General features: G+C 71.6%; 332 protein-coding genes and 6 tRNA genes (1 of these 338 running past the window's edge). 213 read left to right on the top strand and 125 right to left on the bottom strand.

The annotated features are described in order from the left end of the window. Both QMC84_RS06685 and QMC84_RS06680 read left to right on the top strand, forming a co-directional pair. The coding region (locus QMC84_RS06685) for a C40 family peptidase (RefSeq protein ID WP_300373094.1) at nucleotides 1-717 on the top strand (717 nt) is incomplete at its 5' end. 68 nt (nucleotides 718-785) lie between these two features. Continuing rightward, nucleotides 786-2,771 (top strand): acyl-CoA dehydrogenase, encoded by a 1,986-nt coding sequence (locus QMC84_RS06680; protein WP_300373092.1) that lies wholly within the window; start codon nucleotides 786-788, stop codon nucleotides 2,769-2,771. 120 nt (nucleotides 2,772-2,891) lie between these two features. Here the strand turns inward: QMC84_RS06680 and QMC84_RS06675 are convergent, their stop codons facing one another. Continuing rightward, nucleotides 2,892-3,401 carry an inorganic diphosphatase gene (locus QMC84_RS06675; RefSeq protein WP_300373112.1) on the bottom strand — a complete coding sequence of 170 codons (510 nt, stop codon included), beginning with the start codon at nucleotides 3,399-3,401 and terminating at the stop codon, nucleotides 2,892-2,894. Between the two features lie 99 nt (nucleotides 3,402-3,500). Between QMC84_RS06675 and dacB the strand changes: the two genes are divergently transcribed. From dacB to QMC84_RS06610, 13 genes are all read left to right on the top strand, one after another. Continuing rightward, complete coding sequence (gene dacB, locus QMC84_RS06670; RefSeq protein WP_300373090.1) at nucleotides 3,501-4,883, top strand: D-alanyl-D-alanine carboxypeptidase/D-alanyl-D-alanine-endopeptidase; 1,383 nt, start codon at nucleotides 3,501-3,503, stop codon at nucleotides 4,881-4,883. Between the two features lie 106 nt (nucleotides 4,884-4,989). Beyond that, entirely contained in the window at nucleotides 4,990-6,036 is a 1,047-nt protein-coding gene (locus tag QMC84_RS06665) for a zinc-dependent metalloprotease (RefSeq protein ID WP_300373088.1), read from the top strand. Between the two features lie 19 nt (nucleotides 6,037-6,055). Beyond that, nucleotides 6,056-7,021, top strand: a complete 966-nt coding sequence (gene tilS / locus QMC84_RS06660) for a tRNA lysidine(34) synthetase TilS (protein WP_300373086.1) — start codon at nucleotides 6,056-6,058, stop codon at nucleotides 7,019-7,021. A gap of 95 nt (nucleotides 7,022-7,116) precedes the next feature. Beyond that, nucleotides 7,117-7,830: an Ig-like domain repeat protein gene (locus QMC84_RS06655; protein ID WP_300373083.1), complete on the top strand. Its 714-nt coding sequence runs from the start codon at nucleotides 7,117-7,119 to the stop codon at nucleotides 7,828-7,830. 30 nt (nucleotides 7,831-7,860) lie between these two features. Beyond that, on the top strand, nucleotides 7,861-8,412 hold the full coding sequence (gene hpt, locus QMC84_RS06650) for a hypoxanthine phosphoribosyltransferase (RefSeq protein WP_300373081.1): 552 nt from the start codon (nucleotides 7,861-7,863) through the stop codon (nucleotides 8,410-8,412). A gap of 218 nt (nucleotides 8,413-8,630) precedes the next feature. After that, nucleotides 8,631-10,691 carry an ATP-dependent zinc metalloprotease FtsH gene (gene ftsH / locus QMC84_RS06645; protein ID WP_300373079.1) on the top strand — a complete coding sequence of 687 codons (2,061 nt, stop codon included), beginning with the start codon at nucleotides 8,631-8,633 and terminating at the stop codon, nucleotides 10,689-10,691. A gap of 191 nt (nucleotides 10,692-10,882) precedes the next feature. Next, nucleotides 10,883-11,488 carry a GTP cyclohydrolase I FolE gene (gene folE / locus QMC84_RS06640; RefSeq protein ID WP_300373077.1) on the top strand — a complete coding sequence of 202 codons (606 nt, stop codon included), beginning with the start codon at nucleotides 10,883-10,885 and terminating at the stop codon, nucleotides 11,486-11,488. Nucleotides 11,489-11,495: 7 nt separating this feature from the next. Beyond that, on the top strand, nucleotides 11,496-12,356 hold the full coding sequence (folP, locus tag QMC84_RS06635) for a dihydropteroate synthase (RefSeq protein WP_300373075.1): 861 nt from the start codon (nucleotides 11,496-11,498) through the stop codon (nucleotides 12,354-12,356). Further along, the gene (folB, locus tag QMC84_RS06630; RefSeq protein ID WP_300373073.1) at nucleotides 12,353-12,739 is read left to right on the top strand and encodes a dihydroneopterin aldolase; all 387 of its coding nucleotides are present in this window, start codon (nucleotides 12,353-12,355) and stop codon (nucleotides 12,737-12,739) included. The genes folP and folB overlap by 4 nt, the downstream gene beginning before the upstream one ends. Next, nucleotides 12,732-13,301, top strand: a complete 570-nt coding sequence (gene folK / locus QMC84_RS06625; protein ID WP_300373071.1) for a 2-amino-4-hydroxy-6-hydroxymethyldihydropteridine diphosphokinase — start codon at nucleotides 12,732-12,734, stop codon at nucleotides 13,299-13,301. The genes folB and folK overlap by 8 nt, the downstream gene beginning before the upstream one ends. Before the next feature lie 7 nt (nucleotides 13,302-13,308). After that, complete coding sequence (locus tag QMC84_RS06620; protein WP_300373069.1) at nucleotides 13,309-13,800, top strand: DUF3180 domain-containing protein; 492 nt, start codon at nucleotides 13,309-13,311, stop codon at nucleotides 13,798-13,800. Between the two features lie 9 nt (nucleotides 13,801-13,809). Continuing rightward, on the top strand, nucleotides 13,810-14,415 hold the full coding sequence (locus QMC84_RS06615; RefSeq protein WP_300373067.1) for a hypothetical protein: 606 nt from the start codon (nucleotides 13,810-13,812) through the stop codon (nucleotides 14,413-14,415). Between the two features lie 197 nt (nucleotides 14,416-14,612). Next, a complete protein-coding gene (locus QMC84_RS06610; RefSeq protein ID WP_300373065.1) occupies nucleotides 14,613-15,704 on the top strand; it encodes a GNAT family N-acetyltransferase in 1,092 nt (363 codons plus the stop codon). 23 nt (nucleotides 15,705-15,727) lie between these two features. On the opposite strand, the gene QMC84_RS06605 is transcribed toward QMC84_RS06610, so the two are convergent. The 5 genes from QMC84_RS06605 to QMC84_RS06585 form a co-directional block, all read right to left on the bottom strand. Continuing rightward, entirely contained in the window at nucleotides 15,728-16,732 is a 1,005-nt protein-coding gene (locus QMC84_RS06605; protein ID WP_366145739.1) for an ATP-binding cassette domain-containing protein, read from the bottom strand. Between the two features lie 8 nt (nucleotides 16,733-16,740). Continuing rightward, complete coding sequence (locus QMC84_RS06600) at nucleotides 16,741-17,694, bottom strand: ABC transporter substrate-binding protein (RefSeq protein ID WP_300373064.1); 954 nt, start codon at nucleotides 17,692-17,694, stop codon at nucleotides 16,741-16,743. A gap of 149 nt (nucleotides 17,695-17,843) precedes the next feature. Then, nucleotides 17,844-18,551 (bottom strand): ABC transporter permease subunit, encoded by a 708-nt coding sequence (locus QMC84_RS06595; RefSeq protein ID WP_300373062.1) that lies wholly within the window; start codon nucleotides 18,549-18,551, stop codon nucleotides 17,844-17,846. After that, nucleotides 18,541-19,224, bottom strand: a complete 684-nt coding sequence (locus tag QMC84_RS06590; RefSeq protein WP_300373108.1) for an ABC transporter permease subunit — start codon at nucleotides 19,222-19,224, stop codon at nucleotides 18,541-18,543. Before QMC84_RS06590 ends, QMC84_RS06595 begins: the two co-directional genes overlap by 11 nt. A gap of 166 nt (nucleotides 19,225-19,390) precedes the next feature. Then, nucleotides 19,391-20,500 (bottom strand): glycosyltransferase family 2 protein, encoded by a 1,110-nt coding sequence (locus tag QMC84_RS06585; RefSeq protein WP_300373060.1) that lies wholly within the window; start codon nucleotides 20,498-20,500, stop codon nucleotides 19,391-19,393. Between the two features lie 34 nt (nucleotides 20,501-20,534). Between QMC84_RS06585 and QMC84_RS06580 the strand changes: the two genes are divergently transcribed. From QMC84_RS06580 to QMC84_RS06535, 10 genes are all read left to right on the top strand, one after another. After that, nucleotides 20,535-21,641, top strand: a complete 1,107-nt coding sequence (locus QMC84_RS06580) for a sulfotransferase family protein (RefSeq protein WP_300373058.1) — start codon at nucleotides 20,535-20,537, stop codon at nucleotides 21,639-21,641. Beyond that, complete coding sequence (locus QMC84_RS06575) at nucleotides 21,638-22,552, top strand: hypothetical protein (RefSeq protein WP_300373056.1); 915 nt, start codon at nucleotides 21,638-21,640, stop codon at nucleotides 22,550-22,552. The genes QMC84_RS06580 and QMC84_RS06575 overlap by 4 nt, the downstream gene beginning before the upstream one ends. Nucleotides 22,553-22,891: 339 nt before the next feature. After that, nucleotides 22,892-23,812, top strand: a complete 921-nt coding sequence (locus QMC84_RS06570) for a DUF2520 domain-containing protein (RefSeq protein ID WP_300373054.1) — start codon at nucleotides 22,892-22,894, stop codon at nucleotides 23,810-23,812. Further along, nucleotides 23,809-24,702, top strand: a complete 894-nt coding sequence (gene panC, locus QMC84_RS06565) for a pantoate--beta-alanine ligase (protein ID WP_300373052.1) — start codon at nucleotides 23,809-23,811, stop codon at nucleotides 24,700-24,702. Before QMC84_RS06570 ends, panC begins: the two co-directional genes overlap by 4 nt. Continuing rightward, nucleotides 24,702-25,121 (top strand): aspartate 1-decarboxylase, encoded by a 420-nt coding sequence (gene panD, locus QMC84_RS06560; RefSeq protein WP_300373050.1) that lies wholly within the window; start codon nucleotides 24,702-24,704, stop codon nucleotides 25,119-25,121. Before panC ends, panD begins: the two co-directional genes overlap by 1 nt. 9 nt (nucleotides 25,122-25,130) lie before the next feature. Further along, nucleotides 25,131-26,894: an L-aspartate oxidase gene (locus QMC84_RS06555; protein WP_300373048.1), complete on the top strand. Its 1,764-nt coding sequence runs from the start codon at nucleotides 25,131-25,133 to the stop codon at nucleotides 26,892-26,894. Then, the gene (gene nadC, locus QMC84_RS06550; protein ID WP_300373046.1) at nucleotides 26,891-27,784 is read left to right on the top strand and encodes a carboxylating nicotinate-nucleotide diphosphorylase; all 894 of its coding nucleotides are present in this window, start codon (nucleotides 26,891-26,893) and stop codon (nucleotides 27,782-27,784) included. The genes QMC84_RS06555 and nadC overlap by 4 nt, the downstream gene beginning before the upstream one ends. A gap of 3 nt (nucleotides 27,785-27,787) precedes the next feature. Beyond that, nucleotides 27,788-28,561: a type III pantothenate kinase gene (locus tag QMC84_RS06545; protein WP_300373044.1), complete on the top strand. Its 774-nt coding sequence runs from the start codon at nucleotides 27,788-27,790 to the stop codon at nucleotides 28,559-28,561. A gap of 175 nt (nucleotides 28,562-28,736) precedes the next feature. Continuing rightward, on the top strand, nucleotides 28,737-29,063 hold the full coding sequence (locus QMC84_RS06540; RefSeq protein ID WP_300373042.1) for an Lsr2 family protein: 327 nt from the start codon (nucleotides 28,737-28,739) through the stop codon (nucleotides 29,061-29,063). A 189-nt stretch (nucleotides 29,064-29,252) separates the two neighbouring features. Continuing rightward, nucleotides 29,253-31,832 (top strand): ATP-dependent Clp protease ATP-binding subunit, encoded by a 2,580-nt coding sequence (locus QMC84_RS06535; protein ID WP_300373040.1) that lies wholly within the window; start codon nucleotides 29,253-29,255, stop codon nucleotides 31,830-31,832. 60 nt (nucleotides 31,833-31,892) lie between these two features. Here QMC84_RS06535 and QMC84_RS06530 read toward each other — a convergent pair whose 3' ends face one another. Beyond that, nucleotides 31,893-32,759: an A/G-specific adenine glycosylase gene (locus QMC84_RS06530; protein WP_300373038.1), complete on the bottom strand. Its 867-nt coding sequence runs from the start codon at nucleotides 32,757-32,759 to the stop codon at nucleotides 31,893-31,895. A gap of 64 nt (nucleotides 32,760-32,823) precedes the next feature. Here QMC84_RS06530 and QMC84_RS06525 point away from each other — a divergent pair, with 64 nt between their 5' ends. Continuing rightward, nucleotides 32,824-33,618: a hypothetical protein gene (locus tag QMC84_RS06525; RefSeq protein WP_300373036.1), complete on the top strand. Its 795-nt coding sequence runs from the start codon at nucleotides 32,824-32,826 to the stop codon at nucleotides 33,616-33,618. 137 nt (nucleotides 33,619-33,755) lie between these two features. Here QMC84_RS06525 and disA read toward each other — a convergent pair whose 3' ends face one another. Both disA and radA read right to left on the bottom strand, forming a co-directional pair. Further along, nucleotides 33,756-34,838, bottom strand: coding sequence for a DNA integrity scanning diadenylate cyclase DisA (gene disA / locus QMC84_RS06520; RefSeq protein WP_300373034.1), 1,083 nt, complete (start codon nucleotides 34,836-34,838; stop codon nucleotides 33,756-33,758). A 153-nt stretch (nucleotides 34,839-34,991) separates the two neighbouring features. Then, complete coding sequence (gene radA, locus QMC84_RS06515) at nucleotides 34,992-36,410, bottom strand: DNA repair protein RadA (protein ID WP_300373031.1); 1,419 nt, start codon at nucleotides 36,408-36,410, stop codon at nucleotides 34,992-34,994. Nucleotides 36,411-36,610: 200 nt separating this feature from the next. Here radA and QMC84_RS06510 point away from each other — a divergent pair, with 200 nt between their 5' ends. Next, the gene (locus tag QMC84_RS06510) at nucleotides 36,611-37,630 is read left to right on the top strand and encodes a LacI family DNA-binding transcriptional regulator (RefSeq protein ID WP_300373029.1); all 1,020 of its coding nucleotides are present in this window, start codon (nucleotides 36,611-36,613) and stop codon (nucleotides 37,628-37,630) included. A 127-nt stretch (nucleotides 37,631-37,757) separates the two neighbouring features. Here QMC84_RS06510 and QMC84_RS06505 read toward each other — a convergent pair whose 3' ends face one another. The 3 genes from QMC84_RS06505 to QMC84_RS06495 all read right to left on the bottom strand — a co-directional run bounded on the left by QMC84_RS06505 (nucleotide 37,758) and on the right by QMC84_RS06495 (nucleotide 40,052). After that, a complete protein-coding gene (locus QMC84_RS06505) occupies nucleotides 37,758-38,495 on the bottom strand; it encodes a class I SAM-dependent methyltransferase (protein ID WP_300373027.1) in 738 nt (245 codons plus the stop codon). A 38-nt stretch (nucleotides 38,496-38,533) separates the two neighbouring features. Further along, nucleotides 38,534-39,172: a VOC family protein gene (locus QMC84_RS06500; protein ID WP_300373025.1), complete on the bottom strand. Its 639-nt coding sequence runs from the start codon at nucleotides 39,170-39,172 to the stop codon at nucleotides 38,534-38,536. A gap of 94 nt (nucleotides 39,173-39,266) precedes the next feature. Next, nucleotides 39,267-40,052, bottom strand: coding sequence for a hypothetical protein (locus QMC84_RS06495; RefSeq protein WP_300373024.1), 786 nt, complete (start codon nucleotides 40,050-40,052; stop codon nucleotides 39,267-39,269). Nucleotides 40,053-40,110: 58 nt separating this feature from the next. On the opposite strand from QMC84_RS06495, the gene QMC84_RS06490 reads away from it, so the two are divergent. The 7 genes from QMC84_RS06490 to proC all read left to right on the top strand — a co-directional run bounded on the left by QMC84_RS06490 (nucleotide 40,111) and on the right by proC (nucleotide 45,836). Beyond that, entirely contained in the window at nucleotides 40,111-41,046 is a 936-nt protein-coding gene (locus QMC84_RS06490) for a Ppx/GppA phosphatase family protein (protein ID WP_300373022.1), read from the top strand. A gap of 2 nt (nucleotides 41,047-41,048) precedes the next feature. Then, the gene (locus QMC84_RS06485) at nucleotides 41,049-41,837 is read left to right on the top strand and encodes a sugar phosphate isomerase/epimerase (protein ID WP_300373020.1); all 789 of its coding nucleotides are present in this window, start codon (nucleotides 41,049-41,051) and stop codon (nucleotides 41,835-41,837) included. Continuing rightward, nucleotides 41,834-42,445, top strand: a complete 612-nt coding sequence (locus tag QMC84_RS06480; protein ID WP_300373018.1) for a TetR family transcriptional regulator — start codon at nucleotides 41,834-41,836, stop codon at nucleotides 42,443-42,445. Before QMC84_RS06485 ends, QMC84_RS06480 begins: the two co-directional genes overlap by 4 nt. A gap of 60 nt (nucleotides 42,446-42,505) precedes the next feature. Further along, entirely contained in the window at nucleotides 42,506-43,219 is a 714-nt protein-coding gene (locus QMC84_RS06475; protein ID WP_300373016.1) for an ABC transporter ATP-binding protein, read from the top strand. A gap of 67 nt (nucleotides 43,220-43,286) precedes the next feature. Next, complete coding sequence (locus tag QMC84_RS06470) at nucleotides 43,287-44,024, top strand: ABC transporter permease (protein ID WP_300373014.1); 738 nt, start codon at nucleotides 43,287-43,289, stop codon at nucleotides 44,022-44,024. A gap of 49 nt (nucleotides 44,025-44,073) precedes the next feature. Beyond that, the gene (locus QMC84_RS06465) at nucleotides 44,074-45,024 is read left to right on the top strand and encodes a proline dehydrogenase family protein (RefSeq protein WP_300373012.1); all 951 of its coding nucleotides are present in this window, start codon (nucleotides 44,074-44,076) and stop codon (nucleotides 45,022-45,024) included. An 8-nt stretch (nucleotides 45,025-45,032) separates the two neighbouring features. Next, nucleotides 45,033-45,836, top strand: coding sequence for a pyrroline-5-carboxylate reductase (proC, locus tag QMC84_RS06460; RefSeq protein ID WP_300373010.1), 804 nt, complete (start codon nucleotides 45,033-45,035; stop codon nucleotides 45,834-45,836). 37 nt (nucleotides 45,837-45,873) lie between these two features. Here proC and trpS read toward each other — a convergent pair whose 3' ends face one another. After that, nucleotides 45,874-46,836, bottom strand: coding sequence for a tryptophan--tRNA ligase (gene trpS / locus QMC84_RS06455; RefSeq protein ID WP_300373008.1), 963 nt, complete (start codon nucleotides 46,834-46,836; stop codon nucleotides 45,874-45,876). 207 nt (nucleotides 46,837-47,043) lie between these two features. Between trpS and QMC84_RS06450 the strand changes: the two genes are divergently transcribed. From QMC84_RS06450 to QMC84_RS06430, 5 genes are all read left to right on the top strand, one after another. Further along, nucleotides 47,044-48,228, top strand: a complete 1,185-nt coding sequence (locus QMC84_RS06450; RefSeq protein ID WP_300373006.1) for an acetoin utilization protein AcuC — start codon at nucleotides 47,044-47,046, stop codon at nucleotides 48,226-48,228. A 175-nt stretch (nucleotides 48,229-48,403) separates the two neighbouring features. Then, entirely contained in the window at nucleotides 48,404-48,607 is a 204-nt protein-coding gene (locus QMC84_RS06445) for a helix-turn-helix domain-containing protein (RefSeq protein WP_300373004.1), read from the top strand. Nucleotides 48,608-48,739: 132 nt separating this feature from the next. After that, nucleotides 48,740-48,841, top strand: coding sequence for an AURKAIP1/COX24 domain-containing protein (locus QMC84_RS06440; protein WP_008356322.1), 102 nt, complete (start codon nucleotides 48,740-48,742; stop codon nucleotides 48,839-48,841). A 26-nt stretch (nucleotides 48,842-48,867) separates the two neighbouring features. Further along, entirely contained in the window at nucleotides 48,868-49,947 is a 1,080-nt protein-coding gene (locus QMC84_RS06435) for an NAD-dependent epimerase/dehydratase family protein (protein ID WP_300373002.1), read from the top strand. Further along, complete coding sequence (locus QMC84_RS06430; protein WP_300373000.1) at nucleotides 49,940-51,067, top strand: lysophospholipid acyltransferase family protein; 1,128 nt, start codon at nucleotides 49,940-49,942, stop codon at nucleotides 51,065-51,067. Before QMC84_RS06435 ends, QMC84_RS06430 begins: the two co-directional genes overlap by 8 nt. A 239-nt stretch (nucleotides 51,068-51,306) precedes the next feature. Here the strand turns inward: QMC84_RS06430 and QMC84_RS06425 are convergent, their stop codons facing one another. From QMC84_RS06425 to QMC84_RS06415, 3 genes are all read right to left on the bottom strand, one after another. Next, nucleotides 51,307-52,455 (bottom strand): DUF5667 domain-containing protein, encoded by a 1,149-nt coding sequence (locus QMC84_RS06425; RefSeq protein WP_300372998.1) that lies wholly within the window; start codon nucleotides 52,453-52,455, stop codon nucleotides 51,307-51,309. 130 nt (nucleotides 52,456-52,585) lie between these two features. Further along, nucleotides 52,586-53,350: a sigma-70 family RNA polymerase sigma factor gene (locus QMC84_RS06420; RefSeq protein WP_300372996.1), complete on the bottom strand. Its 765-nt coding sequence runs from the start codon at nucleotides 53,348-53,350 to the stop codon at nucleotides 52,586-52,588. Between the two features lie 243 nt (nucleotides 53,351-53,593). Then, entirely contained in the window at nucleotides 53,594-54,481 is an 888-nt protein-coding gene (locus tag QMC84_RS06415; RefSeq protein ID WP_300372994.1) for an HAD-IB family hydrolase, read from the bottom strand. A 53-nt stretch (nucleotides 54,482-54,534) separates the two neighbouring features. On the opposite strand from QMC84_RS06415, the gene QMC84_RS06410 reads away from it, so the two are divergent. The 7 genes from QMC84_RS06410 (at nucleotide 54,535) to hemB (ending at nucleotide 62,240) form a co-directional block, all read left to right on the top strand. Further along, the gene (locus tag QMC84_RS06410) at nucleotides 54,535-56,082 is read left to right on the top strand and encodes a class I adenylate-forming enzyme family protein (protein WP_300372992.1); all 1,548 of its coding nucleotides are present in this window, start codon (nucleotides 54,535-54,537) and stop codon (nucleotides 56,080-56,082) included. Beyond that, entirely contained in the window at nucleotides 56,079-56,321 is a 243-nt protein-coding gene (locus QMC84_RS06405) for a glutaredoxin family protein (protein WP_300372990.1), read from the top strand. The genes QMC84_RS06410 and QMC84_RS06405 overlap by 4 nt, the downstream gene beginning before the upstream one ends. 228 nt (nucleotides 56,322-56,549) lie before the next feature. Continuing rightward, nucleotides 56,550-57,212 (top strand): redox-sensing transcriptional repressor Rex, encoded by a 663-nt coding sequence (locus tag QMC84_RS06400; RefSeq protein WP_300372988.1) that lies wholly within the window; start codon nucleotides 56,550-56,552, stop codon nucleotides 57,210-57,212. Beyond that, nucleotides 57,209-58,501, top strand: coding sequence for a glutamyl-tRNA reductase (locus QMC84_RS06395; protein WP_300372986.1), 1,293 nt, complete (start codon nucleotides 57,209-57,211; stop codon nucleotides 58,499-58,501). Before QMC84_RS06400 ends, QMC84_RS06395 begins: the two co-directional genes overlap by 4 nt. Further along, entirely contained in the window at nucleotides 58,498-59,442 is a 945-nt protein-coding gene (gene hemC / locus QMC84_RS06390; RefSeq protein ID WP_300372984.1) for a hydroxymethylbilane synthase, read from the top strand. Before QMC84_RS06395 ends, hemC begins: the two co-directional genes overlap by 4 nt. Before the next feature lie 94 nt (nucleotides 59,443-59,536). Beyond that, nucleotides 59,537-61,189, top strand: coding sequence for a uroporphyrinogen-III synthase (locus QMC84_RS06385; protein WP_300372982.1), 1,653 nt, complete (start codon nucleotides 59,537-59,539; stop codon nucleotides 61,187-61,189). A 40-nt stretch (nucleotides 61,190-61,229) separates the two neighbouring features. Next, the gene (gene hemB / locus QMC84_RS06380; RefSeq protein WP_300372980.1) at nucleotides 61,230-62,240 is read left to right on the top strand and encodes a porphobilinogen synthase; all 1,011 of its coding nucleotides are present in this window, start codon (nucleotides 61,230-61,232) and stop codon (nucleotides 62,238-62,240) included. Nucleotides 62,241-62,402: 162 nt separating this feature from the next. Here the strand turns inward: hemB and QMC84_RS06375 are convergent, their stop codons facing one another. Next, complete coding sequence (locus tag QMC84_RS06375; protein ID WP_300372978.1) at nucleotides 62,403-63,578, bottom strand: lytic murein transglycosylase; 1,176 nt, start codon at nucleotides 63,576-63,578, stop codon at nucleotides 62,403-62,405. Between the two features lie 226 nt (nucleotides 63,579-63,804). Between QMC84_RS06375 and hemL the strand changes: the two genes are divergently transcribed. Genes hemL through ccsB form a run of 6 tightly spaced genes read left to right on the top strand, consistent with a single transcriptional unit; the run spans nucleotide 63,805 to nucleotide 69,827 of the window. Next, nucleotides 63,805-65,130 carry a glutamate-1-semialdehyde 2,1-aminomutase gene (gene hemL / locus QMC84_RS06370; protein WP_300372976.1) on the top strand — a complete coding sequence of 442 codons (1,326 nt, stop codon included), beginning with the start codon at nucleotides 63,805-63,807 and terminating at the stop codon, nucleotides 65,128-65,130. Nucleotides 65,131-65,158: 28 nt separating this feature from the next. Then, nucleotides 65,159-65,839, top strand: a complete 681-nt coding sequence (locus QMC84_RS06365) for a histidine phosphatase family protein (protein ID WP_300373106.1) — start codon at nucleotides 65,159-65,161, stop codon at nucleotides 65,837-65,839. Then, nucleotides 65,839-66,453, top strand: coding sequence for a TlpA disulfide reductase family protein (locus QMC84_RS06360; RefSeq protein ID WP_300372974.1), 615 nt, complete (start codon nucleotides 65,839-65,841; stop codon nucleotides 66,451-66,453). Before QMC84_RS06365 ends, QMC84_RS06360 begins: the two co-directional genes overlap by 1 nt. Next, complete coding sequence (locus tag QMC84_RS06355; RefSeq protein WP_300372972.1) at nucleotides 66,446-67,207, top strand: cytochrome c biogenesis protein CcdA; 762 nt, start codon at nucleotides 66,446-66,448, stop codon at nucleotides 67,205-67,207. Before QMC84_RS06360 ends, QMC84_RS06355 begins: the two co-directional genes overlap by 8 nt. Then, entirely contained in the window at nucleotides 67,204-68,805 is a 1,602-nt protein-coding gene (locus QMC84_RS06350; RefSeq protein WP_300372970.1) for a cytochrome c biogenesis protein ResB, read from the top strand. The genes QMC84_RS06355 and QMC84_RS06350 overlap by 4 nt, the downstream gene beginning before the upstream one ends. Continuing rightward, nucleotides 68,802-69,827: a c-type cytochrome biogenesis protein CcsB gene (gene ccsB / locus QMC84_RS06345; protein WP_300372968.1), complete on the top strand. Its 1,026-nt coding sequence runs from the start codon at nucleotides 68,802-68,804 to the stop codon at nucleotides 69,825-69,827. The genes QMC84_RS06350 and ccsB overlap by 4 nt, the downstream gene beginning before the upstream one ends. 204 nt (nucleotides 69,828-70,031) lie before the next feature. On the opposite strand, the gene QMC84_RS06340 is transcribed toward ccsB, so the two are convergent. Next, the gene (locus QMC84_RS06340; protein ID WP_300372966.1) at nucleotides 70,032-70,226 is read right to left on the bottom strand and encodes a hypothetical protein; all 195 of its coding nucleotides are present in this window, start codon (nucleotides 70,224-70,226) and stop codon (nucleotides 70,032-70,034) included. Between the two features lie 43 nt (nucleotides 70,227-70,269). Between QMC84_RS06340 and QMC84_RS06335 the strand changes: the two genes are divergently transcribed. Beyond that, nucleotides 70,270-70,539: a DUF4229 domain-containing protein gene (locus QMC84_RS06335; RefSeq protein WP_300372964.1), complete on the top strand. Its 270-nt coding sequence runs from the start codon at nucleotides 70,270-70,272 to the stop codon at nucleotides 70,537-70,539. A gap of 18 nt (nucleotides 70,540-70,557) precedes the next feature. On the opposite strand, the gene QMC84_RS06330 is transcribed toward QMC84_RS06335, so the two are convergent. Together QMC84_RS06330 and QMC84_RS06325 are read right to left on the bottom strand one after the other, a co-directional pair. Next, nucleotides 70,558-70,689 carry a hypothetical protein gene (locus QMC84_RS06330; RefSeq protein WP_300372962.1) on the bottom strand — a complete coding sequence of 44 codons (132 nt, stop codon included), beginning with the start codon at nucleotides 70,687-70,689 and terminating at the stop codon, nucleotides 70,558-70,560. Between the two features lie 36 nt (nucleotides 70,690-70,725). Further along, nucleotides 70,726-71,613, bottom strand: a complete 888-nt coding sequence (locus QMC84_RS06325; protein ID WP_300372960.1) for a 1,4-dihydroxy-2-naphthoate polyprenyltransferase — start codon at nucleotides 71,611-71,613, stop codon at nucleotides 70,726-70,728. 44 nt (nucleotides 71,614-71,657) lie between these two features. Between QMC84_RS06325 and QMC84_RS06320 the strand changes: the two genes are divergently transcribed. The 4 genes from QMC84_RS06320 to QMC84_RS06305 all read left to right on the top strand — a co-directional run bounded on the left by QMC84_RS06320 (nucleotide 71,658) and on the right by QMC84_RS06305 (nucleotide 77,184). Then, the gene (locus tag QMC84_RS06320; protein ID WP_300372958.1) at nucleotides 71,658-72,680 is read left to right on the top strand and encodes an AMP-binding protein; all 1,023 of its coding nucleotides are present in this window, start codon (nucleotides 71,658-71,660) and stop codon (nucleotides 72,678-72,680) included. Further along, nucleotides 72,677-73,648, top strand: coding sequence for an o-succinylbenzoate synthase (locus QMC84_RS06315; protein ID WP_300372956.1), 972 nt, complete (start codon nucleotides 72,677-72,679; stop codon nucleotides 73,646-73,648). The genes QMC84_RS06320 and QMC84_RS06315 overlap by 4 nt, the downstream gene beginning before the upstream one ends. After that, nucleotides 73,645-75,234, top strand: coding sequence for a 2-succinyl-5-enolpyruvyl-6-hydroxy-3-cyclohexene-1-carboxylic-acid synthase (menD, locus tag QMC84_RS06310; RefSeq protein WP_300372954.1), 1,590 nt, complete (start codon nucleotides 73,645-73,647; stop codon nucleotides 75,232-75,234). Before QMC84_RS06315 ends, menD begins: the two co-directional genes overlap by 4 nt. A gap of 84 nt (nucleotides 75,235-75,318) precedes the next feature. After that, entirely contained in the window at nucleotides 75,319-77,184 is a 1,866-nt protein-coding gene (locus QMC84_RS06305; RefSeq protein WP_300372952.1) for a cation:proton antiporter, read from the top strand. Nucleotides 77,185-77,284: 100 nt separating this feature from the next. Here the strand turns inward: QMC84_RS06305 and QMC84_RS06300 are convergent, their stop codons facing one another. From QMC84_RS06300 to QMC84_RS06290, 3 genes are read right to left on the bottom strand one after another with little or no spacing between them, the layout of a single operon-like run. Further along, nucleotides 77,285-78,532 carry a cytochrome P450 gene (locus QMC84_RS06300; RefSeq protein WP_300372950.1) on the bottom strand — a complete coding sequence of 416 codons (1,248 nt, stop codon included), beginning with the start codon at nucleotides 78,530-78,532 and terminating at the stop codon, nucleotides 77,285-77,287. Then, nucleotides 78,529-79,026: a GNAT family N-acetyltransferase gene (locus tag QMC84_RS06295; protein ID WP_300372948.1), complete on the bottom strand. Its 498-nt coding sequence runs from the start codon at nucleotides 79,024-79,026 to the stop codon at nucleotides 78,529-78,531. Before QMC84_RS06295 ends, QMC84_RS06300 begins: the two co-directional genes overlap by 4 nt. Further along, on the bottom strand, nucleotides 79,023-79,631 hold the full coding sequence (locus QMC84_RS06290; RefSeq protein ID WP_300372946.1) for a LysE family transporter: 609 nt from the start codon (nucleotides 79,629-79,631) through the stop codon (nucleotides 79,023-79,025). Before QMC84_RS06290 ends, QMC84_RS06295 begins: the two co-directional genes overlap by 4 nt. Before the next feature lie 55 nt (nucleotides 79,632-79,686). On the opposite strand from QMC84_RS06290, the gene QMC84_RS06285 reads away from it, so the two are divergent. Then, a complete protein-coding gene (locus QMC84_RS06285; protein WP_300372944.1) occupies nucleotides 79,687-80,322 on the top strand; it encodes an MBL fold metallo-hydrolase in 636 nt (211 codons plus the stop codon). Between the two features lie 115 nt (nucleotides 80,323-80,437). Here the strand turns inward: QMC84_RS06285 and QMC84_RS06280 are convergent, their stop codons facing one another. Beyond that, nucleotides 80,438-81,736 (bottom strand): isochorismate synthase, encoded by a 1,299-nt coding sequence (locus QMC84_RS06280; protein ID WP_300372942.1) that lies wholly within the window; start codon nucleotides 81,734-81,736, stop codon nucleotides 80,438-80,440. Between the two features lie 47 nt (nucleotides 81,737-81,783). On the opposite strand from QMC84_RS06280, the gene QMC84_RS06275 reads away from it, so the two are divergent. Continuing rightward, a complete protein-coding gene (locus tag QMC84_RS06275; RefSeq protein ID WP_300372940.1) occupies nucleotides 81,784-82,419 on the top strand; it encodes a hypothetical protein in 636 nt (211 codons plus the stop codon). 37 nt (nucleotides 82,420-82,456) lie between these two features. Here the strand turns inward: QMC84_RS06275 and QMC84_RS06270 are convergent, their stop codons facing one another. Continuing rightward, nucleotides 82,457-83,380 (bottom strand): peptidoglycan-binding protein, encoded by a 924-nt coding sequence (locus QMC84_RS06270; RefSeq protein ID WP_300372938.1) that lies wholly within the window; start codon nucleotides 83,378-83,380, stop codon nucleotides 82,457-82,459. Between the two features lie 208 nt (nucleotides 83,381-83,588). Between QMC84_RS06270 and QMC84_RS06265 the strand changes: the two genes are divergently transcribed. From QMC84_RS06265 to QMC84_RS06190, 16 genes are all read left to right on the top strand, one after another. Further along, nucleotides 83,589-84,284 carry a demethylmenaquinone methyltransferase gene (locus QMC84_RS06265; protein WP_300373104.1) on the top strand — a complete coding sequence of 232 codons (696 nt, stop codon included), beginning with the start codon at nucleotides 83,589-83,591 and terminating at the stop codon, nucleotides 84,282-84,284. Between the two features lie 307 nt (nucleotides 84,285-84,591). Then, on the top strand, nucleotides 84,592-84,951 hold the full coding sequence (locus QMC84_RS06260; protein WP_300372936.1) for an NADH-quinone oxidoreductase subunit A: 360 nt from the start codon (nucleotides 84,592-84,594) through the stop codon (nucleotides 84,949-84,951). Between the two features lie 13 nt (nucleotides 84,952-84,964). Further along, on the top strand, nucleotides 84,965-85,519 hold the full coding sequence (locus QMC84_RS06255; protein ID WP_300372934.1) for an NADH-quinone oxidoreductase subunit B: 555 nt from the start codon (nucleotides 84,965-84,967) through the stop codon (nucleotides 85,517-85,519). Beyond that, a complete protein-coding gene (locus QMC84_RS06250; RefSeq protein WP_300372932.1) occupies nucleotides 85,516-86,268 on the top strand; it encodes an NADH-quinone oxidoreductase subunit C in 753 nt (250 codons plus the stop codon). Before QMC84_RS06255 ends, QMC84_RS06250 begins: the two co-directional genes overlap by 4 nt. Beyond that, nucleotides 86,268-87,608 (top strand): NADH-quinone oxidoreductase subunit D, encoded by a 1,341-nt coding sequence (locus QMC84_RS06245; protein WP_300372930.1) that lies wholly within the window; start codon nucleotides 86,268-86,270, stop codon nucleotides 87,606-87,608. Before QMC84_RS06250 ends, QMC84_RS06245 begins: the two co-directional genes overlap by 1 nt. Continuing rightward, on the top strand, nucleotides 87,605-88,399 hold the full coding sequence (nuoE, locus tag QMC84_RS06240; protein ID WP_300372928.1) for an NADH-quinone oxidoreductase subunit NuoE: 795 nt from the start codon (nucleotides 87,605-87,607) through the stop codon (nucleotides 88,397-88,399). Before QMC84_RS06245 ends, nuoE begins: the two co-directional genes overlap by 4 nt. Further along, a complete protein-coding gene (gene nuoF, locus QMC84_RS06235; RefSeq protein ID WP_300372926.1) occupies nucleotides 88,396-89,718 on the top strand; it encodes an NADH-quinone oxidoreductase subunit NuoF in 1,323 nt (440 codons plus the stop codon). Before nuoE ends, nuoF begins: the two co-directional genes overlap by 4 nt. After that, nucleotides 89,715-92,156 (top strand): NADH-quinone oxidoreductase subunit G, encoded by a 2,442-nt coding sequence (locus QMC84_RS06230; protein WP_300372924.1) that lies wholly within the window; start codon nucleotides 89,715-89,717, stop codon nucleotides 92,154-92,156. The genes nuoF and QMC84_RS06230 overlap by 4 nt, the downstream gene beginning before the upstream one ends. After that, complete coding sequence (nuoH, locus tag QMC84_RS06225; RefSeq protein ID WP_300372922.1) at nucleotides 92,153-93,502, top strand: NADH-quinone oxidoreductase subunit NuoH; 1,350 nt, start codon at nucleotides 92,153-92,155, stop codon at nucleotides 93,500-93,502. Before QMC84_RS06230 ends, nuoH begins: the two co-directional genes overlap by 4 nt. Further along, complete coding sequence (nuoI, locus tag QMC84_RS06220; RefSeq protein ID WP_300372920.1) at nucleotides 93,502-94,092, top strand: NADH-quinone oxidoreductase subunit NuoI; 591 nt, start codon at nucleotides 93,502-93,504, stop codon at nucleotides 94,090-94,092. Before nuoH ends, nuoI begins: the two co-directional genes overlap by 1 nt. Further along, nucleotides 94,089-94,916 carry an NADH-quinone oxidoreductase subunit J gene (locus QMC84_RS06215; RefSeq protein ID WP_300372918.1) on the top strand — a complete coding sequence of 276 codons (828 nt, stop codon included), beginning with the start codon at nucleotides 94,089-94,091 and terminating at the stop codon, nucleotides 94,914-94,916. Before nuoI ends, QMC84_RS06215 begins: the two co-directional genes overlap by 4 nt. A 70-nt stretch (nucleotides 94,917-94,986) precedes the next feature. Continuing rightward, entirely contained in the window at nucleotides 94,987-95,286 is a 300-nt protein-coding gene (nuoK, locus tag QMC84_RS06210; RefSeq protein ID WP_300372916.1) for an NADH-quinone oxidoreductase subunit NuoK, read from the top strand. 13 nt (nucleotides 95,287-95,299) lie between these two features. Further along, entirely contained in the window at nucleotides 95,300-97,231 is a 1,932-nt protein-coding gene (gene nuoL, locus QMC84_RS06205; protein WP_300372914.1) for an NADH-quinone oxidoreductase subunit L, read from the top strand. Beyond that, on the top strand, nucleotides 97,228-98,766 hold the full coding sequence (locus QMC84_RS06200; RefSeq protein ID WP_300372911.1) for an NADH-quinone oxidoreductase subunit M: 1,539 nt from the start codon (nucleotides 97,228-97,230) through the stop codon (nucleotides 98,764-98,766). Before nuoL ends, QMC84_RS06200 begins: the two co-directional genes overlap by 4 nt. Next, nucleotides 98,766-100,367: an NADH-quinone oxidoreductase subunit NuoN gene (gene nuoN, locus QMC84_RS06195; protein ID WP_300372909.1), complete on the top strand. Its 1,602-nt coding sequence runs from the start codon at nucleotides 98,766-98,768 to the stop codon at nucleotides 100,365-100,367. The genes QMC84_RS06200 and nuoN overlap by 1 nt, the downstream gene beginning before the upstream one ends. After that, nucleotides 100,364-101,368 (top strand): polyprenyl synthetase family protein, encoded by a 1,005-nt coding sequence (locus QMC84_RS06190; protein ID WP_300372906.1) that lies wholly within the window; start codon nucleotides 100,364-100,366, stop codon nucleotides 101,366-101,368. The genes nuoN and QMC84_RS06190 overlap by 4 nt, the downstream gene beginning before the upstream one ends. Before the next feature lie 131 nt (nucleotides 101,369-101,499). On the opposite strand, the gene rarD is transcribed toward QMC84_RS06190, so the two are convergent. From rarD to QMC84_RS06170, 4 genes are all read right to left on the bottom strand, one after another. Then, complete coding sequence (gene rarD, locus QMC84_RS06185; RefSeq protein ID WP_300372904.1) at nucleotides 101,500-102,411, bottom strand: EamA family transporter RarD; 912 nt, start codon at nucleotides 102,409-102,411, stop codon at nucleotides 101,500-101,502. A 608-nt stretch (nucleotides 102,412-103,019) separates the two neighbouring features. After that, on the bottom strand, nucleotides 103,020-104,126 hold the full coding sequence (locus QMC84_RS06180; protein ID WP_300372901.1) for a 2-oxoacid:ferredoxin oxidoreductase subunit beta: 1,107 nt from the start codon (nucleotides 104,124-104,126) through the stop codon (nucleotides 103,020-103,022). After that, nucleotides 104,123-106,114: a 2-oxoacid:acceptor oxidoreductase subunit alpha gene (locus QMC84_RS06175; RefSeq protein WP_300372899.1), complete on the bottom strand. Its 1,992-nt coding sequence runs from the start codon at nucleotides 106,112-106,114 to the stop codon at nucleotides 104,123-104,125. The genes QMC84_RS06180 and QMC84_RS06175 overlap by 4 nt, the downstream gene beginning before the upstream one ends. A 478-nt stretch (nucleotides 106,115-106,592) precedes the next feature. Further along, on the bottom strand, nucleotides 106,593-107,084 hold the full coding sequence (locus tag QMC84_RS06170; RefSeq protein WP_300372897.1) for a YajQ family cyclic di-GMP-binding protein: 492 nt from the start codon (nucleotides 107,082-107,084) through the stop codon (nucleotides 106,593-106,595). A gap of 119 nt (nucleotides 107,085-107,203) precedes the next feature. Between QMC84_RS06170 and QMC84_RS06165 the strand changes: the two genes are divergently transcribed. Continuing rightward, nucleotides 107,204-107,285, top strand: a tRNA-Tyr gene (locus tag QMC84_RS06165). A 72-nt stretch (nucleotides 107,286-107,357) separates the two neighbouring features. Here QMC84_RS06165 and QMC84_RS06160 read toward each other — a convergent pair. The 9 genes from QMC84_RS06160 to QMC84_RS06120 all read right to left on the bottom strand — a co-directional run bounded on the left by QMC84_RS06160 (nucleotide 107,358) and on the right by QMC84_RS06120 (nucleotide 114,854). Beyond that, a complete protein-coding gene (locus tag QMC84_RS06160) occupies nucleotides 107,358-108,716 on the bottom strand; it encodes an FAD-binding oxidoreductase (protein ID WP_300372894.1) in 1,359 nt (452 codons plus the stop codon). Nucleotides 108,717-108,721: 5 nt separating this feature from the next. Next, nucleotides 108,722-109,000: a TraR/DksA C4-type zinc finger protein gene (locus QMC84_RS06155; protein WP_300372891.1), complete on the bottom strand. Its 279-nt coding sequence runs from the start codon at nucleotides 108,998-109,000 to the stop codon at nucleotides 108,722-108,724. A gap of 38 nt (nucleotides 109,001-109,038) precedes the next feature. Next, nucleotides 109,039-109,473, bottom strand: a complete 435-nt coding sequence (locus QMC84_RS06150) for a TraR/DksA C4-type zinc finger protein (RefSeq protein ID WP_300372888.1) — start codon at nucleotides 109,471-109,473, stop codon at nucleotides 109,039-109,041. Nucleotides 109,474-109,568: 95 nt separating this feature from the next. Further along, complete coding sequence (locus QMC84_RS06145; RefSeq protein WP_300372885.1) at nucleotides 109,569-109,922, bottom strand: hypothetical protein; 354 nt, start codon at nucleotides 109,920-109,922, stop codon at nucleotides 109,569-109,571. A 98-nt stretch (nucleotides 109,923-110,020) separates the two neighbouring features. Beyond that, entirely contained in the window at nucleotides 110,021-110,176 is a 156-nt protein-coding gene (locus tag QMC84_RS06140; RefSeq protein ID WP_300372882.1) for a hypothetical protein, read from the bottom strand. Between the two features lie 74 nt (nucleotides 110,177-110,250). Further along, the gene (locus QMC84_RS06135; protein ID WP_300372879.1) at nucleotides 110,251-111,192 is read right to left on the bottom strand and encodes a metallophosphoesterase; all 942 of its coding nucleotides are present in this window, start codon (nucleotides 111,190-111,192) and stop codon (nucleotides 110,251-110,253) included. An 81-nt stretch (nucleotides 111,193-111,273) separates the two neighbouring features. After that, the gene (locus QMC84_RS06130; RefSeq protein WP_300372876.1) at nucleotides 111,274-112,740 is read right to left on the bottom strand and encodes an FAD-dependent monooxygenase; all 1,467 of its coding nucleotides are present in this window, start codon (nucleotides 112,738-112,740) and stop codon (nucleotides 111,274-111,276) included. A gap of 69 nt (nucleotides 112,741-112,809) precedes the next feature. Then, nucleotides 112,810-113,985 (bottom strand): fumarylacetoacetase, encoded by a 1,176-nt coding sequence (fahA, locus tag QMC84_RS06125; protein ID WP_300372873.1) that lies wholly within the window; start codon nucleotides 113,983-113,985, stop codon nucleotides 112,810-112,812. Then, nucleotides 113,982-114,854, bottom strand: a complete 873-nt coding sequence (locus QMC84_RS06120; RefSeq protein ID WP_300372871.1) for a hypothetical protein — start codon at nucleotides 114,852-114,854, stop codon at nucleotides 113,982-113,984. Before QMC84_RS06120 ends, fahA begins: the two co-directional genes overlap by 4 nt. An 80-nt stretch (nucleotides 114,855-114,934) precedes the next feature. Here QMC84_RS06120 and QMC84_RS06115 point away from each other — a divergent pair, with 80 nt between their 5' ends. The 3 genes from QMC84_RS06115 (at nucleotide 114,935) to QMC84_RS06105 (ending at nucleotide 117,818) form a co-directional block, all read left to right on the top strand. After that, nucleotides 114,935-116,155, top strand: coding sequence for a homogentisate 1,2-dioxygenase domain-containing protein (locus tag QMC84_RS06115; RefSeq protein ID WP_300372868.1), 1,221 nt, complete (start codon nucleotides 114,935-114,937; stop codon nucleotides 116,153-116,155). 367 nt (nucleotides 116,156-116,522) lie between these two features. Beyond that, nucleotides 116,523-117,389, top strand: coding sequence for an aldo/keto reductase (locus tag QMC84_RS06110; RefSeq protein WP_300372865.1), 867 nt, complete (start codon nucleotides 116,523-116,525; stop codon nucleotides 117,387-117,389). 126 nt (nucleotides 117,390-117,515) lie between these two features. After that, nucleotides 117,516-117,818 (top strand): DUF1905 domain-containing protein, encoded by a 303-nt coding sequence (locus tag QMC84_RS06105; RefSeq protein ID WP_300372862.1) that lies wholly within the window; start codon nucleotides 117,516-117,518, stop codon nucleotides 117,816-117,818. 22 nt (nucleotides 117,819-117,840) lie between these two features. On the opposite strand, the gene QMC84_RS06100 is transcribed toward QMC84_RS06105, so the two are convergent. Further along, a complete protein-coding gene (locus QMC84_RS06100) occupies nucleotides 117,841-118,716 on the bottom strand; it encodes a hypothetical protein (protein WP_300372860.1) in 876 nt (291 codons plus the stop codon). A 136-nt stretch (nucleotides 118,717-118,852) separates the two neighbouring features. Between QMC84_RS06100 and QMC84_RS06095 the strand changes: the two genes are divergently transcribed. Both QMC84_RS06095 and QMC84_RS06090 read left to right on the top strand, forming a co-directional pair. Then, complete coding sequence (locus tag QMC84_RS06095; RefSeq protein ID WP_300372858.1) at nucleotides 118,853-121,234, top strand: FdhF/YdeP family oxidoreductase; 2,382 nt, start codon at nucleotides 118,853-118,855, stop codon at nucleotides 121,232-121,234. Between the two features lie 19 nt (nucleotides 121,235-121,253). Next, the gene (locus QMC84_RS06090) at nucleotides 121,254-122,306 is read left to right on the top strand and encodes a pirin family protein (RefSeq protein WP_300372856.1); all 1,053 of its coding nucleotides are present in this window, start codon (nucleotides 121,254-121,256) and stop codon (nucleotides 122,304-122,306) included. A 19-nt stretch (nucleotides 122,307-122,325) separates the two neighbouring features. On the opposite strand, the gene QMC84_RS06085 is transcribed toward QMC84_RS06090, so the two are convergent. Then, nucleotides 122,326-122,766: a CHRD domain-containing protein gene (locus QMC84_RS06085; protein ID WP_300372854.1), complete on the bottom strand. Its 441-nt coding sequence runs from the start codon at nucleotides 122,764-122,766 to the stop codon at nucleotides 122,326-122,328. A gap of 90 nt (nucleotides 122,767-122,856) precedes the next feature. Here QMC84_RS06085 and QMC84_RS06080 point away from each other — a divergent pair, with 90 nt between their 5' ends. From QMC84_RS06080 to QMC84_RS06070, 3 genes are all read left to right on the top strand, one after another. Next, nucleotides 122,857-123,429 (top strand): DNA-3-methyladenine glycosylase I, encoded by a 573-nt coding sequence (locus tag QMC84_RS06080; RefSeq protein ID WP_300372852.1) that lies wholly within the window; start codon nucleotides 122,857-122,859, stop codon nucleotides 123,427-123,429. A 153-nt stretch (nucleotides 123,430-123,582) separates the two neighbouring features. Continuing rightward, a complete protein-coding gene (locus QMC84_RS06075) occupies nucleotides 123,583-124,770 on the top strand; it encodes an ROK family protein (RefSeq protein WP_300372850.1) in 1,188 nt (395 codons plus the stop codon). Nucleotides 124,771-124,812: 42 nt separating this feature from the next. Next, nucleotides 124,813-126,213, top strand: a complete 1,401-nt coding sequence (locus QMC84_RS06070) for an amidase (RefSeq protein ID WP_300372848.1) — start codon at nucleotides 124,813-124,815, stop codon at nucleotides 126,211-126,213. On the opposite strand, the gene QMC84_RS06065 is transcribed toward QMC84_RS06070, so the two are convergent. Further along, nucleotides 126,203-127,033, bottom strand: coding sequence for a thioesterase family protein (locus QMC84_RS06065; RefSeq protein ID WP_300372846.1), 831 nt, complete (start codon nucleotides 127,031-127,033; stop codon nucleotides 126,203-126,205). The two genes, QMC84_RS06070 and QMC84_RS06065, sit on opposite strands and share 11 nt — an antisense overlap. 30 nt (nucleotides 127,034-127,063) lie before the next feature. Here QMC84_RS06065 and QMC84_RS06060 point away from each other — a divergent pair. The 3 genes from QMC84_RS06060 (at nucleotide 127,064) to rpmG (ending at nucleotide 127,486) form a co-directional block, all read left to right on the top strand. Continuing rightward, a tRNA-Thr gene (locus QMC84_RS06060) sits at nucleotides 127,064-127,136 on the top strand. Between the two features lie 55 nt (nucleotides 127,137-127,191). Further along, a tRNA-Met gene (locus tag QMC84_RS06055) sits at nucleotides 127,192-127,265 on the top strand. 50 nt (nucleotides 127,266-127,315) lie between these two features. Next, nucleotides 127,316-127,486 (top strand): 50S ribosomal protein L33, encoded by a 171-nt coding sequence (rpmG, locus tag QMC84_RS06050; protein ID WP_300372843.1) that lies wholly within the window; start codon nucleotides 127,316-127,318, stop codon nucleotides 127,484-127,486. 87 nt (nucleotides 127,487-127,573) lie between these two features. Here the strand turns inward: rpmG and QMC84_RS06045 are convergent, their stop codons facing one another. Continuing rightward, nucleotides 127,574-128,548, bottom strand: a complete 975-nt coding sequence (locus QMC84_RS06045) for a hypothetical protein (protein ID WP_300372841.1) — start codon at nucleotides 128,546-128,548, stop codon at nucleotides 127,574-127,576. A gap of 26 nt (nucleotides 128,549-128,574) precedes the next feature. Here QMC84_RS06045 and QMC84_RS06040 point away from each other — a divergent pair, with 26 nt between their 5' ends. From QMC84_RS06040 to QMC84_RS06030, 3 genes are read left to right on the top strand one after another with little or no spacing between them, the layout of a single operon-like run. Beyond that, a complete protein-coding gene (locus tag QMC84_RS06040) occupies nucleotides 128,575-128,976 on the top strand; it encodes a MaoC family dehydratase N-terminal domain-containing protein (protein ID WP_300372839.1) in 402 nt (133 codons plus the stop codon). Continuing rightward, a complete protein-coding gene (locus QMC84_RS06035) occupies nucleotides 128,973-129,347 on the top strand; it encodes a MaoC/PaaZ C-terminal domain-containing protein (protein ID WP_300372837.1) in 375 nt (124 codons plus the stop codon). Before QMC84_RS06040 ends, QMC84_RS06035 begins: the two co-directional genes overlap by 4 nt. Next, nucleotides 129,340-130,377: a UDP-N-acetylmuramate dehydrogenase gene (locus tag QMC84_RS06030; protein WP_300372835.1), complete on the top strand. Its 1,038-nt coding sequence runs from the start codon at nucleotides 129,340-129,342 to the stop codon at nucleotides 130,375-130,377. Before QMC84_RS06035 ends, QMC84_RS06030 begins: the two co-directional genes overlap by 8 nt. A gap of 411 nt (nucleotides 130,378-130,788) precedes the next feature. Here the strand turns inward: QMC84_RS06030 and QMC84_RS06025 are convergent, their stop codons facing one another. The 3 genes from QMC84_RS06025 to QMC84_RS06015 all read right to left on the bottom strand — a co-directional run bounded on the left by QMC84_RS06025 (nucleotide 130,789) and on the right by QMC84_RS06015 (nucleotide 134,136). After that, nucleotides 130,789-131,820 carry an adenosine deaminase gene (locus QMC84_RS06025; protein ID WP_300372833.1) on the bottom strand — a complete coding sequence of 344 codons (1,032 nt, stop codon included), beginning with the start codon at nucleotides 131,818-131,820 and terminating at the stop codon, nucleotides 130,789-130,791. 15 nt (nucleotides 131,821-131,835) lie between these two features. Next, nucleotides 131,836-133,116: an aminotransferase class I/II-fold pyridoxal phosphate-dependent enzyme gene (locus tag QMC84_RS06020; RefSeq protein ID WP_300372831.1), complete on the bottom strand. Its 1,281-nt coding sequence runs from the start codon at nucleotides 133,114-133,116 to the stop codon at nucleotides 131,836-131,838. A gap of 114 nt (nucleotides 133,117-133,230) precedes the next feature. After that, nucleotides 133,231-134,136 carry a LysR family transcriptional regulator gene (locus QMC84_RS06015; RefSeq protein WP_300372829.1) on the bottom strand — a complete coding sequence of 302 codons (906 nt, stop codon included), beginning with the start codon at nucleotides 134,134-134,136 and terminating at the stop codon, nucleotides 133,231-133,233. Between the two features lie 192 nt (nucleotides 134,137-134,328). On the opposite strand from QMC84_RS06015, the gene QMC84_RS06010 reads away from it, so the two are divergent. The 8 genes from QMC84_RS06010 to QMC84_RS05975 all read left to right on the top strand — a co-directional run bounded on the left by QMC84_RS06010 (nucleotide 134,329) and on the right by QMC84_RS05975 (nucleotide 140,764). Next, nucleotides 134,329-134,994, top strand: a complete 666-nt coding sequence (locus QMC84_RS06010; protein ID WP_300372827.1) for an MOSC domain-containing protein — start codon at nucleotides 134,329-134,331, stop codon at nucleotides 134,992-134,994. Nucleotides 134,995-135,020: 26 nt separating this feature from the next. After that, on the top strand, nucleotides 135,021-135,215 hold the full coding sequence (locus QMC84_RS06005; protein ID WP_300372825.1) for a ferredoxin: 195 nt from the start codon (nucleotides 135,021-135,023) through the stop codon (nucleotides 135,213-135,215). Then, on the top strand, nucleotides 135,212-136,726 hold the full coding sequence (locus QMC84_RS06000) for a sugar ABC transporter ATP-binding protein (protein WP_300372823.1): 1,515 nt from the start codon (nucleotides 135,212-135,214) through the stop codon (nucleotides 136,724-136,726). Before QMC84_RS06005 ends, QMC84_RS06000 begins: the two co-directional genes overlap by 4 nt. 13 nt (nucleotides 136,727-136,739) lie before the next feature. Beyond that, a complete protein-coding gene (locus tag QMC84_RS05995) occupies nucleotides 136,740-137,864 on the top strand; it encodes an ABC transporter permease (RefSeq protein WP_300372820.1) in 1,125 nt (374 codons plus the stop codon). A 7-nt stretch (nucleotides 137,865-137,871) separates the two neighbouring features. Further along, on the top strand, nucleotides 137,872-138,858 hold the full coding sequence (locus tag QMC84_RS05990; protein WP_300372818.1) for a substrate-binding domain-containing protein: 987 nt from the start codon (nucleotides 137,872-137,874) through the stop codon (nucleotides 138,856-138,858). A gap of 248 nt (nucleotides 138,859-139,106) precedes the next feature. Beyond that, entirely contained in the window at nucleotides 139,107-139,643 is a 537-nt protein-coding gene (locus QMC84_RS05985; RefSeq protein WP_300372816.1) for a PucR family transcriptional regulator ligand-binding domain-containing protein, read from the top strand. Between the two features lie 381 nt (nucleotides 139,644-140,024). After that, entirely contained in the window at nucleotides 140,025-140,354 is a 330-nt protein-coding gene (locus QMC84_RS05980; protein WP_300372814.1) for a hypothetical protein, read from the top strand. 83 nt (nucleotides 140,355-140,437) lie between these two features. Beyond that, on the top strand, nucleotides 140,438-140,764 hold the full coding sequence (locus tag QMC84_RS05975; protein WP_300372811.1) for a helix-turn-helix domain-containing protein: 327 nt from the start codon (nucleotides 140,438-140,440) through the stop codon (nucleotides 140,762-140,764). A 17-nt stretch (nucleotides 140,765-140,781) separates the two neighbouring features. On the opposite strand, the gene QMC84_RS05970 is transcribed toward QMC84_RS05975, so the two are convergent. The 5 genes from QMC84_RS05970 to QMC84_RS05950 all read right to left on the bottom strand — a co-directional run bounded on the left by QMC84_RS05970 (nucleotide 140,782) and on the right by QMC84_RS05950 (nucleotide 146,775). After that, nucleotides 140,782-142,116: an amidohydrolase family protein gene (locus tag QMC84_RS05970; protein WP_300372809.1), complete on the bottom strand. Its 1,335-nt coding sequence runs from the start codon at nucleotides 142,114-142,116 to the stop codon at nucleotides 140,782-140,784. Continuing rightward, nucleotides 142,113-143,633: a sugar ABC transporter ATP-binding protein gene (locus QMC84_RS05965; protein WP_300372807.1), complete on the bottom strand. Its 1,521-nt coding sequence runs from the start codon at nucleotides 143,631-143,633 to the stop codon at nucleotides 142,113-142,115. The genes QMC84_RS05970 and QMC84_RS05965 overlap by 4 nt, the downstream gene beginning before the upstream one ends. A gap of 1 nt (nucleotide 143,634) precedes the next feature. Next, nucleotides 143,635-144,798 (bottom strand): substrate-binding domain-containing protein, encoded by a 1,164-nt coding sequence (locus QMC84_RS05960; RefSeq protein ID WP_300372805.1) that lies wholly within the window; start codon nucleotides 144,796-144,798, stop codon nucleotides 143,635-143,637. 51 nt (nucleotides 144,799-144,849) lie between these two features. After that, nucleotides 144,850-145,881 carry an ABC transporter permease gene (locus QMC84_RS05955; RefSeq protein ID WP_300372802.1) on the bottom strand — a complete coding sequence of 344 codons (1,032 nt, stop codon included), beginning with the start codon at nucleotides 145,879-145,881 and terminating at the stop codon, nucleotides 144,850-144,852. A 156-nt stretch (nucleotides 145,882-146,037) separates the two neighbouring features. Next, a complete protein-coding gene (locus tag QMC84_RS05950; RefSeq protein WP_300372799.1) occupies nucleotides 146,038-146,775 on the bottom strand; it encodes an IclR family transcriptional regulator in 738 nt (245 codons plus the stop codon). Nucleotides 146,776-147,014: 239 nt separating this feature from the next. Here QMC84_RS05950 and QMC84_RS05945 point away from each other — a divergent pair, with 239 nt between their 5' ends. The 5 genes from QMC84_RS05945 to QMC84_RS05925 are packed head-to-tail and all read left to right on the top strand — an operon-like array spanning nucleotide 147,015 to nucleotide 150,634. After that, nucleotides 147,015-147,218 (top strand): ferredoxin, encoded by a 204-nt coding sequence (locus tag QMC84_RS05945; protein WP_300372796.1) that lies wholly within the window; start codon nucleotides 147,015-147,017, stop codon nucleotides 147,216-147,218. Between the two features lie 52 nt (nucleotides 147,219-147,270). Next, on the top strand, nucleotides 147,271-148,545 hold the full coding sequence (locus QMC84_RS05940) for a Rieske 2Fe-2S domain-containing protein (protein ID WP_300372793.1): 1,275 nt from the start codon (nucleotides 147,271-147,273) through the stop codon (nucleotides 148,543-148,545). After that, nucleotides 148,542-149,048 (top strand): aromatic-ring-hydroxylating dioxygenase subunit beta, encoded by a 507-nt coding sequence (locus QMC84_RS05935; protein WP_300372790.1) that lies wholly within the window; start codon nucleotides 148,542-148,544, stop codon nucleotides 149,046-149,048. Before QMC84_RS05940 ends, QMC84_RS05935 begins: the two co-directional genes overlap by 4 nt. Next, nucleotides 149,048-149,356, top strand: a complete 309-nt coding sequence (locus tag QMC84_RS05930) for a hypothetical protein (RefSeq protein WP_300372788.1) — start codon at nucleotides 149,048-149,050, stop codon at nucleotides 149,354-149,356. Before QMC84_RS05935 ends, QMC84_RS05930 begins: the two co-directional genes overlap by 1 nt. Before the next feature lie 9 nt (nucleotides 149,357-149,365). Beyond that, nucleotides 149,366-150,634 (top strand): FAD/NAD(P)-binding oxidoreductase, encoded by a 1,269-nt coding sequence (locus QMC84_RS05925; protein WP_300372785.1) that lies wholly within the window; start codon nucleotides 149,366-149,368, stop codon nucleotides 150,632-150,634. On the opposite strand, the gene QMC84_RS05920 is transcribed toward QMC84_RS05925, so the two are convergent. Further along, nucleotides 150,625-151,416 (bottom strand): IclR family transcriptional regulator, encoded by a 792-nt coding sequence (locus QMC84_RS05920; RefSeq protein ID WP_300372783.1) that lies wholly within the window; start codon nucleotides 151,414-151,416, stop codon nucleotides 150,625-150,627. The genes QMC84_RS05925 and QMC84_RS05920 overlap by 10 nt on opposite strands. Nucleotides 151,417-151,510: 94 nt before the next feature. Further along, nucleotides 151,511-152,440, bottom strand: coding sequence for a VOC family protein (locus tag QMC84_RS05915; protein WP_300372782.1), 930 nt, complete (start codon nucleotides 152,438-152,440; stop codon nucleotides 151,511-151,513). Between the two features lie 188 nt (nucleotides 152,441-152,628). On the opposite strand from QMC84_RS05915, the gene QMC84_RS05910 reads away from it, so the two are divergent. The 4 genes from QMC84_RS05910 to QMC84_RS05895 all read left to right on the top strand — a co-directional run bounded on the left by QMC84_RS05910 (nucleotide 152,629) and on the right by QMC84_RS05895 (nucleotide 156,980). Beyond that, nucleotides 152,629-153,438 carry an SDR family oxidoreductase gene (locus QMC84_RS05910; protein WP_300372779.1) on the top strand — a complete coding sequence of 270 codons (810 nt, stop codon included), beginning with the start codon at nucleotides 152,629-152,631 and terminating at the stop codon, nucleotides 153,436-153,438. Between the two features lie 73 nt (nucleotides 153,439-153,511). After that, the gene (locus QMC84_RS05905) at nucleotides 153,512-154,534 is read left to right on the top strand and encodes a dihydrodipicolinate synthase family protein (protein ID WP_300372778.1); all 1,023 of its coding nucleotides are present in this window, start codon (nucleotides 153,512-153,514) and stop codon (nucleotides 154,532-154,534) included. Further along, nucleotides 154,531-155,517 (top strand): ornithine cyclodeaminase, encoded by a 987-nt coding sequence (locus tag QMC84_RS05900; RefSeq protein WP_300372776.1) that lies wholly within the window; start codon nucleotides 154,531-154,533, stop codon nucleotides 155,515-155,517. The genes QMC84_RS05905 and QMC84_RS05900 overlap by 4 nt, the downstream gene beginning before the upstream one ends. Nucleotides 155,518-155,546: 29 nt before the next feature. Then, nucleotides 155,547-156,980, top strand: a complete 1,434-nt coding sequence (locus QMC84_RS05895) for an NAD-dependent succinate-semialdehyde dehydrogenase (RefSeq protein ID WP_300372774.1) — start codon at nucleotides 155,547-155,549, stop codon at nucleotides 156,978-156,980. A 64-nt stretch (nucleotides 156,981-157,044) separates the two neighbouring features. Here QMC84_RS05895 and QMC84_RS05890 read toward each other — a convergent pair whose 3' ends face one another. Beyond that, nucleotides 157,045-157,947, bottom strand: coding sequence for a LysR family transcriptional regulator (locus QMC84_RS05890; RefSeq protein ID WP_300372772.1), 903 nt, complete (start codon nucleotides 157,945-157,947; stop codon nucleotides 157,045-157,047). Nucleotides 157,948-158,164: 217 nt separating this feature from the next. Between QMC84_RS05890 and QMC84_RS05885 the strand changes: the two genes are divergently transcribed. The 23 genes from QMC84_RS05885 (at nucleotide 158,165) to QMC84_RS05775 (ending at nucleotide 184,962) form a co-directional block, all read left to right on the top strand. Continuing rightward, a tRNA-Trp gene (locus tag QMC84_RS05885) sits at nucleotides 158,165-158,237 on the top strand. A 42-nt stretch (nucleotides 158,238-158,279) separates the two neighbouring features. Further along, nucleotides 158,280-158,525, top strand: a complete 246-nt coding sequence (gene secE / locus QMC84_RS05880) for a preprotein translocase subunit SecE (RefSeq protein ID WP_300372770.1) — start codon at nucleotides 158,280-158,282, stop codon at nucleotides 158,523-158,525. Between the two features lie 53 nt (nucleotides 158,526-158,578). Beyond that, nucleotides 158,579-159,493 (top strand): transcription termination/antitermination protein NusG, encoded by a 915-nt coding sequence (gene nusG, locus QMC84_RS05875; RefSeq protein WP_300372768.1) that lies wholly within the window; start codon nucleotides 158,579-158,581, stop codon nucleotides 159,491-159,493. 116 nt (nucleotides 159,494-159,609) lie between these two features. After that, the gene (rplK, locus tag QMC84_RS05870; RefSeq protein ID WP_300372766.1) at nucleotides 159,610-160,038 is read left to right on the top strand and encodes a 50S ribosomal protein L11; all 429 of its coding nucleotides are present in this window, start codon (nucleotides 159,610-159,612) and stop codon (nucleotides 160,036-160,038) included. Nucleotides 160,039-160,119: 81 nt separating this feature from the next. Next, nucleotides 160,120-160,842: a 50S ribosomal protein L1 gene (gene rplA, locus QMC84_RS05865; protein ID WP_300372764.1), complete on the top strand. Its 723-nt coding sequence runs from the start codon at nucleotides 160,120-160,122 to the stop codon at nucleotides 160,840-160,842. A 433-nt stretch (nucleotides 160,843-161,275) separates the two neighbouring features. Next, complete coding sequence (gene rplJ, locus QMC84_RS05860) at nucleotides 161,276-161,980, top strand: 50S ribosomal protein L10 (RefSeq protein ID WP_300372762.1); 705 nt, start codon at nucleotides 161,276-161,278, stop codon at nucleotides 161,978-161,980. Nucleotides 161,981-162,070: 90 nt separating this feature from the next. Further along, nucleotides 162,071-162,463 carry a 50S ribosomal protein L7/L12 gene (gene rplL / locus QMC84_RS05855; protein ID WP_300372760.1) on the top strand — a complete coding sequence of 131 codons (393 nt, stop codon included), beginning with the start codon at nucleotides 162,071-162,073 and terminating at the stop codon, nucleotides 162,461-162,463. Nucleotides 162,464-162,716: 253 nt separating this feature from the next. Continuing rightward, a complete protein-coding gene (locus QMC84_RS05850; RefSeq protein ID WP_300372757.1) occupies nucleotides 162,717-163,670 on the top strand; it encodes an ABC transporter ATP-binding protein in 954 nt (317 codons plus the stop codon). Between the two features lie 7 nt (nucleotides 163,671-163,677). Then, complete coding sequence (locus QMC84_RS05845) at nucleotides 163,678-164,463, top strand: ABC transporter permease (RefSeq protein ID WP_300372755.1); 786 nt, start codon at nucleotides 163,678-163,680, stop codon at nucleotides 164,461-164,463. Between the two features lie 7 nt (nucleotides 164,464-164,470). After that, nucleotides 164,471-165,298: an ABC transporter permease gene (locus tag QMC84_RS05840; protein WP_300372752.1), complete on the top strand. Its 828-nt coding sequence runs from the start codon at nucleotides 164,471-164,473 to the stop codon at nucleotides 165,296-165,298. A gap of 4 nt (nucleotides 165,299-165,302) precedes the next feature. After that, nucleotides 165,303-166,580, top strand: coding sequence for an MCE family protein (locus QMC84_RS05835; RefSeq protein WP_300372750.1), 1,278 nt, complete (start codon nucleotides 165,303-165,305; stop codon nucleotides 166,578-166,580). Continuing rightward, nucleotides 166,577-167,623 carry an MCE family protein gene (locus QMC84_RS05830; protein WP_300372748.1) on the top strand — a complete coding sequence of 349 codons (1,047 nt, stop codon included), beginning with the start codon at nucleotides 166,577-166,579 and terminating at the stop codon, nucleotides 167,621-167,623. Before QMC84_RS05835 ends, QMC84_RS05830 begins: the two co-directional genes overlap by 4 nt. Further along, nucleotides 167,620-168,588 (top strand): MCE family protein, encoded by a 969-nt coding sequence (locus QMC84_RS05825; protein ID WP_300372745.1) that lies wholly within the window; start codon nucleotides 167,620-167,622, stop codon nucleotides 168,586-168,588. The genes QMC84_RS05830 and QMC84_RS05825 overlap by 4 nt, the downstream gene beginning before the upstream one ends. A 1-nt stretch (nucleotide 168,589) precedes the next feature. Beyond that, nucleotides 168,590-169,729, top strand: coding sequence for an MCE family protein (locus QMC84_RS05820; RefSeq protein WP_300372743.1), 1,140 nt, complete (start codon nucleotides 168,590-168,592; stop codon nucleotides 169,727-169,729). Next, the gene (locus QMC84_RS05815; protein ID WP_300372741.1) at nucleotides 169,726-171,132 is read left to right on the top strand and encodes an MCE family protein; all 1,407 of its coding nucleotides are present in this window, start codon (nucleotides 169,726-169,728) and stop codon (nucleotides 171,130-171,132) included. The genes QMC84_RS05820 and QMC84_RS05815 overlap by 4 nt, the downstream gene beginning before the upstream one ends. Further along, nucleotides 171,129-172,403: an MlaD family protein gene (locus QMC84_RS05810; protein ID WP_300372738.1), complete on the top strand. Its 1,275-nt coding sequence runs from the start codon at nucleotides 171,129-171,131 to the stop codon at nucleotides 172,401-172,403. The genes QMC84_RS05815 and QMC84_RS05810 overlap by 4 nt, the downstream gene beginning before the upstream one ends. 194 nt (nucleotides 172,404-172,597) lie before the next feature. After that, nucleotides 172,598-173,020, top strand: a complete 423-nt coding sequence (locus QMC84_RS05805) for a hypothetical protein (protein WP_300372736.1) — start codon at nucleotides 172,598-172,600, stop codon at nucleotides 173,018-173,020. Next, nucleotides 173,017-174,219, top strand: a complete 1,203-nt coding sequence (locus QMC84_RS05800) for an RDD family protein (RefSeq protein ID WP_300372734.1) — start codon at nucleotides 173,017-173,019, stop codon at nucleotides 174,217-174,219. The genes QMC84_RS05805 and QMC84_RS05800 overlap by 4 nt, the downstream gene beginning before the upstream one ends. 240 nt (nucleotides 174,220-174,459) lie before the next feature. Next, complete coding sequence (gene rpoB / locus QMC84_RS05795; protein WP_300372732.1) at nucleotides 174,460-177,924, top strand: DNA-directed RNA polymerase subunit beta; 3,465 nt, start codon at nucleotides 174,460-174,462, stop codon at nucleotides 177,922-177,924. 82 nt (nucleotides 177,925-178,006) lie between these two features. Then, nucleotides 178,007-181,879: a DNA-directed RNA polymerase subunit beta' gene (locus QMC84_RS05790; RefSeq protein ID WP_300372730.1), complete on the top strand. Its 3,873-nt coding sequence runs from the start codon at nucleotides 178,007-178,009 to the stop codon at nucleotides 181,877-181,879. A gap of 376 nt (nucleotides 181,880-182,255) precedes the next feature. After that, nucleotides 182,256-182,759 carry a DUF4232 domain-containing protein gene (locus QMC84_RS05785; RefSeq protein ID WP_300372728.1) on the top strand — a complete coding sequence of 168 codons (504 nt, stop codon included), beginning with the start codon at nucleotides 182,256-182,258 and terminating at the stop codon, nucleotides 182,757-182,759. 55 nt (nucleotides 182,760-182,814) lie between these two features. Continuing rightward, nucleotides 182,815-184,074: a geranylgeranyl reductase family protein gene (locus QMC84_RS05780; protein WP_300372726.1), complete on the top strand. Its 1,260-nt coding sequence runs from the start codon at nucleotides 182,815-182,817 to the stop codon at nucleotides 184,072-184,074. 9 nt (nucleotides 184,075-184,083) lie between these two features. Further along, nucleotides 184,084-184,962 carry an NUDIX domain-containing protein gene (locus tag QMC84_RS05775; protein WP_300372724.1) on the top strand — a complete coding sequence of 293 codons (879 nt, stop codon included), beginning with the start codon at nucleotides 184,084-184,086 and terminating at the stop codon, nucleotides 184,960-184,962. On the opposite strand, the gene QMC84_RS05770 is transcribed toward QMC84_RS05775, so the two are convergent. The 8 genes from QMC84_RS05770 to QMC84_RS05735 form a co-directional block, all read right to left on the bottom strand. Beyond that, the gene (locus tag QMC84_RS05770; protein ID WP_300372722.1) at nucleotides 184,946-185,986 is read right to left on the bottom strand and encodes a hypothetical protein; all 1,041 of its coding nucleotides are present in this window, start codon (nucleotides 185,984-185,986) and stop codon (nucleotides 184,946-184,948) included. The genes QMC84_RS05775 and QMC84_RS05770 overlap by 17 nt on opposite strands. After that, complete coding sequence (locus tag QMC84_RS05765; RefSeq protein ID WP_300372720.1) at nucleotides 185,983-187,425, bottom strand: substrate-binding domain-containing protein; 1,443 nt, start codon at nucleotides 187,423-187,425, stop codon at nucleotides 185,983-185,985. Before QMC84_RS05765 ends, QMC84_RS05770 begins: the two co-directional genes overlap by 4 nt. Further along, nucleotides 187,422-188,585: a hypothetical protein gene (locus QMC84_RS05760; RefSeq protein ID WP_300372718.1), complete on the bottom strand. Its 1,164-nt coding sequence runs from the start codon at nucleotides 188,583-188,585 to the stop codon at nucleotides 187,422-187,424. Before QMC84_RS05760 ends, QMC84_RS05765 begins: the two co-directional genes overlap by 4 nt. Nucleotide 188,586: 1 nt before the next feature. After that, nucleotides 188,587-189,510 (bottom strand): hypothetical protein, encoded by a 924-nt coding sequence (locus QMC84_RS05755; protein ID WP_300372716.1) that lies wholly within the window; start codon nucleotides 189,508-189,510, stop codon nucleotides 188,587-188,589. Next, a complete protein-coding gene (locus QMC84_RS05750) occupies nucleotides 189,510-191,171 on the bottom strand; it encodes a glycosyltransferase family 87 protein (protein ID WP_300372714.1) in 1,662 nt (553 codons plus the stop codon). Before QMC84_RS05750 ends, QMC84_RS05755 begins: the two co-directional genes overlap by 1 nt. Nucleotides 191,172-191,175: 4 nt before the next feature. Beyond that, nucleotides 191,176-193,314 carry a glycosyltransferase gene (locus QMC84_RS05745; RefSeq protein WP_300372712.1) on the bottom strand — a complete coding sequence of 713 codons (2,139 nt, stop codon included), beginning with the start codon at nucleotides 193,312-193,314 and terminating at the stop codon, nucleotides 191,176-191,178. After that, on the bottom strand, nucleotides 193,311-193,595 hold the full coding sequence (locus QMC84_RS05740; RefSeq protein WP_300372710.1) for a hypothetical protein: 285 nt from the start codon (nucleotides 193,593-193,595) through the stop codon (nucleotides 193,311-193,313). The genes QMC84_RS05745 and QMC84_RS05740 overlap by 4 nt, the downstream gene beginning before the upstream one ends. A 221-nt stretch (nucleotides 193,596-193,816) precedes the next feature. Beyond that, complete coding sequence (locus QMC84_RS05735) at nucleotides 193,817-195,022, bottom strand: cellulase family glycosylhydrolase (protein ID WP_300372708.1); 1,206 nt, start codon at nucleotides 195,020-195,022, stop codon at nucleotides 193,817-193,819. Between the two features lie 41 nt (nucleotides 195,023-195,063). On the opposite strand from QMC84_RS05735, the gene QMC84_RS05730 reads away from it, so the two are divergent. The 6 genes from QMC84_RS05730 to QMC84_RS05705 all read left to right on the top strand — a co-directional run bounded on the left by QMC84_RS05730 (nucleotide 195,064) and on the right by QMC84_RS05705 (nucleotide 202,849). Beyond that, nucleotides 195,064-196,320: a hydroxyacid-oxoacid transhydrogenase gene (locus QMC84_RS05730; RefSeq protein WP_300372706.1), complete on the top strand. Its 1,257-nt coding sequence runs from the start codon at nucleotides 195,064-195,066 to the stop codon at nucleotides 196,318-196,320. 1 nt (nucleotide 196,321) lies between these two features. Beyond that, nucleotides 196,322-199,066, top strand: a complete 2,745-nt coding sequence (locus QMC84_RS05725) for an FAD-binding and (Fe-S)-binding domain-containing protein (protein WP_300372704.1) — start codon at nucleotides 196,322-196,324, stop codon at nucleotides 199,064-199,066. Between the two features lie 79 nt (nucleotides 199,067-199,145). Further along, nucleotides 199,146-200,381: an SAM-dependent methyltransferase gene (locus QMC84_RS05720; RefSeq protein ID WP_300372702.1), complete on the top strand. Its 1,236-nt coding sequence runs from the start codon at nucleotides 199,146-199,148 to the stop codon at nucleotides 200,379-200,381. Then, entirely contained in the window at nucleotides 200,381-201,361 is a 981-nt protein-coding gene (locus QMC84_RS05715; RefSeq protein WP_300372700.1) for a hypothetical protein, read from the top strand. The genes QMC84_RS05720 and QMC84_RS05715 overlap by 1 nt, the downstream gene beginning before the upstream one ends. Beyond that, complete coding sequence (locus QMC84_RS05710; RefSeq protein ID WP_300372698.1) at nucleotides 201,345-202,349, top strand: DNA topoisomerase IB; 1,005 nt, start codon at nucleotides 201,345-201,347, stop codon at nucleotides 202,347-202,349. Before QMC84_RS05715 ends, QMC84_RS05710 begins: the two co-directional genes overlap by 17 nt. Continuing rightward, the gene (locus QMC84_RS05705) at nucleotides 202,349-202,849 is read left to right on the top strand and encodes an O-acetyl-ADP-ribose deacetylase (RefSeq protein ID WP_300372696.1); all 501 of its coding nucleotides are present in this window, start codon (nucleotides 202,349-202,351) and stop codon (nucleotides 202,847-202,849) included. The genes QMC84_RS05710 and QMC84_RS05705 overlap by 1 nt, the downstream gene beginning before the upstream one ends. A gap of 57 nt (nucleotides 202,850-202,906) precedes the next feature. On the opposite strand, the gene serC is transcribed toward QMC84_RS05705, so the two are convergent. Then, nucleotides 202,907-204,031 (bottom strand): phosphoserine transaminase, encoded by a 1,125-nt coding sequence (serC, locus tag QMC84_RS05700; RefSeq protein WP_300372693.1) that lies wholly within the window; start codon nucleotides 204,029-204,031, stop codon nucleotides 202,907-202,909. Between the two features lie 70 nt (nucleotides 204,032-204,101). On the opposite strand from serC, the gene QMC84_RS05695 reads away from it, so the two are divergent. Continuing rightward, nucleotides 204,102-204,656, top strand: a complete 555-nt coding sequence (locus tag QMC84_RS05695) for a GNAT family N-acetyltransferase (protein ID WP_300372691.1) — start codon at nucleotides 204,102-204,104, stop codon at nucleotides 204,654-204,656. 59 nt (nucleotides 204,657-204,715) lie between these two features. After that, entirely contained in the window at nucleotides 204,716-205,285 is a 570-nt protein-coding gene (locus tag QMC84_RS05690) for a hypothetical protein (protein WP_300372689.1), read from the top strand. Between the two features lie 24 nt (nucleotides 205,286-205,309). Here QMC84_RS05690 and QMC84_RS05685 read toward each other — a convergent pair whose 3' ends face one another. After that, a complete protein-coding gene (locus QMC84_RS05685) occupies nucleotides 205,310-206,416 on the bottom strand; it encodes a citrate synthase 2 (RefSeq protein WP_300372687.1) in 1,107 nt (368 codons plus the stop codon). A 67-nt stretch (nucleotides 206,417-206,483) separates the two neighbouring features. Between QMC84_RS05685 and pdxH the strand changes: the two genes are divergently transcribed. From pdxH to QMC84_RS05665, 4 genes are all read left to right on the top strand, one after another. After that, nucleotides 206,484-207,125, top strand: a complete 642-nt coding sequence (gene pdxH / locus QMC84_RS05680) for a pyridoxamine 5'-phosphate oxidase (RefSeq protein ID WP_300372686.1) — start codon at nucleotides 206,484-206,486, stop codon at nucleotides 207,123-207,125. 108 nt (nucleotides 207,126-207,233) lie between these two features. Next, complete coding sequence (locus QMC84_RS05675) at nucleotides 207,234-207,824, top strand: TetR/AcrR family transcriptional regulator (RefSeq protein WP_300372684.1); 591 nt, start codon at nucleotides 207,234-207,236, stop codon at nucleotides 207,822-207,824. Then, nucleotides 207,821-209,557: an ABC transporter ATP-binding protein gene (locus QMC84_RS05670; RefSeq protein ID WP_300372681.1), complete on the top strand. Its 1,737-nt coding sequence runs from the start codon at nucleotides 207,821-207,823 to the stop codon at nucleotides 209,555-209,557. Before QMC84_RS05675 ends, QMC84_RS05670 begins: the two co-directional genes overlap by 4 nt. A gap of 140 nt (nucleotides 209,558-209,697) precedes the next feature. Continuing rightward, nucleotides 209,698-211,557, top strand: coding sequence for an ABC transporter ATP-binding protein (locus tag QMC84_RS05665; RefSeq protein ID WP_300373102.1), 1,860 nt, complete (start codon nucleotides 209,698-209,700; stop codon nucleotides 211,555-211,557). Nucleotides 211,558-212,041: 484 nt separating this feature from the next. On the opposite strand, the gene QMC84_RS05660 is transcribed toward QMC84_RS05665, so the two are convergent. From QMC84_RS05660 to QMC84_RS05515, 30 genes are all read right to left on the bottom strand, one after another. Then, entirely contained in the window at nucleotides 212,042-212,326 is a 285-nt protein-coding gene (locus QMC84_RS05660) for a hypothetical protein (RefSeq protein WP_300372679.1), read from the bottom strand. Continuing rightward, the gene (flhA, locus tag QMC84_RS05655; protein ID WP_300372677.1) at nucleotides 212,323-214,368 is read right to left on the bottom strand and encodes a flagellar biosynthesis protein FlhA; all 2,046 of its coding nucleotides are present in this window, start codon (nucleotides 214,366-214,368) and stop codon (nucleotides 212,323-212,325) included. Before flhA ends, QMC84_RS05660 begins: the two co-directional genes overlap by 4 nt. A gap of 82 nt (nucleotides 214,369-214,450) precedes the next feature. Further along, nucleotides 214,451-215,596 (bottom strand): EscU/YscU/HrcU family type III secretion system export apparatus switch protein, encoded by a 1,146-nt coding sequence (locus QMC84_RS05650; RefSeq protein WP_300372675.1) that lies wholly within the window; start codon nucleotides 215,594-215,596, stop codon nucleotides 214,451-214,453. Nucleotides 215,597-215,603: 7 nt separating this feature from the next. Further along, a complete protein-coding gene (locus QMC84_RS05645; RefSeq protein WP_300372673.1) occupies nucleotides 215,604-216,365 on the bottom strand; it encodes a flagellar biosynthetic protein FliR in 762 nt (253 codons plus the stop codon). Between the two features lie 8 nt (nucleotides 216,366-216,373). Next, entirely contained in the window at nucleotides 216,374-216,643 is a 270-nt protein-coding gene (fliQ, locus tag QMC84_RS05640) for a flagellar biosynthesis protein FliQ (RefSeq protein WP_300372671.1), read from the bottom strand. 9 nt (nucleotides 216,644-216,652) lie between these two features. Continuing rightward, entirely contained in the window at nucleotides 216,653-217,456 is an 804-nt protein-coding gene (gene fliP, locus QMC84_RS05635; protein WP_300372669.1) for a flagellar type III secretion system pore protein FliP, read from the bottom strand. Beyond that, complete coding sequence (locus QMC84_RS05630) at nucleotides 217,453-217,857, bottom strand: flagellar biosynthetic protein FliO (RefSeq protein WP_300372667.1); 405 nt, start codon at nucleotides 217,855-217,857, stop codon at nucleotides 217,453-217,455. Before QMC84_RS05630 ends, fliP begins: the two co-directional genes overlap by 4 nt. A 1-nt stretch (nucleotide 217,858) precedes the next feature. Then, nucleotides 217,859-218,614 carry a flagellar motor switch protein FliN gene (gene fliN, locus QMC84_RS05625; protein WP_300372666.1) on the bottom strand — a complete coding sequence of 252 codons (756 nt, stop codon included), beginning with the start codon at nucleotides 218,612-218,614 and terminating at the stop codon, nucleotides 217,859-217,861. Then, nucleotides 218,611-219,582 carry a flagellar motor switch protein FliM gene (locus tag QMC84_RS05620; RefSeq protein WP_300372664.1) on the bottom strand — a complete coding sequence of 324 codons (972 nt, stop codon included), beginning with the start codon at nucleotides 219,580-219,582 and terminating at the stop codon, nucleotides 218,611-218,613. The genes fliN and QMC84_RS05620 overlap by 4 nt, the downstream gene beginning before the upstream one ends. Nucleotides 219,583-219,716: 134 nt before the next feature. Next, the gene (locus tag QMC84_RS05615) at nucleotides 219,717-220,187 is read right to left on the bottom strand and encodes a flagellar basal body-associated FliL family protein (RefSeq protein ID WP_300372662.1); all 471 of its coding nucleotides are present in this window, start codon (nucleotides 220,185-220,187) and stop codon (nucleotides 219,717-219,719) included. Next, nucleotides 220,184-221,092 carry a flagellar motor protein MotB gene (locus QMC84_RS05610; protein WP_300372660.1) on the bottom strand — a complete coding sequence of 303 codons (909 nt, stop codon included), beginning with the start codon at nucleotides 221,090-221,092 and terminating at the stop codon, nucleotides 220,184-220,186. The genes QMC84_RS05615 and QMC84_RS05610 overlap by 4 nt, the downstream gene beginning before the upstream one ends. Then, a complete protein-coding gene (locus QMC84_RS05605) occupies nucleotides 221,092-221,859 on the bottom strand; it encodes a MotA/TolQ/ExbB proton channel family protein (protein ID WP_300372658.1) in 768 nt (255 codons plus the stop codon). Before QMC84_RS05605 ends, QMC84_RS05610 begins: the two co-directional genes overlap by 1 nt. Further along, complete coding sequence (locus QMC84_RS05600) at nucleotides 221,859-222,149, bottom strand: flagellar FlbD family protein (protein ID WP_300372656.1); 291 nt, start codon at nucleotides 222,147-222,149, stop codon at nucleotides 221,859-221,861. The genes QMC84_RS05605 and QMC84_RS05600 overlap by 1 nt, the downstream gene beginning before the upstream one ends. 104 nt (nucleotides 222,150-222,253) lie before the next feature. Beyond that, nucleotides 222,254-223,138 (bottom strand): flagellar hook-basal body complex protein, encoded by an 885-nt coding sequence (locus QMC84_RS05595; protein WP_300372654.1) that lies wholly within the window; start codon nucleotides 223,136-223,138, stop codon nucleotides 222,254-222,256. Nucleotides 223,139-223,171: 33 nt separating this feature from the next. Beyond that, nucleotides 223,172-223,639 carry a flagellar hook capping FlgD N-terminal domain-containing protein gene (locus QMC84_RS05590; protein ID WP_300372652.1) on the bottom strand — a complete coding sequence of 156 codons (468 nt, stop codon included), beginning with the start codon at nucleotides 223,637-223,639 and terminating at the stop codon, nucleotides 223,172-223,174. A gap of 10 nt (nucleotides 223,640-223,649) precedes the next feature. Further along, on the bottom strand, nucleotides 223,650-224,993 hold the full coding sequence (locus tag QMC84_RS05585) for a flagellar hook-length control protein FliK (RefSeq protein WP_300372650.1): 1,344 nt from the start codon (nucleotides 224,991-224,993) through the stop codon (nucleotides 223,650-223,652). Beyond that, entirely contained in the window at nucleotides 224,990-225,979 is a 990-nt protein-coding gene (locus QMC84_RS05580; RefSeq protein ID WP_300372648.1) for a transglycosylase SLT domain-containing protein, read from the bottom strand. Before QMC84_RS05580 ends, QMC84_RS05585 begins: the two co-directional genes overlap by 4 nt. Then, nucleotides 225,976-226,434 carry a flagellar FliJ family protein gene (locus QMC84_RS05575; RefSeq protein ID WP_300372647.1) on the bottom strand — a complete coding sequence of 153 codons (459 nt, stop codon included), beginning with the start codon at nucleotides 226,432-226,434 and terminating at the stop codon, nucleotides 225,976-225,978. The genes QMC84_RS05580 and QMC84_RS05575 overlap by 4 nt, the downstream gene beginning before the upstream one ends. Then, nucleotides 226,431-227,750, bottom strand: a complete 1,320-nt coding sequence (locus tag QMC84_RS05570; RefSeq protein WP_300372645.1) for a FliI/YscN family ATPase — start codon at nucleotides 227,748-227,750, stop codon at nucleotides 226,431-226,433. Before QMC84_RS05570 ends, QMC84_RS05575 begins: the two co-directional genes overlap by 4 nt. After that, on the bottom strand, nucleotides 227,747-228,403 hold the full coding sequence (locus tag QMC84_RS05565; RefSeq protein ID WP_300372643.1) for a FliH/SctL family protein: 657 nt from the start codon (nucleotides 228,401-228,403) through the stop codon (nucleotides 227,747-227,749). Before QMC84_RS05565 ends, QMC84_RS05570 begins: the two co-directional genes overlap by 4 nt. A 4-nt stretch (nucleotides 228,404-228,407) precedes the next feature. Beyond that, a complete protein-coding gene (gene fliG / locus QMC84_RS05560) occupies nucleotides 228,408-229,433 on the bottom strand; it encodes a flagellar motor switch protein FliG (protein ID WP_300372641.1) in 1,026 nt (341 codons plus the stop codon). Continuing rightward, on the bottom strand, nucleotides 229,433-231,025 hold the full coding sequence (gene fliF, locus QMC84_RS05555) for a flagellar basal-body MS-ring/collar protein FliF (RefSeq protein WP_300372639.1): 1,593 nt from the start codon (nucleotides 231,023-231,025) through the stop codon (nucleotides 229,433-229,435). Before fliF ends, fliG begins: the two co-directional genes overlap by 1 nt. Before the next feature lie 7 nt (nucleotides 231,026-231,032). Further along, nucleotides 231,033-231,350, bottom strand: a complete 318-nt coding sequence (gene fliE, locus QMC84_RS05550; protein ID WP_300372637.1) for a flagellar hook-basal body complex protein FliE — start codon at nucleotides 231,348-231,350, stop codon at nucleotides 231,033-231,035. Beyond that, nucleotides 231,350-231,742, bottom strand: coding sequence for a flagellar basal body rod C-terminal domain-containing protein (locus QMC84_RS05545; RefSeq protein ID WP_300372635.1), 393 nt, complete (start codon nucleotides 231,740-231,742; stop codon nucleotides 231,350-231,352). Before QMC84_RS05545 ends, fliE begins: the two co-directional genes overlap by 1 nt. Continuing rightward, the gene (locus QMC84_RS05540) at nucleotides 231,742-232,098 is read right to left on the bottom strand and encodes a flagellar basal body protein (protein WP_300372633.1); all 357 of its coding nucleotides are present in this window, start codon (nucleotides 232,096-232,098) and stop codon (nucleotides 231,742-231,744) included. Before QMC84_RS05540 ends, QMC84_RS05545 begins: the two co-directional genes overlap by 1 nt. 183 nt (nucleotides 232,099-232,281) lie before the next feature. Continuing rightward, nucleotides 232,282-232,647: a hypothetical protein gene (locus QMC84_RS05535; protein ID WP_300372631.1), complete on the bottom strand. Its 366-nt coding sequence runs from the start codon at nucleotides 232,645-232,647 to the stop codon at nucleotides 232,282-232,284. A 7-nt stretch (nucleotides 232,648-232,654) separates the two neighbouring features. Next, the gene (gene fliS / locus QMC84_RS05530) at nucleotides 232,655-233,044 is read right to left on the bottom strand and encodes a flagellar export chaperone FliS (protein WP_300372629.1); all 390 of its coding nucleotides are present in this window, start codon (nucleotides 233,042-233,044) and stop codon (nucleotides 232,655-232,657) included. A gap of 17 nt (nucleotides 233,045-233,061) precedes the next feature. Further along, nucleotides 233,062-234,393: a flagellar filament capping protein FliD gene (gene fliD / locus QMC84_RS05525; protein WP_300372627.1), complete on the bottom strand. Its 1,332-nt coding sequence runs from the start codon at nucleotides 234,391-234,393 to the stop codon at nucleotides 233,062-233,064. Nucleotides 234,394-234,521: 128 nt separating this feature from the next. After that, a complete protein-coding gene (locus tag QMC84_RS05520; RefSeq protein WP_300372625.1) occupies nucleotides 234,522-235,649 on the bottom strand; it encodes a flagellin in 1,128 nt (375 codons plus the stop codon). 162 nt (nucleotides 235,650-235,811) lie between these two features. Next, entirely contained in the window at nucleotides 235,812-236,669 is an 858-nt protein-coding gene (locus QMC84_RS05515; RefSeq protein WP_300372623.1) for a sigma-70 family RNA polymerase sigma factor, read from the bottom strand. Between the two features lie 229 nt (nucleotides 236,670-236,898). Here QMC84_RS05515 and flgN point away from each other — a divergent pair, with 229 nt between their 5' ends. From flgN to QMC84_RS05480, 7 genes are all read left to right on the top strand, one after another. Then, complete coding sequence (gene flgN / locus QMC84_RS05510) at nucleotides 236,899-237,375, top strand: flagellar export chaperone FlgN (protein ID WP_300372621.1); 477 nt, start codon at nucleotides 236,899-236,901, stop codon at nucleotides 237,373-237,375. A gap of 1 nt (nucleotide 237,376) precedes the next feature. Then, nucleotides 237,377-238,777: a flagellar hook-associated protein FlgK gene (gene flgK / locus QMC84_RS05505; protein WP_300372619.1), complete on the top strand. Its 1,401-nt coding sequence runs from the start codon at nucleotides 237,377-237,379 to the stop codon at nucleotides 238,775-238,777. Beyond that, complete coding sequence (flgL, locus tag QMC84_RS05500; protein WP_300372617.1) at nucleotides 238,777-239,694, top strand: flagellar hook-associated protein FlgL; 918 nt, start codon at nucleotides 238,777-238,779, stop codon at nucleotides 239,692-239,694. Before flgK ends, flgL begins: the two co-directional genes overlap by 1 nt. Continuing rightward, nucleotides 239,691-240,116, top strand: coding sequence for a flagellar assembly protein FliW (locus QMC84_RS05495; protein WP_300372615.1), 426 nt, complete (start codon nucleotides 239,691-239,693; stop codon nucleotides 240,114-240,116). The genes flgL and QMC84_RS05495 overlap by 4 nt, the downstream gene beginning before the upstream one ends. 48 nt (nucleotides 240,117-240,164) lie before the next feature. Then, entirely contained in the window at nucleotides 240,165-240,407 is a 243-nt protein-coding gene (gene csrA, locus QMC84_RS05490) for a carbon storage regulator CsrA (RefSeq protein ID WP_300372613.1), read from the top strand. A 162-nt stretch (nucleotides 240,408-240,569) separates the two neighbouring features. Then, nucleotides 240,570-242,219 carry an MDR family MFS transporter gene (locus tag QMC84_RS05485; RefSeq protein ID WP_366145738.1) on the top strand — a complete coding sequence of 550 codons (1,650 nt, stop codon included), beginning with the start codon at nucleotides 240,570-240,572 and terminating at the stop codon, nucleotides 242,217-242,219. Continuing rightward, nucleotides 242,216-242,710, top strand: a complete 495-nt coding sequence (locus QMC84_RS05480) for a MarR family winged helix-turn-helix transcriptional regulator (RefSeq protein ID WP_300372611.1) — start codon at nucleotides 242,216-242,218, stop codon at nucleotides 242,708-242,710. Before QMC84_RS05485 ends, QMC84_RS05480 begins: the two co-directional genes overlap by 4 nt. Before the next feature lie 80 nt (nucleotides 242,711-242,790). Here the strand turns inward: QMC84_RS05480 and QMC84_RS05475 are convergent, their stop codons facing one another. Genes QMC84_RS05475 through QMC84_RS05465 form a run of 3 tightly spaced genes read right to left on the bottom strand, consistent with a single transcriptional unit; the run spans nucleotide 242,791 to nucleotide 246,525 of the window. Beyond that, a complete protein-coding gene (locus QMC84_RS05475) occupies nucleotides 242,791-244,386 on the bottom strand; it encodes a glycoside hydrolase family 13 protein (protein WP_300372609.1) in 1,596 nt (531 codons plus the stop codon). Between the two features lie 22 nt (nucleotides 244,387-244,408). After that, the gene (locus tag QMC84_RS05470; protein WP_300372607.1) at nucleotides 244,409-245,164 is read right to left on the bottom strand and encodes a hypothetical protein; all 756 of its coding nucleotides are present in this window, start codon (nucleotides 245,162-245,164) and stop codon (nucleotides 244,409-244,411) included. Further along, entirely contained in the window at nucleotides 245,161-246,525 is a 1,365-nt protein-coding gene (locus QMC84_RS05465) for a deoxyribodipyrimidine photo-lyase (RefSeq protein WP_300372605.1), read from the bottom strand. The genes QMC84_RS05470 and QMC84_RS05465 overlap by 4 nt, the downstream gene beginning before the upstream one ends. A gap of 46 nt (nucleotides 246,526-246,571) precedes the next feature. Here QMC84_RS05465 and QMC84_RS05460 point away from each other — a divergent pair, with 46 nt between their 5' ends. Together QMC84_RS05460 and QMC84_RS05455 are read left to right on the top strand one after the other, a co-directional pair. After that, nucleotides 246,572-247,258: a metal-dependent transcriptional regulator gene (locus QMC84_RS05460; RefSeq protein ID WP_300372603.1), complete on the top strand. Its 687-nt coding sequence runs from the start codon at nucleotides 246,572-246,574 to the stop codon at nucleotides 247,256-247,258. Nucleotides 247,259-247,427: 169 nt separating this feature from the next. Continuing rightward, the gene (locus tag QMC84_RS05455) at nucleotides 247,428-247,766 is read left to right on the top strand and encodes a hypothetical protein (RefSeq protein WP_300372601.1); all 339 of its coding nucleotides are present in this window, start codon (nucleotides 247,428-247,430) and stop codon (nucleotides 247,764-247,766) included. A gap of 29 nt (nucleotides 247,767-247,795) precedes the next feature. On the opposite strand, the gene QMC84_RS05450 is transcribed toward QMC84_RS05455, so the two are convergent. Next, complete coding sequence (locus QMC84_RS05450) at nucleotides 247,796-248,626, bottom strand: Sir2 family NAD-dependent protein deacetylase (RefSeq protein ID WP_300372599.1); 831 nt, start codon at nucleotides 248,624-248,626, stop codon at nucleotides 247,796-247,798. A 7-nt stretch (nucleotides 248,627-248,633) separates the two neighbouring features. Further along, complete coding sequence (locus QMC84_RS05445; protein ID WP_300372597.1) at nucleotides 248,634-248,903, bottom strand: DUF2277 domain-containing protein; 270 nt, start codon at nucleotides 248,901-248,903, stop codon at nucleotides 248,634-248,636. A gap of 54 nt (nucleotides 248,904-248,957) precedes the next feature. Here QMC84_RS05445 and QMC84_RS05440 point away from each other — a divergent pair, with 54 nt between their 5' ends. Next, entirely contained in the window at nucleotides 248,958-250,124 is a 1,167-nt protein-coding gene (locus QMC84_RS05440) for a saccharopine dehydrogenase NADP-binding domain-containing protein (protein ID WP_300372596.1), read from the top strand. Nucleotides 250,125-250,186: 62 nt separating this feature from the next. Here the strand turns inward: QMC84_RS05440 and QMC84_RS05435 are convergent. After that, nucleotides 250,187-250,259: transfer RNA gene (locus QMC84_RS05435), tRNA-Arg, on the bottom strand. 160 nt (nucleotides 250,260-250,419) lie between these two features. On the opposite strand from QMC84_RS05435, the gene QMC84_RS05430 reads away from it, so the two are divergent. Next, the gene (locus QMC84_RS05430) at nucleotides 250,420-251,604 is read left to right on the top strand and encodes an LCP family protein (protein WP_300372594.1); all 1,185 of its coding nucleotides are present in this window, start codon (nucleotides 250,420-250,422) and stop codon (nucleotides 251,602-251,604) included. Beyond that, the gene (locus QMC84_RS05425) at nucleotides 251,601-251,789 is read left to right on the top strand and encodes a hypothetical protein (protein ID WP_300372592.1); all 189 of its coding nucleotides are present in this window, start codon (nucleotides 251,601-251,603) and stop codon (nucleotides 251,787-251,789) included. Before QMC84_RS05430 ends, QMC84_RS05425 begins: the two co-directional genes overlap by 4 nt. A gap of 102 nt (nucleotides 251,790-251,891) precedes the next feature. On the opposite strand, the gene QMC84_RS05420 is transcribed toward QMC84_RS05425, so the two are convergent. From QMC84_RS05420 to QMC84_RS05410, 3 genes are read right to left on the bottom strand one after another with little or no spacing between them, the layout of a single operon-like run. Next, nucleotides 251,892-252,281 (bottom strand): MscL family protein, encoded by a 390-nt coding sequence (locus tag QMC84_RS05420; RefSeq protein WP_300372590.1) that lies wholly within the window; start codon nucleotides 252,279-252,281, stop codon nucleotides 251,892-251,894. A gap of 10 nt (nucleotides 252,282-252,291) precedes the next feature. Next, a complete protein-coding gene (locus QMC84_RS05415) occupies nucleotides 252,292-252,918 on the bottom strand; it encodes an SAF domain-containing protein (protein WP_300372588.1) in 627 nt (208 codons plus the stop codon). Nucleotides 252,919-252,978: 60 nt separating this feature from the next. Continuing rightward, nucleotides 252,979-253,296 carry an FmdB family zinc ribbon protein gene (locus tag QMC84_RS05410; protein ID WP_300372586.1) on the bottom strand — a complete coding sequence of 106 codons (318 nt, stop codon included), beginning with the start codon at nucleotides 253,294-253,296 and terminating at the stop codon, nucleotides 252,979-252,981. Nucleotides 253,297-253,400: 104 nt separating this feature from the next. On the opposite strand from QMC84_RS05410, the gene QMC84_RS05405 reads away from it, so the two are divergent. Continuing rightward, nucleotides 253,401-256,019 carry a penicillin acylase family protein gene (locus QMC84_RS05405; protein ID WP_300372583.1) on the top strand — a complete coding sequence of 873 codons (2,619 nt, stop codon included), beginning with the start codon at nucleotides 253,401-253,403 and terminating at the stop codon, nucleotides 256,017-256,019. 35 nt (nucleotides 256,020-256,054) lie between these two features. Here the strand turns inward: QMC84_RS05405 and QMC84_RS05400 are convergent, their stop codons facing one another. Beyond that, nucleotides 256,055-256,639, bottom strand: a complete 585-nt coding sequence (locus QMC84_RS05400; RefSeq protein WP_300372581.1) for a 5-formyltetrahydrofolate cyclo-ligase — start codon at nucleotides 256,637-256,639, stop codon at nucleotides 256,055-256,057. Nucleotides 256,640-256,662: 23 nt separating this feature from the next. On the opposite strand from QMC84_RS05400, the gene QMC84_RS05395 reads away from it, so the two are divergent. From QMC84_RS05395 to QMC84_RS05355, 9 genes are all read left to right on the top strand, one after another. Beyond that, the gene (locus tag QMC84_RS05395) at nucleotides 256,663-258,042 is read left to right on the top strand and encodes a UTP--glucose-1-phosphate uridylyltransferase (protein WP_300372579.1); all 1,380 of its coding nucleotides are present in this window, start codon (nucleotides 256,663-256,665) and stop codon (nucleotides 258,040-258,042) included. Beyond that, nucleotides 258,035-259,276, top strand: a complete 1,242-nt coding sequence (gene glp, locus QMC84_RS05390) for a gephyrin-like molybdotransferase Glp (protein WP_300372577.1) — start codon at nucleotides 258,035-258,037, stop codon at nucleotides 259,274-259,276. Before QMC84_RS05395 ends, glp begins: the two co-directional genes overlap by 8 nt. Nucleotides 259,277-259,278: 2 nt before the next feature. Then, nucleotides 259,279-259,770, top strand: a complete 492-nt coding sequence (moaC, locus tag QMC84_RS05385) for a cyclic pyranopterin monophosphate synthase MoaC (RefSeq protein ID WP_300372575.1) — start codon at nucleotides 259,279-259,281, stop codon at nucleotides 259,768-259,770. A gap of 2 nt (nucleotides 259,771-259,772) precedes the next feature. After that, entirely contained in the window at nucleotides 259,773-260,243 is a 471-nt protein-coding gene (locus tag QMC84_RS05380) for a MogA/MoaB family molybdenum cofactor biosynthesis protein (protein WP_300373098.1), read from the top strand. After that, on the top strand, nucleotides 260,243-260,839 hold the full coding sequence (locus QMC84_RS05375; protein WP_300372573.1) for a GNAT family protein: 597 nt from the start codon (nucleotides 260,243-260,245) through the stop codon (nucleotides 260,837-260,839). The genes QMC84_RS05380 and QMC84_RS05375 overlap by 1 nt, the downstream gene beginning before the upstream one ends. Before the next feature lie 61 nt (nucleotides 260,840-260,900). Then, nucleotides 260,901-261,731, top strand: a complete 831-nt coding sequence (locus QMC84_RS05370) for a hypothetical protein (protein WP_300372571.1) — start codon at nucleotides 260,901-260,903, stop codon at nucleotides 261,729-261,731. Nucleotides 261,732-261,880: 149 nt separating this feature from the next. Next, nucleotides 261,881-261,956: transfer RNA gene (locus QMC84_RS05365), tRNA-Ala, on the top strand. Between the two features lie 386 nt (nucleotides 261,957-262,342). Then, a complete protein-coding gene (locus QMC84_RS05360; protein ID WP_300372568.1) occupies nucleotides 262,343-262,717 on the top strand; it encodes a hypothetical protein in 375 nt (124 codons plus the stop codon). 119 nt (nucleotides 262,718-262,836) lie between these two features. Further along, nucleotides 262,837-263,757, top strand: a complete 921-nt coding sequence (locus tag QMC84_RS05355; protein ID WP_300372566.1) for an alpha/beta hydrolase — start codon at nucleotides 262,837-262,839, stop codon at nucleotides 263,755-263,757. A gap of 783 nt (nucleotides 263,758-264,540) precedes the next feature. Here the strand turns inward: QMC84_RS05355 and QMC84_RS05350 are convergent. After that, nucleotides 264,541-265,302, bottom strand: coding sequence for an SDR family oxidoreductase (locus tag QMC84_RS05350; protein ID WP_300372564.1), 762 nt, complete (start codon nucleotides 265,300-265,302; stop codon nucleotides 264,541-264,543). Between the two features lie 347 nt (nucleotides 265,303-265,649). Here QMC84_RS05350 and QMC84_RS05345 point away from each other — a divergent pair, with 347 nt between their 5' ends. From QMC84_RS05345 to QMC84_RS05325, 5 genes are all read left to right on the top strand, one after another. Further along, nucleotides 265,650-266,411, top strand: coding sequence for an SDR family NAD(P)-dependent oxidoreductase (locus QMC84_RS05345; protein WP_300372562.1), 762 nt, complete (start codon nucleotides 265,650-265,652; stop codon nucleotides 266,409-266,411). Then, nucleotides 266,408-267,145, top strand: a complete 738-nt coding sequence (locus QMC84_RS05340) for an SDR family oxidoreductase (protein WP_366145737.1) — start codon at nucleotides 266,408-266,410, stop codon at nucleotides 267,143-267,145. The genes QMC84_RS05345 and QMC84_RS05340 overlap by 4 nt, the downstream gene beginning before the upstream one ends. Before the next feature lie 63 nt (nucleotides 267,146-267,208). Further along, nucleotides 267,209-268,390 (top strand): thiolase family protein, encoded by a 1,182-nt coding sequence (locus tag QMC84_RS05335; protein ID WP_300372560.1) that lies wholly within the window; start codon nucleotides 267,209-267,211, stop codon nucleotides 268,388-268,390. Between the two features lie 7 nt (nucleotides 268,391-268,397). Further along, nucleotides 268,398-269,135: an SDR family oxidoreductase gene (locus QMC84_RS05330; protein ID WP_300372558.1), complete on the top strand. Its 738-nt coding sequence runs from the start codon at nucleotides 268,398-268,400 to the stop codon at nucleotides 269,133-269,135. Between the two features lie 58 nt (nucleotides 269,136-269,193). Continuing rightward, nucleotides 269,194-269,799, top strand: coding sequence for a TetR/AcrR family transcriptional regulator (locus QMC84_RS05325; RefSeq protein ID WP_300372556.1), 606 nt, complete (start codon nucleotides 269,194-269,196; stop codon nucleotides 269,797-269,799). Between the two features lie 21 nt (nucleotides 269,800-269,820). Here the strand turns inward: QMC84_RS05325 and QMC84_RS05320 are convergent, their stop codons facing one another. From QMC84_RS05320 to QMC84_RS05295, 6 genes are read right to left on the bottom strand one after another with little or no spacing between them, the layout of a single operon-like run. Further along, entirely contained in the window at nucleotides 269,821-270,693 is an 873-nt protein-coding gene (locus tag QMC84_RS05320; protein ID WP_300372554.1) for a hotdog domain-containing protein, read from the bottom strand. Then, the gene (locus QMC84_RS05315) at nucleotides 270,690-271,133 is read right to left on the bottom strand and encodes a MaoC family dehydratase (protein ID WP_300372552.1); all 444 of its coding nucleotides are present in this window, start codon (nucleotides 271,131-271,133) and stop codon (nucleotides 270,690-270,692) included. Before QMC84_RS05315 ends, QMC84_RS05320 begins: the two co-directional genes overlap by 4 nt. After that, nucleotides 271,130-271,612: a hypothetical protein gene (locus tag QMC84_RS05310; protein ID WP_300372550.1), complete on the bottom strand. Its 483-nt coding sequence runs from the start codon at nucleotides 271,610-271,612 to the stop codon at nucleotides 271,130-271,132. Before QMC84_RS05310 ends, QMC84_RS05315 begins: the two co-directional genes overlap by 4 nt. Nucleotides 271,613-271,639: 27 nt before the next feature. Beyond that, nucleotides 271,640-272,395, bottom strand: a complete 756-nt coding sequence (locus QMC84_RS05305; protein WP_300372549.1) for an SDR family oxidoreductase — start codon at nucleotides 272,393-272,395, stop codon at nucleotides 271,640-271,642. Further along, nucleotides 272,392-273,495, bottom strand: coding sequence for an acyl-CoA dehydrogenase family protein (locus QMC84_RS05300; RefSeq protein WP_300372547.1), 1,104 nt, complete (start codon nucleotides 273,493-273,495; stop codon nucleotides 272,392-272,394). Before QMC84_RS05300 ends, QMC84_RS05305 begins: the two co-directional genes overlap by 4 nt. Continuing rightward, nucleotides 273,492-274,673, bottom strand: coding sequence for an acyl-CoA dehydrogenase family protein (locus QMC84_RS05295; RefSeq protein WP_300372545.1), 1,182 nt, complete (start codon nucleotides 274,671-274,673; stop codon nucleotides 273,492-273,494). Before QMC84_RS05295 ends, QMC84_RS05300 begins: the two co-directional genes overlap by 4 nt. A 126-nt stretch (nucleotides 274,674-274,799) precedes the next feature. Between QMC84_RS05295 and QMC84_RS05290 the strand changes: the two genes are divergently transcribed. The 15 genes from QMC84_RS05290 to QMC84_RS05220 all read left to right on the top strand — a co-directional run bounded on the left by QMC84_RS05290 (nucleotide 274,800) and on the right by QMC84_RS05220 (nucleotide 293,849). Then, nucleotides 274,800-276,014: a hypothetical protein gene (locus QMC84_RS05290; protein ID WP_300372543.1), complete on the top strand. Its 1,215-nt coding sequence runs from the start codon at nucleotides 274,800-274,802 to the stop codon at nucleotides 276,012-276,014. After that, nucleotides 276,014-277,219 carry a thiolase family protein gene (locus QMC84_RS05285; RefSeq protein WP_300372541.1) on the top strand — a complete coding sequence of 402 codons (1,206 nt, stop codon included), beginning with the start codon at nucleotides 276,014-276,016 and terminating at the stop codon, nucleotides 277,217-277,219. The genes QMC84_RS05290 and QMC84_RS05285 overlap by 1 nt, the downstream gene beginning before the upstream one ends. A gap of 1 nt (nucleotide 277,220) precedes the next feature. Further along, nucleotides 277,221-277,754 carry a Zn-ribbon domain-containing OB-fold protein gene (locus QMC84_RS05280; protein ID WP_300372539.1) on the top strand — a complete coding sequence of 178 codons (534 nt, stop codon included), beginning with the start codon at nucleotides 277,221-277,223 and terminating at the stop codon, nucleotides 277,752-277,754. A 133-nt stretch (nucleotides 277,755-277,887) separates the two neighbouring features. Further along, complete coding sequence (locus QMC84_RS05275) at nucleotides 277,888-278,958, top strand: aminoglycoside phosphotransferase family protein (protein ID WP_300372537.1); 1,071 nt, start codon at nucleotides 277,888-277,890, stop codon at nucleotides 278,956-278,958. Then, nucleotides 278,955-279,251 carry a hypothetical protein gene (locus QMC84_RS05270; protein WP_300372535.1) on the top strand — a complete coding sequence of 99 codons (297 nt, stop codon included), beginning with the start codon at nucleotides 278,955-278,957 and terminating at the stop codon, nucleotides 279,249-279,251. The genes QMC84_RS05275 and QMC84_RS05270 overlap by 4 nt, the downstream gene beginning before the upstream one ends. A gap of 12 nt (nucleotides 279,252-279,263) precedes the next feature. Beyond that, nucleotides 279,264-280,427 carry an acyl-CoA dehydrogenase family protein gene (locus QMC84_RS05265; protein WP_300372533.1) on the top strand — a complete coding sequence of 388 codons (1,164 nt, stop codon included), beginning with the start codon at nucleotides 279,264-279,266 and terminating at the stop codon, nucleotides 280,425-280,427. Then, nucleotides 280,339-282,015, top strand: coding sequence for a class I adenylate-forming enzyme family protein (locus QMC84_RS05260; protein ID WP_366145740.1), 1,677 nt, complete (start codon nucleotides 280,339-280,341; stop codon nucleotides 282,013-282,015). The genes QMC84_RS05265 and QMC84_RS05260 overlap by 89 nt, the downstream gene beginning before the upstream one ends. A gap of 342 nt (nucleotides 282,016-282,357) precedes the next feature. Then, on the top strand, nucleotides 282,358-283,875 hold the full coding sequence (locus tag QMC84_RS05255) for a sugar ABC transporter ATP-binding protein (protein ID WP_300372529.1): 1,518 nt from the start codon (nucleotides 282,358-282,360) through the stop codon (nucleotides 283,873-283,875). Continuing rightward, nucleotides 283,859-284,917, top strand: a complete 1,059-nt coding sequence (locus QMC84_RS05250; protein WP_300372527.1) for an ABC transporter permease — start codon at nucleotides 283,859-283,861, stop codon at nucleotides 284,915-284,917. Before QMC84_RS05255 ends, QMC84_RS05250 begins: the two co-directional genes overlap by 17 nt. 360 nt (nucleotides 284,918-285,277) lie before the next feature. Continuing rightward, nucleotides 285,278-286,237, top strand: coding sequence for an SDR family NAD(P)-dependent oxidoreductase (locus QMC84_RS05245; protein ID WP_300372525.1), 960 nt, complete (start codon nucleotides 285,278-285,280; stop codon nucleotides 286,235-286,237). Between the two features lie 186 nt (nucleotides 286,238-286,423). Then, on the top strand, nucleotides 286,424-287,611 hold the full coding sequence (locus tag QMC84_RS05240) for a flavin reductase (RefSeq protein WP_300372523.1): 1,188 nt from the start codon (nucleotides 286,424-286,426) through the stop codon (nucleotides 287,609-287,611). A gap of 39 nt (nucleotides 287,612-287,650) precedes the next feature. After that, nucleotides 287,651-288,919, top strand: a complete 1,269-nt coding sequence (locus QMC84_RS05235; RefSeq protein ID WP_366145736.1) for an LLM class flavin-dependent oxidoreductase — start codon at nucleotides 287,651-287,653, stop codon at nucleotides 288,917-288,919. After that, nucleotides 288,861-290,156, top strand: coding sequence for a substrate-binding domain-containing protein (locus QMC84_RS05230; protein ID WP_300372519.1), 1,296 nt, complete (start codon nucleotides 288,861-288,863; stop codon nucleotides 290,154-290,156). The genes QMC84_RS05235 and QMC84_RS05230 overlap by 59 nt, the downstream gene beginning before the upstream one ends. Before the next feature lie 528 nt (nucleotides 290,157-290,684). Continuing rightward, a complete protein-coding gene (locus tag QMC84_RS05225; protein WP_300372517.1) occupies nucleotides 290,685-292,295 on the top strand; it encodes a helix-turn-helix domain-containing protein in 1,611 nt (536 codons plus the stop codon). A gap of 1,410 nt (nucleotides 292,296-293,705) precedes the next feature. Further along, the gene (locus QMC84_RS05220) at nucleotides 293,706-293,849 is read left to right on the top strand and encodes a hypothetical protein (RefSeq protein WP_300372515.1); all 144 of its coding nucleotides are present in this window, start codon (nucleotides 293,706-293,708) and stop codon (nucleotides 293,847-293,849) included. A 33-nt stretch (nucleotides 293,850-293,882) separates the two neighbouring features. Here QMC84_RS05220 and QMC84_RS05215 read toward each other — a convergent pair whose 3' ends face one another. From QMC84_RS05215 to QMC84_RS05190, 6 genes are all read right to left on the bottom strand, one after another. Then, the gene (locus QMC84_RS05215; RefSeq protein ID WP_011754296.1) at nucleotides 293,883-294,116 is read right to left on the bottom strand and encodes a (4Fe-4S)-binding protein; all 234 of its coding nucleotides are present in this window, start codon (nucleotides 294,114-294,116) and stop codon (nucleotides 293,883-293,885) included. Next, nucleotides 294,106-294,615, bottom strand: coding sequence for a carboxymuconolactone decarboxylase family protein (locus tag QMC84_RS05210; protein WP_300372508.1), 510 nt, complete (start codon nucleotides 294,613-294,615; stop codon nucleotides 294,106-294,108). Before QMC84_RS05210 ends, QMC84_RS05215 begins: the two co-directional genes overlap by 11 nt. Nucleotides 294,616-294,868: 253 nt before the next feature. Next, on the bottom strand, nucleotides 294,869-295,522 hold the full coding sequence (locus QMC84_RS05205; RefSeq protein ID WP_300372506.1) for an FABP family protein: 654 nt from the start codon (nucleotides 295,520-295,522) through the stop codon (nucleotides 294,869-294,871). A 35-nt stretch (nucleotides 295,523-295,557) separates the two neighbouring features. After that, entirely contained in the window at nucleotides 295,558-295,995 is a 438-nt protein-coding gene (locus QMC84_RS05200; RefSeq protein ID WP_300372504.1) for a Fur family transcriptional regulator, read from the bottom strand. A 132-nt stretch (nucleotides 295,996-296,127) separates the two neighbouring features. Then, the gene (locus QMC84_RS05195; protein ID WP_300372502.1) at nucleotides 296,128-296,607 is read right to left on the bottom strand and encodes a MarR family transcriptional regulator; all 480 of its coding nucleotides are present in this window, start codon (nucleotides 296,605-296,607) and stop codon (nucleotides 296,128-296,130) included. 34 nt (nucleotides 296,608-296,641) lie between these two features. Continuing rightward, nucleotides 296,642-297,295 carry a hypothetical protein gene (locus QMC84_RS05190; protein ID WP_300372500.1) on the bottom strand — a complete coding sequence of 218 codons (654 nt, stop codon included), beginning with the start codon at nucleotides 297,293-297,295 and terminating at the stop codon, nucleotides 296,642-296,644. Nucleotides 297,296-297,590: 295 nt separating this feature from the next. Between QMC84_RS05190 and QMC84_RS05185 the strand changes: the two genes are divergently transcribed. The 9 genes from QMC84_RS05185 to QMC84_RS05145 all read left to right on the top strand — a co-directional run bounded on the left by QMC84_RS05185 (nucleotide 297,591) and on the right by QMC84_RS05145 (nucleotide 307,372). After that, nucleotides 297,591-298,394, top strand: coding sequence for a Cof-type HAD-IIB family hydrolase (locus QMC84_RS05185; protein ID WP_300372499.1), 804 nt, complete (start codon nucleotides 297,591-297,593; stop codon nucleotides 298,392-298,394). Between the two features lie 97 nt (nucleotides 298,395-298,491). After that, nucleotides 298,492-299,673: an ROK family transcriptional regulator gene (locus tag QMC84_RS05180; RefSeq protein ID WP_300372497.1), complete on the top strand. Its 1,182-nt coding sequence runs from the start codon at nucleotides 298,492-298,494 to the stop codon at nucleotides 299,671-299,673. Beyond that, complete coding sequence (locus QMC84_RS05175) at nucleotides 299,670-300,911, top strand: MFS transporter (RefSeq protein WP_300372495.1); 1,242 nt, start codon at nucleotides 299,670-299,672, stop codon at nucleotides 300,909-300,911. The genes QMC84_RS05180 and QMC84_RS05175 overlap by 4 nt, the downstream gene beginning before the upstream one ends. Nucleotides 300,912-301,013: 102 nt before the next feature. After that, complete coding sequence (locus QMC84_RS05170; protein WP_300372493.1) at nucleotides 301,014-302,348, top strand: ABC transporter substrate-binding protein; 1,335 nt, start codon at nucleotides 301,014-301,016, stop codon at nucleotides 302,346-302,348. A 53-nt stretch (nucleotides 302,349-302,401) separates the two neighbouring features. Further along, nucleotides 302,402-303,343 (top strand): sugar ABC transporter permease, encoded by a 942-nt coding sequence (locus QMC84_RS05165; RefSeq protein ID WP_300372491.1) that lies wholly within the window; start codon nucleotides 302,402-302,404, stop codon nucleotides 303,341-303,343. Nucleotides 303,344-303,347: 4 nt separating this feature from the next. Then, nucleotides 303,348-304,247 carry a carbohydrate ABC transporter permease gene (locus QMC84_RS05160; protein ID WP_300372489.1) on the top strand — a complete coding sequence of 300 codons (900 nt, stop codon included), beginning with the start codon at nucleotides 303,348-303,350 and terminating at the stop codon, nucleotides 304,245-304,247. After that, entirely contained in the window at nucleotides 304,244-305,503 is a 1,260-nt protein-coding gene (locus tag QMC84_RS05155; RefSeq protein WP_300372487.1) for a 6-phospho-beta-glucosidase, read from the top strand. Before QMC84_RS05160 ends, QMC84_RS05155 begins: the two co-directional genes overlap by 4 nt. After that, nucleotides 305,500-306,501, top strand: a complete 1,002-nt coding sequence (locus QMC84_RS05150) for a BadF/BadG/BcrA/BcrD ATPase family protein (RefSeq protein ID WP_300372485.1) — start codon at nucleotides 305,500-305,502, stop codon at nucleotides 306,499-306,501. The genes QMC84_RS05155 and QMC84_RS05150 overlap by 4 nt, the downstream gene beginning before the upstream one ends. A gap of 97 nt (nucleotides 306,502-306,598) precedes the next feature. Beyond that, on the top strand, nucleotides 306,599-307,372 hold the full coding sequence (locus QMC84_RS05145) for an aldo/keto reductase (RefSeq protein WP_300372483.1): 774 nt from the start codon (nucleotides 306,599-306,601) through the stop codon (nucleotides 307,370-307,372). Between the two features lie 23 nt (nucleotides 307,373-307,395). Here the strand turns inward: QMC84_RS05145 and QMC84_RS05140 are convergent, their stop codons facing one another. Beyond that, on the bottom strand, nucleotides 307,396-308,547 hold the full coding sequence (locus QMC84_RS05140; protein ID WP_300372481.1) for an ROK family transcriptional regulator: 1,152 nt from the start codon (nucleotides 308,545-308,547) through the stop codon (nucleotides 307,396-307,398). Nucleotides 308,548-308,633: 86 nt separating this feature from the next. On the opposite strand from QMC84_RS05140, the gene QMC84_RS05135 reads away from it, so the two are divergent. From QMC84_RS05135 to katG, 7 genes are read left to right on the top strand one after another with little or no spacing between them, the layout of a single operon-like run. Next, complete coding sequence (locus QMC84_RS05135; RefSeq protein ID WP_300372479.1) at nucleotides 308,634-309,968, top strand: extracellular solute-binding protein; 1,335 nt, start codon at nucleotides 308,634-308,636, stop codon at nucleotides 309,966-309,968. A gap of 2 nt (nucleotides 309,969-309,970) precedes the next feature. After that, nucleotides 309,971-310,900 carry a sugar ABC transporter permease gene (locus QMC84_RS05130; protein WP_300372477.1) on the top strand — a complete coding sequence of 310 codons (930 nt, stop codon included), beginning with the start codon at nucleotides 309,971-309,973 and terminating at the stop codon, nucleotides 310,898-310,900. Next, nucleotides 310,897-311,748 (top strand): carbohydrate ABC transporter permease, encoded by an 852-nt coding sequence (locus QMC84_RS05125; protein ID WP_300372475.1) that lies wholly within the window; start codon nucleotides 310,897-310,899, stop codon nucleotides 311,746-311,748. Before QMC84_RS05130 ends, QMC84_RS05125 begins: the two co-directional genes overlap by 4 nt. A gap of 5 nt (nucleotides 311,749-311,753) precedes the next feature. Continuing rightward, on the top strand, nucleotides 311,754-312,743 hold the full coding sequence (locus tag QMC84_RS05120; RefSeq protein WP_300372474.1) for an SIS domain-containing protein: 990 nt from the start codon (nucleotides 311,754-311,756) through the stop codon (nucleotides 312,741-312,743). Then, the gene (locus QMC84_RS05115; protein WP_300372472.1) at nucleotides 312,740-313,684 is read left to right on the top strand and encodes a carbohydrate kinase family protein; all 945 of its coding nucleotides are present in this window, start codon (nucleotides 312,740-312,742) and stop codon (nucleotides 313,682-313,684) included. Before QMC84_RS05120 ends, QMC84_RS05115 begins: the two co-directional genes overlap by 4 nt. A gap of 31 nt (nucleotides 313,685-313,715) precedes the next feature. After that, the gene (locus tag QMC84_RS05110) at nucleotides 313,716-314,156 is read left to right on the top strand and encodes a Fur family transcriptional regulator (protein ID WP_300372471.1); all 441 of its coding nucleotides are present in this window, start codon (nucleotides 313,716-313,718) and stop codon (nucleotides 314,154-314,156) included. Nucleotides 314,157-314,184: 28 nt separating this feature from the next. Beyond that, the gene (katG, locus tag QMC84_RS05105) at nucleotides 314,185-316,470 is read left to right on the top strand and encodes a catalase/peroxidase HPI (protein WP_300372469.1); all 2,286 of its coding nucleotides are present in this window, start codon (nucleotides 314,185-314,187) and stop codon (nucleotides 316,468-316,470) included. A 452-nt stretch (nucleotides 316,471-316,922) separates the two neighbouring features. Here the strand turns inward: katG and QMC84_RS05100 are convergent, their stop codons facing one another. From QMC84_RS05100 to QMC84_RS05090, 3 genes are all read right to left on the bottom strand, one after another. Beyond that, nucleotides 316,923-317,621 (bottom strand): DUF981 domain-containing protein, encoded by a 699-nt coding sequence (locus tag QMC84_RS05100; protein WP_300372467.1) that lies wholly within the window; start codon nucleotides 317,619-317,621, stop codon nucleotides 316,923-316,925. Nucleotides 317,622-317,753: 132 nt separating this feature from the next. Further along, nucleotides 317,754-318,017: a DUF3263 domain-containing protein gene (locus QMC84_RS05095; protein WP_300372465.1), complete on the bottom strand. Its 264-nt coding sequence runs from the start codon at nucleotides 318,015-318,017 to the stop codon at nucleotides 317,754-317,756. 47 nt (nucleotides 318,018-318,064) lie between these two features. Then, nucleotides 318,065-318,463 (bottom strand): PPOX class F420-dependent oxidoreductase, encoded by a 399-nt coding sequence (locus QMC84_RS05090; RefSeq protein WP_300372463.1) that lies wholly within the window; start codon nucleotides 318,461-318,463, stop codon nucleotides 318,065-318,067. Nucleotides 318,464-318,513: 50 nt separating this feature from the next. Here QMC84_RS05090 and mgrA point away from each other — a divergent pair, with 50 nt between their 5' ends. After that, nucleotides 318,514-319,557: an L-glyceraldehyde 3-phosphate reductase gene (mgrA, locus tag QMC84_RS05085; RefSeq protein WP_300372461.1), complete on the top strand. Its 1,044-nt coding sequence runs from the start codon at nucleotides 318,514-318,516 to the stop codon at nucleotides 319,555-319,557. Here the strand turns inward: mgrA and QMC84_RS05080 are convergent. Then, nucleotides 319,526-320,515, bottom strand: coding sequence for a phosphatase PAP2 family protein (locus QMC84_RS05080; protein ID WP_300372459.1), 990 nt, complete (start codon nucleotides 320,513-320,515; stop codon nucleotides 319,526-319,528). The two genes, mgrA and QMC84_RS05080, sit on opposite strands and share 32 nt — an antisense overlap. Nucleotides 320,516-320,626: 111 nt before the next feature. Here QMC84_RS05080 and QMC84_RS05075 point away from each other — a divergent pair, with 111 nt between their 5' ends. From QMC84_RS05075 to QMC84_RS05065, 3 genes are read left to right on the top strand one after another with little or no spacing between them, the layout of a single operon-like run. Further along, nucleotides 320,627-322,339, top strand: coding sequence for an ATP-binding cassette domain-containing protein (locus QMC84_RS05075; protein ID WP_300372457.1), 1,713 nt, complete (start codon nucleotides 320,627-320,629; stop codon nucleotides 322,337-322,339). After that, complete coding sequence (locus QMC84_RS05070; protein ID WP_300372455.1) at nucleotides 322,336-322,626, top strand: hypothetical protein; 291 nt, start codon at nucleotides 322,336-322,338, stop codon at nucleotides 322,624-322,626. Before QMC84_RS05075 ends, QMC84_RS05070 begins: the two co-directional genes overlap by 4 nt. Then, nucleotides 322,623-322,769: a hypothetical protein gene (locus QMC84_RS05065; RefSeq protein ID WP_300372453.1), complete on the top strand. Its 147-nt coding sequence runs from the start codon at nucleotides 322,623-322,625 to the stop codon at nucleotides 322,767-322,769. Before QMC84_RS05070 ends, QMC84_RS05065 begins: the two co-directional genes overlap by 4 nt. Before the next feature lie 80 nt (nucleotides 322,770-322,849). Here the strand turns inward: QMC84_RS05065 and QMC84_RS05060 are convergent, their stop codons facing one another. Next, nucleotides 322,850-324,118 carry a trypsin-like peptidase domain-containing protein gene (locus QMC84_RS05060; protein WP_300372451.1) on the bottom strand — a complete coding sequence of 423 codons (1,269 nt, stop codon included), beginning with the start codon at nucleotides 324,116-324,118 and terminating at the stop codon, nucleotides 322,850-322,852. 118 nt (nucleotides 324,119-324,236) lie between these two features. Here QMC84_RS05060 and QMC84_RS05055 point away from each other — a divergent pair, with 118 nt between their 5' ends. Beyond that, nucleotides 324,237-325,472, top strand: a complete 1,236-nt coding sequence (locus QMC84_RS05055; protein WP_300372449.1) for an MFS transporter — start codon at nucleotides 324,237-324,239, stop codon at nucleotides 325,470-325,472. 107 nt (nucleotides 325,473-325,579) lie between these two features. After that, the gene (locus tag QMC84_RS05050; protein ID WP_300372447.1) at nucleotides 325,580-328,063 is read left to right on the top strand and encodes a choice-of-anchor A family protein; all 2,484 of its coding nucleotides are present in this window, start codon (nucleotides 325,580-325,582) and stop codon (nucleotides 328,061-328,063) included. Between the two features lie 33 nt (nucleotides 328,064-328,096). On the opposite strand, the gene QMC84_RS05045 is transcribed toward QMC84_RS05050, so the two are convergent. Next, nucleotides 328,097-328,717, bottom strand: coding sequence for an HAD family phosphatase (locus QMC84_RS05045; protein WP_300372445.1), 621 nt, complete (start codon nucleotides 328,715-328,717; stop codon nucleotides 328,097-328,099). Between the two features lie 104 nt (nucleotides 328,718-328,821). After that, entirely contained in the window at nucleotides 328,822-330,111 is a 1,290-nt protein-coding gene (locus tag QMC84_RS05040; RefSeq protein ID WP_300372443.1) for a citrate synthase, read from the bottom strand. Nucleotides 330,112-330,362: 251 nt separating this feature from the next. On the opposite strand from QMC84_RS05040, the gene rplM reads away from it, so the two are divergent. The 6 genes from rplM to QMC84_RS05010 all read left to right on the top strand — a co-directional run bounded on the left by rplM (nucleotide 330,363) and on the right by QMC84_RS05010 (nucleotide 335,314). After that, nucleotides 330,363-330,806 carry a 50S ribosomal protein L13 gene (rplM, locus tag QMC84_RS05035; RefSeq protein ID WP_300372441.1) on the top strand — a complete coding sequence of 148 codons (444 nt, stop codon included), beginning with the start codon at nucleotides 330,363-330,365 and terminating at the stop codon, nucleotides 330,804-330,806. A gap of 35 nt (nucleotides 330,807-330,841) precedes the next feature. Continuing rightward, nucleotides 330,842-331,342 carry a 30S ribosomal protein S9 gene (gene rpsI, locus QMC84_RS05030; RefSeq protein WP_300372439.1) on the top strand — a complete coding sequence of 167 codons (501 nt, stop codon included), beginning with the start codon at nucleotides 330,842-330,844 and terminating at the stop codon, nucleotides 331,340-331,342. Nucleotides 331,343-331,350: 8 nt separating this feature from the next. Continuing rightward, nucleotides 331,351-332,697: a phosphoglucosamine mutase gene (gene glmM / locus QMC84_RS05025; protein WP_300372437.1), complete on the top strand. Its 1,347-nt coding sequence runs from the start codon at nucleotides 331,351-331,353 to the stop codon at nucleotides 332,695-332,697. 9 nt (nucleotides 332,698-332,706) lie between these two features. Then, entirely contained in the window at nucleotides 332,707-333,615 is a 909-nt protein-coding gene (locus tag QMC84_RS05020) for an ATP-binding cassette domain-containing protein (protein WP_300372435.1), read from the top strand. Next, nucleotides 333,615-334,412: an ABC transporter permease gene (locus tag QMC84_RS05015; RefSeq protein WP_300372433.1), complete on the top strand. Its 798-nt coding sequence runs from the start codon at nucleotides 333,615-333,617 to the stop codon at nucleotides 334,410-334,412. Before QMC84_RS05020 ends, QMC84_RS05015 begins: the two co-directional genes overlap by 1 nt. 263 nt (nucleotides 334,413-334,675) lie before the next feature. Then, entirely contained in the window at nucleotides 334,676-335,314 is a 639-nt protein-coding gene (locus tag QMC84_RS05010) for a hypothetical protein (RefSeq protein ID WP_300372431.1), read from the top strand. 4 nt (nucleotides 335,315-335,318) lie between these two features. On the opposite strand, the gene coaA is transcribed toward QMC84_RS05010, so the two are convergent. Then, nucleotides 335,319-336,308 carry a type I pantothenate kinase gene (gene coaA, locus QMC84_RS05005; RefSeq protein WP_300372429.1) on the bottom strand — a complete coding sequence of 330 codons (990 nt, stop codon included), beginning with the start codon at nucleotides 336,306-336,308 and terminating at the stop codon, nucleotides 335,319-335,321. A gap of 41 nt (nucleotides 336,309-336,349) precedes the next feature. Between coaA and glmS the strand changes: the two genes are divergently transcribed. Then, a protein-coding gene (gene glmS, locus QMC84_RS05000; protein WP_300372427.1) for a glutamine--fructose-6-phosphate transaminase (isomerizing) crosses the window boundary here: on the top strand, nucleotides 336,350-338,137 show its 5' portion. It continues 57 nt past the right edge of the window; the window shows 1,788 of its 1,845 coding nt (coding positions 1-1,788); it begins with the start codon at nucleotides 336,350-336,352; its stop codon lies off the right edge, out of view.

The raw sequence follows: 338,137 nt of genomic DNA, 5'->3' as shown, positions 1-338,137 counted from the left end.
CTCTTCAGATCTCCCGCCCGGGCGGCCGCGGTCCGGGCGGGGGCGATCGCCGAGGAGAAGGCCGCGCTCGTCGAGCGGCTCGCCGAGCTCCAGAACGTCAGCGTCCGGATCGCGCAGCGCCGCCAGTCCGAGCTCGAGGCGCGGGCGGCCGCGGTCGCGGCCGCGGCGGCCGCCGCGGAGCAGGACCAGGCCGAGCCGGACCAGGCCGCGGCGGACCCGCAGCCCGAGCCCGACCCGCAGCCCTCGACGCCCAGCGTGCCGCAGTCCAGCGCACCCGAGCCCAGCGTGCCGCAGCCCGCCGCACCCCAGCCCAGCACGACCCAGCCCAGCACGCCCGCGCCGCCGGCGCCCGCCTCGGGCGCCCAGGCTGCGATCGCATTCGCCCGCGCCCAGGTCGGTGAGCCCTACCGCTGGGGCGCGGCCGGCCCGGGTGCCTGGGACTGCTCCGGGCTGACCATGGCCGCCTGGGGCGCCGGCGATCGGTCGCTGCCGCACTACTCGGTCGCCCAGTACGAGCAGTCGACGCCGATCTCCGCCGGCCAGCTGCGACCCGGCGACCTGGTGTTCTGGGGCTCGTCGAGCGATCCCGGCTCGATCTACCACGTCGCCCTCTACGTCGGCGACGGCCGGATCGTGCACGCGCCGCGCACCGGCCGGCCGGTCACCGAGGAGTCCATGTACTACTGGATCCCGCCGACCTTCTACGCCCGGCCCTGAGTGCTCGGACCCGCCGCAGAGGTCCAGATCACCGCTTGAGTCCGGTGCGTGCTGGGTAGCGTCGAGGCATGGCCACCGATACCGCAGCGCCCACGCCGACTGGTTACGTGCAGCCCGAGATCGACGTACCGGCCCTCACCGCGCTGCTCGACGGTCGGTACGCGCAGGTCCGCGACCTGGTCCGCGCCAACCTCACCGAGTACGCCTCGATCCTGGTCGACGCCGAGGAGCTGTCCATGTCGGACTTCCGGGAGCGGGTCAAGGAGGTCGTGGTCGAGATGGCCGCGACCGGCCAGACCGGGATGGGCTTCCCGGAGGAGTACGGCGGCGGCGGGGACATCGGCGCCTCGGTCGCGGCGTTCGAGACCCTCGCGTACGGCGACCTGTCGGTCCTGGTCAAGGTCGGCGTGCAGTTCGGGCTGTTCGGCGGCGCGATCCTCCAGCTCGGCACCAAGCACCACCACGACGCCTACCTCGCCGACCTGATCACCGGGAAGCTGATGGGTTGCTTCGCGATGACCGAGACCGGCCACGGCTCCAACGTCCAGGCGCTCGGCACGGTCGCGACCTACGACGCCGAGGCCCAGGAGTTCGTGATCACCACGACCACCGAGGAGGCCCGGAAGGACTACATCGGCAACGCCGCCGAGCACGCGGAGCTCGCGGTCGTGTTCGCCCAGCTCGAGGTGGGCCCGGAGTCCGGTCGAGCGTCGCAGGGCGTGCACGCGTTCGTCGTACCGATCCGGGTCGACGGCGAGCCGGCGCCGGGGGTCCGGATCGAGGACGACGGACTCAAGATGGGCCTCAACGGCGTCGACAACGGGCGGATCTGGTTCGACCAGGTGCGCGTCCCGCGCACCGCCCTGCTCAACCGGTTCGCGGACGTGACGGCCGAGGGGACCTACGAGAGCCCGATCGAGAACCCGAACCGGCGCTTCTTCACGATGCTCGGCACCCTCGTCCAGGGCCGCGTCTGCGTCGGCGGCGGCGGGATCAACGCGGCCAAGGTGGCGTTGGCGATCGCGACCAGGTACGCCGTACGCCGGCGCCAGTTCGAGGCGACCTCCGACGAGCACGAGGAGCTGCTCCTGGACTACGGGATGCACCAGCGCCGGCTGCTGCCGCTCATCGCCCGGACCTACGCGCTGCACTTCGCGCAGGAGGTCGTGGCCGGCCAGCTGCACGACGTCTTCTCCGGCACCCACGCACCCGGGGCCGAGGACGACCAGGCCCGGCGCGAGCTGGAGTCGCGGGCCGCCGGCACCAAGGCGCTCGGGACCTGGCACGCGACCCGCACCATCCAGGAGTGCCGGGAGGCCTGCGGTGGCGCGGGCTACCTCTCGGTGAACCGGTTCGCGGCGCTCAAGGCCGACAGTGACATCTTCACGACCTTCGAGGGCGACAATCACGTGCTGCTCCAGCTGGTCGCCAAGGGCCTGCTGACCGACTACGCCAGCGAGTTCGAGGACCTCGACCAGCTCGGCATGGTCCGGTTCGTCACGGGCCTGGCCGTCGAGACCGTGATCGAGAGGACCTCGGTCCACAAGCTGCTCGAGCGGGTCCGCGACCTGCTGCCCAGCGGCGACGAGTGGGACCAGGAGGCCGGCCTGCTCGACCCCGACTACCAGCTCGCGATGCTGCGCTTCCGCGAGGAGCACATGCTGGCCGGTGTCGCCCGCCGGCTCAAGCGCGGCATCGACCAGGACCTGAATCCCGGCGAGGTCTTCTCCCTGGTGCAGGACCACGTGATCGCGGCCGCCCACGCCCACGTGGAGCGGCTGGTGCTCGAGGCGTTCGTCGACAAGACCCGCAGCCTGCCCGACGGCGACCTCAAGGTCGCGCTGAACCTGCTGTGCGACCTGTTCGCGCTCTCGACGATCGAGGCCGACCGGGCGTGGTTCATGGAGCACGGCCGGCTCACCGTCCCCCGGTCCAAGGCGATCAGCCGTGAGGTCAGCAGCCTGTGCCGCAAGATCCGCCCGCTCGCCGTACCCCTCGTCGACGCCTGGGCGATCCCGCCGGAGATGCTCCGGTCGCCGGACCTGGTCGGGTGACGGTTTCCCCGGCCAGCCGGGGAAGTTGCCACTTGTTGGCCAGAACTTCCCCCGACAAGTGCCGGTTTCCCCGGTCAGCCGGGGAAACCGACCCGGCGGTCGGCTCGCGTGGCACCGACTTCAGTGCCCGCCGGACTCCTTGAGCCGGGCGAACGAGGCGTGCACCTCGGCCTCGGCCTCGGTGCGGCCCACCCACTCGGCGCCCTCGACGGACTTGCCGGGCTCGAGGTCCTTGTAGACCTCGAAGAAGTGCTGGATCTCGAGCCGGTCGAACTTCGAGACGTGGCTGATGTCGCGCAGGTGCTCCAGGCGGGGGTCGGTGGCGGGGACGCAGAGGACCTTGTCGTCGCCGCCGGCCTCGTCGGTCATCCGGAACATGCCGATGGCGCGGCACCGGATCAGGCAGCCCGGGAAGGTCGGCTCCTGGAGAATCACCATCGCGTCGAGCGGGTCGCCGTCCAGGCCGAGGGTGTTCTCGATGTAGCCGTAGTCGGCCGGGTACTGGGTGGAGGTGAACAGGGTCCGGTCCAGGCGGATCCGGCCGGACTCGTGGTCGACCTCGTACTTGTTCCGCTGCCCCTTCGGGATCTCCACCAGCACGTCGAACTCGAGCACGTCATCCTCCGCCATCGTCAAGGGGCCATCGTCAAAGTCTGTGGGCCCGCGCGGCGGACCGGGCCCAGTGTCGCGCACAATGGCTGCAATTGCGCACCCGGGAAGGGGTCGTTCGTGGGCGGACGTGACAGAGGCCACCCCTCCCGGGGGGCCCGACTCGCGATCTGGCTGCCGGTCGTCCTGGTGCTCGCCGTCCTCGCCGCGGCCGGCCTCGTGCTCTGGCTCGACCCGCCGTCGCCGGCCCCCGAGGAGGACCCGGCCGCGGTCCCGCCGCCCCCGGGACTCACCGTCCCGGCGCTGGCCGCGCCCGCTCCGGTCGCCGAGCCGGCGACCGGCGTGCCGGACCCCGCGAAGGTGCGCCGAGTCCTGGCGCCGCTGCTCCGCGACGCCGACCTGGGCCCGCACGTGCTGGCCACCGTGGCCGGCCTGGACGGCACGCTGCTCTACTCCAGCGGCACCGGCGCGGCCACGCCCGCCTCGACCCTGAAGCTGCTGACCGCCGCCGCGGCCCTGGAGACCCTCGGCCCCGACCACAGGTTCGCCACGACGGTCGTCGATGCCGGGCCGCGGCGGGTGGTGCTGGTCGGCGGCGGCGATCCGCTGCTCGACCGGACCGACCTCGACAGACTGGCCCGCGCCACAGCCACCGCCCTGACCGACGCGGGGCGCACCCGGGCACGGGTCGACTACGACACCAGCCTGTTCCGCGGGCCCGAGGTCAGCCCGCACTGGCCGGCCGGCTACCTCCCCGACGGCGTGGTCGCGCCGATCACCCCGCTGTGGGTCGACGAGGGCCGCCCCGAGCAGGGCCTCGGCCGCGTCGCGGACCCCGCGGCGGCCGCGGCCGCCGCGTACGCCAAGGCGCTGACCCGCGCGGGCGTCACGGTGACCGGACCCCAGCGGGAGACGACCGCGCCCGACGGTGCCGCCGAGCTCGCCCGGACCGAGAGCCCGCCGCTCGACCGGATCGTCGAGCACACCCTGGAGACCAGCGACAACGAGGCCGCCGAGGTCCTCGCCCGCCACGTCGGCCTCGCGTCCTCCGGCGACGGGTCGTTCGCGGGCGGCGCCCGCGCGGTGCTGCAGGTGCTCGACGGGCTCGGGGTCCCCACGCAGGGCGCCACGACGTACGACGGCAGCGGGCTGTCCCGGGAGGACCGCCTCGACCCCGACACGCTCACCGCGGTCCTCGGGCTGGCCGCCTCGCCGGAGCAGCCCGACCTCCGGACGGTGCTCACCGGGCTGCCCGTGGCCGGCTTCACCGGCTCCCTGGCCGAGCGGTTCGCCGACCTCGACGACGTGGGCCGCGGGCTGGTCCGCGCCAAGACCGGGACGCTGTCCGGGGTGAGCGGCCTGGCCGGCATCGTGACCGACCGCGAGGGCCGGCCCATGGTCTTCGCGCTGCTGGCCGACCGGATCGACCTGGTCGACACCCTGGACGCCCGCGCCGCCCTCGACGGCGCGACGGGCGCGCTGGCCGGCTGCCGCTGCGGCTGAGCTGTGCGGCCGCCCGGCGTGGGTCGGCGGGGGTCGGCGTGGGTCGGGGTGGTCGGGCACCGGTGGACGGGGCCCGCGGTGTGGGTGACGCGGGTACCGTCACCGCATGAGCAAGCACTCCGGCCCCGAGATGGTCGACTGGGACCTCGCGGTCGCCCTCGGCTCGCGGATCGCGGGTGACGGACCGGTCGTCGACCGCCCCACGGCGGACGCCGTGGTGGCCGAGCTGCGAGCGGACGCCGACCGGTCGACCGGGCTGGTGCGCGAGCACACCGGACTGGTCGCGGCCGAGCGCTCCGCGCCGGTCCTGGTCGTCGACCGGGCGGGCTGGGTGGCCGCGAACGCCGACGGCTTCGCGACCGTCCTCGCCCCCGTCGTCGACAAGCTCTCCTCGCGCAAGGGCGAGCCGACCGGGCTGACGAGGGCGATCGGGTCCCGCGTCACCGGCGCCGAGGTCGGCGCACTGCTGGGCTTCCTGGCCGGCAAGGTGCTCGGCCAGTTCGACCCGTTCCACGCCCCGGCCGGGCGGCTGCTGCTCGTCGCCCCGAACATCGTCCACGTCGAGCGCGAGCTCGGCGTCGTCCCCCGGGACTTCCGGCTCTGGGTCTGCCTGCACGAGGAGACCCACCGGGTGCAGTTCACCGCCACCCCGTGGCTGGCCGACCACCTGCTGGGCGAGATGCACGCGCTCGCCGAGAGCCTCGAGCCCAGCGGCCTGCTCGACGACGGGCTGGCGCGGGTCACCGGCGCGATCAGGGGCGTCCGCGAGGGTGGCGGGAGCCTCCTGGACCTGATCGGCACCCCGGAGCAGAAGGAGATCGTCGACCGGGTCACCGGCGTCATGTCGCTGCTCGAGGGCCACGCCGACGTCGTCATGGACGACGTCGGCCCCGGCGTCATCCCGACCGTCGCCGACATCCGCAAGCGGTTCAACCGGCGCCGCCAGGGCGTCGGCGTGCTCGACCGGCTGCTGCGCCGGGTGCTCGGCCTGGACGCCAAGATGGCGCAGTACCGCGACGGCGCGAAGTTCGTCCGCGCCGTCGTCGACAAGGCCGGCATGGCCGAGTTCAACGCGGTCTGGGAACGGCCGGAGAATCTGCCGTCGAAGGCCGAGATCGCGGACCCGCGGTCCTGGATCACCCGGGTGCTGTGAGCACGTCGCGGGCCTCCGCATGAGCCTGCACCCCGCGGTCGCCGCGGTGCGCCTCGCCGTACGCCGGGCCCTCGGCCACGTCGACCCGGGCCGGACCGTGGTCGTCGCCTGCTCCGGGGGCGCCGACTCGCTCGCCCTGCTCGCGGCCACCGTGTTCGAGGGCCGGCACGCCGGCTGGCGGGTCGTGGGCGCGACCGTCGACCACGGGCTGCAACCCGGCTCGGCCGACCACGCCGCCCGCGTCGTGCGGCAGATGGCCGCGCTCGGCGCGGACGAGACCGTCGGCGCGACCGTCCACGTCGAGGCCGACGGCCTCGGGCCGGAGGCGGCCGCGCGCCGGGCCCGGTACGCCGTGCTCGACGAGATCGGCGAGCGGTTCTCGGCCGAGGTGGTGCTGCTCGGCCACACCCGCGACGACCAGGCCGAGACCGTGCTGCTCGGGCTGGCCCGCGGCTCCGGCGGCCGGTCGTTGGCCGGGATGCGCCGCTCCTTCGACCGGTTCGCGCGCCCGCTCCTCGACCTCTCCCGCGCCGACACGGTGACGGCCTGCCAGGTCGAGGGCATCGAGTTCTGGAGCGACCCCCACAACGAGGACCCCGCGTTCACCCGGGTGCGGGTGCGCCGCAGCGTGCTGCCCGTCCTCGAGGACCAGCTCGGTCCGGGGGTCGCCGAGGCGCTGGCCCGCACCGCCGACCAGCTGCGCGAGGACATGGACCTGCTCGACGACGCCGCGGAGGCGGCGTACGAGCGCCTGCCCGACCTCCCCGTCGACGGCCTGCTCGCCGAGCCCGGCCCGATCCGGCGGCGGGTGCTGCGGCTGGCCGCGCTGGCGGCCGGCGCCCCCGCCTCGGAGCTCTTCCACGAGCACGTGCTCGCGATGGACGCGCTGCTCACCCACTGGCACGGGCAGAAGTGGGTGGACCTCCCGGGAAAGGTGCGCTGCCGGCGCGGGGACGGCCGGCTGCACCTCGACCGCGCTGGATGAGAAATCTCAGGTTCCGCCCGCGCGGACCGATGTTCGGCGTCACACTCACGGTGATCCACCGTCTGGTCAGCGTGCCGCCTGAGAAGAGGAACCCCATGTCCCACCGCCGTACCCTTGCGGCCGCTGCTGCGCTCCTCGCTGCCGCCCTGATCGCGCCCCAGGCGCTGCCCGCCTCCGCCTCGTCCACTGGCCGGGCCGTGACCCTCGAGCGCGCCGGCCGGGCCCTCATCCAGGGCGTCGTCACCGACCAGTCCGGCCGCTTCGTCGACGACGTCACCGTCCAGGCGACCAAGGACGACGGGACCCCGGCCGCCTCGGCGATCACCTACGCCAGCGACCGGGAGGACGGGCCGCAGCACGGCTACTTCTTCCTCGAGGTCACCCGCGGCTCCTACACGCTCACGCTCTCACGCGAGGGCTACAAGACCGCCACGTACGGACCGGTCCAGGTCACCAAGCGCGGGCAGCACGTCAGCCTGGGTGAGATCGAGATCCAGAAGAAGCTGACCGAGAGCAGGACCGAGGCCGACCTCGCGCGGCGCTCGGTGACGACCAAGCAGAACGGCCAGGTCGTGGTGACCGTGTCCGCGAAGGGCATGAAGCCCACCGGCGACGTCGAGGTCCGGGAGGGCCGCAAGGTGGTCGGCGAGGCCGGCCTCAAGGCCAAGGACAAGGGCCAGATCACGATCGTGCTCGACCGGCTGCCCCGGGGTGCCCACGAGCTGAAGGCCTACTACCTCGGCTCCGCGGACCTGAAGGAGTCGACGTCGAAGTCGTTCACGCTGACGGTCACCAGGTCGCGCCACTGAGCCCCGGGGGCAACCACTAGAGTCTCCGCCATGGACGCGTCCGACGTGGAGAACGACCTGGTCAACGTCCTCTTCACGGAGGAGCAGATCCAGCGCCGACTGACCGAGCTGGCGCGAGACATCGAGGCCGACTACGAGGACAAGGACCTCCTCATCGTCGGGATCCTGCGGGGTGCGGTGATGGTGATGGCCGACCTTGCGCGCAGCTTCAGCCGGCACCTGGAGATGGACTGGATGGCCGTGACGTCGTACGGCTCGGGCACCAAGTCCAGCGGTGTGGTCCGGATCCTCAAGGACCTCGACACCGACATCTCCGGGCGGCACGTGGTCGTCGTCGACGAGATCATCGACACCGGCCTGACCCTGTCCTGGCTGACCTCGAACCTGTCCTCCCGCAGCCCCGCGAGCGTCGAGATCTGCACCCTGCTCCGCAAGCCCGAGGCGCTCACCATGCCGGTCGAGGTGAAGTACGTCGGGTGGGACATCCCCAACGAGTTCGTCGTCGGCTACGGCCTGGACTACCGCGAGCGGTACCGCAACCTGCGCGACATCGGCACCCTCGCCCCGCACGTCTACTCCTGACCGCGCGCCCGGGTCGTGTGCCCGAGCACGCGCCATGGCGCGTCCGGAGGCACCCGACCCCGATCTCCGTCCGGACACCGTCGTGGACGCCGACTGCGCCGCGAGCAGGTTTTCCTGAGACAATGCCGATTGCCGACGGTGTGTACCGTCGGCACTTCAGATGAGCGTCCGCCCGGCGACCTCCGCGGGGGACGGCAACGCCGTGTCGAGAGAAGCCTGTGAAGCGCATATTCAAGGGTCCCTGGCTGTGGATCGTCCTCGCCGTGGTGGGCGTCCTGCTCGCCCTGCAGTACCTCGCGCCCAACCGCGGGGGCGACGAGGTGGACGCCTCGAAGATGCAGGAGTACATCAGCTCCGGTGAGGTCAAGGACCTGACCTTCGTCGACGGCGGCGAGCAGCAGATCAAAGCCACCCTCGACAACGGCGACAAGGTGACCGCGTTCTGGCTCGACGGCACCCAGGCCGAGCTGGACACCCAGGTCCAGGAGCAGGTCGACGCCGGCGAGATCGACTCCTACACGGTCGAGGTCCCCAAGCCGAGCCTGCTCGGCTCGATCCTGGCGACGCTGCTGCCGTTCGCGCTGATCATCCTCCTGTTCCTGTTCCTGATGAACCAGGTCCAGGGCGGCGGCGGCCGGGGCGTGATGCAGTTCGCCAAGTCCCGGGCGAAGCTGATCACCAAGGACATGCCGAAGACCACGTTCAGCGACGTCGCCGGCTGCGAGGAGGCGATCGAGGAGCTCGGCGAGATCAAGGAGTTCCTCCAGGAGCCCGCCAAGTTCCAGGCCGTCGGCGCGAAGATCCCCAAGGGCGTGCTGCTGTACGGACCGCCCGGCACCGGCAAGACGCTGCTGGCCCGCGCGGTCGCCGGCGAGGCCGGCGTCCCGTTCTACTCGATCTCCGGGTCCGACTTCGTCGAGATGTTCGTCGGCGTCGGCGCCTCCCGCGTGCGCGACCTGTTCGAGCAGGCCAAGGAGAACGCGCCCGCGATCGTGTTCATCGACGAGATCGACGCCGTCGGCCGCCACCGCGGCGCCGGCATGGGCGGCGGCCACGACGAGCGCGAGCAGACCCTCAACCAGCTGCTGGTCGAGATGGACGGCTTCGACGTCCGTGGTGGCGTGATCCTGATCGCCGCCACCAACCGGCCCGACGTGCTCGACCCGGCCCTGCTGCGTCCCGGCCGCTTCGACCGGCAGATCCAGGTGGACGCCCCCGACCTCAACGGCCGGCACATGATCCTCAAGGTCCACTCGCGCGGTAAGCCGATGTCCCAGGACATCGACCTGCGCTCCGTGGCCCGCCGGACGCCCGGCTTCACCGGCGCCGACCTGGCGAACGTCCTCAACGAGGCGGCGCTGCTCACCGCGCGCGGCAACGAGAAGCTGATCACCAACGTCAACCTCGACGAGGCCATCGACCGGGTGATCGCCGGCCCGCAGCGGCGCACCCGCCTGATGAGCGAGAAGGAGAAGCTGATCACGGCCTACCACGAGGGCGGCCACGCCCTGGTGGCCGCGGCGCTGCCCGGTACCGACCCGGTGCACAAGATCACGATCCTGCCGCGCGGCCGGGCACTGGGCTACACGATGGTGCTGCCCGACGAGGACAAGTACTCCCAGACCCGCTCGCAGATGCTCGACTCGCTGGCGTACATGCTGGGCGGTCGTGCGGCCGAGGAGATGGTGTTCCACGACCCGACCACCGGTGCTGGCAACGACATCGAGAAGGCGACCAACCTGGCCCGCGCGATGGTCACCCAGTACGGCATGACCGAGCGGCTCGGCGCGATCAAGCTCGGGGAGTCCAACTCCGAGCCCTTCCTGGGCCGTGACTTCGGCCACGCGCGCAACTACTCCGAGGACGTCGCCGCGATCGTCGACGAGGAGACCAAGAAGCTGCTCGCGAACGCCCACCAGGAGGCCTTCGAGATCCTCGAGGAGAACCGGGACGTCCTCGACGCGCTGGTCCTCGAGCTGGTCGAGAAGGAGACGCTGGACAAGCAGCAGGTCGCCACGGTCTTCGAGCCGCTGCGCCGCCGCGGCGAGCGGCCGGCATGGACCGGGTCGTCCGAGCGCAACCCCTCCGAGATCCCACCCGTCGAGATCCCGCAGTGGATCCGCGACCGCACTGCAGCCAACGGGCACGCCAAGGACGACGCCAAGGACGACGGCGAGGCCGGGCCGGTGCTCACCCCGCCGGGCTCCGGCGGCGACGTGCACGGCGACCCGGGCGTCGGCGGGCCCGCCGGGACGCCGCCGGGGCTGCCGCCGCGCTGACGCCGGTCTCGACCGGTCCGGTGTTGGGTCTCGACCCGGCGGCCGCGGCGATTCGACCGGTCGGGTGCTGGGTCTCGACCCGGCGGTCGCGACCTCGTGCCTCGGTCGCGCGCCTTGCTCGACCTCCCCGAGCCCACGACGCGAGCTCGCCCCTCGCTCGCCCCTGCTCGGTGACCGCTAAGGTCGTCGCCATGAGCGACTCGGCCCGGCCGGACGGGCGTCCCGTCCCCGCCTTCGACCTCGCGCGCGCCGAGGCCGCGGTGCGGGAGCTGCTCATCGCGATCGGTGAGGACCCCGAGCGGGAGGGGCTGGAGGACACGCCGGCCCGGGTGGCGCGGGCCTACGCCGAGCTGACGGCCGGGCTGCGGATGGAGCCCGAGGACGTGCTCACCACCACCTTCGACATCGGTCACGACGAGATGGTGCTGGTGCGCGACATCGAGCTGTGGTCCATGTGCGAGCACCACCTGGTGCCGTTCACCGGTGTCGCGCACGTCGGCTACATCCCCGGCACGAGCGGGAAGATCACCGGGCTGTCCAAGCTCGCCCGCCTCGTCGACGTCTACGCGAAGCGCCCCCAGGTGCAGGAGCGGCTCACCACCCAGGTCGCCGACGCCCTGACCCGGCTGCTCGACGCGCGCGGCGTGATCGTGGTGATCGAGGCCGAGCACCTGTGCATGACCATGCGCGGAGTCAAGAAGGCCGGCGCCCGCACCATCACCTCCGCCGTCCGCGGCTCGATGCGGACCAACCCGACGACCCGGGCCGAGGCGATGGCCCTGATCCACCGTCGGTGAGCCGCTGATGGCCGCCCTCGCCGACCTGCTCGCCCCCCGCGCGCGGCCGCGGCTGATGGGTGTCGTGAACGTGACCCCCGACTCCTTCTCCGACGGCGGTCGCTGGCTCGAGCCGCGCGACGCCATCGCGCACGGCCGCGACCTGCTCGCCGACGGCGCCGACATCCTCGACATCGGCGGGGAGTCGACCCGTCCCGGGGCGACCCGCCCGCTCGTGGAGGAGGAGCTGGGGCGGGTCGTCCCGGTGATCACGGCGCTGGCCGCCGAGGGCGCCGTGGTCTCGGTCGACACGATGCGCGCCGAGGTCGCCGAGGCCGCGCTCGCCGCCGGCGCCACGGTCGTCAACGACGTGTCGGGCGGCCTCGCCGACCCCCGCATCCTCGAGGTCGTCGCGGCGAGCGGAGCGGCGTACGTCGCCATGCACTGGCGTGCCCACGCCGACCACATGCGGGACTTCGCGGTGTACGACGGCCCCGGTGGCGTGGTCGCGGCCGTCTGCGACGAGCTCACCGCGCGGGTGCGGGCGATGAGCGCGGCCGGGATCGCCCCGGAGCAGGTCATCCTCGATCCCGGGCTCGGCTTCGCCAAGCGCGCCGAGCACAACTGGGAGCTGCTGCACCACATCGACGAGCTCTCCTCGCTCGGCCACCCGCTCCTCGTGGGGGCCAGCCGCAAGTCGTTCCTCGGCCGGCTGCTGGGCGACCGGGGCGGCACCCAGCGACCCGTCGACCAGCGGGAGTACGCCAACACCGCGATCACGCTGCACCTGGCCCGACACGGGGTGTGGGGTGTGCGCGTCCACGACGTCCGTGCCTCCCGGGACGCGCTGCGCGTCGTCGAGCGGCTGAGCGAGGAGGGTCCGACATGACCGGTGGGTCGATCGACGAGCTGAGCGTCACCGGCATCGAGTGCTACGGGCACCACGGTGTGTTCGAGTTCGAACGGCGCGAGGGCCAGACGTTCGTCATCGATCTCGTTCTCGGGGTCGACACCGCCCCCGCCGCGGCCTCCGACGACTTGCAAGACACCGTCGACTACGGGAGTCTCGTGGCCTCGGTGCAAGCCGCCGTGGAGAAGGATCCGGTCGACCTGATCGAGACCCTGGCTCAGCGGATCGCGGACGTCTGCCTCTTGGACGGCCGTGTTGACTGGGCGAGGGTGTCGGTCCACAAGCCGGACGCACCCATCGCAGCGACGTTCGCGGACGTGACGCTGACGATCACCCGGAGACGTGAGGGCACCCGTGACTGAGACCCCCAACCCGAACATCATCGACGCCGACACGCTGACCGGCGAGATGCGCCCGATCCGCCGTGCGGTGCTGGCGCTGGGGTCCAACCTGGGGGAGCGGATGGCGAGCCTCCAGGGTGCGCTGAACGCGCTGGCCGACACTCCGGACGTGTGGATCACGGCCGTGTCCCCGGTCTACGAGACCGACCCCGTGGACAGCCCGCCGGAGGCGAAGACGTTCCTCAACGCCGTCGTGCTCATCGACACCACGCTGGCGGCGAGCCGGTTGATGGACCGGGCGCTCGCGATCGAGGACGCCTTCGCGCGGGAGCGCGGCGAGCAGCGGAACGCGCCGCGGACCCTCGACGTCGACCTGATCGTGGTCGGTGACCGGCGCAGCAACGAGGAGTTCCTGCGGCTGCCGCACCCGCGCGCCGCCGAGCGCGCGTTCGTGCTGCGCCCGTGGCTCGACGTCGACCCCGCGGCCGAGGTGCCCGACCGGGGTCCGGTCGCGGGCCTGCTCGAGCGAACCGACCAGAGCGGCCTGAAGCTGCGCGACGACCTGGTCCTCGAGATCCAGTGACCGGTCGGTGAGCGCCGGGCCCTCCGGCGACGAGCCGGAGCCGACCGGACGCCTCCGGCCGACGTCGGGCGGTGCGCTCACCGCCTGGGCCGTCGTCGGCCTCGTCGGCGGGTGGGTGCTGCACCCGGCCGCCGAGCGGATGCGCGACACCGCGCCGATCGTCACCTGGGCCCAGCCGCTCGCGCTGGTGCTGGTCGCGGCGATCCTGGGCGCCACGGCGTACCTCACCTGGCGCACCGTGCACGTCCAGCAGCTGCGGCTCGAGCCGCACCGTGCCGTCAACCGCCTGGTGCTCGCGCGGTCCTGCGCGCTCGTGGGCGCCCTGGTGGCCGGCGGCTACCTGGGGTACGCCGTGAGCTGGATCGGGGTGGACACCGAGCTGGCCACCCAGCGGGCCTGGCGCTCGGCCGTCGCGGCCGCCGCGGGCGTCGGGATCGTGGTCACCTCGGTGCTCCTCGAGCGCGCGTGTCGCGTCCGGACCGAGGACGATGACGCCTAACCTGCTGGTATGGCCTCTTCCCCCGCTCCGGCCTCCCGTCGCCGCCAGCGCAGCACCCGCCTGACCGTCGCCGTCGTCCTCCTCGTCCTGGCCGCCCTGGCCGTCGCCGCCGCCGTGGCGACCGGGTCGCTCCTCCTCGTCACGCTCGCCGCCGTCCTCGCCGTGGCGCTCGGCGCCGCCGCCACCCGGATCACGCACTCCGAGCTGGCGCTGACGCGTCGTGAGGCGGCCCGTGACCGGGCCGAGCAGGCGCGGGCCTACCGCGCCCTCACCGAGAGGCGCACGGCGGAGAACGCCGCGTTCGCCGAGAGCATGCGCGCCCGGATGGCCCGCCAGCAGCACGCGATGCGCGAGCTCGAGGAGGCCCTGGCGGGCGCCCAGCGGCGGGCCGCCGAGGCGACCCGCAAGCTGAACGCCGAGGCCAGGCGCGCCGACGCCGCGGAGCAGGACGGCCGCCGACTCGAGGAGGGCCTCGCCGGGGCGGAGCAGCGCGCCGCCGAGGCGATCGTCCGGGTCGCCGAGCTCGAGCAGGAGCTCGACGTGGTCCGCGCCGAGCTCGACGTCGTCACCCAGGCCTGGCACGCCGCCGAGGCCGGCCAGCGCAAGCACGCCTAGCGGTAGTCCGGGCGAAGCGCTGGACCACCGCTGATGGTGGTCGAGCAACGGCACGACCGAGCCGGTGAGGTCGCGACCCGCGTGCCGAGACCGAGTCGGTTCGCGGACGTTCCAGCCCGAGGATGCACGAGGACTCCAGCCGGGGTGAGTCGTTGCCCACGTTTCCGCGTGGCCCGGCTGCGGCAGACTCACTGTTCGTGATCCCGCACGAGAACCGGTTCGAGAGCGACCCCGACGCGGTGCTGGGCGACCTGCCCGGCCTGCCCAGCGGCTGGACGATCAGCACGCCCGATCCCTCCGACCGCTTCGACGTGGCGCGGCTCACCCACCTGCTGCGTGCCCACGAGCGGCACGCCCGCGGCTGGGCCGGCTCCGGCGTGGACGACGTGCTGGTCGAGGTCTCCGAGCACGGGCTGCGGATGCGGGAGAACGTCGTGGTCCGCGACGAGGACGGCGACATCCACGCCTGGGGCAGCGTCCACGACCGGTCGGTCGGCCGGATGCTGTTCGTCCACATCGTGCAGCGTGACCTGTCCGACGACGTCGCCGACAGCTGCTCGGACCTGTTGGTGGAGTGGGCCGAGGCCCAGGCCCGCGCGGTCGGCAGGGCCCGCGGGCTGGCGGTCCAGCAGATCGACACCGGCGCCTTCGAGGGCGATCAGCGTCAGGCGCGCTGGCTGGCCGGGAGCGGGTTCGAGAAGGTCCGCACCTGGTGGCAGATGAGTCGTCCGGTCACGCCGGACGAGGAGGGGCTGGTCGCGACCCCGGACCGCTGGACCGACCGGGGCGTCGTGTTCCGGCTGGTCCGGCGTACCGGCGCCGGGCTGCCCGACGAGGACGACCTCCATGACGTCCACCAGGTCCTCGAAGGCGCCTTCGTCGACCACTTCAACTCCAGCGAGGAGACCTTCGAGGAGTTCGTCCACCGGCTGCGCGAGGACCCGGGCCACCGGTGGGACCACTGGTGGCTCGCCGAGCTCGCCGACGGTGTCGAGGGTGGTGGCCGGCAGCCGGTGGGTGCGCTGATCGGCACCGTCTCGGAGGACTCGACCGGCCCGGACGGCTCCTACGTGTCCTACCTCGGCGTGCTGGAGGCGGCCCGGGGCCGCGGTGTGGCGAAGGGCCTGCTGCGCACGATCATCGCCGACGCCGCCAGCCGCGGCCGCAACCGGGTCGGACTCGAGGTGGATGCCGACTCGTCCACCGGCGCCACCGGCCTCTACACCTCGATGGGCTGGGTCACCAAGTACGTCACCGAGTCCTGGCACCGCGACGTGCCGGTGGCGTAGGAGCCGCGCGGAGGCCGTCCGGGTCAGCCGGCGGCCGAGGTGGCCTCGGTCATCTCGGCGAGGGCGGCGCGCAGCGCGCGGTGGATGCCATTGGGAGTGAGGACGCCCACGAACCGGGCGCCGTCGCGGACCCCGACCAGGCCCGCGTCGTCCCGCAGCAGCACGGCCAACGCGTGCCCGAGCGTGCTGTCGACGTCGATCGCCGCCCCGAGGTCGCCGGCCGTCACGCCGTCGAGCGGCTCGAGATGTGCCGGGTCGAGCGGGGTCACGTCCAGCCGTCGCAGTCCCGAGGTCGACCCGACGAACTCCGCGACGAAGTCGTCGGCGGGACGCCCGAGCAGCCGGGCCGGGGTGTCGTACTGCGCGATCCGGCCGCCCGCGGCGAAGACCGCGACCCGGTCACCGAGCCGCACCGCCTCGTCGATGTCGTGTGTCACGAACACCACGGTGACCCCGAGCTCGCGGTGCAGCCGGAGGAACTCGTCCTGCAGGCGCAGCCGCACCAACGGGTCGACGGCCCCGAACGGCTCGTCCATCAGCAGCACCGGCGGCTTGGCCGCCAGCGCCCGCGCGACCCCCACCCGCTGCTGCTGGCCGCCGGAGAGCTGGCTGGGATAGCGATCGGCGTACGTCGCCGGGTCCAGCCCCACCAGCTCGAGCAGCTCGCGGGCCCGTTCCCGGGCGGTCGCGCGGGACTCGCCGTACAGCAGCGGGACCGTCATCACGTTGGCGATGATCTTCTGGTGGGGGAACAGGCCCACTTCCTGGATCACGTAGCCGATCCCGCGGCGCAGCCGCACCGGGTCCTGATCGGTGACGTCCCGGCCGTCGATCTCGATGGTGCCGATCGTCGGCTCGATCAGCCGGTTGATCATCTTCAGCGTGGTCGACTTGCCGCACCCGGACGGGCCGACCAGGCAGACCAGCTCGCCGCGCTCGACCTCGAGGTCCAGAGCGTGCACGGCGACGGTGCCGTCGTCGTAGGTCTTGCCGACTCCCGAGAGCCGGATCATGGCGTCGGAGCTCATCGCGCCCCTCAGAGCAGACCCTTGTCCTCGAGGAACTGCTGAGCGACGTCGGCCGGCTTCTTGCGCTCGAGGTCGACCTGGACGTTCATCGCGGCGAGGTCCTCGGTGGTGAGCGCATCGGACAGCTGGTTGAAGGTGTCCTCCAGGTCGGGGTTCTCGGCGAGGAAGTCGGAGTTGACCGCAGGCGTGAGGTTCTGCGCCGGTTGGATGCCCTTGTCGTCCTCGAGCAGCACGAGCCCGAGATCCTGGAGGGTGCCGTCGGTCGTGCCCGTCTCGCCGAGCTGGACCTCGCCGTTCTTGACGGCGTCCTTCACCTGAGCGCTGGCGAAGTCGAGGGGCACGATCTCGGTGATGTCGAGGCCGTAGACCTTGGTCAGACCGCCCTCGCAGTCGGCGCGGCCCTGGCAGTCCGGCGGGGCGCCCAGCTTGATCGGCTGCCCGAGCGCGGCCAGGTCGGACAGCGTGGTCAGGTCGTTCTGGTCAGCGAACTCCTGGGTGACGAAGAAGGCGTTCTGGTCGGTGGCGTCCGAGGGCGGCAGGATCGAGATGCCCTGGTCCTCGGCCAGCGGCTCGAGCGCCGCGAGCGTCTTCTCCGGGTCGTTGCTGGAGACCAGGTCGGCGTCCGGGCCGTTCGCCTGGGTGTTGAGGAAGTCCGTGATGCCGGCGAGGTAGTCAGGGACGATGTCGACATTGCCCTTGCTGAGCTCCGGCAGGTAGACGTCGCGGGTGGTGACCAGCTTGGTCTGGACCTGGTAGCCCGCGTCCTCCAGGAGGGCCTGGTAGATGGCCGCCATGATCTGGCTCTCGGTGAAGTTCTGTCCGCCGACGACGACGGTGCCCTGGCCGCCGTCCGCGCTCGGGGAGGAGCCGGCGTCCTCGAGGTCGTCGCCGCCGCCGCAGGCGGCGGTCGTCAGCAGGACGGCGCCGGCCGTGGCGAGTCCGAGTGCACGGAGGATCTGCATGGGTTCGACCACCTTCTGTGTCCCGCGGGCGTCGCCCGCGCGTGTCCGATGGGTACCCCGCGGCACCCGGCGTCGCCACATTAGCCCCGGCTACCGACGTCGGTCACCGGCGCCGACGTCACGAACCGGTGACGCCGGCGGGCCCGTGGTCAGGGCGCGGATCGGGCGATCTCCCGGGACGCCCGGCGCATCGGGTCGGCGTAGCGCTGGACCAGCACGGCGACGAGCTCGAGCACCAGTGCGCCGACCGCGACGAGCACTGCGCCCGCCACGACCTCGTAGGTGCGGTGGTTGGCGAAGCCCCGGGTGATCACCCGACCCAGCCCAGGACCGGCCACGAGGGCCGCGATCGTCGCGGTCGCCCAGACCTGCACCAGGGCGAGCCGGACGCCGGTGAGCACCACCGGCATCGCCAGCGGCAGCTCGACCGAGCCGAACACCCTCGTGCCGCTCATTCCCATCCCGCGCGCTGCCTCCACGACGCCCGGGTCCACCTCGGCCACCGCGACGTAGGCGTTCGTGATGATGGGCGGGAGAGCGAACAGCACCAGTGCGACGAGCGTGGCGAGCCCGGCACGCCCGAACGGGCCGAACTCCTCGGAGCCGATCGGGCCGAGCGCGAGGACGAGCAGCACGGCGAACACCGGCACCGCCCGCCCCACGTTCGAGATGTTGATGGCGAGGAAGCCACCCCGCCCGCGGTGCCCGAGGTAGAGCGCGGGTGGCAGACCCACGACGACCGCGATCACGAGCGAGGTCACGGTCAGCAGGAGCTGCTGGGCCCCGAAGGCGGCGATGCCGGTCGAGCCGGACCAGTTCGACCCGTCCGTCAGGTACGAGAAGACGTCACCGAGCATGGCGGGTCCAGGGGGTGAGCAGTTGCTGAAGGACGACCAGGGCGAGGTCGAGGACGCCGGCGAGGGCCACGCACAGCACGCTGGCAGCGAAGATCTGCGCCTTGAACTGGTTGCCGACGGCCAGCAGCAGGAGGTTGCCGAGCCCTCCGTAGGACACGATCGACCCGATCGTCGCCAGCGCGACGGTCGACACCGTCGCGATGCGGAGCCCGGCGACGATCACGGGCAGCGCGAGTGGGAGCTCGACGCGCAGGAGCAGCTGCGTGGGGGAGTATCCGATGCCGCGGGCGGCCTCCCGGATCTCGTCGGGCACCCCCTGCAGGCCGGCGAGCACGTTGCGCACCAGGATCGTCAGCGAGTAGAGGCCGAGCCCGATGATGACCGTGGTGGGGGAGAGCCCCGTCAACGGCAGCAGCAACGAGAACAGCGCGAGGGACGGGATCGTGTAGATGATCGTCGTGGCTCCGACAACGGCCGACTCGACCGTCGCGTTGCGGCGAGCGAGCAGCGCGAGCGGCACGGCGACGACCAGGCCTGCGACCACGGAGACGACGGTGATCCAGAGGTGCTCGACGGTCGCGTCGGTCAGCTCGGGGCGGTAGTCGGTCCAGTAGCGTCCGCAGATCCAGTCGTTGTCGACGTAGCACTGAGCCACGCCGTCGACGAGCGCCATCACGCGCGTGACGCTACCCCGGTCAGTGACGTCTCGCTGGTCAGCAGCCGCCCGCGAGGGCGATCTGCCACTTGGGAGAGCCCTTGCGGTATCGCGTGTGCGGGCAGAGAACGTTGCCGCTCTCGTAGGTCTTCTCCCAGCTCCTCAGCCCGCGCCTGGGCAAACCTCAGGCCCGGACCTCGAAGTCCCGCAGCGCGAGGGCCGCGGGGTCGACGGTGGCCGGGTCGATGCCCGGTACGTCGATCCGCGGCCCGCGCGGCGAGTCCACCTGCGGCACCGGCGCCCCGAGGGCTGCGACGTACCGCATCACGAGCTCGGCCTCCTCGCGCCGGTCCTGCTCCACCAGCCAGCCGGTCAGCCGGTGCACCGGGGGCAGCCCGGAGTGGACCAGCGAGCGGTCCCCCCAGAACTCGCGCACGCCCGCCACGAGCAGGTCCCACCACTCGTCGGGGCAGTCCGGGATCTCGGCGAAGTAGCGGTGCAGGTCACCGGCGAGCACCCGGTCGTGGAAGACCGCGCCGACCTGCTCCGACCCGAGTGCGGCGACGCTCGCGAGTGCCATCCGCTTGGTCTCCCACCGGTCCCGCAGGTCGGCGAGCGACGCGCGCTGCTGGGTGATCGAGCTGCCGTCGTGGCGGATCCGCCAGTGGTAGACGACCTCGGGCACCACCCCGAACCGGTCCGCCGCCACGAACGCCCGGGTGGTCGTGGGCTGGTCCTCGTAGCGGATGCCCTCGGGCCAGGCCAGTCCGACCCGGTCCCAGAAGGATCGGCGGAACACCTTGTTCCAGGCGAAGACGTCGCCGAGCAGCTCGGGGTGCTCCTCGAGGCCGAACGCGCCGCGGTCCCGGTGCAGCCGGCGCATCCACGCGAGCTCGGTGAGGACGCCGGCCTCCCAGCGGGCGACCGAGCCGGTCACGAAGTCGGAGCCGGTGCGCTCCAGGTGCTGCACCAGGACCGCGTAGGCGTCGCGAGGCACGACGTCGTCGGAGTCGGCGAACGCGAGCAGGTCGCCGGTCGCGTGCCGGATCCCCTCGTTGCGGGCCGCCCCCAGGCCGTGGTTCCCGGTGTGCACCACGCGGACCCGGGGGTCGCGGGCGGCGTACCCGTCGGCGATCGCGCCGGAGGCGTCCGGTGAGCCGTCGTCGACGACCACGACCTCGAGGTTCCGGTGGGTCTGCGCGAGGACGCTGTCGAGGGCCTCGGGCAGGTACGCCGCGACGTCGTACACCGGCACGACCACGCTGACCAGCGGTCGCCGGCGCCCGAACTTCATGGCCTCACCGTACTGAGCGTTAGGCTCCCGTTCCGTGAGCGACCAGCCCGTGCCCGCCGACCCCAGCGACGTCGACCCCGCCGACTACGCGCGCAAGGTGCTGTTCGTGGCGGGCGCGGGCCGCAGCGGCACCAGCACCATGGCCGGGCTGATGCAGATCATGGGCCTGCACGTCCCGCAGCCCGAGGTGGTCGCCGACGAGACGAACCCGAAGGGCTTCGGCGAGCCGGCCTGGGTGGTCGAGCACCACGACCGCCTGCTCAAGGAGGCCGGGGTCCAGGTCAGCGACGCGCGCCCCGACGCGTGGTTCGAGACCGGGCGGGTCTCCACGCGCGAGCCGGAGCGGATCCGGACGGCCGAGTGGCTCGCTGGGCACTTCGCCGTCAACCCCGAGCTGGTCGTCAAGGACCCGCGGCTGAGCTGGTTCCTGTCGCTGTGGCGGGTGGCGGCCGTCCGCACCGGCGCGACGCCGGTCTTCGCGACGATGCTGCGGCCGCCCGCCGAGGTGGTCGGCAGCAAGCAGACCTACTACAAGAACCGGCTCGGCTCGGCCCACCTCGCCGCCTCCTGGCTGAACATGCTGCTGCACACCGAGCGCGCGACCCGCGAGTCGGTCGCCGACGGCGGCCGCGTCTTCGTGCGGTACGCCGACCTCCTCGACGACTGGACCCGGGTGGTCATGCAGGCCGGCGAGCGGCTCGGCCTCGAGCACGTGATGCACGCCAAGAGCGAGGCGATCCGCAACGGGCACCGGTTCGTCGACCCCAGCCTGCGGCGGATGACCCAGACGCTGGAGGACCTGGCGCTCCCGCCGCGACTGCACGAGCTCACGGCGCAGACGTGGGAGGAGCTGAACAAGCTCGCCGAGCCCGACGGGGACACCCCGGCGGTGCACGACGCGCTCGACCAGCTGCGCGAGAGCTACGTCGAGCTCTACGAGGAGGCCGAGGCCGTCTCGCGGTCCTCGGTCGTCGCGGCCGAGCAGCGGCTCCGCAAGCAGCTCAAGGGTGGCGGGGGCGGGGCGAAGCCCGCGGCGGCCGCGCCGGCGGACCCGGCCGACCGGATCCCGCACGGCGTGCGCGCCGCGATCCCGGCGCCGGTGCGACGCGGCCTGCGCAAGGCAATGGGCCGGAGCCGGTGACCGCTCACCTCGGTGCCACCGGGCTCGCCAACCTGGAGGGCCACACCGACTTCGACATCACCTGGCCGTGGCTGCGGCCCGGCGGGCTCCGACCCGGCTCGACCGCCGTGCTCCGGGTGAAGAACGAGGCGCCGTCGCTGCCGTTCGTGCTGCCGCCGCTGCTGCGGGCCTGTGACTTCGTGCTGCTCGTCGACAACGGCTCGGACGACGGCACCCCGGACGTCGCCCGCGAGACCGCCGAGCGCGCCGGCCGGGCGGACCGGCTGACGGTGACGTCGTACCCCTTCTCGGTCGCGCGCGCCGGCGCCGAGCACCTGGCTCAGCACGAGCTGTCGGTGCACTCGCTGGCGTACTTCTACAACTGGTGCTTCGCGCAGGTCACCACCCGCTACTCCTGGAAGTGGGACGGCGACATGGTGCTCACCACCGAGGGCGAGGTGTCGATCGCCGACCTCGGCTGGCAGGTCGGCGACGTGCAGTCGATCATCCGGGTGCCCCGGCACGGGCTCTACCTGGAGAGCGACGCCAAGGGCTACCTCGACCTCGGCTGGCGCAACGCCGAGGAGTGGGGGTTCCCGATCGGGCCCGACTTCGTCTACACGAAGGCGTTCGAGTGGGAGATCCGCACCACCCCCGTCGGCGTCCGCTCGATCGGCCTACCGCACGGCCTGTGCGTCGAGCTGAAGTACCTCGACGGCGAGGAGTTCGCGCACTGGACCGACCCGGAGTCGTTCGCGACCAGCTGGCGCAACCGCCGCAAGCGCCGCGAGTGGGAGGTCTTCCACGCCCTCAAGGAGGGCCGGGTGCCGCCCGGCGTGCACGAGATCACCGCGCCCGCGGGCATCCACATCGTCGACCACGTCACCCGCGACTGGCTCCCGCACGCCCCGCGCCCGCTCCAGGTCGGTTGACGCCGACTCGGCGCAAACTGCCCGCCTTGTCCACAGCACTCGAGCACGACGTGGGCAAGACGCGCCGACTCGACGTCCCCGAGCGGGCAAGATGCGCCGACTCGACGTCCCCGAGCGGGCAAGATGCGCCGACTCGGCGGCTGCCCGTGTCGGGTAGGTCACGTCCCGCGCCGGTTTCACGCGTCTGGCCCAGCGCGTAGATTCGTCGTATCGGGGAACACCCTTCCCTGACAGGCTTCATCCACAGACGAGCACACCGTCCGGTACCCACACCGGCCCGCCACGCCGCCGATCGCGGCAGACGGGTGGTCGGAGGGACTGGAACGAAAGGTTCGACTCATGACCCACCCCTCCCGGGACCCGCGCCTGCGCGTGGGAGTGATCGGCGCCGGCCGGGTCGGCGCCGTCGTGGCCGCCGCTCTCCAGGCCGCCGGCCACGACGTGGTCGCCGCCGCCGGCGAGTCCGACGCCTCCCGCTCCCGGATCGCCGACCTGCTGCCGGACGCCCGCACCGCGAAGCCCACCGACGTGGCGCGCTCCTGCGACCTGCTGCTGCTGACGGTCCCCGACGACATGCTCCCCAACGTCGTCACCGTGCTGAGCGACAGCGGCGCCATCCGGCCCGGGCAGTACGTCGTGCACACCTCGGGCCGCCACGGCCTCGGCGTGCTCGAGCCGGCAGCCCGCCTCGGCGCCCGCACGGTCGCGATGCACCCCGCGATGACCTTCACCGGCACCGCGCTGGACCTCGACCGGCTGCCCGGCTGCGTCTACGGGCTGACCGCCGAGCCGTCCGAGCGGGCGTTCACCGAGGGCCTGGTCGCCGACCTCCGGGGCCGGCCGACCTGGGTGCCCGAGGAGATGCGCACCCTCTACCACGGCGGTCTCGCCCACGGTGCCAACCACCTGGTCACGCTGGTGAGCCAGGCGATGGAGCTGCTCGCCGCCGCCGGCTGCGACCACCCGGCCGCGACGCTCCGCCCGCTGCTGACCGCGGCGCTCGACAACGCGCTCGAGCAGGGTGACAGCGCCCTGACCGGGCCGATCGTGCGCGGCGACGTCAACACCGTCCGCGTCCACCTCGCCGACATCGCGGCCAACGCGCCGCACACGCTGCCGTCGTACGTCGCCCTCGCGCGCGACACCCTCGACCGCGTGGTGACCGACGGCCGGGTGCTGCCGATCCGCGCGGCTGCGATCCAGCGGGCGCTGGAGCAGGCCGAGCAGTCCGCGCCCAGGACGGCCACGCCCCGTCGATGAGCGCCGCGCCCGTCCTCGCGCACACCCGCGAGGAGCTCGTCACGCTGCTCACCGCCGCCCGCGCCGGCGGTGAGCAGGTGGGCCTCGTGCCCACGATGGGTGCCCTCCACGAGGGTCACGCCAGCCTGCTCCGCGCCGCGCGGGAGCGGGTCGGCCGGGCCGGGCACAGTGGTCCGGTCGTCGCCTCGGTCTTCGTCAACCCGCTGCAGTTCGGCGCGAACGAGGACCTCGACCGCTACCCGCGCACGCTCGAGGCGGACCTCGAGCTCTGCGCGCGCGAGGGCGTCGACGTCGTCTTCGCGCCCAGCGTCGACGAGGTCTATCCCGGGGGGCCCCCGCAGGTGACCGTGCACCCGGGCCCGCTCGGCGAGGTCCTCGAGGGCAAGGTCCGGCCCGGCCACTTCGGTGGGGTGCTCACCGTCGTGGCCAAGCTCCTCGGCCTGGTGCGGCCCGACGTCGCGGTCTTCGGCCAGAAGGACTACCAGCAGCTGACGCTGATCCGGCGGATGGTGCTCGACCTCAACCTCGGCGTCGGGATCGTCGGCGCGGAGACGGTCCGCGAGGACGACGGCCTCGCGCTCTCCAGCCGCAACCGCTACCTCGACCCCGAGCAGCGGCAGCAGGCCGTCGCGCTGAGCAGGGCGCTGTTCGCGGCGCAGCAGGGTGCGGAGTACGGCGCCGAGGTCGCGCTCGACGAGGCGCGCGCCGAGCTGCGGGCGGCGCCGGGAGTCGACCTGGACTACCTGGTGATCACCGACCCCGACCTGGCCGAGCTGCCCGCCGTCGTACCGCCCGGGGCGCCGGCGCGGATCCTCGTCGCCGCCCGCGTCGGCGACACCCGCCTGATCGACAACCTCCCGCTCGTGCTCGAGCCACGGAAGGACAGCTGATGCTGCGCACCATGATGAAGAGCAAGATCCACCGGGCGACGGTGACCCAGGCCGACCTGCACTACGTCGGCTCCGTGACCGTCGACGAGGACCTCCTCGACGCCGCCGACCTGCTGCCCGGTGAGCTGGTGCACATCGTCGACATCAGCAACGGCGCGCGCCTGGAGACCTACACGATCGCCGGCGAGCGCGGGTCGGGGGTGATCGGCATCAACGGCGCCGCCGCCCGGCTGGTGCACCCAGGCGACCTGGTGATCCTGATCGCCTACGGGCAGATGGAGGACGTCGAGGCCAAGGGGTTCGAGCCGCACGTGGTCTTCGTCGACGCGGCCAACAAGGTCGTGAGCACCGGGAGCGACCCCGCGGACGCACCGGCCGGATCCGGACTGCTGCGCGGCGACCGTCCGGCCGAGCGCTAGCCTGCCTCTGTGCCCGATGAGCCCGATGAGGGAGTGCCCGACGAGGCAGCGGCGGATCAGGAAGCGCCCGACGAGGGCGTCCCGGGCCAGCCCGCGGACATCGACGCGCCCGTACGCCGGGTCCCCGGCCGGCTGGTCGCACCCGAGCCCGGGTGGACGACCACGGCCGACGTCGTCGTCGTCGGCTCGGGCATCGCGGGGCTGACCGCCGCGCTGCGGCTGCGCGAGGAGGTCGGCACCGTCCTGGTCGTCACCAAGGACGTGCTGGCCGCCGGCTCGACGCAGTGGGCGCAGGGCGGCATCGCCGCCGCCCTCGGCCCGGGTGACACGCCGGCGGAGCACGAGCTCGACACCCTCGTCGCGGGCGCCGGCGCCTGCGACCGCGACGCCGTGCACGCCCTGGTCACCGAGGGCCCGGACGCGGTGCGCGAGCTGATCGCGCTCGGCACGAACTTCGACCACGACCCGAACGGCGAGCTGTCCCTGACCCGCGAGGGGGGCCACCACCGCGACCGGATCGCGCACGCGGGCGGCGACGCCACGGGGGCCGAGATCCAGCGCGCCCTGATCGCCGCGATCGAGCAGGCCCCGGAGATCGAGGTCATCCAGCACGCGCTGGCGGTCGACCTGCTCCTCGCCGACGACGGCGGGGTCGCCGGGCTCACCCTGCACGTGATGGGCGAGGGTCAGCGCGACGGCGTGGGCGCCGTGCACTGCCGGGCCGTGGTGCTGGCCAGCGGCGGGCTCGGCCAGGTGTTCTCCCAGACCACCAACCCGGCGGTGTCGACCGGCGACGGCATGGCCGTCGCGCTGCGCGCCGGTGCGGTGCTCCGCGACCTGGAGTTCGTGCAGTTCCACCCCACGGTCATGTACCTCGGCCCGGACTCGATCGGCCAGCAGCCGCTGATCTCGGAGGCCGTGCGCGGCGAGGGCGCGTTCCTCGTCGACGCGCTGCCCGAGGAGGGCGGCAACCGCTTCATGCTGGGCGTCCACGAGCTCGCCGACCTCGCCCCGCGGGACGTGGTGGCCAAGGCGATCACCCGGCGGATGAACGAGACCGGCCGACCGCACATGTGGCTCGACGCGCGCCACCTGGGCGCCGACCTGTGGGAGCGCCGCTTCCCGACCATCCTGGCCACGACGCGCAGCCACGGGGTCGACCCGGTCACCGAGCTGATCCCGGTCGCGCCGGCCTGCCACTACGCGTCGGGCGGCGTGCGCACCGACCTGTGGGGGCGCTCCTCGGTGCCCGGCCTCTACGCCACCGGGGAGGTCGCGTGCTCCGGCGTGCACGGCGCCAACCGGCTCGCCTCCAACTCGCTGCTGGAGGGCCTGGTCTTCTCCCGCCGGATCGCCCAGGTCCTGCCGGGCGAGCTGCGCCCGCTCACCCCGCCGGCCGACGACGCCCGGACCCCGGGGCTGGTGCCGGGTGGCGCCCGTCGCGAGCTCCAGGACGTGATGACCAGCCGGGTCGGGGTGCTGCGCAGCGCCGCCGGACTGGCCGACGCCGCCGGGATGCTCGACAAGCTCGCCGGGCAGAGCGCCGAGGTGATCGACCAGGACTCGTGGGAGACCACGAACCTGGTCACGATCGCCGTGGCCCTCGCCGACGCCGCCGCACTCCGCGAGGAGACCCGTGGCTCGCACTGGCGCGAGGACTTCCCCGACCGCGACGACGCCGGGTTCGCCGGGCACTTCGACGTCGTGATGGCGGACGGCGCCAGCACGCTGCAGCTCGTCCCCGCGCCGCCGACCGACCGGGACGAGCCGTGACACCGTACGACGAGGAGCTCCGCGCCGCCGGCCTCGACCCGGAGGCGATCCGGGCCCAGGTCGAGCAGGCGCTGGCCGAGGACCTGCCCGGCGGGCTCGCGGAGGGCGACGTCACCTCGGTCGCGACGATCGCCGCGGACGCCCGCGGCAGCGGGGTGCTGGCCGCCCGCGAGGCGGGCGTGGTCGCGGGGCTCGGGATCGCGGCACTGGTCTTCCACGAGGTCATGGGCGACACCGTGGAGGTCACCGACCGCCTGCCCGACGGCACCCGGGTCGCGCCCGGTGACGTCGTGATGCGGGTCGCCGGCCCGACCCGCGGGCTGCTCACCGCCGAGCGCACCGCGCTCAACTACGCCAGCCACCTCTCGGGCGTCGCGACCGCGACCGCGCACTGGGTGGACGCGCTCGCCGGAACCCGCGCCCGGGTGCTCGACACCCGCAAGACGCTGCCCACCTTCCGGGCACTGCAGAAGTACGCCGTGCGCTGCGGCGGCGGGGTCAACCACCGGTTCAGCCTCGGCGACCGCGCGATGGTCAAGGACAACCACGTGGTCGCCGCCGGTGGCGTGGTGCCGGCGTACGACGCGGTCCGCAGGGCCTACCCCGGCCTGCGCGTGGAGGTGGAGGTCACCGGCCTCGACGAGCTGCGCCAGCTGCTCGACGCCGGCTGCACCGAGATCCTGCTCGACAACATGGACACGGACACGATGGCCGAGGCGGTGCGCCTGACCGCCGGCCGGGCGACGCTCGAGGCGTCGGGCGGACTCACCCTCGAGCGGGCCCGCGAGGTGGCCGAGACCGGCGTCGACTTCATCTCGGTGGGCGCGCTCACCCACTCGGTCAAGGTCTTCGACCTCGGTCTGGACCTCTCGTCCGGCAGCGGGAGCTGAACCGTGCCGCTGCTCTGCGCCGACATCGGCAACAGCCACACGATCCTCGGCCTGGTCTCCGGGGGCAGCGTGCTCGCCGACTGGCGGGTGGCCACCGACGAGCGCAACACCGCCGACGAGTGGTCGGTGCTGCTGCGCGGGCTGCTCGGGGCGGCCCTCGACGAGATCGACGGCATCGCGGTCTGTGCGACGGTGCCGGCCGTGCTGCACGAGTGGCGCGAGATGCTCACCCGGCACTTCCCGCAGGTGCCGCACGTCGTCGTCGAGCCCGGGGTGCGCACCGGCGTCCCGGTGCTGATGGACAACCCGCGCGAGGTCGGCACCGACCGGATCATCAACGCGCTGGCCGCCGTCCAGGAGTACGGCGGCCCGGCGATCGTGGTCGACTTCGGCGGCACCGCGACGACATTCGACGTCGTCAGCGCGCAGGGCCAGTACGTCGGCGGCGCGATCTCGCCCGGAATCGAGCTCTCGCTGGAGGCGCTCGGCCACCGGGGCGCGCAGCTGCGGAAGGTCGAATTGCTGCGGCCACGCTCGGTGATCGCGAAGAACACCGTCGAGGCGCTGCAGTCCGGAATGGTCTTCGGGGTCGCCGCACAGGTCGAGGGAATTGTCGACCGGATGATCGGCGAGCTCGGCGTCGACGCCGCAACCGTCCGGGTCATCGCGACCGGCTACCTGGCGCCGGTCGTGCTCGACGAATGCCGCTGCTTCACCCACCACGCGCCCTGGTTGACGCTGCGCGGCCTCGAATTGGTCTTCGAGCGCAACGCCTGATATCGGCCGCAGGCGATCTCGGCATCGTCGCCGCAAAGAATTCCGAGGCGATGTCATTTCCGCCACGTGACGGATATCCCATCGGAAATCCCCGATGTTTGCCTTGTCTCGGTTGTGGCACAATGATTTCCCACGGGGGAATCTGATTTAGACCGGTTTATCGAGAGGGCAGCAGATGGCGCAGAAGGTCAACATCGTTCTCGTGGACGATCTCGACGGCAGCGAGGCGACCGAGACGGTGACGTTCGGCTTGGACGGCACCACCTACGAGATCGACCTCAACGACAAGAACGCCGCGGCGCTGCGCGACGTGCTCTCGGGCTACATCGGCCACGGCCGCAAGGTCGGTGCCGCCCCGCGTCGGGGCCGCCGCGCCGCAGCCGCGAGCAACGGCCCCAGCGCCAGGGAGATCCGCGACTGGGCCCGCTCGAACGGGCACGACGTACCCGACCGGGGCCGGGTCTCCGCCGAGGTGCGCGAGGCCTACGACCGCGCTCACTAGACCGTACGACCCGCTGGCCCGCCCGGATTCCGGGCGGGCCAGCGGCGATTTTGCCGTGGTGTTCGCTCTCAGCGGACTGTCTGGGCCTCGTCGTGGGAACGCGTAGGCTGTCAGCGGGGTTAGTTGTCTCGTACCTCCCCTCCACCACGACGGGGAGGAGGGCCCCACAAGCTTGTAGGAGAGATGCGCATGTTCGAGCGGTTCACTGACCGAGCCCGCCGGGTGGTCGTGCTGGCCCAGGAAGAGGCCCGCATGCTCTCCCACAACTACATCGGCACCGAGCACATCCTGCTCGGCCTCATCCACGAGGGCGAGGGCGTGGCCGCGAAGGCCCTCGAGAGCCTGGACATCTCCCTCGAGGCGGTCCGCGCCCAGGTCGAGGAGATCATCGGCCAGGGCCAGCAGGCGCCGAGCGGGCACATCCCGTTCACGCCGCGCGCCAAGAAGGTGCTCGAGCTGTCGCTGCGCGAGGCGCTCCAGCTCGGCCACTCCTACATCGGCACCGAGCACATCCTGCTCGGCCTGATCCGCGAGGGCGAGGGTGTCGCGGCCCAGGTGCTGCAGAAGCTCGGCGCGGACCTCAACCGGGTGCGCCAGCAGGTCATCCAGCTGCTCTCGGGCTTCCAGGGCAAGGAGTCCGCGGGATCGGCAGCGGCCACCGGCGCCTCGGGCGGCGACGCGCCGTCCTCCTCGCTGGTGCTCGACCAGTTCGGTCGCAACCTCACCCAGGACGCCCGCGAGGGCAAGCTGGACCCGGTCATCGGCCGGGAGCAGGAGATCGAGCGGGTCATGCAGATCCTGTCCCGACGTACCAAGAACAACCCGGTCCTCATCGGCGAGCCCGGCGTCGGCAAGACCACCATCGTCGAGGGCCTGGCCCAGGACATCGTCAAGGGCAACGTGCCCGAGACGCTCAAGGACAAGCAGATCTACACCCTCGACCTGGGCGCCCTGGTCGCCGGGTCGCGCTACCGCGGTGACTTCGAGGAGCGCCTGAAGAAGGTGCTCAAGGAGATCCGCACCCGCGGCGACATCGTGCTGTTCATCGACGAGATCCACACCCTCGTCGGCGCCGGCGCGGCCGAGGGCGCGATCGACGCGGCCAGCATCCTCAAGCCGATGCTGGCCCGCGGCGAGCTGCAGACCATCGGCGCGACCACCCTCGACGAGTACCGCAAGTACCTCGAGAAGGACGCCGCGCTGGAGCGCCGCTTCCAGCCGATCCAGGTGGCCGAGCCGTCGATCGCGCACACGATCGAGATGCTCAAGGGGCTGCGCGACCGCTACGAGGCCCACCACCGCGTCACGATCACCGACGAGGCGCTGGTCTCGGCGGCGACCCTCGCCGACCGCTACATCTCCGACCGGTTCCTGCCCGACAAGGCGATCGACCTGATCGACGAGGCCGGCTCGCGGCTGCGGATCCGCCGGATGACGGCGCCCGCCGACCTGCGCGAGTACGACGACAAGATCGGCGAGGTGCGCCAGCGCAAGGAGGCCGCGATCGACGGCCAGGACTTCGAGGCCGCCGCGCGGCTGCGCGACGAGGAGAAGCAGCTGATCCTCAAGAAGTCCGAGCGCGAGAAGCAGTGGCGTGCCGGCGACATGGACGAGGTCGCCGAGGTCGATGAGGAGCTGATCGCCGAGGTGCTCGCCGTGGCGACCGGCATCCCGATCGTGAAGCTCTCCGAGGAGGAGTCGACCCGGCTGCTCAAGATGGAGGACGAGCTGCACAAGCGCGTCATCGGCCAGGAGGAGGCCGTCAAGGCGCTCAGCCGCGCCATCCGGCGTACCCGCGCCGGCCTGAAGGACCCGAAGCGTCCCGGCGGGTCGTTCATCTTCGCGGGCCCGTCCGGGGTCGGCAAGACCTGGCTGTCCAAGACGCTCGCGGAGTTCCTCTTCGGCGACGAGGACGCGCTGATCCAGCTCGACATGTCGGAGTTCGGCGAGAAGCACACCGTCTCGCGGCTGTTCGGATCGCCTCCGGGCTACGTCGGCTACGAGGAGGGCGGCCAGCTCACCGAGAAGGTGCGCCGCAAGCCGTTCTCGGTGGTGCTCTTCGACGAGGTCGAGAAGGCGCACCCGGACATCTTCAACAGCCTGCTGCAGATCCTCGAGGAGGGTCGCCTGACCGACTCGCAGGGCCGGGTGGTCGACTTCAAGAACACCGTGATCATCATGACGACCAACCTCGGCACCCGCGACATCGCCAAGGGCATCAACCTCGGCTTCCAGCAGAGCGGCGACGCCGGTTCCTACGACCGGATGAAGGCGAAGGTCTCCGACGAGCTCAAGCAGCACTTCCGCCCCGAGTTCCTCAACCGGGTCGACGAGATCATCGTGTTCCCGCCGCTCTCGCAGGACCAGATCGTCCACATGGTCGACAACATGATCGCGTCGGTCGAGCTGCGGATGAAGGACCGCGACATGCGGATCGAGCTGACCCAGAACGCGAAGAACCTGCTCGCCGAGCGGGGCTTCGACCCGGTCCTGGGCGCCCGCCCGCTGCGCCGCACGATCCAGCGCGAGATCGAGGACGTGCTCGCCGAGAAGATGCTGTACGGCGAGGTCGGCCCCGGACAGATCGTGCTCGTCGACGTGGAGGGCGATGGCCCGTCCGCGACGTTCACGTTCTCCGGTCAGAAGATCGGCGACCTGCCCGACCTGCCGCCGTTCGAGACCGCGGAGGTGACCTCGGGCGAGGCGACCGCCTCCGAGGGCCCGGACGACTCCGACAGCGGCAGCGACGTGCCGAAGTCCACCGACTGAGCGCCTGACCCACCGACCCGCCCGGAGCCTCCGGGCGGGTCGGTGGCGTCTCGGGACGGCTCAGGGCAGCGCGTAGGTGTGCGGTCCGCCGTGGACGACCAGTCCGTCCGCCACCAGCGAGGCGAGGCAGCGGACCCGCTGGGCCTCCTCCGACCAGGCGGCGTCCAGCCGGCTGCGGTGCACGGGGCCGTCGTCCTCGCGGAGCACGGCGAGGAGCCGGCCGCGGCACTGGCGGTCGGTGCCGGCCCAGGCCTGCACCTTGCGTGGCGGCCCGTCGTACGCCGGGTAGCCCGCCGACCGCCAGGTGCACAGCGCCGCGATGGGGCACCCGTCGCAGCGCGGGTTCGCCGCGGTGCACACCAGCGCCCCCAGCTCCATCACCGCGACCGACCACGTCGCCGCGGTCGCCTCGTCCTCGGGCAGCACCTCGAGCGCCACCTCCCGCTCGGCGCGGGTCACCGACGCAGCGGGGAACTCGACGCCCTGCAGGGTCCGGGCCAGGACCCTGCGCACGTTGGTGTCGAGCACCACGTGCCGCCGCCCGTACGCGAAGACCGCGACGGCCGCGGCCGTGTAGTCGCCGACGCCCGGTAGCGCGATCAGGTCGTCGTACGCCGCCGGCACCGTGCCGCCGTGCCGCTCGACGATCGCGGTGGCCGCCGCGTGCAGGCGCAGCGCCCGGCGCGGGTACCCCAGCCGACCCCAGGCACGCACCGCCTCGCCGGCCGGCTCGGCCGCCAGGTCGGCCGGGCCGGGCCACCGGGCCAGCCACTGCTCGTGGACCGGCAGCACCCGGGCGACCGGCGTCTGCTGCAGCATGAACTCCGAGACCAGCACCGACCACGGGCTCGCCTCCGGGCGGCGCCACGGGAGGTCGCGGGCGTGCTCGTCGTACCAGCGCAGGAGGGATTCACGGAGACTGGTCATGTCCCGACCATTCTCGCCGGTGTGGCACCACCACCGGGGCCGCCCCCGTGACTAGCGTTGCGCCATGCCCGCCCTCACCCGTGGCCCGCTCCCCGCGCGCGTCTACTGGGTGCGTCGGCTGCTGGTGCTCGGCACCGCCACCCTGCTCGTGGTCGCGATCGCCCGCCTGCTCGGCGGGGGCAGCGACGCCGCCTCCGACCCCGGCGCCCAACTGGTCGCGGACGGTTCCCCGACGGCGACGCTCACCGAGCAGCCGACGACCACGGAGTCGGCGCGCAAGCCCGGCAAGCGCGCCTCGAGGAGTCAGGAGCCCGTGCTCGCCCAGCCCGACGGACCCTGCGCGAACGAGGACGTGGCGATCACCCCGAAGGTCGAGAACGCCGTCGCCGGCCGGGACGTCCGGGTCGTGCTGCAGCTGCGCACGCTGACCTCGGACGCGTGCACGTGGCGGGTCTCGCGCGACTCGGTCACGGTGAACATCACCTCCGGCAAGGACCGGATCTGGACCAGTCGGGACTGCCCGGCCGCGATCGCCCCCCGGGACGTGATCGTCCGCAAGGCGGTGACCACCAACGTCGCGATGGTCTGGCCGCAGGCGAAGCGCTCCGCCGATGGGTGCACCCGGTTCACCGGCTGGGCGATGCCGGGGTGGTACCACGTCACCGCGGCACCGCTGGGTGGCGAGCCCTCGGACCTCCAGTTCGAGCTGACCACCCCCGTGGCCGGCACCATCACCAAGACCGTGACGCCCAGCCAGAGGCCGAGCCAGCAGCCCAGCCAGAGCCCGAGCGGCCGGCCGATGACGCCTGGCCAGGGGCAGAGCGCGTCACCGTCCGGAGCGGTCGAGCCGAACGGCTGAGTGCGAGCCCGATGCTGGTTCTCGGCTCGCCCGGTCTCGACACCCCGGTCGCGACCTCGCGAGCTCGGTCGCGCGGCTCGCTCGACCACCATCAGAGACACGCGTAGCAGTCGTCCAGCGCTCCGCTCGGACGACAGCTACACGTATCTCTCGAGGATCGTGGACTCGGCGAGGCGGGAGAGGCCCTCGCGCACGCTGCGGGCCCGCAGCTCGCCGACCCCCTCGACGGCCTGGAGGTCGTCGACGCCGGCGGAGAGCAGCTTCTGGAGGGTGCCGAAGTGGTCGACCAGGCGGTCGACCACCGCGGGGGGCAGCCGAGGCACCTTGGCGAGCAGCCGGAAGCCCCGCGGGGCGACGGCTCCGTCGAGGTGCTCGCCGGTGCCGAGACCGAGGGCGCGCGCGGCGGCCGCCGGGTCGACCAGCTCGGTGGAGGAGAGCGACTCGAGACGGTTCAGCAGGGCCTCGGGGGTCTTGGAGCGCCGGCCCGCGGGCAGGTAGTCGCGGATCACCAGCTCCCGCTCGGTGTCGACACCGGTCACGAGCTCCTCGAGCTGGAGCGACAGCAGGCGGCCGTCGGTGCCGAGCTCGAGGACGTAGTCCTCGATCTCGCTCGCGATCCGGGTCACCATCTCCAGCCGCTGGGCGACCACGGCGACGTCGCGGACCGTGACGAGGTCCTCGATCTCGAGGGCGGAGAGCGTGCTCGACACCTCGTCGAGACGCAGCTTGTACCGCTCCAGGGTGGCGAGCGCCTGGTTGGCGCGGGACAGGATCTGGCCGGAGTCCTCGAGCACGTGGCGGGTCTCCCCGACGTACGCCGCGATGATCTGCATCGACTGCGACACCGAGATGACCGGGAACCCGGTCTGGCGCGCGACCCGGTCCGCGGTGCGGTGCCGGGTGCCGGTCTCCTCGGACGGGATCGTGTGATCGGGCATCAGGTGCACCGCGGAGCGCAGGATCCGTGTGACGTCGCGGTCGACGATGATGGCGCCGTCCATCTTCGCCAGCTCCCGCAGGCCGGTGGCGGTGAACGGCACGTCGAGGGTGAAGCCCCCCGTCGAGATCGAGTCGACGACCTTGTCGTGGCCCAGCACGATCAGCGCGCCGGTCCGGCCGCGCAGGATCCGCTCCAGGCCGTCGCGCAGGGGCGTGCCCGGCGCGATGGTCGCGAGGGTCGCGCGCAGGCGCAGGGTCTCGTCCGAGCGGTCGGTGGCCACCTGCCGGTTCCTCCTGTGCGTGCGGCACGGTCGGCCGCTGCGCCGAGTCTAGGGGAGGCTCTCAGGGCGTGGCCTCGATTCCACGGCCTGTCCGTGGTCGGTTCACAGCCGGTCCATGGCCTGCGGCCAGCCGCCCGAAGCGCTGGACCCCTGCTACCAGCCTTCGACCGGGCGCGGCTTCTCGTGCTCGGCGTCCAGCAGCTGGAGCAGCCGCAGCGCGGAGGCGACGTCGGCCACGTCGAGCACCCGCATGTCGTCGATGGTCCACGACTCCGGGGAGCGGACCGGCGGTCGCCCCGGCTCGGTCGGCACCACCGCCAGCTGGAACCCCAGCCGGGCGGCCTCGGCCAGCCGCAGCGGCAGGTCGCGGACCCGGCGCAGCTCGCCGGAGAGCCCGATCTCGCCGATCGCGACGACCCCGCGCGGGGCCGCCAGTCCGCGACTGGCGGAGGTGAGGGCGACCGCGACCGCGAGGTCGCTCGCGGGGTCGGCGATCCGGGCGCCGCCGACGGTGGAGGCGAACACGTCGCGGGTGTGGAGGTGCACCCCGCAGTGCTGCTGGAGCACCGCCGTCACCATGGCGACCCGGCTGGAGTCCAGGCCCGAGGTGGTGCGGCGTGGCCGCTCCGCCGAGGTGTGCGTGACCAGTGCCTGTACCTCCGCGAGCAGGGGGCGCCGGCCCTCCATGGTCACCGCCACGCAGGTCCCGGGCACCCGCGAGTGGTGGCTCTCGACGAACACACCGGTCGGGTCGGTGACGGCGGTGATGCCCTCCGGGCCCAGGTCGAAGCAGCCCACCTCGTCGACCGGGCCGAAGCGGTTCTTCATCGCCCGCACCATCCGGAACCGCGACTCGCGATCGCCCTCGAAGTGCAGCACGACGTCGACGACGTGCTCGAGCACCCGCGGGCCGGCGATCGAGCCGTCCTTGGTCACGTGCCCCACGATCACCGTGGTGATGTTGCGGGTCTTGGCGACCCGGATCAGGGCGGCGGCGACCTCCTTGACCTGGGTGACGCCGCCCGGGACGCCGTCGACCCCGGCGGCCCCGATGGTCTGGATCGAGTCGACGACCAGCAGTGTCGGCCGGACCTGCTCGATGTGGGTCAGCACCGCGCCCAGGTCGGTCTCGGCGGCGAGGTACAGCTCGTCGTGGACGCCGCCGGTGCGGTCGGCGCGCAGCCGGACCTGGGAGGCCGACTCCTCGCCGGTCACGTAGAGCGTGCGCCGCTGGTAGCGCGCGGTCTGGGCGGCGACCTCGAGCAGCAGCGTGCTCTTGCCGACGCCGGGCTCGCCCGCCAGCAGGATCGCGGCGCCGGGCACCAGGCCACCGCCGAGGACCCGGTCGAGCTCGGGCACGCCGCTGGTGCGGAAGCGGGAGTCCTCGACCGAGACCTGCGCGATCGGGACGGCCGGGCGGGTCACCGGCGTCGCCGGCGTCCGGCCGGCCGGGACGGACGCCGTCTCGGCGACCGAGCCCCACGCCTGGCACTCGCCGCACCGGCCCACCCACTTCGCGGTCTCCCATCCGCACTCGGAGCAGCGGAACGCGGGGTGGGGAGACTTCGCCATGGGACGAACCTAGGTGGCGGCGCCGACATCGGTGGCGGCCGACGCGCGGCGACCGCGACGCGACCGGCTGCGGACGGATCCCGGCGGGAGCCGCGGCCGGACGCCGGACGAAGTTATGCTGACCTTGGAACGATCAAGGCGATCCCCGTCAGTCGAGGGAGGTGGGGTTGTCCAGGACGTCGGCCGGGACGAGCGGACGGGTGGCGCGGGTCCCGACGACCCCACCCACCCTGGCCGACGTCGCCGAGCGCGCCGGCGTCTCGCGGCAGACGGTCTCGAACGCCGTCAACAACCCCGACCTGCTGCGCGCCGACACACTGGCCCGGGTGCTCCACGCGATCGACGAGCTCGGCTACTCGCCCAACCGCGCGGCCCGCAACCTGCGCACCCGCGCCAGCCACCTGATCGGGATGCGCATCGGGCCGGTCTACGAGGGCACCGCGAACGCCACCATGGACCGCTTCGTGCACTCCCTCGTGGAGGCCTCCCGTGAGGCCGGCTACCACGTGCTGCTGTTCGCGGGCGACCCCGAGGACCCGCTGGCCGGGTACGACGACCTGCTCCGCTCGACCACGGTGGATGCGTTCGTCGTCACCGACACCTACCTCGGCAACCCGCAGGCGACCTGGCTGGAGGAGCGACGAGCGCCGTTCGTCGCGTTCGGCCGGCCGTGGGACCACCCGGGCGCCGAGCACCCCTGGGTCGACGTCGACGGCGCGGCCGGCACCGACCTGGCGACGTCCTACCTCCTCGACCGCGGCCACCAGCGGATCGCCTGGATCGGCTGGCGCAAGGACTCCCGGATCGGGGAGGACCGCCGCTCGGGGTGGAGCCGCGCCCTGCACGCGCGTGGCCTGCCGACCACCGGCCTGGCCTCGCGGGTCGAGGACACGGTCTCGAGCGGCCGCGAGGCCAGCGCGGTCCTGCTCGACGAGGCCCGGCCCACGGCCTTCGTGTGCGCGTCCGACACCCTCGCCATGGGCGTGCTCGGCACCCTCGCCGACCGGGGCCTGACAGCCGGGCGGGACGTCTCCGTGATCGGCTTCGACGACTCGCAGGTGGCCCAGGTCGTCTCGCCCGGCCTCACCTCGGTGCGCCAGCCGCTCGAGGACGTCGCGGTCGAGATCGTCAAGGCGCTGGAGGGCCTGCTCGCCCACCCGCCCGCCATCGGCCCGGGCGTGATGCTGGTGCCGAGCCTCGCCCTGCGCGGCACCAGCTGACCGGCTGCGCCGGTGGTGATGGTTTCCCCGGGTACCCGGGGAAACCATCGCTTCTAGGCCGAAGTTTCGGCCCAACAGTGACAACTTCCCCGGGTACCCGGGGAAACCGACGGCCGGCCGCCGAGCCTCAGAACCGCCGCCACCACAGGTTGACGGCGTAGTCGACCTCGGTCCCGTCGTGCCCGGCGAGCACCAGGTCGGCGACCTCGGGGGTGAACTCGATCCGCACCACCGCCTCGAGGTCGGCCCGGGAGGAGAAGGACCAGCGCAGGTCGACCGGCACCCGGGTCCAGCCGCGGGTCGACCAGAACCGCTCCACCGCGACCGGGTCGACCTCGGGGTAGCCGCGCCGGAACCACGCGCCGAACGTGGAGCGGGTCGCGTCGTTGTCGATGACGTACGCCGTGCCGCCGCGGCGCACCACCCGGTCGAGCTCGGCCAGGCCGGGCTCGCAGCCGGGCCCGAGGAAGTAGGCCCAACGGGCGTGGACGATGTCGACCGAGGCGTCCGGCAGGGGCAGGGCCTGGGCGACGCCCTGGTGGACGGCCACGTTCGGCAGTCGCCGGGTCCGACGGCGGGCCAGGCCGACCAGGTCGGTGTGCGGCTCGACCCCGACGACGGACGCCGCGGTCTCGGCGAACCAGGGCAGGTGGAAGCCGGTCCCGCAGCCGACGTCGAGCACGGTGCGACCGGTCCAGTGGTCGACGGCCAGCATGGCGGCCGCTAGGACGCCGTCGGGGTCGACCGCCCGGTTCTCGATCTCGTAGGTCGCCGGGTGCTGCCAGATGTTCGGGCTCGGCCGGGCCCCTTCGGTCGCCCGCACGCGACGGCTACGACGCTGCTCGGCGGGACGCGCGAACGCCACCGGTCGTCGGGTAGCCGCGCGGCTCGTCCATCAGCGTCCTAGAGGCGGATCAGGCCGCTCGGGGTCTGGAACTGGGCGGCGACGATGCCGGGGGTGCCGTTGGGTGCGGCCCACTCCACCTTCACGTCCTCCAGCGGCGCCTCGACCGTCTCGCCGAGCCACTCGCTGACCCGGTGCGGGTCGCCCGCGATCTCCAGGCACGCGAGCGAGAACGCGTCGTCCGCGCCGGCGCTGGGGTGCAGCTCGGCCGGGACCTCCCACTCGATGAAGAACGGGAGCTGGGGGTCGGCGATCAGGCCGTTGACGCCGATCTGCTTCCACCGCAGCTCGGTGGCGTCGGGCCGGTGCCGGCTGCCGACCACCGCCGCGCGGCCGAGGCGCCGCTCGACCACGGTGATGTCGTCCACCGCGACGACCCAGCCGAGCCAGCCGCCGCCGAGGGCCGAGCGGGCACGCACGGCCTGGCCGAACGGGGCCTTGTCGGAGGCCGGGTGGTCGAGCACCTCGACCACCTCGAGGTAGGTGGTGCCGGCGAGCGGCAGGATCATGTTGCGGGTTCCGAACCGGGGGTGGACGCCGCCGTCGACGAAGTCCCGGCCGAGCAGACCGCCGATGCGCTGAGCGGTGCTGGCGAGGCCGTCCGGTCCGGCTGCGAAAGAGAGATGGTCCAGGCGCATACAGAGATTCTGGGTGTTCTCTCAGGTTGCCCGGACGGCGGGGTCGGAGTCTCTTGATGTCGAGATGTCTAGAGCAGCCGCCCCGGCACCGGCCTCAGCGCGGGTCGGCCGGGTGCAGCGCGAGTGCGGAGCGCGACCGCACGTGGGCCTCGCAGTGGCGCACCAGCTCGGCGTATGCGGGCTCGCCCATCAGCGCGGTCAGCTCGGCCGCATTGGCGACGTAGACCGGCTCCACGCCGACGTGCGCCTCGGTGTTGCCCGAGCAGTACCAGTCGAGGTCGTGGCCGCCCGGACCCCAGCCGCGCCGGTCGTACTCGCCGATCGAGACCTCGGTGTAGGTCGTGCCGTCCTGGCGGGTGACCTCGCGGAAGGTGCGTCGGATCGGCAGCTGCCAGCACACGTCGGGCTTGGTCTCCAGCGGGTTCTTGCCGAGCACGTAGGCCAGCGCGTGCAGGGCGCAGCCGGCGCCGCCCCCGCCCTTGGACGGAGCGAAGTCCGGACGGTTCTGGAAGATGCACGCCCGCTGGCCGTCGACCTCGATCGTGCGGGTCTTGCGCTCGCCCTCGTCGTCGAGCTCGATCCAGTCCTGCTTGCGGACCTTGCCGCCGGGCCGCCGCGGCTTGTGCTGCCACAGGTCCTCGTCGAGCATCTCGACGTACGCCGCGACCCGCTTCTCGTCGTCCTTGTCGGCGAAGTGCGCGCCGAGCGTGCAGCAGCCGACGTCCGGGGCGTCGGCGTAGATGCCGGGACAGCCGCGACCGAAGATGCAGGTGTAGCTCGAGGTCAGCCAGGTGAGGTCGCAGCGCATCACCTCGGTCTCGTCGGCGGGGTTGACGAACTCCACGTAGGCGCGGGGGAAGACCAGATCGACTTCGGGCACCCGCCAACCCTACGTGCCGTCCCGAGTCACCACCGGCGCCGTTGGGTACGTTGGACCTATGCGGCTGGGCGTCCTCGACATCGGGTCCAACACCGGGCACCTGCTCGTCGTGGACGCGCACGGTGGGGCCGCGCCGCTCCCGGCCTTCTCCTACAAGGAGCCGCTGCGCCTCGCCGAGCACCTCGACGACGAGGGCGCGGTCACGCAGCCCGGCGTCGACGCCCTGACGGCGTTCACCGCCCAGGCGCTGGTGGTCGCGGAGGACAAGGGCTGCCAGGACATGCTCGCGTTCGCGACCTCCGCGGTGCGCGACGCCGTCAACACCGACGCGGTGCTCGACCACGTGCACGCGGTGACCGGGATGCGGATCGCGGTGCTCGCCGGCGAGGACGAGGCCCGGCTCACCTTCCTCGCCGTACGGCGGTGGTTCGGCTGGTCCGCGGGCCGACTCGCCGTCTTCGACATCGGGGGCGGGTCCCTGGAGATCGCCGGCGGCGCCGACGAGTCGCCCGATGTCGCGTGGTCGCTGCCGATCGGGGCCGGCCGGCTGGCCCGGCAGTTCTTCGGTGGCGGTCCGCCCGACGACGACGCGATCCGCGGGCTGCGCAAGCAGATCCGGGCCGAGATCGCCCGCGACGCCGGGCACCTGCTGCGCGCGGGGACGCCGGACCACGCCGCGGCCACGTCCAAGACGTTCCGCTCGCTGGCCCGGATCTGCGGGGCCGCGCCGTCGGCCGACGGGCCGCTGGTCCCGCGGGTCCTGGAGCGCGAGGCGCTGCGCGAGTGGATCCCGAAGCTGTGCGCCATGACCCCGGACGCGCTGGCGCACCTGCCGGGCGTCTCCCCGAGCCGGACCCACCAGATCGTGCCCGGCGCGCTGGTGGCCGAGGCGGCGATGGACATCTTCGGGCTCGCGGCCCTGGAGATCTGCCCGTGGGCCCTGCGGGAGGGCGTGATCCTCGAACGACTCGACCAGATCAGCGTGCTCGGCTAGCCATGGCTCCTCGTGTCGGACTGTCCACGGTCTCGGTCTATCCCGAGTCCTCCGCCCATGCCTTCGCCTACGCGAGCGCGCTCGGCTACGACGCCGTCGAGGTGATGGTCGGCATCGACGCGCTGAGCCAGCAGACCTCGGCGATCCAGCAGCTGTCCGCCCACCACGGCGTCCCCGTGTCGGCGGTGCACGCCCCCTGCCTGCTGTTCACCCAGCGGGTGTGGGGCACCGAGCCGTGGGGCAAGCTCGAGCGCTCGGCCGAGATGGCGGCGGCGCTCGGGGCCGAGGTCGTCGTGGTCCATCCGCCGTTCCGTTGGCAGAAGACCTACGCCCGTGACTTCGTCGACGGGATCGCTGCCCTCGAGGAGTCCACCGGCCTCGCGTTCGCGGTCGAGAACATGTACCCCTGGCGCGCCTCGGGCCGAGGCATGGAGATGTACCTGCCCGGCTGGGATCCCTCGAGCGAGCCCTACGCCAACACCACCATCGACCTGTCCCACGCCGCGATCGCGCGGTCCGACCCGATCCGGATGGCCGAGCGCCTCGGGGACCGGCTCCGGCACATCCACCTCACCGACGGCACCGGCTCCGCCAAGGACGAGCACCTCGTCCCGGGCCGCGGCTCCATCGGTGCCGGCGCGTTCCTGGGCCACCTGGCGAAGGCCGGCTTCGCCGGCGAGATCGTGGTCGAGATCAACACCCGCAAGTGCCGGGACACGACGGCCCGCGAGGCCGACCTGCGCGAGTCGCTGGAGTTCGCGCGCGAGCACTCGGTCGTGGGAACGCCGTGACCGACCCCGCGACCCGGGCGGCGCCGCGCCGGGGTCGGCGACCGGGCGCTCCCGACACCCGGGCCGCGATCCTCGCCGCGGCCCGCGAGCTCTTCGCCGGGCAGGGGTACGCCGGCACCTCGGTGCGCGCGATCGGCGCGGCGGCCGGGGTGGACGCCTCTCTCGTACACCACTACTTCGGCACCAAGGACGACCTGTTCGTGGCGGCGCTCGAGCTGCCCCTGGATCCGCGGGTCGCGCTCGCCCCGGCGGTCGCGGCGGGGCCGGACGGCGCCGGCGAGCGGGTGCTGAGGGTGTTCCTCTCGGTCTGGGACGACCCGGATCTCCAGGTGCGGCTGCTGGGGCTGGCCCGCAGCATGCTCGACCCCGCGGGCCAACGGCTGCTGAGCGAGGGCTTCCTCACGGCGGTGCTCCGACCGGTCGGCATCGCGCTGGGCATCGAGCGCCCCGACGTCCGGATGCCGCTCGTCGCGAGCCAGGTGATGGGGCTGATCCTGGTGCGCTACCTGCTCAGGGTCGAGCCGATCGCCTCGATGCCTGCGGAGGACGTGGTCACGATCTACGCCCCCACCGTCCAGCGCTACCTCACCGGCCCGCTCCCGGGCTGAGCCACACCTAGAGCCCAAGGCCCCTTGCCGGACGGCGTCGCCCTGCGCATAATTCAACGCATGATGAAAAACGCGGTGGAGGTCCGCGACCTCCACGTCGTCCGCGGCCCGCACACCGTCCTCGAGCACCTCGACGTGACCATCGGCGGTGGGGTCACCGGACTGCTGGGTCCGTCCGGGTGCGGCAAGTCGACGCTGATGCGGTGCCTGGTCGGGGTGCAGCGCATCCAGGGCGGCACCGTCGAGGTCTTCGGTCTGCCGGCAGGCAGCCGCCCGCTGCGCGACCGGGTCGGCTACGTGACCCAGGCGGTCAGCGTCTACAAGGACCTGACCGTGGCCGAGAACCTGCACTTCTTCGCGCGGGTGCTGGGCGCGGGCCACGACGAGGTCGACCGCGTGGTCGCGGCCGTGGACCTGGGGGACCACCGCGACGACGTCGTCGGCCGGCTCAGTGGTGGGCAGCAGTCGCGCGCGAGCCTGGCCGTCGCGCTGCTCGACCAGCCGGACCTCCTGGTCCTCGACGAGCCGACCGTGGGCCTCGACCCGGTGCTCCGTGAGGACCTGTGGAGCCTCTTCCACCGACTGGCCGACGCGGGCGTCGCGGTCTTCGTCTCCAGCCACGTCATGGACGAGGCCGAGCGCTGCGACCGGCTGCTGCTGATGCGCGAGGGCCGCATCCTCGCCGACGGCAGCCCCGAGCAGATCAAGTCCGCGGCCGGCGTCGACGACGTCGAGGCGGCCTTCCTCGCCCTGGTCAGGAGGGCTGCCGCATGAGCTCACCCCACGAGGTCGCGTCCTGCCCCGCTGCGCTCCTCCCGTCACGACTCGGCGGGGGCCCCGAGTGAACGCCCGGATCACCCTCGCGGTCGCCGGCCGGGTCCTGGTCCAGCTGCGCCGTGACCACCGCACCCTGGCGATGCTGCTGGTGCTGCCCTGCGTGCTCATCTCCTTGATGTGGTGGATGTACGACGACGCGAACCCGCTGCTCTTCGACCGCATCGGGCCGGCTCTGCTCGCGATGTTCCCCGTGATCGTGATGTTCCTGGTCACCAGCGTCACCACGCTGCGGGAGCGGTCGAGCGGCACCCTCGAGCGGCTCCTCGCGATGCCGATGGGCAAGCTCGACTTCCTGGTCGGCTACGCGATCGCCTTCGGTCTGGTCGCCGCCGTGCAGTCGGTCCTGGCGGTGGCGGTGAGCATCGGGCTGCTCGACCTCGAGCTGGCCGGCCCGGTGTGGCTGCTGACGGTCGTCGCCGTCGTGGACGCGATCCTCGGCAGCGCGCTCGGCCTGTTCGTCTCCGCGTTCGCCCAGACGGAGTTCCAAGCCGTCCAGTTCATGCCCGCCATCGTGATCCCGCAGCTGCTGCTGTGCGGGCTCCTGGTGCCGCGCGACCGGCTGCCGGACGCCTTGAACGGGCTCAGCGACGTGCTGCCGCTGTCGTACGCCGTCGACGCGATGCAGCACCTGACCACGAGCACCTCCACGGGCCAGGTCTGGCGCGACATCGCCGTGGTCGGTGCCTTCGCGGTCGCCGGGCTCGCGTTCGGTGCGGCCACGCTCCGGCGCCGTACTCCCTGAGGGCGGGCCCTGGGACGGCCCCGGGCGGCCGCGTCGTAGCCTTGAGGCCATGTCGCTCCTCCGCCAGCCGCTCCTTCTCCTCGCCCGCAGCTCGCTGGTGAAGCGGGTCGTCAGCGGCATGCCGGTCTCGGCCGGCATCGTCCGCAGCTACGTCCCCGGCGAGACGACCGAGTCCGCGGTCGGCGCCACGGCCGAGCTGGCCGACGGCGGCCTGCGGATCACGCTCGACTACCTGGGCGAGGACACCACCGACGCGGAGCAGGCCGACGCGACGGTCGCGGCGTACCTCGACGTCCTCCAGGAGCTCGCCGCCCGCGGCCTGACCCGCAACGCCGAGGTCTCGGTGAAGCTGAGCGCCGTGGGCCAGTTCCTCCCCGACGCCGTGGGGTTCGGGGGCGGGCAGAAGATCGCCCTCGAGAACGCCCGCACGATCTGCCGGGCCGCCCGCAACGCCGGCACCGCGGTCACCCTCGACATGGAGGACCACACCACCACGGACTCGACGCTGTCGATCCTGCGCGAGCTGCGCAAGGACTTCCCCGAGACCGGCGCCGTGCTCCAGGCCGCGCTGCACCGCACCGAGTCCGACTGCCGAGCGCTCGCCTACGAGGGCTCCCGGGTCCGGCTGTGCAAGGGCGCCTACCTCGAGCCCGAGTCCGTCGCGTTCCAGGACCGCCTGGAGATCTCGAAGTCGTACGTGCGCTGCCTCAAGGTGCTGCTCGCCGGCGAGGGCTATCCGATGATCGCCACCCACGACCCGCAGATGATCGAGATCGCCTCGTCACTGGCCAGCCGCTACGGCCGCGCGGCCGGCACCTACGAGTACCAGATGCTCTACGGCATCCGCCCCGAGGAGCAGCGCCGCCTGGTCGCCAGCGGCGAGACCGTGCGCGTCTACGTGCCCTACGGGACCGAGTGGTACGGCTACCTGATGAGAAGGCTCGCGGAGCGTCCGCAGAACCTGTCATTCTTCGTGAAGTCCCTGGTCTCGAAGAAGTAGGGAGCGTCATGTCCCAGACCGCCATCCTCGGCGCCGGCGTGATGGGCGAGACGCTGCTCTCCGGCCTGGTGCGCGCCGGCCGCCGCGTCGACCACCTGCTGGTCGGCGAGAAGCGCCCCGAGCGGGCCCAGGAGCTCGAGGAGCGGTACGGCGTCGCCGTGGTCGGCAACGCCGAGGCGGCCCGCAAGGCCGACACGCTCGCCCTGGTCGTCAAGCCCCAGGACATGGCCGACCTGCTCGACGAGATCGCCGGCGAGCTGCGTCCCGGCCAGCTCGTCGTCTCCCTCGCCGCCGGCATCACCACCGCGTTCATCGAGGCCCGCGTCCCCGAGGGCGTCGCCGTGGTCCGGGTGATGCCGAACACGCCCGCGCTGGTCGACGAGGGGATGGCCGCGGTCTCGCCCGGCTCGCACTGCAGCGAGGAGCACCTCGCGGAGGCCGAGTCGCTGATGGCCTCGGTCGGCCGGGTGCTCCGGATCCCCGAGCGCCAGCAGGATGCGGTCACCGCGATCTCCGGCTCCGGGCCCGCTTACATCTTCTTCGTGGTCGAGTCGATGATCGAGGCCGGCGTCCACCTCGGCCTGCCGCGCGCGACCGCCACCGACCTGGTCGTACAGACCGTCGTGGGCTCGGCGAAGATGCTGCGCGAGACGGGCACCCATCCGGCGGTGCTGCGCGAGCAGGTCACCTCCCCGGCCGGCACCACCGCGGCGGCGCTGCGGGAGCTGGAGATCCACAAGGTGCGAGCGGCGTTCCTGGCCGCCATGGAGGCCGCCCGCAACCGGTCGCGGGCCCTCGCCGAGGGCAGCTGACCCGCCGCCCGCACCTGCTTGTCCACCGGAACCCGCCTCACAGCCCCATCGCCGCCTGCGCGGCCGCGAGCACGGGCGCGGTCACCTTCCGGCAGCGGGCGGCCCCCGCGTCGTAGACGCCGGTGACGTGGGCGGGGTCGGCGGCGAGGTCGGCGTACCGCCTCTGGAGCGGCTCGAGCTCGGCCACGACCGCGTCGGTCACCGCCTTCTTGAGCGCGCCGTACGTCGTGACGCCATCCGGGGAGCCGCCGCACGCGGTGAGGATGTCCAGCAGGTTGGTCACCCCGGGCTTGGCGGGATCGGCGCGCACCGCGTCCGGGCCGGTGTCGGAGTCGGTGACGGCGCGGGCCACCTTGCGGCGGACGACGTCCGGCGGGTCGAGCAGCCGGACCACGCCCGGCACGTCGCCCGCGGACTTGCCCATCTTCACGCTCGGCTCGTCGAGACGCATCACCCGGGCGCCCGCCGTGGGCACGGTGATCTCCGGGATCGTGAACACCGGACCGTAGGTGCTGTTGAACCGGGCCGCCAGGTCGCGGGTCAGCTCGACGTGCTGGCGCTGGTCGGCGCCGACCGGCACCTGGCTCGGGCGGTAGAGCAGGATGTCGGCGGCCATCAGCGCCGGGTAGGTGAACAACGAGACCCGGGTCGACGACCGCCCCTTCTCCTTGAACTGGATCATCCGGCTCAGCTCGCCGGTGGACGCCGTGCACTCGAGCAGATAGGCGAGCTGGGCGTGGGCCGGCACCCGGCTCTGCACGAACAGCGTCGCCCCCTCCAGACCTGCCGCGAGCAGCAGGGTGGCCGTCTCGCGGGTCAGCGCCCGCAGCCGGGCGGGGTCGTGCGGGGTGGTCATCGCGTGCAGGTCGGCGATGCCGTAGAAGCAGTCTGCCGATCCTGGGGCGTCGCACTGTGCGGCGGCCATCGGGCGCAGTGCGCCGAGCAGGTTGCCGAGCGTCAGGTGGCCGCTGGGGGTGAGCAGGGAGAGGTGGCGGTGCATGGGTCCTCCTGGGGAGTCCGGGCCCCGGGCGGATCGACCTGCGCGATCGAGGTGCTCGACCGACGAGAAACGGCCGCCCGTGGGCGGCCGAGGGGTGAAGTGGGTGTGCTTCGTGCGCGGTCCGCCGTCAGGCGGGCCACCACTGCATGGGACAGAACGTGGAACACGAGGTCAGCACGCGGCCAGACTACCGGTAGCGTCCGTCGCATGCCCGCCTGCCAGGGACCGGCGACCGTCGTGTTCGACCCCAGCCTGACCGCGTACGACTTCGGCCCGACCCACCCGATGTCGCCGCTGCGGGTCGACCTGACCATCCGCCTGGCCGAGGAGCTCGGCGTCCTGGACTCGCTGCGACGGGTCGACGCCCCGATGGCCGACGACGACCTGATCGCGACCGTGCACCGCCGTTCGCTCATCGAGGCCGTACGCCGTGCGGGCGCCACGCCCGGCATCCTCGACGAGGCGCACGGGCTGGGCACCGACGACAACCCGACCTTCCCCGACATGCACCACGCGGCCGCGCACATCGTCGGCGCGACCGTGGAGGCCTGCCGCCAGGTGTGGTCGGGGGAGTCCCTGCATGCGGTGAACATCAGCGGCGGCCTCCACCACGCGATGCCCGACCGGGCCAGCGGCTTCTGCATCTACAACGACGTCGCGGTCGGCATCCAGCACCTCCTGGACAGCGGCGCGCGGCGGGTCGCCTACGTCGACGTCGACGTCCACCACGGCGACGGCGTGGAGAAGGTCTTCTGGAACGACCCGCGGGTGCTGAGCATCTCGCTGCACGAGACGGGCCAGATGCTGTTCCCGGGCACCGGCTTCCCCACCGACACCGGCGGACCCGACGCGCGGGGCACGGCGGTCAACGTGGCCCTGCCCCCCGGCACCGGGGACGGCGGCTGGCTGCGCGCCTTCCACGCGGTCGTCCCCCCGCTGGTGCGCGAGTTCGCGCCCGACGTGCTGGTCACCCAGCACGGCTGCGACTCCCACATCGAGGATCCGTTGGCCCACCTGATGCTCTCCGTGGACGGCCAGCGGGCCGCGTACCTGGCCCTCCACGACCTGGCCCACGAGGTCAGCGGCGGCCGCTGGGTCGCCACCGGCGGTGGCGGGTACGCCATCGTCGAGGTCGTCCCCCGCGCCTGGACCCACCTGCTCGCGATCGTGGGCGGCCGGCCGCTCGACCCGGCGACCGAGACCCCCGAGGGCTGGCGGAGCTACGTGCAGGCCACGCTCGACCGCGGCGCGCCGTACCGGATGACCGACGGGCGGACCCCGGCGTACCGCGACTGGGGCGACGGCTACGACCCCGAGACCTGGCTGGACCGGGCGATCCACAGCACCCGGATGGAGATCTTCCCGCTGCACGGCCTCGACCCGTTCCCGTGACCCGGCGGGGTCGGACCGCTGCTGGCGGCGCAAGTCGACACGCCGATACCACTCGTGCGACTTTGATGAACCCCTTCCCCACGAGTCACATCAGGCTCTATTCTCACCCTGCGCGACGCGTGCACTCACCGGCGGGGAAGTCGGTGGCGCGTCAGACAGAAAGTATCGGTGCACGATGGCTACCAACCCCGGGGACAGTTCCTCCTCGAAGTTCCTGACCGTCGCCGAGGTCGCGGCGATGATGCGCGTGTCCAAGATGACCGTCTACCGCCTCGTCCACAACGGCGAGCTGCCTGCCGTCCGGGTCGGCCGATCTTTCCGCGTCCAGGAGAAGGACGTCGACGAGTACCTCCGCAAGAGCTTCTACACCGCAGGCTGAGCCCGCCGGCTGAAACCGAACTCACACGGAGAGGTCTCGCCGCCGGATTCTGCCGGGAGAGGTGCGGCGGCTAGGCTGGGCCGGTCCTCCGGGCAGATCCCGGGGGACGATTCGGCTGTTGAAAGGTATCCCGTGGGTTCTGTCATCAAGAAGCGGCGCAAGCGCATGGCCAAGAAGAAGCACCGCAAGCTGCTGAAGAAGACGCGCGTCCAGCGTCGCAAGCTCGGCAAGTAGCGCCGGAGCCGATCGCAGCACGCCGCATGGGCAGCGCCGGCAGGGTCGTCCTGGTCACCGGGGTCTCACGCGACCTCGGCCGCCGGTTCGCGCGCGCCGTCGCGGCCGACCCGTCGGTGGACCGCGTCGTCGGCGTGGACGCCGTCCCGCCGCGCGGTGACATCGGCGAGGTCTCCTTCGTCCGCGCCGACATCCGCAACCCGGTCATCGCGAAGGTCATCGTCAAGGAGGACGTCGACACCGTCGTCCACATGAGCGTCATCTCCACCCCCGGCAGCACCGGCGGGCGGAACACGATGAAGGAGCTCAACGTCATCGGGACGATGCAGCTGCTCGCCGCCTGCCAGAAGGCCCCGGGCCTGCGGGCGCTCGTGGTGAAGTCGTCGACCACGGTCTACGGCGCGAGCAACCGCGACCCGGCGATGTTCACCGAGGACATGGAGCCGCGGCGGGTCCCGCGCTCCGGCTACGCCAAGGACGTCGCCGAGGTCGAGGGCTACGTGCGCGGCTTCGCCCGCCGCCGCCCCGACGTCTCGGTGACCATCCTCCGAGCGGCCAACGTGATCGGGCCGCTGGTCACCAGCCCGCTCACCTCCTACTTCCGCCTACCGGTGGTCCCCACCGTGCTCGGCTACGACCCGCGGCTGCAGTTCCTCCACGAGCAGGACCTCCTCGACGTGCTGCGGCACGCCATCGGCGCCGAGGTCGCCGGGACCTTCAACGTCGCCGGCGACGGGATCTTGATGCTCTCCCAGGCGGTACGCCGACTCCAGCGGCCCAGCGTCCCGCTGCCGCCCTTCGCGGTCGGGCGGGTCGGGTCCACGCTGCGCTCCGCGCGGGTCGCGGACTTCTCGCCCGAGCAGCTCGGCCTGCTCACCTACGGCCGGGGCGTCGACACGACCCGGATGCGCACCGAGCTCGGCTTCGAGCCGGCGCGCACCACGGCCGCCGCGTTCGCGGACTTCGCCGCGCCCCTGCCGCCCACCGGCGGCTACGCCGACCGGCTCCTCGCCCGGGTGGCGCAGGGCCTGCCCGAGCCCGCGCCCACCCCCGGACCGCTCACCGGCCCGGTGCCGGCGTACACCCGCGGAGCCGACCGTGGGTGACGCGGAGATCATCCCGATCGGCACCCGGGGTCGGCCCGGGCGCGGCACCGGCAAGCACCCGTCCTCGGCCGCCCGCGGCCTCGCCGCCGGCGGCCGGCCCCCCGCGGCCAAGGCGGCCCCCCGGCGGACCGGTCCCGCGTCGGGCGGCGCGGCCGGCACGACCCCGCCGGCCGCGGCCGGCGCGGAGCGTCCCGCGACCACGACCCGGGACCGGAGCCCGATGGCGGGCATCCCGGCGAGCGACTGGCTCGCGGCCGTCCAGCACGGCGCTCGCGAGGTCTTCGGCGAGCAGTGGGAGCCCCAGCTGGCCCGGTTCCTCGCGTTCCTGCGCCGCCGGGTCACCGGTGACTACGTGGTCGACGAGTACGGCTTCGACCAGGAGATCACCGAGCGCTTCTTGATGGCGACGCTGCGCCCGATCGCGCAGAAGTGGTTCCGCATCGAGGTCCGTGGGGTCGAGAACATCCCGGCCGAGGGCGGCGCCCTCGTGGTGTCCAACCACTCCGGCACCATCCCGGTCGACGGCCTGATGACGCTGGTGTCCATCTACGACCACACCGGGCGGTTCCTGCGCCCGCTCGGCGCCGACCTGGTCTTCCGGCTGCCGTTCGTCAGCTCGCTGGCGCGCAAGAGCGGCGCCACCCTGGCCTGCAGCGAGGACGCCGAGCGGATGCTCAACAGCGGCGAGCTGGTCGGGGTCTGGCCTGAGGGCTTCAAGGGGATCGGCAAGGCCTACAGCGACCGCTACAAGCTGCAGCGCTTCGGGCGCGGCGGCTTCGTCTCGGCGGCGCTGCGCACCGGTGTGCCGATCATCCCGCTGTCGGTCGTCGGAGCCGAGGAGATCTACCCGCTGGTCGGCAACCTGCCCTCCCTCGCCCGCGTGCTGGGGCTGCCGTACCTCCCGGTCACGCCGTTCTTCCCCGCCCTCGGGCCGCTCGGCCTGGTGCCGCTGCCCTCGAAGTGGCTGCTGGAGTTCGGTGAGCCGATCCGCACCGACGAGCTCGACGGGGGCGCTGCCGACGACCCGATGCTGGTCTTCAACGTCACCGACCAGGTCCGCGAGACCATCCAGCAGACGCTGTACTCCCTGCTGATGCAGCGCGAGTCGGTCTTCAAGTAGCGGGGCCGCGCCAGCGGACCCGCTGATGGTGGTCGAGCGAGCGGCGCGACTGAGCTTGCGAAGTCGTGACCCGCGTGTCGAGACCAGGGGCCGCGCCGGCGGGCCCGCTGATGGTGGTCGAGCGAGGCGCAGGCCTGAGGACCGAAGGCGTGACGGTCGTGTCGAGACCGCGTGGGTCGCGGGTGTCCGGCCCGCTTCTCGAGTCCCGGTGAGCGCCGTGCCGAGGGTGAGCCGGACGGCTACGGAGTCTCCGGCAGGCCCTGGGTGACGCCGTCGATGGCACCCTCGAGGATGCCGGTGACGCCGTCGACGACGTCGGTGACCACGGGGATCGACGGAGCGTCGCTGGGGGTGTCCCCGCCCGTGAGACCGCTGGTCAGGTCGCCGATCGGGTCGGAGTCGCCGCTGGTGTTGGTGCCCGGCTGGAGCGTGCTGCCATCGGGGTCCAGGACGCTGCCGGGGCCGACCTCGTCGGGGTCGACGTCGGGGAGGTCCGAGCCGGTCGCGCCGGTGCCGTGGTGCTTGCCGCCGCGTCCGGCGCGGTCGCCCTTGACGACCGGGTCGGCGGGCCGCGGCAGGTTGATGACCTCGCCGGCCGCGAGTACCGGCGGGATCGAGGTGATGCCTGTGCCGCCGCAGTCGCCGCAGCGCAGGGCGGCCTCCGAGTCGATCGTCGTCAGCACGCCGGCCGCTCGGATCAGCTCGTCGCGGGCCTCGGCCGGCACCAGCGGCTCGAGGGCGGCCAGGCGGGTGAGGCTCGAGGAGGCGAAGTCGCGCAGGCGGGCGATCGAGGACGCCTCGCCGGTGTGGGCGTAGTCGGCCAACAGCAGGTCGCTGGCCTGGGTCGCCTGGTCGGTGAAGGTGTTGAGCGTGTCGGCGATCCGGATCTCGTCGCCGAAGTGGTCCTGGCGGGTGAGCGCGTCGACCTCGTCGAGCCGGTCGGAGGCGTTCCCGAGGATCGTGACGCCCTTGCTGCTCTCGCCGACGCTCAGGCCGGTGTGGGCCTGCTCGATCGCGCGCTTGACGGGGTAGAGCGAGTCGCCGGGCAGGGCCGACTGGGAGGCGACCGCGAGCGACGTGGTCGCACCGACGATCGCGAGGCCGCCGACCACCGCGGCCAGCCGGCGCTCGCGGGCGGGGCGGCGTGCCGGCAGCGTCAGCCGGGAGACGTCATCGGGGACGAGCGCGGTCGCGGCCTCGGCCAGCAACCGCTCCCGCAGGGTGGCGACGAACTCGGGTCGGGCCTGGGCCTCGGGGACCGCGCGCAGCGCGCCGACGAGCGCGAGCAGCTCGGCGTCGCGCGGATCGGAGGCGTCGTACGCCGACGCGTCCGCGAGCCGCGCGTCGAACTCCTCGGCGCGCCGCTGCGCCGTGAAACCCCAGGTCATCTCGTCCGCCCCATCCAGCCGTTCGCCCGGTCCCCGGTCGGGGACGCTGACACCGACCTCAACGAGGCGTGGGCGGGCGGGGTTACGCGCGCGGAGCGCGCGTCGCAAAGGATTTCGGAGAGGGCGCTCATCAGTCCCGGATCCCCTCTGGCATCAGCTTCGCGAGGTTGCGCACCCCGCGCAGCTGGAGCTGCTTGACGGCCCCGTCGCTGCGGCCCAGGACGGCCGCGGTCTCGGCGATGCTCATCCCCTGGAGGAACCGCATCACCAGGCAGTCGCGCTGCTCGGGCGGAAGCTCGGTGAGGGCGCGCAGCAGGAGCTCGTTGGTGAGGCCGGCGAGCACCGTCGACTCCGGGCCCTCGGTCGCATCGTCGTGCAGGCCCATGTCCTCGGTGGTGAGCTCGAGGCGGGTCCGGCCGGCCTTGAAGTGGTCGGTGGCCAGGTTGCGGGCGATGGTCATCAGCCAGGCACCGAAGTCCTTGCCCTGCCAGCGGAAGTTGTTCATGCTGCGCAGCGCCCGGAAGAAGGTCTCCGAGGTGAGGTCCTCGGCGAGCGTGCCCGACCGGGTCCGGTAGAAGAGGAAGCGGTAGACCGAGGGCTGGTAGTGGTCGTAGAGCAGGCCGAAGGCGTCGACGTCGCCCTTGCGGGCCAGCTCGACCAGCGCGATCAGCCGGGTGCGCTCGGCCTGGTCCTCCTCCGAGGAGGTGGCCAGCGCGGCGTCGCCGTACCCGTCGGGGCCGCCGCTGCCGGCCTCGGTGCGCCCGCTGGTGGCCGCCTCGGTCGACAGCAGCTCGGGGAGCCCGGCGAGGCGGGGCTGCTCCGCGAGCAGCACGTGGGTGACCATGCGTCGGAGCGCGTCGAGACCGCGCGCGACGTCGGTGTCCTCCCACGACATTGAGATCGATCCTCCCGGAAGCTTCCCCCGAAGCCTGCCCCATCGTAAACGCGAGTTACCCCGCTGTGAACCGTTGTCCGGGTAAAGGACGTCCGCGACCGGACATCGTGCGCCTGCTCCCGCTGCTCGATCGCAGGTTTCCCCGGGTACCCGGGGAAGTTGTCGCTTATCGGCTGAAACTTCGGCCGAACAGTGCAGGTTTCCCCGGGTACCCGGGGAAACCGACACCCGGCCCGCCCGGGGTCAGCGGCGCCGGCCGCGGAGGGCGAGGCCGGCGGCGACCGTGCCGCTGGCGGCGCCGGCGATGCCGCCGGCGACCAGGCCGGCGCGCAGCGCCTTGCGCCCGGTGCGGTAGTCGTGGATCCGCCAGCCCTGCTCCCGGGCGTGGGCCCGCAGCCGGGTGTCCGGGTTGATCGCGCACGGGTCGCCGACCATGGCCAGCATCGGCAGGTCGTTGAAGGAGTCGGAGTACGCCGAGCACCGGTGCAGGTCGAGGCCCTCGCGCGCAGCCAGGGCCCGGACGGCCTCGCCCTTCGCGGGGCCGTGCAGCAGGTCGCCCACCAGCTGGCCGGTGTAGACGCCGTCGACGTGCTCGGCGACGGTGCCGAGCGCCCCGGTGAGGCCGAGCCGGCGCGCGATGATCTGCGCGATCTCGATCGGCGCCGCGGTGACCAGCCAGACCCGCTGGCCCTCGTCGAGGTGCATCTGGGCCAGGGCCCGGGTGCCGGGCCAGATCCGGTCCGCCATCGCCTCCTCGAAGATCTCCTCGCCGAGGTCCTGGAGCTCCGTCACGGTGTGCCCGGCGATGAACGCGAGCGCGGAGGCCCGGGCGTCGGCGACGTGCTCGGGGTCCTCGACGCCCACGACCCGGAAGTAGGCCTGCTTCCAGGCGGCCCCGAGGATCTCGCGGGTCGTGAAGAACTTGCGGCGGTGCAGGCCGCGGGCGAGGTGGAAGATGCTCGCCCCCTGCATGACGGTGTTGTCGACGTCGAAGAAGGCGGCGGCCGCGGCGTCCAGGGGCGGGGTGAGGGCCGACTCCACCTCGGCGGCCGCGGCGGCGGCCTCGCCGGCGAGCACGGACCGCAGCTGGAGGTTCCGCGGGCGGGCTCTCTTGTCGTGCGCCGGGGTCACAGGGGCAGGGTAGACCGCCTGCCGGGCCGGACGCGGTGTGGAAGTATCCCCCCATGTCTGGGATGCGCGACATCGCCGAGCTCGTGAGTGCCGCAGCCGCGGAGCACCCCGACCGGCTGGCGGTCGTCGAGGCCGGCGGACGCAGCCTCACCTGGGCCGGCCTCGAGGACGAGGTCGGCCGGATCGCGACCGGCCTGGGGGCTGCGGGCATCCTCGGCGGGACCCGGGTGCTGCTGGCGGTCGGCAACCGGATCGAGTTCGTCACCACCTACCTCGGCGTGCTGCGCGCCCAGGCCGTCGCCGTACCCGTCAACCCCCGCTCCACGGTGAGCGAGCTGAGCCGCATGGTGGCCGACTCCGGCGCCCGGATGGTGATCGCCGACCCCGACACCGTGGCGGCGCTGCGGGAGGCCGTCGCCGGGCTCGACCCGGCCCCGCTGATCGTGGTGATCGAGGCTGCGCCGCTGCCCGGCGAGAACGCCCTCGACGAGCTCCGGGCGCTCCCGGCCCGGCCGGTCCCGCCGCTGCAGGACCCCGAGAAGCTCGCGGTGCTGCTCTACACCAGCGGTACCTCCGGCCTGCCCCGCGCCGCGATGCTCACGCACCGGGCATTGCTGGCCAACCTGGACCAGGTCGCCCAGGTCGACCCGCCGATGATCCACGGTGACGACGTCGTGCTGGGCGTGCTGCCGCTGTTCCACGTCTACGGCCTCAACGCGGTGCTCGGCGGCATCCTGCGCCACCGCGCCAAGCTGGTGCTCGTCGAGCGGTTCGACCCCCACGAGACGCTCACCCTCATCGACGACGAGGCCTGCAGCGTCGTCCCGGTCGCCCCGCCGGTCTTCGCCCACTGGCTGGGGGAGGAGCACCTCGCCGAGCACCTCGGGCCGGTGCGGCTGGTCCTCTCCGGCTCCGCCCCGCTGGCGCCCGAGCTGATCGAGAGGTTCACCGCCCGGGCCGGGGTCCCGGTGCACCAGGGCTACGGGCTCACCGAGGCGGCCCCCGTGGTGACCAGCACGCTGTGCAGCGCCACGCCCCAGGTCGGGTCCGTGGGCGCCGCGCTTCCGGGCGTCGAGGTCCGCCTGGTCGACGAGTCCGGCCGCCCACCTGAGGGCGACGACCCCGGGGAGATCCAGATCCGGGGAGCGAACCTGTTCAGCGGCTACTGGCCCGACGGCGAGGACGGGCCCGACGACGAGGGCTGGTGGCCCACCGGCGACGTCGGGTTCCTGGACCCGACCGGCGACCTGTTCCTGGTCGACCGCATCAAGGACCTCGTGATCGTCTCCGGCTTCAACGTGTACCCGGTCGAGGTGGAGGAGGTCCTGACCGAGGTCGACGGGGTCGTCGAGGCCGCCGTGATCGGGGTCGAGGACCCGGTGACCGGTGAGGCCGTCGTCGCGTATGTGCGCGCGCCCGGCGCGGACCCGGCGGCGATCGAGGAGGCGGTCCGCGCCCACTGCGAGCAGCGGCTGGCCCGGTTCAAGCGCCCCTCCCGCGTCGAGGTGGTCGACGCCCTGCCCAAGACCGGCACCGGCAAGGTGCAGAAGGGCCGGCTGCGCGGCATCGAGCGGCGCCGCACGCTGGGGCTCCTCGAGTGAGCGCGCCCCGGGTCACGCTCTACACCCGGCCGGGCTGCCACCTGTGCGACGTCGCCCGCGAGGTCGTCGAGCGGGTGTGCGCGGAGCTCGGCGAGGAGTACGCCGAGGTCCTCGTCGACGAGGACCCCGAGCTGCGCGAGCGCTTCACCGACGAGGTCCCGGTGACGTTCGTCGACGGCCGCCAGCACGACTTCTGGCGGGTGGACGAGGTCCGGCTCCGGGCCGCACTCAGCTCCTAGCGGAGCGAGGAGCCGACCGGCGACCCGGTCGTCGAACGCCGGGTGGGGCACCTCACAAGCGGGCCACGCGGTCCTGAGACGACTCCCGGTCCGGTTTGTTCTCCTGTTCACAAACTTCTACAGTGAAGGAGCGGCCGGGTGCGAGGACAGGGTCGTCTCACCGCGCCCGACGACGGTCTTGCCCCATCGTGGCCCCAACGTGGCCCCAGCGTGTTGGAGACGAGAGCAGTGAGCGCACGGACCTCCCCCGAGAACGCCCGGGACATTCCCGAGGCGACCGTCGCGCGACTCCCCGTGTACCTCCGGGCCCTGGTCACCCTGTCCGAGCAGGGCACCGCGACCTGCTCGAGCGAGGAGCTCGCGGTGGCCGCGGGCGTCAACAGCGCCAAGCTTCGCAAGGATCTCTCCTACCTCGGCAGCTACGGCACCCGGGGGGTCGGCTACGACGTCGACTACCTGCGCTACCAGATCGCCCGGGAGATCGGCGTCACCCAGGACTGGCCGGTCGTCATCGTCGGGATCGGCAACCTCGGTCAGGCGCTCGCCAACTACTCCGGCTTCCGCAGCCGCGGGTTCCGCGTGGTCGCCCTGCTGGACGCCGACCCGGCGCGGCACGACCAGGTGGTGGCCGGCATCGAGGTGCGCCCCTTCGACCACCTCGAGCGGATCGTCCACGACCATGCGGTGGCGATCGGTGTGATCGCGACCCCGGCCGTGGCCGCCCAGGACGTCGCCGACCGGATGGTCGCGTGCGGCATCACCAGCATCCTGAACTTCGCCCCGACCGTGCTCACCGTCCCGGCGGAGGTCGACGTCCGCAAGGTGGATCTGTCGATCGAGCTGCAGATCCTCGCCTACCACGAGCAGCGCAAGGGGGCGGTGACAGCGTGAGCGTCCTGGTGGTGGGCATCTCCCACAAGTCCGCGCCGGTCGCCCTGCTCGAGCAGCTGGCCCTCGACGGCCCCGGCCTGCACAAGCTGATCGACGACGTCGCCGCGAGCGAGCACGTCACCGAGGCCACCGTGATCGCGACCTGCAACCGGCTGGAGATCTACGCGGAGGTGGACCGCTTCCACGGCAGCGTCGAGGAGGTGTCGCGCCTGGTCGTCGAGCGTGCCGGCGAGCGCACCGAGGCGATGATCCCGCACCTGTACGTCCACTACGACGACGGCGCCGTGTCCCACCTGTTCCAGGTGGTCGCGGGGCTCGACTCGATGGCGGTCGGCGAGGGGCAGATCCTGGGCCAGACCCGCGCGGCACTCAACGCCGGGCAGGAGATCGGTACCGTCGGGCCGGCGCTCAACCTGCTGTTCCAGCAGGCGCTCCGGGTCGGCAAGCGGGCTCGTGCCGAGACGGACATCGACCGGGCCGCGCCGTCGCTGGTCACCGCCGCGCTGGACCGCAGCCGTGCCGCCGTCGGTGACCTCGCCGGCAAGCGGGTCCTGGTCGTCGGCGCCGGGTCGATGGCCGGCCTGGCCACCTCCACGGTCGCCGCCCGCGGCGCGGCCAGCGTGACCGTCGTCAACCGCACCTCCGACAACGCCGACCGTCTCGCCCAGGAGTACGGCGCGCGCTCGGCCACGCTCGCCGAGCTGGCGGCCGAGCTCGCCGTCGCCGACGTGGTCGTCTCCTGCACCGGCGCGATCGGGATCCTGATCACCCGCGACCTGGTCGCCGCGGCGACCGTCGACGGACGCGACCTGTCGATCCTCGACCTGGCGCTCCCCCACGACGTCGACCCCGGGGTCGCCGACCTGCCCGGTGTCAGCCTGGTCAGCCTCGCCGACCTCGCCGACGAGCTGCGCGACTCCGACGCCGGCCACGAGGTCGAGGCCGTGCGCCGGATCGTGACCCAGGAGGTCGCGGCCTTCCTCTCGGCCCGTCGCCAGGCCGGCGTCACCCCGACGGTGGTCGCCCTGCGGTCGATGGCGACCTCCGTGGTGGACGCGGAGATGGAGCGCCTGACCGGCCGGCTCCCCGACCTCGACGACAGCACCCGCGCCGAGGTGCTCCACACCGTGCGCCGGGTCGCGGACAAGCTGCTGCACCAGCCGACGGTGCGGGTCCGCGAGCTGGCGAACGAGGCCGGGGCGGTGTCGTACGCCACCGCGCTCGCCGAGCTGTTCGCGCTCGATCCCGAGTCCGTCGACGCCGTCACCCGACCGGAGGGCCTGGCATGAGCGCGCCGCTGAAGGTCGGCACCCGTGCCTCGGTGCTCGCGACCACCCAGTCCGGCCTGGTCGCCGACCGGCTCCGCGAGGCGCTGGGCCGCGAGGTGGAGCTCGTCATGGTCTCGACCGAGGGCGACCGCACCCAGGCCGCCGGCACCCCGCTGCAGGGCGCCAGCGCCACCGGTGTCTTCGTGGCGGCGCTCCGCGACGCGCTGCTGCGCGGCGAGGTCGACGTGGCCGTCCACTCCCTCAAGGACCTGCCCACCTACCCCACCGAGGGCATCACGTTGGCCGCCGTACCGGTCCGCGAGGACCCGCGCGACGCGGTCGTCGCCCGCGACGGGCTGACCCTCGGCGAGCTCCCGGCCGGCAGCCGGGTCGGCACCGGGTCGCCGCGCCGGGTGGCCCAGCTGCACGCCCTCGGCCTGGGTCTCGAGGTCGTCGGCATCCGGGGGAACGTCGACACCCGGATCGGCAAGGTCCGCTCCGGGGAGTGCGACGCGGTGATCCTCGCCCGGGCCGGCCTGGCCCGGATCGGGCGCCTCGGCGACGTGACCGAGGTGCTCGACCCGCTCCAGATGCTCCCCGCCCCCGGCCAGGGCGCACTCGCGGTCGAGTGCCGCACCGACGATCCGCTGGCCGCCGAGGTCGCGGCCGCCCTCGACGACCCGCGGGTCCGGGCCGCGGTCACGGCCGAACGGGCCGTGCTCGCGACCCTCGAGGGCGGGTGCTCGGCGCCGATCGGGGCGCTCGCCGAGATCGTGGAGGGCGAGGACGGCGACGAGCTCTGGGTGAGGTCGGTAGCGCTCTCGCTCGACGGGGCGCTCTCGGTGCGCAGGTCCGCATCGGGCGACCCCTCCGACGCCGCCGGCGTCGGGGCCCGGCTCGGCGAGGAGATGCTCGCCGACGGGGCCGACCGGCTGGGGGATCCCACGGAGGTCCGACGATGAGCCTCCCGACGCGCCCCACGCCCCCCTCCACGGCCCTCTCGATGGCCCTCTTGATGAACCGCTCGATGAACACAGCAGACAAGGTGCAGAACGCATGACGCGAGGCAAGACCACCACCGGCTCGGGATCCGCTCGAGGCTGGGTGTCGTTCGTCGGCAGCGGCCCGGGCGACCCGGGCCTGCTGACCGTGCGCGCCGTCGACCTGCTCCGGCAGGCGGACGTCGTGGTGACCGAGGTGCCCGACCACGCGGCGCTGGTGCGCAGCGTGCTCGGCCTGCCCCCCGACGCCGAGGGCGGTGACCCGGCCGGCCCGGAGATCGTCGACGGCGGGTTCGGGGAGGACGGCCAGCCGCTGACCCACGCAGCGCGCGCGAAGGTCGTGGTGCGCCACGCCAAGCGCGGCCTGCGGGTGGTCCGGCTGATGGCCGGCGACCCGTTCCTCTACGCCTCCGGGCCGGAGGAGGCGCAGGCCTGCGTCAAGGCCGGCCTGGGCTTCGAGATCGTCCCCGGGGTGTCCTCGGTCAGCGCGGTCCCGGCGTACGCCGGCATCCCGCTCACCACCAAGGACTGCCGCGAGGTCGCGGTCGTCACCTGCGGTGAGCGGGTCGACTGGAGCCAGTACGCCGACGCCCGCACCCTCGTGCTGCTCTCGGCCGTCGGCCAGATCGCCGACATCAGCAAGGCGCTGGTCGCCGCGGGCCGCTCGCCGCAGACGCCGGTCGCGATGACCCGGGTCGGCACCACCACCGACCAGGCGACCGTCACCTCCACGCTGGAGCGGATCGGCGCCGACGCGCGCGCCGCCCGGATGACCCCGCCGGCGATCACCGTCGTGGGTGACGTGGTGGACCTGCGCGAGACGCTGTCGTGGTTCGAGACCAAGCCGCTGTTCGGCTGGCGGGTCCTGGTGCCGCGCACCAAGGAGCAGGCCGGCTCGCTGTCGGCGCGGCTGCGCGGCTACGGCGCTGTGCCCGACGAGGTCCCGACCATCTCCGTCGAGCCGCCGCGCAACCCGCTGCAGATGGACAAGGCGATCCGCGGTCTGGTCGAGGGCCGGTACGAGTGGATCGCGTTCACCTCGGTCAACGCGGTCCGCGCCGTGCGCGAGAAGTTCGAGGAGTACGGCCTGGACGCGCGGGCCTTCTCCGGGCTGAAGATCGCCGCGGTCGGCGACAAGACCGCCCAGGCGATCGCCGGCTGGGGCCTGCGTGCCGACCTGGTGCCCTCCGGCGAGCAGTCCGCGGCCGGGCTGCTGGCCGACTGGCCGGAGTACGACGAGCTCCTCGACCCGATCAACCGGGTCTTCCTGCCGCGCGCCGACATCGCCACCGAGAACCTCGTGGCCGGTCTCGTGGACCTCGGCTGGGAGTGCGACGACGTGACGGCGTACCGCACCGTCCGCGCGGCTCCGCCGCCGGCGCCGACCCGCGACGCGATCAAGACCGGCAGGTTCGACGCGGTGGTCTTCACCTCCTCGTCCACCGTGCGCAACCTGGTCGGCATCGCCGGCAAGCCGCACCCGTCGACGATCATCGCGGTGATCGGGCCGGCGACCGCGAAGACGGCCGAGGAGCACGGCCTGCGGGTCGACGTGCTGGCGTCCAAGCCGGACGTCGACACGCTGGTCGACGCGCTCGCCGACTTCGGTGCGTCGCGGCGGATCGCGATGGTCGAGGCGGGACAGCCGGTGACCAAGCCGTCGGACCGCAAGCCGTCCGGCCGGCGGAAGACGACCTCGGCACGATGAGCCTGCGGGCGGGGAGCCCCCTTCAGATGAGCGAGGCGCGATGAGCGAGCTGCCGGTCCCGCCGGTCCCGCCGGTCCTCGGGCCGACCTTGCGGCCCCGGCGACTGCGCACCACCGCGGCGCTGCGGCGGATGGTCTCGGAGACCTCGCTCGAGGCCCGTCAGCTGGTGCTGCCGGTGTTCGTGCGCGAGGGCCTCGACGAGCCGCGCCCGATCTCCTCGATGCCGGGCGTGGTCCAGCACACCCGGTCCTCGCTGCTCGCCGCCGTCTCCGAGGCCGCCGAGCTGGGGCTCGGCGGGGTGATGCTCTTCGGCATCCCCGAGACGAAGGACGCGCTCGGCTCCGGGGCGATCGACCCGGCCGGGATCCTCAACCTCGCGATCACCGACGTGGTCGCCGAGGTCGGCGACGCGCTCACCGTGATGAGCGACCTGTGCCTCGACGAGTTCACCGACCACGGGCACTGCGGCGTGCTCACCCCGGACGGCAAGGTCGACAACGACCGCACGCTGCAGCTGTACGCCGAGATGGCGCTCGCCCAGGCCCACGCCGGCGTCGACATGGTCGGGCCCAGCGGGATGATGGACGGCCAGGTCGCGGTGGTCCGGCGGGCGCTGGACGCGGCCGAGCACACCGACGTGTCGATCCTCGCCTACTCCGCGAAGTACGCCTCCGCGTTCTTCGGCCCGTTCCGGGAGGCCGTGGACTCCGCGCTCGAGGGCGACCGGCGCACCTACCAGCAGGACCCCGCCAACGGCCGCGAGGGCGTCCGCGAGGCGCTGCTCGACGTAGCGGAGGGCGCCGACCTGGTGATGGTCAAGCCCGCGCTCGCCTATCTCGACGTGCTGCGCCGGGTCCGCGACGCGGTCGACGTCCCGGTCGCGGCGTACAACATCTCCGGCGAGTACGCCATGCTCGAGGCGGCCGCCGCGAACGGCTGGATCGACCGCGAGCCCGCGATCCTCGAGACGCTCACCTCGATCCGCCGGGCCGGCGCCGACGTGGTGCTGACCTACTGGGCCGCCGAGGTCGCGCGGCTGCTCGCGCGGTAGCCGCGTCCGGCGTGTCGGCTCCGCCGGCGGCGCGACCCGGGTGCCGGCGAGGTGCTCGAGGTCGGCTCTCGGCTCACCGGTGTCTCGACACGCGCGTCACGGCTTCGCAGGCTCAGCCGTGGCGCTCGCTCGACACCTGTCCTGACGCCCGCTCCGCGGTCGTCACCGGTGCGTGTAGTCGTAGACGCACTGGTCGAACGGGTCGTCGTCCTTGAGGACGTTGTCGACGTACCCGTCGAGCGTGCACTGGACGATGGCCTGGGCCACCGTGAGCAGCTCGTCGACCGGGGTGACCGACGTCGAGGGCAGCGGGGGCACGCTCGGGGCGGGCAGGTCGATGCCGCCACCGCCGGCGGGCGGGCTCGGCGCGGGCGGCGTCGGCTCCTCCTCCGGGGGCGCCGGGGACGGCTCGGTGCTGCCGCCCGGTCCCTGGGTCTGCGTCGCGTGCGGCTGGCCGTGGTGCTTCTTCGGGCCCTGCTTGTCGGGCTTGGCCGGTGCGGGCACGAGGTAGCCGGCCGAGGTGGTGCCGTTGGGCACCGAGGTGAACTCGCCGTCGAGGTAGGCGGCGGCGATCGAGAGCACCAGGTCGACGTAGGAGGAGCTGTGGTTGTAGCGGTAGACCGCGGCGCGCTGGCCGGCCGGGGTGGACAGGTCGTCCGAGCCCGAGCACAGGTAGACCGCGGTCGCGAGCGCCGCGTCGTCGATGTCCTGCGGGTTGCGCTCGCCGTCGCCGTCGGCGTCCACGCCGACGACCGACCAGGTCGAGGGGATGAACTGCATCGGCCCGATGGCCCGGTCGAACCGGGCGTCGGCGTCGTACTGTCCGGCGTCGGTGTCGGTGATCCGGCTGGTGCCGTGGGTGCCGTCCAGCGCGAGCCCGTAGATGCCCGGCCGGGCGACGCCCTGGGCGTCGAGGGTGTTGCCGTTGGTGCGGCCGTGGTCGGACTCGACCCGGCCGATCGCCGCGATCAGCTGCCAGGAGAGCTGGCAGCTCTTGTCGGCGGCGTTGATGACGGTCTCGGCGCGCTGGTAGGCGGCGAGTGCCGCGGAGGGGATGCCGGAGGTGGCGGCCGTGGAGACGATCCGGGCGCCGTCGCCCTGGACACCGGGGGCCACGCCGCCGGCGGTGGAGACGCTCGCGGGCGCCTGGATGGCCTCGGTGGGGACCGTGGAGCCGTCCGGCAGGGTGGTCGGCTGGGACTCCGCGCTCGCGGTGGCGGTGCTCGCGCCCACGCCGGCGATGCTGGCCGTCCAGGCGGCAGACAGCAGCGCCAGGGGCACCAGGGCCATGATCTTCTGGCCGCGCCCGAATCGCGCCGTGGTCCGTGCAGTCGGCATCGTCGTTCTCCTGCTCCCTCGTCCGGGGACTCCCTCAAGCCCGGGTGGAATCACCAACGAGTGGCGTCACACACAGTTACGGTACGTCGCGCGGCCACTCCCGTGCTCCCCCTCGGAGACGGTCCTTCCCCCGGGTCATGATGCTGAAACACGTTCTCGTGGGCCCGGAGCGCCTGAGACGTGACCCTGGGCGCCGCCGGTTGGCGCACTCGGGGACAATGAGGCGGTGACCGTCGGAACGACCCTGCCCACCGCCGCCTCTGCCGCCCTCTTCGACCGGGCCCGGGCGGTGACGCCCGGCGGCGTGAACTCCCCGGTGCGGGCGTTCAACGCGGTCGGCGGCACGCCCCGGTTCATCCGCTCGGCCCGCGGCGCGTGGCTCACCGACGCCGACGGCAACGAGTACGTCGACCTGATCTGCTCGTGGGGCCCGATGCTGCTCGGCCACGCCCACCCCGAGGTGCAGGCCGCGGTCTCGGCCGCGGTCGCGCGCGGCACGTCGTACGGCGCGCCCACCGAGCCGGAGGTCGAGCTGGCCGAGGAGATCGTGGCCCGGGCCCCGGTCGAGCGGGTCCGGTTCGTGTCCTCGGGCACCGAGGCGACGATGTCGGCGATCCGGCTGGCCCGCGGGTTCACCGGCCGCGACGTCGTGGTCAAGTTCGCCGGCTGCTACCACGGGCACGTCGACTCGCTGCTCGCCTCGGCCGGCTCCGGCCTGGCGACGTTCGCGGTGCCGGGCACCCCCGGCGTCCCGGCGTCGTCGACCGCGCTGACCCTGGTGCTGCCCTACAACGACCGGGCGGCGGTCGAGAAGGCGTTCGCCGAGCACGGCGACCGGATCGCCTGCGTGATCACCGAGGCCGCCCCCGGCAACATGGGCGTCGTCCCCCCTGAGGTGGGGTTCAACAAGTTCCTCCTCGAGACCTGCGCCCGGCACGGCGCGCTGTTCGTCAGCGACGAGGTGATGACCGGGTTCCGGGCCTCCCGCCAGGGCCAGTGGGGCCTCGACGGCGCGGTCGAGGGCTGGCGCCCCGACCTGATGACGTTCGGCAAGGTGATGGGCGGCGGGTTCCCGGCCGCGGCGTTCGGCGGCCGTGCCGACGTGATGACCCGCCTCGCCCCCGAGGGCCCCGTCTACCAGGCCGGCACCCTGTCGGGGAACCCGATCGCCACCACTGCCGGGCTGGCGACGCTGCGGCTGGCGACCGACGAGGTCTACACCCACATCGGGGCCGCCGCCGACACGATCAAGACCGCGACCTCCGACGCGCTGAGCCGGGCCGGCGTGCCGCACGTCGTCCAGGGCGCCGGCACGATGTTCTCGGTCTTCTTCGCCGCCGGACCCGTGCGCGACTTCGCGGACGCCTCGCGCACCGACGGTGCGGCGTACGCCGCCTTCTTCCACGCGATGCTCGACCAGGGGGTCTACCTCCCGCCGTCGGCGTACGAGGCGTGGTTCCTGTCCTCCGCCCACGACGACCGCGCCGTGCAGACCGTGCTCGACGCCCTGCCCGCCGCCGCGCGTGCCGCGGCTGCCGCCGCCCAGACGTAGGAGTCCCCTCTCGATGAGCCAGACCCCGATGAGCCAGACCCCCGACACGGTCGTGCACCTGTTGCGCCACGGCGAGGTGCACAACCCCGAGGGCGTCCTCTACGGACGCCGCGACGGCTTCCACCTCTCCGAGCTCGGCGTGCAGATGGCCGAGAAGGTCGCCGAGGCCGTCAAGGACCGCGACATCGTGCACCTGCGGTCCTCTCCGCTGGAGCGGGCCCAGGAGACGGGTGCCCCGCTGGCCCGGGCGCGGGGCCTGGAGATCGTGACGGACGAGCGGGTCATCGAGTCGACCAACAAGTTCGAGGGCAGGCGCTTCGCCGGCGGTGACAACGCGCTGCGCGACCCCCGCACCTGGGCGCTGCTGTGGAACCCGTTCCGGCCGTCGTGGGGCGAGCCCTACAAGCACGTGGTCGCGCGGATGATGGCGGCGGTGCACGACGCGCGCGAGGCCGCCCGCGGCCACGAGGCGGTGGTGGTCTCCCACCAGCTGCCGATCTGGATCACCCGGCTCGCCGCCGAGAAGCGCTCGTTCCTCCACGACCCGCGCCGGCGGCAGTGCACGCTCTGCTCGCTGACCTCCTTCCACTTCGTGGGCGACCGGTTGGCGCAGGTGAGCTACTCCGAGCCCGCGGGCGACCTGATCCCCGTGCAGGACAAGAAGGCGCCGTTCTCGGCCGGTGGAGCGCCCGAGCAGCGCAGGCCTTGATGCGCGTCGTACGGCGCGGCCCGGACCCGCTGATCGGCAGGGCGCTCGGCAGGGCGCTCGGCGTGGTCCTCGCGGTGGTGCTGCTCGCGACCGGGTGCTCCTCGCTCGAGGGCACCGGCGACAAGGGCTACATCAGCGGCGACCGCCGGGTGCGCGTGATCGACCCCGCCGACCGCGGCGACCCGGTCGAGCTGACCGGCACCTCGCTGACCGGCGACCCGGTCGACGCCGCCGACTCGCGCGGCCGGGTCCTGGTCGTCAACACCTGGTGGTCGGGGTGCGCGCCGTGCCGCAGCGAGATGCCGATGCTGACCGACGCCGCGAAGGAGCTCGGCTCGGTCGCGGACTTCCTCGGGATCAACATCCGCGACGCCAGCGCCAGCCAGGGCCAGGCGTTCATGCGCAGCGTGGGTGCGGAGTACCCGTCGATCTACGACCCGGCCGGCAAGGCGGTGCTGGCGTTCGCCGGGAAGACCACCCTGTCGGCGATCCCGACCACGATCGTGCTCGACGCCGAGGGCCGGGTGGCCGCTGTGATCACCGGGGAGATCCCGTCCGAGCAGACGCTGGTCGACGTCGTCCACGACGTCGCGGGGGAGACCCCGGATGGGTGACTGGTTCCAGGAGACCGCGTTCTCCGGGTCGCTCGTGCTCGCCGTGCCGGTGGCCCTGGTCGCCGGCCTGGTCTCGTTCTTCTCCCCGTGCGTGATCCCGCTGCTGCCGGGCTACCTCTCGTACGCGACCGGGCTCTCCGGCGCCGACCTCGCGAGCGGCCAGGCGGGCACCCGCCGCGGCCGGATGCTGCTCGGCTCGGTCCTGTTCGTCCTGGGCTTCTCGGTCGTCTTCGTCATCCTCGGCACCCTGTCCGGCGCGCTCGGGTCCTGGCTGGTCACCTGGCGCGACCAGATGACGTTCGTGCTGGGGCTGCTGACGATCGTGCTCGGCCTCGCGTTCGCCGGCTGGCTGCCGTTCCTCCAGCGCGACTGGCGGGTCCACTCGGTGCCCGCCGTCGGGCTGGTTGCCGCGCCGCTGCTCGGCTTCCTGTTCGGGCTCGGCTGGACGCCGTGCATCGGCCCCACCCTCAGCGCGATCACCACGCTGTCCTTCAGCGAGTCGACCGCCGGCCGCGGCGCGCTGCTCTCAGCCGTCTACGCGCTCGGTCTCGGCCTGCCGTTCATCCTCGCCGGCCTCGCCTACGAGAAGGCGCTCACGGCCTTCGGGTGGGTACGCCGGCACCAGGCCTGGGTGATGCGCGCCGGCGGGCTGATGCTGGTCGCCGTCGGCCTGATGCTGGTCACCGGCTGGTGGGACCAGGCGGTCACCTGGCTGCAGCTGCACCTGGTCAGCTCCTCGGAGACCGCCCTGTGACGACTCCGACCCGCACCTCGCTGAGCACCCGGCCGCCCGAGGACGACCGGCGCCCCGGCGAGCTGACGCTCCGCGAGCTGCTGCGCTGGACCTGGCGCCAGCTCACCTCGATGCGCACCGCGCTGATCCTGCTGCTGCTCCTGGCGCTGGCCGCCGTGCCGGGCTCGATCATCCCGCAGGAGGGCGTCGACTCCCTCAAGACCTCGAACTGGCGGTCCGACCACCCCGACCTGTCGCCCGTCTACGACCGGCTCGGGCTGTTCTCGGTCTACGACTCGCCGTGGTTCTCGGCGATCTACCTGCTGCTGATGGTCTCGCTGGTCGGCTGCATCATCCCGCGCGCGATCCACTACTGGCGCGGGATGTGGGTGGCGCCGCCGGCGGCCCCCCGCAACCTGACCCGGCTGCCGGACCACGCGACGTACCACACCGCGGTCGCGCCGGACGCCGTCCTGGAGCGGGCCCATGCGACGCTGCGCCGGCGCCGCTACCGCCTGTCGATCGACGCGGGCGCCGACGCCGTGGCCGCCGAGCGCGGCTACCTGCGGGAGGTCGGCAACCTGGTCTTCCACCTCGCGGTCCTGGTGGTGCTGGTCGGCTTCGGCCTCGGCGGGCTCTTCGGCTACAAGGGCGGCGTGATCCTGCTGGTCGGCGACGACTACGGGTTCTCCAACAACCTGACGCAGTACGACGACTTCGACCCCGGCAGCCTGTTCCGCGACAGCGACATGGAGCCGTTCTCCTTCTCGATCGACGACTTCAGCGTCGAGTGGCTGACCTCCGGCCCGCGCGCGGGGATGGCGCGGGGGTTCGAGTCGCACCTGACCTACCGGGAGTCGCCCGGCGGGCCCGAGCGGACCTACGACCTGAAGGTCAACCACCCGCTGAGCATCGGGAACACCGAGGTCTTCCTGATCGGCCACGGCTACGCGCCGGTGATCACGATCCGCGACGGCAACGGCGACGAGGTCTACAGCGGGCCGACGATCTTCCTGCCGACCGACCAGACCTTCCAGTCCATCGGCGTGGTCAAGGCGCCGGACGCCGAGCCGACTCAGATCGGGCTCGAGGGCGAGTTCTACCCGACGGTCGCGTTCTCGAAGCAGACCGGCAGCTACTTCTCGCTGTTCGGCCGGCCGGTGGACCCGATGGTCTCGATGCTCGTCTACACCGGCGACCTGGGCATGGACGACGGGCAGCCGCAGTCGGTCTACTCCCTGGACAAGACCGGGACCACGATGCTGAAGAAGGCGAACGGTGCGCCGTACCGCATCGACCTGCGCCCGGGCGAGCAGGTGACGCTCCCCGACGGGCTCGGCTCCGTCAGCTTCGACGGCCTCGAGCGCTGGAACAAGATCCAGGTCAGCCAGACCCCGGGCAAGTGGATCGCGCTGGTCGGGGTCGTGCTGGCCCTGCTCGGCCTGCTCGGCTCGCTGTTCATCCGTCCACGACGCGTCTGGGTTCGTGCCCGTCGCGACGGGGACGGCACACTGGTCGAGGTGGCCGCGCTCGACCGGTCCGGAGGCGGCGACGTCGCCGCCGTCGTCGCCCAGCTCGTGACCGACCTGCAAGAACCCGACCGGGAGGACAACTCGTGACCGACGTGCAGTGGGAGAGCCTGAGCAACTGGGCCGTGGCGGCCAGCGGGATCGTCTACTTCCTCGCGCTGCTGGTCCACCTCGCCGAGTGGGCGTCGCTGCGCAAGGTCCCGGTCGCCGCCGGCGCGGCGGCCACGGCGTCGGTCGACATCCCCGGCGGGATCGCCGTCGCCACCGGCCCCGGGGGCGAGGCCGCCCGCCAGGACGAGGGGAGCGCGCGCCGTACCGAGTTCCTCGGTCGCCTGGGCTACCTGCTCACCGTCCTCGCCGTGGCCGTCCAGCTCGTGGCGCTGGTGGGGCGCGGCATGGCCGCGGACCCCGACCGGGTGCCGTGGGGCAACATGTACGAGTTCACGCTCACCGGCACGTTCGTGGTCGCGGCGCTGTACGTCGCGCTGTACCACAGGTTCCGGCTGGCCTGGATGGCCCCGATCGTGGTCGCGTTCGTGCTCAGCGTGCTGATGGTCGCGGTGATCTGGCTCTACGCCCCGGTGGCCCCGCTGACCGAGGCGCTCTCGTCGTACTGGCTGGTGATCCACGTGGTCGCCGCCGTCATCGCCACCGGCGCGTTCACCCTGGGCGGGATCACCTCTGCGCTGTACCTCGTCAAGGAGCGCGCCTCCGAGCGCGAGTCCGGCTACATCGCGCGCCTGCCGAAGCCCGAGGTGCTCGACCGGGTGTCCTACCGGCTGCACGCGTTCGGGTTCCCGGTGTGGACCTTCGCGGTGCTGATCACCGGCCCGATCTGGGCGCACCAGGCCTGGTCGTCGTACTGGAACTGGGACCCCAAGGAGGTGTGGGCGTTCATCACCTGGGTCGTCTACGCCGCGTACCTCCACGCGCGCACCACTGCCGGCTGGAAGGGCCGCAACGCCGCGATCCTGGCGCTCGTCGGCGTCGCCACGCTGTGGTTCAACTTCATCGGGATCAACTACTTCTCGACCACCAGCCAGCACTCCTACGCCAGTGGCGCACCCGCGCTGGTCGAGCCGGCCGCTCCCCAACCCGACGCACTCGGGTAGCCGCGGAGTCGGTCCCGGCCGGCCTTCGGGCAGACCGTGGCCGGCCCTTCGAGAAGACCCGCTCGGGTCGCCGTCGCCGGTCGGCTTGCGGGCCCTGGGCGATCGCCGAGTCGGCGCAAGCCGTCCTCCCCCGCTTCGCTCCTCCGGTCCGTTTGCGCCGACTCGGCTCGGACCCGGACGAGCCGGAGTAAGCCCCAGCGGGGCTTACTCCGGCTCCTCCGGGTGCTTGCGGCGCCGGTCGAGGTCGCGCAGGAAGTCGGGGTCGTCGTCGGGGCCCTTCACCCGCGGGGGCGCCTGGGGGCGCCGCGGAGGCGGAGCGATGCCGCGCCGCTGGATCACCCGGACGGTGAGGTAGACGGCGACCGCGATCAGGATCACCACCAGCAGGAACTTCAGCACCCCTCCAGGGTAGGCGGTCCCTGGTCACGCCTACCCTGAACCCGTGAAGGAGTTCTGGATCTACACGGCGCTGCGGTTCCTGCTCCTCGTGGGCTCGCTCGGGATCGTCGTGGGGCTGTGGTTCGCCCTCGCCGGCTCGGTGCCGATCCTCTGGGCGGTGGTGATCGCCTTCGTGCTCAGCGGTGCCGGCTCCTACTTCCTGCTCAACCGCCCCCGCGAGGCGCTGGCCCGGCGGGTGCAGACCCGCGCGGAGCGGATGACCGCGAAGATCGAGGAGATGCGCGCCAAGGAGGACGCCGACGACGGGGCCTGACCCCCGTGGGCGGTCCGGTCAGTCCTTGCGACGGTTGAGCCGCCGCTCGACGCGGCTCTCCGGCTGGCCGAGGATCTTGGCCAGCAGCGGCACCCGGAAGCGGTAGGCGACGACGGCCACCACGACGAGCAGCACGATGATCCACAGCATGCTGCCAGCGTACGTCGGGCCCGGGCGACAGCCCGGTCAGCCGCCCGCCGCCAGCGCGGCTGCGACCAGCGCCGCCCAGAGCAGCTCGGCCAGGCCGGTCTGCTGCAGCACGGGGATCAGCCCGGGTCCGGTGGCGCCGCCGCGGACCGTGCGTGCGGCGGGCCCGGCGAGCACCAGGAAGCCGAGGCCGGCCAGGACCCACCACGTGGTGACGGCCGCGACCGCGAGCACCGCCGCCGCGGCGAGGACGACGAGCCCGACGTAGAGGCCGCGGGTGCGCCGGTCGCCGAGGACCACGGCGAGGGTCCGCTTGCCCGAGACCGTGTCGGTCGGGATGTCGCGCAGGTTGTTGGCCACCAGGATCGCGCAGGCCAGCGCGCCCACGCCGACGGCTGCCCCCAGTGACGGAGCCAGCGCCGCCCACTCCCAGGACTCCGTCTGGACGTAGGTCGTCCCCACGACCGCGACCAGCCCGAAGAAGACGAACACCATCACCTCGCCGAGCCCGAGGTAGCCGTAGGGCTTCGAGCCGCCGGTGTAGAACCAGGCGGCGAGCACCGACACCAGCCCGACCGCGACCAGCCACCATGCGGTGGCGGCCGCCAGTACCAGTCCGGCGGCCGCGGCGACGCCGAAGGCCAGGAACGCCGCGCGCTTCACCGCGGCGGGCGTGGCGGCGCCGGACCCGACCAGGCGCATCGGCCCGACCCGGCCCGCGTCGGTGCCGCGGATGCCGTCGGAGTAGTCGTTGGCGTAGTTGACCGCGACCTGCAGCGCGAGCGCCACGACCAGGGCCAGCAGCGCCTTCCACCACACGAGGCCGTCGGCGTACGCCGCGACGCCGGTGCCGGCCAGCACCGGGGAGACGGCCGCGGGCAGGGTGCGGGGTCGCGCGCCGGCGAGCCACTGATCGGGAGTTGCCACGACCGGAGATTCAAGCATCAACCGCAACCACTAGCCTCGGCCAGGTGGACCCAGTGGACCGACAGGCGGGCACGGTGGTCGATGCGGTCGCCGGGTGGCTGGCGGCCGACGCCCCGGAGCCGTGGGTGGTGGAGACCTCCGGCTCGACCGGCGCCCCGAAGCGGGTGGTCCTCTCGCGCGACGCCGTGCTCGCCTCGGTGCGCGCCTCCGCCCGCCGCGTGGGCGGCACCGGCCCGTGGCTCCTCGCCCTGCCGGCGGCGTACGTCGCGGGCCTCCAGGTGGTGTGCCGGTCGCTGGTCGCCGGCCACCGGCCGGTGCCCCTCGATGCCCACGGGTCCTTCGCCGAGGCCACGGCCGCGATGGGGCCCGGCGACCGGTTCGTCTCGCTGGTCCCGACCCAGCTGTACCGACTGCTCGAGACCGACGCCGCGAGCCTCGCCACGTTCCACACGGTGCTGCTCGGCGGCGGCCCGATCGACCCGGCGCTGCGCCGCCGCGCCGCCGACGCCGGCGTGCACGTGGTCGCGACGTACGGCTCGGCGGAGACCGCCGGCGGCTGCGTCTACGACGGCGTGGCCCTCGACGGGGTCGCCGTCGCGATCGACGCCGACGGCCGGGTCCGGATCGCGGGTCCCACCCTGTTCGAGGGGTACGACGGCGAGCCGGAGCTGACCGCCCGGGTCCTGGTCGACGGGTGGTTCCGCACCGCGGACGCCGGCCGGCTCGACGACGACGGACGGCTCCAGGTGCTCGGCCGGATCGACGACATGGTGGTCAGCGGTGGCGTGAACGTGCCCGCCCCCGCCGTCGCCGCCCGGCTGCGCGAGCACCCCGACGTCGGCGCGGCCGAGGTGCTCGGCGTGCCCGACGAGGAGTGGGGCAACCGGGTGGTCGCGTTCGTGGTCGGCCCGGTCTCGCTCGACGCGGCACGCGACTGGGTCGCCGATGCCCACCCGCGGTCCTGGGCGCCGCGCCAGCTCGTCAGCCTCGACGCGATCCCGCTGCTCGGCAACGGCAAGCCGGACCGGCTCGCGCTGCGGCACTCTGCCGTCGAGGAGTGGGCATGATCGTGTGGTCGCTGCCGATGCGCACCCGGTTCCGTGGCATCACCGTGCGCGAGGGCGTGCTGATCCGCGGCTCTGCCGACTCCCGGGGGGACGAGTCCGGGGGGTACGGCTGGGGGGAGTGGAGCCCGTTCCTCGAGTACGACGCGGCCGTCGCCGAGCCGTGGCTGCGCTGCGCGGAGGAGGCCGCGGCCGGCGACTGGCCGGCGCCGGTCCGCACCCGGGTGCCCGTGAACGTCACCGTGCCCGCCGTCGGGCCCGAGCAGGCGCACGCGATCGTGCGTGCCGGCGGCTGCCGCACCGCCAAGGTCAAGGTCGCCGAGCCCGGGCAGACCACGGCCGACGACCAGGCCCGGCTCGAGGCGGTGCGCGACGCGCTCGGCCCGGGCGGCCGGGTGCGCATCGACGTCAACGGCCTCTGGGACCTCGACACCGCGGTCGCCTCGATCCCGGTGCTCGACCGTGCGGCCGGCGGCCTCGAGTACGTCGAGCAGCCCTGCGCGAGCGTCGAGGACCTGGCCGCCGTACGCCGACGCGTGGACGTGCCGATCGCCGCCGACGAGTCGATCCGTCGCGCCGCCGACCCCTACCGGGTGCGCGACCTGGAGGCCGCCGACGTCGCGGTGCTCAAGGTGCAGCCGCTGGGCGGGGTGCGCGCGTGCCTGCGGATCGCCGAGGACATCGGGCTGCCGGTCGTGGTGTCCTCGGCGCTGGAGACCAGCGTCGGGATCGCCGCCGGGGTCGCGCTCGCGGCGGCGCTGCCGGAGCTGCCGTACGCCTGCGGGCTCGCGACCGTGCAGCTGCTCGCCGCCGACGTCGTGACCGAGTCGCTGCTGCCGGTCGACGGCGAGCTGCCGGTACGCACGCCGCAGGTCGACGAGTCCCTCGGGCACGCCGACCCGGACCGGGTCGCGCACTGGGAGGCGCGGCTGGCCGAGGTGCGCGCGCTGCGACAGGATCGTCCCTCGTGACCGCCCCCCAGCCCGGCACCGAGCCAGCCACCACCACCGCCCGCCGGGTCCTCACCGCACTCGTCGAGGCCGGGGTCACCGAGGTCGTGGTCGCGCCGGGGTCGCGCAACGCGCCCCTCTCGTTCGCGGCGTACGACGCCGCCGCCGCGGGACTGGTCCGCCTCCACACCCGCATCGACGAGCGGACCGCCGGCTTCCTCGCGCTCGGTCTCACCAGGAGCGGGCGGCGCGCGGCGGTGGTCTGCACGTCCGGCACCGCGGTCGCGAACCTGCACCCGGCGGTCCTCGAGGCGGCCCACTCCGGCGTCGACCTGGTGATCGTGTCCGCCGACCGGCCGGCCCGGCTGCGCGGGACCGGTGCCAACCAGACCACCGACCAGGTCGGGATCTTCGGGCCCCTGGTCGAGACCCAGGACGCCAGCGGCCCGGTCGAGCTGCTGACCACGGGTCCCGTGCACCTCAACGTCCCGCTCGAGGAGCCGCTCGTCCCCGAGGACCGCTGGGTCCCGGACGTCGTCCCGGGCGAGCCCGTGCACCGGGCGGTCCCGGCGTCCCTCACCGTGCTGCCGAGCGGCCCCCGCACGGTCGTCGTGGCCGGTGACGACGCCGGGCCGCGGGTGCGGGTCCTGGCCGAGCGGGCCGGCTGGCCGCTGCTCGCGGAGCCGTCCAGCGGCTCGCGCACCGGCGACAACGCGATCCGCACCTACCGGCTGCTGCTCGACGGCGACCTCGGCGCCCGGGTCGAGCGGGTCGTGGTGGGCGGGCACCCCACGCTCTCCCGGCCGGTCAGCCGGCTGCTGGCGCGCGCCGACGTGGAGGTCGTGGACCTCGGCGCCTGGGGGGTCTGGAGCGAGCGCCCCTTCGCCGTGCACTCGCGCATCCTCGGCGGCGTCGGGGTCGACGCGGCCGACGGGACCGGATGGCTGGAGGAGTGGCGCGCCGCGGACCGGTCGCTCTCCGCGCAGCTGGACGCGCTGCTCGCCGCCGAGCCGGAGCTCACGCCGCACGAGGTCGCCGGGGCGGTCGCCCGGGCGCTGCCGGCGGGCGGGCTGTTCGTCGTCGGGGCGTCCAGCCCGATCCGCGACCTGGACCTGATGGTGCCCCGCTACGAGGTCGGCGCACGGCGCAAGGTCGTCGCCAACCGCGGCCTCTCCGGCATCGACGGCACCATCTCGACCGCGGTCGGCGCCGCGCTCGGTCGGCCGCGCAGCACCCGAGCCCTGGCCCTGATGGGGGACGTCACGTTCCTCCACGACGCCGGCGGGCTGGTGGTCGGTCCCGGTGAGGCGGTCCCCGACCTCACGATCGTGGTGGTCAACGACGACGGCGGCTCGATCTTCGCGATGCTCGAGCAGGGCGCCGCGGAGTACGCCGACCAGTACGACCGGCTCTTCGGCACCCCGCACCGCGTCGACCTCGCCAGCCTCTGCGCGGCGACCCGCACGCCGCACTGGCGGGTCGACTCGCTGGCCGAGCTCGAGCACGCCCTCTCCTCGCCCGCGGGAGGGATCGAGGTCGTGGAGGCCGTCGTACGCCGTGACAACCGGCGCGACCTCGACGCCCGGATCCGCGCGCTGCTGCCCTAGGTGCTCTGACCGGGGACGCGGCTCCGGTCGCGCCGCCCGTGGTCGGGTCGACGACCCGTCGCCCGGATCCGCGACACTGGGGCGGTGGACATCGCCCTGTTCCTCGTCGCGCTGGCCGTCGGCGTCCTCGCCGGCGTGGTGGTCGCCGGCCGGATCGGGGTGCCGGCGCCGCTCCTGCTCGTGGTCGTGGGCGTCGCCGTCTCGTTCCTGCCGTTCGTGCCGCAGGTGCACCTCGAGCCGGACGTGGTGCTGCTCGGGCTGCTGCCGCCGCTGCTGTACTCGGCGGCGATCAGGTCCTCGCTCGTGGACTTCAACGCCAACCGCCGCGCGATCCTGCTGCTGTCGGTCGGGCTGGTGGTCTTCACCGCGCTCGGCGTCGGCGTGCTCGCCCACGAGCTGGTGCCCGGCCTGTCCTGGCCGATCGCATTCGCGCTCGGCGCGGTCGTCGCGCCGCCGGACGCCGTCGCGGCGACCTCCATGGGCCGGCACCTCGGGCTGCCTCGCAGGGTGGTGACGATCCTGGAGGGCGAGTCGCTGTTCAACGACGCGACCGCGCTCGTCTCGCTGCAGACCGCGCTGGGCGCCGCCCTGGTCGGCGTCGAGCTGTGGCGCGTCGGCCTGGACTTCGTGGTCGCCGCCGGCGGCGGCGTGCTCCTGGGGCTGATCGCCTTCCTCCTGGTGGGAGTGCTGCGCAGGCACCTGCGCGACCCGGTGCTCGACGTCGGCATGTCGTTCGTCATTCCGTTCGCGGCGTTCCTGGCCGCGGAGGAGGTCCACGCCTCCGGTGTCGTGGCCGTCGTGACCGCCGGGCTGCTGCTGGGCCACCAGGCACCCGTGCTGCAGACCGCACAGTCGCGGATCGCCGAGCGGATCAACTGGCGCACGATCGCGTTCCTGCTCGAGAACACCGTCTTCGCGCTGATCGGCCTCCAGGCCCAATGGCTGTTCGAGGACCTCGGCGAGAGCACCCTGTCGCCCGCCCGGATCGCCGGCGTGTCGGTCGCGACGCTGGTCGCGGTCATCGTGCTGCGGCTCGTGTGGGTCCTCCTCGCGCGCTCGCTGCTGGTCCGCCCGCGCCTGGACGCGACCACCGGAGCGGCGCCGCCGTGGTCGTTCACGTTCCTGCTCGGCTGGGCCGGCATGCGCGGCGTGGTCACCCTGGCCGCGGCGTTCCTGATCCCGCCCGACACCCGGCACCGGGAGGTGCTGCTGGTCGTCGCGTTCACCGTCGTGGCCGGCACCCTGCTCGTCCAGGGGCTCAGCCTGCCGTGGCTCACCCGCCGTCTGCACGTCCCCGCCCCCGACCCGCTCGACGACGCGCTCGCCCGCGCCACCCTGCTCCAGCAGGCGTCGAAGGCGGCGGTCGAGGAGCTCGAGCGGCAGGAGCACGACGACCGGAGCGGCGTGTGCGACCTGATCCGGCAACGGCTCGACCAGCGGAACTTCGCCGCGTGGGAGCGCCTCGGGACGACCGCCGACCAGGAGTCACCGGCCGCCCTGTACTACCGCATCCGGATGGCGATGATCTCGGCCGAGCGCCGGCGGATCCTGGAGATCCGCCGCTCCGGCACCGTCGCCTCCGAGGTGATCGCCGAGGTGCTCTCGATGCTCGACGTCGAGGAGTCGATGCTCGACAACGCCGCGCAGGAGCGCAAGGAGGCCCAGGACTACGCCCGGCGGCGGTGGACGATCGGGGAGACCTGCGACGACCTGGGCCGCTACCCGGCCGTCGTCGCCGAGCCCGCGTCGTACTGCCAGGCGTGCCTGGACGAGGGCACCCGCTGGGTCGCGCTTCGGCGCTGCCTGGAGTGCGGCAACGTCGCCTGCTGCGACTCCTCACCGCGCCAGCACGCCACCGCACACTTCCGGGAGGCCGGGCACGCCGTCATGCAGTCCGCCGAGCCCGGCGAGGACTGGCGCTGGTGCTACGTCCATCACCTCACGGCGTAGTGGGCCGACGGGCGGGTCGGGTGCCTGAGAGCGCTCCATGGCGCGTCCTCAGTCACCCGACCCGGCGGAGTTCGCCGCGGGCTGGTCTCGAGACGCGCCGTCACGGCTTCGCAGGCTCAGCCGTGGACGCTCCTCGAGCTTCGCGCCTGATCGGCGCCCGAGCGAGCTCGGGCCCCGGGCGCTCGAACCGGATCGGGAAGCGCAGCGCCCCGGTGTTGCCGGAGATCGGCAGCCACTCGCCCGGCCCCTCGGGCTCGGCGTCGGGCATCCGGCGGGCCAGCAGCGGCAGGGCGACCGCCATGTCGGTGCGCGCGACGAAATGCCCGAGGCAGTGGTGCACCCCCGCCCCGAAGCCGTGGTGCGGCGGCCGCTGCTGGGTGATGTCGAAGGAGGGGTCCGGCATCGCCGCCGGGTCGGTGCCGGCGCTGTGCGACAGCGTCTGCACGATGCCGCCCCGGGGGATGCGCAGTCCCTGGAACTCGACGTCCTCCAGGGCCTCGCGGGTCACCCAGGTCACGGTCGGGTTGACCCGCATCACCTCCTCGACGGCGTTCTCGCCCAGCTCCGGGTGCTGACCGAGCAGCCGCCACTGGTCGGGGTGCTTGAGCAGCGTCTGCACGGCGAGCCCGAGCTGGTTGCGGGTCGTCTCCATGCCGGCGAAGGCGAGGAAGACCAGCGCCACCCCCAGCTCGTGACGCGACAGCCGGTCGCCGTCCGCCGTGGCCTGCACCAGCGTGGTCACCAGGTCGTCGCGCGGGTGCGCGGTGCGGTCGGCGACGACCTCGTCGACGTAGCCGTAGAGGCCGTCCAGCGCCGCCTCGATCCGCGGCACCTGGTTGCCGACGTCGATGGAGAAGGACGCGCCCAGGTCGTCGGCCCAGTGCGCGACCTGCTGCCAGTGCTCCTCGGGCAGGCCGAGGAGCGCGCAGATGATCCGGGCGGCGTACGGCTCGGCGAACTCGCTCACGAACTCCACCGACCCGCGCGGGGCGAAGCCGTCGATCAGCTCGTTGGCGAGCGCCTGGAACCGGGGCCGCATGGCCGCGATGGTCTTGTTGCGGAACGCCGGCATCAGCAGCCGCCGGATCCGGGCGTGGTCGTCGCCCTCCAGGCTCAGCAGCGTCTCCTGCCACCAGTCGGAGAAGAGCCCCGAGTGGATGCCGTTCTGCGCCGGCCAGCGGGCGTTGCCCTGCCGGAACCGCCGGTCGCGCAGCAGCGCGCTGACCTCGGCGTAGCGCAGCACGGCCCAGCCCCAGTTGGTCTCGACGTACCAGTCCTGGTCGCGTGCGGTGTGCACCTGGGCCGAGGTCACGTCGAAGCTCGGGTCGGAGAGGTCGAAGTAGGTCACGGGCGCACCATACGGATCTCCCAGGCGTCGAGTCCCGCATAGTGCTCGCGCGCGCCGTCCGGGGCGAACCCGTTGCGTCGGTAGAACCCCTGGGCCCGGGCGTTGTCCTCCAGCACCCACAGCGAGCAGGGGCCGTCCGGACGGACCGCGTCCCAGAGTGCCTGGCCGAGCCCGGTGCCCCACCAGGCGGCGCGCGTGTAGATCGCGTACAGCTCGTGGGCGATGCGGGCGTCGTCGTCACGGCTGGGCCCGACGACGGCGAACCCGACCGGCTCGCCGCTCGCCTCGGCCAGGACCCGGGGCGGGCCGTCGACGAGGTGCTTGGTCCACGCCGCGACCCAGCGGCCGCTGTCCGCGAGCCGCTCCTCGAGCAGCTCGGCGTCGACGTACGGCCCGTAGGCCTCGCGCCAGCAGGCGGCGTGCATCGCGGCGCACGCGGCGGCGTCGGCCGGTACGGCGGTGCGGAGCGTGACGTCGGAGGCGGGCGCGGTCACGCGAGCATCGTATGGAGGGCCAGCCCGGCGACGACCACGGCGGAGGCGAGACCGCTGATGACCTGGGCCCGGTGACCGGTCGCGACCCGGCCGAGGGCGGCGCCGCCCCCGGCGAGCAGCAGCTGCCAGGACGCGCTGGCGAGGAACGCCGCGAGCACGAACACGGCACCCTCGACCGGTCCGGCGACCAGGTCCTGGTTGCCGAGCACGACGGCCGCGAAGTACACGACGGTCGTCGGGTTCACGGCCGTGATGCCGAGGAACAGCGCGTACGCCGTCCGCGGGGGCATCGGCCTGGCGTCGCGCACCCGGCCGGCTGACCCGACTGCGTGGGCCGCGGTCAGGCCGGCGACGGCCAGCAGCACCAGGCCGCTCGCCAGGGTCAACGCGCGGCTGACCGGCTCCAGCGCGGCCGCGATAGCGGATCCCGCGACGACCGCCAGCGCGGCGTAACCGCCGTCGACGCTGGCCACGCCGAGGGCTCCCGCGGCGCCGACGCGGAACGACGTGCGCGCCGAGAGCGTGACGAGGAACGCCCCGACGGCGCCGATCGGGATGGCGATGGCCCAGCCGGTGACGAGACCGGAGAGGACCACCTCGAGCACCCGGGGATCATCTCGGGACCCGGGCGGCGACGGCCACCGGATTACCGTGGCGGTCATGAGGATCACGAAGTTCGGCCACGCCTGCGTCCGCGTCGAGCACGACGGGACGACGGTCGTCGTGGACCCCGGCGTGTTCACCGACCGCGCGGCGCTCGACGGCGTCGACGCGGTGCTGATCACCCACGAGCACGCCGACCACTACCTGCCCGACCACCTGCTCGCCACCGACGCCCCGGTGTTCACGATCGACGCCGTGGCGGCCCACATCCGCGACGACGCACCGGCGGTCGCCGAGAGGCTGACCGTGGTCGCGCCCGGCGCCACCTTCGACGTCGGGTTCCCGGTGCGCGCCGTCGGCGAGCTGCACGCAGTGATCCACCCGGAGCTCCCGCGGTTCTTCAACAGCGGCTACGTGCTCACGGTCGGGGACCGCAAGGTCTACCACCCCGGCGACGCCCTGACCGGGCCCGGCGAGGACGTCGATGTGCTGCTGGTGCCGGTGTCTGCACCGTGGCTGAAGGTCTCCGAGGCGATCGACTTCGCCCGCGCCGTGAAGGCGCCGCGCAACCTGGCCATCCACGACCGGGTCTACAGCGAGGCGGGCCTCGGCATCATCGACGGGCACATGGACAGGTTCCTCCCGAAGGAGGGTCTGGAGTACGTCCGCCGCCCCGACGGCCAGGACCTGTAGCCGCGTCTGGCGTGGCGGCTCCGCCGCCACGCCGGCCGCGGATCGCTCTTGGGCTGGCCGTCCGACGTCGTGGTTGCGGTGGGCGCTTGGGGATCAGCGAGCGCGAGACGCGCCGCTAGCCGGCAGTGAGCGCGTCGCGGACCGGGACGAACTTGGCCTGCGCCTCGGCGAGCTCCGCGGCGGGGTCGGAGTCGGCGACGATGCCGCAGCCGGCGAACAGCCGGACCGTGCGGCCCTCGACCCGCGCGGAGCGCAGCGCGATGCCCCACTCGCCGTCGCCCGACGCGTCCATCCAACCGACCGGACCGGCGTACCGGTCGCGGTCCATGCCCTCGATGTCGGCGATCAGTGCGGTCGCGACCGGGGTCGGCGTGCCGCCGACGGCGGCCGAGGGGTGCAGCGCCTCGGCGAGCTGGAGCGAGGAGACCGTGGCCGCATCGTGGACCACGCCGGCCACGTCGCTGGCCAGGTGCATCACGTTCGGCAGGTGCAGCACGAACGGCGCCTCCGGCACGTTCATCGACGAGCAGTGCGGCTCGAGGGCGTCGGCCACCGAGCGGACGGCGTACTCGTGCTCCTCGAGGTCCTTGGAGGAGTGCGCCAGGGTCCCGGCCAGGGCCAGGTCGCGCTCGTCGTCGCCGGTGCGCCGGATCGTGCCGGCCAGCACCCGGGAGGTGACGAGCCCCCGCTCGCGACGCACCAGCATCTCCGGGGTGGCCCCGAACATGCTGTCGACGTGGAACGTCCAGCACATCGGGTAGGTCTCGGCGAGCCGGCCCAGCGGCCAACGGACGTCGACCGGGTCGCTGGCGGTGGCGACCAGGTCGCGCGCGAGCACGACCTTCTCCAGGTCGCCGGCGCCGATCCGGGCCACGGCGTCGGCGACGACCGACATCCACTGCTCGCCGTTCAGCGCGCCGTCGGCGAAGCTCACGGCGTCGGGGGCCACCGGGCGCTCCACCGGTCCAAGGGGGTTGGCGACCTCGCCGACGGTGGTCAGCCACGCGACGTCGCCGCGGCGGCCCACCACGACGCGGGGCACCACCAGGATCGAGTCCCCGGGGTCGTCGGCGAACGCGAACGAGCCGAAGGACACCAGGCCGGTGCCCGGCTCGGTGACGTCGTCGTGCACGTCGGCTCGGGCGACCGTCTCGCTCCACCACTTCACGGCGTCCGCGAAGCGGGTGGCGCCACGGGTGCGGACCTCGGCCGCGACACCCCAGCCGACCAGGCCGTCGCCGCGACGCAGCCAGGTGACCGGGCGATCGGCCGGGACCAGGTCCAGCAGGCTCGTGGCGTGGTCGAGGTCGAGGCGGACCGTGCGGACGACGAGCGCGTCCGCCGGGGCCGGCGGCGCCTGGTCGGGCGCGGGGCCGGGCGTGGGGCTGCTCGTCACCCTGCCGAGGGTACTCACGGACCCCGTCATCTCCCGCACCCACGGGCCCGGTAGCGTCGCCGGACGTGACCAGCCGCACCTCCGCCCCCGCCTCCGGCCGCGCCGCCACCTGGATCGGGATCGCCATCGGCGTGATCACGCTCGGCCTGCTCGCCCTGTTCGCGATCGCGCTCCCGAAGGCGGTCGGCGACGAGCACCAGGCCGTCCGGCTCGTGCTCCCCGACACCCTGCCCGGCGGGTACGCCGCCGCCGACGACCCCGCCGCCTTCGAGGGTGGCGACTATGCCGACCAGGCCGATTCGATCGCCGAGCAGGAGAGGTCCAACAGCGACTACGGCAACCGGATCCTGCCGGAGGTGCTCGGCCACGCGGCCGTCACGCGCACCTACGTCCTCGACGGCAGCAAGGCCGTGTTCGTGCAGGTCTTCGACGCCGAGGGCGGCGCCTTCGCGCCGAACAGCATCCCCGACCCGGAGGCGTCCGGCGGCGCGCCTGCGAACGAGGTCACCAACGTCGGCGACGGCGTGTGCATCCTCAGCTACGGGCAGGGGTCGACCGATGCCGGCCCGCCCGACCCGGTGTTCAGCCAGTGCCAGGTCAGCCGGGACGGCCGTACCGTCCAGATCGGCGCGTCCGACGTCGACGCCGACCACCTCGTCGCCACCGCGGACGACCTGCTCGACGGGCTCCGGGACTCCTGAGAGCGACCAGCGCAGCTCAGCCTCGGTGGATCGAGGCTCAGGACCAGTACACGACGACCGTGTCTCCGACGCGCACCTGCGCGTAGAGCTGACCGAGCCCGTCGTAGTCGCGGACGTTGACGCATCCGTGCGAGGCGCCGGCGTACCCGACGGCGGCGAAGTCCGAGGAGTAGTGCACGGCCTGGCCGCCGGAGAAGAACATCGAGTACGGCATCGCCGAGCCATAGAGCCGGGAGACGTGATCGGCGTCCTTGACGTACACGTGGAAGACGCCCTCGCGCGTCGGCGTGCTCGACGCCCCGAACCGCACGTCCAGGGTCTGGCGCACCGCGCCGTCGACCACCCAGCGCAGCGTCGAGCTGGTCTTGTCGATGCACAGCACCCGGCCGGTGCGGCACCGCGGGTCGAGGGCGCCGGGAGTGTTCCCGCGGTTGTGCAGCTCGGCGTCGGTCGGCGTGCTCGTCATCGCGTAGAGGCGGTCGAGGGTGCGCTGGTCGACCTCGCCGGTCACCGGGATCTCCCGCTTGGCCTGGAAGCCGCGTACGGCGGTCGCGGTGACGTCCCCGTACACGCCGGTGACGTCGGCGTTGAACCAGTAGATCTGCTTGAGGCGGGCCTGCAGGTCGCGGACCTCGTCGCCCTGGTCCCCGGGACCGACCAGGCGCGGCCCTGGCTCGAGGGTGGGCTCCCTGGTCGGCTCCCTGGTGGGCTCCCCGGTGGGGGCGCCGGTAGGGGTGCTGGTGGCGGTCCTGGTGGGCGCGGACGATGTCGGCGCGGTCGTCGGGGTGCCGCTCGGCGTCGCGGCCGGGCTCGTCGGCTGGGCGGTCGGGGCGGCGCCGGGGCCCGCGGCGGCCGGCCGAGTCGCGGGAGCGCCGTCCAGCGCGTCTCCGGCCACGAAGGCCGCGCCGCACAGCAGCGCCGCGACCGCGACGAGGAGGAGCAGGCGACGCGTGAGCAGCATGGAGCTCTCCTGGGGAAGTAGACGAGTCCGACACGAGGGTGACGCTCGGCGCGGACGCGCGGTTGCAGCCGCGCGGCGAGTTTCCGCGGTCGTGACCAACCTGTGACCCTGGCCGCGACCCTGGCCGTGGTCCTGGCCGTGGTCCTGGCGGTGACCCGCCGGTGATCGTGGACGCGGCGGGTCGCGCGTCGCACGCGGGTCGTAGTCTCTGCCCGTGGTCCGTGCCGAGCTCGACAAGCAGCCCTCCGACGTCCGTCGCATGTTCGATGCCGTCGCCCGGCGCTACGACGTCACCAACGACGTCTTGTCCATGGGCCAGGACCGGCGCTGGCGCCGGGCCGTCATCGCAGCCGTCGACCCGCGACCCGGCGAGCGGGTCCTCGACCTCGCGGCGGGCACCGGTACGTCCAGCCAGCCGTTCGCCGACCGGGGTGCGAGCGTGGTGCCCTGCGACTTCTCCCTCGGCATGCTGCGGGTCGGCAAGCAGGCGCTGCCGCACCTGCCCTTCACCGCCGGCGACGGCACCCGGCTGCCCTTCGCCGACGCGACCTTCGACGCGGTCACCATCTCGTTCGGGCTGCGCAACATCGTCGATCCGCTCGCGGGGCTGCGAGAGCTGCTCCGGGTGACCCGGCCCGGTGGCCGCCTGGTCGTGTGTGAGTTCAGCCATCCGACGTTCGCGCCGTTCCGCACCGTCTACCTCGAGTACCTGATGCGGGCGCTGCCCTCGATCGCCCGGGCCGTCTCCTCGGCGCCGGACGCCTACGTCTACCTGGCCGAGTCGATCCGCGCCTGGCCCGACCAGGCCGGGCTGGCGACGCTGGTCGCCGAGGCCGGCTGGCAGGCCCCGGCCTGGCGCAACCTCTCCGGCGGCATCGTCGCCCTGCACCGCGCCACCCGGTAGCGCCAGCCGGGCAGCGCCACCGGTCGTGCGGACGGGCTCCGGGGACCGCGTCGGGCGCCCGTCAAGGGGCCGCACGGACGCCCCGCGGGAGCATCATTTAGCGCACGTCATTGTTCTCTAAATCCGCAGGTCAGCGTCGGTTTCCGAGGGCTCCGACTCGATACCTGCCCCGCACGTGCGGACGGCGAAGTGGAATGATTAACTGTCTCCCGCGCCACCCTCGTGATTGCGTTCACAAAGTCACAAACGGGTCGAGCCGGACCAGGGCCCGACCGGGCGCAGCGGCACAGATCTAGAAAGGCGCGGCATGGAGCTCTACACGCCCGTGGTCGTCCTCGTGGTCCTCGCGACCCTCTTCGCCCTGGGCGGCGCGGTGATGGCCTTCGCTGTCGGTCCGAGCCGGTACAACCGGGTCAAGCTGGACTCCTACGAGTGCGGCATCGAGCCGACGCCGCAGCCGGTCGGCGGCGGGCGGTTCCCGGTGAAGTACTACATCACCGCGATGCTCTTCATCGTCTTCGACATCGAGATCGTCTTCCTCTATCCGTGGGCCGTGCAGTTCGACGAGCTGAAGTTCTTCGGGCTGGTCGAGATGGTCTTGTTCATCGCCACCGTCTTCGTCGCCTACGCGTACGTCTGGCGCCGCGGCGGCCTCGACTGGGACTGAGAGGAACGAACTGATGGGAATTGAGGAGAAGCTCCCGAGCGGGTTGCTGCTCTCGACCGTCGAGGGCCTTGCGGGCTACATGCGGAAGGCGTCGTTCTGGCCCGCGTCCTTCGGTCTTGCCTGCTGCGCGATCGAGATGATGACCAGCGGCGGTCCCAAGCACGACCTTGGCCGCTTCGGCATGGAGGTCTTCCGGGCCAGCCCGCGCCAGGCGGACGTGATGATCGTCGCCGGCCGGGTGAGCCAGAAGATGGCCCCGGTGGTCCGTCAGATCTACGACCAGATGCCCGAGCCCAAGTGGGTCCTGGCCATGGGCGTGTGCGCCAGCAGCGGCGGCATGTTCAACAACTACGCGATCGTGCAGGGCGTCGACCACATCGTCCCGGTCGACATGTACCTCCCCGGCTGCCCGCCCCGGCCGCAGATGCTCATCGACGCGATCCTCAAGCTGCACGACAAGGTCCAGCACACCAAGATGGGCGCCCACCGGGCAGCCGAGATCGAGGAGCTCGAGACGGCGGCGCTGCGCGCCCTCCCCACCTCCGAGTTGAAGGGCCAGCTGCGGTGAGCGACGACTCCAGCGACGTGAAGCCGGGACCCAAGGGCCCCGAGCAGCCGGCGGTCGAGCAGTCCCCCGAGAACGTCCCGGCACCCACCGGTGAGGTGCACCAGGTCGGCGCGCGGCACGGCATGTTCGGCGTGCGCGGCAGCGGCGACACCAGCGGGTACGGCGGCCTCGACCAGGCGATCGTGCTCCCCGGCGACGCCCAGCGGCCCTACGGCGGCTGGTTCGACGAGGTCGCGGACGGCCTGGCGGCGGCGACCCGCGACGCCGGCCTCGAGATCGCGGCTCCGCGGGTGGTCATCCACCGCGGTGAGATCACCTTCCACCTGCGCCGCGAGGACCTGGTCCCGGTGGCGCAGATCCTGCGGGACGACGATCGGCTGCGCTTCGAGTTCTGCTCCGGCGTCAGCGGCGTGCACTACCCGGACGAGACCGGGCGCGAGCTGCACGCGGTCTACCACCTGCTCTCGATGACCCACAACCGCCGGATCCGGCTCGAGGTCGCGGTTCCCGACGCCGACCCGCACATCCCGTCGATCGTGTCGGTCTACCCGACCAGCGACTGGCACGAGCGCGAGACCTACGACATGTTCGGCATCGTCTTCGACGGCCATCCCGCGCTCACGCGCATCCTGATGCCCGACGACTGGCCGGGCCACCCGCAGCGCAAGGACTACCCGCTCGGGGGCATTCCCGTGGAGTACAAGGGCGGCACCGTTCCCCCGCCCGACCAGCGGAGGAGCTACAACTAATGGCCGATCAGGATCTCTACTCCGGCTCCAGCGACACCTCCGAGGGCCGGGTCTTCACGGTCACCGGGCAGGACTGGGACTCGATCTCCGAGGGGCTGGCCGAGGACGAGGCGCAGGAGCGCATCGTCGTCAACATGGGGCCCCAGCACCCGTCGACGCACGGCGTGCTCCGGCTGATCCTCGAGCTCGAGGGCGAGACGGTGACCGAGGCGCGGGCCGGCATCGGCTACCTGCACACCGGCATCGAGAAGAACATGGAGTACCGCACCTGGACGCAGGGCGTCACGTTCTGCACCCGGATGGACTACCTCAGCCCGTTCTTCAACGAGATGACCTACGTGCTCGGGATCGAGCGGCTGCTCGACATCGAGGACCGCGTGCCGGAGAAGGCCCAGGTCATGCGGGTGCTGCTCATGGAGCTCAACCGGATCTCCTCCCACCTGGTCGCGATCGCGACCGGTGGCATGGAGCTCGGCGCGCTCACCGTGATGACGATCGGCTTCCGTGAGCGCGAGCTGGTGCTCGACCTGTTCGAGCTGATCACGGGCCTGCGCATGAACCACGCGTTCATCCGCCCGGGCGGCGTCGCCCAGGACATGCCCCCGGGCGCCCTGGACGAGATCCGCGGCTTCGTGGCGCTGATGAAGAAGCGGCTCCCGGAGTACGCCGACCTCTGCAACGCCAACCCGATCTTCCGGGGGCGTCTCGAGGGCATCGGCCACCTCGACCTCGCCGGCTGCCTCGCGCTCGGCCTCAGCGGCCCGGTGCTGCGCAGCACCGGCTACCCGTGGGACCTGCGCAAGACCGAGCCCTACTGCGGCTACGAGACCTACGACTTCGACGTCCAGACCTGGGACTCCTCCGACTCCTACGGTCGGTTCCGCGTGCGCCTGAACGAGATGTGGGAGTCGCTGCGGATCATCGAGCAGGCCGCGGACCGGCTCGCCGGCCTCGACGGCGCCCCGGTGATGATCGACGACAAGAAGATCGGCTGGCCCAGCCAGCTCGCGATCGGCAGCGACGGCATGGGCAACAGCCTCGACCACATCCGCCACATCATGGGCGAGTCGATGGAGGCGCTGATCCACCACTTCAAGCTGGTGACCGAGGGCTTCCGGGTGCCGCCCGGCCAGGCCTACGTCCCGGTGGAGTCCCCGCGTGGCGAGCTCGGCGCCCACGTCGTGTCCGACGGCGGCACCCGCCCGTTCCGCGCGCACTTCCGCGACCCGTCGTTCACCAACCTGCAGGCGACCAGCGTGATGGCCGAGGGCGGCATGGTCGCCGACGTCATCGTCGCGATCGCGTCCATCGACCCCGTGATGGGAGGCGTCGACAGATGACGCTCAGCCAGCAGACGTACGGCGAGCTCGAGGAGATCGCCGCTCGCTATCCGGAGCCGCGCTCCGGCCTGCTGCCGATGCTCCACCTCGTGCAGTCCGCGGAGGGACGGATCACCCCGGAGGGCATCGAGGCCTGTGCCGGCCTGCTCGGGGTCACCGCGGCCGAGGTCAGCGGGGTCGCGACGTTCTACACCATGTACAAGCGCCGCCCGGTCGGCGACTACCACGTCGGCGTGTGCACCAACACGCTGTGCGCGGTGATGGGCGGCGACGCGATCTTCGACCGGCTCAAGAGCGACCTGGGCGTCGGCAACGACGAGACGACCGAGGACGGCAAGATCACGCTCGAGCACATAGAGTGCAACGCCGCCTGCGACTACGCCCCGGTGATGATGGTCAACTGGGAGTTCATGGACAACATGACCCCGGACGCCGCCGCCCGGATCATCGACGACCTGCGCGCCGGCAACGAGGTCCACTCCACCCGCGGACCGCGGATCGTCACCTGGCGCGAGGCCGAGCGGGTGCTCGCCGGCTTCCCCGACGACCTCGCCGACGAGGGGCCCGCGGCCGGGCCCGCCTCGCTGGTCGGGCTCGGCCTGGCCCGCGAGCGCGGCTGGACGGCGCCCTCCTCCGAGCAGGGCTCCGCCGTCCACGACGACGTTCCCGAGGAGCCGGAGCAGGTCGAGCAGGCCGCGGCCGACGCGAGCCCGCCGTCCTCCGAGGGAGCCACCGTGGAGAAGGAGAGCGGCACGTCCGAGACGGCCGCCGAGAAGGGAGACGCCCAGTGAGTGGTGCAGCGACCGACGTGCTGACGCCCGTCCTCACCGACAACTGGGACCAGGAGCGCTCCTGGACCCTGGCCGCCTACGAGTCGCGCGGCGGCTACCGCGCCGTCGACACGGCGTTCGCGATGGCGCCCGACGCGGTCATCGACGCGGTCAAGGAGTCCGGGCTCCGCGGGCGCGGCGGCGCCGGCTTCCCGACCGGCATGAAGTGGGGCTTCATCCCGCAGGACAACCCCCGGCCGAAGTACCTCGTGGTCAACGCCGACGAGTCCGAGCCGGGCACCTGCAAGGACATCCCGCTGATGATGGCCAGCCCGCACACCCTCCTCGAGGGCGTGATCATCAGCTCGTACGCGATCCGGGCGAACAAGGCGTTCATCTACATCCGCGGTGAGGTGCTGCACGTCATCCGCCGCGTGCAGCGCGCGGTCCAGGAGGCGTACGCCGCCGGCCACCTCGGCTCGAACATCCACGGCTCGGGCTACGACCTCGACGTCGTGGTGCACGCCGGAGCCGGCGCCTACATCTGCGGCGAGGAGACCGCGCTGCTCGAGGGGCTCGAGGGCCGTCGCGGCCAGCCCCGGCTGCGCCCGCCGTTCCCCGCGGTCGCCGGCCTCTACGCGAGCCCGACCGTCATCAACAACGTGGAGTCGATCGCCTCGGTGCCGAGCATCATCGGCCGGGGGCACGCCTGGTTCGCCTCGATGGGGACCGAGAAGTCCAAGGGCGTCGGCATCTTCTCCCTCTCCGGGCACGTCCAGCGTCCCGGCCAGTACGAAGCCCCGCTGGGCATCACGCTGCGCACCCTCATCGACCTGGCCGGCGGCGTCCGCGAGGGCCACGAGCTCAAGTTCTGGACCCCCGGCGGCTCGAGCACGCCGCTCCTGACGGGCGAGCACCTCGACGTACCCCTCGACTTCGAGGGCGTCGGCTCGGCCGGCTCGATGCTCGGCACCCGCGCGCTGCAGATCTTCGACGACTCGGTCTGCGTGGTCCGGGCGGTGCTGCGCTGGTCGGAGTTCTACAAGCACGAGTCCTGCGGCAAGTGCACCCCGTGCCGCGAGGGCACCTGGTGGCTGGTCCAGGTGCTCACCGCGCTCGAGAAGGGCGACGGGACCGAGGCGGACCTCGACCTGCTGCTGGACCAGTGCGACAACATCCTGGGCCGGTCCTTCTGCGCCCTCGCCGACGGCGCCACCAGCCCGATCGTCAGCTCGATCCAGTTCTTCCGCGACGAGTACGTCGCACACCTCACCCACGGCGGCTGCCCGTTCGACCCGGCGGCGGCCACCCTCTTCGCACCTGCCGGAGCCACAGCATGAGCACCACACCCGAGAAGGCCGGGGTCGACACCGTCTCCGTCACCATCGACGGGATCCAGGTCGACGTCCCCAAGGGCACCCTGGTGATCCGGGCCGCCGAGCAGATCGGCGTCCAGATCCCGCGGTTCTGCGACCACCCGCTGCTCGCACCGGTCGGCGCCTGCCGCCAGTGCCTGGTCGACATCCCCGACGCCGGCAACGGCCGCGGCTTCCCGAAGCCACAGGCCTCCTGCACGATCCCCGTCGCCGAGGGCATGGTCGTCAACACCCAGGCCACGAGCCCGGTCGCGGACAAGGCACAGCAGGGGATCATGGAGTTCCTGCTGGTCAACCACCCGCTCGACTGCCCGGTCTGCGACAAGGGCGGCGAGTGCCCGCTGCAGAACCAGGCGATGTCCAACGGCCGCGGCGAGACCCGGTTCACCGGCGTGAAGCGGACCTACCCCAAGCCGATCAACATCTCGGCGCAGGTGCTCCTCGACCGTGAGCGCTGCATCCTCTGCGCGCGATGCACCCGGTTCTCCCAGGAGATCGCCGGCGACCCGTTCATCGAGCTGATCGAGCGCGGGGCACTGCAACAGGTCGGCATCTACGAGCGCGAGCCGTTCGAGTCCTACTTCTCGGGCAACACCATCCAGATCTGCCCGGTCGGCGCCCTCACCAGCGCCGACTACCGCTTCCGCTCGCGGCCCTTCGACCTGGTCTCCACGCCCAGCGTCGCCGAGCACGACGCCTGCGGCTCGGCGATCCGGGTCGACCACCGGCGCGGTCGCGTGATGCGCCGGCTCGCCGGCAACGACCCCGAGGTCAACGAGGAGTGGATCACCGACAAGGACCGGTTCGGGTTCCACTACGCCACCGAGCCGGACCGGCTGACCTACCCGCAGGTCCGCGACCGCGTCGAGGACGGCGGGGACGGCAGCCTGCGGCCCGCCTCCTGGACCGAGGCGTTCGCCGTCGCCGCCCGCGGCCTGCGGGCCGCGGGCTCCGCAGCCGTGCTCACCGGCGGCCGCGTGACGGCCGAGGACGCCTACGCCTACAGCAAGTTCGCGCGCGTCTCCCTCGGCACCAACGACATCGACTTCCGGGCCCGGCCGCTCTCCGCCGAGGAGGCGTCGTTCCTCGCCGCCGAGGTCGTGCTGCGCGGCCCCGGGAACGGTGGCGTCACCTACGGCGACCTGGAGGCCGCCAAGACCGTGGTCCTCGCCGGGCTCGAGCCCGAGGACGAGGCCGGCATGATCTTCCTGCGCCTGCGCAAGGCGTCCAAGCCGGGCCGTCCGGGCGGCGGCACCCGCGTCGTCGCGATCGCTCCGTACGCCACGCGCAGCCTGACCAAGATGCGCGGTCAGCTGCTGCGCACCGCGCCCGGGGGAGAGGCCGCCGCGCTCGAGTCGCTGTCCTCGCACGCCGAGTTCGGCATCGACTCGACCACCGTGATCCTCGTCGGCGAGCGACTGGCGACCGTGCCCGGCGCGCTGAGCGCCGCTGCCGGCCTGGCGGCCCGCACCGGTGCCCGGCTGGCGTGGGTGCCGCGCCGGGCCGGTGACCGTGGCGCCGTCGAGTCGGGCTGCCTGCCCGGCCTGCTGCCCGGCGGCCGCCCGGTCGCCGACCCCGCGGCCCGGGTCGACGCCGCCACCACGTGGGGCGTGGACTCACTGCCCGAGACGCCCGGCCGCGACGCCGACGCGATCGTCGCCGCGCTGCGCGCCGGCGAGATCGGCGGCCTCGTCATCGGCGGCGTCGACCCCGACGACACCTCCGACCCGGCCGCCACCCGCGCGGCCGTCGAGGCCGCGTCGTTCGTGGTGGCGCTCGAGGTGCGCGAGACCGAGGTCACCCGCGCCGCGGACGTGGTCTTCCCGGCCGCCCCGGTCGCCGACCGGGCCGGCACGTTCGTCACCTGGGAGGGCCGGCCGCGCCCGTTCCCCGCGGTGTTCAGCCGGCCGACGTCGCTGCCCGACCTGCGGATCCTGGCCGGCATCGCCGAGGAGCTCGGGGCGATGGGAGCCGGCCACGAGCTCGGCTTCCGGACCGTCGAGGAGGCGCGGGCCCAGATGGAGGAGATGGGTCCCTGGGACGGCCAGCGCGCCACCCTGGACGCGGTCCCCGCGTCGGACCCGACCGCCGGTGCGGGCGCGGGCCTCGCGCTCGCGACCTGGAAGCTGCTGATCGACAACGGCGTCATGCAGGACGGTGACAAGGCCTACCGCGCCACCGGCCGCAAGCCCGTCGCCAGGCTCGGCCGCGCGACGTACGACGCGGTCGGGCCGACCGTCACCCTCACCGGCGACCGCGGCTCGGTGACGGTGCCGGCCGAGCCGGCCGACCTCGACGACGGGGTCGTGTGGGTGCCCGCGAACTCCTTCGGCAACGGGGTGCTGGCCGACCTGGCCTCGCCCGGCAGTCGCGTGACCGTCGCGAAGGGAACCGACGCATGAACGCCCTGACCGCCCTGCTCCCGATGGAGACCGACGCCCTCTCCCAGTTCGGGCACGACGCCTGGTGGGTGGTCGGGCTCAAGGCCGTGCTGATCCTGGTCGTGCTCCTGCTGCTGACGCTGTTCAACATCTGGTTCGAGCGGCGCGTCGTCGGCCGGATGCAGCACCGACCGGGCCCCAACGTCAACGGCCCCTTCGGGCTCCTGCAGTCGCTGGCCGACGCCCTCAAGCTGATCTTCAAGGAGGGCATCATCCCCAAGGCGGCCGACAAGACCGTCTACCTCGTCGCTCCGGTGCTCGCGGTGATCCCGTCGTTCATCACGTTCTCGGTGATCCCGTTCGGGCCCGAGGTGACGATCCCCTTCACCGACACCCGCACCCCGCTCCAGCTCACCGACATGCCGGTCGCCGTGCTGTTCGTGATGGCGATCGCGTCGGTCGGCATCTACGGCATCGTCCTCGGCGGCTGGTCCAGCGGCTCGACGTACTCCCTGCTCGGCGGCCTGCGCTCCAGCGCCCAGATGATCTCCTACGAGGTCGCGATGGGCCTCGCGTTCGTCGCGGTGTTCCTGTACGCCGGCTCGATGTCGACCTCGGAGATCGTGGCCGCCCAGGACAACCTGTGGTTCGGGCTGATCCTGGTGCCGTCGTTCGTGATCTACCTGATCTCCATGGTCGGCGAGACCAACCGCGCGCCGTTCGACCTCCCCGAGGCCGAGGGCGAGCTGGTCGGCGGGTTCCACACCGAGTACTCCTCGATGACCTTCGCGCTGTTCTTCCTCGCCGAGTACATCAACATGGCGACGGTCTCCGCGGTCGCGACGACCCTGTTCCTCGGCGGCTGGCACGCGCCGTTCTGGCTCGACCACGCCTGGGCCGGCGCCAACGAGGGCTACTGGCCGCTGCTGTGGTTCTTCGGCAAGGTGCTGTTCTTCATCTTCATCTTCATCTGGCTGCGCGGCACCCTGCCCCGGATGCGCTACGACCAGTTCATGGCGTTCGGCTGGAAGCGGCTGATCCCCATCGCGCTGGTGTGGATCGTCGCGGTCGCGACGATCCGGTCGATCTCGCTGAACGGCGGCATCGACCGCAACTACCTCCTGCTCGGGATCGGCGCGCTGGCCGTGGTCTTCCTGGTCCTGTTCTTCCTCGGCGGGGTCGCCGAGGAGGAGACGACCACGGTGCCGGCGGCAGCGCCGGCGGGCGGGTTCCCCGTGCCGCCGATGCCGTCCGGCGGTCCGGTCCGCGGCGCCGCGGTCCCGCTCACGTTCGATAGAAGCTCACCCATCGCGTCGTCGATGCCACAGCCCAGCGCTGCCACCCGCAGCGCGGGGGAGGAGGTCTGATGGCTGACAGCCCCGAGTCCAAGAGCATGCGCGAGCAGTTCTGGGACCCCATCGCCGGGTTCGGCGTGACCTTCCGGACCATGTTCAAGAAGGTCGTCACCGAGCAGTACCCGTTCGAGAAGTTCCCGACCGCCCCGCGCTTCCACGGTCGCCACCAGCTCAACCGCTGGCCCGACGGCCTCGAGAAGTGCGTGGGCTGCGAGCTGTGCGCGTGGGCCTGCCCGGCCGACGCCATCTACGTCGAGGGCGCGTCCAACGACGACGACCCCGACGGCAGCGGACGCTTCAGCCCCGGCGAGCGCTACGGCCGCGTCTACCAGATCAACTACCTGCGCTGCATCCTCTGCGGCCTGTGCATCGAGGCCTGCCCGACGCGGGCGCTGACGATGACCAACGAGTACGAGCTGGCCGACGACAACCGGGCCGACCTCATCTACGAGAAGTCGGACCTGCTCGCGCCGCTGCTGCCCGGCATGGAGCAGCCGCCGCACCCGATGCGTCTCGCCGACGACGAGGAGGCCTACTACCGCGGTGAGTTCGCCGCGCCGGCACCGACCGCTCCCGCAACGAGCACGGAGGCGGGCGCATGATCGCGTTCTGGATCCTCGCCCCCGTCATGGTGATCGCGGCGCTCGGTCTCCTCTTCGTGCGCAAGGCGGTGCATGCGGCCCTGCTGCTCGCGGTCGTGATGATGTCGCTCGCGGTGCTCTACGCCGCGCTCGAGGCGCCGTTCCTCTTCGCGGTGCAGATCATCGTCTACACCGGCGCGATCCTGATGCTGTTCCTGTTCGTGCTGATGCTCGTCGGCGTCGACGCGTCCGACTCGATCGTCGAGACGATCCGCGGTCAGCGGGTGCTCGCGGCGGTCTTCGGCCTCGGCCTCGGCCTGGTGATGGTGCTCGGCCTCAGCCAGATCTCGCTCGGCACCGCCGTCGGCCTCGAGGACGCGAACGCCGCGGGCAACATCCAGGCGCTGGCGAACATCCTGTTCTCCCGCTACGTCTTCGCCTTCGAGGTCACCAGCGCACTGCTGATCACCGCGGCCGTCGGCGCGATGGTGCTCGCCCACCGCGAGCGGCTCACGCCGAAGCCGACGCAGCGGTCGCTCGCCGCCCAGCGGATGAAGGACTACGCCGAGCTGGGCACCCACCCCGGTCCGCTGCCGCCCCCCGGCGTCTACGCCCGGCACAACGCCGTGGACACCCCGGCGCTGCTGCCGGACGGGACCGCGGCCGAGTCGTCGGTCTCCCGGGTGCTCGCGGCCCGCGGCACGGTCCGCTCGGCGCCGGCCAGGGCCGAGGACATCCACGAGATCGAGGGCACGCTGAGCGGGGCCACCCACGCGGGACGTGACGCCGTCGCGCCCGCGACCACGACCGAGGTCACCCCCGCCACCGGAGAGGACTCCGAATGAACCACACCCCATCGAACCGTTCGCTCCGGTCGCTGCGCTCCCTGCGCTCACCCTTCGTCGGGGACCCCGAATGGATGTGACGGCCTACGTGGTCCTCTCGGGGATCCTGTTCACGATCGGCTGCGTCGGCGTGCTGATCCGGCGCAACGCGATCGTCGTCTTCATGTGCGTCGAGCTGATGCTCAACGCCTCGAACCTCGCGCTGGTCGCCTTCGCCCGCCAGCACGGCAACCTCGACGGGCAGATCGCCGCGTTCTTCGTGATGGTCGTCGCCGCCGCCGAGGTGGTCGTCGGGCTCGCGATCATCATGACCATCTTCCGGACCCGTCGCTCGGCCTCGGTCGACGACGCCAGCCTGCTGAAGTACTAGGAGCCACGCTCACATGTACGCATTGAACGAGGGCGCCATCCCGGTGGTGAACGCCGCGAGCGCCGACGGCGTGTACTCCCTGCTGTGGCTGGTCGTCGCGCTGCCGCTCGCCGGGGCCACGATCCTGCTGGTCGGCGGCAGGTACACCGACAAGTGGGGGCACCTGCTCGGGACGCTGCTGCCGATCGGGTCCTTCCTCGTGTCGCTGGTCCTGTTCTTCGACCTGCTCGGTCGTGACGAGGGCGACCGGCAGGTCAGCCAGCACGTGTTCACCTGGTTCCAGACCGGCCACCTCGACGTGGGGATGGATCTGCTCTACGACCCGCTGTCGGCCCTGTTCCTGCTGCTGATCACCGGCGTCGGCTCGCTGATCCACGTCTACTCGATCGGCTATATGGCCCACGACCTGCGCCGCCGCCGGTTCTTCGGCTACCTCAACCTGTTCGTGGCCGCGATGCTGATGCTGGTGCTCTCGGAGAACTACCTCGGGCTGTTCCTCGGCTGGGAGGGCGTCGGCCTCGCGTCGTACCTCCTGATCGGCTTCTGGCAGCACAAGCCGTCGGCCGCGGCGGCCGGCAAGAAGGCCTTCGTCATCAACCGGGTCGGCGACATGGGCATCTCGACCTCGATCATGATGTTCTTCGCGCTCTTCGGGTCCACGAGCTTCACGGTGATCAGCGAGAAGGCCGCGAACGCCTCGGAGACCCAGCTCACGATCCTCGGGCTCCTGCTCCTGCTCGGCGCCTGCGCGAAGTCCGCCCAGTTCCCGCTGCAGGCCTGGCTGCTCGACGCGATGGAGGGTCCGACACCGGTGTCGGCGCTGATCCACGCTGCGACGATGGTGACCGCGGGGGTGTACCTCATCGTCCGGTCGAACTTCATCTTCGAGGCCGCGCCGCACGCACAGACCGCCGTCGTGGTGGTCGCGCTGATCTCGATCCTCTGGGGTGCGGCGATCGGATGCGCCAAGGACGACATCAAGAAGGGCCTGGCCGGGTCGACCATGAGCCAGATCGGCTACATGATGCTGGGCGCCGGCCTGGGCGCCGCGGGCTACGCGTTCGCGATCTTCCACCTGCTGACGCACGGCTTCTTCAAGGCGAACATGTTCCTCGGTGCCGGCTCGGTGATGCACGGCATGAACGACGACGTCGACATGCGCCACTACGGCGCGCTGCGCAAGATGATGCCGGTGACCTTCCTGACCTTCGCGATGGGCTACCTCGCGATCATCGGGTTCCCGGGCTTCTCGGGCTTCTGGTCGAAGGACAAGATCATCGAGACGGCACTGGCCGACAACTGGCTGGTCGGCATCTGCGCGATCATCGGCGCCGGCATCACCGGCTTCTACATGACCCGGATGATGCTGATGACGTTCTTCGGCGACGACCGGCGCTGGGAGAAGGACGTGCACCCGCACGAGTCGCCCTCGGTGATGACGGTCCCGCTGGTCGTCCTCGCGGCACTCTCCGTCCTCGGTGGCGTGATGCTCGCGGGCGACTGGATCCAGGACTTCCTGGCGCCGGTCGTCGGGACCGGTGCCCACGAGGACCCGCCGCTGCCCGCGCTCGCGGTCACCGTGATCGTCGTCCTCGTCGTCGCCAGCGGCGTCGCGGTCGCCTGGCTGCTCTTCGGCAGGCGCGAGGTGCCGCGCACCGCTCCGCAGGACGTGTCGTTCGTGACCCGGGCGGCCCGTGAGGAGCTCTACGGCAACCAGATCAACGACGGCCTGGTGGTGAATCCCGGCCGGCACCTGGTGGGCGGCCTGCTGACGATCGACAAGCACGTCGTCGACGGAACCTTCACCGGCGGCCCGGTCTCGCTCGGGACCCTCGCCGGGTTCGCCCGACGTGCCCAGAACGGCTTCGTCCGCACCTACGCCCTGTCCCTCCTCGGCGGCGTCCTCATCGTCGTCCTCGCTCTCCTGGCGGTGAATCTCGCATGAACGACCTTCCCTGGCTCACCGTCCTCTGGGCGCTGCCGCTGGTCGGCGCCCTGGTGACGGCGTTCGTGCCGAGGGCGCCCGGTTCGGCGCTGCCCAAGCAGGTCGGGCTGCTGTTCTCGCTGCTGACGCTCGCCGTCGGCATCGCCATCGCCGTCCAGTACGACACCGGCGACGGTATGCAGCTGACCGAGACGCACTCCTGGATCGAGGCGTTCGGCGTCAACTACGCCCTGGGCGTCGACGGCCTCGGGCTGCTGCTCATCCTGATGACGGTGGCCCTGGTGCCACTGGTGCTCGTCGCGTCCTGGAACGAGGCCGACGGCCGCTCGCCGGCCGCGTTCGTGGCCTGGGCGCTGGCCCTGGAGTCGTTCTCGATCGCGGTGTTCTCGGCGACCGACGTCTTCCTCTTCTACGTGATGTTCGAGGCGACGCTGATCCCGGCGTACTTCCTCATCGGCCGCTTCGGCCTGGCCGGTCGCGGCCGCGCCGCCCTGAAGTTCCTGATGTACCAGCTCGGCGGCGGCCTCGTGCTGCTCGCGTCGGTGGTCGGCCTCTACGTCGTCTCCGCCGACGCCGGCAGCCCCTCCTACCTGCTCTCCGACCTGCAGCAGCTCGACCTCGGCACCAACACCGAGCGTTGGCTGTTCGTCGGGTTCATGCTGGCGTTCGCGGTGAAGGCCCCGCTGTTCCCGCTGCACACCTGGCTCGCCGACACGACCGAGAAGGCGACGCCGGGCACCAGCGTGCTGCTGGTCTGCATCCTCGACAAGATCGGCACCTTCGGGATGCTGCGCTTCTGCCTGGGCCTGTTCCCCGAGGCCTCGCAGTGGGCGACGCCGGTCGTGGTCGCGCTCGCGCTGGTCTCGATCGTGTACGGCGCGCTGGTGGCCATCGGTCAGGACGACATCCTGCGCCTGATCGGCCTGACCTCGCTGAGCCACTTCGGCTTCATCACGCTGGGCATCTTCGCGTTCAGCAGCCAGGGCGGGTCGGGCGCGATCCTCTACATGGTCAACCACGGCGTGGGCACCGCGGCGCTCTTCCTGATCGCCGGATACCTGATCCGGCGCAAGGGCACGTCGCTGATCAGCGAGATCGCCGGCGTGGAGTCCAAGGCGCCGGTGCTGGCCGGGCTGTTCCTGGTCGCGGGCCTGTCCACGCTCGGCCTGCCCGGCCTGAGCCAGTTCGTCTCCGAGATCCTCGTCCTGATCTCGGCCTTCGACTACCACTGGTGGGTCGGCGCGATCGCCGTCACGGGCATCGTGCTCGCCGCGATCTACGTGCTCTGGCTCTACCAGCGGACGATGACCGGGCCGCCGCTGCCCGGCGACGAGCGTCACGAGGTGATGACCGACCTGAACCGGCGTGAGCTGGTCGCGGTCGTGCCGCTGATGGTCGCGTTGGTGTTCTTCGGCTTCTACCCGATGCCGCTGCTCGACGTCAGCAATCCGACGGTCGACTCCCTGCTGCAGCACGTCGGCGTGTCCGACGAGGCCCCGACGGTCGCTGACCACGCCGAGGAAGGTGCTCACTGATGGACTTCATCAAGCCCACGATCGAGTACGGCGACCTCTGGCCGCTCCTCGTGGTCTTCGGCGTCGCCGCGGCCGGCGTGCTCGTGGAGGGGTTCGTGCCGCGTGCCCACCGCTACGTCGTGCAGACCTGCCTGGCGGTCGCCGGCGTGGTCGTCGCCCTGGTCGGCACCATCCTCGTGGCCCGCGACCTGGACGTGCTCGGTGACGGCGCCGCCCGCGGCGCCATCGACGTCGAGGGCACCATCGCGGTCGACGGCCCGGCACTGTTCATCTGGGGGATGCTGCTGGTCTTCGGGCTCGGCGGCGCGCTGCTGTTCGCCGAGCGCCGGCTCGAGGGCGGCGTGTCCGCGTTCGCCGGCCAGGCCGCCGCGCTGCCCGGCACCGAGGCCGAGCGACAGGCGTCGACCCGGGGCCTGGAGCAGACCGAGGTCTACCCGCTGATGATGTTCGCGCTCGGCGGCATGATGCTGTTCGCGGCCGCGAACGACCTGCTCACGCTGTTCGTCGCCCTCGAGGTCCTCTCGCTGCCCCTGTACCTGCTCAGCGGGCTGGCCCGGCGCCGCCGGCTGCTCAGCCAGGAGGCCGCGCTCAAGTACTTCATGCTCGGCGCGTTCTCCTCCGGCTTCTTCCTGTACGGCGCCGCGCTGGTCTACGGCTTCTCCGGCTCGATGGGCTTCTCGGAGATCAACGAGGCCGTGCGCGACGACGTCGGCAACCAGACCATGCTGCTGATCGGCATGGGCATGCTCGCCGTCGGCCTGCTGTTCAAGGTCGGCGCGGTGCCCTTCCACGCGTGGACGCCCGATGTCTACCAGGGCGCGCCCACCGCGGTGACCGCCTTCATGGCCGCCGGCACGAAGATCGCCGCGTTCGGCGCGATGCTCCGCCTGTTCTACGTCGCGTTCGGCTCCGACCGGTGGAGCTGGCAGCCGATGCTGTGGATCATCGCGATCCTCACGATGTTCGTGGGCGCGCTGGTCGCCATCGTCCAGACGGACATGAAGCGGATGCTCGCCTACTCCTCGGTGGCCCACACCGGCTTCCTGCTCACCGGCGTGCTCGGCGTGCAGCAGGCCTCGGAGCTGGCCGACGGCGAGGTGACCTCGCTGCAGGCGGTCCTGTTCTACCTCGTCACCTACGGCTTCGCGGTCGTGGGCGCGTTCGCGGTCGTCACCCTGGTGCGCGACGCGGGCGGCGAGGCCGGCCAGTTCGTGCGCTGGCGGGGGATCGGGCGCCGCTCGCCCCTGGTCGCCGGGGTCTTCGCGTTCTTCCTGCTCTCGATGGCCGGGATCCCGCTGACCGCCGGCTTCGTCGGCAAGTGGGCGGTCTTCACCGTCGCCCTGGCGGCGGGTGCCTGGCCGGTGGTCATCGCAGCGGTGCTGTGCAGCATCATCGCGGTGTTCTTCTACGTCCGGGTGATCCTGCTGATGTTCTTCGAGGACGACGACGTCACTGCTCCCGGCGAGGTCGCGGCCGTCACCAAGCCCTCGGTCCTGACCTCGGCGACGATCCTCGTCGGCGTGGCCGCGACCCTGGTGCTGGGTGTCGTTCCCGGACCGGTGTTGGACCTCGCCGCGAATGCAGGACAATTCGTCAGGTGACCGCAGCTTCCTCCGGACTGGCCCTCCCCGTCACCGACGACGCCCTCGCCTCCCGGTTGAGCGACCGCATGGCCGCGGTCGAGGTCGCGCTGGCCGGCCACGTCGTCAGCCGCGCCGGCTTCGTCAGCGAGACCGCCAGCCACCTGATGACGGCCGGCGGCAAGCGGTTCCGCCCGCTGCTGGTGCTGCTGGCCGCCGAGACCGGCGAGCACCCCGACGCCGACGAGGTGATCACGGCGGCCTGCGTCGTGGAGCTCACCCACCTCGCCTCGCTGTACCACGACGACGTGATGGACGAGGCAGAGCTGCGCCGCGGCGCGGTCTCGGCCAACGCCCGCTGGGACAACCACGTCGCGATCCTCACCGGCGACTTCCTGTTCTCGAAGTCCTCCGAGCTGACCGCGGAGCTCGGCACCGACGCGGTCCGCGTCCAGGCCCAGACGTTCACCCGCCTGGTCGAGGGCCAGATCCTCGAGACGGTGCAGCCCGGGCCCGGCGAGGACCCGCTGGCCCACTACCTCGACGTCGTCGCCGGCAAGACCGGCTCGCTGATCGCGACGTCCGCACGCTACGGCGCCCGGTTCGGCGGCGCGAGCCGCGAGGTGGAGGAGGCGCTGACGGCGTACGGCGAGATCGTCGGCTCGGCCTTCCAGCTCTCCGACGACATCCTCGACATCGCCTCCGACTCCGGCGAGTCCGGGAAGACGCCGGGCACCGACCTCCGCGAGGGCGTGCCCACCCTGCCGGTGCTGATGGCGCGCGCCTCCACCGACCCCGCCGACGCCCGGCTGCTCGAGCTGCTCGACGGCGACCTGGCCGACGACGACCGGCACGCCGAGGCGCTGCGCCTGCTGCGTGCCCACCCGGCCCTCGGGCAGGCGCGCGACTACGTGTCCGCCCGCGCCCAGGAGGCCAAGGCCCATCTGGCCGTCGTACCTCCCGGCCCGGTCCGCGACGCGCTGGAGGCGTTCGCCGACCTGGTGGCGGTCCGCTCCTCCTAGCCGCGTCTCACTGGGCGCGGTGGTCGAGTCGGCGCATCTTGCCCGCCAGAGAGGGCCGACTCGGCGCATCTTGCCCGGCTGAGAGGGCCGACTCGGCGCATCTTGCCCGGCTGAGAGGGCCGACTCGGCGCTCAGGCGGCCGTGGTGGCCTCGACGGTCAGCCGCAGCTGGCGGCGACGGTGGTTGACCGCCTCGACGGTGAACACGACGAGCGCGATCCAGACCAGCACGAAGCCGACCCAGCGGCCCGCCGGCATGTCCTCGTGGAACCACAGGACGCCGAGGGCGAACTGGATGATCGGCGCGAGGTACTGCAGCAGCCCCAGGCTCACCATCGACACCCGGGTGGCGGCGGCGCCGAAGCAGATCAGCGGGATGGCGGTGACGATGCCGGTCGTCGCGAACAGCAGGGCGTGCCCGGCGCCGTGGCTGGCGAAGTTCGACCCCCCGGTCCAGCCCAGCCAGGCCACGTAGCCGGCGGCGAACGGGGCGATCACGGCGGTCTCGAACGCGAGGCTCTCGGTTGCGCCGACGTTCGCGGTCTTCTTGCACAACCCATAGCTGCCGAACGAGAAGGCCAGGATCACGGCGACCCACGGCACCCGCCCGTAGTCGAGGGCCAGGACCGCCACCGCTCCGAGGGCGAGCCCGAGCGCCATCCACTGCAGGGGCCGCAGCCGCTCGTTCAGGACCACCACGCCCATCAGCACCGTCACCAGCGGGTTGATGAAGTAGCCCAGTGAGGTCTCGACGACCCGGTCGTTGTTGACGCCCCAGATGTAGGTCACCCAGTTCACGCTGATCACCGCCGCCCCGATGGTCAGCAGGAGCCGGACCCGGCGGTCGCGCAGCACGGCGCGCAGCTGCGTCATGCGCCCCAGCGCCAGCAGGAGCAGCCCCATGGTGAGGGCGGACCAGAGCACGCGGTGGGCCAGGATCTCGGCCGCCCCCGCCGGCTCGAGCAACGGCCAGTAGAGCGGGAACGTCCCCCACATGGCGTAGGCCGCGAACCCGAACGCAAGCCCACGACGCGGTTCCGGCACCCGCACAGCATAGGAGGGCGGCGTACGGACTTGCTGGCCCGGGCCCGCGGGCAGGTCCCCGGCGCGGAGGCCGGCCAGAAGCGCCCGCAACTCTCGGAGGGAGACCCCACAGATGCGTCCGACCCTGACCACGCTGACCGCCTCGATCGCGCTGGGCCTGGCCGTGGCCCGGCCCAGGCGGCTACGGCGCCGGCCGACGGCCGCGTCCGGCCGGTCGTGAGCGCGCCGCTCTAGCGCGGGACGGAGAAGCCGACCCGCGACCTGCACGACTCGATCGTGACGTCGAGGGCAGGCTCTTCTTCAAGGGCCGCGTCGACCCCGGACACGGGCCGGTCGTCATGCAGAACAAGGAGTGCTCGTCGGCCGAGTGCGCCTGGAAGGTCTTCGAGCCGGTGCCCACGCATGGGCTGAAGGAGCGGTGGCAGGTCCGCGTCCTCGCACCCGAGCGCGGGAACTGATACTGGCGGCGTTACGACCAGGCCTGCGGCGGGTACGCCAGGTCCTGGACGCGCGTCTGCAAGACCTACGCGACGCGCCGCTGAGCCTCGGGCACGCGGAAGGGTCCCGCTCTCGGGCGGGACCCTTCGTGCAGCTCATCGTGCTGCGGGTCAGACCACCGTCCAGGTGTCGCCGCCGCCGATCAGGGCGGCCAGGCGCTCGGTGCGGTCGCCGGGGTGGGCGGCGCGGGCCTCGCCGACCTGGGCGCGGGCCTGGTCGTCGTAGGTCGGCCGCTCGACCTGGCGGAAGATGCCGATCGGGGACTGGTTGAGGTAGCCGGAGTCGGTGAGTCGGGAGATCGCGAACGCCATGGTGGGGTCGGGGTTGTAGGCGTTGTGGACCAGCAGTCGGTCCTCGACCGCGTCGCCGAGGTCGGCCAGGTCGACGACCTTGACGCCGCCGGTCTCGCTGTCGCGGATCAGGCCCTTGGTGCCGAGGCCGTTGCTGTCGGGGGCGCCGAACCGGATCGGCTCGCCGTGGACCAGCGGGATGATGGCGTCGGCCTTGGTGTCGGGGTTCTTGAGGGCGTCGAAGGCGCCGTCGTTGAAGATCGGGCAGTTCTGGTAGATCTCCACGAACGAGGTGCCCCGGTGGGCGGCGGCCGCGGAGAGCACCGCGGTGAGGTGCTTGCGGTCCGAGTCGATGGTGCGGGCCACGAAGCTGCCCTCGGCGCCGAGCGCGAGGGAGACCGGGTTGAAGGGGTGGTCCAGGGAGCCCATCGGCGTGGACTTGGTGATCTTGCCGGCCTCGGAGGTGGGGGAGTACTGGCCCTTGGTGAGCCCGTAGATGCGGTTGTTGAACAGCAGGATGGTCATGTTCACGTTGCGGCGCAGCGCGTGGATCAGGTGGTTCCCGCCGATGGACAGCGCGTCGCCGTCGCCGGTGACCACCCAGACCGAGAGGTCTTCTCGCGCGGTGGCGATGCCGGTGGCGATCGACGGGGCCCGGCCGTGGATGGAGTGCATCCCGTAGGTGTCGAGGTAGTAGGGGAACCGGCTCGAGCAGCCGATGCCGGAGATGAACACGATGTTCTCCCGGCGCAGGCCCAGGTCGGGCAGGAACCCCTGGACCGCCTTGAGCACCGCGTAGTCACCGCAGCCGGGGCACCAGCGCACCTCCTGGTCGCTGGTGTACTCCTTGCCGGTCTGGGCCTGCTCGGAGTTCGGGACGAGCTCGACCCCTGAGCGCAGCCCGGGGAAGTTGAGGTCGGTGGTCATGACAGCGCCTCCTGGGTGGACACGGCGGTGCTCGCGTCGGGGCTCGCGGCGGGGGTGGCGTCGGCGCTCAGGTCGACCTGGATGCCTTCGGCCTGGGAGATCAGCTCACCGATGGCCTCGGCGACCTCGGCGGCTTTGAGCGGCAGGCCGCGGACCTGGTTGTAGCCGACGGCGTCGACGAGGTACTTGGCGCGGATCAGCATCGAGAGCTGGCCGAGGTTCATCTCGGGGACCAGCACCTTGTCGTAGCGCGCGAGGATCTCGCCGAGGTCCTTGGGGAACGGGTTGAGGTGGCGCAGGTGGACCTGCGCGACGCGGTAGCCGGCCTTGCGGACCCGGCGTACGCCGGCGCCGATCGGCCCGTAGGTCGAGCCCCAGCCCAGGGCGACGACCTTGGCGCCCTGCCCATCCTCGGCGGAGGGGTCGTCGACCTCGAGCGGCGGCAGCGACTCGGCGATCCGGTCGACCTTGGCCTGGCGGGTGCGGACCATGAGGTCGTGGTTGGCCGGGTCGTAGGAGATGTTGCCGGTGATGTCGGCCTTCTCGAGGCCGCCGATGCGGTGCTCGAGCCCGGCCACGCCCGGGGGCGCCCACGGGCGGGCCAGGGTGTGGGGGTCGCGGGCGTAGGGCTGGAACGCCGAGGTCGTGCCGTCGGGGTCTTGCGGGCCCGGTGCTGCGAAGTTGGGGTCGATGGTGGGCAGGTCGGCCAGCTCGGGGATCCGCCAGGGCTCGGAGCCGTTGGCCAGGTAGCCGTCGGAGAGCAGCATCACCGGGGTGCGGTAGGTGACCGCGATCCGGCACGCCTCCAGGGCGGCGTCGAAGCAGTCGCCCGGTGAGCGGGGCGCCACGATCGGTAGCGGCGCCTCGCCGTTGCGCCCGAACATGGCCTGGAGCAGGTCGGCCTGCTCGGTCTTGGTGGGCAGCCCGGTCGAGGGCCCGCCACGCTGGACGTCGACGACGACCAGCGGCAGCTCGGTCATCACCGCGAGCCCGATCGCCTCGGACTTCAGCGCGATGCCGGGGCCGCTGGTGGTGGTCACCGCCAGGGAGCCGGCGAACGACGCCCCGATCGCCGCGCCCACGCCCGCGATCTCGTCCTCGGCCTGGAACGTGGTCACTCCGAACGCCTTGTGCTTGGACAGCTCGTGGAGGATGTCCGAGGCCGGGGTGATCGGGTAGGAGCCCAGGAACACCGGCAGGCCGGACTGCACCCCGCCCGCGACCAGGCCGTAGGCCAGCGCCAGGTTGCCGGTGATGTTGCGGTAGGTGCCGGGCGCCATCGGTGCGGGCTTGATCTCGTACTGCACGACGAACGTCTCGGTCGTCTCGCCGAAGTTCCAGCCAGCCTTGAACGCGGCGATGTTCGCGTCGCGGATGTCGGCGACCTTCGCGAACCGCTTCTCCAAGAACGTCACCGTCGGCTCGGTGGGCCGCCCGTACATCCAGGACAGCAGCCCCAGCGCGAACATGTTCTTCGCGCGCGCCGCGTCCTTGCGCGAGAGCCCGAACTCCTTGACCGCCTCGATCGTCATCCCGGTCAGGTCCACCGCATGCACGGCGAACGCCCCGAGCGGGTCGTTCACGTCGCCCAACACGTCGAGGGGGTTGGTCGCATACCCCGCCTTGGCCAGGTTGCGGGCCGTGAAGTCGTGGGTGTCGACGATGATCGCGGCGCCCTTCGGCAGATCGCCCAGGTTGGCCTTCAACGCCGCCGGGTTCATCGCCACCAGCACGTCGGGTGCGTCGCCGGCGGTCAGGATGTCGTGGTCGGCGAAGTGCACCTGGAACGACGAGACGCCCGGCAGCGTGCCCTGGGGGGCCCGGATCTCGGCAGGGAAGTTGGGTAGCGTCACCAGGTCGTTGCCGAAGACCGCGGACTCCTGGGTGAACCGGTCACCGGTCAGCTGCATCCCGTCCCCGGAGTCACCCGCGAACCGGATGATCACCCGGTCGAGCTGCTTGACCTGCTTGCCCTGCTGAACAGACACGGCGCGCGCCTACTTCCTGGTTCTTCCCTGGTTGCCTCACGCTTGCGCGGCGGGAGAACCGGCCCACGGGCACCCCGCCGATCGTACTCGCGCCGCGACCGTAACTAGAACACGTTCCAGTTTTGGTTGAATCCGGTCGGGTTGCGCGGATTCCCACGATAGCCGTGGGCCCGGTGCCACCGAACCAGTCTCTCTCGGTGGATGAGTGAGCCATGCCACATCCGTCGACTGGTCCAGATGTCGGCGACGAGCAAACCGGCGCCCTTGGAGTGGGTGACCCCGGCCCCGGGTACCGCCGTCGTTCCCGCGGTGGTGGCGACCCGTGTGAGGCGGCAGGCGTCGGGTGTGGTCGGGCGGGCGGTGTCGGGGCAACCGAATGCCGGCGTAGGTGGGTTGCTGGCGCACCGCCGGCCCAGGCTCGGCCCGGGGCCGAGCCCCGGCCTGCTCGGGTGCGCCCGGACGGGCGGGGTCGACGCGCTCAGCGGTAGTTGGTGAACTGCACCGCGAAGTCGTAGTCCTGCTGCTTGACCAGGGCGATCACGGCCTGCAGGTCGTCGCGCTTCTTGGAGGAGACGCGCAGCTCGTCGCCCTGGATCTGCGCCTTCACGCCCTTGGGGCCCTCGTCGCGGATCAGCTTGGAGACCTTCTTGGCATCCTCCGAGGAGATGCCCTCCTTCAGTGCGATGGCGATCTTGCTCTGCTGGCCGGACGGGCGGGGCTCGGAGGCGTCGAGCACCTTGAGGCTCACGTCGCGCTTGATCAGCTTGGTCTTGAAGACGTCGAGCACCGCGTTGGCCCGGTCGTCGGCCGAGGCAGAGATCTCGATCGCGTGCTCGCCCTGCCACTCGATGGTGGCGCCGGTGCCCTTGAAGTCGAAGCGCGTCGCGATCTCGCGGGCCGTCTGCCCCAGGGCGTTGTCGACCTCCTGACGGTCGATCTTGCTCACGATGTCGAACGACGAGTCGGCCATGGTGCACTCCTGTCGTCTGCGGCGCCCAGGGAGGGCGCTGAGGTTTTCGTCTGCCATGACGGCTGCGCTATTGTTTCGCCAAGTTGCCGCTGGGCCAAACGGCCCCGGCGCAGCATCCCGGCAGGTTGCCCGAGCGGCCAATGGGAGCGGACTGTAAATCCGTCGGCTTTGCCTTCGAAGGTTCGAATCCTTCACCTGCCACTGGACGCAGCTCCAGGCGCCTGACCCCCACCGCGGTGGGGGTCTCGTGCGTTTCGGCGGCTGCCGCGCGGATCAGCGCAGCGGGTCGAACGGCCGCAGCTCCTCGGGGGCGGTGCCGGTGGTGATCTGCTCGGCGAGGAGCTTCCCGGTCACCGGCCCGAGCGCCACTCCCCACATGCCGTGCCCGCCGGCCACGAAGACCCGGGACGAGCTGGTCGAGCCGATGAGCGGGAGGCCGTCGGCGGTGCACGGGCGGGAGCCGACCCACTCGTCGTGGCGGTGGTCGAGGTCGACGCCGCCGAGCAGGGGACGGGCCGCCTCCACGATGGCGCGGATCCGGCGCCGGTCGAGCTCCTCGTCGGGCCGGCGGAACTCCATCATCCCGGCGACCCGGAGCAGCGGGACGCCCTCCTCGCCGTACGGCGGGTCTCCGATCGGGTTGACCGGCTCGTGCAGGGGGGTGCAGGCGACCCGCTGCTGTGGGAAGTACACCGGGCCGTCGGGGACCCGATCGCCGGTGACGGTGAACGAGTAGCCGCGGCCGGCCTGCACCCACCGGGTGACCCCGAACGGCCGCGCGAGCCGGCTCAGGCTCGCACCGGTGGCGAGGACCACGGCGTCGTGGCGGTGCCGGCCCCCGCTGCTGTCGACGACCCAGGCCGCGTTCCGCTCGGTGGTGACCTCCTCGACCCGCACCAACTCTCGCAGCTTGCCGCCGCGCTCGATGACGGAGCGGGCCAAGGCGCGCACGAAGTTCGGCGGGTGGATGTAGCGCTGCGCGTGGAGGAGCACGGCGGCCCCGACCTCGGCGCTCAGGCCCGGCTGCGCCTGCTGGACCTGCGGCCCGGTGAGGTAGTCGTAGTGGACCGGCTGGCCCGCCAACTCGATGCGCCGGAGCTCGTGGAGCAGCGCCGACGCCTCGCTCGTGGTGCGGTAGCCGGCCACGAACGGCTTCGCCCGGTGCGGGCGCGGCGTGGCCTCGGCGTCGGCGAGGTCCTCGAAGGCCCGGATCGCGAGCCGGTTCACCGGTGCGTACGCCGCCATGCCGCTCTGCCAGTGCCGGGTGGTGCAGTGCCGGGCGAACCCGCCGAGGAACCGCCACAGGGCCGGGTCGAGGCGCGGCGGGACGTAGACGGGCGAGGACGGCTTGAGGACCGAGGCCAGGCCGTACCTGAGGACGTCCGGCTCGGGCAGCGGTGCGGTGAGCGCCGGCGTGAGCCAGCCGGCGTTGCCCCAGGAGGCGCCGCTCGCGGCGTGGTCGGCGTCGTACACCGTGACGGTCGCGCCGCGCTCCTGGAGGAACCAGGCGACGCTGAGCCCGACGATGCCGGCACCGACGACGGCCACCTCGCGCGGCGGAGCGGTCGGACCCGGGCGCAGCGCCCGCGTCGCTCCGGCCGTCAAGCGGCCCCGGGTGCCCCTTCCGCTCATCGCCGTCACCGCCCCACGCAGCTCACGCAGGTGCCGGCCCAGGGCCGGAACTCGAGCCGGTCGGCCGGGATGTCCTGGCTGCACGCCGTGCAGGTCCCGAACGTCCCGTCCGCGAGCCGGCCGCGGGCCGCGGTGATCTCCGCCAGGGTCTGCCTCAGCGCGCTCCGCTGGACGGCGACGACGGGGTCGTCCTGCGCGTCGGGAAGGCTCTGCAGCTGCACGTCTCGGGTTGCGGCGGCCTCGATCAGCAGTGACTCGAAGTCGTAGGCGGGCTGGGCGGTCATCGGGTGTCCCCTCTCGGTTCGTCGGTGGCGCGGGCCGGTCAGATGTCGAGTGCGCAGTACACGCAGCGCGGGGCCCACGGGCGTTGGGTCAGCAGGGCGAGCGAGATCGGCGAGGAGCACTCCAGGCAGCGGCCGTAGGTGCCGGCGGCCAGCCGGGCCGAGGCTGCGGCGGCCTCGCGCAGCACCTGCTGCAGCCGCGCCCGGTAGGCGATCGTGCGCTCCCCCAGCTCGTGCGGCTCCGGCAGGGAGCGCAGCCGCAGGCCGGCCGCTGCCGCGACGGCGTCCAGCCGGCGGGGTGCGTCGATCGGGAGCGCGACGGTGTCGTCGAACCGCGATCCGGGCTTCGACGGCGGTGCGAAGAGGTCGAGCTCGAACCACTCGGGGCGCTCGCTGACCCGGCGTTCCCGCTTGCGGTCTCGGCGGTCTCGGCGTCCTCGGCGGTCGGTGGTGGTGGCGACGAGGTCGGACTTCATGACATTCCCTCCCAGGGATGGGGCCGTGCCCGAGCGGGCCCCGGGTGGTGGGCGTGGTGCGTGTGGTGGCCGGGTGAGTGGGACGGCGGGGGCCGTCAGCGAAGGGCGCAGGGGCCGCACAGGGGCGACCAGGGCCGGGACAGCGCCAGGTCGAGGTCCGCACGGCCTCCGCACCGGTGGCAGCTGCCGTACGTGCCGGCTGCCAGCTCTGCCAGCTCTGCCTGGGCGGCCCGGATGGCCGCCAGGATCCGCTGGACGCTCTCCCGGTGCGCTACGGCGACCGGGGTGGTGGCCGCAGGCAGCGCCTTCAGCTGCGCCTCGCGAGTGGTCGCGGCGACCTCGAGGTCGGCCGCGATCCGCTCGAGGGCCTGGCCCGGGTCCGCCGGGGCGGCGGCGCCGGAGCCGGACCGCCTGGGTCCTGCGTGAACGAGCCCTGGATGATCCCGCATCGGATACTCCTGTCTCCGGGGTAGGCCGAAGCGGCGGTCCGGTCGGGACGGGACCGCTGGCCTGAGGAGCTGGGTGACCTGAGTTGGTGCAGCTGCCGTCAGGCGGGCGGGGCGCGGTCGACGCTGCGACGCAGGACGTCGAGGCCGCGGATGCCGCGGGCGATCTCGCTCAGCTCGATCGCGAGGAGGGCGGCACCGGACGGCAGGTGGGACGGCTCAGCCGTCGCCTGTCGTACCTCGAAGATCGGTGCCATGGCCGGACCATAGCACCGGCCTGGGTACGCCCGGCCATCCTCGCGAGCGGCCGGTAGGCGGGTCGGATCGGCGCTCAGGTGTGCCCGGGGGCGTCGAGCTCGCCGGTGTACAGGGGAGAGTCCTTGCGGGAGACCAGGTCGCGTCGCTGCTCGCGGGTCAGCGCCTCGATCTGGGCGCCTACGTCGGCGGGGAAGCCGCTGACCTCGGGTGCCTCGTCGACCGGCACCACGGTGTGGACGATCCGGTCGTCGTAGAGGTGCACCATCGTGATGGCCTGGTGCCCGTCGACGCCGGAGACGAACCGCTCGACCGGCGCGGGATCGGAGGTGTAGCAGGTCGCGGACGCGACGGAGACCGGGATGCCGGCGAACGTGGAGTACGTCGAGTAGTGGAGGTGCCCGCCCAGGATGCAGCGCACGTCGGTGCCGGTGATCACCTCGGCGAGCCGGTGCTGGTCGAGCAGCTCGATGACCGCGGCTGCCGGCATCATCGGGATCGGGATCGGGGGGTGGTGCAGGGCGAGCAGGGTGCCGTGCGGTGCCGGGACGGCGAGCACGTCGGCCAGCCACGCGAGCTGGTCGTCGGTCAGCTCCCCGTGGTGGTAGCCGGGGACGCTCGTGTCCAGCGACACGATCCGCAGCCCCGCGACCTCGTGCACGCGGTCCTGGGCCGCGTCCTGCTCCGTGGCGTCCGAGCCGAACAGGCCGCGCGCGTACGCCGCGCGCTCGTCGTGGTTGCCCATCACCCACACGACCGCCGCGCCCAGGTCCGCGGCGGCGGGCTCGACGAGCTCGCGCAGGCGGGCGTACGCCGCGGGTTCGGCCTTGTCGGCGAGGTCGCCGGTGAACACCAGCGCCTGTGGCGGCGCGTCGAGCCGGGAGAGCCGGGTCAGCGCGAGCCGGAGACGGGCCTCGGTGTCGATGACGCCGTACTGCCGGGCGCCGCCTGCCAGGAGGTGCGGGTCGCTGACGTGGGCGACCACGTGGCCGGGTGCGGGGTACTGGCCGAGCTGCACGCCATCACGCTACCGGTGGTGGGTGTGCTGGCGGGCCGGGGTCACGCCGCGCCCGAGCCGTGCTGGCCGAGGCGGACTCGCCTACTGGCTGAGGCCTGGGCCGGCGAGCAGCGAGCCGACCGCCTCGCCCAGTGCCCCCGGGGCTGGGGCTGCCGCGACGTGCGCGTCCGGCCGGACCACCCAGGCCTCGCCCGCGGTCAGGCCCAGCTCGTCGGCCGGTCCCGTGGGCAGCGCCACGGCCGAGCAGGGGAAGGGGAGATCCGGCACCTGGACCGGGTCGCGCGAGAGCAAGAGCAGCCCGCGCCGGGCCAGCTCGCGCAGCCGGACGCCGTCGACGGCGTGGTCGGGCAGGATCGCCCCGACCGCCGGGTGCGGGTGGTCGCCGTACCGGAACGGCGCGTAGAGCCGGCCCGAGTCGATCTGCGTGCGTGCCTCGGGGTCGGTGACCGCGCGCTCGAGCACTGCGCACCGGTGTGCCCACCCGGCGTCGGACTGCGGGACGAGGAAGTCCATCGTGCGGGTGGTGACCGCCAGGTTGTCCTGTGCGGCCGCGCGGCGCTCGACGTCGTACGCCGGTGTCAGGCCGCGACCCCAGCCGTGCAGCTCGAACGCGATCCGCCAGGCGGCGTTCTCGGCGTCCGCGACGCCGGAGTTCAGGCCGCGGGCACCGAACGGCGCCACCAGGTGCGCGCAGTCGCCGGCCAGCAGCACCCGGCCCGCGCCCATCGTCGTCGCACAGCGGGAGTGGAACCGGTAGACCGTGCACCACACGACCTCGTGGTCCCGGTCGCCGACGATCCGCCTGATCCGGCGGTCGAGGTCGCCGCTCGCCCGCTCCTGCTCGAGGTCGAACTCGGGCGCCACCTGCCAGTCGATGCGGTACGTCGAGTCCGGGCACGGGTGCATCAGCACCTGGCGGCCGGGGTTCCACGCCGGGTCGAAGTAGAAGCGGCGCTCGAGCTCGCGGTCGGGGAGCTCGCAGCGGATGTCGCAGATCAGGAACCGGTCCGCGAAGCTGCGGCCCTCGAACTCCGCGCCGACCGCGCGTCGTGCCACGTCGCCGTGGGCGCCGGCGCAGGCGACGACGTACGGCGTCGCGATGCTGCCGTGCGTGGTCTCGACCCGCGCGCGGTCCCGGTCCTGGGTGATCCCGGTGACGGTGGTTCCCCATCGGGCCTCGATCAGCGGCTGCTCCGCGATCCGCTCGTCGAGCAGCTGCTCGACCCGGGCCTGCCCGATGTTCACCCAGGGCGGGAACGGGCTGCTCCCGCTGTCGGCGAACGCGAGGTGGAACAGCTCGTGCTCGCGGTAGTAGGTCCGCGCGACCCGCCAGGTCACGCCCTCGTCCGCGATCTCGCGCCCGGCGCCGACCGAGTCCCAGATGTCGAGGGTCTCGCGCTGCTGGCAGATCGATCGGGAGCCGACCGGCGTGCGCCGGTCCTGGGCGTCGAGCACGATCGTCGGGACGCCCCAGCGGGCCAGGAGCAGCGCGGTCGTCTGGCCGACCGGCCCGTTCCCGACGACGACCACCGGTGGTCCGTCGTACATGGAGGCACGCTAGCCCCGCCGGCCGGCGCCCGTCCCGGGTACGCCGCATCCTCCGATCGGGGATCGGGCTCAGGTGCGGGCGGGCTCGACGACCCCGGCGACCTCGCCGAGGGTGATCCGGCCGCCGGCCGTGCCGGGGGCGGCGTAGCGGATCACGACCTCGTCGCCGTCGTCGAGGAACGCGTCGTCGGCGCCCCAGCCGAGCTCGAGCAGCGAGCCCCGCTGGTCGGGCTCGGGGCCGCTGATGGTGCCGGACGCGTAGAGGTCACCGGTGCGCAGGCTCGCGCCGTTGACCGTGAGGTGCGCCAGCAGCTGCGCGGGCGACCAGTACATGGTGCGGTAGGGCGGCCGGCTGACCACCTCGCCGTTGACGGCCACCTCGACGTCGACGTCGAGGCCGCGGGTGGCGCCGGGGCCGAGGTAGGGCAGCGGCTCGGGGTCCTGGCCGGGCAGGTCGACCCACGCTGCGTCGAGCGCCTCGAGCGGCGTGACCCAGTGCGACACCGAGGTCGCGAACGACTTGCCGAGGAACGGACCCAGCGGCACGTACTCCCAGGCCTGGATGTCGCGCGCCGACCAGTCGTTGAGGCCGACCACGCCGAACACGTGGTCGGCGAACGCGTCGTACGGCACCGGTGTCCCGAGCTCCGACGGCGTGCCGACCACGAAGCCGAGCTCGGCCTCGATGTCGAGCCGGGTCGAGGGGCCGTACGTCGGCGCCGGGTCGCCGCGGCGCTGCCCGCACGGGCGGACGACGGGCGTGCCCGAGCCGACGACGGTGCCGGCGCGGCCGTGGTAGCCGACCGGCAGGTGCTTCCAGTTCGGCAGCAGCGGCTCCGCGTCCGGGCGGAAGATCCGGCCGACGTTGGAGGCGTGGTGCTCGCTCGCGTAGAAGTCGACGTAGTCGGCGACCTCCACCGGCAGGTGCAGGGCGACCTCGGTGAGCGGCACGAGGTGCGGCTCGACCAGGTCGCGCTCGCTCTCGTCGCTCAGCAGCCCGACGACCCAGGCGCGCACGGACTCGCGGACCCGGCGCCCCTCGGCCATCAGCGGGTTGAGCGAGCGCGCCTCGAGGACGCGGTGGACGTCGAGCATCTCGGCCGCCGCGACCGGGGCCAGGTCGAGGACCTGGTCGGCGATGCGGACGCCGACCCGGGGCTCCTCGCCGGGGCGGGAGAAGACGCCGTACGGCAGGTGGTCGACGCCGAAGCCGGAGCCGTCCGCCCCGGGCACCCAGCTGCTCACGACAGCCCCAGGAGGCCCAGGGCGGCCAGGTCCGCGAGCGGCTCGTCGATCGAGCAGGACCCGAAGGAGGTGAACCAGCGGCGGGCGCCGGCGAGGTCCAGGTCGCGGGCCGCGGCCGCCAGCGCGTCGCCGTCGCGGCGCTCGAGGACCTCGACGACCGCGTCGGGCGCGGCGCCGTCGAAGGCCAGCCGGGTCGCGACCAGCAGGTTGAGGAAGCCGTGGTGCTCGAACCCCCCTGACTCCGCCTCGCCGGTGTGCCGCACCGCGTGGTGGAGGCCGGCGGTGCACTTGAACGGCGTCTCGCGGTCGAGCGCTGCGTCGATCCAGCGGGCCAGCGCGTGGGCGTGCGGGTACGCCGCGGCGTCGAGTCCACCGGTGCGGAACTTGAGCCGGAACTCGTTCGCGGCGACCTCGTCCGCGGCGGCGAGCCAGGACCCGGTGGACGGGACGTGCGGGAGCTCGACGTACACCGGCACGTGGTCGTCGAGCTGGCCCTCGGCCCGGGCGGCGTCGACCGCGGCGGCGACCCGGCGGGCGTTGCCGGGCAGGTCGTCGACGTCGCGCAGCGCGATCTCGATGCCCTCGACCGCGATGTGCAGCCTGCGGGCCAGTGCGGTCAGCCCGGCGATGTTGCCGGCGCCTCCGGTGACGACCACCGAGAGCGCCAGCGGGGTCGCCTTCAGGTCGGGCAGGTCGATGTCGCGGACCACGAACGTGCCCACCAGGTCGGCGTACGGCTCGCTCCGTCTGGCCTGATGGTCGGCCGCGGCGCGCTCCAGCGGCGCGTCGCCGGGCGGGAAGATCGCGGCGTCGTCGACGAGGCCGCGCCACGTGTGCCCGAGAGCAGGTACCGGCGGTTGCGTTGACACGATCGCTACTCTAACCACGAGACAGATAGCGAACGAAGGTGTCCGGTTATCGGATGCCAGGCCGGGGAACGGAGGCCGCGATGGCCCACTACCGACGGATCGGCGAGGTGCCGCCGAAGCGGCACACCCAGCACCGCGACGCCGACGGCCGGCTCTACTACGAGGAGCTGATGGGCGAGGAGGGCTTCTCCTCGGACTCCTCGCTGCTCTACCACCGCGGCGTGCCGTCGGCGATCGTCGCCTCCGAGGTCTGGGCGCTGCCCGACCAGACCCGCACGCCCAACCACCCGCTCAAGCCGCGACACCTCCGGCTCCACGACCTCGAGACCGGTGGCGACGCGGTCACCGACCGCCGGTTGGTGCTCGGGAACGGCGACGTGCGCCTCTCCTACGTCGTCGCCGGCCCTGAGCCCTCCGCCTACTACCGCAACGCGATCGGCGACGAGTGCGTGTACGTCGAGTCCGGGACCGGCGTGGTCGAGACCGTGTTCGGCGTGGTCGGCTACCGAGCGGGCGACTACGTCGTGATCCCGCGGGCGACCACGCACCGGTGGGTGCCCGCCCCCGGATCCCCCGAACCGAGCCGGCTGTACGCGATCGAGGCGAACAGCCACGTCGCGCCGCCGAAGCGCTACCTGTCCCGCTACGGCCAGCTCCTGGAGCACGCGCCGTACTGCGAGCGCGACCTCTACGGGCCGACCCAGCCGGTCACGATGGACGGCGCCGACGTCGACGTCCTCGTGAAGCACCGGACCAGCGCCGGGATCGTCGGCACGCGGCTGACGTACGCGACGCACCCCTTCGACGTGGTCGGCTGGGACGGCTGCCTGTACCCGTACACGCTCAACATCGAGGACTACATGCCGATCACCGGCAAGGTGCACCAGCCGCCGCCGGTGCACCAGGTCTTCGAGGGCCGCAACTTCGTGGTCTGCAACTTCCTGCCCCGCAAGGTCGACTACCACCCGCTGGCGATCCCGGTGCCGTACTACCACTCCAACGTCGACAGCGACGAGGTGATGTTCTACGTCGGCGGCGACTACGAGGCGCGCAAGGGCTCGGGCATCGGCCTCGGGTCGATCTCGCTGCACCCCGGCGGCCAGGCCCACGGACCGCAGCCCTCGGCGATCGAGGCGTCGCTGGGCGTGGAGTACTTCGAGGAGTCGGCGGTCATGGTCGACACGTTCGCCCCGCTCGAGCTGGGGGAGGGCGGGCTCGCGGTCGAGGACGCGGCGTACGCCTGGAGCTGGAGCGGTCGTGGACCGGACGGCGGGGATCCGGGGGTGTTCTCCAACAGCTGAGCCCGTGCGGCTGCCGCAGGGTGGGCGGTGGGTGGTCCACGTTTGGGTGCTGGCCGGTGGTGGCTGGGGCACCGCTGGCCTGGGTTGGTCGCGGTTGGCGTCGGGTGGGCGGTGGGTGGTCCACGTGCGATCGCGGAGGGGTGGTGGCTGGGGCACCGCTGGCCTGGGTTGGTCGCGGTTGGCGTCGGGTGGGCGGTGGGTGGTCCACGTTTGGGTGCTGGCGGGAGGTGGATGGGGCACCGCTGGCCTGGGTTGGTCGCGGTTGCCGCCGGGTGGGCGGTGGGCGGTCCACGTGCGATCGCGGACGGGAGGTGGATGGGGCACCGCCGGCCGGTAGCCGCCGACGGCTGAGGTGCATAGTGGGCTCGTGGAGACCCGCAGGCTCGGCAGGTTGGAACATCGGAGCTCGGTCCTGATCTATGGCGCGGCCGCCCTCTCCGAGGTGACCCAGGACGTCGCTGACCGGTCGGTCCAGGAGGCGCTCGACGGCGGCATCAACCACTTCGACGTCGCCGCCGACTACGGCGACGCGGAACTGCGGCTCGGGCCGTGGCTGCCGCGCATCCGCGACCAGGTCTTCCTCGCCACCAAGACCGGCCGCCGGGACAAGGAGTCGGCCTGGCGGGAGATCAACCGTTCGCTGGAGCGGCTGCAGACCGACCACGTCGACCTGCTCCAGCTGCACGCCGTCGGTGACCTCGCCGACCTCGACCGCGCCACCGGCGCCGGCGGCGCCCTGGAGGCGGCGCTCCAGGCGCAGGAGCAGGGCCTGGTGGGGGCGGTGGGCATCACCGGTCACGGCGACCAGGCGCCCGCGACCCACCTCGAGGCGCTGCGCCGGCACCCGTTCGCGACCGTGCTGACCCCGCTCAACCCCGTGCTGTGGCGCGACGAGGCCTACCGGGTCGACTTCGAGGCCCTGGTCGCGGAGGTACGCAGCCAGGACGCCGGCCTGATGACGATCAAGACCGCCTCGCGCCGCAACTGGCCCGAGGGCAACGACCACTGCTACACGACCTGGTACGAGCCGTACAACGACCAGGCGCGGATCACCGCCGCCGTCTCGTGGGTGCTCGCGCACGAGGAGGTGACGGGACTGGCGACCGCTGGCGATGTCGGTCTGCTCGCGATGTTCCTCGATGCCGAGCGGGACCGGGTCACGCCGGCCGAGGCCGAGGGCCGGCTATCCGGCGACGTGGAGTACTCCTCCCCGTTCGTCGCCATGCCGTGGTGAGCCCGACTTCGTCAGGGCCGCCGGGCGGTGGACTCACTCAGGCCCGGCACGGTGAGCGCGAGAACGCCTCTTCGCCGCCGACCAGCTCGGATGTCCGGTGTCGGCGCGCTGGTGCACCCTGACGACATGGCCGGGTGGACGTGCGAGTTCGACGCCGAGCTCTGGGAGTGGGAGTCCTCTCCTCAGGGCACGGCCTGGGTCTTCGTCACCGTGCCGGCGGAGGAGACCGAGGAGATCCGGCTGCGCTCGGGACCGCCGCGCGGATTCGGGTCGGTGCGGGTCGAGGCGAGGCTGGGTGGCTCGACCTGGCGCACGTCGGTGTTCCCCGACAAGGAGCGCGGCTACGTGCTGCCGGTGAAGAAGGCGGTGCGCCGCGCCGAGTCCCTCGAGGTCGGAGACCCGGCGCGGCTGCGCCTGGAGCTGCTCTGAGCGGTCGGCGGCCGAGGGCGGCCTACGGTGCGACCGGCTCGTGGTTGAGCGTCTTGTAGGTGTACGCCGTGCCCAGCAGCACGACCGGCACGCTGACCAGCGCACCGACCACGCAGATGACGAACCCGACCGCGGCGACCAGGCCGCCGACGATGTACCAGACGATGGTGCTCGCGAGGTTGTCCTTCACGAACATCACGCTCGCCTTGATCGCGTCGACCGGCGCCATGTCCTTGTCGATGATGAAGAACAGCGTGTACGACGTCGCGAACCCGACCACCAGGCCGGGCAGGTAGCACAGGATCGTGCCCACGAACGTGGCGACCGCGATGATCACGCTGGCGACCACCACCGACCCGAGCTTGTCGGTCTTGATGACGTCCGCGAAGAGGAACGGCCGTCCCTCGGTGACGTTGAGCGAGGCGCGGACCAGGCCGGCGCCGATGATCCAGGCGACGACCAGCAGCACCGCCGAGAGCAGTGACTGCAGGATCAGCCGGCCGAAGAAGCCGGTGCCGCCGTCGCAGTCGACGGAGCCGTTGTTCACCGAGCACGACGCGTCCGTGGTCAGCGCGTTCATCACGAAGGTGCCGAGGACGGCCACCACGACCAGGCCGACGACGAGCACGACGGTGGACAGGATGATCTGGGCGGTGTTCGCCTGGAACTTCGCCCAGCCGTAGGACAGGGCGTTGCCGAGGCTGTAGCCGCTGCCGTCGCCACCGCCGTACGACGGGACGGGCGGAGGTGGCGGGGGCGTCTCGCCGTACCCGCCGGTCGGCGGGGGCGGCCCGCCGTAGCCACCGCCCGCCGGCGGAGGAGGAGGCGGGACCTGGCCGGGGGGCGGGGGTTCGTTGGTCGACATCCGGTGCTCCTGGATCTGTCGCAGGGCTGGCATTTCGCAACCTAGCGGTCCCGCGACCCGCAAGGACAGGCTCAACCGGGCTATTGGCCGGCGGTCTCCGACAGGCATCCGGGCCACGGGTGCGGGTACCTGCTTCCCAGGACCGGACAGCGCGGACAGGATGGGTGACATGGGCAGGAGACCACCGCAGCGAGACATCGACGAGCGCGAGCTGGACGTCGACCCGCCCAAGGCCTCGGCCGCGGGGGTGCCGGCGGTCGCCGTCGCGATGAAGCGCGCGGTCGAGCAGATGGGGGTCCGGCGTACGGCGCAGACGCTGTTGCGGCTCAACCAGGTCGACGGCTTCGACTGCCAGGGCTGTGCCTGGCCCGACCCCGACCCGAGCCACCGGGCCACGGCGGAGTTCTGCGAGAACGGCGCCAAGGCGGTGGCCGAGGAGGCGACCAGGCGGCACCTGCACCGCGACTTCTTCGCCGCCCACCCGCTCACCGAGCTGCGGGAGAGGTCCGACTACTGGCTGGGCCAGCAGGGCCGGATCACCGAGCCGATGGTGCTGCGCGAGGGCGGCAGCCACTACGAGCCGATCGGCTGGGACGAGGCGTTCGCGACCATCGCCCGGCACCTCCACGCCCTGGACTCCCCGGACCAGGCGATCTTCTACACCTCCGGCAAGACCTCCAACGAGGCCGCGTTCGCCTACCAGCTCTTCGTCCGCGCGTTCGGCACGAACAACCTGCCCGACTGCTCGAACATGTGCCACGAGTCCACGTCGGTCGCGCTCGCCGAGGTGATCGGGATCGGGAAGGCGTCGGTCACGATCCGCGACGTGCTCGAGGCCGACCTGATCGTGATCGCCGGCCAGAACCCGGGCACCAACCACCCGCGGATGCTCACCGCACTGGAGGGCGCGAAGCGCAACGGCGCCAGGATCATCGCGGTCAACCCGCTCAAGGAGACGGGACTGGTCCGGTTCAAGAACCCGCAGCGACCGCGCGGCGTCGTCGGCCACGGCACCGAGCTCGCCGACCTGCACCTGCCGCTGCGGATCAACGGCGACCTCGCGCTGTTCCAGGCGATCGGCGCCCTGCTGCTGGAGTGGGGCTGCGTCGACCACGAGTTCGTGGACCGCCACACCTGGGGGTTCGAGGCCTGGGCCGAGCACCTGCGCGCGCTGGACTGGGACGTCGTACGCCGCTCCACCGGTCTGACGCGCGAGCAGATCGAGGAGGCCGCGCGGATGTTCCGCGACTCGCGTGCCACGGTGATCTGCTGGGCGATGGGGATCACCCAGCACCGCAACGCGGTCGCGACCGTCAAGGAGTTCGCGAACGTCGCGTTCCTCCAGGGCAACATCGGCAAGCCCGGCGCCGGGCTGTTCCCGGTGCGCGGCCACTCCAACGTCCAGGGCGACCGCACCATGGGCATCTGGGAGCGCCCGCCCGGCCACTTCCTCGACAGGCTGCGCGACGAGTTCGGGTTCGAGCCGCCACGCGAGCACGGCTTCGACAGCGTCGCGGCGATCAAGGCCCTGCGCGACGGCGCCGCGAAGGTGTTCTTCGGCCTCGGCGGCAACTTCGTCTCGGCCGCGCCCGACACCGAGGTCACCGAGGAGGCGTTCCGGCGCGCGGCCCTGACCGTGCACGTGTCGACGAAGCTGAACCGGTCCCACGTCGTGCACGGCCGGGAGGCGCTGATCCTGCCCGCGCTCGGGCGCAGCGAGAAGGACCTCACCGGCGGCCGGGTGCAGCGGGTCACCGTCGAGGACAGCACCTGCGCCGTGCACGCCTCCCAGGGCCCGCTCGACCCGGCCTCGCCGTACCTGCGCTCCGAGGTCGACATCGTCTGCTCCCTGGCGCAGGCCGTGCTCGGCGACCGCTACGACCTGCCATGGCAGGAGTTCCGCTCCGACTACACCGAGATCCGGCGCCGGATCTCGCGGGTGGTGCCCGGCTGCGCGGCGTACGACGAGAAGGTGGACCGCCCGGGCGGCTTCACCCTGCCGCACCCGCCGCGGGACAGCCGGACGTTCCCGACCGAGAAGGACCGCGCGATCTTCACGGTCAGCCCCACGACGGTCCTCGAGGTCCCCGAGGGCCGGCTGCTGCTGCAGACGCTGCGCTCCCACGACCAGTTCAACACCACGATCTACGGCCTCGACGACCGCTACCGCGGCATCTCCGGCGGCCGGCGCGTGGTGTTCGTGCACCCCGACGACATCGCCGCCCTCGGGCTCGAGGCCGGCGAGCACGTCGACCTGGTCAGCGAGTGGCAGGACGGCTCGGAGCGCCGGGCGCCGTCGTTCCGGGTGGTCGCCTACGACACCCCGCGCGGCTGCGCCGCCGCGTACTACCCCGAGACGAACCCGCTGGTCCCGCTGGACTCGACGGCCGAGGGCAGCAACTGCCCGACCTCGAAGTCCGTGGTCGTGCGTCTGGACCCCCCCGGCGGCGGGCCGTCGGGGGTCTCCGTCGGCAGCGACGCCGGATCGATCACCCCGCCCGGCCGCGGCGACGAGGGGAAGCGGCACGTCGAGCCCGAGCACCTGGGCTGACCGGCGGCACAATGGGGCGATGAGCAACCTCGAGGACCGGCCCGACCAGGTCGACGGCCCGGGTGCGATCAGCCCGGGCATCGAGATCATGACGCCGCGCGACGTGCCGCTCGGCGGGCCACGGGCGATGCGGGTGCGCCGTACGCTCCCGCAGCGTCAGCGCTCGCTGATCGGCGCGTGGTGCTTCGTCGACCACTACGGGCCCGACCGGGTCGCCGACACCGGCGGGATGTCGGTCGCGCCGCACCCGCACACCGGGCTGCAGACGGTGAGCTGGCTGTTCACCGGCGAGGTCGAGCACCGAGACAGCGCCGGCAACCATGCGATGGTGCGCCCCGGTGAGGTGAACCTGATGACCGCGGGCCGCGGGATCAGCCACTCGGAGGTCTCCCCGGCGTCGACGACCACCCTGCACGGCGCCCAGCTCTGGGTGGCCCTGCCCGACTCGGACCGCTTCACCGAGCCCGGGTTCGCTCACCACGCACCGGCCCCGGTCACCGGCGACGGCTGGACGGCGCGGGTGTTCCTCGGGTCGCTGCTGGGGGACACCTCGCCGGTCCCGACGTACACGCCGCTGCTCGGCGCCGAGCTGCTGCTGGAGCCGGGGACCACGCTGGCGCTCGACGTGGACGAGACGTTCGAGCACGGCGTGCTCGCGGACACCGGCGTGCTCGCGGTGGAGGGGGTCGAGACCAAGCAGGACGCCCTCGCCTACCTCCCGCCGGGCCGCTCGACCCTGACGCTCACGGCGTACGGCGACCCGGTGCGGCTGCTGCTCCTCGGTGGGCCGCCGTTCGGCGAGCGCATCGTGATGTGGTGGAACTTCGTGGGCCGCAGCCACGACGAGATCGTCCGGTTCCGTGAGGAGTGGCAGGCCCAGGTCCTCGACCCGGCCGGAGCCGAGCGGGCCCCGGCCGAGGCCGGCGGGCTGTCCGAGGGCGGCGCGCCGTCCCGGGTGGTGCCCGACGCCCAGCTGGTGCGGGAGGGCCGGTTCGGCGTGGTGGTCGGCGACCACCTGCCACCGATCCCGGCGCCCCCGCTGCCCAACGTGCGGTTGCGTGAGCGCCGCTGACCTCGATCCGTCCGGGTCGTCAGCGGTGCAGCCGGCCCTGGATCGCCCCGGCCGGGTAGGTCGCGTTGTGGACGTTGAAGTAGTAGCGCCTGGGGTGGCGCAGGATGCGGCCGACCGTCCGCGCCGGCACACCGCTCGTGCAGCGTGCCCCGCCGGTCACCGAGCCACTCAGGTCGACGACGATGCTGCCGTCGGAGACGCGGTGGATGTGGGCGGCGTCGGGGTCGTCGATGTGCTCCCAGGTCACCGTCGCGCACACCTTCCCGCGCGCCTTGTTCAAGGTGAGGTGGGCCTCGCCCGACCCGTCCGGATCCCCGCTGGGCCGCAGCGTCGCCTCGAGCCGCTGGGCCGCCGCCCGAGAGGCCGGAGCGGCCGCCGTCGGGCTGGTCGCGAACGTCCCGACCGCCAGGAGGGCAACGGTGCCGAGCGCCGCGGCCGCCCGTCGTGTGTGGATCGACATGGTGCCTCCGTTCGTAGGTCCTGCCGGGGATACGACGGTCGGTGCCGCAGGGTTCACCTGCTGTCGGCGCGGTGCGATTGGATGATCGGCATGGGACCGGTGACCGGCGAGGACGGGGTGACCCGCTGCCCGTGGGGCGGTGCGCCCGGGGTGATGCGTGACTACCACGACACCGAGTGGGGGGAGCGGGTCCACGGGGAGGCGGCGTACCTCGAGCGGCTGACGCTCGAGGCCTTCCAGTCGGGGCTGTCCTGGTCGACGATCCTCAACAAGCGACCGGCGTTCCGCGAGGTGTTCCACGACTTCGATGCCGACGCGGTGGCGGCCTTCGACGCCGCCGACGTCGAGCGGCTGATGCAGGAGCCGCGGATCGTCCGCAACCGGCTGAAGATCGAGGCCGCTCTCACCAACGCCCGCGCGACCCTCGCCCTGCGGGAGAGCGAGGGACTGGAGGCGTTCGTCCTGTCCTTCGCCCCGGCCGACCCGCCCGCCTGGCACGACACCGCCGAGATGGCGACGACCTCCGCGGAGTCGATCGCCCTCTCCAAGGGCCTGAAGAAGCGCGGCTTCGCCTTCGTCGGCCCGACCACGATGTTCGCGCTGATGGAGGCGATCGGCGTCTTCGACCCGCACCTGGTGGGCTGTCACCGCCGGCGTACCTGACGGATCTGCTCCCGACCGGGCCTGGGAGGACCGATGCGTCAGGTGCGCGGCCGGCCGCGTCGCCGGGCGGTCGTGGTCGGGGCGAGGTTCGGGTCAGTACGAGCCCCTCTCGGTCTTTCCAGGGTCGAAGTACGGCGGTTTATGCTCAGCCCCGTGACCCAGTTGGCCGAGAACCGCGAGACCGTTGCGCCGGCCACCGCCGGCGAGCTGCTCGAGCTCGTCCGCACCGGACGTGCCAGCACCCGCTCCCAGCTGCGCGCCCTGACCGGGCTGTCGCGGACCGCGGTCACGGCCCGGGTCAGCTCGCTGACCTCGGCCGGGCTGCTGCTCCTCGGCGAGGAGCTCGCCTCGACCGGCGGCCGGCCGCCGGGCGCCCTGGTGTTCAACAACAACGCCGGCGTGGTCCTCGCGGCCGCGATCGGCCGCTCCCGCAGCCAGCTCGCCGTGGCCGACCTCGACGGCCAGGAGCTGTCCGCCGACTCGCGCGACCACGAGGTGGGCGTCGGCCCCGACGAGCTGATGGCCGACGTCGCCGACCGGTTCCGGGGCCTGCTCGCGGGCATCGAGCCGCCGGTCCTCGGCATCGGGCTCAGCCTGCCCGGCACCCTCGACCGGGCCCGGGGCGTCAGCATCGGCTCACCGGTCATGTCCGGGTGGGACGGCGTGCCGCTCGCGCCGTACTTCTCCGACCTCGCCCAGGCGCCGCTGTTCGTCGGCAACGACGCCGACGTGCTGGCCCGCTCCGAGCTCCTGGGCGGCGCGGGCGACCTGGGCGATGTGCTCGTCGTGAAGGCCTCGACCGGGCTGGGCCTCGGGATCATCGCGGGCGGCCGGGTGCTCAGCGGGCACCTCGGCGCCGCGGGCGAGATCGGGCACACCAAGGTCGACGCCGCCGGCGACCTGCCGTGCCGCTGCGGCGCGGTCGGCTGCCTGGAGACGATCGCCGGCGGCTGGTCGCTGGTGGCGAAGATGGCCGAGGCCGGGCATCCGGTCGGCCACGTGCGCGAGCTGGTGGCCCTCGCCCTCCAGGGCGACTCCGCCGCCCGCGGGCTGCTGCGCGACAGCGGCCGGGAGCTCGGCGAGGTGCTCGCCGTGGCGATCAACCTGCTCAACCCCGCCGCGGTCGTCATCGGCGGCGACATGGGGGCCGCCTTCGACTTCTACCTCGCCGGGGTCCGCGAGAGCGTCTACCGGCGTGCCGCGCCGCTGGCGACGCGGGACCTCCAGTTCCTGCCCGCCACCCACGGCGCCCGCGCCGGCGTCGTCGGCTGCGCGGCGCTGGCGCTCGACCAGGTGCTGAGCCCGGTGGCGATCGACAGCCGGCTGGCCGCTCAGGCCTGACCGAGCCACGCGCCCGCCGGGCCAACCACTACGTTCTGATCCGTGACCCGAGTACACGCCTTCGGCGGCGACGCCCTCGGCACCCTGGACGCGGTCGGTCTCGTCGAGGCCTTCCAGGAGGGCCGGGTGTCGATCCGCGAGGCGATCGACGCCGCCATCGCACGCACCGAGCGGCTCCAGCCCGAGCTGGGCGCGCTCGCCTACGTCGCCTACGACCGGGCCCGGGCCGAGGCCCGGGACCCGCGCGGCGGCTTCTTCGCCGGGGTGCCGACCTTCCTCAAGGACAACGTCGACGTCGCGCGGATGCCCACCCAGCAGGGCTGTGACGCCTACCGTGCCCGCCCGGTCCAGCACGACGGTGACTTCGCCCGGATGTTCCTCGCGACCGGGCTGGTCCCGCTCGGGAAGACCCAGCTGTCCGAGTTCGGCTTCAGCCCCTCGGCCGAGCACCCGCGCCTCGGCCCGGTCCGCTCGCCGTGGGACACCGCCCGCACCGCCGGTGCCTCCTCGGCCGGTACGGCGGCGCTGGTGGCGGGCGGCGCCGTACCGATCGCCCACGGCAACGACGGCGGCGGCTCGATCCGGATCCCGGCGGCCGTCAACGGGCTGGTCGGGCTCAAGCCGACGCGCGATCGGCTGGCCCAGGACCGGCTGACCCGGCGGATGCCGGTGCGGATCGTGGCCGACGGGGTGCTCACCCGCTCGGTGCGCGACACCGCCGCCTTCCTGCGCGAGGCCGAGCACGTCTACCGGGCCCTGTCCCTGCCCCCGATCGGGGACGTCACCCGGCCGGGCCGCGCCCGGCTGCGGATCGCCGTGCACACCGGCGGGATCGGCCGCACGGCGACCCCCGAGATCGTCGACCTCACGCTCAAGACCGCTCGGCTGTTGGAGGACCTGGGCCACGAGGTCGAGCAGGTCGAGCACCCGGCGCCGGCCACGGTGCCCGAGGACTTCCTCCTCTACTGGTCGATGCTGGCGATGACGATCGTGCGCGCCGGCCGGCGGCAGGCCGGGCCGTCGTGGGACCCCACCCGCCTCGACAACCTCACCCTCGGGCTGGACCGCCACTGCCGGCGGCGCATCCACCGGCTGCCCGGTGCGATCGCCCGGCTGCGCCGGCTGTCCCGGGTCTCCGCCGACTTCCACCGCCGCTACGACGTCGCGCTCACCCCGACGCTCGCGGCGCCGACCCCGCTGGTCGGGCACCTCGACCCGACCAACGACTTCGAGACGGTCATGGACCGGATCCTCGAATGGGTGGCGTTCACGCCGTGGCAGAACGCGACCGGCGACCCGGCGGTCTCGCTGCCGCTCGCGACCGCCTCGACCGGGATGCCGCAGGGGATGCAGCTCTCGGCCGGCGCCGGCTGGGAGGCCACGCTCCTCGAGCTCGCCTACGAGCTCGAGGAGGCGGCGCCCTGGCCGCGGATCACCGACTGACCGAGCGGGGTACGACGAGCAGCGCCTGCGCCGACCGGGCGACCAGGCCGCGCTCGTCGTACGCCGCGGACGTGGCGACCCCGACCGATCCGTCGGACAGGGTGGTCTCGGCGTCCAGGCACACCCACTCGCCCGCCGGCTCACGCAGCACGTGCACGGTCAGCTCGGTGTTCAAGAAGCCCCACTCGCGCACGTCGAGGGCCGCGCTCGCCCCCGACGCCGAGTCGACGCACGCCAGCAGCCGCTGCACCGGGCTGAGCGGCTCGCCCTCGACGAGGGCCGGTGGTCGCATCCACACCACCCCGGTGCCGGGGACCTCGAGCCCGCCGCTCACCCACCGCCACTCGATCGCGTCGAGGTAGCCGCCGTGCCAGGCCGGCGGGCGCGGGTGCTCGGCGCCGTCGGCCGGCGTGTGCGGCAGTGGGCCGGGGCCCACACCCGGCCCCGGGGTCCGCGGGAAGAGCCAGGCTGCGGCGGTGGCGGCGACCCGGTCGCGGGCGAGGTCGTGCAGCTCGGCGGCCGCCAGCTGCACCGACCGCCCGGGCCGGACCACGCGCGCGCTGACCGCGACCGGCCCGACCGGCACCGGGCCGAGCAGCTCCATCGTGAACCGGCCGATCCGGCCGTGGTCGGCCGCCGGGAGCCGCTCGACCGCCCGGGCGAGCAGGGCGGCCGGCGGACCGCCGTGCTGGGCGCCCGGTGACCAGGGCCCAGCGGTCGTCGGCAGCGACTCGAACGCCTCGAGTGCCTCGCCCGAATCGCCCGGGCGAAGGTCGCTCCGCCGGTAGAAACTGACCGGCTGAGCCGATTTTTCGATCACCCGTCCCCCTGTGTATTGTTCAGCGTCGTTGCCCCTTTAGCTCAGTCGGCAGAGCGTCTCCATGGTAAGGAGAAGGTCTACGGTTCGATTCCGTAAAGGGGCTCTGGGCAGGACGTTGGGTGGTCGGGTTACTCTGGACCGCGCAGCCGTGCCCTTGTGGCGGGGTAGCTCAGGTGGTTAGAGCACACGGCTCATAATCGTGGTGTCGCGGGTTCGAGTCCCGCCCCCGCTACTGCGACCGACCAGGACAGCGACACCAGCACCGACTTCGAAGGACAACCCGTGGCCAGCAAGAGCTCTGATGTTCGCCCCAAGATCACGCTCGCGTGCGTGGAATGCAAGGAGCGCAACTACATCACGAAGAAGAACCGTCGCAACGACCCCGACCGCATGGAGCTCGCGAAGTTCTGCCCGCGCTGCCGCAAGCACACCGCGCACCGCGAGACCCGCTGACGCGACCTTCGACCTCGACCCGCCCGAGACCCTCGGGCGGGTCGTCGTCCATTTCGGCCTCGGCTGCGTCGGCTCGGCCGGCCGGGCTCAGACGCTGCAGCCGGGGCGGCGCCACGCGGCGAAGTCGGAGAGGTCGAGGCGCACCAGTGTCGGGACGACGGGCCGCCCGCCCAGCCCCTGATAGTGCTCGGCGCCCGACTCGCTGACCACCCACAGCCCGTTCCTGCCGGCGAGGGCCATCCCCTCGGCGCCCGGCACGAACCCGCGGCGACGGGTGCCCTCCGGGCCGACCAGCACGCCGCAGCGGGTGACCGACTGCACGAACCACGCACCGGGCCGGCCCCCGCCCAGTGCTCCCCACACCGCGCCCTGGGTCCCGCGCGGCGCCGGCGTGGACCGCTGCGCCGTCGCCAGCGCGACGTCGAGGGCACCGGAGGCCACCAGGTCGTCGGTGTCGAACCAGTCGACCTGTCCGGGGCGGTGCGGGTACCACCGCCCGATGCCGAGCCGGCCACCGCCGTCGAGGAGCGCGAACGACCCGCGCAGCGGAGGCGCCAGCGCCCAGACGCGTACGACGTCCAAGGTCCCCGGCTCGAGCAGCCACAGCCGGCTCGTCTCGACCAGCCACAGCCCGTGGGAGTCCTGGACGAGACCCCCGCCGTGCCGGCAGGTCACCGGGTCCCGGTCGCCGACCCGCCCGGTGACCGGGTCGAGGCGGGCCAGGGTCCGGCCGGTGCGGAGGTCGACCTGCGCGATCGCGCAGTAGCGGTGGTGCAGCGGTGCGTCGCCGTCGAAGCCGCTGACCCAGGCCGCCCGGGCGCCGACGACCACGCCCTGCGGCACGAAGCCCCGCCCGGCCCGCACCCAGACGCCGGCGCAGACCGCGTGGTCGTTGCGGAACCGGTCGAGGGCCGGGGTGTCGAGGTACGCCGGCGGCCGGCCGCGGACCTTCTCGTAGGTGAGCGGGCCGCAGCCGGCGCGCTGGTCGTCGTGGTCCGGGGACGGGGGGCTCGACGTGGTGCATCCGGCGCTGACCGCCAGGGAGAGCACCAGCGCGAGCACGAGCAGCCACCGGCTAGGTTGACGCCATGCCTGTCGACCCGTCGCTCGTCGGCCGCGTGTTCCCACCCACGCGACCCTATGCGGTGACCGAGGAGCACGTCCGGAGCTTCGTGGCCGCCATCGGCGGCGCGTACGACGGCGGCCCGGCCCCGGCGACGTACCCGATCGTGCTCGCGTTCGAGGCGATGAACGCCTTCCTCGAGACCGAGGCGATCGAGCTGCACCGGATCGTGCACGGCGAGCAGCGGTTCAGCTACGAGCGCCCCGTCGTCCCCGGTGACGTGCTGGTCGCGACCCTCACCGTGAGCGGCCTGCGCCAGATCGCCGGCAACGACATCATCGGCACCACCAGCGAGGTCACCGACGAGACGGGTGCGCTGGTCTGCTCGACCAGCGCCACCCTCGTGCACCGGGCGGCCGACGCATGAGCCTGCCGACCCGGACGTTCACGATCACGCGCGCCGACCTGGCCGCCTACGCCGCAGCGAGCGGCGACCACAACCCCATCCACCAGGACGAGACGGTGGCCCGCAGCGTCGGGTTGCCCGGGGTGATCGCCCACGGGATGTACACGATGGCGCTCGCCGCCCGGGCGGTCTCGGAGTGGTTCCCGGGCGCCGAGGTCGTCAGTCTGGGCTGCAAGTTCACCAACCCTGTGGTGGTGCCGGCCGAGGGCGGCGTCGACATCGAGGTCGCCGGTGAGGCCGAGGCGGGCGACGGGGTGACGACGGTGCGGCTCACGGTGACCTGCGCGGGCCAGAAGGTGCTGGGCATGCCGAAGGCCGTCGTTCGTGCCTGACCTCGCCGACCACACCACGCTGCGGCTCGGTGGCCCGGCCGCCCGCTGGGTGCGCGCGACCACCGAGGACGAGCTCGTCACGGCCGTGAGCGAAGCCGACGGGGCCGGCGAGCCGGTCCTGGTCCTGGGCGGGGGGAGCAACCTGGTCGTCGCCGACGAGGGCTTCGCCGGCACCGTCGTCGAGGTCGCGACCCGCGGCGTCACCACCGACGAGGAGGCGGGCGCCTCCTGCGGGGGTGTGATGGCGACGGTCGCCGCCGGCGAGAGCTGGGACGCCCTGGTCGAGCTCGCGGTCGAGCGGGAGTGGTCCGGCATCGAGGCCCTCTCGGGCATCCCCGGCTCGGTCGGGGCGAGTCCGGTCCAGAACATCGGGGCCTACGGCCAGGAGGTGAGCCAGACCATCGCGCGGGTGCGGGTTTGGGACCGCACCCTGCGTGGCGTCCGCACCTTCGCCACCGCCGACTGTCGCTTCGGCTACCGCACCTCGCGCTTCAAGGTCGACCGGGTCGACCCCTGGGGTGGGCGGCACGTCGTGCTGTCGGTGACGTTCCAGCTGGGCCTCGGTGCGCTGGGCGGCCCGATCGCGTACGCCGAGCTGGCCCGCACCCTCGGGGTCGAGGTCGGCGGTCGGGCGTCGTCGCTCGACGTGCGCCGCGCCGTGCTCGAGCTGCGCCGCGGGAAGGGCATGGTGCTCGACGCCGCTGACCACGACACGTGGAGCGCGGGCTCGTTCTTCACCAACCCGGTCGTCCCGGCGGACGCCGTACCGGACGGCGCGCCGGCGTGGCCCCAGCCCGACGGTCAGGTGAAGACCAGCGCTGCCTGGCTGATCGAGCGGGCCGGCTTCGCCAAGGGGTACGGCGCGAGCCCGGTGACGCTGTCCGGCAAGCACACGCTGGCACTGACGAACCGCGGCGGCGCCAGGACCGCGGACCTGCTGCGGCTCGCCCGCGAGGTCCGCGACGGGGTCGAGGCGCGGTTCGGGATCCGGCTCGTCAACGAGCCGGTGCTGGTCGGCTGCGAGCTCTGACTCGCGCCCAAGCTAGGGGCTGGAGGTGGCGACGCCCACCACGAGGCTCAGGAAGGCGAGCCCGACGACGACACCCACGACCAGCAGGCCGGTGCCGACGATGCCCATCACCCGGCCGGCGGAGGCCATCTCGCGGCCGCTGTAACGGCCCGGCTCCGCGTCGATCTCCCGCAGCCGCTCGGCCGCCGATCACCCAGGCGAACGGCGAGACCACGAGCGTGAGGCCGCCGCACACGAGGATGCCGACGAGGCCGATGATCCCCAGCACCATCGCCGTCGTCGCCGACGGGTGCTCCGGGGGCTTGGGCGTCCAGCTGTACGGCGACTGCCCGGGCCCCGGCCCGTAAGGCTGCTGCTGGTAGGGCTGCTGCGAGGGCTGCTGGTACGGCTCGCCGGGCTGGTTCGGGTCGCTCATGGCCCCATCGTCGCAGGGTCCGCGGCGAGCCAGGCGTCGATGTCGGCGAGGACACGCGACCGGACGTCGTCGGGAGCGCGGGAGGCGCGCACCGACATCCGGGCCAGCTCGGCCAGCGTGGTGTCGGTGAGCTCGTGGGCCGCGCGCATCGTGGCGTACTGCCCGGCCAGCCGGGAGCCGAACAGGAGCGGGTCGTCGGCGCCCAGCGCGACGGTCGCGCCCGCCGCGAGCAGCGTGGGCAGCGGCACCGAGGTCAGGTCGGAGTACACCCCGAGCGCGACGTTGGAGACCGGGCACACCTCGAGAGCGACGCCCGCCGCGACGATGCGGTCCAGCAGCGCCGGGTCCTCCGCCGACCGGATCCCGTGGCCCAGACGCTCGGCGTGCAGGGCGTCCAGGCACAGGCGGACGTGCTCGGGACCGCGGAGCTCGCCGCCGTGCGGGACGAGCAGCAGCCCGGCCCGCTCGGCGAGCCGGAAGGCCGGAGCGAAGTCGGCGGTGCTGCCGCGACGCTCGTCGTTGGAGAGCCCGAAGCCGACCACGCCCCGGCCGGCGTACTGCGCGGCCAGGCGCGCGAGCGTCCGGGCGTCGAGGGGGTGCCGGGTGCGGTTGGCCGCGATCACCACGGCGATGCCGAGGCCGGTGGCCCGCTCGGCCTCCCGGACGGCGTCGAGGACCAGGTCGGTGAAGGCCGTGATGCCGCCGAAGCGCGCGGCGTACCCACTGGGGTCCACCTGGATCTCCAGCCACCGGCCGCCGTCGCGGACGTCGTCCTCGGCGGCCTCGAGCACCAGCCGGCGTACGTCGCCCTCCGTGCGCAGCACCGACCGGGCGACGTCGTAGAGCCGCTGGAAGCGGAACCAGCCCTTCTCGTCGGCCGCCGAGAGCTGCGGTGGCCAGTCCTCCACGAGCTGGTCGGGAAGTGCGATGCCATCGCGCCGCGCGAGCTCGAGCAGCGTCGAGTGCCGCATGGACCCGGTGAAGTGCAGGTGCAGGTGCGCCTTCGGCAGGGCGTGGAGAGCGCGCATCGCGTGGTGCGCGGCTCAGCCGAGAAGCTTCTCTGAGGCGGCGAGCAGCACGCAGACCGTGACGGCTTCCATCGCCTCCGTGATCTCCTCGAGGGTGGGGAACGACGGGGCCAGCCGGATGTTCGTGTCGGCCGGGTCGTCGCGGTACGGGTACGCCGAGCCGGCCGGCGTCAGCGCGACGCCGGTTGCCTTCGCGAGCTCGATGACCCGGGCAGCGGTGCCCGGCAGCACGTCGAGGCTCACGAAGTAGCCCCCCTGCGGGTGGGTCCACTGCGCGATCCCGAGGCCGCCGAGCCGCTCGCCGAGGATCCGGTCCACCTCCGCGAACTTCGGGGCCAGCAGAGCCCGGTGCTTGGCCATGTGGTCGCGCACCCCCTGCGCGCTGCCGAAGAACTCCAGATGTCGCAGCTGGTTGACCTTGTCCGGGCCGATCGAGCCGAGCCCGAGGTTCTCGTGGAACCAAGCGACGGTCTCCCGCGAGCCACCGACGAAGGCGACCCCAGCGCCGGCGTGGGTGATCTTCGACGTCGAGGCGAAGACGACCGGCCGGTGTGGATGCCCCGCGACGGCGGCGAGCGTGACGATGTCGGCGCTCTTGGTCTCCTCGCTCGACAGGTGGTGCAGCGCGTACGCGTTGTCCCAGAAGAGCTTGAAGTCCGGGGCGGCGGTCGGCATGGAGGCGAGGCGCTCGGCCACCTCCTGCGTCGTCACGTGTCCGGTGGGGTTGGAGTACGTCGGGACGAGCCACATGCCCTTGACCGTGGGGTCGGCGGCCACGAGGGCGGCGACGGCGTCGGCGTCGGGACCGTGCTCGGCCATCGGCACCGGGAGCATCTCGATACCGAACCACTCCAGCAGCGCGAAGTGACGGTCGTAACCCGGCACCGGGCAGACGAAGCGGACCTTCTGCTCTTGGCCCCACGGGCGTTCGGAGTCGACGCCGCCGCGCAGCCACAGGTAGGTCAGCACGTCCTTCATCAGCGTCAGGCTCGAGTTGCCCTGAGCCGACAGTTGGTCCGCCTCGAGTCCGAGCAGCTCGGCGAACATCGCGCGCAACGCGGTGACGCCGGCCAGGCCGCCGTAGTTGCGGGCGTCCACGCCGTCCGGCGTGGTCGTCCTCGTCGGGAAGGTGAGCAGCGCGTCGGCGAGGTCGAGCTGCTCGGCCGACGGCTTGCCGCGGGTCAGATCCAGGCTGAGCCCGGATGAGACGAGTGCGTCGTAGGCCCGCTGCTGTTCGGCACGGACGGCCTCGAGGTCGGCCCGGGGCAGATGGGTGAGGGGCTGCGGCGCGGTCACGCCCACATCGTAGGGTGGCCGGCCTGGGGGCTGCCGCATACCGACCCTCCGCTCCTCGACCCGGGTGTCCGTCCGCGGCGTGTCTCGGCCGCGGACCGTGCCCGGCCAGCACGGCTACGCGTTGCCGCAGGCTCGACGCGCGGCCTCCCAGAAGGCGTCGATCTGCGCGGTCCGCCCGGCCCTCCGCCGCGCCAACCACAGTCGGTACCGCAGACCTTCCTCACCCGAGGTCGGGACCACCGCCAGCCCGGCCAGCTCCGCCGGGTTGATGAAGTCCATCTCCCACGCGACGGCCGGGAAGAGACCGAGGCCGGCCCGGACCTGTTCGATGATGCCAGGGTGGGAGGTCTCTCCCAGCTCCGCGACGATCGCGCCGTGCTCCGAGAGGGCTCTCGCCATGGCCTCGAACATCCAAGTGTTGATCGAGGGGGGGTGCAGCAGCACCCGTTCGCCCGCCAGGTCGGCCAAGGTGACCTGGCGGTGGGTTGCCAGCCGGTGCTGCTCCGGGACAAGGAGCTGAGCAGGCTGGTCCTCCACCACCATGAACTCGAGTCGTTCCTCCGGAGGGGCGAGCATGGCGAACGCCAGGTCCACCTCGCCGTCGAGGAGCATGCGAAGCAGCTGCGGGCTCCAGGAGTTCGTGAACCGCACCTCCACGTCGGGGTGTCGGACGGCGAACTCCGCGACCGCCTGCTGACGTCCCCGAGATCGGATGCCGTAGGTCGCGGACCCGACCCGCAGCTCGGCCGTGACGCCCCGCGCCATGGCATCAGCCCGCGCCTGCAGGGCGGTCACCGCGGCGAGCACCTCGCGGGCCCCGGCGAGCAGCTCGGCACCGTCCGTGGTCAGCTCGGCCCCGCGGACGCCCCGGTGGAAGAGCACGACACCCCACTCCCGCTCGAGGCGAGCGATCCGCTGGCTCAGCGCCGACTGGGTGATGTGCTCCCGCGCGGCCGCCTTGACGAAGCTGCCCTCTTCGCTGAGTGCGGCGAAGTACTCAAGCTGCCGGAGGTCGACCACGGGCACATCATGACCCACGGGCCGCACGAGATCCGGAAGCGACTCAGTAGCGTTGCTAATCGATCCATGCGTTCTTGGTCCTGGTCAGGCATGGGGATCGTCTATTGACTTCTCGCCATGTCGTCACGGGTTGTTGGAGTCATTGCCGGTTCTCCCCCATGCGAGGAGCGGGTCCACGGTCGGCTGCTGTCGTTGAACGTCGGGGGGGTCGGGGCCATCGAGGACGGTGACCGGGTCATCGTGAGCGGGTTCCACAAGACTCCGGTCGAGACCCCGCTCCCACTGGGCCGGCTCGGCTTCCCGGGCGACGAGCACGTCTACGAGGGCCACGGCGGACCGGACAAGGCGGTCTGCGTCTACCCGTACGAGCACTACGCCTACTGGGAGGAGCGGCTCGGCCTGGAGCTGCCGGCTTCCGCGGCCTTCGGCGAGAACTTCACGATGAGCGGCCTGACCGAGCGCCAGGTGTGCCTGGGAGACGTCTTCTCGATCGGTGAGGCGGTCGTGCAGGTGACCCAGCCCCGGGCGCCCTGCTACAAGATCGCGGCGCGGTACGGCGTCGCCAAGATGGCCGTCTTCGTGCAGCAGGAGTCGTTCACCGGCTACCTGCTGCGGGTGCTCGAGGAGGGCGCGGTCTGCGCCGGGCAGACCATGCGGCTCCTGGAGCGGAATGCCGCGGGGATCACGGTCGCGGAGGCGAACCAGATCCTGAACGTGAACAAGAAGGATCTCGAGGGCGCCGAGCGGATCCTCGCCATGCCGGGGCTGCCTGAGGTGCTACGCGAGGACCTGGAGCGACGCGTCCGGCGATTCGGGTCGCCCGAGGACACCGAGCGGCTGTTCGGTCACATCGAATGACATCTAGGCCTCGACAGGACGTGAGCATGAAGATCAACGCCGACCTCACCAAGTGCCAGGGCTACGCCAACTGTGTGATGGCCGCCCCCGAGCACTTCGACCTCGATGACCGGTCCCTCGTCGTGGTGCTGCAGGAGCACATCGACCCCGCTGACCTCGTCAACGTCGAGGACGCGGTGCTGTCGTGTCCGGCCAAGGCGATCTGGATCACCGAGTCATGACCGGCGGACCGGCCCGAGAGGACGCGCTCGCGCTGCGTGGCATCGTGAAGTCGTACGGTTCCACCCGCGCGCTGCGCGGTGTCGACCTGACATTGCAGCCCGGAGCCATCCAGGCGCTGATCGGCCCGAACGGCTCCGGCAAGTCGACCCTGGTCAAGTGCCTGGCCGGTGACCTCCGCCCCGATCGCGGGGAGGTTCTGCTGGGTGGGGTCGGCCGGCCGGGCTTCGCGAGCCCGACCCAGGCCCGATCCGCCGGCGTCAGTGTCGTCCACCAGGACCCGGAGTGCTTCGAAGAGCTCTCCGTCGCCGACAACATCGTCATCGCCCGTCCACCGCGACGCGGTGTCGGACCCTGGTCGGTTCGCGACCGCGCCGCCACCGTGGCGGTCGCCTCGCGGGTCCTGCGACGCGTCGGTGCGGACATCGACCCTCGCGAGCGGCTGCGCAACCTCAGCCTTGCCGACCGCACCCTGGTCGCGATCTGCCGGGCGATCGTCGAGGACGTGCGGTTCCTCGTCCTCGACGAGCCGACCGCGGCGCTGGGCCGCGACGACGCCGAGCGCGTCTACCGGGTCTGTCACGCGGTGAGAGAGGCCGGGGCGGGTGTCCTGGTCGTCACGCACCGGTTGCACGAGGTCGTGACCCATGCGAGCCGGGTGACCGCGCTCCGTGACGGTGCCATCCACGCGGACCTCTCGGCCGAGTCGAGCTCGGTGGAGGAGCTGGTCGGCCTCGTCGCCGACGCGCGCTCCGGCCGCAAGGAGGTCGTCGGAGTCTCTCCCCGGGACCGTGCGGTCGTGGTCTCCACCCACGAGCTGGACGGCGACGGCTACGAGGGGCCGGTCGACGTCCAGCTGCGCGCCGGCGAGGTCACCACGGTGGCCGGTCTGCCCGGCTCGGGCGCCAACCACTTCGTCCGGCAACTGTGCGGGGTCGCCGCGCGGGCCCGGGGTGAGGTGAGGATCTCTCATCCCGACGCCCAGGGCGCGATGGGTTTCGTGGGCGAGAGTCGTCGGGACGAGGGGGTCTTCCCCGACATGTCGGTGCTCGACAACATGGTGATCGCGGCGATCGACGGCCCGTCCTGGCTCCCGATCCGGCGGCGCAGGCTCGATGCTCGGGCCCGCCAGGTGGCCGAGCAGCTCGGCATCGTCACGGCCAGCCTCGACGCCCCGATCTCGTCGCTCTCGGGAGGCAACCAGCAGAAGGCCCTGATCGGTCGCTGGGTCGTGGCCGACATCAGTGTGCTCGGCCTCGAGGAGCCGACCAACGGACTCGACGTGGGTGCTCGCGAGGACGTCTACCGAGCGGTTGGGGACCTGGTCGGCGCGAACAAGGCCGTCGTCGCCCGGTGCACCGACGAACAGGAGGCGGCGCAGCTCGGCGACGTGATCCTCGTCTTCACCGAGGGCCGGCTGGTCGCCTCGCTCCCGGGCGACGCGACTCCCGGCGCGGTCCTCGAGGTCTCGACCCCCATCGTCACGCACCGGCGTGGCATGAACGAAAGCTGAGGAACCCGGCGTCATGAGAGTCAGAGTCGAGCACGCCTTCGTCCCCGTCACGCTGCTGGTGCTCATCGTCGCGTTGAGCATCACGACCGACACCTTCTTGACCACTCGCAATATCACCAACGTCCTCACCCAGATGGCGATCCTCGGCATCGTGGCGTTCGGGGTCACGATCGTCATGGTGGGTGGTGCCTTCGACCTGTCGATCGGGTCCCAGACGGCGTTGCACGGAGTAGTGTCGGCCGTGGTCATGGTCGAGACCGGGTCGATCTGGCTCGGAGTGGGCGCCGCGCTGCTGTCCGGCCTGACCTTCGGCCTGGTCAACGGCCTGATCGTCGGCGGCCTGGCCATCAACCCGTTCATCGCGACCCTCGGCACGCTGGTGCTGGCTCGCGGCCTGGCCCTCACCGTCTCCGACGGCAAGGTGGTCTCCGGTCTGCCGGCCGGGCTCGCGGAGTTCGGGCGCGGGGACCTCTTCGGCCTGCCCTGGACGGTCGTGCTGCTGATCGGTTGCTTCCTCGTCGCGAGCTACATCCTGCACGTGACTCCGCTCGGGCTGCGCCTGTTCGCCGTCGGCGGCAGCGCGAAGGCTGCGCGGCTCGCGGGCATCAAGGTCAGCCGGGTGCAAATGGCGGCGTTCATGGTCTCCGGTCTCTTCGCCGCAGTCGCCGGCCTGGCGCTCACCGCCCGGGTCCGCTCCGGCCAGCCGCTCTCCGGTGAGCTCCTCGAGCTTTACGCGATCGCGGCCGCGGTGCTCGGCGGCACCTCGCTGTACGGCGGCCGGGGGGCCGTCTGGCGCACCGCCGTCGGCGTAGCGCTGATCACCGTCATCCAGAACGGGCTGAACCTCCTCAACGTGGCCAGCGAACTCCAGATGATCGTGATCGGCACGGTGTTCATCGTCGCGGCGCTGTCCGAGACGCTCCAGGACCGGGGCCTGCGCTTCACGCGGAGGAAGGTCGGCGTGGTCACCGGTCCCTCCGAACTGGTGCTGGCTCCCGACCGGGGCCTGCGCGACTCCGACCCCGACGACCGCCCAGGCACCGGCCCGGAGAGGGTCACACCCGCCGACGACTGTGCGCCCGGTTCAGGCGCAGCAGCCCATGAGCTCGGGCAAGAGCCCGTCCAGCCCAGAAAGTGAGATCACCATGCAACTGATCGGGAAGCCCCTGAGGCGCACCCTGCTCGCGGCCGGCGCACTCGTGGCCAGCGCCACGCTCGCCGCCTGCGGCGGATCCAACGCCAGCGGTGCCGACGGTGGCGGCGAGGACGACGGCTACGTCATCGGCGTCTCGATGGTCACCTCGACCCGAGGATTCCACTCCGAGCTCTACGACGGCATCAAGGCCGAGGCCGAGAAGCTGGGAGTCGAGGTCATCGAGACCGACGCCAACGAGGACGTGGTGCAACAGCTCGACGACGTCGACTCGCTGCTGAACCGTGACGTCGACGCCCTCTTGATCGTGCCGGTCGACGAGGTCGGGTCGGTCCCTGCCTATGAGGCCGCCGACGCGGCCGGGGTGCCGGTCGTGTCGCTCGCGCGCGATGCCGACACCGACCTCAAGGAGTCGTTCGTCGGGGCCGAGTGGGGCTCCTACGGAGCCGAGATCGCCGCATGGACGTGTGTCCACACCGGAGGCGCGGCACACGTCGCGATGATCAAGGGACCCTCGGGTGCGTCCCACGTCAACGAGATGTACGCCGGCTACACCGGGTACATCGAGTCGGACTGCCCCGGCATGGAGGTCGTCTTCGAGGCCAACGCGGAGACCGACGGAGCCGACCCGGGGCTGACTCTCGCCCAGGACGCACTGGCCGCCGAGCCGGACCTCGACGTCATCTACGTGAACGCCGACGACACGGCGATGGGGGTCCTGCAGGCGCTCGTCGAGCAGGACCGGATCGACGACGTGACGGTCACGGGCTTCAATGGTGAGCCGGACGCCTTCGACGCGATCCGGGAGGGGACGCTCGAGGCGACCTACGCCCTGCGGCCCTACCGCTGGGGCGCCCTGGCTCTGGCCAAGGTCGTCGACATGCTCGACGGCGAGGACCTGCCGGACCTGGTCCCGATCGAGACGGTGCTCGTCGACACCGACAACATCGACGACTTCGACGAGGCGGACCTCCGCTAGCCCGGGCGCCGGAGGCTCCGTCCGCAGTGGACGGCAACGGGTCCGTGGCCACATCCGGGGCCACGGACCCCGCCTCTGGCGGTGGCCTGCCGCTGCGGTGTCCACCGAGCACGTGGCGCCGTTCGCGGAGTGACGGTGGGCCAGGGGATGGGCAGGGAGCTTCGCGGCCGCTCGGGTCGCCTACGATCCGGGGCTGAAGCCATCGATCGATCCCGCGAAGTCGACCGATCCCGCGAAAGAGGTGGCTCTTGCCGAAGGCGTCGTCGCGTGTGCGCGGGCTCGACCTCGAGTCGGTACTGGCGCTGCCCTGCCTGGCCGGAGCCACGGTGGTGGCCGGGAGAGCCGGTCTCGGGCGACGGGTGACCAGGCTCAACGTGATGGAGGTGCCCGACATCGCGGCCTGGGTGAAGCCGGACGAGCTGCTGCTCACCACGGGATACGCGCTGCGTCAGGAGCTGGACACCTGGGCTCAGCTGATCGCCGATCTCGCTCACACCGGGTTGGCCGGCGTCGCGGTCAAGGTCGACCGGTACATCGACGTGCTTCCCAGCGACATGCTCGAGGAGGCGGACAGGCTCGGGCTGCCGGTGATCGAGCTACCTGCCGAGGTGGCCTTCGACGACGTCATCAGCCAGGTCCTCGAGGCGGTGCTCGAGACCGACAGGGACCTGCTGACCCGCAGCGACGAGACACTGAGGTCGCTCCTCGAATCGTGCTCGCCGGCGGTGACCTCCAGTTGCTGTGTGAGGGGCTCGCGCGCCTGCTCGGGGGAGCGGTCCTGGTGAGTGGCGTCGGCGACATCGCGGTGGAAGCGGGCGACGCCTTGCTGCTGCGGCGGCGTTCGCGGGCTGCAGTGCTTCGGGGCGGACGGGCACTTCCACGCCGGCAGGGTCCGTCAGGTTCGGAGCGACCCGGTCGACGGCCCCCGTTCCTGGCGGCAGAACGGATCGCGGCGGCCGGTGTCGGCCACGGGCACCTGGTCGTCGTGACCGAGGACTGGTCCCGAGTGCAGGAGCATCGCCACCTCCTCGAGCGTGCCGCGCCCGTCGCAGCCCTAGTCATCACCCGCGCCGAAGCGGTCGCGGCCGTGGAGTCGAAGCACCGCGCGGACTTCCTCCGTGACGTCCTGACCGGGCGTGCCGGCACCCCGCAGCGCACGCTGGCGCATGCCCACTCCCTCGGCTGGGACTTGGAGCGCCCCCCGCGTGGTGGTGGTCGCCCAGCCGGACGGCCGTGCCGAGGACGGCCTGGCCACCGCCGACCTGCGCGACCTCGATGCCCGACTGACCCGAGCCTGGACGCGAGCCGTCGAGACGATCGACCGCTCCGCCCCGGTCGCGGGATTCAGCGACGAAGCGGTTGCGCTGCTCCCCGTCCCGGCCGGGAGTGACCACCACACGGTGGCCGAGCTCGCCGGTCGCGTGGCGGACGCGGCCCGGAACGATCGCACCGCGGCCCTGTCCCGGTTGTTCTCGGTGGCGTCTCGAGAGTCGTAGAGAAGGTCGGCGATCTACCCCGCGCCTACGAACACGCGCACCGTGCCCTGGCCATCGGCCGCAAGGTCGGCGGGGACAAGACGGTGCTGGCCTTCGACGCCCTGGGCGTCTACCGCCTGCTCGCGCTGGTCGAGGATCCGGCTGAGCTCTCCTCCTTCGCCGCCGAGGCCCTGGGACCGTTGGTCACCGAGCTCTCGCCCGAGCACGACGACCTCCTGCGCACCCTCAGGGTGCTCCTGGACACCGGGATGAACGTCACCGAGAGCGCGCGCCTGCTGCACTTCCACTACAACACGCTGCGCTACCAGATCACCCGGATCGAGGCACTGATCGGTCCGTTCACCACGGACGCTCAACTGCGGCTGCGGATCCTTCTCGCCCTCCAGGTCCTGGAGATGCGGGGCGTCTGAACGCGACTGCGGCCGACTCAACCGGTCGGCAGGGAGCGCGTCACCTCGCGCGCCCGCGCCGCCAGCTCGGCGGGATCGGCGTGCACCAGGGCGTGGTCTCGCACGACGAGCTCGCCCTCGACCAGGACGTGTCGCGCCGTGGCCGGCGGGGAGAGCAACAACCCGGCCACCGGATCGGCCTCCGTGCCCACGGCGTGGAGACCTGAGATGTCGAAGACCACGAGGTCGGCACGGGCGCCGACCTCGATCCTGCCCAGGTCGGGACGGCGCAGTGCCCCGGCGCCCCCGCTGGTGGCCACGGCGAGCGCCTCCGAGGCGGTGAGCCCGTGCTCGACGCCGTGTGCCCGGGAGACGAGCAGCAACTGCCGTGCCTCGGCCAGGGCACTCCCGCCGTCGTTGGACGCCGACCCGTCGACACCGAGGGAGACGGTGACGCCCGCGTCGACGAGCTCGCGGATCCGGCTGATCCCCGAGCCCAGCCGCAGGTTCGAGGTGGGGCAGAGCGAGACCGCGGTGCCCGTGCGGGCCAGGACCTCGATGTCGTCGTCAGCGAGGTGAACGCAGTGCGCCAGCCAGGTGTCGGGACCGAGCACGCCCCACTCCGCCAGCAGCTCGACCGGGCGCAAGCCGGTGGCGCTCACGGTGGCGGCCTCCTCGTCGCCCGCCTCGGCCAGATGGGTGTGGAAGCCGAGGGCCTGATCGCGGGCGAACGCGTGCGCCTCTCGCACCAGGGCCGGGGTGACCGCCAGGGGGTGGCAAGGTGCGACGGCGATCCGGGTCCGAGAGGCCGGCCCAGGGTCGTGGTGACGCTCGGTCAGGTCGGCCAAGCGGTGGAGATAGCGGTCGGTCGGCTCGCACAACGCGGCAGGGGCCAGCCCACCGTGGGCGTCGTCGATGTCCATGCTGCCGACGGCGCTCACGAGCCGGATGCCGAGTCGGCGAGCAGCCTCGACCTGGGCGTCGAGCGGGTCGCGCACCCCAGGCCCCGGAGGCAGGTAGTGGTGGTCGACCGTCGTGGTGCACCCGGAGAGCAGCAGTTCGGCCACCGCGACGGCAGTGGCAGCTTCTTGCCAGTCGCCGTCGTGGCTCCCGAACAGTGGCCAGAGCTCGTCGAGCCAGCCGAACAGCGGTTGGTCCAGGCCCCGGACCCGGGTCAAGCACTGGAACATGTGGTGGTGGGTATTGACCAGTCCGGGTACGACGACGGCGCCGCGCGCGTCGACGACGGCGGTCTCCTCGTCGGCGACGAGTCCGGTTCCCACGGCGGTGATGACGCCCTCCGCGATCAGCACGCTGTCCGCGGCGGCGCCGGGACTGAGCACAGCCTCGGCGCCGCGGACCAGTAGTTTCATGGCGTGGTTGTTCCCGTGAGGTAGCTGGCGGCGTAGATCGCGTCAGCGCGGTCGAGTCCGCCGGGCGACTCGTGCACGCAGCGGCCGTCGCGCAGGACCAGCACCCGGTCAGCTGCTCCCGCGACCTCGTCGACGTCACAGGAGACGTAGAGGACGGCCGTCCCCGCACGCGCGGCGCCGCGGACGATCTCGATCAACGCCCGGCGGGTCGGCTCGTCGACGCCCTGGGTCGGCTCGTGGAGGATCAACACCTTCGGTCGATCCTCCAGGACCCTGGCCAGCAGGACCTTCTGCTGGTTGCCTCCGCTCAGCGAGCCGATGGGAGCGTCCGGGCCCGCGGTTCTCACCTGGAACGCCGAGGCCGTCCGACGCGCCCAGGATCGCTCCTTCGGGTTCGCGACCAGGCCGAGGACGCGGTTGTGGCGGCGCACGACGGGGGACAGGTTCTCGCGGACGGAGGCCGCGACGTACACCCCGTTGATGAGGCGGTCGGCCGGGACCACCCCGACCCCCCTGCTCCGGGTCTCGGAGTACGTGCGGCCGCGCAGGAGCACCCCGCCGAGATGGATGGTGCCGTCGTGACACCGATCCGGACGGGTGATCAGGTAGGGCAACTCCTCGAAACCGGCACCGGTGGCGCCGGTGACTCCGAGGATCTCGCCCGCGCGGATCTCCAACGACAGGTCGTGGACCTGCTCGCCCGTCACCCGGTCCAGGACCAGCAGCGGGGCCTGGTCCGTCGCCTTGGGGGGCGGCGGCGTGCGCCGCAACGCGGTCACGTCACGGCCGCTGACCATGCGGAGCAGCTGCTCCTCGTCGGTGCTGCTGACCTCGACGGTGTCGACCACGGCACCGCTGGCCAGCACGGTGGCCCGGTCGGCCGCCGAGAGGACCTCCGACATGTGGTGGGTGACCAGCAGGACCCCGCCGCCCTGAGCCGCGACCCGGCGCGCGGTGGCGAGCACCATGTCGGCGTCCGTCCCGCGCAGCCGGGCCGTTGCCTCGTCCAGGATCAGCAGGTCCAGCGGGGCCCCGGTGGCACCACGCTTGAGCGCGCGGGCGATCGCCACCACCGCCTGGTTGGCCGGCGAGAGGTCCCGGACCATCGTGCTCGGACCGAAGTGGGCGGCCAACGAGTCGAGGATCGGCAGCAAGGTCCGCCGCTCCCGGTCCCAGTCGACGAACGGACCCCGCCGGGCGACGGCGTCGCCCATGCAGCAGTTCTCGAGCACCGTGGCGTCAGCGCACAGCGCGAGGTCCTGGTGGACGACGCCGATCCGGAGGACCTCGTCGGCTCCCGAACCCACGTTGAACCCTCCCGAGTCCGGCCGGACCAGCCCGCTGATCATCTTGACCAGGGTGGACTTCCCGGACCCGTTGTGACCGAGGAGCGCGTGGACCTCCCCGCTCCGGACGTCGAAGCTGACATCGCGCACCGCCCGTGTGGACCCGAAGCTCTTGGTGAGGCCGCGGACGCTGAGGGGCGGAGCCGATCTGCTGGTGACGGGCGACTTCATGTCAGGAAAGACCCCACAACTCCTTGTAGCCGTCCTGGTAGGCCGGGCCGAAGAGCGCCTCGTCGACCGACTTCGAGGTCGAGGTGTCGACGCCCTCCAGGGCCGCCGAGTCGACGTACCGAACGGGGAGCACGGGGTCCGCGGGCGCCATCTCGAGCATGCCGCGCATGGCCTGGTCGACCGCGGCCCACGCGGCCCACGAGGAGCTCTTGGCGACGTTGGCGACGAACACGTCCCCCTGCTTGACCAGGGCCAGCGCCGCGGGGCTGCCGTCCTGGGAGGCGACCCACGCCTTGCCGGTCGCCGCCGCCTGCTGCACACCGGTGGTGGCGAAGATGCCCATGGCGTCGTAGATGGGGAGGATGAAGTTGATCTCCGGGTTGCTGCGGATCTGCGTCGCGGTCAGTCCCGGGATCTGGGTCGACCAGTCGTTGAGCGCCGTGTCGGTCGTGGAGACGACCTCACAGGCGTCGCAGTTCTCGATCGTCTCGGTGATCGACTTAACGATCGCCGGGGCCGCGGTGAGCTCGGAGGTGTTCATCACCTGCACCTTGGCCTTGCCGTCGGTGCTGGCGATGGCGGCGGCAGCGATCAGCTGGCCACCCAGTGCGGCGTCGGGCGAGACGTTGCCGAAGATGTTCGGGTCCGAGCCCTGACCCGGCACGTCCGGGACTGGCGGGCTGTTGACCACGTCGATGGTGGGGATGCCCCTGTCCTTCGCCTCCTTGATCTGGTCGGCCACCACCTGCATGACGAGGCCGTCGCTGATGATCGCGTCCGCCCGGTTGTCGATGGCCTGCTGCATGCCCTGCTGCATCAGGGTCGCCTGGCTCTTCGCGTCGAAGACCGTGACCTTGAGGCCGAGCAGCCCGGCCGCGACCTTGGCGTTGGCGACCACGTCGGCGAGGGTCGGCACCCGGAGGTCGATGGCGACGATGGCGATCGTCTTGCCCTTCAGCTGCGAGGCGTCGAAGGTCGGACCGGGGGGCGTGAACTCGGGGGCGTCCGAGTGCTGCTCGATGAGCTCGTTCATCGCGACCGCGATCTCGGACGTTGCGTCCTGCTCGGTCACGGAGGTCTTGCTCTCCGGGGCCGAGCACCCAGCAAGGGTGAGCGGGGCGGCGACGGCGATGGCTGCGAGCAGCCGCAGGGGCTTGTGGGGCATGTTCTCTTCCTTCGGTTGGCGCGGTTCCGAGACGGATGGAGGTGGGTTTGCTCAGACCCGGGCCCTGCGGGCGAAGAAGCGGCTGAGGCCGACGGCGAGGACCAGGACACCGCCGTTGAAGACGTTGATCACCCAGTTGTCCAGGCCGAGGAACTGGAAGCCGGTGGTACCGACCGCGAGCAGGTACACGGCCCACACCGACCCCCAGACGTTGAAGCGACCGGGCGTGAAGGCCGTCGCCCCGAGGAACCCTGCGGCGTAGGCCGGCAGCAGGAAGGGATCGGCGATCGACGGGCTGGCAGCGCCGGTCTGCCCCACGAACATCACGCCTGCCGCCCCGGCGAGCAGTCCGGCGGTCATCATCACCCCGACCCGCACCCGGGCGGTGCGCACCCCGGCCAGCTCGGCGGCGGCCCGGGCATTGCCGGTGAAGAACATGCGCCGCCCGATCGGCATCCGGCCGACCACGAGGTAGAGGACGAGGGCCACGACGAGCATGTAGAAGAACGCAGCCTGGACGCCAAGGAACCGGCTCTGGAAGGGGTACGTCAACGACGTCGGGAGGCCGCCGATGGTCATCGAGCCGGCGATGCCGATGGCCAGTCCCTGGACCAGGGTCCCGACCGCGAGGGTGACGATGAACGAGTTGAGACCGGCGCCCACGACCAGTGCGGCGTTGACCAGGCCGACGACGGTGGCCAGCACCAGCGCGACGAGGCACGCCAGCAGCACCGAAACGCCGTGCTGGGTGGTCAGGTAGGCGATCAGGCTCGCCGACAACCCCATCACCGCGGCGACGGAGAGGTCGAACTCCCCGATGATCAGCACCAGGGTGACGCCCATGGCGAGCAGGGCCGCGGTGGCCTGGATGCTCATGATGGTGGTGAGGTTGGCGAGGGAGAAGAAGGTCTCCGTCCGCAGGACGGAGAACACTGCGATGAGCGCGACCAGGGCCACGAGAAGGGCGTACTTCTGCAGGTGAGCAGCAGGCTCGCCGCGGCTCGAGTCGCGGCTCGGGCTGTCCGCACCCGCGGCCGCCGAGTCGACCGTGAGGTCGGTGCGGATCTTCGACGATGTGGTCACGCGCGGCTCGCCTCCGTGCTGATGAGGGCCGGCTTCCGCATGCGGGACGCCGGGGCAGCCGGCCCTGGCTCTAGGTGTGCCGGGCACAGTAGCCAGCCAGTTGAGCACTGCGGAATGATCTGGTGGAATATTCCTTTCTGAGGAAACTTGCCTCGATCAGTCGGAGCTGTAGTAGTCCAGGGCGATGGCGCTGCCGGCCGCGCGCAGATGGGTGATCAGCCCGCTGACTCGCACGTGGGGTAGGCGGACCGAGGGCGCCGCGACGGCGAGTGCGGCGATCGACTTTCCGGCGGGGTCGTTGATCGGAACGGCGACAGCGTGCACGCCGGGCTCCCGCTCGCCCATGTTCGTGGCGTAGCCGAACTCGCGGATGGTGGCGAGCTCCGCATGGAGCGTCGCGCTCCACTCGGCGTCCGGATGGCGGGGGTCCTGGCTGAGTGCCTCCTCCAGTTCCGTGGGCTTGAGAGCCGCGAGCAGGACCTTGCCTGCCGCCGACACCGATGCCGAGACGCGCTGTCCCCGGATGCTGCGGACCTGCAGGCCGTGCCGATCCTCGACCACTGCGTCGAGGCAGAGGACCTCGTGACCCACGAGGACCTGCAGGTTGACCGCCTCGTTGACCTGCTTGCACAGCCTCTCGAGGTGGATGTGAGCGACCCGCTCCAAGGAGTTCTGGTCGCTGAAGTGCCGGGCGAGCTTGAGGATGTTGGGGCCCGCCACGTAGGCCCGGGATCCGGCAGGCTGGCGGAGGAACCCCTCGTCCTTGAGGCAGGTCAGCAGCCGGTGAGCCGTCGAGCCGGCGACGTTCAGCGCCCGGGAGGCGTCCACAACCCGCAGTGACTGCTGGTGCTCGAGGAGCATGAGGAGTCGCAGCGCGTTGGCTGCGGAGCTCACGGTTGGAATACTCCGCGCGTTGCTATTCGACATAGCGGAACCATAGGCCGAAATGGTCGAGGATCATCAAGGGACGGTCCTGCTACCCGGGAGCCACGCGATGGCGAGTGCGGGAGAACGCACCCCGGGAACGACCAAGATATTTCCTCTCTCGCGAATATTCATCGAACAGTCTTCTGTTGAGGCTGGTGGATGCTTAGAGTCCGAGCCCAATCGGCCCGTCGACGTTTCGAGGAGCAGTGACGACAGTGCAGGTCCAGATCGATCGCACCGCGTGCCAGGCCTACGGCAACTGCGCGGACGAGGCGCCAGCGGTCTTCCGGCTCGACGACCTCGGGTACGTCCAGCTGGTCGGCGGCGACGAGGTACCGGCCGACCAGGAACCCGCCGCCCGCGCCGCCATCCTCAGCTGTCCCGCCCGGGCCCTGCACGCCACGGAATGATCGCCGCCGCCTTCGGCGCCCCACTTGATTCTCCCAGCAAGAGGAGCTCGTCATGACCTTGGAACAGTCGGTCAACATCCCGCGGTCCTACTACCGGGACCAGGGGGCACTGGAGCGTGAGCTCGCCACGATCTTTGGCGAGGGTTGGATCTTCATCGGGCACGAGTCCGAGATCCCGGCTGCCGGCGACTACGTCACCCGCAACATGGGCGCGAACCCGGTCATCATGTCGCGGACCGAGGACGGCGAGATCCACGTCATGCTCAACTCGTGCACCCATCGCGGCACCCAGGTGTGCAAGCTCGCCTACGGCAACACGACGGCGTTCCGTTGTGGCTACCACGGCTGGGTCTTCGGCGCGGACGGTGACCTCAAGGGCGTGCCCGGCCGCCGCTCGCTGTACGGCCCCGAGTTCGACCCGTCCCGGCTCGGGCTGCGCCAGGCCCGGGTGGCGGTCCGCTGCGGACTGGTCTTCGCGACCTGGGCGCAGGACGGCCTCAGTCTCGAGGAGAGCCTCGGCGACATGCTGTGGTACCTCCAGGGGCTCCTCGAGCTCTTCTCCGGGGGTCTCGAGGTGCACGGCGGGGCCCACACGGTCGACGTCCGCGGGAACTGGAAGATCCACGTCGAGAACTTCGCGGGTGACGGCTACCACCTCAAGACCGCACACAAGACGATGTTCGATCTCGGGGTCGTGGGGACCCAGGCCGGGACCGTGGAGGGGTTTGTCGTCAACGACCCGCACGGCCACTCCCTGCGTGCGCAGTACCTCGCCGACGAGGGGGTGCCCGCGGTCGCCCCGGGCTACGAGGACGAACTCCTCGCGACGATCGATGCCGACGAGCAGCACCGGAGGTTCCGCGAGCGGGCCACCGTGATCCACGGGATGGTGTACCCGAACCTGCTCTTCATCACGACGGCCCCGCTCTACTTCGGCACGGACGCCGACGGTGCGGTGGCGTTCACCCAGCTACGTCAGATCACGCCGCTCGACCCGCACCGGCACCGCGTGACCTACTGGACGCTCGTGCCCAAGGACGCCAGCCCCGACTGGAAGCGGAGGTCCTACCTCTACTCCACCCGCCAGCACGGCGCCGCATCCTTCTTCGAGGCCGATGACCTCGAGAACTTCCGTCGGATCGACGCCGGGCTGGGCGACTCGGTCGCCGGCGTCGCCCCGTACAACTACGAGCTCGGCCTGGACGTCGGTGAGCGCTCGACCCCGCCGTGGACCGGGCCAGGGCGCATCGTGCGTCAGGACCTCACCGAGGCCAATCAGCGCAACCTCGTCAAGCGGTACCTCGAGCAGATGGAGGCGGGTCGATGAGCGGAGTCTCCATCGAGCTGCATCGCGAGATCGAACAGTTCCTGGTCGACGAGGCCGACCTCCTCGACACCCACCGCCAGGCCGAGTGGCTGGACCTCCTCCATGACGACTTCAGCTACCGGGTGCCGGTGCCGGTGGCCCGGGAGGAGCCGACCCAGGACCACTACGACGCGGTGCTGGAGTTCGCGAACGAGTCGAAGAGCTTCCTGTCGATGCGCTTCCAGCGCGCCGACTCGGACTTCGCCTGGGCCGAGCGGCCGGCAGCGTTCGTGCGTCACTTCGTCTCCAACCTGCGCATCGACGAGCTCGACCCGGGTCGGGCCTGGCGGGTGCGGACCAACGTCATGGTGGTGCGGGCCAGGCTCCCCGAGTCACCCGTCCTGGCCTCGGCCGAGCGGGTCGACCGGATCGAGCGCCACGACGGCCGCCTGCTGCTCCGTGAGCGGGTCGTGCGCCTGGACACCGAGCGCCCAAACGACTCCCAGCTCAGCTCGATCTTCTGATGAGCACGCCAGGTGAAGCCGAGCCCGGTGCTTCGGAGAAGTGGCGGGTCCACAACGAGTTCGCATCCGTGACCTTGATGGTCGTGCCCCACGGGCGGGGTGCCCGGCTCCAGATCAGCGCCGGTCGGATCGAGACGACCGGTGTCGTCGATGCGACCGTCCTCGAGGCGCTGACGCTCCTCTCGGAGTCGGAGCTGGCCCAGGTCGTCGCCTTCGCCGCCGATCCCGGCAACGCCCTGCAGAGGGGACCGCGGACGCCCGCGAACGACGAGGCGTCGGCCACCGACAGCCCGACCGACGAGGAGTGAGCGGCGACCATGAGCACTGAGATGCCGGACCGCGTGGTGGTCGTCGGCTCGTCCGTGGGGGGTATCCGGGCTGCCCAAGGGCTCCGTGCCCAGGGACTGACCGGCCAGGTCGTCGTCGTCGGCTCCGAGAAGGCGGCCCCGTACGACAAGCCCCCACTCTCCAAGCAGCTCCTCTCGGGTGAGTGGAACCTCGAGGACATCGCGTTGGTCTCGGTCGAGGAGCTGCAGGACGCCGGCATCGAGCTGCGGCTCGGGGTAGCTGCCCGCGGCGTCGACGTCGCCAACCGCACCCTCGCGCTGGCCGACGGCACGACGCTCGCCTATGACGCGCTGGTGATCGCGACCGGCGTACGGCCACGCACCCTGTCGGCACCGAGAACCGTGCCCCTGCACACGGTGCGTGAGCTGGCCGATGTCAGCGCCCTCCGCGCAGCGCTGGACTCCGGCGGCGGGCTGGTCGTGGTCGGGGGCGGCTTCATCGGCGCCGAGATCGCGTCGACCGCTGCCGGACTGGGTGTGCCGACGTCCATCGTGGAAGCACTTCCGGCGCCGTTCTCCCGCGTACTCGGCGACGAGGTCGGAGGCATCCTGGCCCGGCTCCACGCCGAGAACGACGTCGAGGTCGTGTCGGGGACCGGCGTCGTCGCGCTCCGCCGCGGCCCGACCGGGCTCACCGAGGTCGAGCTGGGTGACGGCCGGGTCCTGTCAGCGGGCGCAGTGGCCGTGGGCATCGGCTGCGTCCCGAACACCGAGTGGCTGGCCGGATCGGGGATCCCCGTCTCCGACGGTGTCTCGACCGACGAGTTCTCGCGGGTGCTAGACGTGCCGGGCGTCTACGCCATCGGAGACGTCGCGCACTGGCACGACGTGCGCACCGGGACCTCGAGACGGGTGGAGCACTGGACGCACGCGTTCCAGCAGGCCCAGCTGGTGGCTCACAACCTCGTGCACCCTGACGATCTCCAGGCCCAGACGCGCGCACCGTACTTCTGGTCCGACCAGCACGGCGTCAAGATCCAGATGGTCGGACGTCGCGGCCCGGCCGACGCGGTGGACGTCGTCTGGCGCGACTCCCCGGGGGGACCCCGCCCAGTGGCGCTCTACTCCGACTCGGGGCGGTTCACCGGGGGAGTCACCTTCGGAGCCCCACAGGTGAGCGTGCGGCTCCGGCGCGCGTGGGAGGACGGCGTGACGCTGACCGAGGCTCGCGCCCTCGTGGTCGGCCCGTCGGAGGTCCTGCCCGCGGACGCTCGGATGGGGGCTCCCGCTCAGCCGTAGGCTCCGCGCCAGCCCAGCGCCTCCGAGATCCGCGTCCCCGTGCTCGTCAGCATCTTCAGCTGGTCGGCGTGGCCGGCGGCGTCGTCGAACACCGAGAGCGGCAGCACACTGGTGAGCGCCGCGACCACGCCGCCGTCCTTGCGCCGGATCGGCACCGACAGCGATCCGTTGTCGTCCTGGAGCTCGGCCCGCGACGCGGCGCTGCCCTGCTCGCGGACCTCGGTGAGACGCAGGCGCAGGGCCGAGGGGTCGGTGATCGTGCGCGGACTGATGGCCGGAAGCGGGCGCGACAGGTAGTCCTCGACGAAGGCCTCGGGGGCATGCGCCAGCAGCACGAGCCCGAACGAGGCGCAGTGGAGCGGCAGCCGATACTGCTCCCGGATCCGGGTGACCGCGGCTGCTTGCGGATTCTGCTCGGCGAACAGCGTGACGGCGTTGAGACCGCTGCGCTCGGTGACCTTGAGCAGGCCGGGCACGTGCGGAAGCACCTGCTCCAGATGGCCGAGACCGACGCCCAGCACCGGATGATCGCGGATGTACGAGGTGGCCATCGCCCACATCGCCGGCCCGATGGAGTACTCGCCGGTGTCGGGGTCACGCTGGAGCATGCCCTCGTCGGTCAGCACCCGTACGGCGCGATAGATCGTCGCCCAGGGCTTGTCGAGCTCGCGCGAGAGATCGGCGGGGCGCATCGGCTTGTCCGCCAGGACTCGCATGACCAGCGTGCTCCGGGACAGCGACTTCACGTGCTGGCCACGGCGGGGTGGGCTGGTCTCACTCATCGATGACGTCCTCTCCTGACCGGTTGCGGGCCGAGTATGTTCACAGTGGGGCTATCCTAGCCTCAGTGTGAACACGCAGTCGACCGGCTGAGCGTCAGACCGGCGACGGCGTCCAGAGCCCTCGGTCGGGATCGTTGAACTGCGCCGGGATCATCACCTCGGTGATGGGGTTGGCGGTGCCCCACTGGTCGGAGTTCTCCTCGTTGATCTCGAAGATTCGTGGCACCCAGGTCTCCTCGTCGGGGATCTTCTCGAGTTCGGTGGTGTACTCCATGATGTTGCCGAACGGGTCGAAGAAGTAGGAGAAGGTGTTGTCGCCCGGCCCGTGGCGCCCGGGACCCCAGACGATGTCGTGGCCGTGGCGCAGCAGCCGACCCGTTCCGCGCATGTACTCATCGATCCCCCGCATCTCGAAGGAGATGTGGTTGAGCGAGACGTGGGGGCCGCGCGCGATCGCTAGGATGTGGTGGTCGGCGCCGCTGCGCAGGAAGCACATCTGATCGGCGAGCCAGTCCGAGAGGCGCAGGCCGAGCAGCTCCTCGTAGAACGCCTTGGTCGCCACCACGTCGGTGCTGTTGAACACGACGTGACTCAGCTTCTGCGGGACCGACTCGCCGGGCTCCAGGGCCCGGGCGGGTCGCTCGTCGACGTCGCTGGAGACCTCGATCAGGCGCCCGTCCGGGTCGAAGAAGCGGAAGCCGTAGCCGCCGCCGGGTGTGTCGAGCGCGCCCGGGTGGCGGTCGAGCCGGATCCCGCGAGTGGCGAGTGCCTCGGCGAGGGTGTCGACGTCTTCCGTGGAGCGGGAGCCGAAGGAGACGACGTCGAGCCGCTTCGCTGCGTCCTTGCGGACCCGGAGAATGTAGCTCTCTGGGGACGCGGGCGAGCCGAGGAAGACGATGCCGCTGTCCTCCGCCACGGGGACCAGGCCCCACTTCGAGCGATAGAACTCCGCGGCGTCCTCGAAGTCGGGGGCAGCGATCCCGACGTGTCGCAGGTGCGTGATCGCACCGCCTGGAAGTTCCATGTCATGTCTCCTCGGTCGGCGTCGAGCACGACCCTAGGAAGCACGTGGCCGGCGATCCATCCACGGGCGCTGATGCTCGTCATCGCCACCGTCGATGCGGCCCCGGACGCTTGACAGGCTGCGCTTCCTTTGCGAGCATGATGTTCGCATTACGAGCAAGGGGCTCGCTTAGATCAGAGGAGGACGCGGTGCCCGAGGTTGCGGACCGCCACGAGTTGGCTGGCCGGGTCATGCTGCTGACGGGAGCGGCCACCGGCATCGGGGCCGCCCTGTCCGCAGGCCTGCGGGCGGTCGGGTGCCACGTCGTCGAGCTCGACCGCGTCCCGCTCGACGCGGCCGACGACGACGCGCTGGCCGGCAGTCGGCATCGAGTGGTGGGCGACGTGACCGACCCGGACGCCAACGTGGAGGCGGTCCGGCTCGCCCTCCGCGAGTTCGGCGACCTCGACGGCTTCATCGGGAACGCCGGCGTGCACGACGGCGGTGTCCGAGTCCGAGATGCCGACCCGGCGCGCCTGCGGGACCTGACCCGAACGGTCCTCGACGTCAACGTGGTCGGCTACGTTGTCGGCGCTTGCGCGGCCGCAGAGGCGGTGACGCAGGCGGGCGGCGTCATGGTCTTCACCCTCTCCGACGCTTCGTACGTCGTGTCCGGCAACGGCGCCGGCGTCGCCTACGCCGCCTCGAAGCACGCGGCCCTGGGCGTGGTGCGGTCACTCGCGGCCCAGCTGGCGCCCGCGGTTCGGGTGAACGCGGTGGCTCCGGGCGGGGTGGTGACGCCGCTGAGCCGGGTGATCAGCGACGGCGGAGCGCTGGAGCGGCAGCAGGTCTACGACAACGTCGCCGACTCCGTCTCCGGGATCCGGGCGCTGAACCCGTTGCGCACGATCCTCACGCCGGACGAGCTCGTCCCGCACTACCTCTACCTCCTGACCAGCCAGAGCACTGGCCTGACGGGGCACGTCGTACGCCCCGACGGAGGCCTCTCGATCGCCTGATCCGCGGCGGCCGGACCGATCCACCCACACCCGACCCCCGGGCGCGCTCGCGCCCCCAGACAAGGAGGCCCTCGTGGCCAGTTACGAGAACGCTGCCGAGGGTCGCGCTTGGGCGAGGCAGAACCTGCGCGGCGTGACCGGGTGCGTGATGCCCTCGTTCACGCCCGACATGTCCGGCCTCAACGAGGCGGCCATCGTCCACGACATCCACCACGAGCTCGAGCTCGGCTTCAGCGGCTTCCTCATCGTCGCCGAGTGCGGGACCACGCGGGAGGAGCTGGAGCGGTTCATCGACATCTGCGTGGCCGAGAGTGGGGACGCGACCACGGTCCTCCAGGCCGCAGAGCCCACGGTCGCAGCGAACGTGGAGCTGATCCGCCGCGCTGCCCGCGCCGGCGTCGACCTGGTGATGCCATCCTACCCGCTCGGGTTCTACCCGCAGAGCGGCGACGAGGTCGTGGCCTACACGCGGGCGCTCGCCGAGGCCAGTCACCTCGGCCTGATCGTGTTCGCGATGAACCTCTGGAACTTCGAGCGACTGCACCCCTCCGGCTTCGCGGTCGACTGGCTGCGGCGGCTGGTCGACGAGGTGCCCAATGTCGTGGCGATCAAGAACGAGGTGGCCGAACCGGGCGTGGCCGGCATCTCCGACGTCTTCCGCCGGTTCGCGGACGACGTGGTCGTCGCGGACCCGTTGGAGATGAACTCGCCGACGTGGACCACGACCTACGGCATGCCGTGGATGGGCACCTCCAACTACGAGTACTTCGGCGCCGAGGTGCCTCGGTACTTCGGCCTGCTGCAGGACCCGGAGAGGTACGACGAGGCGATGGAGATCTACTGGCGGCTTCACCCGGCCCGCCAGGCGACCGGGTCCCTGATGAAGGAGGCGAACGGCGGCACGGTGTTCGTGCACCGGATGCTGTGGAAGTACCAGGGCTGGCTGCAGGGCTTCAACGGCGGCCCGGTGCGCCCGCCGCACATGCGGCTCCTGGACCGGCAGATGCGCACCCTGCGTGCGGCGGCGATCGCCAGCGGTCTCGACATCACCGACGAGCCGGACACCGAGTTCTTCCGCGGTCGGATCCAGGCATGATCGAACACGACGCGACCCGGGTCAGGGTGGTCAGCGCCGAGGAGGTGCTGCGGCACGGCACGACGGCTCTCGCGCTGGCTTCGGCGCGGACCGCGGCCGACGTGCGGCGAGACCCCAGCTCGGCCGTCAAGCGGCTCAACCTCCCGCTGCCCGGCGGATGGATGCGGGTCCTCGCCGCGTCGCTGCCGCGACTCGGTGTCTTCGGCTACAAGGAGTTCCATTACTCGCCGGGCGGCGTGCTGCGCTACGCGATCCACCTCTTCTCCACCGAGGACGGACGACCGCTCGGCATCGTCGACGCCTCCATGATCACCACCCTGCGCACAGCCGGCAGCGCAGTGGCCGCCGCGACGGCGTACTTCGGCGACACCGAGCACCCGCTCACCGTCGGCGTCATCGGCTCCGGCGCGGAGGCACAGGCCGGGCTCCGCGCCCTGGCCGGAGCCCTGCCCGTCAAGGCGGCGCACGTCACGAGTCGGAGCGAGGCGAACCGGGCCGGGTTCGCCGAACGGATGAGCAGTGAGCTGGGCATCCCCGTCGTCCCCGTGCCCGACGCGGGCTCGGCGGCCCGCGACGCCGACGTCGTCTACGTCGGCACCGGGTCCTCCTCGGTGGTGGTCCGCCCCGACGAGCTGGCGGCCGTCCCGCTGGTGCTGTCGATCGGCTCGACGATGCCGGACCAGCGCGAGCTGCCCGGTGAGGTCCTGGCCGGCGCGGAGGTGTTGGTCATCGACACGCCCGACGTGCTGGAGGAGTCCGGTGACGCGTTGGACGCGGCCACCCGCGGCCTCGACCGGTCGCGTGTCCGGCTCCTCGGCGACTTCATCGCGGACCCCGGCCCTCGCGCCGCGGGCACGACGCTCTACAAGTCGATCGGCTCGCCGGAGCAGGACCTCGTCCTCGCGAAGGCCATCGTCGACGACCTGGAGGGACGCGACGGCCGCTTCGTCGACAGTCTCACCGACCTCAAGCGCAACCTCTAGCCACTCGTACGCACCTCGAAGGAGCAACCATGACCACCGGCCTCTGGATCGACGGCGGTTGGCGCGAGTCGCGAGGTGGTCGCGGCGAGTTCGCCGTGATCGACCCGGCGACCACCGACGTCCTCGCGAGCGTCGCCGACGGCTCGTTGGACGACATGACCGCCGCTGTCGACGCAGCGTCTCGAACTCACGAGGCCTGGGCCGAGACCCCGGCCCGGGAGCGGTCCGTCGTCCTGCGGAGGGCGTGGGAGCTGATGACGGATCGGTCCGAGGAGCTGGCGCGGTCGATCGTGCGTGAGAACGGCAAGGCGCTGCCGGACGCGCGCAGCGAGATCGCGTACGCCGCGGAGTTCTTCCGGTGGTTCTCCGAGGAGGCCGTCCGGGCCCACGGCGACATGCGTCGCTCGCCCAGTGGACAGAACTGGATCATGGTGACCGAGGAGCCGATCGGGGTGGCCCTGCTTGTCACGCCGTGGAACTACCCGGCGGCGATGGCCACGCGCAAGATCGCTCCCGCGCTGGCCGCCGGCTGCACGGCCGTGCTCAAGCCGGCCGCCGAGACTCCCCTCACCGCGCTGGCCCTGGCCGAGTTGCTGGCCGAGGCGGGGCTGCCCGAGGGCGTCCTGAACGTGGTCTGCACGACCCGTGCCGGAGAGCTGGTCGAGCATGCGCTCGCGGACCCCAGGGTGCGGGCGCTGTCCTTCACCGGGTCGACCGAGGTAGGCCGCAAGCTGCTGGCCCTGGCCTCGAGGAACGTCGTCCGGGCCTCGATGGAGCTGGGCGGCAACGCGCCGTTCGTCGTCCTGGACGACGCGGACCTGGAGGAGGCCGTCGAGGGGCTCATGGTCGCGAAGCTCCGCAACGGTGGCTCGGCGTGCACAGCGGCCAACCGGATCTACGTGGCCGACCGGGTGGCGGACGAGTTCGTGGAGCGGTTCACCGCCCGGATGGCCGCCGTGCGTCACGGCAACGGGCTGGACGAAGGGGTGGAGCTCGGGCCGCTGGTCAACGCCGACACCCAGCGCAAGGTCGGTGAGCTGGTCGACGGAGCGGTGCGCGAGGGCGCGTCCATCGCGACCGGTGGCGGCCACGACGGCCTGCCGGGCTACTCCTACCGCGCCACCGTCCTCACGGACGTCAAGCCCGACGCGGAGATCCTGAAGCACGAGATCTTCGGCCCGGTCGCGCCCATCGTGAGGTTCGGCGAGGACGCCGAGGCGGTGGCCCTCGCCAACGACAGCGAGTTCGGACTCATCTCCTATCTCTACACGCGCGACCTCGACCGGGGCCTGGCGGTCTCTCGCCGGCTCCGCTCGGGGATGGTCGGCGTCAACCGCGGCGTGGTGTCCGACCCGGCCGCGCCGTTCGGCGGGATCAAGCAGTCGGGCATCGGCCGGGAGGGTGCTGCTGAGGGTCTCCGCGAGTTCACGGAGATGAAGTACACGGCCATCCCCTACCGGTAGGTCTCCGCCCGCCGCTGTGACCGAGGCGCTGCGCCGGCGTCCGCCCGCCGGCGCAGCACCTCGGTCACAGCTGCTCGGCGGTCGTCGAGATCTCCTGGCGCAGCCACCGGTGGCCGACGTCGGAGTCTCGGCGGCTGCTCCAGAACAAGCACTCGTCGATCGTCCGCAGGGGGAGCGGTGGTTCGGCCGCCCGGATCCCCGCCCACCCGAGCTCGTCCACGAGCCTCTGGAGCGTGAGGATGATGAGCCCTGTGCCGGCCACGAAGAACGGGGCGAGGAGGGACGTCTGGGTGCTCAACTCGGCCGCGGGGTCGAGAGTGAAGCCGGCCAACTGCCGGTCGCCCAGCGCCGGCAGCTCGCGATCGCCGGTGGCTAGGCGCCGGTGCGACGCCAGCTGCTCGATGGTCAGCCGGTCGCCGATGCTGGCGTCCTCCGCGTCGACCGCGAACACGTAACGGTCCTGGAACAGCGACTGCCGGCGTAGCTCGGGCGACGGATCGAGCATCTCGCTGGGCAGGATCGCGATGTCCACGCGCCCCTGGCGGATCAGCGCCTCGTAGTCGGGCGTCACCGGCTGCACGACGAGGCGCACCTCCGGCGCCTCCACACTCAGCCTGCGCACCAGGGGGCGGATCAGAACGAGCCCCACGTAGTCGCTGGCCATCATGGTGAAGGTCCTTCGATCCGTCGTCGGATCGAAGGCGTCTACCACGTCCAGCACCGCCTGGACGGTCCGGATCGCCTCCGTGACCGGTCCGACCAGGGCCTGCCCCATAGCGGTCGGCACCATGTCGCCACCCTTGCGCACGAACAACTGGTCGCCGAACAGCTTTCGGAGTCGGCCGAGTGTGGCGCTCATCGCTGGTTGCCCGACCGACAGCCGCTCAGCCGCTCGAGTGACGCTGCGCTCGGTCAGGAGGGCATCCAGCGCGACCAGCAGGTTGAGATCGACGTTCGTGACGTTCATGCGCAGACCGGACGCACCGGACCCACAGGCGCTCCTCTCCTGGGCACGTCGCGCCCACCTGCTTAGCCTACGGGTCGTCAGGACGACCCGGGGGACGGCGACCGCCGCAGGTTAGGCGGTGCCGTGGTCGACCCCCTATGCTTGGAACACCGGTGGATCATCACGCTGCTTCGCCATGCCCTGCGCAGGGTGATGCGAAGCACGAGGATCCGCTCGGAGGGCACTAGCTCAACTGGCAGAGCATCGGTCTCCAAAACCGAAGGTTGGGGGTTCAAGTCCCTCGTGCCCTGCAAGGACGGTCGGAACAAGTCGAACGAGGAGAGGTGGAGGACGTGCCGGACAGCAAGGCAGTCCGTGGATCGCGCGGCGGGGGCACCCAACGCACCAGCATCCCCACGTTCTACCGGCAGGTGGTCGCCGAACTGCGCAAGGTCGTCTACCCGACTCAGGAGCAGCTGGTCACGTACTTCATCGTGGTGATGGTGTTCGTGGTCTTCTTCATGGCCCTGGTCTCGGTCCTCGACCTGGGCTTCGGCAAGCTCGTCTTCGCGATCTTCGCCGGCAAGTCCGACACCTGACTCCGGCCTTCGCCGGACGACCAGAGCAGCACCCGAACGTGATGGAGCAGCACGTGTCTGAGCAGGAGCACGACTCGGCGAACGCCGAGGAGACGACCCCGGAGACGACCGGCGAGGTCGACCCGACCCTCGAGGACCAGTACGGCGAGCCGAACGACGGCCCCGAGGTCGAGGACGACCCGCGGCTGGATGCCGAGGTCACCGACGAGGACTCCGACGCGGCCATGGGCCTCGACGACACCGACGACGGCGGCGCGAGCAGCCTGGAGATGTCGGCGGCCGAGGGCCAGGAGCCCGAGCCCGAGCTCGACGAGGCCGACGAGGCCAACGAGGCCGACCCCGACGACCCGCTCGAGGCGTTCCGACGCGAGCTCTGGGCCAAGCCGGGCGACTGGTTCGTCGTGCACACCTACTCCGGCATGGAGAACCGGGTGAAGTCGAACCTCGAGAACCGGATCATCTCCTTGAACATGGAGGACTACATCCACGAGATCGTGGTCCCCACCGAGGAGGTCGCCGAGATCAAGAACGGCCAGCGCAAGATGGTGCGCCGGACCGTCCTGCCGGGCTACGTCCTGGTGCGCATGGACCTCACCGACGAGTCCTGGGCCGCCGTGCGGCACACCCCGTCGGTCACCGGCTTCGTCGGGCACAGCCACCAGCCGGTGCCGCTGTCGATGTCCGAGGTCGAGAACATGCTCGCCCCGGCGGTCGTCGCCCGCGCCGAGGCCGAGGCGGTCGCCGCGGGTGCCCCGGCCTCGTCCGGTGGTGCCGCCGCGAAGAAGCCGGTCGAGGTCGCGGACTTCGACGTCTCCGACTCGGTCATGGTCGTCGACGGCCCGTTCGCGACCCTGCACGCGACGATCACCGAGATCAACGCCGAGGCGCAGCGGGTCAAGGCCCTGGTCGAGATCTTCGGCCGCGAGACCCCCGTCGAGCTCAGCTTCAGCCAGATCCAGCGCGTCTGAGATTTCGCCTCACGGCGAACCGCGCCGCACAATAGACAGGTTGCCCTCGGGCGACAGCAGGTGGCAGAGGCGTACGACGTACTCCTCGTCATGACCACGAGACAGAAAGAGAAGCTATGCCTCCGAAGAAGAAGATCGCGGCACTCGTCAAGGTGCAGCTGCAGGCCGGAGCCGCCACCCCCGCTCCGCCGGTCGGTACCGCTCTCGGTCCGCACGGCGTGAACATCATGGAGTTCTGCAAGGCGTACAACGCGCAGACCGAGTCCATGCGCGGCAACGTCATCCCGGTCGAGATCACGATCTACGAGGACCGGTCCTTCACCTTCATCACGAAGACCCCGCCGGCCGCCGAGCTGATCAAGAAGGCCGCGGGCCTGAAGAAGGGCTCCGGCGTCCCGCACAAGGAGAAGGTCGGCAAGCTGACCAAGGACCAGGTGCGCGAGATCGCCCAGACCAAGCTGCCCGACCTCAACGCGAACGACATCGAGGCGGCCATGAAGATCGTCGAGGGCACCGCCCGCTCGATGGGCGTCACCACCGACTGACGCTGGTCACCCCGCAACACATCCGTGGCAGGGCCGCGCTGGCCCGCTCACCACATCTTTCGAAGAGAGAAGAGAAAGCTCATGCAGCGCAGCAAGACCTACCGCGCAGCGGCGGAGTCGTTCGACAAGGACGAGCTCTACGCCCCGCTCGCCGCGATCAAGATCGCGAAGACCGCCAGCAAGAAGAAGTTCGACGAGACCGTCGACGTCGTGATGCGCCTCGGTGTCGACCCCCGCAAGGCCGACCAGATGGTCCGCGGCACCGTCAACCTCCCGCACGGCACCGGCAAGACCGCCCGCGTGCTCGTGTTCGCGAACGCCGACAAGGCCGAGGCCGCCCGTGAGGCCGGCGCCGACGTCGTCGGTGGCGACGAGCTGATCGACAAGGTCGCCGGCGGCTGGCTCGACTTCGACGCCGTGGTCGCGACCCCGGACATGATGGGCAAGGTCGGCCGCCTCGGCCGCGTGCTCGGCCCCCGCGGCCTGATGCCGAACCCGAAGACCGGCACCGTGACGCCGGACGTGGCCAAGGCCGTGTCCGACATCAAGGGCGGCAAGATCGAGTTCCGCGTCGACCGGCACGCGAACCTGCACTTCATCATCGGCAAGGCCTCGTTCGGCGAGGTCCAGCTCGCGGAGAACTACGCCGCGGCGCTGGAGGAGGTGCTCCGTCTGAAGCCGGCCAGCTCGAAGGGCCGCTACATCAAGAAGATCACCGTCTCCACGACGATGGGCCCCGGCATCCAGGTCGACCCGAACCGGACGCGCAACGTCGCGCTCGAGGACGAGAACGCCCAGCCCTGATCTGACCGCAGTTCTGTACGTCGACCCGCCCGGTGCTCCGGGCGGGTCGACGTCGTTGTGACGGACCGGAAGGACGCACCTGTCGGGATGCCGCCGGGGTCTGGTCGCAGGACGTCATACCGATGGTGCTACCTGTTGCTCTGTGCCACCTGTTGCTCGAGGCGTGACGTCGTGGAGTGACCCTCAGTGCCACGGTCACGATTGCTCCGATTTGGCTCCGCCACCAGAACCGCCGTACTGTTCTCCACGAAACCAAAGACCGCCGGTTGTCTCGCCACGCACGTGGTGCGACCGAAGGTTCCGCTGAGATGCGGACGGCCCGCGCAGGTGAAGAGCAGCCCCTCCTCACGGAGGATCCACGCCCTGAGCCCGCGCTCGGGGCGTTCGTCTTTCCCGGTCCCGCTCCCGGTGGTCGACCACCGGAAGGAGACCCATGGCGCGGGCAGACAAGCAGGCGGCCGTCGCGGAGATCGTTGAGTCCTTCAACGACTCCGCCGGTGCCGTGCTGACCGAGTACCGCGGTCTCACCGTGAAGCAGCTGCAGGAACTGCGGCGCTCCCTCGGTGCGAACGCCAACTACGCCGTGGTCAAGAACACGCTGGCCAAGATCGCCGCCACCGAGGCGGGCATCACGGCCTTCGACGACCTGCTGACCGGCCCGACCGCCATCGCCTTCATCAACGGCGACGTGGTCGAGGCGGCCAAGGGTCTGCGTGACTTTGCCAAGGCGAACCCGACCCTTGTCATCAAGGGCGGCGTCCTCGACGGCAAGCCTCTCGACGCGACCGAGATCGCCAAGCTGGCGGACCTCGAGTCTCGCGAGGTGCTCCTGGGCAAGCTGGCCGGCGCGATGCTCGCGTCGCTCAGCCAGGCCGTCTACCTGCTCAACGCCCCGCTCGCCCAGGCCGCCCGTCTCGCGGGCGCGCTCCAGGCGAAGGCCGAGCAGGACCCCTCGATCCTCGCAGGTGGTGCGGGCACGCCCGTCGCCGCCGAGGAGGCCCCGACCGAGCCCGCTGCCGAGGCAGCGGACGAGACCGAGGCCCCCGCTGACGAGGCGCCGGCCGCAGAGGAGGCTCCCGCCGAGGAGACCGCCGCTGAGGCCACCGCCTCCGACGAGGGCGACACCACCGAGGCCTGATCCCACCGGATCCGCTCGGTACACCACCACCTGAAACCCGGTCCGCCGCCGATGAGCGACCCGGACCACCGAATGGAAGGAAACGCCACCATGGCGAAGCTCAGCACTGACGAGCTCCTCGACGCGTTCAAGGAGATGACGCTGATCGAGCTCAGCGAGTTCGTGAAGCAGTTCGAGGAGACCTTCGGCGTCACCGCGGCCGCTCCGGTCGCCGTTGCCGCCGCGCCCGCCGCGGGCGGCGCCGCCGCCGGCGGCGAGGCCGCTGCCGAGCAGGATGAGTTCGACGTCATCCTCGAGGCGGCCGGCGACAAGAAGATCAACGTCATCAAGGAGGTCCGCGCGCTGACCTCCCTCGGCCTCAAGGAGGCCAAGGAGCTCGTGGAGGCGGCCCCGAAGCCGATCCTCGAGAAGGTCGCCAAGGACGCGGCGGAGAAGGCCAAGGAGGCCCTCGAGGGCGCCGGGGCCACCGTCACCCTCAAGTGACGTCCCGGCAGCTCGCTGCCTAGCGCACCCTCACGAGGGGCGGTCCACCCGACGGGTGGGCCGCCCCTCGTGCGTTTCGCGGTCCAGACGAGCGTCCCGTCCGAGGTGTAGATGGGGGGTCGCGGGGAAGGAGGACCGACGCGTAACCTCGCCGCTACTCCGGCGTTGTTACCGGTCAGTGGGAGCGGGGAGTGTCAGACGTGCACGGCCCGGGGGAGCTGCGCACGGTGCCGATGGAGGGACGAAGGCGGTCATGGGCGTTGAGATTCAGGTCGAGCACCTGAGCAAGTCGTTCGGCAAGCAGCTCATCTGGGGGGACGTCACGCTGACCGTCCCCGCCGGCGAGATCTGCGTGATGCTCGGCCCCTCCGGCACCGGCAAGTCGGTGTTCCTCAAGACCCTCATCGGACTGCTCAAGCCCGACCAGGGCTCGATCGTCATCGAGGGCACCGACATCGCCACCTGCTCGGAGAAGGAGCTCTACGAGATCCGCAAGCTGTTCGGCGTGCTGTTCCAGGACGGCGCCATGTTCGGCTCGATGACCCTCTACGACAACGTCGCGTTCCCGCTGCGCGAGCACACCAAGAAGTCCGAGTCCGAGATCCGCGACATCGTCATGGAGAAGATGGACCTGGTCGGACTCGTCGGCGCCGAGGACAAGCTCCCCGGTGAGATCTCCGGCGGCATGCGCAAGCGCGCCGGCTTGGCCCGGGCGCTCGTGCTCGACCCCGAGATCGTGCTGTTCGACGAGCCGGACTCCGGCCTCGACCCGGTCCGCACCTCGTTCCTCAACCAGCTGATCGTCGACCTGAACGCGCAGATCGACGCCACCTTCCTGATCGTCACCCACGACATCAACACCGCCCGGAAGGTGCCCGACAACATCGGGCTGCTCTACCACCGCCACCTGGCGATGTTCGGTCCCCGCGAGATGCTGCTGTCCTCCGAGGAGCCCGTCGTGCGCCAGTTCCTCAACGCGCAGCGGGTCGGCCCGATCGGCATGTCCGAGGAGAAGGACGCCGACGAGCTGGAGGCCGAGAAGGACCAGGAGCTCCCGCCGCTCCCGCCGATCCCGCTCCAGCTCGAGCCCTCCAACGGCATCCCCCGGCGCAGCCAGCGGCAGCCCGGCGCGTGGTGCCGGGAGCACGGTGTGACCCCGCCGCCGGGCTCCTTCGAGGAGAGCATGTCCATGGCGACGGGCGGCTGATCGGCCGATGTCATCGTTGACCGCGAGCCGGGCGCTCGCCCCCGTCGGGACCGCCGGGAAGTTCTTCGCCTTCGGCCTCGACGTGTTGCGGGCGCTGTTCAGGCGGCCGTTCCAGCTGCGGGAGTTCATCCAGCAGGCCTGGTTCATCGCCTCGGTGACGATCATCCCGACCGCGCTGGTCGCGATCCCCTTCGGCGCGGTCATCGCGCTCCAGGTCGGCGGCCTGATCAAGCAGTTCGGCGCCCAGTCGTTCACCGGCTCCGCCTCGGTGCTGGCGGTCGTCCAGCAGGCGGCGCCGATCGGTACGGCGCTCCTCATCGCCGGCGCGGGCGGGTCGGCGATCGCGGCCGACCTCGGCGCGCGCAAGATCCGCGAGGAGCTCGACGCGATGATGGTGCTGGGCATCGACCCGATCCAGCGCCTCGTGGTGCCGCGGGTCCTCGCCGCCATGCTGGTCGCCGTGTTCCTCAACGGCCTGGTCAGCGTCGTCGGCGTCGCCGGCGGCTACGTCTTCAACGTGATCCTGCAGGACGGCACCCCCGGCGCCTACCTGGCCAGCTTCACCGCCCTCTCCCAGCTGCCGGACCTGTGGCAGGGCATGGCGAAGGCCCTCGTCTTCGGCCTGATCGCGGCGATCGTCGCGTGCTACAAGGGCATGAACGCCGCCGGTGGCCCGAAGGGCGTCGGCGACGCCGTCAACGAGTCCGTCGTCGTCACCTTCATCCTCCTGTTCATCGTCAACTTCGTGATGAGTGCGATCTACATCCAACTCGTCCCGCCGAAGACCGGTTGATCTCGCCATGGCCAGCATCCGCGCGGTGTACGTCAAGCCGCTCAAGACCCTCGACAGCCTCGGCGAAGAGCTCGCGTTCTTCATCAAGGCCCTCGCGTGGACCCCGCGCGCGATCAGCCGCTACAAGAAGGAGATCCTCCGCATCCTCGCGGAGGTGACCCTCGGCAGCGGTGCCCTTGCGGTCATCGGCGGCACCGTCGGCGTCATCCTCGCGATGACGTTCTTCACCGGCGCCCAGGTCGGGCTGTCGGGCTACGCCGCCCTCGACCAGCTCGGCACCGCGGCGTTCGCCGGCTTCGTCTCGGCCTACTTCAACACCCGCGAGATCGCGCCCCTGGTCTCGGGCATCGCCCTGGCCGCCACCGTCGGGTGCGGGTTCACGGCCCAGCTCGGCGCGATGCGCATCTCGGAGGAGGTGGACGCGCTCGAGGTGATGGCGATCCCCTCGCTGCCCTTCCTCGTCACGACCCGCATCGTCGGCGGCCTGATCGCGATCATCCCGCTGTACGTCGTCGGCCTGCTCGCGTCGTACTTCGCCACCCGGCTCACCGTCACCCAGTTCTTCGGTCAGTCGTCCGGCACCTACGACCACTACTTCAACTCGTTCCTGCCACCCGGCGACGTGCTCTGGTCCTTCGGCAAGGTCCTGGTCTTCGCCGTCACGGTGATCCTGATCCACTGCTACCACGGCTACACCGCCTCCGGCGGACCGGCCGGGGTGGGCGTCGCCGTCGGTCGTGCCGTGCGCACGAGCATCGTCGCGATCAACGTGATCGACCTGTTCCTGTCGATGGCCATCTGGGGCGCGTCGACCACCGTCAGGCTGGCGGGGTGATCGCGTGCGAGTGATCACTGGGCACAGGGTGCTGGGCGTGGTGTTCCTCTGCCTGCTGCTGGCCGGGGTCTACCTGACCTACGCCGTCTTCAGCAAGAAGTTCACCGACTATGACGAGGTCACCCTGCAGACCTCGAAGATCGGCATGCAGCTGCCCGTCCGCGGCGACGTGAAGATCCGCGGCGTCATCGTCGGCGAGGTCCTCGACTTCGAGCCGACGCCGGACGGCGCCGACATCACCCTGGGCATCTACCCGAGCCAGCTCGACACGATCCCGGCGAACGTGACCGGCTCGATCGTCCCCAAGACGCTCTTCGGCGAGAAGTACGTCGCGCTGGAGGTCCCGCCCCAGCCGGCCCCCGACCACATCGAGGCGGGTGCCACGATCACCCGCACCCAGGTCTCGATCGAGGTCGAGAAGGTGCTCTCGGACCTCTACCCGCTCCTGCGCACGGTCCAGCCGGCCGACCTCAACGTCACCCTGAACGCGCTCGCGACCGCACTGGAGGGCCGCGGCGACCAGCTCGGTCAGAACCTCGAGACCGTCGACAGCTACCTCAAGCGGATCAACCCCCAGATCCCGCAGCTGATCGAGGACCTGCGGCTCACCGGAGAGGTCTCCCAGACCTACGCCGACGTGCTGCCGCAGATCGCCGACATCCTCGACGACACCGTGAAGACCACCGGCACGCTCGAGGACCGGGAGGTCAAGCTGCACGCGCTGTTCGACGACGTGGCCTCGTTCTCCGACACGGCGCGCGGGTTCCTCGACGACAACGGCGAGAACCTCATCCGGTTCAGCAAGATCGGCCAGAAGCAGCTGCGCGTCTTCGCCAAGTACGCCCCCGAGTACAACTGCCTGACCCGGGGCATCGTGAACGCCGGCAAGCTCCAGGCCGAGGCGTTCCGCGGCTTCATGTTGCACATCGTGCTGGAGACGCTGCCCAACCAGCCGCGGCCGTACAACGTCAACGACCGGCCGCACTTCGGCGAGGACCGGGGCCCGGCCTGCCTGCACCTGCCGAACCCGCCCTGGTCGCAGTCCAACCCGTCGCGGCACCAGCCCGACTTCAACGACGGCGTCGACGAGCCGACCGGGAAGGGCACCTCGCGCGTGGCCCCGAACCAGTACTTCCGCACCCGCGTCGGCACGGCAGCCGAGAGCGACTTCCTGCGCTCGCTGCTGGGCCCGGCGCTCGGCGTACCGGCCGCGGACGTCCCCGACCTCGGCCTGCTCCTCGTCGGCCCGATGGCACGCGGAGCGGAGGTGTCGCTGCGATGAAGAGACTCGACAAGCGCACCGCCGTCGACCTCACCAAGCTGCTGATCTTCATCGTGGTGACGACACTGGCCACCTCGGTGCTGGTGGCGACGATCGGCAACCTCACCTTCTCCAGCAAGCAGGACTACCGCGCCGAGTTCGTCGACGCGACCGGCGTGGTGAAGGGTGACGACATCCGCATCGCCGGGGTCAAGGTCGGGACGGTGAGCAAGGTCGAGGTCGTCGACCGCACCCGCGCGCTCGTCACCTTCGACGTCGACGACTCGGCCTCCGTCACCCAGGCGACGCACGCGGCCATCCGCTACCGCAACCTCGTCGGCCAGCGATACATCGCGCTCACCGACGAGATCGGCGACTCCGACCCGCTGCCCGCCGGCGGGACGATCCCGGTCTCGCAGACCTCGCCAGCCCTCGACCTGACCGTCCTGTTCAACGGCTTCAAGCCGCTGTTCCAAGCGCTCTCGCCGGCCGACCTCAACCAGCTCTCCTACGAGATCGTCCAGGTCTTCCAGGGCGAGGGCGGCACCCTCGAGGGGCTGCTTGCGCACACCGCGTCGGTGACCTCGACGCTGGCCAGCCGCGACCAGCTGATCGGCGACCTGATCGACAACCTCAACGAGGTGCTCGACCACATCGGAGACCGCGACGTCCAGCTGAGCCGGCTGATCACCACGTTCCGCACCTTCGTGGGCGGGCTCAAGGACGACCGCCAGGCCATCCTCGGCTCCCTCGACCAGATCTCGGCGCTCTCCGTGCAGACCGCCGGACTGGTCGACGGCATCCGTGAGCCGTTCGTCAGCGACATCCACCAGCTGCGCGAGGTCGCCCGCAACCTCGACAACGGCAAGGCCGAGCTGGACCGCGCGCTGCAGGTGCTGCCCATCAAGCTCAACAAGATCGGCCGGACGGCGACGTACGGCTCCTGGTTCAACTTCTACCTGTGCCACTTCCAGGGCCGGATCCGCCTCCCGGGCGGGCAGTCCGTGCCCGTGGACTACCCCGTGGGTGGCACCAAGGTCGCCGACAGGTGTGATCTCGGATGAGCACTCCCTTCCGCGAACGCAACCCCGTGGTCGTCGGGGCGGTGAGCCTCGTCGTCCTCGCGCTGCTGATGCTGGCCGCGTTTCGGGCCCAGGACCTCCCGCTGATCGGCGGCGGCGACACCTACTACGCCGCGTTCTCCGAGGCCGGCGGCCTCGAGCCGAACGACGAGGTCCGGATCGCCGGTGTCCGGGTCGGCAAGGTGGAGAGCGTCGAGCTCGAGGGCGACCACGTGCGGGTCACCTTCCGGGTCGACACCGCCTCGGAGTTCGGCGACGACAGCCACGCCGCGATCAAGGTCAAGACGCTGCTCGGCGCGATGTACCTCGCGCTGGAGCCCGCCGGCTCGGGCCAGCTCGACGAGGGCGCCGAGATCCCGGTCGAGCGGACCAGCTCGCCGTACGACGTCGTCGACGCGTTCTCGGGGCTCGCGGAGACCTCGGAGAAGATCGACACCGACCGACTCGCGAAGTCGCTGACCACGCTGGCCGACCTCAGCCGCAACACCCCCGACGAGTTCCGCCAGGCCCTCGACGGCGTGTCCCGGCTCTCCTCGAACATCGCGGCCCGCGACGAGCAGATCAACAGCCTGCTCACCAACCTCAAACGCGTCACCGGCGTCCTCAACGAGCGTGACGACGACATCATCGGCCTGATGAAGGACTCCGACGTCCTGTTCCGGGCGCTGGTCGCGCGACGCGACGCGGTGCACAACCTGCTGGTCTCCACCACCCGGCTGTCGAAGGAGCTGACCGCGCTGATCGAGCAGAGCCGCGCCGACCTCAAGCCGGCGCTGACCCACCTCGACAACGTCTTGGCGGTGCTCAACAAGAACGAGGACAACCTCGACAACAGCCTGCGCCTGATGGAGCCGTTCTACCGGGTCTTCGCCAGCACCCTCGGCGGCGGACCCTGGTTCGACACCTACATCCAGAACATGCCGCCGGCGCCGCAGGCGGGTGGCTGACATGGCGAGCATCCTGAAGCGCGCCCTCGTCCCGGCGGTCCTGGTGATCCTCCTGGTGGCCGCCGCGCTCACCATGTTCCGCGGCGAGGACGGCAAGACCCTGACGGCGCACTTCCCGCGCGCCATCTCGATCTACGAGGGCAGCGACGTGCGCGTCCTCGGCGTCCCGGTCGGCAAGGTCGACACGGTCACCCCGTCCGGTACCGACGTCGTCGTCACCATGACGTACGACGCGGACCTCAAGCTGCCGGCCGACGCGAAGGCCGTGATCATCGCGCCGTCGATCGTGGGGGACCGGTTCGTGCAGCTGACCCCGGTCTACACCGGCGGCGCCGAGCTCGCCGACGGCGCGACGCTGGAGGAGGACCGCACCGCGGTCCCGCTCGAGCTGGACCAGATCTACAGCAGCCTCGACGACCTGACCGTGGCGCTCGGCCCGACCGGGGCCAACCGCAACGGTGCGTTCTCCGACCTCCTCGAGACCACCGCCGAGAACTTCGGCGGCCAGGGTGCGAAGTTCCACCAGACGATCAAGGACTTCGGCAAGCTCAGCCAGACGCTCGACGACAACAAGGACGAGCTGTTCGGCTCGGCCCAGGAACTCGAGGGCTTCATCGGCACCCTCGCGCGCAACGACAAGACCGTGCGGAGGTTCAACCAGTCGCTCTCCGAGGTGTCCACGATGCTCTCCGGCGAGCGGCAGGAGCTGTCTGCGTCGCTGACCCACCTCGCCACCGCGCTGGGTCAGGTGTCGGACTTCGTGAAGGAGAACCGCGAGGTGCTCGGACGCAACATCTCTGGGCTCAACCGGGTCTCGAAGGTGCTGGTCAAGCGCCGCTCGGAGCTCGACCACATCCTCGACTCGGCACCGCTGGCCCTGAACAACCTCGCGCTCACCTACAACCCCCAGGCGGGCACCCTCGACACGAACGCCAACATGGGCGAGGTCATCAACCAGGTCGAGACCGACCCCTCGACGTTCCTGTGCGGCTTCCTGAGCCAGGCCGACACGTCCGGCGCGCTGTGCGACCTCGTGCAGCAGGCGCTGCCGCGGCCCGGCACCGGCGCCCCAGGTGCCCCGAGGTCGTCGGTCGACCTGTTCGACCCGACCCTGGCCGGCCTCGTGGGGGTGGACCGATGAGGAGGCAGAGGATGCTGCGCGCCGTCGTCGCCACCGCGGCCGGGGCGGTACTCCTGACCGGGTGCCAGTTCGACGTCTACGGACTGCCGCTGCCGGGCGGGACCGACGTCGGAGACAACCCGATCACGGTGACCGCCGACTTCCGCGACGTACTCGACCTGGTCCCGAAGTCCACGGTCAAGGTCGACGACGTGAGTGTGGGCGAGGTGACCGACGTCGACCTCGTCGAGGGTCACGCCCAGGTGACGATGAAGCTCCGCAACAACGTCGACCTGCCTGACAACGCGGTCGCCGAGATCCGCCAGACCAGCCTGCTCGGCGAGAAGTTCGTCTCGCTCAGCCCGCCGACCGACGCCGCGGCCACCGGGGAGCTCGGCGACGGCGACACCATCGGCCTGGAGGACACCGGTCGCAACCCGGAGGTCGAGGAGGTCCTCGGTGCGCTCAGCCTGGTCCTCAACGGCGGCGGCGTCGCGCAGCTGAAGACCATTGCCGCCGAGCTCAACAAGGCGCTCGGCGGACGCGAGGACGCCGCCCGGTCGGTCCTGACCCAGATCAGCGACTTCATGGGCCAGCTCGACGAGAACAAGCAGGACATCGTCAACGCCATCGACTCGCTGAACAACCTGGCCGTCTCGGCCCGCAACCAGCAGGGCTCGATCGACGCCGCGCTCGACGAGCTGCCGAGTGCGCTGACCTCCCTGGACCAGCAGCGTGGCGACCTGGTCAAGATGCTGGGCGCGCTGAACCGGCTCGGTGGGGTGGGGGTCCGCGTCATCAACGCCTCGAAGGACGCCACGATCGAGTCGCTGCGCCAGCTCAACCCGGTGCTCACCGAGCTCGCGAACTCGGGCGACGCGTTCGTGAAGTCGTTCAACGTCTTCTTGACCTACCCGTTCGTTGACGACGTCGTCGGCCGCGACCCGCAGGTCGCCCGCAACCTGCACATGGGCGACTACACCAACCTGTCGGTCGAGCTCGACATCGACCTCTCCGGTGGGGCCAGCGGCACCGCCCTGCCGACCGTCCTGCCCAGCGACCTCGACCCGACCGTCGTCCTCGACCGTGTCACCCGGTGCATCCAGAGCGGGGATATCAACAGCCGGCCGTGCCAGAAGCTGCTGAGCAGCGTCAAGGGCCTGGCCAAGCTGCGCGACGCGTGCCTGAAGAAGAAGAACGAGAAGACCGTCGTCTGCCGGATCGTCAACCAGATCCCGGGGCTCCCGGACTCCGGGCTCCCGACCGCGCTGCCGAGCCTCCCCGACCTGACCGGGATCCTCGGCCTGGGCCGGGCCGGGGTCGGGCCGACCGCGTCGGCGCACGGCCCGACCCTCGGACAGCTCAGCCGGCTCTTCGACCCGGCACTGGTCCACCTCCTCGTCCCGGGGATGGTGACCCGATGATCACTCGCCGCACTCGCCTGCAGCTGCTCGTGTTCGTCGCGATCACGCTGCTCGGTGTCAGCTTCGTCGGGGCCCGCTACGCCCGGCTCGACCGGATCTTCTTCGACGACCACTACACGGTCGTCGCGCACTTCCAGGACTCCGGCGGCATCTTCGCCGGCGGTGAGGTGTCCTACCGGGGCGTCCAGATCGGCCGGGTCGGCAAGCTCGAGCTGACCGACGCCGGCGTCGACGTCTACCTCGACATCGACAACGGCTGGGACGAGATCCCAGCGGACTCGCTGGCCGTCGTCGGCAACCGGTCGGCTGTCGGCGAGCAGTACGTCGAGCTCCAGCCGCAGGAGGACACCGGGCCCTACCTCGGCGACGACTCCCAGATCGCGCTGGCCGACACCCGGACCCCGATCGCGACCCAGAAGCTGCTGTCCGACATCTCCAACACCGTGGAGTCGGTGGACAAGCAGGCGCTGGCCACCACCGTGCACGAGCTGGGCCAGGCGTTCGCCGGCACGGGGACGGACCTCCAGCGGATCATCGACACCGGGAACGCCTTCATCAACGAGGCGAACGACAACTTCGACGTGACGACGGCGCTGATCCGCGACAGCAACACCGTGCTCACCAGCCAACTCGACAAGGCGAGCGCGCTGCGCACCTTCGCCCGGGAGCTGAGCCTGTTCAGCGGCTCGCTCGCCGGCTCCGACCAGGCCCTGCGCACGGTCATCGACGACGGCTCGGCTGCCGCGACCCAGCTGCGGACCTTCCTCGAGGACAACGAGGTGGACCTGGGGGAGCTGTTCAACAACCTGGTCACCACCGGCGACGTCATCGTCAAGCACCTGCCCGGCATCGAGCAGATCCTGGTGCTCTACCCCTACGTCGTGGAGGGCGGCTTCACGGTCGTGTCGAAGTCCCCGGACACCGGCCTGTACGACGCCCACTTCGGCATGATCATCACCGACAACCCGGTGTGCCACCACGGCTACGAGGGCACCGACACCCGGCCGCCGCAGGACGGCAGCAACCGGCCGATGAACACCAAGGCGGGCTGTCGGGAGCCGGCGGCGATGAGCAACCCGCGCGGCCCGCAGAACCTCCCGCGGGCGGGCGCGGCCTACCGCGCGCCGGTCGCGTCGTACGACCCCGACACCGGCAAGGTGCACTGGGGCGCGAAGATCGACCCCGTGCTGGCTCCGACCGGTACGTTGGCCCCCCAAGCCTTCGGAGAGGAGTCGTGGAAGTGGCTGTTCCTCCAGCCCCTGGTGCCGTGACCACCAGGACTGATGAGACGAGCGTCACCACTGACTCACAGCCGCATCATGGTGCGTTGCGGTTGATCCTGCTGTTCACACTTCTGGTCCTTATGGTGGCGTCCTTGGCGCTACTCGTCTATGGATCTGTGACACGGCCCGTAGAGGCGGTGGGGATCTCTGCCGAGGATGACACTCAGGCTGACCGTGACGCTGTGATGGCCCAGACTCGGCAGTTCGTGCTCCGGCTCAACACCTACGGACCCGACCAGCTCGACGACCAGGGCCATCTCGGCGCCTACCGGGACCAGGTGCTCGAGGTGATCACGCCGAAGTTCGCCACCGACTTCGAGAAGTCGGGTCTCCCGATCGCCGAGCAGACTGTCGCCCAGGCGGGCTACGGACGCTCCGCCAATGTCTTCGGCGTGGGAGTCGAGTCGATGGACGCGGACTCGGCGACCGCGATTTTGGCCGCCGGCCTCACCGGCTCCTACCCGGACCCCAAGAACCCGGACGATGAGACGAAGCGGGTCGACGCCGACCAGGACGTGCTGCGCTGGGAGGTCGACCTGGTGCGCTCCGACGGCGAGTGGCTCATCGACGACTACGCGCCAGTGACCGGGGAGGGCGCCGAATGACGACCCCGACGAGCACCCCGTCCCCGAGCTGGTACGACCTGCTGGGCGTCAACTCCGACGCGCCGGCCGAGGAGATCCGCGCGGCGTGGCGAGCCCAGATCGCAGAGCTCGAGCCCACCGACCGCCGCTTTGCGGTGCTCAACCAGGCAGCCGAGGTACTCCTGGATCCGGCCCGGCGGGCTGCTTATGACCACGAGATCGGGGAGTCGGCGCCGCCGGCCAGCCTGCCACCCATGGTCGCGCACGAGCTCATCGGAGACGACCAGGCGCCTGCCGATGACGAGTCAGGTTTTGCGCACTTTGGCGAGCGTGCTGCCGGACACGTGATCGATCAGATGATCACGGCACCCGGGACTCTGCTGTTCGCCGCCGGACTCGTCGCTCTTTTCTTCGATCCGCAAGTCGGCGCTCTACTCTTCGCGCTGGGCCTGGTCTTCGCCGTGGTGCTGCCCGTGTACAACCGGGTATTCCGACAGGGTGCCACGGGACAGACCTGGGGGAAGTCGGTCACCGGCATCCGGCTGGTGTCCGAGCAGTCAGGTTTGCCCATCGGTGCGACGGCTGCCTTCGTCCGGGAGATCCTGCATGTCGTTGATGCCGTCACCCTCTGCATCGGTTACCTCCGCCCGCTGTGGGACGAGAAGCGGCAGACATTCGCCGACAAGTACGCGCATACGATCGTGGTCAAGGCCACGGTCCCGAAGGGCGCTACCCGCCAGCCGTTCGTTCCAGGCGCCCTGCTTGTTGGCCTCGCGGCGCTGACTGCCGCAGTCGCGGCGCCGGCACTCTGGCTGACGTTCGAGGTCTCGACGCCTCAGGAAGTCGAGAGCGACGCCCGGGCCGCTCAGGCGGCCGCCGAGCGGGCGGTGGTGCCGATCCTGTCCTACGACGCCACGCACCTCGACGAGTCGAAGGCGGCGGCCCAGCAGTACCTCACGGGCAGTCTGCGCAAGGACTACGACAACATCTTCGCCGGGCTGATCGAGCAGAACGCGCCGGCGACCAGGACCGTGGTGCAGGCGAGCCTGGTGCGCTCGAGCATCGTGCGCGCCGACGGGGCCCACGCGCAGATCTTCCTCCTGGTCAACCAGACCCGGACCAACAAGAAGTACACCGAGCCCCAGGTCTACAAGAACTGGGTCACGCTGACGATGGACAAGGTCGACGGCCAGTGGCTGGTCGCCGACCTGGCGACCTGACCCGGCAGCCGGCGCCGAGAGCGGGAGATCGGGCGGCGGACCCGCCGCCTGCCTGCTTGACCTGGGCGGCTCGGGCGTTCATGATCGACGGCAGCGATTGCCCGCGGCATTGTGGCGCGCCCGTAAGTGCGGTATCGTGGATTCTTGCGTCTGCCCTCAAATGCTCGTCAGCCTGCCCGGTGGCTGACTCTGTGGTGGGCCTGAACGCAGATCGAAGAGCGAATCGTCGAAGGACACCTCTTGGCCGCGCGCACCACCCCCGGTAACTCCCGCCGCATCTCTTTCGCAAAGATCACCGAACCCCTCGAAGTCCCCCAGCTCCTCTCTCTGCAGACCGACAGCTTCGACTGGCTGGTCGGCAACGACAAGTGGAACGCCGCCGTCGAGCGCCGGCGTTCCGAGGGTGAGGACGTCTCCAGCAAGTCCGGTCTCCAGGAGATCTTCGAGGAGATCTCCCCGATCGAGGACTTCTCCGAGACGATGTCGCTGTCGTTCGAGAGCCCGGTCTTCTACGACCCCAAGTACACCGTCGACGAGTGCAAGGAGAAGGACTTCACCTTCTCCGCGCCGCTCTACGTCTCTGCGGAGTTCACGAACAACGACACCGGTGAGATCAAGGGCCAGACGGTCTTCATGGGCGACTTCCCCCTGATGACCGACAAGGGCACCTTCATCATCAACGGCACCGAGCGGGTCGTCGTCTCGCAGCTCGTCCGCTCGCCGGGCGTCTACTTCGAGCGCACCGCCGACAAGACGTCCGACAAGGACATCTATACCGCCAAGCTGATCCCCTCGCGGGGCGCCTGGCTCGAGTTCGAGATCGACAAGCGCGACATGGTCGGCGTCCGCCTCGACCGCAAGCGCAAGCAGAACGTCACCGTGCTGCTCAAGGCCCTCGGCTGGACCAACGAGCAGATCCGTGAGGAGTTCGGCGAGTACGAGTCGATGATGCTGACCCTGGAGAAGGACCACACCGAGGGCCAGGACGACGCGCTGCTCGACATCTACCGCAAGCTGCGCCCGGGGGAGCCCCCGACGCGTGAGGCCGCGCAGACGCTGCTGAACAACTACTACTTCAACCCCAAGCGCTACGACCTCGCCAAGGTCGGCCGCTACAAGATCAACAAGAAGCTCGGCCTGGTCGAGGCGTTCGACCAGCAGACGCTGACGATCGACGACGTGGTCGCCGCGATCAAGTACATCGTCGCGCTGCACGACGGGCGCGAGCAGATCGAGTCGCCCCAGGGCGCGCTCGACATCTCGGCCGACGACATCGACCACTTCGGCAACCGCCGGATGCGCACGGTCGGCGAGCTGATCCAGAACCAGCTCCGGACCGGTCTGGCTCGCATGGAGCGCGTGGTCCGCGAGCGGATGACGACCCAGGACGTCGAGGCCATCACGCCGCAGTCCCTGATCAACATCCGTCCGGTGGTGGCGGCGCTGAAGGAGTTCTTCGGCACCTCCCAGCTCTCGCAGTTCATGGACCAGACCAACCCGATCGCGGGCCTGACGCACAAGCGCCGGCTCTCGGCGCTGGGCCCCGGTGGTCTGTCCCGCGACCGCGCCGGCATGGAGGTCCGTGACGTCCACCCGTCGCACTACGGCCGGATGTGCCCGATCGAGACGCCGGAAGGCCCGAACATCGGCCTGATCGGATCGCTCGCCTCCTACGGCCGGATCAACCCGTTCGGCTTCGTGGAGACGCCCTACCGGAAGGTCACGAAGGGCAAGGTCACCGACCAGATCGACTACCTCACCGCCGACGACGAGGACCGCTACGTCATCGCGCAGGCGAACGCCGCCCTCGACGACAAGGGCCGCTTCGTCGAGGAGCGCGTGCTGGTCCGCCAGCGCGACGGCGAGGTCTCCGAGGTGCTGGCCGACGAGGTCGACTACATGGACGTCTCGCCGCGCCAGATGGTGTCGGTCGCGACCGCCCTGATCCCGTTCCTCGAGCACGACGACGCCAACCGCGCGCTCATGGGCGCCAACATGCAGCGCCAGGCCGTGCCGCTCATCAAGAGCGACTCGCCGCTGGTCGGCACCGGCATGGAGTACCGCGCCGCGGTCGACGCCGGCGACGTGGTCGTGGCGACGGCGGCGGGTGTCGTCAAGGAGGTGTCCGCGGAGGTCATCGAGACGATGAACGACGACGGCACCTACTCGACCTACCGGCTTGCGAAGTTCAAGCGCTCCAACCAGGGCACCTGCATCAACCAGCGTCCGCTGGTCAGCGAGGGTGACCGGCTCGAGGTCGGCACGCCGATCGCCGACGGTCCGTGCACCGACGAGGCCGAGATGGCACTCGGCACCAACCTCCTCGTGGCGTTCATGCCGTGGCAGGGCCACAACTACGAGGACGCCATCATCCTGAGCCAGCGCCTGGTCCAGGAGGACATGCTCACCTCGATCCACATCGAGGAGCACGAGGTCGACGCCCGGGACACCAAGCTCGGCCCCGAGGAGATCACCCGGGACATCCCGAACGTCTCCGAGGAGATGCTCGCCGACCTCGACGAGCGCGGCATCATCCGGATCGGCGCGGAGGTCACGACCGGTGACGTCCTCGTCGGGAAGGTGACCCCCAAGGGCGAGACCGAGCTGACCCCCGAGGAGCGCCTGCTGCGCGCGATCTTCGGTGAGAAGGCGCGCGAGGTGCGCGACACCTCGATGAAGGTCCCGCACGGCGAGTCCGGCACCGTCATCGGCGTCCGCGTCTTCGACCGCGAGGACGGCGACGAGCTGCCGCCGGGCGTCAACCAGCTGGTCCGCGTCTACGTCGCCCAGAAGCGCAAGATCTCCGTGGGCGACAAGCTCGCCGGACGTCACGGCAACAAGGGCGTCATCGCGAAGATCCTGCCGATCGAGGACATGCCGTTCATGGAGGACGGCACCCCGGTCGACGTCGTGCTCAACCCGCTGGGTGTGCCGCGACGGATGAACATCGGGCAGATCCTCGAGCTGCACCTGGGCTGGCTGGCCAAGCAGGGCTGGGACCTCAACCTGCACGAGGACAAGAAGGACACCGACTGGAAGCAGCGGCTGATCAAGATCCACGCCGACAAGGCGGAGCCGGGCACCAAGGTGGCGACCCCGGTCTTCGACGGTGCCCGCGAGGACGAGATCACCGGACTGCTCGGCTCGACGATCCCCAACCGCGACGGCGTGCGGATGATCGACAACACCGGCAAGGCGAGCCTGTTCGACGGCCGCTCCGGCGAGCCGTTCCCGGAGCCGGTCGCGGTCGGCTACATGTACATCCTCAAGCTGCACCACCTCGTGGACGACAAGATCCACGCGCGCAGCACCGGCCCCTACTCGATGATCACGCAGCAGCCGCTGGGCGGTAAGGCCCAGTTCGGTGGCCAGCGGTTCGGCGAGATGGAGGTCTGGGCGATGGAGGCGTACGGCGCCGCCTACGCCCTCCAGGAGCTGCTCACGATCAAGTCGGACGACGTGCCCGGTCGCGTCAAGGTCTACGAGGCCATCGTGAAGGGCGAGAACATCCCGGACTCCGGCATCCCGGAGTCGTTCAAGGTGCTCGTCAAGGAGATGCAGTCGCTCTGCCTCAACGTGGAGGTGCTGTCCCAGGACGGCACGGCCATCGAGATGCGCGACGCGGAGGAGGACGTCTTCCGCGCCGCCGAGGAGCTCGGCATCGACCTGTCCCGTCGCGAGCCCAGCTCGGTCGAAGAGGTGTGAGCCGCGGGGCCGGCCACGGCCGGCCCCGCCTCCGCCCCCGCTACTTCACTTTTCTTAGAACTACCGAAGGGTTGCAGCCATCGTGCTCGACGTGAACTTCTTCGACCAGCTTCAGATCGGCCTGGCCACCGCGGACGACATCCGCACCTGGAGCCACGGCGAGGTCAAGAAGCCGGAGACCATCAACTACCGCACGCTCAAGCCCGAGCGTGACGGCCTCTTCTGCGAGAAGATCTTCGGTCCCACCCGGGACTGGGAGTGCTACTGCGGCAAGTACAAGCGAGTCCGGTTCAAGGGCATCATCTGCGAGCGCTGCGGCGTCGAGGTGACCCGGTCCAAGGTGCGTCGCGAGCGCATGGGCCACATCGAGCTGGCCGCGCCGGTCACCCACATCTGGTACTTCAAGGGTGTCCCGAGCCGTCTGGGCTACCTGCTCGACCTGGCCCCGAAGGACCTCGAGAAGGTCATCTACTTCGCGGCCTACATGATCACCGCCGTCGACGAGGACGCGCGGCACCGTGACCTGTCCTCCCTGGAGGGCAAGGTCGGCCTCGAGCGCGAGCGCCTCGAGAAGCGCCGCGACCAGTCCCTCGACGACCGCGCGAAGAAGCTGGAGGAGGACCTGGCCGCCCTCGAGGCCGAGGGTGCCAAGGCCGACCAGCGGCGCAAGGTCAAGGACGGCGCCGAGCGCGAGATGAAGCAGTTGCGCGACCGCGCCCAGCGGGAGATCGACCGCCTCGACGAGGTGTGGAACACCTTCAAGTCGCTCAAGGTCCAGGACCTCATGGGCGACGAGATGCTCTACCGCGAGATGAAGAACTGGTTCGGCAAGTACTTCGAGGGCCACATGGGCGCCACGGCGATCCAGAAGCGCCTGGAGAGCTTCGACATCGAGGCCGAGGTGGAGTCGCTGCGCGACACGATCGCCAACGGCAAGGGCCAGCGCAAGGTCCGCGCCCTCAAGCGGCTCAAGGTCGTCGACGCCTTCCGCAAGACCGGCAACAAGCCGCAGGGCATGGTGCTCGACGCCGTGCCGGTCATCCCGCCGGACCTGCGACCGATGGTGCAGCTCGACGGTGGCCGCTTCGCGACCTCCGACCTCAACGACCTGTACCGCCGCGTCATCAACCGCAACAACCGCCTCAAGCGGCTGCTCGACCTCGGCGCCCCCGAGATCATCGTCAACAACGAGAAGCGGATGCTCCAGGAGGCCGTCGACTCGCTGTTCGACAACGGCCGTCGTGGTCGCCCCGTCACGGGACCGGGCAACCGTCCGCTGAAGTCGCTGTCCGACATGCTCAAGGGCAAGCAGGGCCGGTTCCGCCAGAACCTGCTCGGCAAGCGCGTCGACTACTCGGGCCGCTCGGTGATCGTGTCGGGTCCGCAGCTGAAGCTGCACCAGTGCGGTCTGCCCAAGCAGATGGCGCTCGAGCTGTTCAAGCCGTTCGTGATGAAGCGCCTGGTCGACCTCTCGCACGCTCAGAACATCAAGTCCGCGAAGCGGATGGTCGAGCGCGCTCGCCCGGTCGTGTGGGACGTCCTCGAGGAGGTCATCACCGAGCACCCGGTGCTGCTCAACCGGGCACCCACCCTGCACCGCCTCGGCATCCAGGCCTTCGAGCCGCAGCTGATCGAGGGCAAGGCCATCCAGATCCACCCGCTGGTCTGCTCGGCGTTCAACGCGGACTTCGACGGCGACCAGATGGCGGTGCACCTGCCGCTGTCCGCCGAGGCCCAGGCCGAGGCCCGGATCCTGATGCTGTCGACGAACAACATCCTCAAGCCGTCGGACGGTCGCCCCGTGACCATGCCGACCCAGGACATGATCATCGGCCTGTTCTTCCTCACCACCGACCGCGACGGGCAGCCGGGCGAGGGCCGGGCGTTCGCGTCGCCGGCCGAGGCGATCATGGCGTTCGACCGACGCGAGATCTCGTTGCAGAGCAAGGTCACGATCCGGTTCACCGACGTCGTCCCGCCGCTCGAGCTCGGCGCCGACTGGGAGCAGGGTCAGGCCATCGCGCTGGAGACCACGCTCGGCCGGGCGCTGTTCAACGAGACCCTGCCCGCCGACTACCCGTACGTGAACTACGAGGTCGGCAAGAAGGCGCTCGGCGCGATCGTCAACGACCTTGCGGAGCGCTACACCAAGGTCGAGGTCGCTGCGTCGCTGGACGCGCTGAAGGACACGGGCTTCCACTGGGCGACCCGCTCTGGCGTCACCGTCTCGATCGACGACGTGACGACCCCGGGCAACAAGGCCGACATCCTGTCGGGCTACGAGACCCAGGCGGCCAAGGTCCAGAAGCAGTTTGAGCGCGGTCTGGTCACCGACGAGGAGCGCCGCCAGGAGCTCATCGAGATCTGGACGCAGGCCTCCAACGAGGTCGGCAAGGCGATGGAGGCGAACTTCGACCGCGCCAACCCGATCTACATGATGGTCGACTCGGGTGCCTCCGGGAACATGAACCAGATCCGGCAGGTCGCCGCGATGCGTGGCCTCGTGGCGAACCCGAAGGGCGAGATCATCCCGCGGCCGATCAAGTCGAACTTCCGCGAGGGCCTGACGGTCCTGGAGTACTTCATCGCGACCCACGGCGCCCGCAAGGGTCTGGCCGACACCGCGCTGCGGACGGCCGACTCGGGCTACCTGACGCGTCGTCTGGTGGACGTCTCGCAGGACGTGATCATCCGCGAGGACGACTGCGGCACCGAGCGCGGTCTGCCCAAGCGGATCGGCGAGCGTCGTGAGGACGGGACCGTGGTGAAGGCGGAGAACGCCGAGACCGCGGCGTACGCCCGCACCGCCGCCGTCGACGTGGCCCACCCGGAGACCGGCGAGCTGCTCGTCCGGGCCGGTGAGGACCTCGGCGACGTGAAGATCGGTGAGCTGATCGCGGCAGGGGTCGAGGAGGTCAAGGTGCGCTCCGTGCTGACCTGTGACGCCAAGACCGGCACCTGCGCGAAGTGCTACGGCCGGTCGCTGGCGACCGGCAAGCTCGTCGACATCGGCGAGGCCGTCGGCATCATCGCGGCCCAGTCGATCGGTGAGCCCGGCACGCAGCTGACCATGCGTACCTTCCACACCGGTGGTGTGGCCTCGGCTGACGACATCACCCAGGGTCTGCCCCGTGTGGTCGAGCTCTTCGAGGCCCGGTCGCCGAAGGGTCGTTCGCCGATCTCCGAGGCCGCCGGCCGGGTGACGATCGAGGAGAGCGACAAGGCCCGCAAGGTCCTGATCACTCCCGACGACGGCTCCGAGGTCCAGGAGTACCCCGTCTCGAAGCGGTCCCGCCTGCTGGTGGCCGACGGCGACCACATCGAGGTCGGCCAGATGCTCACCGTCGGTACGCCCGACCCGCAGGACGTGCTGCGGATCCTGGGTGTGCGCCGGGCGCAGGAGCACCTGGTGGACGAGGTCCAGGCCGTGTACCGCTCGCAGGGTGTGTCGATCCACGACAAGCACATCGAGATCATCGTGCGGCAGATGCTGCGCCGGATCACGGTGATCGAGTCGGGCGACACCAACCTGCTCCCGTCCGACCTGGTCGACCGCGGGCGGTTCGAGGAGGAGAACCGGCGGGTCGTCTCCGAGGGCGGCAAGCCGGCCTCGGGTCGTCCGGTCCTGATGGGCATCACCAAGGCCTCGCTGGCGACCGAGTCGTGGCTCTCGGCGGCCTCCTTCCAGGAGACCACCCGGGTGCTCACCGACGCGGCGATCCACGGCCGCAGCGACTCGCTGCGCGGCCTGAAGGAGAACGTGATCATCGGCAAGCTGATCCCGGCGGGCACCGGCCTCGAGCGGTACCGCAACATCCGGGTGGAGCCCACCGAGGAGGCCCGCGCCGCGGCGTACTCCGTCACCGGCTACGACTCCTACGACTACGAGTTCGGCAACGGGACCGGCCAGGCCGTCGCCCTGGACGACTTCGACTTCGGGTCGTACCAGAACTAGGCGCGCAAGCGCGCAGTCCTGGTCGCGCAGGAGCCAGATCGAGTAGCAGAACGCCCCGCCACGCTCGCGTGGCGGGGCGTTCGCGCGTATCGAGATCCGATGGGCCGCTGGGAGAGTCGTCGCCGCCGCCGCCGACCCGCCCGCGTCGTCGCTCCTTGCCCACCTTCTCCACAGTGGGCCGGGCAAGATGCGCCGACTCGACGTCCTGAGGCGGGCAAGATGCGCCGACTCGACGTGCTGAGGCGGGCAAGATGCGCCGACTCGACCCCATTTCAGTCGGCGAGGCGGCCGGCCGCCCGAGCCCGGGGTCCGCAGCACAACTTCTGGCGGTGCGGGCGCGTCCCAGTTCCGAGACGGACCGGGACAGGAGATCACCATGAGGATCATCAGGATGCTGGGTGCCGCGGGGCTGGTCGTGGCGGGACTGGTCGTGCCGTCCGGCGCGGGCCAGGCGACCACGGTGCCGCCGTGCACCAACGCCGAGCTGCGCGCGTCGTACCACCGCACCGATGCGGGGATGAGCCACCGGTACGGCCGGATCGTGCTGAAGAACGTCTCCGACCACGCCTGCCGGACCGGCGGGTACGGCGGGCTGTCGTACGTCGGCGGCGGTGACGGCACCCAGATCGGGGCGCCGGCGGACCGGGTGCCGGGCCGGGTCCGCACGATCGTCGTGCGACCGGGCCAGCGGGTCGTCAGTGCGGTCTCGGAGACGGTCGCGAGCGTGTACCCGCGGCGGGAGTGCCGCCCTGCGCACGTCGACGGCTTCCGGGTGTACCTCCCGAATGAGACCCGCTCGCAGTACGTCGAGCACCCGACGACCGGTTGCCGCAACACCCGGGTGCACCTGCTCTCGCACAAGGCCTACCGGCGCCCCTGAGCACGGGCCGGCCGCCGCTTGGGAGGATCGGGTCCCGGCCTGAGACAATCGAGCGGTGACCATCCCGACCTCCACCGACGTCCTCGTCGTGGGCGCCGGCCCCACGGGGTCGGCGGCGGCGACCTGGGCGGCGCGCGCCGGGATGGACGTCGTCCTCGCCGACGCCGCGGTGTTCCCCCGCGACAAGACCTGCGGCGACGGGCTCACCCCGCGCGCGATCGGCGAGCTCCAGCGGCTCGGCCTCGAGGACTGGCTGCGGGCCCACACGGTCAACCAGGGTCTGCGCGCGCACGGCTTCGGCCAGACGCTGTACCTGCCCTGGCCGGGAGGGTCGCTGCCCGACTGGGGCTCGGCCGTCGCCCGCACCGAGCTCGACGACCACCTGCGGACCACCGCGATCAAGGCGGGCGCCGTCGCGGTCGACGGCCTCCGCGCGGTCGACGTGCGGATGTCGGCGGGACGTGTGGTCGGCGTCGTCTTCGAGCAGGGTGGCCGGTCGGGTGCGGACCGCGTCGAGATCGCCTGCCGGCGGCTGGTGGTCGCCGACGGCGTCCGCTCCCCGCTCGGCAAGGTCCTCGGCCGCGAGTGGCACCGGGAGACGGTGTACGGCGTCGCCGGGCGCTCGTACGTCGCCTCGGAGATGTCCGACGACCCGTGGATCAGCTCCCACCTCGAGCTGCGTGGGCAGGACGGCAAGGTCCTGTCGGGCTACGGCTGGATCTTCCCGCTCGGCACCGGCGAGGTGAACCTGGGCGTCGGCACGCTCGCCACCGCCAAGCGGCCGGCGGACGTGGCGATCAAGCCGCTGATGGCGCACTACGCCGAGGAGCGGCGTACGGACTTCAAGCTGTCGGGCGAGCTGCGGATGCCGACCTCGGCGCTGCTGCCGATGGGCGGGGCGGTCTCCCACGTCGCCGGCCCCAACTGGGCGCTCACCGGCGACGCCGCCGCCTGCGTGAACCCGCTCAACGGCGAGGGCATCGACTACGGCCTCGAGACCGGGCGGCTGATCGCCGAGCTCCTCGCCGAGCGGCCGGCCGACGCGCCGGGGCTGGACGTCGTGTGGCCGGCGCTGCTGCGCGAGCACTACGGCGAGTCGTTCTCGATCGCCCGCCGGCTCGCCGGCCTGGTCACCATCCCGCGGCTGCTGCCGGCCCTCGGTCCGGCCGGGATGCGCTCGGACTGGCTGATGACGCTGGCGCTGCGGTGGATGGGCAACCTCGTGACCGACGAGGACCGCGACCGGGCCGCGCGGGTGTGGCGCTGGGCCGGACGCCGCTCGATCGCGCTGGACCACCGGCCGCCGTTCGGCTGAGGGGCGCTGATGGTCGGGCTTCCCAAGCGGCAGCGGGTGGCGGCGTACGCCGTGATCATCCGCGAGGGCCGGATCCTGCTCAGCCGGCTGTCCCCGACCATCACCTCCGAGGAGCTGTGGACCCTTCCCGGCGGCGGCCTCGACCACGGCGAGGACCCGCGGGACGCGGTGATCCGCGAGATCTACGAGGAGACCGGTCTGCACGCCGTCGTCGGGCAGACCGCGCGCGTGTACTCCGCCCACCTGCCCGGCGTCTGGCGTGATGGCCGCCGCGTCGACGCCCACGCGCTGCGGATCGTCTACGACGGCTGGGTGCCGATCGACGCGCCCGAGCCCCGGGTCGTCGAGGTGGACGGGTCGACCGTGGAGGCCGCCTGGAAGCCGGTCGAGGACGTGCTCGACGAGACCGTCCCGGTGGCCCCGATGGTGCTCGAGGCGGTGGCCGACCACCGGCCGTTCCGGCACCAGCGGCTCGGCGCCTATGCGCTGATCCGGCGTGCCGACGCCGTGCTGCTGGTCCGGATCTCCGCGCTGGGGTTCCACACCGGCTCGTGGACGCTGCCGGGTGGCGGCGTCGACCACGGGGAGGCACCGCGGACCGCCGTCGTCCGTGAGGTGCGCGAGGAGGCCGGCGTGGAGTGCCAGGTCGGTGAGCTGGTCGCCGTCCACGACGACCACTTCAGCGGTACGGCGCCGTCGGGCCGCTACGAGGACTTCCACTCGGTGGCGCTGGTCTTCGCGGCCGACGTGGAGGCCGGGGCCGAGCCGCGCCTGGCGGAGCAGGGTGGCACCTCCGCGGACGTCGCCTGGGTGCCCCTCGCCGAGATCGAGTCGGGGGAGCGGCCGGTGCTCGAGCTGGTCCGCGAGGCGCTCAGGGCAGCGGAGTAGCCGCGACCTCGCACAGGTTGAGGTAGGGCCGGGTCGTGTTGTTGGTGACCAGGTAGGACGAGAGCACCCACGTCCTCTTCACCCCACCCACGGACCACCAGATGCGCATCATCCCGTTGCGTGGCAGGTCGACCGGGCCGAGCAGGCCGGTCTCGGGGTCGTAGCCGAGGTCGCTGTAGTGCGTGACGTGGTCGGGGTCGGCGACCCGTCCCTCGCCCTGGACGTACTCGTAGTCCATGAACGAGTCCGGGTCGTCCGGGCGCAGGGCCACCGTCTGCTCACCGGTGCGGCCGGTCTCGCAGCGCAGCTCGGCCTCGCCGAACCCGGGGATGGTGGCGGTCGTCGTCTGCTGGGTCGCCGCCTCCTCGTCGCCGTGCCAGCTCAGCCCTACCTGCTGGTCGGTGTCGGTGCGCAGCGCCAGCGTCATCTTGCAGTACTGGCTGCCCGGGTAGGCGAACCGCTCCCAGTACCACGTGAGCTTGAACGACGTCGCCGGGAGCGCCAGCGGACCGCCGCCCGGCTGGTCGCGGCCGGGGCGCTGGCTGATCACGCCGTACGCCGAGCCCTTCGCGTAGTCCTCGATCGGGGTCCTCTGGTTCAGGCCCTCGTGCGCCTGCGGCCCGGTGCCGCCCTTCCCGTCGTCGGCGGCCGTGGCGTACCTGTAGACCCGGACGTTCTTGACCGCCACCCGGTCGGTGCCGTCCTTGGACTCGAGCTTCGCCATCCAGAGCTGGGTCTCGGCGGTGCGGTCGTTGGCCCGGATCCGCAGCATGGTGTCGTTGGGGCGGCAGATCAGCTCGACCTGGCCGATCCCCGGCACGTCGGCGACCTTCTGGTACTTCGGCCGCCTCTGGAACCCCTGCCACTTGACCACGATCCGCTTGGACTGCTGGACCTGGCGCTGCCCGGCCTTGGCCGCGGTCACCGAGGCGGACCCCGCGTACGTCGGCGCCACGGCGAGGGCCGGCAGCGCGAGGAGCAGTGGCACCACGAGTGCCACGAGTCGGGTGGCCCGGGTGGTCATCGTGCAGGCTTCTCGCTCTGTACCGGCTGGCTGGGTGTGCTGGCGTTGTCGTCGGGCACGTAGAGCTGCGGTGCCTGGTCGCCGGTCAGCCAGGACTGCTGGAGCCGGACGGTCTCGTCGGGCAGCGCGACCAGTCGGGCGGTCTCGGCCCCGGCCTGGGCGTGTGCGACGTAGTGGCCGAGGAAGTCTCGGACCTCGGCGCGCGCCAGCGACCGGGTGGTGGTCGTGATCAGCAGCTGCCGGGCCAGCGGGTACTCACCGCTGGTGATCGTGCGCTGGCTCGGGAAGATGCAGTTGCGCTGGCCGTCGGGCAGGGTGATCTCGAAGGGCCGCAGCTGGTCCTCGAAGAGCTCGTAGTAGCTGAACCGGAAGTAGGCCACGTGTCCGCGGTAGGCCTCGTAGAGGCGACGGGCGCCGTCTGTGTTGCGGTACAGCTCGTTGACCTGGCCGTAGCGCGTCCGGGCCGCGTCCAGCCGCACCCGGGCGGCGGTCCGGCGCGCGAACGCCTTGTCCACGCGCCGCTGGTCCCGGGCCTTGTCCGCCGGGGGCCGGCCGTCGCGGATGCCCTTGGCGCGCTCGGCGAGGGCGGCCGTGAGCTCCTCGCGGGCGGCGAGCATCTCGCTGCGTGCGTCCTGGAGGGCCTGGTTGGCCTGGGCGCGCCTGCGGCTGACGTCATCGAAGCGGGCCGCCCGCAGCTCGAGGTACCGCTTGCCGACCACGAACTTGCGGGCCGCCTCGTCGTTCGCGGCCAGGAAGTAGTCCGAGCGCAGGTCGACCTGGGAGGGCTCGGGGGCGCCGAGCACGTAGCGGCCGAAGAAGCCGAAGCCGTTGTTGTCGGGGCTGGGCCCGCCCACCTTGAGCGGCACGTCGTCGAAGCCCAGCGGCTCCTGGCTCCAGTTCGTGAGGGGGGACCCGGCCCGGTAGATGTCGCGGACCTGGTCGACGGTGAGGCAGTCCGCCCCGACGTCGGTCTCGGACTTGATCGCGATCACGATCGCCTCCGCGGCGACCTGGAACTGCACGACGTCGAGGCCGACGGACTGGCAGGCCTCCCACTCGGCGCGGCTGATGGGACGTGCTGAGTCGACGAGGTCGATCTGCCCGGCGCAGAGCTCCTGGAAGGCCTGGTCCTCGCCGTTGTCGGCGACGTTGACCTGGGCCGCGTCCGGCGTCGCCTCGTAGCTCCTGACCTCGGTCGGGGTCAGTGACCCCCCGGTCGAGCCGTCGATGCCGACCACCCCGGACGGGCGGGTCGGCAGCGCGGCGTACGCCTTGTCGATGTCCTTCTGGCGCAGCTGGTTCTCGCGGAACTCGTTGGCCTGGTCCTGGCTGACCGACTCGGTGGCCTGTTGCGAGGGGTCCGAGCAGGCGCTGAGCAGGCCCAGCGAGACCGCGGCCACGGCCAGGGAGCCGAACACCTTCGATCGGGTCGGAGTCACTGGACCGCACCCCCCTCGGTCGGCGAGCTGGACGGGGAGGCATTCGGGCTCTCGCTCGGCTCGACGACCGTCTCGTCCTCCTCCGGCGGGTAGTGGTAGGGGTGGCCGAGCGGCAGCACCTCGAAGTCGTCGAGGGTCAGGCCCTGGAGCTCGTTGCCGCGGATCAGGCCGTTCGTCACGTCCCGCTGGGCGTACAGCGTGGGCACCGCGGCCCGGTCGACGACGATCGCGCCGTAGGTGCGCAGGCAGGCGACGATCGCGTCCGCCAGCCGCTGCTGCTGCTTGGTCAGCTTGATGATCTTGCCGGTGCGCGGGTCGCGGGGCGGGGGCAGCACGACGTCGCGCCGGAGCCGGATCCGCGCCCCCTCGGGGAGCGAGCGGGTGCGGCCGTTGCCGTCGGTCGAGGACGCCGGCTGGACGAAGATGCCGGTGGCCGGCCCGGGCACGCTGATAGCGAGTGCGTGCTGGATCTCGCCGGACTCCAGCTCGCCGGGCCGGATCAGGCCGGCGAACAGCGGGAGGCCGGAGCCGCGGGCACCCTCGGTCCAGGGCTCGCTGTAGCCGGGGCCGTTCAGGTCCCACTTGCGCATGTAGTTGTAGGAGATCGTGTCGTCGGCCTCGCGGCGCGCGCGCCACAGGTCGTAGGCGACCGAGGCGGTGGTGTCGAACACGGTGTACCAGCCGTCGTAGCGGGGATCCGGGTCGACGTCGTCGGGGATGTTCAGCACGGTCGTGTCGGCGCCGTCGCCGCACACGAGCTGGCGGCACACCAGCGACGTCGGGCGACCGCCCGCGACCACGGGCACCGTCCAGCGCACCGTGTTGATGTAGAGGCCGTCCTCGACGAAGTTCCGGGAGATGAACGACGTGCCACCGGGGCGCTCGATCACGCCGACGCGCTCGTGCGCGAACTGGATCATCTGGTTGGATCGCGGGTCGACGCGCGAGGTGTCGATCCGGCGGTTCCACGGCGAGCCGTCGTTGAAGAACCGGCGCTCCGGCACGACCACCCCCCCGGTCTGCGTCGGGTCGACGGTGACGACGACCTCGCCGGACCGGTCGTTCCCCGAGTCGCTGCCGGCGCAGCCGGCGAGCAGCACCGAGCCCACCGCGGCGAGGGCGGCCAGGCGGTGGGTACGGCGGATGCGGGGTGCGCTCATGTCAGGACCCGGTCTCTCTGGTCCGCGACCGGTTGAGCGTGGCCTCGGCGGTGTCGGCCACCCGGGAGATCGCGTCGCTGAGGACGGCCAGCCGGTGGCCCACGTCGCCCGGGTCGTCGACGTCGTCGAGGTCGCCGGAGCGCATCCGGGCCGCGGTGACGATCGCGTGTGCCTCGCGGCGCGACTGGAGCCGGATCAGCTCCGCGTCCAGCTCGGCCTGCGCCGTGACCAGCTCGTAGCGACGCGTCGCCTCGAGCTCGGTCGCCTCCAGGTGGCGCAGCAGGGCCTCCTCGGCCGTCCGGATCCGGCTGATCACGCCCTGGGCGATCTCCTCGACGGCGCGGGCGACGTCGACCGACCCGACCGGGTCGGGCGCCGGCTCTCGGTGGGGCTGTTCCTGAGGCTCGAGCAGCGGCTCGGGCCGGGCCGTCGGCTCCTCGACCGCGACCAGCGACTGCTTCGGTGCCGGGGACTTCTTGGCCTTCGGCTCGCGCGGACGCTCCGCCGGTGCCGGCTCGGGGGCCTGGTCCTCGGGGGCCTGCTCGTCATCGGCAGGCCCGGCTGCGGCGGCGCGATCGGCAGTCGGCTCCGCCTCGGGCTCCGCGTCGGGAGTGGTCTCGGCCGCGGGCGCGTCGGCCGGCTCCGGCTGGGCGACGGGCTCGACCTCGGCGGGGTCCGCCTCGGCGGCCGGCCCCGCGTCGCGCGGCTCGGGCTCGGTGATCGGCGCGGGCACGGGCTCGGGGACCCGCCGCAGCGGCGGCTTGGCGTCCGGTTGGCGTCCGCCGCGCGCCGCCCGTCGCGCCGGCGGCTCCGGGGCGAGCGCGGCGGTGAAGTCGACCTGGCCGATCCGGGACGGGTCGGTCAGCGCCGAGAGCACGTCGTCGACCGACGGCGGGGGCGCGATGCGGGGCTTCTCGTCGGCCATCACGATGCCCCCAGCTGTCCGGTCGTCACCCCGCCGGGCTCGAAGCCGGCGGGCACGCTGGCGAGCACGTAGCGCGGGGTGCGGTAGACGACCTGGAGCTGCGCGTCCGAGCCGGCCGCGGCGTCCGGGTAGAGCTTGGTGAGCAGGTCGCCGTTGTCGCTGGCGGACATCAACAGATAGTCGATGTCGTACTTCCCCGGGTCGCGCGCCGCGACCTTCCACGGCCCGTCGCTGTGGTCGATGCGGTCGAAGAAGTACTCCGGGTGACCGGTCAGCATCATCACGGCGTAGGTCTGGGCGTTGTCGGTCAGGATCGAGTTGTCCCGCGACACGTTGTTGGCGATGTACTTGGCCATCGCCTGCTCGGAGACGATGCCGACCTTCTCGCGGTTGAGGGTCTGCGCTCCCTCCTGGGACTCGCCGGTGGTGATCGCGGCGGCGAACGGGGCCTCGAGGTTCTGGTACCGGTAGGTCTTCATCGCCTGCAGGGTCCAGGGGATGCTGATCACCAGCGCGACGACCACGAGCGCGGCGACGAGGGTGCTGCCCTCCTCGGCCGACCTGGCCAGCCAGATCGCGCCGATCACGCTGATCAGCAGGATCGGCAGCGAGTTGCGCATCAGCATCGGCGAGTCGGTCAGCCGCAGCACCACGGCCGCGGAGGGGAGCAGGATCGAGGCGCCGAGCATCATCCCGAGCCACAGCGCGAACGGGTTGCCGCGGGCGAACCCGGCGAAGATCAGCGCCGGCAGCACGATGATCGCGATCGGGGCGCCGTACAGCACCAGCTCACCGGTGGCCCGCAGCAGCTCCACGGCCGAGAAGGTCTCCAGGCCGCCGGAGGCGGCCGCGTCGCTCGACCGGGTGATCCAGGCGAACGGGTTGAGCAGCAGGATCAGGTTGAAGACCGTCCACAGCGCGATCACGTAGACCGTCGGCGAGGCGAAGCCGACCACCGTGCCCTCGACCTCGGTGCCGTCCGCGCCGAGCCGGGCGAGGATGGCGCCGATCATGACGGCGCTCAGCAGGAAGAACACGAGGCTGGTGTAGCCGGCCAGGGCGGCGATCGAGAACGCGATCCCGGCGAGCATCACGAACCGGACGTCCGCGGTGATGTACCACGCGAAGAGGGCGCCCAGGGCGGCGACGACGAGCGCCATCCACACGAAGTGCCGGGTGCCGGTGGTCGCGTAGAGCAGCACCATCGGGTTGGCGCCCAGCGCCAGCAGGACCGCGTACCGCAGCGGCCCGGCGACGAGCGCACGCCGCATCATGGTGTTGAGCGCGACCATCGTGAAGGCCGCGAACACGGCGGAGGCCAGCGGCACGACCGCCAGGGAGGTGACCAGGCCCCGGAAGATCGCCAGCGGCGCGATCAGGAGCGTCGCGAGCGGCGGGTAGTCGAAGCCGATCGCCGACAGCTTGGCCGGGTCGTTGTGCCACACCATGAGTGCGCGGTTGAGCCGGTCGAGGGTCTCGAAGCCGACGACGTGCATGTCGACGACGACCCAGTAGCCGAACCAGGTGTACGCGGCGGTGAAGAACGCGAAGACGAGAGCGCTCTCCCACCACCGGCGCGAGACGTCGTTGGGCCGGCGGCCGACCGACTGGACGATCCCGCTGAGGCGGTCCTTGGTGTGGACGACGTTGACGGTGCTCATGCGATCAGCCGTGGCCCTCGTCCAGGCCGTGCTCGGTCTTCTCCCAGTAGAACGGGTTCGTGAACAGCTGGATGAAGCCCTTCCAGGCGGCCCAGCTCATCAGGCCCCAGTAGAGCGGCGAGAGGAGCGCGGTGCGGGTCAGCCCGAACTCCCCGCGGTGCAGGCTGCCGGCGACGTTGAGGTAGACGAACACGAAGTTGCCGACGAAGAGCAGCGCACTGGCGGCGTAGAAGATGATGCCCGGGAAGAGCTGCTCGATGAAGCCGGCCTGGGTGAAGACGTACAGCGTCGTCAGCGCCCAGAAGATCGGGTTGAGGAGCAGCACGAAGGCGCTCCCCATCGTCAGGTTGAAGCTCAGGAACCCCTTGAGCCCGGTCTGGGACAGCAACGAGAAGGGGTTGCGCATGTGGACCAGCCAGGTCTGGATGTAGCCCTTGTTCCAGCGGCTGCGCTGGCGGATCCAGTTCGGGACCTGGGAGTTGGCCTCCTCCAGGGTGGTCGAGTCGATCATCGCCGTGCGGTAGCCCTCGCGGTGCAGCCGGATGCCGAGGTCGGCGTCCTCCGTCACGTTGAAGGGGTCCCAGGCGCCGAGCTCGCGCAGCTTGGCGGTCAGGAAGTGGTTCGACGTGCCGCCCAGCGGGATCGGCGACTCGGCCGCGCCCATGGCCGGCAGCACCAGCTCGAAGTGCATCGAGTACTCGTTGGCGAACCAGGCCGTGAGCATGTTCTGGTCCTGGTTGAAGTGGTTGAGCTTCGCCTGGACGCACACGACGTTGTTGGGCACCCGGGTGAACGCGATGACCGCCTTCTTCAGCTGGTCGGGGTCCGGCCGGTCCTCGGCGTCGAAGATCACGCAGAAGTCGCCGGTCGCCAGCTGGAGGCCGTAGTTGCACGCCTTGGGCTTGGTCTTCGGCTGGCTGTCGGGGACCACCACGAGGTGGAAGTGCGGCGGGAGCTGCAGGTCCCGGATCCGCTGGACCGTCTCCTCGTCGTCCTCCTCGCACAGCAGCTTCACGTCGAGTCGGGTGCGGGGATAGTCGAGCGCGTTGATGTCGCGGACCAGGCGAGGGACGATGGCCGCCTCCCGGTAGAGCGGGACCAGGATCGTGTACATCGGCAGGTGCCGCTCGTCGATCGCCGCGATCTCCTCGTCGGTGACGTCGGTCTCCAGGTGGGTGCCGAGCGCCCGCATCGTCAGGCGGAACTTGTAGAACGACACCACCAGGTAGAGCAGGCTGCATGCCGCCACCACGCCGATCGCGGTCTGCAACGGCCAGATGACCGCGCCCATCACGATCACGATCGCGGTGGTCACCAGGGCGGCCTTCTGCCCGCCCGAGATCACGATGTGGGCCGACTCCTCCGGCCGGGTCTCCAGCAGCAGCCGGGTGGAGACCTCGGCGTAGTGCCGGGCGTGGATCCGCTGGATCAGCTGGTCGAGCTCGATGCGATTGGCCAGCAGCTGGCGGAACGGCGAGCCGAGCGCCTCCTCGACCTCGGCCGCCTGCTCGGCGCCGAGCGGGCGTGCCACGGCCAGCAGGACCAGGTCGTCGGTCGCCGCGACCGGCACGGCCTGGAACGAGTGGGCGAGCCGCTCCGGCAGACGTCGGGCGACCTCGAAGTCGGGGGTGAACCCGGCCAGGCCGACCCGCTGCATCTGGTACATCTCCGACAGCGCGGCCACGAGGACGTCCTCGGTGATCGCCTCGTGGGACACCAGGATGTCGCCGAGCGGGTCGCCGGTGCGGGAGTACTCCAGCATCGCGCGTTGGAGCTGGTCGTCGGTGATCAGCCCGCTGCGGGTGAGCATCTGGGCCATCTGCATCCGCGCCCGGCGGGCGTCCGGGGTCTCGACCTCGGTCTCCTGCGGCGGGTAGACCGCGTCGATCGCGGCCACGATCTCGTTGACGGTGTGGCGCACCAGCTGCACCGGGCGGTCGATCCGCTCGGCGACGACCTGGGTCGTGATCGCGTCGTCGGCGTCGGCGGCGGCGACGAGCACGGTGCCGTTCACCGACGCGTAGGGCATCACCCGGAAGGTGCGGCAGATGCCCTCCGGGACGAGGTGGCGAAGGTCCTGGTCGACGCCGTCGGTGAGCCGGGGACTCCGGCGGGTCTCGGCTCCGGTCTGGATGGTCGTCACGGGGAGGTCCCCGCCCCGAATCCGAAGGCAGCCGGGGCCGGGCGGGCGCCCGAGGCGGGCTGGGCCGGGCTGCTCGGCGGGCTGGCCGGCCCGGCCGATGCCCGGTTCGCTCGCGGCCGCAGCACGGCGTACGCGAGGTAGGCGAGGCCCAGGGCCACGAGCGGCGCGATGAGGAAGGCGAGGAACACGACGATCAGGATGACCAGGGTCAGCAGGAGGTCCACGACGGCGGCGCCGACCGACTTGGTTGCCGGACGCGACGGGCTCGCCTGCACCGACATGACGCTTCCCCCCTGCTCAGGTACCACACACTCGGTCCCGAGTCCCGCCTAGGCGACTCATGGTGGCACGCCCCCTCGCGCACCGTTCACCGATTGGTGGACTCCTCGAATCACCACGGTAGTGCGCGATCACCCCGTTCAGGACCGGTCTGGTCCACCGTTGACGGTCTGTTGACCGATCGTTGACCGGGTGTGGACCGCCTGTTGCCTTCGGGGCGGGCTCACGCGCCGGGCTGGTGCCCGGTCAGCCACGCGCGCGCCAGGCGGCCGTACGACGTCGGCCGGCCACGCTCGTCGGTCACCAGCGCCATCGGGTCGCCGGGATGGTCCGCCCAGACCCAGAACAGCACGCCGAGGCCGTGCTCGTCGGCCCAGTCGAGGTAGCGCCCGACGTAGCCCTTCTCGGGGTGCCGGGCGCCGAGCTCGGAGGTCAGCACCGGCACGGTGTCGGCGATCGGGGCGATCACGTCGTCCCAGCAGTCCCGGTCACCGCAGGCCTTGAAGTCGTAGGAGTGGAACGCGGCCACCAGCTGGTCGTCGTCCGGCGCGAACTCCAGCCAGTGGCTGATGTCGTTGGCGTAGTCGAGGCCGCCGAGCAGGATCGGCTGCTCGGCGCCCGCGTCCCGGATCGCGCTGACCATCGCGGCCATACCCTGCGCGGGGTAGGTGACCTGGCCGAGGGTGGCGGTCTGGTCGTCCTCGACCGGTGCCGGGCAGCCGCCGTCGCGCCAGCACCGCCAGGTCAGCCCGAAGAGCAGCTCCGCTCCGCTGGAGCTGTAGCGCGAGTACGGCTCGTTGAACGCGTCGAACATCACCGACGGGTTGCCGGCGTACTCGGTGGCGACCGAGGTCCAGAACGCGATCGACTCGGAGTCCGGCATCGCCAGGTTGCCGAACTCCGGCTGCCCGATCCGCTTGCGGCTGTGCAGGTCGAGGATCACCACAACCCCGGCCCGGTTCAGGGCGGTCACGAACCCGTGCACGTCGCTGCGGTAGCCGGCGACGGTGCGCTCCTCGTACTGGTCGCTGACCGGCGCGCCCCGAGTGCCCAGCCAGCAGTCCTGGTTGAGGGGGAGCCGGACCGTGTTCGCGCCCCAGGCGGCGATCGTCCTCGCCTCCGTGGGTGCCGGCTCGCGGGCGACCAGGTTGTCGAGTGCCGACATGCCCCAGCCCTGGGCGCAGGCGTACTCGAAGCTGCTCCAGTTCACGCCGCGCGGCACGAAGTCGCGGCCGCTGCGGGCGTCGACGATCCGGTTGCCCTCGACCACGGGATGGGCGGCCCCGGTGTTCGCGGGGACGCCGACCGCCACCGGGGTGCGCAGCTGGAGGTAGAGGCCGGCACCGGCGAGAAGCGCCACGACGACCGCGAGCACGATCCAGCGTGCCTGGTGCCGCGCGTGCAGCAGCATGGAAGCCCCCCTCGCCACGGGGTCATCGTACGGTCCGCACGGGCCGTTATGTTGGCCGAATGAGCGAGACCGTGTTCACCTACGCCGCACCCGCGCTCAAGTTCGGGACGGGCGCCTCCGCCGAGGTCGGGCACGATCTCGCGTCGTACGGTGCCCGCCGCGTGCTGCTGGTCACCGACCCGGGCGTCGCGGGCACCGGGCACCCCGAGCGGATCGCCGCGCAGGTCACGGCGCGCGGCATCGAGGTGACGACGTACGACCGGGTCCACGTGGAGCCGACCGACGAGTCCTTGGCCGAGGCGATCGCGTTCGCCCGCGACGCGGGACCGTTCGACGCGATCCTCGCCGTCGGGGGTGGGTCGTCGATCGATACCGCGAAGGCGGTCAACCTGCTCACCACCAACCCCGGCGAGCTGATGGACTACGTCAACGCCCCGGTCGGCCGGGCGCAGGCACCGCAGCACCCGCTGCTCCCGCTGGTGGCGATCCCCACCACGACCGGCACCGGCGCGGAGAGCACGACGATCTGCGTGCTCGACGTGCTGGCGCTGAAGGTCAAGACCGGCATCAGCCATCCCCGGCTCAGACCCACCCTCGCGATCGTCGACCCGCTGCTGACGCTCACCCAGCCCGCGACCGTGACCGCGGCCGCCGGTCTCGACATCGTGTGCCACGCGCTCGAGAGCTACACCGCCCGCTGGTACGCCGAGTTCGACGCCAAGCAGCCCGAGCAGCGGGTCCCCTACTGCGGGGCGAACCCGATCTCCGACCTGTGGTCGGAGAAGGCGCTGGCCCTGCTGTCCGGCTCGTTCCGGGCCGCGGTGCGCGACGGGTCCGACCGGGCGGCCCGGGAGCAGATGGCGATGGCGGCGACGTTCGCCGGCCTGGGCTTCGGCAACGCCGGCGTGCACATCCCGCACGCCAACGCCTACCCGATCGCCGGACGGGTCCGCGGCTTCCGGCCCGACGGGTACCCCGACGAGCCGATCGTGCCCCACGGCATGGCGGTCTCGTTGACGGCGCCCGCGGCGTTCCGGTTCACCTTCGACGCCGCCCCCGAACGCCACGTCCGCGCCGCGCGGCTGCTGGACCCGGACGTCGAGCCCGGTCCCGACGCCCTGCCGTCGGCGCTCCGCAGCCTGATGCACGACGTCGGGATCCCCAACGGCCTCGCGGCCGTGGGGTACGCCGACGCCGACGTCGACGACCTGGTCGCCGGGGCGCTCCAGCAGCAGCGGCTGCTCGCGACGGCGCCGAAGCGTCCCACGGACGAGGACCTGGCGTCGCTGTTCCGCGCGTCGATGGAACACTGGTGACGTGTCGCAGTCGTCCGCGGAGCTTGCGCTGTCGGACCTGGTCGGCGAACTGCGCCGACGGGGTGTCTCGGACGTCGACGACTCCACGCTGACCCGGGCCCTGTACTCCTCGGACGCATCGCTCTACCGCGTCGTCCCGCAGGTCGTCGTCCGCCCGAGGCACCGCGACGAGCTGGTCGCGATCCTCGACACCGCGCACGAGACCGGTGCGCCCGTGACGATGCGCGGTGCCGGCACGTCGATCGCCGGCAACGCGGTCGGCACCGGGATCGTCGTCGACACGCTGCGACACCTCAACCGGGTCCTCTCGGTCGACCCGGAGGCGCGCACCGCCGTCGTCCAGCCCGGGGTCGTGCACGCCGACCTGCAGCGCGCCGTCGCGCCGTACGCCCTGCGGTTCGGGCCGGACCCGTCGACGCACACCCGGTGCACCATCGGCGGGATGATCGGCAACAACGCGTGCGGGTCGCGGGCCCTGGGCTACGGCCGGACCGTGGACAACGTGGTCGCGATGGACGTCGCGCACGCGCCCGGCGCGGCCGACGTCGAGGCGCGGCTGGCGGCGCTCGTCGATCAGCACCTGGGCCACGTGCGCACCTCCTTCGGCCGGTTCTCGCGCCAGGTCAGCGGCTACTCGCTGGAGCACCTGCTGCCGGAGAACGGCCGCAGCCTGGACCGGTTCCTGGTCGGCTCGGAGGGCACCCTGGCGGTCGTCCAGGAGGCGACCGTCCGGCTGGTCGAGGACGAGAGCGTCCGCCTGCTGGTGCTGCTCGGCTACCCCTCGATGGTCGAGGCGGCCGACGCCGTCCCGGCGCTGCTCGGCGCCGCGGACGGCCGGATGATCGCCTGCGAGGGGCTGGACGCTCGGATCGTCGACCTCGTGCGCGCCCGCGGCAACGCCGTCCCCGAGCTGCCGCCCGGCGCCGGCTGGCTGTTCGTCGAGGTGGCCGGCGCGGACGCCGGGTCGCTGGCGGCCCGGGTGGTCGCCGGGTCCGGCGCGCTCGGGCACCGGATCGTCCGGGACGCCGCCGAGTCGGCGGCCCTGTGGCGGATCCGCGAGGACGGCGCCGGCCTGGCCGCCCGCAGCCTGTCCCGCCCGGCGTACTCCGGGTGGGAGGACGCGGCCGTGCCTCCGGAGCGGCTCGGCGCGTGGCTGCGCGACTTCGACGAGCTGCTGCGCGAGCACGATCTCGACGGCGTGCCGTACGGGCACTTCGGCGACGGGTGCGTGCACGTGCGGATCGACTTCCCGTTCCAGGTGGACGGGGCCGACGGGGCCCGCCGGCGGTTCCGCGACTTCCTCACCGCGTGCGCGCTCCGGCTGCGCGAGCACGGCGGCTCGCTCTCCGGCGAGCACGGCGACGGGCGGGCCCGCTCGGAGCTGCTGCCGCTGATGTACGACGCGGAGTCGCTGCGCCTGTTCGCGGCTGTGAAGGAGATCTTCGACCCGGCCAACCTGCTCAACCCCGGCAACATCGTCGACCCCGCGCCGCTGGACGCCGACCTGCGGCCGGCCCGGCCACGGCCGGCGATCTCGCTGGCGGCCGAGGTGCACCGCTGCACCGGCGTCGGCAAGTGCGTCTCGCCGCGGACCGCCGGCGTGATGTGCCCGTCCTACCTCGCGACCCGCGAGGAGAAGGACTCGACCCGCGGCCGGTCGCGGGTGCTCCAGGAGGCGCTCGACGGCGAGCTCGTGCACGGGCTCGCCGACCCGGCCGTGCACGAGGCCCTGGACCTCTGCCTGGCCTGCAAGGGCTGCAAGTCGGACTGCCCGACCGGCGTGGACATGGCGAGCTACAAGGCCGAGGCGCTCTACGCGACGTACGACGGTCCCGGCGCCACGAAGCGCCGGCCGCGCAGCCACTACCTGCTCGGCCGGCTCCCGCAGTGGGCCCGACTCGCCGCGCCGATGGCGCCGGCCGCGAACCGGATGCTGCGGCTCGGCGCGATCGCCCGGCTGGCGAAGGCGACCGCGGGCATCGACCAGCGGCGCTCGATCCCGGCGTTCGCGCCGCGCACCCTGCGGCGCACGATCGGCCGGCAGCGCCCGGAGGGGCCCGGGGTGCCGGACGTGTGGATCTGGGCCGACTCGTTCACCGACCACTTCTTCCCGGAGAACGCGCTGGCCGCGATCCGGTTCCTGGAGTCGGCCGGCGTGACGGCACGGGTGATCCGCGACGACGCCTGCTGCGGCCTGACCTGGGTGACCACCGGCCAGCTCGACCAGGCGCGCTCGATCATGGATCGGACGGTCCGGACGCTCTCGCCGTACGTCGCGTCCGGGGTGCCGGTCGTCGGCCTCGAGCCGTCCTGCCTGGCGACCCTGCGCAGCGACCTGCCCGAGCTCACCGGCGCGCACCTCGACGTCCTGACGTTCGCGGAGCTGCTGGAGCGGCTCGACGTGCCGCTGCCCTCGCTCGCCGGCGTCGAGGTGGTCGCCCAGCCGCACTGCCACCACGCCTCGGTGCTCGGGTGGGCGGCCGACCGGCGGCTGCTCGAGAAGGCCGGTGCCACCGTCACCCAGGTCGCCGGATGCTGCGGCCTGGCCGGCAACTTCGGGATGGAGAAGGGCCACTACGAGGTCTCGGTCGCGGTCGCCGAGACCCACCTGCTGCCCGCCGTCCGCTCGCACCCGGACGCCGTCGTCCTCGCCGACGGGATGTCCTGCCGGGTCCAGCTCGACGACCTGGTGAACGTCCCCACGATGCACCTCGCCGAGCTGCTCGCTTCTAGGGTGGAGGAGTGAACCCCCGGCACCGTCGTCTCGTCATCCCGATCGCGCTGGCGGCGCTGCTCATCATCGTCGTGATCGCGGCCGTGCTCTGATGGGCGAGCCGCTGCTGCGTGCGCTGAACCGGATGCGCGACCACCTGCTCGACCCGGACGCGCTCGTCAAGGCGGTCGCGTCCGGCCGGCAGAAGGGCAGCCGGCCCACGTGGCGCCGTGCCGAGCTGCGCTACGTCGACCTCAAGGCCGGCCGGCACCTGCAGGTCACGACGTACGACGAGACCCAGGCGCACACCGCGAACCACGCGCTCGCCCCCTCCGACGGGCAGAGCGCCGCGCGAGACGCCGTCGACACCCTGCTCGACGAGCCGTTCGCCAACTGGCACGTCGACACCACCACGCAGACCCACCAGCTGCGCGTCACCAAGAAGCTCGAGGCGGTCGTGCACACCACCGACCGGGCCGAGCCGGTCGAGGTGGAGCGTGGTCACGACCGCGACAAGTCCCGGCTGCTGCCCGAGGACGACCCGGTGTTCGTGGCGCTGGGCATCTCCGACGAGTCCGGCCGGCTCAAGCCCAGCCGGCAGGCGAAGTACCGCCAGGTCGAGGAGTTCCTCCGGCTCCTGGACTCCTCCGTCACCGACGCCCTGGACAAGGGCCACCTGCGCCGCCCGACGGTGGAGGAGCCGCTGCGGATCGCCGACCTCGGCTGCGGCAACGCCTACCTGACGTTCGCGGCCGAGCGGTTCCTCTCCGGCGTGCGCGGGCTCCCCGTGCGGCTGACCGGCGTCGACGTCAAGGAGCAGTCCCGCGAGCACAACGCCACGATCGCCGAGCGGCTCGGGGTCGGTGCTCGCCAGGGCGTGAGCTTCGTCGTCGGCACCATCGGCGCGGTCGAGCTCGACCCCGCGCCCGAGGTGGTGCTGGCGCTGCACGCCTGTGACACCGCCACCGACGAGGCGCTCGCCCAGGCCGTCTCGTGGGGGGCTCAGCTGGTGCTCGCCGCGCCGTGCTGCCATCACGACATCGCCGCCCAGCTGCGCCGGTCGCCGACGCCGTCGCCGTACGCGATGATCACCCGCCACGGGATCCTCCGCGAGCGGCTGGCCGACACCCTCACCGACGCGCTGCGCGCCTCGCTGATGCGCCAGCAGGGCTACCGCGTCGACGTCGTGCAGTTCGTGGAGAGCCAGCACACGCCGCGCAACACCATGCTGCGCGCGGTCCGCGCCGGAGCGCCGGTCAAGGGCGGCTCGGTGCGCAAGGAGTACGACGACCTCGTCGACACCTGGGGGATCAGCCCCGCCCTGGCCCGGCTGCTCGACGCGCACTGATGCTCGACCGGGTCCTCGGTCTCGCCTCGGCCGCGTCGTTCCTGGTCGGGTCGCTGGCCGGGCCCGCCGAGCCGCACGCCCGCGTCGACCTGACCTTCGCCGACCCGGCCATCGTCGAGTCCAGCGGGCTCGTGGTCGGCGACGGACTGTTCGTCATCGTCAACGACTCCGGCGACCGCGGCCGGGTGTTCGTCGTCGACCGGTCCGGGGAGACCGTCGGGACCACCTCCTGGGCGGCCGAGCCGGAGGACGTCGAGGCGCTCGCCCCGGCCGGGCCCGGCTCGGTCTGGGTCGGCGACATCGGCGACAACGGGGCGTCCCGGGACTCGATCGAGGTGCTCCGCGTGCCGTACGGACGTGGCGACCGGACGGTCGAGCCGCCGACGTACACGCTGGTCTACCCCGACGGTGCGCATGACGCCGAGACCCTGCTCGCCCAGCCGCGCACCGGGCAGCTCTTCGTGGTGACCAAGAACCTCTTCGGCGGCACCCTGTACGCCGCGCCGCGCCGGCTGTCCACCGACCGGCCCAACCGGCTGCGAGCCGTCGCGGACTCGCTCGCGTTCGTCACCGACGGGGCGTTCCTGCCCGACGGCCGGCACTACCTGCTGCGCGACTACGGTGCGGCCGCCGTCTACACCTTCCCCGGCCACGACCGGGTCGCGTCGTGGCGGCTGCCCTCGCAGCAGCAGGGGGAGGGGATCGCGGTGGCTCCCGACGGGTCGGTGCACATCAGCACCGAGGGCCAGTTCAGCGACGTGCTGCGCCTCGACCTGCCGGCCGAGGTCGAGCGGGTGCTGCAGCCGCCACCCGAGCCGCCGGCGACGCCGGCCGCCTCGCCGCCCGTGGCCGGTCCGGGTCCGGGAGCCGATGCCGGCGGCGACGATCCGTGGTGGCCCTGGCTGCTGGGTGGCGCGGCCGCGGCCGGGTTTGTCGCCCTGATCGCCCGGCTACTGACGCGCCATGGTGCGGCTGCGTAGGACGTCGCCCGACCAGCCCGGCTGGACCCGGCGCCGAGCGGGGAAGGGGTTCGTCTACCTCGACGGGCAGGGCGCCCGCCTGCCCGAGGAGGACGCCCAGCGGGTGCGCGACCTCGTCATCCCCCCGGCGTGGACCGACGTGTGGGTCACGCCGTACGACAACGGGCACCTGCAGGCGGTCGGCACCGACGACGCCGGGCGGCGCCAGTACCTCTACCACCCCGACTGGCGGGTCCGGCGGGACGCCGAGAAGTTCGACCGGATGCTCGAGTTCGGCAAGGCGCTGACCAAGGCCCGTGAGCTGGTCGTGCGCGACCTGGGCCTCGAGGGGATGCCCCTGGAGCGGGCCTGCGCCGCCGCGGTCCGGCTGCTCGACCTGGGCTACTTCCGGATCGGCAACGACGTGTACGCCGACGCCCACGGGTCGTTCGGCCTCACCACGCTCGAGCGCCGGCACGTGCGCCGCCACCAGGACCGGCTGGTGTTCACGTTCGTCGGCAAGTCCGGCGTCGAGCACCGGATCGAGATCGACGACGCGGTCGTCATCGAGGCGATCGACGTCATGCGTCGCCGACGCGGCGAGGACCTGCGGCTGCTGGCATACAAGAACGGGCGGGGCTGGCGCTCGGTGCTGCCCGAGCTCGTCAACGACTACGTGCGCGACTCCACCGGACTCGAGGCCACGGCGAAGGACTTCCGCACCTGGCACGCCACGGTGCTGGCCGCGGCGGCGCTCGCCGAGACGCCGGAGCCGGGACGATCCGCCGCCTCGCGCAAGCGCGCGGTCTCAGGCGCGATGAAGGAGGTGGCCTCGTTCCTCGGCAACACCCCGACGCTGGCGCGCTCGTCGTATGTCGATCCCCGCGTCGTCGACGCCTACGAGGAGGGCCGCACGATCGAGCGCGCCACCGGACGCTCCTACGACAGCCCCGACGAGCGGCAGGCGGCGCTGGAACGTGCGACGCTGAGGCTGCTCAAGGAGGCCTGATGGAGATCACCGTCGCGCACGGCGACATCACCCGGCAGCAGGTCGACGCGGTCGTCAACGCCGCGAGCTCGCGGATGCGCGGCGGTGGCGGGGTGGACGGCGCGATCCACCGGGCAGGCGGGCCCGCGGTGCTCGAGGACTGCGTACGCCGGTTCCCGGACGGGCTGCCGACGGGCGAGGCCGGCTGGACCACCGCCGGGCGGCTACCGGCGCGGTGGGTGATCCACGTGGTCGGGCCGAACCACGCCGCCGGGCAGCGGGACCGCTCGCTGCTGCTGTCCTGCTACACCCGCGCGCTGGCGGTCGCCGACGAGCTGGGCGCGGCCACCCTCGCCTTCCCGCTGGTCTCCGCCGGCATCTACGGCTGGCCCAAGGACGACGCGGTGGCGGCCGCCCTGGAGGCGCTCTCCTCCGCCGACACCGCCGTCACCGAGGCGCGGATCGTGGCGTTCGACGAGGCGACGTACGACCTGGTCCGCGCGGCCCTCCCGCCCCGTTGAGTCGGGACCTCCGGCGGTCGGGCATCCGGACGCGAGCGACGCCGGTCCCGACCCGGGTCAGAGCTGGTCGACCACCCAGTCGATGGAGCGGGTGAGGGCCTCGACGTCGGCGGGGTCGACGGCGGGGTACATCGCGATCCGCAGCTGGTTGCGGCCGAGCTTGCGGTACGGCTCGGTGTCGACGACCCCGTTGGCGCGCAGCACCGCCGCGACCCGGGCGGCGTCGATGCCGTCCTCGAAGTCGATGGTGCCGATCACCAGCGAGCGGTGGTCGGGGTCGGTGACGTAGGGGAAGGCGTACGACGACTTCTCCGCCCAGGTGTAGAGCGCGTCGGAGGACTCCGTCGTCCGCGCGACCATGCCGTCGAGCCCACCGGAGGCGTTCATCCAGTCGAGCTGCTCGGCCATGAGGAACAGGGTCGCGACGGCCGGGGTGTTGTAGGTCTGGTTCTTCGCGGAGTTGTCGATCGCGGTCGGCAGGTCGAAGAACGCGGGGATGTGCCGGCCCGAGGCCGCCACTGCGGCGGCCCGCTCGAGCGCGGCGGGGGAGAACAGCGCGATCCAGAGGCCGCCGTCGGAGGCGAAGCACTTCTGAGGTGCGAAGTAGTAGACGTCCACCTCGCGCAGGTCGACCGGCAGCCCGCCGGCGCCCGAGGTCGCGTCGACGAGCACCAGCGAGGTGTCCGAGGAGGTGCCGGCGGGGCGTACGACGGGCGCCATCACCGCGGTCGAGGTCTCGTTGTGCGCCCAGGCGTAGACGTCGACGCCGTCCTCGGCGACGGGGTCGGGACGCGAGCCCGGCTCGGACGCGATCACCGACGGGTCCGCGAGCCACGGCGCGAGCGTGGCGGCCTTGGCGAACTTCGAGGAGAACTCGCCGAACGCCAGGTGCTGGCTCCTCTCCTGGATCAGGCCGTAGGTCGCGATGTCCCAGAACGCCGTCGCGCCACCGTTGCCGAGCACCACCTGGTACCCCTCGGGGAGCGAGAACAGGTCGGCCAGCCCGCTGCGGACCCGGCCGACCAGGTCGCGTACCGGCGCCTGGCGGTGCGACGTACCCATCAGGGCCGAGCCCGTGGCCGCGAGCGCGTCGAGGTGGGAGGTCTGGATCTTCGACGGGCCGGCTCCGAACCGGCCGTCGGCGGGGAGGAGGTCGTGGGGGATCTGCAGGGCGTCGGTCATGGACAACCTTCCATCGGGGCGAGGTGGCGCTGGCTGACGACGCTGTCGGCGCTCCTATTGTGGCATCCGCATGATCCACGCCACGTGGGGGAGACAGATGATGAGCAGCGGGCAGCCGATCCCGCCGGTTCCGCGCTCGGCCGACCTGGAGATCCGCCGCGTCGGCTACGGCCACCCCGACGCGCTGCGCCTGATCGCCGCGGTGCAGGCCGAGTACGTCGTCCGCTACGGCGGACCGGACGAGACGCCGCTGGACCCCCTCATGTTCGAGCCGCCCACCGGCAGCTTCTACGTCGGCTACCTCGACGCGGTCGCGGTCGCGACCGGCGCCTGGCGACGCTCCGGGGTCGAGGCGCTCGGCAGCACCGCTACGGTCGAGGTCAAGCGGATGTACGTCGCCCCCACGGCGCGCGGTCGCGGTCTCGGCCGGCTGATGCTCGCCCGGCTCGAGGAGAGCGCGGCCGGCCTGGGCGCCGAGGTGGTGGTGCTCGAGACCGGGCTGCGCCAGCCCGAGGCGATCGCCCTCTACGAGTCGGCGGGCTACGTGTCGGTGCCGGCGTTCGGCTACTACAAGGACGCCCCGCTGTCGCGCTGCTACGGCCGGCGGCTGCCGACGACCGGGTAGGACCGCGGGTCCTCCCGAAAGCCCACGCGGCGACTGGTCTAGACCTACGCTTGTCGATCGTGCGTCCCGGAATCTCGCTGCTCCTCGCCCCGTGCCTGGCCCTGGTCCTCGGCCTCGCCGGCGCCGCCCCGGCCGCCGCCGAGATCGAGGGCTACGCGTCGTACGACGCGTCCTCGACCTGCCACCCGAAGCCGCGGGCCGGCACGGAGTACCTCGGCCGCTGGGTCGCGCGGCACTACGGCGGCGGCTACGTCGGCTTCGGTCGGGCCTGCTCGAAGAAGGACGGGCCGACCTCGGAGCACCAGACCGGTCGCGCCTTCGACTGGAGCCTGGACGCGTCGAGCAAGCGGGACCGGCGCACCGCCCAGGGGTTCATGCGGCGCGTCTTCGCCGCGGACGGTCGGGGGAACGAGGACGCGCTGGCCCGCCGGATGGGGATCATGTACCTGATCTGGGACGACCAGATGTACCCGGCGTGGACCGGGTTCCGCCCCGAGCCCTATCTGTCGTCGAGCTGCAAGTCCCGCAGGAAGTGCTCGCGGACGCTGCGCCACCGCGACCACGTGCACGTCTCGCTCAGCCGCCGGGGCGCCCGGGGCGTCACGAGCTGGTACGACGCGCGGCTCTAGCGGTCCGCCGGCCGGACCCTCGCCTCAGCGCGCCCACTCGGGCCGCCAGCCCGCCACCTCCGACGCGGGCCGGGTCGATGGTCCCGTGTAGACCGCGGAGGGACGGATCAGCCGACCGGTGCGCTTCTGCTCGAGGATGTGCGCCGACCAGCCGCCGGTGCGGGCGCAGGTGAACATCGAGGTGAACATGTTCGCGGGCACCTCGGCGAAGTCGAGCACGATCGCGGCCCAGAACTCGACGTTGGTCTCCAGGACCCGGTCCGGCCGACGCTCGCGCAGCTCCGCCAGCGCCGCTCGCTCGAGCTCCTCGGCGACCTCGTAGCGCGGGGCGCCCAGCTCCTTCGCCGTACGCCGCAGCACCCGGGCCCGGGGGTCCTCCGCGCGGTAGACGCGGTGCCCGAAGCCCATCAGCCGCTCACCGTCGTCGAGCAGCTGCTTGATGTAGGACCGCGCGTCGCCGTCACGCCGCTCCACCTCCTCGATCATGCCGAGCACGCGCGACGGCGCGCCGCCGTGCAGCGGACCGCTCATCGCGCCGATCGCGCCCGAGAAGGCCGCGGCGACATCCGCGCCGGTGGAGGTGATCACGCGCGCGGTGAACGTGGAGGCGTTCATGCCGTGCTCGGCCGCCGAGGACCAGTAGGCGTCGATCGCGTGAGCGTGCTTGGGGTCCGCCTCGCCCTTCCAGCGGATCAGGAACTTCTCGGCCAGGGTGGCGCCGTTGTCGACCTCGGCCTGCGGCACCACGGGCTGGTGCAGGCCGCGGGCCGACTGCGCGGCGTACGACAGCACCATCACCGCGACCCGCGAGAGGTCCGCGCGGGCCTGCTCGTCGCTGATGTCGTAGGTGGCGCGGAAGCCGAACGCCGGGGCCAGCATCGCGATCGCGGCCTGCACGTCCACGCGGACGTCGCCGGTGTGGACCGCGATGCTGTAGGCCTCCGCCGGTGGCAGGCCGGGGTCGTAGCCGCCGTCGATGAGCAGCCCCCAGACCTTCTCGAAGGGGACCCTGCCGACGAGCTCCTCGATGTCGACGCCGCGGTAGCGCAGCGCCGAGCCCTCCTTGTCCGGCTCCGCGATCTCGGTCTCGAAGGCGACCACGCCCTCCAGCCCGTGCTGCACCTCGGTCATGTGACTCCTTCGCTGGACTCCGCGAGCAACGCCCCACGCATTGGGCGCCGGGCCTAGGGTCGAGGGCATGGGACACCTCGATCTCGCTGCTCTTCGTGAGGAGTATGCCCGGGCGGGTCTCGACGAGGCCGATCTCGCCCCCGATCCGATCGCCATGTTCGACCGTTGGATGGGGGAGGCGCACGACGCGATCCACCACGACGCGAACGCGATGGTGCTGAGCACCGTCGGGCCCGACCTGGCTCCGTCCGCGCGACTGGTGCTCCTGAAGGGCGTGGACGAGAACGGATTCGTCTTCTTCACCAACACCGCCTCTCTCAAGGGCCACGAGCTCGCCGCGAACCCGCGCTGCTCGCTGCTCTTCCCGTGGCATCCCCTCGAGCGCCAGGTGCGCGTCGACGGCGTCGCCGCTCCGCTTCCGCGCGCCGACGTCGAGGCGTACTTCGCCTCCCGGCCGCGCACCTCGCAGCTCGGTGCCTGGGCCTCGCGCCAGTCGGAGGTCGTGTCGGGTCGCGCGGAGCTCGAGGCGGCCTGCGCCGCCGCGGAGGCCCGCTACCCCGGCCAGGTCCCGACCCCGGAGGAGTGGGGCGGGTACGTCGTCCGCCACGAGCGGGTGGAGTTCTGGCAGGGCCGGACCGGTCGGCTGCACGATCGGCTGCGCTACCGCCGTACCCCCGACGGCTGGGTCACCGAGCGCCTCTCCCCATGACCGGTAGTCCCTGACGGCGGTGGGGCGGACCCGGCGGCCGGACCCGCGATCCTCGGGATGCCGAAAAGCGGTTGTGAGTGAGTGCTCACTCACTTATCCTCGGTCGTCGTGGAGACGAAGAGGGAGCGCGCGCGGCCGCTGTCGCCGGAGGAGCGGCGGGAGGCGATCGTCGCGGCCACCCGGCCACTGCTCTACGAGCACGGGCGGGAGACCACGACCCGGCTGATCGCGGAGGCCGCCGGCATCGCCGAGGGCACCATCTTCCGGGCGTTCGCGTCCAAGGACGAGCTCTTCGACGCCGTGCTCGAGGCGGAGTTCGACCCGACGTCCTTCCTCCAGGACGCCGGGCGGATCGACCCGGCTCTCGACCTGCGCGAGCGGCTGGTCGCGTACACCACCCTGCTCCAGCGCCGCTTCGTCCGGATCTTCGCGCTGATGGCCGCGATGGGGATGCGCAAGCCGCCGGACAGCCTCGGCGGTCCCGAGCTGCGCCGGCGGATCGCCACCGAGGGCCTGGCGCGACTCCTGGAGCCCGACGCGGACCGGTTCACCCTGCCGGTCGACCGGGTCGTCCACCTGGTCCGGCTGCTCACCTTCTCCGGCAGCCATCCCCACATCTCCGACCAGCGTCCGCTCTCCCCCGAGGAGATCGTCGACGTGGTCCTCCACGGCGTGCTGATAGACGAGGACTCCCGATGATGCTCCGACTGCTGCGCGAGCGGCTCGCGCCGTACCGCTCCTGGCTCGCCATGGTCGTGGTGCTCCAGTTCGTCGGGGTGGTGGCGATGCTCTACCTGCCCAGCCTGAACGCCGACATCATCGACGAGGGCGTGGCGAAGGGCGACACGGGCTACATCGTCCGGGTCGGGGCGATCATGCTCGCGTTCTCGCTGGTGCAGATCGTCTGCTCGGTCACCGCCGTGTGGTTCGGCGCGCGTACGGCGATGGGCTTCGGCCGCGACGTCCGGGCCGCGCTGTTCCAGCGGGTCGGGACCTTCTCCACGCGGGAGGTCCAGCACTTCGGAGCGCCGTCCCTGATCACGCGCGGCACCAACGACGTCCAGCAGGTGCAGATGCTGGTGCTGATGGCCTGCACGATCGCCGTCGCCTCGCCGATCATGATGGTCGGCGGTGTGATCATGGCACTGCGGGAGGACCTCGGCCTGGGCTGGATCCTGGCGGTCGTCGTGCCGGCGCTCTTCTTGAGCGTCGGGTTCGTCGTGAGCCGGATGGTGCCGAGCTTCCGGGCGATGCAGGCCCGCATCGACGAGGTCAACCGGGTGCTGCGCGAGCAGATCACCGGCATCCGGGTGGTTCGGGCGTTCGTCCGCGAGCCGCACGAGGCGGCGCGGTTCGGCACCGCGAACGACGAGCTCACGGACGTGGCGATCCGGGCCGGCCGCTGGCTGGCGACGATGTTCCCGCTGGTGATGCTGGTGGTGAACGCCTCCAGTGTCGGTGTGATCTGGTTCGGCGGTCACCGAGTCGACAACGGGCAGATGGAGGTCGGCGCGCTGACCGCCTTCCTGACCTACCTCATGCAGATCCTGATGTCGGTGATGATGGCGACGTTCATGCTGATGATGATCCCGCGGGCCTCGGTCTGCGCCGACCGGATCGTCGAGGTCCTGGACACGCGCACCTCCGTGCCGGTGCCGGACGACCCGGTCGTCCCGGACCCCGCGCGACGCGGCCACCTCGATCTCGACACCGTGACGTTCGCCTACCCCGGAGCCGAGTCGCCGGTACTCGAGGACGTGTCGTTCTCGGCCCGGCCGGGACAGACCGTCGCGCTCATCGGGTCGACCGGGGCCGGCAAGTCGACCCTGGTCAACCTGGTGCCGCGGCTGTTCGACGTCACCGCGGGCGAGGTGCGCGTCGGCGGCACCGACGTACGCCGTCTGGACCCCGAGGCGCTGTGGGCCGGGATCGGGCTGGTGCCCCAGCGGGCCTACCTCTTCTCCGGCACGATCCGCAGCAACCTGCTGCACGGCAAGCCGGACGCGACCGAGGACGAGATGTGGCGGGCGCTCGGGGTCGCCCAGGGCCGGGACTTCGTCGAGACGCTGCCCGAGAGGCTCGACGCGCAGGTCGCACAGGGCGGGACGAACTTCTCCGGCGGCCAACGGCAGCGGTTGGCGATCGCCCGGGCCCTGATCCGGCGGCCCGCGATCTACCTGTTCGACGACGCGTTCTCGGCGCTGGACCTGGCGACCGACGCCCGGCTACGCGCCGCGCTCGAGCCCGTCACGACCGACGCGACGGTGCTGATCGTGGCCCAGCGGGTCTCCACGATCATGGACGCCGACCTCATCCTCGTGCTCGAGGAGGGCCGGATCGTCGGCCGCGGCACGCACCACGAGCTGCTCGCCGACAACGAGACCTACCGGGAGATCGTCACCTCCCAGCTGGCGGCGGAGGAGGTGGCATGACCGACGACCCGACCCCGAGCAGCCCGGGCGGCCCGGGCGGCCCGGGCGGCCCGGGCGGCAGCGGCCCGGGCGGCAAGGGCAAGGGGTTCCAGGCGACCGAGCGGATCCAGGCGCCCCAGGGCGGACCCGGGCGCGGCCCGATGGGCGGCGGGATGGTCGGCCAGAAGGCGATGACGTTCGGGCCGTCGGCGCGGCGCCTGATCGGACGGATGCGGCCGGATCGTGGCCAGGCCGCCGTGGTGGTGCTGCTCGGCGTGGCCAGCGTGGCGCTGATGTCGAGCGGGCCGCGGATCCTCGGCCACGCCACCGACCTCGTCTTCGACGGGTTCATCGGCCGTCAGTTCCCCGCCGGCGCCCCGGACTCCGCCCTGCCCGACGCCGTGCAGGGCCGTGACGTCGTCCCCGGCGAGGGCATCGACTTCACCGCCGTCGGCCACGTGCTGCTGCTGGTGCTCGCGATCTACGCCGGCGCCTCGCTGCTCGGCTGGCTGCAGGGCTACGTCTTGAACACCGTGGTGCAGAACACCGTGCGCCGGATGCGCCAGGACGTCGAGGACAAGATCAACCGGTTGCCGCTGGGCTACTTCGACCGCTCGCCTCGCGGCGAGCTCCTGAGCCGGGTCACCAACGACATCGACAACGTCAGCCAGACCCTGCAGCAGACGATGAGCCAGCTGCTCACCTCGCTGATGACGGTCGTGGCCGTGCTCGGCATGATGTTCTGGATCTCGCCGCTGCTCGCGCTGGTCGCCTTGGCGTCCGTGCCGCTGTCGCTGGTCGTGACGGCGCAGATCATGAAGCGTTCGCAGGGACAGTTCGTGGCCCAGTGGCGGCGTACCGGCGCGCTCAACGCGCAGATCGAGGAGGCCTTCTCCGGCCACGCGCTGGTCAAGGTGTTCGGTCGGCGTGCCGAGATCGAGCAGACCTTCGCGGAGGAGAACGAGGAGCTCTACCGGGTCAGCTTCGGCGCGCAGTTCGTCAGCGGCCTGATCATGCCCTCGATGATGTTCATCGGGAACCTCAACTACGTCGCGATCGCCGTGATCGGCGGGGTGCGGGTCGCCAACGGCTCGTTGTCCCTGGGCGACGTGCAGGCGTTCATCCAGTACACCCGGCAGTTCACCCAGCCGCTCACGACCGTGGCGTCGATGGCCAACCTGCTCCAGTCCGGCGTCGCGTCGGCGGAGCGCGTCTTCGAGCTGCTCGACGCCGACGAGGAGCCGGTCGACCCCGCGGCGCTCCGCACCCCGGCCGTCCGCCGGGGCGAGGTCGCCTTCGAGCACGTGTCGTTCCGGTACGACGAGGACCGGCCGCTGATCGCCGACCTGTCGCTGGTCGCGCGTCCGGGCCAGACGGTCGCGATCGTCGGCCCGACCGGCGCGGGCAAGACGACCCTGGTGAACCTCGTGATGCGGTTCTACGACGTGGACGCGGGGCGGATCACCCTGGACGGCGTCGACATCGCGGGGATGCCCCGCTCGGTGCTGCGCGGGCAGATCGGCATGGTGCTCCAGGACACCTGGCTGTTCGAGGGCACGATCCGCGACAACATCGCCTACGGACGTCCCGACGCGACCGACGCGCAGGTGCTCGAGGCCGCGCGCGCGACGTTCGTCGACCGCTTCGTGCATGCGCTGCCCGACGGCTACGACACGGTCATCGACGAGGAGGGGTCGAACCTCTCCGCCGGCGAGCGCCAGCTCGTCACGATCGCCCGGGCCTTCCTCACCGATCCCGCCCTGCTGATCCTCGACGAGGCGACCTCGTCGGTGGACACCCGCACCGAGCTGCTGCTCCAGCACGCGATGGCGGCGCTGCGCACCGACCGCACGTCGTTCGTCATCGCCCACCGGCTCAGCACCATCCGCGACGCGGACCTGATCCTGGTGATGGAGGACGGGGCGATCGTCGAGCAGGGCACCCACGACGAGCTGCTCGCCGCCGAGGGCGCCTACGCCCGGCTCTACAACGCCCAGTTCCAGGCCGCCGAGGTCGGCTGACCCGGATCCGCGCCCGCCGGCCGGCGGTGGGCTCCGGGTCGGCGGTGGTCGGGCAACCGTTCTGGGGTGTGGGTCGGTTGCTGGTGCACCGCCGGCCGAGGCCGCCCGCCCAGGGCCGCCCGCCCAGGGCCGACGGTCAGGGCCGACGGTCAGGGCCGGCGGCCACGCGTCCCGTCGCCGGCCGGTTAATGCCTTGAACGCCCCGGGCGTGCGACCTACGGTGAGCGCACACGGGAAAGGAGGTGGTCCGAGGAATGAGTTCTTCTAGGACGCGTGAGGTGGCTGCCCGCTAGCAGCCCACCAGCAACACCCGGGGTGGAAGTGCCCCGGGACGGCTGCTGGCGAATCCCAAGCAGTCACCCGACCCGCAGGCGATCCGGTCATCACGTCCACCGGAGCGGTCTCCTCGGAGACCAGCGCCTGCGGGTCGCTGCCTGTCCGGACCCGCACGTGCGCGCCCGGGGGGGGCGGCGAGGGCCCTCGGTCAGGCGGGGCTCTCGGCCGCGGCGTCGGCGGCCGCCGGAGCGCCGTCCATCGTGACCGGTGCGATCGCCGCCTCGGCGGCCTGCTGCTGGGCGCGGTTCGACGCGACCGCCTGCTGGGAGAGCGAGGCCACCATCGAGCAGACCGCCCAGACGCCGACGGCGCAGAGCATCAGCCGGACCAGCGCCGTGTCGACCGAGAGCGTCCCGGCCACCCGCGCGGCGTAGATCGCCGGCGACCCGACGAGCAGGGTGCCGGTCACCACCGGCCAGGAGATCGGGCTCATGCGCCCACCGCCAGCGGCACGTCGACGCCGACGGTGCCCTCGGAGCGGATCTGCTCGGCGCCGAGCAGCTCTTGGTAGGAGAGGACGGCGAGCCGCGGGACGATCGGGTGCACCAGCCGGTGCACCGCCGCCCGGAGCTGGGGCGCGCACACGAGCACGGGCCGCAGGTTGCGGTTCTCGACCGCGGTGACCAGCTGCGCGAGGTTCGTGAGCAGGGCCTGGCTGGACTCGGGGTCCAGCGCGATCGCGTAGCCGAACTCCGAGGGCCGCAGCGACTCGAGGACGCGCTGCTCGAGCTGCGGCTCGAACGTGATCACGTGCAGGGCCTTGTCGACGACGTACGGCGCCGCGATCGCCGGGCCGAGCGCCCGTCGCGCGGCCTCGACGAGCGGGTCGAGGTCCTTGGTGCGGGTCGCCTGCAGGGACAGCGCCTCGTAGATGCGCACCAGGTCCCGGATCGAGACGCCCTCCTCGAGGAGCTGTTGGAGCACGCGCTGGATCTCGCCGAGGCTGAGGACGGTGGGGGTGAGCTCCTCGACCACGACCGGGTGCGAGCGCTTCACCACGTCGGTCAGCATCCGGACGTCCTCCCGGCCGAGCAGCTGCGCGGCGTTCTGGGTGACGACCTCGGCGAGGTGGGTGGTGATGACCGACGCCCGGTCGACGACGGTCGCGCCCGAGAGCTCCGCCTGGCTGCGCATCGACGCGGGGATCCACCGGGCCTCGAGCCCGAAGACCGGCTCCTTCGTCGCCTCGCCCGGGAGCGAGCCGAGGAAGTCGCCGATGGCCAGCACCGTGCCCGGGGGCGCCTCGCCGCGGGCGACCTCGATGCCGAAGAGCATGATCGCGTAGGTCCGCGACGGCAGCTGGGGGTTGTCGCGGGTGCGGACCGGAGGCGCCACGATGCCGAGGTCGGTCGCGATCTTGCGGCGCAGCGACTTGACCCGCTCGAGCAGGTCGCCGCCGCTGGAGGGGTCCACCAGGTCGATCAGGTCGGCGGACAGCTCCAGACCGAGCGGGTCGACCTGGATCTCGGCGGCGAGCAGCTCCGGGGTGTCCACGGCCGCGATCGCGCCGGCCGCCGTCTCCGGCTCCGGGTCGTCGACGACCTCCTTGATCCGGGAGGACGCGACCAGCATCAGCCCGCCGGCCAGCATGAACGGGATCTTCGGCAACCCGGGGATCAGGCACAGCGTCAGGGCCGCGAAGCCCGCGATCCGGAGGGGGGTCCGGTTCGCGGTGACCTGGCGCATGATGTCGGTGCCCATGTCGTTCTCGCCGGTGGCCCGGGTGACGATCAGACCGGTCGCGACCGAGAGCAGCAGGGCGGGGATCTGGGAGACGAGCCCGTCGCCGACGGACAACAGGCTGTACGTCGTGACCGCCTCGCCGAACGGCATGCCGAGCTGGCCGACGCCGACCGCGAAGCCACCGATCAGGTTGACCAGCGTGATGATGATCGCGGCGATCGCGTCGCCCTTCACGAACTTCGACGCACCGTCCATCGCGCCGTAGAAGTCGGCCTCGGCGTGCACCTCCGCCCGCCGCCGGCGGGCCTCGTCCTCGTCGATGAGGCCCGAGTTCAGGTCCGCGTCGATGGCCATCTGCTTGCCGGGCATCGCGTCCAGGGTGAACCGGGCCCCGACCTCGGCGACGCGTCCGGCACCGTTGGTGATGACGACGAACTGGATGACCAGCAGGATCGAGAACACGATCAGGCCGACGATGAGCGAGCCGCCGACCACGAAGTGGCCGAACGTGTCGATCACCTTGCCGGCGAAGCCGTCGAGTAGCACCAGGCGCGTGGCGCTCACGTTCAGCGCGAGCCGGAACAGCGTCATGACCAGGATCACCGCGGGGAACGCGGCGAAGTCGAGCGGTCGGCGGACGAACATCGCCGTCATCAGCACCAGCAGCGCGACCGTGATGTTGAACGCGATCAGCAGATCGAGGAGCATCGCGGGCAGGGGCACCACGAGCATCACGACGATCATCACGATGCCGATCGGCACCGCCAGCTGGCTCAGCCGCTTCAGTGGCACGAGCTCCTCCAGGCGAGACGGGTTGATGAGGCGGGCGCCGTCCTTGGCACCGCTGTCCGACTCCGTCCTGGCGTCGGGTGAACTATCGGCCGGCAGGCGCCGAGCCTGAGGGGTTCCGGCGACGCCGACCGGCGGCGAGCACCTCGGGGAGCTCGTCGACGCTACGCGGGGTGCGGTGCTCGCCGCCGTACTGGCCACGCGCGCGGCGGCTGAGGACGAAGGCGAGGACCTGCGCGACCGCCGCGAACAGCTCGGTGGGGATCTCCTGCCCGACGGTGGTGGACGTGTAGAGCGCTCGGGCGAGCGGTACGTCGCGGACCAGGGGGATCCGCGCCTCCGTAGCCTTCTCGCGGATGGCGGCCGCGATCACCCCCGCGCCGCGGGCCACGACCCGCGGAGCCCCGCGCTCGGGCTCGTAGCGGAGGGCGACCGCGACATGGGTGGGGTTGACCAGGACGACGTCGGCGGTCGGCACGTCGGCCATCATCCGGTTGCGCGAGGCCGCGAGCTGGCGGGAGCGGATCGCGCCCTTCAGCAGCGGGTCGCCCTCGGACTGCTTGTGCTCCTGTTTCACCTCGTCCTTGGACATCCGGGTCTTCTTGCCCATCATCTTCCGCTGGACCAGGTAGTCGGCGCCGCCGAGCAGCACGCCGGCGACCGCGACGTTGCGGAGCATCGAGACCGCGTGCGACCCGATCTCGTCGAGGACCACCGACACCGGCAGCAACCCGCCGATCAGCGGCAGCATCGACTTCACCGCGCTCCACACCAGCACCGCCACGACGGCGCTGCGCAGCACCATCTTCGCGCCCTCCCAGAGCGCGCGCGGTCCGAAGATCCGCTTGAAGCCGGGCAGCGGGTTGAGCTTGGAGAGCTTCGGCTTGACCGACTTGGTCGCGAGGAAGAAGCCACCCTGGCTGAGCGCGCCGGCGACCCCGACCACGGCGATGCCGGCGCCCAGGGCGACCAGGACGAGGAGCACGTGCCAGAGGGCCTGGCCGAGGAGGTGTACGGCGATGTCCGCGTCGGCATCGGACGCCGAGGAGAACGCGGTCGTGGTCAGCTCCCGGAGCCGGTCGACCTCGTGGCCGAACAGGCGGGGGAGGAACATCGCGATCAGCAGCAGCGCGGACCACGCCCCGATCTCGGCGGACCGCGGGACCTGGCCCTCCTTGCGGTTCTCCTTGCGGCGCTTGGTTGTCGGCTTCTCGGACTTCTCGCCGGTCATCGGCCGGTCACCCCGCTCCCGCGAGCGTGGACATCGCCTGGGTGGTCAGGTCGACGAGCCGGTCCACGGCCTGCGGGAGCACCGGGAACGAGAGCCCCACCAGCAGCAGGGTCATGCCGACCTTGACCGGGAACATCACGTTGAAGGCGTTGAGCTGCGGCGCGACCTTCGTCAGCAGCGCCAGCCCGAGGTCGGACAGGAACAGCACCGCGATCATCGGCAGCGCGATCTGGACGGCGGTCGTGAAGAACATCCCGAAGGCGGTCAGCAGCACGTCGGGCGCCGTCTGCCACTCCGGGGAGGTGCCGAGCGGGAGGAAGTGGAAGGTGCGCAGCAGCCCGCCGATCACCAGCAGGTGACCGCCGCTGGCGAACAGCAGCACCGTGGCCAGCATCTGGTGGAACTTGCCGAAGACCGTGTTGGCGTTCATCGAGAGCGGGTCGAAGCCCGAGGCGAGCGAGAAGCCGCCGAAGACGTCGATCAGGCTGCCGGCCGCGGCGATCGCCCCGAACAGGAGCTGGGTGACGAAGCCCATCGCGAGCCCGATGAGCACCTGGGTGCCCACGTTGAGGAGCAGGCCCACCGTCGAGAGCGGGATCGACCCGCCGTCGGGGACCGCGGCGAAGGCGAGGCCGAGGCCGAGCACGACCTTCGCCATCATCGGCACGGCCCGTCCGGAGAACGGCGGGACCACGGCGAGCCAGGACACGATGCGGACCGAGGCGAGCAGGTAAGCCACGAGCGGCTCGCCCGCCACGGTCAGGGTCATGGATCGGCTCAGCCGAGGAGAGCGGGGATCCCCGCGAAGAGGTCGTTGGTGAAGGAGACGAGCGTGTGCATCATCCAGTTGCCGCAGAGCAGCAGCGCGATCCCGACGCCGATCAGCTTCGGCACGAACGCGAGCGTGGCCTCCTGGATCTGGGTCAGCGACTGGAACAGCGAGATCGCGAAGCCGATGACCAGCGAGGTGACCAGGATCGGGGCGGAGAGCTTGAGCGCGACCACCAGGGTGCGCAACGCGATCTCGATGATGGCGGTGTCGGACATGGCGTGCTCCTAGCCGGCGTAGCTCGCGACGAGCGACTTGATGACCAGGGCCCAGCCGTCGACCAGCACGAACAGCAGCAACTTGAACGGCAGCGACACCATCACCGGCGGCATCATCATCATGCCGAGGGCCATCAACGCGCCGCTGACCACGAGGTCGATGACGAGGAACGGGATGAAGATGATGAACCCGATGATGAAGGCCTGCTTGAGCTCGGTCAGCACGAACGCCGGGATCAGGGTCGCGGTCGACACGTCGGCCCGGTCCTCGGGCAGGTCGCGGTCGGCGACGTTGGTGAGCAGCATCAGCTCATCGTCGTCGGTGTTGTCGAGCATGAAGTCGCGCAGTGGCTCGATGCCGTCCTGGATCGCGACCGACGTCGTCTTGTCCCCGTTGAGGTAGGGCTGGAGCCCGACCTCGTTGATGTCGGACAGCACCGGACCCATCACGAACAGGCTGAGGAACAGGGCCAGGCCCGCCAGCACCTGGTTCGGCGGCGTCTGCTGGAGCCCGAGTGCGTTCCGGGTCAGGCCGAGCACCACGAAGATCTTCGTGAACGCCGTGCAGCTGAGCAGGATCGCCGGCAGCAGTGAGATGAGCGTGAGGCCGATCAGCACCGTCACGGACGTGCTCGGGCTGTCGGTGAGGCCGCCGAGGTCGACGGTCACGCCGTTGCCACCGCGCGGTCCGTCGGGGCCGTTCGGCCCGTTGGGAGCGGCGTACGCCGCGCCGGGTGCGGCGGCCAGGGCTGCCAAGGTGGCGCCCAGCGTGAGGACGACGAGCAGGAGAGCGCGCCGCAGTCGGGCGGTCACGAGCTCCGCCGGGTCGCGGCGGCCAGGGCCTGGCGCCAGGTGGCGGCGCTGAGGACCGACCCCGCCAGTGCACCGGCTGCCGCGGCCGGATCGGACGCGACCGGGCGCTCGGCGGGACCCTCCGCCAGGGAGAGCACCTCGGCGTCGGTGGTGGCGAGGTCGTCGGGGTCGAGCTCGGTGAGCACGCGGACCTGGTGCTCGGTGGCGCCCAGGACGAGCAGCCGACTGCCCACGGCGACCACGGAGACCGTCGAGCCGCGGGACAGGTGGTGGCGGTGCAGGACCCGCACCATGGGGTCGCGGCCGCCGCGGAAGCGCCGCCCGCCGAACCGGGCGAGCAGCAGGAGCAGCCCGATGACGAGGGACAGCGAGACCAGCAGGCGGACGGTGAGCTCGAGCACGTCAGCCCGCCGTGGTGTCGGTGACGATCTCGGTGATCCGCAGCCCGAAGTCCTCGTCGATCACGACGACCTCGCCGCGGGCGATCAGCCGGCCGTTGACCAGCAGGTCCGCGGGGCTGCCGGCGGCCCGGTCGAGCTCGAGGACGGCCCCGGGAGCCAGGTCGAGCAGCTCGCGCACCGTCATCCGGGCCCGGCCGATCTCGACGGTGACCTCCATGTCGACGCCGTGCAGCATCTCGATGCCGCGCCGGACGCCGACCGTGCTGGCCGACCCCGAAGCCGGCGCCGGGGTGAGGGACGGGGTCTCGAGGGCGTCGACGTCGGGGACGAGCAGCGCCTCGGGCAGCAGGAGCGCGGCGACCGCCGCGGCGCCGTCGAGCGGGACGATGACGAACGGCTGGCCGAGGTCGGCAGAGACGGTGACGGCCTCCACCTGGCGGGCGGCCCCGGCCCGGGCGCCGAGCGCCTGGGCGGCCGCGTCCAGCGCGGGCTGCAGCGCCGCGGCGAGGTCGAGCCCGCCGATCGGGCTGGCGGCGAGGGCGGATACGAGGTCCGCTCCGACCAGGACGGCGACCGGTGCGGAGGCGCGACCGTCGAGCTCTGCGACGACCGCGCCCGCGAACGTCGCGCCGTCGCCGGGCTCGCCCGCGCGCGGGGTGCCGGCGGTGAGCGGCTCGGCCGCCGGCAGCACGGTGATGGCTGCCGCGGCGGCCCGGGTGGCCAGCTCGAGGTCGACGGTGGTCTGCACGGTGGTCATGCGTTCTCCTTCGGGGTGCCCACGATCAGGGCGGCGAGCCGGAACCCGCTGGTCCCGGGCGTGGCGTGCGCGAAACAGGTGCCGTCGACGACGACCTCGAGCGGGGCCGCGGCGGGATGGCGCAGGCGGAGGGCATCGCCGGGACGCAGCGTCGCGAGCTGGGCGGGGTTGATGCTCGTCGGTCGCAGGCTCACCGCGACCTCGACGGGCACCCGCTGGAACTGGTCGGCGAGCTCGGCGGCGGCCTGGGCGCGCTGGGCGCGCTCCCGCTCGGATACGGCCACGGGCGCCGCGGCACGGAGCAGGTGGGGGAGCAGGCCGGAGAACGGCATGCACATGGTCATCCGGAACGTGCGGTCGTTTATCCGCAGCTCCAGGCTCGCGGCCACCATCACGTCGGAGGCGCCGGCGACCTGGACGAACTGGGGGCTGTACTCGACACCCCGGACGACCGGCTCGAATGCGACGATCGAGGCCATCGAGTAGCGCAGCTCGCCGAGGAGCCGCTGGATCATGCCGCTCGCGACGCTGGCCTCGATCTCGGTCAGCGGCCGCTCCGGCTGCTCGAGGCGGCCCGGGCCGCCGAGCATGTGGTCGACGCAGGTCATCACCGCGACCAGGGGGATCTCGAAGACCCCCCGGTCGAAGAGTGGCTCCGCGGAGAACGACGTCAGGTAGGTCGAGGCGTCCAGGGAGTCGACGTACTCGGCATACGTGCGCTGCTCGATCGAGGACAGGCTGACCCCGCACACGGTCCGCAGCGACGAGGTGAACACGGTGGTCGCCTGCCGGCAGAAGTCGTCGAAGGCCAGCTGGAGCATCCGCGAATGCTCGCGGGAGAGCTGGATCGGCCTCCGGAAGTCGTACGGCTGCGGGGTCGCGGACGCGCGCCGGGTCCGCCGATCCGCTGCGGGCGCGGTGCCGGGGTCCGTGACGGAAGCGTCGGAGGAGGCCACGATGACTTCCATCGGCCCGTCCGGCGCGTTCCTGAGAGAAGTCGGCTCGGGAAGTCCCGGCGTCGATCTCCCACCTGGTTGTGGGTCAGCTCACGGAGTCGGGAGCGACCTGGTCGTGGGGGGCACTGGCTGCCCCGATCATCGGGTCATTGCGTGACGAACTCCGTGAAGTAGACACCCATGACCTCGTCCTCGTAGGCCTTCTCCAGCGTTGCCTCCAACTCGTCCTTCAGCTCGCGGCGGTCCTTGGTGTTCGCGACCTCGTCGATGGTCCGGCCGCTGAAGAGCTCGATGGTGGCGTCCAGCGCCTTGCTCCCGTCGACCTCCTCCGGTGCGCCCTCCACGAGCTGGAGGGCGATCCCGATCTTCAGGTAGTGGCCGGAGGCCAGGTTGATCTGCGTGGACTCCAGCGGCAGGATCGCGCCGGGCTTCGGTCCCTCCTCCGCGGAGCCGCTCGGCTTCAGCACGAACCAGTACGCCGCGGTCGCGATCACGAGCAGCGCGACCCCGATCAGGAGGAGCTTCTTCTTCTTGCCTCCCTTCGCCTTCTTCCCGCCTGCCTCGGCGGTCTCGTCGTTCGTCTTGTCCTTGGTTCGCTTGATGGCGGTCACACTCATCCCTCTGCCCCCTGTCCGCCCGGTCGGGCGTCCATCACGTCATCGATCAGCTGGGTGGCCTCGAAGCTGGTCTGCGGGAGGACGACGATGTCGACCCGCTTGTTGATCTCCTGCGATCCCGGCGTGTCCGGGTCGATCAGCGGCCGTTCGTGGCCGAAGGCCGAGAGCGACAGCCGCTTCTTCGGTACCCCGCCGAGCTCGTTGAACCGGCGCAGCACGGTCACCGCGCGGGCCGCGGAGAGGTCCCAGTCGGTGGCGAAGAACCGTGGCTTCACCGGCTCCTGGTTGGTGTGGCCGTCGATCCGCAGCGCGTTCGGCACGTCTCGGAGCACGGCGGAGAGGGTGTCGACGACCCGCTCGCCGCGGCCGCTCAGCTGGGCGATGTTCGGCTCGAACACGACGTGCCGGGACACCAGGCTGACCACGAGACCACGGTCGTCGATGGACGCCTGCACGTCCTTGGCGAGACCGGCGGCGCGCAGCGCCCTCATCAGCCTGTCGCGGACGGCCTCGAGCCGCTCGGCCTCGGCCGCGGCCTCTGCGTACTGGGCCTGGAGGCGCCGTCGCTCCTCGGCGGTGACCGCGGCCTGCACGAGCTGCTGCTGGTCGGCGGGCATCGCCTGGAATGCCTGGCTGCTGAGGTAGTCCGGACCCTTCTCGGCGAGGTTGTCCTGGAGCACGGACGTGCTGCCGGTCATGATCGAGCTCTCCGCGCCGAAGCCTTCGGCCAGGCCGGACTTGAGGGCGTTGTACTTCGCCTCGTCGACCTGGCTCATCGCGAACATCACGATGAACAGGACCATCAGCAGCGTGAGCATGTCGGCGTAGGTCACGAGCCACCGCTCGTGGTTGTCGTGCTCCTCTGGCTCCGGTGGCTTCTTGCGGCGTCGAGGTGGGGCGGCCATCAGGCGGCCTCCTCCTCACGTTGGCCGACCGGGAGCAGCGAGCGCAGCCGCTGGGCGACGATGCGCGGGTTCGAGCCGGCCTGGACCGCGGCGACCCCTTCGATGACCAGCTCCATCTGCGCGGCCTCGAGCTCGCCGAGACGGATCAGCCGGGCGCCGATGGGCAGGAAGATGACGTTGGCCGACATCACGCCCCAAAGGGTCGCCACGAACGCGCCGGCGATCAGGTGGCCGAGCTTCTCGGGCTCGGCGAGCTGCTCGAGCACGTGGACCAGGCCCATCACCGTGCCGACGATGCCGATCGTCGGGGCGTAGCCGCCGGCGGAGTTCCAGAACCGCGCCGCCTGCTTGGTCTCGGCCTTCTTCGCCTGGACCTCGGCCTCCAGGATGTCGCGGAGCTCCTCGGGGTCCGTGCCGTCGATCGCCATCGTCAGCGCCCTGGCGAGGAACTCGTCGTCGAGCTCGGCGACCGCGTCCTCGAGAGCGAGGAGGCCCTCGCGACGGGCCTTGTCGGCGCAGGCGACGAGCTGGGGTACCAGCTGGGCGCTGTTGGGCGCGCTGCCCGTGAAGGCGCGGACCAGGCCGCGCATGGCGAGCTTCGCGTCGGCCATGGTGCCGCCGGCCAGCGAGATCAGGAGGGTCACACCGAACACCAGCAGCATCGGTGGGAGCAGCATGAGGGCCATCGGGTTGCCGCCCTCGAGCATGTTCACCACGACGACGATGATGAACGCGACGAGGACCCCGATCAGGGTTGCCGGGTCCATCAGCCGTCAGCTCGGTCGATCCGGCTCAGCTGCGCCGCCGGGTGCTCGGTGACCGTGCCCAGCTTCGCGCGCTCCTGGGGCCACGGCTCGACGTCGATGAACGAGCTCAGCGCGAGGACCTCGCCGCGGTAGTACCTGACCGCCGCGACCACTTCGTCGAGGGTGTCGGTGACGACGTACTTCTTGCCGTCGACCAGGGTGACGACGGTGTCCGGCGTGGAGTCGACGCGCTCGATCAGGTCGGAATTGAGCGCGAACACCGTTCCCGAGAGTCGCCTGAGTGTGATCATGTGCACCGTCCTTGGGCCGTTCCGAGCAGCCGTCCGTGGCGCTCGCACTGTTTTCATCGGCGCTGGGCGCCCGGACCTGAGCGGTCCGGGCGTCCAGCCGACGGCTACCGCTTGATGTTGACGAGGTCCTCGAGGACCTGGTCGGAGGTGGTGATCACCCGTGAGCTCGCCTGGAAGCCGCGCTGGGCGAGGATCAGGTTGGTGAACTCGGCGGCCAGGTCGACGTTCGACATCTCGACCGAGCCGGGGCTGAGCACGCCGCGGCTGCCCTCTCCGGCCACGCCGAGCTCGGCCCCACCGGAGTTGGCGGTGGTGGTGAAGCTGGTCTCCCCGGCCCGGGCCAGGCCCATCGGGTTGTTGAAGTTGGCGAGCGCGACCTGGGCGACGACCTGCTTCGTGCCGTCCTCGAAGGTCGCGGTGAGCTTGCCGTCCCGGCCGATCTCGTAGGACGACAGCTCGAACGTCGCCGCGGTGACCGGCGGCGTCGCGGTGGGATCGGCGGCCCGGTCGTAGCTCTCGGGCAGCTCGATGTCGGCCAGCGCTCCGGTGTGCAGTCCGGTGACCGGGTCCCAGGCGGTGTATCCCTGGACCCGGCCGCCCCCGGGGGAGACCAGGGTGCCGCTGTTGTCCCAGCTGAAAGCACCGGCCCGGGTGTAGGTGGTCTCGTTGCCGCGCATGACCACGAACATGCCGTCGCCGTTGATCATCAGGTCGGTGGGCCGGCCGGTGGTCTGGTTCGCACCCTGGTTGAGGTTCGTGTTGGTGGCTGCCACCTGCACGCCGAGCCCGACCTGGATCGGGTTCGTGCCGCCCAGGCCGCCCCCGGCCGCTGACCCGGCCGTCAGCATCTGGGACAGCGTGTCCTGGAAGACCGTCGAGCTGGACTTGAAGCCGATCGTGTTGGCGTTGGCGATGTTGTTGCCGGTGACGTCGAGCATGGTCTGGTTGACGCGCAGGCCGCTGATGCCGGCGAAGAGGGAGCGAAGCATGGGTGTCTCCTGGTGGGTGGGAGGGGCGGGTGGTCAGGCGTTGGTGGAGGAGGCGGGATCCTCGGTCGAGGTGGCCGGGTCGCCGGTCGGGGCCGTGGCGTTGACCGCCTGGACCTGGCCGAGGGTGACGTCCTGGCCGTCGACGACGAGCGTCGGCCCGTTGGCGTCATAGGTCACCGAGCCGACGAGGCCGGACACCGAGGCGCCGTCCTCGCCGAGGTAGGTGACGTACCGGCCGACGAGCCCGCTGGCGCCGAACGAGATCTGGGCGGCGAGCAGCGCGGCGGTCTGGTCGGCCACGTCCTGCATCTTCTCCAGGGCCGTGAACTGCGCGTTCTGGGCGAGGAACTCGCCGGAGTCGGCGGGGTTCATCGGGTCCTGGTAGCGCAGCTGGGCGACCATCAGGTTCAGGAACATCTCCTTGTCGTCGCTCGAGCCGGTGGCGGCTGTCGACTGGTACATCCCGGTGGGGGTGACGGCCTCGGTTGCCGAAACGGACACGGGTTCCTCCTCACATCGTCACGTCGAGACCCGTGCGGGCCCCCGTGACCGTCGCAGGTCGTCGCGACGAGACCGTCGCGTCGGGGATGCCGTCCGTGGCGTTGCTGCTTCCAGGCATGGTGCTCCGGCCGTGGTCCGCGGCGGTTTCACCGCCGTTGCGGCTGGTGCCGCTCCAGGCGCCGCCGGAGAGGTCGCTGGACCACTGCGTCCCGGCCCCCTGCTGGGCGCCGGCCTGGCCCGAGGTGCCGGCCGATGGCGCTGACGGTGCCGACGACGCCACCGGGAGTCCGGATCCGTCGCGCACGACGATCCGGGCGTCGCTGCGTCCGACCGCGTCGAGCAGCCGTTGCAGCTCGGGAGTGCCCTCGGCCAGCGCTCGGCGGGCCTCGGCGCCCGCGCTGAGACTGACCTCGAGGCCGCCCTGCCGCTGCGTGAGTACGACGCGCACCTCGCCGAGCGACTCGGGGTTCAGGCGGATCGTGACCCGCTGCGGGCCGTCGCTGCTCGTGGTCAGCCGGACGACCTCGGGGAAGACCTGGTGAGCCACCGGGCCGGTCGCCGCGATGGCGGGTGCCGCGACCGGTGCGGCCGGGGCGACGGCGCCGACCGGGACGGCCGGGACGACCGGGCTGGAGGTCGAGGCGGGCGAGGCGGTGGCGTTCGTGGCCGCGGCGGGCTCGCCTGTGCCGCGGTCCGGTCGGGGGCCGGTCGCGGTGGTGCTCGCGATCGAGGCGCCGGCGTCCGGAGTCGCCTGCTGGGGGCTGGTGGTGAGCCGGGCCGGCAGGGGGTGCGCGCCGGCTGTGGCAGCCGGGGCGGCGGAGCGGAGTGCGGACGCGCCGCCCGCTGCCACGCCCGCCACGGCGTCGGAGGCCTCGCCGGCCGGCGCGGTCGATGACCCGGTCGCCGTGTCGACGGGGGTGGTGACGGGGGTGGTGACGGGGGTGGTGACGGGAGCGGTGACGGGAGCTGGAGCGGTGACGACGGCGGTGGTGACGACGGGGGTGGTGACGACGGGGGTGGTGACGACGGGGACGGCTGCGACCAGGCCGGTGACCAGCGCCGGGACCACGCCGGTGACCAGCGCCGGGTCGAGCGGGCCGGGGAGCTCGGCGTCGGGGTCGGAGGCGCCCGGGTCGTCCGCGCCGGGGCCGGTGGGGGTGCCGTCGGCGGCGCCCGGGGCGACCGCTCCGGGTGGCTGCGGAACGGGGCCGGCGTCCAGGAGGGCCTGGACCAGCGCGAGGAAGGCGTCCCCGCCCGTGCCGCCATCGGAAGCAGCGCCGGCAGCGCCGGCGGTGCCGGACGCGTTCGGGTCGGCGACGGCGACGGGTGCGGGGCCGATCGGGGTGGTGGTCATGCGGCGGCTCCCAGAGTCGACATCACGGAACGGACGTAGTTCTTGGTCTCGGGGTAGGGCGGGATCCCGCCGTACCGCAGGACGGCGCCCGGCCCGGCGTTGTAGGCGGCGAGCGCCAGCGGCGTGCTCCCGAACCGGTCGAGCAGGCTGCTGAGCAGCCGGGCGGCGCCGTCGACGGCCTGGGTCGGGTCGTAGGGGTTCTCCACGCCGAGCCCGGCGGCCGTGCCGGGCATCAGCTGCATCAGTCCCTGCGCGCCGGCCGGGCTGGTGGCGCGCGGGTTGTAGCCGGACTCCTGGCGGGCGACCGCGGAGAGCAGCGCGGGGCTGACGCCGTACCGCTCGGCGGCCGACTCGAACAGGGACGCGTACGGCGTTCCCGGGGCCAGACGGGCGGCGCTCCCGGCCGCCACCGGACCCGGGACGACGCCCCCGGCCGGGGTGACCGGTGCGCTCGTGGCTGCGTCCGGCACGACCCGCCGGATCGCGCTCGGCGTCTCGTAGACGGGGCCGATCCGCACGTCCAGCCCGGGACGTGGTGCCTCGATCATCTGGTTGTCGCCGATGTAGATGCCGACGTGGTGGACCGGTGACCCGAAGGCGAGGATGTCGCCGGGCTGCGCGTTGGCGAGGCCGCCGCTCACCGGCCGGCCCGCCTCGGCCTGCTGATAGGAGACGCGGGGGAGCTCGTAGCCGAGGTCCTGGTAGGCGCGCTGCACCAGGCCGGAGCAGTCCAGGCCCTTGGCCGGGTCGGTGCCACCCCACACGTACGGCACGCCGAGGTACTTCCTCGCCGCGGCGACCACGGCGTCGCCGGCGCCCGCCGAGCCGGTCGTGCCGAGGGCACCGGCCGTGCTGGTCGGCGTGACCGCCTGACGCAACGAGGTCGCGAACGCGGCCGACGTGGCAGTGCTGGTGGTCGGCGGTGCCAGCAGGGCCAGCTGGGACTGGATCTGGCTGATCCGGGAGGTGACGTCGGCGATGCTCATGAGGCGTCCGAGCTCGGGGTGTCGGCCATCTGGGCCCGACGCCAGAGGTCCTCGCCGATGGCGTCCAGCTCGCGGTTCTCCCGACGCCTGCGCTCCTCGCGCACGGCGGCGGCGCGCCGGGCGACGAGGGACTCCACGGCGGCGAGCCGGCTGCGGTCCTCGACCCACCGGCTCCGGGCGGCGAGCGCGAGCCGGTGCGCCGAAGCGTGGGCGGTGCGCGCCTCCGAGAGCGCCGTGACGAGGGCCTCGAGCCGGTGTTGGCGCGCGCGGAACGCGCTCAGGTCGCTGACCTCCACCTCGGGCGTCGAGGAGACCTGCTCCTCGAGCGCCCGCACCTGCGCGGCTGCCGCGTTCTCCTCGATCAGGGCGGTCGCGAGCCCGAGCCTGCTGTCGCGCTCGCGCAGGCTGCGGAGCCGGACCAGGCCACGCAGGCTCGTCTCGGCGCGTCGGGTCACGGGGTCACCAGCTCGTGCAGCGCGGACCAGGTGTCCGCGGTCGGTGTCGCGTCGGACATGTCCTGACGCAGGAAGTCGTTGATCCTCGGCATCAGCGCCAGGGCGTCGTCGGCGTCGGCATCGGTGCCGGCGACGTACGCCCCGATCTCGACCAGCTCGCGCACCGAGCGGTACGCCGCGAGCAGCCGGCGCAGCCGGGTGGTGTCCGCGCGGCCTGCGGGGTCGATGATCGCGGAGGCGACCCGGGAGATCGACTCGAGCACGTCGATGCTGGGGAAGTGACCCGAGGTCGCCAGGTCCCGCGAGAGCACCACGTGGCCGTCGAGGATCGACCGTGCCGAGTCGCCGATCGGGTCCTGCAGGTCGTCGCCCTCCACCAGCACCGTGTAGAGGCCGGTGATGCTGCCCTCGGGCGAGGTGCCGGCCCGCTCGAGGAGCCGGGGCAGGAGCGCGAACACGCTCGGTGGGTAGCCGCGGGTCGCGGGGGGCTCGCCGGCCGAGAGGCCGATCTCCCGCTGGGCGAGCGCGACCCGGGTGAGGCTGTCCATCATCAGGACGACGTGCCGCCCCGAGTCCCGGAACCACTCGGCGATCCGGGTGGCGACGAACGCGGCGCGCAGCCGGACCACGGGCGGCTCGTCGGAGGTGGCGACCACGACGATGGACCGGCGCAGGCCCTCGGGGCCGAGGTCGTTCTCGAGGAACTCCCGGACCTCGCGGCCACGCTCGCCGATCAGGGCGATGACCGAGATCTCGGCGTCGGTGCCGCGAGCGATCATCGACAGCAGGCTCGACTTGCCGACGCCCGACCCGGCCATGATGCCGAGGCGCTGGCCACGACCGCAGGCAATGAGCGCGTCCATGGCGCGCACGCCGAGGCCGAGCTGCTGGTCGATCCGGGGACGGCTGAGCGCCGCCGGCGGCAGGTTGTCCACCACCGCGGTCGGGAGGTCGTCGAGTGCGGGTCCGGTGTCGATCGGTCGGCCGAGGCCGTCGAGCACGCGCCCGCGGAGCGCCTCGCCGACCGGGATGCGCAGGCCTTCCCCGTGGTTGACGACGTGGTCACCGACGCGCAGCCCGGTCGTGGCGCCCAGCGGCAGGCAGGTCAGCTGTCCGTCGCCGCTCGCGACGACCTCGACCGGCACCGGGCCCGCCAGGCCGCGGACCTCGAGCAGGTCGCCGAGCGCGGCGGTCACGCCGGACACGGTCACCCGCAGGCCGAGCAGACCGACCACACGCCCGAGCGCGAGCGGCCGGACGGCGAGCCGGGCCCGGCATCCGTGATCGGCGGTGAGGATGCCCGTGGGGTGACTCATCGCAGCACCTCGCGCAGCCGCTCGAGGGCCGAGGTGACGCACAGGTCCACGGCAGCCCGGTCGGTCTCGACCACGGCGTCGCCGGGTCCGAGGTCGGGGTCGACGACCAGGCGCACCCCGTGCTCCACGAGGAGCCCGGCGGAGCTGGAGGAGGCGGTCGTCGCGTGCACCCGGACCGTCACGCCGGTGTCGTCCGGCAGCGCGGCCAGCACGCGAGCGATGACCGAGGCTCCGGGGTCGGTGGCGACCGAGAGCTCGTGGGCGACCAGCTCCTCGGTCAGCTCGAACGCGAGCTGGGTCGCCTGGCCGGCGATCCGGGCGGTCGTCTCCTGGGCGGCCGTCCGCAGCGCGGCGGCAGCATCTGCGAGCGCCGCGACGGCTGCCCGGTGCTCGCGCTCGCGCCGGTCCTCCTCGTCGCGGCGGCGCTGCGCCGCCTCCGCCTCGGCCTCGGACGCGCGGACCAGCGCCTCCTGCCGGCCCTCGGCCCAGCCCACGGCGTAGCCCTGCGAGCTGGCGGCGACGTGGGTGCGCTCGGCCAGGCCGCCGAGGGCCGCCTCGGTCACCGCGTCGCCGAGCACCGCGGAGTCGCCGAGGCGGGTCCACACGCCGGTGCGCAGGTCCGGCCGCGGCGCGGCGCGGTACTGGACGGGCATCTCGTCAGGAGACGAACTCATCGTCGCTCCCGCCGCGGTTGATGATGATCTGGCCCTGTTCCTCGAGCTGGCGGATCCGCCGGATGATCGCCTGCTGGGCCTCCTCGACCTGGGCGAGGCGCACCGCGCCGAGCAGGTCGACCTCCTCGAGCAGGGTCTCGGCGGCGCGGCTGGACAGGTTCGAGGTGATCTTGGCGCGCACGGCGTCGCTGACGCCCTTGAGGGCGAGGGCGAGCTCGGCCTGGTCGACCTGGCGGACGACGAGCTGGACCGAGCGGTCGTCGAGCTTGACGATGTCCTCGAACATGAACATCCGGCTGCGGACCTCGTCGGCCAGGTCGGCGTCGAGCGCCTCGAGGCCCTCGACGATCTGCCGCTCGGTGACCCGGTCGGATCGGTTGATGATGCTCACGAGCGGGTCGACGCCACCGACCCGCGACATCTCCGCGGGCTGTAGCACCGAGGACAGCTTGCGTTCGAGGGTGGTCTCGACGGCATGGATGATCTCGGGCGAGGTCCGGTCCATGACCGCGATCCGGTGCGCGACCTCGGCCTGGAGGTTCGACGGCAGCCCGGAGAGCACGAGCGAGGCCTTCTCGGCGGTCATGTGGGCGAGCACCAGCGCGATGATCTGCGGGTGCTCGTCGGCGATGAACGTGCGCAGCTGCGAGGGGTCGGCGCGGTGCACGAACTGGAAGGGCATCTGGACGGCCGCGGCCTGCAGTCGCTCGATGATCTCGCCCGCGCGCTCGGCGCCGAGGGACTGCTCGAGCATCGTGCGGGCGAACGCCAGGCCGCCGCGCGCGATGTTGGCGCGGGCGCCGGCCATCGTGCGGAACTCGGTGAGGGCGGCCTTGCTCTCGGCCGGGTCGACGTACTCCAGGCGCGCGATCTCGGCCGAGATCGCCTCCACCTCGGCGTCGGTGAGATGGCTGAGCACCGAGGCAGCGTGGTCCTTCCCGAGCTGGATCAGGACCAGGGCGGCCTTGCGTACGCCGATGGCCGTCAGGTTCATCGTGTTCATCGCCATCAGGGACGGTCCACCAGCCAGCCGCGGAGCAGCGCGGCCACATCCTCCGGCTGGCCGTCGGCCAGGTCGGCGAGCTCGCGGCGCATCTCGTCACCGGCCCGGTCGCGGCTCTCGAGAGCCTCCAGAGCGGGGGCGTCCTGGATCGCGATCGCCGCCGCCTGGCGCTCGGCCGCGTCGTTGCGCAGCTGCTCCACGAGGTACGTCGTGGTCTTCTCGCGACGCTTCGACCTCTTGCGCGAGCGAAGCCACGCGATGAGGAGGACCGCGAGGATGGCGACGGCGATGCCGGCGTTGCGGGCCAGGTCCCACATCCGCTGGGTCTTGGCGGCCTCGGCCGCGGCGGCGAGCTCGTCGGCGGCCGCCTTGTCCGCGGTCCGGTCGAACGGCATCGTCGTCACCTGCACGGTGTCGCCGCGGGCGGGGTCGATGCCGACGGTCGCCGCGATCAGGTCCTGCACGTCGGTCGGGTTGACGGTCTGGGCGGCGGTGGTGTCGAGTACCACGCCGACGTGGAGCGAGTTGACGCTGCCGGGCGCGGTCTCGCGGTGCTCGATGACCTTCTCGACCGCGTTGTCCGAGGTCGTCGACTCCTTGACGTAGGACGACTTGCCGCCCGCACCGGTCGCGCCGAAGCTGTCCATCTGCCCGTCGGGGCCGACCACGCCGCTGCTGCTCGACCCGCCGGCCGGGCCGTCGTACTTCTCGGTGCTCGTGCTCGACGACAGCGGCGGGACGTTCTTGTTCTTGCCGTAGGTCGTCGACTCCGAGACCGACTTGTCGAAGTCGAGGTCGGCGGTCACCTGGACCGTCGAGTTGCCCGGGCCGAGCACCCGGTCGAGCATGCTCTGGATCCGCTGGCTCGTCTGCTGCTGGAAGCCCGCGACCTGCTGGTCGCGGGTGCTGGCACCCAGGGCGCCGGCGTCGCTGGAGGAGAGCACCTTCCCGGAGGAGTCCGCGACCGTCACGTTGCCGGGGTCGAGGCCGTCGATGCTCGAGGCGACCAGGTGCACGATCGCCTGGACCTGCTCGGCGTCGAACGTCGTTCCGGCAGCGGTGTCGATGAGCACCGAAGCGGTCGGCGGGTCCTGCTGGTCGCTGAAGACCTTGGCCGGCGGCAGCGCCAGGTGCACGACGGCGGTCGTGACGCCGTCGACCGCCTCGATCGTCGAGGCGAGCTCGCCCTCCATCGCCCGCTTGAAGTCGGTCTGCTCCTGGAACTCCGAGGTCGAGATGTCCTGGTTGTCCAGCAGCGAGTAGCCCTGGCCGCTGCTCTGCTCGGGGAGCCCCTGGCCGCTCAGCGAGATCCGCGTCGCGTACACCGAGTCGCGCGGCACCATGACCGTGGAGCCGCCGTTGGCCAGCTCGTACGGCGTGCCCTGCGCGTTGAGCTCGTCGACGATCGCGGACGCGTCCGACGCGGCCAGGTTGCTGTAGAGCGGCGCGTAGTCCGGGGTGGAGACCCACCGGAAGACGAGGAACGCGGCGAGCAGGATGGCCGCCGTACCGATCACCGACACGACCTGCTGGCCCAGGGTGAACGAGGTGAACGTGGCCCGCAGGTTGGTGAGGCTGCGGTTCAGCTGCTGCTTCATCAGTGGGTCATCCGATCGGCATCCGCATGATCTCGTTGAACGCCTCGAGCGCGCGGTTGCGCACGGCGACGGTCAGCTGGGTGGTGACCGACGCCTCGGTCGCGGCGATCGTGTAGTCGTGGATGTCGCTCAGGTCGCCGGTGGCGGCCTGGACGGCGAGCCGGTCCGACTTGTCCTGGACGGCTTCGAGACGGTCCAACCCGTCGATGACCATGTCGCCGAACGCCGCGCCGGCCTGCGAGCTGCCGCGGACGGAGTCCGCCGGGTTGAGCTGCGGCGCGGCGTACGGCGTGAAGCCGATGGCCTCGATGCCGTTGATGCTCATCAGGAGCGCCCGATCTGGAGCGCGGCGGTGTAGGTCTCCTGCGCCTGCTTGGTGACCTGCACCGAGGCCTGGAAGCCGCGCTGGGCCATCACCAGCTGGGTCATCTGGGCCGACATGTCCATGTCGGGGGCCCGGACGTAGCCGTCGGCGTCGGCCATCGGGTTGCCGGGGTCTGAGACCAGGCGGCCCTGCGGGTCGCCCTGGACGAGGCCGGCGACCTCGACGCCGCCGCCCACGGCGGAGCGCACGACCAGCATCTGCGCCTGGAAGGCGTTCTGGCTGGTCGGCGTGACGGTGTTGACGTTCGCGATGTTCGAGGCGAGGACGTCGAGCCAGGTCTGGTGCACCCCCATCGACGAGCCGGCGATGGCCAGCGTGTCGAACGCGCCCATCAGGCGACGCCCGCAGCCGTCTTGATCAGGGTGAACCGGTCGGTGGTCGCCCGCGTGAGGATCTGGTACTGGAACTGGGACTGGACCGCGGCCAGGGTCTCCTTGCGCAGGTCCACGTTGTTGCCGTTGGCGCCGACCGGCGTGTCGGTGGCCAGCAGCTCGCCGGGCGCCGCCGCGGAGGGGTCGCCCGCGGCGATGGCCTCGCGGAGGCTGGTCTCGAAGTCGACGCTGCTCGCCCGGTAACCCGGCGTGTCCACGTTCGCGATGTTGTCGGCGGTGACCCGCTGACGCAGGGCGACCCCGTCGAGCGCCGCGTTGAGCACGCTGCCAACAGGGTCAGAGATCGCGAACGGCATGCCTGCCTCCGAAGAGAGGTGGTCGTTGCCGTTCCTTCGGCGGGGGCGAGCGGTCCTTGCTCGACTGGACCTTCGGCCCGTCGCCGCCGGACTTGAGGGAAACCGACGAGCGAGTCCGAAATCGGTGACGCAGGTCGCCGCGGCGGTCTAGTCACCCGGGTCGGACCGGGAGGTCGACGCCGGTCAGGCGTCGACGTCGAGGTACACCGGGTACGCGTGACCGCGGCCGGTGGCGCGGTCCACGCGGTCCGCGAACCGGTGCTGGCGACCGATCGCACCGACCGCCTGCGTGAGCTGCGCCTCGACCCGGGCCTGCCGGACCCGGAGCGCCCTGGCACGCTCGACCAGGTCGGCCGGGATGGGCCCGGAGAGCGTCGGCTCGTCCCACGGCTCGTGGCCGAGCCGGTCCGTCCTGGACGGGTCGGCCAGCATCCGCTCCGCGAGCAGCACGTCGAGCTCGAGACGGTCCAGCGCCGTCTCCCAGTGCAGGTGCTCGCCCGAGTCGCCGCCGCGGCCGACGGATCGCTCCGTGAAGACGTCGGTGCTCATCGGGGTGTCACGCGGACTTCGCGACGAGGCTGAGGGCGGCGTCTCGCCACGTGTCGCGCAGCGTCGAGACGATGTCGAGGCAGAAGTCGGTGACCCGGAGGTTCTTGCCGATGTTGGCCTTGACGAGCTCGCTGTGCAGGTAGTCGTAGAGCGCGGCCAGGCTGCTGGCACCGTCCCAGGCGTCCACGTCGAGGCTCGCGTTCAGCTCGAGCACGATCTCCTGCGCGTGCAGCAGCGGCTCGTGGGCCTTGCTCGGCTCACCGTTGCGCAAGGCCTCGGACGCGCGCTGCAGGTCGAGCGTGAGGCGCTCGTAGAGCATCACGAGCAGCTGCTGGGGCGAGGCGGTCGAGACCGTCGCCGCGAGATAGGTCTCACGGGGGCTCTGGTACGGGTTCATCGGTGTTCCTTCCCTGGTCACGATGAGTAGGTGGGCAGCGACGCGATCTGGCCGGCCAGCCAGTTTCCCTGGCTCTGCAGGTTCGACAGCGCGGTCTCGAGCGCGGTGTAGGTGCGCTGGAGCGAGGCACGGCGGATCTCGAGCCGATCGTCCCAGTCGGCGATGCTCTTCGTGAGCCGGTCGACGGTCGTGGTGTGTCCGGTGATGGCGCTGGTGATCGTTCCGGTGTAGCTGTCGGTGGCCGTCTTCGCGGCCGTCGCCACGCGGGCCGCCCAGCCGTCCGTGGCCGAGGTGGCACCGCTTGTGAACTTCGCCGCGACGCCTGCGGGATCGGCGGCGTAGGCAGTGGCGAACTTCTCGGCGTCGAAGACCAGCTTGCCGTAGCGGTCGGTCTGGATGCCGTACTGCGCGAGCGACGTGGTGCCGTCGCCGAAGACGGTGTTGAGCAGCGCGCTGCGCAGGCTGCGGGCCGTCGAGTCTCCGGCCAGCACGCCGGCGGCCGTGGTGCTCGTCTTGTTCGCGGTCTGGGTGTCGATGCTGGTGAGCAGCGCGTTCACCTGGTCGACCAGCGCCTTGACCGAGCCCTTCACGCTCGACGAGTCCTGGGCGACCGAGACCGTGGCGGTGTCGCCGTTCTTGGCCGACGCCGCGAGGGTGACGCTCACGCCTGGAACGAGGTCGGTGAAGGTGTTGGTCTTGGACGAGGCGGGGATCCCACCGATCGTCAGCTGCGCGTCCTGACCGAGGTCGGTCGTGGCGGTGCCCAGGCTGACGTTGGTCAGGTCGATCGCGGATCCGGCGCCGGTCGTGTCGGCGGTGAGCAGCAGCCGGTAGGTGTTGGTGCCGGTCCGGACGGTCGTCGCGGTGACGCCGGCCTTCGCGGCGTTGATGCCGGCGGCGAGATCGGTGAGCGTACCGGTGCCGGCGTTGATCGTGTGCGTCGTGCCGTCGGCGGCGGTGAGGACCACCGGGTCGCCGGGCACCGTCAGCACGTTGGCGTCGAGCGCGACGTCCGCGCTGTAGCTCGTCTGAGCGCTCTTCGCGAGCTGGCCGACCACGATCGTGAACGACGACGGGGACGCGCTCGAGGTCGCGGTCGCGGTGACCGTGGAGCTCGTCGACGTGGCCTTGAGGGTCTGCCAGGTCCCGGCCGTGGCCAGCTTGGCCGCGTTGCTGGCCAGCAGGGCGGTGTCGGTGTTGAGCTGCCGCAGCGCCTTGATGACGTCGTTCTCGACGCTCTGCTGGTTCTTGAGCTTGGTCTGCGGGATCGCCTCCAGCTGCATGAGCTGGTTGATGATGCTCGCGGTGTCGAGGCCGCTGGCGAGGCCGCTGATGCTGCTGGTGGCCACGGGCTCCTCCTGTTCGGTCGGCGTCGGAGCCGGCCGGCCCCGGTTTCCCCCGGGAGAGCGGGGTGGCGCTCTCCCGGGGGTCGGGTGTTGCTCCGGTGGGTCGGCCTCCGGCCGACCCACCGGTCAGATCACCGCAGGAGGGACAGCACGCCCTGCGGGGCCTGGTTCGCCTGCGCGAGCATCGCGGTGCCGGCCTGCGACAGGATCTGGCTGCGCGTGAACTGCATCATCTCGGCAGCCATGTCCGTGTCCCGGATCCGGCTCTCGGAGGCCGAGAGGTTCTCCTGGGTCACGTTCAGGTTGTTGATGGTGTGCTCGAACCGGTTCTGCATCGCACCGAGCTTCGCGCGCGCGGTGGAGACACCCTTGATCGCGTCGTCGATCGCGTCCGTCGCGGCCTTGGCGTTGGTGGCGCTGTTGAGCGACAGGGCGCCCACACCGAGGTCGGTCGCGCTGAAGCCGGCGTTGGCGCCAGGAGCGGCGTTGGTGTCCGCCACGGTCAGGCCGCCACCGACGGTGATCGCGCCGGGCAGGCCGTCCTTGGACGACACGACCAGGCCACCGTTGTCATCGACCGACGCGGTGTAGTTGGCCTTGAAGTTCGTGTCGGCGTTCAGCGCGGTGGCGATGGCGTTCGCGTCGGTCTCGGCAGCAAGAACGGCGGTGGTCGTGACGTTACCGTTGTGGGTGAACGTCGCGGCGGTGCCGTCGAGCACGGCGGAGCCGTTGTTCCAGGTGGACTTCGCGCCGCCGGTGCCGGTCGAGGTGATGTCCACCGCGATCGAGTCGGTGGCACCGGTGCCGTAGCCGACCTGGAAGTTCTTGCCGACGTAGTTGCCGTCCAGCAGCGACACGTTGTTGAACGTCGTCGAGGTGGCGATGCGGTCGAGTTCCTTGGCCAGGGCGTCGTTCTCCGACTGGATCGCGTCGCGGGAGCTGACGTCGTTGCTGTCGTTGGCGGCCTGCACCGACAGGTCGCGCATGCGCTGGAGGATCGAGTGGGTCTCGGTCAGCGCACCTTCAGCGGTCTGGACGACGCTGACGCCGTCCTGGGCGTTGCGGACGGCGACCTTGATCCCGCCGACCTGCGAGCGCAGGCCCTCGGAGATCGCGAGACCGGCAGCGTCGTCGGCCGCACGGTTGATCCGGTAGCCGCTGGACAGCTTCTCCAGCGACTTGCTCATCTGGCCCTGGGTGACCGACAGGTTGCGGTAGGAGTTGAGGGCGTCGATGTTCTGGTTGATGCGGAGACTCATGATGATTTCCTTCCTGGAATGCGAGTCGATTGGGAACCCGTCCGTGGGTTCCGTCACGACCTTCTTCGGCAGATCCAGGAACGGCCTGAGGCGGTCGGGCCAGGAATTTCGAGAATTTTCCTGACCCGACCGCCTCAGGGATGGAGGTCGCGCCGAGCGCGGTCAGGCCGAGGCGCTCACCGGCTCGCTCGCCGTGGCCGCGTCGACGGCGACCCGGCGCATGCCGGCGCTGTGCCGGGCGGCGACCGCGGCGAAGTAGGCCTCGCGGCGCTTGGTGGCGCAGCCGTCGGGCCGGCCGTGCGCGGTGAGCAGGTCGGGGTCCAGCTCGTGGTTGAGGGCGTCGCGCAGCAGGACCAGGGCCTCGGCGCGCAGCTGGGAGATCCGCGACTCACCCACGCCGAGGATCGCGGCGATCTCGGCCATCGGCCGCTCGTTGAGGAAGTACTGCTCGACGACCAGGCGCAGCCGGTCGGGCAGCTCGGCGACCGCCTCGGTGAGATACGTGAGCCGCTCGCCCAGCTCGAGGACGCGCTGAGGATCGGGTGCGTTGCCGACGAGGGTGTCGCCGATGCCCTCGTCCTCCGACGCGTGCAGGGAGAGCACCTGGGCCCGGGCGACGTCGTCGTCGTTGCCGGCGACCTCGTTGACGGTCAGACCGGCGGCGTCGGCCACCTCGGCCCGGGTCGCCGGCCGGCCGAGCACCGTTGCGAGCTGCGACCGGGTCGCGTCGAGCTCGCGGGCCCGGCGCCGCACGGATCGCGACGCCCAGTCGATACTGCGCAGCTCGTCGACGATCGCGCCACGGATCCGGGTCGCGGCGTAGCGGTTGAACGGCACCCCGCGTTCGGAGTCGAACGCCTGCGCCGCCTGGACGAGGGCGAGCAGCCCGGCGGACGTCAGGTCGTCACGGTCGACGTGCGAGGGGACCCTGGACATGGTCTCCCGGACGATGTGCCCGACCAGGGCGGTGTGCTGGAGGATCAGCGCCTCGACCTCAGGCGTGTGGGGGTGCGCGTTCACATCACGGAGTCTGCAGTCAGCCGACGGTAGTTGGCCGGTGACCAAAGTCCCGACTCCTTACCGAACCGGGCCATTCGTTGCAAGAGCGACACGCCGGAGATCGGAGCAGTGCTCGTCCGCAAAGGCCGGTGTGTGCGGCTGCGCGAAGTCCGCGGAACCCCTCAGCATGAGGTCGCCGTGTCCGATGAGAAGGGTCAGATGCAACCCCCCACCTGACAGGAGCGGCATCGTGGAGAAGCTGACGTGGGTCCTCTGGAAGGAGCGCGAGCTCCTCGAGGGTCTGCTCTTCCGGCTCGAGACGGAGGCGCTGGTGATGTCCAGCGGGCGCACCCGATGGCTACCGGCCGCGGCACGCGACGTCGAGGAGGCGGCCCGGCAGGTCCGCGAGATGGAGCTGTTGCGCGCCGTGGCCGCGGACGAGGCCGCGGCCGGCGTCGGTCTCGAGCCGAACCCGAGCCTACGGGCCCTGGTCGCCGCGGCTGACGAGCCGTGGTCCTCGATCCTGGCCGAGCACCGCGACGCGTTCTCGACGCTCAGTGACGAGATCGTCCGTGCTGCGGACGTCAACCGCAGCCTGATCTCCGCCGGCCTCCGGGCTGCGCACGAGACCCTCCTGGACCTCGACGCGGGGGCCACGACGTACACCGCCGCCGGCGCGGTCGCGGTGGGAGTCGGGGCGCCGTCGTTCGTCGACCGGAGCCTGTGACGTGGCCGGCTCGTTCGCCTCGATCAACACCGCCCTGACCGCCCTGCGCTACCAGCAGGTCGCCCTCGATGTCGCGAGCACCAACGTCGCGAACGTCGGCACCGACGGCTACGTGCGTCGCCGGGTGGTCGGCGAGACGCTCGGCGCCGCGAGCTCCCCGGCCGTCTGGTCGCGTTCGTTGGAGACCGGCAGCGGTGTGCAGGCGGCCCGGGTCGACCGGATGACCGACGCGCTCCTCGACAGTCGGGTGCGCCGCGAGCACGGTCGACAGACCTACCTCGACAGCCGGGCCGAGGCCCTGGCCCGGGTGGAGACCGGGCTCGCCGAGCCCGGCCCCTCGGGGGTCGCTGCGGCCCTGTCCGACCTGCGTGCCACCCTCAACGACCTCGGCAACGCCCCGGGCAGCGACGCCGCCCGCAGCCAGGCGCTCTCCGCCGCGGCGAGCGTCGTCGACACCGTCCGCCTCCAGGCGGCGCACCTCTCGGACGAGGCGTCCGACCAGCGCTCGCACCTGCTCGCCTCGGTGGTCGAGGCCAACTCGGTGGCGACCGAGCTGGCCGCCACGAACCGGACCATCGCCGCGGCCCTGGGCGGTGGCTCCGACACCACGACACTCATGGACGAGCGCGACGCGCTCGCGCTCCGGCTGGCCGAGCTCACCGGTGCCAGGGGCACCGTCCGCGCCGACGGGAGCATGTACGTCGAGCTGGGCGGCCAGGCCCTCGTCGACGGCAACTCGGCTGCACAGCTGGTGGTGACCGGCGGTGTCGCTGCCGATGGCTCGGCCACCGGCGGTCCCGTCACGTTCGACCTCGACCCGGACACCACCGGCGCGACGACGGCGCTGACGGGCACGCCCGGCGGCGACCTCGGCGCCACCATCAATGTGCTCGACGACGTACTGCCGTCGTACATCTCCGGACTCGCGGCCGTCGCCAAGGACCTTGCCGATCACGTGAACGCCCAGCATCAACTGGGCTACGACGCCAACGGCGTGGCCGGCGGCAAGCTCTTCGACTACGACCCGACGGACGTGCTCGGCACCTTCGGCGTCGTGATCGCGGATGCTTCGAAGCTGGCCGTCTCCGCGCTGCCCGGCGGGGTCAAGGACGGCAACAACGCCACCGCCCTGGCTGCGGCCGTCGACGTCGACGACCAGTACCAGCGCCTGGTGAACGGCTTCGGCAGCACGGTCGCATCGGCGCGGCAGATGGCCACGAACCAACAGGCGCTGACCGACCAGGTCGACTCCGCCCGCGAGCAGCTCACGGGGGTCAGCCTCGACGAGGAGACGGTGAACATGGTCTCGGCCCAGCGAGCGTACGAGGCGGCCGCCCGGGTGATGACCACCCTGGACTCCGTGCTCGACACCCTGATCAACCGGACCGGGCTGGTGCGCTGATGGGCACCGTACGGATGACCCAGGGCATGATGAGCCGGCAGGCACTCACCGGCATGCAGGCCGGGCTGAACCGGCTCGCGAACGTGCAGGAGCAGCTGACCACCGGCCGGGTGATCAACCGGCCGTCCGACGACCCGACCGGTGCGACGTCCGCCATGCGGCTCCGGTCCTCGGTCGCGGACCAGAAGCAGTACGTTCGCAACGCGGACAACGGTCTGGGGTGGCTGAACCAGATCGACTCCACGCTCGCGAGCGTGACCGACCAGGTACGGCGAGCCCACGAGGTCGCGTTGCAGGGAGCCAATACCGGTTCGTTGGGTGCGGAGGCGCGCGAGGCGCTCGCGATCGAGGTCGACCAGATCCGCTCGGGTCTCGTCTCGACATCGAACGCGACATACCTCGAGCGGCCGGTCTTCGGCGGAGTCACCGCGGGCACTGCGGCCTATGCGGAGGACCCGTTCACCGGTGCCGTCACCTACCTGCCGGGCGCCCTGACCACGGGCGAGGGCGTCGTGCGGGTGGTGGGCGCCGGCGCCAAGGTCCGGGTCGACGTCGAGGGCCCCGACGTCTTCGGCCCGGACGGCGACTCGCTCTTCGACCACCTCACCGCGCTCTCCGCCGCGTTGCGCGCGGGTGACGCCACCGCGATCACGGCGTCCGCCGGGATTCTCGACGCCGACACCAGGAAGGTCACCAACGTCCAGGCGGACATCGGTGTCCGCACCAAGCGGATCGAGCAGGCGCGCTCGGCCGCGAGCGACTCTGAGCTCCGGCTCACCTCGTCGCTCTCGGAGGTCGAGAACACCGACATCGTCAAGGCGAGCGTCGACCTGCAGCTGCAGGAGGTGGCCTATCAGGCCGCCCTCGCCGCGACCGGTCGGGTGATGCAGCCGAGCCTGCTGGACTTCCTGCGATGACCGCCGGTGCCATGATGGCCGTGATGCCTCCCGATGAGACCGACCTCCCCGTGATCGAGCTGGTGCGACCGATGCCGGGCTTCGGCGACCTCCGGCGCTTCGCGCTCGTGCGCCTCGACGAGGCCGGCGACCTGTGCCGCCTCACCTCGGTGGAGGAGCCCGACCTGAGCTTCCTGGTCGTGCCGCCGGGCCGGTTCTTCCCCGACTACGCCCCGGCAGTGGACGACGACGTGCTCGACGAGCTCGAGATCCGCTCGGCCGACGACGTGCTGCTCCTGGTCGTGCTCAACGCCGGGACCTCGCTGGCCTCGACCACCGCGAACCTCGCCGCGCCGGTGCTGGTGAACCCCGCCAAGCGGCGCGGTGGCCAGATCGTCCTGGACGACGCGGACCTGCCGCTCGCCGCGCCACTGGTCTCCTGACCCCGGGTCGGGCCCCATCGCCCGGCCGCTGCAGGTAGCGTGACCGCCATGCTGGTCTTGAGCCGTCGTGCCGGAGAGAGCGTCGTGCTCGGGGAGGACGTCGTGGTGACGATCCTCGAGGTCCGTGGCGACGTCGTCCGGGTCGGTATCGAGGCCCCCCGCTCGGTCAAGGTGCACCGCGCCGAGCTGCTCGCCCAGCTCGAGGAGACCAACCGCCAGGCCGCGTCCCCCAGCGAGGACGTGATCGCCAACCTGGCCCGCGCGCTCGACCACGGCACCGACCCCTCCTGACCGACCCGGTCGACACTCCCTGACGTTCGCAGGGTCGCGGCTCGCGATCCCAGGCCCGCGGAGGTCTCGGACTGCCGGCTGCGACGCGAAAGTTGGAAGAGTCAACTATTCGGGAATATAGTTGCCCGCGACAACCTTCTGTCTGTCGTGAATCGAGCCCCCGTGTCCCAGGCCCCACCCACCCCGTCCTCGCCCGAGCCCTCGCTGGACTCCACCGTCGGGCCGTCGGTCGAGGGATCCGGGGAGATGTCGCACCGGGAGATCCTCGAGGCCCTCAGCGGCCTGCTCCTGGCGATGTTCGTCGCGATGCTGTCGAGCACGGTCGTGACGAACGCGCTGCCGCGGATCGTCGCCGACCTGCACGGCAGTCAGACCGGCTACACCTGGGTCGTGGTCGCCACGATGCTCGCGATGACCGCGACCACCCCGATCTGGGGCAAGCTCTCGGACCTCTTCAGCAAGAAGCTGCTGGTCCAGCTCGCGCTGGTCATCTACATCGTCGGGTCCCTCATCGCCGCCTTCGCGCCGAACATGGAGGTGCTGATCGGCGCGCGTGCGGTCCAGGGACTCGGTGTCGGCGGCCTGACCGCCCTCGTCCAGGTCGTGATCGCCACGATGATCTCGCCGCGCGAGCGCGGCCGGTACTCCGGGTACCTCGGCGCGGTGTTCGCGCTCGCGACAGTGAGTGGCCCGTTGATCGGCGGCGTGATCGTGGACTCCGCCCTGGGCTGGCGGGGCTGCTTCTTCGTCGGCCTGCCGATTGCGGTGGCGGCGTTCTTCCTGCTCCAGAAGACCCTGCACCTGCCGGTGGTGAAGCGCCCCGTGCACATCGACTACCTCGGCGCGACGCTGCTGGTCGGTGGTGTCTCCACCCTGCTCGTCTGGGTCAGCCTGGCCGGCAACCAGTTCGCCTGGGCGTCCAGCACCACCGCCGTACTCGTCGGCGCCGGCGTGGCGATGCTGGTCGCCGCGGTGTACGTCGAGGCCCGGGTCGCGGTCGAGCCGGTGATCCCGCTGCGCCTGTTCCGGGACCGCACCACGACGCTGGCCACCATCGCCTCGGTGATGATCGGCGTCGCGATGTTCGGCTCCACGGTCTACCTGAGCCAGTACTTCCAGACCGCGCGCGGCATGAGCCCGACCGAGGCCGGCCTGATGTCGATCGCGATGGTCGGCGGCCTGTTCGTCTCCAGCCTCGTGAGCGGCCGGATCATCAGCGACACCGGCGTCTGGAAGCGCTGGCTGGTGGGCGGCATGCTCCTCGTCGTCGTCGGCCTGGGCCTGCTCGGCACCATCGACGAGACCACGAGCCTGGTCATGATCGGCGGGTTCATGGCCATCCTCGGCATCGGCCTCGGCGCGACCATGCAGAACCTGGTGCTCTCGGTCCAGAACAACGTCACCCTCGCGGACATGGGCGCCGCCAGCTCCGTCGTCGCGTTCTTCCGCTCGTTGGGTGGCTCGATCGGCGTCTCCGCCCTCGGTGCGCTGCTGAGCCACCAGGTCGCCGCCCAGGTGACCGAGGGCTACGTCGCCGCGCAGCGCCCGCCGACGTTCTCCGCCGACAGCCACGCGGTGCCGGACGTCGTGACCCTGCCGGGCTGGGAGCAGAGCATCTGGGAGCACGCCTTCGGCTCCTCCTTCGGGCACCTGTTCGTCGTGGCGACGCCGTTCGCGCTCGTCGCCCTGCTGTGCGTCCTGCTGATCCGCGAGGTGCCGCTGCGCACGTCCAACCTCGAGGCCGAGGCGGAGGCCTCTCCCGAGGTCGCGGCCGAGCTGCACCGTGCGATCGTGAGGAAGGTGAGGACGTGACCAGCGTGGCGAGCACGACGGCCGTGACCGGCCCCCGCATCGACCAGCTCCGTGGGCTCGAGCAGGAGGTCGGGGTGATGATCCGCCGGATCCGGCGGGTGATCAGGGAGCGGGCGCACGCCGTCCACCCCGAGCTGCCGGCGTCGTCGTACCTGATGCTGTCCTGGCTGCTCTCCCACGGCGCGCAGCGCTCGTCGGCGATGGCCGAGGCGTTCGGCATCGACAAGGGCGCGATCAGCCGGCAGCTCCAACACTTGGTCGACCTCGACCTCGTGGACCGCAGCCCCGACCCGGACGACGGCCGGGCGTCGCTGGTGTCCGCGTCGGAGACCGCCGTCGACCGGATGTCCGCGGTTGCGGACGAGCGGCGCCGCTGGCTCGACGAGCGCCTCGGCGACTGGTCCGAGGGCGAACTCACCTCGTTCGTCGACCTGCTGCGCCGCTACAACGCCGCCCTGGACTCGCACCCGGACGAGCACCCGTCCGACTGAGTGCACCGCCCGTCGGCCCGCGCCGGCACACACCGCCCGCGGAAGCGGTCAGGCGACCCGCACGACCAGCGGCCCCCGACTCAGCGCAGCCAGACTGCGGTGTCCGGCGGCAGCGCCGTGTCGACCGGCCCGCTGGCCATCAGCACCTCGCCGGCCGGCAGCGCGACGGCCTCGGTGCTGCAGTTGAGGAGCACGGTGATCGGGCCGCGCCGGAAGGACAGCACGTCGGTCCCGGCCGCGACCATCTCGACCTCCTCGCCCGCGGTCTCCGCGAACGTACGACGGGTCGCCAGCGCCGCCCGATAGAACGCGAGCGTGGACGCGGGGTCGGCGGTCTCGGACTCGACGGTGAGTTCCGACCACTCGGCCGGCTGCGGGATCCACGGCTGACCGGTCCCGGGCCCGAAGCCGAACGGCGGCTGGCTGCCGCTCCACGGCATCGGCACCCGGCAGCCGTCGCGGCCGGGGTTGCCGGTGCGGAACCACAGCGGGTCCTGACGGAACTCCGGCTCGACCTCGACCTGCTCCAGGCCGAGCTCCTCGCCCTGATAGAGGTACGCCGAGCCCGGCAGCGCCAGCATCGCGAGTGTGGCCGCCCGGGCGCGGGCCAGGCCGGTCGCGCCGCCGCCGTACCGGCTCGGGTGCCGGTCGACATCGTGGTTGGAGAGCACCCACGTGGGGGAGGCGTCGACCTGGTCGACGGCCTCGAAGGTGCCCGTGATGACCTCGGCGAACGCCTCCGCCGACCAGGGCGCCAGCAGCCAGGAGAAGTTGAAGGCCTGGCTGAACTCGTCGGGGCGGATGTAGCGCGCCATCGACTCCGGGCTCTGGGTCCAGGCCTCGGCGACCATCATCCGGTCGCCGCCGTACTTCGCGAGCACCTCGTGCCAGCGCCGGTAGACCTCGTGCACCTCGGGCTGGTCCCACATCGGCTCGTCGACCTCGGTCCGCTCGACCATGGACTCGCCGGCGGAGGCGCCGGTCGCCGACTCGATGCCCTCGGGGACGACCTGGTCGCGGAGCGTCTCCTCCTTGAACAGCCCGTGGGCGACGTCGACGCGGAACCCGTCGACGCCGCGGTCCAGCCAGAACCGCAGCACGTCGACGAACATGTCGCCGACCTCGGGGTTGCGCCAGTTCAGGTCCGGCTGGGTGGAGTCGAACAGGTGGAGGTACCACTGGCCGTCCTCGACCTGGGTCCACGCGGGCCCGCCGAAGACCGACTGCCAGTTGTTCGGCGGCCCGTCCGGGCTGTCGCGGAACAGGTAGCGGTCGCGCTCGGGGCTGCCCGGCCCGGCGGCGAGCGCCTCCTGGAACCAGACGTGCTCGCTGGAGGTGTGGTTCGGGACCAGGTCGACGATCACCCGCAGGTCCAGCTCGTGCGCCCGCTCGACCATCGCGTCGGCGTCGGCCAGGGTGCCGAACAGCGGGTCGATGTCGCGGTAGTCGGCGACGTCGTAGCCGTGGTCGTTCTGGGGGGAGACGTAGAAGGGGTTCAGCCAGATCGCGTCGACGCCGAGGTCGCGGACGTGCTCGAGGCGCGCGGTGACCCCGGGCAGGTCACCGATGCCGTCGCCGTTCGCGTCCGCGAAGCTGCGGACGTAGATCTGGTAGGTGACGGCGTGCCGCCACCACCCCGCCGGTCCGGCGCCGGTGGTTTGATCGTTCAAATCCATGCCGCCCATCCTAAGGGAGCGGTCAGAGGCTCGCGGGGTCCACGGCCACCCACAGGTGCTCGGCGCGGGCGGTCACCCGGCCGTCGGCGTCGTACAGCGTCGAGGCCGTGAACGTCTTGCGGCCCTCGACCCTGCGGGCCAGGCCGACGACCACGTGCTCCTCGCCGATCCGGGGGACCGCGTCGACCCAGGCGGTCATCCGGGCCAGCACCATCAGCCGCTCCTCGAGGTCGCCGGCCCAGCCGCCGACGCAGTCGAGCGCGGCCCACGTCACCGGCAGCGTCGCGTGCCTCTCGGCGCCGGCGCTGGTGCCCGTGCTGGTGCCGACGCTGGGGTCCGGGGTCCACGTCGCGGCGACCCGGGCGACGCCGTCCTGGTCGGCGACGCGGCCGGGGAAGATCCGCAGGCCGTCGCCCGCGGCCCGCCCGACGCCGCAGGCGAAGCAGGTCGGGAACGGGTGGAAGGTCAGCCCGGCGTACGACGCCTCCGCGGCGCGGGCCTCGGCCGGGGACACCGGCTCGGCCAGCGGCGGCGCCGGGTCGCCCGGCGACACCGGCTCGGCCCGCGCGACGACCTCCTCACCCAGCGCCGCCGCGGTGACCGCGCCGGTCGTCGCGACCGGCATCGGCGTGTCCAGCGGCGGCGGCTTGCGCAGCGAGACCGAGACGCCCGCCGCGGGGTCGATCCCGGTCAGCCCGGCCAGCGCCCCGGCGGTCCAGCCGCCGTTGCCCGAGGACGGGGGACCACAGAAGCGGCTCGGCACGAGCAGGTCGGTCATGGCCCGATCCTCTCCCACCTGTCCAGCGCCTCGCGCCGCGCGGCCGCATGGTCGACGATCGGGTCGGGATAGCCGGCCGCTCGCCGCTCCCCAGGGCTCGGGTCGTGCGGGTCGACGACCACGTCGGGGTCCGCGAGCTCCGGCACCCACCGCCGTACGTACTCGCCCTGCGGGTCGAATCGACGCCCCTGCGCGGTCGGGTTGAACACCCGGAAGTACGGCGCGGCGTCGGTGCCGCACCCCGCGGTCCACTGCCAGCCGTGCTGGTTCGACGCCAGGTCGCCGTCGACCAGCCAGTGCAGGAAGTGCCGGGCGCCGTGCCGCCACTCCAGGTGCAGGTCCTTGACCAGGAAGCTCGCGGTGATCATCCGGACCCGGTTGTGCATCCAGCCGGTCGCGAGCAGCTGGCGCATCCCGGCGTCCACCACCGGGAACCCCGTGCGGCCGCGCCGCCACGCGTCGAGCTGCGCCCCGGGCTCGTCGTACTGCATCCGGGCGAACTCCGGCCGCAGGTACTCCCGCGCGGTCTCGGGGCGGGCGTGCAGCACGTCGGCGTAGAACTCCCGCCAGGCCAGCTCCTTGCGGTACGTCGCCGCCCCGCCAGTGCGCAACCGGGCCAGGTCGGCCAGCATCGTGCGCGGGTGGATCTCGCCCCACTTCAGGTGCGCCGACATCCGCGAGGTGCCTTCCGTCGCCGGGCGGTCGCGGTCCTCGGCGTAGTCGCCGACCCGGTCCAGGAACTCCGCCCAACGCCGCCGCGCGGCGGCCTCGCCGGCCTCGGGAAGGGTCAGCCCGTCCGGCGGCGCCGGGTCGGGGATCTCGGTCGTGTCCTCCTCCAGCGCGAGCCACGCGACGTCGTCCGGCGCCTCGATCGGGCCGCGCCACCCGTGCTCGGCCCAGGCCCGTTGGAACGGGGTGAAGACCCGGTAGGGATCGCCCGAGGTGTTGGTGACCCGTCCCGGGGCCACGGCGTACGGCGAGCCCGTGCGCACCAGCGCGACCCCGTCCTCGGCGAGCGCCCGCTCGACCGCGGCGTCGCGCCGGCTCCCGTAAGGGTTGAAGTCCGCGGCCACGTGCACGCGCGTCGCACCGACCGCCCGGGTGGCGAGCGCGACCAGGCGCGCCGGGTCGCCGCGCACGACCGTCAGCCGGGTGCCGCGCTCGCGCAGCGACGCGTCGAGCGCCCGCAGGGACGCGCCGAGGTAGGCGCGCCGGCTGGCGCCGGCCGGCTCCCAGAGGGCGGGGTCGAGGACGAACAGCGGCAGCACGGGTCCGTCGGCGGCCGCCTCCACCAGCGCGGGGTTGTCGGCCAGCCGCAGGTCGCGGCGGAACCACAGGACGGCAGGCGTGGAGGGCGGCATCGGCGTCCACCCTGCCAGGGGTGGGGCGATAGGGGACAATGCAGCTGTGAGCGATCTCATCGACACCACCGAGATGTACCTCCGGACCATCTACGAGCTGGTCGAGGAGGGCATCGTCCCGCTCCGCGCCCGGATCGCCGAGCGGCTGCACCAGAGCGGCCCCACCGTCTCCCAGACGGTCGCCCGGATGGAGCGCGACGGGCTGCTGACCGTCGAGGGTGATCGGCACCTCCAGCTCACCGAGGAGGGGCTGCGGCTCGCCACCCGGGTGATGCGCAAGCACCGCCTCGCCGAACGGCTGCTCACCGACGTGATCGGGCTCGACTGGGAGCTGGTCCACGAGGAGGCCTGCCGGTGGGAGCACGTGATGTCCGAGACCGTGGAGCGCCGCCTGATCAAGCTTCTCGACCACCCCACGGAGTCGCCGTACGGAAACCCGATCCCGGGCCTGGACGAGCTCGGCGACCACCCGCCCGGCGAGGACTTCATGGAGGGCGTCGAGCCGCTCTCCCAGGCCGCCGGCCCCGCCGAGGGCCGGGTGCTGGTGCGCCGGATCTCCGAGGAGATGCAGAAGGACGAGATCTTGATGAGCGCGATGCGCCGGGCCGGGGCGCTGCCGGACAAGACCATCACGGTGATCGCCACCGAGGAGGGCATCCTGGTCGGCTCGGGCGGCGAGACGGCCGAGATCGTGCCCGAGGCCGCCGACCACATCTTCGTGCGAAAGCTGTGAGCGACCGGAATTCTTTACCTTGCGGTCCGGCCGCCGCAGCGGTTCGTGTTGACATACTTTGGACGTCCTGTTGACCGCACGTGGAGAGGCCCGGGATACCTTTCCCGCAGCGGGTCCGCCTGGACCTGCGATGTCGTCGGTCGGGGGTGGACGGCATGAGGGAAGTCCAATGGAGTTCATCGAGCTCAACAGCCCTGCCCGCGTGTCGGGCGAGCATGTGCTCGTCATCGCGCACTCTTCCACCGCCCTGACCCGTGGCCTGAACCACGGTGAGGCGGTCGTGCTGCGCACCGAGGTCGGCGAGCTGTACGCCGCCGAGGTGATCGACATCGGCTTCTGGCCCGAGGACACCGTCTACACCTTGGCGCTGGGCGCCCGTCTCCCCGAGGACCTGGCGCGCGAGCGGATCGCCGGACTCGACCCCGAGAAGCACGACCTGGCCCTCCACGAGATCGTCGACCTGCTCGGCGAGATGGCGCACCCCCAGGACCCCGACGACCGCGACTGACCGGGCGTCGGGCCACCCGACCGGCGCGGTCAGCAGCCGCGCCGCGCGGCCAGGTCCTCGAGGAACTCGCTGCAGCCGGTGTCGAGGGCATACGCCGCGTGGGCGTCGCCGCGGGTCGCGCCGCGGTTGACGATCACGACCGGGGTGCCCGCCCCGGCGGCCCGGCGTACGAAACGGAACCCCGACATCACGGTCAGGCTGGACCCCGCGACCAGCAGCGCGCCACCGGAGTCGGCGAGCGCGTCGACGGCGGCGTAGCAGCGCTCCACCCGGGACGCGGGCACGTTCTCGCCGAAGAACACGACGTCGGGCTTGAGGATCCCGCCGCAGTGCTCGCACCCGGGCACCACGAAGCCACCGGTCTCGTCGAGGTCGACGTCCCCGTCCGGTCGCACCGCTGCTGCCGCGTACCGCTCCGCGAACCCGGGGTTGAGCTCGGTGAGCCGGTCCTGGAGCGCGGCGCGCGCCGACGTGGTCCGGCAGCCGAGGCAGACGACGTCGGCGATCCGGCCGTGCAGCGCGACCAGGCGCGGGGTGCCGGCCCGCTCGTGGAGCCCGTCGACGTTCTGGGTGATCAGCAGCTCGGGCGCGATCCGGGCGAGTGCCCGGTGGCCGGCGTTCGGGTCGGCGTGACGCATCCGGCCCCACCCGAGGTGGCTGCGCGCCCAGTACCGCTGCCGGGCGGCGGGGCCGGAGACGAACTCCTGGTAGGTCATCGGGGTCCGGGCCGGCGAGCCGGGGCCGCGGTAGTCGGGGATGCCCGAGTCGGTCGACAGGCCCGCGCCGGTGAGCACGACCAGCGGCCGCGCGACGAGCAGGTCGAGGGCCGGCGCCGTGGCCGACCCTGCGAGCAGGGTCACCGGCTGGTCACCGGGCGTACCGGAGCTCGGCTCGCGCCTTGGCCTTGGCCGCCTCGACCTCGCGGTTCTTCGGTGGCGCGGTGGTCACCAGGTCGTCGAGCAGGTGCTCGGTCAGATGGGCGATCTCGCGGACCGCGCGGTCGAACGCCGCCTGGTTGGCCTGCGACGGCTTCGTGGTGCCGCTCACCTTGCGCACGTACTGCAGCGCGGCGGCGGCGACCTCGTCGCGGGTGGCCGGCGGCTCGAAGTTGTTGAGCGGACGGATGTTGCGGCACATGGCCCCGAGCGTACGTCGGCAGGCGGTTGCCGGCACTCTGCGAGCATGGGGCCCATGACACGCGAGTACGACGTCGTCCTGGTCGGCGCGACCGGCTTCACCGGCGGGCTGACCGCCGAGTACCTGCTGCGGCACGCCCCCGCCGGGCTGCGCTGGGCGCTGGCGGGCCGCAACCGGGAGAAGCTGGAGGCCGTCCGGGGCCGGCTCGCCGACCTCGACCCCGCGGCCGCCGACCTGCCGCTGCTGCACGCCGACACGACCGACCCGGGCTCGCTCGCGGACCTGGTGGCCGCCACCCGCGTGGTGATCACCACCGTCGGGCCCTACCTCGAGCACGGCGGCGCGCTCGTGGCCGCGTGCGCCGAGGCCGGCACCGACTACGTCGACCTCACCGGCGAGCCCGAGTTCGTCGACCGCACCTACCTCGAGCACCACGCGACCGCGCAGCGCACCGGCGCCCGGCTCGTGCACGCCTGCGGGTTCGACTCGGTCCCGCACGACCTCGGCGCGCTGTACACCGTCCAGCAGCTCGCCGCGACCGGCCCGGTCCGGCTGCGCGGCGTGGTCCGCTCGGGAGCCACCTTCTCGGGAGGCACCTTCCACTCGGCGCTGGGCCAGTTCTCCCGCGCCCGCAGGATGCGCGCGGCGATGCAGGAGCGGCGCCGGGCCGAGCCGCGTCCCGAGGGCCGCCGCTCGCGCGCCGTGTCCGGCAAGCCGCACCGGGACCCGCTGCTCGGCTACTGGCTGGTGCCGCTCCCCACGATCGACCCGTTCGTCGTGGCCCGTAGTGGGGCCGCCCTGGCGTCGTACGGCCCGGACTTCTCCTACTCCCACTACGCCGGCACCAAGACGCTGCGGTACGCCGCCGGCGGCGCCGCCGCCGCGGTGGCGATGTTCGGCGCGGCCCAGGTCCCGCCGCTGCGGCGCCTCCTGCTCGGCCGGATCCCGCAGGGGGAGGGCCCCGACGAGCGGCGCCGGTCGAAGTCGTGGTTCACCGTCGACTTCGTCGGCGAGGGCGACGGTCGCACCGTGCACACCCGGGTCTCCGGTGGCGACCCCGGCTACGACGAGACCGCGAAGATGCTCGCCGAGTCGGCGCTCTGCCTCGCGCTCGACGACAACCCCCCGACGGCCGGCCAGGTGACCACCGCGCAGGCGATGGGGGACAACCTGCTCAGCCGGCTCCAGGCCGCCGGGATCCGGTTCCAGACCGTGGACTAGCTCCGCCAGCCCTGACCACGACGTCGACCCGCCCGAGACCTCGGACGGGTCGACGTGCCGGGTGCCCCAGGCCAGAGTCGAACTGGCGACCTTTCGCTTAGGAGGCGGCTGCTCTATCCACTGAGCTACTGGGGCGGGACCGGATGTCGCCGGACAGTGTTTCACGAGGGCCGAGTGGGCGACCGTCCCCCGGCCCGGGCGGCCCCATTTTGGGACTGAGCACCGCTCACAGGAACACTTAAGGTTCGCGACCTACGCTCACCGAGCCCCCGACCCCATCGATCCGAGGTAGCCCATGTCCGACGCTGTGCCCGAGCGCGGCCAGCCGGACGCGGGCGCGCCCAGGCGCCGGGGCAGGGTGCGCAAGCGGCACACGATCGGGAAGGTGCTGCTCGCCACGACGCTGGTGCTGGTGATGGCGACCGGCCTGGGCACGGTCTGGCTCTACCGGCACCTCAACGGCAACCTCAACGTCCTCGACCCCACCGCCCAGCTGTCGAACCGGCCGGACAAGGTCAAGGTCGAGGGGCCCCAGGAGCCGCTCAACATCCTCGTGATGGGCAGCGACAGCCGCGACTGCGCAGGCTGCAACATCGACAACCTCACCGGTGGCGGCCAGCGCTCGGACACCACGATCCTCTTCCACCTCTCCGCGGACCGCGAGCGTGCCTACGGCATCAGCATCCCCCGCGACTCGATGGTCGACCGGCCCGACTGCAAGACCGAGGACGGCGAGACCATCCCGGGCGCCGACAACGTGATGTGGAACGAGGCCTTCGGCCTCGGCGGTCCGGCCTGCACGATCCAGCAGTTCGAGCAGCTCACCGGCGTACGTCTCGACCACTTCGTCGTCGTCGACTTCGAGGGCTTCCAGGGCATGGTCGACGCGATCGGCGGGGTGGAGGTCTGCATCCCCGAGCCGATCGTCGACCCGGCCCACGGCATCAACATCGAGGCCGGCACCCGCAAGATCAAGGGCAAGGAAGCGCTCAACTACGTCCGCGAGCGGTACGTCGTCGGCAACGGCTCGGACATCGGGCGGATGAAGCGCCAGCAGGCGTTCATCGGGTCGATGGCCCACCAGGTCGTCACCGCCGGCACGCTCGCCCGGCCCGACCATCTGGTCGGCTTCCTCAACTCGGCGACCAAGTCGCTGACCGTCGACCCCGGACTGCAGGACGTGTGGAAGCTCGCCAAGCTGGGGGTCGAGTTCAAGGGCATCGGGCTGGACAAGATCCAGTTCATCACGATCCCGAACATCCCCGACCCCGCCGACCCCAACCGGCTGGTGTGGAAGGACCCGCAGGCCGAGCAGGTCTGGCAGAAGGTCGCCCGCGACGAGCCGCTGACCAAGAAGCTCAGCGACGGCGTGATCAGCGCCGGCAACCTCCCCGGCTCGGGCTCCAGCTCCGGCTCGGGCTCCGGCACCACGAGCGAGGCGGACAAGCAGGCGCTCGAGGACGCGGGGCTGTGCACGTGACCCGGCCGCGCTCCGAGGAGTCGGACTGGGAGCGGCGCCGGCGCCGCGCGGAGGTCTTCGGCGAGGTGCTGCCCGAGACCACCAAGGACGAGCGCGACGACGCCGCCCGGGAGCGGGCGCGCGCGGACGAGTCGCCCGCGGAGCGGTGGTTGCGTGAGCAGGTGCCCCCGCACCACGGGTCCTGAGCGCGTCTCGCGCGTCGACTTCGTCGCCGCGCGGGCCGCGGGATCGTTCTTGGGTGGGTCGTCCGACGGTGTGGTTGCGGTCGGCGCGTCGGTTCCGCTGAACTAGCCGAGGTCGGACGGACCTGAGGTCGATCGTCCCTGCTGGGTGGCCAGCAGGTCGCGGATCTCCTGGAGCAGGGCCACGTCGGCAGGGGTGCCCTCGTCCTCGGCCGGGAAGTAGCGAGCCTTGGCCTTGGTGTAGGGCACCACGATCAGGAAGTAGACGACGGCCGCGATGATGAGGAACGAGATCACGGCGGTGAGCCAGGCGCCGATCGAGATGCCGTGCCAGAGGTAGTCCGAGAAGTCCGGAGTGCCGCCGACCTTGCCGATCAGGTCCATGACCAGGCCGACAGTGGCCGTGACCACCGCCGCGAAGGCGAGGGCCATGATGAAGGCGACTGCGAGCTCGACGAGGTTCCCGCGCAGGATGAAGTTCTTGAATCCGGTCATGCCCTGCACGCTAGCCGGAGAACGCGATCGTGAGGAAGGTGCGCACCGACGCTTCTGCGATCCGGGGCACCGCGGCGGGCTCCGCGCCGACGACGACGAGTCGCCCCGGGAGTGCCGTCGCGGCGGCGTCCGGACCTGCGGCGGGTACGGCGAGCACCGGGACGTCGGTCGCCACCACGCTCGCGCCGCCGCGCTGGGGGTCGGCGGCGACCAGGTCGACCCGGTCCCCGACCCGCAGCAGCTCGACCATGCCGGCATCGGGCAGGCGCACCGGGACCGCGGTCAGCCCGGGGTAGCCGTCGGTGAGTGCCGGGCCGACGACCCGGACGTCGGTCACCGGCTCGCCCGCGCGCAGGGGGGCGGCGAGCGTGCGACCGACCGCCTCGTCCGAGGTGCCGGCGGGCACCGAGCCGGGCGCGAACCCCACTGTGTGCAGGTCTCCCGGCGTCAGCACCGTGCCCGCGGGCAGGTCCCGGGCGGCGACGACGACGTCGACGCTGGCCGGCGGTGGAGCGGCCGCGGCGTGGATGCCGGTGACGACCGCCACGGCGGTCAGGGCCGCGGCCAGCGGGCGGCGCCGGGCGAGGACGGCCCGGCGTACCGAACGCAGAGGGGAGACGAGACGGTCACGGCGCATGCCGCGACGCTAGAAGATCCCGCGGAGCCGCGATCCGGCTCTCCACAGGCCCGCGGAGGATCAGTCGGCGGAGCTGCTGCTCGCGGCGACCGCGGGCTTCGACTCCGACTTCGACTCGGGCTTCGACCCGCTCTTCTTCTCGGTCTTCGTCTCGGTCTTCGTCCCGCTCGCGGAGGCGGCGGTGTCCGTGCCCGAGCTGCCCGAGCGGCTGTCGGTGCGGTAGAAGCCCGACCCCTTGAACACGACGCCCACGGCGTTGAACAGCTTGCGGAGCCGGCCCGAGCAGGAGGGGCACTCGGTGAGCGCGTCGTCGGAGAAGCTCTGGAACTGCTCGAAGGCGTGGCCGCACTCGGTGCAGGCGTACTGGTAGGTGGGCACGATTCTCCTTCGGTGTGTTTCGTCGCCGGGGCCGCGGCCGCCCTCGAGGTTGGCACTCGACCCTGACGAGTGCCAATCATACGACACGGCACAATGACCGGACCATGCCTGCGACCACGAAGGACGGCCGGCCGGACGGCGAGCGCGGGGCCTGGTGGCGCCGGTTCCGTGCGTGGCCGCGGCTCGCGCGGGTCGTGGTGTACGCCGCGGCGGCGCTCGTGCTGGTGCTGCTCGCCGGGCTGCTGATCGTGGTCCAGCTGGTGCGCGCACCGTTCCCGCAGACCACCGGCGAGGTCGATCTGCCCGGCCTCGATGGGCCGGTCGAGGTGCTCCGGGACGAGCACGGCATCCCACAGCTCTACGGCGACTCGGTCGAGGACCTGATGCGGGCGCAGGGGTACGTGCAGGCGCAGGAGCGCTTCTTCGAGATGGACGTGCGCCGGCACCTGACGGCCGGCCGGCTGGCCGAGCTGTTCGGGGCCACCGCGCTGCGGAGCGACCAGTACGCCCGCGTCCTCGGCTGGCGCCGGGTCGCGGAGCAGGAGCTGGCCCTGGTCCGACCCGAGACGCGCGCCGCGCTGGAGGCCTACGCGGACGGCGTGAACTCCTACCTCGACAGCCAGGCCCCGCGCGAGATCGCGGTCGAGTACACCGTCCTCAACGCCCACAGCCTCGACTACCGGCCCGAGGAGTGGACGCCGGTCGACTCGCTGGCCTGGCTCAAGGCGATGGCCTGGGACCTGGCCGGCAACCCGGCCGACGAGATCGACCGGTCGCTGGCGCTCGCCGGGCACACCGCCGACGAGGTCGCGGACCTCTACCCGCCCGATCCGCTCGACGACCACGCTCCGATCGTGGGCCAGGGCGCCGTGGTCGACGGGGACTTCGAGCAGGACGCCACCATGCCCGGCACCCGCAACCCCCGGCGCCCGGCGTACCTGGCAGACGCCGGCGGCCGGGCGGCGCTGACGCGGGTGCGCGAGGGTCTCGCCCGGATGCCGGCCCTCCTGGGCCGCGGGGACGCGCTGGGCAGCAACGGCTGGGTGGTCTCGGGTGAGCACACGACGACCGGCGGACCGCTGCTGGCCGACGACCCGCACCTGGGCGTGTCCGTCCCGGGGCCGTGGATGCAGCTGGGGCTGCACTGCCGCACGGTCACCGACGAGTGCCCCCTGGACGTGGCCGGGTTCACCCTCTCCGGCGTTCCCGGGGTGGTCATCGGTCACAACGCCGAGATCGCGTGGGGCCTCGCCAGCCTCGGCGCCGACGTCAGCGACCTCTACCTCGAGCGGCTCGACGGGGACCGGTGGCGCCACGACCGGCGGTGGCTGCCGTTGCGCAGCCGCACCGAGACGATCCGGGTCCGAGGCGCGGACGACGTCACGCTCACCGTCCGCTCGACCGGCCACGGCCCGCTGCTCTCCGACGTCGACGACACGCTCGCCACGGCCGGGCAGGACCCGCCCGGCGTGCGTGCCGGTGCGTACGCCGTCGCCCTGGCGTGGACCGGGCTGCACCCCACCCGGACCGCCGACGCGATCCTCGCCCTCGACGCCGCGACCGACTGGGACTCCTTCCGGGCGGCGGCCTCGTCCTTCGAGGCGCCGGCGCAGAGCCTGCTGTACGCCGACCGTGCGGGCCACATCGGCTACCAGGCGGCCGGCCGGATCCCGATCCGCCGGTCCGGCAACGACGGGATGCTCCCCAGCGCCGGCTGGAAGCCGGAGAACGACTGGACCGGCGAGCACGTGCCGTTCGACGGGCTGCCGCGGCTGCTCGACCCCGACGAGGGCTTCGTGGTCGCCGCCAACCAGGAGGTGGTCGGCGGTGACTACCCGTACCGCCTCGGCCACGACTGGGACCTCGGCTACCGCGCGCAGCGGATCCGCGATCAGCTCGAGCAGCAGGTCGACGCGGGGGAGGTGTCCGTGGCGAGCACCGCCGAGCTCCAGCTCGACGACCTGGATCCGCTCGCCCCGGCGCTCACGCCGTACCTCCTCGACGTGGCGCTGCCGCACGGCTACTACTCGGCCGGCCAGCGGCTGCTGCGGGGCTGGGACTTCCGGCAGCACGCCGATAGCGGTGCGGCGGCGTACTTCGACGCCGTGTGGCGCGAGCTGCTCGCGGACCTCTTCCACGACGACCTGCCCGAGGCGATCTGGCCCGACGGCGGGGACCGGTGGGTCGCGGTCGTCACCGACCTGCTGACGCGGCCGGACGACCCGTGGTGGGACGACAAGCGCACCGAGGGCGTCGAGGAGACCCGCGACGACATCCTGGCGCGGGCCCTGCGCGAGGCCCGCGACGAGCTCACCCGGCGGCTGGCGCTCGACCCCGGCGAGTGGGCCTGGGGCGACCTGCACCGGCTCGACCTGCGCGGCCCCGGGCCGGACCGCCCGTGGCCGCTGGCCGGGCTGGCCGACCGGGGCGGCTGGACCGTCGGCGGCGGCTCGGCGGCCGTGAACGCGAGCGCCTGGGACGCGGCTCGCGGGTACGCCGTCACCAGCGCGCCCTCGATGCGGATGGTGGTCTCCCTCGCCGACCTCGACGAGTCCCGCTGGATCGCCCTCACCGGCGTCTCCGGCCACCCCTACCACGCCCACTACACCGACCAGGCCGACCTGTGGGCCGCCGGCGAGACCCTGCCCTGGCGGTTCACCCGGGCCGCGGTCACCGACGCCGGCGGCGACCTGCTCACGCTCCGGCCGGTCGCGGGCGACTGAGCGCCCGCTGCGGGGTCGTGCTGACGAGCCCCGGTTCAGCCGACCCGGACGACTCCGGAGGGAGTCGCCGCGAACAGGACCGCGCGGTCGTGGGGCTCGACCGGCACGTCGAGGCCGACCTCGCCGTCGTAGAGCAGCACGCAGGTGAACGTGCCGACCGGCACCCGGCCGAGCGCCCGGTCGTAGCACCCGCCGCCCTGGCCGAGCCGGACGCCGGTGGGCGAGACCGCGAGCCCGGGCGCCAGGACGACGTCCGCGGTCGCGATCGCGTCGGGGCCCAACCGCGGCCCGGGAGGCTCCAGCAGCCCGCGACGCGCCGGCACCAGCCGGTCCGGGCCGTCGTACGCCGCCCAGTCCAGGTCGAGGTCGGGCAGCACCACGGGGAGGATCACCCGCTTGCCCGCGGCGCGCAGCCCGTCGAGCAGCGGGCCGGTGCCCGGCTCGCTGCCGACCGACACGTAGGCCGCGAGCGTGGCCGCCCGACGGACCTCGGGGTGCGCCAGCAGGTGCTCCGCGATCGCCCGGGCCGCGACGCCGACGTCGGCCACCGATCGGCGGTGCCGGGTGGTGAGCAGCCGGTCGCGGACCGCCGACTTGGCAGGTGATTGGGTGCCGGTCACGGGGGAAGCCTACGATCGTGATCATGGGAAGCGCTGGCTTGAACCGGGCACGCGACAAGATGGCGGCGGCCGGGGTCGACGAGGTCGCCATCGAGACGTTCGCCCACTACTTCCGCCTCCTCGAGCACGGCGAGACCGGCATGATCCCGGAGTCGTCGATCGAGCCGGTGGACATGGAGTCGCTGGCGACGGTGGCGGTCTCCGACGAGGACGCCGCGGCGGCGATCCGCACGACGGCGGTGATCAAGCTCAACGGCGGGCTCGGCACCTCGATGGGCATGGACCGTGCGAAGTCGCTGCTGTGCGTGCGCCGCGGACTGTCCTTCCTCGACATCATCGCGCGCCAGGTGCTGCACCTGCGCAAGGAGTACGCCGCGACCCTGCCGCTGATCTTCATGAACAGCTTCCGCACCTCCGCCGACACGATGGCGGCGCTGGCGCGCTACGCCGACCTCCCGGTCGACGGGCTGCCGCTGGAGTTCCTCCAGAACAAGGAGCCGAGGCTCCTGGCCAAGGACCTCTCGCCGGTGAGCTGGCCCAAGGACCCCGACCTCGAGTGGTGTCCGCCGGGCCACGGTGACGTCTACACCGCACTGCGGGGCACCGGCCTGCTCGAGCGGCTGATCGAGGCCGGCTACGAGCGCGTCTTGGTGTCCAACTCCGACAACCTCGGCGCGGTCCCGGAGGCGCGGGTGGCCGGCTGGTTCGCGACATCCGGCGCGCCGTTCGCGATCGAGGCGGTACGCCGTACCCCCTCGGACCGCAAGGGCGGTCACTTCGCCCGGCGCAAGATCGACGGCCGGATCGTGCTGCGCGAGACCGCGCAGACGCCGGATGCGGACAAGGAGGCGTTGACCGACCTCGACCGCCACAAGTTCTGCTCGACCAACAACCTGTGGTTCGACCTGGCCGCGATGAAGAACGCGCTCGACGTGCGCCAGGGCATCCTCGGGCTGCCGCTGATCCGCAACGTCAAGTCGCTCGACCCGGGGGACCCCTCGACGCCCGAGGTGATCCAGATCGAGACCGCCATGGGCGCCGCGATCGAGGTCTTCGAGGGCTCGCGGCTGATCGAGGTCGGCCGGGAGCGGTTCGTGCCCGTCAAGACCACCAACGACCTGCTGGTGCTGCGCTCCGACGTCTACGACATCGGCCAGGACTTCGTGCTCGACCAGGCCGCCTCCGAGGTGCCGTACGTCGACCTCGACGACGACTACTACAAGCTGGTCGGCGAGTTCGACAAGCGCTTCCCCGACGGCGCCCCGTCGATGAAGAAGGCGAGCTCGCTGCGGGTCGAGGGCGACTGGACGTTCGCCCACGGTGTGCAGGTCGTGGGCGACGTGAACCTGGAGGCGACCTCCGCGCAGCGCATCGACGCCGACACCCTCCTCTCCGATGGCTGAGGGCCTGATCTCGGTCGACGACCACCTCGCACGGATCCTCGCGGAGATCGAGCCGCTCCCGGACTTCCCGCAGCCGCTGATGGACGCGCTCGGCCTGGCCGTGGCCGAGGACGTGGTCGCGCCGATCGGGCTGCCGCCCTTCGAGAACTCCGCGATGGACGGGTACGCCGTACGCCACGCGGACGTCGTCACCGCCACCGAGGAGTCCCCGGTCCACCTGCCGGTGGTCGGCGAGATCGGGGCCGGCCAGGCGACGCTGCTCGCCATGTCACCCGGCACGGCGGTGAAGATCATGACCGGCGCCCCGGTGCCGGCCGGCGCCGACAGCGTGGTGCCCTACGAGTGGACCGACCGGGGCGTCGCCCAGGTCCGCATCGAGCGCGCGCCCTCGCTCGGCCAGCACGTGCGCCCCGCCGGTGAGGACGTCGCCGTCGGGGACCTCGTCGTCTCCCGGGGCACCGTGCTCGGTCCTCGCCACCTCGGCCTGCTGGCGTCCGTGGGCCGGGCCGCGGTGCGCGCCCGTCCGCGCCCCCGCGTCGTCGTGATCTCGACCGGGTCGGAGCTGCGCGAGCCGGGCGCCGAGCTGGGGCACGACTCGATCTACGACGGCAACTCCTTCCTCCTCGCGGCCGCCGCCCGGGCCGCCGGTGCGATCACCTACCGGGTCGGGATCGTCCCGGACGAGCCGCGGGAGTTCCTCGCCGCCGTGCACGACCAGCTGGTCCGCGCCGACCTGGTCATCACCAGTGGCGGGGTCTCGCAGGGCGACTACGACGTGGTCAAGGAGGCGCTCAGCCCCCTCGGCACGGTGTGGTTCGGCGGGGTTGCGATGCAGCCCGGCAAGCCGCAGGGCTTCGGGCACGTCGGCGAGGACCGGACCCCGATCTTCACGCTGCCCGGCAACCCGGTCTCGTCGTACATCTCCTTCCAGCAGTTCGTGCTGCCGGCGCTGCGCAAGCTGATGGGGCGCACGCCCTACGCCCGCCCGACGACGCCCGCACGGCTCACCCACCCGATCCGGTCCCCGCTGGGCAAGCGGCAGTTCGTGCGCGCCGAGTACGCCGTCGACCCGGCCGGCCGCAACGGCTCCTCCGTGACTCCGGTCGGCGGTCACGGTTCCCACCTGATCGGCGATCTGGCATCGTCCGACGCGCTGGTCGTCGTGCCGGAGGACGTCACCTCCGTCGCGGCCGGCGAGCAGGTCCAGGTCCTGAGGCTCGACGAGGAGTTCTAGCGATGCCCGAAACGCCCCGGCGGCTCACCCACGTCGACGAGTCCGGGGCGGCCCGGATGGTCGACGTCTCGGGCAAGGACGTCACCGCCCGCACGGCGACCGCCTCCGGTCGGGTCCTCGTCTCGGCGACGGTCGTCGGGCTGCTCCGCGGCGAGGGCGTGCCGAAGGGCGACGCGCTCGGTGTCGCCCGGGTGGCCGGCATCATGGCGGCCAAGCAGACGCCGGCCCTGGTGCCGCTGTGCCACCCGCTGGCGATCTCCGGGGTGAGCGTCGACCTCGAGGTGACCGACGACCCGGAGCCGAGCGTGGTGATCCGCGCGACGGTCCGGACGGCCGATCGCACGGGTGTGGAGATGGAGGCGCTGACCGCCGTCTCGGTCGCGGCCCTGACCGTCGTCGACATGGTCAAGGCCGTCGACAAGGCGGCGGTGATCACCGACATCCGGGTCGAGACCAAGTCCGGCGGCAGGTCGGGCGACTGGAGCCGTCCGTGAGCATGCGCGCCGAGGTCGTCGTCGCCTCCAACCGGGCTGCGGCCGGGGTCTACGAGGACACCACCGGCCCGCTGATCATCGACTTCCTGCGCGAGCTGGGCTTCACGGTCGACGCGCCCGTCGTCGTACCGGATGGCGAGCCGGTCGGCGCCGCGATCACCGCCGCCGCCGAGGGCGGTGCGCGGGTGGTGCTCACGACCGGCGGCACCGGGCTCACCCCGACCGACCGGACCCCCGAGGTGACCCGGGCGCTGCTGGACGCCGAGATCCCCGGGATCGCCGAGGCGATCCGCGCGTACGGCGTCGCCCAGGGCGTCCCGACCGCCGTGCTCTCGCGTGGGCTCGCCGGGGTGGTCGGCTCCTGCGTGGTGGTCAACCTGCCCGGCTCGCGCGGGGGAGTGAAGGACGGCCTCGCGGTGCTCCGTCCCGTATTGGTGCACGCCGCCGAGCAGGTCGTGGGGAGCGACCATTGATGGGCTGGCCGGCCCGGCTGACCTCCGGGGAGGTCACGGTCCGGCCGCTCGCCGCCCGCGACGCGCAGGCCTGGCGCGACGCCCGCCGCCGCAACGTCGCGTGGCTGCGGCCCTGGGACGCCACCGTGCCGCCCGGGGGAGACGCCCGGCCCACGACGTTCCGCTCGCTGGTGCGGCGCCTGAACCGGCAGGCCCGCGCCGGCACGACGTACCCGTTCGCGATCGAGGTCGGCGGCCGCTTCGCGGGGCAGGTGACGGTCAACAACATCGTGCGAGGGTCGGCGCAGTTCGCCTCGATCGGCTACTGGCTCGATCGTGAGTACGCCGGCCGGGGGGTGATGCCCCGCGCGGTGGCGTTGGTCATCGACCACTGCTTCGCAGCCGGCGGGCTGCACCGCGTCGAGATCGCGATCCGTCCCGAGAACTCCAACTCGCTGCGCGTGGTCGAGAAGCTCGGCCTGCGCGAGGTCGGCTACGCGCCGAGGTTCCTCCACATCGACGGCGCCTGGCGCGACCACCGGGTCTACGCGATCACCCGCGAGGAGTGCCCGGACGGGATGCTGGCCCGGCTCGAACCACACCAGTCACACGAGTGATTTTGCGACACACCTGTGGACATCCGCAGCCCGCTGCGCTACCACTCCTAACCTCTGACCTGTGGACCTGAGCGCACTGATCTTCGTCGCCCTCGCCGTGGCGTGGGCCGTCTATCTCGTCCCGAAGGCGCTCCGTCACCACGACGACGTGGCCCGCAGCCGCTCGGTGGACCGGTTCTCCCACACGATGCGGGTGCTGGCCCGCCGCGAGCCGGTGGACCGGCGCAGCGCCCGGCTCGTCACCCCCGGCCGTCCGGCCCCCCAGGTCGGCCCGTCGACCGCCGCGCCGACTACGGAGGCCCCGGCCGAGCTCACCCCCGCCCAGCTGCGGGCCCGCGGGACCGCGGCCAAGCGGGCCACGAAGCGCCGTCGCAACGTCCTGGCCCTGATCCTGCTCGCGAACCTCGCGGTGATCGGCGTCGCGGCCTTCGGCGTCGTCGGTTGGTGGTACGTCGCGATCCCCGTCGGCCTGCTGGTCGCCTGGCTGGTCACCTGCCGGATCATGGTCAAGGGCGAGCGCCGGGCGCTGACGCCGGCGGCCCGGATGCCGATCGAGCAGCCGGAGGAGACCGAGGCCGACGACGCCCCGGCGAGCCCGGTCGTCAGCGGTGACGGCGAGGGTGCGGATCCGCTCGCCGACACCTCCGCCGGGATGGCCGCCGTGGTCGACCCGGCGCTGTGGGACCCGGTGCCGGTGACGCTCCCGACGTACGTCGGCAAGCCCGCCGCCGCTCGTCGCACGGTCCGCACCATCTCCCTCGACGACAGCGGCGTGTGGACCTCGGGCCGCACCGAGGCCGACGCCCAGCTGGCCCGCGAGGCGGACGAGGCCGACCGCGCCACCCGCCGGGCCCGCAAGGACGGGGACGACCAGCGCGCCGTCGGCTCCTGACGTCGAGTCGGGACTTCCACCCGTCGAGTCGTGGGTCCTGACCGCCGAGTGGGGACTTCCGGACGGCCGGGGACGAGGTCCGTGGGTCGATTCGGTGCCCGTCAAGGGCTGGTGCTAACGTTTCCCACCGCGCCGACGTATGGCGCACTGGGGCTGTGGCGCAGTTGGTAGCGCGTCTCGTTCGCAATGAGAAGGTCAGGGGTTCGAATCCCCTCAGCTCCACCAAACGTCCAGGTCACAGGCGCGGCCCCGCGTCCCTCAGCGGGAGTTCCGGGTGATGCCGGCGTCGCATACTGGGTGGCGACCTCATCCCAGCTCTTGAGGCCGACGATGGTCACGAAGACTGCACCGGCGGCGAACATCTCCACCACCATGACTGTCAGCATCCGGCCTTTGTCTCACGCAAAGCCCCGATCAAACAGAGTCGACGGTCACCCGATGACGCCGACGCGGGTCGTTGCCGGGAGACAAGAAGAGTCGTTGGTCACATCGCCGCGTGACGTACTGCTCTGCAGCGGCCCGACATGGATACGTAGCGTCCTCGACATCCGAAGTTGGGGCGCCGCCGCGACATCGACGCCCTGGCCGGCAGCCACCATCGTCCACTGAGGGTGATCAACATTTGGCGTCCAGTCATCGCAGGCTTTCTGGTTCTGCACGGGGTTCTCCACGCGGCCATCTGGATCCCGCCGCAGCAGGGAAGCGACTTACCGAACTTTGGGACGCAGGCCTCCTGGCTCTTCGCCGAGGTGCGTCCGGTGGTCGTGACGCTGGCATTGGTCGCGGCCAGCGGCTTCGCCTTGGCAGGCGTGGCCTACCTGATGCATCTGGAGGCGTGGGCCTCCCCGGGCGCCGTCGCGGCGATTGCGTCGATGGCCTTGGTTGTTGCGACGTTCACGCCCTGGTGGAGTTTCGCCGTAGTCATCAACGCCGCGATCCTTTACGCGGCCTGGCAGTCAGCAACCGGGCAGTCTGCGGGTCGGTAGGAGCTAGCGATGACAACGGCTAAGCCAGCTGCGCCATGATCACGAAAGCTGCCGACCGGCCTCCGCGAAGACTTCGTCACCAAGCCAGCCGAGTCAGGAAGCACCGCAAGTTCAGGATCGTGCTGTACGCGGTCGCTGGCACCGTCCTCGTCGCGTCGACTGTCGTCACAGTGATGTTCCGCCACGACATGGGTGAGGCTCGCGCCCGACTCGCTGCCCAACCGACCGAGATCTTCACGTCGAGCTACGGAGACATCCAGTATCGAGTCACCGGTGACGGGCCGCCCGTACTCGTCGTACATGGCATCACAGGCGGTATAGATCAGGCGGAGGCCATCGTCACCCAGTGGCGCAACTTGCGGCCGGACTACCGCTTCATCTACGTCTCCCGCTTCGGATACCTGCAGTCGGCCATGCCGCACGACGCGACCGTGAGGATGCAGGCCGCCGCCTACCGCGAGCTCCTTGACAACTTGGGGATCGATCGCGTCTTCGTCGTCGGCAACTCCGCTGGCGGTCCATCAGCGATGTGGTTCGCAATCGACTTCCCGGAGCGAATCAACGGGCTGATCCTGATCTCATCAGCCGTCCCAGGCCCTGTGCCCGGACCCATCCCACCCCTCGTCGCCGGGCACGACTTCATCTACTGGGCCGCAGTCAAGGCAGCCCCGGAACGGCTGTTGGGGATGCTCATGCCCAAGTCAGTCATCGAGAGCATGAGTGCCGAGCAGAAGGCGTTCGCCATCGAACACGCGTTTGTGGACTCGCTGCCGATCTCAGAGCGCACCGACGGAATCCTGTTCGACAACGACGTCACCAACCCCGGCGTCAACGACGTACCCTTCGAGCGAGTCACGACGCCGACGCTGATTTTCCAGGCAGTCGACGACCCCCGCGAACACGCGGGAGGCCTAGAGCTGGCTAGGCGGATTCCCAATAGCCAGTTCATCGGCCTAACGGGCGGCCACCTCCTTACCGGGCACGCGACCCACATCCGGACGACGAACGCCGAGTTCATCGCGCGCCACATGTCGCGCTAGGCAGTGCAAGGCAACGACCGCTCTCTGCCGCTGTCCGCGCACGACCGAGTCCCGCTCTGCACTCTGCGAGGCGGGCCCGCAGTCGCTATATGGGCAAAGGTCCCACGCGCGCGGGGGTGACGCCCCGCCATCTCCGCTGCTCCTTGACTGGCACGGATGGAGGAGGCCGATGCCGTCCGGCACCCGTACGAGGCACGATGATGTGCGCAGCGTCTCCAGTAATCCGATCTGCCCCGGTCCAGCTGGCCAAGCCGGTGTCTTTGGGGAAGTGGTGCCGCACCAGGCCGTTGGTTCAATCGTTCGTTCTGCGCTGCCACGGGCTGATGCAACCGGGTGGACGGCTGCCTCAGGCCGGGACGAGCTCGAGGCCGGTGATCACCTGGTCGCAGACGGCCCGCATCCGGTCGATCGTCATGCTCCGGGAGCTGAGGAGCACCTGGAGCGCGAGCCCGTCGATCATGGGACCTTCCCTTTGACTTTCGAACCGGACAGATCAACGAGGACCATGCCTCGTGGCTGGTCCTCGATCTCGCATGACGGCGCCGTAGCCGAGGGATGTCGATGATGACGTCCAGGTTGGTGACAGACCGGCGGCGCTGGACTGCGCCGTCAGACTAGGTGCCGACCACATCACGACTCGTCGCAAAGTCGGACACCGGTCCGGCCCGCGCGCCCACGGCCTCCGCTCGATGCTGGCGGCCGCACGGCAAGCAAGCCCCGATGCGGATTCGCGCCTTCCTCTCCGCGGAGAGGTTCCAGACTGGCCCGCTCGGTCAGGCATGATCACCAGCGCGTCGCGCCCCCGTCGACCACCAGGTCGTGGCCGGTGAGGTAGGACGCGGCGTCGCTGAGCAAGAACACCGCAGGACCGGCGATCTCAACGGGGTCGGCCATGCGGCTGAGCGGGATGTCCTGCACGACGGCGGCGACGTACTCAGCCACGGCGGGGTCGGCCGCCATGGGAGTCATCGTGTAGCCGGGACTCAGGCTGTTGACCCGCAGTCCCCGACCGGCCCACTCGAGGGCGAGCGTCGTCGACAGGTGAACGACCGCGGCCTTGGAAGCGTTGTAGTGCGCCTGCTCGAGCCCGCGGTTGGCGATCCCGGCTGAGATCGACCCGATGTTGACGATGCTGCCCGCTCCGTGGACCAGCATGGCCCGGGCTTCGGCTTGGCATGCCCGGAAGACGCCGGTCAGATTGACATCGAGCAGGTGTTGCCACTGCTCATGCGGCATCTCCTCGGCCCGGCACCACGTGTTGATCCCGGCAGCATTGACCGCGTAGCGGAGCGGTCCGAGCTGCGCCTCGGTCCTCTCCACCGCAATGCTCATCGCGTCCTCGGCGGTGACGTCGCCGGTCAGGGCGAGCGCACGGCGACCCGTCGCCCTGATCGCCTCGACGACGGGCTCGAGCGACTCCGCCTGGACATCGTGGCACGCGACGTCGGCGCCGTGCTCGGCCAAGACGACCGCGATCCTGCTGCCGATGCCGCCCCCGGCGCCGGTGACGAGCGCTGTCCCGGACAGATCGAACGAAATCGCCATGCTTCCTCCGTCGTCGCACGTGAGCCAGGTTGAGTCGCGCGACGGGTGCGACCCGACGCAGCGCTGAGGGCGATACTTCGGCCCGTGCCACCTGCCCCGCAAGCGATGGGGCAACGGTGTAGCAGAACGGGACAACGGCCGGGTCGACGCTGCCCGGTCGCGGATTCCGCGTCGAGAAGCCCGGCCGGCTTGACGCGGCAGTCCAGCCGCGCCCCGGGTGGCGGGTGTATCGGTTCGCGACATTCCACCGGATCGCGGGCTGCCTAGCCTCACTCCAAGATCCGCGCACCGTGCTCGACGGTGCGCAAGCTCAGTCGGGATAGACCCGATCTGGAAGGGCGGACCAGGTGAACCCAGACGGTGCCGTGGCGCTGGTGACGGGTGGAGCGTCGGGACTGGGCCTGGCGACCGCCACCGCACTCGTCGCGCGAGGAGCTCGAGCGGTCATCGTCGATCGCCCCGCCTCGAACGGAGCGGCGGTGGCCGCGTCGACCAAGGGCCTGACATTCGCGCCGGCAGACGTGTGCGACCCCGATGGCGTGGCCGAGGCGGTCGCGACCGCGTCCGCGCTCGGCCCGCTGCGCATCGTCGTCAACTGCGCAGGGGTCGGCGACCCCGCCCGCACGGTGTCCCGGGGTAGGCCCGTCGACCTCGAGCGGTTCCGCCGGGTGATCGAGGTCAACCTGATCGGCTCCTTCAACGTGATCCGGCTGGCGGTGGCGACCATGCTGGCCGAGACGCCCGTGCTCGACGGCGAGCGAGGAGTGGTCGTCAACACGGCCTCCGTGGCTGCGTTCGACGGCCAGATCGGTCAGGCTTCCTACTCGGCGTCCAAGGGTGGGATCGCGGCGATGACCCTCCCCCTGGCACGCGAGCTGGCCGCCGACATGATCCGGGTGATGACGATCGCGCCAGGCACGTTCGACACACCGATCCTCTCCGGACTCAGCGAGGAGATCCGGGCCTCGCTGGCGGATCAGGTGCCACACCCGCACCGGATGGGGAACCCCTCCGAGTACGGCGCGCTGGTGGAGCACATCGTTGACAACGCGATGCTCAACGGTGAAGTCATCAGGCTCGACGGCGCGATCCGGATGGCCCCGCGGTGAGCCGGCGCGCAGCACTCGTGACCGGTGGGTCGAGGGGGATCGGCTTCGCCGTGGCGCAACGGCTCGCCGCCGCCGGCTACGACCTCACTCTCAGCGCCCGCGATGCCTCCGCACTCGATGCCGCGGCCGACCGGTTGCGCGCCGCCCACCCGGTCCAGGTCCTCACCTGCCCGGCCGACGCCTCGGACGAGGGGGACGTCCACCGGCTGGCCCGCGCACACGAGGGGATTCATCGCCGACTCGATGTCCTGGTGCACAACGCCGGCATGGGCGCGATCGGGGCCTTCGCCGACTATCCGGCTCGGCGCCTCGACAAGCTGTTCGCCATCAACGTGCGATCGGCATACGTGCTCACCCAGGACCTCCTGCCGCTCCTGCGCGATGCCGGGCAGGCCTCACCACGCGGCGGGCGGGTCATCGCGATCGCCTCGACGACCGGAATCGTCGGCGAACCGCTCAACTCCGCCTACGGCGCGACCAAGGCCGCACTGATCTCCTGGTGCGAGACGTTCTCCACGGAGGAGTCCGACGGTGGCGTGTCTGCCACAGCGGTATGTCCTGGCTACGTTGCCACCGACATGACCAAGGGCTTGGCCGAGACCGTGCCACCCGAGTCGATGCTCCCGGTCGACGACGTCGCCGAGGCCGTGGTCGGCCTCACCCGACTGAGCCGCCGGACGGTCGTTCCCTCGCTCGTCCTCACCCGCCCGGGCCGCCACCTCTGGCGCGCCTGACCCGAGTCCACCTTCTGTCGGCACCGCCCGGCGTCTGAACGTCAGAACCAACAAGGAGCAATCATGACCACTGCAGTCATCGTGGATGCCGTCCGCACAGCATCTGGGCGGGGCAAGCCAGGCGGAGCCCTCTCGTCGGTGCATCCCGTCGACCTGCTGCAGCAGACGCTACGGGCACTGCTGGGCCGAAACGAGGTCGACCCGGCCACGATCGACGACGTCATTGCCGGGTGTGTGTCCCAGACCGGCGAGCAGGCCCTGAACATCGCACGTACCGCCGTGCTGGCAGCCGGGCTCCCCGAGTCGGTCCCGGCGACGACCGTCGACCGACAGTGCGGATCGAGTCAGCAGGCGGCCCACTTCGCCGCCCAGGGTGTGATCGCGGGGGCCTACGACATCGTCATCGCCTGCGGTGTCGAGTCCATGAGCCGCATCCCGATGGGCGCCAGCTCGCAGGGGCAGGACCCGAACGTGGGGCCGCTGGCTGACCGGTATCCCGAGGGCCTGATCGGTCAGGGCGTCTCCGCCGAGCTCATCGCGGCGCACTGGAAGCTGTCGCGTGCGGACCTCGACGAGTACTCCGCCCGCTCCCACCGACTCGCGGCCGCGGCCGTGCAGTCGGGCCACCTGAGTGGTGAGATCGTGCCGATCACCCTCCCGGACGGAACCGTCCACCTCGAGGACGAGACCATTCGGGCCACCACGACCGCCGAAGGGCTCGCCGGCCTGCGCCCGTCGTTCGCGAGCCCGGAGTCCAGCGCACGGTTCCCGCAGATCGACTGGAGCATCACCGCCGGGAACTCCTCGCCGCTGACCGACGCGGCCTCGGCCGTCCTCATCATGAGCGAGGAGCGCGCTGCCCGGCTGGGACTGCGGCCTCGGGCGCGGTTCCACTCGTTCTCCGTCACCGGCAGCGACCCGCTCTTCATGTTGACCGGTGTCATTCCTGCGACCCAGAAGGTGCTGGCGCGCGCTGGCTTGGGCATCGACGACATCGACACCGTCGAGGTGAACGAGGCGTTCGCGCCGGTGCCGCTGTGCTGGCTGCGCGAGACCGGCGCCGACCCCGAGCGGCTGAACCCTTCCGGCGGTGCCATCGCCCTGGGGCACGCGCTCGGTGCGTCCGGTACGCGCCTCCTCACCACCATGCTCTCGAACCTCGAGGCATCCGGTGGCCGCTATGGGCTGCAGACGATGTGTGAGGGCGGCGGCATGGCGAATGCGACGATCATCGAGCGGATGTGACCGGACCGTGAGCATCTCCTTCGACTTCAGCGGTCGCACCGCACTGGTCACCGGCGGCGCGCAGGGCATCGGCCGCGCGATCGCCGCCATGTTCCACGACGCAGGTGCGCACGTGGCGGTCCTCGACCGGAGCTCCGAGGCATTGGCCGACGCCTGGCCGGCCTCCGCGCGGGTCGCAACCCACGCCATCGACGTCACGGACACCGCCGCGGTGGGTGAAGTCGTGCGGGCCGTGGAGGCGTGGACCGGCCGGATCGACATCGCTGTGAACAACGCCGGAATCACCCGAGACCGCGTTGTGTGGAAGCTCGGCGACGAGGAGTGGCAAGACGTCCTGGACGTGCATCTCGGCGGGACCTTCGCCGTGACGCGTGCCGTCGTGCCCGTGATGCGTGCGGCCGGCTACGGGCGGATCATCAACGTGACCTCGTACACCGGCCTGCACGGAACCATCGGCCAGTCGAACTACGCGGCCGCCAAGGGCGGGATCATCGCCTTCACCAAGACCGTCGCCAAGGAGACGGCGCGGTTCGGCATCACCGTGAACGCCATCTCACCCAATGCGGCGACCCCGATGGTGACCTCGCTGCCCGTCGAGCGCATCGACGAGATGACCGAGATGGTGCCGGTGGGACGGTTCGCCGAGCCGGAGGAGATGGCCACCGCCATCGGGTACCTGGCCGCGGAGCAGAGTTCCTACGTCACCGGGGTGGTCCTCCCCGTCGACGGCGGACTGGCGATGTGAGAGATCTGGGCGTGAGCGAATCGGGCCGGCCGACCGACCCCAGGGCTATGGTGGCGCGGTGACGAGCGGTTCACAGGCAGCTACGCCGGCGCAGCCGCGGCTCAGGCTCGAGGCCGACACGCGGCGCGACCAGATCCTGATCGCGGCTCAACAACTCTTCGCCGAGCGGCCTTACGAGGCGGTGTCGCTGCTCGACATCGCCGAGAAGGCCGGCACGACACGGACCAACATCTATTATCACTTCCGGACCAAGCGGGATCTCTTCCTCGAGATCGTCCGACGCTTCTCCGAGATCCCGGTGACGGCCGAGCCGGCCGCCGCCGAGCAGGGGTCGACCGAGCGCCGCGTCCGAGTCGTGCTGGGTCGCTGGCTGGACGCAGTCGAGCAGAACCGTGAGATGTTCATGACGCTGCTGAACGCCACCTCGAGCACCGACCCCCAGGTGGCGGGCGTCCTCGTCGAGAGCTTGCAGGCTTGGGAGAATCGCCTGCTCCTGGTCGTCGGCCTGGAACAGTCGAACCCGACGCACCACGCGATGGTGAAGGCGTATCAGGCCATGATTGCGGCGGCGACGCTCAGCTGGCTCGAAGATCGGGCCATGACGAAGGAACAGCTGCACAAGATGTTGAGCAACACGCTCTTGACGCTCGGCGAGCTGGCCTGAGGTCCCGACCCCACCCCGCGCTCAGAGCGCTTGCCGGATGATCCTGGCGAAGGTGGACGGCCGGTCCCCGGCGTAGCCCACGACCTCGATCACCCGTGCCGTACGACCGCCGTGGAGCGTCCGTGCGCGGAACTCCAGGTCGTGCTCACCGCTCATGGGACGGGTGAAGGCAAGCGTCATCGAGGTCGTCTGCATGGTGGTGGCAGCGTCGAGGGTCGCGTGGGCCGCGGCCGCCTCGGCGGCACAGATCGCCACACCACCGTGCAGGACCCCGAGTCCGTTCAGCCACGGGCCGGCGTCTGCGAGTCTCAGCACGACGGCGCCGTCGACGTGGTGGACCTCGGTCGCCAGGAGGTCTTCGATGGTGTCGGGGAACCGCTCCGCGGAGGAGGCCGGCAGCTCGGGGAACGAGTGCGGTGCCGGTACGTAGCGACCATGCTGCCGAGCGTGGGCAACCACGGTCCCGTCGCTGGTGGTGACCGCGCCGTGCCCGTAGCCGGCGACCTCGTTGCCCGGCCGTCCGGTGGCCAGGAGGCGCAAGGGCGCACTCGGAAGGGGGTGGAGGAAGTCGATCGAGACCTCCAGGCTCACCGACCAGAGATGGCCGGTGCTAGCCCCGATGATGGCGAATCCGAGCGCATCGTCCACGAGGACGCCGATCGATCCCGCAGCCGGAAGCCCGTCCGGCCCGAACCGAACACCGGAACCGTGCATGTGAGCCTCGACGAGTCCGCCCGCGCCGGGGACCCCCCGGTCGTCCGTGGGATCGACGAGCTCGACGACCAGGTCGCCGAAGGCGCGCTCCGGTCCGCCGCGACTGGCCCGAATGGAGGAGGCGACGGCTCGGCGTCGTTCTTCGTCGATCGTCGCTACCCCGTTCCCGAGGATGCTCATGACGCACCGCCGTGCCACACGACGGTGCTGGTCCCCGCGATGGCGCGGCGACCGCCGACGACGTCGGCCCAGACGTCGACCGTCACGAGGAAGTCGGGCCCGTCCGCCCGAACGTCGGTGACGATCCCGCCGACCTCGACGTCATCACCCGCCATGACGCTGCCGCGGAAGCTGCAATCGATCGACCGGAGGTGCGCACGTGAACCTGCCCAGGAGACGACCGCGTCCATCACGTAGGCCATGGTGGCTCCGCCCTGGTTGATCGCCCGGTCACCCATGCCGAGGCGCCGCACCTCGTCGATGTCGTAGTGGATGGGATTGGGGTCGCGCAGGAGGAGCGCCACGATGCGGATGTCCTCTTCACGAACCTGACAGATCACCCGGCTCGGGAGCGACGTCCCGACTGGCGGCGGTGGCTGTAAGCCGACGGGGCTGCTCACGTGGTGCTTCCTCTCTTGAACAGGTAGGTGCTGACGATCTCGCCGGCCCGGGCCTCGACTTCTGCGCTCGCACCCACGTCGCGACCCGAGGGCTCCTGGACACGTAGCCGGACGATGACCTCGACGCTGTCCAGCCGGGCGCCGTCCCGCGTCGTTCGTGAGCTGACCTCACCGATGTGGGCACTCGCCAGGTAGGTCACGCCCTCGCGGAGAGGCTGGTGCTGCTCGACGCGGCAGTTGCCGAAGAGCAGGACGTCGCCCTCCTCCTGGAACGCGAGTGCGCACAGCTCGTCCACGGAGATGCCCATGCACCTCAGAGACGCGATCACGAACCAGGCGGGGTGGACCCCGCCATGGGCTCCCGGCTCGGCGCGCAGGGCTTCCTCCCCGATGAACGACTCGTGCGGCTCGATGGTGATCCGGCCCCCGGGCAGCACGTGGCCCTCGAGTGTCTGGAGCTTGTCGATGGAGACGGTCATGGCGTCCTTTGCGCGGTGGGTGTCGGCCTAGAAGACGGTGTAGCCGCCGTCGACGACGACTTCGTTACCGGTGTGGAACGTCAGGGACGGGTCGGCCAAGAACGCGGCGACCGCGTGGAAGTCCTCCGGCACGCCCCAACGGCCGGCTGGCGTGCGCTGGGTCGTTGCCGCCATGAACCGCTCGTTCTCGCGGAGGTCGACGTTCATCGCGGTCGCGGTCCAACCCGGCACGAGGACGTTGACCCTGACTCGGTGGCGGGCGAGCTCGACGGCAAGTGTGCGGCCGAGCCCGATGATGCCGTTCTTGCTGGTGGTGTACGCCGCCTGGCGCGCTCCGCCGTACCGGGCGATCATCGAGGACACGACGACGATCGAGCCCCCGTCGCCCCGGTCGACGAAGTGCCGTGCCGCCTCCCGCGTGCACAGGAACGTGCCGTCGAGATTGGTCCGGAGCACGTCGTGCCACTGGTCCAGCGTCGTCTCCACGAAGGGTGTGGCGCGGGCGATGCCCGCGTTCGCGAAGATCGAGTCGACTTTGCCGTAGCGGCTGAGCGTGGCTTGCATCGCATCGCGCGTGCTGTCCTCGTCGGCGGTGTCACAGGTGAATGCCTCCGCCTCGATCCCCGCCTCACGGAGCTCGGCCACGGCCGCCTCGTTGCGGGAGGCAGTCCTGGACCACACGGCGATGCGGGCACCGCTGGCGCCCAGCCCGTGCGCCATGCCGAGTCCCAGGCCGCTGTTGCCGCCCGTGATGACGACCGTCCGTCCGGTCAGATCGGTCACAGGTCCACCTGCTTGGCCAGCTCGCGACGGTGCCACGCCGCCGAGCCCAGTGCCAAGGCGTCCACCTTGGCGCGTTTGAGGTACAGGTGAGCGGGATGCTCCCAGGTGAAGCCGATGCCCCCGTGCAGCTGTACGCACTCCTCGGCGATCTTGACCGCCACGGGGCCGCAGTAGGACTGGGCCAGGCTCGCCGCGACCGGCAGATCGTGCGCGGCAGCCGTCCCCTCCTCCGCGCCGGCACATGCGGCCGCGTAGCGCGCCACGGCGCGCGCCTGGATCAACAGGGTCCACAGGTCCGCGAGCCGATGCTTGAGCGCCTGGAACGAGCCCACCACGCGGCCGAACTGGCGTCGTTGCTGGAGGTACTGCACGGTCGACTCCAGGCTGTACTCGGCCAGGCCCAGCTGCTCCGAGGCCAACATGGCGGCCGAGACGTGGGCCGCACGCTGCACCGCCTGCTGCGCCTCCCGGCCCTCGGCCAGGACCACCGCCTCAACGGTGGCGAGCTCGACATCGGCGACTCGGCGAGTCATGTCGAGCGAGGGAAGAGGAGTGATCGTTGCATCGGTCGTGCGCACGAGGAGCAGTGCGTCAGGGTGGGGCACCAGGAGCTGCGTGGACTCGAGCGCACCGGCGACCGCGCTCACGCGGCCCGCCACCCGGGAACCGTGCAGCCCTACCTCGGCCCGCGGCTCGAACGGCGCAGCGAACGGCGTGACGACCGCGCCGATCTCATGTCCGGTCGCGAGGTCCCGAAGCAGGCCGGTGGCCCCGGCCGCCTGCGCGAGCGAGGTGGCCATGACCGCGCTGATGAAGAAGGGGATGTCGGCCACCGCCCGTCCGAGGGCCTCGACCACCACGGCAGTCTCGCGCCACGTTGCCTCCGCGCCGCCCTCGGTCTCCGCCAGCGGCAGGCCGGCAACGCCCAGGTCGTCCGTCAGCCCGGCCCACAGCGCGCGTGCGCCGTCACCGAACGGTTCAGGCGCATCGCACCTGTGCAGGACGGCGTCGATCGGTGAGCGGTCTTCCAGGAGCTTGGCAACGGCGTCGCGCAGGTCTGTGTCCACCTCGTGGGGGAGGAGTGAGGGCAGCTCGGTCACTTCGGGATGTCCTTCCACGCGATGTCCTTGTCGACCCGGGGCTCCGCAGGAAGGCCCAGCACCCGCTCGGCGATGATGTTGCGCATCACCTCGGAGGTACCACCCTCGATCGAGTTCGCGCGCGTCCGCAGGTACCAGTAGCCGGGGACGCGATCCGGCGGTGTGGTGAGGTCCGGGCGATGCTCGGTCCAGTCGTCGTACCGGAGCGCCTGAGGCCCCTGGACGTCGAGTGTGAGCGACGATGAGGCTTGCGCCAGCTGCGCGAAGGCGAGCTTGAGTCCTGAGCCCTCCGGCCCAGGCGTTCCCCGCTCCGCGGCCTGGGCGGACAGCGCACTTGCGAGCCGAAGTGCCTCGGCGTCCACCCACAGCCGGGTCACGTCGTCGAGCAGCTCGGGGCGATCCGCTCGCGCCTCTCGCCACATGGAGATCAGGTCCGCGACCGGCCCGGTCTCGCGGGATCCGACGGATCCGCCGATCGCAACCCGCTCGTTCATGAGCGTGGTCTGCGTGACGCGCCAGCCTTCGCCGACGGCGCCGAGGCGCTGTGCGTCCGGAACACGTACGTCGTCGAGGTAGACCTCGTTGAACTCCGCCTCGCCCGTCAGCTGCCGCAATGCGCGGACGTCGATCCCGGGCGACTGCATGTCCACGACGAAGTAGGTGAGGCCCTGGTGCTTGGGGACGGTGGGGTCGGTGCGCACCAGGAGCAGCGCCCAGCGGGAGGTGTGTGCCAGGGAGGTCCACACCTTCTGACCGTTGACGACCCAATCCTCCCCATCGCGACGCGCGCTCGCGCCGACTGCAGCGAGGTCCGACCCGGCGCCGGGCTCGCTGAAGAGCTGGCACCAGACCTCCTCGCCGGTCCACAGCGGGGGTAGCCACCGCTCCTGCTGCTCGCGTGTCGCCCACTGCAGCAAGGTCGGCGCTGCCATGCCGAGTCCGATGACGTTGCTCTGCGGCTTGTTGTCGGGTGCGCCCGCAGCTGCGAAGGCGGCGTCGACCGCCGGCTGGACAGAGTTGTCCAGGTCCAAGCCGCCCAGCCCGACCGGGTAGTCGACCCACGCAAGCCCGGCCTCGAACCGCGCGCGGAGGAACCGGTCGCGGTCCGTCTGTGCCGGCGGATGCGCAGCCAGGAACTCCTGAACTCGTCGGCCCAGCTCGGCCTCTGCGTCGATCATGGTCGCTGACGCTGTCACAACCGGGCGTGCCGGAGATGTCTCAGTCTGCGTCATCGAGGCAGCCGCTGGCCGGTGGCCCGGGGAGGTCGGGAGCGGGTTCAGCGCTGGCCTCGCCGCGCGCCCACCGTGCTGTTGCACGATGCGACATGTCGTGCCTGCGGGCCTGGCCTAGCGTCCCGGGCACCAGCCAAGGAAGGTCCTATGGAATCCACGTCAGAGCCCCACCTCTCGGTACGACCGATCCTTCCGGTCCACGTCGTAGGGATCGCAGCCACCGAGTTCGTCACCGAGCATGACGCGATGTTGGACGAGCTGGTCTTCGACGTCGTCTATCGCGCGCTGCGCGAGGCCGGTCTGCGCAAGCAGGACCTGGGGTTGTCGGTCTCGGCGTCGATGGATGTGCTCGACGGCCGCAGCATCTCGAGCGGTCTGACCAACGCAGCGTCGGGCGGATACCTGAGCGATGCGTTTCGGGTGGAGGGCGACGCGGGCGTGGCCATCGTCTCGGCGGCCGAGGCCATCGCCAGCGGCGACGTCGAGGTGGCGGTCGCGGTCGGTGTCCACAACCCCGAGACCACGGGGGATGCGATGCGACGCGGCCGCTTCCTTGAGCAGGTCTCCAACCTGGCCTTCGACCCACACTTCGATCGACCGGTCGGGCTCACCGCCAACACGGCGTACGGCCTCCACGCGGCCCGAGTCCTTGCTGTCTCGCGGATGAGGGCGGAGGGCTTCGCCGCCCTGGCTGCCTCTGAGATCAGTCGAAGTGCCGGGCTCGACCGGTCCGTGCGTCGACGTGGTGCCACGGCGCAGGACGTGCTGGACTCCGTGCCAGTGGCGTGGCCCCTGCACGAGCTCATGCTCCCGGCGCACTCCGCGGGTGCCGTCGCCGTGGTGCTCGCGTCGCCGGCGCGTGCCGGTCGTTGCGTGGGACGCGACGCCAAACTCACGGGCCTCGGCCACTCGACCGGTGGATACACCTGGACGGGGGAGTGGCTCGCCGACCCCGGAGCCGCTACTCGGCGCGCCACGCGCGCGGCACTCGCGACCTCCGGCGCATCAGCGCGCGATGTGGCGCTCGCCGAGGTCTCCGCCCCGACGCCGCACCTCCACCAACCCCTCGTCGATGCCCTCGGCATCGACGCGAACGTGACGGTCAATCCGAGCGGCGGTATGCGCAGCAACTTCCCGGGGCTCGCCAACGGAGGTCTGCGGCTGCTCGAGGTCGTCGAGCGGATCGGGGAGCTGCCGTCCGGCAGCATCGCGCTCAGCCACTCGCTGGACACCATCACCGGCGGGGTCGCGGAGGACGCAACGGTCATCGCTGTGGAGGCTGCCTGATGCCCTACCGTGCCGTCGTGTCCGGGGTCGGACTCACCGAAGCGACCTCACCACGCAAGCAGACACTGTCGTCGATCGAGCTGTGCCAGCTCGCGGTCCGCCGCGCCCTCGAGCACAGCGGCGACGCACCAGACCGCATCGACGCCATCGTGACCGGCAACATCGATGGTTTCGAGGGCACGGTTCTCGGCGCCAAGCACCTCACCCGGCTCCTCGGGATCGGCTCGACCGCTCCGGTCGTGGTGGTCAACACCGGCGGTACGACGGGTGGCAACCTGATGCAGGTCGCCGCCCGCATGGTCCGGTCCGGGACGCACCGGGTCGTGCTGTGCCTCGGCGGCCCCACGTTCTTCGGCGCCACCGACCTCCAGAGCGCCATCAACACGAACTCCCCGATGATCATCGAACAGCCGCTCGGCATGGGCGCCTACCACATGGGCGCCTTCGCGGCTTGCGCCTACCAGGATCGCTTCGGGCTCACCCCGGAGGACCTTGCGGCGGTGGTGGTTGCCGACCACGCGAAGGCGGCGAGGAACCCCTATGCCCATCTCCGCAACACCATCAGCGCCGACGAGGTGCTCAGCGCGCGTCCGCTCTCGGCACCACTGACCCAGGCCATGGTCTGCCCCGTATCGACCTCCGCGGTCGCGATGGTCGTCGCCGACGCGGACACGGTGCGGAGCGAGCGCGCGAGCGGCTCGGTCGGGCGCGCCACCCGGCCCGCACTGATCAAGGCCATGGGGATGTCCGCCGATCCCTACCTGGGAGGCGGCAAGGGGGACTTCGCCCGCATGGAGAACCTGGAGAACTTGGCCCGGCGCGTCTACGCACGTGCCGACATCCGCAACCCAGCCGAGGACTTCGACACGGTGGAGCTCTTCGCGCCGTACGCCCACATGCAGCCGATGCAGCTCGAAGCGCTGGGCTTCGCGTCGCCCGGCGGCGGCGTGGAGCTGATCCGCAGCGGAGCCACCGACCCCGAGGGCAGGCTTCCGGTAAACATGTCGGGAGGCCCGAAGTGCACGAATGCGGGAGTCGCCGGCGAGCTGGCCCCATATGCCTACGCTGCCCTCCAGGTGATGGGCGACGCGCCGGCCGAGATCCAGGTGGCCGGGGCCGACCGGACGCTGGCCCACGGCACGGGAGGCACGTTCTTCCAGTTCGAGAACCTCGCCGTTTTCGAGTCCCTGACAAGGAGCAACTGACATGACGTCACCGACCGCGAGCCAGGCTGGCGAAGCGATCATCCGCCGGAGTGGCAGCGATGGCGTGGCGGCCTCCCCGAGCCGGCCGGCCACGCAGGAAGTGAACTGGAACCTGCGCTACGACATCCACCTGGGTGCCACCTGGTCGCGGTTCATGGACGGGCTGCGCCAGCGAAAGCTCCTGGCCAACAGCTGTGCCAGCTGCTCGCGGGTCTTCGTGCCTCCGCAGGCGTACTGCGAATCGTGTTTCGAACCGACCGCGGAGTGGCTCGAGCTGCCCGCCGAGGGCACGCTCGAGGTCTACACGGTGGCCTGGCACGGGTTCACCGGAGGCCCGACCCCGCCGTACGCCATCGGCGGCATCCGGCTCGACGGTGCCAGCACGCTGCTCATGCACCATGTCGTCGGGGTCGACTTCGACAGCGAGTCCGACCCCAAGGACGCGCTCCCGTTCGGGACGAGGGTCCGAGCGGTCTGGGCCGAGGAGCGGGTCGGACACGTCCTGGACATCTCGCACTTCGAGCCGGCGTCGTAGTGCACCCGATCCCAGAGAGAGGCACCGGACAGTGACCACTGACAACGCATCGAGGTTCCGAACGCGCGCTCGCTACGCCGCGCACAGTGTCTGGGACCAGTTAACGTCGCCCGAGGTCACGAGTCCGTCCGACGTGCCGTGGCGGGTCGAGGCGATCACCCCCGAGTGGCTGACGGCACGCGTGTGCTCCGAGCACGAGGGAGCGCGCGTCGAGAGCATCGACGTCCGGGGCAAGGGCGACATGGGTTCGACGGTCCACCGCTGGCTCACCGTCCGCTACAACGACGCTGGGCGCAGGGCCGGACTGCCGGAGGCCATGTTCGTCAAGTCCACCCCGACCGTGCTGAGCCGGCTGGCCTCGGGTGGTCGCGTGGTGACCCAGGAGTACACGTTCTTCTCGGTCGCCAGGCCGGAACTGGACATCGAGACCCCGACCCTCCTCGTCTCTGCGATCGACAACGTCTCGGGGCGGTCGATCCAGATTTTCGACGACCTCGTGGCCACCAAGGGCGTGGAGTTCTACCATCGCGACACCGTGGTCACCAGGACCGCCGCCGAGGGGATGGTGGACACGCTGGCGGCGTACCACCGAGCCTTCTGGGACTCGCCGCGCTTCGCGGACGACCTGTCGGCCCTGCCGCGCCACGGGGGGTTCCTCGAGTTCGGCAAGCGCGTAGGCATGGTCGACTCCCACAACGAGGCGATGCACAAGGCCGCCGACGTGATCCCGCCCGGCGTCTTCGCCAAGCGCGACCGCATCTGGGCTGACGCGGAGCAGACCATGTCGTTCCACACCGACGGCCCTCGGACCCTGCTGCACGGCGACATGCACCTCGGGAACTGGTACGAGACGCGCGACCACGTCATCGGTCTGGCGGATTGGCAGAACACGTGTACAGGGAGCTGGGCGTTCGACTTCGCCTACACGGTGTCCACGACCCTCGACGTCGAGGACCGGCGCGCCTGGGAGAAGGACCTGCTGAGCCGTTACCTCGAGAACCTACGACAGGACCTGTCGGTCGACACCGCATGGGAGATGTACCGACGAGCCCTGAACGTGCCACTGCTGTTGTGGACGCCGACACTGGTGCCGTCGCCCGTCTTCCCGGACATGCAGTCGGAGGAGATGTCCATGCTGATGATCCAGCGGATCAGCACGGCGATGGACGATCTCGGAACCCTCGAGGAAGGTGGTCACGCATGAGCTCCAACGACCAGGTCGCGGGCTGGTGCAGGGTACTGCTCGAAGAAGCGCTGTATAGAGCCGCCACCCAGGCGAACGCGGCGGCCGCAGACGATCCGACGGCGACCGGCGCGTCCGGCAGCGGTCGGATCGAGGTCGCCCTCCCCATCACCGTCAGTGTGGAGGAGGACACTCTCGTCCTCGAGCTCAAGAGCGAGGCGGACGGGCCCGTCCAGCTGCGCCTGACGTGGCCCTTCCCCGAGCTGAACGGCGCGCTGGCGGCGACCGTTCCGAACCACGCACCCCGCGACTGACAGGAGGACCGAGTGGAGCACCTTCTCTCGCCCGAGCACCGCGCCTTCCGCGACGAGCTGCGGTCCTTCGTCGAACGCGAGATCCCGAAGAACGTGGCCCGCGCCGCGGAAGCCGCGGGACCGGACTACCCCCTGCACCTCTTCGACAAGCTCGCCCGGGCGGGCTACCACGCCACCGCGGTGCCCACCGAGTACGGCGGACACGGTGCGGACATGCTCACGCAGCTGATCCAAGCGCGAGAGCTCGCACGCTCGCTCGCCGGCATGGTCTGGATCTGGGGCATGACCTCCTTCGCCGGCGCGAACTCGATCGGCCTCTACGGCACCGAGGCCCAGAAGCGGGAGTTCCTGCCCCGCATCGCACGAGGCGACATGCGCGTCACCATCGGATTCACTGAGCCCGGCGGTGGTACGGACGTCCTGGGGGCGATGACCACCACCGCGCAGAAGGTGAGCGGCGGGTGGGTGGTCAACGGCGTCAAGAAGTGGTGCACCTCGGCCCACGTCTCGGACCGGATCCTCCTGCTGGCCCGGACCGACAAGGACGTGCAGCGCAAGTCGGACGGCGTCACGCTCTTCCTCCTCGACCCGAAGTCGGAAGGCGTGTCCCTCGAGGCCCTCAGCCCGCTGGGCATGCGCGGACTCGGCACCTTCCTCATGGAGCTCCGTGACGTCTTCGTTCCCGACGACATGGTCGTGGGGGAGCCCGGCCGGGCGTGGCGGATGTTGCTGCCGACGCTGACCAACGAGCGCGTGCTGGTGCTCGGCACCTGCACGGGGATCCTCGACGGAGTGCTGGAGGACGCACTCGCGTACGTGAGCACTCGCGAGGCGTTCGGGCGGCGCCTGGGGGACCTGCAGGCGGTCCAGCACCACGTGGCGAACATCGCGATCGCCCAGTACCAGACCGAGCTGATCGCCTACGAGGCAGCGCGTCGCGCCGATGCGGGTGAGGACACGTTCATGGCCGTCACCATGGGCAAGATCATTGCCTCCGAGCATGCCGCGGCGGGCGCCGACCTGGGGATCCAGGTGATGGGTGGGCAGGGCTACTCCACCGAGACCGACATGCAGCGGTACTGGCGCGATGCCCGCCTCATGCGCTTCAGCCCGGTCAACAACGAGATGGCGCGCAACCTTGTCGCAGAGCGCCTGGGTCTCGCGCGCTCCTTCTGACCCGAAGGGGACGCTTCCACCCATGACTGTCTCTTCCCTCCCGATCACTTCACTCCTGGATCACAACGCTCGGACGCGCCCGGACGCACTAGCGGTCTCGTTCCCTGGCGAGCAGCTCTCGTTCGCACAGCTCGACCTGGCGACGCGTCGCGCGGCACGAGTGCTCCGATCCATGGGCATTGCTCCCGGTGACCGCGTCGGGATCTTCTTGCCCGGTGCGAGCGCGGACTACCTGGTCCTGGCGTTGGCTGCCATTCGTCTCGGTGCGGTGGCGGCCTGCATCAACGCCCGCTTCAAGACCAGGGAGCTCGGGTTCGCCCTGCGGAACGCCGAATGCCCGGTCGTGTTCACCGTCGCCCGGTTCCGCGACCTGTTCGACACCGAGCTCTACGACGGGACAGTGATCGACGTCGCTGCGGCCCGCTCGCAGTGGGCCGGTCCCGCGGCGGTCCCTCCGCTGGACGAGAGCGTGGCAACGGATCCCGACCGGCCCGCCCGGATCATCTACACGTCGGGGACGACCTCGATGCCCAAGGCGTGTGTCCACACCGCCGCGGCCATGGCTCACCAGGGAAGTGCCGTCGCTGAGCGTCTTCATCTGGAACCCGACGACAGGTTCTGGACTCCGCTTCCGCTCTTCCACACCGGGGGCTGGACGCCGTTCCTGGCGGCGCAGGCAGCGGGCGCGAGCTTGCACCACAACGGCCACTTCGAGCCGACCACCGCCGTCCGCCAGATCATCGATGAGCGTTGCACCGTCCTCTTCCCCGGCTTCGAGACGATCTGGATGCAGGTCCTGACGCACGCCGAGTTTGCGCCCGAGCGGCTGTCATCGGCGCGGCTCGTCATCAACGTGGGCACGCCGGAGCGCCTTCGGATCATGCAGGAGCTGCTTCCCCAGGTGGCCCAGGTCTCCAACACCGGGTGCACCGAGGTAGGTGGCTTCCTCGCGCTGGGAGAAGCCGCGGACCCACCGGAGAGCAGGTTCACCACCGCCGGCCGCGTCCTCCCCGGCATGGAGGTGCGGCTCATCGACCCGCTGTCCGGGGGGCAGGTGCCGGACGGGACGCCTGGCGAGCTCCAGGTCCGCGGTCCAGGATGCCTGAGCGGCTATCACGGAGATCCGGAGTCGACGGCGGCTGCCTTTGTCGATGGGTGGTTCCGCACCGGCGACCTGGTATCGAGGTCGGACTCCGGTGAACTCCGTTACATCAGTCGGCTCAAGGACATGTTGAAGGTGGGCGGCGAGAACGTCGCGGCGGTCGAGATCGAGGACCACCTGTTGTCGCACCCGGCAGTTCGCATGGTTGCCGTCGTAGCGGCGCCCGACGACGTGTACGGCGAGGTGCCGGCTGCCTACCTCGAGCTCTGGCCCGGGGCGCGAGTCACCGAGGCCGAGATCATCGAGTTCTGTCGAGGCGCCATCGCCTCGTTCAAGGTGCCGCGACATGTCCGCTTCCTGTCCGAGTGGCCCATGTCCGGGACGAAGGTCCGCAAGGTCGAGCTCCGACGCCTCGTCGCCGACGAGCTCGGGCAGAGGAGCGTGGGGGACTCCGCTGCTCCGCAGGTGGACTCCACCCCGACCTGATCTCGGGGCGGGACGCTCGCGCGGCGTCGAGCCCGATCGCCGCTTCTCGAGCCGGTGCCGAGCAGGCTGACCCGAGGGTCGATGGGAGGAGCCCGTCCGAGGTGGTCCGCACGCGTCCGACGATGTGTAGCGGATAAGGACAACTCGCGGCCTCGTCCGCTTCTTAGGGTGACCGACATCACCGTCGCCACGGCCGCGCTGACGCGGCCCTCAGCATCACGAGAACGGACTTGGCCTGTGACAACCACGACGAGCAACCCGCCCGAAGGACCCGACCGCGTCGGCTCCGGTCAGCGGGCCTCCGAACGCTCGGCCCCGGTCGCGGGAACACGCCTCGAGGTCGTGGTGCGAGGACTCGACAAGACGTTCCCCGGCACCACTGCGCTGCGGAACGTCGACTGGGAGCTGCGGGCCGGGGAGATCCACGCGCTCTGCGGCGGCAACGGATCGGGAAAGTCGACGTTGATCAAGATCCTGAGTGGCATCTACAAGGGCTCTGCCGGCGGCACCATCCGGATCGCCGATGCCGAAGTGGCGGCCGACGAGATCAATCCGAAGTGGTCACACGAGGCCGGCGTACGCGTGGTTCATCAAGACCTCGGACTGTTTCCCGACATGACCGTGGCGGAGAACCTGTCGCTCGGCAGGGGCTTCGAGAAGTCGCGCATCAGCGGGATCTCGTGGCGCAAGGTCGAGGTGCGTGTCCGCGAGCTGCTGGAGCGGTTCGAGATCGAGGCGTCACCGGCGACCCTTCTCAGCAGCCTCTCGCCCGCCGTGCGAACCGAGGTCGCGATCGCCCGCGCCCTCCAGGACCAGGGCGACCAGCACCGGGGCACCCTCATCATCGACGAAGCCACTGCGGCACTCCCGCTGCACGAGGCGCAGGCACTGTTCGCCTCGCTGCGCAGGTTCGCCGCCCGTGGGCAGAGCGTGGTGTTCGTCAGCCACCGCCTCGACGAGGTCCTTTCCCTGTGCGACCGGGTCTCGGTCCTTCGCGACGGCGACATGCAGGGCACGTGGGACACGGCGTCCATCGACGAGGCCGCACTGATCCGGCTGGTCGTCGGCAAGGACCTCGAGCAGGTGCGTCGGGACGCGAGGCCGAGCACCCAGGGCCCATCCGCGCTGAAGGTGAGCGAGATGGACGTCGGTCCAGTGAGCGGGGTGAGTTTCGAGGTCGCCCGTGGCGAGATCCTCGGTATCGCAGGTCTCCTGGGGTCGGGCCGGTCCGAGCTGCTCCGCGGGATCTTCGGCGACCTCGAGCCGAGGCGGGGCGCCGTGGAGGTCGACGGCCAGCCGATCCGCGTGCGTCGGCCCGCCGACGCCATGTCCGCCGGTATCGCCCTGATTCCCGAGGACCGCGCCGTCGCCGCCGCCTTCGCAGATCAGTCCCTGTCGATGAACATCTCCGCTGCCGTGCTGCGTCGCTACTGGCGCCGGCTCAGGATGCGGCCCAGGTCCATGGCCCGAGACGCACGCGCGCTGGTCGGGCAGTTCGGGATCAAGGCGGCGAGGGTCGATCAGGCGATCGACACCCTCTCGGGTGGCAACCAGCAGAAGGCGATCCTGGCCCGCTGGCTCCAGCGAGATCCGCGTGTGATCCTCCTCGACGAACCGACGCAAGGTGTCGACGTCGGGGCGCGGGCCGAGATCTATCGCCTGATCGGCGAGCGCGTCGCAGCGGGTGCCGGTGCGGTGCTCGTGGCGTCCGACTTCGAGGAGCTGGCGAGCTTCGCCGATCGCGTCCTCGTTCTTCGTGACGGCTGCATCCAAGCCGAGGTGCCGTGCGCCGAGATCACGCCGCACCGCCTCAGCCAGCTCGTTTATTCCGGAGGGGAATCCCATGTCGCTGTCCACTGACCAGATCACCGAGCCCGGGGCCCAGACCCCGCTCAAGCCCATCAAGAACAGGGGCTCGCGGCCGTCGTTGACCAGCACCGCGGTCAACCAGCTCGAGCGGCTCGGCCTGCCCTTGATGCTCGTCGTGCTCGTCGCCTTCTTCACCATCGACGGGTCGACCGGAGAGCTCTTCACCTCGAGTGCCAACGTGCGTCAGCTGCTGAGCAACCAGGCCGTCACCGGCATCGTTGCGCTCGCCATGCTCGTGCCTCTGACCGCCGGCTACTTCGACCTGTCGGTCCCCGCGGTCGCCGGTCTCGCGAGCATCACGTTCGCTCAGCTGGCCGGCCCCGCGGGCTACCCGGCCTGGGTCGGGCTGCTGGCGGCCCTCGCGGTCTCGCTGCTCAGTGGCGCGATCACCGGGTGGCTCGTCGCGGGCCTTCGGCTCAACGGGTTCATCGTCACGCTGGGCCTGTACACCTTGATCCAGGGGGGACTGCAGTACTTCACCGACGGCCAGACGATCTCGTCCGGCCTGCCCGACTGGGTCGGGTCCTGGGGCTTCGAGACCTTCCTGGGGCTGCCTCGGCCGTTCTGGGTGCTTGTCGTCGCGGCGGTCGTCGTCTGGTATGTCCTCACCCACCTGCCGCGAGGGCGTGAGCTCGAGGGCATCGGCTCCAACGAGCGGGCCGCGCACCTGGTCGGGATCAATGTCCGCAAGGACGTGTGGCTCGCCTTCCTGGGTTCGGCAACGCTGGCCGGCCTGGCGGGGCTGATGATCACGATCCGCTCCGGCAGTGCCGATCCCGCGTCCGGCCCGGCCTACCTGTTTCCTGCGCTCGCGGCCGTGTTCCTGGGTGCCACGTGCATCCGTCCCGGCCGCTACAACGTATGGGGGACGATGTGCGGTGTCTACCTGCTCGCCGTTGCGGTCAACGGATTCACCTTCCTGGGCGCCGACTCGTGGGTCTCGCCGGTCTTCAACGGCGGAGCGCTCATCCTTGCCGTGCTGGTCTCGACCCTCATGGGACGTCAGCGCGAGCGGCTCTCGGGATCGGACTAGGCGCGTCGTGGCTCGGCGACGGCGATCCTGACGCACCTTGTGGGACGTCGCCCGCCGACGCTCACCGGCGGGCGCTGATCTCCAGCTCCGTCCCACCCGCTTCGTCCGAGCCGATGATCGCCAGTTCGCGACCGAGAACGAGAGGGTCGTCGGGGCCGGCCCGCCTGGCCGGACCGGAGCTGCACGGCGACCGTCTCTCCCGGCCGGCTCTCGCCCTCGCCGGTGTCGCGAACGGGGACACCTGTTCGCGTTCGAGGGTCCCTACTGTCGCCTGACCGTCCGCGACCGTATCGGGTGGCCCGGGGACGGCCGTCGGCGTGGAGCGATGCTCCGCACTTCCCAGACAGACGAGGAACAAGCATGAGCGCATCGCATGAGTTGAGGTTCGACGGGGAGACCGTGATCGTCACCGGGGCGGGACGGGGACTGGGGCGCGAGCACGCACTTGCCTTCGCGGCGCGGGGCGCGAACGTGGTCGTCAACGACCTCGGATCGAGCGACACGGGTCAGGGCGCCGATACCCACGTAGCACAGTCCGTCGTCGACGAGATCGTCACGAACGGCGGCCGCGCGGTCGCAGACGCGAACTCCGTCGCCACGAGTGCGGGTGCAGCCGGGATCGTCGAGACCGCCCTCGAGGCCTTCGGCCGGCTCGATGTCGTCATCAACAACGCCGGCTTCGCAACCTACGCAGACTTCGCGGACGTCACTGACACCCAGTGGCGAGCGATGATGGACGTCACCGTGGATGGCGCGTACCACGTCAGCAAGGCGGCGTGGCCGATCTTCGTCCAGCAGGGCCACGGGCGCTTCGTCAACACCACCTCCAACGCCGGGTTCGGTGGTGCGCCGATGCTCAGCCACTACGGCGCCGCGAAGCTGGCAGTGGCGGGATTGACCAAGAACCTGGCGCTCGAGGGCGCCGAGCACGGCATCCGGGCCAATGCGATCGCCCCGGTCGCCGTCACCCGGATGAACGCCGAGCACTTCTTCGGCAGCGCCGACCCGCGGATCGAGAACTGGAAGAACGAGATCGCGGAGGGACGACTGGCCATCGGGCCGCCCGCCCTGGTCTCGCCCGCGGTCGTGTGGTTGGCACATCGCGACACTCCTGTCACGGGCGAGATCTTCAGCACCACCTCAGGTCGTGTGGCCAAGGTGGCCTTCGTCGTCGCAGAGGGCTACTTCAACCCCGACCACACCGCTGAGGACCTACGGGACAACGCGGCAGCCATCCGGGACCTACGACGCTTCGTCGACATGAACTCATACGAAGACGAGCTCAACACGATCCCGCCACTTTTCAGCGACTACCGGTAGGCACGGTGTGTCTGCGGACCTGTAGCGGATCAGGACAACAGACGTGCCGGTAGCGCATCTACGGTGATGCCAATCACACACAAGGAGGGCAGGTATGACGAGAACGACGTCGGTCGAGATGGACCTCGCAAAGTGCCCTCTCGCCTCCTTCCGGTCCTCGAGCCGGGCTCACGCCGAGGAGGCGTCGTGACGTTCGCACCCGTCGCGCCGCGACACATCGACTCCCGGTGGTTCAGGAGCGTCCTCGGACGCTACCCCACAGGGGTCAGTGTGATCGCCGGGTCTGGGCCCGACGGGCCGACCGCGATGGTGGTCGGGTCCTTCACCTCGGTCTCCCTGGATCCGCCTCTTGTCGGTCTGTTCGTGGCCCGCAGCTCGAGCTCGTGGCCGGCCATCGAGCGATCCGGATCCTTCAGCGTGAACGTCCTCGGCTCGGACCAGGAGGACCTGTGTCGTCGGTTCGCCCAGAGGGGCGGCAACAAGTTCGAGGGCCAGCCCTACTCCCTCGCGAAGAGCGGCTCGCCGATCCTGTCAGGGGCGGTCGCCTGGATCGACTGCGCCATCGAGCGCGTCGACGAGGCTGGCGACCACCTCGCCGTCCTGGGTCGCGTGCTCGACATGGACATCGGCTCTGCCCGACGGCCGTTGATCTTCTTCGAGGGCGGCTACGGCGGTTTCGCACCGACCGCACTGACGGTGGCCGAGTCGCCGGGGATCTCGGCGAAGACGTTGCGCCGGGTCGGCCTGGTGCGGACGGAGCTGGAGGCCCTGTCGGAGCTGCTCGACTGCCGGACCATCCTGACCGCCCGCGCTGGCGCCGACGTGGTGACTGTGGCGGCCGCCGGCTCCAGCGGGGCGCCGGACGAGATGGGCACCCTGGTGGGTCAGCGCTTGCCCTTCGTGCCGCCCGTGGGGACCGTGTTCGCTGCCTGGGCTCCCGAGGACGAGGCAGCGTCCTGGCTGCGGCTCGTCGGGAGCGACGCCGCGTGGGAGCGGTGCCAGCGAGCTCTGCGGGCGGTCCGCGGGCGTGGGTACTCCCTGGGTCTCATGAGCCGTGGACAGCGCACCTTCGCCGAGACCATGGACCAGCTCGCCAAGGACCCCGAGAGCACTGATTCGGTGGCCCTGTTGGGAATCGTGCAAAACTTGGTCTTCGATCCTGAGGATCTGACCAGGGAGGCTCAGGAGGCCGTGCGCCAGATCTCGGCCCCGGTGTTCGATGCCGCGGGTGAGGTGGTGCTCGGACTCACCGCGTACTCATTCCCGCGGCCGCGGAGCGGCATCAATGCATACATCGCCAAGGTCGTCGACGCCGCTGCCGCATGTACCCGACGGCTCGGTGGAACCCCGCCTCGGCCCTCGGGCGGCGGCTGAGCCTTCACCTACCCGCCCACAGCCCGAGGCCCCACGGCCATGGACCGCACGTCGGCCGAGCCGGCTCGGTGCTGGCAGCGACCCATGCCACCACGCCCGGTCGCACAAGCTCGACCAAGCAACACCGAGAGTCCCCAAGGAGGACACATGCCCACCAACTTCCCTCGCGTCCGGTTCGGGGCCTTCTTCGGCCCGTTCCACCCACCGTCGACGAACCCGACCCTCTCGCTCACCCGGGATCTCGAGCTGATCGAGCACATGGACCGTCTCGGGTTCGCCGAGGCGTGGATGGGCGAGCACCACTCCGGTGGCATCGAGATCGTCTCGAGCCCTGAGATCTTCATGGCAGCCGCGGCGCAGCGCACACGGCGGATCGACCTCGGCCTCGGCGTGGTGTCGCTGCCCTACCACCACCCGTTCATGGTGGCTGACCGGATGGCACTCCTCTCCCACCTCGCACACGGCCGGGTCATCCTTGGAGTCGGGCCGGGCCAGCTCGCCGACGACTGCCGCATCATCGGGATCGACCCCATGGAGAACCGGCGCAAGATGGAGGAGTCCCTCGACGTGGTGAGCCGGCTTCTCGCCGGCGAGACGGTCTCCGAGAAGACCGACTGGTACACCGTCGACGGCTACCTCCACATGCTGCCGTACGGCGACGTCCGACTCGCTGTCACCGGCGCTTGGTCGCCCAACGGGCCCAACCTGGCCGGCCGTTACGGTGCGGGCCTCCTGTCCCTGGGCGCCCGGACCAAGGAAGGCATCGACCTGCTGTCGGGTCACTGGGACGTGGCGTGCGCCAGTGCTAACGAGCGTGGCAACACCATGCGACGCGAGGACTGGCGTCTCCTCCAGTTGACGCACATCGCCGAGACGGAGCAGCAGGCCATCAAGGATGTGAGCCGCAACCTGCTCCCGCTGAACAACTACATGGCCCAGATCAGCCCGGCCGCGGCGGAGTTCACGGACATCGAGACACTGGTCAAGGCCAACAACGAATCAGGCGGCGGGGTCATCGGCACGCCCGACATGCTGGTCGCGCACATCAAGCGTCTCCAGGAGGAGACGGGTGGATTCGGCGTCTACCTGATGCTGCAAGGTGACTGGGCCGACGACGAGGCCACGCGCCGCAGCTATGAGCTGATTGCCAGCGAGGTCATGCCGCACTTCGACGGCTCCATGCCGCCTCGCGCACGGGCCTTCGAGGAGACCATGACCAGCGACCTCGCCGGCGCCAAGGCCACCATCCTTGCCGTCGACGCCGCGCGCGCCAGGTTCGACGCTGGCCGCGAGGGCCAGCAGCCCTGACCGAGAGCCCGTCGAATTCCCATCAAGTCTCGGAGCCAAAGTGAGAGGTGCTGTTGTGAACATCCGCTCCACCGCCCGGCGTAGCAGAGTGATCGTCGCCGGCCTGCTAACCATGATCTTCGTGCTCACCGCCTGTGGGGGAGCCGGGACTGCTGACACCGACGACTCAGGAGGCGCCGACGCCGCCAGCTCGAACGTCCCCTCCGTCGATGAGCTGACAGCGACCGGCACGGAGTCCGACCCGCCCACCGAGGGGCCGGCTCCTGCCAAGGGCAAGTCGGTCTGGTGGGTCTCCTGCGGAATGGTCGTCCCGGACTGCTCGGTCCCGGCTGAGAGCGCGGCTGAGGCGGCCAAGTACCTCGGGATGGACTTCCGCATCGCCGATGGGCGCCTGAACGCGGAGGGAGGGAACGTCACGGCCATCAACACGGCCCTGGCCGCCTCACCAGACGCCATCATCGTCCACGGCATCGCCTGTGACACGATCAAGGCGCCGCTCCAGGACGCCAAGAAGCGCGGCATTCCGGTCATGGGTGTCGAGACCCTCGACTGCGACGTCGATGACCCCGGCAATGAGGCCAACAACCTCTTCACCGCCGACATGCAGTACGCGGACGACGCCATCACGAGCGAGGACTACTTCGCGACCTGGGGACGGCAGCTGGCGTACTACCTGATCGCCAAGACCGGCGGGGAGGCCAAGCTCCTCAACCTCGCAGGACAGTCGAACCCCAACATCTTCATCGGCACCGCGTTCCTCGAGGCGATCGACCAGGAATGCGGTGGGTGCGACATCGTGGAGAACATCGAGTACCTACAGTCCGAGCAAGTCCCCAACGGTCCCATGATCCAGCGCTTCCGGACCGCACTCGTACGTCATCCCGAAGCAACCGCGGTCAACTTCGAGTCCGGTGCCAACGCCGGGGGTCTCGGCGGAGCGCAGGAGGCGTACCAGACGAACCCGGCGCTCATCACCGTGTCCGGGACCGGCCTCGCGCCGGAGCTCGACCTCGTGCGAGACGGCAAGCTGACGGCGGTCATCGCCCACTCGTCGGAGTGGATGGGATACGCCGCCATGGACAACATCAACCGTCAGCTCCAGGGCGAGGACGCTGTGCCTCAGGGCCTCGGGTTCCGGGCGGTCGACGCGGAGCACAACCTGCCCGACGAGGGGATGACCTACCAGACGCCCATCGACTTCGTCTCGGCGTACAAGAAGCTCTGGGGCGTGAGCTGACCGGCTGAGCGCGGCGGGCAGCACGGCGCCGCGTTCGTCACGAGGAGGTCTCCGGTCCCGGGTGCTGAGTCTCAGCTCCCGGGACCGGTCCCATTTCCGCCGGCGACCTCCCATGGTCCTCGAGGTCAACACGGACGGCGCAGTGAACCTGCGAGACCTCGACGTCCACCGCACGGCACCGCGCGGCCCACTCGTTCACGGACGACGCCGGGCCCTCGGACGCTCTGAAGTGATGCTGCGCCTCGCCGGGTCCTCGGGGCCGCCCCCCGCCGACCGGGGCCCGTGGCCGTCCGTCGCGACGCACGTCAGGCGCGGGAATCGGGCAGAGGCGCGAGGAATCTCGAACCAGCCGAATTTTTACTGACAGGATGTTTGACACGCTGTCAGTAGCGACTTTATGGTGTGCCGGTGGCAACCTCCATGAACGGGCTCGAGCCGACAACCATCCCTCCTGCGCCGCCTCGTGGTGCCACGCTCCGGAGCGTGCCCGTGCGGCGCGGAGCGCGCGTCAGGGGCGCACGGGCCGACGTGGTGAAGGCCAAGCCCCGCCCTGAGGCGGTGCGCGGGGTCGACATCGTCAGCCAGGCGCTGGCCACGGCCCCGGCCCTCGATGGCGGGGGCACACTGCTGCTCCTCGACGCCGATGGCGTCGTCGTCGACACGTGGACGCTTGGCGGGGACGTGCTCGAAGACCTGCGGGCCCAAGGGGTGGCGCCGGGGCTGTGTCTCGCGGAGCACCACGCAGGTACCAGCGCCGCGGGCGCGCTCGTCACCCGGCGGCTGACGATCGTGCAGGGTCCCGATCACGATCTGGAGGCGCTGCGAGGCGTCACCACGGTCGGTGCCCCCGTGGTGGAGCCGTCGGCGAACCGGCTCTTCGGTGCACTCGTCGTTGCGACGGGCGCGGCGGCCTCGGACGCATCCGGGTCCTGGCTGGGCGAGCTGGTGAGCGGGGTGGAGCACGATCTGCTCAGACGTGCTCGGCGCTCCGAGCACGTGTTGATGGAGCGCTTCCTGCAAGAGCGAAGCGACAGCCGGCACGCCGTAGTGGCGCTGAGCGCCCAGATCATCATCACCAACGCCGCCGCGGCCCGGATGGTGGGTGTCGAGGAGCAGTCGCGACTGTGGGAACACGCGCGCCAGGTGGTGGCCGACAATCGCGGCGGACCGACCACGCTCGAGGTGGGGCAGGGGCGCTCCCTCTCCGTCGAGTGTGAGCCAGTGACCGATGGTGACGAGACGGTCGGTGTGGTCATGCGGTGGCGACGCGCCACCCACCCGGTCGCTGTCGACGTGCAGGGACCCGCGCCTCTCCTTGAAGGACTTGCCGGACGGGGTGCTCGGTGGCGAGCCATGTCGGCGCGGCTGGCCAGTGCGGGTCAGGTGCCGACCCTGCTGGTCGGAGAGCGCGGGACCGGCAAGACGGCCGTGGCGCGCAGCCTGGCCGGCGAGCTCCGGCTCATGGAGATCGACGTGGCCGACCTCGACAGTGTGGGCGAGCAGGTGTGGTGCCATCAGATCTGGACATCTGCGCGCTGGGCGGAGGTGGTCCTCGTTCGTCATCTCGAGCAGCTCACCCCGGAGACCGCCGCTCGGGTCATGACCATGCTCGGCGAGCTCTCCAGTGGAGTGCGGGTGGTGGCGACCATGCGGAGCGGTGTCGTGGCTGATGCTTCCGCCAACGCCATCCTGGACGTGTTCAGCATGGTGGTCACGGTGCCGCCGCTGCGCGAGCGGATCGAGGACATCCCGGACCTGGTGCGCGCCTTGACGGCAAAGTGCATCAGTGACGACCCATCGCTCTCGAGCACTCAGTGGATGACAGATGCGCTGCAGACGCTGACCCGGCTCGACTGGCCGGGCAACGTCTCGTCGCTCGAGTCCCTCGTGCGCCGCGTGCTCGGGCAGGTACGCACGGGCTACGTGACGGCGCGTGACCTTCCGGCGGCTGTGGCCACCAACGCCTCACGCCGCAAGCTGTCCGCGCTTGACCGCCTGGAAGCCCAGGCGATCCTCCAGGCCATCCACGATGCCAACGGCAACAAGCTGGCGGCAGCCGAGTCCCTGGGGATCGCACGCTCCACGCTCTATCGCAAGCTACGTGCCTTCGGCATCGACCTGTCCTCGTCGACGTTCTGATCCTCCACAGATGCCAGGCTGGATGGCGCAGTGTGGGCCCCCGGCAGGGCGAAGCTCTCCAGCGCAGAGCCGTTCTGGAGGCTCGCCTTCAGCGACGACCTCAGGCGTCAGCGGAAGGTAGGCGATGGTCGGCGGACTTGCTGCCCTTCATACGTTCGAGCGTCGACAGATTGTCCCATTGGTGGCAGGCACGGGGTCGGTGAAGAAGATCCAGACGTGTGCGCCGACCCCGGAGCGGGAGACCTCCGCCGCAGCCGGCGCCCCGACGGCCCGGGCGGCCTTGAGATAGGCAAGGGCGTCCAGCATGGCGGGCGGCCGGCCCGTCGAAGTCCGCCGCGAGCCAGCAGGTCTGGTCTCCAGGCAGCATCGGACAAAGGCCGATGTGGATGTCTCCGGTCAGGTGCGCGGCCACGACCTCGGGCGTGAGTGGAAGATAGCGATGGTCGGCGGACTTGCTGCCCTTGCGCCAGCCGCCCTCGACCGCCGGGATCCAGCCTGACTTTCCCGAACGGGCGTTCTCCCACCGAAGGGCGTACACGTCTGTGCGGGCGCCGCAGAGCGCGCATAGAACGGATCTCTTGCGGGTGCGACCTCGCGTCCACCGCCCCGGCGACCTGTCGAATCACGCTGCTTGCGTGCCGATAGCCGGCGCCGCCTCGGCATCGGTCAACTTCAGGCAACCGACGCAGGCGCGCGTTCTCCCGTCGCAGGCACTCGAGTTCGTCGTTGACGTCCGGCACATCTGCCACACTCTCGAATCACGCCGAGCACCATGCTGCCCGGACGTCGGGTGCCGACCGCGAACCGCAGAGAACAGCAGACCCTGCGGGGCTACCGCTGAGCACGCATGGCGCCGGAGGCGTCCCCCACAACGCGCGCTGTGCTGGCGGTCAGCAGGAAGTCAGCAGAAAGAATGTGCGAGCTTCCCCGAGCGACTCCGAGCCCATCGGGTAGCGTTGTTGTGCAGAAGTGGTTCGATCCGTGGCAGGGCTGCAGATCGAGCGGGTTTGGCAGACACGGACCGAGAACCGACGAAGGGTCGAAGCGGCTCGCCCATTCGAGAAGGTCAGGGGTTCGAATCCCCTCAGCTCCACACGAGAAGGGCCGGTCTCAGCGCATCACGCTGAGACCGGCCCTTCGAGCGTGTGGACCGCGCCGACTCGACGATCGCCGTCCACGACGGGCGGCACACCGCCCGCCCCCTGCGCGGGTGATCGCCCGTGCTCGTCAACAAGTGCGCCGACGCGCCCGTCCTGGCCGTGGTCCGGTCAGACGTCCGGCTTCAGGCCTCGGCGAGTACCGCCTCGCTGCGGTCGGCGACCGCCTGGGCCAGCTCGGCCATCTGCACCGCGACCCTGCGCTTCGGGTCGGCCTGGGAGGCGATGAACGCGCCGTCGAGACGACCGGGTCGTGGCGTTCGAGGGCACCCTCGTCGCAGCTGCCCGCATCCCGGACTCGCGGGCGCAAGTCATCAACCGCTGCGGCCACTGGGCCCAGCTCGAGCACACCGACGCGTTCAACCGCATCGTGGCTGACTTCGTCCAGCACGGCTGACGTCCCGCCGGCCAGCGGGCTGGGTCCGGAACGCTACTGGTCCTCCCCGTGCTCCACGATCTGCAGCGCACCTGACGGGCACCGCGCCACGACGGCGCGCAGCTGGTCGGCGAGGTCGGGGGTGGCGGCCTCCCTCGGGTCGATCCACGGCCGGCGACTGGTGTCGAACACCGCGGGCATGCCACGCACGCACACCGCGGAGTGGATGCACAGCTCGCGCTCGTCGGTGACGTCGACGAGCGGGCCCGTGTAGCGCTTACTGGTCATGGGTGTCCCTCCTGATGGGTGGCGCGCCGAACGACTCCCGGTGGGTGGCCGGGTGGTGGCTGAGGATCGAGACCCGGTTGAACGCGTTGATCATCGAGGCGGAGTAGACGAGCAGCGCGAGCTGGTCGTCGGTGAGGTCCTCGCGCAGCAGGTCGTAGTCGTCGTCGGACAGGTGCCCGTCGGCGACCCGGGTGACCGCCTCGGCGATGGCGAGGGCAGCCTCCTCGACCCTGGTGAACATCCCCGAGTCGCGCCAGGCGGGCAGTACGGCGATCCGCTGCGGCGACTCGCCGGCACGGAGGGCGAGGTGGGTGTGCAGGTGTAGGCAGAACGCGCAGCCGTTGATCTGCGAGCACCGCAGGTTGACCAGCTCGAGCACCGCCCGGTCGATGCCCAGGTCGGCGGCTCGGGCCCTGATCTCCGTGGACACGTTCGCCATCGCGCCGTGGATCGCGGGCAGCTGCTTGTCGGCGTAGACCCACCGTGGCCCGTCGTCCATGCCCTGACCGTACCCACCCGGGCGACGAGACGGTCCCCTAGCCGACGAAGTCGGCGGCGCTCCCGTACGTGAGCGCGGCTGCGAGGACCTCGGGTCGCGACAGGTCCCCGGCTTGCGAGAGCGGTTGAAGGATCCCGCTCCCGCTGGCGCCGTCGCGAGGATCATCAGCGCTGCTTCCGCCCGGCACCGTGGCCACGGCCGGCTACGGACCACGGCGACCTGCTCGCCGGTCGCCGCAAATGCGCCGCGCTGCTCAGCCGAGCTCGACGCTCGGGTGGTAGCGCTTGACCCGGTGCAGGGTGTTCTGGTCGGTGTGGTGCATCTCCGTGCCGGTCGCGGCGAGCCGGAGCAGCAGGTCTGAGGTGTAGCTGAAGGTGCCGTCGTCGTTGAACGTGAAGCTGCTGGTGAAGTCCCGGATCTCCGCGCGCTCCATCAGGTAGCGGTTCTGCAGGATGCCGTACGACGGGTCGCCCGGCTTGGCGTCGAAGTGCAGCACCCGGTCGCGGGGACCGGCGTCGCTGCCCGCGAGGATCGCGATGCCGCGGCCGAACACCACGTTGCGGATCACCTGCCCGTTGATCTTGTCCCACAGCAGGAACCCGACCTCGTCGTGGAACGGGTCCATCGCCTCCTCGCCGTGACGCCACGCGGTCATCGTGTAGCTCAGGCCCCAGAGCGTCTGTCGGCCGTTCTCCTGCAGCGGGATCGGCTTGAACTCGGCCTTCTCGAAGTAGGAGGTGTGGCTCGTCTCGTCGTCGTGGTTGTGGTACGACAGGTCGATCCCCAGGTCGCCCTCCCACTCACCGACCAGCGGGGTGAGCGGACCGAGCTTCTGCGGGCCCTGGGTCTGGGCGCGGGGGGCGGTGGCGGAGGCCTCGATGACGGGGGCGTTTGCCGTGGTGGTCATGGTTCTCTTCTCTTCTCGACTCGATGTGTGGCGGGTTAGGTGGTCCGGGACGGCTCGGGCTCGGACGCCCGGCAGGTCGTGCACAGGCCCCAGTAGGTGACCTCGGCCTCGTCGAGCAGGTAGCCCGCGTCGTCGCTGGCCTGGAGGCACGGCGCCGCGCCCGTCGCGCAGGCGACGTCGACGATCCGCTGGCACGCCCGACAGACGAGATGGTGGTGGTTGTCGCCGGTCGCGAGCTCGAACCGGGCCGGTGACCCCGCGGGCTGGAAGCGCCGCAGCAGGCCGGCGTCGGTGAGCGCGTGCACGACGTCGTAGACCGCTTGCGTCGACACGGACCCCAACCGGGCCCGGGCCGCAGTGGCGATCGTGTCGACGTCCGCGTGTGGGTGCGCGGACACCTCGGCGAGGACGGCGAGCCGCGGGCGGGTCACGCGCAGGCCGGCGGCCCGAAGGTCCTCCTCGACGCATGCCATGCGCTGCACCCCCTGGTCTGGAACGGATCAAGTCCATCCTGCGCCAGAGACTTGCATAACGCAAGGCTTGCATCCAGCAAGTGTGAGTGCGTCGGAGCGATCCGGTCCTCCGGCGATCGCTGGCGGGATCCGCTACAGGGGAAGCCGGTCGGTGGGCTCGCCGGGTCGGACGTCGCCCAGGAGATCGTGCAGCGTCTCCAGCGCACTCGCGCAGGCGGCGCGCTCGGCCGGGTCGAGGCGGTCGAGGACCTTGCTCAGCTCCTTGCGCCGGCGGTTCGTCACCTTCCGGACCACCCGGCGCCCGGCCTCGGTCAGCTCGAGGGTGACCACGCTGCGGTTGTCCGGGTCCGTGCCGCGCACGAGGTGCCCGGAGGCGTCGAGCCGGTCGGCCAGCCGGGTGACGGAGGAGCCCGCTACCCCCAGGGCCTGGGCGCACTGCGTCGAGGTCGAGCGACCTCGCCCGTGCAGCACGAGCAGCAGCCGGTACTGGGACAGCGACACCTCGAGTCGCTCGACGCTGCGCAGGGCGACGCCGACCAGGTCCCGGGTCGCCACCTCGAAGGCCACCAGCTCCTCGGCCGACGTCGGCGCCGGGCGGTCCGCCTGCTCCACGCCGGCGAGTATCGCACGGCCGGGGCTCCGGACCTCAGGTCAGCCGCGCGTCGGCGGCCACGGTGAGCCGTCCGTCCTCGACCTCGGCCCGCAGGTCCTGCACGGACAGCTCCGGCCGCTCGAGCAGCGGCTGCGCGGGCAGCATCGCGGCGGCGGCACCCAGCGGGCGGGCGACCACCGCGCCGTCCTCGGCGACGATCTCCAGCTGCACCGGGAAGGGGAGGGGCAGGCCGCTCTCCGACAGGTCCAGCAGGATGCTGCCGCCCTTCACGCTCACCTTCACGCCCGGGATGAGTCCCTTGAGTGCGTTGAGGTCCAGGTCACCCGAGGCCTCGAGGCTGTCGCCGTCCTTGATCAGGCGCACCTCGTCGACATCGATCGGACCGGCGCGCAGCCGGTCGATCCGCGCGTCGACCTCCTGGACGCCGTCGAGCCTCGCGATCATCTCCGGGTCCAGGTCCGCGGCGCCGTCGAGGCTCACGTCGTACATCTCCACCGCGGCCCGGTCGACCGATCCGAACAGCATCTTCACGGCCGGCGTCGCCGAGACGTCCACGTTCGATACCGCGCCGACGGTGGCGAGCCGGTCCCGGAGTCGGTCCTCGGCCACCGACGGGATGACCAGCTGGGAGGCGAGGGCCGCGACGGCCAGGGTTGCGGCCGCGGCCGCGGCGAGGCGTCGTCTCATTGGTGGCGATACTAGACATATATGTCTCAGTTAGTCCAACTCCGCGCTGGCGGACGCCGCGTCCCTGGCCCGGGTCCCGGTGGCTGCGCACTGGGTCATCGCCGCCGCGACCCCGACGTCCGGCGCTGCGCCGGTAGCATCGACTCGCCCGATCGGGAGGCCGGACGCCCGCCCGGATGTGGGTCGAGGTAGGAGCATCCAGGTGAGATCCAACGGCCCTGGCCCGTGGCCCGAAGACGGCGCTGTCAGTGCCGGAGAACGCCGGGACCCGGGCGAAGGAGGGTGGGCGGCCGGGGTGGCGAAGCCCCGGCTGTTCGCGCTCGATGTGGACGGGACGCTGCTCCGCAGCGATGGTGCGGTGGCCGACGAGACCGTCGCGGCGATCCAGCACGTCCGTTCGCGTGGTGTCCAGGTCGTCCTGGTGACGTCCAGGGGTGCGGCCGCGCTGCTGCCGGTGGCGAGCCGCCTCGGCATGGGCTCAGATGACGTCTTCATCTCGGCCCAGGGGGCGCTCACCGGCAGCTGGACGCCTACGGGTCGACTCCTGGTCGAGGATCAGCGACCCTGCCCCGTCGGCCGAGCGCACCTGATCGTGGAGGTGGCGGTCGCTGCCGGATTCAGCGTCAGCTGGTTCACCGGCGAGCACTGGTACGTGAGTCATGTGGACGCGACGATCGAGGCGGAGATCCGGGAGATCGGGGTGGTGCCTGAGGTACGGGTGCTCCTCGCGGAGCAGGTCGGTCCGGAGAAGCTGATGGTGATCAGCGAGCCCGACGAAGTCGGCCGACTCCGTGACCTCGCTGACCTCCTTCCGGCCGGCGTGACGGTCCAGGTCTCGAACCCGAACTTCCTGGAGATCACCCGTTCCGGAGTCGACAAGGCAGCTGGTCTGACGCGGTACTGTGCGCGCCGCGACATCCGACTCCGCGACGTGGTGGCCATCGGCGACGGCCCCAACGACCTCGGCATGTTCGCATGCGTGGGCACGAGCATCGCTCCGGCCAACGCGCGGCCGGAGGTCCTTCGCGCGGCGACGCTGGTCACGCGCAGCAACGATGATCACGGCGTCGCCCTGGCCCTGCGAGCGCTCGCTCCCTGATCCGCCGGATCACGGCCGGGATCGTTGACGACGCCCGGTGGAACTCCTAGCCTAATAGGAAACAAACCTGACAGTGGGGGCGGACGTGGCGGGCAGGGTGACGGGGACCCCGAGTGTCCTCCGGGCGATCAACGACAGGGCCGCTCTGGAGCTGCTGCTCGCGCGGGGGCCGCTCTCCCGATCGCAGCTCGTCGACCTGACCGGGGTCTCGAAGCCGACAGCTGCGGAGATGCTGTCCCGGCTGACCCGGGACGGCCTGGTCGTCCCGAGTGGCACCGCCAGCGGCGCTCGTGGCCCGAGCGCCCAGCTGTACGCGATCAACGTCGGCCTGGCGAACGTCGGCGGCATCAACGTGGAGGAGGACCGGGTCGCCGCAGCCGTCGCGGACCTGACCGGCCGGGTGCTTGCCGAATCCGTGGTGGAGGCCGACCTGACCCAGGGCCAGAGCCCGGTGCCGGCCGTCCGCGATGCGCTCCGCGCTGCCGTGAAGCGCGCCCGAGTACCGCTCAAGTCGCTGGCCCACGTCGCCATCGGCGTCACCGGTGCCTACGACCCCACCCGCGACCGGATCAACTACGCCGGCCACGTCCCGGGCATCCAGGAGGAGGCGGTGGTCCCCGAGCTGCGCCGCGTCCTCCGTGCACCCGTCACGATCGAGAACGATGCGAACCTCGCGGCGGTGGGCGAGCGCACCCGTGGGGCCGCACGCGACGTGGACACCTTCGCCCTGCTCTGGGTCGCCCAGGGCCTCGGCCTGGCCGTCGAGCTGGGCGGTCGTCTCTATCAGGGTGCCACCGGTGGCGCGGGCGAGATCGGCTACATCCCCGTGGGCGGCGGGGCGGTGACGTTCCAGGACTCGGTCGGGTGTGGCGCGGTGCTGCAGCTCGCCCGACGGCACGGGATCGCCGGCAGCACGGCCGAGAGCGTCGTCGCCCAGGCGGTGGCGGCCGGTGGGCCGCAGCGTGCGCTGCTCCAAGAGCTCGCCGAACGGCTCGCCACCGGCCTGGCGACCATCGTCGCCGTTCTGGACCCGCCGTTCGTGGTGCTGGCCGGCTCGACCTGTCAGGCGGGTGGTGAGCTCCTGGTGGAGCTGACGCAGCACGAGCTCCACCGGATATCGCCGTTCCGCACCCGACTGCTGGGCTCGTCGGTCCCCGGGGACCCGGTCCTCGCCGGGGCGGTGGACACCGCGGTGGCGGCCGCCCGGACCGAGGTCTTCGGCGCCCCCGCCTCGGACCCGTGGACCCCCAGTGCGCCCGCCACCAGCGCGGCCGGATGACCGCAGCGCTCCCGGTCGACCCGTCGCGTCACGTGGAGCGTCGGCTGCGACGGCAGTACCTGCACGCCTTCGTCGCGGCCGCCTGCGTGGGCCCGTTCCTGTCCTACGTCCTGACCGACGTCGGTTGGACGCCGCGCGAGATCGGGTGGGCGACCGCCCTCCTGACGGCCAGCGCCGTCGTCACGGCACCCGTGTGGGGGTGGGCGGATGACACGATGTCGGGCGGCGCGGCCCGGCTCAGCCTGTTCGTCACGGCACTCGCCGCGGGCCTGCTCACCCTCTCGCTCACGGCGGGTGGTGAGGCCACCACGCTCGCGTGCGTGGCGGTGCTGGGCAGCGCGAGCGGCTCGCTCGAAGCGCTCCTCACCTCGCACACCCTTCGCGACGCGAGGACGGCGGCGAGGTTGGGCGCGACCCGGTCGCTCGGCTCGGTCGGGTGGATCCTCGGGCTCTTCCTCGGTGGGCTGCTGCTGACGATCACCGGTCGCGCGGCGCTGGTCTTCCTGGTCGCGGGCGTGGCCGCCCTGACCGCGCCGACCCAGCGCCGACCGGTGCGCCGGCGCGAGCTCGAGGGCCGAGCACGGCCGAAGCGTGCGCTCCTGCCGGTCGGGGAGGTCCTGTACGTCCTGTCGATCACCTTCCCCTTCACGTTGTGCATCGCGACCCTGACGTTCTTCACCGCGGGTTGGGCGCGCGACGACCTGGGCGCGGGACCGCTGGCCGCTGTGGGGCCGCTCGCCTTCTCGGCGGCGCTCGAGCTCCCCGCGTTCCTCCTGATCGACCGCGTTGCTCGGCGAGTGAGCCCCGGATGGTTGTGCACGCTGGCCTTCCCGCCGCTGGGCCTGGCGGCACTGACCCTGAGTCAGCTGCCGAGCCGCGGCGTGCTGTTCGCCGTGCAGCCGCTGGTGGCGGTGAGCTTCACGCTGTGGTTCGTCGGGCAGAGCCGGCTGATGGCTGCGCGCGTGCCGGTCGACCAGCTCGCGTCGGCGCTCACGCTCCTGTCCACGCTCGGCCGGGGTATCGCCGGCCCACTGGCCGGCATCGCCGGCGGTGCGCTGGCGGCCGCGGGCGGGTACACCAGCCTCTTCCTCTCCATGGCCGCGGTCTGCGCCCTCGGCCTCCTGCGCGCCCTTCCCGTTGCACTGCGGTCCCCGGCCTCGAGGGGAGCACCGCCGGCAGCGGTGCCTCCCCGCGGGCAGCCCGGCCGGGAACGACCGCCTGACCGCCGTACGAACTGAGGGCCCGCAATCCGTTGACACCCCGTCGGGTGCGAACTAGATTCTCGCCATTCACTGGAAACCTTCCTGTCGATTAGGAAGGTCGAGGATTGGAGAACCGGGATGGCGAGTCGCACATTCCGCGCATTCGTCGCAGTGGCAGCGCTCTCCTTGGCGGCAGCGGGCTGCACTGCGGAGACGGGTAGCGAAGGCCCCGCGCCCGAGGCGAAAGGCGCTACTGCCGAGGGGAACGTCACCCTGTGGCACTTCTTCAGCGGCCGGGAGGCAGAGGCGATCCAAGCCGTCGTCGACGACTTCGAGAAGGCGAACCCGAAGATCACCGTCGACGTCCGGTCCGAGCAGGACGACGAGAAGGTCCGACAGGCGATCGCGGCGGGGAAGGGCCCCGATCTGGGGATCTCGTACTCGACCGCCATCGTCGGCAGCTTCTGCAGCACCGGCGCCTTCATCGATCTCGAACCGTGGATGGAGCGCGACGGCGTGAGCGCTGACATCTTCCCCGACCTCGTCAGCGACTACACCGAGTTCGACGGCACCCGTTGCGCGATGCCCATGCTCGCGGACGCGTACGGCCTCTACTACAACAAGAAGATGCTCGCCGACGCGGGCTTCGACGGGCCGCCGAAGACAGCCGAGGAGCTCACGGAGATGGCCAAGGCGCTCACGGTCCGCAACCCGGACGGCAGCATCAAGGTCGCGGGCTTCGTGCCGACCTTCGGCTTCTACGAGAACACCCCGGAGGTCATGGCGCCCGCGTGGGGCGCGCAGTGGCTCGACGACGACCTCGATCCACAGATCGCCGATGACCCGGCGTGGGCGGACCTGCTCGAGTGGCAGAAGGAGCTCGTCGACTGGTACGGGCTGGACAACCTCAACAAGTTCACGGCCGGGATCGGCCAGGAGTGGTCGGCGGACAACGCGTTCCAGACCGGGAAGATCGCGATGAACCTGGACGGTGAGTGGCGCAACGCCTTCATCGCTGCCGACGCTCCCGACCTCGACTACGGGACGGCACCGTTCCCGGGCCCGGAGGACCGACCGGAGCTGTACGGCGCCGGCTACGTGACCGGCACCATCGCGGGCATTCCGCGCGGCGCGGAGAACCCCGAGGCGGCCTGGGCGCTGCTGAAGTACCTCACCACCGACACCGACGCGCTCGTGAAGCTGTCGAACAGCCTCCGCAACGTGCCGACCACGGAGGAGTCGCTCGGGTCTCCCGATCTGGTGACGGACCCGAACTTCCAGACGTTCATCGACGTCTTCCAGAACGAGCACTCGGCCACCACGCCGGCGACGCGGGCCGGGGCCGAGGGCTACACCGGGACGATGGGCGACTTCACCGAGCGGTGGCAGCAGGGACAGGTCGACGACCTGGCGGCCGGCCTGCGCGAGGTCGACGACCAGATGACGACGGACCTGCAGCGGTCGGCACCCTGACCATGGCGTCTCTCGCAACCGCCAGTCGCAGGACAGTCGCGAGGGGCACCGGGATGGGGGCGGCGCCGCGGTCGAGGCTGACCTGGCGGCGCCGCCTCACCGTCCTGGCCTTCATGAGTCCGGCGATCCTCGGGTTCAGCCTGTTCTTCGCCTATCCGCTGGTCGCGACCGTGTACTTCTCGTTCCAGCGCTACGACCTGCTCTCGCCGCCGGAGTACGTCGGGTGGAGCAACTACTCGTACTTCCTGCACGACGACCCTCGCGTCTGGCAGTCGATCCGCAACACCATGTGGTTGGTCGTCGTGCTCGTCCCCGCCCGGATCCTCTTCGCCCTGGTGATCTCGCAGCTGCTGCTCACCGTCAAGCGGGGCTCCGGCATCCTCCGCGCCCTGTACTACCTGCCCGCACTCGCTCCGCCGGTGGCCGCGACCCTGATGTTCGTCTTCCTCTTCAACCCCGCCACGGGGCCGGTGAACCAGGGGTTGTCCCTCCTTGGCATCGACGGCCCGCTGTGGTTCAACGATCCGCGCTGGGCGAAGCCCGGGCTGACACTGCTGGGCCTGTGGGGAGTCGGGGAGGTCATGATCATCATCCTCGCAGCGCTCCTCAACGTCCCGAAGGAGCTGTACGAGGCCGCCAGCCTGGACGGCGCCAACGCCGTCAAGCGGTGGCGGCACGTCACTCTGCCGGCGATCTCTCCGGTCCTGATGTTCGCCGGGGTCACCGGTGTGATCGCGATGCTGCAGTACTTCACCGAAGCGGCGGTCGCCGCGCAGGCGGCGTCGGGCCAGGCCACGGTGGGTGGCGGAGTAGGCGGACTGCTCGGCTACCCCCTGGGCTCCACGCTCACCTTCCCCCAGTGGCTCTACGTCCAGGGCTTCACCAACTACTACCTGGGGTACGCCAGCGTGCTCGCGCTGGTCCTGTTCGCGGCCGCGCTCGTCTTCGTGCTCATCCTGCTCGGCCAGTTCCGCGACACGATCAAGGGCCGGTGATGGCATGACCACCTCGACGTCCCTGCTGCAGTCCGACCGCGCCGCCCGGACGGGTTCGCCTCGGCCGGACCGGGCGCTGCGACGCCGCCGCTTCCTCCTGTGGATCGCCGAGTACAGCATCGCCATCGCGTTGGCCGTCATGTTCGTGGCCCCGATCCTGGTCATGGTGCTGACCTCGTTCATGACGGGCCAGCAGGCGCTGACCTCCGACTACTGGCCGCGCTCCTGGCACCCCGAGAACTTCGTCGAGGTGTTCCAACGGGTCCCGATGCTGCGCTACATGCTGAACAGCGTGCTGTACGCCGGGCTCGCCACTGGCTTCATGCTCCTCTCGAGCATCCCGGTCGCGTACGCCCTGGCGCGGCTGCGGTGGCGTGGTCAGTCCATCGCACTCGTCCTGGTGATCATGATGATGATGCTGCCGCCCCAGGTGACGGTGGTGCCGCTCTACATCATGTGGGCCAGGTTCGACCTCACCGGCAGTCTGTGGCCGCTGATCCTCCCCAACCTGCTCGGGGACGCCTTCAGCATCTTCCTGCTGCGGCAGTTCCTCCTCACCATTCCCGAGGAGTACAGCGATGCGGCCCGGGTCGACGGCTGCAACGAGCTCCAGGTGCTGCTCCGCGTCATCCTGCCGATGGCGAAGCCCGCGGTCGCGGCCACGGCGATGTTCATGTTCTTCTACACGTGGAACGACTACTACGGGCCGTTGCTCTACGCGAGCGAGAATCCGGATGCGTGGCCCATCTCGCTCGGACTCGTGGCCTTTCGCGGTGCCCACGAGGTCAGCTGGAACCTGACCATGGCCGCCACCGTGATCGCGACAGTTCCGATCTTCGTGATCTTCGCGTTCGCCCAGAAGGCGTTCGTGGAGGGAATCAACCTGACAGGAGTCAAGGGATGAGAGTGACCGTGGTCGGCGGAGGGTCGACCTACACCCCCGAGCTGGTGGACGGGATCGGTCGCCTGCGCGACTCGCTCGCTGTCGAGGAGCTGGTCCTCGTGGACCCGGCGGCCGAGCGCCTGGAGCTGGTGGCGGGGGTGGCTCGACGGATCCTGGCCCGGCAGGGCCATCCCGCCCGCGTGGTGGCGACGAGCGACCTCGACGCCGGGGTGGCCGACGCCCAGGTCGTGCTCCTGCAGCTGCGGGTGGGCGGTCAGGCGGCGCGCATCGGCGACGAGACGTGGCCCTTGGACTGCGGCTGTCTGGGGCAGGAGACGACCGGAGCCGGCGGCCTGGCCAAGGCGATGCGGACCGTCCCGGTCATCCTGGACGTCGCCGAGAGGGTACGTCGCAGGGCTGCCCCTGGTGCGTGGATCATCGACTTCACCAATCCGGTCGGCATCGTGACCCGGGCGCTGCTGGACGACGGCCACCGGGCCGTGGGGCTGTGCAACGTGGCGATCGGTCTCCAGCGCTACTTCGCGCAGCTGCTGGAGGTAGCGCCCGACCGCGTTCAGCTGGATCACGTCGGTCTGAACCACCTGACGTGGGAGCGAGCCGTCCTGGTCGACGGTGTCGACCGGTTGCCGGAGCTGCTCGACCGTCACGGCGCGGAGATCGCAGAGCACCTCGGGCTTCCCGTCGACGTGCTGACCCGGCTCGGCTCCGTCCCCTCGTACTATCTGCGCTACTTCTACCGCCACGACCTCGTGGTCGAGGAGCAGAGGGGCGGACCCACGCGCGGGGAGCGGGTCGCCGAGGTGGAACGGGAGCTGTTGGAGATGTACGCCGACGAGGCGCTGGACGAGAAGCCGGCACTGCTGTCCGAGCGGGGCGGCGCCTTCTACTCAGAGGCGGCCATCGACCTGATGGCCTCGCTGCTCCACGACCGGGGGGACGTCCAGGCCGTCAACGTCCGCAACGGAAGCACCTTCTCGTTCCTCGCGCCGGAGGCCGTGATCGAGGTGTCCGGGCGGGTGGACGCCACGGGCGCCGCGCCGCTCGACCTGGCCCCGGTGGAGCCGTTGTACGCCGGCCTGATCGCGCACGTCTCGGCGTACGAGGAGCTCGCGTTGGAGGCCGCGATCAAGGGTGGTCGCGACCGTGTCTTCCGGGCGCTCCTGGCCCACCCGCTCGTCGGTCAGTCGGACCTCGCGGACCAGCTGACCGACCGGCTGCTCGCGGCGAATCGTCAACATCTGTCGTGGGCGCGATGACCGGGCTCGTGCTCGCGGTCGACGGCGGCAACAGCAAGACCGACGTCGTGCTGGCCGACCGTGCCGGCCGCCTCGTCGCCCACGTGCGCGGTCCCGGGTCCTCGCCCCACTCGCTCGGGATCGAGGGTTGCGCCGACCTGCTCGACGACCTGGTCGGCAAGGCGGCGGCCCAGGTGGGGTCGGTCGCCAGCCACGTCGCTGTGCACGCGGGCATCTACCTGGCCGGCGTGGACATCCCGGCCGAGACAGCACTGATCACCGAGGCCATCGAGAAGCGGCAATGGGCACGGCACCTGGTGGTGGACAACGACACGTTCGCGCTGCTCCGGGCAGGAACGGACGACCACGACGCGGTGGCGGTGGTCTGTGGCGCGGGGATCAACTGCGTGGGCGTGGCGAGCGACGGCAGGCACGCGCGGTTCCCCTCCCTGGGGCGGATCTCGGGGGACTGGGGAGGGGGAGTCCAGCTGGGCGACGAGGCGCTCTGGTGGGCGGCGCGTGCGGCGGACGGCCGTGCGCGACCGACCGCCCTGGAGGACCTGATCGTGGCCCACTTCAAGCGGTCGTCCCTCCAGGAGGTCATCGAGGACTTCCACTTCGGGCGCTTGCGGCACGCGTCCCTGGGTGAGCTGGCGCCCGCTGTGCTGCGCGCGGCGTCGCATGCCCAGGACCCGACGGCGATGGCCATCGTCAGGCGCCAGGCCGAGGAGGTCACGTCCCTCGTCGGAGCCGCGTTGAGACGGCTGGACCTGGTGGACCGGCACGCGACCATCGTGCTCGGCGGAGGAGTGCTGACCAGTGCCGATCCGTTCCTGATGGCCGAGATCTCAGCGGGCTTGCAGACCACGGCGCCGCGGGCGGAATGGCGGGTCACCGAGGTGCCGCCGGTCGTGGGAGCCGCCCTGCTCGGCCTGGACCAGGTCGGCCACGAGCCCGATGCGGAGGCGCGGTTGCGGAACTCCCTGCTCGTCGATGGCCGTCGTAAGGCGACCGGATGACGCGCCCAGGCTCGCCGCTCGCGCGGCGAGCGACCCTGCAGTGATCGAGAGGACCCCCATGACGGATCGGATCGGATCGTCGGTTCCGGAAGAAGCGGTGACCCTGCCGAGCGGCCGGGAGATGCCGCTGCTCGGCTTCGGCACTTGGCAGATCACAGGGGAGGAGGCCGTGCGCGCCACGACGGCTGCCCTGTCCGCCGGCTACAGACACCTCGACACGGCGCACGTCTATGAGAACGAGGGTGAGGTCGGTCGCGGGATCCGGGACAGCGGGGTTCGCCGTGAGGACATCTTCATCACCACCAAGATCCCACCCGGGCGCGCGGATCAGCACCGGGAGACGCTCGAGCGGAGCCTGGAGCTGCTGGGAGTCGACCACGTCGACCTGTGGCTGATCCACTGGTCGGTCGACGACGAGGTGCACGCCGATCTCTGGCGGGCACTGCAGGAGGCTCGATCGGACGGGTTGGCGGGCGACATCGGCGTCAGCAACTACTCGGTGCCGCAGCTCGACCGGTTGGCCGAGGTGACCGGCGAGATGCCGGCGGTCAACCAGATCGAGTGGAGCCCACTGCTGTTCGAGCCGGACGTTCTCGCGGCCCACCGCGAGCGCGGGGTCGTCCTGGAGGGGTACAGCGGCCTGCGGGGTGGGGTCCTGGAGCACGAGGCGGTGGTAGGGCTGGCGCGCCAGCTGGGCCGGACCCCTGCCCAGGTGGTGATCCGGTGGCACCTCCAGCATGGTGTCGTGGTGATCCCGAAGAGCCGAGAGCCGAACCGGATCCGGGCCAACGTGGAGGTGGGGTCGTTCGCGCTGGACCCGGCCGAGATGGCGGTCCTGGACGCGCTCGGGGCCCACGCCGCGCCGGAGTGATCTCCATGTGAGCCGGGCCAGGATCAGCCGCTGGTGTCCTCCACCAGCTCCTGCTTGGCGGACTGCGCGGCCAGGTGGACCGCGCCGATCAGGCTGGCGCGGTCGCCGAGGCCCGACCGGATCAGGGTGGGCGGGAACGGGATCATCGCCTCGGTCAGGCTGCCGGCGCGGGCGATCAGCTGGTCGTTGTCGCCGACGCCTCCGGTGAGGACCACGGTCTCGGGGTCGATGACGGCGCAGATCGACGCGATCACCGAGGCGATCCGCGCGCACTCCTCCTCGACCAGGGTGGCGGCCGGCCGCTCGCCGGCGGCAGCCCGCCGGAAGAGGTCCTCGACGGTGGTGGGCGGGTCGCCCCGCCATCCGGACCGCGACTGCGCGTCGTGGAGCAGGCTCAGGCCGCCGGCCTCGTCGTGGGCGCGGGCGTCCACCTTGCGGCGCGTCCCGAACGGCGGCAGGAACGCCACCTCGCCGGCCGCGCCGTGCGCACCGCGCATCACCCGGCCCTCGTGGACGATCCCGGCACCGATGCCCGCGCCGACGGCGACGACCGCGAACGTGCTCAGCTCCCGCGCGGCGCCTCGCCAGCGCTCGGCCATCGCCGCGAGGTTGACGTTGTTGTCGAGGATCACCACGGTGTCGAACGCGTCCGCGAACGGCGTGGCGAAGTCGAAGGGCTCGAACTGGTCGATGTTCGACGCGTAGCGCACGGTCCGTCCGTCGTGCTCCAGCACGCCCGGCACGGACACGCCGATCGTGCGCAGCGGTACGGCGGCCATCCTCGACGCGAGGAGCGTGGACCGCAGGAGCTCGATCGCCTGGGCGACGATGGCGGGCCCGCCCGGTCGAGCGGTCGGCTCGTGCTGCTCGCCGACCAGCTGCCCGCGCAGGTCGGCGATCGCGACCCGCAGGTTGCTGCCGCCGATGTCGACCGCCGCCAGTGCGCCGGCGCCCTCGGGGACCTCGTAGAGCGTGGCCGAGCGCCCCGGGGTCCCGCTCTGCTGGCCCACGGCCTGCACCAGCCCGCGCTGCTCGAGCTGCTGGATCGCGGCGAAGATCGTCGGCCGGGACAGGCCGCAGGAAGTGGCCAGGAACGGCCGGGTCACCGGCTCGGTCTGGTGGAGCAGCACGTCGAGGACCTGGTCGGCGCTCGACGCATGCGCTGCGGCAGTCACAAATCTCTCCCGTCGCTCTTGACGTGTTCCCGGTGCCGCTGAGAATATCCATTCAATAAGCAAGTTGCCTAACAAATGGAGATGTCATGAAGCCCACATCACCCCTCTCGGGCTCGCTCACCGGGATCACCGCCCCCCGGCCGACGCGTCGTGGCCTGCTCGTGGGCGGTGGTGCGCTCGGCCTGTCCGGCTTCCTCGTCGCCTGCGGCGTCGGCGGTGGCGGGGGTGAGAAGGGCGGTGGCGGTAGCGGCAGCGGCAGCATCCGGGCGCTGTTCATGCAGCAGGCGGGCTACTCCGAGGACAACATCAAGGAGATGACCGCGGCCTTCATGAAGGCCAACACCGGCATCAAGGTCACCGCCGACTTCGTGTCCTACGAGGCGCTGCACGACAAGACCGTCGCGGCAGCCCCTGCCGGCACGTACGACGTCGTGCTGATCGACGTGATCTGGCCGGCCGAGTTCGGCACCAAGAACATCGTCGCCGACGTCAGCGACCGCTGGCCGGAGGAGTGGAAGCAGCAGATGCTCGGGGGCGCCGTCGCGACGCCGCAGTACGACGGCAAGTTCTACGGGGTCCCGTGGATCCTGGACACCAAGTACCTCTTCTACAACACCGCCCAGCTCGAGAAGGCGAAGGTGGACGCCGCGCAGCTCGACACCTGGGACGGCGTCCTCACCGCCGCCCGCGCGCTCAAGCAGAGCGGCGTGCAGTACCCCCTGATCTGGTCCTGGCAGCAGGCCGAGGCCCTGATCTGCGACTACACCCAGCTCCTCGGTGCCTTCGGTGGGACCTTCCTCGACGACGCGGGCCAGCCCGCGTTCAACCAGGAGGGTGGCGTCGCCGCGCTGGAGTTCATGCGGCAGACCATCGTCGACGGCCTCACCAACCCCGCCTCGACGCAGTCGCTCGAGGAGGACGTGCGCCGCGTCTTCTCCTCGGGCCAGGCCAGCATCGCGCTGAACTGGACCTACATGTACGGCCTTGCGAACGACCCCAAGGAGAGCCAGATCCCCGGCGACGTCGCGGTGCTGCAGACCCCGAGCGGCCCGGTCGGCCGCCCCGGCGTGAACGGCAGCATGGCGCTCTCCCTCTCCGCGACCAGTGAGAACCAGGATGCCGGCTGGAAGTACATCGAGTACCTCACCAGCCAGCCGGTCCAGGACAAGTACGCCCTCAGCTCGCTGCCCGTGTGGTCGTCGTCGTACGACGACCCCAAGGTCGTCGACACGAACCCCGCCGTGGTACCGCAGGCCAAGAAGCAGCTCGGCGACATGATCCTGCGGCCGCAGGTCGCCAGCTACAACGCGATGTCCCAGGTGCTCCAGGCCGAGATCCAGAAGGCCCTGCTCGGCGACAAGGAGCCGCAGCAGGCGCTCGACGACGCGGCCTCCGAGGCGGCCAAGCTGCTGGAGTCCTGATCGTGACATCGACCCCGCGAGCGGGTGGGCGTCCCCGGGTCCGCGGCGGCTACCACGAGGGGCGCTTCGCGCTCCTCCTGCTGCTGCCCGCGGCCGTGGTCGTGTTCGGCGTCGTGCTGTGGCCGGTCGTGCGGACCCTGGTGGTCTCGCTCTACGACGTCGACAGCGCGATGCCGGGCGACTACCCGTTCGTCGGGATCGACAACTACGTCCAGGTCTTCCAGGACGACCGGTTCTACAGCGTCCTCGGGCACACGATGTACTTCACGCTGGTCTCGACGTTCCTCGAGCTGTCGCTCGGCATCGCGGTCGCCCTGCTGCTCAACGCGCCGCTCAGGGCGCGCTGGCTGTGGCGCAGCATCGTCGTGCTGCCCTGGGCGCTCCCGACCATCGTCAACGGCGCGCTGTGGCGCTGGATCTACAACGGCCAGTACGGCGCGCTCAACGGCCTGCTCGACACGCTCGGGATCTCACAGACGCCGACGCAGTGGCTCGGCGAGCCCTTCCTCGCGCTCAACATGGTGATCATCGCCGACGTCTGGAAGAACACCTCGATCGTCGTGTTCTTCATCCTGGCCGGCCTGCAGACGATCCCCAGCGACCTCTACGAGGCGGCCCGCGTGGACGGTGCCGGACCCTGGCGCGCGTTCTGGCGGCTCACGATCCCGATGCTGGCGCCCTCCATCGCCGTGGTGCTGATCCTGCGCACCATCGAGGCGTTCAAGGTCTTCGACATCATCTACGTGATGACCGGCGGCGGGCCCGCCAGCGGGACGCAGACGGTCGCGTTCTACACCTATCTCCAGGCCTTCTCCAACCAGCTGTTCGGGTACGGCGCCGCGCTGGCGTACCTGATCGTGCTGGCCGTCTTCGCGCTGGCCATGGCGTACCTGCGGATCCTCCGCCAGAACGAGATGGCAGGTGTCGAATGAGACCGAGTCGCGCCTACCTGGTCTGGATCCACGTGGCCGCCGTGGTCATGGCGCTGGTCGTGCTCGCGCCCTTCGCCTGGCTGGTGATCTCCAGCATCTCGCCGTCCTCGGAGCTGCTCTCGCCGCACCCGCACTGGTGGCCCGACCACCCGACGCTCGAGCGGTACCGCGCGATCTTCTCCTCCGGCGGTGGCGATGACGTGGCCGCCAACTTCCGCGCCGCGATGATCAACAGCTTCGTGGTCGCCACCGCCACCACCGTGGTCTCGCTGGTCGTCGGCGTCCTCGGGGGCTACGCGTTCGCCCGCCTGCGGTTCCGGTTCCGCCGGACCTCGCTGCTCGCGTTCCTGGCGATCTACATGCTCCCGCCGATCGCCCTGGTCATCCCGCTGTACCTGGCGCTGGCCAACCTCGGGCTGCTCGACACGAAGATCGGCCTGGTCATCACCTACGGCTCGATCGTCACCCCGTTCTGCCTGTGGACGATGAGCAACTACTTCCTGAGCCTGCCCGCCGGCCTCGAGGAGGCCGCCCGCGTCGACGGCGCCAGCCGGATGGGGGCGCTCTTCTGGGTGATCCTCCCGCTGGCGCGGCCGGGGATCCTGACCACCGGCATGTTCGGGTTCCTGCTGGCCTGGGACGAGTTCCTCTACGCCCTGATCTTCACCTCGAGCACGGACGCGAAGACCATCCCCGTCGCCATCGCCGAGTTCACCGGCAAGCACTCCTCGGACTTCGGTCTGATCGCCGCCGGAGGAGTGCTGGCCACCATCCCACCCGTCATCCTCGCGCTGGTCTTCCAGCGCTACATCGTCGGAGGCCTGACCTCCGGAGCAGTGAAAGGCTGATCACGATGCGATTCCCCGAAGGTATCGACGCGCAACCGGAGGTGCTGCGGACCAGTGCCGCTGCCGTCCGCGACGCCCTGCGACGCATCCCCCCGATCGCCGAGGGCGCCGTCGTGGCGCTGGTCGGCATCGGCGCCAGCGAGCACGTGGCCAGGAGCGCGGCGCCGGTCTGGCGCGCGTCCGGCATCCGGGCCTTCGCGCTCTCGGCCACCGAGCTGCTCGACGCCGACCGCCCGGTCGCCGACGTCGTCGTCGCGATGAGCGAGTCCGGGCGCAGCACGGAGACGGTCACCGCGCTCGAGCGCACGACAGGCCGACGCGTCGCGATCACGAACTTCCCGGACTCGCCGCTGGCCGACGTGGTGGACGAGGTCATCCCGCTCGACAGTGGGCCGGACAGCCCGGTCTACACGACGGGGTACACCGCAACGATCCAGGCGATCGGGCTGCTCGGCGAGCACTGGGCCGGAGCGCGCACGGACTGGTCCGCCCTGCCGGACCAGGCCGCGCAGGTCATCGCGTCGGCACGACCGGTCGTCGAGTCGGTCGCCGAGCGGTTCGACCGGGCCCGGCTCATCGACGTCATCGGGTCCGGTGCGTCCATCACGACCGCCGGCGAGGGCGCGCTCCTCCTGCGGGAGGCGGCTCGGGCCCTCACCGCCGCCCACGAGACCCACAACTACCTGCACGGACCGATGGAGCCGCTCGACCCGAGCGTGTGCTGCGTGGTGATCGGCGCGGGGCGCGAGGTCCGGCTCGCCCGGGAGGTGAGCGCCCTCGGCTGCGCGACCCTCCTGGTCACGACCGACGCCGACATCGATGCGGCCGAGCACCTGGTCCCGGTCCGGCTCCCGGTGCCGGGGTCGCCGCTCGCCCGCACCGTGCTGGAGATCCTGCCGCTGCAGCTGCTCGGCTGGAGCCTGGCGAGCAGGCGAGGACTGCGGGCCGACGGGTTCCGGTACGAGCAGGACGACATCAAGCTGGGTAGTCGATGACCCGATCGGTCCATGTCCTGGGCAACGTCCAGCTCGACGTGATCGCCACCCCGGTCACCCGGCTGCCGGACCCCGGGGGCGACGACGTCATCGACCACATCGCGGTCCGGCCCGCCGGAGCCGCGGGCAACGTCTCCCTCGCCCTGGCCGGCCTCGAGGTGTCCCACCGGCTCTTCGGCGCGGTCGGCGACGACCAGGCCGGACGCTGGGTCGCGGCCGAGCTGCGCCGGGCCGGCCTCGGCGACGACCTCCAGGTGGTCGCCGGCCAGGAGACCGGCATCTCGATCGCACTCGAGGCCGTGGGCCGCGAGCGGGCCTTCCTCACCGCCCACGGGGTGCTGAAGACGTACACGGAGGCCGACGTGCCCGCCGAGGCCACCGCGGCCGACCTCGTGATGCTCACCGGGTACTTCTCGCTGCCCGGGCTCCGGGGGAGCGGCGCGCTGGATCTCCTCCGGCGCACGCGCGCGCACGGCGGTCGCACGGTGTTCGACACCGGATGGGACCCCGACGACTGGCGGGGCGACGCCGACCGGGAGGTCCTCGCGATGCTGCCCTCGGTCGACATCTTCCTGCCCAACGAGCCGGAGGCCCAGGCCCTCACCGGCGAGGCCGACCCGGAGGCCGCCGCAGACTCCCTGCAGCGAGCCTGCGGCGGCTGGGTCGTCGTCAAGCTCGCCGAGCGCGGCCTGGTCGCGCGCGGGCCGGACGGCGCTCGGCTCCGGCTCGCAGCACCGCCGGTCGTGGCGAAGGACACCACGGGCGCCGGGGACAGCCTCGCCGCGGGGATGCTGGCCGAGCTGGCCGAGCACGACGACATGGCGCGGGCGCTGGCGACCGGCGTGCGCGTCGCGTCGACGGTGATCGGGCGAGACTCGCTCGCGAGATACCCCTCCCGTGCCGAGCTGCTCGGCGAGGAGCCCCTCGCACCTCTTTCTTGACTCATTCCAAAAAAGCCGCGAGACTGCGGCCATGTCGACGACCAGTGACCTCCCTGGGAGGTTCCCGGAGCTGCTGCGTGCCGCGGCGCTGCGGGTGACCCGCCCGCGGGTCGCCGTACTGGGTGCCGTGCACGCCCTGCCGCACGCCGACACCGAGTCGATCATCGTCGCGGCGCGCCAGGACCTCCCTGGCGTCTCGCACCAGGCCGTCTACGACTCGCTGCACACGCTCACCGAGGCCGGCCTGCTACGTCGCATCCAACCGGCCGGCTCCGTCGCGCGCTACGAGGCGCGGATCGGCGACAACCACCACCACGTGGTGTGCCGCTCCTGCGGGGTCCTCGCCGACGTCGACTGCGCCGTCGGCGGAGCCCCCTGCCTGACCGCTTCGGAGGACCACGGCTTCCTGATCGACGAGGCCGAGGTCGTCTACTGGGGCCTGTGCCCCGCTTGCTCGACCCCCCGTTCATGACCGCCAACGACCGCCCGGAAGGAAGACCATGACCGACAGCCAGGACAACCGCACCCCCGAGAGCAGCCCACAGGGGGTGGACCGGAAGGCCGAGGGCGGGTGCCCCGTGATCCACGACGGCGCGACCGCGCAGGGCAGCGAGAGCGAGAACCCGGCGATCGACTCGCCGACGCCCAGGACCGGCGGCCGCCCGAACTCGCTCAAGGACTGGTGGCCCAACCAGCTCGACCTCTCGGTGCTGCACGCGCACTCGACGAAGAGCAACCCGCTCGACCCGGGCTTCAGCTACGCCGAGGCGTTCGGCGAGCTCGACATCGAGGAGCTGCGTCGCGACATCGTCGAGGTGATGCACACCTCGCAGGACTGGTGGCCGGCCGACTTCGGCCACTACGGCGGCCTGTTCGTCCGGATGGCCTGGCACGCGGCCGGCACCTACCGGATCCACGACGGCCGCGGCGGCGCCGGCCAGGGCGCCCAGCGGTTCGCCCCGCTCAACAGCTGGCCGGACAACGCCAACCTGGACAAGGCCCGCCGGCTGCTCTGGCCGGTGAAGCAGAAGCACGGCCAGAAGATCTCGTGGGCCGACCTGATCGTGTTCGCCGGCAACGTCGCCCTCGAGGACATGGGGTTCACGACGTTCGGCTTCGGGTTCGGCCGCGAGGACATCTGGGAGCCCGAGGAGATCTACTGGGGTCCGGAGGACACCTGGCTCGGCGATGAGCGCTACAGCGGCGAGCGGGAGCTGTCCGACCCGCTCGGTGCGGTCCAGATGGGCCTGATCTACGTCAACCCGGAGGGCCCCAACGGCAACCCGGACCCGATCGCGTCCGCCCGCGACATCCGCGAGACGTTCGCCCGGATGGCCATGAACGACGAGGAGACCGTCGCGTTGATCGCCGGCGGCCACACCTTCGGCAAGACCCACGGTGCCGGGGACGCCGACCTGGTCGGCCCCGAGCCCGAGGCGGCGCCGCTCGAGGAGCAGGGCCTGGGCTGGCGGAGCTCGTTCGGATCCGGCAAGGCCGGGGACACCATCACCTCCGGCATCGAGGTGACCTGGACCTACCACCCGACCCGCTGGGACAACGAGTTCTTCCACATCCTGTACGCCTACGAGTGGGAGCTGATGAAGTCCGCGGCGGGCGCGAACCAGTGGCGGCCGAAGAACGGCGCGGGCGCCGACATGGTCCCCGACGCGCACGACCCCGCCAAGCGTCGTGAGCCGCGGATGCTGACCTCCGACCTCGCGCTGCGCTTCGACCCGGAGTACGGCAAGATCTCGCGCCGGTTCAAGGACCACCCCGAGGAGTTCGCGCTGGCCTTCGCCAAGGCCTGGTACAAGCTCCTGCACCGCGACCTCGGCCCGATCGCGCGCTACCTCGGCCCGCTCGTGGGCGAGACACAGATCTGGCAGGACCCGGTGCCGGCCGTCGACCACGGGCTCGTCAGCGACGCCGACGTCGCCGCGCTCAAGGCGAAGGTCCTGGACTCCGGCCTCTCAGTCGCCGAGCTCGTGTCGACCGCGTGGGCCTCAGCCGCGAGCTTCCGCTCCACCGACAAGCGCGGGGGCGCCAACGGCGCGCGGATCCGGCTCGAGCCGCAGCGCAGCTGGGCGGTCAACCAGCCCGAGCAGCTGGCCGGCGTACTCGAGCGGCTCGAGGGCATCCAGCGCGAGTTCAACGAGTCCGGCGAGGCGAAGATCTCCCTCGCCGACCTGATCGTGCTCGCCGGCTCCGCCGCGGTGGAGAAGGCCGCCAAGGACGGCGGGGTCGACGTGACCGTCCCGTTCCGCGCCGGGCGCACCGACGCCAGCCAGGAGCAGACCGACGTCGACTCGTTCGCGGTGCTCGAGCCGCGGGCCGACGGCTTCCGCAACTACCTGCGGGAGAACGAGAAGCTCCAGCCCGAGGTGCTGCTGGTCGAGCGGGCGTACCTGCTCGGCCTCACGGCCCCCGAGACGACCGTCCTCGTCGGCGGCCTGCGTGCCCTCGGCAACTTCGTCGGCGGCGTCCGGCACGGTGTGCTGACCGACCGTCCCGGCGTGCTCACCAACGACTTCTACGCCAACCTGCTGGCCCCCGGCACGCAGTGGAAGGTGTCGGAGTCCGAGCCGAACGTCTACGAGATCCGTGACCTCGCGAGTGGCGACCTGCGCTGGACCGCCACCGCGGTCGACCTGATCTTCGGTTCGAACTCCCAGCTGCGCTCGCTGGCCGAGGTCTACGCCAGCGCGGACGCCCACGAGAAGTTCGTGCGCGACTTCGTCGCAGCGTGGGTCAAGGTCATGGAGGCCGACCGCTTCGACCTGGTCTGAGCCACCCCGCAGGACCGCACCACCCAGCGCCCGTTCGGGCCGGCTCGACCGAGCCGGCCCGGACGGGCGTCCTGGTCAGGAGGCTGCGCGCATCGCCGCGGCGAGCGCCAGCACGATCAGCACGAGGTAGACGGCGTTCCAAGACATGGACGAGGCCGATCGACGGGGCCCGAGGCCGGAGGGACAGTGGCGGACAGCCGCCCCCTCACTCGCTGTCTACCGCCCAGCGTAGCCCCTGCGCGCCTGCGGTGGTCGGACCGCGCCGGTCGACGCGGGAGGTCGTGCGGACAGCGTGACCGCTCGCTTCGTCCGGCTGGCTGTGAGTGTGGTGTTGCGGCCCGGACACGCGGCCCGGACATGCCGGGAGCCCCGAGGGTTCGCCTCGGGGCTCCAGGTCTGTCGCAGTCGGCGCGACCGGGTGGGGCCCGCTCAGGGCCGACCGGACGACCGGCTCACCACTTGTGCATCGTGTCGTGGGAGATGTTGTAGTACATGCCGATGTGCGTGTAGAAGTTCATCGCGCCGAAGAGCAGGAACACCACGCCGCCGATGACCCAGGCCCAGACGGCCCAGCGCAGCAGCTGCGGGCGGTCGGTCCACAGCGCGATCGCGAAGAGCAGCGCGCCGAGGGCCACGATGCCCCAGAGCCCGCCGAGGAACAGCGCCTCGAGGATCGGCCAGTCGCCGAACCGGCCGCTGATCGGCTCCACCGCCGGAGCGGCACCGAGCTGGAAGCGGACGAACGCGATGGCCAGCACGGCCATGCCGAGGCCGAGCGCACCCACGAAGATGCCGGCCGGCTTGAGGGCCGCGAGAGCCGTGGCGTTCGCCGTACCGACCTCGCCGTCGAAGAGGGCCCGGTGCCGCCACAGGTACACCGCGGCGAGCAGGAGCAGCGCGCCGAAGCCCGCGGCCGGCTGACCGAACGCGATGTTGGCGTACTCGAACCCGCCGTCGCCGAACGGCCAGGTCAGCGTGGTGTGGAGACCGGTGACGAGAAGCAGCCCACCGGTGATGCCGAAGAATGCGGCCCAGGCCTCGCTCGCGATCCGCTTGTTGCGGACCAGGTCGGTCAGGAACGCTGCGAATCCGAGAAGCCCTGCGCCTGCGGTGATGGCGACCAGCTCGTTGTAGACGACCACTGCACTCACTCTTTCCTTGCTCCGCCGGCTCGTCGCCAGCAATTAGTTGAAGGTTGTACTAACCTCAAACGCACGGCTGTAGCGAATATTCCGGGGAGCGGCGATCGAGTACCGGCGAGCCGGCTGCGGGCCGGGCCGGCCCTAGGGCTGACGCGTCCGCCGCGCGCTGCGCTGCTCGTGTCGCGCGGCGCGCAGCCGGCGCAGGCGCCGGACCAGCCGGGGCGCGTGCACCTCGGCCGCAGGGAGGTCGATCAGGCGGTTCAGCAGCTGGTGGTAGCGGGTCGGCGTGAGCTCGAAGCGCTCACGCAGCACGGCGTCCTTCGTGCCGGCGTGGGCGACCCAGTCGCGCTCGAACTCGAGGATCTCCCGGTCGAGGTCGGTGAGCTCGGGGCTGTCGGCAGGCATGCGCAGATCGTGACATCCGGGTGCGCGGGCGCGCTGCGAGGGGGGGGTCACACGTTGCCGAGGAACCGGTCCACCTCGATGCGGACGGCCACCCGGAGGGGGTTGGGCCGGGGCGGGCGATAGCGGATCGCATAGCGCTCCATCGCGCGGCGTACCGACGCCTCGTCCTCGAGCACCTCGCCGCGTCCCTCGATCGTGGACCACCGCCGGCCGTCGACCTGGCAGACCGCCAGTGTGGGGGTGTGGCGGACGTGGTCGACCTTGCGCGACGTCCCGGACGTGATCACCCAGGCGCAGCGCCCCTCGGTGTCGACGGTCACGCCCACGGGTACGACGTGCGGCCGGCCGTCCGCGCGCAGCGTGGTCAGCGTGCCCAGGTGCCGCTCGGTCCAGAAGTCCAGCAGGCCCTGGGGGAACGCGTCCCATCCCGGTTGCCACGACGTCATTCGGCGATCCTGCCATGCTGTCGCCCCTGCGCTGGTGGCAGGATCGCACCATGACCTACACCGCCGCACCCGACCGCTACGAGACCGACGCCACCGGGATGCGGTACCGCTTCACCGGCCGCACCGGCCTGCAGCTGCCGGTGATCTCGCTGGGGCTCTGGCAGAACTTCGGCGACGACCGGTCCGAGGACAACCAGCGCGCCATCCTGCGCCGCGCCTTCGACCGCGGGGTCACCCACTTCGACCTCGCGAACAACTACGGCCCGCCCTACGGCCGGGCGGAGGAGAACTTCGGTCGCTACCTGCGCGACGACTTCGCGCCCTACCGCGACGAGCTCGTCATCTCCACCAAGGCCGGCTACGACATGTGGCCGGGACCGTACGGGCAGGGCGGCGGCTCGCGGAAGTACGTGCTCGCCTCGCTCGACCAGTCGCTGCGCCGGATGGGCCTGGACTACGTCGACATCTTCTACAGCCACCGGTTCGACCCCGACACGCCGGTCGAGGAGACGATGGCCGCGCTCGACCAGGCGGTGCGGCAGGGCAAGGCGCTGTACGCCGGCATCTCGTCGTACTCGGCCGAGAAGACCAACGAGGCGGCCACGATCGCTCGCGACCTCGGCACGCCGCTGCTGATCCACCAGCCGTCGTACTCCATGCTCAACCGCTGGATCGAGCGGGAGCTGCTCGACGAGCTCGAGCAGCAGGGCATGGGCTGCATCGTGTTCTCGCCGCTCGCCCAGGGCCTGCTGACCGACCGCTACCTCGGCGGCGTCCCGCAGGACTCGCGCGCCGCGCGGCAGAACTCCACGCTCCCCGGCGACCACCTCGATGACGCCACCCTCGGGCACGTCCGCCGGCTCAACGAGATCGCCCAGGCCCGTGGCCAGCGGCTCGCCCAGCTCGCCCTCCAGTGGGCGGTGCGCGACCCACGGGTCACCTCCGCGCTGATCGGCGCCAGCTCGGTCGAGCAGCTCGACACCAACCTCGACGCGCTGGCCTTCCCGGACCTGACGGCCGACGAGCTCGCCGCCATCGACGAGAACGCCGTCGAGGCCGGGATCAACCTGTGGGCGCGGTGGTCCGAGGACTGATCACCCGATCCCGGCTGTTCTCCCACCACTGGCAGCCGACCAGCACCAGCCCGGCGAGCAGGGCGCCGGCCAGGATGTCGATCACGTAGTGCTCGGCGTTGTAGACCAGCGCGGTCGACATCGCCAGCGGGTACAGCGCCAGCAGCCAGCGCCACCGGGTGCGCAGCCGCTGGATGCCGTAGAACGCGACCAGGAACGTGATCCCGGCGTGCAGCGAGGGCATCGCGGCCACGGGGTTGCCGACGCCCTGGAGGATCAGGTCGACCCGGCCCAGGCCGACGTCGTGCCAGCCGCGGGCGGTGATCCGGGTGACGTCGGCGTCCAGCCAGCCCTTCTCGGAGGCCATCCACGGCGGCGCCATCGGGTAGACGATGTAGGTCGCGAGCGCGCCGAAGTTGATCACCAGGTAGCGGCGCATCCACCGGATCCACTCGACCCGCCGGCGCACCCACAGCACCGCCGCGATCGTGAGCCCGGTCAGGAAGTGCGTGGCGTACACGGTGGTGAGGACGAAGTCGTACCAGCGCGGCTCGCTGTCCTTCAGGCACGGGTCGGCACACCACGCGTCCTGGAGGCGGGTGGTGGGGATCTCCCCGCCCCCGAGCCAGGTGTCGAACCGGATCGGCATGCTCACGTGCACCGGGAGGCCGAGCTCGTCGGTGAGGCCGCGGCTGTAGAAGTAGACGACCAGCCCGGCGACCGGCAGCCACCAGTCCTTGAGGAAGTTCAGGTGGTACGCCGGCCGCGCCTCGATGCTCCACGCGACGGTCCCGAGCCACAGCCACAGGAACACCTGGACGGTGTCGTTGGGGATCCCGAGCAGCTCGGACCACGCGGCCAGGGCGACCGCGTACGCCGTCATTGCGACCGCGCGGGCCCGGCGCCGGGTGGGCGGGTAGGAGAGCGGGCGGAGGGTGATGGAGACAGCGGCCTCCGGCTCCTCCACGCCCCGTGTCATGGCCAGATTGTAGGAGGCCTCTCAGCGGACGGCACTCGAGTTCGGCCGACGGCGACACCCGGCACGTAAACCGGGTGCCCGGCTCGCGCCGATGGCGGAGAATCCTCCGACGTGGGACACGTGGACGTGGCCGGGGTGCGCTATGAGCTCCCCGACGGGAGAGTGCTGCTGGACGACGTGTCGTTCCGGGTGGGCGAGGGCGCCAAGGTCGCGCTCGTGGGCGCGAACGGCGCCGGCAAGACGACGTTGCTTCGGATCATCACCGGCGACCTGTCGCCGCACGCCGGGGTGGTGACCCGCTCCGGCGGGCTGGGCGTGATGCGCCAGATGGTCGGGGCCGGCCTCGGGGACGCGCCCACCGTCGCGGACCTGCTGATCAGCGTCGCGCCGGCGCGGATCCGCGACGCGGCGTACGAGATCGACGCCTGCGAGCGCGCGCTGATGGACGCCGACGACGAGAAGACCCAGATGGCCTACGCCCATGCGCTCTCGGAGTACGCCGATGCCGGTGGCTACGACCTCGAGGTCACCTGGGACGTGTGCACGACGGCCGCCCTCGCGCTGTCCTTCGACCGCGCGAAGTACCGCGACCTCGGCACCCTCTCCGGCGGCGAGCAGAAGCGGCTGGTGCTCGAGTACCTGCTCCGCGGCCCCGACGAGGTGCTGCTGCTCGACGAGCCGGACAACTTCCTCGACGTGCCGGGCAAGATCTGGCTCGAGGAGCGGATCCGCGAGTCGGCCAAGACGGTCCTGATGATCAGCCACGACCGGGAGCTGCTGAACAACACCGCCACGCGGGTGGTCACGGTGGAGCTCGGTGCGTCCGGCAACACCGTGTGGACCCACCCGGGCGGCTTCGGCTCCTACCACCAGGCCCGGCTGGACCGGTTCGCGCGCTTCGAGGAGCTGCGTCGCCGGTGGGACGAGGAGCACGCCAAGCTCAAGCAGCTGGTGCTGCACTACAAGATCAAGGCCGAGTACAACGACGGCATGGCCTCGCAGTACCGCGCCGCCCAGACCCGGCTGCGCAAGTTCGAGGCGGCCGGCCCGCCGACCGAGCAGCCCCGCGAGCAGCAGGTGACGATGCGGCTCAAGGGCGGCCGCACCGGCAAGCGCGCCGTGGTCTGCGAGCACCTGGAGCTGACCGGTCTCATGAAGCCGTTCGACCTCGAGGTCTGGTACGGCGAGCGGGTGGCCGTGCTCGGCTCGAACGGGTCGGGGAAGTCGCACTTCCTGCGGCTGCTCGCCGCGGGCGGGACCCGGCCGGACAAGGAGCACGAACCGGTGGGCGACGCGCTGTCGCACGGGGTGATCAAGCCGGTCCAGCACCGGGGGATCGCGAAGCTGGGCGCGCGGGTCCGTCCCGGCTGGTTCGTGCAGACCCACGACCACCCGGAGCTGGTCGGTCGCACGCTGCTGGAGATCCTGCACCGCGGCGACGCCGAGTCGGACGGTCGGGGGCGCGCCGGCATGGGGCGCGAGCAGGCCAGCCGGGTGCTGGACCGCTACGAGCTCAGCCCGTCCGCCGAGCAGCGGTTCGAGTCGCTCAGCGGCGGTCAGCAGGCCCGCTTCCAGATCCTGCTGCTCGAGCTCTCGGGGGCGACCCTGCTGCTGCTCGACGAGCCGACCGACAACCTCGACGTGCAGTCGGCCGAGGCGCTGGAGGAGGGGCTGGAGGCGTTCGAGGGCACCGTGCTCGCGGTCACCCACGACCGCTGGTTCGCCCGCGGCTTCGACCGGTTCCTCGTCTACGGCGCGGACGGCGAGGTCTACGAGTCCGACGGCCCGGTCTGGGACGAGGGCCGGGTCGAGCGGCTCCGATGAGCCGGCACCGCATCGTCGAGGTCGAGCCGTTCGATCCCGGCCAGGTCGACCCCGGGCACGACGCCTACCTCCTCGCCGAGCTCGCCGCGCCCGCGGGCGTGACGCCGCCGTGGCAGCTGGAGGAGGTCCGCGCCATGATGCAGGACCAGGGCACCCGGCGCCGGCTGCTCGGTCTCGCCGGCACGGTCGACGACCGGTGGGGCACCCTCGGTCGCCGGCTGGGCTCGCGGTCAAGGTCGCCAACCTGCGGCTGCTCCAGGCGGAGCGGCCCCACGTCCGCGTGGTGACGACGTACGACGCCGAGGTCAACGCGCACATGGTCGGCGTCAACGAGCGGCTCGCCTTCGTCCCCGTCGCGCGGCTGGGCGAGTCCCAGAAGCGGCTGGACGCCTCGGCGCGGAGCAGGGCGAAGCAGGGCCCCACCGGCTGACGGGAGACGGACCTGCTCGCCGGTGGGGCCCCGATCCCTTCTCGGGGGAGAGAAAGGCTCTGCGGGCTGGACCCAGGGGTCTAGGAGTTGGACGTGTCCGCGTCCGAGTCCAGCTGGAGGGTGACGGTCTTGACGTCGCCGTCGTGCTCGTAGCTCACGGTGACCTTGTCGCCGGGCCGGTAGGACCGGATGGTCGCGACCAGCGAGTCGGCGCCGCTGATCAGCTGGTCGTCGACCTTCGTGATCACGTCGCCCTTCGCGAGGCCGGCGTCGTCGGCGGTCGACCCGGCGTTGACGTCCTGGACCTCGGCGCCCTCGGTGACCTCGGCCCCGGGGCGGCTGGCGACGTCGGAGACCGAGATGCCGAGCCGGGCGTGGGTCGGCGTCTCCCCGTTGCGCATCTGGTCGACGATCGGCATCACCTCGTCCATCGGGATCGCGAAGCCGAGCCCGATCGACCCGGCCTCGCCCTGCATGGAGCTGGCGGTGCGGATCGAGGAGTTGATGCCCACGACGTTGCCGTCGAGATCGGCGAGCGCGCCACCGCTGTTGCCGGGGTTGATCGCGGCGTCGGTCTGGATCGCGGGGTACGTCGTGCTGTTGCCCTGGCCGTCGGAGCCGACGTCCACGGGCCGGTCCAGGGCGCTCACGATGCCGCTGGTCACCGTCGAGTCCAGCCCGAACGGCGAGCCGATCGCGACGACGCTCTCGCCGACCTTGAGGTCGCCGGACTTGCCGATCGTCGCGGGCGTCAGCCCGGACACGTCCTGGGCCTTGATCACGGCCGTGTCGGTCAGCGGGTCGGTGCCGAGGACCTCGGCCTTCGCGGTCGAGCCGTCGTTGAAGGAGACGCTGATCGAGCCGCTGTCGCCGGCCAGCTCGACCACGTGGTTGTTGGTGAGGATCTCGCCGTCGGAGCTGAGGATGATGCCCGAGCCCGAGCCGGCGCCCTGGGCGCCTGCCACGTCGATCTCGACCACGGACGGGAGCACCTTGGCGGCGACCTGCTCGACCGAGCCGGCCGGCGCCTCGGAGTCCGGGGTGTCGACCACCTGTGACGTCGTGCGGGCGTCGGGGCTGCCGGCGGCGCTCGAGGATCCCCCGTCGTCGAGCGCGCTCCACGCGGCCGCGCCGCCGACCCCCGCCGCACCGCCCGCCACCAGCGCGGTCGCGACGACCGCGGCGGCGAGACCGGTCCGGCGGGAACGACGCGGGGCCGGCGGCTCCGTCGTCCCCGCGGCCGGCGGCCCCTGGGGAGGCGGGCCCTGGGGAGGCGGGCCCTGCGGCGCCGGGGTGGAGAAGTACGGGTTCGGCGGCCCTGGGGGCGGACTCGTGGGCTGGTCGTTCATGCGTCAACCATGCGTGGGCACCCTGTGACGTTCCTGAGACCTCGCTGGGGCGGTCCGAAGAACTGCCGCGGCCGGAAACCGGGGAGACCCCGGAGGCGGGAGCGGCTTGAATGCTCCGGTGACCTCGCTCGACCACCTCGGCACCGGCGAGGACCGTCTCGGCCCGCTGCGCTTCCGCAACTTCCGCCTGCTGGTGGCCGGCTCGGCGACCAGCTCGCTCGGCAACGCGATCGCCCCGGTCGCGCTCGCCTTCGCCGTGCTCGACCTCGGCGGGTCGGCCACCGACCTCGGGCTGGTGGTGGCGGCGTACGCCTTCGCGGACGTGGTGACGGCGCTGTTCGGCGGCGTCCTCGGCGACCGGGTGGCCCGGCAGCTGATGATGGAGGGCTCCAGCGCCGCCTGCGCCGTGAGCCAGGCCGCGGTCGCGGTCCTGGTCGTCGGCGGCTGGGCGACGATGCCGATCCTGGCCGTCTTCGGGGTGGTCAACGGCGCCCTCGGCGCGCTGAGCGGGCCGTCCTCGTCCGCGATGACCCGGATGACCGTGCCGGCGGACCGGCTCGCGTCCGCCGTCGCGCTGCGGGGCCTGCTGCAGACCAGTGCGGCCGTGGTCGGGTACGCCGCCGGTGGGGTGCTGGTCGCCGCCGTCGGGCCCGGCTGGGCGATCGGCGTGGACGCCGCGACGTTCGCGGTCGCGGCGCTGTGCTTCGGCCACCTCGACGTGCCGCACACCCGCCCCGAAGGTGCCCGGCCGTCGTTCGTCAGCGACCTCGGCGAGGGGCTGCGCGAGGTGCTCCGCCACACCTGGCTGTGGCTGCTCATCGGCCAGGCGCTGCTCTACCACCTCTTCTACGGCGGCGCCCAGTCGGTCGTCGGACCGATCGTGATGGAGGACGGGTTCGGCCGGTCCAGCTGGGGCCTCGCGCTCGGCACGCTGATGGCCGGCTTCGTCGTGGGTGGGCTCGTGTGCCTGCGGTGGCGGCCGCGCCGGCTGCTGTTCGTCGGCACCGCGCTGCTGTCCTTCACCGCGGCCTTCCCGCTGGCCATGGCTCTCAGCGACCAGCTCTGGCCGATCCTCGTCGGCGGGTTCGTGCACGGGGTCGGGCTGCAGGTCTTCGACGTGTTCTGGCAGCTGGCGATCCAGGAGAACATCGCCGACGACATGCTCGCCCGGGTCTACTCGTTCGACCTGGTCGGCTCCTTCGTCGCCCGACCGGTGGGGCTCGTGCTCACCGGCCCGATCGCCGAGGTGGTCGGCTTCCACCGCTGGCTGGTCGTCGTCGGGTGCGTCATGGGCGGCTCGGCGCTGCTCTCGCTGCTCTCCCCGGACGTGCGGCGGCTGGAGCGCCGCAGCTGATCCAGGGTCGGTCCGGTCCAGTCCGCCGCGCGCGGATTCGGTCGTTCTCCGGTGGGCCACCACTGCGGGATGGCACGGTCGAGACCGGACATCCAGGGGGGACCGTCATGACCATGTCTGCGCTCGCGTGCGCCCGCGCTCTTCGACTGCCGCTCGTCGGGGCGCTGCTCACCGGCACGCTGGCTGCCGTCGGGCTGCACGGCATCGCCGCCGAGGCCACCACTCCGCCGGCCTGCGAGCCGGTGTCGAACGCGTTCGGCGCAGCCACCGGGTGGACCGAGTTCGTCGAGGGGAACGGCAGCCGCGGGGCCGAGTCCGAGGGCGCCATCGCCTACGGCGGGAACCACAGCGCCGGCGGGATGACCGTCGGCACCCACCTGCCGTCCGGGTTCCCGGCCGGCTCCGCCGCGCTCGTCGTCGCCGGCAGCCACGGCACCTACAACCTCCAGCGGGGCAGTGCCTACGTCACGCCGCAGTCGGGAGTGAACTTCAACGGGGGCGCCGGTACCGGCTACCTCGGGAGCGACCCCGTCGACTTCGCGACGTCGTTCACGCAGCTGCGCGCGCTGTCGACGGCGTGGGGTGCCGCGGCCGCGAACGGCACCGTGAGCAGCGGTACGGCGGGGGGCAACCCGGCGCTGGTGCTCACCGGCACCGACCCGTCGCTGAACGTGTTCACGCTGACCACCGCCCAGGCCGCCGACCTCGCGGCCGGCAAGCACGTCGGCTACCAGGTCCCGGGCGGTGCCACGACGATCATCAACGTGCCCGGCACCTCGGTGAGCCTGGCCGGCCAGATGTGGGACGTGTCGTCCGGCGCCAGCCAGGTCAACGACGCGGTGATGGCGTCCTACCCCGGCATCATCTGGAACTTCCCGGACGCCACGACGCTGACCATGGGCTACGGGTCGGCCTGGGGCGGGCACATCCTCGCGCCGCGGGCGGCGTTCACGGTGAGCGCGGTCGGCCACACGATCGGGCAGGTCATCGCGAAGAGCTTCTCGTCGAACTTCGAGACGCACCAGAACCTGCTGCCCAGCAGCTCCTGTGTCCCGCCCCCGCCGCCGACGCCGGGCACGCCGGACGTCACGATCACCAAGTCGGCGTCGACCGCGACCCCGCTCGGCGGCGCCACCTTCACCTACACGCTGACCGCCACCAACGTCGGTGACGCCGACGCGACCGGCGTCGTCGTCCACGACACGCTGCCGGCCGGTGTCACGTTCGTGTCCGCGACCGCGCCCTGCACGCAGTCCACCGGGGTCGTGACCTGCAACGTCGGCAACCTCGCCGCCGGGGCCTCCGCCACCGTGACGATCACGGTGACCGCCAACCCGATCGCCGGGGCCGGTCCGATCTCGCACCCCGGCGGCGACCACTGGATGACTCCGTACCACCCGGAGATGCAGGTCGACCTCGAGCCGGGGCAGCAGCGCAGCATCACGCTGGGCTGCAACCCTGGTGACATCCTCAGCGACGGCGACTTCCGGATCGACCACGTCGACCAGGGGACCGGCACGTTCTCCGACGTGAAGGTGCTGAGCTCGCGCAGCGTCACGACCGACACCTGGAAGGGCGTGATCCGCAACGACGCGACCGGCCGGGTCCAGGCCAAGGCGTTCATCGTCTGCCTTCCGGGGCGGACCGAGGGCGGCGGCGACGGCCATCGCCACGACCTGCTCGTCGACGCCGCCCCGGTCGCGCTGACCCAGGTGCTGCCGGTCGGTCGCACCGAGGTGACGCTGACCTGCCGCGCCGGGACGGTGCCGATCGCGCCGGGCTACGACCTCTCCTCCGCGGGGGCGGTCCTGGTCGGCTCGGAGACGAGCTACCCGGCCCGCACCTGGACGCTGACCTTCCGCGCCACCGCACCGGTGACCGTGACGGCCACCGCGCTGTGCCTGTCGACGACGACCAGTGCCGTCGGCGGGCACACCCACCAGCTCCGCTTCACCCACGTCGTCGACCACGTGACGGTCCCAGCGGACACCCCTGCCGAGGGCACCGAGGTCAAGGTCACCTGCCCCGACGACGGCAAGGGCGTCGTCGCGACCTTCGACCTGCCCGAGGGGGTCACCACGTGGGGCCACGACCCGCGGCTCAAGGAGCGCGCGTTCCGGCTCCACAACGAGTCCGGCACCGCCCAGGACGCGGTGCTCGACCTGGTCTGCCTCAACGACCGGGTCGGCACCGACATGGGCACCGACGAGCCGGTCACGGTGGTGAACACCGCGACCGTCTCCTCGACCTCGACCGACGCGAACCCGGTCAACGACACCGCGACCACGACCGTCACCGTGCTGCCCGGCTCGGCCACGGCGAGCCTGGTCGGGCGCCTCCGGGTCGCCGGGTCGACGTCGTCGCTGCGGGTGCTCTCCTCGATGCCGGGTCGCGGGGTGCTCGCCGTGCGCTCGCAGGGCGTCCTGCTCGCCCGCGGCGAGGTCGGCCTGCGGGCCGGCGGCGCGAGCACCGCGCGGCTGCGGCTGACCGAGGCCGGCCGGCACCGGCTCGTGCGCCTGGACCGCGTTCAGGTCACCGTCGACCCCACCCGCGGGAAGGCGGTCCGGCGGACGGTGGCCGTCCAGCGGTAGGCGTCCGGCTCGCACGCGTCCGGCTCGCGGGCGTCAGACCGAGAGGCCTCGGGCGTGCAGCTCGTCGCGCAGGGACCGCGCGTCGGTGAACAGGATCGCGTCCATGCCGAGCGCGGCCGCCGCGTCGACGTTCGCCTGCTTGTCGTCGACGAACGCGAGCCGGTCGAGGGGGATGCCGCTGCGCTCGGCGACGATCTCGAAGACCCGGGCGTCGGGCTTGGCGACCTTCTCGGTGCCCGAGACGACCACGTCGTCGAGCAGGGCCAGCACCTCGAACCGCTCGGGGGCGTGCGGGTAGAGCTCGTCGGACCAGTTCGTCAGGCCGAGCAGCGGCACCCCCGCGGCGTGCAGGTCACGCACCACGTCGGCAGTCCCCGGCACCTCCCCGAGCAGCGACTCGGTGAAGTGGGCGCGGTAGGCCAGCGCGTGCTCGGCCCAGTGCGGGTGGCTGCGGCGTACGGCGTCCTCCGCGTCCGCCCACCGGCCCCCGGCGTCCTGGACCAGGTTCCAGGCCATGAAGTCGAAGTCCTCGGCCGCGAGGAACCGCCGGGCCTCGTCCGGGCCGACTCCTGCCGCGATCGCGGGGTACGGGTCCCAGTCGATCAGCACGTTGCCGAGGTCGAAGACGACGGCTGCGGGCGTCCGCCTCGGCATCGTGTCTCCTGTCAGCTCAACGGGTCTCGACACGCGGGTCGCGACTTCGCAGGCTCAGTCGCGCCGCTCGCTCGACCACCATCAGCGCCGTTCGGGAGCTGCGCTCACGCCCAGCGCTCGGCAGCGGGCACAAACTCCAGGCCGCGCGCGCCGGTGTAGATCTGCTTGGGGCGGGCGATCTTCTGCTCCTTGTCCTGGACCAGCTCGAGCCACTGGGAGAGCCAGCCGGGGGTGCGGCCGATCGCGAACAGCACCGTGAATATCTCCGGCGGGAACTGGAAGGCCTCGTAGATCAGGCCGGAGTAGAAGTCCACGTTCGGGTAGAGCCGGCGCTTGACGAAGTACTCGTCCTCGAGCGCGATCTTCTCCAGCTCCAGCGCGATGTCGAGGAGCGGGTTGGTGCCGGTGACCTCGAAGACGTCCTCGGCGGACTTCTTGATGATCTTCGCGCGCGGGTCGTAGTTCTTGTAGACGCGGTGGCCGAAGCCCATCAGCCGCTCGTTGCCGTCCTTCACGCCCTGGATGAAGGACGGGATGTTCTCCTTCGTGCCGATCCGGCGCAGCATCCGCAGCACCGCCTCGTTGGCGCCGCCGTGCAGCGGGCCGTAGAGGGCACCGACGCCCGCGGCGACCGCGGAGTACGGGTCGACCTGGGTCGAGCCGACCGAGCGCACCGCGTTGGTCGAGGCGTTCTGCTCGTGGTCGGCGTGCAGGATGAACAGCACGTCGAGGGCCTTGACCAGGCGCTCGTCGGCCTCGAAGCGGTGCTCGCTCATCTTGAACAGCATCGAGAGGAAGTTGGCGGTGTAGCCGAGCTCGTTGTCGGGGTAGACGAACGGCTTGCCCTGCGCGTGCCGGAACGACCAGGCGCCCAGCGTCGGCATCTTCGCGATCATCCGCACGATCTGCATGTGCCGGTTGTCGGCGTCGCTGATGTTGCGCGCGTCCGGGTAGAAGGTCGAGAGGGCCCCGACCGACGCCATCAGCATCCCCATCGGGTGCGCGTCGTAGCGGAAGCCCTGCATGAACTCCTTGACGTTCTCGTGCACGAACGTGTGGTAGGTGATCTCGTGCACCCACGACTCGTACTCCGCCTTGGTCGGCAGGGAGCCGTGGATCAGCAGGTAGGCCACCTCGAGGAAGCTGGACTTGTCGGCCAGCTGCTCGATCGGGTACCCGCGGTACTCGAGGACGCCCTTGTCGCCGTCGATGAAGGTCACCGAGCTGCGGCAGGACGCGGTGTTCACGAAGCCGGGGTCGTAGACCGCCAGGCCCGGCGCGTCCTCCTCGGCCTTGATCTGGCCCAGGTCCGCGGCCTTGATGGTGCCGTCGGTGATCGGGACCTCGTACTCCTGTCCGGTGCGGTTGTCACGGACGGTGAGAGAATCAGTCACGCTCTCCAACTTAGACTGCGGCGTGGCGGCATGCGAAACCAGGCTCCCGTCCCCGATGATTCGACACTGCCGAGCGGAGCGCCGTAGTCTTGTCAGTCGCGCCTCCTGCCGCGCTCCGACCCGCCACGGGATCGGGGTGCAGATCCGGACCGCACGCGAGTGCTGAGCCGGGCCGTGTTCGTCAGAGGGCGTGGCTCCACCACCCGGGAGCAGCAGCTCTCCGGGCCCGACGAACGATGAAGGAAACTTCCGTGCGCACGTACAGCCCCAAGCCCGGCGACATCCAGCGCGAGTGGCTCGTCATCGACGCCACCGACGTCGTCCTCGGCCGCCTCGCGGTGCAGACCGCGAACCTCCTGCGCGGCAAGCACAAGGCGATCTTCGCCCCCCACGTCGACACCGGTGACTTCGTCATCGTCGTCAACGCGGAGAAGGTCGCCCTCTCGGGTGACAAGAAGACCACGAAGATGGCCTACCGCCACTCCGGCTACCCCGGTGGTCTCACTGCCACGCCGATCGGCGAGATCCTGGAGAAGGACGCCCGCAAGGCCATCGAGAAGGCCGTGTGGGGCATGCTCCCGAAGAACAAGCTCGGCCGTCAGATGCTGAAGAAGCTGAAGGTCTACTCCGGGCCCAACCACCCGCACCAGGCCCAGAAGGCCACGCCGTTCGAGATCAAGCAGATCTCCCAGTAATCCGCCTGTACGAGCACCGAGAAAGCCTGAGGAACATGAGCGACACCACCAACGAGGTCGAGGAGACCTACGCGGTCGACGAGCAGGGCATCGCCTACAGCTCGGAGAGCGCGCCGTCCGCCGACGCCCCTGAGCGTCCCGCCACCATCGCCCCGGCGAACGCCACCGGCCGCCGCAAGGAGGCCGTCGCCCGCGTCCGCCTGGTGCCTGGCACCGGCGAGTGGACCGTCAACGGCCGCGCCCTGGACTCCTACTTCCCGAACAAGCTGCACCAGCAGGTCGTCAACGAGCCCTTCGTGACCACCCAGCTGGAGGGCCGCTTCGACGTGATCGCCCGCATCCACGGCGGCGGCATCACCGGCCAGGCCGGCGCGCTGCGCCTGGGCGTGGCCCGCGCGCTGAACGCGATCGACGTCGACGCCAACCGCCCCTCGCTGAAGAAGGCCGGGCTGCTCACTCGCGACGCCCGCGTCATCGAGCGCAAGAAGGCCGGTCTCAAGAAGGCCCGTAAGGCTCCTCAGTTCAGCAAGCGCTGATCGCGCGCATGCCGCGCGTTTTCGGCACCGACGGGGTCCGGGGTCTCGCCAACGGTCAGCTGACCGCTGAGCTGGCCCTGGACCTGTCCGTCGCGGCCGCCCGGGTCCTGGCCGACCGTGGCGAGTTCCAGGGGCATCGCCCCCTCGCCGTCGTCGGCCGGGACACGCGCATCTCGGGGCAGTTCCTCGAGCACGCGGTCGTCGCCGGCCTCGCGTCGGCCGGGGTCGACGTGCTCCGGCTGCGGGTGCTGCCCACTCCGGCCGTCGCCTACATGACCGAGGCGCTCGGCGCCGACCTCGGCGTGGTGATCAGCGCCTCGCACAACCCGATGCCCGACAACGGCATCAAGTTCCTCGCGCGCGGCGGGCACAAGCTCGACGACGCGGTCGAGAAGCTCATCGAGCAGCGCCTCGCCGAGGAGTGGGACCGCCCGGTGGGCGGTCACGTCGGGCGGGTCACGCCGTACGCCACCCCCGTCGAGGAGTACGTCGGGCACCTCGTCGGCACCCTCAACCGGTCCCTCGAGGGGATCAAGGTCGTCCTCGACTGCGCCCATGGTGCGGCGTACGAGGCCGGCCCCCGTGCCCTCCGTGCCGCCGGCGCCGAGGTCGTCGCGATCGGCGTGGAGCCGGACGGCCTGAACATCAACGAGGACTGCGGCTCCACCCACCTCGCGTCCCTGCAGGCCGCGGTGGTCGAGCACGGCGCGGACGCCGGGTTCGCGCTCGACGGCGACGCGGACCGCTGCCTGGCGGTCGACCACGAGGGCAACACCGTCGACGGCGACCAGATCCTGGCGATCCTGGCGATCGGCATGGCCGAGACCGGCCACCTGGCGAAGAACACCGTCGTCGCCACCGTGATGAGCAACCTCGGCTTCGTGCAGGCGATGCGCGCCGCCGGGGTCGGCGTGCGCCAGACCAAGGTCGGCGATCGCTACGTGCTCGAGGCGATGCGGGTCTCCGGCTACTCCCTCGGCGGCGAGCAGTCCGGCCACGTGATCATGAGCGAGCACGCCACGACCGGCGACGGCATCCTCACCGCCCTCCACGTGCTCCAGCGGATGGCCGCGACCGGCCAGAGCCTGCAGTCGCTGGCCTCCGTGGTGACACGCCTGCCGCAGGTGCTCGTCAACGTCCCCGACGTCGACAAGAGCCGCGCCGACGACGACGCCGTCCTCGCGGCGGCCATCGCGGAGGAGGAGGCCGCGCTCGGCGACTCCGGCCGGGTGCTGCTGCGGCCCTCCGGCACCGAGCAGCTGGTGCGGGTGATGGTCGAGGCGGCCACGCAGGAGGAGGCGGTCTCGGTGGCGGGCCGCCTGGCCGACGTCGTGAAGCGACAGCTCAGCCTCTAGGGTCCTCCCGTGGGGTTCACGGGGACCGGCCCGACGCTGTCAGTGGCGGGCCTGGGCAAGACGTTCGGTCCGATCCGCGCCGTCGACGACCTCAGCTTCACCGTCCGCCCCGGCGCGGTCACGGGCTTCCTGGGCCCGAACGGCGCGGGGAAGACCACGACGCTGCGGATGCTGCTCGGCCTGACCCGTCCGAGCGTCGGCCGCGCGCTCGTCGGGGACCGGCCGTACGCCGGGCACCCGACGCCGGCGCGCGTCGTCGGGGCCGCGATCGAGTCCTCGGGCTTCCACCCGGGCCGCACCGGCCTCGGCCACCTGGGCGTCTACGCGGCGCAGGCGGGCGTCGACCGGGCGCGCTGCCGCGAGCTGATCGAGTTCGTCGGGCTCGCCGATGCCGGGGACCGGCAGGTGGGCGGGTACTCGCTCGGGATGCGGCAGCGGCTCGCCCTCGCGACCGCGCTGCTCGGCGACCCGCCCGCGATCGTCCTCGACGAGCCCGCCAACGGCCTGGACCCCGAGGGCATCGTGTGGTTGCGCCACCTGCTGCGGGCCTTCGCCGCCCAGGGCCGCACCGTGCTCGTCTCCAGCCACGTGCTCGCCGAGGTGCAGCACACCGTCGACGACGTCGTGATCATCGCCGCCGGCCGCCTCGTGCACGCCTCCTCGCTGACCGAGCTGGCCGGGCTCGCCGCCCCCGAGACCTACGTCCAGTCCCCGGCCGAGCAGGCCCTGGCCGACCTGTGCCGCGCCCGGGGCTGGTCGACCCGGCCCGACGGTGCCGGCCTGGTCGTCACCGGCGTGCTGGCCGCCGAGGTCGGGGCGGCGGCGTACGCCGCGGGCCTCGAGCTGCACCAGCTGGCCGGCCGGGGCGTCGGCCTGGAGGACGTCTTCCTGCGCCTGACCGGGGGTGGTGGGTCGTGATGGCCGCGCTGGTCGCGGAGTACCGCAAGCTGGTCAGCACCCGGATGTGGTGGCTGCTGCTGATCGTGCTCGCCGGCTACCTCGCCTTCATCGGCATCGTGATGGCCGCGTCCTTCGTGTTCGCGCCCGAGGACGAGAGCGGCTCCGTGACCCTGGAGGGCGTCGACGCCGCGCGGGCGATCTACGGGCTGACCAACGCCGTCGGCTACGTGTTCCCGCTGGTCATCGGCAGCCTGGCGATCACCACCGAGTTCCGGCACCAGACCATCACCGAGACCCTGCTCGTCGAGCCACGCCGCGGCGTACTGCTGGTGGCCAAGCTGCTCGCCACGGTGCCGATCGGTCTGGTCTACGGCGTCGTCGGCACGCTCGCGGTCGTCGGCGCCAGTGCGCCGCTGCTCGCCGGCTGGGGCGACGGCGCGTTCCTCGGCGACCGCTCGGTGCTGGCGGTGCTGGCGCTCGGCGTGGTCGTCACCGTGCTGTGGGCGATGATCGGTGTCGCGTTCGGCAGCGTGGTACCCAACCAGGTCGCCGCCATCGTGGTGATCCTGGCGTTCACGCAGTTCGTCGAGCCGATCGCCCGGCTCGCTCTCGGCGCCTTCGACGGCACCGACGCGATCGCTCGGTTCCTGCCCGGCGCGGCCGCGGACGGGCTGATCGGCTCCAGCCTGTTCGGCGAGCTGGGCGGGTCCGGCGAGCTGCTGTCGCGCCCGGCCGCGCTCGCGGTCCTGCTCGCGTACGCCGGCGGCCTCGCCCTGCTCGGCCGCTTCACCACCCTGCGCCGCGACGTCGCCTGACGCCGACTCGGCGCGTCTTGCCCACGTGGAGGCGTCGAGTCGGCGCGTCTTGCCCACGCGGAGGCGCCGAGTCGGCGCGTCTTGCTCACGTGGGGGCGTCGAGTCGGCGCGTCTTGCTCACGTGGCGGGCAGGATGCGCCGACTCGAGCCTGCTGGGCGGGCAGGATGCGCCGACTCGAGCCTGCTGGGCGGGCAAGATGCGCCGACTCGGCAGCGTCCCGGCGGTGGGTGTCGGCGGGGTGCCCGGCGGGTAGACCGCAGCCATGACCCGGCTCCGGATCGCGCAGCTGCTGGCCGTCGTGGCCGCGCTCGCCGTGCTGGGCACGGCCGCGCTCGCCGTACTCCGGTGGCCGGGCGACGACGATGCCGAGGCCGGGACCGGGGCCGGGCCGGGTGCGGCCCGGGATCCCGCGGTCCTGGTCGTGCGGGACCCGGGCACCGGCGCGACGTTCGAGGTGCCCGGGGGCGACTGGCGGGTGCGCGACCGCGCCGTGCGGATCTACTACGAGGACGACGCCGGGCACCCGGTGGCGGTGGTGCGTGGGCCGGCGGTCTTCCGGCCCGGCTACTGCGCGGCGCGCCCCGACGCCTCCAACCGCGGGTTCGCGGGCTTCACCCGACAGCCGCTGCGCTCCTGGCTCGCCGGCCTGGCACCCGAGGGCGGCGCCTGGACCGCGGGCGTCGACCACGAGCGCACCCGGCTGGCCGACGGCAACCCCGCCCGGCTCTCGCGGACCTCGGTGTTCCTCGGGGACCGCGGGCCCTGCGGCGCACAGGCCGTCGAGGTCGCGATGGCCGAGGCGGGCGACGTCCGCCTCGTCGTCGTCAGCGACCGGGGCGAGCCGGGCACGCTGGCCCGCGAGGAGGTCGACGCCGTCCTGGCCAGCCTGCGGACCGGGTGAGCGGTCAGAGCTTGCGCAGGCGGACGTAGCGGACCGAGTGGTCCCGGTCCTTGCGCAGCACCAGCGTGGCGCGCGAACGGGTGGGGAGCACGTTCTGGGTGAGGTTGGGGCCGTTGATCGTGTCCCAGATCCGCTCCGCCTCGGCGACCGCCTCCTCGGTCGACAAGGTGGCGTACTTGGCGAAGTACGAGCCGGTGTCCTGGAACGCGGTCTCGCGCAGCCGCAGGAAGCGGGAGACGTACCAGTCGCGGATCGTGCTGGTCTTGGCGTCGACGTACACGCTGAAGTCGAAGAAGTCGCTCAGGGTCAGCCCGGTGCGCCCGTCCTCGCGCACCCGGGCCGGCAGCAGCACGTTGAGACCCTCGATGATGACGATGTCGGGACGGCGGATCACGACCTTCTCGCCCGGCAGCACGTCGTAGACGAGGTGGGAGTACGTCGGCGCCAGCACCTCGTCCTTCCCGGACTTGATGTCGACCACGAACCGCAGCAGGGCGCGCCGGTCGTAGGACTCCGGGAACCCCTTGCGCTCGAGCAGGCCGCGGCGCTCCAGCTCGGCGTTGGGGTAGAGGAAGCCGTCGGTGGTGACCAGCGCGACGTTGGGGTGCTGCGGCCAGTGGGCCAGCATCTGCTGCAGGACGCGTGCGGTCGTGGACTTGCCGACCGCCACCGAGCCGGCGAGGCCGATCACGAACGGCGTGCGCGGCGGCTGGTCCTGGTGCAGGAACTCCTCCTGGGCGCGGTACAGCCGGCCCGCGGACTCGACGTACAGGCTGAGCAGCCGCGAGACCGGCAGGTAGATCTGCTGCACCTCGTCCAGGTCGAGCTGGTCGCCGAGCCCGCGCAGCCGGCGGATCTCCTCGGCACTGAGCGGGTTCGCGACCTCGCTGGCGAGCGCCGCCCACGCGGAGCGGTCCAGCTCGAGGTAGGGGGAGGACTCCCGGCCGGCGTCGACGGGTGGCACCTCGCCGTGGGACGACCCCTGGGACAGCATGGGGGCGATTCTTGCAAAGTCGCGCCGTTACAGTGACACCCGTGTGCGGGATCGTCGGTTACGTGGGCCAGAAGGCGGCGCAGGACGTCGTGGTCGAGGGGCTCCGGAGGCTGGAGTACCGCGGCTACGACTCGGCCGGGATCGCGCTCGTCGCGGACGGCACGCTGGCCACCGACAAACGGGCCGGCAAGCTCGCGAACCTGGAGAAGGCGATCGTCGACGCGCCGCTCCCGCCGGCCACCATGGGCATCGGGCACACCCGCTGGGCCACCCACGGCGCCCCCAACGACGTCAACGCCCACCCGCACACCGGGCAGGAGCGCCGGGTCGCCCTGGTCCACAACGGCATCATCGAGAACTTCGCCGAGCTGCGGGCCGAGCTCGAGGCCGCCGGCCACCGGCTGCTCTCGGAGACCGACACCGAGGTCGCCGCCCACCTGCTGGAGGCGGAGGTCACCGGCGGCGCGGACCTGACCGAGGCGATGCAGCGCGTCGTACGCCGGCTCGAGGGCGCGTTCACCCTGGTCGCGGTCGACGCCCAGGACCCGTCGCGGGTGGTCGCCGCCCGGCGCAGCTCGCCGCTGGTCGTCGGCCTCGGCGAGGGCGAGAACTTCTTGGGCTCCGACGTCGCGGCGTTCATCGAGCACACCCGCGAGGCGCTGGAGCTCGGCCCGGACCAGGTGGTCACCATCACCCGCGAGGGCGTCTCGGTGACCGGCTTCGACGGGACGCCGGCCGAGGGCCGCCGCTACCACGTCGACTGGGACCTGTCGGCCGCCGAGAAGGACGGCCACGACTGGTTCATGCGCAAGGAGATCTACGAGCAGCCGCACGCGGTCGCCGACTCGCTGCTGGGTCGGCGTACTCCCGAGGGGCACCTGCAGCTCGACGAGATGCGGCTCTCGGACCAGGAGCTGCGCGACGTCGACAAGATCATCATCATCGCGTGCGGCACGTCGTTCTACGCCGGTCTGGTCGCCAAGTACGCCATCGAGCACTGGTGCCGGATCCCGGTCGAGGTCGAGCTGGCGTCGGAGTTCCGCTACCGCGACCCGATCCTCGACTACTCCACGCTGGTCGTGGCGATCAGCCAGTCCGGCGAGACCGCGGACACGCTGCAGGCGATCCGGCACGCGCGGACCCAGCGGTCGAAGGTGCTCGCCATCTGCAACACCAACGGCTCCACGATCCCGCGCGAGTCGGACGCCGTGATCTACACGCACGCCGGGCCGGAGATCGCCGTCGCCTCGACCAAGGGGTTCTTGACCCAGCTGGTCGCGTGCTACCTGCTCGCGCTGTACCTGGCGCAGGTCAAGGGCACGCGGTACGGCGACGAGATCGACGAGGTGATGCGCCAGCTCGAGGAGATGCCCGCCCACGTCCAGCGGGTGCTGGACGACGCCGACGCCGTCTACGAGCTGGCCCGCCAGCACGTCGGGACCCGGTCGGTGCTGTTCCTCGGCCGCCACGCGGGCTACCCGATCGCCCTCGAGGGGGCGCTCAAGCTCAAGGAGCTGGCCTACCTGCACGCGGAGGGCTTCGCCGCAGGCGAGCTCAAGCACGGGCCGATCGCGCTCGTCGAGGACGGCCTGCCGGTGCTGTGCGTGGTGCCGCCGGCCGGCCGCGACCAGCTGCGCGACAAGATGGTCAGCGGGATCCAGGAGGTGCGGGCCCGCGGGGCGCGCACCATCTGCCTGGTCGAGGACGGCGACGACGCGATCACGCCGTACGCCGACGTCGTCGTCCGGCTGCCCCGGGTGCCGGTGCTGCTGCAGCCGCTGGTCGCGGTGGTGCCGCTCCAGCTGTTCGCGTGCGAGCTCGCCACGGTG

Origin of the sequence: Nocardioides sp. (genome assembly GCF_030019515.1) — a bacterium.
Classification (GTDB): Bacteria; Actinomycetota; Actinomycetes; order Propionibacteriales; family Nocardioidaceae; genus Nocardioides.
The sequence above is the reverse complement of the archived record's forward strand: the minus strand, read 5'-3'. Positions and strand labels throughout refer to the sequence as shown.

Excerpts from the sequence above, each read along its gene's own strand:
- QMC84_RS05850 (WP_300372757.1), top strand. The coding sequence starts at position 162,717 with ATGGGCGTTGAGATTCAGGTCGAGCACCTGAGCAAGTCGTTCGGCAAG.
- QMC84_RS06130 (WP_300372876.1), bottom strand. The coding sequence starts at position 112,740 with ATGTACGACGGACCACCGGTGGTCGTCGTCGGGAACGGGCCGGTCGGC.
- QMC84_RS06100 (WP_300372860.1), bottom strand. The coding sequence starts at position 118,716 with ATGCCAGCCCTGCGACAGATCCAGGAGCACCGGATGTCGACCAACGAA.
- QMC84_RS05750 (WP_300372714.1), bottom strand. The coding sequence starts at position 191,171 with ATGAGCACCGTCAACGTCGTCCACACCAAGGACCGCCTCAGCGGGATC.
- QMC84_RS05070 (WP_300372455.1), top strand. The coding sequence starts at position 322,336 with ATGAGCCGGCACCGCATCGTCGAGGTCGAGCCGTTCGATCCCGGCCAG.
- QMC84_RS06365 (WP_300373106.1), top strand. The coding sequence starts at position 65,159 with ATGAGCCAGACCCCCGACACGGTCGTGCACCTGTTGCGCCACGGCGAG.
- pdxH (WP_300372686.1), top strand. The coding sequence starts at position 206,484 with ATGGGACACCTCGATCTCGCTGCTCTTCGTGAGGAGTATGCCCGGGCG.
- QMC84_RS05605 (WP_300372658.1), bottom strand. The coding sequence starts at position 221,859 with ATGGACCCGGCAACCCTGATCGGGGTCCTCGTCGCGTTCATCATCGTC.
- QMC84_RS05110 (WP_300372471.1), top strand. The coding sequence starts at position 313,716 with ATGTCGACGACCAGTGACCTCCCTGGGAGGTTCCCGGAGCTGCTGCGT.
- QMC84_RS05190 (WP_300372500.1), bottom strand. The coding sequence starts at position 297,295 with ATGAGACGACGCCTCGCCGCGGCCGCGGCCGCAACCCTGGCCGTCGCG.
- QMC84_RS06285 (WP_300372944.1), top strand. The coding sequence starts at position 79,687 with ATGAGGATCACGAAGTTCGGCCACGCCTGCGTCCGCGTCGAGCACGAC.
- QMC84_RS05845 (WP_300372755.1), top strand. The coding sequence starts at position 163,678 with ATGTCATCGTTGACCGCGAGCCGGGCGCTCGCCCCCGTCGGGACCGCC.
- QMC84_RS05350 (WP_300372564.1), bottom strand. The coding sequence starts at position 265,302 with ATGGCGATTTCGTTCGATCTGTCCGGGACAGCGCTCGTCACCGGCGCC.
- rplJ (WP_300372762.1), top strand. The coding sequence starts at position 161,276 with ATGGCGCGGGCAGACAAGCAGGCGGCCGTCGCGGAGATCGTTGAGTCC.
- QMC84_RS05115 (WP_300372472.1), top strand. The coding sequence starts at position 312,740 with ATGACCCGATCGGTCCATGTCCTGGGCAACGTCCAGCTCGACGTGATC.
- QMC84_RS06525 (WP_300373036.1), top strand. The coding sequence starts at position 32,824 with ATGCCCGCCCTCACCCGTGGCCCGCTCCCCGCGCGCGTCTACTGGGTG.
- QMC84_RS05650 (WP_300372675.1), bottom strand. The coding sequence starts at position 215,596 with ATGACCGGCGAGAAGTCCGAGAAGCCGACAACCAAGCGCCGCAAGGAG.
- QMC84_RS05570 (WP_300372645.1), bottom strand. The coding sequence starts at position 227,750 with ATGAGTCACCCCACGGGCATCCTCACCGCCGATCACGGATGCCGGGCC.
- QMC84_RS06115 (WP_300372868.1), top strand. The coding sequence starts at position 114,935 with ATGGCCCACTACCGACGGATCGGCGAGGTGCCGCCGAAGCGGCACACC.
- QMC84_RS06655 (WP_300373083.1), top strand. The coding sequence starts at position 7,117 with ATGTCCCACCGCCGTACCCTTGCGGCCGCTGCTGCGCTCCTCGCTGCC.
- QMC84_RS06330 (WP_300372962.1), bottom strand. The coding sequence starts at position 70,689 with ATGCTGTGGATCATCGTGCTGCTCGTCGTGGTGGCCGTCGTCGCCTAC.
- QMC84_RS05995 (WP_300372820.1), top strand. The coding sequence starts at position 136,740 with ATGAGAGTCAGAGTCGAGCACGCCTTCGTCCCCGTCACGCTGCTGGTG.
- QMC84_RS05600 (WP_300372656.1), bottom strand. The coding sequence starts at position 222,149 with ATGATCACACTCAGGCGACTCTCGGGAACGGTGTTCGCGCTCAATTCC.
- QMC84_RS06000 (WP_300372823.1), top strand. The coding sequence starts at position 135,212 with ATGACCGGCGGACCGGCCCGAGAGGACGCGCTCGCGCTGCGTGGCATC.
- QMC84_RS05915 (WP_300372782.1), bottom strand. The coding sequence starts at position 152,440 with ATGGAACTTCCAGGCGGTGCGATCACGCACCTGCGACACGTCGGGATC.
- QMC84_RS05705 (WP_300372696.1), top strand. The coding sequence starts at position 202,349 with ATGGAGATCACCGTCGCGCACGGCGACATCACCCGGCAGCAGGTCGAC.
- nuoL (WP_300372914.1), top strand. The coding sequence starts at position 95,300 with ATGTACGCATTGAACGAGGGCGCCATCCCGGTGGTGAACGCCGCGAGC.
- QMC84_RS06615 (WP_300373067.1), top strand. The coding sequence starts at position 13,810 with ATGGCCTCTTCCCCCGCTCCGGCCTCCCGTCGCCGCCAGCGCAGCACC.
- QMC84_RS05015 (WP_300372433.1), top strand. The coding sequence starts at position 333,615 with ATGGCCGCGCTGGTCGCGGAGTACCGCAAGCTGGTCAGCACCCGGATG.
- folE (WP_300373077.1), top strand. The coding sequence starts at position 10,883 with ATGAGCGACTCGGCCCGGCCGGACGGGCGTCCCGTCCCCGCCTTCGAC.
- nuoI (WP_300372920.1), top strand. The coding sequence starts at position 93,502 with ATGGCTGACAGCCCCGAGTCCAAGAGCATGCGCGAGCAGTTCTGGGAC.
- QMC84_RS05710 (WP_300372698.1), top strand. The coding sequence starts at position 201,345 with ATGGTGCGGCTGCGTAGGACGTCGCCCGACCAGCCCGGCTGGACCCGG.
- QMC84_RS06540 (WP_300373042.1), top strand. The coding sequence starts at position 28,737 with ATGGCGCAGAAGGTCAACATCGTTCTCGTGGACGATCTCGACGGCAGC.
- QMC84_RS05980 (WP_300372814.1), top strand. The coding sequence starts at position 140,025 with ATGCCCACTCCCTCGGCTGGGACTTGGAGCGCCCCCCGCGTGGTGGTG.
- QMC84_RS05595 (WP_300372654.1), bottom strand. The coding sequence starts at position 223,138 with ATGCTTCGCTCCCTCTTCGCCGGCATCAGCGGCCTGCGCGTCAACCAG.
- QMC84_RS06140 (WP_300372882.1), bottom strand. The coding sequence starts at position 110,176 with ATGGCACCGATCTTCGAGGTACGACAGGCGACGGCTGAGCCGTCCCAC.
- QMC84_RS05685 (WP_300372687.1), bottom strand. The coding sequence starts at position 206,416 with ATGACCGAGGTGCAGCACGGGCTGGAGGGCGTGGTCGCCTTCGAGACC.
- QMC84_RS06590 (WP_300373108.1), bottom strand. The coding sequence starts at position 19,224 with ATGGCGCTCGTCGACGGCGTGGCTCAGTGCTACGTCGACAACGACTGG.
- QMC84_RS05445 (WP_300372597.1), bottom strand. The coding sequence starts at position 248,903 with ATGTGCCGCAACATCCGTCCGCTCAACAACTTCGAGCCGCCGGCCACC.
- QMC84_RS05470 (WP_300372607.1), bottom strand. The coding sequence starts at position 245,164 with ATGACCGACCTGCTCGTGCCGAGCCGCTTCTGTGGTCCCCCGTCCTCG.
- QMC84_RS06570 (WP_300373054.1), top strand. The coding sequence starts at position 22,892 with ATGACCCACCCCTCCCGGGACCCGCGCCTGCGCGTGGGAGTGATCGGC.
- QMC84_RS05770 (WP_300372722.1), bottom strand. The coding sequence starts at position 185,986 with ATGACCACCCGGGCCACCCGACTCGTGGCACTCGTGGTGCCACTGCTC.
- QMC84_RS05820 (WP_300372743.1), top strand. The coding sequence starts at position 168,590 with ATGGCGAGCATCCTGAAGCGCGCCCTCGTCCCGGCGGTCCTGGTGATC.
- QMC84_RS05545 (WP_300372635.1), bottom strand. The coding sequence starts at position 231,742 with ATGGGCGCGTTCGACACGCTGGCCATCGCCGGCTCGTCGATGGGGGTG.
- QMC84_RS06035 (WP_300372837.1), top strand. The coding sequence starts at position 128,973 with ATGAGCCTGCCGACCCGGACGTTCACGATCACGCGCGCCGACCTGGCC.
- glmM (WP_300372437.1), top strand. The coding sequence starts at position 331,351 with ATGCCGCGCGTTTTCGGCACCGACGGGGTCCGGGGTCTCGCCAACGGT.
- QMC84_RS06475 (WP_300373016.1), top strand. The coding sequence starts at position 42,506 with ATGATGAAAAACGCGGTGGAGGTCCGCGACCTCCACGTCGTCCGCGGC.
- QMC84_RS06385 (WP_300372982.1), top strand. The coding sequence starts at position 59,537 with ATGACGCGAGGCAAGACCACCACCGGCTCGGGATCCGCTCGAGGCTGG.
- QMC84_RS05080 (WP_300372459.1), bottom strand. The coding sequence starts at position 320,515 with ATGACACGGGGCGTGGAGGAGCCGGAGGCCGCTGTCTCCATCACCCTC.
- QMC84_RS06535 (WP_300373040.1), top strand. The coding sequence starts at position 29,253 with ATGTTCGAGCGGTTCACTGACCGAGCCCGCCGGGTGGTCGTGCTGGCC.
- QMC84_RS06445 (WP_300373004.1), top strand. The coding sequence starts at position 48,404 with ATGGCTACCAACCCCGGGGACAGTTCCTCCTCGAAGTTCCTGACCGTC.
- QMC84_RS05465 (WP_300372605.1), bottom strand. The coding sequence starts at position 246,525 with ATGCCGCCCTCCACGCCTGCCGTCCTGTGGTTCCGCCGCGACCTGCGG.
- nuoN (WP_300372909.1), top strand. The coding sequence starts at position 98,766 with ATGGACTTCATCAAGCCCACGATCGAGTACGGCGACCTCTGGCCGCTC.
- QMC84_RS05125 (WP_300372475.1), top strand. The coding sequence starts at position 310,897 with ATGAGACCGAGTCGCGCCTACCTGGTCTGGATCCACGTGGCCGCCGTG.
- QMC84_RS06170 (WP_300372897.1), bottom strand. The coding sequence starts at position 107,084 with ATGGCCGACTCGTCGTTCGACATCGTGAGCAAGATCGACCGTCAGGAG.
- QMC84_RS06255 (WP_300372934.1), top strand. The coding sequence starts at position 84,965 with ATGGGAATTGAGGAGAAGCTCCCGAGCGGGTTGCTGCTCTCGACCGTC.
- QMC84_RS05050 (WP_300372447.1), top strand. The coding sequence starts at position 325,580 with ATGACCATGTCTGCGCTCGCGTGCGCCCGCGCTCTTCGACTGCCGCTC.
- QMC84_RS05815 (WP_300372741.1), top strand. The coding sequence starts at position 169,726 with ATGAGGAGGCAGAGGATGCTGCGCGCCGTCGTCGCCACCGCGGCCGGG.
- hemC (WP_300372984.1), top strand. The coding sequence starts at position 58,498 with ATGAGCGCGCCGCTGAAGGTCGGCACCCGTGCCTCGGTGCTCGCGACC.
- QMC84_RS05580 (WP_300372648.1), bottom strand. The coding sequence starts at position 225,979 with ATGAGCATCGCCGACGTCACCTCCCGGATCAGCCAGATCCAGTCCCAG.
- QMC84_RS05430 (WP_300372594.1), top strand. The coding sequence starts at position 250,420 with ATGTCCGACGCTGTGCCCGAGCGCGGCCAGCCGGACGCGGGCGCGCCC.
- fliN (WP_300372666.1), bottom strand. The coding sequence starts at position 218,614 with ATGACCACCGTGCAGACCACCGTCGACCTCGAGCTGGCCACCCGGGCC.
- rplL (WP_300372760.1), top strand. The coding sequence starts at position 162,071 with ATGGCGAAGCTCAGCACTGACGAGCTCCTCGACGCGTTCAAGGAGATG.
- QMC84_RS05925 (WP_300372785.1), top strand. The coding sequence starts at position 149,366 with ATGAGCACTGAGATGCCGGACCGCGTGGTGGTCGTCGGCTCGTCCGTG.
- QMC84_RS05760 (WP_300372718.1), bottom strand. The coding sequence starts at position 188,585 with ATGAGCGCACCCCGCATCCGCCGTACCCACCGCCTGGCCGCCCTCGCC.
- glp (WP_300372577.1), top strand. The coding sequence starts at position 258,035 with ATGGCTGAGGGCCTGATCTCGGTCGACGACCACCTCGCACGGATCCTC.
- QMC84_RS05150 (WP_300372485.1), top strand. The coding sequence starts at position 305,500 with ATGACCGGGCTCGTGCTCGCGGTCGACGGCGGCAACAGCAAGACCGAC.
- QMC84_RS06145 (WP_300372885.1), bottom strand. The coding sequence starts at position 109,922 with ATGCGGGATCATCCAGGGCTCGTTCACGCAGGACCCAGGCGGTCCGGC.
- QMC84_RS05310 (WP_300372550.1), bottom strand. The coding sequence starts at position 271,612 with ATGACCGTCTCCATCGACAAGCTCCAGACACTCGAGGGCCACGTGCTG.
- trpS (WP_300373008.1), bottom strand. The coding sequence starts at position 46,836 with ATGCACCGCCACCTCTCCCTGCTCACCCCCAGCGGCCACCTGACGCTC.
- QMC84_RS05045 (WP_300372445.1), bottom strand. The coding sequence starts at position 328,717 with ATGCCGAGGCGGACGCCCGCAGCCGTCGTCTTCGACCTCGGCAACGTG.
- QMC84_RS06095 (WP_300372858.1), top strand. The coding sequence starts at position 118,853 with ATGGGCAGGAGACCACCGCAGCGAGACATCGACGAGCGCGAGCTGGAC.
- QMC84_RS05135 (WP_300372479.1), top strand. The coding sequence starts at position 308,634 with ATGAAGCCCACATCACCCCTCTCGGGCTCGCTCACCGGGATCACCGCC.
- proC (WP_300373010.1), top strand. The coding sequence starts at position 45,033 with ATGTCCCAGACCGCCATCCTCGGCGCCGGCGTGATGGGCGAGACGCTG.
- QMC84_RS05665 (WP_300373102.1), top strand. The coding sequence starts at position 209,698 with ATGGGCGGCGGGATGGTCGGCCAGAAGGCGATGACGTTCGGGCCGTCG.
- QMC84_RS05535 (WP_300372631.1), bottom strand. The coding sequence starts at position 232,647 with ATGAGCACCGACGTCTTCACGGAGCGATCCGTCGGCCGCGGCGGCGAC.
- QMC84_RS05475 (WP_300372609.1), bottom strand. The coding sequence starts at position 244,386 with ATGGATTTGAACGATCAAACCACCGGCGCCGGACCGGCGGGGTGGTGG.
- rplK (WP_300372766.1), top strand. The coding sequence starts at position 159,610 with ATGCCTCCGAAGAAGAAGATCGCGGCACTCGTCAAGGTGCAGCTGCAG.
- QMC84_RS05270 (WP_300372535.1), top strand. The coding sequence starts at position 278,955 with ATGAGCTCCAACGACCAGGTCGCGGGCTGGTGCAGGGTACTGCTCGAA.
- fliE (WP_300372637.1), bottom strand. The coding sequence starts at position 231,350 with ATGAGCATCAACGGCATCGAGGCCATCGGCTTCACGCCGTACGCCGCG.
- QMC84_RS05990 (WP_300372818.1), top strand. The coding sequence starts at position 137,872 with ATGCAACTGATCGGGAAGCCCCTGAGGCGCACCCTGCTCGCGGCCGGC.
- QMC84_RS05970 (WP_300372809.1), bottom strand. The coding sequence starts at position 142,116 with ATGAAACTACTGGTCCGCGGCGCCGAGGCTGTGCTCAGTCCCGGCGCC.
- QMC84_RS05940 (WP_300372793.1), top strand. The coding sequence starts at position 147,271 with ATGACCTTGGAACAGTCGGTCAACATCCCGCGGTCCTACTACCGGGAC.
- QMC84_RS05615 (WP_300372662.1), bottom strand. The coding sequence starts at position 220,187 with ATGAGTGTGACCGCCATCAAGCGAACCAAGGACAAGACGAACGACGAG.
- QMC84_RS06410 (WP_300372992.1), top strand. The coding sequence starts at position 54,535 with ATGTCTGGGATGCGCGACATCGCCGAGCTCGTGAGTGCCGCAGCCGCG.
- QMC84_RS06595 (WP_300373062.1), bottom strand. The coding sequence starts at position 18,551 with ATGCTCGGTGACGTCTTCTCGTACCTGACGGACGGGTCGAACTGGTCC.
- QMC84_RS05540 (WP_300372633.1), bottom strand. The coding sequence starts at position 232,098 with ATGCCGTTCGCGATCTCTGACCCTGTTGGCAGCGTGCTCAACGCGGCG.
- QMC84_RS06005 (WP_300372825.1), top strand. The coding sequence starts at position 135,021 with ATGAAGATCAACGCCGACCTCACCAAGTGCCAGGGCTACGCCAACTGT.
- QMC84_RS06215 (WP_300372918.1), top strand. The coding sequence starts at position 94,089 with ATGATCGCGTTCTGGATCCTCGCCCCCGTCATGGTGATCGCGGCGCTC.
- QMC84_RS05920 (WP_300372783.1), bottom strand. The coding sequence starts at position 151,416 with ATGAGTGAGACCAGCCCACCCCGCCGTGGCCAGCACGTGAAGTCGCTG.
- csrA (WP_300372613.1), top strand. The coding sequence starts at position 240,165 with ATGCTGGTCTTGAGCCGTCGTGCCGGAGAGAGCGTCGTGCTCGGGGAG.
- QMC84_RS06680 (WP_300373092.1), top strand. The coding sequence starts at position 786 with ATGGCCACCGATACCGCAGCGCCCACGCCGACTGGTTACGTGCAGCCC.
- QMC84_RS05175 (WP_300372495.1), top strand. The coding sequence starts at position 299,670 with ATGACCGCAGCGCTCCCGGTCGACCCGTCGCGTCACGTGGAGCGTCGG.
- rplA (WP_300372764.1), top strand. The coding sequence starts at position 160,120 with ATGCAGCGCAGCAAGACCTACCGCGCAGCGGCGGAGTCGTTCGACAAG.
- QMC84_RS05890 (WP_300372772.1), bottom strand. The coding sequence starts at position 157,947 with ATGAACGTCACGAACGTCGATCTCAACCTGCTGGTCGCGCTGGATGCC.
- QMC84_RS06355 (WP_300372972.1), top strand. The coding sequence starts at position 66,446 with ATGGGTGACTGGTTCCAGGAGACCGCGTTCTCCGGGTCGCTCGTGCTC.
- QMC84_RS05825 (WP_300372745.1), top strand. The coding sequence starts at position 167,620 with ATGAGCACTCCCTTCCGCGAACGCAACCCCGTGGTCGTCGGGGCGGTG.
- QMC84_RS05250 (WP_300372527.1), top strand. The coding sequence starts at position 283,859 with ATGTCGCTGTCCACTGACCAGATCACCGAGCCCGGGGCCCAGACCCCG.
- QMC84_RS05245 (WP_300372525.1), top strand. The coding sequence starts at position 285,278 with ATGAGCGCATCGCATGAGTTGAGGTTCGACGGGGAGACCGTGATCGTC.
- radA (WP_300373031.1), bottom strand. The coding sequence starts at position 36,410 with ATGGCGAAGTCTCCCCACCCCGCGTTCCGCTGCTCCGAGTGCGGATGG.
- QMC84_RS05755 (WP_300372716.1), bottom strand. The coding sequence starts at position 189,510 with ATGGCCGACGAGAAGCCCCGCATCGCGCCCCCGCCGTCGGTCGACGAC.
- QMC84_RS06665 (WP_300373088.1), top strand. The coding sequence starts at position 4,990 with ATGAGCAAGCACTCCGGCCCCGAGATGGTCGACTGGGACCTCGCGGTC.
- QMC84_RS06375 (WP_300372978.1), bottom strand. The coding sequence starts at position 63,578 with ATGCCGACTGCACGGACCACGGCGCGATTCGGGCGCGGCCAGAAGATC.
- QMC84_RS06420 (WP_300372996.1), bottom strand. The coding sequence starts at position 53,350 with ATGTCGTGGGAGGACACCGACGTCGCGCGCGGTCTCGACGCGCTCCGA.
- QMC84_RS06025 (WP_300372833.1), bottom strand. The coding sequence starts at position 131,820 with ATGCGCGCTCTCCACGCCCTGCCGAAGGCGCACCTGCACCTGCACTTC.
- QMC84_RS06450 (WP_300373006.1), top strand. The coding sequence starts at position 47,044 with ATGCCCGCCTGCCAGGGACCGGCGACCGTCGTGTTCGACCCCAGCCTG.
- QMC84_RS05420 (WP_300372590.1), bottom strand. The coding sequence starts at position 252,281 with ATGACCGGATTCAAGAACTTCATCCTGCGCGGGAACCTCGTCGAGCTC.
- serC (WP_300372693.1), bottom strand. The coding sequence starts at position 204,031 with ATGACCGACGCCCTGCAGATCCCCCACGACCTCCTCCCCGCCGACGGC.
- QMC84_RS06260 (WP_300372936.1), top strand. The coding sequence starts at position 84,592 with ATGGAGCTCTACACGCCCGTGGTCGTCCTCGTGGTCCTCGCGACCCTC.
- QMC84_RS05285 (WP_300372541.1), top strand. The coding sequence starts at position 276,014 with ATGCCCTACCGTGCCGTCGTGTCCGGGGTCGGACTCACCGAAGCGACC.
- QMC84_RS05170 (WP_300372493.1), top strand. The coding sequence starts at position 301,014 with ATGGCGAGTCGCACATTCCGCGCATTCGTCGCAGTGGCAGCGCTCTCC.
- QMC84_RS05455 (WP_300372601.1), top strand. The coding sequence starts at position 247,428 with ATGGAGTTCATCGAGCTCAACAGCCCTGCCCGCGTGTCGGGCGAGCAT.
- nuoK (WP_300372916.1), top strand. The coding sequence starts at position 94,987 with ATGGATGTGACGGCCTACGTGGTCCTCTCGGGGATCCTGTTCACGATC.
- QMC84_RS06500 (WP_300373025.1), bottom strand. The coding sequence starts at position 39,172 with ATGCGCCTGGACCATCTCTCTTTCGCAGCCGGACCGGACGGCCTCGCC.
- QMC84_RS06245 (WP_300372930.1), top strand. The coding sequence starts at position 86,268 with ATGGCCGATCAGGATCTCTACTCCGGCTCCAGCGACACCTCCGAGGGC.
- QMC84_RS05375 (WP_300372573.1), top strand. The coding sequence starts at position 260,243 with ATGGGCTGGCCGGCCCGGCTGACCTCCGGGGAGGTCACGGTCCGGCCG.
- QMC84_RS05090 (WP_300372463.1), bottom strand. The coding sequence starts at position 318,463 with ATGACGTCGTGGCAACCGGGATGGGACGCGTTCCCCCAGGGCCTGCTG.
- QMC84_RS06270 (WP_300372938.1), bottom strand. The coding sequence starts at position 83,380 with ATGCTGCTCACGCGTCGCCTGCTCCTCCTCGTCGCGGTCGCGGCGCTG.
- QMC84_RS05565 (WP_300372643.1), bottom strand. The coding sequence starts at position 228,403 with ATGCCCGTCCAGTACCGCGCCGCGCCGCGGCCGGACCTGCGCACCGGC.
- fliF (WP_300372639.1), bottom strand. The coding sequence starts at position 231,025 with ATGAAGCAGCAGCTGAACCGCAGCCTCACCAACCTGCGGGCCACGTTC.
- QMC84_RS05965 (WP_300372807.1), bottom strand. The coding sequence starts at position 143,633 with ATGAAGTCGCCCGTCACCAGCAGATCGGCTCCGCCCCTCAGCGTCCGC.
- QMC84_RS06090 (WP_300372856.1), top strand. The coding sequence starts at position 121,254 with ATGAGCAACCTCGAGGACCGGCCCGACCAGGTCGACGGCCCGGGTGCG.
- QMC84_RS06080 (WP_300372852.1), top strand. The coding sequence starts at position 122,857 with ATGGGACCGGTGACCGGCGAGGACGGGGTGACCCGCTGCCCGTGGGGC.
- QMC84_RS06160 (WP_300372894.1), bottom strand. The coding sequence starts at position 108,716 with ATGAGCGGAAGGGGCACCCGGGGCCGCTTGACGGCCGGAGCGACGCGG.
- QMC84_RS06585 (WP_300373060.1), bottom strand. The coding sequence starts at position 20,500 with ATGAAGTTCGGGCGCCGGCGACCGCTGGTCAGCGTGGTCGTGCCGGTG.
- QMC84_RS05900 (WP_300372776.1), top strand. The coding sequence starts at position 154,531 with ATGATCGAACACGACGCGACCCGGGTCAGGGTGGTCAGCGCCGAGGAG.
- QMC84_RS05260 (WP_366145740.1), top strand. The coding sequence starts at position 280,339 with ATGCCCGCCTCATGCGCTTCAGCCCGGTCAACAACGAGATGGCGCGCA.
- rpsI (WP_300372439.1), top strand. The coding sequence starts at position 330,842 with ATGAGCGACACCACCAACGAGGTCGAGGAGACCTACGCGGTCGACGAG.
- QMC84_RS05415 (WP_300372588.1), bottom strand. The coding sequence starts at position 252,918 with ATGCGCCGTGACCGTCTCGTCTCCCCTCTGCGTTCGGTACGCCGGGCC.
- QMC84_RS06600 (WP_300373064.1), bottom strand. The coding sequence starts at position 17,694 with ATGCAGATCCTCCGTGCACTCGGACTCGCCACGGCCGGCGCCGTCCTG.
- QMC84_RS05010 (WP_300372431.1), top strand. The coding sequence starts at position 334,676 with ATGACCCGGCTCCGGATCGCGCAGCTGCTGGCCGTCGTGGCCGCGCTC.
- fliQ (WP_300372671.1), bottom strand. The coding sequence starts at position 216,643 with ATGTCCGACACCGCCATCATCGAGATCGCGTTGCGCACCCTGGTGGTC.
- QMC84_RS05120 (WP_300372474.1), top strand. The coding sequence starts at position 311,754 with ATGCGATTCCCCGAAGGTATCGACGCGCAACCGGAGGTGCTGCGGACC.
- QMC84_RS05380 (WP_300373098.1), top strand. The coding sequence starts at position 259,773 with ATGCGCGCCGAGGTCGTCGTCGCCTCCAACCGGGCTGCGGCCGGGGTC.
- QMC84_RS05155 (WP_300372487.1), top strand. The coding sequence starts at position 304,244 with ATGAGAGTGACCGTGGTCGGCGGAGGGTCGACCTACACCCCCGAGCTG.
- QMC84_RS06155 (WP_300372891.1), bottom strand. The coding sequence starts at position 109,000 with ATGACCGCCCAGCCCGCCTACGACTTCGAGTCACTGCTGATCGAGGCC.
- QMC84_RS05810 (WP_300372738.1), top strand. The coding sequence starts at position 171,129 with ATGATCACTCGCCGCACTCGCCTGCAGCTGCTCGTGTTCGTCGCGATC.
- QMC84_RS05895 (WP_300372774.1), top strand. The coding sequence starts at position 155,547 with ATGACCACCGGCCTCTGGATCGACGGCGGTTGGCGCGAGTCGCGAGGT.
- QMC84_RS05785 (WP_300372728.1), top strand. The coding sequence starts at position 182,256 with ATGAGGATCATCAGGATGCTGGGTGCCGCGGGGCTGGTCGTGGCGGGA.
- folP (WP_300373075.1), top strand. The coding sequence starts at position 11,496 with ATGGCCGCCCTCGCCGACCTGCTCGCCCCCCGCGCGCGGCCGCGGCTG.
- hpt (WP_300373081.1), top strand. The coding sequence starts at position 7,861 with ATGGACGCGTCCGACGTGGAGAACGACCTGGTCAACGTCCTCTTCACG.
- QMC84_RS05095 (WP_300372465.1), bottom strand. The coding sequence starts at position 318,017 with ATGCCTGCCGACAGCCCCGAGCTCACCGACCTCGACCGGGAGATCCTC.
- QMC84_RS05800 (WP_300372734.1), top strand. The coding sequence starts at position 173,017 with ATGACGACCCCGACGAGCACCCCGTCCCCGAGCTGGTACGACCTGCTG.
- QMC84_RS06200 (WP_300372911.1), top strand. The coding sequence starts at position 97,228 with ATGAACGACCTTCCCTGGCTCACCGTCCTCTGGGCGCTGCCGCTGGTC.
- QMC84_RS05280 (WP_300372539.1), top strand. The coding sequence starts at position 277,221 with ATGACGTCACCGACCGCGAGCCAGGCTGGCGAAGCGATCATCCGCCGG.
- QMC84_RS06605 (WP_366145739.1), bottom strand. The coding sequence starts at position 16,732 with ATGAGCTCCGACGCCATGATCCGGCTCTCGGGAGTCGGCAAGACCTAC.
- QMC84_RS06360 (WP_300372974.1), top strand. The coding sequence starts at position 65,839 with ATGCGCGTCGTACGGCGCGGCCCGGACCCGCTGATCGGCAGGGCGCTC.
- QMC84_RS06315 (WP_300372956.1), top strand. The coding sequence starts at position 72,677 with ATGATCGTGTGGTCGCTGCCGATGCGCACCCGGTTCCGTGGCATCACC.
- QMC84_RS05715 (WP_300372700.1), top strand. The coding sequence starts at position 200,381 with ATGCTCGACCGGGTCCTCGGTCTCGCCTCGGCCGCGTCGTTCCTGGTC.
- tilS (WP_300373086.1), top strand. The coding sequence starts at position 6,056 with ATGAGCCTGCACCCCGCGGTCGCCGCGGTGCGCCTCGCCGTACGCCGG.
- QMC84_RS05645 (WP_300372673.1), bottom strand. The coding sequence starts at position 216,365 with ATGACCCTGACCGTGGCGGGCGAGCCGCTCGTGGCTTACCTGCTCGCC.
- QMC84_RS05660 (WP_300372679.1), bottom strand. The coding sequence starts at position 212,326 with ATGAGCCCGATCTCCTGGCCGGTGGTGACCGGCACCCTGCTCGTCGGG.
- QMC84_RS05935 (WP_300372790.1), top strand. The coding sequence starts at position 148,542 with ATGAGCGGAGTCTCCATCGAGCTGCATCGCGAGATCGAACAGTTCCTG.
- QMC84_RS06040 (WP_300372839.1), top strand. The coding sequence starts at position 128,575 with ATGCCTGTCGACCCGTCGCTCGTCGGCCGCGTGTTCCCACCCACGCGA.
- QMC84_RS05720 (WP_300372702.1), top strand. The coding sequence starts at position 199,146 with ATGGGCGAGCCGCTGCTGCGTGCGCTGAACCGGATGCGCGACCACCTG.
- mgrA (WP_300372461.1), top strand. The coding sequence starts at position 318,514 with ATGACCTACACCGCCGCACCCGACCGCTACGAGACCGACGCCACCGGG.
- QMC84_RS05205 (WP_300372506.1), bottom strand. The coding sequence starts at position 295,522 with ATGACCACCACGGCAAACGCCCCCGTCATCGAGGCCTCCGCCACCGCC.
- QMC84_RS05740 (WP_300372710.1), bottom strand. The coding sequence starts at position 193,595 with ATGTCGGTGCAGGCGAGCCCGTCGCGTCCGGCAACCAAGTCGGTCGGC.
- QMC84_RS05495 (WP_300372615.1), top strand. The coding sequence starts at position 239,691 with ATGACCGCCGGTGCCATGATGGCCGTGATGCCTCCCGATGAGACCGAC.
- QMC84_RS05395 (WP_300372579.1), top strand. The coding sequence starts at position 256,663 with ATGGGAAGCGCTGGCTTGAACCGGGCACGCGACAAGATGGCGGCGGCC.
- hemB (WP_300372980.1), top strand. The coding sequence starts at position 61,230 with ATGAGCGAGCTGCCGGTCCCGCCGGTCCCGCCGGTCCTCGGGCCGACC.
- nuoE (WP_300372928.1), top strand. The coding sequence starts at position 87,605 with ATGACGCTCAGCCAGCAGACGTACGGCGAGCTCGAGGAGATCGCCGCT.
- QMC84_RS05440 (WP_300372596.1), top strand. The coding sequence starts at position 248,958 with ATGACACGCGAGTACGACGTCGTCCTGGTCGGCGCGACCGGCTTCACC.
- QMC84_RS05215 (WP_011754296.1), bottom strand. The coding sequence starts at position 294,116 with ATGACCAGTAAGCGCTACACGGGCCCGCTCGTCGACGTCACCGACGAG.
- QMC84_RS05775 (WP_300372724.1), top strand. The coding sequence starts at position 184,084 with ATGGTCGGGCTTCCCAAGCGGCAGCGGGTGGCGGCGTACGCCGTGATC.
- QMC84_RS05730 (WP_300372706.1), top strand. The coding sequence starts at position 195,064 with ATGAGCGAGACCGTGTTCACCTACGCCGCACCCGCGCTCAAGTTCGGG.
- QMC84_RS05930 (WP_300372788.1), top strand. The coding sequence starts at position 149,048 with ATGAGCACGCCAGGTGAAGCCGAGCCCGGTGCTTCGGAGAAGTGGCGG.
- QMC84_RS05235 (WP_366145736.1), top strand. The coding sequence starts at position 287,651 with ATGGACCGCACGTCGGCCGAGCCGGCTCGGTGCTGGCAGCGACCCATG.
- fliG (WP_300372641.1), bottom strand. The coding sequence starts at position 229,433 with ATGGCGATGAACACGATGAACCTGACGGCCATCGGCGTACGCAAGGCC.
- QMC84_RS06150 (WP_300372888.1), bottom strand. The coding sequence starts at position 109,473 with ATGAAGTCCGACCTCGTCGCCACCACCACCGACCGCCGAGGACGCCGA.
- QMC84_RS05160 (WP_300372489.1), top strand. The coding sequence starts at position 303,348 with ATGACCACCTCGACGTCCCTGCTGCAGTCCGACCGCGCCGCCCGGACG.
- QMC84_RS06085 (WP_300372854.1), bottom strand. The coding sequence starts at position 122,766 with ATGTCGATCCACACACGACGGGCGGCCGCGGCGCTCGGCACCGTTGCC.
- QMC84_RS06490 (WP_300373022.1), top strand. The coding sequence starts at position 40,111 with ATGCGGCTGGGCGTCCTCGACATCGGGTCCAACACCGGGCACCTGCTC.
- panC (WP_300373052.1), top strand. The coding sequence starts at position 23,809 with ATGAGCGCCGCGCCCGTCCTCGCGCACACCCGCGAGGAGCTCGTCACG.
- QMC84_RS05620 (WP_300372664.1), bottom strand. The coding sequence starts at position 219,582 with ATGGAAGTCATCGTGGCCTCCTCCGACGCTTCCGTCACGGACCCCGGC.
- QMC84_RS05520 (WP_300372625.1), bottom strand. The coding sequence starts at position 235,649 with ATGAGTCTCCGCATCAACCAGAACATCGACGCCCTCAACTCCTACCGC.
- flgL (WP_300372617.1), top strand. The coding sequence starts at position 238,777 with ATGGGCACCGTACGGATGACCCAGGGCATGATGAGCCGGCAGGCACTC.
- folB (WP_300373073.1), top strand. The coding sequence starts at position 12,353 with ATGACCGGTGGGTCGATCGACGAGCTGAGCGTCACCGGCATCGAGTGC.
- QMC84_RS05610 (WP_300372660.1), bottom strand. The coding sequence starts at position 221,092 with ATGGCCGCCCCACCTCGACGCCGCAAGAAGCCACCGGAGCCAGAGGAG.
- QMC84_RS05200 (WP_300372504.1), bottom strand. The coding sequence starts at position 295,995 with ATGGCATGCGTCGAGGAGGACCTTCGGGCCGCCGGCCTGCGCGTGACC.
- QMC84_RS05405 (WP_300372583.1), top strand. The coding sequence starts at position 253,401 with ATGCCTGCGACCACGAAGGACGGCCGGCCGGACGGCGAGCGCGGGGCC.
- nuoH (WP_300372922.1), top strand. The coding sequence starts at position 92,153 with ATGAACGCCCTGACCGCCCTGCTCCCGATGGAGACCGACGCCCTCTCC.
- panD (WP_300373050.1), top strand. The coding sequence starts at position 24,702 with ATGCTGCGCACCATGATGAAGAGCAAGATCCACCGGGCGACGGTGACC.
- QMC84_RS05840 (WP_300372752.1), top strand. The coding sequence starts at position 164,471 with ATGGCCAGCATCCGCGCGGTGTACGTCAAGCCGCTCAAGACCCTCGAC.
- fliS (WP_300372629.1), bottom strand. The coding sequence starts at position 233,044 with ATGAACCCGTACCAGAGCCCCCGTGAGACCTATCTCGCGGCGACGGTC.
- katG (WP_300372469.1), top strand. The coding sequence starts at position 314,185 with ATGACCGACAGCCAGGACAACCGCACCCCCGAGAGCAGCCCACAGGGG.
- QMC84_RS05060 (WP_300372451.1), bottom strand. The coding sequence starts at position 324,118 with ATGAACGACCAGCCCACGAGTCCGCCCCCAGGGCCGCCGAACCCGTAC.
- QMC84_RS06435 (WP_300373002.1), top strand. The coding sequence starts at position 48,868 with ATGGGCAGCGCCGGCAGGGTCGTCCTGGTCACCGGGGTCTCACGCGAC.
- QMC84_RS05295 (WP_300372545.1), bottom strand. The coding sequence starts at position 274,673 with ATGATCGACGCAGAGGCCGAGCTGGGCCGACGAGTTCAGGAGTTCCTG.
- QMC84_RS06230 (WP_300372924.1), top strand. The coding sequence starts at position 89,715 with ATGAGCACCACACCCGAGAAGGCCGGGGTCGACACCGTCTCCGTCACC.
- QMC84_RS05335 (WP_300372560.1), top strand. The coding sequence starts at position 267,209 with ATGACCACTGCAGTCATCGTGGATGCCGTCCGCACAGCATCTGGGCGG.
- coaA (WP_300372429.1), bottom strand. The coding sequence starts at position 336,308 with ATGCTGTCCCAGGGGTCGTCCCACGGCGAGGTGCCACCCGTCGACGCC.
- QMC84_RS05670 (WP_300372681.1), top strand. The coding sequence starts at position 207,821 with ATGATGCTCCGACTGCTGCGCGAGCGGCTCGCGCCGTACCGCTCCTGG.
- QMC84_RS05320 (WP_300372554.1), bottom strand. The coding sequence starts at position 270,693 with ATGAGCATCCTCGGGAACGGGGTAGCGACGATCGACGAAGAACGACGC.
- QMC84_RS05695 (WP_300372691.1), top strand. The coding sequence starts at position 204,102 with ATGATCCACGCCACGTGGGGGAGACAGATGATGAGCAGCGGGCAGCCG.
- moaC (WP_300372575.1), top strand. The coding sequence starts at position 259,279 with ATGCCCGAAACGCCCCGGCGGCTCACCCACGTCGACGAGTCCGGGGCG.
- QMC84_RS05210 (WP_300372508.1), bottom strand. The coding sequence starts at position 294,615 with ATGGACGACGGGCCACGGTGGGTCTACGCCGACAAGCAGCTGCCCGCG.
- QMC84_RS05830 (WP_300372748.1), top strand. The coding sequence starts at position 166,577 with ATGAAGAGACTCGACAAGCGCACCGCCGTCGACCTCACCAAGCTGCTG.
- QMC84_RS05960 (WP_300372805.1), bottom strand. The coding sequence starts at position 144,798 with ATGCCCCACAAGCCCCTGCGGCTGCTCGCAGCCATCGCCGTCGCCGCC.
- QMC84_RS06675 (WP_300373112.1), bottom strand. The coding sequence starts at position 3,401 with ATGGCGGAGGATGACGTGCTCGAGTTCGACGTGCTGGTGGAGATCCCG.
- QMC84_RS06425 (WP_300372998.1), bottom strand. The coding sequence starts at position 52,455 with ATGACCTGGGGTTTCACGGCGCAGCGGCGCGCCGAGGAGTTCGACGCG.
- QMC84_RS06530 (WP_300373038.1), bottom strand. The coding sequence starts at position 32,759 with ATGACCAGTCTCCGTGAATCCCTCCTGCGCTGGTACGACGAGCACGCC.
- QMC84_RS06105 (WP_300372862.1), top strand. The coding sequence starts at position 117,516 with ATGGCCGGGTGGACGTGCGAGTTCGACGCCGAGCTCTGGGAGTGGGAG.
- QMC84_RS06485 (WP_300373020.1), top strand. The coding sequence starts at position 41,049 with ATGGCTCCTCGTGTCGGACTGTCCACGGTCTCGGTCTATCCCGAGTCC.
- QMC84_RS06465 (WP_300373012.1), top strand. The coding sequence starts at position 44,074 with ATGTCGCTCCTCCGCCAGCCGCTCCTTCTCCTCGCCCGCAGCTCGCTG.
- QMC84_RS05165 (WP_300372491.1), top strand. The coding sequence starts at position 302,402 with ATGGGGGCGGCGCCGCGGTCGAGGCTGACCTGGCGGCGCCGCCTCACC.
- QMC84_RS05585 (WP_300372650.1), bottom strand. The coding sequence starts at position 224,993 with ATGACCACCACCCCGATCGGCCCCGCACCCGTCGCCGTCGCCGACCCG.
- QMC84_RS06180 (WP_300372901.1), bottom strand. The coding sequence starts at position 104,126 with ATGACCACCGACCTCAACTTCCCCGGGCTGCGCTCAGGGGTCGAGCTC.